Annotated in this window: 418 protein-coding genes, 3 tRNA genes, 77 pseudogenes and 2 riboswitches (2 of these 500 only partly in view); of the genes and pseudogenes, 319 read left to right on the top strand and 179 right to left on the bottom strand. The window is 73.5% G+C overall.

Annotated features, from left to right (window positions below):
* The 5 genes from MF408_RS02660 to MF408_RS02640 form a co-directional block, all read left to right on the top strand.
* Positions 1-699, top strand: the 3' portion of a protein-coding gene (locus tag MF408_RS02660) for a M20/M25/M40 family metallo-hydrolase (RefSeq protein WP_240250160.1). It extends 423 nt beyond the left edge of the window; 699 of the gene's 1,122 nt are visible here — the last part of the coding sequence; its start codon lies beyond the left edge, outside the window; it ends in the stop codon at positions 697-699.
* The gene (locus MF408_RS02655; protein WP_240250159.1) at positions 696-1,517 is read left to right on the top strand and encodes a GNAT family N-acetyltransferase; all 822 of its coding nucleotides are present in this window, start codon (positions 696-698) and stop codon (positions 1,515-1,517) included. Before MF408_RS02660 ends, MF408_RS02655 begins: the two co-directional genes overlap by 4 nt.
* Entirely contained in the window at positions 1,514-4,294 is a 2,781-nt protein-coding gene (menC, locus tag MF408_RS02650; RefSeq protein WP_240250158.1) for an o-succinylbenzoate synthase, read from the top strand. Before MF408_RS02655 ends, menC begins: the two co-directional genes overlap by 4 nt.
* 221 nt (positions 4,295-4,515) lie before the next feature.
* Positions 4,516-5,148 carry a class E sortase gene (locus tag MF408_RS02645; RefSeq protein WP_240250157.1) on the top strand — a complete coding sequence of 211 codons (633 nt, stop codon included), beginning with the start codon at positions 4,516-4,518 and terminating at the stop codon, positions 5,146-5,148.
* A gap of 118 nt (positions 5,149-5,266) precedes the next feature.
* Entirely contained in the window at positions 5,267-5,893 is a 627-nt protein-coding gene (locus MF408_RS02640; RefSeq protein WP_240250156.1) for an LPXTG cell wall anchor domain-containing protein, read from the top strand.
* 206 nt (positions 5,894-6,099) lie between these two features.
* Here the strand turns inward: MF408_RS02640 and MF408_RS02635 are convergent, their stop codons facing one another.
* The 3 genes from MF408_RS02635 to MF408_RS02625 form a co-directional block, all read right to left on the bottom strand.
* On the bottom strand, positions 6,100-6,966 hold the full coding sequence (locus tag MF408_RS02635) for a crotonase/enoyl-CoA hydratase family protein (protein ID WP_240250155.1): 867 nt from the start codon (positions 6,964-6,966) through the stop codon (positions 6,100-6,102).
* On the bottom strand, positions 6,963-8,162 hold the full coding sequence (locus MF408_RS02630) for an LCP family protein (RefSeq protein ID WP_240250154.1): 1,200 nt from the start codon (positions 8,160-8,162) through the stop codon (positions 6,963-6,965). The genes MF408_RS02635 and MF408_RS02630 overlap by 4 nt, the downstream gene beginning before the upstream one ends.
* 95 nt (positions 8,163-8,257) lie before the next feature.
* The gene (locus tag MF408_RS02625; protein ID WP_240250153.1) at positions 8,258-8,863 is read right to left on the bottom strand and encodes a LysR substrate-binding domain-containing protein; all 606 of its coding nucleotides are present in this window, start codon (positions 8,861-8,863) and stop codon (positions 8,258-8,260) included.
* A gap of 374 nt (positions 8,864-9,237) precedes the next feature.
* On the opposite strand from MF408_RS02625, the gene MF408_RS02620 reads away from it, so the two are divergent.
* Both MF408_RS02620 and MF408_RS02615 read left to right on the top strand, forming a co-directional pair.
* Positions 9,238-10,278 (top strand): pyridoxal-phosphate dependent enzyme, encoded by a 1,041-nt coding sequence (locus MF408_RS02620; RefSeq protein ID WP_240250152.1) that lies wholly within the window; start codon positions 9,238-9,240, stop codon positions 10,276-10,278.
* A gap of 114 nt (positions 10,279-10,392) precedes the next feature.
* Positions 10,393-11,856 (top strand): LCP family protein, encoded by a 1,464-nt coding sequence (locus tag MF408_RS02615; RefSeq protein ID WP_240250151.1) that lies wholly within the window; start codon positions 10,393-10,395, stop codon positions 11,854-11,856.
* A gap of 25 nt (positions 11,857-11,881) precedes the next feature.
* On the opposite strand, the gene MF408_RS02610 is transcribed toward MF408_RS02615, so the two are convergent.
* From MF408_RS02610 to MF408_RS24775, 3 genes are all read right to left on the bottom strand, one after another.
* Positions 11,882-13,057 carry a ScyD/ScyE family protein gene (locus tag MF408_RS02610; RefSeq protein WP_240250150.1) on the bottom strand — a complete coding sequence of 392 codons (1,176 nt, stop codon included), beginning with the start codon at positions 13,055-13,057 and terminating at the stop codon, positions 11,882-11,884.
* A gap of 129 nt (positions 13,058-13,186) precedes the next feature.
* On the bottom strand, positions 13,187-13,624 hold the full coding sequence (locus tag MF408_RS02605; protein WP_275693325.1) for an inositol monophosphatase family protein: 438 nt from the start codon (positions 13,622-13,624) through the stop codon (positions 13,187-13,189).
* The gene (locus MF408_RS24775; protein ID WP_275693324.1) at positions 13,611-13,973 is read right to left on the bottom strand and encodes an inositol monophosphatase family protein; all 363 of its coding nucleotides are present in this window, start codon (positions 13,971-13,973) and stop codon (positions 13,611-13,613) included. The genes MF408_RS02605 and MF408_RS24775 overlap by 14 nt, the downstream gene beginning before the upstream one ends.
* A gap of 65 nt (positions 13,974-14,038) precedes the next feature.
* On the opposite strand from MF408_RS24775, the gene MF408_RS02600 reads away from it, so the two are divergent.
* Together MF408_RS02600 and MF408_RS02595 are read left to right on the top strand one after the other, a co-directional pair.
* On the top strand, positions 14,039-14,938 hold the full coding sequence (locus MF408_RS02600; protein WP_240250149.1) for a glycosyltransferase: 900 nt from the start codon (positions 14,039-14,041) through the stop codon (positions 14,936-14,938).
* Positions 14,935-15,819, top strand: a complete 885-nt coding sequence (locus tag MF408_RS02595) for a glycosyltransferase family 2 protein (protein WP_240250148.1) — start codon at positions 14,935-14,937, stop codon at positions 15,817-15,819. The genes MF408_RS02600 and MF408_RS02595 overlap by 4 nt, the downstream gene beginning before the upstream one ends.
* Here the strand turns inward: MF408_RS02595 and MF408_RS02590 are convergent.
* A complete protein-coding gene (locus MF408_RS02590) occupies positions 15,728-16,855 on the bottom strand; it encodes a phosphatase PAP2 family protein (protein ID WP_240250147.1) in 1,128 nt (375 codons plus the stop codon). The two genes, MF408_RS02595 and MF408_RS02590, sit on opposite strands and share 92 nt — an antisense overlap.
* Positions 16,856-16,905: 50 nt before the next feature.
* On the opposite strand from MF408_RS02590, the gene glf reads away from it, so the two are divergent.
* Positions 16,906-18,093, top strand: a complete 1,188-nt coding sequence (glf, locus tag MF408_RS02585; protein WP_240250146.1) for a UDP-galactopyranose mutase — start codon at positions 16,906-16,908, stop codon at positions 18,091-18,093.
* A gap of 55 nt (positions 18,094-18,148) precedes the next feature.
* On the opposite strand, the gene MF408_RS02580 is transcribed toward glf, so the two are convergent.
* From MF408_RS02580 to MF408_RS24770, 3 genes are all read right to left on the bottom strand, one after another.
* Positions 18,149-18,922: an endonuclease/exonuclease/phosphatase family protein gene (locus MF408_RS02580; RefSeq protein ID WP_240250145.1), complete on the bottom strand. Its 774-nt coding sequence runs from the start codon at positions 18,920-18,922 to the stop codon at positions 18,149-18,151.
* Positions 18,923-19,393: 471 nt separating this feature from the next.
* Positions 19,394-19,660, bottom strand: coding sequence for a hypothetical protein (locus MF408_RS02575; protein ID WP_240250144.1), 267 nt, complete (start codon positions 19,658-19,660; stop codon positions 19,394-19,396).
* 12 nt (positions 19,661-19,672) lie between these two features.
* Entirely contained in the window at positions 19,673-19,801 is a 129-nt protein-coding gene (locus tag MF408_RS24770) for a hypothetical protein (RefSeq protein ID WP_275693323.1), read from the bottom strand.
* A 206-nt stretch (positions 19,802-20,007) separates the two neighbouring features.
* Between MF408_RS24770 and MF408_RS02570 the strand changes: the two genes are divergently transcribed.
* From MF408_RS02570 to MF408_RS02545, 6 genes are all read left to right on the top strand, one after another.
* Positions 20,008-20,823 (top strand): phospholipase D-like domain-containing protein, encoded by an 816-nt coding sequence (locus MF408_RS02570; RefSeq protein ID WP_240250143.1) that lies wholly within the window; start codon positions 20,008-20,010, stop codon positions 20,821-20,823.
* An 859-nt stretch (positions 20,824-21,682) separates the two neighbouring features.
* On the top strand, positions 21,683-21,937 hold the full coding sequence (locus MF408_RS02565; protein WP_240250142.1) for a hypothetical protein: 255 nt from the start codon (positions 21,683-21,685) through the stop codon (positions 21,935-21,937).
* 562 nt (positions 21,938-22,499) lie between these two features.
* On the top strand, positions 22,500-23,120 hold the full coding sequence (locus MF408_RS02560; RefSeq protein WP_240250141.1) for a hypothetical protein: 621 nt from the start codon (positions 22,500-22,502) through the stop codon (positions 23,118-23,120).
* 176 nt (positions 23,121-23,296) lie between these two features.
* The gene (locus MF408_RS02555; protein WP_240250140.1) at positions 23,297-24,112 is read left to right on the top strand and encodes an endonuclease/exonuclease/phosphatase family protein; all 816 of its coding nucleotides are present in this window, start codon (positions 23,297-23,299) and stop codon (positions 24,110-24,112) included.
* Between the two features lie 58 nt (positions 24,113-24,170).
* Positions 24,171-24,314: a hypothetical protein gene (locus MF408_RS02550; RefSeq protein ID WP_240250139.1), complete on the top strand. Its 144-nt coding sequence runs from the start codon at positions 24,171-24,173 to the stop codon at positions 24,312-24,314.
* Positions 24,315-24,349: 35 nt separating this feature from the next.
* A complete protein-coding gene (locus tag MF408_RS02545; protein WP_240250138.1) occupies positions 24,350-24,787 on the top strand; it encodes a polysaccharide pyruvyl transferase family protein in 438 nt (145 codons plus the stop codon).
* 958 nt (positions 24,788-25,745) lie between these two features.
* Here MF408_RS02545 and MF408_RS02540 read toward each other — a convergent pair.
* From MF408_RS02540 to MF408_RS02530, 3 genes are all read right to left on the bottom strand, one after another.
* Complete coding sequence (locus MF408_RS02540) at positions 25,746-27,101, bottom strand: LicD family protein (RefSeq protein ID WP_240250137.1); 1,356 nt, start codon at positions 27,099-27,101, stop codon at positions 25,746-25,748.
* Positions 27,102-27,326: 225 nt separating this feature from the next.
* On the bottom strand, positions 27,327-28,445 hold the full coding sequence (locus MF408_RS02535) for a hypothetical protein (RefSeq protein ID WP_240250136.1): 1,119 nt from the start codon (positions 28,443-28,445) through the stop codon (positions 27,327-27,329).
* Positions 28,446-28,476: 31 nt separating this feature from the next.
* Complete coding sequence (locus MF408_RS02530) at positions 28,477-28,725, bottom strand: DUF6752 domain-containing protein (RefSeq protein ID WP_240250135.1); 249 nt, start codon at positions 28,723-28,725, stop codon at positions 28,477-28,479.
* A gap of 100 nt (positions 28,726-28,825) precedes the next feature.
* On the opposite strand from MF408_RS02530, the gene MF408_RS02525 reads away from it, so the two are divergent.
* From MF408_RS02525 to MF408_RS02515, 3 genes are read left to right on the top strand one after another with little or no spacing between them, the layout of a single operon-like run.
* Positions 28,826-29,551: a sugar phosphate nucleotidyltransferase gene (locus tag MF408_RS02525; protein WP_240251596.1), complete on the top strand. Its 726-nt coding sequence runs from the start codon at positions 28,826-28,828 to the stop codon at positions 29,549-29,551.
* A gap of 5 nt (positions 29,552-29,556) precedes the next feature.
* Positions 29,557-30,402, top strand: coding sequence for an iron-containing alcohol dehydrogenase (locus MF408_RS02520; protein ID WP_240250134.1), 846 nt, complete (start codon positions 29,557-29,559; stop codon positions 30,400-30,402).
* Complete coding sequence (locus MF408_RS02515; RefSeq protein WP_240250133.1) at positions 30,402-30,602, top strand: hypothetical protein; 201 nt, start codon at positions 30,402-30,404, stop codon at positions 30,600-30,602. Before MF408_RS02520 ends, MF408_RS02515 begins: the two co-directional genes overlap by 1 nt.
* On the opposite strand, the gene MF408_RS02510 is transcribed toward MF408_RS02515, so the two are convergent.
* Positions 30,575-31,930: a hypothetical protein gene (locus tag MF408_RS02510; RefSeq protein WP_240250132.1), complete on the bottom strand. Its 1,356-nt coding sequence runs from the start codon at positions 31,928-31,930 to the stop codon at positions 30,575-30,577. The two genes, MF408_RS02515 and MF408_RS02510, sit on opposite strands and share 28 nt — an antisense overlap.
* A gap of 312 nt (positions 31,931-32,242) precedes the next feature.
* On the bottom strand, positions 32,243-32,428 hold the full coding sequence (locus tag MF408_RS02505) for a hypothetical protein (protein ID WP_240250131.1): 186 nt from the start codon (positions 32,426-32,428) through the stop codon (positions 32,243-32,245).
* Between MF408_RS02505 and MF408_RS02500 the strand changes: the two genes are divergently transcribed.
* The 4 genes from MF408_RS02500 (at position 32,386) to MF408_RS02485 (ending at position 38,304) form a co-directional block, all read left to right on the top strand.
* Positions 32,386-34,158, top strand: coding sequence for a glycosyltransferase (locus MF408_RS02500; protein WP_275693322.1), 1,773 nt, complete (start codon positions 32,386-32,388; stop codon positions 34,156-34,158). The genes MF408_RS02505 and MF408_RS02500 overlap by 43 nt on opposite strands.
* Entirely contained in the window at positions 34,155-35,066 is a 912-nt protein-coding gene (locus MF408_RS02495) for an ABC transporter permease (RefSeq protein WP_240250129.1), read from the top strand. The genes MF408_RS02500 and MF408_RS02495 overlap by 4 nt, the downstream gene beginning before the upstream one ends.
* The gene (locus tag MF408_RS02490) at positions 35,066-35,836 is read left to right on the top strand and encodes an ABC transporter ATP-binding protein (RefSeq protein ID WP_240250128.1); all 771 of its coding nucleotides are present in this window, start codon (positions 35,066-35,068) and stop codon (positions 35,834-35,836) included. The genes MF408_RS02495 and MF408_RS02490 overlap by 1 nt, the downstream gene beginning before the upstream one ends.
* A gap of 329 nt (positions 35,837-36,165) precedes the next feature.
* Positions 36,166-38,304: an N-acetylmuramoyl-L-alanine amidase gene (locus tag MF408_RS02485; RefSeq protein ID WP_240250127.1), complete on the top strand. Its 2,139-nt coding sequence runs from the start codon at positions 36,166-36,168 to the stop codon at positions 38,302-38,304.
* Positions 38,305-38,339: 35 nt separating this feature from the next.
* On the opposite strand, the gene MF408_RS02480 is transcribed toward MF408_RS02485, so the two are convergent.
* Entirely contained in the window at positions 38,340-39,062 is a 723-nt protein-coding gene (locus MF408_RS02480) for a TIGR03089 family protein (RefSeq protein ID WP_240250126.1), read from the bottom strand.
* Between the two features lie 42 nt (positions 39,063-39,104).
* Between MF408_RS02480 and MF408_RS02475 the strand changes: the two genes are divergently transcribed.
* The gene (locus MF408_RS02475; protein WP_240250125.1) at positions 39,105-40,178 is read left to right on the top strand and encodes a sugar phosphate nucleotidyltransferase; all 1,074 of its coding nucleotides are present in this window, start codon (positions 39,105-39,107) and stop codon (positions 40,176-40,178) included.
* A gap of 33 nt (positions 40,179-40,211) precedes the next feature.
* Here MF408_RS02475 and MF408_RS02470 read toward each other — a convergent pair whose 3' ends face one another.
* Positions 40,212-41,015, bottom strand: a complete 804-nt coding sequence (locus MF408_RS02470) for a DUF3105 domain-containing protein (RefSeq protein ID WP_240250124.1) — start codon at positions 41,013-41,015, stop codon at positions 40,212-40,214.
* A 42-nt stretch (positions 41,016-41,057) separates the two neighbouring features.
* A complete protein-coding gene (cofD, locus tag MF408_RS02465) occupies positions 41,058-43,025 on the bottom strand; it encodes a 2-phospho-L-lactate transferase (protein WP_240250123.1) in 1,968 nt (655 codons plus the stop codon).
* A 245-nt stretch (positions 43,026-43,270) separates the two neighbouring features.
* Here cofD and MF408_RS02460 point away from each other — a divergent pair, with 245 nt between their 5' ends.
* From MF408_RS02460 to MF408_RS02440, 5 genes are all read left to right on the top strand, one after another.
* The gene (locus MF408_RS02460) at positions 43,271-43,528 is read left to right on the top strand and encodes a WhiB family transcriptional regulator (protein WP_240250122.1); all 258 of its coding nucleotides are present in this window, start codon (positions 43,271-43,273) and stop codon (positions 43,526-43,528) included.
* A gap of 87 nt (positions 43,529-43,615) precedes the next feature.
* Positions 43,616-45,991 carry a glycosyltransferase gene (locus MF408_RS02455; protein ID WP_240250121.1) on the top strand — a complete coding sequence of 792 codons (2,376 nt, stop codon included), beginning with the start codon at positions 43,616-43,618 and terminating at the stop codon, positions 45,989-45,991.
* Between the two features lie 276 nt (positions 45,992-46,267).
* Positions 46,268-46,507 (top strand): hypothetical protein, encoded by a 240-nt coding sequence (locus MF408_RS02450; RefSeq protein ID WP_240250120.1) that lies wholly within the window; start codon positions 46,268-46,270, stop codon positions 46,505-46,507.
* Positions 46,504-47,439: a hypothetical protein gene (locus tag MF408_RS02445; protein WP_240250119.1), complete on the top strand. Its 936-nt coding sequence runs from the start codon at positions 46,504-46,506 to the stop codon at positions 47,437-47,439. Before MF408_RS02450 ends, MF408_RS02445 begins: the two co-directional genes overlap by 4 nt.
* 293 nt (positions 47,440-47,732) lie before the next feature.
* A complete protein-coding gene (locus MF408_RS02440; RefSeq protein ID WP_240250118.1) occupies positions 47,733-48,017 on the top strand; it encodes a hypothetical protein in 285 nt (94 codons plus the stop codon).
* Here the strand turns inward: MF408_RS02440 and MF408_RS02435 are convergent.
* A complete protein-coding gene (locus MF408_RS02435) occupies positions 48,002-48,142 on the bottom strand; it encodes a metallopeptidase family protein (protein ID WP_345893833.1) in 141 nt (46 codons plus the stop codon). The genes MF408_RS02440 and MF408_RS02435 overlap by 16 nt on opposite strands.
* 409 nt (positions 48,143-48,551) lie before the next feature.
* Between MF408_RS02435 and MF408_RS02430 the strand changes: the two genes are divergently transcribed.
* From MF408_RS02430 to mtrA, 10 genes and pseudogenes are all read left to right on the top strand, one after another.
* Positions 48,552-48,905 carry a DUF3499 domain-containing protein gene (locus MF408_RS02430; protein ID WP_240250117.1) on the top strand — a complete coding sequence of 118 codons (354 nt, stop codon included), beginning with the start codon at positions 48,552-48,554 and terminating at the stop codon, positions 48,903-48,905.
* A gap of 607 nt (positions 48,906-49,512) precedes the next feature.
* Positions 49,513-50,226, top strand: a pseudogene (gene manB / locus MF408_RS26535) (phosphomannomutase/phosphoglucomutase); the annotation flags it as partial.
* Between the two features lie 163 nt (positions 50,227-50,389).
* Positions 50,390-50,569 (top strand): annotated as a pseudogene (gene manB / locus MF408_RS26530) (phosphomannomutase/phosphoglucomutase); the annotation flags it as partial.
* 63 nt (positions 50,570-50,632) lie between these two features.
* Positions 50,633-50,887 (top strand): hypothetical protein, encoded by a 255-nt coding sequence (locus MF408_RS26525; RefSeq protein ID WP_345893905.1) that lies wholly within the window; start codon positions 50,633-50,635, stop codon positions 50,885-50,887.
* The gene (locus tag MF408_RS02420) at positions 50,884-51,063 is read left to right on the top strand and encodes a Trm112 family protein (RefSeq protein WP_240250116.1); all 180 of its coding nucleotides are present in this window, start codon (positions 50,884-50,886) and stop codon (positions 51,061-51,063) included. The genes MF408_RS26525 and MF408_RS02420 overlap by 4 nt, the downstream gene beginning before the upstream one ends.
* 4 nt (positions 51,064-51,067) lie before the next feature.
* The gene (locus MF408_RS02415) at positions 51,068-52,096 is read left to right on the top strand and encodes an SIS domain-containing protein (protein ID WP_240250115.1); all 1,029 of its coding nucleotides are present in this window, start codon (positions 51,068-51,070) and stop codon (positions 52,094-52,096) included.
* Positions 52,097-52,144: 48 nt separating this feature from the next.
* A complete protein-coding gene (locus tag MF408_RS02410) occupies positions 52,145-53,245 on the top strand; it encodes an acyltransferase family protein (RefSeq protein ID WP_240250114.1) in 1,101 nt (366 codons plus the stop codon).
* Complete coding sequence (locus tag MF408_RS02405; protein ID WP_240250113.1) at positions 53,242-54,201, top strand: DUF808 domain-containing protein; 960 nt, start codon at positions 53,242-53,244, stop codon at positions 54,199-54,201. The genes MF408_RS02410 and MF408_RS02405 overlap by 4 nt, the downstream gene beginning before the upstream one ends.
* 112 nt (positions 54,202-54,313) lie before the next feature.
* A pseudogene (ahcY, locus tag MF408_RS02400) lies at positions 54,314-55,757 on the top strand (adenosylhomocysteinase).
* Between the two features lie 79 nt (positions 55,758-55,836).
* Complete coding sequence (gene mtrA / locus MF408_RS02395) at positions 55,837-56,538, top strand: MtrAB system response regulator MtrA (RefSeq protein ID WP_240250112.1); 702 nt, start codon at positions 55,837-55,839, stop codon at positions 56,536-56,538.
* Here mtrA and MF408_RS02390 read toward each other — a convergent pair.
* Positions 56,535-56,930 carry a hypothetical protein gene (locus MF408_RS02390; protein WP_240250111.1) on the bottom strand — a complete coding sequence of 132 codons (396 nt, stop codon included), beginning with the start codon at positions 56,928-56,930 and terminating at the stop codon, positions 56,535-56,537. The two genes, mtrA and MF408_RS02390, sit on opposite strands and share 4 nt — an antisense overlap.
* A gap of 142 nt (positions 56,931-57,072) precedes the next feature.
* Between MF408_RS02390 and mtrB the strand changes: the two genes are divergently transcribed.
* The 9 genes and pseudogenes from mtrB (at position 57,073) to mreD (ending at position 67,329) form a co-directional block, all read left to right on the top strand.
* Positions 57,073-59,034 (top strand): MtrAB system histidine kinase MtrB, encoded by a 1,962-nt coding sequence (gene mtrB / locus MF408_RS02385; protein WP_240250110.1) that lies wholly within the window; start codon positions 57,073-57,075, stop codon positions 59,032-59,034.
* A 245-nt stretch (positions 59,035-59,279) separates the two neighbouring features.
* Positions 59,280-59,999, top strand: a pseudogene (locus MF408_RS02380) (LpqB family beta-propeller domain-containing protein); the annotation flags it as partial.
* Positions 60,000-60,198: 199 nt separating this feature from the next.
* On the top strand, positions 60,199-60,780 hold the full coding sequence (locus MF408_RS02375; protein WP_240250109.1) for a phosphoribosyltransferase family protein: 582 nt from the start codon (positions 60,199-60,201) through the stop codon (positions 60,778-60,780).
* A gap of 761 nt (positions 60,781-61,541) precedes the next feature.
* Positions 61,542-62,912: a ribosome-associated translation inhibitor RaiA gene (raiA, locus tag MF408_RS26520; RefSeq protein ID WP_345893832.1), complete on the top strand. Its 1,371-nt coding sequence runs from the start codon at positions 61,542-61,544 to the stop codon at positions 62,910-62,912.
* A gap of 50 nt (positions 62,913-62,962) precedes the next feature.
* Positions 62,963-64,183 carry a crosslink repair DNA glycosylase YcaQ family protein gene (locus MF408_RS02360; protein WP_240250108.1) on the top strand — a complete coding sequence of 407 codons (1,221 nt, stop codon included), beginning with the start codon at positions 62,963-62,965 and terminating at the stop codon, positions 64,181-64,183.
* A 21-nt stretch (positions 64,184-64,204) separates the two neighbouring features.
* On the top strand, positions 64,205-64,612 hold the full coding sequence (gene ndk, locus MF408_RS02355; RefSeq protein ID WP_240250107.1) for a nucleoside-diphosphate kinase: 408 nt from the start codon (positions 64,205-64,207) through the stop codon (positions 64,610-64,612).
* A 207-nt stretch (positions 64,613-64,819) separates the two neighbouring features.
* Positions 64,820-65,851: a rod shape-determining protein gene (locus MF408_RS02350; protein ID WP_275693319.1), complete on the top strand. Its 1,032-nt coding sequence runs from the start codon at positions 64,820-64,822 to the stop codon at positions 65,849-65,851.
* A gap of 417 nt (positions 65,852-66,268) precedes the next feature.
* Complete coding sequence (gene mreC / locus MF408_RS02345) at positions 66,269-66,793, top strand: rod shape-determining protein MreC (protein ID WP_240250106.1); 525 nt, start codon at positions 66,269-66,271, stop codon at positions 66,791-66,793.
* Positions 66,790-67,329 carry a rod shape-determining protein MreD gene (gene mreD / locus MF408_RS02340; RefSeq protein ID WP_240250105.1) on the top strand — a complete coding sequence of 180 codons (540 nt, stop codon included), beginning with the start codon at positions 66,790-66,792 and terminating at the stop codon, positions 67,327-67,329. The genes mreC and mreD overlap by 4 nt, the downstream gene beginning before the upstream one ends.
* Positions 67,330-67,414: 85 nt before the next feature.
* On the opposite strand, the gene MF408_RS02335 is transcribed toward mreD, so the two are convergent.
* Positions 67,415-67,576: a hypothetical protein gene (locus MF408_RS02335; protein WP_240250104.1), complete on the bottom strand. Its 162-nt coding sequence runs from the start codon at positions 67,574-67,576 to the stop codon at positions 67,415-67,417.
* Between MF408_RS02335 and MF408_RS02330 the strand changes: the two are divergent.
* The 6 genes and pseudogenes from MF408_RS02330 to MF408_RS02300 all read left to right on the top strand — a co-directional run.
* Positions 67,518-67,781 (top strand): annotated as a pseudogene (locus MF408_RS02330) (penicillin-binding protein 2); the annotation flags it as partial. The gene MF408_RS02335 and the pseudogene MF408_RS02330 sit on opposite strands and share 59 nt — an antisense overlap.
* A gap of 88 nt (positions 67,782-67,869) precedes the next feature.
* Positions 67,870-68,919, top strand: a complete 1,050-nt coding sequence (locus MF408_RS02325) for a penicillin-binding transpeptidase domain-containing protein (RefSeq protein WP_345893831.1) — start codon at positions 67,870-67,872, stop codon at positions 68,917-68,919.
* Positions 68,920-69,000: 81 nt separating this feature from the next.
* On the top strand, positions 69,001-69,453 hold the full coding sequence (locus MF408_RS02315; protein WP_240250103.1) for a penicillin-binding transpeptidase domain-containing protein: 453 nt from the start codon (positions 69,001-69,003) through the stop codon (positions 69,451-69,453).
* Complete coding sequence (gene rodA, locus MF408_RS02310; protein WP_240251591.1) at positions 69,450-70,667, top strand: rod shape-determining protein RodA; 1,218 nt, start codon at positions 69,450-69,452, stop codon at positions 70,665-70,667. Before MF408_RS02315 ends, rodA begins: the two co-directional genes overlap by 4 nt.
* Positions 70,664-71,149 (top strand): diadenosine tetraphosphate hydrolase, encoded by a 486-nt coding sequence (locus MF408_RS02305; RefSeq protein ID WP_240250102.1) that lies wholly within the window; start codon positions 70,664-70,666, stop codon positions 71,147-71,149. Before rodA ends, MF408_RS02305 begins: the two co-directional genes overlap by 4 nt.
* A complete protein-coding gene (locus MF408_RS02300) occupies positions 71,146-71,436 on the top strand; it encodes a hypothetical protein (RefSeq protein ID WP_240250101.1) in 291 nt (96 codons plus the stop codon). The genes MF408_RS02305 and MF408_RS02300 overlap by 4 nt, the downstream gene beginning before the upstream one ends.
* A gap of 247 nt (positions 71,437-71,683) precedes the next feature.
* Here MF408_RS02300 and MF408_RS02295 read toward each other — a convergent pair whose 3' ends face one another.
* The 3 genes from MF408_RS02295 to MF408_RS02285 all read right to left on the bottom strand — a co-directional run bounded on the left by MF408_RS02295 (position 71,684) and on the right by MF408_RS02285 (position 73,098).
* Positions 71,684-71,857: a hypothetical protein gene (locus MF408_RS02295; RefSeq protein ID WP_240250100.1), complete on the bottom strand. Its 174-nt coding sequence runs from the start codon at positions 71,855-71,857 to the stop codon at positions 71,684-71,686.
* A gap of 166 nt (positions 71,858-72,023) precedes the next feature.
* The gene (locus tag MF408_RS02290; RefSeq protein ID WP_240250099.1) at positions 72,024-72,395 is read right to left on the bottom strand and encodes a hypothetical protein; all 372 of its coding nucleotides are present in this window, start codon (positions 72,393-72,395) and stop codon (positions 72,024-72,026) included.
* Positions 72,340-73,098 (bottom strand): hypothetical protein, encoded by a 759-nt coding sequence (locus MF408_RS02285; RefSeq protein ID WP_240250098.1) that lies wholly within the window; start codon positions 73,096-73,098, stop codon positions 72,340-72,342. Before MF408_RS02285 ends, MF408_RS02290 begins: the two co-directional genes overlap by 56 nt.
* A gap of 300 nt (positions 73,099-73,398) precedes the next feature.
* Between MF408_RS02285 and MF408_RS02280 the strand changes: the two genes are divergently transcribed.
* From MF408_RS02280 to MF408_RS02265, 4 genes are all read left to right on the top strand, one after another.
* The gene (locus tag MF408_RS02280; RefSeq protein ID WP_240250097.1) at positions 73,399-73,794 is read left to right on the top strand and encodes a methyltransferase domain-containing protein; all 396 of its coding nucleotides are present in this window, start codon (positions 73,399-73,401) and stop codon (positions 73,792-73,794) included.
* Positions 73,794-74,195: a hypothetical protein gene (locus MF408_RS02275; RefSeq protein ID WP_240250096.1), complete on the top strand. Its 402-nt coding sequence runs from the start codon at positions 73,794-73,796 to the stop codon at positions 74,193-74,195. The genes MF408_RS02280 and MF408_RS02275 overlap by 1 nt, the downstream gene beginning before the upstream one ends.
* A 150-nt stretch (positions 74,196-74,345) precedes the next feature.
* Positions 74,346-75,374, top strand: coding sequence for a YcnI family protein (locus MF408_RS02270; protein WP_240250095.1), 1,029 nt, complete (start codon positions 74,346-74,348; stop codon positions 75,372-75,374).
* A gap of 175 nt (positions 75,375-75,549) precedes the next feature.
* On the top strand, positions 75,550-77,196 hold the full coding sequence (locus MF408_RS02265) for a copper resistance protein CopC (RefSeq protein ID WP_345893904.1): 1,647 nt from the start codon (positions 75,550-75,552) through the stop codon (positions 77,194-77,196).
* Between the two features lie 21 nt (positions 77,197-77,217).
* Here the strand turns inward: MF408_RS02265 and MF408_RS02260 are convergent, their stop codons facing one another.
* Positions 77,218-77,901 carry a hypothetical protein gene (locus tag MF408_RS02260; protein WP_240250094.1) on the bottom strand — a complete coding sequence of 228 codons (684 nt, stop codon included), beginning with the start codon at positions 77,899-77,901 and terminating at the stop codon, positions 77,218-77,220.
* Positions 77,902-78,193: 292 nt separating this feature from the next.
* Between MF408_RS02260 and MF408_RS02255 the strand changes: the two are divergent.
* Positions 78,194-80,163: pseudogene (locus tag MF408_RS02255) on the top strand (TIGR03960 family B12-binding radical SAM protein).
* Between the two features lie 76 nt (positions 80,164-80,239).
* On the opposite strand, the gene MF408_RS02250 reads toward MF408_RS02255, so the two are convergent.
* On the bottom strand, positions 80,240-80,647 hold the full coding sequence (locus MF408_RS02250) for a hypothetical protein (protein WP_240250093.1): 408 nt from the start codon (positions 80,645-80,647) through the stop codon (positions 80,240-80,242).
* Positions 80,648-80,718: 71 nt separating this feature from the next.
* Here MF408_RS02250 and MF408_RS24765 point away from each other — a divergent pair, with 71 nt between their 5' ends.
* From MF408_RS24765 to proB, 10 genes and pseudogenes are all read left to right on the top strand, one after another.
* Positions 80,719-80,841, top strand: a complete 123-nt coding sequence (locus MF408_RS24765; RefSeq protein ID WP_275693318.1) for a hypothetical protein — start codon at positions 80,719-80,721, stop codon at positions 80,839-80,841.
* A gap of 152 nt (positions 80,842-80,993) precedes the next feature.
* Positions 80,994-81,533 (top strand): annotated as a pseudogene (locus MF408_RS02245) (crosslink repair DNA glycosylase YcaQ family protein); the annotation flags it as partial.
* A gap of 88 nt (positions 81,534-81,621) precedes the next feature.
* The gene (locus tag MF408_RS02240; protein ID WP_345893903.1) at positions 81,622-82,185 is read left to right on the top strand and encodes a crosslink repair DNA glycosylase YcaQ family protein; all 564 of its coding nucleotides are present in this window, start codon (positions 81,622-81,624) and stop codon (positions 82,183-82,185) included.
* Between the two features lie 16 nt (positions 82,186-82,201).
* The gene (locus MF408_RS02235; RefSeq protein WP_240250092.1) at positions 82,202-82,927 is read left to right on the top strand and encodes a TIGR03936 family radical SAM-associated protein; all 726 of its coding nucleotides are present in this window, start codon (positions 82,202-82,204) and stop codon (positions 82,925-82,927) included.
* A gap of 417 nt (positions 82,928-83,344) precedes the next feature.
* Positions 83,345-83,875, top strand: a complete 531-nt coding sequence (locus tag MF408_RS02230; protein ID WP_240250091.1) for a hypothetical protein — start codon at positions 83,345-83,347, stop codon at positions 83,873-83,875.
* Positions 83,868-86,420 carry an Rne/Rng family ribonuclease gene (locus MF408_RS02225; protein ID WP_345893830.1) on the top strand — a complete coding sequence of 851 codons (2,553 nt, stop codon included), beginning with the start codon at positions 83,868-83,870 and terminating at the stop codon, positions 86,418-86,420. Before MF408_RS02230 ends, MF408_RS02225 begins: the two co-directional genes overlap by 8 nt.
* Positions 86,421-86,613: 193 nt before the next feature.
* Positions 86,614-86,916: a 50S ribosomal protein L21 gene (rplU, locus tag MF408_RS02220; RefSeq protein WP_240250090.1), complete on the top strand. Its 303-nt coding sequence runs from the start codon at positions 86,614-86,616 to the stop codon at positions 86,914-86,916.
* Between the two features lie 40 nt (positions 86,917-86,956).
* Complete coding sequence (gene rpmA, locus MF408_RS02215; RefSeq protein ID WP_240250089.1) at positions 86,957-87,211, top strand: 50S ribosomal protein L27; 255 nt, start codon at positions 86,957-86,959, stop codon at positions 87,209-87,211.
* Positions 87,212-87,320: 109 nt separating this feature from the next.
* Positions 87,321-88,862, top strand: coding sequence for a GTPase ObgE (gene obgE / locus MF408_RS02210; protein ID WP_240250088.1), 1,542 nt, complete (start codon positions 87,321-87,323; stop codon positions 88,860-88,862).
* A complete protein-coding gene (proB, locus tag MF408_RS02205) occupies positions 88,855-89,970 on the top strand; it encodes a glutamate 5-kinase (protein ID WP_240250087.1) in 1,116 nt (371 codons plus the stop codon). Before obgE ends, proB begins: the two co-directional genes overlap by 8 nt.
* Before the next feature lie 3 nt (positions 89,971-89,973).
* Here the strand turns inward: proB and MF408_RS24760 are convergent.
* The 3 pseudogenes from MF408_RS24760 to MF408_RS02195 form a co-directional block, all read right to left on the bottom strand.
* Positions 89,974-90,136: pseudogene (locus MF408_RS24760) on the bottom strand (hypothetical protein); the annotation flags it as partial.
* 100 nt (positions 90,137-90,236) lie between these two features.
* Positions 90,237-92,245 (bottom strand): annotated as a pseudogene (locus tag MF408_RS02200) (glycoside hydrolase family 3 N-terminal domain-containing protein); the annotation flags it as partial.
* 69 nt (positions 92,246-92,314) lie between these two features.
* Positions 92,315-92,575: pseudogene (locus MF408_RS02195) on the bottom strand (substrate-binding domain-containing protein); the annotation flags it as partial.
* A gap of 389 nt (positions 92,576-92,964) precedes the next feature.
* Between MF408_RS02195 and MF408_RS02190 the strand changes: the two are divergent.
* From MF408_RS02190 to MF408_RS02180, 3 genes are all read left to right on the top strand, one after another.
* A complete protein-coding gene (locus MF408_RS02190; protein ID WP_240252208.1) occupies positions 92,965-93,165 on the top strand; it encodes a hypothetical protein in 201 nt (66 codons plus the stop codon).
* A 374-nt stretch (positions 93,166-93,539) separates the two neighbouring features.
* Positions 93,540-94,862, top strand: coding sequence for an extracellular solute-binding protein (locus MF408_RS02185; RefSeq protein ID WP_240251588.1), 1,323 nt, complete (start codon positions 93,540-93,542; stop codon positions 94,860-94,862).
* 11 nt (positions 94,863-94,873) lie between these two features.
* Positions 94,874-95,752, top strand: coding sequence for a sugar ABC transporter permease (locus tag MF408_RS02180; RefSeq protein WP_240250085.1), 879 nt, complete (start codon positions 94,874-94,876; stop codon positions 95,750-95,752).
* Positions 95,753-96,011: 259 nt separating this feature from the next.
* Here MF408_RS02180 and MF408_RS02175 read toward each other — a convergent pair whose 3' ends face one another.
* Complete coding sequence (locus tag MF408_RS02175; protein WP_240250084.1) at positions 96,012-96,170, bottom strand: hypothetical protein; 159 nt, start codon at positions 96,168-96,170, stop codon at positions 96,012-96,014.
* A gap of 59 nt (positions 96,171-96,229) precedes the next feature.
* On the opposite strand from MF408_RS02175, the gene MF408_RS02170 reads away from it, so the two are divergent.
* From MF408_RS02170 to MF408_RS02150, 7 genes and pseudogenes are all read left to right on the top strand, one after another.
* Positions 96,230-96,637 (top strand): ABC transporter permease subunit, encoded by a 408-nt coding sequence (locus MF408_RS02170; RefSeq protein ID WP_240250083.1) that lies wholly within the window; start codon positions 96,230-96,232, stop codon positions 96,635-96,637.
* Positions 96,638-96,699: 62 nt separating this feature from the next.
* Positions 96,700-97,281 (top strand): annotated as a pseudogene (locus MF408_RS26515) (aminotransferase class V-fold PLP-dependent enzyme); the annotation flags it as partial.
* 82 nt (positions 97,282-97,363) lie between these two features.
* A pseudogene (locus MF408_RS26510) lies at positions 97,364-97,582 on the top strand (cysteine desulfurase NifS); the annotation flags it as partial.
* Positions 97,583-97,655: 73 nt separating this feature from the next.
* Positions 97,656-97,877, top strand: coding sequence for an aminotransferase class V-fold PLP-dependent enzyme (locus tag MF408_RS26505; protein ID WP_345893829.1), 222 nt, complete (start codon positions 97,656-97,658; stop codon positions 97,875-97,877).
* A 28-nt stretch (positions 97,878-97,905) separates the two neighbouring features.
* Positions 97,906-99,001 (top strand): annotated as a pseudogene (mnmA, locus tag MF408_RS02160) (tRNA 2-thiouridine(34) synthase MnmA).
* Complete coding sequence (locus tag MF408_RS02155) at positions 99,001-100,026, top strand: methionine synthase (RefSeq protein WP_345893828.1); 1,026 nt, start codon at positions 99,001-99,003, stop codon at positions 100,024-100,026. The pseudogene mnmA and the gene MF408_RS02155 overlap by 1 nt, the downstream one beginning before the upstream one ends.
* Positions 100,027-100,201: 175 nt before the next feature.
* Positions 100,202-100,645 carry a DJ-1/PfpI family protein gene (locus tag MF408_RS02150; RefSeq protein ID WP_240250082.1) on the top strand — a complete coding sequence of 148 codons (444 nt, stop codon included), beginning with the start codon at positions 100,202-100,204 and terminating at the stop codon, positions 100,643-100,645.
* A gap of 13 nt (positions 100,646-100,658) precedes the next feature.
* On the opposite strand, the gene MF408_RS02145 is transcribed toward MF408_RS02150, so the two are convergent.
* The 9 genes and pseudogenes from MF408_RS02145 to MF408_RS02115 all read right to left on the bottom strand — a co-directional run bounded on the left by MF408_RS02145 (position 100,659) and on the right by MF408_RS02115 (position 106,701).
* Complete coding sequence (locus MF408_RS02145) at positions 100,659-101,306, bottom strand: hypothetical protein (protein ID WP_240250081.1); 648 nt, start codon at positions 101,304-101,306, stop codon at positions 100,659-100,661.
* Positions 101,307-101,456: 150 nt separating this feature from the next.
* A complete protein-coding gene (locus MF408_RS02140) occupies positions 101,457-101,741 on the bottom strand; it encodes a hypothetical protein (RefSeq protein WP_240250080.1) in 285 nt (94 codons plus the stop codon).
* Positions 101,742-101,826: 85 nt separating this feature from the next.
* Positions 101,827-102,555 (bottom strand): annotated as a pseudogene (locus MF408_RS24755) (MFS transporter); the annotation flags it as partial.
* A 44-nt stretch (positions 102,556-102,599) separates the two neighbouring features.
* Positions 102,600-102,653: pseudogene (locus tag MF408_RS26500) on the bottom strand (hypothetical protein); the annotation flags it as partial.
* 116 nt (positions 102,654-102,769) lie between these two features.
* Positions 102,770-103,003 (bottom strand): annotated as a pseudogene (locus MF408_RS24750) (MFS transporter); the annotation flags it as partial.
* 148 nt (positions 103,004-103,151) lie between these two features.
* Positions 103,152-103,760 (bottom strand): TetR/AcrR family transcriptional regulator, encoded by a 609-nt coding sequence (locus MF408_RS02130; protein WP_240250079.1) that lies wholly within the window; start codon positions 103,758-103,760, stop codon positions 103,152-103,154.
* A 156-nt stretch (positions 103,761-103,916) separates the two neighbouring features.
* Complete coding sequence (locus MF408_RS02125; RefSeq protein WP_240250078.1) at positions 103,917-104,741, bottom strand: hypothetical protein; 825 nt, start codon at positions 104,739-104,741, stop codon at positions 103,917-103,919.
* A gap of 668 nt (positions 104,742-105,409) precedes the next feature.
* The gene (locus MF408_RS02120) at positions 105,410-105,586 is read right to left on the bottom strand and encodes an HNH endonuclease signature motif containing protein (protein ID WP_240250077.1); all 177 of its coding nucleotides are present in this window, start codon (positions 105,584-105,586) and stop codon (positions 105,410-105,412) included.
* Between the two features lie 41 nt (positions 105,587-105,627).
* Positions 105,628-106,701 carry a DUF222 domain-containing protein gene (locus tag MF408_RS02115; RefSeq protein WP_240250076.1) on the bottom strand — a complete coding sequence of 358 codons (1,074 nt, stop codon included), beginning with the start codon at positions 106,699-106,701 and terminating at the stop codon, positions 105,628-105,630.
* Between the two features lie 541 nt (positions 106,702-107,242).
* On the opposite strand from MF408_RS02115, the pseudogene ligA reads away from it, so the two are divergent.
* Positions 107,243-109,353: pseudogene (gene ligA, locus MF408_RS02110) on the top strand (NAD-dependent DNA ligase LigA).
* A 34-nt stretch (positions 109,354-109,387) separates the two neighbouring features.
* Positions 109,388-110,458, top strand: a complete 1,071-nt coding sequence (locus MF408_RS02105) for a prolyl oligopeptidase family serine peptidase (RefSeq protein ID WP_240250075.1) — start codon at positions 109,388-109,390, stop codon at positions 110,456-110,458.
* 103 nt (positions 110,459-110,561) lie between these two features.
* On the opposite strand, the gene MF408_RS02100 is transcribed toward MF408_RS02105, so the two are convergent.
* On the bottom strand, positions 110,562-110,999 hold the full coding sequence (locus MF408_RS02100; RefSeq protein WP_240250074.1) for a hypothetical protein: 438 nt from the start codon (positions 110,997-110,999) through the stop codon (positions 110,562-110,564).
* A gap of 542 nt (positions 111,000-111,541) precedes the next feature.
* On the opposite strand from MF408_RS02100, the gene gatC reads away from it, so the two are divergent.
* The 9 genes and pseudogenes from gatC (at position 111,542) to MF408_RS02055 (ending at position 123,613) form a co-directional block, all read left to right on the top strand.
* The gene (gene gatC / locus MF408_RS02095; protein ID WP_240250073.1) at positions 111,542-111,841 is read left to right on the top strand and encodes an Asp-tRNA(Asn)/Glu-tRNA(Gln) amidotransferase subunit GatC; all 300 of its coding nucleotides are present in this window, start codon (positions 111,542-111,544) and stop codon (positions 111,839-111,841) included.
* A pseudogene (gene gatA / locus MF408_RS02090) lies at positions 111,838-113,359 on the top strand (Asp-tRNA(Asn)/Glu-tRNA(Gln) amidotransferase subunit GatA); the annotation flags it as partial. The gene gatC and the pseudogene gatA, both read left to right, overlap by 4 nt.
* A 39-nt stretch (positions 113,360-113,398) precedes the next feature.
* Positions 113,399-114,903 (top strand): annotated as a pseudogene (gene gatB, locus MF408_RS02085) (Asp-tRNA(Asn)/Glu-tRNA(Gln) amidotransferase subunit GatB).
* A 182-nt stretch (positions 114,904-115,085) separates the two neighbouring features.
* Positions 115,086-115,205, top strand: a riboswitch (cobalamin riboswitch).
* Positions 115,206-115,282: 77 nt separating this feature from the next.
* A complete protein-coding gene (locus tag MF408_RS02080; protein WP_240250072.1) occupies positions 115,283-116,938 on the top strand; it encodes a prenyltransferase/squalene oxidase repeat-containing protein in 1,656 nt (551 codons plus the stop codon).
* Positions 116,935-117,888 carry a hypothetical protein gene (locus MF408_RS02075; protein WP_240250071.1) on the top strand — a complete coding sequence of 318 codons (954 nt, stop codon included), beginning with the start codon at positions 116,935-116,937 and terminating at the stop codon, positions 117,886-117,888. Before MF408_RS02080 ends, MF408_RS02075 begins: the two co-directional genes overlap by 4 nt.
* A gap of 38 nt (positions 117,889-117,926) precedes the next feature.
* Positions 117,927-118,070: riboswitch (cobalamin riboswitch) on the top strand.
* Positions 118,071-118,855: 785 nt separating this feature from the next.
* The gene (locus tag MF408_RS02070) at positions 118,856-119,308 is read left to right on the top strand and encodes a hypothetical protein (protein WP_240250070.1); all 453 of its coding nucleotides are present in this window, start codon (positions 118,856-118,858) and stop codon (positions 119,306-119,308) included.
* A gap of 1,135 nt (positions 119,309-120,443) precedes the next feature.
* The gene (locus MF408_RS02065) at positions 120,444-121,118 is read left to right on the top strand and encodes an energy-coupling factor transporter transmembrane component T (protein WP_240250069.1); all 675 of its coding nucleotides are present in this window, start codon (positions 120,444-120,446) and stop codon (positions 121,116-121,118) included.
* The gene (locus MF408_RS02060) at positions 121,118-122,779 is read left to right on the top strand and encodes an ABC transporter ATP-binding protein (protein WP_240250068.1); all 1,662 of its coding nucleotides are present in this window, start codon (positions 121,118-121,120) and stop codon (positions 122,777-122,779) included. The genes MF408_RS02065 and MF408_RS02060 overlap by 1 nt, the downstream gene beginning before the upstream one ends.
* Before the next feature lie 84 nt (positions 122,780-122,863).
* On the top strand, positions 122,864-123,613 hold the full coding sequence (locus MF408_RS02055; RefSeq protein ID WP_240251586.1) for an ECF transporter S component: 750 nt from the start codon (positions 122,864-122,866) through the stop codon (positions 123,611-123,613).
* Here the strand turns inward: MF408_RS02055 and MF408_RS02050 are convergent.
* Complete coding sequence (locus tag MF408_RS02050; RefSeq protein ID WP_240250067.1) at positions 123,600-124,769, bottom strand: PQQ-dependent sugar dehydrogenase; 1,170 nt, start codon at positions 124,767-124,769, stop codon at positions 123,600-123,602. The two genes, MF408_RS02055 and MF408_RS02050, sit on opposite strands and share 14 nt — an antisense overlap.
* Before the next feature lie 11 nt (positions 124,770-124,780).
* Positions 124,781-125,707 (bottom strand): alpha/beta hydrolase, encoded by a 927-nt coding sequence (locus tag MF408_RS02045; protein ID WP_240250066.1) that lies wholly within the window; start codon positions 125,705-125,707, stop codon positions 124,781-124,783.
* A 102-nt stretch (positions 125,708-125,809) separates the two neighbouring features.
* Between MF408_RS02045 and MF408_RS02040 the strand changes: the two genes are divergently transcribed.
* The gene (locus MF408_RS02040) at positions 125,810-126,244 is read left to right on the top strand and encodes a VOC family protein (protein ID WP_240250065.1); all 435 of its coding nucleotides are present in this window, start codon (positions 125,810-125,812) and stop codon (positions 126,242-126,244) included.
* A gap of 21 nt (positions 126,245-126,265) precedes the next feature.
* Here the strand turns inward: MF408_RS02040 and MF408_RS02035 are convergent, their stop codons facing one another.
* Together MF408_RS02035 and MF408_RS02030 are read right to left on the bottom strand one after the other, a co-directional pair.
* Positions 126,266-126,601 carry an EamA family transporter gene (locus tag MF408_RS02035; protein ID WP_240250064.1) on the bottom strand — a complete coding sequence of 112 codons (336 nt, stop codon included), beginning with the start codon at positions 126,599-126,601 and terminating at the stop codon, positions 126,266-126,268.
* Between the two features lie 62 nt (positions 126,602-126,663).
* On the bottom strand, positions 126,664-127,173 hold the full coding sequence (locus MF408_RS02030; RefSeq protein ID WP_240250063.1) for a hypothetical protein: 510 nt from the start codon (positions 127,171-127,173) through the stop codon (positions 126,664-126,666).
* A 582-nt stretch (positions 127,174-127,755) separates the two neighbouring features.
* Between MF408_RS02030 and MF408_RS26495 the strand changes: the two genes are divergently transcribed.
* Entirely contained in the window at positions 127,756-128,349 is a 594-nt protein-coding gene (locus MF408_RS26495; protein ID WP_345893827.1) for a hypothetical protein, read from the top strand.
* Positions 128,350-128,408: 59 nt separating this feature from the next.
* On the opposite strand, the gene MF408_RS02020 is transcribed toward MF408_RS26495, so the two are convergent.
* A complete protein-coding gene (locus tag MF408_RS02020) occupies positions 128,409-130,106 on the bottom strand; it encodes a hypothetical protein (protein ID WP_240250062.1) in 1,698 nt (565 codons plus the stop codon).
* Positions 130,107-130,536: 430 nt separating this feature from the next.
* On the opposite strand from MF408_RS02020, the gene MF408_RS02015 reads away from it, so the two are divergent.
* Positions 130,537-131,391: an AAA family ATPase gene (locus tag MF408_RS02015; protein WP_240250061.1), complete on the top strand. Its 855-nt coding sequence runs from the start codon at positions 130,537-130,539 to the stop codon at positions 131,389-131,391.
* A 597-nt stretch (positions 131,392-131,988) separates the two neighbouring features.
* Positions 131,989-133,374: a helix-turn-helix transcriptional regulator gene (locus tag MF408_RS02010; RefSeq protein ID WP_240250060.1), complete on the top strand. Its 1,386-nt coding sequence runs from the start codon at positions 131,989-131,991 to the stop codon at positions 133,372-133,374.
* Here MF408_RS02010 and MF408_RS02005 read toward each other — a convergent pair.
* Positions 133,364-133,651: an antibiotic biosynthesis monooxygenase gene (locus tag MF408_RS02005; protein ID WP_240250059.1), complete on the bottom strand. Its 288-nt coding sequence runs from the start codon at positions 133,649-133,651 to the stop codon at positions 133,364-133,366. The genes MF408_RS02010 and MF408_RS02005 overlap by 11 nt on opposite strands.
* 181 nt (positions 133,652-133,832) lie before the next feature.
* On the opposite strand from MF408_RS02005, the pseudogene ilvD reads away from it, so the two are divergent.
* The 10 genes and pseudogenes from ilvD (at position 133,833) to MF408_RS01960 (ending at position 141,710) form a co-directional block, all read left to right on the top strand.
* Positions 133,833-135,498: pseudogene (ilvD, locus tag MF408_RS02000) on the top strand (dihydroxy-acid dehydratase).
* Between the two features lie 10 nt (positions 135,499-135,508).
* Complete coding sequence (locus MF408_RS01995) at positions 135,509-135,982, top strand: hypothetical protein (protein ID WP_240250058.1); 474 nt, start codon at positions 135,509-135,511, stop codon at positions 135,980-135,982.
* On the top strand, positions 135,982-136,278 hold the full coding sequence (locus MF408_RS01990) for a pyridoxamine 5'-phosphate oxidase family protein (RefSeq protein WP_240250057.1): 297 nt from the start codon (positions 135,982-135,984) through the stop codon (positions 136,276-136,278). Before MF408_RS01995 ends, MF408_RS01990 begins: the two co-directional genes overlap by 1 nt.
* Positions 136,272-136,949 (top strand): hypothetical protein, encoded by a 678-nt coding sequence (locus MF408_RS01985; protein WP_240250056.1) that lies wholly within the window; start codon positions 136,272-136,274, stop codon positions 136,947-136,949. Before MF408_RS01990 ends, MF408_RS01985 begins: the two co-directional genes overlap by 7 nt.
* 32 nt (positions 136,950-136,981) lie before the next feature.
* A complete protein-coding gene (locus MF408_RS26490; RefSeq protein WP_345893826.1) occupies positions 136,982-137,098 on the top strand; it encodes a VOC family protein in 117 nt (38 codons plus the stop codon).
* Entirely contained in the window at positions 137,098-137,418 is a 321-nt protein-coding gene (locus MF408_RS01980; RefSeq protein ID WP_240250055.1) for a VOC family protein, read from the top strand. The genes MF408_RS26490 and MF408_RS01980 overlap by 1 nt, the downstream gene beginning before the upstream one ends.
* 252 nt (positions 137,419-137,670) lie before the next feature.
* Positions 137,671-139,435, top strand: a pseudogene (locus MF408_RS01975) (acetolactate synthase large subunit).
* A gap of 3 nt (positions 139,436-139,438) precedes the next feature.
* The gene (ilvN, locus tag MF408_RS01970; RefSeq protein WP_240250054.1) at positions 139,439-139,981 is read left to right on the top strand and encodes an acetolactate synthase small subunit; all 543 of its coding nucleotides are present in this window, start codon (positions 139,439-139,441) and stop codon (positions 139,979-139,981) included.
* A 56-nt stretch (positions 139,982-140,037) separates the two neighbouring features.
* A complete protein-coding gene (gene ilvC, locus MF408_RS01965; RefSeq protein ID WP_275693316.1) occupies positions 140,038-141,066 on the top strand; it encodes a ketol-acid reductoisomerase in 1,029 nt (342 codons plus the stop codon).
* 137 nt (positions 141,067-141,203) lie between these two features.
* A complete protein-coding gene (locus MF408_RS01960; protein ID WP_240250053.1) occupies positions 141,204-141,710 on the top strand; it encodes a GNAT family N-acetyltransferase in 507 nt (168 codons plus the stop codon).
* Here the strand turns inward: MF408_RS01960 and MF408_RS26485 are convergent.
* Both MF408_RS26485 and MF408_RS26480 read right to left on the bottom strand, forming a co-directional pair.
* Positions 141,703-143,115 carry an AAA family ATPase gene (locus MF408_RS26485; protein WP_345893825.1) on the bottom strand — a complete coding sequence of 471 codons (1,413 nt, stop codon included), beginning with the start codon at positions 143,113-143,115 and terminating at the stop codon, positions 141,703-141,705. The genes MF408_RS01960 and MF408_RS26485 overlap by 8 nt on opposite strands.
* Positions 143,009-143,446, bottom strand: coding sequence for an ATP-binding cassette domain-containing protein (locus MF408_RS26480; protein ID WP_345893824.1), 438 nt, complete (start codon positions 143,444-143,446; stop codon positions 143,009-143,011). Before MF408_RS26480 ends, MF408_RS26485 begins: the two co-directional genes overlap by 107 nt.
* Positions 143,447-143,576: 130 nt before the next feature.
* On the opposite strand from MF408_RS26480, the gene MF408_RS01950 reads away from it, so the two are divergent.
* Positions 143,577-144,281: a DsbA family oxidoreductase gene (locus MF408_RS01950; protein WP_240250052.1), complete on the top strand. Its 705-nt coding sequence runs from the start codon at positions 143,577-143,579 to the stop codon at positions 144,279-144,281.
* Here MF408_RS01950 and MF408_RS01945 read toward each other — a convergent pair.
* Positions 144,274-144,825: a GNAT family N-acetyltransferase gene (locus tag MF408_RS01945; RefSeq protein WP_240250051.1), complete on the bottom strand. Its 552-nt coding sequence runs from the start codon at positions 144,823-144,825 to the stop codon at positions 144,274-144,276. The two genes, MF408_RS01950 and MF408_RS01945, sit on opposite strands and share 8 nt — an antisense overlap.
* Before the next feature lie 121 nt (positions 144,826-144,946).
* On the opposite strand from MF408_RS01945, the gene serA reads away from it, so the two are divergent.
* Complete coding sequence (gene serA / locus MF408_RS01940) at positions 144,947-146,536, top strand: phosphoglycerate dehydrogenase (protein ID WP_240250050.1); 1,590 nt, start codon at positions 144,947-144,949, stop codon at positions 146,534-146,536.
* 595 nt (positions 146,537-147,131) lie between these two features.
* On the opposite strand, the pseudogene MF408_RS01935 reads toward serA, so the two are convergent.
* Positions 147,132-148,286: pseudogene (locus MF408_RS01935) on the bottom strand (PLP-dependent aminotransferase family protein); the annotation flags it as partial.
* 266 nt (positions 148,287-148,552) lie between these two features.
* Here MF408_RS01935 and MF408_RS01930 point away from each other — a divergent pair.
* The 8 genes from MF408_RS01930 to MF408_RS01895 all read left to right on the top strand — a co-directional run bounded on the left by MF408_RS01930 (position 148,553) and on the right by MF408_RS01895 (position 156,071).
* Positions 148,553-149,029 (top strand): hypothetical protein, encoded by a 477-nt coding sequence (locus MF408_RS01930; RefSeq protein ID WP_240250049.1) that lies wholly within the window; start codon positions 148,553-148,555, stop codon positions 149,027-149,029.
* A complete protein-coding gene (locus MF408_RS01925) occupies positions 149,026-149,190 on the top strand; it encodes a hypothetical protein (protein ID WP_240250048.1) in 165 nt (54 codons plus the stop codon). Before MF408_RS01930 ends, MF408_RS01925 begins: the two co-directional genes overlap by 4 nt.
* Before the next feature lie 92 nt (positions 149,191-149,282).
* Positions 149,283-150,503, top strand: a complete 1,221-nt coding sequence (locus tag MF408_RS01920; protein ID WP_240250047.1) for a toxic anion resistance protein — start codon at positions 149,283-149,285, stop codon at positions 150,501-150,503.
* 7 nt (positions 150,504-150,510) lie between these two features.
* A complete protein-coding gene (locus tag MF408_RS01915) occupies positions 150,511-151,029 on the top strand; it encodes a hypothetical protein (protein WP_240250046.1) in 519 nt (172 codons plus the stop codon).
* Positions 151,026-152,690, top strand: a complete 1,665-nt coding sequence (locus MF408_RS01910) for an AAA family ATPase (protein WP_240250045.1) — start codon at positions 151,026-151,028, stop codon at positions 152,688-152,690. The genes MF408_RS01915 and MF408_RS01910 overlap by 4 nt, the downstream gene beginning before the upstream one ends.
* Before the next feature lie 150 nt (positions 152,691-152,840).
* Complete coding sequence (locus MF408_RS01905; protein ID WP_240250044.1) at positions 152,841-153,977, top strand: hypothetical protein; 1,137 nt, start codon at positions 152,841-152,843, stop codon at positions 153,975-153,977.
* Positions 153,974-154,948, top strand: a complete 975-nt coding sequence (locus MF408_RS01900) for a glutamate ABC transporter substrate-binding protein (RefSeq protein WP_240250043.1) — start codon at positions 153,974-153,976, stop codon at positions 154,946-154,948. The genes MF408_RS01905 and MF408_RS01900 overlap by 4 nt, the downstream gene beginning before the upstream one ends.
* Positions 154,949-155,129: 181 nt before the next feature.
* The gene (locus MF408_RS01895) at positions 155,130-156,071 is read left to right on the top strand and encodes a hypothetical protein (RefSeq protein WP_240250042.1); all 942 of its coding nucleotides are present in this window, start codon (positions 155,130-155,132) and stop codon (positions 156,069-156,071) included.
* A gap of 43 nt (positions 156,072-156,114) precedes the next feature.
* Here MF408_RS01895 and MF408_RS01890 read toward each other — a convergent pair whose 3' ends face one another.
* Together MF408_RS01890 and MF408_RS01885 are read right to left on the bottom strand one after the other, a co-directional pair.
* Positions 156,115-156,309: a hypothetical protein gene (locus MF408_RS01890; protein WP_240252207.1), complete on the bottom strand. Its 195-nt coding sequence runs from the start codon at positions 156,307-156,309 to the stop codon at positions 156,115-156,117.
* A gap of 12 nt (positions 156,310-156,321) precedes the next feature.
* Entirely contained in the window at positions 156,322-156,471 is a 150-nt protein-coding gene (locus MF408_RS01885) for a hypothetical protein (protein WP_240252205.1), read from the bottom strand.
* Here MF408_RS01885 and MF408_RS01880 point away from each other — a divergent pair.
* From MF408_RS01880 to MF408_RS01860, 5 genes and pseudogenes are all read left to right on the top strand, one after another.
* Positions 156,429-157,394 (top strand): annotated as a pseudogene (locus MF408_RS01880) (serine/threonine protein kinase); the annotation flags it as partial. The gene MF408_RS01885 and the pseudogene MF408_RS01880 overlap by 43 nt on opposite strands.
* Before the next feature lie 437 nt (positions 157,395-157,831).
* Positions 157,832-158,464: a tetratricopeptide repeat protein gene (locus tag MF408_RS01875; protein WP_240251584.1), complete on the top strand. Its 633-nt coding sequence runs from the start codon at positions 157,832-157,834 to the stop codon at positions 158,462-158,464.
* Complete coding sequence (locus tag MF408_RS01870) at positions 158,461-159,624, top strand: protein phosphatase 2C domain-containing protein (RefSeq protein ID WP_240250041.1); 1,164 nt, start codon at positions 158,461-158,463, stop codon at positions 159,622-159,624. Before MF408_RS01875 ends, MF408_RS01870 begins: the two co-directional genes overlap by 4 nt.
* Positions 159,625-159,627: 3 nt before the next feature.
* Positions 159,628-160,923, top strand: a complete 1,296-nt coding sequence (locus MF408_RS01865) for a VWA domain-containing protein (protein WP_240250040.1) — start codon at positions 159,628-159,630, stop codon at positions 160,921-160,923.
* A gap of 150 nt (positions 160,924-161,073) precedes the next feature.
* Positions 161,074-161,724: an FHA domain-containing protein gene (locus tag MF408_RS01860; protein ID WP_240250039.1), complete on the top strand. Its 651-nt coding sequence runs from the start codon at positions 161,074-161,076 to the stop codon at positions 161,722-161,724.
* 137 nt (positions 161,725-161,861) lie between these two features.
* Here the strand turns inward: MF408_RS01860 and MF408_RS01855 are convergent, their stop codons facing one another.
* Positions 161,862-162,431 (bottom strand): class I SAM-dependent methyltransferase, encoded by a 570-nt coding sequence (locus MF408_RS01855; RefSeq protein WP_240250038.1) that lies wholly within the window; start codon positions 162,429-162,431, stop codon positions 161,862-161,864.
* Between the two features lie 255 nt (positions 162,432-162,686).
* On the opposite strand from MF408_RS01855, the gene MF408_RS01850 reads away from it, so the two are divergent.
* From MF408_RS01850 to cimA, 6 genes and pseudogenes are all read left to right on the top strand, one after another.
* Positions 162,687-162,833: a hypothetical protein gene (locus MF408_RS01850; protein WP_240250037.1), complete on the top strand. Its 147-nt coding sequence runs from the start codon at positions 162,687-162,689 to the stop codon at positions 162,831-162,833.
* A gap of 83 nt (positions 162,834-162,916) precedes the next feature.
* Positions 162,917-163,973: pseudogene (locus MF408_RS01845) on the top strand (3-isopropylmalate dehydrogenase).
* Between the two features lie 74 nt (positions 163,974-164,047).
* Positions 164,048-165,127: a branched-chain amino acid aminotransferase gene (locus MF408_RS01840; protein WP_240250036.1), complete on the top strand. Its 1,080-nt coding sequence runs from the start codon at positions 164,048-164,050 to the stop codon at positions 165,125-165,127.
* A 260-nt stretch (positions 165,128-165,387) separates the two neighbouring features.
* The gene (locus MF408_RS01835) at positions 165,388-165,540 is read left to right on the top strand and encodes a hypothetical protein (RefSeq protein WP_240250035.1); all 153 of its coding nucleotides are present in this window, start codon (positions 165,388-165,390) and stop codon (positions 165,538-165,540) included.
* 9 nt (positions 165,541-165,549) lie between these two features.
* A complete protein-coding gene (locus MF408_RS01830; protein WP_240250034.1) occupies positions 165,550-167,334 on the top strand; it encodes a serine/threonine-protein kinase in 1,785 nt (594 codons plus the stop codon).
* A 149-nt stretch (positions 167,335-167,483) separates the two neighbouring features.
* Positions 167,484-169,075, top strand: a pseudogene (gene cimA / locus MF408_RS01825) (citramalate synthase).
* A gap of 27 nt (positions 169,076-169,102) precedes the next feature.
* On the opposite strand, the gene MF408_RS01820 reads toward cimA, so the two are convergent.
* Positions 169,103-169,696, bottom strand: coding sequence for a TetR/AcrR family transcriptional regulator (locus MF408_RS01820; protein ID WP_240250033.1), 594 nt, complete (start codon positions 169,694-169,696; stop codon positions 169,103-169,105).
* A 77-nt stretch (positions 169,697-169,773) separates the two neighbouring features.
* On the opposite strand from MF408_RS01820, the gene MF408_RS01815 reads away from it, so the two are divergent.
* A complete protein-coding gene (locus MF408_RS01815) occupies positions 169,774-170,331 on the top strand; it encodes an NAD(P)H-dependent oxidoreductase (RefSeq protein WP_240250032.1) in 558 nt (185 codons plus the stop codon).
* A 26-nt stretch (positions 170,332-170,357) separates the two neighbouring features.
* On the top strand, positions 170,358-171,782 hold the full coding sequence (locus MF408_RS01810) for an amidase (RefSeq protein ID WP_240250031.1): 1,425 nt from the start codon (positions 170,358-170,360) through the stop codon (positions 171,780-171,782).
* Here MF408_RS01810 and MF408_RS01805 read toward each other — a convergent pair whose 3' ends face one another.
* The 3 genes from MF408_RS01805 to MF408_RS01795 are packed head-to-tail and all read right to left on the bottom strand — an operon-like array spanning position 171,783 to position 173,705.
* Positions 171,783-172,394 (bottom strand): CbiQ family ECF transporter T component, encoded by a 612-nt coding sequence (locus MF408_RS01805; RefSeq protein ID WP_240250030.1) that lies wholly within the window; start codon positions 172,392-172,394, stop codon positions 171,783-171,785. It abuts the gene before it with no gap.
* A gap of 10 nt (positions 172,395-172,404) precedes the next feature.
* Entirely contained in the window at positions 172,405-173,106 is a 702-nt protein-coding gene (locus MF408_RS01800) for an ABC transporter ATP-binding protein (protein WP_240250029.1), read from the bottom strand.
* Positions 173,103-173,705, bottom strand: a complete 603-nt coding sequence (locus MF408_RS01795) for a biotin transporter BioY (protein ID WP_240250028.1) — start codon at positions 173,703-173,705, stop codon at positions 173,103-173,105. The genes MF408_RS01800 and MF408_RS01795 overlap by 4 nt, the downstream gene beginning before the upstream one ends.
* Positions 173,706-173,789: 84 nt before the next feature.
* On the opposite strand from MF408_RS01795, the gene MF408_RS01790 reads away from it, so the two are divergent.
* Together MF408_RS01790 and zwf are read left to right on the top strand one after the other, a co-directional pair.
* On the top strand, positions 173,790-174,299 hold the full coding sequence (locus MF408_RS01790) for a TetR family transcriptional regulator (protein ID WP_240250027.1): 510 nt from the start codon (positions 173,790-173,792) through the stop codon (positions 174,297-174,299).
* Between the two features lie 91 nt (positions 174,300-174,390).
* Positions 174,391-175,833 carry a glucose-6-phosphate dehydrogenase gene (gene zwf / locus MF408_RS01785; protein WP_240250026.1) on the top strand — a complete coding sequence of 481 codons (1,443 nt, stop codon included), beginning with the start codon at positions 174,391-174,393 and terminating at the stop codon, positions 175,831-175,833.
* 234 nt (positions 175,834-176,067) lie between these two features.
* Here zwf and MF408_RS01780 read toward each other — a convergent pair whose 3' ends face one another.
* From MF408_RS01780 to MF408_RS01770, 3 genes are all read right to left on the bottom strand, one after another.
* Positions 176,068-177,594: a sialate O-acetylesterase gene (locus tag MF408_RS01780; protein WP_240251583.1), complete on the bottom strand. Its 1,527-nt coding sequence runs from the start codon at positions 177,592-177,594 to the stop codon at positions 176,068-176,070.
* Positions 177,595-178,072: 478 nt separating this feature from the next.
* Complete coding sequence (locus tag MF408_RS01775; RefSeq protein WP_240250025.1) at positions 178,073-179,443, bottom strand: PA14 domain-containing protein; 1,371 nt, start codon at positions 179,441-179,443, stop codon at positions 178,073-178,075.
* 65 nt (positions 179,444-179,508) lie between these two features.
* On the bottom strand, positions 179,509-179,802 hold the full coding sequence (locus tag MF408_RS01770) for a hypothetical protein (RefSeq protein WP_240250024.1): 294 nt from the start codon (positions 179,800-179,802) through the stop codon (positions 179,509-179,511).
* A gap of 661 nt (positions 179,803-180,463) precedes the next feature.
* Here MF408_RS01770 and MF408_RS01765 point away from each other — a divergent pair.
* The 11 genes and pseudogenes from MF408_RS01765 to MF408_RS01720 all read left to right on the top strand — a co-directional run bounded on the left by MF408_RS01765 (position 180,464) and on the right by MF408_RS01720 (position 190,151).
* Positions 180,464-181,273: a fumarylacetoacetate hydrolase family protein gene (locus MF408_RS01765; RefSeq protein ID WP_240250023.1), complete on the top strand. Its 810-nt coding sequence runs from the start codon at positions 180,464-180,466 to the stop codon at positions 181,271-181,273.
* Positions 181,274-181,325: 52 nt separating this feature from the next.
* Positions 181,326-182,813: pseudogene (gene gltX / locus MF408_RS01760) on the top strand (glutamate--tRNA ligase).
* Positions 182,800-183,810 (top strand): CPBP family intramembrane glutamic endopeptidase, encoded by a 1,011-nt coding sequence (locus tag MF408_RS01755; protein ID WP_240250022.1) that lies wholly within the window; start codon positions 182,800-182,802, stop codon positions 183,808-183,810. Before gltX ends, MF408_RS01755 begins: the two are co-directional and overlap by 14 nt.
* Positions 183,796-183,867: transfer RNA gene (locus tag MF408_RS01750), tRNA-Gln, on the top strand. Before MF408_RS01755 ends, MF408_RS01750 begins: the two co-directional genes overlap by 15 nt.
* A gap of 116 nt (positions 183,868-183,983) precedes the next feature.
* Positions 183,984-184,056, top strand: a tRNA-Glu gene (locus MF408_RS01745).
* A gap of 184 nt (positions 184,057-184,240) precedes the next feature.
* Positions 184,241-185,716 carry a Na+/H+ antiporter NhaC gene (nhaC, locus tag MF408_RS01740; protein ID WP_240250021.1) on the top strand — a complete coding sequence of 492 codons (1,476 nt, stop codon included), beginning with the start codon at positions 184,241-184,243 and terminating at the stop codon, positions 185,714-185,716.
* The gene (locus MF408_RS01735; protein ID WP_240250020.1) at positions 185,713-187,215 is read left to right on the top strand and encodes a basic amino acid/polyamine antiporter; all 1,503 of its coding nucleotides are present in this window, start codon (positions 185,713-185,715) and stop codon (positions 187,213-187,215) included. The genes nhaC and MF408_RS01735 overlap by 4 nt, the downstream gene beginning before the upstream one ends.
* Positions 187,216-187,376: 161 nt before the next feature.
* Entirely contained in the window at positions 187,377-188,108 is a 732-nt protein-coding gene (locus MF408_RS01730; protein ID WP_240250019.1) for an AIM24 family protein, read from the top strand.
* Between the two features lie 85 nt (positions 188,109-188,193).
* Positions 188,194-188,874 (top strand): annotated as a pseudogene (locus MF408_RS24745) (Ada metal-binding domain-containing protein); the annotation flags it as partial.
* A 76-nt stretch (positions 188,875-188,950) separates the two neighbouring features.
* Positions 188,951-189,664: an AlkA N-terminal domain-containing protein gene (locus tag MF408_RS24740; protein WP_345893902.1), complete on the top strand. Its 714-nt coding sequence runs from the start codon at positions 188,951-188,953 to the stop codon at positions 189,662-189,664.
* A 1-nt stretch (position 189,665) separates the two neighbouring features.
* Positions 189,666-190,151 (top strand): methylated-DNA--[protein]-cysteine S-methyltransferase, encoded by a 486-nt coding sequence (locus MF408_RS01720; RefSeq protein ID WP_240250018.1) that lies wholly within the window; start codon positions 189,666-189,668, stop codon positions 190,149-190,151.
* A gap of 12 nt (positions 190,152-190,163) precedes the next feature.
* Here MF408_RS01720 and MF408_RS01715 read toward each other — a convergent pair whose 3' ends face one another.
* Positions 190,164-190,886, bottom strand: coding sequence for an IclR family transcriptional regulator (locus MF408_RS01715; RefSeq protein ID WP_240250017.1), 723 nt, complete (start codon positions 190,884-190,886; stop codon positions 190,164-190,166).
* A gap of 119 nt (positions 190,887-191,005) precedes the next feature.
* On the opposite strand from MF408_RS01715, the pseudogene leuC reads away from it, so the two are divergent.
* Positions 191,006-192,431 (top strand): annotated as a pseudogene (leuC, locus tag MF408_RS01710) (3-isopropylmalate dehydratase large subunit).
* A 13-nt stretch (positions 192,432-192,444) separates the two neighbouring features.
* Positions 192,445-193,044: a 3-isopropylmalate dehydratase small subunit gene (gene leuD / locus MF408_RS01705; RefSeq protein ID WP_240250016.1), complete on the top strand. Its 600-nt coding sequence runs from the start codon at positions 192,445-192,447 to the stop codon at positions 193,042-193,044.
* Between the two features lie 51 nt (positions 193,045-193,095).
* Here leuD and MF408_RS01700 read toward each other — a convergent pair whose 3' ends face one another.
* Positions 193,096-193,914, bottom strand: a complete 819-nt coding sequence (locus MF408_RS01700; protein ID WP_240250015.1) for a DUF72 domain-containing protein — start codon at positions 193,912-193,914, stop codon at positions 193,096-193,098.
* Positions 193,915-194,125: 211 nt separating this feature from the next.
* Between MF408_RS01700 and MF408_RS01695 the strand changes: the two are divergent.
* Positions 194,126-194,359 (top strand): annotated as a pseudogene (locus tag MF408_RS01695) (HU family DNA-binding protein); the annotation flags it as partial.
* Between the two features lie 455 nt (positions 194,360-194,814).
* Here the strand turns inward: MF408_RS01695 and MF408_RS01690 are convergent.
* Positions 194,815-195,510, bottom strand: coding sequence for a hypothetical protein (locus MF408_RS01690; protein WP_240250014.1), 696 nt, complete (start codon positions 195,508-195,510; stop codon positions 194,815-194,817).
* A gap of 82 nt (positions 195,511-195,592) precedes the next feature.
* Between MF408_RS01690 and MF408_RS01685 the strand changes: the two genes are divergently transcribed.
* Together MF408_RS01685 and MF408_RS01680 are read left to right on the top strand one after the other, a co-directional pair.
* On the top strand, positions 195,593-196,339 hold the full coding sequence (locus MF408_RS01685; protein ID WP_240250013.1) for a lysophospholipid acyltransferase family protein: 747 nt from the start codon (positions 195,593-195,595) through the stop codon (positions 196,337-196,339).
* Entirely contained in the window at positions 196,336-197,337 is a 1,002-nt protein-coding gene (locus tag MF408_RS01680) for an NAD(P)H-dependent glycerol-3-phosphate dehydrogenase (protein ID WP_240250012.1), read from the top strand. Before MF408_RS01685 ends, MF408_RS01680 begins: the two co-directional genes overlap by 4 nt.
* 17 nt (positions 197,338-197,354) lie before the next feature.
* Here the strand turns inward: MF408_RS01680 and MF408_RS01675 are convergent, their stop codons facing one another.
* On the bottom strand, positions 197,355-198,464 hold the full coding sequence (locus MF408_RS01675) for a PLP-dependent aspartate aminotransferase family protein (protein ID WP_240250011.1): 1,110 nt from the start codon (positions 198,462-198,464) through the stop codon (positions 197,355-197,357).
* Positions 198,465-198,487: 23 nt separating this feature from the next.
* On the opposite strand from MF408_RS01675, the gene MF408_RS01670 reads away from it, so the two are divergent.
* Both MF408_RS01670 and MF408_RS01665 read left to right on the top strand, forming a co-directional pair.
* The gene (locus MF408_RS01670) at positions 198,488-199,621 is read left to right on the top strand and encodes a D-alanine--D-alanine ligase family protein (RefSeq protein WP_240250010.1); all 1,134 of its coding nucleotides are present in this window, start codon (positions 198,488-198,490) and stop codon (positions 199,619-199,621) included.
* Between the two features lie 13 nt (positions 199,622-199,634).
* Complete coding sequence (locus MF408_RS01665) at positions 199,635-200,372, top strand: SDR family oxidoreductase (RefSeq protein WP_345893901.1); 738 nt, start codon at positions 199,635-199,637, stop codon at positions 200,370-200,372.
* 45 nt (positions 200,373-200,417) lie between these two features.
* Here MF408_RS01665 and MF408_RS01660 read toward each other — a convergent pair whose 3' ends face one another.
* Positions 200,418-200,873 (bottom strand): DUF3515 family protein, encoded by a 456-nt coding sequence (locus MF408_RS01660; protein ID WP_275693424.1) that lies wholly within the window; start codon positions 200,871-200,873, stop codon positions 200,418-200,420.
* Positions 200,874-200,899: 26 nt separating this feature from the next.
* Positions 200,900-201,134, bottom strand: a pseudogene (locus MF408_RS26475) (Lrp/AsnC ligand binding domain-containing protein).
* 162 nt (positions 201,135-201,296) lie between these two features.
* Here MF408_RS26475 and MF408_RS24730 point away from each other — a divergent pair.
* A complete protein-coding gene (locus MF408_RS24730) occupies positions 201,297-201,431 on the top strand; it encodes a hypothetical protein (RefSeq protein ID WP_275693314.1) in 135 nt (44 codons plus the stop codon).
* Entirely contained in the window at positions 201,412-202,287 is an 876-nt protein-coding gene (locus tag MF408_RS01650) for a thiamine-phosphate kinase (RefSeq protein WP_240250008.1), read from the top strand. The genes MF408_RS24730 and MF408_RS01650 overlap by 20 nt, the downstream gene beginning before the upstream one ends.
* 84 nt (positions 202,288-202,371) lie before the next feature.
* On the opposite strand, the gene rpmB is transcribed toward MF408_RS01650, so the two are convergent.
* Positions 202,372-202,557, bottom strand: a complete 186-nt coding sequence (gene rpmB / locus MF408_RS01645; RefSeq protein WP_240250007.1) for a 50S ribosomal protein L28 — start codon at positions 202,555-202,557, stop codon at positions 202,372-202,374.
* A 234-nt stretch (positions 202,558-202,791) separates the two neighbouring features.
* Here rpmB and MF408_RS01640 point away from each other — a divergent pair, with 234 nt between their 5' ends.
* The gene (locus MF408_RS01640) at positions 202,792-204,378 is read left to right on the top strand and encodes a DAK2 domain-containing protein (RefSeq protein WP_240250006.1); all 1,587 of its coding nucleotides are present in this window, start codon (positions 202,792-202,794) and stop codon (positions 204,376-204,378) included.
* Between the two features lie 84 nt (positions 204,379-204,462).
* On the opposite strand, the gene MF408_RS01635 is transcribed toward MF408_RS01640, so the two are convergent.
* Entirely contained in the window at positions 204,463-205,041 is a 579-nt protein-coding gene (locus MF408_RS01635; protein ID WP_240250005.1) for a hypothetical protein, read from the bottom strand.
* A gap of 265 nt (positions 205,042-205,306) precedes the next feature.
* Here MF408_RS01635 and MF408_RS01630 point away from each other — a divergent pair, with 265 nt between their 5' ends.
* The 15 genes and pseudogenes from MF408_RS01630 (at position 205,307) to MF408_RS01565 (ending at position 220,687) form a co-directional block, all read left to right on the top strand.
* Positions 205,307-206,644 carry an ATP-dependent DNA helicase RecG gene (locus MF408_RS01630; RefSeq protein WP_240250004.1) on the top strand — a complete coding sequence of 446 codons (1,338 nt, stop codon included), beginning with the start codon at positions 205,307-205,309 and terminating at the stop codon, positions 206,642-206,644.
* The gene (gene rsmD, locus MF408_RS01625; protein ID WP_240250003.1) at positions 206,641-207,225 is read left to right on the top strand and encodes a 16S rRNA (guanine(966)-N(2))-methyltransferase RsmD; all 585 of its coding nucleotides are present in this window, start codon (positions 206,641-206,643) and stop codon (positions 207,223-207,225) included. Before MF408_RS01630 ends, rsmD begins: the two co-directional genes overlap by 4 nt.
* 25 nt (positions 207,226-207,250) lie before the next feature.
* Positions 207,251-207,487: pseudogene (locus tag MF408_RS26470) on the top strand (adenylyltransferase/cytidyltransferase family protein); the annotation flags it as partial.
* A gap of 76 nt (positions 207,488-207,563) precedes the next feature.
* Positions 207,564-207,752, top strand: coding sequence for a hypothetical protein (locus MF408_RS26465; protein ID WP_345893987.1), 189 nt, complete (start codon positions 207,564-207,566; stop codon positions 207,750-207,752).
* Between the two features lie 261 nt (positions 207,753-208,013).
* Positions 208,014-208,292: pseudogene (locus tag MF408_RS26460) on the top strand (DUF177 domain-containing protein); the annotation flags it as partial.
* A 172-nt stretch (positions 208,293-208,464) separates the two neighbouring features.
* Positions 208,465-208,651, top strand: a pseudogene (gene rpmF, locus MF408_RS01610) (50S ribosomal protein L32).
* Between the two features lie 47 nt (positions 208,652-208,698).
* Positions 208,699-209,415, top strand: a complete 717-nt coding sequence (gene rnc, locus MF408_RS01605; protein WP_240251581.1) for a ribonuclease III — start codon at positions 208,699-208,701, stop codon at positions 209,413-209,415.
* A 171-nt stretch (positions 209,416-209,586) separates the two neighbouring features.
* A complete protein-coding gene (mutM, locus tag MF408_RS01600) occupies positions 209,587-210,447 on the top strand; it encodes a bifunctional DNA-formamidopyrimidine glycosylase/DNA-(apurinic or apyrimidinic site) lyase (protein ID WP_240250002.1) in 861 nt (286 codons plus the stop codon).
* Positions 210,448-210,529: 82 nt separating this feature from the next.
* Positions 210,530-210,730 carry a hypothetical protein gene (locus MF408_RS01595; protein ID WP_240250001.1) on the top strand — a complete coding sequence of 67 codons (201 nt, stop codon included), beginning with the start codon at positions 210,530-210,532 and terminating at the stop codon, positions 210,728-210,730.
* 323 nt (positions 210,731-211,053) lie between these two features.
* Positions 211,054-211,716, top strand: a complete 663-nt coding sequence (locus MF408_RS01590; protein WP_240250000.1) for a TylF/MycF family methyltransferase — start codon at positions 211,054-211,056, stop codon at positions 211,714-211,716.
* Positions 211,713-214,529: a glycosyltransferase gene (locus MF408_RS01585; protein WP_240249999.1), complete on the top strand. Its 2,817-nt coding sequence runs from the start codon at positions 211,713-211,715 to the stop codon at positions 214,527-214,529. The genes MF408_RS01590 and MF408_RS01585 overlap by 4 nt, the downstream gene beginning before the upstream one ends.
* A 94-nt stretch (positions 214,530-214,623) precedes the next feature.
* Positions 214,624-215,442 (top strand): annotated as a pseudogene (locus MF408_RS01580) (AAA family ATPase); the annotation flags it as partial.
* Complete coding sequence (locus MF408_RS01575) at positions 215,327-218,224, top strand: AAA family ATPase (protein ID WP_345893900.1); 2,898 nt, start codon at positions 215,327-215,329, stop codon at positions 218,222-218,224. The pseudogene MF408_RS01580 and the gene MF408_RS01575, both read left to right, overlap by 116 nt.
* Before the next feature lie 1,309 nt (positions 218,225-219,533).
* Positions 219,534-219,821, top strand: a complete 288-nt coding sequence (locus tag MF408_RS01570) for a transposase (protein ID WP_240249997.1) — start codon at positions 219,534-219,536, stop codon at positions 219,819-219,821.
* Positions 219,818-220,687 (top strand): IS3 family transposase, encoded by an 870-nt coding sequence (locus MF408_RS01565; protein WP_240249397.1) that lies wholly within the window; start codon positions 219,818-219,820, stop codon positions 220,685-220,687. The genes MF408_RS01570 and MF408_RS01565 overlap by 4 nt, the downstream gene beginning before the upstream one ends.
* A 31-nt stretch (positions 220,688-220,718) precedes the next feature.
* Here MF408_RS01565 and MF408_RS01560 read toward each other — a convergent pair whose 3' ends face one another.
* The 3 genes from MF408_RS01560 to MF408_RS01550 all read right to left on the bottom strand — a co-directional run bounded on the left by MF408_RS01560 (position 220,719) and on the right by MF408_RS01550 (position 223,679).
* On the bottom strand, positions 220,719-221,867 hold the full coding sequence (locus MF408_RS01560) for a DUF222 domain-containing protein (protein ID WP_240249996.1): 1,149 nt from the start codon (positions 221,865-221,867) through the stop codon (positions 220,719-220,721).
* Between the two features lie 242 nt (positions 221,868-222,109).
* On the bottom strand, positions 222,110-222,883 hold the full coding sequence (ubiG, locus tag MF408_RS01555) for a bifunctional 2-polyprenyl-6-hydroxyphenol methylase/3-demethylubiquinol 3-O-methyltransferase UbiG (protein WP_240249995.1): 774 nt from the start codon (positions 222,881-222,883) through the stop codon (positions 222,110-222,112).
* Positions 222,884-222,953: 70 nt separating this feature from the next.
* Positions 222,954-223,679, bottom strand: coding sequence for a sulfotransferase family protein (locus MF408_RS01550; protein WP_240249994.1), 726 nt, complete (start codon positions 223,677-223,679; stop codon positions 222,954-222,956).
* 71 nt (positions 223,680-223,750) lie between these two features.
* Here MF408_RS01550 and MF408_RS01545 point away from each other — a divergent pair, with 71 nt between their 5' ends.
* The 3 genes from MF408_RS01545 to MF408_RS01535 are packed head-to-tail and all read left to right on the top strand — an operon-like array spanning position 223,751 to position 226,360.
* On the top strand, positions 223,751-225,790 hold the full coding sequence (locus tag MF408_RS01545) for an acyltransferase family protein (protein WP_240249993.1): 2,040 nt from the start codon (positions 223,751-223,753) through the stop codon (positions 225,788-225,790).
* The gene (locus MF408_RS01540; protein WP_240249992.1) at positions 225,733-225,894 is read left to right on the top strand and encodes a hypothetical protein; all 162 of its coding nucleotides are present in this window, start codon (positions 225,733-225,735) and stop codon (positions 225,892-225,894) included. Before MF408_RS01545 ends, MF408_RS01540 begins: the two co-directional genes overlap by 58 nt.
* Before the next feature lie 10 nt (positions 225,895-225,904).
* The gene (locus MF408_RS01535; protein WP_240249991.1) at positions 225,905-226,360 is read left to right on the top strand and encodes a thioesterase family protein; all 456 of its coding nucleotides are present in this window, start codon (positions 225,905-225,907) and stop codon (positions 226,358-226,360) included.
* Positions 226,361-226,393: 33 nt separating this feature from the next.
* On the opposite strand, the gene MF408_RS01530 is transcribed toward MF408_RS01535, so the two are convergent.
* The gene (locus MF408_RS01530) at positions 226,394-227,461 is read right to left on the bottom strand and encodes a hypothetical protein (RefSeq protein ID WP_240249990.1); all 1,068 of its coding nucleotides are present in this window, start codon (positions 227,459-227,461) and stop codon (positions 226,394-226,396) included.
* Positions 227,462-227,543: 82 nt separating this feature from the next.
* On the opposite strand from MF408_RS01530, the gene MF408_RS01525 reads away from it, so the two are divergent.
* From MF408_RS01525 to MF408_RS01510, 4 genes are read left to right on the top strand one after another with little or no spacing between them, the layout of a single operon-like run.
* Positions 227,544-228,467, top strand: a complete 924-nt coding sequence (locus MF408_RS01525; RefSeq protein ID WP_240249989.1) for an NAD-dependent epimerase/dehydratase family protein — start codon at positions 227,544-227,546, stop codon at positions 228,465-228,467.
* A gap of 24 nt (positions 228,468-228,491) precedes the next feature.
* Positions 228,492-231,113, top strand: a complete 2,622-nt coding sequence (locus tag MF408_RS01520) for a glycosyltransferase family A protein (RefSeq protein ID WP_240249988.1) — start codon at positions 228,492-228,494, stop codon at positions 231,111-231,113.
* Positions 231,106-232,152 (top strand): hypothetical protein, encoded by a 1,047-nt coding sequence (locus MF408_RS01515; protein ID WP_240249987.1) that lies wholly within the window; start codon positions 231,106-231,108, stop codon positions 232,150-232,152. Before MF408_RS01520 ends, MF408_RS01515 begins: the two co-directional genes overlap by 8 nt.
* Entirely contained in the window at positions 232,149-234,950 is a 2,802-nt protein-coding gene (locus tag MF408_RS01510; RefSeq protein ID WP_240249986.1) for a glycosyltransferase, read from the top strand. The genes MF408_RS01515 and MF408_RS01510 overlap by 4 nt, the downstream gene beginning before the upstream one ends.
* Here MF408_RS01510 and MF408_RS01505 read toward each other — a convergent pair.
* Both MF408_RS01505 and MF408_RS01500 read right to left on the bottom strand, forming a co-directional pair.
* The gene (locus tag MF408_RS01505; protein ID WP_240249985.1) at positions 234,889-235,551 is read right to left on the bottom strand and encodes an FkbM family methyltransferase; all 663 of its coding nucleotides are present in this window, start codon (positions 235,549-235,551) and stop codon (positions 234,889-234,891) included. The genes MF408_RS01510 and MF408_RS01505 overlap by 62 nt on opposite strands.
* A 65-nt stretch (positions 235,552-235,616) precedes the next feature.
* Positions 235,617-236,117 carry a hypothetical protein gene (locus MF408_RS01500; RefSeq protein ID WP_240249984.1) on the bottom strand — a complete coding sequence of 167 codons (501 nt, stop codon included), beginning with the start codon at positions 236,115-236,117 and terminating at the stop codon, positions 235,617-235,619.
* A 772-nt stretch (positions 236,118-236,889) separates the two neighbouring features.
* Here MF408_RS01500 and MF408_RS01495 point away from each other — a divergent pair.
* The 3 genes from MF408_RS01495 to MF408_RS01485 all read left to right on the top strand — a co-directional run bounded on the left by MF408_RS01495 (position 236,890) and on the right by MF408_RS01485 (position 239,425).
* The gene (locus tag MF408_RS01495; protein ID WP_240249983.1) at positions 236,890-237,636 is read left to right on the top strand and encodes a hypothetical protein; all 747 of its coding nucleotides are present in this window, start codon (positions 236,890-236,892) and stop codon (positions 237,634-237,636) included.
* Positions 237,637-237,794: 158 nt separating this feature from the next.
* A complete protein-coding gene (locus MF408_RS01490; protein WP_240249982.1) occupies positions 237,795-238,661 on the top strand; it encodes a glycosyltransferase family 4 protein in 867 nt (288 codons plus the stop codon).
* Complete coding sequence (locus tag MF408_RS01485; RefSeq protein WP_240249981.1) at positions 238,658-239,425, top strand: glycosyltransferase family A protein; 768 nt, start codon at positions 238,658-238,660, stop codon at positions 239,423-239,425. Before MF408_RS01490 ends, MF408_RS01485 begins: the two co-directional genes overlap by 4 nt.
* A 70-nt stretch (positions 239,426-239,495) precedes the next feature.
* Here the strand turns inward: MF408_RS01485 and MF408_RS01480 are convergent, their stop codons facing one another.
* Both MF408_RS01480 and MF408_RS01475 read right to left on the bottom strand, forming a co-directional pair.
* Positions 239,496-240,695 (bottom strand): NAD-dependent epimerase/dehydratase family protein, encoded by a 1,200-nt coding sequence (locus tag MF408_RS01480; RefSeq protein ID WP_240249980.1) that lies wholly within the window; start codon positions 240,693-240,695, stop codon positions 239,496-239,498.
* A 155-nt stretch (positions 240,696-240,850) separates the two neighbouring features.
* The gene (locus MF408_RS01475; protein ID WP_240249979.1) at positions 240,851-241,534 is read right to left on the bottom strand and encodes a phosphoadenosine phosphosulfate reductase family protein; all 684 of its coding nucleotides are present in this window, start codon (positions 241,532-241,534) and stop codon (positions 240,851-240,853) included.
* Between the two features lie 353 nt (positions 241,535-241,887).
* Here MF408_RS01475 and MF408_RS01470 point away from each other — a divergent pair, with 353 nt between their 5' ends.
* From MF408_RS01470 to MF408_RS01450, 5 genes and pseudogenes are all read left to right on the top strand, one after another.
* The gene (locus MF408_RS01470) at positions 241,888-242,052 is read left to right on the top strand and encodes a hypothetical protein (RefSeq protein ID WP_240249978.1); all 165 of its coding nucleotides are present in this window, start codon (positions 241,888-241,890) and stop codon (positions 242,050-242,052) included.
* Positions 242,049-243,234 (top strand): annotated as a pseudogene (gene ftsY, locus MF408_RS01465) (signal recognition particle-docking protein FtsY). The gene MF408_RS01470 and the pseudogene ftsY overlap by 4 nt, the downstream one beginning before the upstream one ends.
* Positions 243,235-243,339: 105 nt before the next feature.
* Complete coding sequence (locus tag MF408_RS01460) at positions 243,340-243,678, top strand: P-II family nitrogen regulator (RefSeq protein ID WP_240249977.1); 339 nt, start codon at positions 243,340-243,342, stop codon at positions 243,676-243,678.
* 172 nt (positions 243,679-243,850) lie between these two features.
* The gene (locus tag MF408_RS01455; RefSeq protein WP_240252204.1) at positions 243,851-244,912 is read left to right on the top strand and encodes a hypothetical protein; all 1,062 of its coding nucleotides are present in this window, start codon (positions 243,851-243,853) and stop codon (positions 244,910-244,912) included.
* Positions 244,825-245,922, top strand: coding sequence for an ACT domain-containing protein (locus MF408_RS01450; RefSeq protein ID WP_240251580.1), 1,098 nt, complete (start codon positions 244,825-244,827; stop codon positions 245,920-245,922). Before MF408_RS01455 ends, MF408_RS01450 begins: the two co-directional genes overlap by 88 nt.
* Here MF408_RS01450 and MF408_RS01445 read toward each other — a convergent pair.
* From MF408_RS01445 to MF408_RS24720, 3 genes and pseudogenes are all read right to left on the bottom strand, one after another.
* Positions 245,823-246,215, bottom strand: a complete 393-nt coding sequence (locus tag MF408_RS01445; RefSeq protein WP_240249976.1) for a hypothetical protein — start codon at positions 246,213-246,215, stop codon at positions 245,823-245,825. The genes MF408_RS01450 and MF408_RS01445 overlap by 100 nt on opposite strands.
* Before the next feature lie 59 nt (positions 246,216-246,274).
* Positions 246,275-247,711, bottom strand: coding sequence for a CstA-like transporter-associated (seleno)protein (locus MF408_RS24725; RefSeq protein WP_275693423.1), 1,437 nt, complete (start codon positions 247,709-247,711; stop codon positions 246,275-246,277).
* Positions 247,712-247,781: 70 nt separating this feature from the next.
* A pseudogene (locus MF408_RS24720) lies at positions 247,782-248,617 on the bottom strand (carbon starvation CstA family protein); the annotation flags it as partial.
* A 124-nt stretch (positions 248,618-248,741) separates the two neighbouring features.
* On the opposite strand from MF408_RS24720, the pseudogene ffh reads away from it, so the two are divergent.
* From ffh to MF408_RS01420, 3 genes and pseudogenes are all read left to right on the top strand, one after another.
* Positions 248,742-250,325: pseudogene (ffh, locus tag MF408_RS01430) on the top strand (signal recognition particle protein).
* Positions 250,326-250,339: 14 nt separating this feature from the next.
* On the top strand, positions 250,340-250,708 hold the full coding sequence (locus MF408_RS01425) for a hypothetical protein (RefSeq protein ID WP_240249975.1): 369 nt from the start codon (positions 250,340-250,342) through the stop codon (positions 250,706-250,708).
* Positions 250,709-250,750: 42 nt separating this feature from the next.
* The gene (locus MF408_RS01420) at positions 250,751-251,824 is read left to right on the top strand and encodes an amidohydrolase family protein (protein WP_240249974.1); all 1,074 of its coding nucleotides are present in this window, start codon (positions 250,751-250,753) and stop codon (positions 251,822-251,824) included.
* Here MF408_RS01420 and MF408_RS01415 read toward each other — a convergent pair.
* Positions 251,815-252,366, bottom strand: coding sequence for a hypothetical protein (locus MF408_RS01415; RefSeq protein ID WP_240249973.1), 552 nt, complete (start codon positions 252,364-252,366; stop codon positions 251,815-251,817). The two genes, MF408_RS01420 and MF408_RS01415, sit on opposite strands and share 10 nt — an antisense overlap.
* A 202-nt stretch (positions 252,367-252,568) precedes the next feature.
* Here MF408_RS01415 and rpsP point away from each other — a divergent pair, with 202 nt between their 5' ends.
* The 6 genes from rpsP (at position 252,569) to MF408_RS01385 (ending at position 256,584) form a co-directional block, all read left to right on the top strand.
* Positions 252,569-253,114 (top strand): 30S ribosomal protein S16, encoded by a 546-nt coding sequence (rpsP, locus tag MF408_RS01410; RefSeq protein ID WP_240249972.1) that lies wholly within the window; start codon positions 252,569-252,571, stop codon positions 253,112-253,114.
* Between the two features lie 4 nt (positions 253,115-253,118).
* Entirely contained in the window at positions 253,119-253,358 is a 240-nt protein-coding gene (locus tag MF408_RS01405; RefSeq protein ID WP_240249971.1) for an RNA-binding protein, read from the top strand.
* Positions 253,359-253,457: 99 nt separating this feature from the next.
* Entirely contained in the window at positions 253,458-254,003 is a 546-nt protein-coding gene (gene rimM, locus MF408_RS01400; RefSeq protein ID WP_240249970.1) for a ribosome maturation factor RimM, read from the top strand.
* The gene (gene trmD, locus MF408_RS01395) at positions 254,000-254,950 is read left to right on the top strand and encodes a tRNA (guanosine(37)-N1)-methyltransferase TrmD (RefSeq protein WP_240249969.1); all 951 of its coding nucleotides are present in this window, start codon (positions 254,000-254,002) and stop codon (positions 254,948-254,950) included. The genes rimM and trmD overlap by 4 nt, the downstream gene beginning before the upstream one ends.
* Complete coding sequence (locus MF408_RS01390; RefSeq protein ID WP_240251578.1) at positions 254,838-255,164, top strand: GNAT family N-acetyltransferase; 327 nt, start codon at positions 254,838-254,840, stop codon at positions 255,162-255,164. The genes trmD and MF408_RS01390 overlap by 113 nt, the downstream gene beginning before the upstream one ends.
* Positions 255,165-255,360: 196 nt before the next feature.
* On the top strand, positions 255,361-256,584 hold the full coding sequence (locus MF408_RS01385; RefSeq protein ID WP_240249968.1) for an ammonium transporter: 1,224 nt from the start codon (positions 255,361-255,363) through the stop codon (positions 256,582-256,584).
* A 76-nt stretch (positions 256,585-256,660) separates the two neighbouring features.
* On the opposite strand, the gene MF408_RS01380 is transcribed toward MF408_RS01385, so the two are convergent.
* Positions 256,661-257,884: a Fic family protein gene (locus MF408_RS01380; protein ID WP_240249967.1), complete on the bottom strand. Its 1,224-nt coding sequence runs from the start codon at positions 257,882-257,884 to the stop codon at positions 256,661-256,663.
* A gap of 197 nt (positions 257,885-258,081) precedes the next feature.
* Here MF408_RS01380 and rplS point away from each other — a divergent pair, with 197 nt between their 5' ends.
* The 13 genes and pseudogenes from rplS to MF408_RS01315 all read left to right on the top strand — a co-directional run bounded on the left by rplS (position 258,082) and on the right by MF408_RS01315 (position 271,018).
* The gene (rplS, locus tag MF408_RS01375; RefSeq protein ID WP_240249966.1) at positions 258,082-258,447 is read left to right on the top strand and encodes a 50S ribosomal protein L19; all 366 of its coding nucleotides are present in this window, start codon (positions 258,082-258,084) and stop codon (positions 258,445-258,447) included.
* A gap of 201 nt (positions 258,448-258,648) precedes the next feature.
* A pseudogene (gene lepB / locus MF408_RS01370) lies at positions 258,649-259,221 on the top strand (signal peptidase I); the annotation flags it as partial.
* A gap of 147 nt (positions 259,222-259,368) precedes the next feature.
* Positions 259,369-260,100 carry a ribonuclease HII gene (locus tag MF408_RS01365; RefSeq protein ID WP_240251577.1) on the top strand — a complete coding sequence of 244 codons (732 nt, stop codon included), beginning with the start codon at positions 259,369-259,371 and terminating at the stop codon, positions 260,098-260,100.
* Between the two features lie 70 nt (positions 260,101-260,170).
* The gene (locus MF408_RS01360) at positions 260,171-260,899 is read left to right on the top strand and encodes a hypothetical protein (protein ID WP_240249965.1); all 729 of its coding nucleotides are present in this window, start codon (positions 260,171-260,173) and stop codon (positions 260,897-260,899) included.
* A 129-nt stretch (positions 260,900-261,028) separates the two neighbouring features.
* Positions 261,029-262,315 carry a glycoside hydrolase family 15 protein gene (locus tag MF408_RS01355; RefSeq protein WP_240249964.1) on the top strand — a complete coding sequence of 429 codons (1,287 nt, stop codon included), beginning with the start codon at positions 261,029-261,031 and terminating at the stop codon, positions 262,313-262,315.
* A gap of 30 nt (positions 262,316-262,345) precedes the next feature.
* Positions 262,346-262,654: a DUF2469 domain-containing protein gene (locus tag MF408_RS01350; protein ID WP_240249963.1), complete on the top strand. Its 309-nt coding sequence runs from the start codon at positions 262,346-262,348 to the stop codon at positions 262,652-262,654.
* 138 nt (positions 262,655-262,792) lie between these two features.
* Positions 262,793-265,063: a TadE/TadG family type IV pilus assembly protein gene (locus tag MF408_RS01345; protein WP_240249962.1), complete on the top strand. Its 2,271-nt coding sequence runs from the start codon at positions 262,793-262,795 to the stop codon at positions 265,061-265,063.
* Positions 265,060-266,757: a hypothetical protein gene (locus MF408_RS01340; RefSeq protein ID WP_240249961.1), complete on the top strand. Its 1,698-nt coding sequence runs from the start codon at positions 265,060-265,062 to the stop codon at positions 266,755-266,757. Before MF408_RS01345 ends, MF408_RS01340 begins: the two co-directional genes overlap by 4 nt.
* Positions 266,758-266,871: 114 nt before the next feature.
* Positions 266,872-267,243, top strand: coding sequence for a YraN family protein (locus MF408_RS01335; RefSeq protein WP_240249960.1), 372 nt, complete (start codon positions 266,872-266,874; stop codon positions 267,241-267,243).
* Positions 267,243-268,223: pseudogene (locus tag MF408_RS01330) on the top strand (ATP-binding protein); the annotation flags it as partial. The gene MF408_RS01335 and the pseudogene MF408_RS01330, both read left to right, overlap by 1 nt.
* Positions 268,224-268,305: 82 nt before the next feature.
* Positions 268,306-268,854 carry an ATP-binding protein gene (locus MF408_RS24715; protein ID WP_275693422.1) on the top strand — a complete coding sequence of 183 codons (549 nt, stop codon included), beginning with the start codon at positions 268,306-268,308 and terminating at the stop codon, positions 268,852-268,854.
* Complete coding sequence (gene dprA, locus MF408_RS01320) at positions 268,851-270,014, top strand: DNA-processing protein DprA (RefSeq protein ID WP_240249959.1); 1,164 nt, start codon at positions 268,851-268,853, stop codon at positions 270,012-270,014. Before MF408_RS24715 ends, dprA begins: the two co-directional genes overlap by 4 nt.
* A 58-nt stretch (positions 270,015-270,072) precedes the next feature.
* Positions 270,073-271,018, top strand: a pseudogene (locus MF408_RS01315) (tyrosine recombinase XerC).
* A gap of 150 nt (positions 271,019-271,168) precedes the next feature.
* Here the strand turns inward: MF408_RS01315 and MF408_RS01310 are convergent.
* Positions 271,169-271,324, bottom strand: a pseudogene (locus MF408_RS01310) (M23 family peptidase); the annotation flags it as partial.
* A gap of 633 nt (positions 271,325-271,957) precedes the next feature.
* Here MF408_RS01310 and rpsB point away from each other — a divergent pair.
* The 3 genes and pseudogenes from rpsB to MF408_RS01295 all read left to right on the top strand — a co-directional run bounded on the left by rpsB (position 271,958) and on the right by MF408_RS01295 (position 275,216).
* Positions 271,958-272,908 (top strand): 30S ribosomal protein S2, encoded by a 951-nt coding sequence (gene rpsB, locus MF408_RS01305; protein ID WP_240249958.1) that lies wholly within the window; start codon positions 271,958-271,960, stop codon positions 272,906-272,908.
* A 59-nt stretch (positions 272,909-272,967) separates the two neighbouring features.
* Positions 272,968-273,778, top strand: a pseudogene (tsf, locus tag MF408_RS01300) (translation elongation factor Ts).
* 226 nt (positions 273,779-274,004) lie between these two features.
* Entirely contained in the window at positions 274,005-275,216 is a 1,212-nt protein-coding gene (locus MF408_RS01295; RefSeq protein ID WP_240249957.1) for an SPFH domain-containing protein, read from the top strand.
* On the opposite strand, the gene MF408_RS01290 is transcribed toward MF408_RS01295, so the two are convergent.
* Positions 275,175-276,068, bottom strand: a complete 894-nt coding sequence (locus MF408_RS01290; RefSeq protein WP_240249956.1) for a hypothetical protein — start codon at positions 276,066-276,068, stop codon at positions 275,175-275,177. The genes MF408_RS01295 and MF408_RS01290 overlap by 42 nt on opposite strands.
* Before the next feature lie 76 nt (positions 276,069-276,144).
* On the opposite strand from MF408_RS01290, the gene MF408_RS01285 reads away from it, so the two are divergent.
* From MF408_RS01285 to MF408_RS26450, 6 genes are read left to right on the top strand one after another with little or no spacing between them, the layout of a single operon-like run.
* Positions 276,145-276,471 (top strand): hypothetical protein, encoded by a 327-nt coding sequence (locus tag MF408_RS01285; protein WP_240249955.1) that lies wholly within the window; start codon positions 276,145-276,147, stop codon positions 276,469-276,471.
* Between the two features lie 21 nt (positions 276,472-276,492).
* A complete protein-coding gene (locus tag MF408_RS01280; RefSeq protein WP_240249954.1) occupies positions 276,493-276,783 on the top strand; it encodes a hypothetical protein in 291 nt (96 codons plus the stop codon).
* A 34-nt stretch (positions 276,784-276,817) separates the two neighbouring features.
* The gene (pyrH, locus tag MF408_RS01275) at positions 276,818-277,531 is read left to right on the top strand and encodes a UMP kinase (RefSeq protein WP_240249953.1); all 714 of its coding nucleotides are present in this window, start codon (positions 276,818-276,820) and stop codon (positions 277,529-277,531) included.
* Between the two features lie 59 nt (positions 277,532-277,590).
* Positions 277,591-278,145 (top strand): ribosome recycling factor, encoded by a 555-nt coding sequence (gene frr / locus MF408_RS01270; RefSeq protein WP_240251575.1) that lies wholly within the window; start codon positions 277,591-277,593, stop codon positions 278,143-278,145.
* Between the two features lie 26 nt (positions 278,146-278,171).
* Positions 278,172-278,687 (top strand): phosphatidate cytidylyltransferase, encoded by a 516-nt coding sequence (locus tag MF408_RS26455; protein WP_345893823.1) that lies wholly within the window; start codon positions 278,172-278,174, stop codon positions 278,685-278,687.
* A complete protein-coding gene (locus MF408_RS26450) occupies positions 278,684-279,058 on the top strand; it encodes a phosphatidate cytidylyltransferase (protein ID WP_345893822.1) in 375 nt (124 codons plus the stop codon). The genes MF408_RS26455 and MF408_RS26450 overlap by 4 nt, the downstream gene beginning before the upstream one ends.
* Here the strand turns inward: MF408_RS26450 and MF408_RS01260 are convergent.
* The 10 genes from MF408_RS01260 to MF408_RS01215 are packed head-to-tail and all read right to left on the bottom strand — an operon-like array spanning position 279,051 to position 289,313.
* Positions 279,051-280,157, bottom strand: a complete 1,107-nt coding sequence (locus MF408_RS01260; RefSeq protein ID WP_240249952.1) for an MSMEG_0565 family glycosyltransferase — start codon at positions 280,155-280,157, stop codon at positions 279,051-279,053. The two genes, MF408_RS26450 and MF408_RS01260, sit on opposite strands and share 8 nt — an antisense overlap.
* Positions 280,154-281,035, bottom strand: a complete 882-nt coding sequence (locus MF408_RS01255; RefSeq protein ID WP_240249951.1) for a carbon-nitrogen hydrolase family protein — start codon at positions 281,033-281,035, stop codon at positions 280,154-280,156. The genes MF408_RS01260 and MF408_RS01255 overlap by 4 nt, the downstream gene beginning before the upstream one ends.
* 5 nt (positions 281,036-281,040) lie before the next feature.
* On the bottom strand, positions 281,041-282,369 hold the full coding sequence (locus tag MF408_RS01250; protein WP_240249950.1) for an MSMEG_0569 family flavin-dependent oxidoreductase: 1,329 nt from the start codon (positions 282,367-282,369) through the stop codon (positions 281,041-281,043).
* A complete protein-coding gene (locus MF408_RS01245; protein ID WP_240249949.1) occupies positions 282,366-282,665 on the bottom strand; it encodes an MSMEG_0570 family nitrogen starvation response protein in 300 nt (99 codons plus the stop codon). The genes MF408_RS01250 and MF408_RS01245 overlap by 4 nt, the downstream gene beginning before the upstream one ends.
* On the bottom strand, positions 282,658-283,317 hold the full coding sequence (locus tag MF408_RS01240) for a carbon-nitrogen hydrolase family protein (protein WP_240249948.1): 660 nt from the start codon (positions 283,315-283,317) through the stop codon (positions 282,658-282,660). Before MF408_RS01240 ends, MF408_RS01245 begins: the two co-directional genes overlap by 8 nt.
* A 29-nt stretch (positions 283,318-283,346) precedes the next feature.
* Positions 283,347-285,842, bottom strand: a complete 2,496-nt coding sequence (locus MF408_RS01235; protein ID WP_345893821.1) for an MSMEG_0568 family radical SAM protein — start codon at positions 285,840-285,842, stop codon at positions 283,347-283,349.
* Positions 285,843-285,855: 13 nt separating this feature from the next.
* Positions 285,856-286,635, bottom strand: coding sequence for a hypothetical protein (locus MF408_RS01230; protein ID WP_240249946.1), 780 nt, complete (start codon positions 286,633-286,635; stop codon positions 285,856-285,858).
* Positions 286,550-287,509, bottom strand: coding sequence for an amidohydrolase family protein (locus MF408_RS01225; RefSeq protein ID WP_240249945.1), 960 nt, complete (start codon positions 287,507-287,509; stop codon positions 286,550-286,552). Before MF408_RS01225 ends, MF408_RS01230 begins: the two co-directional genes overlap by 86 nt.
* Positions 287,510-287,544: 35 nt before the next feature.
* Positions 287,545-288,876: a DUF6596 domain-containing protein gene (locus MF408_RS01220; protein WP_240249944.1), complete on the bottom strand. Its 1,332-nt coding sequence runs from the start codon at positions 288,874-288,876 to the stop codon at positions 287,545-287,547.
* 14 nt (positions 288,877-288,890) lie between these two features.
* The gene (locus MF408_RS01215; RefSeq protein ID WP_240249943.1) at positions 288,891-289,313 is read right to left on the bottom strand and encodes a YciI family protein; all 423 of its coding nucleotides are present in this window, start codon (positions 289,311-289,313) and stop codon (positions 288,891-288,893) included.
* On the opposite strand from MF408_RS01215, the gene MF408_RS01210 reads away from it, so the two are divergent.
* Together MF408_RS01210 and rlmN are read left to right on the top strand one after the other, a co-directional pair.
* Entirely contained in the window at positions 289,294-289,899 is a 606-nt protein-coding gene (locus tag MF408_RS01210) for a hypothetical protein (protein WP_240249942.1), read from the top strand. The genes MF408_RS01215 and MF408_RS01210 overlap by 20 nt on opposite strands.
* 34 nt (positions 289,900-289,933) lie before the next feature.
* Positions 289,934-291,074: pseudogene (gene rlmN / locus MF408_RS01205) on the top strand (23S rRNA (adenine(2503)-C(2))-methyltransferase RlmN).
* A 1,765-nt stretch (positions 291,075-292,839) separates the two neighbouring features.
* On the opposite strand, the gene MF408_RS01200 reads toward rlmN, so the two are convergent.
* From MF408_RS01200 to MF408_RS01190, 3 genes are all read right to left on the bottom strand, one after another.
* Positions 292,840-293,661, bottom strand: a complete 822-nt coding sequence (locus tag MF408_RS01200) for a Rossmann fold nucleotide-binding protein (protein WP_240249941.1) — start codon at positions 293,659-293,661, stop codon at positions 292,840-292,842.
* 57 nt (positions 293,662-293,718) lie between these two features.
* Entirely contained in the window at positions 293,719-294,459 is a 741-nt protein-coding gene (locus tag MF408_RS01195; protein ID WP_240249940.1) for a helix-turn-helix domain-containing protein, read from the bottom strand.
* Positions 294,460-294,714: 255 nt separating this feature from the next.
* Complete coding sequence (locus tag MF408_RS01190) at positions 294,715-295,401, bottom strand: hypothetical protein (RefSeq protein WP_240249939.1); 687 nt, start codon at positions 295,399-295,401, stop codon at positions 294,715-294,717.
* Positions 295,402-295,414: 13 nt separating this feature from the next.
* On the opposite strand from MF408_RS01190, the pseudogene MF408_RS01185 reads away from it, so the two are divergent.
* Positions 295,415-295,747, top strand: a pseudogene (locus MF408_RS01185) (acyl-CoA dehydrogenase family protein); the annotation flags it as partial.
* 42 nt (positions 295,748-295,789) lie between these two features.
* On the opposite strand, the gene MF408_RS01180 reads toward MF408_RS01185, so the two are convergent.
* A complete protein-coding gene (locus MF408_RS01180) occupies positions 295,790-296,650 on the bottom strand; it encodes an RIO1 family regulatory kinase/ATPase (RefSeq protein ID WP_240249937.1) in 861 nt (286 codons plus the stop codon).
* A gap of 186 nt (positions 296,651-296,836) precedes the next feature.
* Between MF408_RS01180 and MF408_RS01175 the strand changes: the two genes are divergently transcribed.
* The 7 genes from MF408_RS01175 to MF408_RS01145 all read left to right on the top strand — a co-directional run bounded on the left by MF408_RS01175 (position 296,837) and on the right by MF408_RS01145 (position 301,811).
* On the top strand, positions 296,837-298,261 hold the full coding sequence (locus MF408_RS01175) for a M1 family metallopeptidase (protein ID WP_240249936.1): 1,425 nt from the start codon (positions 296,837-296,839) through the stop codon (positions 298,259-298,261).
* A gap of 448 nt (positions 298,262-298,709) precedes the next feature.
* Positions 298,710-298,919 carry a hypothetical protein gene (locus MF408_RS01170; RefSeq protein WP_240249935.1) on the top strand — a complete coding sequence of 70 codons (210 nt, stop codon included), beginning with the start codon at positions 298,710-298,712 and terminating at the stop codon, positions 298,917-298,919.
* Positions 298,920-298,922: 3 nt separating this feature from the next.
* Positions 298,923-299,447 (top strand): PH domain-containing protein, encoded by a 525-nt coding sequence (locus MF408_RS01165; protein ID WP_240249934.1) that lies wholly within the window; start codon positions 298,923-298,925, stop codon positions 299,445-299,447.
* A gap of 126 nt (positions 299,448-299,573) precedes the next feature.
* Complete coding sequence (locus MF408_RS01160; RefSeq protein WP_240249933.1) at positions 299,574-299,759, top strand: hypothetical protein; 186 nt, start codon at positions 299,574-299,576, stop codon at positions 299,757-299,759.
* Positions 299,723-300,052: a MarR family transcriptional regulator gene (locus MF408_RS01155; protein WP_240249932.1), complete on the top strand. Its 330-nt coding sequence runs from the start codon at positions 299,723-299,725 to the stop codon at positions 300,050-300,052. The genes MF408_RS01160 and MF408_RS01155 overlap by 37 nt, the downstream gene beginning before the upstream one ends.
* Complete coding sequence (locus MF408_RS01150; RefSeq protein ID WP_240249931.1) at positions 300,049-301,125, top strand: tetratricopeptide repeat protein; 1,077 nt, start codon at positions 300,049-300,051, stop codon at positions 301,123-301,125. Before MF408_RS01155 ends, MF408_RS01150 begins: the two co-directional genes overlap by 4 nt.
* Positions 301,056-301,811, top strand: a complete 756-nt coding sequence (locus MF408_RS01145; protein ID WP_240249930.1) for an EI24 domain-containing protein — start codon at positions 301,056-301,058, stop codon at positions 301,809-301,811. The genes MF408_RS01150 and MF408_RS01145 overlap by 70 nt, the downstream gene beginning before the upstream one ends.
* An 86-nt stretch (positions 301,812-301,897) precedes the next feature.
* On the opposite strand, the pseudogene MF408_RS01140 reads toward MF408_RS01145, so the two are convergent.
* Positions 301,898-302,758: pseudogene (locus tag MF408_RS01140) on the bottom strand (LysR family transcriptional regulator); the annotation flags it as partial.
* On the opposite strand from MF408_RS01140, the gene MF408_RS01135 reads away from it, so the two are divergent.
* Positions 302,757-303,803: an EamA family transporter gene (locus tag MF408_RS01135; RefSeq protein ID WP_240249929.1), complete on the top strand. Its 1,047-nt coding sequence runs from the start codon at positions 302,757-302,759 to the stop codon at positions 303,801-303,803. The pseudogene MF408_RS01140 and the gene MF408_RS01135 overlap by 2 nt on opposite strands.
* A 190-nt stretch (positions 303,804-303,993) precedes the next feature.
* Here the strand turns inward: MF408_RS01135 and MF408_RS01130 are convergent.
* The 9 genes and pseudogenes from MF408_RS01130 to MF408_RS01095 form a co-directional block, all read right to left on the bottom strand.
* A pseudogene (locus MF408_RS01130) lies at positions 303,994-304,098 on the bottom strand (NUDIX hydrolase); the annotation flags it as partial.
* Positions 304,099-304,469: 371 nt separating this feature from the next.
* On the bottom strand, positions 304,470-305,561 hold the full coding sequence (locus tag MF408_RS01125) for a hypothetical protein (protein ID WP_240249928.1): 1,092 nt from the start codon (positions 305,559-305,561) through the stop codon (positions 304,470-304,472).
* Positions 305,562-306,231: 670 nt separating this feature from the next.
* Positions 306,232-308,220: a 1,4-alpha-glucan branching protein GlgB gene (gene glgB / locus MF408_RS01120; RefSeq protein WP_240249927.1), complete on the bottom strand. Its 1,989-nt coding sequence runs from the start codon at positions 308,218-308,220 to the stop codon at positions 306,232-306,234.
* Positions 308,217-309,587: a hypothetical protein gene (locus MF408_RS01115; RefSeq protein ID WP_240249926.1), complete on the bottom strand. Its 1,371-nt coding sequence runs from the start codon at positions 309,585-309,587 to the stop codon at positions 308,217-308,219. Before MF408_RS01115 ends, glgB begins: the two co-directional genes overlap by 4 nt.
* Positions 309,587-311,286 (bottom strand): annotated as a pseudogene (gene treS, locus MF408_RS01110) (maltose alpha-D-glucosyltransferase). Before treS ends, MF408_RS01115 begins: the two are co-directional and overlap by 1 nt.
* Positions 311,283-312,992, bottom strand: a complete 1,710-nt coding sequence (locus MF408_RS01105) for a maltotransferase domain-containing protein (protein WP_275693313.1) — start codon at positions 312,990-312,992, stop codon at positions 311,283-311,285. The pseudogene treS and the gene MF408_RS01105 overlap by 4 nt, the downstream one beginning before the upstream one ends.
* Positions 312,911-313,267, bottom strand: coding sequence for a maltotransferase domain-containing protein (locus MF408_RS24710; protein ID WP_275693312.1), 357 nt, complete (start codon positions 313,265-313,267; stop codon positions 312,911-312,913). The genes MF408_RS01105 and MF408_RS24710 overlap by 82 nt, the downstream gene beginning before the upstream one ends.
* On the bottom strand, positions 313,246-313,881 hold the full coding sequence (locus MF408_RS01100; protein ID WP_275693421.1) for a molybdopterin-binding protein: 636 nt from the start codon (positions 313,879-313,881) through the stop codon (positions 313,246-313,248). Before MF408_RS01100 ends, MF408_RS24710 begins: the two co-directional genes overlap by 22 nt.
* Before the next feature lie 193 nt (positions 313,882-314,074).
* Positions 314,075-314,566 (bottom strand): annotated as a pseudogene (locus MF408_RS01095) (molybdopterin molybdenumtransferase MoeA); the annotation flags it as partial.
* Positions 314,567-314,681: 115 nt separating this feature from the next.
* Here MF408_RS01095 and glgP (MF408_RS26445) point away from each other — a divergent pair.
* The 4 genes and pseudogenes from glgP (MF408_RS26445) to MF408_RS01085 all read left to right on the top strand — a co-directional run.
* Positions 314,682-315,623 (top strand): annotated as a pseudogene (glgP, locus tag MF408_RS26445) (alpha-glucan family phosphorylase); the annotation flags it as partial.
* Positions 315,624-315,702: 79 nt separating this feature from the next.
* Positions 315,703-316,485, top strand: a pseudogene (gene glgP, locus MF408_RS26440) (alpha-glucan family phosphorylase); the annotation flags it as partial.
* A 109-nt stretch (positions 316,486-316,594) separates the two neighbouring features.
* The gene (locus tag MF408_RS26435; RefSeq protein ID WP_345893820.1) at positions 316,595-317,416 is read left to right on the top strand and encodes a hypothetical protein; all 822 of its coding nucleotides are present in this window, start codon (positions 316,595-316,597) and stop codon (positions 317,414-317,416) included.
* A gap of 313 nt (positions 317,417-317,729) precedes the next feature.
* Entirely contained in the window at positions 317,730-319,064 is a 1,335-nt protein-coding gene (locus MF408_RS01085; RefSeq protein WP_240249925.1) for an HNH endonuclease signature motif containing protein, read from the top strand.
* A gap of 103 nt (positions 319,065-319,167) precedes the next feature.
* Here MF408_RS01085 and MF408_RS01080 read toward each other — a convergent pair whose 3' ends face one another.
* Entirely contained in the window at positions 319,168-320,709 is a 1,542-nt protein-coding gene (locus MF408_RS01080; RefSeq protein WP_240249924.1) for an alpha-amylase family glycosyl hydrolase, read from the bottom strand.
* On the bottom strand, positions 320,703-321,500 hold the full coding sequence (locus MF408_RS01075) for a hypothetical protein (RefSeq protein WP_240249923.1): 798 nt from the start codon (positions 321,498-321,500) through the stop codon (positions 320,703-320,705). The genes MF408_RS01080 and MF408_RS01075 overlap by 7 nt, the downstream gene beginning before the upstream one ends.
* A 194-nt stretch (positions 321,501-321,694) precedes the next feature.
* On the opposite strand from MF408_RS01075, the gene MF408_RS01070 reads away from it, so the two are divergent.
* From MF408_RS01070 to MF408_RS01060, 3 genes are all read left to right on the top strand, one after another.
* Positions 321,695-322,900, top strand: a complete 1,206-nt coding sequence (locus tag MF408_RS01070; RefSeq protein WP_240249922.1) for an enoyl-CoA hydratase/isomerase family protein — start codon at positions 321,695-321,697, stop codon at positions 322,898-322,900.
* Positions 322,901-323,047: 147 nt separating this feature from the next.
* Entirely contained in the window at positions 323,048-323,821 is a 774-nt protein-coding gene (locus tag MF408_RS01065; RefSeq protein WP_240249921.1) for an electron transfer flavoprotein subunit beta/FixA family protein, read from the top strand.
* A gap of 14 nt (positions 323,822-323,835) precedes the next feature.
* Positions 323,836-324,801 (top strand): electron transfer flavoprotein subunit alpha/FixB family protein, encoded by a 966-nt coding sequence (locus MF408_RS01060; RefSeq protein WP_240249920.1) that lies wholly within the window; start codon positions 323,836-323,838, stop codon positions 324,799-324,801.
* Positions 324,802-324,858: 57 nt separating this feature from the next.
* Here MF408_RS01060 and MF408_RS01055 read toward each other — a convergent pair whose 3' ends face one another.
* Entirely contained in the window at positions 324,859-326,451 is a 1,593-nt protein-coding gene (locus tag MF408_RS01055) for a hypothetical protein (RefSeq protein ID WP_240249919.1), read from the bottom strand.
* A 103-nt stretch (positions 326,452-326,554) separates the two neighbouring features.
* On the opposite strand from MF408_RS01055, the gene MF408_RS01050 reads away from it, so the two are divergent.
* The 8 genes from MF408_RS01050 to MF408_RS01015 all read left to right on the top strand — a co-directional run bounded on the left by MF408_RS01050 (position 326,555) and on the right by MF408_RS01015 (position 331,199).
* Positions 326,555-327,805: a glutamate-5-semialdehyde dehydrogenase gene (locus MF408_RS01050; RefSeq protein WP_240249918.1), complete on the top strand. Its 1,251-nt coding sequence runs from the start codon at positions 326,555-326,557 to the stop codon at positions 327,803-327,805.
* A gap of 43 nt (positions 327,806-327,848) precedes the next feature.
* Complete coding sequence (locus tag MF408_RS01045) at positions 327,849-328,493, top strand: CDP-alcohol phosphatidyltransferase family protein (RefSeq protein ID WP_240249917.1); 645 nt, start codon at positions 327,849-327,851, stop codon at positions 328,491-328,493.
* A complete protein-coding gene (locus tag MF408_RS01040) occupies positions 328,490-328,951 on the top strand; it encodes a VTT domain-containing protein (RefSeq protein WP_240249916.1) in 462 nt (153 codons plus the stop codon). The genes MF408_RS01045 and MF408_RS01040 overlap by 4 nt, the downstream gene beginning before the upstream one ends.
* 225 nt (positions 328,952-329,176) lie before the next feature.
* Complete coding sequence (locus tag MF408_RS01035; RefSeq protein ID WP_240249915.1) at positions 329,177-329,335, top strand: hypothetical protein; 159 nt, start codon at positions 329,177-329,179, stop codon at positions 329,333-329,335.
* A gap of 7 nt (positions 329,336-329,342) precedes the next feature.
* Entirely contained in the window at positions 329,343-330,017 is a 675-nt protein-coding gene (gene nadD / locus MF408_RS01030; RefSeq protein ID WP_275693311.1) for a nicotinate-nucleotide adenylyltransferase, read from the top strand.
* On the top strand, positions 330,014-330,415 hold the full coding sequence (gene rsfS, locus MF408_RS01025; RefSeq protein ID WP_240249914.1) for a ribosome silencing factor: 402 nt from the start codon (positions 330,014-330,016) through the stop codon (positions 330,413-330,415). The genes nadD and rsfS overlap by 4 nt, the downstream gene beginning before the upstream one ends.
* Positions 330,412-331,032, top strand: coding sequence for a histidine phosphatase family protein (locus MF408_RS01020; RefSeq protein ID WP_240249913.1), 621 nt, complete (start codon positions 330,412-330,414; stop codon positions 331,030-331,032). The genes rsfS and MF408_RS01020 overlap by 4 nt, the downstream gene beginning before the upstream one ends.
* A 94-nt stretch (positions 331,033-331,126) precedes the next feature.
* Positions 331,127-331,199, top strand: a tRNA-Ala gene (locus MF408_RS01015).
* A gap of 584 nt (positions 331,200-331,783) precedes the next feature.
* Here MF408_RS01015 and MF408_RS01010 read toward each other — a convergent pair.
* Positions 331,784-332,251 carry a hypothetical protein gene (locus tag MF408_RS01010; RefSeq protein ID WP_240249912.1) on the bottom strand — a complete coding sequence of 156 codons (468 nt, stop codon included), beginning with the start codon at positions 332,249-332,251 and terminating at the stop codon, positions 331,784-331,786.
* Positions 332,252-332,260: 9 nt separating this feature from the next.
* Here MF408_RS01010 and MF408_RS01005 point away from each other — a divergent pair, with 9 nt between their 5' ends.
* Positions 332,261-332,857, top strand: a complete 597-nt coding sequence (locus MF408_RS01005) for a sensor histidine kinase (protein WP_240249911.1) — start codon at positions 332,261-332,263, stop codon at positions 332,855-332,857.
* 3 nt (positions 332,858-332,860) lie between these two features.
* On the opposite strand, the gene MF408_RS01000 is transcribed toward MF408_RS01005, so the two are convergent.
* From MF408_RS01000 to MF408_RS00905, 22 genes and pseudogenes are all read right to left on the bottom strand, one after another.
* Positions 332,861-333,187 carry a hypothetical protein gene (locus MF408_RS01000; RefSeq protein ID WP_240249910.1) on the bottom strand — a complete coding sequence of 109 codons (327 nt, stop codon included), beginning with the start codon at positions 333,185-333,187 and terminating at the stop codon, positions 332,861-332,863.
* On the bottom strand, positions 333,184-334,104 hold the full coding sequence (locus MF408_RS24705; protein ID WP_275693420.1) for an FHIPEP family type III secretion protein: 921 nt from the start codon (positions 334,102-334,104) through the stop codon (positions 333,184-333,186). The genes MF408_RS01000 and MF408_RS24705 overlap by 4 nt, the downstream gene beginning before the upstream one ends.
* Positions 334,010-335,326 (bottom strand): flagellar biosynthesis protein FlhA, encoded by a 1,317-nt coding sequence (locus tag MF408_RS24700; protein ID WP_275693310.1) that lies wholly within the window; start codon positions 335,324-335,326, stop codon positions 334,010-334,012. The genes MF408_RS24705 and MF408_RS24700 overlap by 95 nt, the downstream gene beginning before the upstream one ends.
* Positions 335,323-336,491 (bottom strand): annotated as a pseudogene (locus tag MF408_RS00990) (EscU/YscU/HrcU family type III secretion system export apparatus switch protein). Before MF408_RS00990 ends, MF408_RS24700 begins: the two are co-directional and overlap by 4 nt.
* Positions 336,491-337,255, bottom strand: a complete 765-nt coding sequence (locus MF408_RS00985; protein WP_240249909.1) for a flagellar biosynthetic protein FliR — start codon at positions 337,253-337,255, stop codon at positions 336,491-336,493. Before MF408_RS00985 ends, MF408_RS00990 begins: the two are co-directional and overlap by 1 nt.
* Positions 337,256-337,263: 8 nt before the next feature.
* On the bottom strand, positions 337,264-337,533 hold the full coding sequence (gene fliQ / locus MF408_RS00980) for a flagellar biosynthesis protein FliQ (protein WP_240249908.1): 270 nt from the start codon (positions 337,531-337,533) through the stop codon (positions 337,264-337,266).
* A gap of 10 nt (positions 337,534-337,543) precedes the next feature.
* Positions 337,544-338,410, bottom strand: coding sequence for a flagellar type III secretion system pore protein FliP (fliP, locus tag MF408_RS00975; RefSeq protein WP_240249907.1), 867 nt, complete (start codon positions 338,408-338,410; stop codon positions 337,544-337,546).
* 4 nt (positions 338,411-338,414) lie between these two features.
* Positions 338,415-338,774: a flagellar biosynthetic protein FliO gene (locus MF408_RS00970; protein ID WP_240249906.1), complete on the bottom strand. Its 360-nt coding sequence runs from the start codon at positions 338,772-338,774 to the stop codon at positions 338,415-338,417.
* 58 nt (positions 338,775-338,832) lie between these two features.
* Positions 338,833-339,015: a FliM/FliN family flagellar motor switch protein gene (locus MF408_RS00965; RefSeq protein ID WP_240251572.1), complete on the bottom strand. Its 183-nt coding sequence runs from the start codon at positions 339,013-339,015 to the stop codon at positions 338,833-338,835.
* A 625-nt stretch (positions 339,016-339,640) separates the two neighbouring features.
* A pseudogene (locus MF408_RS00960) lies at positions 339,641-340,531 on the bottom strand (flagellar motor switch protein FliM); the annotation flags it as partial.
* A gap of 194 nt (positions 340,532-340,725) precedes the next feature.
* On the bottom strand, positions 340,726-340,995 hold the full coding sequence (locus MF408_RS00955; protein ID WP_240249905.1) for a flagellar basal body-associated FliL family protein: 270 nt from the start codon (positions 340,993-340,995) through the stop codon (positions 340,726-340,728).
* Positions 340,996-341,151: 156 nt separating this feature from the next.
* The gene (locus MF408_RS00950) at positions 341,152-342,027 is read right to left on the bottom strand and encodes a flagellar motor protein MotB (protein WP_240249904.1); all 876 of its coding nucleotides are present in this window, start codon (positions 342,025-342,027) and stop codon (positions 341,152-341,154) included.
* Entirely contained in the window at positions 342,027-343,079 is a 1,053-nt protein-coding gene (locus MF408_RS00945; RefSeq protein WP_240249903.1) for a flagellar FlbD family protein, read from the bottom strand. Before MF408_RS00945 ends, MF408_RS00950 begins: the two co-directional genes overlap by 1 nt.
* Positions 343,080-343,233: 154 nt before the next feature.
* The gene (locus MF408_RS00940; RefSeq protein WP_240249902.1) at positions 343,234-344,082 is read right to left on the bottom strand and encodes a flagellar hook-basal body complex protein; all 849 of its coding nucleotides are present in this window, start codon (positions 344,080-344,082) and stop codon (positions 343,234-343,236) included.
* A 39-nt stretch (positions 344,083-344,121) separates the two neighbouring features.
* Positions 344,122-344,505, bottom strand: a complete 384-nt coding sequence (locus MF408_RS00935; RefSeq protein ID WP_275693419.1) for a flagellar hook capping FlgD N-terminal domain-containing protein — start codon at positions 344,503-344,505, stop codon at positions 344,122-344,124.
* A 79-nt stretch (positions 344,506-344,584) separates the two neighbouring features.
* Positions 344,585-345,184 carry a flagellar hook-length control protein FliK gene (locus tag MF408_RS00930; RefSeq protein ID WP_275693309.1) on the bottom strand — a complete coding sequence of 200 codons (600 nt, stop codon included), beginning with the start codon at positions 345,182-345,184 and terminating at the stop codon, positions 344,585-344,587.
* A gap of 650 nt (positions 345,185-345,834) precedes the next feature.
* Positions 345,835-346,176, bottom strand: a complete 342-nt coding sequence (locus tag MF408_RS00925) for a lytic transglycosylase domain-containing protein (RefSeq protein ID WP_240249900.1) — start codon at positions 346,174-346,176, stop codon at positions 345,835-345,837.
* Entirely contained in the window at positions 346,149-346,784 is a 636-nt protein-coding gene (locus MF408_RS00920) for a C40 family peptidase (RefSeq protein WP_240249899.1), read from the bottom strand. Before MF408_RS00920 ends, MF408_RS00925 begins: the two co-directional genes overlap by 28 nt.
* The gene (locus tag MF408_RS00915) at positions 346,781-347,245 is read right to left on the bottom strand and encodes a flagellar FliJ family protein (protein WP_240249898.1); all 465 of its coding nucleotides are present in this window, start codon (positions 347,243-347,245) and stop codon (positions 346,781-346,783) included. Before MF408_RS00915 ends, MF408_RS00920 begins: the two co-directional genes overlap by 4 nt.
* The gene (locus MF408_RS24695; protein WP_275693308.1) at positions 347,242-347,931 is read right to left on the bottom strand and encodes a hypothetical protein; all 690 of its coding nucleotides are present in this window, start codon (positions 347,929-347,931) and stop codon (positions 347,242-347,244) included. Before MF408_RS24695 ends, MF408_RS00915 begins: the two co-directional genes overlap by 4 nt.
* A 10-nt stretch (positions 347,932-347,941) precedes the next feature.
* Positions 347,942-348,064: pseudogene (locus tag MF408_RS24690) on the bottom strand (hypothetical protein); the annotation flags it as partial.
* Positions 348,065-348,550: 486 nt separating this feature from the next.
* Entirely contained in the window at positions 348,551-348,820 is a 270-nt protein-coding gene (locus MF408_RS00905; RefSeq protein WP_240252203.1) for a flagellar assembly protein FliH, read from the bottom strand.
* 7 nt (positions 348,821-348,827) lie between these two features.
* Here MF408_RS00905 and MF408_RS00900 point away from each other — a divergent pair, with 7 nt between their 5' ends.
* A complete protein-coding gene (locus MF408_RS00900) occupies positions 348,828-349,244 on the top strand; it encodes a hypothetical protein (RefSeq protein WP_240252202.1) in 417 nt (138 codons plus the stop codon).
* On the opposite strand, the gene fliG is transcribed toward MF408_RS00900, so the two are convergent.
* From fliG to MF408_RS00855, 9 genes are all read right to left on the bottom strand, one after another.
* Positions 349,210-350,286, bottom strand: a complete 1,077-nt coding sequence (gene fliG, locus MF408_RS00895) for a flagellar motor switch protein FliG (RefSeq protein ID WP_275693307.1) — start codon at positions 350,284-350,286, stop codon at positions 349,210-349,212. The genes MF408_RS00900 and fliG overlap by 35 nt on opposite strands.
* Positions 350,283-351,872: a flagellar basal-body MS-ring/collar protein FliF gene (gene fliF / locus MF408_RS00890; RefSeq protein WP_240249897.1), complete on the bottom strand. Its 1,590-nt coding sequence runs from the start codon at positions 351,870-351,872 to the stop codon at positions 350,283-350,285. The genes fliG and fliF overlap by 4 nt, the downstream gene beginning before the upstream one ends.
* Positions 351,873-351,879: 7 nt before the next feature.
* Positions 351,880-352,209, bottom strand: coding sequence for a flagellar hook-basal body complex protein FliE (fliE, locus tag MF408_RS00885; protein WP_240249896.1), 330 nt, complete (start codon positions 352,207-352,209; stop codon positions 351,880-351,882).
* Positions 352,209-352,604, bottom strand: a complete 396-nt coding sequence (locus tag MF408_RS00880) for a flagellar basal body rod C-terminal domain-containing protein (protein ID WP_240249895.1) — start codon at positions 352,602-352,604, stop codon at positions 352,209-352,211. Before MF408_RS00880 ends, fliE begins: the two co-directional genes overlap by 1 nt.
* The gene (flgB, locus tag MF408_RS00875; protein ID WP_240249894.1) at positions 352,601-352,990 is read right to left on the bottom strand and encodes a flagellar basal body rod protein FlgB; all 390 of its coding nucleotides are present in this window, start codon (positions 352,988-352,990) and stop codon (positions 352,601-352,603) included. Before flgB ends, MF408_RS00880 begins: the two co-directional genes overlap by 4 nt.
* A 217-nt stretch (positions 352,991-353,207) precedes the next feature.
* On the bottom strand, positions 353,208-353,564 hold the full coding sequence (locus tag MF408_RS00870; protein WP_240249893.1) for a hypothetical protein: 357 nt from the start codon (positions 353,562-353,564) through the stop codon (positions 353,208-353,210).
* A 240-nt stretch (positions 353,565-353,804) separates the two neighbouring features.
* Positions 353,805-354,542, bottom strand: coding sequence for a response regulator (locus tag MF408_RS00865; RefSeq protein WP_240249892.1), 738 nt, complete (start codon positions 354,540-354,542; stop codon positions 353,805-353,807).
* Positions 354,539-354,922, bottom strand: coding sequence for a response regulator (locus tag MF408_RS00860; RefSeq protein WP_240249891.1), 384 nt, complete (start codon positions 354,920-354,922; stop codon positions 354,539-354,541). The genes MF408_RS00865 and MF408_RS00860 overlap by 4 nt, the downstream gene beginning before the upstream one ends.
* A gap of 1 nt (position 354,923) precedes the next feature.
* On the bottom strand, positions 354,924-356,141 hold the full coding sequence (locus MF408_RS00855; RefSeq protein WP_240249890.1) for a CheR family methyltransferase: 1,218 nt from the start codon (positions 356,139-356,141) through the stop codon (positions 354,924-354,926).
* Between the two features lie 257 nt (positions 356,142-356,398).
* On the opposite strand from MF408_RS00855, the gene MF408_RS00850 reads away from it, so the two are divergent.
* Positions 356,399-356,965, top strand: a complete 567-nt coding sequence (locus tag MF408_RS00850; protein WP_345893819.1) for a CheB methylesterase domain-containing protein — start codon at positions 356,399-356,401, stop codon at positions 356,963-356,965.
* A gap of 5 nt (positions 356,966-356,970) precedes the next feature.
* On the opposite strand, the gene MF408_RS00845 is transcribed toward MF408_RS00850, so the two are convergent.
* The 9 genes and pseudogenes from MF408_RS00845 to MF408_RS00810 form a co-directional block, all read right to left on the bottom strand.
* The gene (locus MF408_RS00845; RefSeq protein ID WP_240249888.1) at positions 356,971-357,189 is read right to left on the bottom strand and encodes a hypothetical protein; all 219 of its coding nucleotides are present in this window, start codon (positions 357,187-357,189) and stop codon (positions 356,971-356,973) included.
* Positions 357,190-357,319: 130 nt separating this feature from the next.
* Complete coding sequence (locus MF408_RS00840; protein WP_240249887.1) at positions 357,320-357,712, bottom strand: flagellar export chaperone FliS; 393 nt, start codon at positions 357,710-357,712, stop codon at positions 357,320-357,322.
* Between the two features lie 12 nt (positions 357,713-357,724).
* Entirely contained in the window at positions 357,725-358,198 is a 474-nt protein-coding gene (gene fliD, locus MF408_RS00835; protein ID WP_275693306.1) for a flagellar filament capping protein FliD, read from the bottom strand.
* A 153-nt stretch (positions 358,199-358,351) separates the two neighbouring features.
* The gene (locus MF408_RS24685) at positions 358,352-358,681 is read right to left on the bottom strand and encodes a flagellin hook IN motif-containing protein (protein ID WP_275693418.1); all 330 of its coding nucleotides are present in this window, start codon (positions 358,679-358,681) and stop codon (positions 358,352-358,354) included.
* 72 nt (positions 358,682-358,753) lie between these two features.
* Positions 358,754-358,978 (bottom strand): annotated as a pseudogene (locus MF408_RS24680) (flagellar cap protein FliD N-terminal domain-containing protein); the annotation flags it as partial.
* Between the two features lie 159 nt (positions 358,979-359,137).
* The gene (locus tag MF408_RS00825; protein ID WP_240249886.1) at positions 359,138-359,926 is read right to left on the bottom strand and encodes a flagellin; all 789 of its coding nucleotides are present in this window, start codon (positions 359,924-359,926) and stop codon (positions 359,138-359,140) included.
* 129 nt (positions 359,927-360,055) lie between these two features.
* Entirely contained in the window at positions 360,056-360,310 is a 255-nt protein-coding gene (locus MF408_RS00820) for a hypothetical protein (protein ID WP_240249885.1), read from the bottom strand.
* 169 nt (positions 360,311-360,479) lie between these two features.
* A pseudogene (locus MF408_RS00815) lies at positions 360,480-360,641 on the bottom strand (sigma-70 domain-containing protein); the annotation flags it as partial.
* 106 nt (positions 360,642-360,747) lie between these two features.
* Positions 360,748-360,825 (bottom strand): annotated as a pseudogene (locus tag MF408_RS00810) (hypothetical protein); the annotation flags it as partial.
* Positions 360,826-361,167: 342 nt separating this feature from the next.
* On the opposite strand from MF408_RS00810, the gene MF408_RS00805 reads away from it, so the two are divergent.
* From MF408_RS00805 to MF408_RS00750, 12 genes and pseudogenes are all read left to right on the top strand, one after another.
* Entirely contained in the window at positions 361,168-361,647 is a 480-nt protein-coding gene (locus MF408_RS00805) for a flagellar protein FlgN (protein WP_240249884.1), read from the top strand.
* A complete protein-coding gene (locus MF408_RS00800) occupies positions 361,647-362,531 on the top strand; it encodes a flagellar basal body protein (RefSeq protein ID WP_240249883.1) in 885 nt (294 codons plus the stop codon). Before MF408_RS00805 ends, MF408_RS00800 begins: the two co-directional genes overlap by 1 nt.
* 197 nt (positions 362,532-362,728) lie before the next feature.
* On the top strand, positions 362,729-363,043 hold the full coding sequence (locus MF408_RS00795) for a flagellar basal body rod C-terminal domain-containing protein (protein WP_240249882.1): 315 nt from the start codon (positions 362,729-362,731) through the stop codon (positions 363,041-363,043).
* A gap of 6 nt (positions 363,044-363,049) precedes the next feature.
* Positions 363,050-363,943, top strand: coding sequence for a flagellar hook-associated protein FlgL (flgL, locus tag MF408_RS00790; RefSeq protein ID WP_240249881.1), 894 nt, complete (start codon positions 363,050-363,052; stop codon positions 363,941-363,943).
* Positions 363,944-363,951: 8 nt separating this feature from the next.
* Positions 363,952-364,134 (top strand): flagellar assembly protein FliW, encoded by a 183-nt coding sequence (gene fliW / locus MF408_RS00785; RefSeq protein WP_240249880.1) that lies wholly within the window; start codon positions 363,952-363,954, stop codon positions 364,132-364,134.
* Between the two features lie 25 nt (positions 364,135-364,159).
* Positions 364,160-364,339 (top strand): annotated as a pseudogene (gene fliW / locus MF408_RS00780) (flagellar assembly protein FliW); the annotation flags it as partial.
* Positions 364,340-364,357: 18 nt separating this feature from the next.
* Positions 364,358-364,591 carry a carbon storage regulator CsrA gene (gene csrA / locus MF408_RS00775; protein ID WP_240249879.1) on the top strand — a complete coding sequence of 78 codons (234 nt, stop codon included), beginning with the start codon at positions 364,358-364,360 and terminating at the stop codon, positions 364,589-364,591.
* Positions 364,592-364,675: 84 nt separating this feature from the next.
* Complete coding sequence (locus MF408_RS00770) at positions 364,676-365,194, top strand: Hpt domain-containing protein (RefSeq protein WP_240249878.1); 519 nt, start codon at positions 364,676-364,678, stop codon at positions 365,192-365,194.
* 16 nt (positions 365,195-365,210) lie between these two features.
* A pseudogene (locus MF408_RS00765) lies at positions 365,211-366,296 on the top strand (chemotaxis protein CheA); the annotation flags it as partial.
* 133 nt (positions 366,297-366,429) lie between these two features.
* On the top strand, positions 366,430-366,837 hold the full coding sequence (locus MF408_RS00760; RefSeq protein WP_240251569.1) for a chemotaxis protein CheW: 408 nt from the start codon (positions 366,430-366,432) through the stop codon (positions 366,835-366,837).
* Positions 366,834-367,340: a chemotaxis protein CheW gene (locus MF408_RS00755; protein ID WP_345893899.1), complete on the top strand. Its 507-nt coding sequence runs from the start codon at positions 366,834-366,836 to the stop codon at positions 367,338-367,340. Before MF408_RS00760 ends, MF408_RS00755 begins: the two co-directional genes overlap by 4 nt.
* Entirely contained in the window at positions 367,337-369,109 is a 1,773-nt protein-coding gene (locus MF408_RS00750) for a methyl-accepting chemotaxis protein (RefSeq protein ID WP_240249877.1), read from the top strand. The genes MF408_RS00755 and MF408_RS00750 overlap by 4 nt, the downstream gene beginning before the upstream one ends.
* A 24-nt stretch (positions 369,110-369,133) precedes the next feature.
* On the opposite strand, the gene MF408_RS00745 is transcribed toward MF408_RS00750, so the two are convergent.
* Positions 369,134-369,835, bottom strand: coding sequence for a response regulator transcription factor (locus tag MF408_RS00745; RefSeq protein ID WP_240249876.1), 702 nt, complete (start codon positions 369,833-369,835; stop codon positions 369,134-369,136).
* Between the two features lie 174 nt (positions 369,836-370,009).
* Complete coding sequence (locus tag MF408_RS00740) at positions 370,010-370,366, bottom strand: hypothetical protein (protein WP_240249875.1); 357 nt, start codon at positions 370,364-370,366, stop codon at positions 370,010-370,012.
* Positions 370,367-370,522: 156 nt separating this feature from the next.
* Here MF408_RS00740 and MF408_RS00735 point away from each other — a divergent pair.
* Both MF408_RS00735 and MF408_RS24675 read left to right on the top strand, forming a co-directional pair.
* A pseudogene (locus MF408_RS00735) lies at positions 370,523-372,049 on the top strand (alkaline phosphatase PhoX); the annotation flags it as partial.
* Between the two features lie 139 nt (positions 372,050-372,188).
* On the top strand, positions 372,189-372,638 hold the full coding sequence (locus MF408_RS24675; protein WP_275693417.1) for an alkaline phosphatase PhoX: 450 nt from the start codon (positions 372,189-372,191) through the stop codon (positions 372,636-372,638).
* 25 nt (positions 372,639-372,663) lie between these two features.
* Here MF408_RS24675 and MF408_RS00730 read toward each other — a convergent pair whose 3' ends face one another.
* On the bottom strand, positions 372,664-373,353 hold the full coding sequence (locus tag MF408_RS00730) for an SDR family oxidoreductase (RefSeq protein ID WP_240249874.1): 690 nt from the start codon (positions 373,351-373,353) through the stop codon (positions 372,664-372,666).
* Positions 373,354-373,622: 269 nt separating this feature from the next.
* Here MF408_RS00730 and leuS point away from each other — a divergent pair.
* From leuS to MF408_RS00710, 4 genes and pseudogenes are all read left to right on the top strand, one after another.
* Positions 373,623-376,100, top strand: a pseudogene (gene leuS / locus MF408_RS00725) (leucine--tRNA ligase).
* Positions 376,101-376,249: 149 nt separating this feature from the next.
* A pseudogene (locus MF408_RS00720) lies at positions 376,250-376,942 on the top strand (DegV family protein); the annotation flags it as partial.
* 79 nt (positions 376,943-377,021) lie between these two features.
* Positions 377,022-377,117, top strand: coding sequence for a DegV family protein (locus MF408_RS00715; RefSeq protein WP_240249873.1), 96 nt, complete (start codon positions 377,022-377,024; stop codon positions 377,115-377,117).
* Positions 377,118-377,216: 99 nt separating this feature from the next.
* Positions 377,217-378,146 (top strand): helix-hairpin-helix domain-containing protein, encoded by a 930-nt coding sequence (locus MF408_RS00710; protein ID WP_240249872.1) that lies wholly within the window; start codon positions 377,217-377,219, stop codon positions 378,144-378,146.
* Positions 378,147-378,168: 22 nt separating this feature from the next.
* On the opposite strand, the gene MF408_RS00705 is transcribed toward MF408_RS00710, so the two are convergent.
* Positions 378,169-379,218 (bottom strand): HPP family protein, encoded by a 1,050-nt coding sequence (locus tag MF408_RS00705; protein WP_240249871.1) that lies wholly within the window; start codon positions 379,216-379,218, stop codon positions 378,169-378,171.
* 142 nt (positions 379,219-379,360) lie between these two features.
* Between MF408_RS00705 and MF408_RS00700 the strand changes: the two genes are divergently transcribed.
* The 4 genes and pseudogenes from MF408_RS00700 to holA all read left to right on the top strand — a co-directional run.
* Positions 379,361-381,187 (top strand): ComEC/Rec2 family competence protein, encoded by a 1,827-nt coding sequence (locus MF408_RS00700; RefSeq protein ID WP_240249870.1) that lies wholly within the window; start codon positions 379,361-379,363, stop codon positions 381,185-381,187.
* Positions 381,145-381,669: a hypothetical protein gene (locus tag MF408_RS00695; protein ID WP_240249869.1), complete on the top strand. Its 525-nt coding sequence runs from the start codon at positions 381,145-381,147 to the stop codon at positions 381,667-381,669. The genes MF408_RS00700 and MF408_RS00695 overlap by 43 nt, the downstream gene beginning before the upstream one ends.
* 63 nt (positions 381,670-381,732) lie before the next feature.
* Positions 381,733-382,188: a hypothetical protein gene (locus MF408_RS00690; protein ID WP_240249868.1), complete on the top strand. Its 456-nt coding sequence runs from the start codon at positions 381,733-381,735 to the stop codon at positions 382,186-382,188.
* Positions 382,157-382,624: pseudogene (holA, locus tag MF408_RS26430) on the top strand (DNA polymerase III subunit delta); the annotation flags it as partial. The gene MF408_RS00690 and the pseudogene holA, both read left to right, overlap by 32 nt.
* 171 nt (positions 382,625-382,795) lie before the next feature.
* On the opposite strand, the gene rpsT reads toward holA, so the two are convergent.
* Both rpsT and MF408_RS00675 read right to left on the bottom strand, forming a co-directional pair.
* Positions 382,796-383,056 carry a 30S ribosomal protein S20 gene (gene rpsT / locus MF408_RS00685; protein WP_240249867.1) on the bottom strand — a complete coding sequence of 87 codons (261 nt, stop codon included), beginning with the start codon at positions 383,054-383,056 and terminating at the stop codon, positions 382,796-382,798.
* Between the two features lie 687 nt (positions 383,057-383,743).
* A complete protein-coding gene (locus MF408_RS00675; protein ID WP_240249865.1) occupies positions 383,744-384,691 on the bottom strand; it encodes a phosphotransferase in 948 nt (315 codons plus the stop codon).
* Positions 384,692-384,832: 141 nt separating this feature from the next.
* Between MF408_RS00675 and MF408_RS00670 the strand changes: the two genes are divergently transcribed.
* From MF408_RS00670 to MF408_RS00655, 4 genes and pseudogenes are all read left to right on the top strand, one after another.
* Positions 384,833-385,402: an NADPH-dependent FMN reductase gene (locus tag MF408_RS00670; RefSeq protein WP_240249864.1), complete on the top strand. Its 570-nt coding sequence runs from the start codon at positions 384,833-384,835 to the stop codon at positions 385,400-385,402.
* A 109-nt stretch (positions 385,403-385,511) separates the two neighbouring features.
* A pseudogene (lepA, locus tag MF408_RS00665) lies at positions 385,512-387,408 on the top strand (translation elongation factor 4).
* A 55-nt stretch (positions 387,409-387,463) separates the two neighbouring features.
* Entirely contained in the window at positions 387,464-388,153 is a 690-nt protein-coding gene (locus tag MF408_RS00660; RefSeq protein ID WP_240249863.1) for a hypothetical protein, read from the top strand.
* A gap of 45 nt (positions 388,154-388,198) precedes the next feature.
* Entirely contained in the window at positions 388,199-389,128 is a 930-nt protein-coding gene (locus tag MF408_RS00655; RefSeq protein WP_240249862.1) for an aminoglycoside phosphotransferase family protein, read from the top strand.
* A 16-nt stretch (positions 389,129-389,144) separates the two neighbouring features.
* Here the strand turns inward: MF408_RS00655 and MF408_RS00650 are convergent, their stop codons facing one another.
* Positions 389,145-389,555 (bottom strand): SgcJ/EcaC family oxidoreductase, encoded by a 411-nt coding sequence (locus MF408_RS00650; protein WP_240249861.1) that lies wholly within the window; start codon positions 389,553-389,555, stop codon positions 389,145-389,147.
* A gap of 581 nt (positions 389,556-390,136) precedes the next feature.
* Between MF408_RS00650 and MF408_RS24670 the strand changes: the two genes are divergently transcribed.
* The 6 genes and pseudogenes from MF408_RS24670 (at position 390,137) to MF408_RS00620 (ending at position 396,798) form a co-directional block, all read left to right on the top strand.
* A complete protein-coding gene (locus MF408_RS24670; protein ID WP_275693305.1) occupies positions 390,137-391,075 on the top strand; it encodes a protein adenylyltransferase SelO family protein in 939 nt (312 codons plus the stop codon).
* Positions 391,076-391,194: 119 nt separating this feature from the next.
* The gene (locus MF408_RS00640) at positions 391,195-391,836 is read left to right on the top strand and encodes an MOSC domain-containing protein (RefSeq protein WP_240249860.1); all 642 of its coding nucleotides are present in this window, start codon (positions 391,195-391,197) and stop codon (positions 391,834-391,836) included.
* A gap of 165 nt (positions 391,837-392,001) precedes the next feature.
* Positions 392,002-392,880, top strand: a complete 879-nt coding sequence (locus MF408_RS00635) for an AMP-binding protein (RefSeq protein WP_240249859.1) — start codon at positions 392,002-392,004, stop codon at positions 392,878-392,880.
* The gene (locus MF408_RS00630; RefSeq protein WP_240249858.1) at positions 392,802-394,118 is read left to right on the top strand and encodes an AMP-binding protein; all 1,317 of its coding nucleotides are present in this window, start codon (positions 392,802-392,804) and stop codon (positions 394,116-394,118) included. The genes MF408_RS00635 and MF408_RS00630 overlap by 79 nt, the downstream gene beginning before the upstream one ends.
* Before the next feature lie 418 nt (positions 394,119-394,536).
* Positions 394,537-395,760, top strand: a pseudogene (gene hemW, locus MF408_RS00625) (radical SAM family heme chaperone HemW).
* Between the two features lie 492 nt (positions 395,761-396,252).
* Positions 396,253-396,798: a TM2 domain-containing protein gene (locus MF408_RS00620; protein ID WP_240249857.1), complete on the top strand. Its 546-nt coding sequence runs from the start codon at positions 396,253-396,255 to the stop codon at positions 396,796-396,798.
* A 30-nt stretch (positions 396,799-396,828) separates the two neighbouring features.
* Here the strand turns inward: MF408_RS00620 and MF408_RS00615 are convergent, their stop codons facing one another.
* Both MF408_RS00615 and MF408_RS00610 read right to left on the bottom strand, forming a co-directional pair.
* On the bottom strand, positions 396,829-397,674 hold the full coding sequence (locus MF408_RS00615) for a DUF3097 domain-containing protein (RefSeq protein ID WP_240249856.1): 846 nt from the start codon (positions 397,672-397,674) through the stop codon (positions 396,829-396,831).
* A gap of 61 nt (positions 397,675-397,735) precedes the next feature.
* Positions 397,736-397,984, bottom strand: coding sequence for a hypothetical protein (locus MF408_RS00610; protein ID WP_240249855.1), 249 nt, complete (start codon positions 397,982-397,984; stop codon positions 397,736-397,738).
* Between the two features lie 114 nt (positions 397,985-398,098).
* On the opposite strand from MF408_RS00610, the gene MF408_RS00605 reads away from it, so the two are divergent.
* Entirely contained in the window at positions 398,099-398,533 is a 435-nt protein-coding gene (locus MF408_RS00605) for a pyridoxal-phosphate dependent enzyme (protein ID WP_240249854.1), read from the top strand.
* The gene (locus MF408_RS00600) at positions 398,445-398,993 is read left to right on the top strand and encodes a pyridoxal-phosphate dependent enzyme (RefSeq protein WP_240249853.1); all 549 of its coding nucleotides are present in this window, start codon (positions 398,445-398,447) and stop codon (positions 398,991-398,993) included. Before MF408_RS00605 ends, MF408_RS00600 begins: the two co-directional genes overlap by 89 nt.
* A gap of 37 nt (positions 398,994-399,030) precedes the next feature.
* Here MF408_RS00600 and MF408_RS00595 read toward each other — a convergent pair whose 3' ends face one another.
* A complete protein-coding gene (locus MF408_RS00595; RefSeq protein WP_240249852.1) occupies positions 399,031-399,897 on the bottom strand; it encodes an MBL fold metallo-hydrolase in 867 nt (288 codons plus the stop codon).
* A 23-nt stretch (positions 399,898-399,920) separates the two neighbouring features.
* Positions 399,921-400,082, bottom strand: coding sequence for a hypothetical protein (locus MF408_RS00590; protein ID WP_240249851.1), 162 nt, complete (start codon positions 400,080-400,082; stop codon positions 399,921-399,923).
* 73 nt (positions 400,083-400,155) lie between these two features.
* Here MF408_RS00590 and MF408_RS00585 point away from each other — a divergent pair, with 73 nt between their 5' ends.
* The 4 genes and pseudogenes from MF408_RS00585 (at position 400,156) to MF408_RS00570 (ending at position 403,751) form a co-directional block, all read left to right on the top strand.
* Positions 400,156-400,395 carry a hypothetical protein gene (locus tag MF408_RS00585; protein WP_240249850.1) on the top strand — a complete coding sequence of 80 codons (240 nt, stop codon included), beginning with the start codon at positions 400,156-400,158 and terminating at the stop codon, positions 400,393-400,395.
* Between the two features lie 390 nt (positions 400,396-400,785).
* On the top strand, positions 400,786-401,802 hold the full coding sequence (hrcA, locus tag MF408_RS00580) for a heat-inducible transcriptional repressor HrcA (protein WP_240249849.1): 1,017 nt from the start codon (positions 400,786-400,788) through the stop codon (positions 401,800-401,802).
* 5 nt (positions 401,803-401,807) lie between these two features.
* A pseudogene (dnaJ, locus tag MF408_RS00575) lies at positions 401,808-402,981 on the top strand (molecular chaperone DnaJ).
* A 26-nt stretch (positions 402,982-403,007) separates the two neighbouring features.
* Entirely contained in the window at positions 403,008-403,751 is a 744-nt protein-coding gene (locus tag MF408_RS00570) for a 16S rRNA (uracil(1498)-N(3))-methyltransferase (RefSeq protein WP_240251567.1), read from the top strand.
* Between the two features lie 32 nt (positions 403,752-403,783).
* Here MF408_RS00570 and MF408_RS00565 read toward each other — a convergent pair.
* The 4 genes and pseudogenes from MF408_RS00565 to MF408_RS00550 all read right to left on the bottom strand — a co-directional run.
* Positions 403,784-404,587 (bottom strand): annotated as a pseudogene (locus MF408_RS00565) (crosslink repair DNA glycosylase YcaQ family protein); the annotation flags it as partial.
* A 249-nt stretch (positions 404,588-404,836) separates the two neighbouring features.
* Positions 404,837-405,709 (bottom strand): Gmad2 immunoglobulin-like domain-containing protein, encoded by an 873-nt coding sequence (locus tag MF408_RS00560; protein WP_240249848.1) that lies wholly within the window; start codon positions 405,707-405,709, stop codon positions 404,837-404,839.
* A gap of 113 nt (positions 405,710-405,822) precedes the next feature.
* Entirely contained in the window at positions 405,823-406,872 is a 1,050-nt protein-coding gene (locus MF408_RS00555; protein WP_240249847.1) for a GerMN domain-containing protein, read from the bottom strand.
* A 1-nt stretch (position 406,873) separates the two neighbouring features.
* Positions 406,874-407,437, bottom strand: a complete 564-nt coding sequence (locus MF408_RS00550) for a SigE family RNA polymerase sigma factor (protein WP_240249846.1) — start codon at positions 407,435-407,437, stop codon at positions 406,874-406,876.
* Positions 407,438-407,555: 118 nt separating this feature from the next.
* Between MF408_RS00550 and MF408_RS00545 the strand changes: the two genes are divergently transcribed.
* The 10 genes and pseudogenes from MF408_RS00545 to era all read left to right on the top strand — a co-directional run bounded on the left by MF408_RS00545 (position 407,556) and on the right by era (position 416,126).
* Positions 407,556-407,915, top strand: a complete 360-nt coding sequence (locus tag MF408_RS00545) for an HIT domain-containing protein (RefSeq protein ID WP_240249845.1) — start codon at positions 407,556-407,558, stop codon at positions 407,913-407,915.
* A 435-nt stretch (positions 407,916-408,350) separates the two neighbouring features.
* Entirely contained in the window at positions 408,351-409,373 is a 1,023-nt protein-coding gene (locus tag MF408_RS00540; RefSeq protein WP_240249844.1) for a PhoH family protein, read from the top strand.
* Positions 409,374-409,392: 19 nt separating this feature from the next.
* Positions 409,393-409,857, top strand: a complete 465-nt coding sequence (ybeY, locus tag MF408_RS00535; RefSeq protein WP_240251566.1) for an rRNA maturation RNase YbeY — start codon at positions 409,393-409,395, stop codon at positions 409,855-409,857.
* A 170-nt stretch (positions 409,858-410,027) separates the two neighbouring features.
* Positions 410,028-411,173, top strand: coding sequence for a hemolysin family protein (locus MF408_RS00530; RefSeq protein WP_345893818.1), 1,146 nt, complete (start codon positions 410,028-410,030; stop codon positions 411,171-411,173).
* Positions 411,174-411,216: 43 nt separating this feature from the next.
* Positions 411,217-411,570: a cytidine deaminase gene (locus tag MF408_RS00525; RefSeq protein ID WP_240249843.1), complete on the top strand. Its 354-nt coding sequence runs from the start codon at positions 411,217-411,219 to the stop codon at positions 411,568-411,570.
* A gap of 9 nt (positions 411,571-411,579) precedes the next feature.
* Entirely contained in the window at positions 411,580-412,950 is a 1,371-nt protein-coding gene (locus MF408_RS00520; RefSeq protein ID WP_240249842.1) for an FAD-binding oxidoreductase, read from the top strand.
* A pseudogene (locus MF408_RS00515) lies at positions 412,947-413,873 on the top strand (cyclopropane-fatty-acyl-phospholipid synthase family protein); the annotation flags it as partial. The gene MF408_RS00520 and the pseudogene MF408_RS00515, both read left to right, overlap by 4 nt.
* A 97-nt stretch (positions 413,874-413,970) precedes the next feature.
* A complete protein-coding gene (locus tag MF408_RS00510) occupies positions 413,971-414,234 on the top strand; it encodes a class I SAM-dependent methyltransferase (protein WP_240251565.1) in 264 nt (87 codons plus the stop codon).
* Positions 414,235-414,297: 63 nt separating this feature from the next.
* Positions 414,298-415,080, top strand: a complete 783-nt coding sequence (locus tag MF408_RS00505) for a siderophore-interacting protein (protein ID WP_240249841.1) — start codon at positions 414,298-414,300, stop codon at positions 415,078-415,080.
* Positions 415,080-416,126: a GTPase Era gene (gene era / locus MF408_RS00500; protein WP_240249840.1), complete on the top strand. Its 1,047-nt coding sequence runs from the start codon at positions 415,080-415,082 to the stop codon at positions 416,124-416,126. The genes MF408_RS00505 and era overlap by 1 nt, the downstream gene beginning before the upstream one ends.
* Positions 416,127-416,480: 354 nt before the next feature.
* Here the strand turns inward: era and MF408_RS00495 are convergent, their stop codons facing one another.
* The 5 genes from MF408_RS00495 to MF408_RS00475 form a co-directional block, all read right to left on the bottom strand.
* A complete protein-coding gene (locus MF408_RS00495) occupies positions 416,481-417,275 on the bottom strand; it encodes a septum formation family protein (protein WP_240249839.1) in 795 nt (264 codons plus the stop codon).
* Positions 417,268-418,089, bottom strand: a complete 822-nt coding sequence (locus tag MF408_RS00490) for a septum formation family protein (RefSeq protein ID WP_240249838.1) — start codon at positions 418,087-418,089, stop codon at positions 417,268-417,270. Before MF408_RS00490 ends, MF408_RS00495 begins: the two co-directional genes overlap by 8 nt.
* A gap of 28 nt (positions 418,090-418,117) precedes the next feature.
* The gene (locus MF408_RS00485; RefSeq protein ID WP_240249837.1) at positions 418,118-418,486 is read right to left on the bottom strand and encodes an NAD(P)H-dependent oxidoreductase; all 369 of its coding nucleotides are present in this window, start codon (positions 418,484-418,486) and stop codon (positions 418,118-418,120) included.
* A 156-nt stretch (positions 418,487-418,642) separates the two neighbouring features.
* The gene (locus MF408_RS00480; protein ID WP_240249836.1) at positions 418,643-419,575 is read right to left on the bottom strand and encodes a calcium-binding protein; all 933 of its coding nucleotides are present in this window, start codon (positions 419,573-419,575) and stop codon (positions 418,643-418,645) included.
* The gene (locus MF408_RS00475) at positions 419,554-420,708 is read right to left on the bottom strand and encodes a hypothetical protein (protein ID WP_240249835.1); all 1,155 of its coding nucleotides are present in this window, start codon (positions 420,706-420,708) and stop codon (positions 419,554-419,556) included. Before MF408_RS00475 ends, MF408_RS00480 begins: the two co-directional genes overlap by 22 nt.
* Before the next feature lie 481 nt (positions 420,709-421,189).
* Between MF408_RS00475 and leuA the strand changes: the two are divergent.
* From leuA to MF408_RS00460, 3 genes and pseudogenes are all read left to right on the top strand, one after another.
* Positions 421,190-422,886: pseudogene (gene leuA / locus MF408_RS00470) on the top strand (2-isopropylmalate synthase).
* Between the two features lie 24 nt (positions 422,887-422,910).
* On the top strand, positions 422,911-423,600 hold the full coding sequence (locus MF408_RS00465) for an alpha/beta fold hydrolase (protein WP_240249834.1): 690 nt from the start codon (positions 422,911-422,913) through the stop codon (positions 423,598-423,600).
* Positions 423,563-423,784 (top strand): hypothetical protein, encoded by a 222-nt coding sequence (locus MF408_RS00460; RefSeq protein WP_240249833.1) that lies wholly within the window; start codon positions 423,563-423,565, stop codon positions 423,782-423,784. The genes MF408_RS00465 and MF408_RS00460 overlap by 38 nt, the downstream gene beginning before the upstream one ends.
* 19 nt (positions 423,785-423,803) lie before the next feature.
* On the opposite strand, the gene MF408_RS00455 is transcribed toward MF408_RS00460, so the two are convergent.
* Both MF408_RS00455 and MF408_RS24665 read right to left on the bottom strand, forming a co-directional pair.
* A complete protein-coding gene (locus MF408_RS00455) occupies positions 423,804-424,334 on the bottom strand; it encodes a gluconokinase (protein WP_240249832.1) in 531 nt (176 codons plus the stop codon).
* A gap of 11 nt (positions 424,335-424,345) precedes the next feature.
* Positions 424,346-425,047, bottom strand: a pseudogene (locus MF408_RS24665) (GntP family permease); the annotation flags it as partial.
* A 103-nt stretch (positions 425,048-425,150) separates the two neighbouring features.
* Here MF408_RS24665 and MF408_RS24660 point away from each other — a divergent pair.
* Positions 425,151-425,444: a hypothetical protein gene (locus MF408_RS24660; RefSeq protein ID WP_275693303.1), complete on the top strand. Its 294-nt coding sequence runs from the start codon at positions 425,151-425,153 to the stop codon at positions 425,442-425,444.
* A gap of 409 nt (positions 425,445-425,853) precedes the next feature.
* Here MF408_RS24660 and MF408_RS00445 read toward each other — a convergent pair whose 3' ends face one another.
* A complete protein-coding gene (locus MF408_RS00445) occupies positions 425,854-426,591 on the bottom strand; it encodes an ion transporter (RefSeq protein ID WP_240249831.1) in 738 nt (245 codons plus the stop codon).
* Between the two features lie 104 nt (positions 426,592-426,695).
* Between MF408_RS00445 and recO the strand changes: the two are divergent.
* The 5 genes and pseudogenes from recO to MF408_RS00420 all read left to right on the top strand — a co-directional run bounded on the left by recO (position 426,696) and on the right by MF408_RS00420 (position 431,143).
* Positions 426,696-427,438, top strand: a pseudogene (gene recO / locus MF408_RS00440) (DNA repair protein RecO).
* A gap of 199 nt (positions 427,439-427,637) precedes the next feature.
* Positions 427,638-428,316: pseudogene (locus MF408_RS00435) on the top strand (isoprenyl transferase).
* A 316-nt stretch (positions 428,317-428,632) separates the two neighbouring features.
* Positions 428,633-429,247, top strand: a complete 615-nt coding sequence (locus MF408_RS00430) for a neutral zinc metallopeptidase (RefSeq protein WP_240249830.1) — start codon at positions 428,633-428,635, stop codon at positions 429,245-429,247.
* A 73-nt stretch (positions 429,248-429,320) separates the two neighbouring features.
* Positions 429,321-430,295: an ABC transporter ATP-binding protein gene (locus MF408_RS00425; protein WP_240249829.1), complete on the top strand. Its 975-nt coding sequence runs from the start codon at positions 429,321-429,323 to the stop codon at positions 430,293-430,295.
* Positions 430,292-431,143, top strand: coding sequence for an ABC transporter permease (locus MF408_RS00420; RefSeq protein WP_240249828.1), 852 nt, complete (start codon positions 430,292-430,294; stop codon positions 431,141-431,143). The genes MF408_RS00425 and MF408_RS00420 overlap by 4 nt, the downstream gene beginning before the upstream one ends.
* Before the next feature lie 22 nt (positions 431,144-431,165).
* Here MF408_RS00420 and MF408_RS00415 read toward each other — a convergent pair whose 3' ends face one another.
* Complete coding sequence (locus tag MF408_RS00415) at positions 431,166-431,561, bottom strand: RidA family protein (protein WP_240251564.1); 396 nt, start codon at positions 431,559-431,561, stop codon at positions 431,166-431,168.
* A gap of 97 nt (positions 431,562-431,658) precedes the next feature.
* On the opposite strand from MF408_RS00415, the pseudogene MF408_RS24655 reads away from it, so the two are divergent.
* The 3 genes and pseudogenes from MF408_RS24655 to MF408_RS00405 form a co-directional block, all read left to right on the top strand.
* Positions 431,659-431,769, top strand: a pseudogene (locus MF408_RS24655) (HTH domain-containing protein); the annotation flags it as partial.
* Positions 431,768-432,193 (top strand): annotated as a pseudogene (locus tag MF408_RS26425) (DNA-binding transcriptional regulator); the annotation flags it as partial. The pseudogenes MF408_RS24655 and MF408_RS26425, both read left to right, overlap by 2 nt.
* Complete coding sequence (locus MF408_RS00405) at positions 432,175-432,627, top strand: WYL domain-containing protein (RefSeq protein ID WP_240251563.1); 453 nt, start codon at positions 432,175-432,177, stop codon at positions 432,625-432,627. The pseudogene MF408_RS26425 and the gene MF408_RS00405, both read left to right, overlap by 19 nt.
* Before the next feature lie 163 nt (positions 432,628-432,790).
* Here the strand turns inward: MF408_RS00405 and MF408_RS00400 are convergent, their stop codons facing one another.
* Together MF408_RS00400 and MF408_RS00395 are read right to left on the bottom strand one after the other, a co-directional pair.
* Positions 432,791-433,795, bottom strand: coding sequence for a metal ABC transporter permease (locus MF408_RS00400; RefSeq protein WP_240249827.1), 1,005 nt, complete (start codon positions 433,793-433,795; stop codon positions 432,791-432,793).
* A 316-nt stretch (positions 433,796-434,111) separates the two neighbouring features.
* Positions 434,112-434,606, bottom strand: a pseudogene (locus MF408_RS00395) (metal ABC transporter ATP-binding protein); the annotation flags it as partial.
* Between the two features lie 1,011 nt (positions 434,607-435,617).
* On the opposite strand from MF408_RS00395, the gene MF408_RS00390 reads away from it, so the two are divergent.
* The 8 genes from MF408_RS00390 to MF408_RS00355 all read left to right on the top strand — a co-directional run bounded on the left by MF408_RS00390 (position 435,618) and on the right by MF408_RS00355 (position 444,149).
* Positions 435,618-435,935, top strand: a complete 318-nt coding sequence (locus MF408_RS00390; RefSeq protein WP_240249826.1) for an antibiotic biosynthesis monooxygenase — start codon at positions 435,618-435,620, stop codon at positions 435,933-435,935.
* 58 nt (positions 435,936-435,993) lie between these two features.
* A complete protein-coding gene (locus MF408_RS00385) occupies positions 435,994-437,391 on the top strand; it encodes a glycine--tRNA ligase (RefSeq protein ID WP_240249825.1) in 1,398 nt (465 codons plus the stop codon).
* Positions 437,392-437,586: 195 nt separating this feature from the next.
* Positions 437,587-438,126, top strand: a complete 540-nt coding sequence (locus MF408_RS00380) for a hypothetical protein (protein WP_240249824.1) — start codon at positions 437,587-437,589, stop codon at positions 438,124-438,126.
* A 42-nt stretch (positions 438,127-438,168) separates the two neighbouring features.
* Positions 438,169-439,320: a tRNA dihydrouridine synthase DusB gene (dusB, locus tag MF408_RS00375; RefSeq protein ID WP_240249823.1), complete on the top strand. Its 1,152-nt coding sequence runs from the start codon at positions 438,169-438,171 to the stop codon at positions 439,318-439,320.
* A gap of 150 nt (positions 439,321-439,470) precedes the next feature.
* Entirely contained in the window at positions 439,471-440,346 is an 876-nt protein-coding gene (locus MF408_RS00370) for a hypothetical protein (RefSeq protein ID WP_240249822.1), read from the top strand.
* A 194-nt stretch (positions 440,347-440,540) separates the two neighbouring features.
* Positions 440,541-441,668, top strand: coding sequence for a tyrosine-type recombinase/integrase (locus MF408_RS00365; protein WP_240249821.1), 1,128 nt, complete (start codon positions 440,541-440,543; stop codon positions 441,666-441,668).
* Positions 441,665-441,973 (top strand): helix-turn-helix transcriptional regulator, encoded by a 309-nt coding sequence (locus MF408_RS00360; RefSeq protein WP_240249820.1) that lies wholly within the window; start codon positions 441,665-441,667, stop codon positions 441,971-441,973. The genes MF408_RS00365 and MF408_RS00360 overlap by 4 nt, the downstream gene beginning before the upstream one ends.
* Before the next feature lie 112 nt (positions 441,974-442,085).
* Positions 442,086-444,149 (top strand): hypothetical protein, encoded by a 2,064-nt coding sequence (locus MF408_RS00355; RefSeq protein WP_240249819.1) that lies wholly within the window; start codon positions 442,086-442,088, stop codon positions 444,147-444,149.
* Positions 444,150-444,296: 147 nt separating this feature from the next.
* Here MF408_RS00355 and MF408_RS00350 read toward each other — a convergent pair whose 3' ends face one another.
* The gene (locus tag MF408_RS00350; RefSeq protein WP_240249818.1) at positions 444,297-445,022 is read right to left on the bottom strand and encodes a DUF4097 family beta strand repeat-containing protein; all 726 of its coding nucleotides are present in this window, start codon (positions 445,020-445,022) and stop codon (positions 444,297-444,299) included.
* A complete protein-coding gene (locus tag MF408_RS00345) occupies positions 445,019-447,091 on the bottom strand; it encodes an MMPL family transporter (protein WP_240249817.1) in 2,073 nt (690 codons plus the stop codon). The genes MF408_RS00350 and MF408_RS00345 overlap by 4 nt, the downstream gene beginning before the upstream one ends.
* Before the next feature lie 184 nt (positions 447,092-447,275).
* Between MF408_RS00345 and MF408_RS00340 the strand changes: the two genes are divergently transcribed.
* From MF408_RS00340 to MF408_RS00295, 11 genes and pseudogenes are all read left to right on the top strand, one after another.
* Positions 447,276-448,505, top strand: a complete 1,230-nt coding sequence (locus MF408_RS00340) for a histidine kinase (protein ID WP_240249816.1) — start codon at positions 447,276-447,278, stop codon at positions 448,503-448,505.
* Positions 448,502-449,305: a response regulator transcription factor gene (locus MF408_RS00335; protein WP_240249815.1), complete on the top strand. Its 804-nt coding sequence runs from the start codon at positions 448,502-448,504 to the stop codon at positions 449,303-449,305. Before MF408_RS00340 ends, MF408_RS00335 begins: the two co-directional genes overlap by 4 nt.
* A 298-nt stretch (positions 449,306-449,603) precedes the next feature.
* On the top strand, positions 449,604-451,937 hold the full coding sequence (locus MF408_RS00330) for an AAA family ATPase (protein WP_240249814.1): 2,334 nt from the start codon (positions 449,604-449,606) through the stop codon (positions 451,935-451,937).
* Positions 451,938-452,132: 195 nt separating this feature from the next.
* The gene (locus MF408_RS00325; RefSeq protein WP_240249813.1) at positions 452,133-452,525 is read left to right on the top strand and encodes a helix-turn-helix transcriptional regulator; all 393 of its coding nucleotides are present in this window, start codon (positions 452,133-452,135) and stop codon (positions 452,523-452,525) included.
* A gap of 83 nt (positions 452,526-452,608) precedes the next feature.
* Positions 452,609-452,779, top strand: a complete 171-nt coding sequence (locus MF408_RS00320; RefSeq protein ID WP_240249812.1) for a hypothetical protein — start codon at positions 452,609-452,611, stop codon at positions 452,777-452,779.
* Between the two features lie 86 nt (positions 452,780-452,865).
* Positions 452,866-453,327 (top strand): hypothetical protein, encoded by a 462-nt coding sequence (locus MF408_RS00315; RefSeq protein ID WP_240249811.1) that lies wholly within the window; start codon positions 452,866-452,868, stop codon positions 453,325-453,327.
* Positions 453,278-453,892 (top strand): annotated as a pseudogene (locus MF408_RS26420) (S8 family serine peptidase); the annotation flags it as partial. The gene MF408_RS00315 and the pseudogene MF408_RS26420, both read left to right, overlap by 50 nt.
* 179 nt (positions 453,893-454,071) lie before the next feature.
* A pseudogene (locus MF408_RS26415) lies at positions 454,072-454,125 on the top strand (hypothetical protein); the annotation flags it as partial.
* Between the two features lie 224 nt (positions 454,126-454,349).
* Positions 454,350-455,342: pseudogene (locus MF408_RS00305) on the top strand (carboxypeptidase regulatory-like domain-containing protein); the annotation flags it as partial.
* Complete coding sequence (locus MF408_RS00300; protein ID WP_240249808.1) at positions 455,317-455,571, top strand: hypothetical protein; 255 nt, start codon at positions 455,317-455,319, stop codon at positions 455,569-455,571. The pseudogene MF408_RS00305 and the gene MF408_RS00300, both read left to right, overlap by 26 nt.
* Positions 455,572-455,802: 231 nt before the next feature.
* On the top strand, positions 455,803-456,056 hold the start of the coding sequence (locus MF408_RS00295; protein ID WP_240249807.1) for a hypothetical protein. Its footprint extends 2,455 nt past the window's final position; only the first 254 of its 2,709 coding nucleotides appear in the window; the start codon lies at positions 455,803-455,805; its stop codon lies beyond the right edge, outside the window.

Here is a 456,056-nt window from a genome sequence, read left to right as displayed (position 1 = left end):
CTCGTCGAGACCGAGGCTGCGGGTGCCCGGGCCGCGCTGGTGCTGGAGGCCTCGGCCGACGGCGGCCTGCTCAAGACCGAGCGCAAGGGCGTGTCGCTCTACGAGGTGGGCGTGACCGGCCGGGCGGCCCACGCCGGCCTCGAGCCGGAGCGGGGGGTCAACGCGGCGGTCGAGGTCGCCCACCAGGTGCTCGCCGTGGCGGCCCTGGCCGACGCCGCCGCGGGCACGACCGTCACTCCCACCGTGGTGTCGGCCGGCACGACGACCAACACGGTCGCCGCCGCGGCGCGGCTGATGGTCGACGTCCGCGTGCGGACGGTGGCCGAGCAGGACCGGGTCGACGCCGCCCTGCGGTCGCTGCGGCCGGTGCTCCCCGGTGCGGGGGTGACCGTGACGGGCGGCCCGAACCGGCCGCCGCTCGAGGCCGCGGCCTCGGCCGGCCTGCTGGCGCGGGCGGTGGGGATCGCCGAGCGGCTCGGCCTCCCCCCGGTCGCGGGCACCGCGGTCGGCGGAGCCTCCGACGGCAACTTCACGGCCGGTGTCGGCACGCCGACGCTCGACGGCCTCGGCGCCGTCGGCGGAGGCGCACACGCCGAGGACGAGCACGTGCTGGCCGACCGGCTCTGCGACCGCACCCGGCTGGTGCGCGAGCTGCTGGCGGAGCTCCTCGCGGACCAGCCCCTCGAGGCGGCGTCGTGACCAGCATCGGCACCCCGACCCCCGAGTCCGGGTCGGTCGCGGCGGAGGCGACGCGGCAGGCGGAGCGCGCCGCGGCCTCCGCGAGCGTCGTCGTCCGTGCGCCGCGCGACACCGCGGAGGTGCGGGCGGTGTGCGACCTGCTCGTCGAGATCTGGGGGCGGCCGGGGAACCCGCCGGTCACGCCGGAGCTGCTGCGGGCCTTCGGCAAGACCGACAACTACGTCAGCGGCGCCTTCGCGGGCGACCGGCTGGTGGGCGCCTGCGTCGGGTTCCACGCGGGTCCGCCGCGTCGGACGCTGCACAGCCACATCGCCGGCGTCGCCCCTGGCTTGGTCGGCCGCAGCGTGGGCTTCGCGTTGAAGGTGCACCAGCGCGCCTGGGCGCTCGCCCGCGGCGTCGAGGCGGTCGAGTGGACCTTCGACCCCCTCGTCTCCCGCAACGCCTACTTCAACGTGGTCAAGCTGGCCGCCCGCCCGATGGAGTACCTCACCGACTTCTACGGTGCGATGGGCGACGCGATCAACGCCGGTGACCAGACCGACCGGCTGCTGGTGCGCTGGCTGCTCGACGCCCCGGTCGTCGCCGCCGCCTGCTCGGGGGTGCCGCCGGAGCCCCCGCCCCGCGCCGGAGCACCGGGGGTGGTCCGGGTCGCCGTGCCCGACGACATCGAGTCGATGCGTGCGACCGACCCCGTGCAGGCGCGGCGGTGGCGGGCGCGGGTCCGCGACGAGCTCGCGCCGCTGCTGGCGGCCGGTGGCCGGATCGTCGGGTTCGAGAGGACGGCGGGCTACGTCGTCCGGACGGGAGGTGGGTCGTGAAGGTCCGGGGCGTGGAGCTGCGACGGGTGGCGATGCCGCTGGTCGCGCCGTTCCGCACGTCGTTCGGCACCCAGACCGAGCGCGACATCCTGCTGCTGCGGGTCGAGACCGACGAGGCGGAGGGCTGGGGGGAGTGCGTCGCCATGGCCGACCCGCTCTACTCCTCCGAGCACGTCGAGGGTGCGGCCGACGTGCTGCGCCGGTTCCTGCTGCCCGCCCTCGCCGCCGACGCCGGTGCGGCGGCGCTGGACCGGCACGGCGCCCCGGCGGTCGCGCAGGTCCTGCACCCGGTCAAGGGACACCGGATGGCGAAGGCCGCCGTCGAGATGGCGTTCCTCGACGCCGAGCTGCGAGCGGCCGGCCGCTCGTTCGCGCGGGAGCTCGGGGCGGTGGCCGACCGGGTGCCCAGCGGCGTCTCGGTCGGCATCCTCGGGAGCGTGCCCGAGCTGCTCGACGTCGTCGGCGGCTACCTCGACGCCGGCTACGTCAGGATCAAGCTCAAGATCGAGCCCGGGTGGGACGTGGAGCCGGTGCGCGCGGTGCGCGAGCGGTTCGGCGACGACGTGCTGCTGCAGGTCGACGCCAACACCGCCTACACGCTCCGCGACGCCCGCCACCTGGCGCGGCTCGACCCGTTCGACCTGCTCCTCATCGAGCAGCCGCTGGAGGAGGACGACGTCGTCGGCCATGCGGACCTCGCCCGGTTGATCCGCACCCCGGTCTGCCTCGACGAGTCCGTGGTGTCCGCGCAGAGCGCCGCGGCGGCGATCCGGCTCGGCGCCTGCCAGGTGATCAACATCAAGCCCGGCCGGGTCGGCGGCTACCTCGAGGCCCGGCGGATCCACGACCTCGCGCAGGCGCACGGCGTACCCGTCTGGTGCGGCGGCATGGTCGAGACCGGCCTCGGCCGGGCGGCCAACGTCGCGCTCGCGGCGCTGCCGGGGTTCACGCTGCCCGGCGACGTCTCCGGCTCCGACCGGTTCTACCGGGACGACGTCACCGAGCCGTTCGTGGTCCGCGACGGCCACCTGCCGGTCCCGGACGGCCCCGGCCTCGGGGTCGCCCCCGCTGCCGGACCGGCTCGCGGAGGTCACGACGTCGACCGAGTGGATCTCGTTCTGACCGGGCTGCTGCCGCCCTATCCTCGCGGGGTGACCGAGCGACCCCGCGCCAGCCTCGGCCGCGTCCTGGACGACCTCGGCCACACCCTGCTCGAGCTGGTGCGCGGCGACGTCGACCACCCCGCGGAGATCGGCGGCGTCGTGATCCACGACCCCGACGACGAGCCGGTCCTCCCGCCGGGGGCACTGGTCCTGGGCGTCGGGGTCGGGGGCGCGGACCTGGTGCCGCTGGTCACCGAGCTGGGGCGGCGCGGTGCCGTCGGCCTCGTGGTGCGCGCCCCCGTGCCTGCGGGCGAGGACCTCGCGGCCGCCGTCGACGAGGCGGGGATCGCGCTCCTCGGACTGCGGCGCGGGGCGACGTGGACCCAGCTCACCGCGCTGCTCCGGTCGCTGCTCGCCGAGGACGACCTGCCCGCCACCGACGAGGAGACGCTGGGCGGCCTGCCCTCCGGAGACCTGTTCGCGGTGGCCAACGCCGTCGCCGCGCTGCTCGACGCCCCGGTGACCATCGAGGACCGCAGCTCGCGGGTGCTCGCCTTCTCGGGGCGGCAGGACGAGGCCGACGAGTCCCGCGTCGAGACGGTCATCGGCCGCCAGGTGCCCGAGCGCTACGCGCGGATGCTGACCGAGCGCGGCGTGTTCAGCGACCTCTACCGGTTCGATCGGCCGGTGGTCGTGGACCCGGAGGAGATCGGCTACGACGGCCTGCGCACGCAACGGATCGCGATCGCCGTCCGTGCCGGCGACGAGGTCCTCGGCTCCGTCTGGGCGGCGATGGACGGCCCGGTCACCGAGGAGTGGACCGCCGCGCTGCGGGACGCCGCCAAGCTGGTCGCGGTGCACATGCTCCGCGCCCGGGCCGGGGCGGACGTGCGCCGCCGGCTGCGCACCGACCTGGTGGCGACGGTGCTCGAGGGTGGGGCGGGCGCCCAGGCGGCGCTCGGCCGGCTCGGCCTCGCCGGCCGGTGCCTGGTGCTGGTGGCGGCCGCCCTCCCGCACGCACCGCACGAGGCCGCCGACGAGCAGCGGGCGGCCGAGTGGCAGCGGCTGGCCGACGCCTTCGGCGTGCACCTGGCGGCGGCGGACCCGGCCGCCGCGGTGGGGCTGGTCGGCGACGCCGCCTACGCCCTGTTCCCGTTCCCGCCGACGGTCGCCGACGCGGAGGAGCGGGCCGCCCGGCTCGCCGAGGACTTCTGCGACCGGCTCGGCACCGGGCTCCGTGCGGTCGTGGCCGTCGGCCCGGCCGCCCGCGACGTCTCCGGCGTGGTGGCGGCCCGGGCCACCGTCGACCGGGTGCTCCGGGTGCTGCGGAACGGGCTCAGCAGCAGGCGGGTGGCAAGCCTGGCCGACGTGCAGACCTCGTCGCTGCTGCTCGAGCTGCGCGACCTGGCCTCGGCGCGGGGCGACCGGCCGGTCGGGCCGATCAGCAGGCTGATCGCCTACGACGAGCAGACCGGCGGCAACCTGGTCGAGACCTTGGAGGTGTGGCTCGACAGCTTCGGCGACGTCGCCGCGGCCGCGGCCGCCCTCTACGTCCACCCCAACACGCTCCGCTACCGGCTGCGCCGGGTCGGCGAGGTCGCGGGGCTCGACCTCGCCGACCCGGAGGCGCGGTTCGCGGCGATGCTCCAGCTGAGGGTCATCGCGCCGCGCTGACCCGCGCGCGACGGGGCGTGACCGGTCCCGGGGTCCCGCGTTGAGAGACTGAGCGCACGACCAGGGGAGGCGACATCAGCACCACCGAGGAGTCCGGCTCCGCGGCGACCGGTCCAGCAGGCACCGGTCCCGCCGGGACCGGCACGGGGGAGGACCGCGGCGACGGGCCGCGGCAGCGCGTCCGGCGCAGCCGGCCGGCCGCCCGGAAGCGGGCGAACCCGATGCTGGTCGTGGGCTGCGGCCTCGTCGTCGGCGGGCTGGTCGTCCTCGGGTGGCTCGCCTGGCAGTTCTGGGGCACCAACTGGCTGGCCGAGCGGCACCAGCAGGAGGTCAGCACCGAGCTCGAGGCCGGGTGGGCCGAGGGCCAGGACGCCGTGCGCACCGACTTCGGCCGCGCGACCGCCATCCTCCGCGTGCCCCGGTGGGGCGACGACTACGCCGTGCCGGTCCTCGAGGGGTCGTCCGACGACGTCCTGTCCTCCGGCATCGGCCACATGGAGGACACGGCCGACGCCGGGCAGGCGGGCAACTACGTGCTCGCCGGCCACCGGGTGACCAACGGCGAGCCGTTCGCCGACTTCCCCGAGCTCCGCGAGGGCGACCTGGTCCACGTCGAGACCCGGACGGCGACCTACACCTACGTCCTCGACCTCGACGGCACCGAGCTCGAGGTGCCGTTCACCGACGACTGGGTCCTCGCCGACCGTCCCCGCCACCCCGACGGCGGCCCCGAGCCGCCGCGGGGCACCGGGAAGCGGCTGATCACCCTCGTCACCTGCTCGGAGATCTTCCACACCGACGACCGGTCGGTGGTCTTCGGGCACCTGGTGCGGACCACCCCGATCGAGCGCTGACCCTCCGCCCACGGGCGGCCGCTCCGCCCGCGCCGCGGTGGTCTGGACCAGTGGCGGGCCGGCTGAGTGACTTCTCGCGGACTCGCACGTTGTACGTCCGACTGAACAGGGGGTCCGCATGGGGACTATGAGGTCGGCCGTCGTCTCGGGCGCCGTCGTGGTGGCGCTCGTCCTGCTCGGAGCTTGGGGTGCGCCCGCGGCGAGCGCGGCTGCGCCCGACCCCTACAACCCGAGCGTCTCCACCGAGTGCGGCGTGACCGTGCCGACCCGGGTGTCGTCCGGTGCGCGGCTCGCCATCAGCCTCCGCGTGACGGCCAACAGCGGCGCCGACTGCGTCGGTGACGTCCGCGTCCAGGTCCGCGGCGCCGACGACGGCGCGCTGCGGTCCAGCGCCGCGGTGCTGTGGTCGCGCACCGTCCGCTACGAGGGCGAGCCCCTTCGGCTCCGCGGCCCGGCGCTGCCCGACGGGCGCTACGTCGTGACCTCCCAGTTCAACCCCGACGACGCGTCGTTCGCCGACTGCGACGGCCGTGCCGTCGTCACCGTCGGCGGGCAGCTGCCCGACGACGACCCCGAGGGTCCCGGCGGCAGCGACGACAACGACGAGAACGCCCCGGCCGGCGGCTTCCTGCCCGACACCGGCGGCCCGGACCTGCTCTGGCTGCTCCTCGGCATCGGCATGGTCGGCACCGGTGCCGTGGTCGTCGCCCGCTCCCGGCGCCGCGAGCCCGCCGCGGTCGCCTGAGCCCGACACCGAGCCCGAGCATGCCTTCGCTGCGCTGCCCCTGCGACGTGACGCTCCGGGGGGCCGACGACGACGAGCTGGTCGCGAAGGTGCAGGAGCACCTCGCCGCCGAGCACCCCGGACGGGAGTACTCGCGCGAAGAGATCCTCCTCCTGAGCACCTGAGGCCGGGCCAACTGAGGGGCCATCTGTGGCCGGGGCGGCCACTCAGAACACCCGCGGCAGCTCCGACGCCCGGCCGCTGAACTCCGGCGGGCGCTTCTCGAGGAAGGCGCGCACGCCCTCCTTGCCGTCGGCGATCGAGGTGTAGAACATCGCGAGGGAGTCCGACAGGTGCGCCTCCAGCGGGTCGGCCGCGGCGCTGTTGCGGTAGAGGAGCTGCTTGGCCAGGCCGAGGGCGACGGGGGAGCGGCCGACCACCCAGGAGCGGGCGAGGTCGAGCGCCGCGGGCAGCAGCTCGTCGGGCTCGTGCACGCTGCGCAGCAGCCGCCCGGCCAGCGCCTGCTCGGCGTCGAGCACGTCGGCAGAGTAGACCCACTCGAGGGCCTGCTGGATGCCGACGATCCGCGGCAGGAACCACGACGAGCACGCCTCCGGGACGATCCCGAGCCGGCCGAACACGAACCCGATCCGGGCGGCGGTCGACGCCATCCGCACGTCCATGGCGAGCGTCATGGTCGCTCCGATGCCGACGGCCGGGCCGTTGACGGCGGCGACGACCGGCTTCGGCAGCGCGTGGATCGCGAGCGTCACCCGGCCGCCGGTGTCGCGGACGCCGTCGGCGTACGGCGCCTCGTCGTACCGCTGCCGGAAGTCCTCCGGCGTCGGGGCGAGGGACTCGTCGAGCCCGAAGACGTTGCCGTCGGCCGAGAGGTCCATCCCCGCGCAGAACGCGCGGCCGGCTCCGGTGACCACCACGGCGCGGACGTCGTCGGAGCGGGCGTCGGTGAGGAACACCTGCTCCAGCTCGCGCGCCATCGTGAGGTCGAACGCGTTGAGCGCGTCGGGCCGGTCGAGCGTCAGCACGGCGACGCCGTCGTCGCCGACCGCCCAGTCGAGGGTCTCGTAGGTCACCGCGCCACCCCCGCGGGTGTGCACTGCCGGCGGGTGATGTCGTCGGTGCGGTCCTCGATGATCGCGTCGAACAGCGGCCGGCCGCGCTCCTCGTCGAGGGTCGTGGCCGACCCGTCGGTGACCGGCATCGTGCAGGTGAGGCCGTCGTCGCCGCCGACCTTGGTCATCGCGTAGGCCCAGCGGGCGACCGCCGTCGGTCCGGTGCCCTCGCCGAAGGCGAAGAAGTCGGGGACGGCGTTGTTGAGCCGCCACCAGCGCAGCGGGTTGACCACCGACCACGGCGAGAGCACCGCGTCGCCGATCGCCGCGACGACCTCGCGCTGGCGACCGACCCGGTCGAGGTCGCCGAGACCGCCCTTGCGGGTGCGCGCGTAGGCCAGGGCGACCTCGCCGTCGGCCTCCTGGCAGCCCTCCTCGACGTCGAGCCCGGCCTTGGGGTCCTCGATCGCGTCCTCGGGGCAGATCTCGATGCCGCCCACGGCGTCGACCACGCCGGCGACGCCGCCGAGACCGATCTCGACGTACTCGTCGATCCGGATGCCGGTCTCGCGCTCCAGCGCCGCGACCAGCCCGGTCGGGTCGCCGGGGTCGTAGTAGCCGTTGATCTTGCTCCCGTCGATCGTCCAGTCGCGGGGAAGGAGAGCAGCACGTCCGGGCCGGCGCCGGTATGCAGCATCATGATCGTGTCGGCCAGGGTGCTGCTCGGGTTGCCGGTGTTGAACCGCCGGCGCTCCTCCTCGGTCAGCCCGGCGCGCGAGTCGCTGCCGACCATGAGGTACGTCGTGCCGGGCTGGTCGCCCGGCCGGTCGCCGTCGGGCTCGAAGGCGATCTTGTCGACGCGGCTCCAGGTGACCAGCGGAACGGCGACGACGTAGACGAGCCACAGCACCAGGAGCGCGACCACGACCTTGACCCACAGGCCGGGGCGCCGCCAGCGCCGGCCGCGCGACCGGCCGCGCGGCGGAGCGGTGGGGCCGGCGGGTGGTGCCGCCGGCGGGGGAGCCGGACGTGCCGGCCCGGCGCCGGGTCGCGGCTGCTGGGGCAGCAGCATCGTCGGCTCCGGCCGGTCGTCCGGCCCGGGGTGGTGCGGCGGGCGTGCGGGCGGCGGACCACCGGGTGGCACGGACTTCCCCGCCCTGCTTGCCGTAGAGCCAGTCGAAGTCGGGACCCTGGTCCCCTCCTGGGCGGTCTGCCATGGTCCCCGACGCTACCGGCAGGGCCAGGTCGTCGCTGCTGCGGCTCGCGTGGCGCGGTGTTCGCGGACCAGGCTCGAGGACCGGGCTCGCCGGCCTCAGCCGACGGCCGACACCTCCGCCAGCACCTCCGCGACCGCGCCGACGGCGGCGGGCAGCGGCGGCGCGCCGTACGTCGTGACCTGGACCCGCCGGCTCGCGCCCGGCACCGGGTGCCGGGCCACGTCGGGGTGCTGGTGGGCCCGCAGCGCGAGGCCCGGCAGCACGGTGACCCCGAGGCCTCCGGCGACGAGCGCCTGCACGGCGACGTAGTCGTCGCTGGCGAACGCGATCCGCGGCGTGAATCCGGCGCGGGCGCAGAGCGCCAGCAGCTCGCGGCGGCAGCGCTCGCAGCCGGTCACCCAGCGGGCGTCGGCGAACCGGGCCAGGTCGGCACTCGCGCCGCCGAGGTCGAGGTCGCGGGGACCGACGAGGAACAGCGGGTCCTCGCGGACCGGCGTCGACGTCAGGCCCTCCGGCTCGGCCTGGTCGGGGTAGCCGAACGTCAGCGCCACGTCGACCGCGCCCGAGCGGAGCAGCGCGGCCGCCTCGGGCGGCTCGGCCTCGGCGAGGTCGAGCGTGAGCCCGGGGTGGCGCTCGGCCAGCAGCGCGATGGCGGCGGGGACGAGCGTCGCCGCCGCGGACGGGAACGCCGCGAGCCGCACCCGGCCCGAGCGGAGCCCGGTCGACGCGGCGAGCTCGCTCTCCGCCCGCGCGAGCAGCGCGAGGACCTCCTCGCCCCGGCGGGCGAGCCGCTCCCCCGTCCGGCGTCAGCCGCACGCCGCGGCCCACCCGCTGCAGCAGCACGCTGCCGGTCTCGGCCTCCAGCCGGCGCAGGTGGTGGGAGAGCGTCGGCTGGCCGTAGTGCAGCTGGGCCGCGGCGGCGGACACGGTGCCCGCGCGGCGGAGCGCGACGAGGGCCTCGAGGCGGCGGAGGTCGATCACGCACCGAGGGTAGACCGTTGCATCGATGGTGTGAATGGGATCGAGCGAGAAGAACTATTGGACCGATGGATCGTGCCCGGGAGAGGCTGGACGCATGAGCACCACCACCGCGACGCACGACCGCTCCACGACCCAGGCGCCGGCCGTGGAGCCACCGCTGACCTTCGAGGCCGTCGTCGCCGCCGGTGAGGTCGTCGGTCGCCACCTCGCCCCCACTCCGCTCGGCGCCCACCCGCTGCTGGACCGGGCGGTGGGCACGGCGGTCCTCGTCAAGCACGAGCACGTGCTCCCCACCGGGTCGTTCAAGGTCCGCGGCGGCGTCCACCTGGCCGCGTCGCTCACCGACCGCGAGCGGTCCGCGGGGCTGGTCACCTGCTCGACCGGCAACCACGCCCAGTCGGTCGCGTACGCCGCCCGGCTGGCCGGCTGCGCGGTGACGGTCGTCATGCCGGCGTCGGCGCCGCAGGTCAAGCGGGACGCGGTCGACGCGCTCGGCGCGCGGGTCGTCGTCCACGGCGAGAGCCTCGACCAGGCGGCCGCCCACGCCCGGCGGCTCGCGGGCGCCGCCGACGCCGCCGGCGCCGCGCCGGCGTACGTCGACACCACCGACCCGCGGATCATCCTCGGCCACGCCACCGCCTACCTCGAGCTGTTCCGTCAGGCCCCGGACCTCGCCACCGTGCTGGTGCCGGTCGGCAGCGGCACCGGCGCCGTCGGGGCGTGCCTCGTGCGCGACGCGCTCGCACCCGGGTGCCGCGTGGTGGGCGTGCAGTCGTCGGCCGCGCCCGCGGTCCACCGGTCGTGGCGGGCGGGCCGCGTCGAGAGCGCGCCGGCGACCACCCGCGCCTCGGGCCTGGCCACGGCCAGCGGCTACCCGCGCACCCTGCCCGTGCTGCTCCGGGGGTTGCAGGACTTCGTGCTCGTCTCCGACGACGAGATCGACGCCGCCGCCCGGCTGCTCGCGACCACGGCCCACACCCTCGCCGAGGGCGCCGGAGCCGCGGCGCTGGCCGGACTGGTCGCCTCGCCGGTGTCGCGGTCGGCGGACGGGTCGGTGGCGGACGGGCCGGTGGCGGTGGTCTGCACCGGCGGCAACGCCTCCGTCGACGAGATCGCGCGCCTGGCCGCCGGCTGAGCACCGCGTCCCCGCGGGCGGGGACCGTTCGGCGCGTCGCGCCCGCTGTTGCTGGTGTGACTGGTGATACTGAGCCGGTCACTGCTTCCTTCCCCAGCAGGAGAGACACCGCGCATGGCCGACCACACCGCGCCGTCCCCGCGCGCCGCCCGAGAGGCGGCGCCGGCGACCCGGTCGTCGCTCGCGGACCGCGCCGCCCGGGTGCGGTTCCGGCGGGCGCTCGCGCTGATGACGATGACGCTGCTGGTCCCGGGCTCGGCGCAGCTGGTGGCGGGCAACCGGCGGGTCGGCCGGGTCGCCGTACGCACCTGGCTGGTGCTGCTGGTCGCCACCGTCGCCGTCCTCGCCCTCCTCGTGCTGCTGCCGCGCGCGGTCGCGTTCCGGCTCGCCGCCAACACCGACCTGCTCCTGCTGCTCCGCACCGTGCTGCTCCTGGCGGCGGTCGGCTGGGCCGCGCTCTTCGTCGACGCCTGGCGGATCGGCTCCCCCCTCAGCCTCCGGCTCCCGCAGCGCAGGGCGGTCGTCGGGATCAACGGCGTGCTCTGCTTCTCCGTCGCCGGGACGCTGCTCTTCGGTGCCCACCTGGTGGGGGTGCACCGCGACCTGATGATCACGCTCGGCGGCGACGGTGACGTGACCGGCGCCCACCACGGGCGCTACAACGTGCTGCTCATGGGCGGCGACTCCGGTGCCGGCCGCTGGGGCCTGCGGCCCGACTCGATGACCCTGGCCTCCGTCGACGCCGAGTCCGGCCGCACCGTCCTGGTCGGGCTGCCGCGCAACCTCGCCGACTTCCCGTTCGCCGAGGGCTCGGTGATGGCCGAGCGGTTCCCCGACGGGTTCGACTGCGACGGGTGCTACCTCAACGGCGTCAGCACCTGGGCGGAGGACCACGCGGACCTCTTCGACGGCTCCGAGCACCCCGGCGCCGACGCCACCGTGATGGCGGTGGAGGGGATCACCGGGCTGCGCGTGAACTACTGGGCGATCGTCGACATGGCGGGCTTCAAGAAGCTCGTCGACGCCGTCGGCGGCGTCACGCTCAACGTGCGCCAGCCGATCCCGGTCGGCGGCCTCGGCGACGACGTCACCGGCTACATCGAGCCGGGCGAGCAGCGGCTCAACGGGTTCGAGGCGCTCTGGTTCGCCCGGGCCCGCGAGGGCTCCGACGACTACTCGCGGATGGCGCGCCAGAAGTGCGTGATGAACGCGATGCTGCAGCAGATCAGCCCGCAGCGGGTGCTGACCAACTTCCGCGACCTCGCCGACGCCTCGACCGCGATGTTCTCCACGAACATGCCGTCCTCGGAGTTCGGCCGGTTCGCCGACCTCGCGCTCAAGGCACGCGGCCAGCGGATGTCGACGGTCTCGCTGGTGCCGCCGCTCGTCGACACCGCCGACCCCGACATCGACCTGATCCAGCAGAAGGTCGCCGAGGCGATCGACCGCGCCGAGGGCGACGCACCGCCGCCGGGGGAGAAGCGCAAGCGCCGGGCGTCCGTCACCGGTGGCTCGATCGGGTCCCTCAGCGAGGGGTACGCCGCCAACGAGGCCGACGACCTCGCCGCAGCCTGCTGACCGGCTGCGACGAGGCCGTGGCGGCTCAGCCGACCGTGCTCAACGCTCCGGGGCCGAAGACCGGGCCGGTGACGTAGAGCCGGTCACCGTGCCGGTGGCCGTGGCCGTGACCGTGGTAGCGCCGGTCCCAGCCGCGGTTGCGGTGCCCGCTGCCGACGTCGACGCCGCCCGGGAGCACGAGCTGGTCCTCGGCGAGCTCCCTGATGTGGGCGTGGTGGCGGTGGCGGGTGACCTTGAACAGGCCGCCGATCTCGGAGTCCTCGGCACCGAGCTCCCAGGCGAGCCAGCCCTGCTTCGACAGGGACACCGCGTAGATCCCGCGGTCGCCGGCCGCGAGGTCGACGACCGAGGTCAGCCCGTCGGCGTACAGCGAGCACTTGCGGTTCCACGGCCGCTCGGGGTCGCAGGTCGCGTCGACCGAGCCGGGCTTGATCCGCCAGATCTCCGAGGTCCCCGGGGTGGCCGGGAAGCCGCGGAGCTCGCCGACGTACCAGTAGCCGTCACGACCGACGGTCACCGAGGTGGGGACGCTCTCGCTCGGGATCTCCGCACCCGCCGGCGGGAGCGGGTTGCCGTCGGGGTCGGTCGCGGGCAGCCCGTCGGGCACCTCGACCACGCGCGGCTTGAACCGGGCGACGGTCACGGCGTACCCGCGGGGCCACACGCGGATCAGGTCGTTGCCGGCCGCGTCCGCGATCAGCACGCTCCCGTCCTTCAGGGCGGCCAGGCCGTAGGGGTTGCTCTCGTCGGGGGCGTCCTCGAGGTCGTCGGGGTCGAGGTCGTCGGCCTGGTAGGCGGCGACGTCGAAGACCGGTCGCGGCTCGTCGTAGCCCCAGCGCCAGACGTAGAGCGTGGCCGCACCGGTGCCCGGAGCGCCGGCGCCGGTGAGGATGTAGACCTTGCCGTGCCGGCCGGCCGCGATCGCCGGCGCGAACTCGCCCGGCACGCTGCCGAGCTCGACGACGTGCGGCTCGGCGTGCTTGCGGCGGCGCTCCACGACGAGGCTGAAGGTGCCGTCGGTCTCGGTGACGAGGGTGAGGCCGTGGCCGAGGTGGTCGACGCCGCGCGGGCCGTCGAGGCCCTCCACGAGCGGGTCGAGCGTGTCGTCGTCACCGTGGTGGTGGCCGGCGGAGGCAGGGGTGAAGGGGGCGGCCAGGAGCAGCGCACCCGCGAGCACCGAGATCTTGCGGAGGTTCGACATGGCGACTCCTCGAGTTGGGGGTGTCTCGCCACGCAAGCACAACCGGAGCCGTCGCGCATGACACAGATTGGGTATCTCGCGGCGACCTTCGAGCGGCCCCTCAGACGGCTCCCGAGCGACCCCTGGCGGCTAGGCCGCGAGCGCGCCCACCACGGCGTCGTACGTCGCCCGGTCGGGTGCGCTCACCAGCCCGCCGCCCAGCTGCTGCGGGTCGAACGCGCCGCCCCGGATCGTGCCGATCCAGCCACCCGCCTCGGCCACCAGCAGCGACCCGGGGACGTGGTCCCACGGCTTGCTGTGGTTGTAGACCAGCGCCCGCGCGTCGCCGGCGACGAGGTGCGGGTAGTCGACCCCGCAGCAGGCCCAGCTCAGCTCGAGTGTGCCGAGCCCGGCCAGGTGCCGCCCGACCCACTGCCGGCGAGCCGTGCGGTAGGGCGCCGTGTCCACGCCGTCGGCCATCGCCAGCCGCTCGCCGTTGCGGTAGGCGCCGGCCCCGCGCTCCGCGACGTACGCCGCCTCGTGCTGCGGCTGCCAGATCCAGCCGCGGACCACCTCACCGGCCCGCACCTCCCCCGATCATCACCGCGTGGTCCGGGGAGCCGTTGACGAAGTTCTTGGTGCCGTCGACCGGGTCGACGGTGAACCCGTGGTCGGCCGTGTTGAAGCGGTCGAGCAGCCCGGGGTCCTCGGCGTGCGCCTCCTCGCCGAGCACGACGGCGTCGGGGTAGGCCGCGGTCAGCGCCTCGGTCAGCAGCTGCTCCGACTCGTGGTCGGCCACGGTCACCAGGTCGCCCGGGTTCTTCTCGGAGACCTGGTCGGTCTGCAGCGACCGGAAGCGGGGGTGATGACCTCCTCCGCCACGTCCTGCATCAGCCTCAGCACCGCCTCGGTGTCCACGACACCAGACCCTAGCCACCCTCGCCACGGCGGGCGCGGTGCGGTGGGCGGGGAGCGGTCCGACGGTCCTCTAGGGTGGCCGCCGTGCGCGTCGTGGCGGTGGTGGTGACCTACAACCGGCTCACCCTGCTCCGGCGGCTCGTGGCACGCCTCCGTGAGGTCCCGGAGCTGGCCGACGTCCTCGTCGTCGACAACGCCTCCACCGACGGCACGGGGGAGTGGCTGGCCAGCGAGGGCGTCCCCCACCGCACGCTCGACCGCAACCGCGGCGGCGCCGGCGGCTTCCACCACGGCCTCGAGCAGGCGGTGCGCGAGGGTGCCGACCTGGTCTGGCTGATGGACGACGACGGCCTGCCCGAGCCCGGCTGCCTGGCGGCGCTCCTCGAGCGGGTGGAGCGCGACCGGCTGGAGTTCGCCGGTCCCGCGGTCCTGGCCGAGCAGGACCCGGCCCGGCTGTGCTTCCCGATCCGGCTGCCCGGCAGCACCCGGGTCGTGCACGCGATGGACGACGTCACCGCCGCGGCGGTGGCGGGCCTGATCGACGACGTGGTCATCCCGTTCAACGGCGTGCTGGTCACGCGGTCGCTCGTCGACCGGATCGGCCTGCCGCGCGAGGAGTTCTTCATCTGGGGCGACGACGTCGAGTACCTCTGGCGCGCGCAGCGCGCGGGGGCGCGGATCGCGACCGTGGTCGACGCCCGGTTCCTCCACCCGGCCACCGACGACCTCGGGACGCCGATGATGTTCGGGCGCACGACGTACAACCACACGCCGAGCGACCTCAAGCACTACTGCATGGCCCGCAACAACGTGCTCAACCTGCGCGACTACCGCGGCTGGCCGTTCGTGCTGCTGTTCTGGCTCAAGACCGTGTGGTTCTACCTGTTCACCCGGCCCCGGCCGGCCCGGATCCCGATGAGCGCCCGCGCCGCCTGGGCCGGCCTCCGCGGCGACTTCACCGGCCACGAGAGGTACCTGCGGTGACGCGCGAGACGGTGGCCGTCGTCGTCGTCACCTACAACCGCGCCGAGCTGCTCGAGACGATGCTGGCGGGCCTGGCCCGGCTGGACCCCGCTCCGGACACCGTCATCGTCGTCGACAACGCCAGCAGCGACCGGACCCCGGAGGTGCTCGCCGCCGCGGACGTCCAGGTCGTCCGCAGCGAGGAGAACCTCGGCGGCGCCGGCGGGTTCCGGCTCGGCGTCCGGACGGCGTACGAGCAGGGACACGACCGGATCTGGCTGATGGACGACGACGTCGTGCCGGCGCCCGACTGCCTCGGCGTGCTGCTGTCGCACGACGAGGACTGCCTGATGGCGGTGCGGGAGGACGCGCGCGGCAACCTCGCCGAGTACGCCGCGACCCGCTTCGACCTCGACCACCCGTGGGTGCTGCGGCCCAAGACCGCCAGCGTCGTCACGACCTACGCACGGCGCTCGGACATGCCGCCGACGGTGCCGCTCGAGAACGTGGCGTTCGAGGGGTTCATGGTCCGCCGCCGGGTGGTCGACCGGATCGGGCTGCCCGACGACACCTTCTTCATCTTCTACGACGACTGCGACTACGCCATCCGGGCCCGGCGGGCGGGGTTCACCATCAAGGCGGTGCGCGACGCCGTCCTGGTGCGCCAGCTCGACTTCGACCAGCAGCACGACCTCGCCGGCTGGAAGGGCTACTACATGTACCGCAACCTGTTCGCGGTGCACTTCCGCTACGGCGGCACGGCGCTGGTGCGGCTCAAGCCGTGGTTGCTGACGGTGGCGGTGGTCGTGCTCAGTCCGCTGCGTGGCGGTCGGGCAGAGGCCCGGAACGTGACGCGAGCGCTGCGGGATGCGCGGCGGATGAAGGCTCCGCCGGCGAGGTGAGGCGCGGGCGCCAGCCGACCCGGTTGCCGGTGGCCAGCGCGGCCACCCAGACCGCGAACGCGCCGAGCGCGAGGCCGCCGAGGACGTCGACGACGTAGTGCCAGCCGAGGTAGACGGTCGCCAGCACGGTCAGCGCCAGGAACACCCAGGCGGCGGTCTGCACCCAGCGGGGGAGGCCGACCAGCCGGGCCACGAGGCAGATCGTCATCATGATCCCGACGTGCAGCGACGCGAACGCCGCGATCGTCTGCAGCGTCCCGGCCGCCCAGGGGTCGGCCATGACCGCGACCCGGTCGGTCCAGAGCCCCTCCTGGAGCGTGGTGTTGAACGTGTGCGGGAGGTCGGCGAACTCGCGGGGGTCGGCGTAGATCGGTCCCAGCGACGGCAGCAGCAGGTAGATCACCGCACCGAGGCACCAGTCCACCGCCACCGCCGTGACGTACCAGGAGCCGGCCCTGGTGTGCCGCGTCCACACCAGGGCGATCGCGATCGACGCCGGAACCATGACGATCCACACGACGTACACCGCCGACATCAGGTGCGCCATCAGCCCGGTGCCGAACCAGGCGTGCAGGACCGCCGCGGGGTCGTGGCCCGCGAAGAGGAACCGGTCGACCTCCGCCATCGCGGAGTCCCACTCGGCGCCGTTGACGAACGGCGCCATGCTCTTGATGTTGCGGAAGGTCGCGTAGGTGAGGTACCAGGCGACCGCGCCGTTGACCGCGAACCACCAGTGCGAGGCCGGCCACCGCTCGGCGACGACCTCGCGCCACAGGGCGGCCAGCGTGGCGGGCGAGAGGGACCCGCGGCGCCGGGCCCGGTGGACGACCCGCGGGACGATGTCGACCAGGATCGTGCCGACCACGATCAGGGGCATCCGGACGTAGCTCGGGAGCAGGTCGTCGTCGGGGTCGCGGACCGGCAGGTCCTCCAGGGCCGCCAGCACGACCATCGTCACGGCCATCGCGGCGCCCAGCACCCAGGCCAGCCAGAACTGACGAGCGGCCTGCAGCACGGCGCCGAACCGGGTGTTCACCGGGTCAGGATAATTCGATGCCGACCCTCCCCCGATAGACTCCCCCGATCGTGTCCAACCCTGATCTCCTGGTCGTCGGCTCCGGCTTCTTCGGCCTGACCATCGCCGAACGTTGCGCCAACGAGCTGGGCCTCAAGGTCCTGGTGCTCGAGCGCCGCTCCCACATCGGCGGCAACGCCTACAGCGAGCGCGAGCCCGAGACGGGCGTCGAGGTGCACAAGTACGGCGCCCACCTGTTCCACACCTCCAACGAGCGGGTGTGGGAGTACGTCAACCGGTTCACGTCGTTCACCGACTACAAGCACCGGGTGTTCGGGAAGTACCAGGGGCAGGTCTACTCACTCCCGATGAACCTCGCGCTCATCAACCAGTTCTTCGGCAAGTCGCACACGCCCGACGAGGCGCGCGCGCTGATCGCCGAGCAGGCGAGCGAGATCCGCACCGAGGACGCCACCAACCTCGAGGAGAAGGCGATCAGCCTGATCGGGCGGCCGCTCTACGAGGCGTTCATCAAGGGCTACACCGCCAAGCAGTGGCAGACCGACCCGACCCGGCTGAGCCCCGACATCATCACGCGGCTGCCGGTGCGCTACACCTTCGACAACCGGTGGTTCAACGACAAGTACGAGGGCCTCCCGGTCGACGGCTACACCGCCTGGCTGCAGCGCATGGCCGACCACCCCGACATCGAGGTGCGCCTCGACGTCGACTTCCTCGCGGTCCGCGACGAGTACCTCGGCAAGGTCCCGATCGTCTACACCGGCCCGGTCGACGAGTACTTCGGCCACCGCGAGGGCCGGCTGTCGTGGCGCACCGTCGACCTGGAGGAGTCGGTGGTGGAGACCGACGACTTCCAGGGCACCGGTGTCGTCAACTACAACGACCAGGAAGTGCCGTTCACGCGGATCATCGAGTTCAAGCACTTCCACCCCGAGCGCACCCACCTGCCGGGCAAGTCGGTCATCGTGCACGAGTACAGCCGGTTCGCGGAGGAGGGCGACGAGCCCTACTACCCGATCAACACCGCCGAGGACCGCGAGAAGCTGCTGAAGTACCGCGACCTCGCCAACAAGGAGGCGGCCCGGCACGGGGTGCTCTTCGGCGGCCGGCTCGGCACCTACAAGTACCTCGACATGCACATGGCGATCGGGTCGGCGCTGTCGATGTTCGACAACAAGCTGGTGCCGCACTTCCGCGACGGCGTGCCGCTGCGGACCGGCGGGGTCGACGAGGCCTGAGCCGGCTGGGTCGACTGAGCCGACGGGGTCGACTGGGTCGGCCCGGGCTCGCGGGTCAGTCGGCGTCGACGGTCGGCGCCTCGCCCTCCAGCGTGGCGTCGGCGAAGATCAGCGGGTGGTCGGAGGCCCGGTTGACGAGGCCGCCGTCCATCCGGACGTAGTTCGCGAACGTCACGCCGGGCGTCGACGCGAAGATCCAGTCGATGCCGGTGTTGCCGGGCGGTGAGCACGGCGACGCCGTGCCGCCGTTGGCGGCCTGGGCGGCGGCGCCGCTGGTGACGGCGCAGAACGCCTCGGCCTTCTCGTTGAAGTCGCCGAGGAGGAAGACGGGTGTGCCGGGCTCGTTCGGCCCGGCCGGAGCCTGGAGCTGGTTCATCAGCGCGACCTCCTTGGCGGTGGCCTGGTTGCGCCAGTGCTGCGCCGGGCCGCGGGTGCTCGCCGGGTTGTGGACGCTGATGAACCACGCCAGCCGTCCGGTCTCCCGGTGGGCCAGCAGCACGTAGGGGATGATCGCGGGGTTCCCGTGGAAGTACGGGATCGTGGTGGTGTGGGCCTCCACGAGGTCCCAGACCGACGTGTTCCACGCCATCGAGTTCCGCACGCCCTTGCGGCCGAGCTGGAGGCCCGGGTAGACGGCCCACGAGCCACCGGTCATCGACGTGAACATGCCGTGCTGGCTCGGCTCGTACTCCTGGAGGCCGACGACGCTGATCTCGTTGCCGCGGAGCAGCTGCACGGTCCACGACATCCGGGGCCGGGCGTCGGCGAAGTGCGGCTTGTTGCCGCCGCGCCCCGTGTGGGAGTCGCCGAGCACGTTGAAGCTCGCCACCCGGAACGTCGCGGGGTCCGGGGCCAGCCCGTCGGCGGCGACCTGGACCTTCTCGCGCAGCCGACGCGACTTCTCCCGCTCCGCGGCCTTGTCCCTTCTCCTTGTCGCGGTTGCGGTCCTTGCCGCGGCGGTCGCCGCGCTCGTCCTGGTCGCCCTCGTCGCCGTCGTCGCTCGCGGTGGTGGTCGGATCGTCGGCGGACGGGGCGACCGTGACCGACGGCGAGGCCGGGGTGGCGTCGGTGCCCTCCGTGCCGCGGTCGGCCATGGCGAACCTGCCCACCGCGAGGAGCGCGGCCACGAGCGCGAAGATGCCGAGGACGGGCAGCAGGTTGCGACGTGGCAGCTCGTGCTTCCCCCACCCTGGTCCCTCTCCGGCGCCGGGTGCCGCCCGTGGCGACAGAACCGGGCCATCGTAACCGAGGGCCCCCGCCACGCCCGTGCCGCGGATCGGTGTTCCGCCGCGGTCAAGGGTTATCCTGCTCCGACGGGGTTCCGCCGAACCCGACCATGTCGTCTAGTCCGGGGAGATCCGTGCGCCGCGTCTGTCTGCTGCTCGCCGTCGTCCTTCCGCTCGCGCTGGTCGTCGTCCCGGCCACTGCCTACGCCCCCGCCCGGCGGCGGGGTGTTCAACGTGCCCCGCCCGTGGGGCGGCGCCGACGCCAACAACCGGATCGTGGCCACCGTGGAGAAGGCCATCCGGCAGACCCGGAAGACGAAGAAGATCCGCAAGCCGGTCATCCACATCTCGACCTACCTCCTCGACCGCGCGCCCAGCGTCGACGCGATGATCGCCGCCTGCCGCCGCGGCGTCGCCGTCCGGGTGATCCTCGACGAGGACATCGACAACCGGAACTCCCGGCGCCTGATCACGGCGCTCAACAGCGACAACGTCCCCGACAAGAACCGCGACGGCAAGCGCGACCGGGGTCCGCACACCGGCCCGTGCAACCGTCCGCTGCGCGGCGAGGTCAGCTCGCCCCGGATGCGGGCGACCGCCAACCCGCTGTTCACGCCGCGCCAGGCGCGGCGCAGCGTCAAGGTCCCCCACGAACGACTCGGTCACCTGGGGCCGCGACGGCAGCTACGTGAAGGTCTGCAAGGGTGCCTGCCGCGGCAAGGGCGGCAACATGCACAGCAAGTTCTTCCTCTTCACCAACAGCGGCACCGGCCGGCACGTCGTGATGGTCAGCTCGTCGAACCTCAACCGCGGCGGTGCCCGGCTCGGCTGGAACGACATGTTCGTCGTGAAGGGCCGCAAGAAGCTCTACAACGGGTTCAAGCGGATGCACCGGGCGATGACCGAGGACATCAAGGCGACCGCCGACAAGGTCGAGGTCCGCGACGGGCCGTACATCGCGCGGTTCTTCCCCATGCGCAACGCCAACAAGCGGACCGACCCGACCATGCAGGACCTGCGCCGGGTGCGGTGCTCGAGCGCGCTCGGCCGCACGCAGATCCACGTGTCGATGTTCTACTGGAAGGGCACCCGCGGGTCCTACATCCTCAACAAGCTGGTCAGCCTCGCCCGCAGCGGCTGCAAGGTGCGGATCATCTACGGTGCGCCGTCGATCGCGCTCGCCGAGCGGATGCGCAACCTCGCCCGGAACCGGGTGATCGACCTGTGGGACAGCCGCTGGGACCACAACGACGACGGGTTCAACGAGGTGCGGACCCACGCCAAGTACGTCCTGGTCAAGGGCACGGTCGGCAAGAACCGGCGGGCGCACCAGGTGTGGACCGGCTCCCAGAACTGGGTGGGCGGCTCGCTCTTCCGCAGCGACGAGCTGACGCTCAACATCGCCAAGCGCGGGGCCTACAAGAGCTACCTGGGCAACTGGAAGCAGATCCGCAAGCACTCGCGCCGGCTGCCCTACAGCATGTATCCCCCCAGGGTGGGCTGAGTGGCCCGACGGGTGGTGCTGCACATCGGCACGCCGAAGAGCGGGACGACGTTCCTCCAACGAGCGCTGTGGCGCCATCGTGACGAGCTGCACGGGCTCGGGGTGGAGGCCGCGGGCGAGCACCACTACGACATGTTCCACGCCGCGATCGAGGTGCGGGAGGCCTACGACTTCTGGGGACGCGACCGGGAGGCGCTCGCCGGCACCTGGGCCCGGTTGTGCGACCAGGCCCGGGCGTTCGACGGCACCACCGTCATGAGCCACGAGCTCCTCGGCGCCGCCAAGGCCGAACGGGTCCGGTGGGCGCTCGACCACCTCGACGGCGTCGAGGTGCACGTGGTGCTGACCGCGCGCGACCTCGCGCGGCAGACCGCCTCGGAGTGGCAGGAGCGCGTCAAGAACGGGAACCCGCGGACCTTCGCCGCGTTCAGCGCCGCCGTCGCCGAGCGCCGGCCGAGCGGGTTCTGGCGCAACCAGCACGTGGTCGCGCTCCTCGACCGGTGGGGAGCGGGGCTTCCGCCCGAACGGGTGCACGTCGTGGTCGGCCCGCCGCCGGGTGCCGCGCCCGACGTGCTGTGGCGGCGGTTCGGCGAGGCGGTGGGCTTCGACGCGGGCGCGCTCGACCCGACGTCGACCGAGCCGACCGCGAACCAGACCCTCGGCGCCGTGCAGGTCGCGCTGCTCCGGCGGGTCAACCAGGCGCTCGACGGCCGGATCCAGCAGCCCGGCTACGGCCGGGTCGTCAAGCGGGAGTTCGCGCAGACCATCCTCGCCGAGCAGTCGTCGCGGCCCGCGCAGTGCGCTCCCGACCTGGTCGACGAGCTCCGCCGCACGGCCGAGCGCCAGAACGAGCGGATCCGTGCCCGCGGGTGGCGCGTCCACGGCGACCTCGCCGAGCTGGTGCCGCCCCCCACCCGACCGCGCCGGCTGGGTCGACCCCGACCAGGTCGAGCCGGCGGACGAGGTCGCCGCTGCTGCCGAGGCGATCGCGCGCCTGCTCGAGGAACGGCTGGCCGCGGAGGCTACCCACGAGGTGACGCTCCGCTCGGCCGTGCGCCGGCTCGGCGGCCGTGCCCGGAGCCGGGTGGCGCGGCTCGCCGGCCGGCGCGCGTAGATAGGGTTCCGCGCATGCGTCCGCGGGTCTTCCTCCACGTCGGCAGCCCCAAGACCGGCACGACGTTCCTCCAGAACGTCCTCTGGGCCCAACGGGCCCTCGCCCGCGAGCAGGGCCTGCTGCTCCCGCTGGGCCGGTTCCACGACCACTACCTCGCCACGCTCGACGTACGCGGCCTGGTGGACGAGGCGGTGCACCCACCCCAGGCCGCCGGCGCGTGGCAGCGGATGGTGGACGAGGCGCTCGCCTGGGACGGCACCGTGCTCGTCTCGCACGAGCTCTTCGCCGGCGCCACGGCCGAGCAGGCCAGGGCGGCGGTCGCGGCGCTGTCCGACCGGGCCGAGGTGCACGTCGTCGTCACCGCCCGCGACCTGGTGCGCCAGGTCAGCGCGGAGTGGCAGGAGCACGTCAAGCACCGGGCGACCGCGTCGTTCCCGGAGTTCGTGGCGGGACTGCGCGACGACAGCGCCCGGACCAGCTGGTTCTGGCAGGTGCAGGACTTCGCCGCCGTCCTCGAGCGCTGGGGGGCGGGCTCCCGCCGGAGCGGCTGCACGTCGTCACGGTGCCGCAGCCGGGTGCGGACCCGGCGGTGCTGTGGGGCCGGTTCGCCACGCTCCTCGGCCTCGACCCGACGTCGTTCGACACCCGGCTCGAACGCTCCAACACCTCCCTGGGCCTCGAGCAGGCCGAGCTGCTCCGCCGGGTCAACGTGGCGCTGGGGGACCGGTTGCCGCTGCCCGGTCCCTACCCGGTCGTCGTCAAGAACGTGCTCGCCCACCGGGTGCTCGAACCGCGGTCCGGGACCAGGCTCGCGCTCAGCGACGACGACGCCGCCTTCGCCGTCGCGGAGTCCCAGGCGGTCGCCGACCGGCTGCGGGCGAGCGGCGTCGACGTCGTCGGCGACCTCGGCGAGCTGGTGCCCGCCGCCTCGGCCGCCCCCGCGGCGCAGGCGTACGCCGTACCGCCTGCGGAGCGGCTGCTCGACGAGAGCGTCGCCGCGATCGCCGACCTCATGGTGGTGCTCGACGAGCGTCGCGCTGCCGCTGCGCGCGCCGAGGACGTGGTCACCACCGCGCGCACGAAGCCGGTGCGCTTCGCCCTCGTGCAGGCCGCGGAGCAGCGTCCGCTGCTGCGCCGGGCGCGCAGCGGCTACCGACAGCTCAAGACCCGCCTCCGCGGCTGATCGTCCCTCGCGCGAGGTCCTGGGACGGTCCCTGATGGGTCCCGGTTCGAGGCACGCCTGGGACCCCTGTGACGGCAGGGGACTTGCGGGGAACGTGAAACTGATGTGAAACTCCCACCCTGACATGCTCCGTCGCGTCGATCGCGGCGACACGCCGAGTGAGAGGCACTTCTCCGATGCGGAACCTCCGCCGTAGCAGCCGGGCAGGAGCCGTCCTCCTCGTCGGCGCGCTCGCCCTCGTCCTGAGCCTGCCCGCCGGCGGCAACGCCGCTCCGACCCAGCCGTCGCAGGCACGGGACACCGAACCCGTCGCCACCTCGCTGCGGATCGTGACGTTCAACACCGCGGCGGGCGTGGGGCCGGCCAAGGCGATGGCGGACCTGCGGACGGTGCTCGCCCAGGAGCCCGACGTCGTGGCGCTGCAGGAGATGTCGAGCTGGAAGAAGCGCAAGCGGGTCATCGACCAGGTCATCTGCGGGGAGAACGGCGTCGACCGTGGCGCGGAGGTGCCGACGACCTGCGCCTACGCCGGCTGGGTGCCGATCCCGGCGGTCCAGGGCGGGCTGCCGATCCTGTGGCGCAAGGACAAGTTCCAGCTGATGGGGCACGACTGGGTCCTCGCCGCCCCCGAGACCTACGTCGGCGCGCGCGGCGCCGGACCGAGCACGATGCACGCCAAGTACGTCGTCCGGGTGCGGCTGAAGGACCTCGCGACCGGCCGCAACATCTGGATCCTCAACACCCACTTCGTCCCGACGGTCCAGAAGTCCAGCGGCGGGCGCAACGCCAACAAGCGCCGGATCGCGCTCTACTCGAAGCACATGACGTCGCTGGCGTCGATGGTCGCCGGCCTCCGCACCAAGGGCCTGGTGTTCGTGACCGGCGACTTCAACGTCAACTACCGCAAGGACAAGGTCGCCCGCGACCCGGTCTTCCCCCTACGTCGCGCTCGGTGCTGCGGGGCTCACGCCGACCTACGGCTCGGTCGGTGAGCCGCGCACCGGGACCCACGTCCTGGGCAACGGCTTCGACAAGCGGCTGATCGACTACGTGCACCACCGCACGGCTCCCGCTCGGCTCCAGGTGGTGGGTCACCGGATCCTCCGCGGCCTCCACTCCGACCACCGTCCGCTGGTCACGGACTTCCGTGTCCTGGGCAAGGGCTGCTACCAGAACCGCACGGTCGTCTGCTGACGGGAGAGGCGGTCTTCCCCTGCTAGGTTGACCGGGTGTCGGAGCAAGCGCAGCAGCCGGAGCGACGGGAGCAGTTCCACCTGGTCTCCTCCGCGGGGCACCCGAACTTCGGGGACGAGTTCATCACCGCGTCGTGGCTGAGGTTCCTCGCCAACCAGCGGCCCGACGCCGAGGTCGTCCTGCACAGCCCGGACCCCGGCCTGGCGACGTACCTCCTCGACGGGCTCCACCCGAAGATCCGCCACACGAACCTCCTCTGGCGGGTGGCCTGGGACACCATGGAGATGGACCCGGACACCGGCGACGCATACGTCGACCGGGTGGTGACCGACCTCGGCACCCCCGCTACGACCTCGGCCTGCTCGCGCTGCGCGACGCCACGACCGTCCACCTGCTCGGGGGCGGCTACGTCACCGCGAAGTGGCAGCACCACGGCCGCTTGGTCCGCGCGGCGCGTCGGCTCGCGGAGGTGAGCGGCGCCCGGTTCGTCACGACCGGCCTGGGGCTGATCCCCCGCCCTCGACCCCGCCCGGCTCCGCGACGACCTCGGCGCCTGCGACCACGCGACGGTCCGGGACCGGCCGAGCGCCGAGGTGGCCGGCGTCGAGCCCGGGGTGAGCGACGCCTTCCTCGGCCTGCCGGACCTGCCCGGCTTCGGCGCCCGGCCGGACCCGACCGGCCGGCCGGGTGACGTCTGGATCAGCATCCAGGGCGACCTGGCCGCCCCGGGTGCGTTCGACGCCGCCGTCGCGGCCGTGCGCGCGCTGATCGAGAGCGGCCGGTTCGAGGGGCGCACCCTGCGCTACGTCGAGGCCCTTCCCGGTGGCGACTACCGGGGCTACGAGGCGCTCGCGGACCTGGTCCCCGCCGAGAACGTGATGCCGTTCCTGAGGCTGTGGCAGGAGGGCTTCCCGGGCGCGCCGCTGCAGACCTGGATCACCACCCGCTACCACTTCCACCAGCTCGCGGCCGCCGTGGGCGCCGAGGGCATCGCCCTCGAGATCGACGACGACTACTACCGCACCAAGCACGAGTCGCTGCTCGAGCTCGGCACCGGCTTCGGCCTGGCCCGCGTGGGTGCGTCGGAGCTGCCGGCGCCCGCGAGCAACCCGGACTTCCGCCTCCAGGCCGGCCGGCTCCACCAGCAGAAGCTGGCCGAGGCCGAGTCGCTCTACCCGCGCGCGGTGGTGCGTGCTCCCCCGCCCGGAGCAGCCGCCGGCGCCCGCACCCGCCCCCGCGCGGTCCAAGGGGGCTGTTCGGCCGCCGCTGACGCGCGACGTGACGGGCAAAACCTCCACTTGTCCGGCATTGCTTTGCCCGACATGTTGAGGTTTCCCCGGTCGGCCGGGGAAACCTCACGCCGCCGGCCCCGCGCCGCCACCGGCCCCGCGCCGCCGGCCGGCCAGCCGCCACCGACCAGCCGCCCCAGCCTCAGTCGGTCCAGGTGGCGACGAGCCGGCACACGTGCGGGTCCTCGGTGCGGAAGGGCGCCAGCCCGGTGCCCTCCTCCCGGTGGAGGACCCGGCCGCCGCGGGCCTCGATCTCCGCGACCACCCGGTCGGGGTCGAGGTAGCGCCGGCCCGTCTGGGCGAAGTGGTGCGGCCGGTCCCTGTCCTCGACGGTGCGGAACTCGAGGAACAGGTGCCCGCCGGCGCGCAGCGACATCGACGCCAGGCGGAAGAGGTTGTCGCGGCCGACGTCCTCCAGTCCGTGCAGCAGGAACCGCGCGTAGAGGTCGGGTGGGGTGTCCCACCGGCTGAGCCCGTAGCCGAACGCGAGCACCTGGCGGGCGTCGTAGAGGTTGATGACCTGGAACGTCACGGGGGCGTCGTCGGGCAGTCGCTTGCGGGCCCAGAGCATCGACCCGATCGTGTAGTCGACGGCGGTGACCGGCCGCCCCTTGCGGACCGCGAAGAACTGGGCGTCGCGGGCGTTGCCGGTGCCGACGTCGACCAGCGGCCGGTCGCTGGGGTAGCGGCGGGCGACCCAGCGCGCGAACGGCGACGGCTTGCGGGGGAGGGCGCGTCGCTGGGCGGCGTAGAAGGTGTCCCACTGCTTGCGGTGCGTGCGCAGCCCGCCGAACCAGCCGCCGATCCGGCGCGCCAGCCAGCGGGGCGTCTCGTAGCGGAAGGACGGGTCGGGTGTGCGCCACCCGGGCCCGTACGTCGCCGCGAGCAGCGTCTCGTAGTCCGCCGGGGCCGGCACCTGCCGGCCGAGGAGGTCGACGGTGGTGAGGGGGAGGATCGTCTCGCGGGGCAGCTCGAAGCCGGTGTCCTGCGGGATGTAGAGGACGCCCTCGACCCAGTGGGCGGTGAACACGTCGACGAACCGGGTGGAGCCGTCGCCGAGCCGGAGCCGGACGTTCATCCGCGAGCCCGACCCGCGGCGTACCGCCCAACCGTCGGCGAGGAGCGCGAGCTCGATGCGGTAGGCCTCGCGGACCACGTCGACCGGGTAGGCGTGGTCGCTGACGTAGGCGATGTCGAGGTCGTTGTCGTGGCCGATCAGCTGCCCGTTGCGGACCGCTCCGAGCAGCGTGCCGTAGGCGATGAACGCGGGCACGCCGCACCGGTCGCGCAGGGTCGCGAGCAGCGCCTCCACCTGGTCCATCAGCTCGTCGAGGGTGCTGCCGCCCTCGAGCGACAGCGGGCGGATCAGCCGGCCGTACTTGTCGAGGATCAGGGGGTCGCCGTGGCGGTCGACGACGTCGACGGTGCGGTCGTCGACACCGCCGAAGACGTGGTGGGTGCGCCCGACCACCGTGCCCGAGACGTGCTCGCGCAGCATCGACGTCGGCGTGACCGGCGAGGTAGCGGTGCAACGCCTTGGGCCACCGCGCGACCGAGCCGCCGCGGCCGGGGCGGCTGTCGGTCGCGGGCTGCAGCGACCACACGTGGCGGTCGTTGAGGAGCACGTCGTACGTCGCCTCGGGGTCGACGTCCTCGGGCAGCACGAGCCGGTCGTCGGCGACGACCAGGCGCTCCGGCCGCGGGCCGGCCGCCGTGGGGCCGCTCACCGGCCCAGCGCCCTGCGGACCCGGCGGAGGACGGCGCGGGCGCCGGCCACCGGCTCGTGCCGCACCCGGTGGTGGTGCAGCTCGGCGCGCAGGCGGTCGCGCTCCATGGTGAGGTCGCGCACGTCGCGGATCATCCGCTCGATCGCGCGGGCCGCGACCTCCACGATCTCCTCGTCCGGCACGTCGTCGGGGTGGGGACCGCCGGGCGTGGTGGTCGACGCGAGGTCCTCGAGGTCGCCCACGACGCGGAACCCGCGCTCGGCGAGCCAGTCCCGCGCCTGCGTGGAGCGGGCCGCGAGCTCGGTCACGTGGTGCGGTCGCGGGCCGAACCGCTCGCCGCGCTGCGGGACGAGCACCTCGTGGCCGAAGTACTTCCGCACCCACCGGTGCCGCACCGGCCCCTGCTCGAGAGGCCCGGACAGGTACGGCTTGACCCGGGTGAGCAGCGCGGCCTGCGCGGCTCCGAGCGACTCGTTGGCATAGCTGACGTCGAGGTCGAACGCGCTGTCGTCGATGCCGATCGCCTCCGTCCAGCGCTGCCAGAGCAACCCGCGGGGTGCGCCGGGCGGCGGCACCGTGACCACGGTGATCCGGTCGGCCGGCACGGCCTGCGCCCAGTGGCCGAGCACGCGGGGGATGTCCTGCGACTGCCAGCTCCACCCGCCGCGGAGCCGCCCGGCGAGAGCGCGGTCCATGAACGCGTCGAAGCCGAGGTCCGACGGCATCTTGAGCGCCTCCTGCCAAACGGCGGGGAACTGGAGCACGTAGGAGCGGACGGTGACGACCAGCCGGACCTCGGCCGGTGCGAGCGCCGCGACCGCGGCGCGGGCCTGGTCGGCGGTCGCCATGCTGAAGAACTCGTGTGACACCAGCCCGTCGCCGTCCCAGGCGGCGAGCTCGCCCACCAGCCGCTTCCACGCCCCGGCGTTGCGGCCCATCCGGGCCGGTGACGCGCCGCGCACCTCCTGGGAGGAGTGGTAGTGGTCCATCCGGCTGGCACCGGGGTAGAGGAAGCCCTGCCTGCGCAGCGCGGGACGGTTCTGCCACATGGTGGTCTGCAGGAACGTGGTCCCGGTCTTGGGCAACCCGATGTGGAGGTGGACGGTGCGGGCCATCAGCGCTCCTCCGCCCGGTCCGGCGCCGCCGTCACGGCGCCAGCGAGTGGGCGTCGAGGTAGGCCTTGACCTTCTCCTCGTCCCGCAGCGACAGCGGCACGAGGAGCTCCTCGACGACGTCGAGCAGCTCGGCCACCCGGCGGTTGAGCCGGCGCGCCTCCTGGACCTCGGCCTCGAGCTCGGTCACCCGCTCGCGCAGCTGCGCCAGCTCGTGGCGGGTCGCGCCGGGCGCGACCCGGGTCAGGGTGCGGCGGCCGGCCTCGCGGAGTCGGTCGTTCATGGGTCGGCAGGCTACTACCCCGGCAGCGGCGACCGGCCCCCGCGATACCGTTGCCCGTTGCGTCGTGCGAGCGGATCGAAGGGATGACCACGTGATCGGGATGGTGTTGGCGGCCGGTGCCGGCCGGAGGCTGCGGCCCTACACGGACACGCTGCCGAAGGCGCTGGTGCCGGTGCGCGAGGAGACCACGATCCTCGACATCGCGCTGGCCAACCTCGCCGCGGTCGACCTGCGCGACGTCGTGGTGGTCGTCGGCTACGCCGCCGGTGCGGTCGAGGAGCGACGGGCGGAGCTCGAGCAGCGGTACGGCGTCCGGCTGACGCTCGTCCACAACGACAAGGCCGAGATCTGGAACAACGCCTACTCGTTCTGGCTCGCACGCGACCACATCGCCGACGGCGTGCTGATGGTCAACGGCGACACCGTGCACCCGGTGTCGGTCGAGGAGACGCTGCTGGCCAACCGCGGCCCCGACGTGCTGCTCGCGGTCGACACCGAGAAGCAGCTCGCCGAGGAGGAGATGAAGGTGCAGGTCTCCGACGACGGCGCGCTCACCCGGATCACCAAGCTGATGGACCCCGCCACCGCCTACGGCGAGTACATCGGCGCCACGCTGATCGAGCCGACGGCGGTCCCGCGCCTCGCCGACGCGCTCCGGACCACCTTCGAGCGCGACCCCGACCTCTACTACGAGGACGGCTACCAGGAGATGGTCGACCGGGGCGACCGGATCGACGTCGCACCGATCCCCGCCGGCACCCCGTGGGTCGAGGTGGACAACCACGAGGACCTGGCCCTCGCCCGGGAGATCGCATGCCGGTACTAGCCCGGATGCTCGCCAGCCCGCTGCACCTCGACATCCGGGCCGGCGCGGTCGGCGCCCTCGCGTCGCTGCTGCACGAGCGGTCGATCACCTCCGGCGGCACCGTGATGGTCGCCGTCGGCACCGGCCAGGGCACCGCGATCTGGGACCGGGTGCGTCCCTCGCTGCCGAACGCCACGGTGTTCCAGGTGGAGGAGGGCAGCCTCGCCTCGGCGGGCGACCTGCAGGCGGAGCTCGGCAAGCAGGGCTACGACGCCGTGGTGGGGATCGGCGGCGGCAAGACGATCGACGTCGCCAAGTACGCCGCCACCCGGGCCGCGGTGCCGATGGTCGCCGTCGCCACCAACCTGGCCCACGACGGGATCTGCTCGCCGGTGGCCTCGCTCGAGCACCCGCACGGCAAGGGCTCCTACGGCGTGGCGCTCCCGCTCGCGGTCGTCGTCGACCTCGACTACGTCCGCACCGCGCCCGCCCCCGATGGTCCGCGGCGGGATCGGGGGACGCGATCAGCAACCTGTCCGCGATCGAGGACTGGCTGCTGGCGCAGCGCGAGCGTGGGGAGGCCGTCGACGGCCTCGCGCTGGCGTTCGCCCGCACCGCCGGCGAGGCGATCCTGCACCGGACCGACGGGATCGGGGACGACGGGTTCCTCATCGCGCTCGCCGAGGCCCTGGTGCTCTCCGGCATGGCGATGTCGGTGGCCGGGACGTCCCGGCCGTGCAGCGGGGCCTGCCACGAGATCGTGCACGCGGTCGACCAGCTCTTCCCCGGGGTCAGCAACCACGGCGAGCTGGCCGGCATCGGGGCGCTCTTCGCCACCTTCCTCCGCGGGGACGAGCCGCGCCTGGAGCTGATGCGGCGCACGCTCGCGCGGCACGGCCTCGCGACCGCGCCGGCCGACATCGGGCTCAGCGAGGAGCAGTTCGTCGCCGCGGTCCTGGCGGCGCCGGCCACCCGGCCCGACCGGTACACCATCCTCGAGCACCTCGGCCTCGACGAGGCCGGTGTGCGGGAGCGCGTCGCCGCCTACGTCAGGCGGGGTCGCCGGGGCTGACGGCCCCGGGTCCGCCTGAGCCGCGCGAGCTCGCTGCCGAGCGCCAGCGCCCGCTCCGCCCGGACGGCGACCTCCTCCACGGCCGTGCCCACCTCCGGCGAGCGGCGGGCGAGCTGACGGGCCAGCGCGGGGTCGTCACCGCCGTCGTCATCCGGCTGCTCCCCGTCGCCGGCGGCTGCCGCCTCCTCGTCGTCCCGGGGCTCGTCGCCGGTGTCGGCGGCGTCCGCGCCGGCCGCCCGCAGCCCGGCCACCTGGCGCTCCAGGGACGCCGTCGCCTCGTCGAGCCCGTCGCGCGCCCACGCCGCCGCTGCCAGCAGCTCGTCGTCGGTCGGCTCGGCCAGGTGGAGCGGCACCTCGTCGCCGACCAGCGTCGTGGGGAGGTCGTCGAGCGAGCCGACCACCGGGACGCCGCTCGCCTCGACCGCCGTACGCACCTTGGCGTTCCAGCGGGCCGAGTGGTTGCGGCCCGGCCGGTTGAGCGTCACCTTCGGCTCGAGGTGGGCGCGCGCACCGAGGACGTCCCGGGCGAGCAGCGACTTCATGGTGCGCACGTAGTCCTGCCGGGGCACCGGCCCGATCCGCAGGTTCAGCAGCCGCATCAGCTCGCTGGACGGGTGCCCGAGGGAGGTGTTGCTCTCGACCGCCCGCTCGGTGCAGAGGGCCGGGTCGACTCCGATCACCCCGGCGAACCGCTTCCACAGCAGGTCCGGGTCGGAGGACCGCAGCGGCACCGTCACGACGTGAACCCGCCCCCGCCCCACCAGGGGCACCCACGTGTCGAGCACGCGCGGCACGCCGAGCGCCCGGTCGACCATCTTCTCGGCACGCTGCCCGGCGGCGCCGTCGTTCTCCACCACGTGGCGCAGCGCGCGGATCATCCGTGGCAGCGGCACGGGCGCGCCGTTGCGGCAGTTGGTCTGCCACTGCGAGCGGAGCACCGCCGCCGTGTCCCGCACGGTCAGCACCACGTGCACCTCCGCGCCGGCCAGCGACGCGACGATCCGTGCGGCCGCCTCCGGCGAGGCCCAGCACAGGAACTCCATCGAGACGACCGTCCCGCGGCCCCGGTGCGCGAGCACCTCGCCGGCGAGCCGCTCCCACCGGCCCCGTGCGGCCTGCTTCATCGCCGGGTCCTGGGCGGTGCCGAGCGCGTCGTGCACGGCGAGGACGACGTCGGACCAGCTGCGCCCGGCCAGCAGGTGGCCGGCGTCGGCGAGCGTGCGCTCGTTGGCCGTCATCAGTCGCTGGAGGTAGGTGGTGCCGGTGCTCGGACCGCCGATGTGGAGGTAGACGGGAGCAGGCGCACGGTCCGGCCAGGGCTGGGCCATGGCGCGAAGGCTAGCAACCACCGCGGGTGCCGGCGGGCCGGGGTGCGCGCGGGTGGGTGACCCCGGGTGTGACGCAGTCGGCACCCGCCGGCGGCTCCGGCGGATGCCGGGCCGGCCCGGGCCCGCTGGTAGTTTGATCCCGTCCGAAACTCGGCCGAGTCGAAGGAATGCGCCCACGTGAGCGAAGCCTCCACTGCCTCCCCGTCCCCGACGCCCGTGGGCGCCGCTGCCGGGTCGTCCGACGGCGGCGGCTTCCGTGTCGTGCAGCGCCTGGTGGTCCCGTCCGACCAGGAGCTCGACGATGCAGTCGCTCTACGTCAGCGGCGTCACCGCGTTCTCGTCCGGCTCCGACGCCATGCAGCGGCAGTCGGGCGGCGAGCACGACAACGCCGACCGCAACGAGCGCGAGGCCGACCGGTCCTCGGAGACCACCGGCATGGCGGGCTTCGGCCGGGTTGACGTCTCCGGCGTCGCCGTCGACCCCGAGAAGCGGGTCACACTCGGCACCTACTTCAACGCGTTCCCCGGCCAGCTACTGGCGTCGCTGGACCGAGTTCACCTCGGTGCGGCTGACGGTGACGGTGCGCGGCAGCGGATCCGTGATCGTCTACCGGTCCACCTCCAAGGGGCACGTCGTCCGCGCCGACTCGCGCCGCTTCGACGCGACGGCCGGCGAGACGGTCTCCTTCGACCTCCCGCTCAAGCCGTTCATCGACGGCGGCTGGTACTGGTTCGACGTCGAGGGCGGCCACTCCGAGCTGGTCCTCGAGGACGCCCAGTGGGGGTTCGAGACCGACCGGGTTCGGTCCGGCCGGGTCACGATCGGCATCACGACGTTCAACCGTCCCGAGTTCTGCGTCGCCCAGCTCGCCAACCTGGCCACGAATCCGGCGGTCCTCGAGATCCTCGACGAGGTCGTGGTCGTCGACCAGGGGACCAACAAGGTCGTCGACGACGCCGGGTACGCCGACGCGGCGGCCGGCCTCGGCAGCAAGCTGCGGATCATCGACCAGCCGAACCTCGGCGGCTCGGGCGGCTTCTCCCGCGCGATGAACGAGGCCGTGTCGATGGGGGCGTCCGACTACGTCCTGCTGCTCGACGACGACGTGGTGTGCGAGCTCGAGGGCATCCTGCGCGCCGTGGCGTTCGCCGACCTCGTCAAGCGGCCCTCCCTCGTCGGCGGGCAGATGTTCAGCCTCTACGACCGGTCGGTGATGCACGCCTACGGCGAGTCGATCGCCAAGTACCGCTGGTTCTGGGGCCCGGTCGCCCCGAGCGTCCACGGCCACGACTTCGCCAAGAAGTCGCTGCGGTCGACCAGCTGGATGCACCGGCGCATCGACGTCGACTACAACGGCTGGTGGATGTGCCTGATCCCCACGCAGGTGATCCGTGAGATCGGCCTGTCGCTGCCGATGTTCATCAAGTGGGACGACGCCGAGTTCGGCCTCCGCGCCGGCGCCCACGGCTACCCCACGGTGACCCTCCCCGGCGCCGCCGTCTGGCACGTGCCGTGGACCGAGAAGGACGACACGCTCGACTGGCAGGCCTACTTCCACGAGCGCAACCGCCTGGTCTCGGCGCTGCTCCACTCGCCGTACCCCCACGGCGGCAAGCTGGTCCGCGAGAGCCTCGAGAACCACGTCAAGCGGCTGATGTCGATGCAGTACGGCACCGGCGAGATCATCCTGATGGCGCTGCAGGACGTCCTCGACGGCCCCGACCGCATGCACCACGACATCCTCAACCGGCTGCAGGAGGTCCGCGCCCTGCGCGACCGGTACGACGACGGCCAGTTCCAGTCCGAGCTCGACGCCTTCCCGTCGCCGCGGCGCAGAAGCCGCCGAAGCGGGGCAAGGGCATCCCCCGTCCCGACGACCACCGTCGGCAAGGCGAAGATGGCCGCCATGGGCCTGGTCCGCCAGGCGCTGCCCACCCGCGAGCTGTCGGCCGAGCACCCCGAGGGCATCGTCCCCCACGTCGACCAGCGGTGGTACCGGCTCGCGCACTTCGACTCCGCGATCGTGTCGACCGCCGACGGCGTCGCCGCCTCGTGGTACCGCCGCGACCCCGGTCAGTTCCGCGACCAGATGACCCGCTCGGTCGCGATGCACGCCCGGCTCTACAAGGAGTGGGACGAGCTCGCCGAGCGCTGGCGCTCCGCGCTCCCCGAGCTCACCTCGCCCGAGCGCTGGAAGCTGACCTTCGAAGGCATCGACGCGGAATGACCACCCTGCGGGACGCGCTCCCGTCGGACGGCAACGGGGAGCGCGACCTCAGCACGGTGCCGTTGACGCCGCCGTCGGCCAACAACGGCCTGCTCGCGGTCTTCCAGCGGCGGTACCTGCTGCGGCTCCTCGTGCGCCGCGAGATCAGCGCCCGCTACCAGGGGTCGTTCCTCGGGCTGCTGTGGTCCTACATCGGGCCGCTGTGCCAGTTCTTCGTCTACTGGTTCGTGATCGGCACCATCCTCGGCCTGCACAAGCAGGTCGAGAACTTCGGCATCCACATCTTCGCCGGGCTGGTGGTCGTCCACTTCTTCACCGAGACCTTCGGCGCCGGCACCCGGTCGATCGTCCGCAACAAGTCGGTCGTGGTGAAGATGCCGCTGCCACGGGAGATGTTCCCCGTCGCCTCGATGCTGGTGTCGCTCTACCACGTCGGGCCGCAGCTGATCATCCTCACGATCGCCTGCCTGTTCTACGGCTGGGTGCCCGACCCGATCGGGATGCTGTCGCTGCTGATCGCGATCCTGATCGCGATGGCGTTCGGCACCGCCGCTGCGCTGATGTTCAGCGTCGCCAACGTGTACTTCCGCGACTTCGGCAACATCGTCAACATCACGCAGATGTTCGTGCGGTTCAGCGTGCCGATGATCTACCCGTTCTCGATGGTCGACGAGCGGTTCGGCAGCGCCGCCCAGTTCTACCTGCTCAACCCGCTCGCCGACGCCGTCCTGCTCGTCCAACGGGCGTTCTGGCGGGGCACCGTCCCCGAGGCCGACCGCGACCCGAGCGACTTCCCGGACCACCTGCTCGTCTGGGGCGTCGGTGTCCTCGCCGTCGGGCTGCTGCTCCTCGTCGTCGCGCAGCTCGTCTTCAGCCGGCTCGAGAACAAGATCCCGGAGCGGCTCTGATGACCACCTCGATCGTGCTCGAGAACGTCACCAAGACGTTCACGCTGCGCTACCACCGCACCATCAAGCAGGTGTCGGTCGCGAAGATGCGCGGCGAGGAGACCAGCTCGACCTTCCGGGCCATCGACGACGTCTCGTTCGAGGTCCAGCAGGGCGAGTCGATCGGGCTGATGGGGCTCAACGGGTCGGGCAAGAGCACGCTGCTGAAGATGATCAGCGGCGTGATGCGCCCCGACTCCGGCACCGTGCTCACCCGCGGCCGGATCGCCGGCCTGATCGCCACCGGTGCCGGCTTCCACCCCCAGCTCACCGGGCGCGAGAACCTGTTCCTCAACGCCGCGATCCTCGGCATGGGGGAGCGGGAGACGCTGCGCAAGTTCGACGAGATCGTCGAGTTCGCCGAGCTGGGGCACCGGCTCGACACCCAGGTCGGGCACTACTCCTCCGGCCAGAGCGCCCGGCTCGGCTTCGCGATCGCCATCCACGTCGACTCCGACATCTTCCTCGCCGACGAGGCACTCGCCGTCGGCGACAAGCCGTTCAAGCGGAAGTGCCTGGCCAAGATGGCCGAGATCCGCGACAGCGGCCGGACGATCTTCTACGTCAGCCACGCCGCCGGGCAGGTGCGCCGGATGTGCAACCGCGTGATCGTCCTCGAGAACGGCCGCCTCGGCTTCGACGGCCCGGTCGACGAGGGCATCCGCTACCTCCACTACGACGGCGACGACGAGGAAGAGCTCGTCGACGCAGACACTGGAGACGACATCTAGATCCCGGCTCACCCCCATGGCCCCTGTGCCACGGGGTGGCTCACGCCATTGGCGCTCGCTTCGCTTCGCGCGTGTCGCGCCGCCCTGGACGCCTCGCCTTCCCTCCCTCCGCTCGGTCGCTCGTTCCTCGCTCCCTCGCTCCAGTCAGTCCAGGCGAGGCGGGCGGCGCGACGGTCTCGCCCCGATGTTCGACGAGTTGGGATGTTGCGGCGTGTCGAGTGGAAATTACACGTTTGTAGTTACTCACGAACTCTTCCGTGTGCCTGTGACTCATGTGAAAGTTGCTTCTCGTGTGACTCCTTCCCCGCACACGACTGGAGCAGCCACTCATGCGTTCGAGCACGTCCCGATCCTCCGACCGACCAGCCGTCGCCGACCCCGCGCGTCGCCGGCAGCACTTCGTGGTCGCCTGCCAGCAGGTGCTGGCGCTGGCGCTCGTGTGCGCCGTCCTCACCCCGGCGGCGCGGACCATCACCATGGACGTCCGTCCGGCGGGTCCGGGCGCGGCGGACGTCGGCGGCCCGGCTTCGCTGCGGTCGGCGCAGGTGCCGTCCACGGTGCCGACCGCGCCGGTCGACCCGGCGGTGGAGGAGTACACCCTCACCGCACCGAAGGGTGCGCGGGTCGCGCCACGGGCGCTGCGCTCGACCGTGCAGCGCACCGCGGGCGGCAGCCGGCTCACCAGCGACGCGGTGCCCGTGGACGGCTACGGCACGGTCGGGGTGACCTGGGGCGCCGGGGCCCGCGTGGAGGACGACGCCCTCGCGGTCCGAGCGCGCACGCTGCGCGACGGCCGCTGGTCGGGATGGGCCGAGGTGCCGTTCCACGACGAGCACGGCCCCGACCCCGACAGCCGCGAGGGCCGGCGGGCGCGTCCGGGCACCGAGCCGCTCGTGGTGGGCGACGCCGACCGGGTGCAGGTGCGGGTGGTCGCCGACGCCGGCGTGCCGGCCGACATGCGGCTCGCGGTCATCGAACCCGGCACCGCGTCGAGCACCGCCCGCGAGCTGCCGAGCATCGACACCAGCACCCTGCCGGGGAGCGCCCCGGGCAGCCGGTCCGACCAGTCCGACCAGGCCGACCGGACCAGCCCGACGCAGGGCGGCGACGGGGCGATCACGCTGCAGGCGAAGGTCGCGGCGCCGCGGCCGACGATCTTCTCGCGGGCCCAGTGGGGCGCCAACGAGCGCCTCCGCGACCCGGGTTCCCTGCACTACTACGAGGTGCACGCGGGCTTCGTGCACCACACCGTCAACACCAACGACTACACCCGCGCGCAGGTGCCCGGGATCATCCGGAGCATCTACGCCTACCACACGCGGTCCCGCGGCTGGAGCGACATCGGCTACAACTTCCTGGTCGACCGGTTCGGCCGGGTCTGGGAGGGCCGCGCCGGTGGCGTCGACCGCCCGGTCGTCGGCGCCCACACGCTCGGCTACAACGAGGAGTCGTTCGCCATGTCGGCGATCGGCAACTTCGAGACCGCGCGGCCGACCGCGGCGATGATCCGTGCGTACGGCGCCCTGTTCGCGTGGAAGCTCGGCCTGCACGGCGTGGACGCTGCCGACCAGAAGCAGCGGGTGGGGTCGCGGAACTTCCCCGCGATCAACGGCCACCGCGACGCCGGGTCGACCGCGTGCCCCGGCCGCTACCTCTACGCCAAGCTCGGGCGGATCCGGAACCTCGCCGCCGCGGCGCAGACGGGTTGGGAGGGGCGCGAGCTGGAGTCGGACCTGGTCGGCGACCCCGGTCCGGACCTCGTGTTCCGCCGGAAGTCCGACGGCCGGGCGATCCTGCGCTCGGTCGAGCGTCGCCCCGACGGCCGGCTCCGGCTGGGCAAGCCTCTCAACACCGGCCTCGACCTCTCCTCGGCGCGGGCGCTGCTGCGCGCCGGCGACTGGGACCGCGACGGTCACGGCGACCTGATCGTCCGTCACCACGGCCGGCTCTGGCTCCACCGCGGCCTGGGCGGCGGCAAGTTCGCACCCGAGAGCCTGCTCGCGAAGGGGTTCGGCAAGGTGCGGCTGCTCGCAGCGGTCGGCGACTACACCGGCGACGGCTTCCCGGACCTGGTGGGGCAGCCGATCGGCGGCAGGATGCAGGTCTACCCCGGCAGGGGGCGTGAAGGGGCTGCGGGCGGCGCTGCCGGCCTACTCGCCGGTCCAGGGCCGTCGTCAGCTCGGCATCGGCCGGTGGGACGGCGACGGCGCGCCGGACACGATCGTCCGCACCGACTCGGCGCTCGTGCTCTACCGCGGCAACGGACCTGGTGGGTTCGTCCGCGGCACGGCCCTCAAGATCCCGATCAGCGGCTACAACTGGATGGTCGGCATCGACGACGTCGACGGTGGCGGCCACAGCGACCTGGTGGTCCGCACGAAGGGCAACGACCGGCTGTGGCTCGTCCCCGGGAGCACCGGCCAGTTCCAGCCCCGCGTCCGGATCACGGGCAAGATCTCCGTCTATAACCTCATGGGGTGAGGAGGGACGACGTGCCTGGTGCTCAGGCGGGGAAGCGGGCGGTGGCGCGCTCGGCGACGTACGTCGCCTCGAGCCGCTCCCGGCCGGCCTGAGCCACCAGGACGAGCGAGCCGCCCTTCGCGAGCGGCTCGGCGAAGGTCGCGAGTCCCGGTGGGGAAGCCGGGTTCGCGACCGAGAGGAGGCGGCCGCCGCCGTCGAGGAGACTCCCCCCGGCGGCCGCCTCCCACAGCGTCCGGTGGCTCACCGCGACACCGTCCAGCTCGTGCGCCGGGTCGTCGGCGCCCGGCGGGTCCCAGGGGACGAAGGCGTCCGGCTGCGACCAGATCTCGACCCCGACGTCGTGGACCCCGGGCGGCACCGGGTGGGCGAAGCGCACCCCGAGCGGCAGCAGCGAGCAGGCGAGCACGACCGTGCGGTCGACCCGCCCGGCCCAGACGTCCAGGGTGTCCGGCCCGCAGACCACCGCCGCGGGCTCCTCGGAGCCGGTCACGACCAGCCCGGCCTGCCACGCGGCGCCGAGGAAGACGGTGGTCAGCCAGTGGGGCGGGAGGTCGATGCGCAGGCGGTCGCCGCGCTCGAGGTCGAGCTCGTCGACGAGGAGCGAGGCGGCCTTCGCGACCCAGTTGGCGTACGTCGTCACCGACAGCTCCACCCGCTCGCCGGCGCCGTCGTCGTAGAACGTCACGAGCGGGCGGCCGGGGTCGCGGCGGAGCCGCTCGGCGAGGACGTCGGCGAAGGTGGTCACGGGCCCCCACGATAGAGCCACCGTGCCCTAGGGTTGCCCGCCATGGATGGCTTCTGGGCCGTGGTGCCGGCCGGCGGCGCGGGAACCCGGCTGTGGCCGCTCTCGCGTGCCGGGTCCCCCAAGTTCCTCCACGACCTCACCGGCAGCGGCCGGACGCTGCTCGAGCAGACCCACGACCGGCTGGCGCCGCTCGCGGGCGACCGGTTCCTCGTCGTGACCGGCCGGCCGCACGAGGAGGCGGTGCGCCGCCAGCTGCCGGCCGGCACCGAGGTGCTGGCGGAGCCCTCGCCGAGGGACTCGATGGCCGCCATCGGGCTCGCTGCGGCGCGGCTGGAGCGCCGGGCCGCGGAGACGGGGGAGGACGTGGTGATGGGCTCCTTCGCCGCCGACCACGTCATCACCGACGCCGACGCGTTCCTCGACACCGTCCGCCACGCGGCGCGGGCCGCCCGCGAGGACTGGCTGGTGACCATCGGGATCGAGCCGACCTTCGCCAGCTCCGCGTTCGGCTACGTCGAGCAGGGCGACCCGCTCCCAGGGCTCGAGCAGGCGCGGGAGGTGCGGGCGTTCGTCGAGAAGCCCTCGGTCCCGGTCGCGGAGGAGTACCTCGCCACCGGTCGCTACCGGTGGAACGCGGGGATGTTCGTGGTGCGCCCGTCCGTCCTGCTCGACCTGCTCGCCGCCGAGGCGTCGGCATTCGCCGCGACCCTCCGCCGGATCGCCGCCGAGCCGCGGTCGCTGGACGCCCTCTGGCCGACGCTGCCGAGGATCGCGATCGACCACGCCGTCGCCGAGCCGGCCGCGGCCGCCGGCCGGGTGGCGACGGTGCCGGGCGGCTTCGGGTGGGACGACGTCGGCGACTTCGACTCGCTCGCCGGCCTGGTCGGCGAGGCCGCTGACTGCACCGTCCTGGGGGACCGCGGCGCCGTCGTGGCGCACCAGGCCACCGGCCTCGTCGTGCCCGGCTCCGGGCGGGTGGTGGCCGTCGTCGGGCTCGACGACGTCGTGGTGGTCGACACCCCCGACGCGCTGTTGGTGACGACCCGCGACCGGGCGCAGGACGTCAAGGCCGTCGTCGCGGCCCTCCGCGACCGCGGTCGCGACGACCTGACCTGACCCGACCTGGGTGGCCGGGCGGCCGCCGTACCGTCAGCCCTGGTAGCCGCCGATCGGCTCGGGCGCGTCGGTGTAGGGGTACTTCTTCATGAACGCGTCGAGCGCCTCGCCGCTCGGCTCGGAGCAGTACTGCCAGACGCCGACGGACTTCGTGTCGTCGACCATGCTCCAGTGGGTGAGCGCGATGTGCTGGCCGTCGGGGAAGTCGTCGCCGTCCTCGCTGGTCCACGGCACCGCCTTGAACGCGAGCCGGTTGTTGGTGTCGCTGTCGTCGAGCCGGTCGGCGATCGCCTTGATCTGGCCCATCATCGCGGCGTCGTCGGCGGCCTTCTCGTCGTACCAGAGCACGGTGAAGCCGTGCTCCAGGTTGTGGACCAGCGCCTCGAGCTCGGGCCGGGTGTCCTCGTTGTAGAACCGCACCTCCATCGGCACGGGCGCGAGGCCGCCGACGTTCCAGTGCGGCCCGAACGCGGGCGGAGCGTCCTCGTAGGTGATCTGCTCGTCCTCGTCGCGGTGGTCGTTGTTGCCCTCCGCGTCCTTGGTGGTGATCTCCCCGCACGCCGACGCCGGTGCGCCGATGTCGGCCAGCGCCTCGCCGGAGTGCTGGCGCTTCTCCCACCACGACCGCACCGGGCTCCATGCCGCAGCGCCGACGATGACCACCGCGACGAGCACGCACACGCCGACGATCATGCGGCCCTGCCGCTTGTCGGCGCTGCGCTGCTTGCGGCGGATGTCGTCGATGACCTTCTGGCGGTCCGACTTGGCGGACTTGGTGGTCTTGACCACGGTGCGGGGTACCTCGATGTCGTGGGAGAAGGACGCGTCGGAGCGCACCCGGAGCGGCTCGGACGCGGTGAGTCTACGGAGTCCCGGAGCCTAACCGGAGATCGAGGCCGTCGCTGGATGTCTCGGCGACCCAGCCGTGCGCGAACGCCACGACGGCGGCCAGGCCGGCGCGGTCGGCCGGGCAGCGGACCCCGCCGCTCTCGGGGCCGTCCTCGGGACCGTCGTGGGGGGGAACGCCTCGATGCCGGCGCGGGCCAGGGCCTCCAGCAGCTCCGCCCGCGGCACGGGGGACCCGAACGGCGCCCGGTCCGCGGGGTCGCCCGCCACGGCCCGTACGACGGCCTCGCGGGCGCCGTAGCCGAACAGGTCGGCGCCGTCGGGTCGCACGAGCGAGCGGGCGCCGGGCCCGTCGTCGCCCGGCGGCAGGACCAGGTCGGCCCGACCGCGGACCACGGCGAACGGGCGGGCCCCGAGCTTGCCCTGGGCGAGCTCGGCCACGCCGGCCAGCTCGTCGGCGACCGCGGGCGCGGTGACGGCCAGCTCGTTCCCGTGCGCGTCGACCCGGCCGGCGAAGGACTCGAGCACGACCAGCCCGGCGGCGCCGATGGCGATGTCGGTCTGCCCCTCCCGCCACGCGCGGCCCGCGGTGTCGGTGACGACGACGCCGACGTTGACGCCGAGCCGCCGCGCGACGGCGCTGCGGATCCGCCGCGCGGACCCGTCCGGGTCGAGCGGGAGCAGAACCACCTCGCCGGCCGCGACGTTCGACGCGTCGACACCGGCTGCCGCCATCGTGAGGCCGAGCCGGTTGCGCACGATCCGGGTGCCGCCCCGGCGCGCCACCGGCCGCACGGTCTCGCGATCCACCCACGTGTCGCGGTCGCCGTCGACGACGCGGCCCTCGGCCTTGCTCACGACCTTGCTCGTCACCACGACGACGTCACCGTCGACCAGCTCGACGAGGGGCTCCAGCAGCGCGACCAGGTCGTCGCCCGCCCGCACCTCCGGCACGCCGTCGGGCGCGGTCACCGTCAGCGTCGGCATCAGCCGGCCACCAGGTCCACCGCGGCCGCGGCCATCGCCGCGGTCGCGTCGGCGTCGGTCATCATCAGCGGCACCGCGGCGCACCGGATGCCGGCCTCCTCCACCGCCGCCACCTGGGCGGCGTCGCGCTTCGTCGACGAGCCACCCGTCGAGCACGCCGCCGGCGGCACGGGCGCCGTAGTGGCGGCCCACCGCCCCGGCGCTCACCTCGACGCCCACGGACGCCAGCAGCTGGGCGGCCATGCCGCGCACGTGGCTGCCGCCGACGATGGGGGAGAGGCCCACGACCGGCGCCGCGGTGGCCCGCACGGCGTCCCGCACGCCCGGGACGCCGAGGATCGTCCCGACCGAGACCACCGGGTTCGACGGCGGCAGCACGACCAGGTCGGCCTCCGTGATCGCCTCGACGACCCCGGGGGCGGGGGAGGAGTCGTCGAGGCCGACGACGACCACCGTCTCCGCCGGCACCTCGGCCCGCAGCCGTACCCAGTACTCCTGGAAGTGCACGACCCGCCTGCCGCTCGGGGAGGCCTCGTCCGCCACCGCGACGTGGGTCTCGACCCGGTCGTCGGTCATCGGCAGCAGCCGCACGGGCGGGCCGGGGAGACCGGCGAGCCACCGCCGGCAGAGGGCCTCGGTGACCTTCGACAGCGGGTAGCCGGCGTCCACGAGCTGGGTGCGGACCAGGTGGGTGGCGATGTCGCGGTCGCCCAGCCCGAACCAGGTGGGCTCGACGCCGTAGGCCTCGAGCTCGGCCCGCACGCTCCACGTCTCGTCGCGGCGGCCCCACCCGCGACCGGGGTCGATCCCGTCGCCGAGGGTGTACATCACCGTGTCGAGGTCGGGACAGACCTTGAGCCCGTGCACCCACCAGTCGTCGGCGGTGTTGGCGATCACGGTGACCTCGGCGTCCGGCGCGACGCCCGGGATGGCCCCGGTGGCGATCCCGTGCCGCAGGCCCTGCAGGAACCGGGCGCCGCCCATGCCCCCGGACAGGACGGTCAGCTTCTTCATGCGGCTAACTCTGCCGCGCGCGGCGGCGCGCCCGGCCCCGGGGGCACCAGGCGATACGCGAGGGCGGTGCAGAAGATCCGCATATAGCAGACTCAGGCTTGACTCAGTGGGTATGACATGCATGTAATTCCACAAGTGTCGTTCCGACTCAGGTAGCGGTTCCCACTTCCGATCAGGGAGTGAGCACCGGACTGCCGGGCAGGGGCCGGGGCGGCGACAAATGGGGGTCGAAAGGGGCGGAGACGGTGAGAGAACTCTTCCTGGTCGAGGATGCAGGCACCGACGACCTGGGGTGGCAGGAGCGCGCGTTGTGCGCGCAGACCGATCCCGAGGCCTTCTTCCCGGAGAAGGGCGGGTCGACGCGCGAGGCCAAGAAGGTCTGCCAGACCTGCGAGGTCCGGGTGGAGTGCCTCGAAGCGGCACTGATGAACGACGAGCGGTTCGGCATCTGGGGCGGCCTCTCCGAGCGGGAGCGCCGCAAGCTGAAGAAGCGCGCCGTCTGACCGGGAGCCGGGCGCGCACCACGGGCGCCCGGCGGTCCGGTCGACGAGCGGCCGGTCGCGCGCGGCGGGTCGGTAGGCTCGCCCCTCGTGTCCGGGGTCTCGGTGGTGCTCGTCAGCCACGACGGTTCGTCGTGGCTCAGCGCCGTCCTCCGGGGGATCAGCGAGCAGACGGTCGCCGGCGACGCCCTCGACGCCGTGGTCGCCGTCGACACCGGCAGCAAGGACGGCAGCGCCGACCTGGTGGAGTCCACCCTCGCCGCCCTGCCCACGACCGCGGTCACCGTCCTCCGCGAGTCGGGCCGGACGACGTACCCCCAGGCGGTGGCGCTGGCCCTCGACACCCTCCGTCGTCAGGGCAGCACCTCGGAGTGGGTCTGGCTGCTCCACGACGACAGCAACCCCGCGCCCGACGCGCTCGCCTGCCTGCTCGCAGCCGCCGCCGATCGGCCCGACGTCGACTTCCTCGGCCCCAAGCTCCGCGAGTGGCCCTCGCTCAAGCGCCTGCTCGAGGTCGGCGTGACGATCAGCGGCACCGGCCGGCGGGAGACCGGGTTGGAGCGTGGTGAGTACGACCAGGGCCAGCACGACGAGGTGCGCGAGGTGCTCGCCGTCAACAGCGCCGGCCTGCTCGCGCGGCGGGCGGTGCTCGAGGAGCTCGGTGGGTACGACGAGCAGCTGGCGATGTTCGGCAACGACCTCGACCTCGGCTGGCGCGCCGCGGCCGCCGGCCGCACCACGCTGGTCGTGCCGCAGGCGGTCGTCTTCCACGCCGAGGCGGCGCACCGGGGCGTGCGCCGAACGCCGCTGACCGGCCGGCACACCCATTACCAGGAGCGGCGGGCGGCGCTCTACACGCTGCTGGCCAACTGCCGCACCGCAGCGCTGCCGTGGCAGGTGGTCCGGCTCGCCGTCGGCTCGCTGCTCCGCGTGCTGGGGTTCCTCCTCGTCCGGTCCGCGGGAGAGGCCCTCGACGAGCTGGCGGCGCTGCTCGCGGTCTACGCCCGACCCGGCCAGGTGCGCGCCGCCCGGCGGTCGCGCCGCCGTGACGGCGTCGACCGCAAACGGGTCCGCCGGCTGCTCGCGCCGTGGTGGCTGCCCTACCGGCACGGGCTCGACTTCCTCGAGGACCTCGTCGCCGCGGCCACCAACCAGGCCGCCGACGTCGCCGAGCGGCGCCGCGCGGCCGCCGCCGAGCGCGACCCGTCGCCCCCGCAGGCCCGGCACCGCACCGACGAGGACGACGACCTGGCCGACAACGGTCTCGCCGTCCGGTTCCTCACCGACCCGGTCGCTGTCGTCCTCGCCGTCGTCGCGATCGTGTTCGTCGTCGGCGCCCGGGAGGCGTTCGGCGCCGTGAGCGGCGGCGCGCTGTCACCGGTGCCCGCCGATGCCGGCGAGTGGTGGCGGCTGCACGTCGAGAGCTGGCACCCGGTCGGGTTCGGGTCCGCGGTGCCGGCGCCGGCGTACGTCCTGCCCCTGGCGCTGCTCGGCTCGCTGCTCACCCCCGAGACGGCGATGTCGGCGCTGCTCGTCGGTGCCGCGCCGCTCGCGCTCTGGGGTGCCTGGCGGTTCCTGCGGGTCGTCGGGCGACTGGTCAGCAGGTACGGCGCCCCCCGGTGGCTGCTGCTGTGGGGGGCGACGACGTACGCGCTCGTGCCGCTGGTCTCCGGTGCCTGGAGCGACGGCCGGTGGGGGCGTCGTCGTGGCGGCCGCCCTGCTGCCGTGGCTGGCCCACGCCGCGCTCGGCTTCGCCGACCCCGAGGCGTCGCGCCGGTGGCGCGCCGGCTGGCGGTCCGGGCTCCTCCTCGCGCTGACCACCGCCGTCGCGCCGGTGACGTGGCTCCTGTTCCTCGCCCTCGGCGCGGTCGTCCTCGCCGCCGCCGGGCTGGTGCTGCGCGGCGCGGTGCGCGGCCGGTCGGTGTGGGGGCCGCCCGTCACCGCGCTCGCCGTACCCGCCGTGCTGCTCGCGCCGTGGTGGGTTCCGGCGCTCGTCGAGGACGCGGGAGCAGCGCTGCTGCTCGACGTCGGACGCTGGCCGACCGTCGCCACCGACGGCGCCGACCTCGTCGTGGGGCGGCTCGGCGACGCCGGCGCGCCGTGGTGGCTCGGCCTGCTGGTCCCGATGCTCGCCCTGCTCGCCCTGGTGCCGCGCTCGACGCGCATCGGCGTCGTGCTCTGCTGGCTGGTGGCCGCCGTCGCCGCGCTCGTCGCGCTCCCGCTCGGCGCCGCGACGCTCGACCTCGCCGGCGCGGTGGAGCAGCAGCCCGGCCTCGGACCGGTGCTGCTGGTGCTGCACGGGGCGTGGGTCACCGCCGCGCTGCTCGGGGTGCTCGCGCTCACCGGCCGGTCGCCGGTGCCGGTCACGCTTCCGCGGCCGGTCCAGCCGGTGCTCGCCGGCCTCGGCGTCGTCGCCGCTCTCGTCCCGCTGGCGGGGCTCGTGTGGTTCGCGGTCTGGGGAGGTGACGACCTGGCCTCCGAGCAGCCGACCGAGGTCCCGGTCTACATGGCGCAGGAGTCGGAGACCTCGCCCGAGCTCGGCATCCTCGTGGTCCGGGGGGAGCGTCGCCGACGGGCTCGCCTACGAGCTGCAGCGCGGGACCGGCCCGACCGTGGGGGGAGGACGAGATCGCCGCGCTCACCGCGGAGGACCCGGCCGTCACCGAGCTGGTCGGCGCCCTGGCCTCCGCCCCGACCCCCGAGACCGTCGACGCCCTGCGCGAGCGGGGCGTCGGGTTCGTGGTGCTGCCCGCGCCCGCCGACGGCGCCGTCGCCGCCCGGCTCGACGCGACCGGCGGGCTCGAGCCGGCGAGCGCCGAGGACCGGGCGACCCGCGCCTGGGCGACGACCGACGCGCCGCCGGCCGAGGCGCTCGACGGCCCTGCCCCGGCGTGGCGCACCGGGCTGCTGGTGCTGCAGGGGGTGGCGGTGCTGGTCGTCCTGGTCCTCACCCTCCCGACCGTGCGGAGGAGCAGGCGATGACCGACGAGCAGCCGCGACCGTCCGCTGGGCGCCGGGCGACCGACCGGAGGGGCGACCGGCGGGGCGACCGGCGGGGCGACCGGCCCGGCTCCGCGCCCGGGCGGCGCGGGACCCGCGGCGGCCGCCGCGTGGACGTGCTGGTCGCGCTCGGCATCGCGCTCCCGGCCGTCGTGGCCGGCGCGCTGGCCCTGACCGCCGGTGACGAGCCGCCCGGCCTCCCGTCGGAGGCGCCGGTGCGCGCCGTCCTCCACGACGCCTCGCTGGTCTGCCCGGCCGCACCCGGTCGCTCCGCCGGCAGCGTCCTCGCCGGCCGCGCCCCCGGCCTCGACGAGGGCACGGTCACGGTCCTGACGGCCGACGACGCCGACGAGACCCTCGCCGAGGCGGCTCCCACCAGCATCGGGCCGGAGCAGCTCACCGAGGTCGACTCCGACGCCGACGTGGTGCTGAGCGGCGAGGGGGCCGCCGCCCCCCGGCCTGCACGCCGGCCGCGCGGGCGAGGCGGAGTCGGCCGCCGAGTGCCGCCCGGCCGCCTACGACGAGTGGTTCACCGGCCTCGGCGCCGCGGCCCGGCAGTCGTCGACCATCGAGCTGGTCAACCCCGAGACCGCACCCGCGGTCGTGGAGATCGCCCTCCACGGCCGCCGCGGCCCGATCGAGGAGGAGGACCTCCACGGCATCCGGGTGCCCGGCCACGGCGTCGTCCGGCTCGACCTCTCCGAGGTCGCACCCCGACGGGGCCCGTTGGCGGCCCACGTCCTCGTCGCCCGCGGCCGGGTCGTGACCACCGTGCGGCACACCTACGACCCCCTCGGACGGAGCCGGCCGCGCACCGACTTCGTGCCCGCCCAGGCCGAGCCGGTGACCGAGACCGTCCTCCTCGGCGTGCCGGAGCGGGCCGGCGGATCGGTCTACCTCGTCAACCCCGGTGAGGACGAGGCCCGCGCCACCGTGCGCGTGGTGTCCGGGGAGGCGACGTTCACACCCGCCGGGCTCGACGAGGTGGCGGTCCCGCCCGGCACCGTCCGCGCCCTGCCACTGGCACAGGTGCTCACCGCAGAGGCGCGCGACGGCGTCGTCGGGCTCCACGTCGAGTCGACCACGCCGGTGCTCGCCACCGCCCGGATCCTCCGCGACGACGACCCCGGCTTCGTCGGCCCGGCACTCGCGCTCGCCGACGGGGAGCCGGTGCCGGCCGTCGTACCGGCGGGGGGCGAAGCGGCTGGTGCTCGGCGGGGCGCAGCGCGCCGGCGTCGTGCGGGTGTCGGCGGCCGACGCCGAGGGCGAGCCGCTGCTGGAGCAGGAGCGCTTCGAGATCGGCGCCGACCACGGGGTGGCCGTCGACCTGCCCGACGAGGCGGTGCTCGTCACCGTCGACGCGCGCAACACCCCGGTGTCGGCGACCGTCGAGCTGACCGGCGGCCGCACCGGCACCCTCCGCCTGCGGCAGCCGGAGGTGTACGCCGAGGTGCCCGCGGTCCGGCCGGGCGCCGGTCAGTCGTCGGGATAGCGGGGGTCCACCTCCGACGGCGGGAGGCCCAGCAGGTCCGCGACCTGCTCGACGACGACGGTGAGGACCATCGCCTCCAGGTCGGAGCGGTCGGCGGCCCGGTGCTCGATCGGCCGCCGGAACACCACGAGCCGGGTCGGCGTCGGCCCCGAGCCGCGGACCAGCGACGCCAGGGGGCACCGTGCCCGGGTCCCAGTCGTCGGGGATCTGCGGCGTGTCCTCGACGGCGTACTCGACCAGCCCGAGGCGGTCGGACCACCGCCGGTCGATCTCGGTCACGACGTCGAGCACGAGCCGGTCGAAGGACTCGCGCCGGGAACGCGGCCGCGGCGGGCGGCCGTGGCGCGGGTGGCCCAGCACCGCGGGCCCGCGGGGTCCCCGGCCACGCCGGTCGCGTCGGGATCGCCGCGCGGACCCGCCTGCGCCCTCGGAGCCGCCTGGCTCGCCGGGGCCCGGGGTCGGTTCGGGGGTGGCGTCCTCCACGACCAGCGAGCCTATCCGCGTCCGGTGACCGCGGGTTGTACCGTCTGCCGCGTGAGTCTCGCCCGGCGCTGTTCCCGCACCGCGTGCTCGCGTCCCGCCGTCGCGACCCTCACCTACGTCTACGCCGACCAGACCGCCGTCCTCGGTCCACTCGCCACCTACGCCGAGCCGCACGCCTACGACCTGTGCGCGCTGCACAGCGAGCGGCTGTCCGCACCCCGCGGCTGGGAGGTGCTGCGGCTCTCGCTCGAGCAGTCCGCCCCCGGCCCGAGCGAGGACGACCTGCTCGCGCTCGCGGACGCCGTACGCGAGGCCGCCCGTCCCGCCCCGCCCCCGCCCGAGCCGCCCCGCGGCCCGGCCCGCGAGGTCGCCCGCCGCGGCCACCTGCGCGTGTTGACGGACTGATCGACCCGGCACATTCCGGCGCCTGCAGAGCCCCGACCCGGCGCGTTTCCGCACGCGGAGAGCCTCGACCCGGCGCGTTCCTGCACGCGGAGAGCCTCGACCCGGCGCGTTCCTGCACGCGGAGAGCCTCGACCCGGCGCGTTCCTGCACGCGGAGAGCCTCGACCCGGCGCGTTCCTGCACGCGGAGAGCCTCGACCCGGCGCATTTCTGCACGCGGAGAGCCTCGACCCGGCGCGTTCCTGCACGCGGAGAGCCTCGACCCGGCGCGTTCCTGCACGCGGAGAGCGTCGACCCGGCGCGTTTCTGCAGCCCGGGCGTGCGGAGATGGGCCGGGTCGGGCTGTTCTGGGTGCGGAGATGGGCCGGGTCGGGCTGTTCTGGGTGCGGAGATGGGCCGGGTCGGGCTGTTCTGCGTGCGGAGATGGGCCGGGTCGGGCTGTTCTGGGTGCGGAGATGGGCCGGGTCGGGCTGTTCTGGGTGCGGAGATGGGCCGGGTCGGGTTGTTCTGCGTGCGGAGATGAGCCGGGTCGGGCTGTTCTGCGTGCGGAGATGAGCCGGGTCGGTGCGAGGAGCCCCGGTGCCACCCGGTGCACTAGGGTCCGGTTCCATGTCGTCGACCTGCTCGCCGGACAACCTCAACGCGGTCTTCAAGGCCTACGACGTCCGCGGCACCGTGCCGGACCAGCTCGACGAGGACCTCGCCCGCGCGACCGGGCACGCCTACGTCCGGGTGCTGGACGTGTCGGCGTTGGTGATCGGCTACGACATGCGGCCGAGCTCCCCGGCGCTCGCGGGCGCGTTCGCCGAGGGCGCGACGGCTGCCGGTGCCGACGTGACGATGATCGGACTCGCCTCCACCGACCAGCTCTACTTCGCCTCCGGCCACCTCGGGCTGCCCGGGGCGATGTTCACCGCCAGCCACAACCCCGCGCAGTACAACGGCATCAAGATGTGCCGCGCCCACGCGCAGCCGGTCGGCATGGAGAGCGGGCTGGCCGAGATCCGCGACCTGGTCGCGCGGGGCGAGGCGCCCGCGACGGGCGGCACCGGCTCGGTCAGCGAGCACGACGTGCTCCAGGCGTACGCCACGCACCTGCTGTCCCTGGCTCCGGTCAGCGGGCGGCGGCTCAAGGTCGTGGTCGACGCCGGCAACGGCATGGCCGGTCACACCGCCCCGGCGGTGTTCGACCGGCTCGCCGACCAGGTCGAGCTGGTCCCGATGTACTTCGAGCTCGACGGCACCTTCCCCAACCACGAGGCGAACCCGATCGAGGCCGCCAACCTTGTCGACCTGCAGCGCCGGGTGGTCGAGGAGGGGGCCGACATCGGCCTGGCGTTCGACGGGGACGCCGACCGCTGCTTCCTCGTCGACGAGCGCGGGGAGGCGGTGTCGCCGTCCACGCTGACCGCGCTGATCGCCGCGCGCGAGCTCCCGCAAGGAGCCGGGTGCCACCGTCATCCACAACCTGATCACCAGCCGCGCGGTGCCCGAGATCGTCGCCGAGCTCGGCGGCAAGCCGGTCCGGACCCGCGTCGGCCACTCCTACATCAAGGCGACCATGGCCGAGACCGACGCGGTCTTCGGCGGGGAGCACAGCGGTCACTTCTACTTCCGCGACTTCTGGCGCGCCGACTCCGGCATGCTGGCCGCCCTGCACGCGCTGGCGGCGCTGGCGGAGAGCGACAAGCCGCTCTCGGGCCTGCTCGCCGACTACGAGCGCTACCCGATGAGCGGTGAGATCAACAGCGAGGTCGCCGACCAGGCGGCGGTGCTGGCCGAGCTCGAGGCGACGTACGGCGGTCGCGACGGCGTCGAGGTCGACCACCTCGACGGCCTCAGCGCGAGCCACGCCGACTGGGCGTTCAACGTGCGCGCCTCCAACACCGAGCCGCTGCTGCGGCTGAACGCCGAGGGGAAGGACTCCACGACCATGGCCGCGATCCGCGACGAGGTGCTGGCGATCATCAGGAGCGGACGATGAGCGCCGGCGTCTCCGAGGAGCTGCTGGCGATCATCGTCTGCCCGGCCTGCCACGGCGACCTGGCGCTCACCGAGGGCGCCGAGCCGGAGCTGGTGTGCCAGGGCTGCGGGCTCGCGTACCCGGTGCGCGACGGCATCCCGGTGCTGCTGGTCGACGAGGCCCGTCAGACCCGTTGAGCCGATGACCTGGTTCGACGAGTCCCGCCTCGACGACGAGATCGCCCTCGGCGCCGCCGACCTGCGCCTGCGCACGTTGGCCGAGTCGGGCTCCCGCATCCGCCGGGAGGCCGGTGCCGCGGCCGAGGCGATCGCGGAGGCCGTCGAGCGCGCCTCGGACGCGCGTCCCCGTGCGGTGATCGCGGCGGGGCCGGACTCGCGGCTGCTGCGAGCGGTGCTCGAGCCGTGGTGCCCGGTGCCGTTCGTCGCCTGGCCCTCGGCGGGCCTGCCGGGGTGGGCGGGCAGCCTCGACCTGGTCGTGGTGCTCGCCCCCGAGGGCTCCGACACGGGCAGCGCGTCGGCGGTGGCCGAGGCGGCGCGCAGGGGCTGCCAGGTCGTCGTGGCGTGCCCCCGGGACTCGATGGTTGCCGAGCACGCCGCCGGCCGGTGGAGCTCGGTGCTGCCCACCAGCACCGGCGACCAGCTCGCCACCGCGGTCGTGATGCTGTCGTTCCTCCACCGGGTCGACCTCGGCCCGTCGTCCGACCCGACGGAGGTGGCCGAGGCGCTCGACGCCGTCGCGATCGCCTGCTCGCCGCACCGGGACATCTCGATCAACCCGGCGAAGATGCTTGCGATCTGCCTCGCGGACGCCAACCCGCTGGTCTGGGGAGGCTCGGTGCTCGCCGCTCGCGCGGCCCGGCGCGTGGCGGAGTCGATCCGGCGCACCTCCGGGCGCACCGCGCTCGCGGGGGACGCCGAGCACCTGCTCCCGGTGATCGAGGCCGCCCGGCCCCGCAACGTCTTCGCCGACCCGTACGCCGACGGCGCGGGCAGCGACCGGCGGCCGTTGCTGGTCGTCCTCGACGACGGCGTCGCCGACCCGGTCGGCGCCGAGCAGCGCGCCCGGCTCGAGGAGGCGGCCTTGGCCCGCGACGTACGGGTCGAGGCCGTGACCGCCGACACCGGCGGCGAGGTGGCGCGCTACGCGTCCCTGCTGCTGCACGGCACCTACGCCGCCGAGTACCTGCGGTTGGGCCTCGTCGCCGACTAGAGCCGCTCCGCTTGTGCGATCCCGCGATGTGGGTACCGCACCAGGACCATGGCTTCATCGAAGGTCGCCCGGGACCCGTGGCTCGACAACGCGAAGATGGCGCTGGTGACGCTGGTCGTCATCGGGCACGCGTGGACGATGCTCCCGGTCGACGAGCTCAGCGCCCGGCTCTACGACTTCCTCTACGCCTGGCACATGCCGGCGTTCGTGCTCGTCACCGGCTACCTCTCCCGCGCGTTCACCTACGCGCCCGAGCGGATGTGGCAGCTGGTGCGCACGGTCGCGGTGCCCTACGTGCTGTTCGAGTGCCTGATGGCGCTGTTCCGCATCCACGTCGGCGGCGAGGAGCTCGAGGACCTGTTCAAGGACCCGCACTGGCCGCTGTGGTACCTCACCGCCCTGCTCTGCTGGCGGCTGATGACGCCGCTGTTCCGGCCGCTCCCGGCGGTGCTGGCGGTGACCGCGGCCGTGGTCCTGAGCGTGACCGCGGGGACGCTGTCGGGTGACGGGTTCGAGCTGCTGGACCTGTCCCGGGTGCTCGGGCTGCTGCCCTTCTTCGTGCTGGGGACGGTGCTCACCAAGGAGCGGCTCGAGCTGCTCCGCGCCCCCGGCGCCCGGTGGATCGCGCTGGCGGTCCTGGTGCTGGTGTGGCAGCTGGCCGGCCACTTCCACGAGGAGCTGTCGGCGGAGTGGCTCTACTACAGCGCCCAGTACGACGAGCTCGGCGCGAGCGACCTGCGGGGCGCTGCCACGCGGCTGTTCCTCCTCGGGATCGGCGCGGTCGCCAGCCTGGCGTTCCTCGCCCTGGTGCCGCGTCGCGGCGGCTGGTTCGCGCGGATGGGTGCGGCGACCCTCGTCGTCTACCTGTTCCACGGCTTCTTCGTCCGGGGTGCCGAGTACGCCGGGTACGCCGAGTGGGCGGCCGCGCGCCCGGACGTCGCCGTCGCGGTGACCGTCGTCGGGTCGGTCGCGATCGCGCTCGCGCTGGCCGCTCCGCCGGTGGCGCGGCGGCTCCAGGTGGTCGTCGACCCGTTCGGCGCGGCCCAGCGGCGGGTCGACGAGGCGGTCGGTCTCACGGCGGCGGCCCAGGAGACCGGTAGCCTTCCGCCCATGCAGAGCACGCAGCCGACCGAGGCGGCCTCCCGGTGAGTGCGGGCCTCTTCGGGCTCCTCGACGACGTCGCCACCCTCGCCAAGCTGGCGGCCGCCTCGATCGACGACGTCGGCGCGGCTGCCGGCCGGGCGACCACCAAGGCGGCCGGCGTCGTCATCGACGACACCGCCGTCACCCCGCAGTACGTCCAGGGGATCGCCGCGGAGCGCGAGCTGCCGATCATCAAGAAGATCGCCGTCGGGTCGATCCGCAACAAGCTGCTCGTCATCCTCCCGGCCGCGCTGCTGCTCAACGCGCTCCTGCCGGACCTGCTGCCGGTGATCCTGATGGCCGGCGGCACGTTCCTCGCCTACGAGGGTGCCCACAAGATCTGGGGCAAGGTCTCCGGCCACGACCACCACGACGTGCCGGTCGCCGAGGTCGGTCCCGAGGCCGAGAGGTCGATGATCTCCGGCGCCGTGCGGACCGACCTGATCCTCTCCGCGGAGATCATGGTGATCGCGCTCGACCAGGTCGTCGACGAGGGCTTCGGGTTCTGGGGCCAGCTGGCGATCCTCGTCGTCGTCGCGTTCGTGATCACCATCGCCGTCTACGGGCTGGTGGCGCTGATCGTGAAGATGGACGACGCCGGGCTGAGCCTGTCGCAGCGGTCGGCGGCCGTCGCGCAGCGGGTCGGCCGCGCCATGGTCGCGGCGATGCCGCGGCTGCTCGCGGTGATCTCGGTGGTCGGCACCGTCGCCATGCTCTGGGTGGGCGGCCACATCCTGCTCGTCAACCTGCACGAGGTGGGCTGGTGGGACGCCCCCTACGACCTGGTCCACGACCTCGAGCACGAGATCGAGCACGCCGTCCACGGCTTCGTCGGCGCCGTCCTTGGCTGGCTCGCCAACACCGCGATCTCGGCGGTCATCGGCCTCGTCGTCGGTGCCGTCGTGGTCGCCGTGGTCGCGCTGCTGCCGTTCGGCGGGCGGGAGGAGCAGGCCGCTCATTGATTGAGCGGACGGCCGGACCCGCTTGTAGGCTGGATCCCGTCCTGCGCGGGAGATCCCGAAGAGTGCAGATGCGCCGCAGACAGCCTTCCAAGTTCCGCAGAGGATTCGACCCATGGACTACAAGGTCGCTGACCTGAGCCTGGCCGACTACGGCCGCAAGGGAGCTCACCCTCGCCGAGCACGAGATGCCCGGCCTCATGGCGCTGCGCGAGCGCTACGGTGACAGCAAGCCGCTGCGCGGCGCGCGCATCGCCGGCTCGCTCCACATGACGATCCAGACCGGCGTCCTCATCGAGACGCTCGTCGCCCTCGGCGCCGACGTGCGCTGGGCGTCGTGCAACATCTTCTCCACCCAGGACCACGCCGCCGCCGCGATCGTCGTCGGCCCCGAGGGCACCGTCGACAACCCGTCCGGCACCCCTGTCTTCGCCTGGAAGGGCGAGACGCTCGCGGAGTACTGGGACCTCGCCGAGCAGGTCTTCGGCTTCACCGACGAGTCCGGCAACCCGGTCGGCCCCAACATGCTGCTCGACGACGGTGGCGACATCACCCTCCTCGTCCACAAGGGCGTGGAGTTCGAGAAGGCCGGCGCCGTCCCGGGCCCCGAGACCACCGACAACGAGGAGTACAAGGAGGTCCTCCGGGTCCTCGGCCGCTCCCTCGAGCAGGACCCGCAGCGGTGGACCAACATCGCCAACGGCATCAGGGGCGTCTCCGAGGAGACCACCACCGGTGTCCACCGCCTCTACGAGCGGTTCAAGGAGGGCTCGCTGCTCTTCCCGGCGATCAACGTCAACGACTCCGTCACCAAGAGCAAGTTCGACAACAAGTACGGCTGCCGCCACAGCCTCGTCGACGGCATCAACCGCGCCACCGACGTGATGATCGGCGGCAAGGTCGCGGTCATCTGCGGGTACGGCGACGTCGGCAAGGGCTCCGCGGAGTCGCTCCGTGGCCAGGGCGCCCGGGTGATCGTCACCGAGATCGACCCGATCTGCGCGCTGCAGGCCGCCATGGACGGCTACGAGGTCAAGCGGCTCGACTCCGTCGTCGACCACGCCGACATCTTCATCACGACGACCGGCAACTTCAACATCATCCGCACCGAGCACTTCGAGCGGATGAAGAACCAGGCGATCGTCGGCAACATCGGCCACTTCGACAACGAGATCGACATGGCCGGCCTGGCCCGGATCCCCGGCATCGTCAAGGACGAGATCAAGCCGCAGGTCCACCAGTGGATCTTCCCCGACGGCAAGAAGGTCATCGTCCTGTCGGAGGGCCGCCTGCTCAACCTCGGCAACGCGACCGGCCACCCGTCGTTCGTGATGTCGAACTCCTTCACCAACCAGGTGCTCGCCCAGATCGAGCTCTTCACCAAGACCAACGAGTACGAGGTGGGCGTCTACGTGCTGCCCAAGCACCTCGACGAGGAGGTCGCCCGGCTGCACCTCGACGCCCTCGGCGTCGAGCTCACCGAGCTCACCGAGGAGCAGGCCGCCTACATCGGCGTCCCGGTCGAGGGTCCCTACAAGCCGGACCACTACCGGTACTGAGCAACGCTGCCCGGGCCCCGCATCTCCCCCGGAGGTGCGGGGCCCGGTGCTTCCCGCACCTAGGATTGCCGCGTGAGCCATGCAGCCCAGGGGAGCGTCGTACCCCACGAAGGGGCGGGTGCTCGTCGTCGACGACGACGCGCCCCTCGCGGAGATGCTCGAGATCGTGCTGCGCCAGGAGGGCTTCGACAGCCGGGTCTGCGCGCGGGGCGACCAGGCGCTGGCCGCGTTCCGGGACTACCGGCCCGACCTGGTGCTGCTCGACCTGATGCTGCCGGGCAAGGACGGCATCGACGTCTGCAAGGAGATCCGGGCGGAGTCCGGCGTCCCGATCGTCATGCTGACCGCGAAGGGCGACACCGTCGACGTCGTCGTCGGCCTCGAGTCCGGCGCCGACGACTACGTCGTCAAGCCGTTCAAGCCCAAGGAGCTGGTCGCCCGGATCCGGGCCCGGGTCCGCCGCACCGACGGCGTCGCGTCGGAGACCCTGACGGTCAAGGACCTCACCATCGACGTCGCCGGCCACAGCGTCACCCGCGACGGCGAGGAGATCGCGCTGACCCCGCTGGAGTTCGACCTGCTGCTCTGCCTCGCGCGCCGGCCGTGGCAGGTCTTCTCGCGGCAGGTGCTGCTCGAGGAGGTGTGGGGCTACCGCCACGCCGCCGACACCCGCCTCGTCAACGTCCACGTCCAACGGCTCCGCTCCAAGGTCGAGCACGACCCCGAGCACCCGGAGGTCGTGCTCACCGTGCGCGGCGTGGGCTACAAGGCCGGGAGCTAGTGGTCCGGGTGGCCGCGCGGCCCCGGATCGCACTGCCCGCCGAGGTGCGCCGGGCGCTCACCTTCTGGCGTCGCTCGGTCCAGGCCCGCGTCGTGCTGCTCACCCTGCTGCTCTCCGCGGTCGTGATCAGCGGCGTCGGCTGGCTGCTGCTCCAGCAGACCCGCGACGGGCTCCTCGAGCACCGGGTCGACGTGGTCGTCGGGGAGGTGGAGGCGGAGGCGACGGCCATCCAGGAGCGGCTCCAGGCGGCGTCCGGCACCAGCGTCGACGCCGGCCAGCAGCGGGCCGACCTGATCGACCCGGTCATCGAGACGGGGGAGAGCCGCGGCTACTACGTCGTGCTGGGCGGCCCCGAGGGCAACGGACCGTCCCTCGCCGAGGGCGGCGCCCACCGCACCAGCGGCCTCGAGCGGACCAGCGTCCCGACCCGGCTCGAGGAGTACTTCGACGGCGTCAACCGCAGCACGGCCTGGACCTACACCGAGATCGTCCGCACCACCGACGACGGTGCCACCGTCACCGAGCCCGGGGGTCGTGGTCGGCTCCCAGATCCAGCTCCCGGCCGACGGCCAGACCTACACGCTCTACTTCCTCTTCCCGCTGACCGAGGAGGAGGACACGCTCGGCCTGGTGACCCGGGCGCTGCTCACGGCGGCCGGGCTGCTGCTCGTGCTCGTCGCCGGCCTCACCTGGCTGGTCACCCGCCACGTGGTGACGCCGGTGCGGATGGCGCGGCAGGTCGCCGAACGGCTCGCGAGCGGCCGGTTGCAGGACCGGATGCTCGTCACCGGCGAGGACGACCTCGCCCGCCTGGCCATGTCGTTCAACCAGATGGCCTCCAACCTCCAGCAGCAGATCCGCCAGCTCGAGGAGCTCAGCTGGGTCCAGCGTCGCTTCGTGTCCGACGTGTCCCACGAGCTGCGGACGCCGCTCACCACGGTGCGGATGGCCGGCGACGTCCTCCACGACGCGCGCGGCGACTTCGACCCCGCGACAGCGCGGGCCGCCGAGCTGCTCCAGGTCGAGCTCGACCGGTTCGAGACGCTGCTCGTCGACCTGCTCGAGATCAGCCGGTTCGACGCCGGCGCGGCGGTCCTCGACCTCGAGGACACCAACCTGCTCGACGTCGCCCACCGGGTCGTCGACGCCGCCCGCCCGCTGGCCGAGCAGCGCGGCGTGGTCGTGGTCGTCGAGCAGCCCGAGCGGCCGGTGCGCGCCGAGGTCGACGTCCGCCGGGTCGAGCGGATCCTCCGCAACCTCGTCACCAACGCGATCGACCACGCCTTTCCCGACGACCCCGAGCGACCGATCGTCGTACGGATGGCCTCCGACGGGCACGCCGCGGCGATCACCGTCCGCGACCGCGGGGTCGGGCTCTCGCCCGGTGAGTCGGCGATGGTCTTCAACCGGTTCTGGCGGTCCGACCCGGCCCGCGCCCGCAGCAGCGGCGGCACCGGCCTCGGCCTGGCGATCTCGCTGGAGGACGCCCACCTGCACGGTGGCTGGCTGCAGGCGTGGGGCCGACCCGGCGACGGCGCCCAGTTCCGGCTCACCCCTGCCCCGCTGGGCCGGGCAGCCGTTGCGCTACAGCCCGCTGCCGCTGGTGCCGGCCGGCCAGCTGCCCGAGACCGGGGAGCACGTCGCCGCCGACCTCCCGGCCGAACCGGGCGACGAGGAGCCCGCCTCCACGGCCGACGCCGGCCACCCGGCCCGGGGAGCGGCGCCGTGAGCCGGCGTACGACGGCCGCGCTCGTCGCCGTGCTGGTCGCCGCCCTGCTCGGCGGGTGCGTGGGCCTGCCCGAGGAAGGACCGGTCGTCGAGGCCCGCCTCGGCACCGACCGCGACCTCGAGAGCGCCTCGGAGATCGACGCCCGCCCGCCCGCGCCCGGCGCGAGCCGGGTGGAGGTCGTCAACGGGTTTCTCGAGGCGATGATGGCGTGGCCGGTCAACACCAGCGTCGCCCGCGAGTACCTGTCGACGGCCGCCGCCGAGGAGTGGCGGCCTCGCGGCACGCTCGTCTACTCCGACCTGCTCCCTTACCGCGAGGACGGCAGCACGGTGACGGTCCGGCTCCGCGACGCGACCCGGCTCGACGAGTCCGGCGGCTGGCAGGGGCCGGCGCCGGAGCCGCAGCGGTCCCTCGACTTCCGGCTCACCGTCGAGGACGGCGAGTTCCGGATCCTCGACCCGATCGACACCCTCGTCGTGCGGGCCACCTGGTTCCAGCGCCGCTACCGCCAGGTCGCGCTCTACTACTTCGACGCCACCGGCCGGGTGCTCGTGCCCGAGCCGGTCTTCGTCCCCGCGGGCGACCAGCTCGCCACCAGCCTGGTGTCGGCGCTCGTCGCCGGTCCGCCCGCCCGGCTGCGCGACGTCGTCCGCACCTTCGTCCCGCCCCCGCCTCGCCGTCGGCCTCTCCGTGCCCGTCAGCGAGGACGGCGTCGCCACCGTCGACCTCCAGGGCGCGCCCGGCCGGGTCTCCGAGGACGCCGCTGAGCTGATGCTCGCCCAGATCGCCGCGACCCTCCGGCAGGAGCCCACCATCCGCTCGGTGCGGGTGACCATCGGCGGGGAGGAGGTCGCCGCCGCCGGCGGCGCCGCGGAGTACGACGTCGTCAACGCCGCGACGTACGACGTCGCCGACACGCCCTCCAACGGAACGCTCTACGGGCTGCTCCGCGGCCGGCTCGTGACCGGCGGGCTCACCGAGCCCCGACCGGTCGACGGCCCCCCTCGGCCGCGGCGACCGAGACCTCGTCTCCGCTGCCGTCAGCCCCTCCACGAGCCGGGTCGCCGGGGTCACCGCCGACGGGCGGGTGCTGCTGGCGGCGCTGCGCACCGCCGACGGCACCGACGTCGACACCCTCATGACCGGCGGCGCCGACCTGTCCCGCCCCGCCTGGGACGGCCTCGGCCGGCTGTGGCTCCTCGAGCGCGGCGCCCTCGACGGCGCCCGAGTCCTGGTGATGACCGCCCGCGGACCACGCGAGGTCCCCGTCCCGGGCGTGACCGGCACCGCCGCCCGGCAGCTGCTGGTCTCCCGCGACGGCAGCCGGCTGATCGCCCTCGTCGGCGGACCCGACCGCGACCGCCTCGTCGCCTCCCGCGTCGTCCTCGACGCCCGCGGCCGCGCCGCCCGCGGAGCGCAGTCGACCGTCATCTGGACCGAGCCCGACACCCGGGTCGTCGACGTGGCCTGGACCGGACAGCTCGAGGTCGCCGTGCTCACCCCCGTCCGGCCCGGCGAGCTGTTCGAGATCGAGTCCGTGCCCGTCGACGGCGCCACCGTCGGCGTCGACACGTTCTCCACCGTCGTCTCCGGACGGATCGTCGGCCTGGCCGGCGAGCCGTTCGTCGAGTCGCCCGCCTACGCCATCGCCGGCGACGGGCTCATCGAGGTCCGCACCGGCGAACGGCTGCCCTACGCCGGCCGCGTCCGCGCCCTCGACTACCCCGGCTGAGCCCCTCTCCACAGGCCGCCCCGCACCACGTTGCCGCAGCCAGCTGACGGTGCTGCCATGGACGGATGCCCGACCCGCCCGGCCTCGTCGACGCCTTCCTCGACCTGGTCCTCGGCTCCGCCTGCGTCGGCTGCGCCCGCCCCGGCCGGCCGCTGTGCCCCACCTGCTGCGCGGCGCTCCCACGGCACGCCGCGCCCGCGTGGCCGACACCCACCCCCACCGGCCTCGCGCCGCCCTACGCCACCGGCCCCTACGCCGACACCCTCCGCGCCATGGTCCTCGGCCACAAGGAACGACGGCTGCTCGCGCTCGCCCGCCCCCTCGGCCGGCTGCTCGCCACGTCCGTCGCCGCCGCCCTCACCGACCTCACCGCGCGCCCGAACGCCCCCCACGCTGCTCGTACCCGTCCCCTCCCGGCCCGCCGCCGTCCGCCAACGCGGGCACGACCCCACCCTCACCACCACCCGCCGCGCAGCCGACCACCTCCCGCGCCGCCGGCCGACCCACCACCGTCGCCCGGCTCCTCCGCAGCCGGCCCGGCGTCATCGACCAGGCCGGGCTCACCGCCACCGAGCGGCACGCCAACCTCACCGGCTCCATGGCCTGCCCCGCAGCCGTCGTACGCCGGCTCCGGTCGCCCCGCGCCCACGTCGTCGTCTGCGACGACGTGCTCACCACCGGCGCCACCGCCCGCGAAGCACAACGCGCCCTCGAGGCCGCCGGCGTCACCGTCCTCGCCGTCGCCACCGTCGCCGCCACCGCCCGCCGCGCCGGTCCCTGAGCCCCCCGACGGCCGCGCCACACCCCCTGCCACACCCGTGCCACAGCCGTTCCGCCGGGGCAGCGCTTTGAACGCTTGACTCCACGCACTACCGTCTCATCATGGAGTCCGCCCGGGTCCGTGGTTGCGTCGTCCCGACGCCGCGGGCGAAGCCCGGGCCAGGACGACAAGCCGATGCCAGTCGCAGGCGAAACGGCCCACGTAAGTCGCCCACCGCGGCGACGATCACGGTGCGGCTTAGTCGTAAGTCCTGCCTCGCGCCGGCCACCAGATGTGGCCGACCGTGGGAGAGGGTCAGTAGTGGCACCCAAGCTGCGAGCGCCCCAGCAGGCGGGTGTGGGGCAGAAGACCAGGTCGGCCGGGCGGACTCCTGTTTTACTTGCGCGAGCGTGTCGCAGGCGGTGCTTGCCGCCCGGAGCCTCGCAAGCTCGGCCCCGGGGGCTGCGCACCGCGGCGGCTTCGCCGCCTTGCGACACGCTGCCGCGCCGCAGTCGAGGTCTCCCCGGTGCGAGGTTTTTGGCGGGCGCACGGCCGCAGCTCGGTGCGAGGTCCGCTGGCGGCGCACGGCCGCGGCACGGTGCGGGGTTCGCTGGCGGGTCGCGGTCGCACCCTCTGTTCTTCTCGTCGGCGTGGGGTGCCGGCGCTTGTCGTCCGCCGGGTCGCGTGGAGCGAGGGCGGGCCGGGTCAGCGTGGGGAGGGTGCGCTGACCTGACGTAGTGATCCCATCCAGCAGGTCCCATCAACACCATGTGGAGGTACAGATGGACGTCGTCGTCACCGGTAGGCACTGCGAGATCTCGGACCGGTTCCGGGCTCATGCGGCGGAGAAGCTGACGAAGCTGGAGAAGCACGATCATCGGATCATGCGGGTGCACGTGGAGGTCGACTACGAGCCCAACCGCCGCCAGCACCCCCACGCCGTGCACGTCGAGCTCACCGCCTACTCCAAGGGCCCCGTGATCCGCGCCGAGGCCGCCGCCGACGACAAGATGTCGGCCCTCGACCTCGCCCTCGACAAGATGGCCGCGCAGATGCGCCGCGCGGCCGACCGCCGCCGCGTCCACCGCGGCCGCCGCACGCCCGTCTCCGTCGGGAAGGCCCTCGCCGCCGTGCCCGTCGACGGCACCCCTGCCGACGACGAGGCGACCGACACCGGCGACCACGTCGAGGAGCGGCAGGTCGGGCCGATCACCGTCACCGGCGACGGCCCGCTCGTCGTGCGCGAGAAGACCCACCACGCCACCCCGATGACGCTCGACCAGGCGCTCTACGAGATGGAGCTCGTCGGGCACGACTTCTACCTGTTCGTCGACAAGGAGAGCGAGCGGCCCTCGGTGGTCTACCGGCGGAAGGGGATACGACTACGGCGTGATCTCCCTCGACCTCGGCGCCGACGACTAGACCTCCGGTCCCGCACGTGGGCAAGGTCACGTTCTGCCGGATCCCTGTGTGATGATGCGGCAATGGTGAGTCCGAACGAGCCGGTGCGGGTGCTCGTGGTCGATGACCAGGAGCTGTTCCGTCGCGGCCTGACCATGCTGCTCGGCACCGAGCCGGGCATCGAGGTCGTGGGGGAGGCCAGCGACGGGACCGAGGGCACCGACCTGGCGATCAGGTCCGCACCCGACGTGGTCCTGCTCGACGTGCGGATGCCGAAGCAGTCCGGCATCGAGGCGTGCGTCGCGATCAAGGAGGCGCTCCCGACGACGAAGATCGTCATGCTCACCTCCTCCGACGAGGAGGCCGACCTCTACGAGGCCGTCAAGAGCGGCGCCTCCGGCTACCTGCTCAAGGACTCCTCGATCGAGGAGGTCGCCCAGGGCATCCGCGTCGTCGCCGAGGGCCAGTCGCTGATCAGCCCGTCGATGGCGGCCAAGCTCATCGACGAGTTCAAGACCATGTCGAAGCCCGAGCGCGCCTCCGGGCCGGCGCTCAAGCTCACCGACCGTGAGCTCGAGGTGCTGCGCCTCGTCGCGAAGGGCCTCAGCAACCGCGACGTCGCTCAGCGCCTCGCCATCAGCGAGAACACGGTCAAGAACCACGTGCGCAACATGCTGGAGAAGCTGCAGCTCCACTCCCGGATGGAGGCCGTCATGTACGCCGTCCGCGAGAAGCTGGTCGACCTGGGTTAGGCGGCCGCGGCACGTGGGCCTTGTCGGTGCGGATCCCTAGGCTCGGGTTCGTGCAGTCGCTCTCGCTCGCCCAGGCCCGACGGGTGGCCCTCGCCGCCCAGGGGTTCACCGACCCGTCGCACGCCGCGCCCACGCTGCGCACGCTCGCGCGCACCGTGGGGCGCACCGGCGTGCTCCAGGTCGACTCCGTCAACGTCCTCCAGCGCGCCCACTTCATGCCGTTGTACTCCCGGATGGGCCCCTACGACGTCGACCTGCTGCGCCGCGCCGCGACCGGGCGGCGGCGCCGGCTGGTGGAGTACTGGGCGCACGTGCAGGCGTTCATGCCGGTCGACCTGTGGCCGGTCATGGAGTTCCGCCGGCGCCACTACCGCGACCAGCGCGGCAAGTGGTGGAAGGCGCTCGACGACGACCAGGTGGCCGCCGTGCTCGCCGAGGTGCGGCGGCGCGGCCGCCCGGTGACCGCCCGCGACCTCGACGACGGTGCGCCGCGGGCCAAGGAGCACTGGGGGTGGAACTGGTCGCAGGCCCGGGTCGCCCTCGACTACCTCTACATGTGCGGCGAGGTGGCGGTCGCGGGCCGCAACGGCCAGTTCGAGGTGCAGTACGACGTGCCCGAGCGGGTGCTGCCCGCCGAGGTGCTCGACACCCCGCCCGTGCCGCGGGCGGAGGCGGTCGTCGAGCTGGTGCGTCGGGCTGCCCGGTCGCACGGCGTCGCGAGCGCCCACTGCCTCGCCGACTACTACCGGATCGGGGTCAAGGACGCGCAGGCCGCGGCGGCCGAGCTGGTGGCGGCGGGCGAGCTGGAGCCGGTGCGGGTGGAGGGCTGGCGGCGCCCGGCCTACCTCCACCGCGACGCGCGGCTGCCACGCCGGGTCGCCGCCCGCACCCTGCTCAGCCCGTTCGACCCGGTCGTCTGGGAGCGAGCACGCACCGAGGCGCTTTTCGACTTCCACTACCGCATCGAGATCTACACGCCGGCGGCGAAGCGGGTGCACGGCTACTACGTGCTGCCGTTCCTCCTCGGCGACCGCGTGGTGGGCCGGGTCGACCTCAAGGCCGACCGTGCCACCGGCACCCTGCTCGTGCCCGCCGCGTTCGCCGAGCCGACCGCACCGCCCGAGACCGCGTCCGAGCTCGCCGCCGAGCTGAGGCGGCTCGCGGGCTGGCTGGGTCTCGACCGGGTCGAGGTCGGCGCCCGCGGCGACCTGGCTCCCGCGTTGCGGGCCGAGGCCGCAGCCGGGGCCGGTGCCGTGCCCGCGCCCGGATGAGGCCCCGCTAGTGTTCCGGGCGTGACCCAACGCACTCTCGTCCTGATCAAGCCCGACGCGGTCCGCCGCGGCCTCGTCGGCGAGGTGCTCTCGCGGTTCGAGGCCAAGGGCCTGACGATCGTCGCGATGGAGCACCGCACGATCGACGCGGCCCAGGCCGACGCCCACTACGCCGAGCACGTCGAGCGCGACTTCTACCCGCCGCTGCGCGCCTTCGTCACCGGCGGGCCGCTGGTCGCCCTGGTGCTCGAGGGCGACCAGGCGGTCGAGGTGGTGCGGGCGATCAACGGCGCCACCGACGGCCGGAAGGCCGCGCCGGGCACGATTCGCGGCGACCTCTCGCTCTCCAACCGCGAGAACCTCGTGCACGGCTCCGACTCGCCGGAGTCGGCCGAGCGCGAGATCGCGCTCTGGTTCCCCGACCTCTGATCCGGCTGTCCCACTGATCACATCCGTACCACCCGTCACGGCGTGTCCGCGCAGCCGGGACGGGTGATTTACCTACGCTCGCAGGCGGGGAGCCCCGGATGTGCGCCCGAGGTTCCTCCCGGCGTCCGTCCGTGAGGGCGTCCGCCGGCTTCCCCGTCGCGCACGGTCGGGTCCACGGGCGGACCCGGAGACGTCTGCGAGGCATGCGTGAGGGCCAACAGCATCATCGGCCGCGACATGGCGGTCGACCTCGGCACCGCCAACACGCTGGTCTACGTCCGCCGCAAGGGCGTGGTGCTCGACGAGCCCAGCGTGGTCGCGCTCAACGACACCACCGGTGACGTCATCGCCGTCGGCCAGGAGGCCAAGGCGATGGTGGGCCGCACGCCCGACAACATCACGGCGCTGCGCCCCCTCCGGGACGGCGTGATCGCCGACTTCGAGGCCACCGAGCAGATGCTGCGGCACTTCATCGCCCGCGTGCACCGCCGCCGCTACTTCGCCAAGCCGCGGATGGTCATCTGCGTGCCCAGCGCCATCACGCCGGTCGAGCAGCGCGCGGTCAAGGAAGCCGGCTACCAGGCCGGCGCGCGCCGGGTCTACATCGTCGAGGAGCCGATGGCCGCGGCGATCGGCGCCGGGCTGCCCGTCCACGAGCCGACCGGCAACATGGTCGTCGACGTCGGCGGCGGCACCACGGAGGTCGCCGTGATCTCCCTCGGCGGCATCGTCACCAGCCTCAGCATCCGCACGGCCGGCGACGACCTCGACCAGGCGATCGTGGCCTGGATGAAGAAGGAGCATGGGCTGATGCTCGGCGACCGCACCGCCGAGGAGGTCAAGGTCACCCTCGGGTCGGCGTTCCCGGCGCCGGGGGAGCCGGAGGGCGAGGTCCGCGGACGTGACATGGTCTCCGGCCTGCCCCGGACGGTCACCGTGACCAGCGCCGACGTACGGCTGGCCCTCGAGGAGCCGCTGCACGCCATCGTCGACGCCGTCCGCGGCACGCTCGACCAGACCCCGCCCGAGCTGGCCGGCGACATCATGGACCGCGGCATCGTCCTCACCGGCGGCGGTGCGCTGCTCCGCGGCCTCGACGAGCGGATCCGGCACGAGACGGGGATGCCGGTCCACGTGGCCGAGGACCCGCTGGTGTCGGTCGCGCTCGGCGCCGGCCGGTGCGTGGAGGAGTTCGAGGCGCTCCAGCAGGTCCTCGTCACCAACCCGAGGCGCTTCTGATGGCGCTCGACACCCTCCACCCGCGGCCGGTCCGGAAGGTCGCCGCGCCGCGCGACCGCCGCGAGGAGCAGCGCGGGTTGCCGTCCCGCTCGCTGCTGGCCGCGCTCGTCCTGGCCTGCGTGACGCTGATGGTCGTCGACCGCGCCGGCGGCGAGGACTCGCCGGTCGAGCCGGCGCGCCGGGTGGCCGGCGAGGTCCTCGGACCCGCCCAGGCCGGCGCGTCCGCGGTGCTCGGCCCGGTGGTCGGCGTCCCCCGACGCCCTGCGCAGCAACGCGACGCTGCGCGAGGAGGTCGCCGACCTCGAGGCGCGCAACGCCGCGCTCGCGGAGCAGCTGCGCACCAGCGGCTACGACGACAACCGGCTGGCCGAGCTCGACGGGCTCCGCGCCGTCGCGGGCGACCTCGGCTACGCCCTGGTGCCCGCGCGCGTCGTCGCGGTGGGCCCGGCGCAGTCGTTCTCCCACACGGTGACCATCGACGCCGGCTCCGACGCGGGGCTGCGCCCCGACATGACGGTGCTCAACGACGACGGCCTGGTCGGCCGGGTCACGGCCGTCACCAGCCACACCGCGACCGTCCGCCTCCTCGTCGACCCCGGGTCGGAGGTCGGCGGCCGGATCGGCGACAACATGGAGCTCGGGTTCGTCAAGGGCCGCGGCGAGCTCGGTGACGACGGGCGCCTCGACCTCCAGCTCATCGACCGCGGCGTGGTGCCGCGGCAGGGCCAGGAGGTCGTGACCTGGGGAGCGAGGGCGGCGCGCCCTACGTCTCCGGCGTGCCGATCGGCGAGGTCGCCGACGTCTACGAGTCCCCTGCGTGACGGCACCTACCGCGCTGGCGTCGAGCCGTACGTCGACTTCACCGCCCTCGACCTGGTCGGGGTGGTCGTCCCGTCCGGCGAGGGCGTGATCGAGGTCGACGGGAGCGTGAGGATCCGATGAGGGGCACCCCGCGGCTGGTCGCCGCCCTGCTCACCCTGCTCACGGCGCTGCTCCTGCAGGTCACCGTCTTCCCGCACCTCGCCTGGAACGGCGTCGTGCCCGACCTCGTGCTGCTCGTCGTGGTCGGCGCGGCCCTGGTCACCGACCCGCGGTTCGCGACCCTGCTCGGCTTCGGCGCCGGCCTGCTGCTCGACCTCGCACCCCCCGCCGACCACGTCGCCGGCCGGTGGACGCTCGCGCTGCTCGTCGTCGGCTACGTCGTCGGGCGGCTCGCCCACGACCACCAGGCGCTGACCGGGCGGCCGTCGTACGGGCTGATGGTCGTGGCCGGTGCCGGCGGCTCCTTCGTCGGCACCTCGGTGTTCGCCCTCACCGGCGTGCTGCTGCGCGACCCGGTGGTCGAGGTCGGCCAGCTGCTCGAGGTCGTGCTGACGGCCCTGGCCTGGGACGCGCTGGCCGCCCTCGTCGTCGTGCCCGCGACGGTCTGGCTGTTCACCCGCGAACCCGGTCGTCGGACCGCGCCGGCGCTGCGATGACGGCCTCGCACCGCAGCCGGCTCCGGCTGATCGTCATCCAGGCGCTGGTGTTCTCGCTGCTCGCCACGCTCGCGGCCCGCCTCTACTACCTGCAGGTGGTGACGGGGGAGGAGTACCAGGGCCGTGCGGCGTCGCAGTCGGTGCGCGACATCGTCGTGCAGCCGCAGCGCGGACTGATCGTCGACGCCATGGGCCGGCCGCTCGTGACCAACCGGCTGACCTGGGTGGTCTCGATCGACACCACCATGCTCGGGCGGATGGACGAGGCCGACCGGCGCACGCTGCTTCGCCGGGTCGGCCGGGTCGTGAGCAAGAAGCCCCGTCAGATCGAGCGCCGCCTGGTGCTCTGCGGACGCGAGGGCTCGGTCGAGGGCGTGTGCTGGAACGGCTCGCCCTACCAGCCGGTGCCGGTCGCGCACGACGTCGGCGACGCCGCCGCGCTGCGCATCAACGAGCAGCCCGAGGACTTCCCGGGGGTCGTCGTCGAGCAGCAGACGCTGCGGGAGTACCCCCCGGCCGTTCGGCGTCAACGCCGCCCACGTGCTCGGCTACCTCAGCCCGATCACCAAGGGCGAGCTGGAGGCGGCCGAGGACGCCGGCGACACCTCCGTCAACGGAGCGTCGGTGGTGGGCCGCGCGGGCGTGGAGAAGGAGTACGACGAGTGGCTGCGCGGCCAGCCCGGCTACCAGCAGGTCAAGGTCAACGCCAACGGCGAGGTGATCGGCGACCGCGGCGACCCAGGCGACCTCGCGGCCCAGCCCGGCGACACCCTCGTCACCTCCATCGACGCCAAGGTGCAGGCGGTCGTCGAGGAGCAGCTGCACGAGATGATCGAGACCGCGCGGGCCACGGTCGACCCCGTGACCGGTCGGCCCTACGTGGCCGACTCGGGCGCCGCGCTCGTGATGGAGGCCGACACCGGGCGGATCGTCGCGATGGCCAGCCAGCCGACGTACGACCCCTCGGTGTGGGTCGGCGGGATCACCCAGAAGCAGCTCAAGCGCCTCTACTCCGAGGCCGCCGGCACGCCGCTGCTGGGTCGCGCCACCCAGGGCCAGTTCGCGCCCGGCTCCACCTGGAAGCCGTTCATGACCGCCGGTGCCCTCACCAACGGCTACGACGCCGACACCCGCCTCAGCTGCTCCTCCGCGTTCCGGGTCGGCAACCGCGACTTCAAGAACTACGAGTCCGGCGCCTACGGCTACATCTCCTTCGCCCAGGCGCTGGAGGTCTCCTGCAACACCTTCTTCTACCGGATCGGCTACGACTACTGGCAGCGCTTCGGCTCCGACGTCTCCGACGTCGACGCGAAGGACCCGCTGGTCGCCGAGGCCAAGGAGTTCGGCTTCGGCAGCGCCACGGGCGTCGATATCCCGGGGAGGCCTCGGGCCGGATCGCGGACCGCACGTGGAAGCGCGCCTACTACAAGTCGCAGAAGGACTACTACTGCGGCATCGCCGACAAGCCGCAGGACGCCGACACCAGCGACTTCGTCTACACGTTCGCGCGCGAGTTCTGCATCGAGGGCTACGCCTACCGCGCCGGCGACGCGGTCAACTTCGCCATCGGCCAGGGCGACACCATCGTGACGCCGCTGCAGCTCGCCCGCGCGTACGCCGCGCTCGTCAACGGCGGCGTCCTGTGGGGAGCCGCGGGTCGGCAAGGCCATCGTGTCGCCCGACGGCGAGGTGATCCGGCGGATCAAGCCGGAGAAGCAGGGCGAGGTCGACGTGCCGGCGCCGGTGCTCGGCTACATCGACGAGGCGCTCAAGAACGTCAGCCGGCAGGGCACGATGGCGTGGCGGCTCGGCGGCTTCCCGCTCGACGAGGTGCAGGTGCGGGCCAAGACCGGCTCCGCGGAGGTCTACGGCAAGCAGTCGACGTCGTGGGTGGCGTCCTACACCGAGGACTACGTGGTGGTGATGATGGTCAGCCAGGGCGGCACCGGCTCCGGGACGTCCGGGCCGGGCATCCGCAAGATCTGGGAGGCGCTCTACGGCGTCCGCGGCGACCGGGTCGTCCCGGCCGCGGCCGCCATCCCCGGCACCGTCCCGCCGGACGGCCTCCCGCGGTTCGGGCGCGACGGCTCGATCATGCCGCCCGTGCGGGAGGAGGAGCGATGAGCAGCCCGACCACCCGCGTCTCCGCCCGCTCGCGCCGCACCGGGCCCAGCGCCTGGTCGCGGTGGGCCGACCTCGACCTGGTGCTGCTCGGTGCGGTGGTGGCGCTCGGGCTGCTCGGCTGCCTGCTCGTCTGGTCGGCCACCGTCAACCGCGACGACCTCACCGGCGGCGACCCGCGCGCGTTCCTGGCCAAGCAGGTGCTCAACCTCGGCATCGGGCTGGCGCTGATGGCGGCCGTCGCGGCGACGGACCACCGGTGGGTGCGCATCCTGGCGCCGGTCGGCTACGGCCTCGCCGTCCTCGGGCTGGTGCTCGTGCTGGTCATGGGCACCACCGTCAACGGCTCGCGGTCGTGGCTGATGATCGGCGGCCTGTCGCTGCAGCCGTCGGAGCTCGCCAAGCTCGCCGTCGTCGTCGGGATGGCACTGGTCGTCGCGGAGCGGAGCGAGGGCCGGTGGCGCGACCGCGTCGGCACCGTCGACGTGCTGCTGATGCTCGCCGTGGCCGCCGTACCCGCGACGCTGATCCTCGCCCAGCCCGACCTCGGCACGATGCTCGTCCTCACCGCCACCGTCTTCGGCGTGGTCGCGGCCTCCGGGGCCCACCGGCGGTGGCTCGCCGTCCTCGCCGGCGGCGGCGTGGCCGTGGCGGTGCTCGCGGTGACCACCGGCTTCCTCGAGGACTACCAGGTCGACCGGTTCCTCGCGTTCACCGACCCGACGCTCGATCCCCGGGGCGCGGGCTACAACGTCGAGCAGGCGCGGATCGCGGTCGGCAACGGCGGGATCTTCGGCCAGGGCCTCTTCGACGGCTCGCAGACCGGCTCCGGCTTCGTGCCCGAGCAGCACACCGACTTCGTCTTCACCGTCGCCGGTGAGGAGCTCGGCCTGGTCGGCGCGGGCCTGGTGATCGCGCTGCTCGGCATCGTGCTGTGGCGCGCCCTGCTGATCGCGAGCCGAGCCGACGACGTGTTCGGCCGGATCGCCGCCGCGGGCATCGCCTGCTGGTTCGGCTTCCAGGCGTTCCAGAACATCGGGATGTGCGTCGGCATCATGCCCGTCACCGGCGTGCCGTTGCCGTTCGTCTCCTACGGCGGGTCGTCGATGTTCGCGGGCATGCTCGCGGTCGGCCTGCTGCAGAACATCCACCGGCGCACCGTCACCGGGCCGGCGGCGCGCCTGCAGCCCGCCACCCGCGTGCTGGTCCGCTCGTGACGGCCGGCGACTTCCGGGCCGACCGGGTCGGCAGCGCCCTGGCGGGCACGAACCCGACGGTGCTGCGCCGGCTGCGCGCCGGGTTCGCCGTCATCGGCGACGTCCAGCACCTTCCCGGCTACTGCGTGCTCATCACCGACACCCCGGGTGCCGACCAGCTCACCGACCTGCCGCCCGACCGGCAGCTGCTCTTCCTCGACGACATGGCCGTGCTCGGCCGGGCGGTCGCCGCCGTCTGCCGACGCCGCGAACCCCGCTTCCGGCGGGTGAACCTCGAGATCCAGGGCAACACCGACGCCTTCCTGCACGCCCACGTGACGCCGCGCTACGACTGGGAGCCCGCCGACGTCGTCGGCTGGCCGGCGGCCCTCCACCACTGGACCGGCCTGGTCGACCCGGCCCGGCACGCACTCGGCCCCGAGCACGACGACCTCCGGGCCGACCTGGTGGCGGAGCTGGGACGCCAGGAGACGATCCGGTGAAGGAGACCTACCGCGGCGGCGACCCGGACCCCGGCGCGGAGCCGGGCCTCACTCCGGCTGCGGAGGAGACGCCCGTCGAGGCGATCGTCGAGGTGGACGGGGAGCGGTTCTCCTTCCAGCCCGACGGCTCGAGCGGCACCCACTACACCTGGCTGACCGGCCCCGACCCCGACTACGGCTTCAGCTCGAGCCCCACCACCGGCTGGACGGCCCACCAGCACGTCGCCAACATCCGCGACTTCCTCTCCCAGATCGACCCGGCCACCGGCTACCTCGGCGAGGAGTGAGGAATCGGGCGGCGCGGGCCCGCGTCGCGGGGGGCCGCGTGCCGCCCGGGGACGTCATACGGATCGTGGGCGATCGCCCTCGGCACGTATGACGTCCGCGGCTGGCGCTGGGCGGAAGCGCAGGGGCCCGGGTTGTGCGGTTGATCGCGGTCATCTGGTGACGGGGATCCACCGCGCAGGCCCGCGAGGCGGTGTCTTGGCATGCCGCTGGCCCCGCCCGAGACGGCGGGGTGCGGGGGCGCGGCAGCTACTCCTCGGGTGGGTCGGTGCCGGCCTCGTCAGCGGGGTGGAGGGCTCGGGTGCCGGCGGGGGTGACGAGGTAGTGGTGCGCGGAGGGGCTGGTCCACAGGTAGACCGTCGGGGCGGGGCGTTCGTAGCTCCAGCCGGCGTGGGTCTTCGCGCGGTGGTGCCCCCGGCACAAGGCGGCTTCGTTGCACGGACAGGTCACGCCGCCCTGGGCGTGGGGGACGGTGTGGTCGACGTCGCAGCGTTCGGCGCGTTTGGTGCAGCCGGGGAACGCGCAGTGGTGGTTGCGCTGGACGACGATGCGGCGGTGGCGGTCGGGGACCTCGTAGGCGTCGATGGGCTCACACCCGGCGAGGTCGAGGACCGGGCGGACGATGATCCGCCCCGCGGTCCCCGCACCAGGCGCGGATCTGCTCGGCCGTGACCGGGACCTGCAGGTTCTGCAACCGACCCACGCACGCCCCTTCGGACGCGGCGGCGTCGTCGCCGAGGGCGGTGTCGGTGAGGTGGACGAACAGCTCGACCCCACGCCCGCCACTCGCGCTCGGTCGGCCCGTCTCTTCCTCGTCGGAGTCCAGGGTGGTGAGGTCGAGGGTGAGCTGGTCGCGGGCGATCTCCCCGACCGCCTTCGCCCGCCGCACGTCCACCGGGTCCTCATCACCCAGGCCGGCGAGCTCCTGGGCCTTGCCGCTGACCGCACGTTCGAGATCCATCGCGTCGGCGACATCGAGGACCCCGTCCACCGCGACGACGCCGTCGGTGCCGGCGTGGTCGAGGTCGATGTCGAAGCGCCGCGTCTCCTCCGCGCGTTGGCGCCTTGCTTCGGCGAGGTCGGGCTGGAACCGGGTGATCGCTTCTTCGATGAGCCGGTCGATCTGCGCCCACGAGCAACCCGCGACGAAGGGGGGCGAGGTGGTGGTCGACGAACCCGACCGCTTCGTGGTTGAGGAGGCGGGTCTGGTCGGCGATCCGTAGCGCCTTCCACACCGGCAACAGCCCCTCTTCGACCTTGGCCCAGATCTCGGGGAGTCGGTGGCTCAGCTCGACGACGCAACCCACGTAGGAGCGGGCCGAGTCGAGGGAGCGGCCGAGGATGGGGGCGAGCTCGATGATCGCGAAGTCACTGATCAACGGAGCCCCCTCACCCGCGACCGGGAGGCCGGTGTCGAGGCCCCGTTCGGTCAGGGTCGCCGCGCCGTCGGTGGTGGGGATGGTGTTGAGGTTGGCCCAGTGCGCGATCCGCTGGACCAGGGCGAGCTCGCGGGCCGCGATCACCGCCCGGTCCTCCGCGACCAGCTCGAGCAGCTCGTGGGTGAACGTCTTCACCGGCACCTCGGATCCGGCAGGCTCGGTCTCGACCACCCGCGCCGCAGTCGCGGCGGGGAGGTCGAAGAGCGGCGCGGTCCCGAGTTCCATGAGGCCTAGTCAACACGCCGCCACCGACATCGCCCGATGCTCAGAACCCTGCTGTGGAAAGGGAATCGGCCCATCGATGCCTGTGGACGACAAGTGGGCCGAACACCCCTCTGCCACCTGCGACGCCGCCAGCCGACAGCGACGCGCAACCCCTCGTCGTACCCGTCTCGACCCCGACCACAGAACGACGACCCGAAGCAACCCGGCACGCGGTCGGAGCCACCAGCCAACCGCCGCGACCACCGCGGCGGGAAGCCGCGCCTCCTCGTCCTTCGGCAGCCGCCAGCGATACTCGACCCCGTGGACCTGTTCGCCGGCGCGGCCGCCTACTACGACCGGTTCCGGTCGGAGGTGCCGGACGAGGTCGTCCGGCTCCTCACAGCAGACCTCGGCAACCGGCGCGGTCGCCTCCTCGACCTGGGCACCGGCACAGGGATGGTGGTCGCTGCGTTGGCGGCGGCGTTCGACGACGTGATCGCGGTCGATCCCGATCCGGCGATGCTGGAGCAGGCGAAGGTGCACCCGGACGCTCGCGACGTGACGTGGGTGCGTGCCCGGGCGGAGGACTTCTCCCCACCGGACGGCTGGGGAGCCCGACCTGGTCACCATCTGCCGGGCCTTCCACTGGATGGACCAGGGAGGCCGTCGCCGCCCGGATCGACTCCTACGGCGGCGCCGGCACGGCGGTGGCGGTGATGGGCGACGGCAGCGTCTGGACGTCGGCGCAGCCTTGGAAGGTGGCCGTCCGCGAGGTGATCCAGGACTTCCTCGGCGTCGAACGGAGGGCCGGCCGCGGGAGCTTCCCGGCCGGCCGGCACCGGCCGTTCGCGGAGGTCCTGGCCGGTTCCGGGTTCCCCGAGGTCGAGGAGCACGTGGTCGAGACCTGCCGGCCGCGTGACGTCGAGTCGGTGATCGGCTACCTCCACTCGACCTCGTTCGCCGCCGAGCACCTCTTCGGCGATCGGGTGGACGAGTTCCGCGACCGGGTGCGCCACGTGCTGGCATCGCACCTCGTGGACGGCGTGGTCGAGGACCGCAACGAGTTCCGCCTCGTCCTGGCCCGCCGCGCCACGCCGACCACCCCTCCGCCATCATGAGACCGTGCTGATGGTCCGTCGTGCGCCGCGAGGGGGAGTCCCCTGTCCTCGCTGCTCGTCGCGACGGAGACCACGGCGGCGCTCGGCATCGCGCACACGGCGGCGGGCGGCGAGCGGCCGTCGGCGGGCTGGTTGCTGGTGGTGGCGGCGATGGTCTACGGCGCCTCGCGGCTGGTGCTGCGGCGCAACGTGCGGATCCGCGTGGTGCTGCCGGCGCTCGTGGGCGCCCAGGTCCTGCTGCACGCGTGGCTGGTGACGCTGAGTGGTCACGGCACCACGCACGGTGCCCAGGACGGTCCGCTCGGGCTCGGTTGGCCGATGCTGCTCGCCCACCTCGCGGCGGGGGCCGTGGCGGCCCTGGCGTGGGCGCTGCGCCGGCGTGCGGTCGACGTACTGCTGGCCTGGCTCGACCCGGCGCGGGCCGTGCCGCCGCTCCTGCGGGAGCGGGCCCCTGCGGCAGGGCGGCGCGGCGCCGCGGCGGCGCGACCTCGTCGTCGCGCCGACGCGCGGTCCGCCGCGGGTGGTCGTCGCGGCTGCCTGAACCGGTCCCTCGGGTCCGGTCCTGCGGTCGCGCGCGCCTGCCGACCCGGACCAACCAGAGACACGAGACGAGGAACCACCATGACCGTACGACGCACGTCCACCCGCGCTGCCGCTGTCGCCGTGGCGACCGGAGCGGTGGTCGCCATGGCGGCCGCACCCGCGAGCGCCCACGTGACCGTCAGCCCCGACACCACTGCCGCCGGCTCCTACGCGGTGCTCACCTTCGCGCTGGGACACGGCTGCGACGGGTCGCCGACGACCCGGCTGCGCATCGCGTTCCCGGAGGAGATCCCGCAGCCGACGCCGACCCGCCACCCGCTGTGGCAGGTGGAGACGGTGGAGGAGACCCTCGACGAGCCGATCACCGACTCGCACGGCAACCAGATCACCGAGCGGGTGAGCGAGGTCGTCTACACCTCGCGGCAGCCGCTCGAGGACGGGGTGCGGGACTCCGTGGCCATCTCCGTGCAACTCCCCGACCTGGCCGGTGAGACCCTCACCTTCCCGGTCGTCCAGGAGTGCGTGGAGGGCGAGAGCCCGTGGACGGAGACGGCGGCCGAGGGCCAGGACCCCGACGAGCTGGACAACCCGGCGCCCCCTGATCACCCTGACCGAGGGCGAGGGCGGCCACGGTGACGCGGCGTCGGCGACCGAGGAGCCCGAGGAGACCGGCGAGTCGGAGCAGTCGGCCGCCGAGGCCGAGGAGGCCGACGACGAGGGCTCCGGCCTGGCCCTGGCCGGCCTGGTCGCCGGGATCCTCGGGATCGTCGTCGGCGGCGTCGCGCTCCCTGCGGGGGCGGAAGGCCTGACCGTGCTGGCGCGTGCGTCGGCGGCGGCGCTGCTCGCCGTGCTCCTCGTGGGCGCGGTGGCGGCGCCGGCGTCGGCGCACGCCAGCCTGGTCGGCACCGACCCCGCCGAGGGGGCAGTGGTCCCCGAGGCGCCGGCGGAGGTGACGTTCACCTTCGACGAGCCGGTGTCGGTCGTCGACAACGGCGTGGCCGCCTACGACGCCTCCGGCGCGCCGCTCGAGGTCGAGGCAGCGGCCCAGGACGAGGTGGTCACCGCCGGCCTGCCGGCCGACCTCGACGACGGCACGTACGTCGTCGTCTGGCGGGTCGTCTCCTCCGACGGCCACCCCATCGCCGGGTCGCTGACCTTCCACGTCGGCGCACCCAGTGAGGAGGTCGTCCCGCCCGAGACGGCCGCGGAGGGCTCCGGCTCGATGCGGTCGGTGGCGAGCCTCGTCCAGGCGGTCTCCTACGTCGGCTTGCTCCTCTGCGTCGGCCTGGTCGTCTTCCTGGGGTGGACGCTGCGCGGGATCCGGGTGCGCGACACCGTCCGGCGACGCCTGGTGCGAGTCCTCCGGTGGGCCGGCGCCGTGGCGGTCGTCGCAGCCGCGGTCGCCGTCCCGGTCGCAGGCGCCTACCAGCGCGGCGTCGGGCTCGGTGGCCTGCTCGAGGGGGCGTCGTACGACCCCGACCTGGTCAGCGGCCGCCTCATCGTCCTGGCCCACCAGGCGATCGGGCTGGGGCTCGCGTGCGTGCTCATCGGGCGGCCGCGCGACGAGCGCACGCCACCGCCGTCGCTGGCCGACATCGGTGCCGCGTTCGCGGTGTGGTCGCCGGCGCTGGTCGGGCACACCCGGGCCTACGAGCCGGCCAGCCTGCTCGTGCTGACCGACGCGCTGCACCTGACCGCCGGTGCGGTCTGGCTCGGCGGCCTGACCGGCCTCGCCCCTCACCCTGCCGTCGCTGGCGGGCCGGGAGCGGGACGGCGCCCGGCTGCTCAGCCGCTTCTCGACCGCGGCCGGAGGCCTGCTCCTCGTCATGGCCGCCGCCGGCGTCGTGCTGGGGTGGCGGATCCTCGGCTCGTGGAGCGGCCTGGTCGACACGACGTACGGACGGCTGCTGCTGGTGAAGGTCGGCCTGGCGCTGGTCGTGGTGGCGATCGCCGCCTGGAACCGGTTCCGCCTGCTCCCGCGGGTCGTCGCCGGTCCGCACGACGCGCGCCGGGCGACGGCGTACGCCGTCCGCCGCACCGCCGGCGCGGAGGCGCTGGTGATCGTCGCGCTGCTCGGCGTCACCGGCTTCCTCGCCGAGCAGCCGCCGCGCGCGGAGCAGACCACCCCGCCGGTCGCGGCGGGCGGCGGCGTGGCGGTCGGGACCGCCGGCGACCACCGGGTGCTGGTGCTGCTGACCGGCGAGGGTGCCCGCCGCACCCTGCAGGTGCAGGTCCAGGACGAGACGGGGGAGCCCGTCGACCTGGCCGGCGCCCCGCAGGTGTCGGCGCGCTCGGACGGCGGCGGGGGAGCCGACGCCGTCGACCTCGGCCGGGTGCCGGTCCGTCCCGTCGCGGCGGGCACCTACGCCGGCGACGTGACCCTGCCGACGTCCGGCGAGTGGGAGGTGCAGGTCAGCCTCCCCGTCGGGGGAGTTCGACAACCCGGTCACCACCCTGACCGTCGACGCCGGCTGAGCGGCTACCGGACCGCCGCCGTGACCGGCACGGTGTGCACGAACCCGTCGAGCCGCACCTGGACGAAGAACCGGAACTCGCCCGGCTCGTCGAAGGTCGTGTGGAACGTGAGCCGGGTGCCGTCCTCGGTCTGCTCCGGCTCGCCGTACGGGTGGACGTGGACGTAGCCGGCGCTGCCGTCGGTGGGGAAGCCGGTGAGGTGGGCGTAGGTGCCGAGGTAGCTGCCGAGGGACACCGCGCCCTCGGCGCCGACCCGGCGCACGGTCAGGGCCAGCCGGCCGTCGGGACCGACCTCGCCGGTGCCGTCGACCGCCACCTCGACCGTGCCGTCGTCGCCCGACGCGCCCTGCGTGCCGGCGGGAACGGTCGCGGGCCGCCAGCGGCCCGGCAACGTCCGGTCGACACCGAGCGCGACCGGGCGGCCGTCGCCCTCCTCCGGCACGAACTCGGCGAGCACGCGGTAGTCACCCGGCTGGGTGAGGTCGACCGGCGCCGACCAGGTGCCGTCGCGGGAGAGCACCGGGTGGAGGTGGCGGAACTCCGCGAGGTCGGTGCGCACGACGTAGAGGTGGAGCGGCTTGGTCTGCTCGAGGACGTACGCCGTGACCGGATCGCCGGCCCGGTCGAGGATGCGGAAGCTCACCTCACCGGTGCCCCCGGCCGAGCCGGTGAGCCGCACGCCGGCCATCCGGTAGCCGCCGGCCGCCGCGGTCGAGCCGTCGCCGTGCGGCTCGGCGTCGCTCTCGCCGGGGGGCGTGGGTGTGGCCCGCGCCCTCGGAGGCGGGGGGTGAGGACGATCCGGTCGGAGTCGGGCTCCGCCGCGTCGTCGTCGCCGCCGCAGGCCGCCAGCAGCAGGGGGAGCGAGGCCGCGGCGACGAGCAGCGCCCGGGAGCGGCCCGGCGTGGTCGCGCTCATGGCGGCGAGTCTAGGAGGGCTCGCCGACTCGGCCGGGGCGGGGCGGCCGCCGTACGCTGGAGCCCATGTCTGCTCAGTCCGTGTTCGACCGTCTCGAACCCCACCTGCTGTCGGTCTCGAAGCCGATCCAGTACGTCGGCGGCGAGCTCAACTCGGTCGCGAAGGAGTGGGACGACCCCGACGGGCGCGCCGCGGGTGCGGTGGGCGCTGATGTACCCCGACGCCTACGAGGTCGGTCTGCCCAACCAGGGCGTGCAGATCCTCTACGAGGTGCTCAACGAGCGGCCGTGGATCCTCGCCGAGCGCACCTACGCGGTGTGGCCGGACATGGAACGGGTGATGCGCGAGCAGGGCATCCCGCAGTTCACCGTCGACAGCCACCGACCCGTGGGGGCGTTCGACCTGCTCGGCGTGAGCTTCTCCACCGAGCTGGGCTACACCAACCTCCTCAACGCCCTCGACCTGGCCGGCGTCCCGCTGCACGCCGTCGACCGCACCGACGAACACCCGGTGGTGATCGCCGGCGGACACGCGGCGTTCAACCCCGAGCCGATCGCCGACTTCGTCGACGCGGCCGTGCTCGGCGACGGCGAGGAGGTCGTGCTGGCGATCTCCGAGGTCGTGCGCGAGTGGAAGGCCGAGGGTTGCCCGGCCGGGGACATGCCGTCGGGCCGGCTCGAGCTGCTCCGCCGCCTCGCGGTGAGCGGCGGCGTCTACGTGCCGCAGTTCTACGACGTGCGCTACGACGCCGCGGGCCGGATCTCGGCCGTGGTGCCCAACCAGCCGTGGGCGCCGGACCGGGTGCGCAAGCACACGCTGATGGACCTCGACGCCTGGCCCTACCCCCGCCAACCCGCTGGTCCCGCTCGCCGAGACCGTGCACGAGCGGTTCTCGGTGGAGATCTTCCGCGGCTGCACGCGCGGCTGCCGGTTCTGCCAGGCCGGCATGATCACCCGGCCGGTCCGCGAGCGGTCGATCACGACGATCGGCGACATGGTCGACAACGGCGTGCGCAAGACCGGCTTCGAGGAGGTCGGCCTGCTCTCGCTGTCCAGCGCCGACCACACCGAGATCGGCGACGTCGCCAAGGGGCTCGCCGACCGTTACGACGGGTCCAACGTCTCCCTGTCGCTGCCCTCCACCCGGGTCGACGCCTTCAACATCACGCTCGCCAACGAGTTCTCCCGCAACGGCCGCCGCTCCGGCCTCACCTTCGCCCCCGAGGGCGGCAGCGAGCGCATGCGCAAGGTGATCAACAAGATGGTCACCGAGGAGGACCTGATCCGCACCGTCGCCACGGCGTACTCCCACGGCTGGCGGCAGGTGAAGCTCTACTTCATGTGCGGGCTCCCCACCGAGACCGACGACGACGTGCTGCAGATCGCCGAGCTTGCGAAGAAGGTGATCGCCAAGGGTCGCGAGGTCTCCGGCCGCAACGACATCCGCTGCACCGTGTCGATCGGCGGGTTCGTGCCCAAGCCGCACACGCCGTTCCAGTGGGCGGCGCAGCTCGACGTCGAGACCACCGACGAGCGGCTCCGCAAGCTGCGCGAGACGGTGCGCGCCGACAAGCGGTACGGACGGGCCATCGGCTTCCGCTACCACGACGGCCAGCCCGGCATCGTCGAGGGACTGCTGTCCCGCGGCGACCGCCGGGTCGGCCGGATCATCGAGGAGGTGTGGCGCGACGGCGGCCGGTTCGACGGCTGGAGCGAGCACTTCTCCTACGACCGCTGGGTCGCCGCGTCCGGGCGTGCGCTCGCCGGCACCGGTGTCGACCTCGACTGGTACACGACCCGCGAGCGCGACTACGACGAGGTGCTGCCCTGGGACCACCTCGACTCCGGCCTCGACAAGGACTGGCTGTGGGCCGACTGGGAGGACGCCCTCGCCGTGGCCGACGGGTCCGCCGACGTGGAGGTCGAGGACTGCCGCTGGACGCCCTGCTACGACTGCGGCGTCTGCCCGGAGATGGGCACCGAGATCCAGGTCGGGCCGACGGGGAAGAAGCTGCTGCCGCTCAGCGTGGTGTAGGCGCGGGCCGAGCGACACGGCGCCCCAGTCCCCCCCGGCGGCGGCCCCACGACCGCCCGACGGCGACCGCAACCCGTCAGAGGATCGGCTCGGTGAGCTTCTCGTCGGACTCGACGAAGCAGACGAACTCGTCGCCGGCGTCCGGGCTGCTCGGGTCCTCGGTGACGACCTCGAGCGCGGTGAGAGCGTCGCCGCCGACCGCCTCGCCGATCGCCGTGAGGTCCTCCACGGGGAGGGCCTCCACGCAGACCGCGGTGGTCAGCTCGGTCCCGGCGCCGTCCTCGCCGATGGTGCCGACGTGGACGATCTCGCCGTCGTGCTCCTCGGTGCACTCCTTCTCGCGCAGCAGCACGTCGCCGCCGTCGTCGGTGACGTCGATGCACTGACCGACCTCGGCCTCCTCGAGGGAGATGTAGCTGTTGAGGAAGCTCACGCCGGCGGCGAGGCCGATGCCGGCGGCCACCCACGCCGCCAGGCCCAGCACTCCGAGGACGAGACCGGCGATGGCGAGCCCACGTCCCTTGCGCTGCCCCTCCCTTGGTCCGCTTCAGGCCGATGAAGCCGAGGATCACCCCGACGGGTGCGCAGCAGACCAGGCTGCTGATCAGTGCCCCGATCGAGACGCCGTCGGTGCTGGTGGTCTGCGGCCCGCCCGGAGCGCCGCCCGGGGCGCCGTAGCCGGGGTAGGACGGCGTGCCGTAGGGGTTCGAAGGCTGCTGGCCGTAGGGGTTCTGGCCCTGGGGCTGCTGGCCGTACGGGTCGTTCGGGGGAGTCGTCACGGCCTGCAGCCTAGGGGAGCGGTGCCGCCTTGTCGGTGGTTCGGGTGCACGATGGGCCGCGTGCGCCACATCACCGACACTGAGAGACGAGCTCGTCTCGCGCGACGGCACGGCCTTGCCAGCGGCCATGCCGACGTCCTCAGCGCCACCCGCGCGATGACGGTGCTGCACGCCACGGAGGCGGCCACCGTCCACCTCGCGCTGTGGGCGCGGGTGCCGGGCGTGAGCGTCGCCGACGTCGACGCTGCGCTCTACGACGAGCGCAGCGTGGTCAAGCAGCTCGCCATGCGGCGCACCCTCTTCGCGTTCCCGCGCGACCTGCTCCCCGCCGCCTGGGGGAGCGCCGCGGCCCGCACCGCCCTCCAGCAGCGCAACCAGCTCGCGAAGAACGTCGTCGCGGCCGGCCTCGCCGACGACGCCGACGCATGGATCGCCGACGCGTGCCGGGCAGTGCTCGACCGGCTCGCCGACGGCGAGGCACGCACCACCCAGCAGCTGCGCGCGGAGGTGCCGGCGCTCGACGGCCGCGTCGCCATCGGCACGCCCGGGAAGAAGTGGAGCGGCGAGTTCCCGATCGGCGCGCGGGTGCTGACGCTGCTCGGGGCGGAGGGACGGGTGCTGCAGGGCGGCGAACGCCGGCCACTGGCGGCTCAACCGGCCGAGCTGGACCCGCACCGACCTGTGGCTGGGGGAGGAGCCGGTGCCGTTGCCGGAGCCGGAGGGGTACGCCGAGCTCGTGCGTCGCTGGCTCGCGACGTTCGGCCCGGGCACCGAGGCCGACATCGTGTGGTGGCTGGGCGCCACCAAGGGCGCGGTGAGGCGGGCGCTGGCCGACGTGGGCGCCGTGTCGGTCACGCTCGACGGCGGCGGCACCGGGTGGGTCCTCGCCGACGACCTCGACGAGGAGGACCCGGTCGAGCCGTGGGCGGCCCTGCTGCCGACCCTCGACCCCACGGTCATGGGCTGGAAGGAGCGTGGGTTCTACCTCGACCCGGCGGACGTCCCCTACCTCTTCGACACCAACGGCAACGCCGGCAACACCGCGTGGTGGGACGGCCGGGTCGTCGGCTGCTGGGTGCAGGACGACGACGCCGCGGTGCGCGTGCTGCTCCGGCACGACCTCGGCGAGGAGGCCCGGGCCGCCCTCGACGCACAGGCCGAGCGGCTGACCGCCTGGCTCGACGGGGTGCGGATCGTCAACGTCTACGCCTCCCCGCAGATGAAGGGCCTCGAGCTCACCTGACCTAGCATTCTCGGCCGTGCCCCGTCAGCAGCCAGAGCAGCAGGCCCCGCCCGTCCAGCGGCTGCGGGTCCGGTACGCCAAGCGCGGTCGCCTGCGGTTCACCAGCCACCGTGACGTGAGCCGGGCGGTCGAGCGGGCGGTGGTCCGCGCCGGGATCCCCATGGCCTACTCCTCCGGCTTCCACCCGCACCCGAGGATCTCCTACGCCGGCGCCTCACCGACCGGTGCCGCGAGCGAGGCCGAGTACCTCGAGCTGGGCCTCGCCGACCGCCGCGAGCCGGCGGAGGTCGGGCGGGCGCTCGACGAGGCCTTGCCCGCGGGGCTCGACGTGCTCGCCGTGGTCGAGTCGCCCGGCGGGGCGCTCGCCGACCGGCTCACCGCGAGCCGCTGGGTGGTGGAGCTCCGCGACGCCGACCGCGCCGGGCTCGAGCAGGCCGTGGCCCGATTCGTCGCAGCGGAGAGCGTCACGGTGGAGCGGATGACGAAGAAGGGCCTGCGGAGCTTCGACTGCCGGGCAGCGGTGGCGGTCCTGACCGTGGCGACCGCCGGGGAGGAGGCGACCGGTGCGCCGGCGCTCGAGCTCGTGCTCCGCCACACGGAGCCGGCCGTCCGGCCCGACGACGTGCTTCGCGGGTTGGCCGAGGTCGCCGGGTTCACGCCCCCGGCGCCGCCGCTGCTCACGAGGCTCGCGCAGGGGCCGCTCGACGAGGCGACGGACGCGGTCGGCGACCCGCTCGGATAGCGGGCGGCGACGCGCGCGGCGCCACGCCTGGGGGCCGGGGATACCGGGCCCGTGGGGGCCCTGTGCGATACTCGGCACAGATCGGCTCGTACGGCGGACCCTCCGACGAGGAACCGTACGGACCGGTTCGACGACGTTCTCGCCGGGTCCGCAGTGGAATGCGGGGCCGGCACGGTGGAGGTCGAGACCTCACCAGACCGCGACGCGGGCGGACGGATCGGTGACAGCGGTCCGTGACCGGGGAAACCCTCCGGCGCAGCGCGACCGCGGTAGGTGGGGGGTCGGTCCCCAGTGACGCTCCGCGGAGGGTGTCGTCCAACCGAAGGCTTGCGCCTGTCGGACCCGGCCTGCCCGGTTCCGGACGGCGATGGACACGCCCCGGGGCGCCGCGAGGCGGCCGGGGCGGAGGAGCAGCACATGGCTGACACGCCCGTCGACCCGAGCGACACCGTCGACAACCCGACCCCCGGCCCCGACGAGGCAGTCGCAGCCGCGGCGCCCGGCGGTGAGGCCGCCCCCGAGACGACGGCCTCCGAGACGACGGCCCCCGAGAAGCCGGCGCGCAAGAAGCCGGCGAAGAAGGCCGCGGCGAAGCGGAAGCCGGCCAAGAAGACGACGGCCAAGCCGAAGGCGAAGGCGGCCGCCGAGGAGCCCGTGGTCGAGGAGCCCGTGGCCGACGAGCCGCCCTCCGAGGAGCCCGTGGCCGAGGAGCCGCCCGCCGAGGAGCCCGCGGTCGAGGAGGCGCCGGCCGAGGAGGACCAGGCGGTCACGATGCCGCTGTTCAAGGCGCCGGAGCCGGTCACCACCACCCGCCGCCGGAGGAAGCCGGCCGCCAAGCGGGTCGCCGCCGAGCCCGTCGAGCCGGCCGAGACGCCGGCTGCCGACGCCGACCCGACCGCGGCGGCCGACGCAGCCCCCCGACGACACCGGGGCCGCAGAGGTGGCTGAGGACGTTGCCGCTGCCGAGGGTGGGACCACGGAGCCCGACCTCCGGCCCGAGACCGACGCCGAAACCGACGCCGAGACCACGGAGCCCGACGCCGACACCGACACCGACGACAAGTCGGAGAGCGACGACGACGAGGCCGACGAGAGCGACGAGGGCGGGAATGGGTCCGGCCGGCGGCGTCGCCGCCGCGGCGGGCGTCGTCGCCGCAAGTCCGGCGGCGGCAGCTCCGACCAGGCCGGTCAGGACGGCCAGACCGGCCAGGACGACCCAGCCGAGCAGGCCACCGACGGTGCCGCGGCGCAGGGCAAGCAGGAAAAGCAGAAGCAGGACAAGCAGGACAAGCAGGAGGGCGACCGTCCCAAGGACGAGTCGGCCGCCGACGGCGACGCCGGCGAGGGTGGCCAGTCGAGCTCCTCGCGCCGCCGTCGTCGGCGCCGTCGGGAGGGCGACTCCGACAACGGCTCCGACGAGCCCGGCACCGTCACCAAGGTCCGCAAGGCCCGCTCCGCGGAGGACGAGATCACGGCGGTCTCCGGCTCGACCCGCCTGGAGGCGAAGAAGCAGCGCCGTCGTGAGGGCCGGGAGGCCGGGCGGCGCCGGGCGCCGATCATCAGCGAGGCCGAGTTCCTCGCCCGCCGGGAGTCGGTCGAGCGGGTGATGGTGGTCCGCCAGCGCAACGACCTGACCCAGATCGGTGTGCTCGAGGACAAGGTCCTCGTCGAGCACTACGTCGCCCGCGAGTCGCAGACCTCGCTGATCGGCAACGTCTACCTGGGGCGCGTGCAGAACGTGCTGCCCTCGATGGAGGCGGCGTTCATCGACATCGGCAAGGGCCGCAACGCGGTCCTGTACGCCGGCGAGGTCAACTGGTCGGCCCTCGGTCACAAGGACGGCGAGCCGCGGAAGATCGAGTCGGTGCTGACGTCCGGCCAGACCGTGCTGGTCCAGGTCACCAAGGACCCGGTCGGGCACAAGGGCGCCCGGCTCACGAGCCAGATCAGCCTCGCCGGACGGTTCCTGGTCTACGTGCCCGACGGCACCACCAGCGGCATCTCCCGCAAGCTCCCCGACACCGAGCGCGCCCGGCTCAAGACCCTCCTCAAGGAGATCGTCCCCGAGTCCGCAGGCGTGATCGTCCGCACCGCCGCCGAGGGCGCCTCGGAGGAGGAGCTGACTCGTGACGTCGAGCGGCTCAAGGCCCGGTGGGAGGACATCGAGGCCAAGTCCAAGAAGGGCAGCAGCGCGCCGCAGCTGCTGTACGGCGAGCCCGACCTGACGCTCAAGGTCGTCCGCGACCTGTTCACCGAGGACTTCGCCAAGCTCGTCGTGCAGGGCGACGACGCCTGGGAGACCGTGCACGGCTACGTCGAGCACGTCGCGCCCGACCTCGCCGACCGGCTCGAGCACTACCGCACCGACGTCGACGGGGAGACCCGACCGGACGTCTTCGCGGCGTACCGGATCGACGAGCAGATCGCGAAGGGCCTCGACCGCAAGGTCTGGCTGCCGTCGGGTGGCTCGCTCATCATCGACCGCACCGAGGCGATGACGGTCATCGACGTCAACACGGGCAAGTTCACCGGCTCGGGCGGCAACCTCGAGGAGACCGTCACCAAGAACAACCTCGAGGCGGCCGAGGAGATCGTCCGGCAGCTCCGGCTCCGCGACATCGGGGGCATCATCGTCGTCGACTTCATCGACATGGTGCTCGAGTCCAACCGCGACCTGGTGCTGCGTCGTCTGGTCGAGTGCCTCGGCCGCGACCGCACCCGCCACCAGGTGGCGGAGGTGACCTCCCTGGGCCTGGTCCAGATGACCCGCAAGCGGATCGGGACCGGGCTGCTCGAGGCGTTCAGCGAGACCTGCGACCACTGCCAGGGCCGCGGCCTCATCGTCCACGAGCTGCCCGTCGAGCCGCGCCGCGGTGGCGACGAGGAGTCCTCCCGGCGCGGCGGCGGACGCCGCCGGCGCGGGAAGGGCGGCGGCCAGCCCGACCAGGCCGACGAGAGCGCGAGCCCCAAGGCGGTGCCGTCGCCGAAGGACATCGCCGCCATGGCGAAGCCCCCTGCGGAGGACGGGGAGCCCGCCGACCGGCCGGAGCAGCCCGCCGAACGACCTGAGCAGGCACAGACCGAGCAGACCGAGCCCGAGCAGCCCGAGCAGCCCGGACCCGCGCAGCCCGAGCCGGTGGCCGAGGCGCCCGCGACGGAGCCGTCCACCGCGGAGGACTCCGCCGAGGACACCGCCGAGGAGCAGCCGGAGGAGGCCCCGCCCGCTCCGGTGACCAAGGTCGTGACCCGCACCCGGCGCCGCGCCGCCAGCCGCCCCGCCGGCCCGCCGGTGGTGACCGAGGAGCCGGCCGAGGAGCCGGCCGGGGAGCCGGCACCGGCCGACGGACAGGCGGCCTCCGACGGCGACGCGGCCGACGGCGGCGAGGTTTCCGAGGTTTCCGAGGGCTCCGAGGGGGCCGGAGGGGCCGAGGTGTCCGACGAGCCGCAGGTCGAGCACGTGCCGGTGAAGAAGCGGGGCACCCGCAAGCGCTGACCCGGGCGCGGTGGGCCACGGCGTTTTGCCGTGGTCGACGGGGATCCGTACTATGGAACGTCGGTGCGCGCTGGTCGCGCCCGTTTCTGCCCGGCATCGCGATCCGGGGCCCTCGCGGGCCGTGGACCGTCGTGTGCCGCAGACCAAGACGTGAAGTGACACCCGTGAAGTGAGACTAGGAACGGAGACCGCGGTGTACGCGATCGTGCGCGCAGGCGCGAAGCAGCAGAAGGTCGCTGTCGGCGACGTCATCGAGATCGACAAGGTCTCCACGCCCGTCGGCGACACCCTGACGCTGCCCGTGGTCATGGCGGTCGACGGCGAGTCCGTCACCACCAGCGGTCTCGGCGACGCCGCGGTGACCGTCGAGGTGCTCGGCGCCACCAAGGGCCCGAAGATCGTCATCCAGAAGTACAAGAACAAGACCGGTTACAAGCGGCGGCAGGGCCACCGCCAGAAGTACACCCAGGTCAAGGTCACCGACATCAAGCTCTGAGTCCCCGACCGGGTCTCACCACTTCCGAAGGACTGAAGAGATGGCACACAAGAAGGGCGCGGCGTCCACCAAGAACGGCCGCGACTCCAACGCCCAGCGGCTCGGCGTCAAGCGGTTCGGCGGCCAGGTCGTCAATGCCGGCGAGATCATCGTCCGCCAGCGCGGGACCCACTTCCACCCCGGCGACAACGTCGGCCGCGGCGGCGACGACACGCTGTTCGCGCTGGCCCCCGGCTCGGTCGAGTTCGGCACCAGGCGCGGCCGGAAGGTCGTCAACATCCTTCCCGTCGAGTAGGCAGTCCTTCGGGCTCGAGACGCGTGGAGCGGCGCCGGTTCGGCGCCGCTCCTGCCATTTTCGAGCCCGAGGAACCCCCTCCTCGACCTTCACTGAGAGACTGATCCCCATGGCCGTGCCCACCTTCGTCGACCGGGTGACCCTGCACGTGGCCGCCGGCCGCGGGGGCAACGGCGTCGCGTCGGTGCACCGGGAGAAGTTCAAGCCCCTCGGCGGCCCCGACGGCGGCAACGGCGGTCCGGGCGGGTCGGTGATCCTGCGGGTCGACCCCGACGTCACCACCCTCCTCGACTACCACCACAGCCCGAAGCGCCGGGCCGAGCCCGGCGGGCACGGCGCCGGCGGCCGACGCAACGGCACCCACGGCGCCGACCTGGTGCTGGCCGTCCCCGACGGCACCGTGGTGAGCCACCCCGGCGGCGAGGTCATCGCCGACCTCGTCGGCGCCGGCACCGAGCTGGTCATCGCCCAGGGTGGGCGCGGCGGCCTCGGCAACGCGGCCCTCGCCTCCGCGTCGCGGAAGGCGCCCGGCTTCGCCCTCCTCGGGGAGCCGGGAGACGAGCTCGACGTGGTGCTCGAGCTCAAGGTCGTCGCCGACGTCGGTCTCGTGGGGTTCCCGAGCGCCGGCAAGTCGAGCCTGATCGCGGCGATCTCCCGCGCCCGGCCCAAGATCGCCGACTACCCGTTCACCACCCTGGTGCCCAACCTCGGCGTCGTGACCGCGGGGGACACGACGTTCACGGTGGCCGACGTGCCCGGGCTGATCGAGGGCGCGGCCGAGGGCCGCGGCCTCGGCCACGACTTCCTGCGCCACATCGAGCGCTGCGCGGCACTGGTGCACGTGCTCGACACCGCCACCCTCGAGCCGGGACGCAACCCCGTCGACGACCTCGACATCATCGAGGACGAGCTGCGCCGCTACGGCGGCCTCGAGGACCGGCCGCGCCTCGTGGCGCTCAACAAGGTGGACGTCCCGGACGGCCGCGAGATCGCGGCGATGGTGGTCGAGGAGCTCCGCGGCCGCGGCCTGCGGGTCTTCGACGTCTCCGCCGCCTCGGGGGAGGGCACACGCGAGCTGGTGTTCGCGATGGCCGAGATCGTCCAGGCCGCCCGTGCGGAGCGGGAGACGTCGGTCGCCGAGCGGATCGTGCTGCGCCCCAAGGGCGTCGACAACGACCAGTTCACGGTCACCCGCACCGGGGCCGGTTGGCGGGTGCGCGGCGTGAAGCCCGAGCGCTGGGTCCGGCAGACCGACTTCAGCAACGACGAGGCCGTCGGGTTCCTCTCCGACCGTCTCAACCGGCTCGGCGTCGAGGACCGGCTGCTCGAGCTGGGCGCGGAGGAGGGCGACACCGTCCTGATCGGGCACCCCGACGACTCCGTCGTCTTCGACTTCAAGCCGGGCATCGACGCCGGCGCGGGCAACCTGGCGCGGCGCGGCGAGGACGAGCGGTTCCACGAGGAGCGTCCGGCCGCCCGTCGGCGGCGCGAGATCCAGGAGGCGATGGCCGAGCGGGAGGAGGGCGAGACCCGGGCCGACGTGGCGCGGCGCATCGACGCCGCTCCGCTCACCTACGAGATCGGCTCCGAGGACGACCCGGACACCGTCGCCGACGACGAGGCGTGGCTGGAGGAGGACCCCGGTGAGTGACCGGGCGGCCGTCGCCGGCGCCCGCCGGGTCGTCGTCAAGGTCGGCTCGTCCTCGCTCACGACCGCCGCCGGCGGCATCGACCCGTCGCGGATGAGCGCGCTGGTCGACGTCCTCGCCGGCGCGCGGGCGCGTGGGGCCGAGGTGGTGCTGGTGTCGTCGGGAGCGATCGCCGCGGGCCTGGCACCGCTCGGCCTCGCCCGACGGCCGCGGAGCCTGCCCGCGCAGCAGGCCGCCGCGTCGGTGGGGCAGGGTCTGCTGGTCCACCGCTACACCGAGGAGCTCGCGCGGCACGGACTGATCGCCGGCCAGGTGCTGCTGACGCTCGACGACGTGACCCGCCGCTCCCACTACCGCAACGCCCACCAGACCTTCACCAAGCTGCTCGAGCTGGGCGTCCTGCCGATCGTCAACGAGAACGACACCGTCGCCACCTCCGAGATCCGCTTCGGCGACAACGACCGGCTCGCGGCGCTCGTCGCCCACCTCGTCCACGCCGACCTGCTCCTGCTGCTCTCCGACGTCGACGGTCTCTACGACGGCCCGCCCCACCGCCCCGGCACCCGGCTGGTGCAGGAGGTGCGGTCGGAGGCCGACCTCGCCGACGTGACGATCGGCTCGGCAGGGGCCGCCGGCGTCGGCACGGGCGGGATGGTCACCAAGATCGAGGCGGCCCGGATCGCCACCGGCGCCGGCATCCCGGTTGTGCTCACCTCGGCCGACCGGGCCGGCGCCGCGCTCGCCGGTGAGCAGGTCGGCACCCTGTTCTCGGCGACCGGCCGGCGGCGGCCGACCCGCCAGCTCTGGCTGCGCCACGCCACCGAGGGCAAGGGCGCGGTCGAGCTCGACGCGGGCGCCGTCCGCGCCGTCGTCGAGCGCCGGGCGAGCCTGCTCCCGGCCGGCATCACCGGTGTGACGGGCACCTTCGTCGCCGGCGACCCGGTCGACCTGGTCGGCCCCGACGGCGCGGTCGTCGCGCGCGGGCTGGTCAACTTCGACGCCACCGAGCTGCCCGCGCTCCTCGGCCGCTCGACCAAGGAGCTCAAGCTCGAGCTCGGCGCCGCCTACGAGCGCGAGGTCGTCCACCGCGACGACCTCGTGTTGCTGTGAGCCTCAGAGGTCCTCGACCGTGACCGGTGTCGACAGCACCCGGTCGCGGCCGACGTAGCGCGGCTCGCCGACCACGTCGAGGTTCGCGGTCATCCGGATCGCCTCGCTCGACGAGCCGACGAGCAGGTGGAGCCGACCGGGCTCGACGACGCGCCGCAGGTCGCGACCGGTGAACGAGGTGCGGTCGAGGTCGACGTCGAAGGTGACCCTGGCCGACGCCCCCCGCGTCCAGCTCCACCCGGGCGAAGCCGATCAGCTGGCGCGTCGGCCGGGTGACCGACGCGACCGGGTCGTGCAGGTAGAGCTGCACGACCTCCGCACCGGAGCGGTCGCCGGTGTTGCGCACGACGCAGGAGAGCCGGACGGACCCGTCGACCGGCACCTCGACGAGCCGGTCGGCGGCCGGCCGGTCGTCCACGCACAGGTCGTCGTAGACGAACGACGTGTAGGACAGGCCGTGCCCGAACGGGAACCGTGGCCGCGGGTCAGCGGCGCTGACGTCGGTGTGACCGGCGAGGGCCGGCGCGAGGTACGACGACGGCTGGCCGCCCGGCTGGCGCGGGACCTGGACGGGGAGCCGGCCCGAGGGGTTGACCCGGCCACTGAGCACGCCGGCGACGGCGGCAGCGCCCTCCGCGCCGGGGAAGAAGGCCTGGACGACGGCCGCTGCCTCGTCGGCGGCGCGGCCGAGGGCGTAGGGCCGGCCCGAGAGCACCACGACGACCACGGGGGTGCCGGTCCCGAGGAGGGCGTCGAGCAGCGCCTGCTGACTGCCGGGCAGCGCCAGCGACTCCGCGTCGCAGCCCTCGCCGGACGTCCCGCGCCCGAAGAGCCCGGAGCGGTCGCCGACGACCGCGACGCAGACGTCGGCCGTCGCTGCGGCCGCCACGGCCGCCGGGATGCCGCTCTCGTCGATGTCGCGCACCGGGCAGCCGGGGGTGACCCCGACATCGGCCCCGGCGAGCTCCGTGCGGAGCGCCGCCAGCAGCGTCGGCATCTCGATGCCGAGCGGGACCTCCGGGTGCAGCACCCCGACGTGGTTGGGGAACGCGTAGCAGCCCATCAGCGACAGCACGTCGTCGGCGCAGGGGCCGGTGACGGCGACCCGCCGCGTGCCGTGCAGAGGGAGGACGCCGTGGTTGGCCAGCAGGACGACCGAGCGCTCGGCGAGCTCCCGGGCCAGCCGCCGCTGGCCGGGCGGGTCGAGGTCGACCGGGTCGTCGGAGGCCAGCGCCGGAGGCTGCTCGCTCCAGTCGGGGTCGAGCAGGCCGAGCTCGCCCTTCTGTCGCAGCACACGGGTGACCGCCCGGTCGACCAGGGCGACGAGCGAGGGGTCGGCATCGACCGCCTCGGCGAGCGGGGCGCCGTAGCAGCGCACCGTCGGCAGCTCGACGTCGATGCCGGCCCGGAGCGCGGCGACGGCCGCCTCGCCGGGGCTGCCGGCCACACCGTGCGTGCTCTCGAGGAACGAGACGGCGAAGTAGTCGGACACGACCGTGCCGGTGAATCCCCACTCGTCCCGCAGGAGCGTGGTGAACAGCCAGGGGTCCGCGGCCGGAGGGACGCCGTCGATCTCCGCGTAGGAGTTCATCACCGAGCGAGCGCCGCCCTCCCGCAGTGCCTGCTCGAACGGCGGCAGCACGACGTCGTGCAGCTCCCGCGGCCCGATCGACACCGGCGCGTGGTTGCGCCCCGCCCGCGACCCGGCGTACCCGGCGAAGTGCTTGAGCGTCGCGACGACGCCCGACCGCTCGAGCCCCCGGGTGTACGCGGCGCCGATGGTGCCGACGAGGTAGGGGTCCTCCCCGACGGTCTCCTCGGTGCGGCCCCACCGCGGGTCGCGGGCGACGTCGAGCACCGGGGCCAGGCCCTGGTGGACGCCGACGGACCGCATCAGCAGCCCCGTGCCGTGGGCGAGCTCCTCGACCAGCCCGGGGTCGAACGCCGCCCCCCAGGCCAACGGCGTCGGGAAGACGGTCGCCTGCCAGGCCGTGAACCCGGTGAGGCACTCCTCGTGCGCCATCGCGGGGATGCCGAGCCGGCTGCCGTCGACGAGCGAGCGCTGGGTCCGCGCCAGCACCTCGGCGCCCTTCCTCGGCTCGACGGGCGCCGTCCCGAACACGCGGGTCAGCTGGCCGAGCCCGGGCCGGGTGAGCTCCTCCCACGGCGGCAGCGGCTCGGCGAAGTCGTGCTGGTGCGGGGCCACGTCGCCGGCGGTCTCGGAGACGCCCACCCAGACGCCGACGAGCTGGGCGAGCTTCTCCTCGATCGTCATCTGCGCCAGGAGCGCGGCGACCCGCTCGTCGAGGGGGAGCGGCTGGGTCCCGCCAGCTGTTCGGGCCGGTCATGACGCGGGCGCGGTGGTCGAGGCGCGGACGACGAGCTGGGTGGCGAGCTCGACGCGGTTGTTGTCGAGCGGCTCGTCGTGGATCAGCCGCAGCAGCATCCGGCCCGCCTGCCGTCCCATGTCGGCCAGGGGCTGCCGCACGGTCGTCAACGGGGGAGAGGACCACCGCGCCGCGGGGAGGTCGTCGAAGCCGACGACGCTGACGTCGTGCGGGACGCTCAGCCCGAGCATCCGCGCGGCCTCGATCGTGCCCATCGCCTGCTCGTCGCTCCCCCGCGAAGATCGCGGTCGGCCGGTCCTCGCGCTGGAGCAGGGCGCGCGCCTGCCGGTAGCCGCCCTCGTGGTGGAAGTCGCCGTTGCGGACCAGGCTGTCGTCGACCTGGAGCCCCGCGTTCTCCAGGGCCGCGCGGTAGCCGTCGACCCGGGCGCGGCTGCAGAGGTAGTCGGCCGGCCCGGCGACCATGCCGATCCGGCGGTGACCGAGGTCGATGAGGTGCCGGGTGGCGGAGAGGCCGCCGGCCCAGTTGGTCGCGCCGACGCTCGGCAGGTCCGGCTCGGGGAGGTCGACCGGGTCGATCACGACGAGGGGCACCCGGGCCTGGGTCAGCACCCGCCGGTTGGCCGGGGTGAGGTGCGAGGTGACCAGGATGGCGCCGCCGCGGCCGGCGCGGGCGACCCGCTCGGCCCAGTGGGTCCCGCCCGGGCCGCTCATCGACGAGACGACGAGGTCGAGCCCGGACTCGGTCGCACCTCGGATGATCTCGATCGCCCACGGGCTGTCGAGCGCGGTGAAGACCAGGTCGGCGCTCGCCCGGTCGACCGGTGCGCGCCGTCGTACGGGGAGGTAGTCGTACTCGTCGAGCAGCCGCTGGACCTTGGCCCTCGTCGCCGGGGCGACGTCGTGCCGGTCGTTGACGACCTTCGACACCGTGGGGAGCGAGACCCCTGCCTCCGCCGCGATCCGGGCGAGGGTCATCCGCTCCCTGCCGCCCCGCGACTCCTGCTGGCCTGCCGACCTCGCCAATCCGAACCCCTCCTCGGCGCCGCTCGCGACGCTTGCCGACCGACTGTATCGAAAGTGTTGCGATGTCGATCCACGCTGCAGCGGGGCGCCGACATCGCCATTGACACCACCTGGCGGTGTGAATACTGTCACAACACGAGTTGAAGTTGCGATAGTTTTCGAAAGCGTCGCAACCCGAGGAGGAAGTGGGTGAGGGGGATGGTCCGCAACCGCCGGCTGTCTCGTGTGGTCGCCGGGTTGACCGGCATCGGGCTGGCAGCGGCCCTCGCCGCCTGTGGTGGCGACAGCGGCGCCAGCGACGGAACCGTCCGCCTGTGGGCCCTCGAGGACGGCATCGTCAACGAGGTCCAGCAGGCCTCGATCGACCGCTTCAACGAGGGCGACCGGGACGCCGAGGTCGAGCTCCAGACCTACGGCAACGACCCCTACAAGGAGCGGCTGCGCACCGCGCTCGGCTCCGGCAACCCGCCCGACATCTTCTTCAACTGGGGCGGCGGCAACCTGAAGGAGTACGTCGACGCCGGCGAGGTCCGCGACCTCAGCGGCTTGTTCGAGGACAACCCCGACTTCCGCGACTCGTTCATCCCGAGCGTGCTCGAGGTGGCCACCCTCGACGGCACCGCCTACGGCGTCCCCATGCGCGGCACGCAGCCGGTCGTCCTCTACTACAACAAGGCCGTGTTCGAGGACGCCGGCGTCGAGCCGCCGCAGACCTGGGACGACCTCCTCTCGCTCGTCGAGACGTTCTCCGGCGAGGGCATCACACCGATCGCGCTCGCGGGCACCCAGGCGTGGACCGAGCTGATGTGGATCGAGTACATCCTCGACCGGCTCGCCGGCCCCGAGGTGTTCCAGGCGATCCGCGACGGCGACGCGAGCGCGTGGGGCGACCCGGCGATGGTGGAGGCGCTGACCATGCTCCGCGAGCTGATCGACGCCGGCGGCTTCGGCGACGCCTTCCAGTCGGTCGACTACGACGCCGGTGGTGCGTCGGCCATCCTCGCCCGCGGTGACGCGGCGATGCACCTGATGGGCACGTGGGAGTACACCAACCAGCTGAGCGAGTCGCCGGAGTTCGTCGAGGGCGGCGACCTCGGGTGGGTCCCGTTCCCCACCATCGAGGGCGGCTCCGGCGACCCGAGCAACGTGGTCGGCAACCCCGCGAACATGTACTCGATCTCCGCCGACTCCGGGAACGCCGAGGTCGGCGAGGACTACCTGCTCGAGCAGATGGCGAGCGAGGAGTACGTCGACGAGCTGATCGAGATCGGCGACGTCCCGGTCGTCGTCGGGATCGAGGACAAGCTGGCCGAGACCGCCAACGCCGAGCACGCGACCTGGGTCTACGACCTGGTCCTCAACGCCCAGAGCTTCCAGCTCTCGTGGGACCAGGACCTGCCCTCGGACCAGGCGACCCGGATGCTCGAGCAGCTGACGGCGGTGTTCCTGGGCGACCAGACCCCGGAGGGGGTTCGTCGAGGCGATGTCCGGTCAGTAGCCGGACGCCACCCGATCGGGTAGAAGGGACTCGTGTGAAGCGGGGACACGACATCAGGCCCTCGGCCTGGTACGCCTTGCCGCTCATCCTGTTCTTCGGTTGCTTCGCGGTGCTGCCGCTGGGGCTGGTCGGGTACCTGAGCTTCACCGACTACGACCCGCTCCTCAGCCCGGTCTTCAACGGCACCGACAACTGGCAGCGCCTCCTCGACGACGAGGAGGCGTGGGACGCGCTTCGGCGCACGATCTTCGTCGCGGTCGGCAGCTGGCTCCTACAGACGCCGCTCGCGCTGCTGATCGGGGTGTGGGCGGCAGGGCAGCAGCGGAACCGCGCCCTGCTGTCCGCGCTGTTCTTCCTGCCGCTGCTGCTGTCGACGGCCGCGGTCGCGCTGCTGTGGAACCGGTTCGTGGACTTCAACTTCGGGGTGACGCCGTCGCTGCCCCTGGTCGGCGACGTCAACTTCCTCGGCGACCAGGAGCTGGTGCTCTACACGGTGGTGTGGGTGATCGCCTGGCAGTACGTCCCGTTCCACACGCTCCTCTACCAGGGTGCGGCGCGGGCGATCCCGAAGGTGCTCTACGAGGCGGCGACGATGGACGGCGCGAGCCGGGTCCAGCAGTTCTTCCGGGTGACCCTGCCGCAGCTGCGCTACACGATGGTCACGTCGACGATCATGATCCTCGTCGGCTCGCTGACGACCTTCGACACGGTGCTGATCCTCACCAACGGAGGGCCCGGCACGGCCAGCCGGATCGCGCCGCTGCACATGTACATCACCGGCTTCCGCGGCTTCGAGGCCGGCTACGCCAGCACGATCGCCGTGCTGCTGGTCGTCCTCGGTGCGCTGCTGTCGTTCGCGGTCGTCCGGCTCACCGGCTACCGGTCGATGTCGAGCCAGCAGGAGGGGTTGTGATGGCGACGACGCTGACGAGGCCGGAGACGGTGGGCGCACCTCCCGAGCGGGTCCGGGGCACGCGCCGTCGTACGCCGCCCAACCTGATCGCGTTCGTGGCCGCGCTCGCGTGGTTGGCCGTGGTCACGGTGCCGCTCTACTACCTGCTGGCGACCACCTTCCGGACCCGGGAGAGCTACCTCGACGGGCACCCGCTGGCCTTCCCCGGCGACCCGACGCTCGACAACTACCGGGAGGTGCTCGACGGCAACTTCCCGACCTACTTCGTCAACAACGTGCTCGTGACGGTGGGCACGGTCGCGGTGGTGCTGGTGCTCTGCGTGCCGGCGGCGTACGCCGTGGTGCGGGGGACCAGCCGGGTGACGCAGCAGGCGTTCTCGTTGATGCTGATCGGGCTGGCGATCCCCGCGCAGGCCACGATCGTCCCGGTCTACTTCCTGATCAGCCAGCTCGGCCTCCACGACACCCCTGACCGCGGTGGTGCTGCCGACGGCGGCGTTCGCGATGCCGACCTCGATGCTCGTGCTGACCAACGGCATGCGCGACATCCCGGGCGAGCTCTACGAGGCGCAGGCGCTCGACGGCGCCACGCCGCTGCGCACCCTGCTGACGCTGGTGCTGCCGCTGTCGAAGCCGCCGATCATGACGGCCACCGTGTTCACCGCGCTCACGGCGTGGAACGGGTTCATCTTCCCGCTCGTCCTGCTCGACAGCCCCGACCAGCGGGTGCTGACCCAGGGGTTGTGGGAGTTCAAGGGGCAGTACGGCACCAACATCCCCGGGTTGATGGCGGCCGTCGCGCTCTCGCTGCTGCCGATCTTCGTCGTCTACCTCATCGGCCGGCGGTTCCTGCTGTCCGGCCTCACGGCCGGCTTCGGCAAGTGACGGAGTCCTAGCGGACCACTGGTTCGTGGGTGCCTGGCCGGGCGCCGTACCCTGGGAAGGCCATGAACGACGTCCCCACGGTCTACCTCGACCACGCTGCGACCACGCCGATGGTCGAGGCAGCCGTCGAGGCGATGAGCACCCACCTCCACGACGTCGGCAACCCGAGCTCACTGCACGCCTCCGGCCGCCGCGCCCGGCGCGTGGTCGAGGAGGCGCGTGAGCGGATCGCCCAGGCGCTCGACTGCCGCCCCGGCGAGGTCGTCTTCACCTCCGGCGGCACCGAGGCCGACAACCTCGCGGTCAAGGGGCTCTACTGGTCGCGGCGGGCCGGCGACCCGCGGCGGCGGCGCGTCCTCGCGTCGGCGGTCGAGCACCACGCGGTGCTCGACCCGCTGCACTGGCTCGTCGAGCACGAGGAGGCCGAGCTCGACCTGCTGCCGGTCGACGGGGCGGGCCGGGTCGACCTGGCCGCGCTGGAGGCCGCCGTCGACCGGGACCCGGCGACGGTGTCGCTCCTCAGCGTGATGTGGGCCAACAACGAGGTCGGCACCGTGCAGCCGGTCGCGGAGGTCGTCGCGATCGCCGCGGAGCACGGGATCCCCGTGCACACCGACGCCGTGCAGGCCCTCGGCGCCGTGCCGCTCGGCTTCGCCGCGTCGGGCGTCGACGCGATGACCGTCACCGGCCACAAGGTCGGGGGGACCGCTCGGCGTCGGCGCCCTGGTGGTGCGGCGCGAGCTCGAGGTGACCGCGCTCGTCCACGGCGGCGGCCAGGAGCGCGACGTGCGCAGCGGCACCCTCGCCGTGCCCGCGATCGCAGGCTTCGCCGCCGCGGTCGAGCTGGCCGTCAAGGGGCAGGCCGACCTGGCGGCCCGGCTGATGCAGCTGCGCGAGCGCCTGGTCGACGGCGTACGCCGCGCCGTGCCCGACGCCGTCCTCAACGGCGACCCGGTCGACCGGTTGCCCGGCAACGTGCACTTCGCCTTCCCCCGGCTGCGAGGGCGACTCGCTGCTGATGCTGCTCGACGCCCGTGGCATCGAGTGCTCGACCGGCTCCGCCTGCTCCGCCGGCGTCCCGCAGCCCTCCCACGTGCTGCTCGCAATGGGTCGCGACGACGAGGCGGCCCGCAGCTCGCTGCGGTTCTCCCTCGGCCGCACGAGCACCGAGGCCGACGTCGACGCGCTCGTCGACGCGATCGGCCCCTGCGTCGAGCGCGCCCGCGCCGCGCGCCTGTGAGGTGGCCGCGATGAAGGTGGTCGCCGCGATGTCGGGCGGGGTCGACTCCGCCGTCGCCGCCGCACGCGCCGTCGAGGCCGGGCACGAGGTGACCGGGATCCACCTGGCGCTCTCGCGCAACCCTGCCTCCTACCGGTCCGGGGCACGCGGCTGCTGCACCATCGAGGACAGCAACGACGCGCGCCGCGCGGCCGACGTGATCGGCATCCCGTTCTACGTCTGGGACCTCTCCGACCGCTTCCACGACGAGGTGGTCGAGGACTTCATGGACACCTACGCGGCCGGGCGGACGCCCAACCCGTGCCTGCGCTGCAACGAGAAGATCAAGTTCGCCGCGGTCCTCGACCGGGCGCTGGCGCTCGGGTTCGAGGCGGTCGCGACCGGCCACTACGCCCGCCTGGCCGAGACGCCCGGCGGCGGCGTGGAGCTGCACCGGGCGGTCGACGCCGGCAAGGACCAGTCCTACGTGCTGGGCGTCCTCGACGAGCGGCAGCTGCGGCACTCGCTGTTCCCCCTCGGGGACACCGCGAAGGCGGACGTGCGCCGCGAGGCCGCGGACCGGGGGCTGCTGGTGGCCGACAAGCCCGACAGCCACGACATCTGCTTCGTCGCCGACGGCGACAACACCGGCTGGCTGCGGGAGAAGCTCGGCGACCGGGCCCCCAACCACGGCGGCGCCGTCGTCGACGAGGCGACCGGCGACGTGCTCGGCCGGCACGACGGCACCTACGGGTTCACCATCGGCCAGCGCAAGGGGCTTCGGATCGGGCGGCCGGCGCCCGGACGGCAGGCCCCGCTACGTGCTCGACATCGAGCCGGTGTCCGGCACCGTCACCGTGGGGCCCCGGGAGCGGCTCGCGGTCGACCGGCTCCGTGCCGACGGGCCGCGCTGGTGCGGCGCGCCGCTGGCGACCGGTCCCGAGGGCGTCGAGGTCACCGTGCAGCTGCGCGCCCACGGCGAGGAGCACCGGGCCGTCGTCCACGTCGGCGACGACGGCGAGGTGGACGTCCGGCTGCTCGACCCGGCGTACGGGATCGCGCCGGGGCAGGCGGTGGTGCTCTACCAGGGCACGCGCGTCGTCGGCTCGGCGACGATCGCCGCCACCGAGCGGGTGCCCGCCTGATGGCGCTCGCCACCGGTGTCGGCTCGTTCCCCGGGTCCGACCAGCGGGACCTCGACGAGGCGGTGCGGCTGGTGCTCGACCGGCTCGGCACCGAGCAGGGGCTGCCGTTCGTCCCGGAGGTGCCGGGGCGCGGTGCTCCGGCGGGGATGATCGGCCGCGCCATCGGCCTGGTCGCCGAGCTCGACGCCGACCTCCAACCGGCCGGGTGGCGCCTCACCGGCACCAGTGGTGCCCCGGCGCTCGACCAGCGGCGGGCGCGGAGCCTGCTCGCGCAGGACCTCGACACGTTCGAGGAGCTCGCCGACGGCTACACGGGGCCGGTCAAGGTGCAGGTCGCCGGACCGTGGACGCTGGCCGCCACCGTCGAGCGGCCCCGCGGCGACAAGGTGGTCGCCGACCACGGGGCGCGGCGCGACCTCGCCCAGGCGCTGGCGCTCGGCGTCGCCGACCACGTCGCCGACGTACGCCGCCGGGTGCCGGGCGCCGACCGGGTCGTGCTCCAGCTGGACGAGCCCGCCCTCCCTGCGGTGCTGGCCGGCGCCGTGCCGACCGCGTCGGGCTTCGGCAAGCACCGCGCCGTCCACCCGCCGGAGGCCAGCGAGGTGCTCGAGTGGGTGCTCGGTGCTGCCCGCGACGCCGGAGCCGAGCCCTGGGTCCACTGCTGCGCGGCCGACGCCCCGCTGGCGCTGCTGCGCGGGGCCGGCGCGGTGGGCCTCGCGGTCGACCTGTCGCTCGTCGGCGCGGCCGGCCACGACGCGCTCGCGGAGGCGCTCGAGGCCGGGGGAGTGGTCGCGCTGGGCGTCGTCCCGGCGCAGGACCCCGACCGCCCGCCCTCGGTCTCCGCGGTCGCGGAGCGGGTGCTGCGGTGGCTCGAGATGGTCGGACTCGAACCGGAGCAGGGCGGCGAGCGGCTGCTCGTGTCGCCCGCGTGCGGCCTGGCCGGCGCCGGCGGGACCTGGACGCGGCGCTCCGTCGACCTGTCCCTCGAGGTCGCCCGCGCGCTCACCGGCACGGTGCCGGCCTGACCGGTCTGCGGGAGTCGGGCGCGGGTACCGGGGGCACTGCCCCTTTTTCTCGTTCCCCTGGAGGATCCCGTGCCCTACCTGTCCGGCAAGACCGTCGCGATCATCGCCACCGACTACTTCGAGGAGCCGGAGCTGGTGAAGCCCCCGCGACGCGCTGCGCGAGGCGGGTGCGACGGTGCTGGTGCACTCCCCGTCGGGGGAGCCGATCCAGGCGGTCAACGGCGACGTGGAGGCCTCGGAGAAGGTGCCGGTCGACGGCAGCCTCGACGACCTGGACGTCGAGGGCATCGATGCCCTGGTCGTCCCCGGCGGCACCGTCAACGCCGACCACCTCCGGATGGACGGACGCGCGCAGACCATCGCTCGCAAGGTCGCGGCGGCCCGCAAGCCGCTCGCCGTGATCTGCCACGGCCCCTGGCTGCTGGTGTCGGCCGGGCTGGTCGAGGGCCGACGCCTCACCAGCTGGCCGAGCCTCGCCGACGACATCCGCAACGCCGGCGGCAACTGGGTGGACGAGGAGGTCGTCGTCGACGACTACCTGATCACCAGCCGCAAGCCCGACGACATCCCGGCGTTCGTCGCCGCCGTCGGCCAGGCGCTCAACGGCGCCCGCGTCTGACCCCCTCCAGGTCTCACCGATAGGCGGCGCGGTCGACACGATCGTGGTAGAGGTGACCGACCTTCCCGCCGGCCATGGCGGCGAGGAGGGTGCCGAGGAGGATCACCACGCCGGTGACGATCCCGCCGATGGTCGCCGCGTCGGTGGGGATCGGGATCCGCGGCAGGTCGACGCGGTCGAGCACGTTGTACTGGTCGCCGAAGACGACGCCCAGCACCACGGCCACGATCGTCACGCAGAGCCCGATGAGCCACACAGCGAGGCCCTGCTTGCCGCCGTCGTAGCGCGACATCCGGCCGGCGACGTACCCGCCGGCGTAGTAGGCCAGCAGCATGATCGCCACGACGGCGATGGCCGCGGCGAGCCCGATGGTCCCCGCCTCCCGCTGCGCCTGGTCCTGGCTCAGGTCGGTGCTCGCGCCCACGGCGGTGGCCACCGCGCCGACGATGCTGCTCAGGAGCACGGTGAGTGCGATGGCGACCAGCCAGCCGAAGAAGGCGGCGCCGGCGTTGACGCCGCCGAACTTCTCGCGGGCGTGGGCCCGGTGCGCGTCGGCCCGGGCCTGCTCCTCGGCGCGTGCCTGCTCGTCGACGTGGTCTCCGTGGTGCCGGCCGTGCGGGTCGTGCCGGTCGCGGCGGCGTAGGTTCACCATCGTCAGCACCTCCTGTCCTCTGCGGCGGCCGCTGCGGTCGCGGCGTGAGCTGGGTCAGGAGGAGCGGTACCCGTGGCCGCGTCCCACATCCGGACGTACGCCGGCCCGCACCCCCTGTCGGGAGTGCGGGCCGGGCGTGGGTGGCGGGTGCCGTGGCGGTCAGCCGACGTGCACGCCGCCCTCCGGACCGTCCGTCGCCAGCTCGGTGTGCTTGACGTTGAGGAAGATCCAGACGACCGCCGAGGCGGCGAGCATCAGCAGTGAGCCGACGAAGAAGGCGTTGGTCGCCCCGTCGGTGAACGTGCCCTGGAAGAGCCCCGCCTCGAACAGCGACAGGTCGCTGCCCGGAACCGGGGCCGCGGGGTCGACGCCGGCCGCGGTCATCTGCTCCGAGAGGGGCTGACCGATCTGGTCGGCGCGGCTGTTGCTGAAGTGGAGCGCCACCGTGCTCAGCGTCGCGAGCCCGAGGGGCGCCGCCGACCTGCTGCATCGTGTTGAGCACGCCGGACCCGATGCCGGAGTCCGACGCCTGGACGTGGTGCACCGCGGTGAGGGTCAGCGGCACGAACACCATGCCCATGCCGACGGCCATCAGCACGACGTAGGGGAAGATGCTGCCCCAGTAGCTCACGTCCTGACCGATCGGCTGGCCGGAGCCCAGCGCCGCGAGCACCGCGCCCGGGGAGTCGTCGACCGACACCCGCGAGAACATGAACAGCGCGACGGCCGCGAGCAGGGTGCCGGTGCCGGCGAGGTACCGGGCGTCGATCCGGCCCACCAGGTTGGACGCGACGCTCGCCCCGATCACGATGCCGACCGAGAACGGCAGGAACGCGAAGCCGGCCTCCAGCGGGCTGTAGCCCATGATCTGCTGCACGAACAGGCTCAGGAAGTAGAACATCGCGAACATCGCCGCGGGGGCGATCATCATGGCGAGGAAGCTGGTGGCCCGGGTGCGGTTGGCGAAGATCCGCATCGGCAGCAGCGGGTGGTCGACCCGCGACTCGATGACGGTGAACGTGACCAGCAGCACGGCGCCGGCGACCAGGGACCCGATCGTCTGCGCGTGGTCCCAGCCGTAGGCCTCCTCGCCGGCCCGCGAGAGGCCGAAGACGATGCCCAGCAGGCCGAGGGTGCCGGTGATCGCACCGGGGACGTCGAGCCACCCGGTGTGGCGCTCGGACTCCTTGAGGAACCGCGGAGCGGGGCAGCCGCGCCCAGCCCGATCGGAACGTTGATGAGGAAGGTCAGCCGCCACCCCTCGACGCCGAGCGGGTCGTCGAGACCGGTCAGCCAACCGCCGAGGATCAGCCCGATAGCGGCGCCGATGCCGGACATGGTGGCGTACGCCGCCATCGCCCGGTTGCGCTGCGGGCCGGCCGGGAAGGTGGTCGTGATGAGGGCGAGAGCGCCGCAGGTGCGGCGAGTGCGGCGCCGAGGCCCTGGAGGCCACGGGAGGCGAGCAGCAGCGCCTCGTTCTGGGCGATGCCGCCCAGCAGCGAGGCCACCGCGAAGACGGTGAGGCCGGCCATGAACATCAGGCGCCGGCCGTAGAGGTCGCCGAGCCGACCTCCGAGCAGGAGCAGGCCGCCGAACGCGAGGGCGTAACCGGTGACGATCCAGGTCAGGTTGGCCTGGGAGATGTCGAGGTCGGCGCCGATGTAGGGCAGGGCGATGTTGGCGATGGTGGCGTCGAGCACCACCATCAGCTGGGCGACCAGGATGAGCACCAGGGCCAGGCCCGCGTGCGGCACCCTGGCCGGTTGCTGCGCGGGCGCATCAGGGGAGGTCGTCCCCGGCGCGTCCGCGGATCGGACGTCGGTCATGTCTATCCTTCGTGTGTTGATGGAGTGTTCAGCCGCGGGTGACGGCGGGGACGATCACGTTGTCGATGACGCGATCGATCAGCTCTGTGGTCGGCAGCTCGCCGAGGAAGAGAGCGCGGTGCAGGATGATCCCGGGCAGGGCCGGGACGATGATGTCGAGGTCGACGTCGGCGGAGATCTCGCCCCGCTCGACGGCCCGCTCGAAGATGCGGCGTGACGCCGCCTCCTTGGGGGCGATGAAGTCGCGGCGGAACGCCTCGGCGAACTCGCCGTCGCGGCCGATCGCCGTCAGCACCGCGCCGAGCACGGCGAGGGTGTTGACGTCGGTCAGGCCGCCCATGCCGCAGAACGCGCCGCGCAGGTCGTCGGCCAGGCTCCCGGTGTCGGGGACCCGGTCCTCCTCCCACTCCTTGTGCGAGCAGAGGGCGTCGATGACGAGCGCCGCCTTCCCGTTCCACCGGCGGTAGAGCGTCGCCTTCGACGCCTTGGCGCGGGCGGCGACCGCGTCCATGGTGAGCCGGTCGTAGCCGGACTCGCCCAGCACCTCGAGGGTCGCCTCGAGGATCTCCTGCTCACGCTCGCCCTCGACGCGGGGGCGGTGCGTGGCCTCAGGGGCGGTGGAGGAGGTGGGGCTCATCAGGGGTCATCTCCGAGACATGGTTGGAACGGAACGGTTTCGTTTCATGAGATGGTACGGAACGGTACCGTTCCGCTGCAAGCCATTTATCGGGCTGCCTGTTCCTGACCGAGCGAACTTTCTTCGTAAAAGTTCGAACCGGCGGGCGCCGATCGGTCACTCGCAGCCGAGGCGCTCGACCAACCGGGGCCACATCTCGACATCGTCCGGAGCGGTGCCGACGTAGGCGCGGGACCGGTCTGGGGCGAGCCAGAGCCGAGCCTGGCCGCGCCGGAAGCCGGTGTCGACAGCGTCCGGCGGCAGGGTCGTGTGCGGCAGGTACGGCTCGGCGAGGTACCTGCGCAGGTAGGGGTCGGGATCGGGGTCGCGCACGAACGTCGGCGCCTGGTCGTCCCACCGCCCCAGGCTGAGGAACGTCATGTCCTGCCAGTCGCAGTGCTCCGCGCCGCGGAACACCTCCAGGCGGCGCGTCGGGACGATCCGCCCGGCGGCGTCGGTCCACACCTCGTAGCCGAGCTCCTCGACGAAGTCGGTCGGCAGCTCGACGACGTCGCAGACCGCCCACGACTCGACGTACCAGCCGTCCCCTCCGGCGCCGTCGCTTCCCTCGCCGTCGTGCACGACGAGCGCCGCCTTCGCCCGGCCGGCCACCTCCGCCACGTAGAGCACCCGGTCGTCGGACTCTGCGGCGACAGCCAGGTCGCGCGGCATCGACCACAGCCCTTCGCTGTGCGCCGTCTCGACCGCTCCTCCCGGCGTGTCCGAGGTGGCGCCCTCGGCGTACACGTCCCCGTGGAACGCGCCACCGGTGCCCCACGCGTCGCACTGGACGACGTCCCTTGCCGCACCGGCCCGCGGGTGCCGGCCCTCTCCCTCCGCGAGGGTGAGCGGTCCGTCGTAGGAGGTCGCGGCTGCCTCGCCCAGCGACCGCTCCGAGCCGCACGCGGCAAGGGCCACCAGCGGAAGCAGGGCAGCGGACACCGCCAGGAGGATCGAGGAACCGGCCGGGCGCACACCGGTACGACGGCCCGCCGTGCTCGCCGGTTCCCGGGCTTGTGCCGAGGGGCTGACGGCTCGGTCGCTGCCGGGTGGTCGTCGTGGAGGGGCTCCTCGGAGGGAAGGGGGTGTTGGGGTGCGCTGGGCTGGCACCTGGTGCCGGTGGAGCGCACGCTAGGCGTCTGGTGGCCTGGGGTCCGGGGTCGTCGGGGGCTCGCCGGGTCGTCGGTGGGTCGCGGTGGGGACGAACGGCCAGGCGTGGGCGCTCGCCGCGGGGGTCGAGGCACCTGGTTGCGGCCCGCGGGTCGCTGCCGGGTGGCTTCGGGTCGACCCTTGTGGTCGCGGTCGAGAAGAGGTCGTCGTGGAGGGGGGTCGGAGGAGGGAACGGGGTGTTGGGGGTGCGCTGGGCTGGCACCGGGTGCCGGTGGAGCGCACGCTAGACCTTCGATCGAGTCGGGTCGCCGTTGTCGGGGGCGTGCCGGGTGGTCGTGGGACCGCGGCAGGGACGAACGGCCGGGCGTGGGCGCTCGCCGCGGTGCTCGAGGCACCTGGTTGCGGCCCGCTGGTCGCTGCCGGGTGGTTTCGGGTCGACCCTTGTGGTCGCGGTCGAGAAGGGGCGGTCGTGGAGGATCCGGCGCCCTGCGGGGCGGGGTTCAGGTTCGTCGTTTGGTGATGTGGAGGTCGCCGTCGGGCAGGCGTCGGTGCTCGTAGTTCGGGTTCTCGATGAGCCGGTGGTGGTAGGCGCACAGGCAGACGCCATTGTCGGGGTCGGTGGATCCGGCGTCGCGCCACGCTTGGAGGTGGTGGATCTCGCACCACTGCGGTTTCACCCGGCAGCCTTTGGCGCGGCAGCGTTTGTCGCGGACTCGGATCAGTTTCCGTTGGGTTGGGGTGAAGAGGCGTCGGGTGCGGCCGAGGTCGAGGACCTCGCTGTCGGTGCCGAGGACGGCGGGGATGATGGCGGCGTTGCAGGCCAGGCGTCGGGCTTCGGCGGCGGTGAGGTTGGGTCCGTGCTCGAGGTCGGGCTCGATGAGCCCGGCGACACCGAGGTCGGAACGCAGATCCTCGAGCGTGACGGTGACCAGGACGGTGGTGGCGTCCCCACCGTGCTCAGGCAGCCGGTGAGGGTCGAGCCGCTCCAGCAGGGCGCAGAACGCCAGGGCGCGCTTCTTGGGGTAGGGGGATCCGGTCGCCTTCGTCGTGGCAGCCGAGGATCTCGGTCCCGTCGGGCAGCTCGGTGGTGGTCGGCTCCAACGGCTCCGCCTCGCCGGCTGCACCGGACTCGGTCTCGGTCGCGTGGTTCTCGTCCTCGACGGTCCCGGGGCCGCGGTGCCGCGGTGAGGTGAGGGGCGTCGAGGTAGGCGTCCAGCCGCTTCGCTGCGGGGGTTGGAATGATGCCGGAGATCCGCGAGGTCCCGTCGCCGAGGTCGCGGACCGAGAGCCGCGACCGTTCCTCAGCAGATGCTTCTTCCTCGGCCAGCTTCTTCGCATCCTCGTCGTCGGCGATCTCCGGTGCCACGACGTGCAGGATGTGTCGGCCGAGGAGGCGGAGCTGGGTGGGGGTGAACTGGGCCGCGCAGTCGACGAGGGTCTCCTCGGCGTCGGCCTTGACCTGGGTTCCGACCCGCTTGGGCAGGGCGTCGACGGCGCGGACGATCACCCACGCCTGCTCCTCCGAGACCCGGCCGTCGGCGAACGCCGCGGCCACGACGGGGAACCGGTCATCCAGGGCCTTGGCGAGCCGCTGGTCGGCGCGGGCGTCACGCAGGTCGGCGTTGACCTCGTGGGCCAACCACGACCCCACGTCCGCGGCGGCGTTCTCGCTGGCCACATCACTGGAGGCGGCCATGACCTTCAGCCGCAGTGCCTTGAGCCGCTGCTCGGCGCGGTGCAGCTCGGTGATCGCCGCCGCCTTCGCGCCGGTGGGCATGAACGTCGCCTCCACCCCCGGCCACCCGGTCCAGCGCCGCGCTCACCTGCCGGGCGCACGCCTGGATCGGGTGCAGCCCCGAGGGAGCACCGGTGCCGGGCGGGTCTTCGAACATGCTCCTATCGAAGCACCCGCCACCGACATAGCCCGGTCGAGAATCCCGCTCAACCACGCGGGTTGTGGACAACTCCCACCGGAAATCAGACTCTGGACGGAAAGTGGCCCGACGGCCGGTCAGCGCGCCGATCGCCAGCCGATGAGCTGCCGGACGGCCAGGGCCACGACCTGCCAGCCGAGGAAGCACGACGTCCCGAGGGAGCAGGCCGCCGGAGACGGCGGCGAGGTGGGAACCCGGCGTGGTCACGACCGCCGCGGCGCCGAGGAGCACCGTCCACAGCGCGACCGCACCGAGCCAGGCCGTTGCCCAGGCCAGCGCTTCCTGCCGCGTGGTGAGGCCTTCGCGCGCGTACGCCGTAGCGAGGAGGACGCTCGCGGCGGCGACGTACGCCGCACCGGCCGCACGCGCCCTGTCGGTGGCAGGCGGCAAGATGTCCCCATGACCGAACCGGTGACGACGGTGACGAGCGAGGCCCGTGACGAGCACCTGCGCCTCGCCGAGGAGATCGAGGAGGCCCGCTGGCGCTACTACGTCCTCGACTCCCCGACGCTGTCCGACGCCGACTTCGACCAGCGGATGCGGCGGTTGGAGGAGCTCGAGGCCGAGTTCCCGGAGCTGCAGACGCCCGACAGCCCCACCCAGAAGGTGGGTGGGGCGGTCTCGACCGACTTCACCGCGGTCGACCACCTGCAGCGCATGGAGAGCCTCGACAACGCCTTCTCGTTCGAGGAGCTCGAGAGCTGGCACGCCCGGCTCGCCCGCGACGGAGTCAGCGACCCCGCACTGCTGTGCGAGCTGAAGGTCGACGGCCTGGCGATCAACCTGCTCTACGAGAAGGGGGCGGCTGGTCCGCGCGCTGACCCGCGGCGACGGGCGCACCGGCGAGGACGTCACGCCCAACGTCCGGACGATCGACTCCGTCCCGCACCGGCTGACCGGCACCGACGAGTTCCCGGTGCCCGACCTGCTCGAGGTCCGCGGCGAGGTGTTCCTCCCGGTGGAGGCGTTCGAGCGGCTCAACGAGGCGATGACCGAGGCCGGCAAGCCGGTGTTCGCCAACCCGCGCAACGCGGCGGCCGGCTCGCTGCGGCAGAAGGACCCGCGGGTCACCGCCACCCGCGCCCTCGGCATGGTCTGCCACGGCATCGGCGCCCGCGAGGGCTTCGAGCCCGCCGCCCAGTCCCACGCCTACAAGGCCCTGCGGGCCTGGGGGCTGCCGACCTCCGACCGGGTCGCGGTGGTGGCGACGCTCGCCGAGGCCGGGGCCTACATCGAGAAGTACGGCGAGGAGCGCCACTCCGTCGAGCACGAGATCGACGGCGTCGTGCTCAAGGTCGACGACGTGTCGCTCCAACGCCGGCTCGGCTCCACCAGCCGGGCGCCGCGGTGGGCGATCGCGTTCAAGTATCCGCCCGAGGAGGTCAACACCAAGCTGCTCGACATCCGGGTCAACACCGGCCGCACCGGGCGGGTCACGCCGTACGGCGTCATGGAGCCGACCCGCGTGGCCGGGTCCACCGTCGAGATGGCGACCCTGCACAACGCCCACGAGGTGCGGCGCAAGGACGTCCGGCCCGGTGACACGGTGATCCTGCGCAAGGCCGGCGACGTCATCCCCGAGATCGTCGGCCCGGTGCTCGCCCTCCGGCCCGAGGGGCTGCCGGAGTGGGAGATGCCGACCGAGTGCCCCGCCTGCGGCACCGCCCTCGCCCAGCAGAAGGAGGGTGACAAGGACCTCCGCTGCCCCAACCACCAGCACTGCCCGGCGCAGGCGCGCGAGCGGGTCTTCCACGTCGCGGGCCGCGGCGCTCTCGACATCGAGGGCCTCGGCTACGAGGCCGCGGTCGCCCCTCCTCGACGCCGGCGCGATCGGCAACGAGGGCGACGTCTTCGACCTCACCGCCGCCAAGCTGCTGACCGTCCCGTTGTTCACCCGGGCGCCCAAGAAGGGCGAGGAGGGTCCGCACGTCGCGGCCGACGGGTCGCGCGCGCTGACGGCCAACGGCGAGCGGCTGCTGGCCAACCTCGCCGAGCGCAAGAACGTCCCGCTGTGGCGGGTGCTCGTCGCCCTGTCGATCCGCCACGTCGGCCCGACCGCGGCGAGGGCGCTGGCGACCGAGTTCGGGTCGATGGAGGCGATCCGCGCCGCCACCGAGGAGCAGCTCGCCGCGGCCGAGGGCGTCGGACCCACGATCGCCGAGGCCGTGATCGAGTGGTTCGGCGTCGAGTGGCACCGCGAGATCGTGGACAAGTGGGAGGCCGCGGGCGTCGCGATGGCCGACGAGCGCGACGAGTCGGTGCCGCGGACGCTGGAGGGGCTCACCGTCGTCGTCACCGGTTCGCTCGACGGCTTCAGCCGCGACTCGGCGAAGGAGGCGATCCTGGCCCGCGGCGGCAAGGCCGCGGGCTCGGTGTCGAAGAAGACCGACTACGTCGTCGTCGGCGACAACGCCGGCTCCAAGGCCGACAAGGCCGAGCAGCTCGGCGTCCCGATCCTCGACGAGGCCGGGTTCACCAGGTTGCTGGAGGGCGGGCCCGACGCGGTCTGACGACGGGCCGTGCGCGCGGGTGCACACTGATGGGGTGAAGCCCGCGTTGACCGTCCTGACGACGCTGGCCGTGCTGCTCGCCGGCTGCACGGACGCCGACGACGAGCCGTCGGACGCCGCGGCCGGCCCGCCGGTGTCCCCGTCCGCGTCGAGCGCGTCCCCGTCACCGGCGGACGAGTCGCCCAACGACCCGAGCACCGACACCAGCACCGAGCCGGCGCTGCCCGAGCCGCCGCACCGGGTGTCGCTGCCGACGCTCATGCGGCAAGGCCCCGACGGCGGCCGGCTGCGGGTCGGCGCCGAGGTCTACCGCACCGCCACCCAGCGCCAGCACGAGGCGACGTACCGCTCGGGCGACCTCACCATCTCGGGACGGATCGCGATCCCCGACGGTCCCGGCCCGTTCCCGACGCTCGTCCTCGCCCACGGCTACATCGACCCCGACGTCTACGTCAACGGCCAGGGGATGACCCGGGAGCGGGAGTGGCTCGCCGACCACGGCTACGTCGTCCTGCACGTCGACTACCGCAACCACGCGGCGTCCGACGACACCCGCATCGGCGAGCTCGACATGCGGATGGGCTACACCGAGGACGTCGTCAACGCCGTCCACGCGCTCCGGCGCTGGGACGGGCCCGTCGACGACGAGCGGATGGCGATCGTCGGCCGCTCGATGGGCGGCGGAGTCGTCTACAACGCACTGGTCGCCCATCCCGGCCTGGTCGACGCCGGCGTCTCCTTCGCACCCGTGAGCTCCGACGCGGTCGACAACTTCGACCGCTGGATCCGCCCCGACCCCACCCGGGCGGGCATGGCCGACGAGATCCTCTCCCGCTACGGCACGCCGCGCGGCAACCCCGCGTTCTGGGACGGCATCAGCGCCCGCACCTACTTCGACCGGATCACCGAGCCGGTGCTCATCCACCACGGCACCCTCGACGACTCCTGCCCGATCCGGTGGAGCCACGAGACCACCCGCCTGATGCGGCGCGCCGGCGTCAACGTGACCCTCGAGGTCTACGAGGGGGAGGGGCACGCCTTCGGCCCGCAGTTCTTCGCGTCGATGGAACGCACCCACCGGTTCCTGCGCCGCCACCTCCGCTGACCGCCCGTCGGTGGGGCGCCGGCGGCGACCCGCCGCGGGAAAACGAACGAGCGGCAGGGCGCCGGAGCGCCCTGCCGCAAGCTCGGAATGGATCGGAGACGGGTCAGTACACCCGGACGCCCGACCAGGAGGCGGTGAAGCCGTTGCCGCGGGGCAGCACGATCCGGTAGACGGTCGTCTTGCGGCCGCCCTGAGGCGGACGGTGACGGCGCCCTTCTTGTTGACCTTGGCCTTCTTGTAGGCCTTCCAGCCGCCGCGCTTGACCTGGATCTTCAGCTTCTTGCCGACCAGGCCCTTCTTCGGGGAGATCTTGAACTTCGCGTCGATGGCGCCGCGGCGGCTCTTGTAGGTGAAGTCCACGTCGCGGATCACGTTGACCAGGACCGGTGCGGAGACCGAGGGCTGGAAGGTGTCCGGCTGGTACGTCGTCGACTCGGTGCCGCCGGAGTAGACGGCGCGGTAGAGGGCGGTGGCGCGGAAGATGTTCTCGCCGTAGTGCGACGCCCAGTCGGTGTAGCCACCGTCCTTCAGCGTGCTCCACGTGCGGCCGCCGTTGGTCGAGCGCTCGATGCGGACCGTGCCGGCGCCGCTGCCGATGTAATCGGTCGCGGTGCCGCCGGTGCAGCTGACGACGTCGACCTCCGCGCGGAGGCTGCCGAAGTCACCCCATTCCGAGACCTGCTTGCGCTTGGTCGCGCCGTTGGCGGTGATCGTGGCCTTGGTCGTGCAGTTCGCGTTCTCCGCGTTCGCGGGCGCCGCGCCGACGACGCCGAGCGTCGTGATGGTGAGCGCGGCGGCGGCGACCCAGCCGCCGATCCTGGTGAACGACGAGCGGTTCAAGGTTGTCCCCTTCGGTGTACGAGTTGTGTATCGGGCACCGCCGGACGTCCGGCGGCGCGCCACCCCTACCCAGCGCCGGCCGGTTCGAACCCCGGACCAAGACCCCCCAGTAGGTCGGGCACAGTCAACCCGACCGGTCCGACGGACCGACCCACCGGGTCCGCACCTCGCGCCGATCTTCTCGGATCCGATGTGCCGTGCCCGGCCGCGGCCGGACCCGCCCGCCTCCCTAGGATGGGCGCCATGCCCGAGATCTCTCGCGACGAGGTGGCCCACCTGGCCGACCTCGCCCGGATCGACCTCGACGACGCCGAGCTGGACCACCTCGCCCCACAGCTCGCGGTCATCCTCGAGTCGGTCGCGTCCATCCGGGGAGTGGCCGGCGACGACGTGCCGCCCACCTCCCACCCGATCCCGATGACCAACGTGTTCCGCGAGGACGTCGTGGTGCCCGGCCTGACCGCCGAGCAGGCGCTGGCGGGAGCCCCGGAGAGCGAGGAACAGCGGTTCAAGGTGCCGCGGATCCTGGGGGACGAGCAGTGAGCGACCTGACCAGGAAGACGGCCGCGGAGCTGGCCGACCTGCTCGCGGCGGGGGAGACCTCGTCGGTCGAGCTCACCCGGGCGCACCTCGACCGGATCGCCGCCATCGACGGCAGCGACGGCAGCGGCGAGGGCGCGGACGACGGCGTGCACGCGTTCCTCCACGTCGACGCCGACGGCGCGCTCGCCCAGGCGAGGGCGTCGGACGAGCGCCGCGCCGCCGGCAGCGCCGCGCACGCCCTCGACGGCGTGCCGGTCGCCGTCAAGGACGTGCTCGCCACCGACGGCCTGCCCACGACCTGCGGCTCGCGGATCCTCGAGGGCTGGGTGCCGCCGTACGACGCGACCGTCGTCCGCCGCCTCAAGGACGCCGGCCTGCCGATCCTCGGCAAGACCAACATGGACGAGTTCGCCATGGGCAGCTCGACCGAGCACTCCGCCTACGGCCCGACCCGCAACCCGTGGGACCGCACCCGGATCCCGGGCGGCTCCGGCGGCGGCTCGGCGGCGGCGGTGGCGGCGTTCGAGGCCCCGCTCGCGATCGGCACCGACACCGGCGGCTCCATCCGGCAGCCGGGTGCGGTCACCGGCACCGTCGGGATGAAGCCGACGTACGGCGGGGTCTCGCGCTACGGCCTGGTGGCGCTCGCCAACAGCCTCGACCAGGCAGGGCCGGTCACCCGCACCGTGCTCGACGCGGCGCTGCTGCACGAGCTGATCGGCGGCCACGACCCGCTCGACTCGACGTCGGTCGACCGCCCGGTCCCCGCCCTCGTCGACGCGGCGCGGCAGGGCGCCGGCGGCGACCTCGCCGGCGTGCGGATCGGCGTGATCACCGAGCTCGCCGGCGACGGCTGGCAGCCCGGCGTGATGACCCGCTTCCAGGAGTCGGTCGACGCACTGGTCGGGGCCGGCGCCGAGGTGGTCGAGGTGTCGTGCCCGAGCTTCGTGCACGCGTTGGCGACGTACTACCTGATCCTCCCGGCCGAGGCGTCGTCCAACCTCGCGAAGTTCGACGCGATGCGCTATGGCCTCCGGGTCGTGCCGGAGGCTGCCGGGAACGGAGCGCCGCCGAGCGCGGAGGAGGTCATGAAGGCGACCCGCGACGCCGGCTTCGGCGACGAGGTCAAGCGCCGGATCATCCTCGGCACCTACGCCCTGTCGAGCGGCTACTACGACGCCTACTACGGCCAGGCGCAGAAGGTGCGGACCCTGATCTCGCGCGACTTCGCCGCGGCGTTCGAGAAGGTCGACGTGCTGCTCTCGCCGACCGCGCCGACGACGGCGTTCCCGATCGGGGAGAAGGTCGACGACCCGCTGGCGATGTACCTCAACGACCTCGCCACCATCCCGGCCAACCTGGCCGGCGTGCCGGGCATCTCGGTGCCGTCGGGCCTGGCGGACGAGGACGGGCTCCCCGGCCGGCGTCCAGGTGCTCGCCCCGGCGCTCGCCGACGACCGGTGCTACCGGGTGGGAGCGGCGCTCGAGGCGCTGCTCACCGAGAAGTGGGGCGGCCCAGCTGCTGGCGCAGGCCCCGGAGCTGACGGGAGGCACGGCATGACGCAGACCCAGGAGACCCTGGTCCCGTTCGACGAGGTCGTGGCGACGTACGACCCCGCCCTCGGGCTCGAGGTGCACGTCGAGCTCAACACCGCGTCGAAGATGTTCTGCGGCTGCTCCACCGAGTTCGGTGCCGAGCCCAACACCCAGGTGTGCCCGACCTGTCTCGGCCTGCCCGGTGCGATGCCGGTCGTCAACGGCAAGGCCGTGGAGTCGGCGATCCGGATCGGGCTGGCCCTCAACTGCGAGATCGCGGAGTGGTGCCGGTTCGCCCGGAAGAACTACTTCTACCCGGACATGCCGAAGAACTTCCAGACCAGCCAGTACGACGAGCCGATCTGCTTCGACGGCTGGATGGACGTCGAGGTCGACGGCGAGACCTACCGGGTCGGCATCGAGCGCGCCCACATGGAGGAGGACACCGGGAAGTCGACCCACGTGGGCGGCGCGACCGGCCGGATCCACGGCGCCGACTACTCGCTGGTCGACTACAACCGGGCCGGCATCCCGCTCATCGAGATCGTCACCAAGCCGATCGTCGGCGCGGGGGGCGAAGGCCCCGGAGGTGGCGCGGGCCTACGTCGCCCAGCTGCGCGACCTGATCGTCGCGCTCGGGGTGTCCGACGCCCGGATGGAGCAGGGCTCGATCCGCGCGGACGTCAACCTCTCGCTCGCGCCGCGGGGCTCGGAGGTGCTCGGCACCCGCACCGAGACCAAGAACGTCAACTCGCTCCGCTCGGTGGAGCGGGCTGTGCGCTACGAGATGTCGCGCCACGCGGCGGTGCTCGGCTCCGGGCAGAAGGTGCTCCAGGAGACCCGCCACTGGCACGAGGACACCGGCATCACCACGTCGGGACGCGAGAAGTCCGACGCCGAGGACTACCGCTACTTCCCCGAGCCCGACCTGGTGCCGGTCGCGCCGTCGCGGGAGTGGGTCGAGGAGCTGCGCGCCACGCTGCCGGAGAACCCGACGCAGAAGCGGGCGCGGCTGCAGGCGGAGTGGGGCTTCTCCGACCTCGAGATGCGCGACACCGTCGGCGCCGGTGCCCTCGACCTGGTGGCGGAGACGGTGGCGGCCGGCGCCGCCCCCGCAGGCGGCCCGCAAGTGGTGGCTCGGCGAGCTCGCCCGCCGGGCCAACGACACCGACACCGCGATCGACGCGCTCGGTGTCACCCCGGCCGACGTGGCCGCGGTCCAGCAGCTGGTCGACGCCGGCACGATCAACGACAAGCTCGCCCGCAAGGTCTTCGAGGGCCTCTACTCCGGCGAGGGCACCCCGGCCGAGATCGTGGAGAAGCGCGGCCTCGCCGTGGTGTCCGACGAGGGCGCCCTCTCCGCCGCGGTCGACAACGCCATCGCGGCCAACCCCGACGTCGCCGACAAGATCCGCGACGGCAAGGTCGCGGCCGCCGGCGCCCTCATCGGCGCGGTCATGAAGGAGATGCGCGGCCAGGCCGACGCCGGCCGGGTGCGGGAGCTGATCCTGGAGAAGCTGACCTGATCCGGCCCCGGCCCGGGGTCGGGCGTGGGCTCCTCGGGGTGGTGTAACTCAGTGTTCGGTGCACTCCCTCGGTGCTGTGACACGTCGCAGCGCCGAGGGAGCAGCCCCAACACCAGGGGAGTGCCCCGTCCATGGACACGGCGCCGCCACCCCCGCCGCGGTGCGCTACGTTTCCGCCACAACATCAAACTCACGCCCGTGGTGGGGAAGCCGGTCGAAGTCCGGCGCTGACCCGCAACCGTAGGCCGTCCGATCCCGATCGGCGGCGAGCCGGAGCACCTGCCGCGGTGCGTCCTGACGAATCGCTGTCGTGGAGTGCAGCGGGTCGGGTCGGCCGCCGTGCCTTCCTGTCCCGCTGCCTGCAGCGGGAAGGAACACCATGCGACCTGCAGTCGCGCCGCGCTCGCTCCGCCGGGCCGGCAACCTCCTCATCACCGGCGTCATCACGGGCGCCGTCGTCTCCTCGGCGCTCACCGTCGCCGGACCGGCGCCCGCCGCGCGCGCGGCCGCGGACCCCGCCGCCGCGGCGGCCACGGCGGCGTGGCTGGAGAGCCGGCTCGTCGACGGGCTCGTCGAGGGCCCGTTCGGCAAGGAGTACGGCACCTCGGCGGACGCCGCCATCGCCCTCGACGCGGTCGGCGGTCACGACGCCACCGTCGAGCAGATCAGCGACGCCGTCGCCGCGGAGGTCGGCAGCTACGTCGACTACGACTACGAGTACGACGAGGTCGTCTACACGGGCACCAGCGCCGGCTCGACGGCGAAGGCGGCCGTGCTGGCGCAGGTCGCCGGCGACGACTCGGGCGACTTCGGCGGCCAGGACCTGGTCGGCAAGCTCGCGGGGATGGTGGCCGACGAGGCACCGATCACCGGTCGGATCGTCGACGCCGCGTTCGCCGACGGCGAGCCGGACCCGACGGGCGACTACGCCAACGCCTTCGGTCAGACGTACGCCGCCCGGGCGCTGCTGACGGCGGGCCACCCGGCAGGCGGCCCGGTCGTCGACTACCTGCTCGACCAGCAGTGCTCCGCGGGCTTCTTCCGCCTCTACTTCCCCGGCAAGGTCGGCGACCAGACCTGTGACGGCGCCGAGCCGGCCGAGCCGTCGCCGCCGGTCGACACCACGGCGTTCGTCGTCATCCACCTGCACGAGCACGCCGACGGCGACCCCGAGCTGGCTGCGGCGCTGGACGAGGCCGTCGCGTGGATCCGGGGCGCGCAGGCGGCCGACGGCTCGTTCGACGGCGGCTCGGCGACCGAGGGCCCCAACGCCAACAGCACCGGCCTCGCCGGCTGGGCGCTGCACGTCGCCGGCGAGACCGAGGCGGCCGAGGACGCGGCGACCTGGCTGCGGGCCCGGCAGGTGCCGGGCACCCGCTGCGACGGCCGGCTGGCGGCGGAGGCGGGCGCCATCGCCTACGACCAGGCGGCCTACGACGCCGGTGTGGCCGACGGCATCGGTGTGACCGCCACCCAGTGGCAGCTGGTCGCGATCCAGGCCCTGCCCGCGCTGCTCGCGGCACCGGCCGCCCGCGGCGGCCTCCGGCTCGGCAAGGTGCCCGCCTTCCTCGACGCCGGGAGGCAGCGCCGGGTCGCGGTGACCGGTCTCGCCCCCGGTGAGCGGGGCTGCGTCCGCATCGGCGCGAGCACGGTCGCCGTCGTCGGCGATGCCGACGGCGCCGTCACGGCGAAGATCGCCGTCCCCGCGCGGAGCCGCCGGTCGCTGGTCGAGGCGTCGGTCGTCGACGACACCGTCGCACGCAGCGCCGTCGTGCTCGCCGGCAAGCGGCTCCCGGTGCGCCTGCGCGCGAAGGTCGCCCCGACGCGCAAGCAGCGGGTCGTCGTCCGTGGCCTGTGGAAGGGCGAACGGGTCGTGGTCCGCGACCGCGGCAAGGTGGTCGCCAAGGGGCGGGCCCGCGCGAACGGGCGGTTCGTCGCGACCTACCGCGTCGTGCGCAAGCCGGGCCGCCACCGGGTCGTCGTGCAGGGCCAGTTCGGCGACCGCCGCAACCAGGCGTCCTACCGCGTCCGATGACCACGCTCACGGCACTCGCGAGGGCGCTCGCCGCCCTCGCCCTCGCCGCGGCCGCCGGCGTCGCCGTCCCCGTGACGGTGGCGCCGGCCCCGGCGGCGGCAGCGGCCTGCTCCGGCGCCGTCGGGGTCACCGTCGTCGTCGACTTCAACGAGCTGGGCGGCGGCGTCTCCGCCGGCTGCGACGAGGGCGGTGCCGGTCGGGCGGCGTTCCAGGTCTTCGCGGCGGCCGGCTACACCGTGCAGCGGCACCCTCGGATGCCCGACTTCCTCTGCAAGGTCCAGGGCAAGCCCACCGACGGCCGGTGCGCCGAGGAGGACGCGTTCTGGAGCCTGTGGTGGGCCGACGGCAGGACCGGCACCTGGCGGTGGGCCAACGTGGGCGCGGCCCAGCTCGAGGTCCCCGACGGTGGGTACGTCGGCCTCGCCTGGCACACGGGCGCCGGCGACGCGGCTCCGCCCGACGCCACCCCGACCCCGCGCGCGCAGCCGAGCCAGGGCGGCGGCGGTCAGGGCAGCGGGGGGCAACGGCGGCAACGGCGGCGACCAGGGCAACGGTGGCCGCGGTGGCACCGGTGGCCAGGACGAGCCGCGCCCGTCGAGCTCCTCACCGGCCCCGTCGGCCCCGTCGGCCCCGTCGACACCGACCGGCCCGTCCGGGCCGCCCACTACCCCGACCTCCGCCGCTCCCGGCGCGGGCGCCGACAGCAGCGCGCCCACGTCGGGACCGGCGCGACCCCGGCGCACCGCACGAGCGCCGGAGCCCAGCCCGACCGGCACCCTCACCGCGAGCGAGCTGCCCGACGCCGCCGACATCACCGCCGGCCCACCGCCGGACGCTTCCGCCGAGCAGGCCGGCGGCGACGGCGGCGCGTTCCCGACGTGGGTGGTGCTCGGGCTCGCCGCCGTGGTGCTCGCGGCCGCCGGGGCGGTCCCGCTGCTCCGGCGACGTGACGGCGGCGGGTGAGCCGCGGCGCGGTATCGTGCCAGCGACACATCGATCCCGGTGTGCCGACAACACAACGCCCGTGGTGGGGGAAGCCGGTCGAAGTCCGGCGCTGACCCGCAACCGTAGGCCGACCGGTCCCCAGGACCGGCGGCGAGCCGGAGCACCCGTCACGATGCGTCCTGACGCAACGCTGTCGTGGAGAGCAGCGGGTCGGGCAGCCCAGGCCGCCTCCCGCTGTCGCAGCGGGAAGGAACCATGGAGACCGTCACCTCTCGGACCCGTCGCGCGGCGGCGGTCGTCCCTGACCGTCCTGCTCGCCGCCGGTGCCGCCTCCTGCGCGCGGGAGGACGACGACCGCGCCGCAGGTCGCGACCAGGCCATTTCGAAGGGGCCGACGGGGCCGGCGGGGCCGCCGGCCGCGGCGGTGGCCGGAGCGGACTGGTTGGAGGGGCAGCTGGAGGGTGGGGGTGCTGCACAACGCGCAGTACGGCACCGACGACTTCAGCACCACCGTCGAGGTCGCCTACGCCCTCGCGGCGGTCGATCCCGACGGCTTCGACGCGGCTGCGCTCGACCCGGTCGCGGCGGCGCTCGAGGCCGGCGTGGAGGAGTACGCCCTGCCCGGGGAGGAGGTCTATGCCGGCTCGCTGGGCAAGCTGGTGTCGTTCGCGACCGACACCGGAGCCGACCCGCGGTCCTTCGGCGGCACCGACCTGGTGGCGCGACTCGAGGAGCGCACGGCCGACGCCGGACCGGTCCGCGGCCGGATCAGCGACGTCAGCGAGTACGGCGACTTCGCCAACGCGTTCGGCCAGGCGTGGGCGGTCCGGGGGGCTCACGCAGGCCGGCTCCGCCGAGGCCGAGGCCGCGCGCGACTTCCTGCTCCTCCAGCAGTGCGAGGAGGGGTTCTTCCGGCTCGACTTCGCCGCGCCCGACGCGGCGGAGCAGTCGTGCGACGCGGCCGACGAGCGGGTGCCGCCGGTCGACACCGCCGCTCTGGTGGTGGTGCTGCTCCACGGCCTCGCGGCGGAGGACCCGGTGGTCGCGGACGCGCTCGACCGGGCCGTCGGCTGGATGACCACCCAGCAGGCCGACGACGGCTCGTTCGAGGGTGGGGGCGGCGTGGCCGGAGCCAACGCCAACAGCACCGGGCTGGCCGGCTGGGCCTTCCACCTCTCCGGCGAGCCCGACGCCGCGGAGGCGGCCGCCACGTGGGTGCGCGCCCACCAGGTCGAGGGCTGCGAGGGGCCGCTCGCAGCCGCCGAGGGAGCGGTCGCCTTCGACGACGCCACCCTCGCCGCGGCCGGACGGAACGGCATCACGGAGAAGACGGCGTACCAGTGGCGGCTCGCGACGTCCCAGTCCGTGCCCGCCCTCCTCGCCACCCCCGAGGGCGCGGGACCTGCGCCCTGCCCGACGCCGTGACCGGGCCGCGCAGCGCCGCCGCCGCGATCCTCGCGCTCGTGGCGGGCGCCGCGCTGTGCGCACCCGCCGCAGCCTCGGCAGTGCCCGCGTCCGCCGCCGGGTGCGACGACGGCTCCGGCGTGACCGTGGTGCTCGACCCCAACGAGGTGGGCGGCCCGGACCGCACGACGTGCGTGCCGAGCGGCGGCGCGGCCGCCGAGCTGCTCGACCGGGCGGGGCTGACCCTGGAGTACCAGCCGGGGCTGCAGGACTTCGTCTGCCGGATCGACGGCCGGCCGACCGACCGGCCGTGCACGTCCGGCGACTCCTACTGGAGCCTGTGGTGGGCCGAGCCGGCGGGGGAGTGGACCTACGCGACGCTCGGCGTCCGGTCCCTCGAGGTGCCCGAGGGCGGGATGCTCGGCTTCGCCTGGCACGAGGGGGGACGCCGAGGCGGCGCCGCCCGACGTGCCGGCCGGCGGGCCGGGTGCGCCCGGCAGGGACACCCCGTCCTCGACGGCCGCCGACGCCGGGGACGACCCGGCCGGCGACACGGCGGGCGACCCGGCCGGCGACACGGCGGGCGACACCGCGGACGACGGGGCCGGCTTCCCCTGGTGGGCGGCCGCCGTGGCGGTCGTCGTCCTCGGTGCCGCGGCGGCCGTGCCGGTGCTGCGCAGGCGGCGGTCGGCATGAGGATCCCCCGCGACCTGCACCCGGTGGCCTGGTGGTGCTGGGCGATCGGCCTCGCCGTGGGTGCCTCCTGCACGACCAACCCGTTCCTGCTCGGACTGCTCCTCGCGGTCACCACGCTCACCGTGCTGACCTGCCGGGGCGACCAGCCCTGGTCGCGGGCGTTCCGGCTCTACCTCTGGCTCGCGGCGATCGTGCTCGTGGTCCGGGTGGTGTTCCGGATCCTCGTCGGCGGCAACGACGCCGGGCACGTGCTGCTGCCGCTGCCCGAGATCCCGCTGCCTGACTGGGCGGCCGGGATCAGCCTGCTCGGACCGTTCAGCCGCGAGGAGCTGCTCGCCGCGCTCTACGAGGGACTGCGCCTGGCCGGCCTCCTGGTGACCGTCGGAGCGGCCAACGCGCTCGCCAACCCCAAGCGGCTGATGCGCTCGCTTCCCCCGCGCTCTACGAGATCGGGACGGCGATGGTGGTCGCGATCACCGTGCTCCCGCAGCTGGCCGACAGCGCACGCCGGGTGCGGGCCGCCCAGCAGCTCCGCGGCGGCGACAGCGGCAGGTTCGCACGGGTGCGCGGGCTGCGGAGGCTGCTCGTGCCGGTCCTGGAGGACGCGTTCGAGCGGTCGCTGTCGCTGGCCGCCGGCATGGACGCCCGCGGCTACGGCCGGTCCGGCCACGCCACCGCCGCCCAGCGCCGGGCCACCGGGACCCTGATGATCGCCGGCCTGCTCGGGATCTGCGTCGGCGTCTACGCGTTCCTCGACAGCACCGCTCCGCGGGTGCTCGCCTGGCCGATGCTCGCGCTGGGGGCGGCGACCGCCCTCGGCGGGTTCGTCGTCGCCGGTCGCCGGGTGCAGCGCAGCCGCTACCGGCCGCAGTCGTGGCGCGCCGCGGAGGTGCTGGTCGCGCTGTCCGGCGCCGCGGTCGGCGCGGGACTCTGGGCGGTGCAGCACTGGGAGCCGCTCGTGGCCCACCCGGGCGTGCTCGCGGTGCCGACGCTCAGCGCGGCCGCGGTCGCCGCCGTGCTGGTCGGCGTGGTGCCGGTGTGGGCCGCGCCGCCGCCGGTGACGGCGTACGGCCGGGCCACGGCAGCGACCGCTCCGGCGGCCGCTGCGGGGACGCGGGAGCGGGTGGACGCGTGATGTTCGAGCTGCGTGGCGTCACGTTCGGGTACGACGACCGGCCGGACCGGCCGGTGCGGCCGATCCTCGACCGGGTCGACCTCGCGATCGACCACGGCGAGCTCGTGCTGCTCGCGGGCCCCACCGGCGTCGGCAAGTCCACCCTCCTCGGGGTCGTCGCCGGGTTGGTGCCGGCGTTCACCGGCGGCACGCTGACCGGCGACGTGCTGGTCGACGGCGAGAGCGTCCTCGAGCAGCCGGCGCGCGAGCGGGCGCACGTCATCGGCTACGTCGGGCAGAACCCGCCGGCCTGGTTCGTCACCGACACCGTCGAGGAGGAGCTCGCCTACGGGATGGAGCAGCTCGGCCTCGCCGCCCCGACGATGCGGCGCCGGGTGGAGGAGACGCTCGACCTGCTCGGCATCGCCGACCTGCGCCACCGGGACCTGCGGACCCTCTCCGGCGGCCAGCAGCAACGGGTCGCGATCGGGTCGGTGCTCACCACCCACCCGCGGCTGCTCGTCCTCGACGAGCCGACGTCCGCGCTCGACCCGACGGCCGCCGAGGACGTCCTGGCGACGCTCACCCGGCTGGTGCACGACCTCGGGGTCTCCGTGCTCGTCGCCGAGCACCGGCTCGAGCGGGTGGTGCCGTTCGCCGACCGGCTCTGCCTGCTGACCGGCGACGGCGGGGCCCGCACCGGCGACCCCGCCGTGCTGCTCGCCGACGCCCCGATCGCGCCGCCGCTGGTGGAGCTGGGCCGGTTGGCCGGCTGGTCGCCGCTGCCGCTGACCGTGCGCGACGCACGACGGCGCACGGCCGACCTGCGGGCCCGGCTGGGCGCCCCGCCCAGTGCCGTCGCGTCCGACCCGGCCGGCCGCTCGACGGACCCGGTCGTCGAGGTGCGCCGCCTGGTCGTGGCGCACGGACCGGTCCCCGCGCTGCGCGAGGTCGACCTGACCCTCCATGCCGGCACCGTCACCGCGCTGATGGGGCGCAACGGCGCGGGGAAGTCGACCCTGCTGTGGGCGCTCCAGGGCCGGCACGCCGCGGCCGGCGGCACGGTGCGGGTGGGCGGCGACGACCCCCACGCGCTGAAGCCCGAGCAGCGGCGGCAGCGCACCGGGCTGGTGCCGCAGAGCCCGGCCGACCTGCTCTACCTGGAGACCGTCGGCGAGGAGTGCGCGGCGGCCGACCGCTCGGCCGGCGCTGCGCCCGGCACCTGCGCCGGGCTGCTCGAGCGGCTGGCCCCCGGCATCGAGCCCGCCGGCCATCCACGGGACCTCTCGGAGGGGCAGCGGCTCGCCCTCGCCGTCGCGATCGTCCTCACCGCGGGTCCACCGGTCCTGCTGCTCGACGAGCCGACCCGCGGCCTCGACTACCCGGGCAAGCACGCGCTCGCCGCGATCCTGCGCGACCTCGCCGCCGAGGGAAGGGCGGTGCTCGTCGCCACCCACGACGTCGAGTTCGCCGCGCAGGTCGCCGACGAGGTCGTGGTGCTCGCCGAGGGCGAGGTCGTCTCGGACGGGCCGGTGCGCACGGTGGTCGCCGAGTCGCCGGCGTTCGCGCCGCAGGTCACGAAGGTCCTGGGCACGGGCTGGCTGCGGGTCGACGAGGTCGCCGCCGCGCTCGGCGCCGACGACGCGGCGGGCGCCGCCGGCCGGGCGGAGGCCCACCGGTGACCGCGGCCGCGGATCGACGGGCCGCCGTACCCCCTCCGGGCGCGGTCCACGGTCGTGCTGGCGCTGACCTCCGTGATCGGCCTGATGATGATCGGCTGGCCGCTGCTGCTGGAGGCCGACCCGACCGACCGGGTCGACCCGCCGTTCCTGTTCCTCGCGCTGCTGCCGTTGGTGCTCGCGGTCGTGCTGGCCGAGGTCAGCGAGGGCGGGATGGACGCCCGGGTGCTCGCCGTCCTCGGCGTGCTCAGCGCGGTCAATGCGGTGCTGCGCGGCGTCAGCGCCGGCACCGCGGGGCTGGAGCTGGTGTTCTTCCTGCTGATCCTCGGCGGCCGGGTCTTCGGCCCCGGGTTCGGCTTCGTGCTGGGCTGCACGTCGCTGTTCGCCTCGGCGCTGATGACGGCCGGGGTCGGCCCGTGGCTGCCGTTCCAGATGCTCGTCGCCGGCTGGGTCGGGATGGGGGCCGGCCTGCTGCCGCGACGCGTGACCGGTCGCGGGGAGGTCGCGATGCTCGTCGCGTACGGCGTCCTCGCCGCCTACGCCTACGGCATGCTGATGAACCTCTGGGGCTGGCCGTTCGTGCTCGGCATCCAGGTGCCGGGCCACGACTCGACCGAGCTGTCCTACGACCCGGGCGCGCCGCTGGGGGAGAACCTGCACCGGTTCCTGATCTACACGCTGCTCACCTCGACCGGCGGCTGGGACACCGGCCGGGCGCTCACCAACGCGCTCGCGATCGCGCTGCTGGGGCCGGCCGTGCTCACCACGCTGCGCCGCGCCGCGCGGCGGGCGCGGGTGGAGCGGGTCGAGCGCCGGGAGCCGGTCAGCCCGGACTGACGACGAGGATCCGGTCGTCCTCGGGCGCCGGGTCGCCGCGGCCGTCGCGGTTGCTGGTGGTCACCCACAGCATCCCGTCAGGGGCGACCGCCACGGTGCGGAGCCGGCCGTGCTCCCCGGTGAGGAACGCCCGTGGCGCCCGCGCCCGGCGGCCGTCGAGCGTGATCCGCCACAGCCGCTCGCCCTGGAGCGCCGCCATCCAGAGCTGCCCGTCGAGGTGGGCGAGGCCCGAGGGCGACGCCTCGTCGGTCGACCAGGTGAGGGCGGGGTCGACCTGGCCGGGACCGCCGCCCTCGCCCTCGGCGTCGGGCCACCCGTAGTCGGCGCCGGCCTCGATCAGGTTGAGCTCGTCAGAGGAGTCCTGCCCGAACTCGCTGGCCCACAGCCGGCCCGCGTCGTCGAACGCCAGGCCCTGGACGTTGCGGTGGCCCCACGACCACACCTCGTCACCGAACGGGTTGCCGGGGGCGGGGTCGCCCTCGGTGGTGATCCGCAGGATCTTCCCGGCGTAGCCGCCCCGCTCGCGGGCCAGGGCCGGCTCGCCCACCTCGCCGGTGGAGACGTAGAGGAAGCCGTCGGGGCCGAACTCCAGCCGTCCGCCGTCGTGGATGAACCCGTTGGGGATGCCGGAGAGCACCGGCTCCGGCTCGCCGAGCCGGCGGCCGTCGAGCTCGGCGCGGACGACCTGGTTGTCGTCGGCGGTGCAGACGTAGAAGTAGAGCAGCCGGTCGGTCTCGAAGTCGGGGGAGACGGCGACGCCGAGCAGGCCGGCCTCGCCCTGCGGAGCGGTCTCCGGGACCCGGCCGACCTCGAGCACCTGGCCCTCGCCGCGGCCGTCCTCCGGCGGCGTGACCACCAGCACCCGGGCGGTGTCGCGCTCGGTGACCACGGCCCGGCCGTCGGGGAGGAAGTCGAGCCCCCACGGCGTGGCCAGGCCGCTCGCCACGGTGCCGACGACGCGCGGCGGCCCTGCCGGCGCCTCGCTCGTGGGCTCGGAGGAGGCGTCGGACGACGGCGGCTCCGACGGTGCGGACGCCTCGGACGTCGGTGCCTGCGGCGACGCCGTGTCCTCGGCGCCCGGGTCGGCGTCGTCGTCGGCGCAGCCGGCGAGGAGGAGCGCGGCGACCAGCAGGGCGGCGACCGTCTGACGTGCCATGCCCGGTGACCCTACTCGGCGGCGGCGCCGACCTGCTCCAGGAAGTCCAGCAGCAGCGCGTGGACCTCGTCGGGGCGCTCGAGCTGGACGAAGTGCGACCCCGGGAGCTCGACGTACTCCGCGTCGCGGAGCCGGTCGACGGCCGTCGCCATGTCGCGAGCCCCCGCGAGCACGTCCCACCGGGCCGCGACGAACCGGGCCGGCGCCTCGATGCCGCTCAGCGAGACCCGCGCGTGCTTGGACGTGCCGAGCGCGAGGTGGGCGTACCACTCGACCGGGGTCGAGAGGAACTCCTCGATGCCCAGGGCGGCCAGCTCCGGGTCCTCGACCGGGAACATGAACCCGCTGTGCGTCAGCACGGCCATCGTGCGCGGCCCGATCCGCAGCCGGGTGGTGACCGGGCTGATCGCCCAGCCGGTCAGCTTCGCCGCGTGGCAGAGCGTCACCGTCGCCAGCCGGGCGAGCGGGTGCGGCAGCCGGAACGGCGCGAGCATGGTGCGGAAGGTGTCGCCGGGCACGCCGGCCACCGCGAACAGGCCGCGGACGCGCTCGGGGTGCCGGGAGGCGAGCTCGAACATCGTGTTGACGCCCATCGACCAGCCCATGAGCACGGCGCGGTCGATCCCGTGGTGGTCCATCACCGAGAGCCCGTCCTCGACGAAGTGCTCGACCTCCACGTGCCTGCGGTCGCGCGGCCGGTCGGACCCGCCGGTGCCGCGGTGGTTCCACGACACGACCCGGACGCCGCAGTCGGGGTCGAGCAGGGCGGGCCAGAGGTAGGCGTTGGTGCCGAGCCCGTTGCAGAGCACGACCGTGGGGCCGTCGATCCGGCCGTCGGGGTCGTTGGTCCACGTGCGGATCCGGGTGCCGTCGTCGGAGAGGATGTCGTGGAACGCCACGAGCGGGGTCTCGGTCGCGTCGGGCGCGGAGGTCGACATGGGGTGATTGTGCCGGAGCGGCCGGCGGCGGCCCCGGCGACGGTCCGCGGGCGGCCCGGAAACCCGCTGGTCCGCTGTCGCGCCGGTTCCTAGGGTGGGGCCATGGCCCAGGTGAAGCAGGTGCAGGTGACCTTCGACTGCGCGGAGCCGCGTGCGGTCGCGGAGTTCTGGAAGGCGGTGCTCGGGTACGTCGACCCGCCGGTGCCGCCGGGCTTCGACTCGTGGGACGCGTTCGACGCCACCCTGCCCGCCGAGAAGCAGGGATCGGTCTGGGCGTGCCAGGACCCCGACGGCGTCGGTCCGCGGCTGTTCTTCCAGCGGGTGCCGGAGCCCAAGACGGTCAAGAACCGGCTGCACCTCGACGTCCGGGTCGGCACCGGTCTCACCGGCGACGAGCGGGTGGCGGCGCTCGAGGCGGAGGCGGACCGGCTGGAGGCGCTCGGCGCCCGCCGGGTGCGGCTGATGCTCGCCGACGAGGAGAACGAGTCGTGCCTGGTGATGCAGGACGTCGAGGGCAACGAGTTCTGCCTCGACTGAGGTGATCCGCGGGCCGGGCGCTCAGTCCGGAGCCGGGTCGGCGAGGGGTGGTCGGTGCTCCGGCGCCGTCGACCGGGTGGCGCCGATGCTCGCCACGACGACGCAGCCGATCGCCAGCCACTGCACGGCGCCGAGCTCCTCGCCGACGACGAGCAGCCCGGCGAGCGCGGCCGCGCCGGGCTCGAGGCTCATCAGCACGCCGAACAGCGCCGGCGCGAGGCGCCGCAGCGCCACGATCTCGCAGCTGTAGGGCACCACCGAGCTCAGCAGCGCGATCCCGAGGCCGAGGAGCAGGACCCGCGGGTCGCCCATCGGGCCGGTGTCGGTGAGGAGCAGGGCGGGGGAGAGCACGGTCACCGCGACCAGGCTCGCGACCGCGAGGCCGTCGAGGCCCGCCCAGCGACGGCCGGTGCGGGCGCTCAGGGAGGGATGTAGCCGGCCCAGGCGGCGCCGGCGAGGACGGCGTACGCAACGCCGACGAGGTCGAGGTCGGCGCGCTCGGCGCCGAGCAGCACCACGCCGAGCCCGGCGAGGCCGGCCCAGGCGAGGTCGCGGGCCCGACGCGAGCCGAGGACGGCGATCGTGAGCGGGCCGATGAACTCGATGGTGACCGCGATGCCGATCGGGATCCGCGCGAACGACTGGTAGATCGACCAGTTCATCACCGCCAGCGAGAGACCGAAGCCGAGCACGGTCAGCCAGTCGACCCGGCTCCGCCCGGAGAGCCGCGGTCGCGCCACCAGCACCAGCACCAGCGAGCTGCCGGCCAGCCGCAGCCACACGATGCCGGTCGGCGAGATCTCGTCGAACAGGCTCTTGGCGATGCCCGCGCCCAGCTGCACCGACGCGATGCCGACCAGGACCAGGGCGATCGCTGCCCCGGTGCCTACCTCAGATTTCCGGGCGACCGATGACATCGGGGGCGTCACTCGGTCAATGTAGGTGCAGCCGGTCGGTCGCCGAGGTCCGGCCCGGGTCTCGGCCGGCACGGCGGCGGAAGGGACGAGCGATGAGCCGAGAGATGACCACGGTCCTGATGGTCGGCACGCGGAAGGGGCTCTGGGTCGGCCGGTCCGACGACCGGGTCGACTGGTCGTGGACCGGGCCGCACCACGACATGGAGGAGGTCTACTCCTGCCTGGTCGACACCCGCGGCGGCCGCACCCGGCTGTTCGCGGGTGCCTCGTCGAGCTGGCTCGGACCGCAGGTGCGCTGGTCCGACGACCTCGGCGAGACCTGGCACGAGACGCCGGGTGGCGCGATCCGCTTCCCCGAGGGCGCCGGCGCGACGGTCGAGCGGGTCTGGCAGCTCGTCCCGGGCGTCGAGGACGGCGTGGTGCACGCCGGCACCGAGCCGGGCGCGGTGTGGACCTCGACGGACGGCGGCGAGACGTTCGCCCTCGAGCAGGCGCTTTGGGACCACCCGCACCGGCCGGAGTGGGGCGCGGGCTTCGGCGGCCAGGCCTTCCACACCGTCCTCCCCGCACCCGACCGACCCCGGGTCGCTGACCGTGGCGATCTCGACCGGCGGCGTCTACCAGACGATCGACGGCGGCCGGTCGTGGTCACCGCGCAACAAGGGCATCCGCGCCGACTTCCTCCCCGAGGACCAGCGCTACCCCGACTTCGGGCAGTGCGTGCACAAGGTGACCCGCCACCCCGCCGCCCCGGAGCGTCTCTACGCCCAGAACCACGGCGGCGTCTACCGGTCCGACGACCACGGCGCGACCTGGACGTCGATCGGCGAGGGGCTCCCCAGCGACTTCGGCTTCCCCGTCGTCGTGCACCCGCACCGTCCGGACACGATCTACGTGTTCCCGCTCGGCGGCGGCGAGGGCCGCTACCCACCCGACGCCCGTGCCCGCGTGTGGCGGTCCGACGACGCCGGGGCGTCGTGGACCCCGCACGACGACGGGCTCCCGCACCCGTTCTACGTCGGCGTGATGCGGGACGCGATGTGCGCCGACACCCACGACCCGGCCGGGATCTACCTCGGCGCCCGCAACGGGTCGGTGTGGGCCTCGAGCGACGAGGGGGTGAGCTGGCGGCAGGTGGTGACCGGCCTCCCCGACGTGATGGCGGTGAAGGTGGGCGTCACGGGCTGACGGCGCACGCGCGGGGCCGGCCGGCGTGTGCCGGCCGGGCCCCGCTCCTCGGGGGAGGGTCACTTGGCGACGACGAGCCCGTCGATCGTGACCCGCTTGCCGTTCGCGCTGGTGACCTTGATCTTCAGCGTCCCGGCCTTGACGGACGCGAACGTGGCGAGGCCGACGACCTTGCGCTTGCCCGTCCCCTTGAGGTTCACGGTGCGGAGCGTCTTGCCGGCGAAGGTGACCTTCACCTTGCCGCCCTGCGGAGACCTGGCGACGACGAGCGCGAGGCGCTTGGCCTTGACCCCGGTGCGGGTGAGGGTCTTCCCCTTCGTGGTCGTGGTGGTCACGGTGCCGAGGAAGTGGCCCTTGCCCTTGCTGCGCTTCCAGCCGGTGCCGGTGAGCTTGCGGTCGTCGAGGGGGACGGTCGTGCACCGGGCGGTCGAGCTGCGGGGGTTGCCGGCGAGGTCGTCGGCGTAGACCTGGAAGCAGTACGACGTGCCGGGCTTGCCCGGGAACGTGACCTTGCTGCCGGGCAGGCCGCTGACGAACAGGCTCGTCTTCCCGTGCGCGGCCTGGTTCCACGCGGCCGACGTGCGGTAGAGCGCGGTGGACGGAGCCGGACCGGACAGGGAGTCGGTGGCGGTCCAGGTGACCGGGAAGGAGGGCGCGAGGACCTGGGCGCCGGGCCCGGTGACCTTCAGCGTCGGGCCGGTGGCGTCGAAGAAGTCGCCGTGGACGAACCCGTTGGCACCGCCCTGGATCGCGGCGGCGACGAAGTTGCCCTCGCTGTCGGAGTCGAGCCCGAGCTCGCCGTTGCTGGCGCCGACGACGTACGACGTCCACTGCGCGTTGAAGGCGTTGGACCGGGTGCGCAGCACGAGGTTGCCCGCGGCGCGGTAGCCGACGGCGCGGACCCGGTTGCGGGTGATCGCGGTGACCGGGGCGACGTCGGCGCCGACCACGCCGGGGGCGGCGATCTCCGTCGACGTCCCGAACTCGCCGTACTGGTTGCTCACCGCGAGGTCGACGCCGTACTGGCCGCCCACGCGGGTCCGCCACGCGGCGACGGCGTCGCCGGCGTCGTTGAGGGCGATCGCGGGTGCCGCCGCGTCCTCGCCGTCGTCGGAGACGATCCCCGGCACGTCCGGGTCGCCGTCGGCGGCGACCTTCGCGACACGGACCACGTCGCGGCCCTCCGCCTCGGTGACGTAGGCGACGAGCCCGCGGCCGTCGGCGTTGACCGCCGCCACCGAGTCGCCGTCCTGGGTCTCGAAGAGCAGGCTCTCCGGCTGGGTCCACGAGCCGGCCGTCGCGCGCCGGGAGACGAGCACCTCGTCGGTGTTCTCGCGGTAGAGCGACACCACTGCGTCGCCGGCGGCGTTGACGTCGAGCGACGGCTTGCCGGTGCCGACCGCGAAGTAGCCGTGGTCGGGGCCGTCCTGCCCCGGTGCCAGCCGGGAGACGACGACGCGGGCCTGCGGCGCGGAGAGCTCCTGCGCGGCGTGGATCCGGCCGGAGGCGTCGACGTCGAGGTCGTACTGCGCCACCGTCCCCTGGGGGAGCGGGCTGATGATGCTGCTGCCGTCCCAACTGGTGGCGGACAGGCGCCGCGCGACGCGGAGCACGGTGGTGCCCTGCTGGTTGGCGGTCCAGCCGACCACGGCGTGACCGCCCTCGGCGGCCAGCTGGAGGCTCTGCGGCTCGGTGCCCGACTGCGGGACGAGCACGGGGGCACCCCAGTCGCCGTCCACGGCCGTCGAGGCCCACACCCGGTCCACGCCGTTGTGCTCCTGGATCCAGGCCGCGACGGCGTCGCCGGGGCCGGTGCCGACGACCTGCAGGTGCGCCGGCTCCGGGCCGGCGAAGCTGACCTGGCCCCCCGTCGATCCACGCGGCGGCGTGGGCCGGGGCCGGGAGGGTGAGTGCGCCGGCGCCGACCAGGGCGACGGCGGCGAGGGAGATGCTCGTGACGGTGGTCTTGGTTCGCATCGGAGGGTTCGCCTTTCGTGAGGGCAATCGGTGCCCGGGTGAGGGAGTGGCTCCAGCGTCGTCCGTGGCGGGGGCGGTGACATCCGCGAGCACCACCCAGACAAGGAGTGGCCCGCGGCCGGTGCTACGTAGTGAGCGGGCGGGGCCACGGACCGAACCGACGACCGAACTGGCCCCCGCACCGCCGCCCGACGGCCCTAGGATGCGTCCGTGCGATGCCCGGTCATCGTCTCTCGGACCGACGAGACGTCACGACTGCGCGAGGCGCTGCGCCGGCCGGCCACCGGGCACGGCGGCGTGCGGGTGCTCCGCGGCGAGGCCGGGGTCGGCAAGTCCCGGCTCGCGGCGGCCGTCGTCGCCGAGGCAGAGCAGGCGGGGACCGTCGTTCTCTGCGGCCGTGCCGTGCGCTCGGCCGCGTCGGTGCCCCTGCGTCCGCTGAGCGAGGCGCTGCTCGGGTGGCTGCGGACCGGGACGGTGCCCGACGACCGCAGTCTGGCGCCGTACCTCCCCGCGCTGGGCCGCCTCGCGCCGCAGCTCGGTGCCGCCGCCGCCGACGGCGCGTCCTCGGTCATGCTGATCGGCGAGGGGCTGCTCCGCCTGGCCACCGCGCTGGGCGGCGCCGGCACGCTGCTGCTGGTCGAGGACCTGCACTGGGCGGACCCCGAGACGCTGGGGGTGCTGGAGTACGTCGCCGACAACGCGCGCGACGTACCGCTGGTGGTGGTCGCGACCATGCGTCCGCACGACGCTCCCGACGTGGCCCGGCTCGTGGGCGACCTCCGTGCGCGCGGCTCGCTGGAGGTGCTCGACCTCGACCCGCTCGAGAGCGAGGACGTCGGTGCGATGCTGCAGGCGTGCCTCGGCGCGGACGTGCCGCCCGGTCTCGACGACCTGGTCGGCCGGTTCTCGGCCGGCTACCCGCTGCTCGTCGAGGAGGTGCTGGCCGACCTGCAGGCGTCCGGGGCCCTGGCGCGCGACGGTGAGGGCTGGCTGGTCCGCGGGAGCTGGTCGTGGGGGTCCCCGCCTCCTTCGCCCGGTCGGTCGAGGCGCGGCTCGACGCCCTGACGCCCACCGCGCGGGAGGTCGTCGAGGCGGCCGTGCTGCTCGGCGATGAGTTCGACTGGCAGGTGGTCGGCGCCGCGCTCGGGCTCGACGACCGCACGACGTCGGCCGCGATCCGCGAGCTCCGGGCGCAGCGGCTGGTGGTCGCCGACGGCATGGGCTTCGCGATCCGGCACGCGCTCACCCGGGAGGCGGTGCTCGACACGCTCCTCCCTCCTGACCGTCGCCGGCTCGCCGGGGCCCTGGCCGCGGTGGTCGAGGAGCGGGCCGCGGCCGACGCCTCGGACGAGGCGCACCAGGTGCTGGCCGAGCTGTTCGAGGCGGCCGGCGACCGGGACCGGGCGGCCCGGCACTGGCTGGACGTCGGCCGGTCGGCGATCGCCACCGGAGCCCTCACCAGCGCGCTCACCGCGCTCGGCCGCGCCGGCCAGCTGGTCTTCCCGAGCACCGCGCTGGGGCTCGACGTGCGGGAGGCCGTCGTCGAGGCGCACGCACTCGCCGGCGACATGCCCGCGGCGCTGGAGGTGGGGGGAGCGGCTGATCGCGGAGCTCGCCGACCGGGCCGACGAGCCGGAGCGGCTGGCCGCGCTGCGGCTGCGGTTGGCGCGAGCGCTGCTCGCCGGGGGGCGGTGGGACGAGGCGGAGCAGCTGCTCGCGGCGGCGGCCGGCGCCGACGTCGCCCTCGACCACGTCCTGGCCGCGCGGCTGGCGCTCGGGCGCCACCAGGAGGACGAGGCGATGCAGCGGGCGCGGGCGGCGCTGGCGGAGGTCGGCCGCGACCGGCCCGAGGTGGCGTGCGAGGCGTGGGAGGTGCTCGGTCGCGCCGCCCGGCGCGACGTGGTCGAGGCGCAGGCCGCCTTCGAGGAGGGTCATCGACTCGCCGAGGAGCGCGGCCTCGTGCTGTGGAGCTGCCGGCTGCTGGCGGCGATGGGGAGCCTCGACCTCGTCCAGCGGCGGCCGCCGAAGGAGCGGCTGGTCGCCGCCCGCAGGGCCGCGCTCGACGCCGGCGCGATCGCGACCGCCGCCCGGGCCGAGCTCGAGCTCGACATGGCGCGGCTGCAGTACCACGAGCTCGACGACGCCGCGGCCTCCCTCGACAACGCCATCACGATGATGGAGCGGCTCCACCTCCCCGAGGTCGGCCAGGCTTACGGGATCCGCGCGACGGTCCACGGTCTCTGCGACCGGATGCCGGAGATGGAGGCCGACATCGCGGTGATGGGGCGCTCCGCGGGCAACGAGGCGCTGCTGGCGGTCGCCGTGCCCGCCCACGTGCGGTCACTCGTCGCCATCGGTCACGGCCGCTACGAGGAGGCACGCGAGCACCTGGCGCGGGCCATGGCCGGCGCGCGGCGGTTCCCCGCCTACCCGCTGTCGCTGCGGGGCTACTGGTCGCTGTTGGAGACGGTGCTCGGCGGGGACGGGGCCGCTGCGCGGGAGGAGGTCCGCGCCGGCCCTCAGGCCAGCAGCCCCCAGAACGCGTTCGGGCTGCGCTGCGCCGACGCGGTCGCGCTCGGCCGCCGCGGCGAGAGGGAGGCGGCCGAGGAGACGTTCGCCGACGCCGGGTGGGACCTCCCCGGCGCCGAGCCGTGGCTCGAGATCCACGCCCGGCTCCTCGTCGCCCGCGCCGCGGCGGCCGACGGCTGGGGCGAGCCGGAGCAGTGGTTCCGGCACGCGCTCGACGGGCTGCTCGGGCTCGGGCAGACGGAGGCCGCCTCGGCCTGCCGGGCCGCGATGCGGGAGGCGGGCGTCGCCGTACCCCGCCGCGCCGCCGGGAGCGACCGGGTGCCGCCGCACCTGCAGCGCCTCGGCGTCACCGCCCGGGAGTACGACGTGCTCGAGCTCGTGGTCGCCGGGCTGTCCAACCGCGACATCGCCGAGCGGCTCTTCCTGTCCGTCCGGACCGTGGAGACCCACGTCGCGCGACTGCTGCAGCGCACCGGCAGCGCGGAGCGCGGCGGTCTCGCCGCCCACCTCACCGGCTGAGGTCGGGGTCGGCCGCCACCTCGACCCGCTCGACGTTCCACGACCGGGCCGGGTGCGTCGGCAGCGCCAGGGTGGCCTCGGCCACGGCGCGGGCGTGCTCCTCGGCGTCGAACTCGACGACGATCGTGCACCGGGTGCGGTCGTCGTCGAGGGACCAGTGGCTGGCGACGAAGCCCGGCTGCCGGCGCATCCAGGGCGCCATCTCGCCGCGGAGCAGGCCGAGGACCCGGTCGGCCCGGGCGGGATCGACGGTCACGCTCACCAGCATCGTCGCCACGGTCACTCCTCCGGTGCTCGGCGTGGGGACGGGAGACGTCCCCGACGCTCACCCTGCAGCGCCGGCGCGCGGCGTACATCCGTGGTGACCACGGATACAAGAACGGATGCGAGGTTCGGACACTCCCGGCAGCCGGTCGGGCGCGGCCACTACGCTCGGGGCATGACCGACGCCCCCCGACATCAAGCCCCGCTCCCGCGACGTCACCGACGGCCTGGAGCGGGCCGCCGCGCGAGGGATGCTGCGCGCGGTGGGCATGGGCGACGACGACTTCGCCAAGCCGCAGGTCGGCGTCGCCTCGAGCTGGAACGAGATCACCCCCCTGCAACCTGTCGCTCGACCGGCTCGCCAAGGCGGTCAAGAACGGCGTGCACGCCGCCGGCGGCTACCCGCTGGAGTTCGGCACCATCTCGGTCTCCGACGGCATCTCGATGGGCCACGAGGGCATGCACTTCTCGCTGGTCTCGCGCGAGGTGATCGCCGACTCCGTCGAGACCGTGATGAACGCCGAGCGGCTCGACGGCTCGGTGCTGCTCGCCGGCTGCGACAAGTCGCTGCCCGGCATGCTGATGGCGGCGGCCCGGCTCGACCTCGCCTCGGTCTTCCTCTACGCCGGGTCGACCATGCCCGGCCAGGTCGACGGCCACGACGTCACGATCATCGACGCCTTCGAGGCGGTCGGCGCCTGCCTCGCCGGCAAGATCTCGCGCGACGAGGTCGACCGGATCGAGCGGGCGATCTGCCCCGGCGAAGGCGCCTGCGGCGGCATGTACACCGCCAACACCATGGCGTCGGTTGCCGAGGCGATCGGCATGTCCCTGCCCGGCTCCGCGGCGCCGCCGGCGGTCGACCGGCGTCGCGACGGCTTCGCGCACCGCTCGGGCGAGGCGGTCGTCGAGCTGCTGCGCCGCGGGATCACCGCCCGGCAGATCATGACCAAGGAGGCCTTCGAGAACGCGATCACGGTCGTGATGGCGCTCGGCGGCTCCACCAACGCCGTGCTCCACCTGCTGGCGATCGCCCGCGAGGCCGACGTCGACCTGTCCCTCGACGACTTCACCCGGATCGGCGAGAAGGTGCCGCACCTCGGCGACCTCAAGCCGTTCGGCCGCTTCGTGATGAACGACGTCGACAAGATCGGCGGCATCCCGGTCGTCATGAAGCTGCTGCTCGACGCCGGGCTGCTGCACGGCGACTGCCTGACCGTGACCGGCCGGACGATGGCCGAGAACCTCGCGGAGCTCGACCCGCCGTCCGTCGACGGCGAGATCCTCCGCCCGCTCGACCGGCCGATCCACCGCACCGGCGGCATCACGATCCTCAAGGGGTCGCTGGCCCCGGAGGGCGCGGTCGTCAAGAGCGCCGGCTTCGACGAGACCGTCTTCCGCGGCACGGCGCGGGTGTTCGACGGTGAGCGGGCCGCGATGGACGCGCTCGAGGAGGGCCGGATCACGGCCGGCGACGTCGTCGTCATCCGCTACGAGGGCCCCAAGGGCGGCCCGGGCATGCGGGAGATGCTGGCGATCACCGGCGCGATCAAGGGCGCCGGCCTCGGCAAGGACGTGCTGCTCGTGACCGACGGCCGGTTCTCCGGCGGCACGACCGGTCTCTGCGTGGGTCACATCGCCCCGGAGGCGGTCGACGGCGGCCCGATCGCGTTCGTCGAGGACGGCGACCCGATCGTGCTCGACGTGCTCAACCGCACCCTCGAGGTCGAGATCGACGCCGACGTGCTCGAGAAGCGCAAGGTCGGGTGGCAGCCGCTGCCGCCGAAGTACACCCGCGGTGTCCTCGGCAAGTACGCCCGCCTGGTCCAGTCCGCCGCGCACGGCGCGGTCACGGGGTAGCCGCGGCGCGGTGGACGACCTCGAGCGGCTCCGGCGCTTCGTGACGCGCGACGAGGACACCCGGCTCACCCTCGACACGATGTCGCTGTGCTGGGTGGGTCCCGAGGGACGCGACCCCTGGGTCGACTGCCCGCCGCCCCCCGGACGGCGGCGTGCTGTTCGCCGACACCGGATCGGAGAGCGAGCTCTACCTGATGCCCGACGGTGCGGTGGTCCTCTACGTCCCGCTCGCGGACACGCCGTACGTCGTCGTCGGCGGCAGGATCCGGAGTGGCTGGCGCTGGCCACCCAGCACGGTTTCGTGCTCGACGGGCTCGCCTACGACTGGGACAGTGAGCTGGCGGAGCTCCAGGGACCGCCGTGGCGCGCCGAACTGGACGAGCCCGAGCGGCGACTGCTGGACGAGCTCACCGCGGAGCTCGACCTACGACCGTGGCCGGACGTTCCGGCTCGGCTCGCCGAGCTGCAGAGGAGGCTGACCTGATGGGCAAGGTCCACGACGGCATCTCGGGGCGGCTGAGGGAGTTCGTCGAGAAGCAGCCGGTCTTCTTCGTCGCCACGGCACCCCTCGCCGCCGACGGCCGCATCAACGTCTCGCCGCGGGGCATCCGTGGCACGTTCGGGGTGCTCGACGAGCACACGTTCGCCTGGGTCGACACCAGCGGCAGCGGCACCGAGACGATCGCGCACCTGCGGGAGAACGGCCGGATCACGGTCATGTTCTGCGCGTTCGAGGGGCGCCCAACATCGTCCGGTTCCACGGCACCGGCCGGGTGGTGACGATCTACGACGAGGAGTACGCCGGCCTCGCGGCCCGGTTCGTCGACCTGCCCGGTGCGCGGGCCGTCATCGTCGTCGACGTCGAGCGGGTCTCGGACTCGTGCGGGTTCGGCGTGCCGCTGATGAGCTACGAGGGGGAGCGCGACCTCCTCCAGCGTGCGTTCGCGCGCCGGGGCGTGGCCGGCTCGGCCGACTACCGGCGCCGCAAGAACCGCACCAGCATCGATGGGCTCCCCGCCTTCGACGACGACCCGCTCGACGAGTGGTCCACGCTCGAGGGCCTCGCGGCGGTCCGCACCCGCCTGGGCGCGCAGATCGACGGCTGGGTCGCCCCGGTATCCCACGGCATCGCCCTCGACGGCGACATCGGGCTGGTCAACCGGCCTGGCGGCGCCCACGGGCTGCCGGCCGTCGTGCTCGCCACCGTGCTCAAGCACGACGGGTCGTCCGCCACCCTGCCGATGAGCCGGCAACAGCTCGACGAGGCGATCACCGCCCTCGCCCCGGCTGAGGCGTGCACCGACGTCGAGCACCCCAACCTCGCGGCGTGGCGCGCGCTGGCTGAGCGGATGGACGCGGCCGGCGGCGGCGAGCTGACTGCCGTGTTCGTGCGCTCCGCCGACGACCCGGTGACGTCTCCCGTCGACGGGGCGCTGCGCGCGGCGTGGTGAGGCTGTCGGCGCCCCCTGGCACGCTTCCGCCCATGGACCCACGGATCAGTCTCGTGACGTTGGTGGTGGCCGACGTGGAGCGCAGCAGGCGGTTCTACGTCGACGGGCTCGGGTGGCCGGCCGAGGTGCACGTGCCGGGGAGGTGCTGATGTTCCGGGTGGGGGAGCGGCTGCTGCTCTCGCTGTGGGACCGCGCCCACGCCGAGGAGGAGGTGGGGGCGGTGGCGTCCGGAGCCGGGGTGCCGCCGGTCACGCTCGCCCACAACCTCGGCACCCGCGCGCGGGTCGACGAGGTGCTGGCCGCGGCGGCGGCGGCCGGCGCCGAGCCGGTTGTGGACGCCGAGCAGCGCGAGTGGGGTGGCTACTCGGGCTACTTCGCCGACCCCGACGGCTTCCGGTGGGAGGTCGCGTGGGCGCCGGGGGCGATCAGCGACCTCGTCCTGCCGGCGGACGAGCCGCGCGAAATGTGAGACGGCCGTCCCGCCATTTGGGATCCGTGGGAGTCTCGGGGACGGCACGGCGTGCGACGGCGTACGGTGGTCCCATGCGCCAGGACCTTCTCGTACGCATCGGACGCGCCGGCTGACCCGCAGCCCCGCGCGTCCGCCCCTCGTTGCCTCGCAACCGAGGGGTTTTTGTTGTCGAGCAAGACCAGCACGCCGGGCCGGACGGATCCGGCAAGCATCACGAGACGTCATGAGATGTGAGGACACAGAAGTCGGATGAGTGAGCAGCAGCAGCGCGGTGGCAGCACGGTGACGGGAGCGCAGAGCCTGGTGAAGTCGCTCGAGGCGGCGGGCGTCACCGACATCTTCGGCATTCCCGGCGGCGCGATCCTCCCGGCGTACGACCCGCTCATGGACAGCCCGATCCGGCACGTCCTCACCCGGCACGAGCAGGGCGCCGGCCACGCCGCGCAGGGGTACGCCGCCGCGACCGGCCGGGTCGGCGTGTGCATGGCGACGTCGGGCCCGGGCGCCACCAACCTGGTGACGCCGATCGCCGACGCCCACATGGACTCGGTCCCGATGGTCGCGATCACCGGCCAGGTGGGCGTCGACCTGATCGGCACCGACGCCTTCCAGGAGGCCGACATCCGCGGCATCACGATGCCGATCACCAAGCACAACTTCCTCGTCACCGACGCCGCCGAGATCCCGCGCACCGTCGCCGAGGCGTTCCACATCGCCTCCACCGGCCGACCCGGTCCGGTGCTCGTCGACGTGGCGAAGTCGGCGCTGCAGGCCACCACCGACTTCCAGTGGCCCAGCGAGCTGCACCTGCCCGGCTACCGGCCCGTCACCCGGCCGCACGCCAAGCAGATCCGCGAGGCGGCCCGGCTCGTGCTCGAGTCCCGCAAGCCGGTGCTCTACGTCGGCGGCGGCACCATCCGGGCCGGGGCCCACCGCGAGCTGCGCACGCTCGCCGAGCTGACCGGCATCCCCGTGGTGACGACGCTGATGGCGCGCGGTGCCTTCCCCGACAGCCACCCGCAGCACCTCGGCATGCCCGGCATGCACGGCACCGTCGCGGCGGTGGCCGCCTTGCAGAAGAGCGACCTGATCATCAGCCTCGGCGCCCGCTTCGACGACCGCGTCACCGGCAACCTCGACTCGTTCGCGCCCCACGCGAAGGTCGTCCACGCCGACATCGACCCGGCCGAGATCGGCAAGAACCGCCACGCCGACGTGCCGATCGTGGGCGACGTCCGCGAGGTCCTCGTCGACCTGGTCACCGCGCTGCGCACCGAGGCCGACGCCGGCCACACCGGCGACTACGAGGGCTGGGTGCAGTTCCTCAGCGGCGTGAAGAGCAAGTACCCCGTCGGCTACGACGAGCCGGTCGACGGCGGGCTGGCGCCGCAGTACGTGCTCGAGCGGCTCGCCGCCATCGCCGGCCCCGACACGATCTTCACCGCCGGCGTCGGGCAGCACCAGATGTGGGCGGCGCACTACCTCCCGCACGAGAAGCCCAACACCTGGCTCAACTCCGGCGGCGCCGGGACCATGGGGTACGCCGTCCCGGCGGCGATGGGCGCCCAGGTCGGGATGCCCGGCTCCACGGTGTGGGCGGTCGACGGCGACGGCTGCTTCCAGATGACCAACCAGGAGCTCGCGACCTGCGCGATCAACGACATCCCGATCAAGGTCGCGGTCATCAACAACGAGTCGCTCGGCATGGTGCGGCAGTGGCAGACGCTGTTCTACAACGAGCGCTACTCCAACACCGACCTGCACTCCAAGCGGATCCCCGACTTCGTCAAGCTCGCCGACGCCTACGGCTGCGTAGGCCTCGCCTGCGAGTCGCCCTCCGACGTCGACGCCACCATCCGGAAGGCGATGGAGGTCGACGACGTCCCCGTCGTGGTCGACTTCCCGCGTCCACCGCGACGCGATGGTGTGGCCGATGGTGGCCGCCGGCACCAGCAACGACGACATCAAGTACGCCCGGGACCTGGCTCCCCAGTTCGACGAGGATGATCTGTAACCGATGGCCAAGCACACCCTCTCCGTCCTCGTCGAGGACAAGCCGGGCGTCCTGACCCGGATCGCCGGCCTGTTCAGCCGCAGGGGCTTCAACATCGAGTCCCTCGCCGTCGGGCCGACCGAGCACGCGGAGATCTCGCGGATGACGATCGTCGTCCACGTCGAGGACTCGCCGCTCGAGCAGGTCACCAAGCAGCTCAACAAGCTGGTCGAGGTGATCAAGATCGTCGAGCTCGACCCGACCGCGTCCGTGCAGCGCGAGCTGGTCCTCGTCAAGGTCGGCGCCACGCCCGAGACCCGCGGTCAGGTGCTCGACGCCGTCCAGCTGTTCAAGGCGAAGGTGATCGACGTCGCCGCCGACGCGGTCACCGTCCAGGTCGTCGGCAACTCCGGCAAGATCAACGACTTCCTACGGGTGCTCGAGCCGTTCGGCATCCGCGAGCTCGTCCAGTCCGGGATGGTCGCCATCGGCCGCGGCTCGCGGTCGATCTCCGAGCGCAGCCGCCCGGTCGCCGTACCCGTCCCGCCGCCGTCCGCGGCATCCTGACCCAGCACCGACCCCCAACCGGCCCCAGAGCCCCAACACGCAAGGAGAAGCCACCAGTGGCTGAGATGTTCTACGACGACGACGCCGACCTGTCCCTGATCCAGGGCAAGCACGTGGCGGTCATCGGCTACGGCAGCCAGGGCCACGCCCACGCGCTGTCGCTGCGCGACTCGGGCGTCGACGTCCGGATCGGCCTGCAGCCGGGCTCGCGGAGCCGGGCCAAGGCGGAGGCCGAGGGCCTCAAGGTGCTGACCCCGCGCGAGGCGGCGGAGGAGGCCGACGTCATCGTCATCCTCGCCCCCGACCAGCACCAGCGGAAGCTCTACGCCGACGAGATCGCCCCCGCGCTGGCCGCCGGCGACACCCTCGTGTTCGGCCACGGCTTCAACATCCGGTTCGGCTACATCACCCCGCCCGACGGCGTCGACGTGTTCATGGTCGCCCCGAAGGGCCCGGGCCACCTCGTCCGCCGTGAGTACGTCGACGGCCGCGGCGTCCCGGTGCTGGTCGCGGTGGAGAAGGACGAGTCCGGCAAGGCCTGGGACCTCGCCCTCTCCTACGCGAAGGGGATCGGCGGCCTCCGCGCCGGCGGCATCAAGACCACCTTCGCCGAGGAGACCGAGACCGACCTGTTCGGCGAGCAGGCCGTCCTCTGCGGCGGCGCCTCCCAGCTGGTGATGTACGGCTTCGAGACCCTCATCGAGGCGGGCTACCAGCCCGAGGTCGCCTACTTCGAGTGCCTGCACGAGCTCAAGCTGATCGTCGACCTGATGTACGAGGGCGGCATCGCCAAGCAGCGCTGGTCGGTGTCCGACACCGCCGAGTACGGCGACTACGTCTCCGGTCCCCGGGTGATCACGCCCGAGGTGAAGGAGAACATGAAGGCCGTCCTCGCCGACATCGTCGACGGGAAGTTCGCCCAGCGGTTCATCGACGACCAGGACGCCGGCGCGCCCGAGTTCGCCGAGCTCCGCAAGAAGGGCGAGCAGCACCCGATCGAGCAGACCGGCCGCGAGCTGCGCAAGCTGATGGCCTGGGTGAAGTCCCACGACTCCGACTACGTCGAGGGCACCGCGGCCCGCTGACCGAGGCGCCTGCTGACCCAGCGTCGTACGACGCCCCCGGCCGACCGGCCGGGGGCGTCGTTGCGCTTCTCCTCCCGGAGGACGAAGCTCGTGCGATCGGCTGCGCCGGGGGCCGGTGGGCGCTTAGCGTCCTGCTCGTGACCGAGAACCCCTGGCTGCCCGCCGACTGGCAGCACCCGACCCGCGTCGAGCTCCCCACCGGCCACCACCTGCGGCCGATCCATCCCGACGACACCGGGCTCGACATGCCCGCGGTGATGGGTTCCCGCGAGCGGCTGTGGGCGATCTACGGCGAGGCGTGGAGCTGGCCGCCAGCCGACATGACCGCCGAGCAGGACCGCGAGGACCTGCAGCACCACTGGGACGAGATCCTGGCCCACGAGTCGTTCAACTACGCGCTGTTCGACGCCGAGGAGACCGAGCTGATCGGCTGCGTCTACATCGACCCGACCGACAAGGCGGGGGCCGACGCCGACATCTCCTGGTGGGTGCGCGACGAGTACGTCGGCACCGACGTCGAGGCGGCCCTGGACGCACTCGTGCCCACGTGGATCGCGGACGACTGGCCGTTGCGGGCCCCGAGGTACGTCGGTCGCGATCTCACGTGGGCGGAGTGGTTGGCGATCCCCCGATCGGCTACTTGATCTCGGCGCGCATCAGCACGCGCAGGCCGACTGCGAGCGGGACGACCAGCCAGATCAGGGACGTGACGCCCAGCTGGGCCCACATCTCGCCGGTCATCTCGCTGTCGAAGAGCCGGGTCGACGCCCAGTTGAGGTCGAACCACGCGCCGTTCTCGCTCCACCAGTCGGTGGTGCTGGCCAGCGCGCTGGAGATGCCGGGCAGGACCAGCGCGTAGACGAAGTAGCCCACGATCGCGGCAGGCGAGCTGCGGAACAGCACGCCGAGCATGAAGCCCATCAGCATGCCCACCTCGTTGGCGAGGATGATCTGGGCGAACTCCGTGACGCCGACGTCCCACGTCGTGGCGACGTCCGCGATCGCCGTACCCACGAGGTTGCCGACCGCGCCGACCAGGCCGGCGACCAGCATCGCCACCGCGCCCACGGCGACGACGACCAGCGCCTTGGCGCCGATGACGCGGCTGCGGCTCGGGACGAGGGTGAACGTCGTGAGCGCGCTGCGCTGGCTCCACTCGCTCGAGACCGCGAGGACGGCGATCATCGGCAGGATCACCGACATCGGGGCGCCGATCGCCGCGGCGAACGTCTCGAAGGTCAGCTCGTCGTCCGGGGCGAAGATGATCGCGGCGCCGGTGGCGACGACGCTGAGGATGACGATGCTCGCCATCAGCCAGAAGCCGGACCGGGTGTCGAACATCTTGCGCAGCTCGACGCCGAGGACCCGGGTGAACGGGATCGGCGCCGGGACGGCGCGCTTGTCGGGGCGGGCCACCGTGGTGGTGGCGGTGGCCTCCAGGGTCGTGGCGGTCATGCCGCTGCTCCTTCGTCGGTCTGCGTGGTCAGGGGTGGTCTGCTCGCGCTGGCTCTCGGCGGTCAGCTCGAGGAACATCTCCTCCAGGCCGGCGCCGTCGGCCGTCCGGAGCTCGGTGATGGCGACCCCGGCCGCGAACGCGACCCGGCCGACGGTGGCGAGGTCGGCGTCGGTGAACACCGCGCCGTCGGCGACGGAGGAGGTGAGGCCCGCCGCCTCGAGTGCCGCCACCAGCGCCGCGTTGTCGGTCGCCCTGGCGAGCACGCCGGCGCTCGCCAGCAGCTCCTCCTTGGTGCCGCCGGCGACGATCCGGCCGTTGCCGATGACGACGATGTCGTCGGCGATGACCTCGATCTCGTGGAGCAGGTGCGACGAGAGCAGCACCGTGCCGCCCTCGTCGGCGAAGCCGCGCAGCAGGTCGCGCATCCAGCGGATGCCGGCCGGGTCGAGGCCGTTGGCCGGCTCGTCGAGGATCAGCACCTCGGGGTCACCGAGGAGCGCGGTGGCGATGCCGAGCCGCTGGCGCATGCCGAGGGAGTAGTTCCGCACCCGGCGGCCGGCCTCCTCGTCGGTCAGGCCGACCCGCGTGATCATCGCGCCGACCCGACCCTTGGGCAGGCCCATGGTGCGCGCGGCGATGGTGAGGATCTCGCGGCCGGTGCGGCCGGCGTGCTGGGCGGACGCGTCGAGGAGGACCCCCGACCTCGCGACCGGGGTTGGGCAGGTCGGCGAACCGCCGACCGAGCACCCGGACGCTGCCGGAGCTCGGCTCGGTGAGACCGACCATCACGCGCATCGTGGTGGACTTGCCGGCGCCGTTGGGACCGAGGAAGCCGGTGACCCGGCCCGGCTCGGCCGTGAACGTGACGTTGTCGACGGCGGCGTAGGCGCCGTACCTCTTGGTCAGTGACTCGATGGTGATCATGGCGAGGAGCCTGCTCCCCGGAGGACCCTCGGCGCTTCCGGCACGTCCCCGGAACCGTCCCTGAGCGGAACCCCGAGACGGCTCAGGGACAGGAGGGGAAGCAACCAGGGTCGCCGGGTGTTGGTCCGGCATGCGCATCGACATCTGGTCCGACGTGGTCTGCCCGTGGTGCTACATCGGCAAGCGCCGCCTCGAGCGGGCGCTGGCCGACTTCCCGCACCGCGACCAGGTGGAGGTCGTCTACCACTCGTTCCTGCTCGACCCCGGCGCCCCGACGGAGGCGACCGAGACGGCCCGGGAGATGCTCGCGCGCAAGTACCGCCTCTCCCCGGCGCAGGCCGCCGAGGCGCAGAGCCGCGTCATCATGCTCGCCGCCGAGGAGGGCATGCACTGGCGGCACGAGGAGTCGCCGTACGTCGGCACCGTCGACGCCCACCGCCTGCTCCACCTCGCGCTGGACCAGGGCCGCCAGGCGGAGCTGAAGGAGGCGCTGCTGCACGCCTACTTCGCCGAGGCGCGCAACGTCGCCGACCACGCGGTGCTGCGCGAGGTCGCCCTCGCGGCCGGGCTCGACGCCGCCCGGGTCGACGCCGTGCTCGCCGGCGACCACTACGCCGACGCCGTCGAGGCCGACATCGCCCAGGCCGGCGCCTACGGCGCGACCGGCGTCCCGTTCTTCGTCGTCGACCGCAAGTACGGCGTCTCCGGCGCCCAGCCGGCCGAGGTCTTCGCCCAGCTGCTCGACCGCGCGTGGACGGAGAGCCACCCCGTCCTCGAGACCGTCCCCGGCGCCACCGACGCCGACGCCTGCGGCCCCGACGGCTGCCCTATCTGACGGCGTGCTCGTCGCGGGTGATGACGTAGTGCTCCGACGGGCCGTCGTACCAGCGGTGGACCACGCCCTGGTGGCGCATGCCGAGCTTGCGGCAGACGTTCTGGGAGGGGGCGTTGCCGAGGTGGGTGACGGCGTGGATCTCGGGCAGGCCGTGCGCGAAGCCGTGCCGCAGCACGGCCTCGGCGGCCTCCGTCGCATAGCCGTGGCCCCAGCTGTCGGGGTGGAGGTGCCAGCCGATCTCGACCTCGCCGGCGTCGGCGTGGGGGAGGGTGAGCAGCAGCACCGTCCCCGCGACCTGCCCGGTCGCGGCGACCTCGACGGCCCAGACCCCGAGCGGGGCGACCGCGCTCCGCTCGGCGTACCGCTGGATCCGGTCGCGCGCCTCCGCGACGTCCTGCATCAGCCGGACCTCACCGTCACCGAGCCACTTCATGACCTCCATCCGGCCGAGGATGTCGAGCAGCCGCTCCGCCTCCTCCAGCCGCCAGGGGCGGATGACGAGCCGGTCGGTCGCGAGGTGGAGCGCGGTCATGGTGACCAGCATGCCGCCCGACCGCCGAGCCGTGACACAAGTTCGTAACACGCGGCCGGGTCTAGTACGGTGAGGGCCACGCACAGCGTCGTGCACCTCTCACCCGCACGAACCCTCGTGAAGGATCATCGCTGTGACTGACCGTCCCGTCGTCCTCATCGCCGAAGAGCTCAGCCCCGCCACCGTCGAGGCGCTCGGGCCCGACTTCGAGATCCGGCACTGCAACGGCGCCGACCGCGGCGAGCTGCTGCCGGCGATCGCCGACGTGGATGCGATCCTCGTCCGGTCCGCGACCAAGGTCGACGCCGAGGCGCTGGGCGACGCGCAGCGGCTCAAGGTGGTCGCGCGCGCCGGGGTCGGCCTCGACAACGTCGACGTGAAGGCCGCGACCCAGGCCGGCGTGATGGTCGTCAACGCTCCGACCTCCAACATCGTGTCGGCCGCCGAGCTGGCCGTCGCGCTGATGCTCGCCGCCGCCCGCAACGTCTCGCCGGCGCACGCCGCGCTCAAGAACGGCGAGTGGAAGCGGTCGAAGTACACCGGCATCGAGCTCTACGAGAAGACCGTCGGCATCGTCGGCCTCGGCCGGATCGGCGTCCTCGTCGCGCAGCGGCTCAGCGCCTTCGGCATGAACGTCATCGCCTACGACCCCTACGTGCAGGCGGGTCGTGCCGCCCAGATGGGCGTCCGGCTGGTCGACCTCGACACGCTGCTCGCCGAGGCCGACTTCATGTCGGTGCACCTGCCCAAGACGCCGGAGACGATCGGCCTGATCGGGGCCGAGGAGCTGGCGAAGGCCAAGCCGTCGCTGGTGCTGGTCAACGCCGCGCGCGGCGGCATCGTCGACGAGGCGGCGCTCTACGACGCGCTCAAGACCGGGCGGATCGCGGCGGCCGGCCTCGACGTGTTCGCCAAGGAGCCGTGCACCGACAGCCCGCTGTTCGAGCTGGAGAACGTCGTCGCCACGCCGCACCTCGGCGCCTCGACCGACGAGGCGCAGGAGAAGGCCGGCATCGCGGTGGCCCGGTCGGTGCGGCTCGCGCTGTCGGGCGAGCTGGTGCCCGACGCCGTCAACGTCCAGGGCGGCGTGATCGCCGAGGACGTGCGGCCCGGCATCCCGCTCACCGAGAAGCTCGGCCAGGTGTTCACCGGTGTCGCCGGCGAGGTGGCCCAGCAGCTCGACGTCGAGGTGCGCGGCGAGATCACCGAGCACGACGTCAAGGTGCTCGAGCTCGCGGCCCTCAAGGGTGTCTTCAGCAGCGTGGTCGAGGACCAGGTGTCCTACGTCAACGCGCCGCTCCTGGCTGCCGAGCGCGGCACCGCCGTACGCCTGGTGACCGACGCCGACAGCCCCGACCACCGCAACGTCATCACGCTGCGCGGCACCCTCGCCGACGGCTCGCAGGTGTCGGTCAGCGGCACGCTCGTCGGGATCCACCAGCGCGAGCGGCTGGTCGAGGTCAACGGCTACGACATCGACATCGAGCCCACCGACCACCTGGCGTTCTTCACCTACGTCGACCGCCCGGGCATGGTCGGCACCGTCGGCCGGGTGCTCGGCGACGCCGGCGTCAACATCGCCGGCATGCAGGTCTCGCGCGACACCAAGGGCGGCCAGGCCCTCGTCGCGCTCTCGGTCGACTCCGCCATCGCCGCGGAGACCCTCGCCGAGATCGAGACCGCCATCGACGCCACCACGATCCGCGCCGTCGACCTGGTCTGAACCCCCGCGCCGCGGCGTCGAATCGGGCCTCGTGGTGTGTTGAATCGGGCCTCGTGGTTGGTCGAATCGGGCCTCGTGGTGTGTTGAATCCGGCCTCGTGGTTGGCGAATCGGGCCTCGTGGTGTGTTGAATCCGGCCTCGTGGTTCCTTGAATCGGGCCTCGTGGTGACGGAACCTGACCAACACGCCACGACACCGGACTCGGCGCGCCACAACACCCGATTCGACCAACCACAACACCCGATTCGACGCGCCACAACACCCGATTCAACCCACCACAACACCCGATTCGACGGGTCAGGCGACGAGCACGCTGCCCCGGCGGGGGCGGTCGGTGGTGAGGCCGGGGGCGCCGCGGTCCTCGAGGGCCTGCCATGCGGCGGCGACCCGGCGGACTGCCTCCTCGAGGTCGGCCGCGGGATGGGTGTAGGGGATCCGGACGTAGTGGTCGAGGCCGCCCTCGGGGGCGAACGCCGGGCCGGGCGGCAGCAGGACCCCGTGCCGCTCGGCCTCCACCGAGAGCGCGACCGCGCCGGCGTGGGGGGAGCCGGCACCACAGGGCCATCCCCCCGGCGGGCACCCGGAACGTCCAGTCGGGCAGGTCGCGGCGCAGAGCGGCGACGAGCACGTCGCGCTGCTCGACCAGCCGCTGCCGGTGGGCCGCGAGCAGCGGCTCGATCCCGTCGCGCAGCAGCCGGGTCAGCACCAGCTGCTCGAGCACCGGAGCGCCGAGGTCGAGCCCCACCCGCGCCCGGGTCAGGCGGTCGACGAGGGGGAGCGGCGACCGGATCCAGCCGAGCCGCAGCCCGCCCCACACGCTCTTGCTGGCGCTGCCGACGGTGACGGCGTCCTTGGCATGGACGCCGAAAGGTCGCTCGTCGGCGCCGCCGTCGAGCCGGAGCAGGTGGTGGGCCTCGTCGACGACCGGCACCGCGCCGTGGTCGGCCAGCAGCCGCGCGTACGACGCCCGCTGCTCGGCCGGCATCACCAGGCCGGTCGGGTTGTGGAAGTCGGGCATCACGTGCACCAGCCGCGGCCTGCGGCGCGCCACCACGCCGGCGACCGCCTCGAGGTCCCAGCCCTCCCCGTCGAGCGCGATCGTCACGAGCCGGCCGCCGCCGGTGCGGAGGGCCTGGACGGCGTTGGGGTAGGTCGGCGACTCAACGAGCACCCGCTCCCGCGGCCCGGCGAGCGCCGCGCCGACCACCGCGGTCGCCGCCAGGGCGCCCGCGGTGACGATCACCTGCTCGGGGCGCGTCGGCAGTCCCCGGGCGTCGTACGTCGCGGCGATCGCGGCCTGCAGCTCGGGGTGGCCCGCGGGGTAGTAGCCGTGGCTGCCGAGGTAGGCGGGCAGCTCGGCCGCGGCCTCGGCGTAGGCCGCCGCCACGCCCGGCGGCGCCGTGGCCGCCGCGCACACCAGGTCGATCACGCCGCCCCGCACGTCGCTCGGCCACAGCGCCCGGTCGTGGGCGCGGGTGGGCCCGCCGGGCAGCCGGGTGAACGTCCCGGACCCCTGCCGCGCCTCGGCGTACGCCGTCTCCCGCAGCTGGGCGTACGCCCGGGTGACCGTCGTCCGTGAGACCCCGAGGGCGGTGGTGAGGTCGCGCTCGCTCGGCAGCCGGGTGCCGTAGCCGATGCGGCCGTCGCCGATCAGCTCGCGCAGCGCGGCGGCGAGGCCGGCGTACGCCGGCGACCGGTCGAAGTCGCCGACGAGCGTCGCGACCCGGGCAGCGGAAATGGACTGCTCCATGCAGGCCAGTAGATCACGATTGGCTCTTCATCGACAGTCCAATCCGGAGCAGGCTTGCACCGTGACCACCGCTCCCGCCGCCGCCCGCCCCGCCGTCCTCGCCGACCTGGGCCCGGTGGCCCAGCTCCGCGCCGGACGGCTCGGACGGCGACTGCCGCAGCTGACCCTCGGCCTCGTCCTCTACGGCGTCAGCCTCGGCATGATGGTGCGCGGCGACATCGGCCTCGCCCCCCTGGGACGTCCTGCACTCCGGCCTGATCCGGCACGTGCCGATCACGCTCGGCCAGGCGGTCGTCCTGATGAGCTTCGTGGTGCTCCTCCTCTGGATCCCGCTCCGCGAGGTGCCCGGTCTCGGCACCATCGGCAACGCGGTCCTGGTCGGGCTCTCCGCCGACGCCACTCTCTGGCTGCTCGACGAGCCGACGGCGATGGCGGCGCGGGTCGCGCTGATGGTCGGGGGCGTGCTGCTGTGCGGCCTCGCGACCGGGATGTACATCGGCGCCCAGCTCGGCCGGGGGCCGCGGGACGGGTTGATGACCGGTCTGCACCGGCGCACCGGGCTGTCGCTGCGCCTGGTCCGTACGGCGATCGAGGTGGGCGTCGTCCTCGTCGGCCTGGTGCTCGGCGGGGTCCTCGGCATCGGCACCGTGCTCTACGCCCTCGCGATCGGTCCGCTCACCCAGCTCGCGCTCCCGTGGTTCCTCGTCGACCTGGAGCCGCCCACACCCGTGGACGCGCCATGACCGCGGCGTTCGTGCTGGTCGGCCTCGTCGTGCTGGTCGTCGTCGCTGCGGCCGTCGGCGTGGCGCGCGAGGTCCGCGACGACCGGCCCTCCCGGCCACCGCGCTCGCGGTACGTCGACCCGGCGTTCCTGCCGCCACCGGACCGCGGGATGCGGCAGTGAGCGGCCCGACGTCGTGGATCTCCCTGAGCCTTCCCCTGATTTGCACCGCCGACCGTGCATGCGGCCGCTGCTGAGTGGATAGTCTCGGGGCCATGACCACCGATGGCTCCGCCGGTCAGCCGGCCCCCCTCGCCCCGCCCGAGCCCGTGCTCACGCTGACCGCGCCCGAGCCGCCGAAGCCGGTCGCCGAGACGCAGGCGCCCAAGATGGCGCCCCAGGTCCAGCCGGAGCAGGTGCCCGAGCTCGACGCGAAGGTCGACAGCTTCCTCGCCTCCCTCGACAGCACCGCGGTGGGCTCGCCGGAGTTCGCCAAGACGGCGGAGAACGTCCGCACGATGGGCGACGCCGACATCCGGAAGGCCGCCGAGACGTCCAACCGGATGCTCGACAAGCCGGTCACCGCCCTCAAGGAGGGCGGCATCTCCGAGGGGTCCACGGTCGGCAAGACCCTGCTCCAGCTGCGCCGCACGGTCGAGGACCTCGACCCGAGCCAGGCCAAGGGCACCAAGCGGTTCTGGAACATGCTCCCGTTCAACGACAAGATCGAGGACTACTTCCGCAAGTACCAGAGCGCCCAGAGCCAGCTCAACGGCATCCTGCACTCCCTGCGCAACGGCCAGGACGAGCTGCAGAAGGACAACGTCGCGCTCAACCTCGAGAAGTCGAACCTGTGGGCGGTGATGGGACGGCTCAACCAGTACGTCTACGTCGCCGAGCGGCTCGACGCCAAGCTCTCCGCCAGGATCGCCGAGCTCGAGCTCAGCGACCCCGAGCAGGCCAAGACGCTGAGCCAGGACGTGCTGTTCTACGTCCGGCAGAAGCACCAGGACCTGCTCACCCAGCTGGCGGTGTCGATCCAGGCCTACCTGGCGATCGACATCATCATCAAGAACAACATCGAGCTCATCAAGGGCGTCGACCGAGCGACGACCACCACGATCTCCGCCCTGCGCACCGCCGTCATCGTGGCGCAGGCGCTGAGCAACCAGAAGCTCGTGCTCGACCAGATCACCGCGCTCAACACGACGACGTCGAACATGATCCAGAAGACGTCGGAGATGCTCCGCGACAACTCCGCGCGGATCCAGGAGCAGGCGGCGTCGTCGACGATCGGGATGGAGCAGCTGCAGGCGGCGTTCAGCAACATCTACCAGACCATGGACTCCATCGACGAGTTCAAGCTCAAGGCCCTCGACTCGATGGCCACGACGATCGGTGTCCTCGAGACCGAGGTCGAGAAGTCCAAGACCTACCTCGACCGCGTCCAGCGGCACGACCAGCGCAACGCCGCCGGCACGCTCGACATCGGCTGAGGCACGAGTGGGCCTCAAGTCGTGGTGGAAGCGGACGGTGGGGGGCGGCGACGACGGGCCTGATGTCGCGCCCGCGCCGGGGCCGCCGACCGAGCAGGACATCCTCGCCGCCCTCAACCGCGTCAACGCGATGCTGCGCGAGGGCAACGCGCCCCCGGTGGTGGTCTCGCGGGTGGTCCGCATCGCTCGCACCATCCACCAGACGTTGCCGCGGATCCGCAACCTCGGCCTCGGCAGCCAGGGAGAGCTACAGCGTCGTCGCCACCGCCACCGACTACCTCCCCGAGGCCGTCGGTGGCTACCTCCGGCTGCCCCGCGAGTGGGCGGACACGCGCCCGGTGGAGGGCGGCAAGACCTCGCTGATGCTGCTCATCGAGCAGCTCGAGCTGCTCGCGGTGACGATGGACAAGATCTTCGACGCCGCCAACCGCGCCGACGCCCAGGAGCTGATCGCGCACGGGCAGTTCCTCGACACCAAGTTCGGCCACCCGCCGGGTGGCCACGACCTGTCCCTGGGGGCTCGTGAGCACGAGCAGTACGACGGACCTCGCCGCCGCGCTCGACCAGCTGGTCGCCGCGGCGCGGGCCGCCGGCGCCGACGAGGCCGCCGCCCGGGCCGAGGGCGAGGCGCTCGCCGCGACCGTCGCGCGGCCCAACAAGGGCGCGTTCGTCGCGTGGGGCGAGCAGACCGGCAACGGCGGCGGGGCCGAGGCGTTCTTCGACGCCGCGTCCCGCGGCGGCCGGTTCCGCGCCGGGCCCACCCCGGTGATGGCCCAGCTCTCGCTGGAGCGCTCCGGCCACGCCCCGGCGTACGCCCAGGCCCTCGGCGAGGTCGCGCTCGCCGCGACCCTCCTCGGCCAGCCCGACCCGCAGGCCATCGGCAACGCCACCATGGCCACCGCGGCACAGCTGGGTGAGGCGCCCGTCCCGACCTCCGCCACGCCGGGGGCGTTCGACCTGCCCGCGCGCGAGCCGGTCGCCGGCGTGGGAGACGAGATGCTCGAGCAGGTGCGGCGGATGGGCGACCAGGTGCGGCGGCAGCTGGCGGCGCTGCAGGGCGGGGTTCGGGATGTCTCGGGCGCCACTGACCCTGTGTCCGACCCGCCGCCGTCGTTCCCGCCTGCCCTGCACGACGCGCCCCCCGGCGTCGACCCGTCGCAAACCTCCGGCGGGGCGGATCGGGTGCCGGAGCCGAGTGAGCCGCGGGGGGTGCCGGAGGTCTCCGACGGGTCGGCGGGTGCCCAGGCGGACCAGGAGCCCGAGGAGCCGACGAAGACGGTCGAGGAGCTGCTCGCCGAGCTGGACGCGCTGATCGGGCTGAAGGACGTCAAGGCGGAGATCCACCGGCAGGCCGCGGTGCTGCGGATCGAGGGGCTCCGCAAGGCGCAGGGGCTCGAGACGCCGACGATCACCCGGCACCTGGTGTTCAACGGCAACCCGGGCACCGGGAAGACGACCGTCGCCCGCCTGGTCGCGGGGATCTACCGGGCGCTCGGGCTGCTCTCCAAGGGCCAGCTGGTGGAGGTCGACCGGTCCGAGCTGGTCGCCGGCTACCTGGGGCAGACCGCGCAGAAGACCGCCGAGGTCGTGAAGTCGGCCGAGGGCGGCGTGCTCTTCATCGACGAGGCCTACTCGCTCTCCGGCGACCAGTACGGCAAGGAGGCGATCGACACCCTCGTCAAGGAGATGGAGGACAAGCGCGACGACCTCGTCGTCATCGTCGCCGGCTACCCGCTGCCGATGGCGATCTTCATCTCCGAGAACCCCGGCCTCGAGAGCCGGTTCCGCACCACCATCGACTTCGACGACTACACCGACGACGAGCTGGTCGCGATCTTCGGGCTGATGGCGAAGGGCGCCGACTACGACGCCGGCGACGACGTCGTCGAGCGGCTCCGGGAGATCCTGGCCGACGTCGAGCGGGGGCCGTCGTTCGGAAACGCCCGCTACGTGCGCAACCTGCTCGAGGCGGCGATCGGCCACCACGCCTGGCGGCTGCGCGAGGTCGCCGAGCCGACGCTGGAGCAGCTGCGCACCCTGTCGCCCGACGACCTCGTCGTCCCCGAGGACGACGTGGAGGACGACCTGGAGGACGACCCGGTCGCCGAGGACGGGACCCTGGTGCCGCCGGCCGACGCGCCCGACCCCGGCCTGGTCGACCTTCCCGGGGAGGAGGCCCAACCGTGAGCCAGTCCGCGACCGCGCCGAGCCCCCGCACCGGCGGCGCCGAGCCCGACGCCGGCCACCGCGCCCGCCGCCCGACCCGCAGCGGGCGGCCAGCCTGCGCCGCAGCGCGTCGACACGCCCAAGCTGCTCAACCGGCTCCAGCTCGTGGGCATGACCACGGTCCTGCTGTTCGGCGTGCTCAGCGCCCTCGTCCAGTTCTGGTCGTGGCAGTCCGACGGCCGAGCCGCCGACGACACCGAGCAACTGGTTCTGGTGCAGGAGATCCAGTCGTCGCTGCTCCGCGCCGACGCACTCGCGACCAACGCATTCCTCGCCGGGGCCAACGCCGAGGGCGACCAGCAGGAGGAGTACGACGCCGCGGTCGCGAGCGTCTTCGCGCACATCGCCGAGGCGGCCGAGGCGCAGTCGGCAGACCGCGAGGCGCTGGCCGCGCTCAACGTCGCGGTCAACGACTACGCCACTGCCGTGGCGGAGGCGCGGGTCAACAACCGGCAGGGTTTCCCGGTCGGCGCCGAGTACCTCAACCTCGCCAGTGAGGGTCTCCGTGCTGACGCGATCCCGATCCTCGCGAACCTGGCCGAGGCCAACGGGGAGCGTGCCGAGGATGCCATGGGCGGTCAGCAGCCGGTCTGGCTCGTCCTGATCGGCATCGCTGCGCTGGTGGTCCTCGTCCGCGTCAACCAAGTGCTCGCCCGGCAGTTCCGGCGGCGGATCAACGTCGGCGTCGCCGTCGCGGCCCTCGTGGTCCTCCTCACGACCGTGGTCAGCGCGGCGGCCGCGGCGCGTGGAAGCGACCAGAACGACGACCTCCTCGGCGACGAGCTGCGGTCGGCGGTCGACCAGGCGGCCGCCCGCACCGCGGCCAACGACGCCAAGGCCAACGAGAGCCTCAGACTCATCAAGCGCGGGTCGGGGGAGGTGTTCGAGGCGCCGTGGCGGGAGTCCGCCGCTGTGGTCGAGGACCGCGCCGCCGAGGAGACGCTCGACGAGTGGGCGGCGTACGCCGAGAGCCATGCCGAGATCGTGGCCCTCGACGACGAGGACCGGTGGTTGCTCGCGCGCGAGATCGCCATCGGGGACGGCGAGGACGACTCGACCCGGCGCTTCGCGGCGTTCGACGACGCCTCGGACGCGCTGGTCGGCGAGATGGCCGAAACGACGACCGAGGCCCTGCGATCGGGCCGCGGCTTCGCGCTCGCGGGCAGCCTGCTGACGCTGGCCCTCGGGTTCGTCGCGGCAGTGGCGGTGGCGCGGGGCATCGGCGCCCGACGGAGGGAGTACGCATGAGGCCTTCCATGGGGCTCGCGGCACTGACGGCGGTGGTCGCCCTGGTCGCGGGCGGCTGCGGCTACGACGCCACGCCAGTGCCCGAGGCGGCCCCCGAGCCTGCGTACGAGCCCGCCGACCCGCCGACGTGCGAGACGACCGACTCCGACCTCGCGTCCTACGACCCTGCCGACGCCGATCCTTCCTCGGGAAAGGTGGACGAGATCCGCGAACGCGGGCGGCTCATCGTCGGAGTCTCGGCGGACACGTACCTGATGGGTTACCGCAACCCGGAGAACAACCGGATCGAGGGCTTCGACATCGACTTCGCCCGCGCGATCGGCGCGGCGATCTTCCCCAACTTCAACGCCGGCCGCGACCTCCACATCCGGGTGATCAACTCGGGTCAGCGCATCGAGCTGCTGGAGAACGGGGAGCTCGACCTGGTGATCCGGAACTTCACGGTCAACTGCGCCCGGTGGGAGACCATCGCGTTCTCGCAGGTCTACTACGAGGCGACCCAGAAGGTGCTGGTGCGCAAGGAGCTCGACGACGGAGACGAGGACAACGGGGAGTACCACGGCCTCGAGGACCTCGCCGGCAAGAAGGTCTGCGCCCCGAATCCGTCGACCAGCCTCGACAACATCCAGGAACGGCAGCCGGAGGCGGAGCTCGTGCCCGCTGGCAACCACACCGGCTGCCTGGTCAAGTTCCAGCGCGGCGAGGTCGACGCGATCACCGGCGACGACACGGTGCTGGCCGGCCTTGCGGCACAGGACCCGTCGGCCGTCGTTCCTGAGCAGCAGCCGATCAGCGAGGAGCCCTACGGGATCGGCGCCAACGCGGACGACGAGGACCTGGTCGCGTTCGTCAACTCCGTGCTCGAGGACATGCGCAACGGCACCTGGCAGCGGTCCTACCGCAAGTGGCTGCGGCCCCACCTCGGCGTCGACGCCACCCAGCCGCGGCCCGTCACGCCGTACCGGAGCTGACGCCGCCCGATGACCACCGCACCCACCGCCCCCGGCCGGCTCGGCGAGGCGCTCGACCCGGCAGAGGCGCAGCGCTACCTCACCGAGCTCGACGCCTGGCTGCGCACCCGGCAGGACGAGCTGGCCGAGCTCGACCGCGCCGCGCTGGCGGCGGGCCGTGGGGGAGACGTGGCGGGGGGACATGTCGCTCACCCTCGCGCTCTGGAAGGCGATCCACGACCGCTACCAGCTGGTGTTCGCCACCTGGGACGGCGGGCGGGTGCTCCAGCAGGAGCGGGAGCGGCTCTCGGCGCTGATCTGGGGCCGGCTCGACGGGGCCGCCGAGATGCCCGGCGGGCTCGCCGTCTCGCTGCCCGAGGCGTGCCGCCTCAACGACGCGCTGACCGCCCAGCTGCGCACCAAGCTGGCGCTCGTCCACGACGCCACCGAGCAGGCGGCGCGGGTCAGGGAGCTGCGGGCACAGCTGGAGCGGATCCGTGACCAGGTGGCCCTCGAGCCGGCGACGAGCCGCGACCAAGCGGTCGCCCGGCTGGCGGAGCTGATGGCCCGGTTGGAGGCGATCGGCGCCAAGGCCGAGCGCGGCGGAGACGTGGGCGGCATGCTCGACCCGCTCGAGGTCGACGCGACGACGTACGAGCGCGACCTGATCGTCGGCAACGCACGTCGCCGCGACGCCCGCTCGAAGGTGCTGTCCGCCCGCGAGCTGCGGGCCGACCTCGAGGCCCGCGCCGCCGCGCTGGAGAAGCTCGCGGCGACCTGCGTGGCCACGGTCGACGACGCGCCCCGCTACGCCGTCCCCGACGTCGAGGCGCTCGGCCCGGTGCCGGTCACGCCGGGCGAGATCGACGGCTACCTGCACCAGCTCGACCGGGTGTCGCAGGCGCTGGAGCTGGCCCAGCACAAGTACGCCGACGCGCTCGCCGCGCACCAGCAGCTCGTCGACCTCCTCGACGCCTACGTCGCGAAGGCGCGGGCGCAGGGAGTGGCCGACCGGCCGGACCTCGTCGAGAGCGAGCGGCACGCGCGCGAGGTGCTCGCCCGCACGCCGGCGCCGATGACCGTCGCGCGGCAGCTGGTCGCGACGTACCAGCTCTGGCTGCAGAAGGAGACCGCGAGCCGATGACGACCTGCACCCAGCCCGGCTGCACCGGGACCATCCTCGACGGCTACTGCGACGTGTGCGGGATGGCCGCGGACGCCGCCCCGGCCGCCGCCGTGAGCGCCACGACGGCCGGCGCCTCGGCCACGCCGGCCACCGCGGGCGTCCCGGTCGCGTCCGTCGGCAGCCCGTCACCCGCCGCCGGGGAGGCGCGTCCGGTGGCCGACGGGACGGCGTGCGTCCAGCCCGGGTGCGGCGGCAAGATCCTCGACGGCTACTGCGACGTCTGCGGCACGCCCGCCGACGCAGCGCCGCTGCAGGCGCGGGAGGGCTCGGTGCCGACCTCGGCGAGCCGGGTCGCGTCCGCCCCGATCGGCTCGCGCCGCGCCGGCAGCTCGACCAGCGCCACCCTGCGCACCCGCACCGGCTCCCCAGCGGATGCGCAGCGCCCGCCTCGGCGCCGGCCTCACGTCGGTCCCGCCCGCACCGCCGGTCGACCCGGCGAAGGCGATCATGGCCAACCCCCAGGTGCCGGAGGACAAGCGCAACTGCGCGCGGTGCGGCGCGAAGGTGGGCCGCAGCATCGACGGGAAGCCCGGGCGCAGCGAGGGCTTCTGCCCGCAGTGCGGCCACGGGTTCTCGTTCACGCCCAAGCTGCAGTCCGGCGACCTGGTCGCCGGGCAGTACGAGGTCGCCGGCGCGCTGGCGCACGGCGGCCTCGGCTGGATCTACCTCGCCCGCGACCGCAACGTCTCCAACCGGTGGGTCGTGCTCAAGGGCCTGCTCAACTCCGGCGACCCCGACGCCCTCGCCGCGGCGATCGCCGAGCAGCAGTTCCTCGCGCAGGTCGAGCACCCGGCGATCGTGGAGATCTACAACTTCGTGACCCACGAGGGCGCCGGCTACATCGTCATGGAGTACGTCGGCGGGAAGTCGCTCAAGCAGATCCTCAAGGAGCGGATGGCCGCCGGCAACGGCCAGTACGACCCGCTGCCGGTCGACCAGGCGCTCGCCTACGTGCTCGAGCTGCTGTCGGCGTTCCAGTACCTCCACGACCTCGGGCTGGTCTACTGCGACTTCAAGCCCGACAACATGATCCAGGTCGGCGACGCGATGAAGCTGATCGACCTCGGCGGCGTCCGGCGGATCGACGACCAGGAGTCGGCGATCTACGGCACGGTCGGCTACCAGGCGCCCGAGGTCGCGGAGGTCGGGCCGAGCGTCGCCTCCGACATCTACACGATCGGTCGCACGCTGCTCGTGCTCACGATGGAGTTCCGCGGCTACCAGGGCACCTACCTGCACAGCCTGCCGCCGGTCGACTCGACGCCGCTGTTCCAGGACTACGACTCCTTCTACCACCTGGTCGCGAAGTGCTGCGCGCCCGACCCGGCCGACCGGTTCGCCTCGGTCGACGAGCTGCGCAACCAGGTGCTCGGCGTGCTCCGCGAGGTCGTGGCCCGCGGGCGCGGCGGGGTCGCGCAGACGGCGGCCGCGTCGGTGCTGTTCGAGCCGCCGGCGACGGCCCGGCCGATCACCGAGTGGTCGCAGCTGCCCCGGCTCCGCGAGGACGCGACCGACCCCCAGCACGGCTGGCTGTCGACGATCGGCGACGACGACCCCGGCCTGCGGCTGCGGGGCGCTCGACGCGGCACCGGCGGACTCCGCCGAGGTGTGGCTGGCCCGCTCCCGGGCGGCGCTGGAGCTCGGCGACCCGGCGGGCGCCCCGCGGCTTCGCCGCCAAGCTGCTCGCCGAGGACCCGTGGGAGTGGCGGGCGCTCTGGATGGAGGGCCTCGCCGCGGTGCAGGGCGAGGACTGGCGCACCGCCCAGGCGGCGTTCAACGCCGTCTACCAGCAGGTCCCGGGCGAGCTCGCGCCCAAGCTGGCACTGGCGTTCGCGTGCGAGCGGGGCGGCCAGCCGGACGTCGCGGAGGGCCTCTACCAGACGTGTGCGGTCACGGACGCGACGTACGTCGCCCCGGCGGCGTTCGGCATGGCGCGGGTCCGCTCCGCCCGGGGCGACGCCCTCGCCGCGGTGCAGGCCCTCGACCTGGTGCCGACCACCAGCCGGGGCTACACGCAGAGCCGCCAGCAGCGCGTCGACGTGCTGCTCGAGGGCGGCACCCGTGACCTGCAGGTGCTCGACCAGGCGATGCGCACCATCCAGGGGGCGTCGGTCGACATGGCCACCCGCCACCGCTACGTCGTCCGCATCCTGGAGGAGGCGCTGCCGCTCGTGACGGCGAGCCCGCCCCGCGGCGGTCAGCGGATCGGCTCCTACGAGGCGACCGAGACCGCCGTGCGCGACGGCCTCGAGCAGGCACTGCGCGCCCTCGCCCGCGAGACCAGCGACCTGGAGGCGCGGGTCGACCTCGTCAACCTCGCCAACTCCTACCGGAACTGGAGCCTCACGTGACCGCCCCCGCCGAGCCGACCTGTCCCTCGTGCGGCGCGGCGGTCGCCGCGGGCGCCCGCTTCTGCGAGTCCTGCGGGACGCCGCTGAGCGCGGGGGCGGCCGCGCCGGCGGCCGGCGCGACGGCCCCGGCGGCGCCGGCGTCACCGGCAGCCCCGCCGGTCGAGGACGCGGCGCCGATCAGCGCCCCGACGAGGCGCCCGGCCGGTGCCCTGCCCGACCCGCCCCCGGACCCCGGCCGCCGCCCGTGCGACGCGTGCGGCGGCGAGGTGGGGCCCGACCTCTACTGCACGCAGTGCGGGGCGAAGGCCCCCAGCGAGCGCGACCACTTCCGGGAGCGTCCCGCCTCGTGGGTCGCCGGCGTCTGCGACAAGGGGGTCGGCAAGAGCCGCAACGAGGACGCGATGGCGCTCCTCGCCGGCGCCGAGCCGGGTTCCCGCGCGGTGCTGGTGGTGCTCGACGGGGTGTCGAGCTCTGTCGACTCCGACGTCGCCTCGCTCAACGGGGCGCGGGCCGCGCGGGAGGTGCTCCGGATGCCGCTGCCGGCCGGGATGGGCACGCCGGGCAGCCGCGAGGCCGCCGTGCGGAAGGTGCTCACCGACGCCACCGCCGCTGCCCAGGCGGCGATCGTCGCCACCACCGACCCCGACTCGCCCAACCCGGCGTCGGCGACGTTCACCGTCGCCGTGCTCGAGGGCACGCTGGTCCACCACGCCAACCTCGGCGACTCGCGGTGCTACTGGCTGCCCGACGACGGCCCCGGGGTGCAGCTGACCGTCGACGACTCGATGGCGCAGGCGCAGATCGCCGCCGGCGTGGCCAAGGAGGTCGCGGAGCAGGGCCGGGCGGCCCACGCGATCACCCGCTGGCTCGGCCGCGACTCCGAGGACCCCACGCCCGCTGTCGGCATCGTCGAGGTGACCGGCCCGGGCTGGCTGCTCGCGTGCTCCGACGGCCTCTGGAACTACGCGTCGACGCCCGAGGCCCTGCAGGAGCAGGTGCGCGCCGCGGGCACCACCGACCCGGCCGAGCTGGCGCTCCGGCTCGTCGGGTTCGCCAACGCCGCCGGCGGCCACGACAACATCACCGCCGCCCTCGCCCGGGTCGAGGGGCCCGGGCACAATGCCGCTACCCCGGCAGCGACCGCAGGAGAGGAAGGGTGACCGATGGCTGAGTTCACCACCGCCGTCTACCAGAACGAGTTCCTGCCCGACGGCGGCACCGACGTCAACGCGATCGTCACGATCACCTGCGCGGGCGCCGGTACGGCGGGCCAGGGCGGGTCCGGCGACGCCGGCGAGATCATCATCGTCGACACCTCCGGGTCGATGGGGCCCGCGACGATGGCGGCCGCCAAGGACGCCGCCCAGGCGGCCCTCGCCGAGATCGTCGACGGCACCTGGTTCGCCGTCGTCGCCGGTGCCGACCGGGCGATGCTCGCCTACCCGATGGTGTCCAGCGGGCCGGCGATGGTCCGGATGGACACCACCACCCGCACCGAGGCCTCGGCCGCCATCAACCGGTTCGTCGGCAGCGGCGGCACGGCGATCTCGACCTGGCTCGACCTCGCCGGCCAGGTCTTCGCGTCGGTGCCGCAGGTCACCCAGCGCCACGCGCTGCTGCTCACCGACGGCGAGAACCGGGAGCGCCCCGGGCAGCTGGACGCGGCGATCAACCGCGCGACCGGCTACTACCAGTGCGACTGCCGTGGCGCCGGCACCGACTGGCAGGTCGCCGAGATCCGGCGGATCGCGCAGGCGCTGCTCGGCACCGTCGACATCATCCCGCGGCCGGACCAGATGCGGCAGCAGTTCCAGGAGATCATGCGCACGGCGATGGCGCGCGGTGTCGCCGACGCCAAGCTGCGGGTGTGGACCCCGCAGGGGGCGCAGGTGCTGTTCGTCCGGCAGGTCGCGCCGACGCTGGAGGACCTGACCGACCGCCGTACGGCGGTCAACCCGCTGACCGGCGACTACCCGACCGGCGCCTGGGCCGACGAGTCGCGCGACTACCACGTCGCGGTGCGCGTCGCCGCCAAGGCGATCGGGCAGGAGCAGCTCGCCGCCCGCGTGCAGCTCGCGATCGGCGACGACGTCGTCACCCAGGGGCTGGTCAAGGCCACCTGGTCCGGCAACTCCGAGCTCACCGCCCGGATCGACCAGCAGGTGGCCCACTACACCGGCCAGACCGAGCTGGCGGCGATGATCCAGGAGGGCCTGGCCGCCAAGGCCGCCGGCGACGAGGCGACCGCGACCACCAAGCTCGGCCGCGCCGTCCAGCTGGCCGCCCAGACCGGCAACGGCGAGGCGACGACCAAGCTGCGCAAGGTGGTCGACGTCGAGAGCGAGGCCGACGGCACCGTGCGGCTCAAGCGGACGGTCGACAAGGCCGACGAGATGGCGCTCGACACCGCGTCCACCAAGACCACCCGGGTCCGCAAGGACCCCGCTCCCGGGAGCTGACCGTGCCCACCTGCCCCGCCGGCCACGACTCGACCGCCGACGACTACTGCGACCTCTGCGGGCTGCCGATCCCGCAGGCCGGGGCGGCCGACGCACCGCCGGCCGACCCACCGCCGGCGGAGCCGGCTCCGGCCGACGTACCGGCAGCTGGTGGGTCGCAGGCCACCTGCCCCCAACTGCTCGGCGAGCAACCCGCCGGACGCGCTGTTCTGCGAGGCGTGCGGCTACGACTTCACCACCGGGCAGGCGCCGCGGCCGGTCGAGCCGTCCGCGCTCGACCTCGACGCGCCGGTGCCGCCGCCCGGAGCCGGGGGCGCACCCGCGCCCCAGTCGGCCGCGTCCCCCGCTGCCGCCGGCTCCGGCGCTCCGGCCGACCCGGTCGCGCCGACGCTGGCCACCCGCTGGGTCGCCGAGGTCTGGATCGACCCGGACTGGTACGCCGAGCAGGACAGCGCCGACCCGCTGCCGTCGGCGGGCGTCCCGGTCGTCGTGCCGCTGGAGCGGAGCTCGGTCCTCGTCGGCCGCACCTCGCGCAGCCGCAACATCCACCCCGACATCGACCTGACGACCGACACCGGCATCAGCCGCCGGCACTGCCAGCTCACCAGCGACGGAACCCGCTGGTGGGTGGAGGACCTCGGCTCCTCCAACGGCACCTACGTCGGCTCCGCGATCGGCCCGCTGCCGGTGACGCCGGTACCGGCGGGGGAGAAGCAGGAGATCGCGCCCGACGACCGCCTCTACCTCGGCGCCTGGACCCGCATCGTCATCCGCAAGGCCCAGCCCGACGAGACCCGTTGAGCAGGGACTTCCTCAACGTCGAGTAGGGAGTTTCTCCAGGTCGAGTGGGGGAGTTCCTCCAGGTCGAGTGGGGGGTCGGGTGCCCACTCGACGGTGAGGAAGTGCCCACTCGACGGTGAGAAAGTGCCTACTCGACCTCAGCGGCGGGTGGCGAGGACGACGGAGGAGTCGGGGGCGACCATCACCTCGACGGCGGTGAACCGCTCGTCGGTCAGCCACTCCTCGCGCAGGGAGTCGACCCGGCCGGCGGTGATGGGCGGCCACTGCTCGCACGGGTAGAAGTCGTCGAGGACGACGAGGCCGCCCGGCTCGACCAGGTCGGCGAGCTTGTCGACAGTGACCGCGCCCGGCTCGCCGGAGTCGAGGAACAGCAGCGAGTAGGGGCCCTTGTCCATCAGGGTCGACCAGTCCGCCTCGAGCACCTCCACGAGCGGGTCGTCGGTGAAGATCTCGGCCGCGGCCGACGCCAGCCGGGGGTCGAGCTCGGCGGTGAGGATCCGGGCCTCGGTGCCGCGGACGCCGGAGCGCAGCCAGGCCGTGCCCACCCCGCACCCGGTGCCGAACTCGGCCATCGTGCCGGCCCGGGTCGCCGCCAGCGCCGCCAGCAGGCGGCCGGTCTCGTTGCGGCAGAACGAGACGTAGCCGGCGCGCCGCGACACGTCGAAGGCGCGGCTCACGACGTCGGGGAGCTCGGGGGGTGCGCTCATGCGGCGAGTCTTTCATCCTGGTACGCGGGTCTCGAATCCCGAACACGCGGTGGAATCCGCCTGACACGGCCGGCCCGGCGTCGTACGATGGCAGCACCATGCGGACCGTCCTCGTAGTAATCGAGCGCCGCGGCGAGGCCTGAGAGAGGCCACCTCGCCGCGGTGGAGCGGCGCATCCCCTCGCCTGCATGGGCTTCTCACCATTTCCCATCGGATTCCCATCCTGAGAAGCCCTGCACCGAAGGCGAGACCACCATGTACGACCTGTATCCCGACTGGGGCCCGGCCAAGCACGACCCGGAGCACCCCCTGCACCGCCGGACGACCGACGCCCTCCAGGCCGCGTTCAACGGGGGGACTGCCCTGCGAGACGACGACGCCTCGCGCCCGGACGACAACTAACGTCTGCGCCCATGACCTCCGCCCCCACCCCCGCGTCCACCCCGGCCTCCCGCGCCGCGTCCAGCACCCCTGCCGAGGGGAGCGTGGCGCTCGCGGTCATCCCCGGTGACGGCATCGGGCCCGAGGTGACGACCGAGGCGCTCAAGGTGCTCGAGGCGGCCGCGCCGGCCGGCGTGAAGTTCGAGCAGACGCGCTACGACCTCGGCGCCGAGCGCTACCTGGCGACCGGCGAGGTGCTGCCCGACGCGGTGCTCGCCGAGGTGCGGCAGCACGACGCGATCCTGCTCGGCGCCGTGGGCGGCAAGCCCAACGACCCGAACCTGCCGCCGGGCATCCTCGAGCGGGGGACTGCTGCTGCGGCTGCGCTTCGAGCTCGACCACTACGTCAACCTCCGGCCGTCGCGGATCTTCCCGGGCGCCACCTCGCCGCTGAGCGACGCCGTGCTCGGCCGCGGCGATGTCGACTTCGTCGTGGTGCGCGAGGGCACCGAGGGTCCCTACACGGGCAACGGCGGGGCGCTGCGGACGGGCACCCCGGCCGAGGTCGCCACCGAGGTGTCGGTCAACACGGCGTACGGCGTCGAGCGCGTGGTCCGCGACGCGTTCGCCCGCGCCCAGCGGCGCCCGCGCAAGCGGCTCACGCTGGTGCACAAGACCAACGTGCTGGTCAACGCCGGGTCGCTCTGGTGGCGGCTGTTCGAGGAGGTCGCGCGCGAGTTCCCGGACGTGACCACCGACTACTGCCACATCGACGCGGTCATGATCTACCTGGCCACCGACCCGCGGCGGTTCGACGTGATCGTCACCGACAACCTCTTCGGCGACATCATCACCGACCTCGCCGCCGCGATCACCGGCGGCATCGGCCTGGCGGCCTCCGGCAACGTCAACCCCGACCGGACGGCTCCCTCGATGTTCGAGCCCGTGCACGGGTCGGCCCCCGACATCGCCGGGCAGCTGGTCGCCGACCCCACCGCGGCCATCCTCAGCGGTGCACTCCTGCTCGACCACCTCGGTCACCCCGAGGCGGCCGCCCGGGTCGAGGACGCGGTGGTCGCCGACCTGGCCGCACGGCAGCCGGGGGAGCGGCGGTCGACGCCCGAGGTGGGCGACGCGATCGCGGCGCGCGTAGCCGGGTAGTCGGCCCGCGGAGGCGCGGGACCGCACGACCCCTCCCTCCCGAACTACTAGGAAGTTCGACTACTTTGTCCGACATGCAGATCAGCACCGAGCTCTCGACGTCGCTCGTCGACGACGCGCGGCTGGCCGAGATCCTCGCCAACCCCGGCTTCGGCGTCCACTTCACCGACCACATGCTCACCGCCGAGTGGACGCCCGACGCCGGGTGGCACGACGCCCGGATCACGCCCTACGGCCCGCTCACCCTCGACCCCGCCACCGCGGTCCTGCACTACGCGCAGGAGACGTTCGAGGGGATGAAGGCCTACCGGCACGCCGACGGCTCCATCTGGTCGTTCCGGCCCGAGGCCAACGCCGCCCGGATGGTGCGCTCGAGCCACCGGCTCGCGCTGCCCGTGCTCGACACCGACGACTTCGTCCAGGCCGTGCACACCCTCGTCGAGGTCGACCGGCGCTGGGTGCCCGACAACACCGGCGAGGGCGAGAAGAGCCTCTACATCCGGCCGTTCATGTTCGCCTCCGAGGCGTTCCTCGGGGTCCGGCCCGCGCAGCACGTGACGTTCATGGTGATCTGCAGCCCGGCCGGCGCCTACTTCAAGGGCGGCGTGAAGCCGGTGACGCTGTGGCTCACCGAGGAGTACACCCGCGCCGCCCGCGGCGGCATGGGCGCGGCCAAGACCGGCGGCAACTACGCCAGCTCGCTGGTCGCGCAGCAGGAGGCGATGGCGGAGGGCTGCGACCAGGTCGTCTTCCTCGACGCCCAGGAGGGCCGGTACGTCGAGGAGCTGGGCGGCATGAACATGTACTTCGTGTTCGACGACGGCTCGATCGTCACCCCCGAGACGGGCACCATCCTCGAGGGCATCACCCGCTCGAGCATCATCGAGCTCGCCGGCAAGATGGGCCACCAGGTCACCGAGCGGAAGTTCGGGATCGACGAGTGGCGCGACGGCGTCACCAGCGGCCGGATCACCGAGATCTTCGCCTGCGGCACCGCGGCGGTCGTCACCCCGGTCGGCTCGCTCAAGTGGCAGGGCGGCGAGGTGCCCGCGCCGGCGAGCACCGAGCTGACGACGAAGATCCGGCAGGCGCTGGTCGACGTGCAGTTCGGCCGGGCGGAGGACACGTTCGGCTGGATGCGCCGGATCTGCTGAGGTCGCTGTGGCGCACCCGGTGATGTTCCGCGACGACGACCCCGGGCTGGCGGAGCTCCGGCGGATCTGCCTGGCCTACCCGGGCGCCGAGGAGCGGGTCTCGCACGGTCGCCCGACGTTCCGCGCCGGCAAGATCTTCGCGGCGTTCGGCGGCTCGGAGAAGCTGCGGCCCGGGGAGCACCGGCAGGTGCCGAGCGCCCCTGATCTTCACCCCCGACCCGGTCGACCTCCCCGCCCTCGACGAGGACCCGCGGTTCTTCGTGCCGGCCTACTACGGCCCGTACGGCGCCCGGGCGGTCGACCTGGCCGCGCCCGGCGTGGACTGGGACGAGGTCGCCGAGCTGGTGGACGCGTCGTACCGGCTCGTCGCGCCGAGGCGGTTGGTGGCCCAGCTGGAGGCGCGGCCCCGGTAGCCTCTGCCTGTGACGAGCCAGCCGCACGCCGAGCCCGCCCGGGTGGGCGACTACGAGGTGCTGACCCGCCTCGGCGAGGGCGGCATGGGCATCGTCCACCTCGCCCGCGGCGCCGACGGGCGCCGGGTCGCCCTCAAGGTGCTGCGGCCGCACGTCGTCGGCGACGACGAGGCGCGGGCGCGGCTGGCGCGCGAGGTCAGCTCGCTCGGCCGGGTCCGCAGCCCGTGGGTGGCCGAGATCCTCGACGCGGACCCGTGGGCCCCGGTGCCCTACGTCGTGACCCGCTACGTGCCCGGGTTCTCGCTGCACGACCACGTCGTCGAGGAGGGTCCGGTCGAGGGGGTCGACCTGCTGTGGCTGGCCGGCTGCCTCGCCGAGGGCATCGCCGCCGTCCACACAGCCGGCGTCCTCCACCGCGACGTGAAGCCGTCGAACGTGCTGATGGAGGGCCGCACGCCGATCCTCATCGACTTCGGCCTGGCGCGGCTGGCCGACGACCCGCGGCTCACCCAGACCGGGTGGCTGATGGGCACGCCCGGCTACCTCGCGCCCGAGATCCTCTACGGCGACGACGCCACCGCCGCCGCCGACGTCCACGCGTGGGCGGCGACGGTCGCCTACGGCGGCACCGGGCGGCCTCCCTACGGCCGCGGCCCGGCGATGGCGATCATGGACCGTGCCCGCCGCGGCGAGCACGACCTCACCGGCATCGAGGGGCCGCTGGCCGACGTGCTCGACGCGGCGCTCGACCCCGACCCCCTGGCGCGGCCCTCGCTGACCGAGGTCCTGGCCTGGCTGCGGCCGCTCAGCACGCAGCCGTCGGCGCCGGCCGTGCCGCCCCCGGTCGAGCGGCCCGCGGAGGAGGACGACTTCACGCTGCCGCTGGCGCTCGCCGCCTCGGCCACCGCCGCGCCGCTGGCCGACGACCTGCCGGTCGAGGTGCGGGGCACGCCACCGACCCTCGTGCTGCCGACCCGGGTGGAGCCGCCGGCGGCTCCGGCCGACCTGCCGCCCCCGGTTCCGCCACCGCCGGCGCCCGCCGCGCCGACCGTGGGCCCCGGCCACCACGGCTTCCCGGCACCACCGGACCCGCATCACCCTGCGGCCCGGTGGGAGCAGGAGTGGGACGAGCAGCACCTCGCACCGCCGCCGCCCCGGCCGACGGCCGGGGGAGCGGATCCGCCGGGGTGCGGCCGTCGCCTGCGGTGCGGCCGTCGTCGGCGCGGCGACGGCGGTGGCGCCGTACGTCGCTGCGGTCCTGGTCGTGCTGGGCGTGTGGGTGCTCCGCACCGGCTCGCTCGCGGCCACCGCGGGCGCCCAGCGGCGCGGGCTCCGCGGATCGCGGTGGTACGACGCCCCGCAGGTCGCGCTGTCGACGCCGTGGCACGCGCTGCGAGCGGTCACCGGCACGGTGGTGCTCGTGCTCTGGAGCGGCGGGCTGGCGGTCGCCGCGGCCCTGCTGTGCTACGCCGCGGCGATGGACGCCGCGACCACCCTCTTCGCCGGCGGCACGACGCTCGGGGCCGCGCTGTGGTCCGGCCCCCGGTGGCAGCAGGTTCCGCTCGCCGCTGGCCCGGGTCGTGCACCCCGCTGGCGCGACGCTGGGGCACGACGCTCGCGCTCTGCGGCGTGCTGCTCGTGGCCGCCGCCCTAGGCGGGCTGGTCGTCGCCGCGCAGGGCGTCGGCTGGGCGCCCGCGTCGGGCCCGCCGTTCGGCCTCCTGAAACGGTCACCGGCGCGGGGAGCGCTGTGGCACACTGACCGCGTGCCCCTGCACGTGATCTCCATTACCTAGCGCGTCTGCCCGCCCCGCAGACGCGCCAGCCTCTCGTGCACGAGGGGCTTTTGTTTTGCCCGGAACCAGGCCGACCCGAAAGCGCAGACCGATGAACCAGCCAGCAAGCGACCGGACACTCGACCTGCCCCTCGACCTGCCCCCTCGACCTGCATGGCAGCTTCCATGTCTACGACACGACGCTGCGCGACGGCGCGCAGCAGGAGGGCCTCAACCTCTCCGTCGCCGACAAGCTGGCGATCGCCCGGCAGCTCGACGGTCTCGGTGTGGGCTACATCGAGGGCGGCTGGCCGGGCGCCAACCCCAAGGACACCGAGTTCTTCCGCCGCGCGGCGCAGGAGCTCGACCTCGAGCACGCGCGGCTCGCCGCGTTCGGCGCCACCCGGCGCGCCGGGCTGACCGCCGCCGACGACCCGTTGGTCGCGGCGCTGCGCGACAGCGGGGCGCCGGTCGTCACGCTGGTCGCGAAGTCCCACGTCGGTCACGTGGAGAAGGCGCTGCGGACCACCCCCGAGGAGAACCTCGCGATGATCCGCGACACGGTCTCCCCACCTGCGCGCGGAGGGGCAGCAGGTGTTCCTCGACGCCGAGCACTTCTTCGACGGTTACCGCCTCGACCGCGCCTACGCGCTCGAGGTGCTGCGGACGGCGTACGAGGCCGGTGCGGAGGTGGTCGCGCTCTGCGACACCAACGGCGGCATGCTCCCGCCCTGGGTCGGCGACGTGGTCGACGACGTGCTGGCGACGACGCAGGTCAGGGTCGGGATCCACTGCCACAACGACACCGGGTGCGCGGTCGCCAACACGATGGCGGCGGTCGAGGCAGGGGCGACCCACGTCCAGGGCTGCATCAACGGCTACGGCGAGCGCACGGGCAACGCCGACCTGGTCAACGTCGTCGCCAACCTCGAGCTCAAGCTCGACCGGCAGGTGCTCCCGCCGGGCCTGCTGACGGAGGCGACCCGGATCGCGCACGCGGTCGCGGAGGTCACCAACGTGCCGCCCGCGTCGCGACAGCCGTACGTCGGCGTGTCGGCGTTCGCGCACAAGGCCGGCCTGCACGCGAGCGCGATCAAGGTCGACCCCGACCTCTACCAGCACATGGACCCCGCCGGGGTGGGCAACGACCATGCGGCTGCTCGTGTCGGAGATGGCCGGCCGGGCGTCGATCGAGCTGAAGGGCAGGGAGCTCGGCTTCGACCTGTCGCAGGACCCCGAGGTGGTCACCCGCGTCACCAACCGGGTGAAGGAGCTGGAGTCGCGCGGCTACACGTTCGAGGCGGCGGACGCGTCCTTCGAGCTGCTGCTCCTCGAGGAGGCCGAGGGGCGGCGCCCGTCGTACTTCGAGGTGGAGTCGTGGCGGGTCATCACCGAGACGCTCACCCACTCCCGGCCGGGGGAGGAGGCGGTCTCCGAGGCGACGGTGAAGCTGCGCGCGGCGGACGTGCGCTACGTGGTGACCGGCGAGGGCAACGGACCGGTCAACGCGCTCGACCAGGCGCTGCGCTCGGCGATCGTCCAGGCCTACCCCGAGATCGCGAAGTTCGAGCTGATCGACTTCAAGGTGCGGATCCTCGACCAGGGGCACGGCACCGACGCCATCACGCGGGTGCTCATCGAGACGACCGACGGGGAGTCCGCGTGGGTCACTGTCGGCGTCGGCGCCAACGTGATCGAGGCGTCGTGGGAGGCACTCGTCGACGGCTTCACCTACGGCCTGGTGCGCCACCACGTGGAGTGACGGGTGGAGTGACCGGGGCCGACCGGCTCAGGTCGTGCCGGTGACCCGGTGGACGAGGTCGGCCCACCCGGCGTCCAGTCGGTCGACCGGCACGTCCGCGCGGGCGCCCCGGCGGCCCAGCACCACCATGTCGAGCGGTGCGACCAGGGCGGAGGCGAGGTAGGGCAGGTCGCCGGTGACGCCCAGCTCGGACAGCAGGTACCGCACGTGCATGGTGTTGAACGACAGCGCCTCGAGGCTCGGCGGCACCGGGTTGCCGGCGGCGTCGATCAGCTCGGCGTGGGTGATGTTGAGGAGCAGGCGGGACTTCCCGAAGGCGAGCAGCCGCTCGAGCGGGGGCGCGCCGGGGCCGAGAGGTGGCCGCCCGCCGATGATCGCGGCCTGCCACTCGGTCTCGGAGCGGTCGAGCACGGCGGCCATCAGTCCCTCACGGCTCCCGAACCGGCGGAAGACGGTGCCCTTCCCGACCCCGGCCCGGGCGGCCACCGCCTCCATCGTCACCGCCCGCACGCCCTGGCTGCGTACCAGCTCCACCGCGGCCTCGAGCAGCGCCTCACGGTTGCGCGCGGCGTCGCGGCGCTCCGGGGGCGGAGCGTCGACGAACGGCAGGGAGGTCGGCATGGCGGTGATCACCCTACGAGGAGGAGGCGGGCCGGCGGCGCGGGAATAGAAGCGGACCGCGGTCCGTTTCGCCCGCCATGACCAACAGCACCAGCACCCGAGTGGCCGTCCTCGTGGGCAGCCTCCGCGCCGACTCCGTCAACCGCCGCCTCGCCGAGCTCCTGCGCGACGAGGCGCCTCCGGGGGTGGTCGTCGACATCGTCGACGGCCTCGACCGGCTGCCGTTCTACAACGAGGACATCGACGGGCCGGAGGTGCCGGCGGTCGCGGCGTCCTTCCGCGAGCACGTGGCCGCCGCCGACCGGGTGCTGGCCGTGACCCCGGAGTACAACGGCACGATGCCCGCCGTCCTCAACAACGCCATCGACTGGCTGTCGCGGCCCTACGGCGCCGGTGCCCTGGTGGGCAAGCCGTTCGGCGTCGTCGGCGCCACCCCGACGCCGTACGGCGGCCAGTGGGCGCACGCCGACGCCGCCCGCTCCGCCCGGATCGCCGGGGCGGTCGTCGTGGAGGACGTGACCGTCTCCCAGTCGGCGGTCGACGTCGACGTGCTCACCGACCCTGCGGTGCACGCCAAGCTCCGCGACGCGGTCGCCAAGCTGGTCGAGTACCAGGCCGACGTGACGGCCGCCTGAGCCGAGCCGCCCGATACCGTCGGGTCGTGACCGACCTGCACGACCTGGCGGCCCTCGAGCAGGGCGACCTCGTCCGGAAGGGCGAGGTCGACCCGGCCGAGCTGACCGACCACTACCTCGAACGCGCCGCCCGCCTCGACCCCGAGCTCGTGGGCGGCGCGTTCGTGCACCTGGACGGCGACGGCGCCCGGCGCCGGGCGCGCGAGGTGGCGGCCATCGGACCGGTCGGGGAGGGCGCGTCGCCCCTGGCGGGCGTCCCGACGGCGATCAAGGACCTCAACCTCACCGCCGGCGTGCCGACCCGCTTCGGGTCTCCGGTGTTCGCCGACCACGTCCCGACCGTGTCCGACGCGGTCACGCTCGCGATCGAGGCCGCCGGGATGGTCAGCCTCGGCAAGACCAGCACGCCGGAGTTCGGCTCGCCCTGCTACACCGAGCCGGAGGGGCGGCCGCCGGCCGTCACGCCGTGGGACACGACCCGGATGGCGGGCGGCTCCTCCGGCGGCGCCGCCGCCGCGGTCGCGGCCGGCCTGCTGCCCGTCGCGCCCGGTTCCGACGGCGGGGGGTCGATCCGGATCCCGGCGTCGTGCTGCGGCCTGGTCGGCCTCAAGCCCACCCGGGGCCGGATCAGCGGCTTCCCGATGTACGGCGACCCGGTCGGGCTGGCCACGTCCGGCAGCATCGCGCGCACCGTCGCCGACGCCGCCGCCCTCCTCGACGTGCTCGCCGGCCGGCGGGCCGGTGACCCGTCCTGGGCGCCCGAGCCGAGCGGCACCTTCCTCGAGGCGACCCGCCGCGATCCGGGACGGCTCCGCGTGGGCCGGTTCGTGCAGCCGGTGATCGCCGACGCCGAGGTGCACCCCGAGGTCCGCGTGGCCTACGACGAGGCGTCGCGGCTGCTCGCCGGGCTCGGGCACGCGGTCGAGGACGTCCCCGTGCCGCTGCCGCCGGACGCGGTGCCGGTCTTCGAGACCTGCTGGTCGGTGCTGACCGCGCTGTCCGTCACGCCGCTGGCCCCGGAGCAGCGGGAGCTGCTGCGGCCGCTCACGCGGTGGCTCGCCGAGCGCGGGGAGGCGGTCAGCGGACCCGCCTTCGGCCTCGCGATCGGCGCCCTGCGGCGGTACGCCGCCGACGCCCTGGTCGCGCTGGCGCCGTACGACCTGGTGCTCACCCCGACACTGGCCCAGCCGCCGCTGCCGGTCGGTGCGATCCGCGACGACGCCGACCCGGCCGCGGACTTCGCGGCGCAGATGATGTTCACCCCCTACACCTCGGCGTGGAACGTCACCGGCATGCCCGCGGTCTCGCTGCCCCTGCACCAGACGCCGGACGGCCTCCCGGTCGGGGTGATGCTCGCCGCCCGACCGGCGGAGGAGGAGCTGCTGCTCTCCGTCGCCGCGCAGGTCGAGGCGGCGGCTCCGTGGCGCGACCGGCACCCGCCGGTGTGGTGATCAGTCGTCACCGATCCCGCGGGCGTGGAGGGCGTCGCCGGTGGCGCGGGCGTGGGCGACGACCCTGATCACCAGCGGCGTGAGGTAGGCCCGCGGGTTGCGCTCGAGGCCCCGGGCCCGCGCCGCGTCGCGGGTCTCCGCGGCGACCTGCAGGGTGAGCGGGATGCCGCGGATCATCAGCGAGAAGGCGAGGGCGACCAGGTCGGGTCGCACCCCGAACCGCCGGAACGGCTGCAACCAGCGGGTGATCGCGTCGATCATCCGCTCCACCGACGTGGTGGTCGTGAAGACGGTCGCGAGGAGCACCAGCGCCGCGAGGGCGCCGACCACGACGAACGCGTGCTCGGCCCCGCGCTGCCACACCTGGTAGGCCGCCAGCAGCGCCATCGCGACGAGCAGCCGCCGCAGCGCGCGCACCGCGTGGGCGAGCCGCACCCGCGCCACCCCGCAGAGCAGCACCGCGAGCAGGATCGCGCCGGTCGTGCTCGGGACGCCGCGGTAGGCCACGGCGACGACGCTGACCGCGACCAGGCCGAGCAGCTTCGCGCCCACGGGGAGCCGGTGCAGCACCGTCGACCCGGGCTGGTAGTCGCCGAGCGGGCTGGAGGTCACGACCGGCCCCTCAGTGCGCGGTGGCCCGGTAGTGGTCGACCACCGACACCGGGTCGCCGTCGGCCACGACCGCACCGTCGTCGACGAGCAGCACCCGGTCGCAGCGCAGTGCGAGGTCGAGGTCGTGCGTCGCGAGCACGAGCTGCTGGTCGAGGCCGAGCAGGAGGTCGGCGATCCGCCGGCTGTTGGCGAGGTCGAGCAGGGTGGTCGGCTCGTCGGCCACCACGACGTCCGGGTCGGTCGCGAGCACGCCGGCGATCGCGAGCAGCTGGCGCTGCCCGCCCGACAGCGTGTGGACGCTGCGGTCGGCCAGGTCGGAGAGGCCGTACGACGCCAGCACCGCCTCCGCCGCCCGGCGCCGCTCCTCGCGCCCCTTGACGTGGTGGCGCAGCGACAGGGCGACGTCCTCGGCGACCGTCGGCATCACCACCTGTGCGGTGGGGTCGGTGAAGATGAACCCGACCCGGCGGCGGACCTCCCGGCCGTGCCGCGCGACGTCGGTGCCGTCGAGCAGCACCCGCCCGCCCGTGGGCTCGACCAGCCCGTTGACCAGCCGGGCGAGCGTCGACTTCCCCGAGCCGTTCGGTCCGACGAGCGCGACCCGCTGCTCGGTGAGCACCAGGCTGGTCTCGCGCAGGACGGTGACCTCGGGCTGCGGGCCGCCCGGCGTGGCGGCCCGCACCACGACCCGGTCGAGCTCGATCCGGCTCACGTGGCGTCGGCCGGCTGCGCCTCCCGCGCCGAGGGCGCAGTGGTGCGCCGGTTCACCAGGTCGGGGAACGCGCGGTGGACCGCGGTGGCGACCAGCGCCATCACGACGTTCTTGAGGATGTCGCCGGGGAAGTACGCCGTGTCGGTGATGAACGCGTCGCGGATGCTCATGTCGGCGCGCCAGGCGAGGTTGAGCGGCCCCAGCGTGTGCACGAACACGACGCTGCTCAGCAGCCCGGCGGTGAACACGAGCGTGAAGTCGGTCGCCCGGCGCGGGTTGCGGTGGACGAGGTACCCGCAGAGCGCCGCGGCGAGCGGGAACGCGACCAGGTAGCCGGCCGTGAGACCCGTGTAGTGGGCGACGCCCGAGGCGCCGCCGGAGTAGATCGGCAGCACCAGTCCGGCCACCAGGTAGAGGACCACGGCGAGGAAGCCGCGCACCGGGCCCAGCACGGCGCCGGTCAGCAGGACGCCGAAGGTCTGCAGCGAGTAGGGCACGCCGACGCCGGTCTTGATGTCCGGGAGGATCGCGCAGACGGCGATCAGCGCGGCGAACCCGGCGACGAGGGCGACGTCGGTGGTGGGGGAGCGGCGGTCCATGGCGGCCTCGAAACTGAACAGTGGTCAGGTGAACGGCGTTCAGGTTAGGGTTCGGGGGCGGAGCCGTCAATGCGAGGGGGTCAGGTGCGCTACCGGAGGGCCGACGTCGTCGACCGGGCGATCGGGTTGCTGGACCGGACCGGGCTCGAGGCGCTGTCGATGCGGAGGCTGGCGGCCGAGCTGGGCGTCCAGCCGGCCGCGCTCTACCACCACTTCGCCGACAAGTCCGCCCTCCTCGCCGCCGTCGCCGACGAGATCCTGGCCCGCGGTCGGCGCGCCACCGAGGTGGTCACGTGGGAGGCCGAGCTCCGGCTCGTGTGCGTCGAGCTCCGCGACGCGATGGTGGCCCGGCGCGACGCCGGGCGGCTGATTGCGACCGTGCACGCCCTCGGCACCGGCGCGCAGGAGCCGGAGCGGCGGATGGAGGCGGCGCTGCGGCGGGCGGGTGCGGACGACCGGCTGGCCCGGCTCGGCGCCCGGCTCCTGCTCCACTTCGTCCTCGCGCACGCCGGCGACCCGGACGAGGACTTCGCGACCGGGCTCGCCGTGCTCCTCGACGGACTCTCCGCACGGCTGGCCGTCACGGTCGGCTGACCGCCTCGGCGCCGCACCGCCCTCGGCCCCGGGTTGCGCCTGTTCCTGCTGGTTATTGTCGTCGTAACAGGTGGGAGGCACTGTGGACGACATGGCACTTTCGACGCAGCACCCGGTGACGGTGGTCCTGTTCGGCGCCACCGGCGACCTCGCGCGGCGCAAGCTGCTCCCGGGGCTCCTCCACCTGTTCGAGACCGGCCTGCTGCCCGACCTCCAGGTCGTCGGGACCTCGCTCGACGAGCACACCACCGAGTCCTTCGTGCAGCTGGCGCTCGAGGCGGTCAAGGAGTTCTCCGGCGACGACGGTGACATGGCGGCGTGGCCGGAGTTCTCCAAGCGCCTCCACTGGGCGCCGGGCAGCGAGGGCGCGGCCGGGCTCCGCGCCGCGGTCGACAAGGCGGAGGCCAGCTGGGACGGCGACAAGGTGCGGCTGCACTACCTCAGCGTCCCGCCGAAGGCCGCGCTGGCGGTGGTGAAGACGCTGGAGGAGGCCGACCTCGCCGAGGGCAGCCGGATCGTGATGGAGAAGCCGTTCGGCGTCGACCTCCGCAGTGCCCAGGAGCTCAACGGCAAGCTGCACCGGGTCTTCGAGGAGTCGCAGATCTACCGGATCGACCACTTCCTCGGGAAGGAGGCCGCGCAGAACATCCTCGCGTTCCGGTTCGCCAACGGGCTGTTCGAGCCGATCTGGCACCGCAACAACATCGACCACATCCAGATCGACGTTCCCGAGGCGCTCGGTCTCGAGCAGCGGGCCCAGTTCTACGAGTCCACCGGCGCCTACCGCGACATGGTGGTCACCCACCTGTTCCAGGTGCTCGCGTTCACCGCGATGGAGCCGCCCACGTCGCTCTCGCCGGAGGCCATCAACGACGAGAAGAACAAGGTGTTCCGGTCGATGCTCCCGATCGACCCGTCCAACGTGGTGCGCGGCCAGTACGACGGCTACCGCCGGATCGAAGGCGTCGCGCCGGAGTCGGAGACCGAGACGTTCATCGCCCTCAAGTGCTACGTCGACAACTGGCGGTGGGCGGGTGTGCCGTTCTACCTCCGCACCGGCAAGCGGATGGCCGAGGGCGCGCGGATCATCTCGATCGCGTTCAAGGAGCCGCCGCGGTCGATGTTCCCCAAGCACTCCGGCGTCGGCGACCACGGTCCCGACCACCTCACGTTCGACCTCGCCGACGAGGCCCGGATGTCGTTGTCGTTCTACGGCAAGCGGCCCGGCCCCGGCATGAAGCTCGACAAGCTCTCGATGCAGTTCGCCATGCAGGACACCGGCTGGGCCGGCTCGGTGCTCGAGGCCTACGAGCGGCTGATCTACGACGCCGCCCGCGGCGACCGCACGCTGTTCACCGATGCCGAGGGCATCGAGCGGCTGTGGGAGGTCTCGGCGCCGCTGCTGGAGAACCCGCCGATCGTGCGCCGCTACCCCCAGGGCAGCTGGGGGCCCAACCAGATCCACCAGCTGATCGCGCCGTTCGCCTGGCGGCTCCCCTTCGAGCGCGGCTGGCGCGACACGAACTCGATCTGACGATCCCGGTTCACGACAGGCCTGGCCGGATCGGGATGGACGTGACGGGCAAAACCTCCACTTGTCGGGCAATATTTCGCCCGACAAGTTGAGGTTTCCCCGGTCGACCGGGGAAACCTCACCCGTCCGGCCGCCCCGGCGCCGACGGCGCCCCCGGCCCCGGCACCCGCCGGGACCGGGACCCGGGTCACCGCCGGCGCACCCGGACGGTGACCTTGGTCGCCGCCGGCGTCGTCAGCGCGCTCCCCGGCGTACCGGACCCGGGCGGTCACGGTCCGTCGGACGCGCGGCAGCCGCAGCGTCACCTTGCCGCCGCGCACCACCCGGGAGAGCACCTTCCCGCCCACCCGGACGACGACCCGGCCCGCGACCGGGACGCCCGCGGGCGCCGCGACCCTGACGACCAGCCGGGGGCGGGCCCCCGGAGCCACCTTCCGCGGGGCCTTCGCCGCGATCCGCGAGCGCGCCTTCGCGACCACCGCGGTGACCTCGGCGTCGGCGGCGGCGTGCCCGGCGTCGCCGGCGTAGCGGACCGTCAGCCGGTGCCGGCCGGGCTTCAGCGACCTCGCGGGCAGGGCGATCGACGCCGTGCCGGCCGCCAGGTCGCCGGAGCCGAGCACGGTCCCACCCGCGAGCACCTCGACCCGGCCGGAGGCCGATGCCGGGGGTGGCCTCGACGGAGACGGTGGCGGCCTTCCCGTAGGCGACCCGGACCGACGTGGCGGTGATCGACGTCGGCGCCGCGATCGGGAGCGAGCCGAACGCCAGCAGGCCGACGTCCCGCGACGTCGTGATGAAGGGCCCGTCGCCGATCCGGCCGTGGTAGGAGAGGCCGGTCGCCTCGGGTGCGGGACGCGAGAGGGTGACCTCGAGCCGGCCGCCGTCGGCGTACGCGACGTCGGTGACCGTGGCCGTCGAGCCGACCAGGCGGAAGTCGGCGGCGACGCCGGGGTCGACGGTGAGCTCGTCGGTCGAGGCGAGCTGCACCACGACGGTGTCGTGGCCCGGGGTGAAGCGCGCCGACACCGGGTCGGGGGCGGCGACACCCTCGCTCGGGCCGCCGAACAGGTCGCGCCGCAGCGTGTCGGCCACCTGGTTGCCGAGGACGCGGTAGCCGGGCCACGAGAAGTGGCAGCCGTCGTGGCCGGGGGTCGCCGTCGTCGACAGGACCGTCACGTCGTCAGTGTGCCCGAGCCGGCGCTGCGCCTCGCGCAGGGCCACGCCGGCGACGCTGCCGCAGCCGGTCGTGCGGACCTGGAACACGTAGTACGGCGGGTCCTCGCCGCGCGCGCCGCCCAGGTCGTCGCGCCAGTCGGCGAGCAGCGCGCGGAAGCCATCGACGTGCACCGCCGCGTTCTCCTCGTCGGCCTCGCCCTGATACCACAGCACGCCGGACAGGTCGTCGGTGAGCCCGGCGGCGTCCAGCCGCTGCAGGGTCCGCCCGTAGTTGGTGGCGATGTCGCCGGGGTCGGCGTCGTCGCGCTGGAAGAACGCGATCGGCTGCCCGCCGTGGGCGCCGTTGACGACGGCGATCGGCACCTGCTCGGTGCGGATCAGGTCGTTGGCCATCTGGAGCGGCCACTGGCCGACCGCGCCGGAGTCGTAGTGGAGGTCACCGCCTCCGAAGCTCCAGGCGCGGTCGGCGCCGGAGATGCCGGCGTCGAAGTGGTTGGTGCCGTAGGACCGGATGAACGGCGACTCGGCGACGGTCGAGCCGTGGCTGGTCAGCGGCGCCGCCTGGGCGTTCGACTGCCCCTGCACCAGGTAGGCGTCGCCGGAGACCACGTCGGTCCAGTGCCCGACCGTGCGGGCCTCGTCACCGTCGAGCACCTCGAGCCTGAGGTCGTAGGAGTGGAGGCCTGCCTCGATCCGCGGCGCGAACGAGAACGCAGGTCCCGCCTGCTCCTCGACGACCGACCCGGACGTCGACGTCACGGTCAGCCGCACCGCGTCGACCGCGGGGTCGGTCACGGTGCCGGCGACGGGCACGGTCGCGCCGTCGGCGGCGTCGCGGGGGTAGAGGCGGCGGTCGTCGGGCGCTGCCGTCAGCTCCACCGACGGGGGCGGGCGTAGACGGTGAGCACCCGCTCGTCGTAGCTGCCGGCGTTCTGCGCGAACGTCCAGTCGGGCTCCCCCGCCCGGCTGGGGACCGATGCCCAGGTCGAGCGGCGTCTGCGGCTCGTCGGCGAACCGGTTGATCGCGAACACCGTGGACGGCGGCGTCGACGACTGGGGCCGGTCACCGACCGAGTGGACCTGGAAACTGCCGTACCGCGCGGTCGCGGGCCGGTCGTCGGCGTCGAACGCCGTGTCGGACGCGCCGGCGACCTGGCGCGCGCCCGGCGGCTCGTAGGTGTTGGGCCACATCTCGAGGTAGCCGGTGAGGTCGGTGCCGGTGCGGACCCGCGGGACGTTGGAGGCGACCGTCAGGTCGTCGACCCGCTGCCTGACCAGCGTGCCGGGCCGGGTGGGGGATGCCCAGGTCGGCCGCGTGGTCGGCGAACGGCTCCATCGCCGCCCACACCCACTGCGACTGGCCGCCGGTCGTGGTCTCCACGCAGTAGCCGACGCGGTCGAAGTCGGAGCCGATCGCGGCCGTGTCGTCGAAGGTGTACGGCGCGCTCGCGCCGCGCCACGCCGCCAGCACCGGGACGTCGAGCTGGAGCACGGGGACGAACCCGTCGTCCTCCGCCTGTCCGGTGCAGGCGCTGACCGGCGCGACCGTCGAGCCGTTGACGGCGGCTCGCATGACCTCCGGAACGGCGGCGCCGCCGACGCTCAGGCCCCCGGAGCCGTCGTAGACGAAGGTCACCCGCTGTCCCTCGAGCACCGGGCGGGCGAGGGTCAGCAGCAGGCGCGAGCTGTCGGCGGGGTCGGTGGCGACCTCCTCGACCGCCACGGGCGTGGCCGCGGCGGTCTCGACGCGCACGTGGCCGGCGACGCTGCCGAGGGCGGTGACGGACTGCTCGAAGTCGGCGGCGAGGGTCGTCCCGTCCGCGCTGACCGTGAGGTCGACGGGGAACTCCTGCACCGAGCCCGGCGGGGTGAACGCGGAGCCGGGGACGGGTTGCTTGGGCATGCCGGCGCTCGACCAGCGGACGTGGACGTTGGCGCCGCCGAAGTCCTGGAACAGCTCGAGGCGGAAGGCGACCGGCTCGCCGGCGACGAGGTGGACCGCGGCGCTGTGCTGCTCGTTGTCCCAGTCGGGCTGCCAGTGGTCGATCCGCCTCTGGCCGGCGACGAAGAGCCGGAACCCGTTGTCGGCGCTGACGTGGAACGTGTAGTCACCCGTGGCCGGGGCCTCGAGTTGGCCGGTCCACCGCGCCGTGGTGTGCTCGGTGCGCCCGGTCAGCTCGGCGAAGCGCTCGGTCAGGTCGGGGAGGTCCAGGTCGGGGTCCAGCCGCACCCCGCCGAGCTGGGCGAAGTCGCGCGCCCCCGGCTCCGACATCGCGAAGTACTCGCCGCGCAGCCCGTGGAGCGGTGCCGCCTCCGCCGCGGCCGCGACCGGTGGCGCCACCCCGGGCACGAGGGCGAGGGCCGGGGCGAGGACGGCGAGCGCGGTGCCGACCACCAACAGCGTGACGGGGCGGACGAAGGACGGAAGCGGCACGGCAGGCTCCTCGGGTCACCGGCTGTGACCCGCGCCACAGCCGGCCGGAGGCTATCGGTCCCAGTTCACGCTGTCGAACCACGTTCCGTTTCGTGGACGGCGAGCAGCCGCTCGCACTCCTCGACCAGGCGTAGCCGGATCGGGGCCGCCCGTTCCGCGAACCGGCGTTGGGCGGCGACGTACTGCGCCTTGCCCTCCGGGGTCTCGATCGCGACCGGGTCGAAGCCGAGGTCGGCCAGGTCGTACGGCGCCGCGCGCATGTCGAGGACGCGGATGTCCCAGGCGAGCTCGAACGCGTCGGCGACCAGCTCGGACGGGACCATCGGCGAGAGCCGGAAGGCGTGCTTGTAGAGGTCCATGCCGGCGTGGAGGCAGGCGGGCTGCTCGAACGCCGGCCGGTCGTCCCGGCCGGGGAGAGCGTGTTGAGCGGCCGCGCGGGACCGGTGAAGAACCGGTAGGCGTCGAAGTGCGAGCAGGCGATCCGGTGGCCCTCGACGACGGCGTCGGTGCCCGCGGTGCCGAGGCGCAGCGGCCAGTCGGCGTGCCGCGTGCCGTCCTCGGACAGCCGGTAGACCATCGCCCACTCGTGCAGCCCGAAGCACCCGAAGTGCGGCGCTCGGCCCGCGGTCGCGACCAGCAGCCGGTGCAGCGCGGTGAGGAGCGGCCGCTGGGAGGCGACGTGGGCCGCGGACACCGACGCGACCGGACCCGCGGAGCCACCGACGTCCTCGTATCCCTTCAGCCCGAGGTGCTCCGTCGCGCCGGCGAGCGCGACGCCGTACCCCGGGTGCCACCGGCGCAGCTGCGCCGGTCGGTGGGAGTAGTAGGTGAACAGGAAGTCGAAGACCGGGTGCTTCACCTTCGCCTCCCGCCGGGCGAGGTGCGGGGCGGTGTAGCGGTCGACGCGCGCGGCGTGCGCGGCAGCGCGCTCGCGCCAGGTCGCGGCGTCGAGCACCGAGAGCCGAGCTGGTCCGGACCGCACCGTCACGAGCCGACAGCGTAGGCGGATAGGCTCGGCGGGTGCGCATCGCGAGATTCACGACCGGCGACGAGCCGTCGTACGGCGTCGTCACCGGCGACCTCGACGAGTTCGGCCAGCCGGCCGACGACGCGGTGGTCGTGACCCTCGCCGGAGACCCCATGTACGTCGGGCTCAAGCTGCTCGAGCAGGAGCACCGGCTGGCCGACGTGCGGCTGCTGGCGCCGGTGCTGCCGCGCAGCAAGGTCGTCGGCATCGGCCGCAACTACCGGGCCCACGCCGCCGAGATGGGCAGCGAGGTCCCGTCGGAGCCGCTGATGTTCATCAAGCCCAACACCAGCGTGGTCGGCCCCGGCGACCCGGTCCACTACCCGCCGCAGACCAGCGACCTCCACTTCGAGGGGGAGCTGGCGGTGGTGATCGGCCGGATCTGCCGCGACGTCCCGCCGGAGCAGGCGACCGACGTGATCTTCGGCTACACCATCGCCAACGACGTGACCGCCCGCGACCTGCAGCGCTCCGACGGCCAGTTCACCAGGGCCAAGGGCTTCGACTCCTTCTGCCCCCTCGGGCCGTGGATCGAGACCGACCTCGACCCCCACGACTTCGTCGAGGGACGCCGCGTCCAGACGTTCCTCAACGGCGACGTCAAGCAGGACGGCAGCACGACCGACATGGTCTTCGACGTGCCGTCGCTGGTCGCCCACGTCTCCAGCGTGATGACGCTGCTGCCCGGCGACGTCATCCTCACGGGGACGCCTGACGGCGTGGGCCCGATGGAGGTCGGCGACGAGGTCGAGGTCGCCATCGAGGGCCTCGGTGCGCTCACCAACACGGTCGTGGCGCGCTAGGGCCGCTGCCGGACGATCCACCACCAGCCGAACCGAGACCGAGAGTGATCACGTGACCGACGCAGCCGACGCAACCCGCCCGACCGTCCGGGTGCGGATGGCGCCCTCGCCGACCGGCAGCCCGCACGTGGGGCTGGTCCGCACCGCGCTCTACAACTGGGCGTTCGCCCGCCACCACGGCGGCACGTTCGTCTTCCGCATCGAGGACACCGACGCCGCCCGCAACACCGAGGAGTCCTACCGCTCGATCATCGACCTGATGCGGTGGCTCGGCCTCGACTGGGACGAGGGTCCCGAGGTCGGTGGCCCCCACGGCCCCTACCGCCAGAGCGAGCGCGCGGACATCTACCGCGACGTGCTCGACCGGCTGCGCGCGACGTCGTACACCTACGACTGCTACTGCACCAACGACGAGGTCGAGGCGCGGCGCAAGGCCAGCGGCTCGAAGGTGATGGGGTACGACGGCTTCTGCCGGTCGCTCACCGCCGAGCAGGTCGCCGCGTTCGAGGCGGAGGGCCGGCGGCCGGTCGTCCGGTTCCGGATGCCCGACGGCGCGATCGGGTGGGACGACCTGGTCCGCGGCGAGATCACGTTCGAGACCGCCCACGTGCCCGACTACGCGCTGTGCCGGGCCAACGGCGAGCCGCTCTACACGCTCGTCAACCCCGTCGACGACGCGCTGATGGAGATCACCCACGTGCTGCGGGGCGAGGACCTGCTCTCCTCGACGCCCCGCCAGCTCGCGCTCTACGAGGCGTTGAAGGAGCTGGGCGTCGCGAAGGCGACGCCGCGGTTCGGCCACCTGCCCTACGTCATGGGCGAGGGCAACAAGAAGCTCTCCAAGCGCGACCCGCAGGCGCACGCCCTGGCCTACCGCGACGGCGGCTTCCTCCCCGAGGGACTGCTCAATACCTGGCGCTGCTCGGCTGGGCGATCGCGCCCGACCGCGACGTGTTCTCGATGAGCGAGATGGTCGACGCGTTCGACATCCGCGACGTCAACCCCAACCCCGCCCGCTTCGACCTCAAGAAGGCGGAGGCGATCAACGCGGCGCAGATGCGGCTGCTCTCCGTGGAGGACATGACCCACCGCGTGCTCCCGTTCCTCAAGGCGGCCGGCGTGGTGTCGGACCCGGTGTCCGACGCCGACGCGCAGCTGCTGGAGCTCGCGATGCCGCTGGTCGCCGAGCGCATCAACAAGCTCACCGAGGCGCCCGGCATGCTCGGCTTCCTGTTCGCCGACGAGGCCGACTTCACCGTCGACCCGGCCGACGCGGGAGAAGCTGCTGGGCGACGACGGCCGGCAGGTCGTGCAGGCGGCGTACGACGCCCTCCGGGACCTGCACCCCTGGTCGACCGACGCCATCCAGTCGGCGCTGCAGGAGGCGCTGGTCGACGGTCTCGGGCTCAAGCCCCGGCACGCGTTCGGCCCCGTGCGGGTCGCCGTCACGGGGAAGCGGGTCTCGCCGCCGCTGTTCGAGTCGATGGAGCTGCTCGGGCGCGAACGCAGCCTGGGGCGCCTGCAGCGTGCCCTCGGCTGACCGCGGCGCGGCCGGCCTGCGCTACGACGAGCTGCACCGGCTGGGCCGCACCGGCGTCCTCCGCTCCGGGCTCGGGACGCTCGCCCTCGGCCTGGCGATGGTGCTGGTCGTCCCGGTCGTGCTCAGCGGCGGCTACCTGGCGCTCGGCGAGCCCTGGGGCGAGGCGCGGGTCGACCCGCTGACGCCGCCCGGGCTGGCCCTGGTCTGCCTCAGCCTGGCGGCTGCGGTGCCGGTGACGATCGTGGTGACCCGTCTCGCCCACGAGGTCCCGGGCCGGTGGCTGGTGTCCGTGGCCGGGCGCGTGCGCTGGGCCTGGCTGCTGACCTGCGCCGGGCTCGCGCTCGTCGCGCTGGTCGCTGCCGTCGCGCTGTCGCTGGCGCTCCCCGAGACCGGCGGCACGCCGATCGAGGGGGCGGGCGACGTGGCCACGGGGCAGGTCGTCGCGTTCGCGGTGCTCGTCGTCACGCTGATCCCGCTACAGGCGGCGGGGGGAGGAGTACGCGTTCCGCGGCTACCTGATGCAGTCGCTCGGCGGCGTGCTGCGCGGGGGCGCGCCGCGCCGGCGGTCGCGGTCGCCGTACCGGCCCTGCTCTTCGCGGTCGCCCACGGGTCGCAGGACCTGCCGGTGTTCTTCGACCGGTTCGCGTTCGGCGTCGTCGCCGGCGTGCTCGCGCTCGTGACCGGTGGCCTGGAGGCCGCGGTCGCGATGCACGTCCTCAACAACTGGGGCTTCTTCGGGCTGGTGCTAGCCTTCGGCGACATCCGGGATGCGCTGGTGACGCCCGAGGGCACCTGGTGGAGCATCCCGGTGACGCTCACGCAGTCGCTGGCCTACCTCGGCCTGGTGCTGCTGGTGGCCCGCCGCCGGGGGGCTCTCGACGGTGACGGCGCCGACCGTTTTGGAACCGCCGCGGCGGCCCGTGTAAGGTTCCTGGTCGGTTCCCGGAGCCGTTGGGACGGGGATCGAACAGCAGTGATGCAGTGGTCTATGGTGTAATTGGCAGCACGACTGGTTCTGGTCCAGTTAGTCTAGGTTCGAGTCCTAGTAGACCAGCGAGTTCTCGCGAGAACCGCTCCGGAGGGCCCCGATTTGGCCGCTCAGGACGGGGATCGCTAGAGTTCCGCAGGTCGTTCGGCCCGAGGCCCCGCCTCGGCGGCCCGGACGGTCACGCCCCCGTTGTGTAGCGGCCTAGCACGCCGCCCTCTCAAGGCGGTAGCGCCGGTTCGAATCCGGTCGGGGGTACAGGTCCGCGAAGGGGCCCTGCTCGGCAGAGATGCCAGGCAGGGCCCCTTCGCCATTTCCCCGCTCACCCGGTACGGGGGAGGCCGCAGCCCGGACCCGGTTCTAGGTTCCCGGGCGTGGACGTCGTCTTCTCGCCGGGGCGCGCGACGGTCGCTCGCGCGAAGAGGCTGCTCGACGGAACGCCGTGACGGAGCGACCGGGGGGCGACGACGTCGCGCAACCGTCGCTGGCGGACGCGCTGGTCCCCCTGGGCCTGCTGACCACTCTGATCGCCGGGTCGCTCTGGCTGTTCGGCCTCGACGCGCTGGACGGTCCGGTGCAGGTCGCGCTCCTGATGTGCTGCGCCGTCGCCGCGTTGATCGCGATGAGGAACGGCCACGACTTCGAGGCGGTGCGGGAGACCGGTCGCGGCGCGCTGTCGTCGGTCACGAGCGCGGTCTTCATCCTGCTGGCTGTCGGAGCCCTGATCGGGGTCTGGAACCTCAGCGGCACCATCCCGACCCTCGTCTACTACGGGATCCAGATCCTCTCCCCGGGCTGGTACTACGCGGCCGCCGCGGTCATCTGCGGCGTCGTCGCGCTCAGCATCGGCAGCTCGTGGACCACCGCGGCCACGATCGGCGTGGGACTGGTCGGCATCGCTAGCCTGATCGGGGTCTCGCCGGAGATCACGGCGGGCGCGGTGATCTCGGGCGCCTACCTCGGCGACAAGACCTCGCCGCTGTCGGAGACCACCGTCCTGACCGCCCAGGTCGTCGGCGTCGACGTGCACGAGCACATCAAGCGCCAGGTCTGGACGTCGCTCCCGGCGTTCGTCGTCGCGGTCGCCGTCTTCGCGCTGCTCGGCGCCACCGGCCCGGACGCGGTCGGCACGGACGAGACCGACAACGACCTGGCCCGTCTCGACGAGGTCTACTGGATCACCCCCGTCGCGCTGCTGCCGCTGGTGCTGCTCGCCTACCTCTCGGTCCGCAAGGTGCCTCCCTCGCTGGCACTGCTGGCGTCGACGATCTTCGCAGGCGTCGTCGGGGCGTTCCTCCAGCCCGAGGTGTACGCCGAGTTCGTCGCCGGGAGCGGCAACGTCGTCGTCGAGTCGGTCAAGGCGGTCTGGCTGGCGATGGGCAACGGGTTCTCGATCGACACCGGGATCGCCGACGTCGACCGGCTGCTCTCGCGCGGCGGCATGGACAGCATGCTGCTGACCATCTGGCTGATCCTCGGGGCGGTCACGTTCGGTGCCCTGCTGGAGGAGTTCGGCCTGATCGATCGTCTGGTGCAGCCGATGATCCGGGCGGCCCGCACGACGGGGCGGCTGTTCGTGACGGTGTTCGCGTGCGGGTTCGGGCTGAACCTCGTGGCGGGCGACCAGTACATCGCGCTGGTGCTGCCCGGACGGATCTTCCGTGCCGAGTTCGCCCGCCGCGGGCTGGCCCCGACGAACCTGTCCCGGCTCGCCGCCGACAGCGCCACCGTCACCTCGCCCCTCGTGCCGTGGAACTCCTGCGGCGCGTTCATGGGAGCCACGCTCGGCGTGTCCACGCTGCTCTACGCGCCGTACGCCGTCTTCTGTTACGCCAGCCCGGCACTGAGCGTGCTCTACGGCGTGACCGGCTTCCGCATCGAGAAGACCCCTGTGACCGGACTCGAGGAGAAGGCATGACTGCAGAGACCGACGCGCCGCCGAGCGGTGCCGTGGCGAAGATGAGCCTGCCGACGCTGACCGCGATGGTGGTCGGCAGCATGGTGGGAGCCGGCGTGTTCTCGCTGCCGGCCCGGTTCGGCGTGGCGACGGGGATCCTCGGCTCGCTGATCGCCTGGGCGGTCGCGGGCGCGGGGATGCTGATGCTGGCGTTCGTCTTCCAGAACCTCGCGATCCGCAAGCCGGACCTCGACTCCGGTGTGTTCATCTACGCCAAGGCCGGGTTCGGGGACTACGCCGGCTTCAACTCGGCGGTCGGGTTCTGGGCGAGCGCGGTCGCGGGCAACACGTTCTACTGGGTGTTCATCACCGCGACGCTCGGTGCGTTCTTCGACGGTTTCGGCGACGGCGACACGGTGCTCGCCGCCGCCCTCGGCTCCGCCGGCGTGTGGATGTTCCACTACCTGATCGCGCGGGGCGTCCGCGACGCGGCGGTGATCAACCGGATCGTCACGGTCTTCAAGATCCTCCCGATCCTGGTGTTCATCGTGGTGCTGTTCGCCTCCTTCGACGCCGGGGTGTTCGCGGACAACTGGACGGCGTACGGGTACGGCGACCTCGGCGGCCTGGACGAGCAGGTGCGCAACACGATGCTGATCACGACGTTCGTGTTCCTCGGCATCGAGGGCGCGAGCGTCTACTCCCGCTACGCCAAGCGGCGCGAGGACGTCGGGAGGGCGACGGTGCTCGGCTTCCTCAGCGTGCTCTCGATCTTCGCGCTGGTGACCCTCTCCAGCTATGCGGTGGTGCCGCAGCCCGAGCTCGCCGACACCCGCCAGCCCTCGATGATCGGCGTGTTCGAGTCGGTGGTGGGTGACTGGGGCGAGGTCTTCATCAGCGCCGGTGTGATCGTCTCCGTCCTCGGCGCCTACCTCGCGTGGACGCTGATGGCCGCGGAGGTCATGTACATCCCGGCCCGCAACGAGGACTTCCCGCGGTTCCTCGGCCAGGAGAACACCCACGGCACGCCCATCACCGCCCTCGTCGTGAGCTCGCTGGCGGTGCAGAGCCTGCTGGCCCTCACCCTGGTGCTGACCGACGCGCTGAACTTCATGCTCGACCTCTGCACCAGTCTGGCCCTCCTCCCGTACTTCCTCGCCGCGGCCTACGCCCTCAAGCTCGGGCTCACCGGCGAGGCGTACGACGGCGTGTCCGACGGGGTCCGCCGCCGGGAGACGATCGTCGCCGGCGTGGCGACGGCGTACACGCTGTTCCTGTTCGACGCGGCGGGGCTGAAGTTCGTGCTGCTGATGACCGTCGTCCTCGCGCCGGCGACCCTGCTCTACGTGAAGGCCCGCAGCGAGCGCTGGCCGGCGCATCTTCACCCCCACCGAGATGGTGCTGTGCGCGGTCGTCGTCGGTGGCGGGATCGTCGGCGCGGTGGGTCTCTGGACCGGGCAGATCACGATCTGAGGTCGCCGCGCCCGGCCGGGACGTCATGCGGACAGGGTCACCGGTGACCCCGTCCGCATGACCTCCCGGGTCGCGGCGCGCCGGATCGTCCCGACGGACGATGCGTCCGCGGCAGCGGTGTGCAATCGTCGGCCACGCCGCCGGCCCAGACCCCCGGCGCTCTCGGGCGGCCACACCTCAGCACCTCAGCACACGGAAGCGAGACACGATGCGCAGCGACCTGTTCGCCCAGGAGACCCACGAGGTCGACGGGCCGGGCAACTTCGTCAAGCAGAACTCGAAGATGATGAAGGTCGAGCTCTCCCAGGGCACCGTCAAGGCCCTCCAGGGCTCGATGGTCGCCTACCAGGGCGACGTCCGGTTCGAGCACCAGAGCGCCGGCGGCGTCGGGAAGTGGATCCGGCAGAAGGTCACCGGCGAGGGGCTCCCGATCATGCGGATCAGCGGCTCGGGCGAGATCTTCCTCGCCAAGATGGGCATGGAGGTGCACGTGATCGAGCTCGAGAACGACTCGATCTCCGTCAACGGCGCCAACATCCTGGCCTACTCCGACACCCTCCAGGACGACATCCAGCTCGTCCGCGGCGCGGGCATGCTCTCGGGCGGCCTGTTCAACACCACGCTCACCGGCACCGGCCAGGTCGCCCTCGTCACCGACGGGCCGCCGCTGCTGCTCCAGACCGGCCAGGCCGAGACGTACGTCGACCCCGACGCCGCGGTCTGCTGGTCAGCGGGCCTGCAGATCCAGCTCAAGACCGACATCGGCATGAAGGCGCTGGTCGGCCGCACGTCGGGGGAGGAGTTCCAGCTCGGCTTCCACGGCCAGGGCTTCGTGATCGTCCAGCCGAGCGAGAACATGCGGTTCGGCGGCGCCCAGGACGGCGGGCAGCAGGTGCAGCAGCAGGGCGCGCTCGGCGGCCTCGGCAACCTCCTGCGCTGACGCGTCGCACCGCCGCCCGGACCCCCGGGCGGCGGTGTCCGTTTTTCCGCGAGCATGGGTCGGTGGCGACCGCCAGAATGGGTGCATGACCACGACCGTCTCCGGCATCCCCGGCCTGGACGTCGAGTCCTGCTACGCCGCGGTGAAGTCGCGCGACCGCCGCTTCGACGGCGTCTTCTACACGGCGGTGCGCACCACCGGCATCTACTGCCGGCCCTCGTGCCCGGCCCGCACGCCCGCGCTCCGCAACGTCGGCTTCCACCGCACGGCGGCCGCCGCGCAGGCGGCCGGCTATCGCGCCTGCAAGCGCTGCCTGCCCGACGCGACGCCGGGCAGCCCCGACTGGGACGTCGTCGCGACCGTGGCCGGGCGGGCGATGCGGCTGATCGCCGACGGCGTGGTCGACCGGGAGGGCGTGCCCGGGCTGGCCCGCCGGCTCGGCTACACGCCGCGTCACCTCTCGCGGCTGCTGACCGCCGAGCTCGGCGCGGGGCCGCTCGCGCTGGCGCGCGCCCAGCGGGCGCAGACCGCCCGGGTCCTCGTGGAGACCACCGACCTCGGGTTCGCCGACGTCGCGTTCGCCGCGGGGTTCTGCAGCGTGCGGCAGTTCAACGACACGATGCGCGAGGTCTACGACGCGACGCCCACCCAGCTGCGGGGCCGCCGCGGCGGGGCGCGCACACCCGGCGCGATCGAGATGCGGCTCGCGGTGCGGACGCCGTTCGCCGGGGGAGCGCTCCACCGGTTCCTCTCGGCCCGGGCCGTCGCCGGCGTCGAGGTGGTCGGCGACGGCTGGTACGCCCGCACGCTCGACCTCCCCGCACGGGCCCGGCACCGTCCGGCTGGAGCTGGCCGACCACGCGGAGCCGGGCGGCACCGCGTTCGTCCGCGCCCGGTTCCAGCTCCACGACCTCCGCGACACGACGGCCGCGCTGGCCCGGGTCCGCCGGCTGATCGACGCCGACTGCGACCCCGTCGCGGTGGCCGACCACTTCGCCGGCGACGCCGTGGTCGGGCCGCTGGTGCGGCGCCGGCCCGGGCTCCGGGTCCCGGGGCACGTCGACGGCGACGAGGTCGCCGTCCGCGCCGTGCTCGGCCAGCAGGTCAGCGTGGCCGGCGCCCGCACGGTCGCCGGGCGGCTGGTCGCCGACCACGGCCGTCCGGTCGAGACCGACGTGCCGGGGCTCACCCACCTGTTCCCCGACGCGGCGACGGTCGCGGCCCTCGACCCCGAGCGGCTCCCGATGCCGCGGGCCCGCGGCCGGGCGCTCACGACGCTCGCCGGGGCGCTGGCGTCCGGCGACCTGGTGCTCGACCACGGGCCCGACCGGGACGACGTACGACGGCGGCTGCTGGCGCTGCCCGGCATCGGCCCGTGGACGGCCGACTACGTCGCGCTGCGCGCGCTGGGGCACCCGGACGTGTTCCTGCCGACCGACCTCGGCGTGCGGCACGCGCTCGCCCGGGTCGACGGCGCGGACGCCGATCCGGAGGCCTGGGCGCCGTGGCGCTCCTACGCCCTGCTACACCTGTGGACCTCGCTGGAGGAGAGCTGACATGTGGACCGAGACCGACTCACCCGTCGGCAAGCTGCGGATCGTCGCCAACGGCGGCGCGATCACCGCGATCGAGTTCTCGCCCTACCGTCCCGCCCCGGACGGCCGGCCGATCGGGGCACGCACCGACGACGACCCGCTGCTGCGCCGCGCGGTCGAGCAGCTGCGCGCCTACTTCGCGGGCGAGCTGACCGACTTCGACCTGCCGCTCGCGCCGTCCGGGACGACCTGGCAGCTCGCGGTGTGGGAGCAGCTGGGCAAGATCGGCTACGGCGAGACGGCGTCCTACGGCGAGATCGCCGCGCGCCTCGGCAAGTCCAACGCCGCCTCCCGCGCCGTCGGCCTCGCCAACGGCCGCAACCCGATCCCCATCGTGATCCCGTGCCACCGGGTGATCGGCGCCAACGGGACCCTCACCGGCTACGCCGGCGGCGTCGACCGCAAGCAGGTCCTCCTCGACCTCGAGCGCTCCGACGCCCTGTTCTGATCCCCGCGCGACCTACTCGGCCGCGGCGCGGCGCAGCGACTCGGAGAGCCGCTCGGCGGCGGCGAGGACGGCGGGGGCGTGCATCCGGCCGGGCTGGCGGGAGAGCCGCTCGAGGGGTCCGGAGACGGAGACGGCGGCGATCACCTTGCCGCCGGGGGAGCGGACGGGCGCGGACACCGACGCGACGCCCTGCTCGCGCTCGCCGACCGACTGGGCCCAGCCGCGCCGGCGGATGGCGGAGAGCTCGGCCGCAGAGAACGCCGCGTTCTGCAGCCCGCGGTGGATGCGGTCGGGGTCGTCCCAGGCGAGCAGGACCTGCGCCGCGGACCCCGCGCGCATCGTGAGCGTCGAACCGACCGGGATCGTGTCGCGCAGGCCGGAGGGGCGCTCGGCGGCGGCGACGCACACGCGGTGGTCGCCCTGCCGGCGCCACAGCTGGGCGGACTCGCCGGTGATGTCGCGCAGGCGCGCCAGCACGGGACCGGCGGTCGCGAGCAGCCGGTCCTCGCCGGCGGCGGCCGAGAGCTCGGCGAGCCGGGGGCCGAGCACGAAGCGGCCCTGCATGTCGCGGGCGACGAGGCGGTGGTGCTCGAGGGCGACCGCCAGGCGGTGCGCGGTCGGTCGGGCCAGGCCGGTGCCGGCGACGAGGCCGGCCAGGGTGGCAGGCCCCGACTCCAGGGCCGTCAGAACCAGGGCCGCCTTGTCGAGGACGCCGACACCGCTCGAGTTGTCCATAATGCAATACTGCCGTCTCAGGAAGTGGGATGCAAGCGTAAGGTCTTGTGGTGCAGGCCGCAGCCGGCCACCGATCGCGGCCGCGGCCGTCGGAATCTCGAGATGCCTGGAGGGCGAAAATGGGCAAGACCCTGGCGGAGAAGGTGTGGGACGAGCACGTCGTCCGGTCCAACCCGGGCGAGCCGGACCTCCTCTACATCGACCTCCACCTGATCCACGAGGTGACCAGCCCGCAGGCGTTCGACGGGCTCCGGCTCGCGGGCCGCAAGGTGCGCCGCCCCGACCTCACGCTGGCCACCGAGGACCACAACGTGCCGACGGTCGACTGGGACAAGCCGATCGCCGACCCGGTGAGCCGCACGCAGGTCGAGACGTTGCGCCGCAACGCCGAGGAGTTCGGCGTGCGGCTGCACCCGCTCGGCGACGTCGAGCAGGGCATCGTGCACGTCGTCGGGCCGCAGCTCGGCCTGACCCAGCCCGGCATGACGATCGTCTGCGGCGACAGCCACACCAGCACGCACGGCGCGTTCGGGTCGATCGCCTTCGGGATCGGCACGTCGGAGGTCGAGCACGTGCTCGCCACGCAGACCCTGCCGCAGGCCAAGCCGCGGACGATGGCGGTCACCGTCAACGGCAGCCTGCCCGAGGGCGTCACGGCCAAGGACCTGATCCTCACGCTGATCAGCAGGACCGGCACCGGCGGCGGCCAGGGCTACATCGTGGAGTACCGCGGCCAGGCCATCGAGGAGCTCTCGATGGAGGCGCGGATGACGATCTGCAACATGTCGATCGAGTGGGGCGCGAAGGCCGGGCTGATCGCGCCCGACCAGACGACGTTCGACTACATCGAGGGCCGTCCCGAGGCGCCGAAGGGCGCCGAGTGGGACGCCGCGGTCGCGCACTGGCGGACCCTCGTCACCGACGACGACGCCGAGTTCGACGAGGAGATCGTCCTCGACGCCGCCGACGTGACACCGTTCGTCACCTGGGGCACCAACCCCGGCCAGGGGTGTGCCGCTGGCCGCCTCGGTGCCGGCGCCGGCGGACTTCGACGAGCCGAGCGACCAGGTCGCCGCCGAGAAGGCGCTGACCTACATGGGTCTCGAGGCCGGCACCCCGATGCGCGAGATCAAGGTCGACACCGTCTTCATCGGCTCCTGCACCAACGGCCGGATCGAGGACCTGCGCGCCGCCGCCGCCGTGCTCGAGGGCCGCAAGGTCGACGCCGACACCCGGCTGATGGTCGTGCCCGGCTCGGTGCGAGTGCGGCTGCAGGCCGAGGAGGAGGGCCTCGACGTCGTGTTCAAGGAGGCCGGCGCGGAGTGGCGCGGCGCGGGCTGCTCGATGTGCCTCGGCATGAACCCCGACACCCTGGAGCCGGGGGAGCGCAGCGCGTCGACCTCCAACCGCAACTTCGAGGGCCGTCAGGGCAAGGGCGGCCGCACGCACCTGGTGTCGCCGCTGGTGGCCGCCGCGACCGCCGTACGGGGCACGCTGTCGTCGCCCGCCGACCTGGAGCCGGTCACCGCGACCGCCGCGAGCTGAGAGGACCGCTGACATGGAGAAGTTCACCACCCACCAGGGAGTCGGCGTCCCGCTGAAGCGCAGCAACGTCGACACCGACCAGATCATCCCGGCCGTCTACCTCAAGCGGGTCACCCGCACCGGCTTCGAGGACGGGCTCTTCGCCGCATGGCGCAACGACCCCGACTTCGTGCTCAACCAGGAGCGCTACCGCAACGGCTCCGTGCTGGTGGCCGGTCCCGACTTCGGCACCGGCTCCTCCCGCGAGCACGCCGTCTGGGCGCTGCAGAACTACGGCTTCAAGGTCGTGATCTCGGCGCGCTTCGCCGACATCTTCCGCGGCAACTCCGGCAAGGCCGGCCTGCTCGCCGCGCAGGTCGACGAGAAGGTCGTCCAGGCGCTCTGGGACTACCTCGACGACAACCCCGGCGGCGAGATCGTCGTCGACCTCGAGGCGAGGACCGTCAGCACCCCCGACGGCTCCGTGCAGGACTCGTTCGACATCGACGACTACACCCGCTGGCGCCTGCTCGAGGGACTCGACGACATCGGCATCACCCTCGGCCACGACGCCGACATCGCCGCCTACGAGGCGAAGCGGCCGAGCTGGAAGCCGGTCACGCAGCACGCCTGAGGTCTCCTCCGGCGAGGACCGGAGCGCCAGAACCCCCGCACCTGCGAGGTTCTAGCGCAGCCGCTCCATGAGCGCGAGTGCGTCGTGCGGAGCCCGCCGGTCGGCGTCGTTGTCGAAGTAGACGTAGACGTCGGCGCCGACGGCGTCGCCGGACCAGTGGCGGACCCGGTCGGCCCAGGCGTCGAGGAGGGCGTCGTCGTAGCCGCCGTGGTAGAGGACCTCAGGTCCGTGCAGCCGGACGTAGACGACGTCGGACGTCACGTCGTCGAGCACCACCCACTCGCCGGCGCCGTCGGAGACGACCAGTCCGATGCCGTGATCCCGCAGCAGAGCGGGGAATGCGGGGTCGCGGAACGAGTCGTGACGCACCTCGACGACGTGGCGGACGGGCCGGTCGTCGTACGGGTCGAGCGCCGGGTCCTTGACGCGCTCGTCGTGGTCGGCGGCCAGCTCGGCGACGGCCTTCGTCGTCCGCGGCAGCAGGTCGAAGAACGCCGCCAGCCGGTCGGGGTCGAAGCGGGTGCGGGCGGGTAGCTGCCACAGCACCGGGCCGAGCTTGTGCCGCAGCTCGAGCACACCGGACGCGAAGAAGTTCGCCAGTGCCTGTGCGGGTTCTCGCAGCTGCAGCAGGTGCGTGACGTACCTGCTGCCCTTCACCGCGAACACGAAGTCCTCGGGTGTCTGCTCCACCCACGACCGGTACGACGACGCGCGCTGCAGCGAGTAGAACGAGCCGTTGATCTCGACCGACGACATCAGCCCGGCGAGGTGGGCGAGCTCGTCGCGCTGCCGCAGACCTTTCGGGTAGAAGTCACCGCGCCACGACTTGTAGGCCCATCCGGATGTCCCGATCCGCACTGCTCCGGCCATTTCGTCGCGGTACCCGCAGGTGCGCCGTCGCATCCCGGACAATCCCCCGGATGGCGCGCAATGCGGCCCATTTCGCCGAACTGCGCCATTTTCTAGCGAAAAAACCTGCGTCAATGTCGGCGTGGTGATTGTGACCGCGTCCACGAGTGCCTAGCGTGCGCGGAAAGGGAAGCCGGGGAGGGCCCGGCACAACGGCCCTGGAGCGGCAGGGATGCCGGTCCAAGTGGAAGGACAGGTAGTGAACAAGTCTCAGTTCATCGACGCGCTCTCGGAGCGCTTCGACGGCAACCGCAAGGCTGCCGCCCACGCTCTCGACTCGGTTCTCGACACGATCACCCGGCAGGTCGCCAAGGGTGAGAAGGTCGCCATCACGGGGTTCGGCTCCTTCGAGAAGGCGGTGCGCAACGCGCGGTGGGTGCGCAACCCGCAGACCGGTGACCGAGTGAAGACGAAGAAGAAGTCGGTGCCGAAGTTCACCGCGGGCGCCGACCTCAAGAACGTCGTCTCCGGCGCCAAGAAGCTCCCGGCGCTGAAGAAGGCGACGGCGTCGAAGTCGACGGCTTCCCGCGCAGCGGCTCCGGCGAAGAAGGCAGCGACCACCGCGAAGAAGGCGGCGCCTGCGAAGAAGGCGGCTCCCGCCAAGAAGGGCCTCCACCGCGGCCAAGAAGACGACCGCGAAGAAGGCGCCGGCGAAGTCGACGACGGCGGCCAAGAAGGCCCCCGCCAAGAAGGCGCCTGCCAAGAAGGCGTCGACCGCGAAGAAGACGACCGCGACCGCCAAGAAGGCGCCCGCGGCGAAGAAGTCGGCCTCGACGGCGAAGAAGACGACGGCGGCGAAGAAGGCCCCGGCCAAGAAGACGACGGCCAAGAAGACCGCCAAGAAGTAGGCGCTTCGGCTAGTCATCGACGGGCCGCTCTCCTCAGGAGGGCGGCCCGTCGGGCATTTCCGGCGCCCGTGCGAGCAGGTCGGCGGGGAGCCGGGAGAGCAGGGCCCGCGTCGCCGGGCCGACGCCCACCTCGACCGCAGCGGCCAGCGTGGCGAGGTCGTCCACGTCGCGGCGCAGCCCGGGCAGGGCGCCGGGCAGGGCGGTGGCGCCGCCGGCGGCATGGGCGGCGGCCGAGCCGGCGCCGAACCGCGGCTCGAAAGTCGTCGTGAGGCGCGGTGTAGAGCGTGGTTCCGGTGCCCTCGACGTCGGCGACGTACGCCGACCGGCCGCCGGCGGCGTCGAGCGCGGCCGCGAGGTCGGCCGGCCGCAGCGCGGGCAGGTCCGCGCAGAGCGCGACGGGCAGCAGTGCCGGCCACTGCCGACGCGCCTCCGCCACCGCCTGCACCAGGGCCTCGTTGAGGCCGGTCGCGCCGTCGGGACACGTGTCGGCGCCGAGGCCGCCGAGAGCGGCGGCGAAGCGGGCGTCGTCGGTGGTGACGAGGACCCGCGCCACGCCGGGTGTCTCGAGGCAGGCGCCGACCGTGTCGGTGGCGAAGGCGGCGGCCAGCGCGGTGCGCTGGTCGTCGGGGACGCCGAGCAGGCGCGACTTCCCCACGACCGGCGGCTTCACGGGGACCACGACGACGTGCCGGGGCGCATTGGTGACCACGCCCCGATCCTCCCAGGAGGCCGGTCGGGCCAGCGGGCGCGGTGGGGACGTGGCGGCCGTCACCTGCCGGTAGCCTGCCTCCGTGACGGTGCGGAAGATGCGGGAGAAGCGGGGCTGGGCCTTCTGGCTGGCGGTGTCGATCATCAAGCCGACCCTGCTCGCGACGACCAGGCGCACCTGGGTCGACCCCGAGCGGATCCCCGCCGAGGGCGGCTGCGTGCTGGTGATGAACCACCTGTCCCACGTCGATCCGCTGACCGCGGCCCACCTGGTCTACGACTACGGCCGGCTGCCGCACTACCTCGCCAAGGCGGGGCTCTGGAAGAACAAGGCGCTCGGCCGGTTCCTCGACGCGGCCGGGCAGATCCCGGTCGAGCGCGAGCGCGGCGGCGCCGGGGCCTACGGGAAGGCGGTGAAGGCGGTCCGTGAGGGCAGGCTGATCGTCGTCTACCCCGAGGCGACGATCACCCGCGACCCGGACCTGTGGCCGATGCGCGGGAAGTCCGGTGCGGCCCGGATCGCGCTCGAGACCGCGTGTCCGGTGATCCCGGTCGGGCAGTGGGGTGCCCAGGAGATCCTGCCGCCCTACGCGAAGAGGCCGCGGCTGTTCCCGCGCCGGCGAATCACGATGCGGGTGGGGGAGCCGGTCCCTCTCGACGACCTCCGGGACGGCCCGGTGACGACCGAGGTCGTCACCGAGGCGACCGACCGGATCATGGCGGCGATCACGCGGCAGCTGGAGCTGATCAGGGAGGCCGACGCACCGGCCGAGCGCTACGACATGCGGGTGCACGGCGACCGCTTCAAGAAGCGGAAGGACCGCTCGTGAGCAAGGTCGCCGTCCTCGGCGCCGGCTCGTGGGGCACGGCGTTCTCGATCGTGCTCGCCGACGGCGGCAACGAGGTGTCGATGTGGGCGCGCCGGGAGGAGATCGCGGCGTCGATCGCCGAGCGACGCGAGAACACCGACTACCTCCCCGGCATCGAGCTGCCGCCGGCGATCACCGCGACGCACGATCCCGAGCAGGCCCTGAGCGGCGCCGACGTCGTCGTGCTGGCGGTGCCGTCGCAGTCGCTGCGCGACAACCTGCCGGCGTTCGTGCCCTACCTCGAGCGCGACGCCGTCCTGGTGTCGCTGATGAAGGGCGTGGAGCTCGGGTCGCTGAAGCGGATGAGTGAGGTGGTCGCCGAGGTCGCCGACGTGCCTCCGAGCCGGATCGCCGTGATCAGCGGGCCCAACCTCGCCAAGGAGATCGCGCGCCGCGAGCCGGCCGCGTCGGTCGTCGCCTGCGCCGACGAGGAGGTGGCGACGATGCTGCAGCGACGCTGCCACTCGCCGGCCTTCCGTCCCTACACGAGCGTCGACGTGCTCGGCTGCGAGCTCGGCGGCGCCTACAAGAACGTCGTCGCGCTCTGCGTCGGGATGGCGGTCGGCCTCGGCTTCGGCGACAACACCACCGCGTCGCTGATCACCCGCGGCCTCGCGGAGACTGCCCGGCTGGCGATGCGGCTCGGCGCCAACCCGCTCACGCTGATGGGCCTCGCCGGTCTCGGCGACCTGGTCGCCACCTGCTCCTCGCCGCTGTCGCGCAACCGCACGTTCGGCGAGAAGCTCGGCCAGGGCATGACGGTCGAGGAGATCCTCGCCTCCACCCGTCAGGTCGCCGAGGGTGCGAAGTCCTGCTCCTCGATCCGCGCGCTCGCGGAGAAGGCCGGGGTGGACGCCCCGATCGCCGAGCACGTCGACGAGGTCGTCGCCGGCCGGATGACGACCTCGGGGATGATGGCGGCGTTCATCAACCGCGACACCAAGGCCGAGATCGAGTAGTCCGGGCGTACGCCGCGTCAGCCGCCGTGCGTGACGCCGTCGGCGGCCTCGAGGGCCTGGGCGAGGTCGGCCCACAGGTCCTCGACGTCCTCGATCCCGACGGAGAGCCGCACCAGGCCCTCGGGGATCGTCGCCGGCTCGGCCTTCCAGCGCCGGCGCCGCTCGAGGGTCGACTCCACACCGCCGAGCGAGGTCGCGTGCACCCAGAGCCGGGTGTGCCGGGTGAGCAGGTCGCCGGCGGGGGCTCCGCCGGCGAGCACCGGCGCCACGATGGCGCCGAAGCCCGGGTAGCGCACCTCCGCGACCGCGGGGTGGTCGGCGAGCCGCCGCGCGATCTCGGCGGCGTTGGCCTGCGCGCGCTCGAGCCGCACGTGGAGAGTCCGCAGCCCGCGCAGCGCCAGCCACGTCTCGAATGGACCGGGGATCGCGCCGGCGAGGTCGCGACGGCCCTTCAGCGCCGTGTGCACCTCGTCGCCCTCGGGGTCGGCGGTCACGAGGGCGCCCAGCACCACGTCGCTGTGGCCGGAGAGGAACTTGGTCGCGGAGTGCACCACGATGTCGGCCCCGAGCGAGAGCGGCTGCTGCGCGAGCGGGGTGGCGAAGGTGTTGTCGACGACGACCCGCACGCCGAGGGCGTGCGCGGCGTCCGCGAGAGCCGGGATGTCGGCGAGCTCGAGCGCGGGGTTGGTCGGCGACTCGATCCACAGCAGCGCGCAGTCGGGGTCGGCCTCCATCGCCGCGGTGACGGCGGCGGTGTCGGCGATGTCGACGAGCCGGCTGTGCAGCCGGCCGCGGGACTCGAGGTCGCCGAGGGCCATCACGGTGCCGTTGTAGGCGTGCCGCGGCGCCACGACGCCGGCCCCCTGGCCGACCAGGTCGAGCACGGTCGTCGCGGCAGCCATGCCGGAGGAGAACGCGAGGGCGCGGCCGCCCTCGAGCCGGCCGAGCACGTCCTCGAACGCCGTCCACGTCGGGTTGCCGAAGCGGCCGTACTCGACGTCGCCCGTGGCGACGTACGTCGACGCCATCGTGATCGGCGGGTTGAGCGCCGCGTCGGGCTCGCGCGGCGGCCGACCGGCGGTGACGGCGATGGTGGCGGGGCTGAGGTCGTTGCCGAGTTCGGGCATGGGACAACGGTAGGGTCAGGCCGATGTCAGAGACACCTGGGCCCGCCGGGCGCCGTACCCGCGTCGCCGTCGTCTTCGGCGGCCGCTCCAGCGAGCACGCGATCTCCTGCGTCACCGCGGGCAGCGTGCTGCAGGCCATCGACCGGGAGCGCTACGACGTCGTCCCGATCGGCATCGCCCCCGACGGGCGCTGGGTGCTCGAGGCCGACGACCCGGAGCGGCACGCGATCCGCGGCCCCGGGCAGCTGCCGTCGGTCGACGCGAGCCGGGCACCGGTCACCCTGACCCGCACCGGCAGCGGCGCCGGACTCGTGGTGAGCGAGGCCGCCGCGCCGCCCCGCGAGCTCGGCGACGTCGACGTCGTGTTCCCGCTGCTGCACGGACCGTGGGGCGAGGACGGCACCATCCAGGGGATGCTCGAGATGGCGGGCGTGCGCTATGTCGGCGCGGGCGTCCTCGCGTCGGCGGTCAGCATGGACAAGGCCTACATGAAGGTGGTCCTCGGCGCCGCCGGGCTCCCGCTGATGCCGTCGACCACCGTCACGGCGCGCGAGTGGGCCGCCGACCCCGACGCGGTGCGGAAGCGGGTCGCGGCGCTCGGCTACCCCGCGTTCGTGAAGCCGTCCCGCGGCGGGTCGAGCATCGGGATCGCCAAGGCCCACGCCGCCGACGAGCTCGACGCGGCGCTCGAGGGCGCGCTCGTCCACGACCCGAAGGTGCTGGTCGAGGCGTCGGCCGAGGGCGCCCGCGAGGTCGAGTGCGGCGTGCTCGAGACCCTCGACGGCGACGTCGAGACCAGCGTGCCTGCGGAGATCCGGATCACCGGCGACCACGAGTTCTACGACTTCGACGCCAAGTACCTCCCGGAGGAGGCCACCGAGCTCGACGTGCCTGCCCTGCTCCCCGAGGACACGGCCGCCCGGATGCGGGAGCTCGCGGCGCAGGCGTTCCGTGCGGTCGGGTGCGAGGGCCTGGCCCGCGTCGACTTCTTCCTGATGCCCGACGGGTCGCTGGTCGTCAACGAGCTCAACACGATGCCCGGGTTCACCCCGCTGTCGATGTTCCCGCGGATGTGGGCGGCCACCGGCCTCGACTACGGCGCCCTGGTCGACCGGCTCATCTCGCTGGCGCTCCGGCGCGGCACCGGCCTGCGCTGAGGGCGTGGTCGCTGTGCCGCCGTCGACAGGGGAGCGCGGGCTGCTCGTGGTCACGGGCGGCAGCCGCGGCATCGGCGCCGCCACCGCACGGCTGGCCGCCGCCCAGGGGTGGAACGTCCGGGTCGGCTACCGCACCGGTGAGGAGGAGGCGGCAGCCGTCGTCGCCGCGTGCCGGGCGCTCGGCCGGTGGGCCGACGCCGTGCGCGCCGACGTCGCCGACGAGGCCGACGTCGTCCACCTGTTCGGCTCGCTGCCCGAGGAGGCCGGGCCGCTGCGCGGGCTGGTCAACAACGCCGGCATCGTCGGCGCGGCGGCCACGGTGGCCGAGCTCGACGCCGACCGGATCCGCCGGATGCTCGAGGTCAACGTGCTCGGCGCCTTCCTCTGCGCCCGCGAGGCCGTGCGCCGGATGGACGACGGCGGATCGGTCGTCAACGTCTCGTCGCGCGCGGCGGTGCTGGGCGCGGCGGGGGAGTACGTCGACTACGCCGCGTCCAAGGCCGCGCTCGACACGCTGACGACCGGCCTCGCGCAGGAGCTCGCCGGCCGCGGCATCCGCGTCAACAGCGTGCGGCCCGGGCTGATCGACACCGAGATCCACGCGCCCGGCCGGCTGGAGCGGCTGGGGCCGGGCGTGCCGATGGGACGGGTCGGCACCGCGGAGGAGGTGGCGGCGGCGGTCTGCTGGCTGCTCTCGCCGGAGGCGTCGTTCACGACCGGCACCTTCCTCGACGTCAGCGGCGGCCGCTGACACACCTCGGCCGACGGGCAGGTCCCGCGGGACGGTCGGCCGGTGTCACAGGTCGCAGGTGGCGACCTCGGTGAGGTGCTCCTCCACGAGCCCGGACAGCACGGCCATCACGCCCGCCTCGGCGCCGAGCCCGCGGTAGTCGGCGGGCATCTCCACCTCGAGCCGCGGCCGGTGCCAGGCGGCCGTGATGACCAGGTCGAGCCCGAGGTCGTCGTACTGCTCGGCCGGGATGTACCACGGCACGTCGTTGACCAGCTCGCACTGGGCACCGCGACCGAACCCCTCCGGCTCGTCGGCACCGCAGGTCACGACCACCGGCGGGTCGCCGTACGCAGCGCCGGGCGCGTCGTCGGGCTCGGTCTCCACCCGCTCCTCGTCCGCGAGCTCCGCCGGCAGCGCGTCGACGAGGTCGGCACAGGCCGCGGCGTCGGCGCCCGACAGGTCCGGGACGTCGAGCTCGACCGGTCCGCCGCACGCGGACAGCACGAGCGCCGCCGCCACGACGGCAGCGGGGCCCCGCACCCTGCTCAGATGTGGACGACGGGGCAGGTCAGCGTGCGGGTGATGCCCTCGAGGTTCTGCACCTTCGACACGACCAGCTTGCCCAGCTCGTCGACGTTGCGGGCCTCGGCGCGGACGATCACGTCGTAGGGGCCCGGTGACGTCCTCGGCGAGGGTGACGCCCTTGACCTGGGCGATCGCCTTGGCGACCTCCGCCGCCTTGCCGACGTCGGTCTGGATCAGGATGTAGGCCTGCACCACCATTGGCACTCCCGGGGACGTTTGCTGGTCATGGGCGGCGGCTCCCGAGAAGGGCAGCCGCGACGACACAACCTACCGCGCCACCCCCGAGGTCGCCTCCTCGGCGAGGGGCCGTCGCGGCCTCCTCCACGACGACGGCGGCCGATCTGGTGGGATGGGCTCGTGCCCGACGCGCTCCCCGACCCCGACCCGAACGCCGAGCTCGCCGACCTGGGGGAGTTCGGGCTGATCCGGCACGTGGGCGCGATCGTCGCCGCGACCGCCCCCCGGGGAGGACGTGCTCGTCGGCCCGGGTGACGACGCGGCGGTGCTGCGGGTGCGCAAGGGCCACACCGTGGTGTCGACCGACCTGATGGTCGAGGGCCGGCACTTCCGGCGGGAGTGGGCCGACGCCGCCGACGTCGGGCACCGCGCCGCCGCGCAGAACATCTCCGACGTCAACGCGATGGGCGGCCGCGCCGCCTGGCTGACCGTGGGGTTCGCGGCGCCGCCGACGCTCCCCGCACGGTGGGCGCTCGACTTCGTGCGCGGCTTCGCCGAGGAGTGCGCCGCCGTGGGCGCGGGCGTGGTCGGTGGCGACGTCACCAGCGCCGACCAGGTGACGATCGCCGTCACGGTGCTCGGCACCTGCACGGTGTCGCCCGTGCTGCGCTCCGGCGCCCGGCCGGGCGACGTGGTGGCGCTCTGCGGACGCCAGGGCTGGGCCGCGGGCGGACTGGCGGTGCTCGGCCGGGGCTTCCGGTCGCCGCGGGTGCTCGTCGACGCCTACCGGCGTCCGGAGCCGCCGTACGACGCCGGCCCGGTCGCCGCGGAGGCGGGCGCCACCGCGATGGTCGACGTCTCCGACGGGCTGCTGGCCGACGCGGCCCACCTGGCGCGCGCCAGCGGCGTCGGTGTCGACGTCCGCAGCGGTGCGTTCGAGGTGCCGGAGCCGCTGGTGGCGGTGGGTGCCGCCACCGGAGCGGACCCGCTGCAGTTCGTGCTCGGCGGTGGCGACGACCACTCGCTGCTTGCCACGTTCCCTCCCGGCACACCGCTGCCCGAGGGCTGGCGGGAGGTCGGCGTCGTGACCGAGGCGCCCCAGGAGGACGCGCCCCTCGTCACGGTCGACGGCGCGCCCTACGGCGGACCGACGGGGTGGACCCACTTCTGAGCCGGCCCCCCGGAAGGACAGCCGAAAACCAGCACGGCCCGCCACCGAGGTGGCGGGCCGGTCCGTGGAGCCGGTGTCAGGGGGTCAGCGGGTGACCTTGCCCGCCTTCAGGCAGCCGGTGCAGACGTTGAGGCGCTTGGGGGTGCCGTTGACGACCGCGCGGACGCGCTGGATGTTGGGGTTGAAGCGGCGCTTGGTGATCTTGCGCGACCACGGCCGGTTGTTGCCGAAGGCCGGCTTCTTCGCGCAGATGTCGCAGACGGCAGCCACGGTTGACTCCTACGGATCGGGATCTGAACTCGAGTACGGGGTGCCCAGCGGGCCAGCGAGGTCCACGGGGGCGGAGCCCCGAGCGTCGGGCAACCGGATCAGGTTAGCCGACACGGCGGCGGACCCGGAAATCGAGGCGGCCGCACTACATTGAGCCCATGACCGCCGGCGGCATCGAGCTCGACACCGTGCTCCGGTTCGTCGAGATCGCCGCCGACGCCCTCGCGGAGGCCCGTGAGGAGATCGACGCGCTCAACGTCTACCCGGTGCCCGACGGCGACACCGGCACCAACATGTATCTCACCATCGCCGCCGCCCAAGCCGCGATCCGGGGAGTCCTCCGACGCGCCGCTCGCGGCGGCGCTCGCCGCGTTCGCCCGGGGTGCGCTCCTCGGGGCGCGGGGCAACTCCGGCGTGATCCTCAGCGAGATGCTGGGGGCGATCGCCCGCCGCCTGGCGTCGGCGAGCGGGGAGCACCGCAACGCCGAGGTGATGGCCGAGGCGCTCCAGCGGGCCACCGAGGCCAGCTACGCCGCCGTCGGCGAGCCGGTCGAGGGGACGATGCTCACCGTGGTGCGCGCCGCCTCCGACGCGGCCGGCGAGCTGGCGAAGGACCCGAAGGCCCGCACCCGCGACGTGCTCGCCGGCGCCGCGGCGGCCGCCCGCGAGGCACTGGGCCGCACGCCGGAGCAGCTGGCCGTGCTGGCCGAGGCCGGGGTCGTCGACGCGGGCGGTCGCGGGATCTGCGTGATCCTGGACGCCGCCGAGACGGTGCTGACCGGCCGGCGACCGGTCCCGGTCACCCAGCCGCTGGGGCGGCACGTCATCCCGGTGCCGCACCTCCCGCACGACGGCGCAGGCGACCTGAGCGTCGACGGGCCGTCGTACGAGGTGATGTACCTGCTCGACACCCGTGACGGCGACATCCCGGCGCTGCGCGCCCGCCTCGGTGAGCTGGGCGACTCCGTCGTCGTGGTCGGCGGCGACGGGCTCTGGAACGTCCACGTGCACGTCGACGACGTCGGCGCCGCGATCGAGGCCGGTCTGGAGGTCGGGCGGCCGCACCGGATCCGGGTCACCCACTTCGCCGAGCAGGTCGCGCGCGCGGGCAGCGAGACGCCGGGCGCCCAGCGCGGCCCCGTGGCGCCCAGCGGCCGGAGGGTGATCGCGGTCGCCGCCGGGCCGGGCCTGGCCGCGCTCTTCGCCGAGGCCGGGGCGACGGTCGTGGAGGGAGGTCCCGGGCGTCGCCCGTCGGCCGGCGAGCTGCTCGGCGCGATCACCGCCTGCGGGGCGCAGGAGGTCGTCGTCCTGCCCAACGACCCCGACTCCGTCCGCGCCTCCCGGGTGGCCGCCAGCACGGCGGAGACCGACCACGCGGCCCGCGGCCTGCGGATCGCGGTGATCCCGACCGAGGCGCAGGTCCAGGGCCTCGCCGCCATCGCCGTCCACGAGCCCGGGCGCACCTTCGACCAGGACGTCACGGAGATGACCGCGACCGCCCGCCACGTCCGGCACGGGGCGGTCACCGTCGCCGCGCGGGACGCGATGACGATGGCCGGGCCGTGCCGCGTGGGCGACGTGCTCGGCGTGATCGCGGGCGACTTCGCCGTCGTCGGCGACGACCTCGCCGCCGTGGCCGTCGAGGTTCTCGAGCGGCTGCTCGCCGCGGGCGGCGAGCTGGTGACGCTCGTGCAGGGCCGCGACGCGGGCGACCTCGGCGCCCGGGCGGCCGCCTGGGTGGAGGAGCGGCACCCGCATGTCGACACCGTGGTGTACGACGGTGGTCAGGAGCGCTACCCGCTCCTGATGTCCGTCGAGTGAGCGGAGGCCGACCCTGATCACCCTCGATTCGCCCGTCGCCGCCGTCCTCGGGGAGCGCGTCGCCGGCCAAGCGCAACAAGTTCGTCAGCGGTCTCCGGGCTGCGCACCGTCGGCGACCTCCTGCGCCACTTCCCGCGGCGCTACCTCGAGACCGGCTCGCTGACCGACGTCGCCGACCTCCGGGTCGGGCAGATGCTGTGCGTCGTCGGCGAGATCAGCGAGTGCCGCACGCACACCTACCGCGACCGCCGCTCGGGCCGGCCGGCCTACCGGGTGGAGGCCGTGCTCCGCACCGGCGGCCCCAGCCTGCGGATGACGTTCTTCGCCAAGAGTCAGGGCACGGCCGGCTGGCACGCCCGCCGGGTCGCGGTCGGCAACCGCGGGGTCTTCCTCGGGCGCGCCGACCGGTTCCGCGACCAGTGGCAGCTGGTCAACCCGCAGCTCACGATCTTCGGGATGGGCGACGCCGCCGAGGGCGACGACGGCCAGCTCGGCGAGGACGTCCTCGAGATCGGCGCGCTCTACCCGATCTACCCGCTCACCAAGGGCGTCGAGTCGTGGGACGTCGCCCGGGCGGTTCGCTTCGCCCGGGTCGTGCTCGACGAGCTGCCCGAGCTGCTGCCCGACGAGGTCCGGGAGGAGCACGGCGTTCTCGACGTCCACCGCGCGTTCGAGTGGGTGCACTCACCCGAGGACCGCGCGCAGGTGGCCCGCGCCCACCACCGGTTCCGGTTCGAGGAGGCCCTCGTCACCCAGCTGGTGCTCGCCCGCCGCCGGCGAGCGGTCCGCGAGCTCGGCGCGACGATCCGCACCGGCGGCGACGGGGCGCTGCAGGCCGCCTTCGACGCGCGGCTGCCGTTCGAGCTGACTCCCGGCCAGCGGGAGGTGGGGGGAGCAGGTCGCGCGCGACCTGGCGCAGCCCCACCCGATGAACCGGCTCCTGCAGGGCGAGGTCGGCTCCGGCAAGACGCTCGTCGCGCTCCGGGCGATGCTGCGGGTGGTCGACTCGGGCGGCCAGGCGGCGCTGCTCGCGCCGACCGAGGTGCTCGCCCAGCAGCACCACCGCTCGATCGTCACCCTGCTCGGCGACCTCGCCGCGGGCGGCACGATCTTCGCCGCGGGGGAGGGCACCCGGGTCGAGCTCCTCACCGGGTCCATGACCAAGTCGCAGCGCACCGAGCCGCTGCTGCGGATCGCGAGCGGCGAGGCCGGCATCGTCGTCGGCACCCACGCGCTGCTGCAGGAGCAGGTGCAGTTCGCCGACCTCGGCCTGGTCGTCGTCGACGAGCAGCACCGGTTCGGCGTGGAGCAGCGGGCCGCGCTGGTCGACAAGGCCGCGGTCCCGCCCCACCTGCTGGTGATGACGGCGACCCCGATCCCGCGCACCGTCGCGATGACCGTGTTCGGCGACCTCGAGGTGTCGACCCTGCGCGAGCTCCCCGCGGGCCGGGCGCCGGTCCAGACCAACGTGGTGCCGCTGGCCGAGCAGCCCGCGTGGATCGACCGGGTGTGGGCCCGGGTGCGCGAGGAGGTCGAGAAGGGCCACCAGGTCTACGTCGTCTGCCCGCGGATCTCCGGCGACGAGGCGGAGGCCGACCTGGTCGAGGCGGTCGACGTCGACGACGAGGGCAACCCGGTCACGGCTCCGGGCGCCGCCGCGGCCGTCGACGAGGTGGTCGAGCGGCTCGCCGACGGCCCGCTCGCCGGGCTGCGGCTCGGCCGTCTCCACGGCCGGCTGCCCGCCGACGAGAAGGACGCGACGATGCGCGCCTTCGCCGCGGGCGGCATCGACGTGCTGGTCTCGACGACGGTGGTCGAGGTGGGTGTCGACGTCGCCAACGCCACGACGATGGTGATCCTCGACGCCGACCGGTTCGGCGTCTCCCAGCTCCACCAGCTGCGCGGCCGGGTCGGGCGTGGCGGGCTGCCCGGCCTGTGCCTCCTCGTCACCCACGTCGGCGACCCCGCGTCGCCCGCCCGCGTCCGCCTCGACGCGGTCGCCGCCACCACCGACGGGTTCGTGCTGAGCCGGCTCGACCTCGAGCAGCGGCGCGAGGGCGACGTGCTCGGCGCCTCGCAGGCCGGCCGCCGCTCCAGCCTGGAGAACCTCCGCGTGCTCCGCGACGAGGACACCATCGTCGCCGCTCGCGCCGCCGCCGAGACGCTGCTCGAGCGCGACCCCGACCTCGCCGGCGCGCCCCTGCTCGCCGACGCGGTCCGCGAGCTCGAGCTCTCCCAGCAGGGTGACTTCCTGGAGAAGTCGTGACCCGGATCGTCGCCGGCCGCGCCGGCGGCCGGCGGATCGAGACGCCGAAGGGCGCCCGCACCCGGCCCACCACCGACCGGGTCCGCGAGGCGCTGTTCTCGGCGGTCGAGGCGTGGTGCGGGTCGCTCGAGGGCCTGCGGTTCCTCGACCTCTACGCCGGCTCCGGGGCGATCGGTCTCGAGGCCTGGTCGCGCGGCGCCGCCGCCGTGACGTTCGTCGAGTCCGACCGGCGCACGGCCGACCTCGTCCGTCGCAACGCGCGCCTGGTCGGCTGCGACGTGGCCGACGTCCGGGTGGCGTCGGCCGCGACCGTGCTCGCGGCGCCCGCGGCGGCGCCGTACGACGTCGTGTTCAGCGACCCGCCCTACCCGCTGACCGACGACGCGCTCGCCGGCGACCTCGCCCTCCTCGCCGACCAGGGCTGGCTCGCGCCCGACGCGCTCGTGGTGGTCGAGCGCGCCAGCCGCGGCGCGCAGCCGCGCTGGCCGGCGGGGCTGACGCCGCTGCCCGGCAAGCGCGGCCACAAGCGCTACGGCGAGACGACGCTCTGGTACGCCGCCACGGGCCCCGACGGCCGGTGACCCGTCCAGCCACTACGGTGACCTCATGCGCCGCGCCGTCTGCCCTGGCTCGTTCGACCCGGTGACCAACGGCCACCTCGACATCTTCGAGCGGGCCGCCGCGCTCTTCGACGAGGTCGTGGTCGCGGTCGGGGTCAACAAGTCCAAGGCCAGGTCGTCGAGCCGGCTGTTCAGCGCCGAGGAGCGGATGGAGATGCTGGCCACGACCGTCGAGCGCTGGCCCAACGTCACGGTGCGCGGGTTCACCGGCTTGGTGACCGACTTCTGCCTCGAGATCGGGGCGCAGGCGATCGTGAAGGGGGCTGCGCGGCTCCGGCGACTACGACTACGAGCTCCAGATGGCGCAGATGAACTCCCACCTCACCGAGGTCGAGACGGTGTTCCTGATGACCGACCCGCGGATGTCGTTCGTCTCCTCGAGCCTCGTCAAGGAGGTCGCGTCCTTCGGGGGCGACGTCTCCGGGCTGGTGCCGGCCGCCGTGCACGGCCTGCTCACCGCGCGCCTGGCCGAGCGCGCCGCGGAGTGACCGCACCGGGTCCGGTTTTGGTCCCGCCGACCCCCGCCGACTACCATCGATCCGTTCTGTTGTGTCCGGACCGGGAGTGATCACGTGACCAGCCTGGACCCGAGAGCGCCGCTCGTGCTCGACACCCGCGAGCTCGGCCGCCGCCCGGGGTCCCAGCGGGAGCTGACGCTCACGGCCCCGGCCCCAGCAGATCTGGGCATCGAAGTCCTCTCGGTCCCCGAGGGCTCACAGGTCGACCTCGACCTGCGGCTCGAGGCGGTCATGGAGGGCGTCCTGGTCACCGGCACGGCGCGAGCCGTGGTCGAGGGCGAGTGCGCGCGGTGCCTGGAGCCGATCCACGACGACCTCGAGGTGACGTTCCAGGAGCTGTTCGTCTACGACGACCTGCGGCACGGTGACGAGGGCGGCTCCGGGGAGGACGACGAGACCAGCCGGCTCGAGGACGACCTGGTCGACCTCGAGCCGCTCCTGCGGGACGCGGTGGTGCTCGCACTGCCGTTCCAGCCGCTGTGCGGTCCGGACTGTCCCGGGTTGTGCCCCGAGTGCGGGGTGCGCCTGGCCGACGACCCGGACCACACGCACGAGGCGGCCGTGGACCCCCCGCTGGGCGGCACTGTCGGCGCTGGCCCAGGACCCCGACGGGTCCGACGATTCGAACTGACGGCGAACCACAGCCCTCCGGGCCTCCGGAGGACACACAGAGGAGACAACAGTGGCTGTTCCGAAGCGGAAGATGTCGCGCAGCAACACGCGGCACCGTCGCTCGCAGTGGAAGGCCGTCGCCCCCCACGCTGGTGACCTGCGCCAACCCCGCCTGCGGTGCGAAGCACCTGCCGCACCATGCCTGCGGCACCTGCGGCCAGTACGGCGCGCGCGCCGAGCGTCGCCAGGTCCTCTGAGACCGGTCGCTGACCCGAGGGCTCCCGGCATCAGCGCCTACGACGACCTGCGCCACGCGCTCGGGGATCCCGAGCTGGACCCCGGGCTGCTCGACCGCGCCCTGACGCACCGGTCGTTCGCCTACGAGAACGGCGGCCTCCCGACCAACGAGCGGCTGGAGTTCCTCGGCGACTCGGTGCTCGGCGTGGTCGTCACCGAGACGCTCTACCGCGTCCACCCCGACCTGAGCGAGGGGCGGCTGGCCAAGCTCCGAGCCGCGGTCGTCAACGCGCGGGCGCTGGCGGAGGTCGCGCGGGGGATCGGTCTCGGTCAGTACATCAAGCTCGGCCGCGGCGAGGAGTCGACCGGCGGCCGGGACAAGGCGTCGATCCTGTCCGACACCGTCGAGGCGGTGATCGGCGCGATCCACCTCAGCGGCGGCATCGAGACGTCGTCGCGGGTGGTCCACCTGCTCTTCGACCCGCTGATCGAGGCGGCGTCGGCCATGGGCGCGGGCCTCGACTGGAAGACGTCGCTGCAGGAGCTCGCCGCCGAGCACGGGCTCGGCGTCCCGGAGTACGTCCTCGAGGACGACGGACCCGACCACATGAAGACGTTCACCGCCCAGGTGCGCGTGGGCGAGAAGCTCTACGGCAACGGCACCGGCCGCTCCAAGAAGGAGGCCGAGCAGGGCGCCGCGGAGACGGCGTACGGGGAGATCGTGGGGGTCCTCGGCGTGCGACGCGCGGAGCCGCTGCGGTCCGAGGCCGGGGAGCGGTCGTGACGGTGCGGCTCCGCTGCGAGCGCGCCCATCTGCCCCCGCGTGCGACGCGCGGAGCCGCTGCGGTCCGAGGCCGGGGAGCCGTCGTGAGCGCACGGCTCCGCTGCGAGCGCGCCCATCTGCCCCGCGTGCGACGCGCGGGGGACAGCGCCACCGTCCCCGGCGCCGACTGACGTGCCGGAGCTGCCCGAGGTCGAGGTGGTCCGCGCCGGTCTCGACCGCCACGTCGTCGGCGCCACCCTCGCCTCCGTCGAGGTCCTCCACCCGCGCCCGGTGCGGCGCGACCCCCGCGGCCCCGCCGGCTTCGCCGCCGCGCTGACCGGCCGGCGAGTCGAGGCGGCCCGCCGCCGCGGCAAGTACCTGTGGCTCCCGCTCGACAACGGCGACGCCCTGCTCGGCCACCTCGGGATGAGCGGCCAGATGCTCGTGCAGCCGGCCGGTGCGCCCGACGAGCGTCACCTGCGCGTCCGGTTCTCGCTCGGGTCGGGCGAGCTCCGGTTCGTCGACCAGCGCATGTTCGGCGGCCTCCTCGTCTCCGCCGGGGGAGCGGAGCTGCCGCCGGAGATCGCCCACATCGCCCGCGACCCGCTCGACCCGGAGTTCGACGACGACGCCTTCGTGGCGCGCGTCCGGCGGCGCACCGCCGGCATCAAGCGGCTGCTCCTCGATCAGGGCCTGGTGTCCGGGGTCGGCAACATCTACGCCGACGAGGCGCTGTGGCGCGCCCGGCTGCATGGGGACCGGGCAGGCGACCGGCTCCGCCGCGGCCAGGTGGTCGAGCTGCTCGGCCACGTCCGTGACGTCATGGCCGAGGCGCTGGCGCAGGGCGGCACGTCCTTCGACGCGCTCTACGTCGACGTCAACGGCGCGTCCGGGTACTTCGACCGGTCGCTGTCGGCGTACGGCCAGGAGGGCCGGCCGTGTGCCCGCTGCGGGACCATGATCCGGAGGGTGGCGTTCATGAACCGGTCGTCGTTCTTCTGCCCCCGCTGCCAGCCGGTGCCGAGGGCGGTCCGGCAGCCCGCTCGTATTTGACCCGGACGCGCGGAAGTGCGACTCTTGGAGACGGCCCGGCAAACGGGCTCGACGCGTTCCCCGAACCCCCGGAAGGTTCTTCATGGCCAAGGCGCTGATCGGGCACCTGAACAGCGACCTCCGCGACCCCCGGCTCGCCGTCGAGAACGCTCGGCTGCGCAACCGGGTGGCCGAGCTGGAGTCGCTCGTCCTCCGTCTGAGCGAGGAGAACGACAAGCTGATGGCAGCGCGCGCCGCCGAGATCCTGACCAGCGACTCGGCGCAGGAGATGCAGCCCGCCTGAGGCGGGCCCCGCTTCCAGCGCACCGGTCCTCGGCGGCGGTCGAGCGTGCCCCGAGGGTGGTCGTCGCCCCCCGGCGCTCCTCCGATAGCGTGACCGCGTGATGCTGCGCCGACGTTCGACCCGACCTCCCGAGGCCGTGGCCGAGCTGGAGGACCGGCTCCGCCGCACCCGCCGTCGGCTGCGGGCGACGCGCGCCGACCTGGCTGCCGCACGTGCCGACGGAGCCCGGCTGCGCGAGCGGCTGCAGCGCTCGGACCAGGAGCTCCGGCTGCTGCGGCAGTTCACCCTCGAGGTGTTCCCCCGACGTCGAGGTCCCCGAGCGGGTGCGCGAGGTCTGCGACGCGGTCCGCGCGGAGCGACTCACCTACCTCGGCGCTCCCCACCTGCGGTCGCTCGTCAGCTGCGTGCTGGAGGCCGAACGGGCCGGCCGACCCGGGCTGGTGGTCGAGGCGGGCACCGCTCTCGGCGGGTCGGCGATCGCGATGGCCGCGGCCAAGGACCCGGCGCGGCGGATGGTCGTCTACGACGCCTTCGGCATGATCCCCCCGCCGTCCGACAAGGACTCCGAGCAGGAGGTCGCCCGGTACGCCGAGATCGCCGCCGGCCGGTCGCGCGGCGTCGGCGGTGACACCTACTACGGCTACCGCGAGGACCTGCTCGGTGAGGTGACCGCCTCGTTCGAGCGGTTCGGGCTGCCGCCGGCCCGGTCCGGGGTCTCGCTCGTCCCTGGCCTGTTCGCCGACACGATCGACCTCGACGAGCCGGTCGCGCTGGCCCACCTCGACGGGGACTGGTACGAGTCGACGATGGTCTGCCTGGAGCGCATCGCGCCGCTGGTCGTGCCCGGCGGTCGGATCGTCCTCGACGACTACCACTACTGGAGCGGCTGCCGGCGCGCCACCGAGGAGTACTTCGCCGGCCGCGACGACTTCCGGATCGAGTACCGTGCGCGCGTGCACGCGGTGCGGGTCGGAGGTACGGCATGACCGCGCCGGACCCGTCACAGTCGCCACGGCTGCGCTCGGCCGTGGCCCGCCGGGTGCCCGGCCTGCGCGAGCTCGTCCGCCTGCGCGAGGAGAACGCCCGCCTGGTCCGCGAGCGGAACCGGCTGCGGAAGGAGCTGCGCAAGGCTCGGAGGCGCCACAAGGCGGCGCGGGGCCGGGTGCGCACGCTCAAGAAGGACGCCGCCGCCGCGAGGCGCGCGGAACGGCGACGCACCGAGGCGCTCGGCGCGGTGCGGGTCGAGCTCGCCAGCACCCGACGCGAGCTGCGACGGCTGCGCGAGGCGACCGGGTGGCTCGACGCCGAACAGCAGACCGAGGGCCACCGGGCCGGCCACGGCGTCCGCGCCCGGGCCGCCGCGGCCGCCCTCGTGGAGTCGATCAGCCGCGGCGCCGACCCGGCGGTCGCCCTCGTCGCCTACGCACGGGCACTCGCCGAGCTCCCGCAGTACCCGTTCCGCTACCGGCTGCCGGCGCTGGCCGCCGCCCTCGAGCCCACGGGTGCCTTCGGGCCCGGCGCCGCGGCGGCGCTCGCCGTGCACGGACTCCACGCCGACCACCCGGAGCTCGCCCGCCACCACCTGCAGCGGTGCGGCGACGACGCGCTCCGCCTGATCCCCGTCGAGTACGCCCGGATCCGGCTCGCCGCGGACCCGACGGCCGCCGCGGACGTGCTCGACCACCTCCGCCGGCTCGCCGCGCCGGCGGCGGACGAGTGGCTCGACATCCTCGCCGCCATCAGCGCCGCCGGCGACCTGGCCACCCTCGCCGAGGCCACCGAGCTGGCGGCCTCCCGCGTCGACGGCTGGGACGCCGACCAGGAGCGCGTGCTCCGGCGGTTCCAGGAGTGGGCCGGCCGGGCCGCGGGCGCGCCCGCTGTTCCCGCGGCGGACGTGACCCTCGGCGTGATGGGCTACCGACGGCCGGACGCCCGCACGGGGTCGAAGAACGTCGGCGACTTCGTGCAGACCATCGCCGCGCTCAGCCACGTCGTCCGCCGCACGGGCGTCCGGCTCACGGGCGAGCCGGAGCTCGTCGCCGCCGCGGAGCGGCTCCGCTCCCGCGTGCGCCCCGAGCTCCGCGTCGACGGTGACGACGCCACCGTCGCTCTCGTCGAGGTCGGCCGCGACGACTCCCCGCTCGACCCGGTCCCCGACCGCACCTGGTACATCGCCTTCGGGTGGCACATCCACCCGAACGTGCTGGGCGGCCACGGGCTCCCGTACCACCCGAACCTGCGGCCGGTCTTCGTGGCGTTCCACTGCAACCGCCGCGACATGCTCGACGAGGCGGCTGTCGAGTACCTGAAGCGCTACGCACCGATCGGGTGCCGTGACTGGTACACCGTCGACCTCCTCACCCACCTCGGCGTGCCGGCGTTCTTCACCGGCTGCCTGACGACGACGGTCGACGCCTACTTCGAGCCGGACGTCGACCGGACGGCGCTGCCGGCCGGGTACGTCGACTCCCCGGCCCCGACGGGCCAGCCGATGCGGCAGGCCGATCCGGAGGTGCGCCACGCGTCGCTCGGCGCCAACCTGGAGCGCGCGCTCGACCTTCTCGACCACTACCACCAGGGCTTCGGGTCGCTGACCACCAGCCGGCTGCACTGCTACCTGCCGGCCACCAGCATCGGCGTACCGACCGAGTTCCGTCCCCGCCGGCCGTTCGACGTCCGGTTCGAGGGGCTCACCGACGAGAGGGCCGACCTGGCCGCGATGCGGGCACGGCTGCGCGACCGGCTGCTGGAGCCGGTCGTCACCGCGATGCTCCGGGGCGCGCCGGAGGCGGACGTCTACGGGCTCTGGCGGTCGATCACCGAGCCGATGGTGGCCGCCGACGCCGCCGCCCGCGAGGCGGCGTACCCGTGGCCGGAGTCGGGGATCGACGTGCCGAAGGCCGTGGCGGCGATCACCGAGGCGGCCTGGCGCCGGCCGGTCGCCCACGCCGCAGGGGAGCGGGTGGTCGACCTGTGCTTCGGGCTCGACCGCAACTACCTGCCGCAGCTGCGCACCGTCGTCCACCGGCTCCTCGAACGCACCGACCGGCCGCTGCGGGTGTGGGCGCTGGTGCGCGGCCTCGACGACGCGGACTACGAGCGCTTCGCCGAGGCGTTCCCGGAGGTCGACGTCACGTTCCTGCCCTGCGACGCCGTCGACTTCGGCGAGATCAGCGTCGGGTCCGGGCGGATCACGGTCTCGACGATGGACCGGCTGCTGCTGCCCGAGCTGCTGGACGACGTCGACAGGGTGCTCTACCTCGACCTCGACCTGCTGCCGCGGGCCGACGTGGGCGAGCTGTTCGACACCCCGCTGGACGGCGCGCCGTTGGCCGCACGCGAGAGCCCCTCGACCGACGCCATGGGTGGCGTCGTGAGCTTCGCCGAGGTGGCGCACCACCACCTCGGCGACTCCCGGGAGGCCTGGCGGCTGCTCAACCTCGTCCACCGGCACAGCGACGTGGGTGACGCGGGCTTCAACGCCGGCGTGCTGCTGATGGACCTGCGGCGGATGCGGAGCGACGAGTTCCTCGTCCGCTACGCGGGCTTCGCCGAGCAGTTCGGGCTCAACGACCAGTACGTGCTCAACCTGTACGCCGGCGCGCGGTTCGCGCCGCTGGACCGGCGGTGGAACTTCTGGCCGACCCGCGACGTCCCCCGACGAGGACCCAGCGATCGTCCACTGGGTCGGCCCGCTGAAGCCGTGGGACGACGTCGTCGTCGACCACCAGGACGAGTGGCGGGCCGCAGAGCGCGCGGCGCGGGTGCGCACCGAGCCCGCCGCCACCTTGTAGCCTGAGGGCGCCGAGCTTCCCCCGCGACGGCCAGCACCTGTCGATCTGACAGGATGCGGGCCTTCGCGACCGCCGACCGACCGAGCAAAGGGAGCCTGGGTGTACCTGAAGAGCCTGACCCTCAAGGGGTTCAAGTCCTTCGCCTCCGCGACCACCCTGCAGCTGGAACCCGGCATCACCTGCATCGTCGGTCCCAACGGCTCGGGGAAGTCCAACGTCGTCGACGCGCTCGCCTGGGTGATGGGCGAGGCCAGCGCCAAGAGCCTCCGCGGCGGCAAGATGGACGACGTCATCTTCGCCGGCACCTCGGGCCGCCCGCCGCTGGGCCGCGCCGAGGTGGTGCTGACCATCGACAACTCCGACGGCGCGCTGCCGATCGAGTACTCCGAGGTGACGATCAGCCGGACCATGTTCCGCACCGGCGGCTCGGAGTACGCCATCAACGGCACCCCGTGCCGGCTGCTCGACGTCCAGGAGCTCCTCAGCGACTCCGGCATCGGCCGGGAGATGCACGTCATCGTCGGCCAGGGGCCAGCTCGACACGATCCTGCACGCGACGCCGGAGGACCGGCGCGGGTTCATCGAGGAGGCCGCCGGCGTCCTCAAGCACCGCAAGCGCAAGGAGAAGGCGCTCCGCAAGCTCGACTCCACCGAGGGCAACCTGACCCGGCTCAACGACCTGCTGAGCGAGATCCGGCGGCAGCTGAAGCCGCTCGGCCGCCAGGCCGAGGTGGCGCGCCGCGCCGCCACCGTGCAGGCCGACGTCCGCGACGCCCGCGCCCGGCTGCTCGCCGACGACCTGGTGACGGCCCGCACCGCGCTCGAGCAGGAGCTCGCCGACGAGACCTCCTCGTCGCGCGGCGCGAGCAGGTCGAGCAGGAGGTCGCGAAGGCGCGCGAGCAGGAGGCCGCGCTCGAGGCCGCGCTGCGCGAGGACCTGCCGGCGCTCTCGGCCGCCCAGGAGACCCTGTCGTCGCTCGGTGCGCTGCGCGAGCGGCTCCGCGGCACCCAGAGCCTCGCCGCCGAGCGGGTGCGCAACGCCGCCGGCGCCCGCGAGACCGAGGGCGACCGGGGGCGCGACCCCGACGAGCTCGACGCCGAGGCCGACCGGTTGGCCGAGCAGGAGGCCGAGATCCGGGCGCTCGTCGCCGAGCAGCAGACGGCGCTGGAGGAGGCGGTCGCCGCCCGCAAGGGCGCCGAGGAGGCCGCCGCCCAGGAGGAGCGCCGCGTCGCCGGGCTGCTCCCGCGCCGCCGCCGACCGAAGGGAGGGCCTGGCGCGGCTGCACGGCCAGGTCAACGCCCTGCGCTCACGCGCCACCGCGGCGGAGGAGGAGATCGGCAGGCTCGAGGCCGCCCGGGCCGACGCCCTCGCCCGGGCCGAGCGCGCCCAGCACGACTTCACCGCCCTCGAGACGAAGGTCGCCGGCCTGTCCGCCGGCGAGGAGGGTCTCGACGCCGAGCACGAGGCGGCGGCCGCGGCGCTGGACGACCTCGAGGACCGCCTCGCGAAGACCCGCGAGGAGGCCCAGCAGGCCGACCGCGACAAGTCCGCGCTCGCCGCCCGCAAGGAGGCCCTCGAGATCGGCCTGGCCCGCAAGGACGGAGCCGGGGCGCTGCTCGCGGCGTCCGACACCGTCGCCGGTCTGCTCGGGTCGGTCGCCGCGCTGCTGTCCGTCCGCAACGGCTACGAGGCGGCCGTCGCCGGCGCCCTCGGCGCCGCGGCCGACGCGGTCGCGGTCACCGACGCCGACGCCGCGGTGGCCGCGATCGGCCACCTCAAGGACGACGACCTGGGCCGGGCGGGTCTGGTGCTCGGCGGCGGTTCCGTGGACCGCAGCGGCTGGCCGCAGCTGCCGGCCGGGGCGGCGTACGCCGTCGACGTCGTCGACTGCCCGGCCGACCTGCGTCCCGCGCTGACGCGCCTGCTGGAGCGGACCGCGGTCGTCGCCGACCTGCCGGCCGCGCGGAGCCTGGTCGCCGACCTGCCCGACGTGGTGGCGGTGACCCGTGACGGCGACGTGCTGGGCGCCCACTTCGCGGCCGGCGGCTCCAACGCCAAGCAGAGCATGATCGAGATCCAGGCCGCCGTCGACGAGGCCACCGCGGCGCTCGCCGAGGCGGTCGCCGCCAGCGAGCGGCTCTCCTTCGACCTCGCCCGGCTGGAGAACGAGCGGGCGGAGGCCAAGCGTCGCGTCGACGTCGCGCTCGCCAAGCTGCACGAGTCCGACGCGACGCTGGCCGCAGTGGCCGAGGAGCTCGGCCAGCACGGCTCGCTCGCCCGTGCGGCGCGCGCCGAGGCGGAGCGGATGGCCGACGCGATCGGGCAGGCGACGGCCACCCGCGAGCAGGCGGCTGCCGGCATCGCCGAGCTCGAGGAACGCCTGGCCTCCGCGGAGCAGACCGCCGACGAGGAGCCGGACACCAGCGAGCAGCAGCGCCTGACCGACGAGGCCCGCGCCGCGCGGCAGGCGGAGATGGAGGCCCGGCTGGCGTTGCGGACCTCCGAGGAGCGCGCTCGCGCCCTCCACGGCCGGGTCGACCAGATCCGGCGCGCCGCTGCGGGGGAGCGGCAGGCCCGGGCGAGGGCCGCCGAGCGTCGCGAGCGGTTGCTGCGGGAGGGCCGCGCCGGCCAGGCCGTGGCGTCCTCCGTCTCCTACGTCCTCGGTCGGCTGGAGGTCTCGATCGACCGGGCGCGGCGCGCCCGTCAGGAGGTCGAGGAGTCCCGCCGTGGCCGCGAGCAGGAGCTGATGGGCGTCCGTGGCCGGCTGCGGCACCTGGCGCGGGAGCACGAGGAGCTGGTCAGCTCGGTGCACCGCGACGAGATGGCGCGCACCCAGCAGCGGATGCGGATCGAGCAGATCGAGACCAAGGCGCTCGAGGAGCTCGGCCTGGCCGCCGACGCACTCGTCGCGGAGTACGGCCCCGACCAGCCGGTGCCGGCCTGGGAGGCGGCGAAGGACGGGGCCGGCGCGGACGCCTCGGGCGGGGACGCCTCCGGCGGTGACGCCGAGGAGGCGGAGCCGCGCACCGTGCCCTACGTCCGTGACGAGCAGGTCAAGCGGCTGCGGGCAGCGGAGCGCGCGCTGAGCATGCTCGGCAAGGTGAACCCGCTCGCGCTGGAGGAGTACTCCGCGATGGAGGAGCGGCACAAGTTCCTCACCGAGCAGCTCGAGGACCTCCGCGCCACCCGCAAGGACCTGCTCGACATCGTCCGCGACGTCGACGCCCGCGTCGAGCAGGTCTTCACCGAGGCCTACGCCGACGTCAGCAAGGCGTTCGACCAGACGTTCGCGCGGCTGTTCCCGGGCGGCGAGGGCCGGCTCGTGCTCACCGACCCGTCCGACATGCTCACGACCGGCGTCGAGGTCGAGGCCCGGCCGCCGGGCAAGAAGGTGAAGCGGCTCTCGCTGCTCTCCGGTGGCGAGCGGTCGCTGGTGGCGGTGGCCTTCCTCGTCGCCCTCTTCAAGGCCCGCCCGTCGCCGTTCTACATCCTCGACGAGGTCGAGGCCGCGCTCGACGACGTCAACCTCGGCCGGCTGCTGGAGATCTACGAGGAGCTCCGGGAGAACTCGCAGCTGCTCGTGATCACCCACCAGAAGCGCACGATGGAGGTCGGTGACGCGCTCTACGGCGTCACCATGCGCGGCGACGGCGTGTCCACGGTCATCAGCCAGCGGCTCCGCGAGGCGGAGAGCGCGTAGGCGTCGCCCCGTGGAGGTCCGGGCGACCCGCCGCGGCGACCTGGAGCCGCCGGCCGGGTACGGCGAGCCCGTGGCGGTCGGCCTCGGGCTCTCGGGCCCGGTGGCGACCTGGTCTGCCTGGACGGGCGGGGACGGCGAGGCGGGACCGCTCGTCGCGCTGACGGCGTACGCCGGTGCCGGCGCGCCGGTGGGGACGAACGGACGGGCGTTGGGCGCGCGCCGCGGGTCGGGTCGTCGTGGGAGGTGGCTTCGAGGAGTGATCGGCGTTGGGGTGCGCTGGGCTGGCACCTGGTGCCGGGGAGCGCACGCTAAGGGTCTGGTGGCTGGGGTCGTGCTTGTCGGGGGCGCGTCGGGTGGTCTTGGGTCGTGGTGGGGACGAACGGCCAGGCGTGGGCGCTCGCCGCGGGGGTCGAGGCACCTGGTTGCGGTCGGCGGGTCGCTGCCGGGTTGCTTCGGGTCGACCCTTGTGGTCGGGGTCGAGAGAGGGGCCGTCGAGAAGAGGACAGCTCGTTGGGGTGCGCTGGGCCGGCACGTGGTGCCGGTGGAGCGCACGCTAGGCCTTCGATCGAGTCGAGTCGCCGTTGTCGGGGCCGCGTCGGGTCGTCGTGGGGTCGGGGCAGGGACGAACGGCCAGGCGTGGGCGCTCGCCGCGGGGGTCTAGGCACCTGGTTGCGACCCGCGGGTCGCTGCCGGGTTGCTTCGGGTCGACCCCTGTGGTCGGGGGTCGAGAGAGGGGCCGTCGACAAGAGGACAGCTCGTTGGGGTGCGCTGGGCTGGCACCTGGTGCCGGTCGAGCGCACGCTAGGCCACCGTCGGTGGCCGGGGGTCGCTGTCGTCGGGGGGCGTCGGGTGGTCGTGGGTCGCGGTGGGGACGAACGGCCAGGCGTGGGCGCTCGCCGCGGGGGTCGAGGCACCTGGTTGCGGTCCGCGGGTCGCTGCCGGGTTGTGTCGGGTCGACCCTTGTGGTTGCGGTCCGGGAGGAGAAGGTGATTTCTAGGTTCCGGCGCCCTGGCGCCCCGGGGGCGGGGGTCAGGTTCGTCGTTTGGTGATGAGGAGGTCGCCGTCGGGCAGGCGTCGGTGCTCATAGCTCGGGTTCTCGATGAGGCGGTGGTGGAAGGCGCACAGGCAGACCCCGTTGGCGGGGGTTGGTTTGGCCGCCGTTGCGCCAGGGGTGGAGGTGGTGGATCTCGCACCACTGGGGTTTCACTCGACAGCCTCGGGCGCGGCAGCGTTTGTCGCGGAGGAGCCTGACCCGGTAGCCCGGACACCTGATCTGTAGCGATGATCGCTGCAGGAGAGGAGTCTGTAGATGCCTGCACCATACCCACCGGAGTTCCGCCGCAGAGCGGTCGACCAGGCCCGCAAGCCGGGCGCGTCGGTTGCCCAGGTCGCCAAGGATCTCGGGATCAGCGAGTCCGGCTTGCGTCGTTGGATGGCCCAAGCCGATGTCGACGCCGGCCGCAAGGAAGGGTTGTCGACCCACGAGCGTGAGGAACTGGTTCGTCTGCGTCGGGAGAACCGGCGCTTGGAGATGGAGCTGGAGATCACCAAGCGCGCCGCAGCGTTGTTCGCCAAGGAGAACGTGCTCCCAAAATGAAGTACCGGCTGGTCTGTGAGCTCGCCGGCGACGGGTTCGACGTCGCGGTGACCTGCCGGGTTCTCGGGGTGTCCAGGTCGGGCTATTACGAATGGGTCAAGCGGCCGCCGTCAGAGCGTGACCTCGCCGACGCCTACCTGGCGAACACGATCGTGGCGATCCACGCCGACTCACGCCGCTCTTATGGCTCGCCACGGGTCCACGCCGAGCTACGGCTCGGGATGGGTCTCAAGGTCGGCCGCAAGCGGGTCGCGCGGCTGATGCGGATGCTAGGAGTGGCCGGGATCAGCCACCGGCCGAAGAAGCGGCACCGGCCGGCTGCGGCGGTCCATGAGGACCTCGTGCAACGAAAGTTCGTTGCCGAGGGGCCGGATCGTTTGTGGTGCACCGACATCACCGAGCACCCGACCCGGGGCGGGAAGGTCTACTGCTGCGCGGTCCTGGACGTGTTCAGCCGCGTCGTGGTGGGCTGGTCGATCGCTGACCACATGCGATCTGACCTGGTCGTCGATGCCCTGCAGATGGCGACCTGGCGCCGCCGTCCGGAGGGCACCATCGTCCACTCCGACCGGGGCAGTCAGTACACATCGTGGGTCTTTGGGCACCGGCTCCGCGACGCCGGACTGCTCGGATCCATGGGCCGGGTCGCCTCCTCGGTGGACAACGCGATGATCGAGTCGTTTTGGTCGACCATGCAGCGCGAGCTGCTCGACCAGCAGTCCTGGCAGACCATCGACGAGCTCGGCGGAGCGATCTTTGAGTGGATCGAGGCCTGGTACAACCCGCGCCGCCGGCACACCTCCCTCGGCATGCTCAGCCCCGTCGAGTTCGAAGCCCTTCACACCACCGCCACCCCGGCGGCATGATCACCCAACCAACCGTGTCCGGAGAACCGGGTCAGGCTCCCGGACTCGGATGAGCTTCCGCTGGGCTGGGGTGAAGAGGCGGCGGGTGCGGCCGAGGTCGAGGACCTCGCTGTCGGTGCCGAGGACGGCGGGGATGATGGCGGCGTTGCAGGCCAGGCGGCGGGCTTCGGCGGCGGTCAGGTTGGGTCCGTGTTCGAGGTCGGGCTCGATGAGCCCGGCGACACCGAGGTCGGAGCGCAGGTCCTCGAGGGTGACGGTGACCAGGACGGTGGTGGCATCCCCGCCGTGCTCGGGGAGCCGGTCGGGGTCGAGGCGCTCCAGCAGCGTGCAGAACGCGAGGGCGCGCTTCTTGGGGTAGGGGGATCCGGTCGCCTTCGTTGTGGCAGCCGAGGATCTCGGTCCCGTCGGGTAGCTGGGTGGTGGTCGGCTCCATCGGCTCGTCGGGGTCCGGCGCGTCCTGCTCGTCTGCGGGGTCGCGGTGGCGGGGGCTGGTGAGGGCGTCGAGGTAGGTGTCGAGTCGTTTCGCTGCGGGGGTGGGGATGATCCCGGAGATCCGAGACGTCCCGTCGCCGAGGTCGCGGATCGAGAGCCGCGACCGTTCCTCGGCAGATGCTTCTTCCTCGGCCAGCTTCTTCGCATCCTCTTCGTCGGCGATCTCCGGTGCCACGACGTGCAGGATGTGGCGGCCGAGGATGCGGAGCTGGGTGGGGGTGAACTGTGCGGCGCAGTCGACGAGGGTCTCCTCGGCGTCGGCCTTCACCTGCAGCCCGACCCGCTTGGGCAGGGCGTCGACGGCGCGGACGATCACCCACGCCTGCTCCTCACTCACCCGGCCGTCGGCGAACGCCGCCGCCACGACGGGGAACCGGTCGTCCAACGCCTTCGCCAGCCGCTGGTCCGCCCGGGCATCGCGGAGATCGGCGTTCACCTCGTGGGCCAACCACGACCCCACGTCCGCGGCGGCGTTCTCGCTGGCCACATCACTGGAGGCGGCCATGACCTTCAGCCGCAGCGCCTTGAGCCGCTGCTCGGCCCGGTGCAGCTCGGTGATCGCCGCCGCCTTCGCCTCCGTGGGCATGAACGTCGCCTCCACCCCGGCCACCTCGTCCAGCGCCGCAGCCACCTGCCGGGCGCAGGCCAGCACCGGGTGGGTGCCGGTGCTGGTGGGGGAGTGCGACATCGAGATCTTCTCCAAGGCAGGGCAGACGAGTGTGTTTCCACAGTCATCCTGCCGGAGGCACTCACAGGCGCAATGACACATCCACCCGCCGTGGGAAGCAGGTGGCGACAGTTGGTCCGATTCGCAGAACTCGGTCGCCTTCCTCCTCCCCCAGAAGGGGCTCCGGTCCGCGACCTGCACCCATTCTAGATCGAACAAACGTTCGAATGCAAGGCCTTTCTCGGGTCTTCTTTCGTCCGGCCTCAGGCGCCCTTGACGGCGAACCCCATGTAGGACACCTGCGTGCTCCTGACCTGTCCGAAGTCCAGCCGGCGGCTGAGCTCGCCGTAGGAGATCTTCCCCGCCTTCGCCCTGCGGAGGTTCGTCACGAGCGCGAGCGGGTTCGCGCGAGGTCCGAGGCCGACCACCTCGCGCACCTGCAGCCCGACGTCACGCAGGCCGGTCTCCAGCTCGTCGGGCGTGATGAACATGTCCCAGTCGTGGATGGGGACGTCCATGATCCGGGTGAGCCGCCACTCCTGCATCGTCTTGATCGCGACCATCTTGCTCGCCCGGGTCCGGTTGACGGTGTCGAAGAGGAAGACGCCGCGGGGCGTCAGCGAGCGGGAGATCTCGGCGAGCACGCGGGGGAGGTCCGACACGTGCTCGAGCACGTCGCAGCAGTAGACGAGGTCGAACTCCCCGTCGGTGACCGGCAGGCTCTCGCCGGACCCGACCCGGTAGTCGATCTCGAGGCCCACCTCGGCGGCGTGGCGGCGCGCGGTGTCGATCGACACCGAGGAGGGGTCGACGCCGACGACCTGCGCGCCCAGGCGGGCGAACTCCTCGGCCAGGAACCCGCCGCCGCACCCGACGTCGAGCGCGCGCAGCGCACCGGGGTCGAGCCGCAACCGGTCGAGCACCCCGCGGAAGTACCGGAGCCGGCCCGGCGTCATGCTGCCGTGCAGCATGTTGAGGGAACTGTCCTCGTCCCACCAGCCGGCGCCGTCGCGGTCGTAGACCTCGTTGTCGATCATCGCGCGCCCTCCGGTCAGCCGGCCGTGACCAGCGTACGCCGGCCGGGCCGGCGCGTCGCCGCCCGCGCGCTCAGTAGCCGTAGAGCTCGAAGTCCTGTGCGTAGAGCGCCTCGACGCGTCGCACGAGGTCGGGGCGGCCGGCGTAGGGGTCGGGCTGGCCGTCCTTGCGGGAGTTGGGGATCGTCACCGGGACGTCCGGGAGGCCGGCGTGCTCCCTGATCACGGCGAGGTCGGCGTCGAAGCTCTCGAGCCGGCCGATGTGGTCGTAGTCGACGAGCGGGTGGAGCAGGTTGACGTGCTGGGGGCGCCAGTGGGGGTCCATCTCGGTGAGCGGGTCCTGCTGCTCGATCGCGGTGACGAACTGCTCGAACGTCAGCGGGCTCTCCGGGTCGACGGGGAGCCCGAGCACCTCTTGCAGCCCCGCGCGGTAGTGCTGCTGCCGGACGACCTTGGCGTACCAGGTGGACCGTGCCCGGGCGAGCGGCTCCCGCACGAAGCTGAACCGGAACGCGCCGCCGGCGAGCATCCGGACCACCTCGGGCCAGCCGACGTCCTTGGGCTTGGGCAGCCGGTTGTCGCGGTGCACCCGCTGGGTCATGAAGTCGTGCTCGCCGGTGTGCACGCGGTCGAGCCACAGCGTCATGGTCGAGCAGCCGGCCTTCTGGTTCTTCACGTAGACGCAGCCGTGCTCGGGCAGCACGACGATCGCGCGCGACATCGCCAGCCGGCTGCGGTAGTAGCGACGGAGGTCGGCGAAGGTGGGACCGCCCGCCTGCGCAGCAGCTGCGTCGGTCACCGGCGTCCCCCTCGGTCCTCGGTCGGAGCGGGCCGTCAGGCCCGCCCACCATCTTGGCACAATGGCGCCACATGACCGCCCCCGCCGCCTCGGACCGCGTCGCCGGTCCCGAGGGCGAGGGCGCCGGGGCGGCCGGGGCGGCGGCCGGACGGTCGTCGGGCCTGCGGCCCGAGATCCAGCTGCTCCGCGCAGCGGCGGTCCTGGCGGTCGTCGTCAACCACCTGTGGCCGAGCCGGCTGACGGGCGGCTACCTGGGGGTCGACGTCTTCTTCGTCATCTCCGGCTACCTGATCACCGCCCACCTGCTCCGCGAGCTCGACCGCACCGGCCGGATCGGGCTCCGTGGCTTCTGGGCGCGCCGGGCGCGGCGGCTGCTGCCGGCGAGCCTCCTGGTGCTGGTCGTCACCGCCGGTGCGACGATGCTGTTCCTCCCCGCCACCCGCTGGGACGACGTGCTCCGCGAGATCGCCGCGTCGGCGCTGTACTTCCAGAACTGGCTGCTCGCGGCGGAGGCGCAGGACTACTTCGCTTCGACGGAGTCGCCGTCGCCGGTCACCCACTACTGGTCCCTGTCGCTGGAGGAGCAGTTCTACGTCGTGTGGCCGCTGGTCGCCCTCGGCGCGTACGCCGTCGGCCGGCTGCTCGGACGGCCGCGAGCGGCGGTCGCCGCCGCGTTCGGCGCGGTCGCGGCGGCGTCGCTCGCCTACTCGGTGTGGATCACCGCCGAGCAGCCGACCGCGGCGTACTTCGTGACCCCGGCGCGGATGTGGCAGCTCGGCATCGGCGGTCTCCTCGCGTTCGTCCCGACCCTCGTCCGCGGCCGCCACGTGGTCGCGCTGGTCGGGTGGACGGCGCTGCTGGGCTCGACCGTGGTGTTCGACGAGGCCAGCCCGGTGCCGGGCTGGGTGGCGCTGGCGCCGGTGCTCGGCGCCGCCGCGGTGATCTGGGCCGGTGACGCGTTCCTGTCCCGGGTGCCCGTCCTGCTCCGCCCGGCGTTGGCGGCCGGGCTCTGGGTCGGAGCGATCTCCTACTCGCTCTACCTGTGGCACTGGCCGCCCGTCGTCATCCTCCCCGACGCCCTCGGCGCGCCCCTCGACTCCGCCGATCGGCTCCTGCTGCTCGCCGTCCTCCTGCTCGTCTCGTGGGCCAGCACCCGGTTCGTCGAGGACCCGGTGCGCCGCGCGGGCTGGCTGGTGACCGGCCCCGCCCGCCGTACGTTCGTGCCGGCGGCCATCGGCATGGCGGTGGTCGTCGTCGTGACGCAGCTCGGCAGCGGGTCGGTGGAGGAGCGGCGCGACCGGGTGCTCGACGACATCGAGGCGGCGCTCGCCTCCAACGACCCGTGCTTCGGCGCGCGGGCGATGGCCAACCGGTGCGAGGACCGGTTCCGGCTGCGGTGGCCCGACTCGGCGCTGCTCCAGGCCCGCACCTACGAGGACGAGCCGACGTGGGGCAGCTCCTGCCTGCAGCGGGCCGACCGGCCCGAGCTGCAGACCTGCGAGTTCGGCGTCCCGCGCGAGGAGGCGCGGTTGCGGGTGGCGCTCGTCGGCGACTCCCACGGCCGGCACTGGGTGCCCGCGATCGACGAGCTCGCCGTCGAGCACCGGTGGAACGTCGTGACGATGCTCAAGGGCTCGTGCCCCGTGACGGCCGCGGCAGTGCGGACCCGCAACTACCCGGAGTACGTCGACAGCTGCCGCGCCTGGAACGAGGCCGTCGCCGACGAGGTCGCCGCCGACCCGACGATCGACGTCGTGATCACCTCGGCCAACAGCCGCAACTACACCGTCGACGGCGCCGACACCTCCCGTCAGTTCGCCACGCCGGCGGTGCTGCGCGCCATGGAGGAGGGGTACGTCGAGGTGTGGCGGCAGTGGGTCGAGGCCGGCAAGGAGGTGGTCGTCCTCGGCGACGTCCCGCGGATGCGCAGGGGGACCTGCCGACCTGCGTCATGGAGGCCGGCACCGACGAGGCGCCCTGCACCGCGCCGGTGCGCCGGGCCGCGTCGCCCGACCCGCTCCTCGGAGCGGCCCGCGCCGCCGACGACCCGCGCGTGCACGGGGTGGACCTGCTGCGGTTCTTCTGCGGCCCGCTGCGCTGCCACTCGGTGATCGGCGGGGTCGTCGCCTACGAGGACGAGAACCACCTCGTCGGCTACTTCGCGCGCAGCCTGGCGCCGTACCTCCACGACGAGATGGCCGCGGCGTTCCGGTAGGTTCCCGACGGTGACTGAGGAGCGCCGACGGCCGGGCCGGGACGACTACGTCGCGTGGGACACCGCGACCCTGCGCTGGGCCGACATCGACGTCTACGGCCACATGAACAACGCCCGCTACTTCGAGCTGATCGACACGGTCGTCAACGACCACCTCGCCGCCGCCGTGGGCACCGACATCCGCGCCCTCCCGGCGATCGGCGTGGTCGCCGAGGTGTCCTGCCGCTACTTCCGCGAGGTCACCTACCCCGGCCGGCTCGACCTCGGCATCGCGCTCGAGCGGCTCGGCACCTCGTCGGTCGTCTACCGGGTGGGGATCTTCCAGGGCGACCCGGCGGGCGACGGCGCGACGGCCGCGGCCGAGGGACGGTTCGTCCACGTCTACGTCGACAACACCGACGCGGCGCGTCCGGTCACGCCGATCCCCGACGTCGTCCGGGCCGCGCTCGAGCCGCTCGTCCGCTGACGAGACGCCGAAGGGCGGGACCGCTCGGGTCGATCAGGCGCCGCGCCGCGCCAGCTCCCGCAGCGGCTCCCGCAGCTCCTCGGGCAGCTCGAGCAGCTCGACGTAGTGGTCGACGCGGGCAGGGTCGAGGCGCTGGTCCGTGGTCACGTCGCGCGACCGTCGCGGAGCGCTGAACAGCTCGCCCGACGGGTCGCCGAGCAGGTCGCGGGCGACCGCGCGGTTGGTCTCCTCCCACTGCGCCATGAAGGCGTCGAGCACGTCGTCCGGGAGGGTGAGCGCCGGCCCCGGGGCGGCGTCGAGGAGCCTCTCCACGTAGGGGCGGTTGTCGATCTCGACCCTGCGCAGGTGGTCGGCCTCGCGCCGGTGGATGTTGAGGAGGCGCAGCAGCTCGACCGCCTCCGCGCTCATGCTCTCGTTGCGCGACGGCGTCCGCTCGAGCTCGGCCAGCGGGGTGGTGACGGCGGCGGCGTCCATGAAGTCCTCGACCAGGTCGCCGCCCAGGAACCGGTCCCGCTCGAACCTGCGGACGACGAACGACGTCGGCTCCAGGATCCGGCGGAACCGCTCGAGCCGCCGGCGGTAGTCGTAGAAGTCGCTCCAGTCGACGACGACCCAGTCGGTGAGCCGTCGGGTCTCGCCGACCTTCACCTCCTGCTGGTAGCGGCTGACCAGGTGGTCGTCCTGGCGGCGCAGGTAGACCACGACCGACCGGGAGCCGCCGAAGCGCTCCGTGAACCGCCGCAGCCGCTCCACGGCGGGCTTCGGTGCGCCGTAGAGGCCCTCGTCGGAGAAGACCACCCGGGACGGGGACCACTCGTCGATCTCGCGGAACAGCCGCCGCCGGAACCGGCGGCGGAAGTCGGGCACCGACGTGCGGCCCGAGCGGTGCCACGCCAGGGTCAGCTCCACCTCCTCGTCGGAGCGGATGAACATCCCGAGGTCCGCGTGCCGGGTACGACCGGGCGAACGCGGGTACAGGAGACCGTCGGCGGCCAGTCTCGTGCGGTTGCGGGACAGGAAGCGCTGGAGGGTCGACGTCCCGGTCTTGGCCGTGCCGATGTGGAGGACGACGTCGGGGCGGACGGCGGGCTGGACGGGCACGGTCGGTCCTCCGGGTGTCATGCGAGCAGTGGGCTGGGGCGCCGTTAAGGTGTGCTCGACGTCAGGCGAGTGGAGAGCGTAGATGAAGAACTTGCTGATCACGGGTGGCGCGGGGTTCATCGGGCGCCACCTGGCCGATCACCTGGTCCGGCACGGCGGGTACGCCGTGACCGTGCTGGACAACGAGTCGCTCGGCGACCGCCGGCACCTCGACCTCGACGCCGTGCGCTTCATCGCCGGCGACCTGCGCGACGTCGGCGACGTCCGCGCCGCCGTCGCGGGCCAGCACGCGATCGTCCACCTCGCTGCCGACACCCGGGTGATGGACAGCATCGAGGACCCCGCCAACAACTTCGAGAACAACGTCGTCGGCACGTTCAACCTGCTGCAGGAGGCGCGCGCCGCGGGCGTGAGCCGGGTCGTCGCCGCGTCGACCGGCGGCGCGATCCTCGGTGACGTGGAGCCGCCGGTGCACGAGGAGATGGCGCCGCAGCCGACGTCGCCGTACGGCGCGTCCAAGCTGATGCTGGAGGGCTACCTCAGCGCCTACTCCAGCTCGTTCGGGCTCAGCGGCTGCGCGCTGCGGTTCTCCAACATCTACGGCCCGCGGTCCTTCCACAAGGGCTCGGTGGTCGCCCACTTCTACAAGCGGATCCTGGCCGGCGAGCCGCTCGTGGTCTACGGCGACGGCACCCAGACCCGCGACTTCCTCTACGCCGGTGACCTGGTCGAGGCGATCCGGCGGGCGGTCGAGAGCGACGCCGAGGGCGCGTTCCAGCTCGGCAGCGGCGTCCCGACGACGGTCAACGAGCTCATCGACCACATGCGGAAGGCCACCGGGCGCGACCTGGAGGTGGTCTACGAGGACTTCCGGGCGGGCGAGGTCAAGGACACCTGGTGCCGCATCGAGAAGGCGCGGAGCGGCTTCGGCTTCGACCCCGCCACCCCCTTGCCCGACGGGCTGCGGACCACCTGGGAGTGGTTCGCCCAGCAGCAGCGCGACTGACGACGCGCGACAGGAGCGACGCCCGTGCGACCCACCCCGGCCCGGACCCTCACGGCGAGGGTCCGGCGACGCCTGCGCCGAGCGGGCGGCGACGGCACCCCGGCGGAGCCCCGAGCCGGTCGCGGGCCGCGACCCGACGTCCCGGAGGAGCACAGCCACGTCGGCCCCGAGTTCGACGCCGTCGTCAACCGGGCCCGGCGCAACCAGGAGCCGCTCGGCGCCGACCCCGACTACGACCTCGTGCGCGAGCACTTCGACCACCACCACTTCATGCTGCAGGCCGAGCCGGCCCAGGAGCTGCCCCGCTTCGACCCGATCCGGGTGTTCCTCAACCACGGCGCCGAGGCGGTCAACAGCCCCCATCCCGACTTCTCGATGCGCAACTACCTCCTGCGCCACCCGGAGCGGGCGCAGGGGCCCGAGCAGAGCCCCTACGTCGAGTGGCTCCGCCGCGGCCGCGCCGCCGGCGAGATCGCCGACCCCGGGCTCGGCATCGAGCAGGTGGCGCGGGTCCTCGGGCTCACCCCGCACGAGGTGGTCGACGAGCTGGTGGAGGCCCGCACCGACCTGCTGCAGCGGCTGCGCACCGGCACGCTGGGGGAGATGTTCGCGAAGGCGGCGGAGGTCGAGCCGCTGATCGGCGCGGCCTGGCCGGAGACCGCCCGGGTGCGGATGCCACCGCTGGGCGCGGAGTACGTCGCTGGCCAGATCGCCGCCGTGCACGCGTGCCACGAGCAGCTCGGCCTGCGCCGGGCGCGGGTCGTGATCGTGACCGACCGCCCGCGCCGCGAGACGGTACGCCGCGCCGAGGGGCACCTCGCCCACGCGCTCGCCGCGTCGCTCGACCCCGAGGACGTCGTCGTGGTCTACACCGACGACAGCGGCACGCGGCCCGGCCTCCGGTTCCCGGCCGGCGTCCGCGAGGCCGACTTCGCCGCGGCCTCCCGCGGGCTGCCCGACGAGCACCAGGAGCTGGCGCTGGTCTCGCTGCTGCGCTCGCTGAGGGCGGCGGCGATCGTCAACGTCGACTCGAGCGTCCTCTACCGCGCGCTGGGCCCCTACGGGCGGGCGCTGGCGTCCTCGGAGCGGATCTTCCTGTACTTCCCGGCCGCCGAGCAGACCCCCGCAGGGCGCCTGGACGAGCTGGGGGCTGCGGTGGCTCCACACCGGCGTGGACTTCGCCGCCGGGTTCGTCACCGAGAGCGAGACCGCCCGGCGCGAGCTCGCCGAGCACTTCCAGATGGCCGACGCCGACAGGGACCGGCTGCTGGTCCTGTCACCGCCGGTCGACCCCGCCGTCCCGGAGGCCGGGCCGGCCGGCGCCGGCGACCGCCGCCCGGTCGTGGCGTGGGAGGGGGGCGAGTCGCCGCGGCTGAGCCGGCTCCTGCTGGCGGTCGAGGTCGCGCGGCTGATGCCCGAGGCGGACTTCCGGCTCCACGGCACGAGGCTCCGGCCGGCGCTCCGCGGCACGGCCGTCCCGCCCAACGTGCAGCTCACCGGCGAGCACGTCGACGTCCGCGGGCGCGACCTGTCCGACACCGACGTGTGGCTGCACACCGGGGTGGCCCGTGGCACGCCCCACCTGCTCCTCGACGTGGCGATGACCGGCGTCCCCGTGGTGGCGGGTGCGCACGGCGGTGCCGCCGAGGTCGTCAGCGGCGAGGACGGGTGGTCGGTCACCGAGGCCGACGACCCGGCCGCCTACGTGCGGGCGCTCCGCGACGCCCTCACCGACCCGGAGGCCGCCCGCGCCCGGGCCCGGACCCTGCGGGAGCGTCTCCTCGCGGAGCGCGACCCCGCGGCGTACGCCGAGCGGGTCGCCGGCCTGCTCCTGCCGGCGGGGGAGGAGGCCCGATGACCGACCTCACCCTGATCGTCACCGCGCACGACGAGACGCTGGTCTCCGGTCCGACGATGCGCTCCGCCGACCTGGCCGTCGCCGCTGCCCGTGCCCGCGGCTACACCGTCCAGCAGGTCATCGCGCTCGACGCCGCCACCGAGGAGACCACGGCGTACTTCCACCAGCCGCGCTTCGACCACTGGGAGCGGCGGACGATGACCGAGGGCGACCTCGGCCGCGTCCGCAACGCGCTGGTGCCCGACACCGACGGTGACTTCATCGCGTTCCTCGACGCCGACGACCTCTTCAGCGAGAACTGGCTCGCCGAGGGCCTGGCGACCGTCATCGCCGGCCGCGACCGGGGCGAGCGGCTGATCGCCCACCCCGAGCTCAACGTGCTGTTCGACCGCAACCACGCGGTCACCCGCAACATCGACCAGGACTCCCGGCTGTTCACGCCCTACTACTTCTACGCGCGCAACTACTACGACTCGCTGTGCCTGACCCCGCGCGAGGCCCACCTCGAGGTGCCCTACGTGCACCGCGACCTGCACAACGGGCTGTCGTTCCAGGACTTCCAGTTCAGCATCGAGACGATGGGGCGCGGCTGGAAGCACGTGGTCGTGAAGGACACGATCATCTTCAAGCGGCGCCGCGACTTCTCGCTGGTCGTGCAGAGCAGCGCCCGGCGCTCGGTCGTCCGGTCGCTGCCGGAGATGGCGATCGACCGGGTCCGCGACCTCCCGGCCGCCCACCGGCGGACCGGCACCACCCCCGACGAGGAGCGGAGCACGACTGATGGGTGACGCCGGGGCGAGGTCCGCCAGGGACCGGACGCTGATCCTGCACATCGGTCTGCACAAGACGGCGACGACGTACCTCCAGAACGCGTGGGGCGTCCACCGCTACGACCTGCTCCGCGAGGGCGTGCTGTACCCGCTGACCGGCCTCGTCGAGGGTGGCGCGAGCACCCGCGAGGGTGCCCAGTCCGGGCACGCGTTGTTCAGCCGTCCCGGCGACAAGCGCAGCCTGGTCACCGACCTGCTCACCGAGCTGCCCGACACCGCCTCGACGGTGCTCCTGTCGTCCGAGGACTTCTCGCTGCCGCGTGCCGAGCCGACGCCCGAGCAGCTGCTCGCACGGTTCGCGGCGTTCGGCACGGTGAAGGTCGTCCTCGTCCTCCGCCGCCAGGACCGCTGGATCGAGAGCTGGTACAAGCAGCTGGTCGACCAGTTCGGCAACCGCGAGACCCGCTCGCTAGACGAGTTCCTCAGGGACGAGGGGCCGCGACTCCTCGACTACCACGCGCGGTTCCTGCCGTGGCGCGAGCTGGTCGGCCCCGACGCCTTCCACGTGATCTCCTACGACGACGTGCCCGACGGTGCCGCGATCGGGCGCCGGGTCCTCGAGCTCGCCGGCGTGAGTGCGGGCCTGGTCGACGAGGTGGTCGCCACGCCCGTGCCCCGCTACGACAGCGTCCGCGCCGTCGACACGCTCGGGCTGCGGATCCTCAACGCGCACCGGTTCAAGAGCCGCGCCGAGCGCAACCAGGTGGCGCGCCGCGTCTACGAGGCCGCCCCCGCCGGCGACCTGCAGCTGATGACCCCGGAGATGCGGGCGGGCATCGAGGAGGTGTGCGCGCCGGTCAACGAGCGCATCGAGGCGGAGTGGTTCACCGAGCCGGTCCCCGGGCTGCGCTTCGGTGACCGGTCGGAGCCGCCGGCGGTGGCGCCGCCGAGCGGGCAGGAGGTCGTCGACTACGTCGACCACGTGCTGTCGCTGTGCCGGGCGGCGCGGGAGCGGGCCGAGGCCGCCGCGGCCGCCGAGGCCGGGCAGGACTCGTGACCAGCGCCAGCGCGCCGAGCGGCAGCCTGGCCGGGCTGGCCGTCTACACGATGTTCGGAGGCGACCCGCGGCAGCTGCTCGCTTGGTGCAACGTGCACCTCGGCCTCGGCGCCGAGCAGCTCTACGTCTTCCTCGACCGGCCCTCGCCGGCGCTCGTGGCTGCGCTCCCGGCGCACGAGCGGGTCCGGTGGGAGGCGGTCGACGCGACGACGTGGGAGACCCACTACCCGCCCGGCGCGCGCAACGTCGAGCGCAAGCAGGTCGACGGCTTCCGGCTCGCCGCACGGATGGCCGCGGCCGACGGCCACCGCCACCTCGCGTTCGTCGACGCCGACGAGCTGCTCGACCTGTCCCGGCCGTTCGCCGCCGTGGCGGCGGAGGCGCCGGACGCCGTCGCGTTCCGGTTCCCCGTCCGGGAGATGTGGTACGACGCCGGGGACCCGGTGACCGACCCGTTCGGCGCCACCCTGGCGGTCGGGCGGCCCGCGACCGGCCGCATGGACTGGAGCAGGGTCCTCGGCTGGCGGGCCCAGTTCCTGCGCAACGGCGTGCTGGGCCACCACGCCGGCAAGACCGTCCACCGGCTGCCGCTCGCCGTCGGCGACCTCACCGTCCACGGTCCCCGCTCCCTCCCGGGCGCCCCCGTGGTCGACGTCCCGGAGGAGAGCGGACGGGTCCTCCACTTCGACAGCGGCAGCGTCGACACGTGGACGGCGAAGTGGGGCGGGCGACTCGGCGGCGGCACGGTCGCCACCGGTCTGGGGCCCCACCGTCGCGCCCAGCAGCGGCTCTTCGAGCACGCGCTCCGGATGCCCGCGCCGCAGCGGCGGGCCTTCTTCGAGGACTTCTACGTCCTCGACGAGCAGGCACGCGACGCGCTGGCCGAGCGGGGGCTGGTCCGCCGCGTCGACGTCTCCGCGCTGACCGCGGGGCCGCTCCCGACCGACGTACCCGACGACGCCGTGCCGGCACCCCCGGTGGTGCCGGGCCGGCGTAGGGACCGGGTGGACTTCCAGTTCGCCCTCGTCTGCGACAAGCGGTTCGTCAAGCCGACCTTCGCCACGATGACGTCGGTCCTCTCGCAGGTCGGCGACCGGGGGAGCGTCCGGTTCGTCGTGCTCGGCGACGGCATCGACGGCGCCGACGTCTCCCGCCTGCGCGCCCTCGAGCACACCCGCTACGACGTCGAGGTGGTCGTCCACGACGTCACCGCCGACCTCGACCGCGATGTCGGCACCGAGGACGCCAAGCGGGCGACGTTCGGCCGGATCTACCTGATCGACCACCTCCCGCCGCAGCGCACCGTCTACCTCGACGGCGACGTGCTGGCGACCCGCGACTTCACCGAGCTGTTCGACCGCGACCTCGGTGGCGCCTGTCTCGCCGGGGTGTCCGACAGCGCCGCCCTGCGCCTGGTGGCCAACCCGGCCAACGTGCCCGTCGAGCAGCGCAACCGGCTGGTCGGCATCACCGGCGGCGACCCGCTGGAGTACCTCAACGGCGGGGTGCTGGTCTTCGACCTCGACAACCCCGACTTCCGCGAGCTCGCACTGCGCGCCCGGGCGCTGGTGGTCCTGCAGGGGCGGGCGCTCAAGCAGCGCGACCAGGACGCGATGAACATCGCCTTCACCGGCCGCAAGCACCGGCTGGAGAGCACCTACAACTACATGACCCAGTTCTACGCGTCCGACCGGGTGCTCGACGGCGACCTGACCAGGCTGAAGTACGACGCCGCCGACGCGAGCCTGATCCACTTCTCGGGCCGGATCAAGCCGTGGGAGTCGCCCGACGACGAGTTCTACAACGGCCTCTACCGCAAGCTGGTGCTCGAGGCGGAGCGGACGGTCGGGGTGAGCTGCGAGTTCTACTTCTCCGAGCCGCCGGTGGCGCCCCGCGCGTCGTGGACGGCCGCCCGATGGGCGGAGGTCCTCGGCGCGAGCACGCCGGGGCGCAGCGTGCCCGCCGGACCGGCGACGACCGACCTCGCGGTGGTCGACGTCGGCGACGCAGGGGTCCACCTCACGATGTCGGCGGAGATGCTCGAGCACGCCCGGGCCCACGACCTGCGGCTCGTCGGCAGGACGGCCGACGCCACCGTCGTCGACGCGCCGCTCACGGCCGTCGGCCCGGTGCTCAACCACCTGGTCAGCCGGGTCGCCCCGGGGACCCGGCTGCTCGCCCTCGACCTCGCCGGGGGCGCTCTCCGGAACAGGTGGCGTCGTACGCGACCTCGAGTGGGGGCGTGGCCGGGCCGGCCGGTGACGGGTTCGTCCGGCCGCTCGGCGTCATCGGGTTGCTCGCCGCGGGGGCGGCGGCCGGCCCGGAGCTGCTGCCCGAGCTCGGCGCCGACGGCGTGCTGCAGGCCGTCGAGGACGGCTGGCTCTCCGGCTGGTACCGGGCGCCGGCGACCGCCTCCGCGGCAGCCGTCACCGTCCACGTCGACGGCCGGCTGGCGGCCAGGCGCGCCGAGGGCGCCCGGCGCGACGACCTGCCCGACGACGGGCGGACCTGGGGCTTCCGGTTCCACCTCGAGCGGCTGGCGGCGCTCGGCGACGGACCGCAGCCGGAGGTCTCCGTGCGGATCGCCGGGACCAACGTGCCGCTGCGCGGCGGGGTGCTCCGGGTCGCGGACCCGCGCCGCGACCTGCGCTACGACGCCGAGCGCGACGCGTGGGTCGAGACGGCCGCGCCCCGGCGTACGCCGAGCAGTCGGGTGCCGGCGCTGGAGCGGCTGCGTCAGGCCCGGTTCAGGCGGTGAATCCCGAGCCGTCCGGCGGCGTCCTCGCGCACGAACGTGAACGACATGATGTTGATGGCGAACGGGTGGTAGCCCGCGTCCTTGAAGTGGCGGACGACGGGGTTCGACCCGAGGGCCAGCGGGTCGAAGTCGTGGAGCTCGATGCAGACGACGTCGGGGCGGTGCCGGTCCAGGTCGAAGGCCAGGATCGCCTCGCGGTCGTAGCCCTCGATGTCGACGCTGAGGTAGTTGACCCGGGTGCCGGCGGGGACGTGCTCCTCGAAGAGCCGGTCGAGGCTCATCGCCGGGACGTCCTCGGCGCCGACGGCGTCCTTGCTGTTGGCCAGCATCCGGGCGCGGTCGGCGATCACCGTGTCGATCCGCCCGCCGCGGAACTTGTGGAGGGTGACCACGTCGAGCTCGTTGTGGATCGCCAGCCGGAGGTTGGTCGCGCGCGGCCGGTGGCGCTCGAACAGCTCGATCGCGTCGGCCCGCGGCTCCACGTTGATGCCGTCCCAGCCCTCGAGGTGCATCCGGGCGGTGTTCGACAGCTTGATCGGGTGGTGCGCACCGACGTCGACGTAGAACCCGGGTGTCGCGTTGCGCAGCGCGTTCCACGCGACGATGTCCTCGCCGAACTGCGAGTAGGAGATGCGGTGCATTCTGGGGCGTTCCTCCGGGGGCCTCGGGATCGGCACGACCCTACCTGCTGCGGGCGGCGCTCCCGTCAACCAGCCGCCTCCTGCTCGGCGAGGCGTCGCAGCGGCGCGTGGTGCTCCTCCGGGATCTCCAGCAGCGCGAGGTAGTGGTCGAGACGGTCGGGCTCCAGCCGCTGCACCGTGGTGGTGCCGTCGACCTTGCGGTCCGCGTGGAAGAGCCGGCCGGTCGGGTCGCCCAGGACGTCGCGGGCGACGGCCCGGTTGGACTCCGCCCATTGCTCCATGAACCGGTCGAGCTCGGCCGGCGGCAGCGTCAGCACCGGCCCGCAGCCGTGGTCGAGCAGCCGCCGGACGTGGGGACCGTGGGCGATCGACCACGCCGGCTGCCCGAGGTTGCGGCGGTGGTGCAGGTTGAGCAGGCGCAGCACCTCCACCCCCTCGGCGCCGAGGCTCTCGTTCTGCGACCCGGGCTGCTCGAAGGCGTCGGCGCGGAGACCGAGCCCGGCCGCGTCCAGGAAGTCCTGGAGGAGCGAGCCGTCGGCGAACCGGGCCCGCTCGAAGGGACGCACGGCGAAGCTGTCGGGCGCGAGGCCCCGCAGCCAGGTGTCGAGCCGGGCGCGGTAGTCGTAGGTGTGGCCGAAGTCGAACCGCGACCACTCGGTCAGCCGCTCGGTGCGCCCCCTGCTTCACGACCTGCTGGTAACGGCTCGCGAGGTGGTCGTCCTGGCGGCGCAGGTAGGCGACGAGCCGCACCTTCCCGCCGAGGCGGCGCACCAGGTCGGCGGTGCCGCTCACCTTCGCGGGCGAGGCGGAGAACAGCGCCTCGTCGGACAGCACCACGGTCCGCGCCCCCGACTCGTCGACCTCGCGACGCAGCCGCCGTCGGAGCCGGCGACGGAACACCTCCGGCGCGGGGTGGTCGCCCCGCAGCCAGTCGTGCGACCGCTCGAGCTCCTCGTCGGGCGTCGCGTAGAGGCCCAGCCGGACGTGCCGGTGCGCGCCCGGCACTCGCGGGAAGAGCACGCCCTCCGCGAGCAGCCGCTCCTGGTTGATGCGCAGGAACCGCTGCACGGACGTCGTGCCGGTCTTCCCCGAGCCGATGTGGAGCACGATGCCGCGGGTCTCGGTCGGCTCCGGGCCGCGCTGGTCGATAGGGTCCTCCCGATGGCGTGACGCCCGCCGGCGCAGGGCCGACGGCGGCCCGCAATCTACCCGGTCCCCACCGGCTATCGTGTGCGGGCCACGACGCGAATCGGGAAGGGCGTGGGGTGACGGATCGGCTGCGACGGGGAGTGCGCCGCGTCCTCGGCATCGGCCGCCGCACCACCGGCGAGCCGGTCGGTGCCCCGGCCCCTGCTCCGGCTCCGGCTCCCCGCGGCGCCGCCCCGGGCCGACGTACCGGTCGAGCCCACGCACCTGGGCCCGGCGGTCGACCAGCGGGTCGCCGAGGCGCGGCGCGCGCTGCGCACCGACGCCGGCCCCGACTACCGGCTGGTCGCCGAGAACTTCGACTTCGCCCACTACCTGCTCCAGGGACCGCCCCTGATCGAGCGGCACCGCATCGACCTGGTGCAGCACTTCCTGCGCGACGGGGTGGAGCTCGACCGCAGCCCCGACGTGAACTTCTCGATGAGCCGCTACCTCGAGCGGCACCCCGAGCGGGCGCACGGCCCCGGCCGCAGCCCGTACGCCGCCTGGTTGCGCACCGGCCGCGACGCCGGCGAGATCGCCGACCCCGCGCCGGGCGTCGAGAAGGCGGCCCCGGCGCTCGGGATGACTCCGCACCAGCTGGCCGACACCCTCGGCGAGCTGCGCACCGACCTGCGGGAGCGGTTCCTCCACGGCCGGCTCGGCGAGGTCTTCGCAAAGGCCGCCGAGATCGAGCCGCTGATCGGCTCCGTGGCCGGCCGGGTGCTGCGGCCCACCATCCCGCCCCTCCTCAGCGAGGAGGCGGTCGACCAGGTCGCGGCGATCAGGGCCGCCCAGGAGGCCGCGGGCCACCGGCGCGCGCGGCTGGTGCTCCCTGCTGCCCCGGCCGCGGTGGGGCGGCGGCCCCCGGATGGAGGGGGCACATCGCGCGTGCGCTGAGCCGGCGGGTCGCCGCGGAGGAGGTCGTCGTCGTCTACACCGACGGCGACGGCGACACGCCGCCCGGACGGTTCCCTGACGGCGTCCGCGAGATCGCGTTCGCCGACAGCGTCGCCGGGCTCGAGGAGCCGTTCGCGGAGCGGGCGCTCGTCGAGCTGGTGCGCTCGTTCCACGCGGACGCCGTCGTCAACATCAACTCGGTGCTGGGCTACCGGGCGCTCGGCCACTACGGCAGCGCGCTCGCGGACTCCGAACGGCTGTTCCTGCTGTTCTTCTGCAACGAGCAGCTGCCACGCGGCAATTGGGTGGGCCTGCCGCTGCGGCAGTTCTACCGCAACGTCGACGTGGTCGAGGGCGTCATCACCGACAGCGCCTACCTGGCCGGCTGGCTGAGGGAGCAGTTCGCCCTGGGCGAGGACGTGTTCCCCGGCCTGCACGTCTTCCGGGCCCCCGTCGACCCGTCCCTCGAGCCGGCGGGCCGTCCCTCGGCCCGCCCGGACCGCCGGCCGCGCGTCTACTGGGCCGGCCGGCTCGACCGGCAGAAGCGCGTCGGGCTCGTGGCCGAGATCGCGCGCCGGCTGCCCGACGTCGACTTCCTCATGTGGGGCCAGGCCGACCTCGACGGGGCGGGCACCCGGGCCGACCTGCCGCCGAACATCGCGCTGCAGGGCAGCTACGACCACATCACCGAGCTCGACCTCGGCGACGCCGACCTCTGGCTCTACACCTCGGGCTGGGACGGCGTCCCGAGCGTCCTGCTCGAGGTGGGCATGACCGGGGTGCCGATCGTCGGGACGCTCGTCGGCGGCACCGGCGAGGTGCTCACCGACGAGCACTCCTGGCCGGTGCCCGAGGACGCCGGCGCCACGGCGTACGTCGACGCGATCCGCGCGGTGCTCGCCGACCCGGCCGGCTCCGCGCAGCGGGCCGCCGCGCTGCGCGAGCGGCTGCTGGCCGAGCGCACCGAGGAGGCGTTCGCCGACCACGTGGCGTCCGTGCTGCTCCGGCCGGAGGAGGAGCGATGACCGAGGTCGACCTCTCGCTGGTCGTGACCGCCCACGACGAGACCGCCGTCTGCGGCCCGACGATGCGCTCCGCGGACGCGGCCGTGGCCGCCGCGCGCGACGCCGGCCACCGCGTGCAGACGGTGGTGGTGCTCGACGCGGCCACGGCGGCCACCACTGCCTACTTCGACCAGCCGCGGTTCGCGCACTGGGAGCGGTGGGCGATGGCCGAGGGCGACCTGGGCCGGGTGCGCAACGCGGTGGTGCCACGGCTGGCGGGCCGCAACGTGGCCTTCCTCGACGCCGACGACCTGTTCAGCGAGAACTGGCTGGTCGACGGGCTGGCGGTGCTCGCCGACGCCGAGGCGGCGGGGGAGCGGGTGATCGCCCACCCCGAGCTCAACGTGGTCTTCGACGGCCAGCACGACGTGCTCGTCAACCTCGACCAGGGCTCGCCGCTGTTCGACCCGCACCTGTTCTACGTGCGCAACACCTACGACTCGCTGTGCCTCGCGCCGCGGGCGGCCCACCTCGAGGTGCCCTACGTCCACCGCGACATCCCGCGCGGGCTGTCCTACCAGGACTGGCAGTTCAGCGTGGAGACCATGAACCGCGGGTGGCGCCACGTCGTCGTGCCCGACACGATCATCTTCAAGCGCCGCCGCGACACCTCGCTGGTCGTGGAGAGCAACACCCGCAAGGCGATCGTGCGGGCGCTGCCGGCGCTGGCGATCGACCGGGTGCGGGACCTGGGGCGGGTCACCCGCCCCGACCCCCGGGCCTGACCGCCCCGGAGAACGGACGAGGGGCGCCCCCGGCCGAGCCGGGGACACCCCTCGCGGAGGTCGACCGTCGTCAGCCGGTCGGCTCCGTGGTCTTCGCCGCCTGGGCCTCCGAGCTCCAGATCGAGACGCAGGGGATCTTGGTCTCGTCGCAGCGGTCGGCGTACTTCCGCGTGATCTCGGTGACCTCCTCCATCAGGCCCTCGCTGAGGGTGATGGGGGTCAGGCCGAGGTGCAGGAAGCGGTCGTTGGCGACGTGCAGCTCGTTCTCGTCCGCCTCGTTGCGCGGGTTCGGCACGTTGTGGATCGCCACGCCGGTGCGGTCGGAGATCATCTTGGCCAGGTCGCGGACCCGGTGGGTCTCGGTCATCTGGTTGAAGATGTGCACCCGGTCCTCCCGCGCCGGCGGGTTCTCGATGGCCAGCTGGATGCACTTGACCGTGTCCTGGATGTGGATGAACGCCCGGGTCTGGCCGCCGGTGCCGTGGACGGTCAGCGGGTAGCCGATGCCGGCCTGCATGAGGAACCGGTTGAGCACGGTGCCGTAGTCGCCGTCGTAGTCGAACCGGTTGATCAGCCGCTCGTCGCGCCGGGTCTCGGAGGTCTGGGTGCCCCACACGATGCCCTGGTGCAGGTCGGTCACCCGGATGTGGTCGTTCTTGTTGTAGTAGGCGAAGAGCAGCTGGTCCTGCGTCTTCGTCATGTGGTAGATCGAGCCCGGGTTGGCGGGGTAGAGGATCTCCTGCTCGATCAGGCCCGCCTCGCCGGCGTCGACCTTCACCTGGAGGTAGCCCTCGGGGATCTTCATGCCGGCCGTGCCGTAGCCGTAGACGCCCATCGTGCCGAGGTGCACGACGTGGATGTCGAGGCCCGACTCCACCACCGCGGCCAGCAGGTTGTTGGTCGCGTTGAGGTTGTTGCTGACGGTGTAGCGCTTGTGCCGGCTGCTCTTCATGGAGTACGGCGCCGCCCGCTGCTCGGCGAAGTGCACGACCGCCTCGGGCTGCCAGCTCTCGAGCAGGTCGAGCAGCCGCTGGTAGTTGACCGCCACGTCGATGTCGTGGAAGGCGATGTCGTTGCCGCTGACCTCCTTCCACGCACGGAGGCGCTCGCCCATCGGGCGGATCGGCGTCAGCGACTCGCACTCGAGCTCGATGTCGATCTTGCGGCGGGAGAGGTTGTCGACGATCGCGACCTCGTAGCCCTGTGCCGAGAGGTGCAACGCGGTCGGCCAGCCGCAGAAGCCGTCCCCTCCCAGGATGAGTACCCGCATTGCCTTCCCTCCGTCGTTCGTCTGGTTCATTGCCTGCTCTTGCTCCGTCGTCTCCGGGGCCCGGGCCTGGTCGGCCGGAGCCCGACCATTGTGCGTCATGGTCGCCGGTTCCCCCTGATCGGCGGGGGAGGCGGCGTTTCGCTCGAACTTGCCGGTCAGCGGGTTGAGGTGGATGCCGCACTCCTTGACGGTGTCGACCTCCCACCACCACCGGCCGGCGCGCTGGTCCTCGCCGGGCGAGATCGCCCGCGTGCACGGGGAGCAGCCGATGCTCGTGTAGCCCTTTGTCGAACAGCTCGTTGTAGGGCACCGCGTGGTCGCGGATGTAGGCCCACACCTGGTCGTGGGTCCAGTCGAGCATCGGGTTGAACTTCTGCAGCCCGTTGACCTCGTCGTACGCCGAGACCTCGAGGTCGCGGCGGGTGATGCTGTGCTTCGCGGCGCAGGCCGGCGATCCAGGCCCGCTTGCCGCGGAGGAACCTCTGGAGCGGCGCCACCTTGCGGACCGCGCAGCAGCCCTCGCGCAGGTCGACGCTCTCGTAGAAGCCGTTCTGCCCGTGGTCGCGCACCCAGGCGCGCACCTCGTCGGGGTCGGGGGAGACCATCGTGATCACCGGGCCGTAGCGCCGGTGCACGCTGTGCGCCAGCGCGTGGGTCTCCTCGGGCAGCCGCCCGGTGTCGATGCTGAAGACCTCGATGTCGAGGCCGTGCCGGGCGATGAGGTCGGTCATCACCATCGCCTCGGGGCCGAACGCGTTGGCCAGGGCGGCGGGCGCCCAGTTGCGCTCGACGTCTCGAAGGACCGTGAGCGTCGCCTCGAGCGCGTCGCTGTAGTCCACTGCTGCGGTCTCCTGGAGGGAAAGGGGTCACAGGTCCGACCGTCGCGCCGGACCTTCGATGCTAGCACCGAGACCGCGGCCGGACGGAAACCGCGCGCGCGAGCGCGCCGGTGCCGAGGAACCGCCGCCCCGCCGCCGGCCCCACCGGGGCGCGGACCTAGACTCGGGCCGGTGGCGCTCGCTCCGGCGCCACGCCCGCCGTCCGCCGCTCACCGGCGGTCCGGCGCTCCCGGAACGACTACTCGGAGGGTCGAGCCGCCTCGTGCTTGTCATCGTGATCGCCATGCTCGTCAGCCTGGTCGCCGCCGGCCTGGTCGCCGCCTACGTCGCGTACCCCGCACCGCGGGCAGCGGATGCCCGCCGTGCCGTGGCTGGGCGACGCGCTCGGCCGGGCGGTCGGCTCGGCCCCGGTCATCGGGGGACACCGAGCTCGACCTGCTCCGCAGCGGCCGGGGCGAGGGCAGCCCGGTCGAGGTCGGCCTGGCCGACCGGCCCTGACCCGGCTGCTGGTTGGATGAGCCCCATGGAGTGGAGCTACGTCGTCATCGGGATCGCGGTCCTGGCCGTCGTCGTCCTCGGCGCCGGGTTCGCCGGCCTGCTGCGGGGGAGGACCCGCGACGAGGCGCGGGTCGAGCCGCCGCGTGGCGCGTCGACCGACGTCATCGCGCCGCCCGAGGAGCGGGCCGCGCCACCGGTCACGGAGCCGGTCACCGAGCCCGTCACCGAGCCGGTCACGGAGCCCGTCCCCGAGCCCGAGGTCCCGACGGTCGAGCAGCCGGAGCGGCCGGCGTCCCGCCTGGCGCGGCTGCGGCAGCGGCTCGCGGGCTCCGGTGCGCTGGGCCGCGGCCTGCTGGGCCTGCTGAGCCGCGACCGGCTCGACGAGGACACCTGGGGAGGCCATCGAGGACCTGCTCCTCGGCGCCGACATCGGGGTCCAGCCGACGCAGGAGCTCGTGGAGCGGCTGCGGCTCCGGCTCCGCGTCGACGGCGGCGGTGCCGCCCCGGCGGACGTGCGTTCCGTGCTCCGCGAGGAGCTGATCGCCCTCGTCGACCCGACGATGGACCGCTCGCTGCAGGTCACCGGAGCCGACGGCCACCCCGGCGTGGTGCTGGTGGTGGGGGTCAACGGCACCGGCAAGACGACCACCGTCGGCAAGCTCGCCCGGATCCTCGTCGCCGAGGACCGCTCGACGCTGCTCGCGGCCGCCGACACGTTCCGCGCCGCGGCCGCCGACCAGCTGACCACCTGGGGCGAGCGGGTCGGCGTCGAGGTCGTGCGCGGCCCCGAGGGCGGCGACCCGGCCAGCGTCGCGTTCGACGCCGTCGAGCGCGGCGCGGGCACCGGTGTCGAGACCGTCGTCGTCGACACCGCCGGCCGGCTGCAGAACAAGCAGGGGCTCATGGACGAGCTCGGCAAGGTCAAGCGGGTCATCGAGAAGCAGGCGCCGGTCACCGAGGTGCTGCTCGTCCTCGACGCCACCACCGGGCAGAACGGCCTGATCCAGGCGAAGGTGTTCTCCGAGGCGGTCGACGTGACCGGCATCGTGCTGACCAAGCTCGACGGCTCCGCGAAGGGTGGCATCGTCGTGGCCGTGCAGCGCCAGCTCGGCGTACCGGTCAAGCTGGTCGGCCTCGGCGAGGGACCCGACGACCTCGCGCCGTTCGACGCGGCCGCGTTCGTCGACGCGATGCTCGGCTGAGCACCCCTCCGCCCGAAACCCGGCCGTAACACGCGCGCCGAACTCGTTGCATCCCTGAAACAACCTCCGGACCGCCGCGAAACCTCGCCCGTCGAAGGTGGGCGCATGAAGCTGGTCACGGCGGTCATCAAGCCGCACAAGTGGGAGGACGTCCGCGAGGCGCTCGAGGCCTTCGGCGTCACCGGCATGACGGTCAGCGAGGTCAGCGGCTACGGCCGGCAGAAGGGCCACACCGAGGTCTACCGCGGTGCCGAGTACGACATCGCGCTCGTCCCCAAGATCCGGATCGAGATCGTCGTCGACGACGAGGACGCCGAGGACATCGTCGGCATCATCACCAAGACCGCGCAGACCGGCCGGATCGGCGACGGCAAGGTCTGGGTGAGCCCGATCGAGACGGTGGTCCGGGTCCGCACGGGCGACAAGGACTCCGCTGCGCTCTGACGGCCACCGCGCGTCATGACGGCTGCCGAGCGGGCGGAGCGGACGGCGGCGGCCGACGCCCTCTGCGTGTCCGCGTACGACGCCGCGGGAGGTCCGGACGCGGGGGTGGCGCTGGTGGCGGTCGGGGGGCTACGGCCGGGGCGAGCTCGCGCCGTGCTCGGACCTCGACCTGGTGCTGGTGTCCGACGACGGCGTCGACGTCGGCGCGGTGGGCCGGGACGTCTGGTACCCGCTGTGGGACTCCGGCGCGCGGCTCGACCACGCGGTGCGCACGCTTCCGGAGGTGCTGGACGCGGCGGCCGCCGACGTGCGGGTGGCGGCCGGGATGCTCGACGTGCGCCACGTCGCCGGCGACCCCGGGGTCAGCCTCCGGCTGCGGAGCACGGTGCTCGCGCAGTGGCGCCGCGACGCCCGGGAGCGGCTGCCGGAGCTGCGCGCCAAGGTGCGGGACCGCCACCGGCTCGCCGGCGAGCTCGCGCACCTGTCGGTGCCGGACCTCAAGGAGGCCGAGGGGGGCCTGCGCGACGCCACCGTCCTCAAGGGGCTGGCGGCGACCTGGCTGGTCGACGTACCGGCCGCCGACCTCGAGCGCACCCGCCGGCAGCTGCTCGACGTGCGCGACCTGCTCCACGCCACGGCCGGGCGCGCGGCCGACCGGATCGGTCCGGAGCACTGGGCACACGCTCGCCGCGGGGCTCGGCCTGCCCGACGAGCGGGCCGCGCAGCGGCACGTCCGCGAGCTGGGGCGGCGGCTCACCCACCTCTCCCGGCTCGCGTGGCGCCGCGCCGACGACGCGCTGCGCCGCGCACCGGCCGGACGGCCCCGCCGCCCCGACCTCGAGCCGCTGGCACCCGGCGTGGCGCTGGCGAACGGCGAGGTGGTGCTCGACCGCGGGGCCCGGCCCGCCCACGACCCCGTCCTGCTGCTCCGAGCGGCGGCGGAGGCCGCCGAGCGCGACGTGGTGCTGGCGCCGTCGACGGCGGCCCGGCTCGCCCGGGAGTGCCCGCCGCTGCCCGAGCCGTGGCCCGCCGAGGCCCGCCGCCAGCTGGTGCGGCTGCTCGCGTCGGGGCGGGGGCTCCTCGCCGTCTGGGGAGACCCTCGACGAGACTGGTGCCCTCGACCGGGTCCTTCCCGAGTGGGAGCGGATCCGCCTGCTGCCGCACGCGTCGGCGATCCACCGGTTCACCGTCGACCGGCACGTCGTCGAGACCTGCGTCGAGGCCTCAGCGCTGATCCGCGACGTCGCGCGGCCGGACGTGCTCGTCGTCGCCGCGCTGCTCCACGACATCGGCAAGGGCAGCCTGACCGAGCACAGCGTGGCCGGCGAGCCGATCGCCCGGGCCGTGGCCACGCGGATCGGGTTCGACGCCGAGGCGGTCGACCTCGTCGCCCTGCTGGTGCGCCGGCACCTTCTGCTCGCCCGCACCGCCACCACCCGCGATCCCGACGACCCCGCCACCCTCGAGGCCGTCACGAGCCTGGTGCCCTCGGCCGAGGCGCTGTCGCTGCTCGCCGCGCTCACCGAGGCGGACGCCAAGGCCACCTCGCCGCAGGCCTGGACCTCGTGGCGGGCCGGGCTCGTCCACGACCTCGCGAGCCGCGCCCGGAGCGCCCTGGAGCGGGGGAGCGCGCCGCCGGCGATCCCGGTCGACGAGGTGGAGGTGCCGGACGCCGTCCGCGCCGGCGGCACCTCGATCACCGTGGAGCGGGTCGGCGACGGCAGCCGGGTCACCGTCGTCGCGCCCGACCGGGTCGGCCTGCTCGCCGACGTCGCGGCGACGTTCGCGCTCCAACGGGTGGCGGTCCGCGCCGCCCGGGTCTGGTCGCAGGGCGACCACGGGGTGTCGGTGTGGGACGTGGCGGACGACCGGCTCGACGCGGGCAGGCTGCGCGACCAGTACGACGGCGTCGCCCAGCGCCGCGTCGACGCCGCGGCGCGACTGCGGCCGCGGGCGACGCCCGGCGAGCTGGCGCCGGCCGTCGTGGTCCGCCCCGAGGCCAGCGACCAGGCCACCGTGCTCGAGGTGCGGGCCGCCGACCGGCTCGGGGTGGTCCACCAGGTGTGCTCCGCGCTCGCCGACCTCGACATCTCGGTGCGGTCCGCGCACGTCTCGACGCTCGGCCCGCAGGCCGTCGACGTGTTCTACGTGCAGGAGGCGCACGCCGCGGCGCTGTCGGAGACCCGCGCCGCCGACGCCGCGCACGCGGTGCGCGACCGGCTCAGTCCTCGGGCACCGGGCTGACGGGGCCGACCGGGCTGACGGGGGGCCGCTTCACCCGCACGCGCCCCGCGGTCAGGTCGACCGACACCGGCCGGTCGTCGTCCTCGGGGAGCGGGGGTGGCCTCGCGCTGGTGCTCCTTGGACTTCAGGTCCTCGTCGGACCGCGCCCGCGCCGGGTCGAAGACGTCGACGAACGTGCCGAGGCCGTTGCCGACCCCGCCGCCGCCCTCGCTGGTCCGCACCATCCGCGTGCCCGTCCAGACCACGAGCCCGAGCACCAGGACGCCTGCCGCGACCCACACCACCACCGTCACCGCGCCAGCCTACGCGCCGGCCCGCGGCGCCGTCGGGTTCCGCAGCTTTCGGTGACGGCTCAGCAGCAGCGCCCGGCCGCCCCGGCGTGCTCGCGCTGGTCGGCGCGGTGCCGCTCGAACTCGCGGCGGGTCATCGGCTCCCGCCCCTCCCGCACGCAACGGGCGACGTGGTCGTCCCAGCGGTCCTCACCGGTCGCGGCCCTCACGTACCAGCGCAGGCCCTCCCACGCCCGCCGTACGACGCCGCCCGCCGCCTGCGCGGTCACCGCGCGCTCCCGGTCAGGCGCTGCGACTCCTCCCACTCCCGCACCGCCGCCTTCTCCTCCGCCGTGGCGAAAGAAGTCGGACGGCGCCACGATCTCCGACGGCGTGTGCGGCACCTCGGTCGTCGGCAGGCTGCCGGCGCGGACCGCCCGCACCCAGACCACCGCCGCGTTGGCGACGACCACGATCACCAGCAGCGCGAACGTCAGCTGGAGGACGCCGTTGACGGTGGAGTTGGTGACGATCTGGTCCATCTGGCCGGCGTCGGCCGCCGGCGCCAGCACCTCGCCGGCGTCGCGAGCCTCCCGGTAGCGGTCGGCCTGGGCGAAGTACCCGATCGACGGGTTGTCGGAGAAGACCTTCTGGTAGCTCGCCGTCATCGTGGTGACCAGGTCCCAGACCAGCGGGATGCCGGGCACCCAGACCCACTTCGCCTTGCCGTGCTTGAGCATCAGCGTCACGCACAGGCACAGCGCGATCGCGGCCAGCAGCTGGTTGCTGATGCCGAACAGCGGGAACAGCTGGTTGATGCCGCCGAGGGGGTCGGTGACGCCGACGTACAGCATGTAGCCCCAGGCGCCCACGACCACCGCGCTGGCGAGCCACGCGGCCGGGCGCCACGAGGTGTCGCCGAACCGCGGCCAGACGTTGCCGATCGTGTCCTGGAGCATGAACCGCCCCACCCGGGTGCCGGCGTCGACGGCGGTCAGGATGAACAGCGCCTCGAACATGATCGCGAAGTGGTACCAGAACGCGGCCAACCCGCCGCCGAACGCGTCGGTGAAGATCGAGGAGATGCCGAGCGCTAGGGTCGGCGCGCCGCCGGTGCGCGACACGAGGGACGGCTCCTGCACCGATGCGGCCGCCTGAGTGAGCGCGTCGGGCGAGATCGTGAAGCCGAGCGTGCCGACGAACTCCGCCGCCGACTCCGCCGTGCCGCCGGTGGCGCCGGCCGGGCTGTTCATCGCGTAGTAGAGACCCTGGTCGATGACGCAGGCGGCGATCAGGGCGCTGATGGCGACGAACGACTCCATCAGCATGCCGCCGTAGCCGACCATCCGCACGTGGCTCTCCTTGGCGATCATCTTCGGCGTCGTGCCCGAGGAGATCAGCGCGTGGAAGCCGGACAGCGCGCCGCACGCGATGGTGATGAACACGAACGGGAACAGCTCGCCGGCGAAGACCGGCCCGTCGCCGTCGAGGGCGAAGCTCGTGACGTCCTCGTTCTGCAGCGCGGGGCGGGGCCAGCACCAGCCCGAGGGCGAGCAGCACGATCACGCCGATCTTCATGAACGTCGAGAGGTAGTCGCGCGGCGTCAGAAGCATCCACACCGGCAGCACCGAGGCGACGAAGCCGTAGACCACCAGGCAGATGGTGAGCGTCTCGGGGAGAGGGTGAGCGCCTCGCCGAGCGCGGTGTCGTCGACCCAGCCGCCGAGGACGATCGCGACCAGCAGCAGCGCGACGCCGATCGCGGTGACCTCGCTGACCCGGCCGGGCCGCAGGTAGCGCAGGTAGAAGCCCATGAACAGCGCGATCGGGATGGTCAGGCCGATCGAGAAGACGCCCCACGGGGACTCGGCGAGCGCGTTGACCACGACGAGCGCGAGCACCGCGAGGATGATGATCATGATCGCGAACACCGCGACCAGCGCCGCGACGCCGCCGACGACGCCGATCTCCTCGCGGACCATCTGGCCGAGGCTCTTCCCGTCGCGGCGCATCGAGAAGAACATGACCATCATGTCCTGCACGGCGCCGGCGAGGATGACGCCGACGATGATCCAGATCGTCCCCGGCAGGTAGCCCATCTGGGCGGCCAGCACCGGGCCCACGAGCGGGCCCGCCCCGGCGATCGCCGCGAAGTGGTGGCCGAAGAGGACGCGGCGGTCGGTGACGTCGAAGTCCTGCCCGTTCTGCATCCGCTCGGCGGGGGTGGCGCGGGTGTCGTCGACCTCGAGCACGCGGTGGGAGATGAACCGGGCGTAGAACCGGTAGGCGATGGCGTACGACGCCAGCGCGGCGAACAGGACCCACAGGGCCGACACGTTCTCGCCGCGCGAGAGCGCCAGCACGGTCCAGCAGACGGCGCCCACGAGGGCGACCGGGACCCAGATCAGGGCCGACTTGACCTTCATGCCCGCGCGATACCCCGTGCGGCGGCCGGCAGACGTCGCCGACGACGGTGGTCGGGGAGGGGCCGGTTAGGATCGGTCGACCGCTGTTCTTCTCCCCTCCGACCCCGACGAGGACGCACCGCCTGTGTTCGCCACCCTCTCCGACCGCCTGGCCGAGACGTTCAAGAACCTCCGCGGCAAGGGCCGGCTCTCCGAGGCCGACATCGACGCGACCGCCCGTGAGATCCGGATCGCGCTGCTCGAGGCCGACGTCGCGCTGCCCGTCGTCAAGGAGTTCGTCGCGGCGGTCAAGGAGCGGGCGCGCGGCGAGGAGGTCAGCCAGGCGCTGAACCCCGCCCAGCAGGTCGTCAAGATCGTCAACGACGAGCTCGTCACCATCCTCGGCGGCGAGACCCGCCGGCTCCGGTTCGCCAAGAGCGGGCCGACCGTCATCATGCTCGCCGGCCTCCAGGGCGCCGGCAAGACCACGCTCGCGGCCAAGCTCGCCCTCTGGCTCAAGGAGCAGGGCCGCACGCCGATGCTGGTGGCGGCCGACCTCCAGCGCCCCAACGCGGTGCAGCAGCTGCAGGTCAACGGCGACAAGGTCGGCGTACCCGTCTTCGCCCCCGAGCCCGGCAACGGCGTCGGCGACCCCGTCGGCGTGGCGAGGGCCTCGGTCGACGAGGCGAAGCGCCGGCTCCACGACGTCGTCATCATCGACACGGCCGGCCGCCTCGGCGTCGACGCCGAGATGATGTCGCAGGCCGCGGCGATCCGCGACGCCGTGCAGCCCGACGAGGTGCTGTTCGTCGTCGACGCGATGATCGGCCAGGACGCGCTGACCACCGCGCAGGCGTTCCTCGACGGCGTCGGCTACGACGGCGTCGTCCTCACCAAGCTCGACGGCGACGCCCGCGGCGGCGCCGCGCTCTCCATCCGCCAGGTCACCGGCCGGCCGGTCATGTTCGCCTCCTCGGGCGAGAAGATGACCGACTTCGACCTGTTCCACCCCGACCGGATGGCGTCGCGGATCCTCGACATGGGCGACATGCTCACCCTGATCGAGCAGGCCGAAAAAGACGTTCGACCAGGAGCAGGCGCTCAAGGCCGCGCAGAAGCTCACCGGGCAGGGCGGCGAGTTCACGCTCGACGACTTCCTCGAGCAGATGCAGCAGGTCAAGAAGCTCGGCTCGATGACCAAGATCCTCAAGATGCTGCCCGGCGCGGGGCAGATCCGCGAGCAGCTCGAGAACTTCGACGAGCGTGAGATCGACCGGGTCGAGGCGATCATCCGCTCGATGACCCCGGCCGAGCGGGCGAACCCGAAGATGATCGACGGCTCCCCGCCGCGCCCGCATCGCCAAGGGCTCCGGCCGCACCGTCTCCGACGTCAACAACCTCGTCGACCGGTTCTTCGAGGCGCGCAAGATGATGACCCAGATGGCCCGCGGCGGCGGGATGCCCGGCATGCCGGGGGATGCCGGGCATGCCCGGCATGCCGATGGGCGGCGCGGGCGGCAAGAAGGCCAAGGCCAAGCAGAAGAAGGGCAAGGGCGGCCAGCGCCGGTCCGGCAACCCGGCCAAGGCCGCGCAACAGGCCGCGGAGGCGAAGAAGAAGAGCGAGGAGCGGGCAGCGAACCCGTTCGGGCTCCCCGGCGAGGAGATCGACTACGAGGCCGCGGCCGCCAACCTCGACCTGCCCAAGGACTTCTCGAAGTTCCTCAAGTAGGGCGGGGCGCCCCGATGACGACCGTCCTCATCGTCGACGGCGCCAACGTGGTCGGCGCGCGGCCCGACGGCTGGTGGAAGGACCGTGCCGGGGCGGCGCGGCGGCTGCACGAGCAGCTGCTCGTCGCCGACGTGCCCCACGACGTGGTCGTGCTGGTCCTCGAGGGCGGTGCGAAGGGCGGCGTCCGCGCCGGGCGCGACGCCCACGTCCGCACCGTCCACGCGCCCCGGGACGGCGACACCACGATCCTCGCCGAGGCCCGGGCGGCCGGCGAGCGCGGCGAGCAGGTCACCGTCGTCACCGCCGACCGGGCCCTCGACGCCCGGGTGGCCGGGGTCGGCGCCACCACCGTCCGGCCCACCTGGCTGCTCGACCGCCTCTGAGGGCCGGGCCGGTCCGGAGGCGTCTCCGCTACGGTCGGGGGCGTGAGTGCGCTGCGGTTCACCGGTCCGGTCCTGCCCGACGGCGAGGTGCAGGAGCTGTTCGTCGTCGACGGACGCATCACCTACGAGAAGCAGCGCGGCGCCGACACCGCCGCGGAGGGCTGGATCCTCCCGGGGCTGGTCGACGCCCACAACCACCTCGGGCTCGAGGACGGGGGAGCGGTCGACGACGCCGAGACCGAGCGGCAGGCGGTCGCCGACCGCGACAAGGGGGTGCTGCTCCTGCGCGACTGCGGGTCGCCGGCCGACACCCGGTGGGTGCACGAGCGCGAGGACCTGCCCCGGCTGATCCGCGCCGGCCGCCACGTCGCCCGGACCCGCCGCTACCTCCGCAACTACGGCGTGGAGGTGGAGCCGGCCGACCTGGTCGCCACCGTCGCCGAGCAGGCGGCCGCCGGCGACGGCTGGGTCAAGCTGGTCGGCGACTGGATCTCGCGGGAGGAGGGCGACCTCGCCCCGTCGTTCCCGCCCGACGCGGTCGCCGCCGCGATCGAGGCCGCGCACGAGGCCGGGGCCAAGGTCACCGCCCACTGCTTCGGCAGCGACTCGCTCTCCCCGCTCCTCGACGCCGGCATCGACTGCATCGAGCACGGCACCGGGCTGCGGGAGCACCACATCGAGCAGATGGCCGCCGGCGGGGTGGCGCTGGTGCCGACCGTGCAGCAGACCGACAAGTTCCCGCAGTACGTCGAGGCCGGGCGCGACAAGTTCCCCGCCTACGCCGCCACCATGGATCAGCTGCACCGGCGGCGCCGCGACGTGCTGATGGCCGCGTTCGACGCCGGCATCGAGCTCTACGTCGGCAGCGACGGCGGCGGCACCGCGCGCCACGGCTACCTCCACGAGGAGATCCGGGCGATGGTCGACATCGGCCTCCCCGCCGACTACGTCGTCGGCGCCGCGTCGTGGCGCGGGCGCGCGTGGCTGGGGTGGAACGGCGGCCTGGCCGAGGGCGACCCGGCCGACTTCGTCGTCTACCCGCGCAACCCCGTCGAGGACCTCGGCGTGCTCGCGGAGCCGTCGTACGTCGTCCTGCGCGGGCGCCGCTATCCCTGAGCGCCGCCGGGCGCGGCCGGGCGCCGGCTGCCGCTGCGGCGCACCAGGCCGACGACGAGGAGCACCAGGCCGGCCAGCCCGAGGAGCACCGCGACGAAGACCGACCCGACGGTGAGGCCGACCGTGACCGGCACGGACGGCACCGGGCCCACCCGGGCCTCGGCCCCGGGAAGGGTGCTCTCGCAGACGAGCACCAGGCTGCCGTCGCCCGAGTCGAACCGGTTCCGCGCCGTCCAGCCGTTGACCGTGAGCTCGCCGCCCACCGCGTCGGTGTCCACGAGGTGCCGCGTCTCGTCGGGCTCCTCGCCGGGGGGCGGGTCGAGCACGACACAGCCCACCTGCTCGTCCTCCCGTGTCCAGACGCCCTGGTCCTCCCCGGGCGCGACCTCCACCACGTGCGGCCGTCCGTCCGCGGGCACGTCGACACGCTCGCCCACGACCGCCCGCCACGCGACGACCAGCCCGCCGACGAGCACCACCGGTGCCAGCACCACGAGGACGATGCCGAGCACGAGGACGCGGGTCCCAGGTCTGCTGCTCATGCGCCGAGCATGCCCGGCCGAAGGGGTGGGATGCCGGATTTCGGACTCGCCGACGGCGTCTGGCACACTTGGCCGCTGAGTTCTGCGTCGGACGGACCCTCTCAACCGGCCGTGCGCAGCGCCCACCGAGTCCGATCGCCGGTTCCCCACCTGGTCGGTCGCGTCTCACCCCACCTCAAGTTCTCAAGGAGACACCACAAACGTGGCCGTCAAGATCCGTTTGAAGCGCCTCGGCAAGGTCCGGGTGCCGCAGTACCGCATCGTCGTCGTCGACTCCCGCAAGAAGCGCGACGGCAAGGTGATCGAGGAGATCGGCAAGTACCACCCCAAGGAGGACCCGTCGTACATCGACGTCGTCTCCGACCGGGCGCAGTACTGGCTGGGCGTCGGCGCGCAGCCGAGCGAGGCCGTCGAGGCCATCCTCAAGGTCACCGGCGACTGGCAGAAGTTCCGCGGCGAGTCGGGCACCGAGGGCACGCTGAAGGTCAAGGAGCCCAAGCGCGACAAGCTCGAGATCTTCAACGAGGCGCTGCGCGAGGCCCAGGGCGAGCCCAAGGGCGACGCCGTGACCGGCCGCAAGAAGTCGGACAAGTCCGACAAGGCCGAGAAGGCTGACAAGTCCGAGAAGGCCGAGAAGGCCGACGAGCCGGAGAAGACCGACGCCGAGCCGAAGGCGGAGGAGGCCCCGGCTGCCGAGGCGCCGGCCGAGGAGCCCGCCGCCGCGACCGAGTCGACCGACGAGGCCTGAGGCCGTGCTCGCCGACGCGCTGGAGCACCTGGTGCGCGGGGTCGTCGACAACCCCGACGACGTCGTGGTCCGCGACAAGCAGCTGCGCCGCGGCTCCGTGCTCGAGGTGCGGGTCCACCCCGACGACCTCGGCAAGGTGATCGGGCGGGGCGGCCGCACCGCGACGGCGTTCCGCACCGTGATCTCGGCCCTGGCCGGCAACGGCGGCACCCGGATCGACTTCGTCGACGTCGACCGGCGCTGACCTGTTGAGTAGGGACTTCCTCAGCGTCGAGTGGGGGCTCCGGCCCCCACTCGATGCTGATTTTTCCCCTGCTCGAGAGCGAGAAAGTCCCTACTCGACATGATCGAGGTGGTCGTCGGCAGGATCGGCAAGCCGCACGGGCTCCGCGGCGAGGTCACCGTCGACGTGCGCACCGACGAGCCGGAGCGGCGGTACGCCGCCGGCGTGCGGCTGCTCGCAGAGGCGCCGCGCGGGTCGGCGTTCGGCCACCCCACCCTCACCGTCGCGCGGGCCCGCTGGCACCAGTCGGTGCTGCTGGTGACGTTCGAGGAGCTGGCCGACCGGACCGCCGCCGAGAGCGCCCGCGGCGTCGTGCTGCGGGTCGAGGTGGCCGACGACGAGCGGCCCGAGGACCCCGACGAGTTCTACGACCACCAGCTCGAGGGCCTCGCGGCCCACGACGTCGACGGCACCCACCTCGGTGAGGTGGTGGGCCTGGTCCACGGCGCCCAGGACCTCCTCCGCATCCGCACGACCGACCGCCGCGAGGCGCTGGTGCCCTTCGTCGCGGCGCTGGTGCCGGAGGTCGACCTCGACGCCCGCCGGGTCGTGATCGCCGACCGGCCGGGGCTGGTCCGGCCGCTGCCGGACGAGGAGCCCGGGTGAGGATCGACTACCTCACCATCTTCCCCGACTACCTCGCACCGCTCGGGCTGTCGCTCCCGGGCCGGGCGGCCGCCGACGGGCTGGTCGAGTTCCACGTCCACGACCTGCGCACGTGGACCCACGACCGGCACCGCACCGTCGACGACACGCCCTACGGCGGCGGCGCCGGCATGGTCCTGAAGCCCGAGCCGTTCGGCGAGGCGCTCGACGAGCTGGCCGTCGACGGCGCGACGGTCGTCGTGCCGACCCCCGCCGGCCGGCCGTTCACCCAGGCCGCCGCCCGCGACCTCGCGACCCGCGAGCGGCTGGTCTTCCTCTGCGGGCGCTACGAGGGCATCGACCAGCGGGTGCTCGACCACGTCGCGGCGCGCGCGGAGCTGGTCGAGGTGTCGCTGGGCGACTACGTGCTCAACGGGGGCGAGGTGGCCGCGCTCGCGGTGACCGAGGCCGTGGTCCGGCTGCTCCCCGGGTTCATGGGCAACGCCGCGTCGCTGCTCGAGGAGTCCCACGAGGACGGGCTCCTGGAGTACCCCGTCTACACCAAGCCGCAGAGCTGGCGCGGTCACGAGGTGCCCGCCGTGCTCCGCTCGGGTGACCACGCGGCCGTCGCCGCCTGGCGTCGCGAACAGGCGCTGCACCGGACCGTCGAGCGCCGGCCCGACCTGCTGCCCCCGTCGCTGCTCGACGACGGCACCCCCGATCGTGCGGGCGGCGCCGGCCGACGCCGGCGAGCTGCACACCCTGCAGCTGGCCTGCTGGGTGTCGGAGGCGGTGGCCAACGACCGACTCGACATCGACGCCATCCACGAGACCGTCGCCGACGTGCGCGGCTGGCTGGGGGAGTGGGAAACCTACGTCGTCCGTCGGGCCGGCCGGCTGGTCGGTGCTGCCCGGGGCCGCCTCGAGGGCGACACCTGGGAGATCGGCCGGATCATGGTGGCCCCTGACCTCAGGGGCCAGGGGACGGGCCGCCGGCTGCTCGAGCACGTCGAGGCGGTCGCGCCGCCCGCGGCGACGTCGTACGTGCTCTTCACGGGTGCCGCGAGCACCCGCAACCTGCGCTTCTACAAGAGGGCCGGCTACCGGCTGCGGCCCGACCTGGACGGGCCGCCGGGCGCGGTGGTGCTGTCGAAGCGCCGCCGCGCACCCGCGGCGGGCTGACGCCCGGGGCGACGTCCGGGCGTCCGCCGGCGCCCGCCAGACGTTCACACGACGGACACACGTCCGGAGGACCTGTAACGCGCCCGAAACCTCGATCGGCGTCCGGTGAAACGCGGCGCCGCAAGCATGCGGCGAAACGTGGAGGAGCAACGGTGCTGCCCCGCGCACCACTCCCGAGACACAAAGAGGTTGGGCAATGGATCTCGATCTTGCATGGCAGCTGCTGTGCGCGGCCCTGGTCATCTTCATGACCCCGGGCCTGGCGTTCTTCTACGGCGGACTCGTGAAGTCCAAGTCCGTCGTGTCCATGATGATGCTGAGCTTCGGCTCGATGATGATCGTCACGATCCTGTGGGTGCTCTACGGCGCCAGCGGCATCGGCGCGATCAGCGAGCCCAACCAGCTGGTGGGCAACCCGTTCCAGGACTTCGGGCTCACCGAGCTGATGTCGGGCATCGGTGAGGGCGAGGCCGGGAACGCGTTCGGCGGGATCGCCTTCGGCGCCTCGTTCGCCATCATCACCGTCGCCCTGATCTCGGGCGCGGTCGCCGACCGGGCCCGGTTCTGGCCCTGGATCCTCTTCGCGGGGATCTGGGTGACCCTCGTCTACTTCCCGGGCCAGGCCTGGGTGTGGGCGTTCGACGACGAGGGCCCGCTGGGCTGGATCCTCGGCAAGGGCGTCCTCGACTGGGCGGGCGGCACGATCGTCCACCAGGCGGCCGGTGCCGCGGCCCTCGCGCTCGCGCTGGTCCTCGGCCGCCGCAAGGCCGGCTTCTCCAAGGAGGAGGCGCAGCCCCACAACGTGCCGCTGGTCCTCATCGGCGCCTCGATCCTGTGGTTCGGGTGGTTCGGGTTCAACACCGGCGTCTACGGCGCCGACCTGGGCCAGACCAGCCTGATCTTCCTCAACACGCTGATCACCCCGGCCGCGGCGATGCTCGGCTTCCTCGTGGTCGAGCAGCTCAAGGACGGCAAGGCCACGGCGGTCGGCGCCGCGTCCGGCATCGTCGCCGGCCTGGTGGCCATCACCCCCGCCTGCGCCCACCTCGACCCGGTCTGGGCGCTGCTGCTGGGCGTCATCGCCGGTGCGGTCTGCTGCTTCGCGATCGACCTCAAGTACGTCCTCGGCTACGACGACACGCTCGACGTGGTCGGCATCCACCTGGTGGCCGGCTTCATCGGCTGCGTCTACCTCGGCTTCTTCGCCACCGTCGGCGGCGAGGGCGTCCTCATGGGCGGCGACTTCGAGTTCCTGTTCTGGCAGGTCGCCTCGTCGCTGATCGTCATCGCCTGGGCGTTCGTCGTGGCGTTCGCCGTCGGCTGGGCGATCGAGAAGACCGTCGGCTTCCGCGCCAAGGAGGAGGACGAGCTCGCCGGCATCGACCAGGTGCTGCACGGCGACGGGTACGCGATCAACTGATCCACGGCTCCGACACTCCACGGACCGACACAGGCAGGCCCGCTCCGGACACCGGGGCGGGCCTGCTGTCGTCGCTCTAGGTCGCGCGCAGCCGCCGGCTCGCCGCCTGGATCCTGAGGCTGAGGTCGTGCACCTCGCCGAGCACGTCGCGGGCCAGCCAGACGGGTGCCCGGCGGGAACGAGGGGAGCGGGTGAGGACGCGGGCCCGCTCGAGCCGGTCGACCGCGTCCTGCGCCGTCGCCTCGTCCGCGTCGATCCGCCCGGCGACCAGGTCGACGTTGACGATCGGCTCCTCGGTGAGGAGGTCGAGCAGCCGGTGCAGCGGGGTGCCCGGCCGGGAGCCGCCGACGGCGTCGTGCCAGCGCGCGCGGATGTCGCGGAGGTTGGCCGCGGTGCGCCACGACTCGCCGGTCGCGACGCTCGTGGCCGAGGCCAGCATCGCCACGAGCGTGCGGGCATGGCCGCGGCGGTAGTCGCCCAGCGCGGCGAAGTAGCGGTCGCGGTCGGCGACCAGGGCCGACGCGACCGGCACGGTGAGGTGGCGGGTGGCGCGCCGGCGGCGCAGCACCGCGTGGATGAGAGCGCGTCCGATCCGTCCGTTGCCGTCGATGAACGGGTGGATCGACTCGAACTGCGCGTGCACGATCGCCGCCTGCGCGAGCACCGGCATGTCGTCGCGGTTGGCGAAGGCGACCAGGTCCTCGAGGTAGTCGGTGACCGTCTCCGGGGGCGGAGGCACGTGCAGCGCGTCGCGCGGGGAGAAGTCGCTGCCGCCGATCCAGTTCTGCACCGTGCGCAGCCGCCCCGCCCGCGGGGCCTCGTCGGGGTGCCGGCGGAACAGGTCGCCGTGGGCCGCGAGGACGGCCTCGAGGCGGATCGAACGTGTGGTGTCGGCGTCGCGGATCATCCGGGCGAGCGCCGCCGTCGCGGAGGCCATCGACACCGCGGACGCGTTGGCGCCCACGCCGAGGAGCGCCCGTCCGTAGTCGGCCAGGCTGGCGTCGACGTTCTCGATCTTGGAGGAGTCGACCGACTCCGTGCGCAGCTGGAGGTGGTTGAGCTCCTCGAGCGTCCGGCCGTGGACGAGGTCGAGGTGGCCGAGCCCGCCGATGCTCGCCGTCGTCATCGCCGCCAGCGGCCGGTCCATCGGGTAGTCCAGGTCGCGGATCATCGGCGGGATCGAGACGGCGACCTCGTCGAAGCGGCGGTCGGCCCGCGGGCCGCGGGACACCCGCTGGCGGTACGGTCGGTGCTCGGTCGTGTGCGGCGCCCAGTCGAGCGGTGGGCCGGCGTCCGTCACGGGCGCCATCCTCCCAGGCCCACCGCCGTCGCGGGGGAGCACCGCCGATTACCGCGGCGGCCCGCCGCTGTGCGATCATCTCCAGTCGGCGCCGCGGACGCTTCTGCCACAGGGGAACCGTCGTACCGCGCGCCGCAGCACCGAAGATCACGCCCCCGACATCCGCGGCTGACCTGTGGCACTCGCGAGGAGCCATCATGAGCAACGTCCCCACCCCGTCCATCGTCGCCGAGCTCGGCAACGCCGCGAAGCGCGAGGACATCCCCGAGTTCCGCGCCGGCGACACCGTCAAGGTGCACGTCAAGGTCGTCGAGGGCAACCGGTCGCGGGTCCAGGTCTTCCAGGGCGTCGTGATCCGCATCCAGGGCAGCGGCGTCGGCCGCACCTTCACCGTCCGCAAGGTCTCCTTCGGCGTCGGTGTCGAGCGGACCTTCCCGCTCCACTCGCCGATCTTCGAGACGATCGAGGTCGTCACCCGCGGCGACGTCCGCCGGGCGAAGCTCTACTACCTGCGCAACCTCCGCGGCAAGGCCGCCAAGATCAAGGAGCGTCGCGAGGCCTGAGCGGCGTCGCCGCCGGACACCGTCCGGCGTCTGCCTAGACTCCCCTCGTGACCAAGGACCCCGCCGGCGCCGAGCCCTCCGCGATGCGGTCGGACGACCCGTCGGCGGCTCGCCCTGCGGCCGAGCCGGCGCCCCCCGGAGCCGCCGGCCGACGCGAACCGCGGGAAGCGCAAGGACCGCAACGACCGCAAACACCTCCCGGTGTGGCAGGAGAGCATCCTGCTGCTCGGGGTGGCGCTGGTCCTCGCGGTGGTCATCAAGTCGTTCTTCGTCCAGGCGTTCTACATCCCGTCGCCGTCGATGCAGCCCGGGCTGGTGGAGAACGACCGGATCCTCGTGCAGAAGGTCTCGTACTGGTTCGGCGGCAGCCCGAGCCGGGGCGACGTCGTGGTGTTCGAGGACCCCGGGGAGTGGCTCACCGGCGAGGAGCCCGAGCCCACCGGCCTCACCAAGGTGCTGTCGAAGGTCGGGCTCTATCCCACCGGCGGCCACCTGGTGAAGCGCGTGATCGGCGTCGAGGGCGACGTCGTCGAGTGCTGCGACGACCAGGGGCGGATCCTCGTCAACGGTGAGCCGGTCGACGAGAGCGACTACGTCGCCCGGCCGCCCAAGGCCGACCGCGGCGGCTGTGTCGCCCGCTACCCCGGCCTCGGCTGCGACTGGTCCGTCGGCCCGATCCCGGAGGGCAAGCTCTTCGTCCTCGGCGACAACCGCGGCGCGTCCGCCGACTCCCGTGCCCACATGTGCCCCGAGGACGCGGAGACGTGCACGAAGAGCCCGTGGGTCGACACCGACCTGGTGGTCGGCAAGGTGTTCGCGCTGGTGTGGCCGCAGGACCGCTGGACCTGGGTGAGCAACCCGGGCGCGTTCGACGCCGTCCCCGACAGCCCCCGGCGACCGACTGACGGGGCCGTCACTGCGATGTCGACGCTGCCCAGGGGAGCGACGGTACGACGGGACGCCGGGCTCTACGGCTACGAGCGCGCCCTGCGCCGGCACGGCATCGAGCCCGTCGCCGGCGTCGACGAGGCCGGCCGCGGCGCGTGTGCCGGGCCGCTGGTCGCCGGCGCCGCGATCCTGCCGGCGGGCAAGGCGGGCATCGTGCCCGGCCTCGCCGACTCCAAGCTGCTGACCGCCCGGGCACGGGAGCGCTGCTACGACGAGGTCGTCCGCCGGGCGGTCGCCTGGTCGGTCGTCGTCGTCCCGCCGGAGGAGTGCGACCGGCTCGGGATGCACGTCGCCAACGTCGAGGCGCTGCGCCGGGCGGTCGCCAAGCTCGAGGTCGCGCCGGCGTACGTCCTCACCGACGGCTTCCCGGTCGACGGGCTCGGCGCGCCCGGCCTCGCGGTGTGGAAGGGGGACCGGGTGGCGGCCTGCGTGGCGGCCGCGTCGGTGCTGGCCAAGGTCACCCGCGACCGGCTGATGGACGAGCTGCACGACCAGTGGCCCGCCTACGACTTCCGGACCCACAAGGGCTACATCACCTCCGCCCACTCCGAGGCGCTGGTGGCGCACGGCCCGTCGCCGATCCACCGGATGCGGTTCGTCAACGTGCGCCGAGCGGCGGGCCTGGAGGAGGTCGTCGTCGAGGTCCACGAGGAGGCGGAGGAGGCGGCGGCGAGCGTGGTCGGGGAGGTCGACGCGCTGCGCTGACCGCGCGCCCGGGCGCGCCGTTTGCCCGCCGCCGCCACGGGTACCCCCACGCCTACTGGTGGGAGGCCCCATGTCGCCGAGAACGCTTGCCGGAACCCTCGCCCTCGGAGTCGCGCTCAGCGGCGTCCTGTCCGTGCCGGTCGGCACCGCGTCCCCACCACCGCCCCCGGACACCGGCCGCAAGCACACGTGGACCGAGGCCGACAAGACCGGCTTCGGCACGGCGCGCACCCGGCGGAGCAACGTCTGGTTCACGCTGCAGCGGGGCCGGACCAGCGAGGTCTTCTACCCCGACCTCTCGACGCCGAGCGTGCGCACCCTGGAGCTGATGGTCAGCGACCGGCGACGCAGCTTCCTCGACCGCGCCTCCCGCGACATGCGCACCACCGTGCGCCGCCCCGACGCCCGCAGCCTGCGGTTCACCCAGGTCCACGTCGACCGGGACGGCCGCTACCGGCTCACCGAGACCCACCTGACCGACCCCGCCCGCGACACCTACGTCGTCCGGGTGCGGCTGGAGTCGCTCGACGGCGGCCGGTACCGGCTGCACGTCGCCTACGACCCGGCCCTCGCCAACGGCGGGATGGACGACCGGGCCCGCGCCCGGGGCAGGGCGCTGGTCGCCCACGACGAGCGGGTGAGCTCCGCGCTGGTCGCCCGGCCGCCGCTGGCCCGGCTGCGCAACGGCCTCGCCGGCAGGGCGGGGAGAGCCGCCGGCCCGCCGGCCCCGGCAACGTCGTCCAGACCGCCGAGCTGCCGCGGGTCAACGGGCTCCCCGGCCGCCGGACCGCCACGCTAGCCCTCGGGTTCGGCCGGCGGCCCGCCGCCGCGCTGCGCACCGCCCGCGAGACCCGGCGGACGGCCTACAGCGCCGTCGAGACGGCGTACGACCGCGGCTGGCACCGCTACCTCGCCTCGCTGCGCGACGTTGCCGGAGAGCGCGGCGACGGTCGAGGACGAGTACCTCGCGTCCGCGCTGGTGCTCGCTGCCGCGGAGGACAAGCTCAACCCCGGGGCGCTGGTCGCCTCCCCGTCGGCGCCGTGGGTCTGGGGCAACGAGGTGCCCGACCTGAGCTCGCCGTCCGGCGCCTACCACCTGGTCTGGGCCCGCGACTCCTACGAGTTCGCCACCGCGCTGTGGGCGGTCGGCGACCGGGCGGCCGCCCGACGGAGCGTCCGGTGGCTGTTCGGCGTCCAGCAGCGCCCGGACGGCTCCTTCCCGCAGAACTCCGACGTCCGGGGGCGCCCGGTCTGGGGAGAGCTCCAGCTGGACGAGGTGGCGCTGCCGATCACGCTCGCCTGCCTCGTCGGCAGCAGGGACCGGGCGACCTGGCGGGGCGTGCGGAAGGCAGCGGGGTTCATCACCCGGTTCCGCGACGAGGAGACCGGCCGGCGGGCGCCGTACACCCCGCAGGAGCGGTGGGAGAACCAGGCGGGCTACTCGCCGAACTCGATCGCCGCGCAGGTCTCCGGGCTGGTGTGTGCCGCCCACCTCGCCCGCGACCGCGGACGGCGCGACCTGGCCCGCACCTGGCTGCGGAAGGCGGACCGCTGGCAGCGGCGCCTCGACGACTGGACGGTCACGACCAACGGCCCGCTGAGCGACGCGCCGTACTTCCTGCGGCTCACCAAGGACGGCCGGCCCGACCGCGGGACCCGGTACCCGATGGGTGACGGCGGCCCGCGCAGCATCGACCAGCGCCGGGTCGTCGACCCCAGCTTCCTCACCGCGGTGCGGTTCGGGCTGGTCCCCGCCGACGACCCCGCGGTCGTGAACACGCTCGCGGTCGTCGACGACCGGCTGCGCGTCGACACCCCCCACGGCCCCTACTGGCACCGGTTCGACCACGACGGCTACGGCGAGACCCGCAGCGGCGGCGAGTGGCGGATCACCGAGCCCGGGACCTTCCGGACCCTGGGCCGCGCGTGGCCGATCCTGACCGGCGAGCGCGGCGAGTACGCCGTCGCGGCGGGGGAGGACGCGACGACGCTCCTCGAGGCCGTGGCCGCCGCGGCCGGCCCCTCCGGGATGATCTCCGAGCAGGTGTGGGACGGCCGGCCGCCGACCGGGCGCCCGTGCTGCCCGGCCGGCGAGGGGACGCGTGCCGCCACGCCGCTCGTCTGGTCCCACGCCGTGCTCGTGCGCCTGGCCTGGTCGATGGAGCGCGGCGAGCCGGTGGACCGCCAGGACCTGGTGGCGAGGCGGTACGACTGACGCAGACGACCCGGGGCTAGAGTCGACGGTGTGAGTGCCGAGGAGCTCGAGAAGTACGAGACCGAGCAGGAGCTGACGCTCTACCGCGAGTACCGCGACGTGGTCGGCATCTTCAAGTACGTCGTCGAGACCGACCGGCGCTTCTACCTCTGCAACTCCGTCGACGTGAAGGCCCGCACCGAGGCCGGCGAGGTGTTCTTCGAGGTCACCATCAGCGACGCCTGGGTCTGGGACATGTACCGCCCGGCCCGGTTCGCCAAGAACGTGAAGGTGCTGACGTTCAAGGACGTCAACGTCGAGGAGCTGGCGACCTCCGACATCGAGCCGCCGAAGGCCTGACGAGGGGTAGTCCCTACTGACTAGACGCCGTGGCGAGCGGCCATATTCGTCGCGAGCGCGTGTCCGGGGCCCTGCATCGTGGCTACGCTCGCAGCGGCATCACGTGGGGGATGTCGAAGGAGCTAGGTGGGAGGGCCGATGGCACGTCGAACGCTGCTGTCCGCAGTGACCGGACGGACGGGCCGACGTCGGGGTTCTGACGACGGGGCCGCGGCGGTCGAGTTCGCGCTGATCCTGCCGATCCTGATGTTCCTGGTCTTCGGCATCATCAGCTTCGGCTACATGCTGAGCTTCCGCCAGGCCATGAGCCAGGCGGCCGCGGAGGGCGCTCGTGCCGCTGCTGTCGCCCCGTCGGGCACGCCGGCCGGCACCCGCCAGGCCGACGCCGCCGCCGCGGTCGACGACGCGCTCGGCAGCTACGGCGTCTCGTGCAGCGGCGGCAGCCTCACCCACGCCGGCGGCCCGTCCGGCACCTGCTCGATCGAGATCAAGAGCTCCTGCACGTCCGGCCCGGCGGGGAGCAGCGTGCGCCGAGGTGACGCTGGTCTACCCCTACCGCGACAACAGCCTGCTGCCGGGCCTGGGTCTCAACATGTTCATGCCCGAGCAGCTGGAGTACGTCACCGAGGTACGGATCTCGTGACCGGTCGGATCCGGTCGTCGGTACGACGGCGTCTCGCCGTCCACCGCGACGAGCGCGGCGCCGTCGGCGTGTTCGTCGGCGTGTTCCTGTCGCTGGTGATGGTCGGCGTCGGCGCCATCTCGATCGACCTCGGGATGCAGCGCGTCGCCCGGCGCGACATGCAGGCGCTCGCCGATGTCCTGGCGCTCGACCTGGCCCGTGAGATCAACGGCCGGACGCAGGCGCAGCTCGCTGCCGAGGGCGACCCCGGCAACCCGGGCAGTGCGGTGAGCCAGAGCGTGGCGCGCAACGACCACGCCGTCGGCGAGGGTCTCGACGTGGAGGTCGACTGGGGCTCCTACACCGGAGGCGTGTGGAACACCGCCACCGAGCCGCCCAGCGCCGTCAAGGTCACCGCCTCGACCGACGTGGAGTACTCGTTCGCGGACGGCGACGGGTCGGCCACCCGGACGGCGTACGCGACCGCCGCGAGCACCGCCTGCTTCCGGCTGGGCTCCTTCGTCGCGGCGATCGACTCCGGCGACGGCACGGTGCTCGGCCCCCTCAACGACCTGCTGGGCGTCAACCTGAGCCTCGTCAGCTACAAGGCACTGGCCGCCGCGGACGTCACGCTCGGCGAGCTGGCGGCCAACCCGCGGATCGGCAGCCCCGACGCGCTCCTGACCGGCGCGGTCACGTTCCGCGACCTGCTCCTCGCGACGATCGACGTGCTGCGCAACGAGGCGACCGGCAACCAGGCCGCCATCACCGCCCTCAACTCGCTGGTCAACGTCGCCGCCTCGGTCGGCTCGATCCGTCTCGGCGACGTGCTCCACATCGCCCCGGGCGACAGTGCGGCGCTCGACGTCGCGCTCCGCGTGCTCGACCTGGTCGCCTCCGCGCGGGTCGCGACCGGCGAGCACTTCATCGACATCCCCAACCTGCATGCCGGCGTCGCCGGACTCGGCAACCACATCAGCGGGTCGCTGTCGGTCGTCTCGGCTGCGCAGATGGCGTGCGGCACGCCCAACTCCACGGGTGCGACGGCGAAGAACGCGCAGGTCAGCGGGACGCTGGGCCTGGACTTCTTCAACCTGCCGAGCCTCAACCTCGGCATCGGCACCCTGCAGACCGCGAAGGGAGACGGCTCCCTGGTCATCGAGATCGGCACCGGTACGGGCCAGCTGGTCTCGCCGCCGCCGGTCTACTGCGGGTCCGGGACCGCGGCCGACCCGCACCGGTTCGCCGTCCGCGTGCTGACCGAGCTGGCGTCGTACCGGCTCGACATGAACCTCACGGTCGAGGGCGACCTCAAGGTCTCCAGCCTGCTCGGCCTCGGTCTCGGCGACCTGCTGGACAGCATCCTCGGCGGCATCCTCGGCAACAAGAAGGAGATCGAGATCAAGCTCGCGCTGCGGGTCGGCACCACCGCCGACCCGGGCGGGTCGATCGCGAACCTCTCGCTGCCGCCCAACGACAAGACCCCGGTCGAGACCGGCTCGTCGATCTACCTTGATCCGAGCCGGATCCTGCCCGACATCCTCTCGGTCAAGATCGGGGGCAAGACGATCACGGACCTGCCGCTGGTGCGGCCGCTGACCGACCTCGTCGTCGATGCGCTGACCGGCGTGGGCAACCACTTCGTCCGGAAGACCGTCGCCCCGCTCCTCGACAACCTCGACGAGATGTTGATCGGGCCCGTCGCCCGGATGCTCGGCCTGCGGTTCGCCGGCGCCGACGTCTACGCGGTCGGTGCGGTCTGCGGCCGACCCAACCTGGCCGGATGAGCCGACGCGACCAGGGCGACCGGGGTGCGGTCGCCGTCATCACCGCGGTCGTGGTGAGCATGGTGCTCCTCGCCGTCGCCGCCGTGGCGGTCGACCTCGGCGTGCAGCGGGTGGCCCGGCGGGACATGCAGGCACTGGCCGACGTGGTGGCCCTCGACCTCGCGCGGTTGCTCGACGGCCGGTCCGCCGGCGAGGTGCGCGCGGGCGCCGGCGGCGCGCCGACCCTCGCGGCTGCGCTCGACGCGAGCGTCGCCCGCAACGACGACCACACCCTGGGCGGGGTCGCCGACTGCGGCGGCTCGTGCGTGTCCGCCTACCTGGTCGACCTCGACGACGGCGGCGACTACGCGACCTCCGCCGACGGCACGCCGGTCGAGGTCGCCACCGGTGCCGCGCCCGAGGCGGTCGTCGTCCGCGCCCGCACCGAGGTCGACTTCGCCTTCGGCCTCGGTGTCAGCGGGAGCGCCCAGCGCTCGGCGGTCGCCACCGGCGGCGAACCCGCGGTCTGCTTCTCCGTCGGCACCAAGACGCTCACCCTCGACACCAGCGGGAGCGCGCTCGGGCCGCTCCTCGACCACATCCTGAAGGTGAACCTCTCCGCCGTCGGCTACTCCGGCATCGTGGACCTCCGCAACGTCCACGTCCCGCTCGCCGACCTCCTGGTCGAGCTCCAGGTGGGGTCGCCCGGCGAGCTGGCGTCCACGAACGTCGGGCTGGCCGACTTCATCGTCGCCGCCGCCGACGTGCTCCGGGCGCACGGTGACCCGGCGAGTGCCGCGATCCTCGAGGCGATCCGGCTCGGCGTCACCGGGCTCGCGGTCAACCTCGGCGAGATCCTCGCGCTCGACACGGGCACGGACCTGGCAGGCCTGACCGCCGACATCAACCTGCTGGACATCCTCGGGGTGGCGGTCGTCGCTGCCAACGGCGACCACGCGCTCGAGGTCGCGATACCCGGCCTGGCCGAGGTGTCGATCATCGAGCCTCCGCGGATCGCGTGCGGCAAGGAGGGCGCCCGGGCTCACTCCGCCCAGGTCCGGCTGCACGTGGACGCGGCCCTACCCACCGGTCCCGGACTGCTGGGCGGCCACGTCGACCTCGCGATCGAGGTCGGCTCGGGCACCGCGACGCTGACCCGGCTCGCGTGCACGCCGGAGGCGGTCGGGCTCGACGTCACCACGGCCGGCGTGGCGGTGCTGCCGCCCAGCAGGGGGCGTTTCGGCCAGGTGGGCCTGGAGATCACGCTCGCGAAGTTCCTCGAGCCCCTCGGGTTCCTCGGAGCGCCGCTGGTGCTGGCGATCAAGCTGCTGGGGCTCGACAAGGTCGGGCTCGACGCACGCGTGACCGGCTCGGTCGCGAGCGCCAGCGGACATCGAGAGGTCAGCTTCCCACCTGCTCCGGCGCTGCCCGACCCGGTGGTGGTCGGCAGCGAGTCGGTGCTCGACCTGACCGGCGCCCAGGTGCGGCTGGCGACAGGGCAGGCGGGTCTTGCTTCGCTCCTCGCGGGGATCCTGAACCCCGTGCTGTCTGCGCTGCTCGACGGTGTGGTGAGGCCGCTGGTGAACTCGGTGGTCGACCCCGTGGTCTCGGCAGTGCTGAACCCGCTGCTGGAGCTGCTCGGGATCCGGCTGGGTGTCGCAGAGGTGTCGCTCCTCGGCCGGCCGGGCTGCACCGCGGTGCGGCTCGTCGGCTGACGGCCCACCAACCGTCCACAGCCCGGCCCGGGGCCCGGGTTCTCCACAGCCGTGCGCTCGGACGGTCGCCGTTCGTCCTCGCCCGCCGCCACGCTGGCGGCGAGGAGGTCGGACATGACGGAGACGACGGCAGCGGCCCGGCAGGCGCTCGGGGCCTACGGTGAGAACGTGGCGGCCCACCACCTGCAGGAGCGCGGACTGGTGCTGCTCGAGCGCAACTGGCGGTGCGACGAGGGCGAGATCGACCTGGTGCTCCGCGACGGCGCCACGCTGGTGGTCTGCGAGGTCAAGACGCGCACCAGCACGGTGGCCGGCACACCGCACGAGGCGATCACCGACGACAAGCTCGCCCGGCTGAAGCGGCTGGGGGAGCGGTGGGCCCACGAGCGGGGCGCGCAACCAGACGGCATCCGGATCGACCTGGTCGCCGTGCTGCGACCCCGGCGCGGACCCGCGGTCGTCGACCACGTGGCGGGGCTGACCTGATGGGCGTCGCCGGCGCCCGGGCGGTCGTGCTCAACGGTGCCCTCGGGCACCTGGTCGACGTCCAGGCCGACGTGTCGCGGGGGCAGGCCGGGTTCACGCTGGTCGGCCGGGCCGCGCCCTCGGTGCGCGAGGCCCACGACCGGGTGCGGATGGCGGTCCTCAACAGCGGGATGGAGTGGCCCTCCGCCTACCGCGTGACGGTGCTCCTGTCGCCGGCGGACCTGCCGAAGTCCGGCACCCACCTCGACCTCGCGATCGCGCTCAGCGTGCTCGCCGCCGACGGCAGTCTGGAGCCCGGGAAGCTCGACCGCACCCTGTTCGTCGGCGAGCTCACCCTCTCCGGCGGCCTCCGGCCGGCGTTCGGGGTGCTGCCGATGGTGCTGGCCGGCGTCGAGCACGGTCTCACCCGTGTCCTCGTGCCCGAGCCGCAGCAGGACGAGGCGATGATGGTGCCGGGCGTCGAGGTGCACGGCGTCCGGTCCCTCGCCCAGGCGGTGGCCCTGCTCAACGACGAGGAACGACCCGACGCGCCGCCCGTCGCCGCCTCGTCGGGCACCCAGCTGCTGACCTGGCGCGGCGACGAGCGGCTCGACGAGCTCGACCTCGCCGACCTGCACGGCATCGACGACGTGAAGGTCGCGGTCGAGGTCGCCGCCGCCGGCGGGCACTCCATCCTGCTGTCCGGCCCCAAGGGCGCCGGCAAGACCAGCATCGCCGAGCGGATCCCGACGATCCTCCCCGACCTGACCCGCGAGGAGTCGGTCGAGCTGACCGCGGTGCACTCCCTGGCCGGCACCCTCGACCCGGCCCGCGGCATGCTCACCCGGCCGCCGTACGCCGCGCCCCACCACGACGCGAGCAAGGCGAGCATCGTCGGCGGCGGCCACGGCCAGGTGCGGCCCGGCGAGATCTCGCGGGCCCACCTCGGGGTCCTGTTCCTCGACGAGTTCCCGCTGTTCCGCGCCGACGTCGTCGACGCCCTGCGGCAGCCGCTCGAGAGCGGCGACATCACGGTCGCCCGGCAGGAGGAGTCGGTGACCCCTGCCCGCGCGGGCGCTGCTGGTGCTGGCCGCCAACCCGTGCCCGTGCGGCGACTACTCCAGTGTCCCCGGGCTCGACCGGTGCAAGTGCCTCGAGCGGCTCCGCCGCGCCTACCGGCGCAAGCTGGAGGGGCCGATCGCCGACCGGCTCGACATCACCCGGCACGTGGTCCCCGTGCGGGGGTCGGGCGACGCCGAGTTCGTGCGGCCCGAGCCGTCGGCGGTGGTCCGGAGCAGAGTCCAGGCCGCGCGCGACCGCCAGCACCTGCGCTACGCCGGCCGCGGCTGGCGGCTCAACGCGCACGTGCCGAGCCAGGTGCTCAAGCGCGAGTGGCCGGTGACGCCCGAGGCCGCGCGCCTGGTCGACCACCACGCCTACCAGGGCCGGCTCAGCGCCCGCGGCGCCGTGCGCGTGATGCGGGTGGCGTGGACGATCGCGGACCTGCGGTCGGTGCGCTCGGGCCGCGACGTGCGTCCGGGGGTGGACGAGGTCGACGCCGCGCTGCGGTTGCGCACGGGCCAGCCGCTGGACCTGCGGCAGTTCCGGGGCGAGGCGACGGGCGCCCGATGAGCGACGAGGAGCGGTTGGCACGGGTGACGCTGAGCGTGGCCGGCGAGCCGGGGGACTACCGGCTGCTGGGACTGGTCGAGCAGCTCGGCGCGGTCGAGGCGCTGCGGGCGATCGCGACGCCCGGGCAGACCGAGCTCTTCCGCGCGGTGTCGTCGCGGCTGCCGCAGGTCGACCCGCACCGCGCCCTGGAGACCGCAGAGCGGGTGGGCGTCCGGTTCGTCACCCCGGCCGACGCCGAGTGGCCGGAGCAGCTGGCCGACCTTGCCCACGCCGGCCTGCTCCACGAGCGGGGCGGCGTCCCGATCGGCCTGTGGGTCAAGGGGCCGATGCGGCTCGACGAGCTGGCGGGCTCGGTGGCCGTGGTCGGCTCCCGGTCGGCCACGTCCTACGGCGAGGACGTCGCCCGCGACGTCGCGGCCGAGCTCGGGCTCGCCGGCGTCCCGACCGTCTCCGGCGGCGCCTACGGCATCGACCACGCCGCCCACCGCGGTGCCGCCAGCGTCCGGGCGCCGACCGTGGCCGTGCTGGCGTGCGGCCCCGACCGGGCCTACCCGCTCGAGCACCGCGAGATGCTGGCCTACCTCGCCCGGGAGCACGCGGTGGTGTCCGAGGCACCGGTCGGCGCGTCGCCGCACCGGATCCGGTTCCTGGCGCGCAACCGGCTGATCGCGGCGCTCACCCGGGGCACGCTCGTGGTGGAGGCCGCCTACCGCAGCGGCGCGCTGAGCACCAGCCACTGGGCGCAGCGCCTCAACCGGGTCGTCATGGCCGTGCCCGGGCCGGTGACGAGCGCGACGTCGGAGGGTGCGCACGGCCTGATCCGGAGGGGAGCGGCCACCCTGGTGACCCGGGGCGCCGAGGTGCTCGAGCTCGTCGGCGCCGCCGGCGAGCACCTGCTCACCGAACCGCGCGGGCCCGAGAACGAACGCGACCGGCTGCCCGTGAAGGCACGCCAGGTCCTCGACGCCGTGCCGGTGGGGCGGGGAGCGACCGCGGAGTCGATCGCGGTCGTCGCCGGGCTCGACGTGGTCGACGTGCAACGAGCGCTGACGAGGCTCGAGGCCGGCGGGTTCGTGGAGCACGCGCCGGGCGGCTGGGTGCTGACCGCGGCCGGCCGGGCGAGCCCGTCGAGGCCGGCGCCGGTGCGCGGTAGCCGCTGACCCGGCGCACCGGCCGGCCTCCCGGCCGTCCGGTGCCACCGGTCCTACGCTCGGTCCCGTGAGCGAGGACGTCGAGGGGCCGGAACAGGGGCTCCCGGAGGCGTTCGCGGAGCTCCTCGCCTCCTACGAGCGGCACCTGGTCTCCGAGCGCGACCTCGCGCCGCACACCGTCACCGCCTACCTCGGCGACGTGGCCGGGCTGCTCGACCACGCCCACCGGCTGGGGATCACCGCCGTCGACCGGCTCGACCTGCGGGCGCTGCGGAGCTGGCTCGCCAAGCAGCAGACGACCGGCCGCTCCCGGACGACGATCGCGCGCCGCGCCACCTCCGCACGCGTCTTCACCGCGTGGCTCGCGCGCACCGGGCGGACGCCCGCCGACCCGGGGGCGGCGCTGGGCTCGCCCAAGCCGCACCGCACGCTGCCGAACGTGCTGCGGGTCGACGAGGCCCGAGCGCTCGTCGAGGCCGCGACCAGGCTCGCCGACGACGGCAGCCCGACCGGCCTCCGCGACGTCGCGATGCTGGAGCTGCTCTACGCCACCGGCGTCCGGGTCGGTGAGCTGTGCGGCCTCGACGTCGACGACGTCGACCGTGACCGCAACGTCGTCCGGGTGCTCGGCAAGGGCCGCAAGGAGCGGAGCGTCCCGTTCGGCCACCCCGCCGCCGCGGCCCTCGACGCCTGGCTCCGCGACGGCCGCCCGCAGCTGGCCCGTCCCGGATCCGGTCCGGCGCTCTTCCTGGGCGTCCGCGGCGGCCGCATCGACCAGCGCGCCGTGCGCACCCTCGTCCACCGCCGGATCGCCGACGTGCCAGGTGCCCCGGACCTCGGTCCGCACGGCCTCCGGCACACCGCCGCGACCCACCTCCTCGAGGGCGGGGCCGACCTGCGGTCCGTGCAGGAGCTGCTCGGCCACGCGTCCCCTCGCGACCACGCAGCGCTACACCCACGTCACGACCGACCGGCTGCGCCGCGCCTACCAGCAGGCGCACCCGCGGGCGTAGGGGAGCAGCCCCCACGGGGTCGTCGCGCCACAGCGGCAGCAGCCGCACCGGCCCGGCGCCGACGATCAGCAGCGGGTCGAGGTAGACGTCGTCGGCGTTGCGGATCCAGCCCCAGTGCAGGCAGGCGCGCGGGAGGCAGTGCGAGCCGGGCACGAGCAGCCGCCCGATCGGCGTGCCCGCCGCCACCCGCCGCCCGACCGGGACACCGGCCGCCACCGGCTGGTACGTCGTGCGCGTCGTGCCGTGGTCGACGACGACCACACCCCTCCCCGCGATGGTGCCGGCGAAGCTCACGGTGCCGGCCATCGCCGCCCGGACCTGCTGGCCGGGGGAGCCGAGCAGGTCGACACCCCGGTGGCCCGGCCCGTAGGGCGAGTCCGGTGGGTCGAGGTGCGCCACGACCGCGGGCGTCGGCCGGAGCGGCCAGACGCCCGAGGCAGCCGGCTCGGGGACACCCGGCGCCACGGGCACCGGGGCGCCACCGGCCGGCGACGGTGGCAGCAGCAGCGCCAGGACGAGCGCGGCCGGGAGCAGCACGATGGATCGCATGCCGCCACGGTGCAGGCCGGTGCCGACCACGGCGAGTCGTGCCCCGCTCCGTTGTGGACGACGCGACCCCCGTGGCGGGGCTGTGGACGGTAGCCGGGCCGTCCGGCTCAGCTCGACCGGCGCCGGCGACGGGCCCGGCGACCGGCCCCGCGGGTCTGTTCGACGACCTGCTACGGCGATTGGCCGCGGGGAGCCGTGGCCGGTAGCCTGGGAGCACCGGCTCCTCGGAGCCGGAATTCGCATGTCCGCAGACCACGACGGGGTCGCTCCGGCCCCGACCGCCCGTGGGCGACGGCTCTCAGTCCGTCCGGGCCCTGCAGCTGCAGGGTCCGACCGGTCGGGTCGCGCGTGGACATCAGGACCAACTGAGAACCTGACAAGGAGACCATCATGGCTGTCGTGACCATGCGCCAGCTCCTCGAGAGCGGCGTCCACTTCGGGCACCAGACCCGTCGCTGGAACCCCAAGATGAAGCGCTTCATCATGACGGAGCGCAACGGCATCTACATCATCGACCTGCAGCAGTCGCTGGCCTACATCGACCGCGCCTACGCGTTCGTCAAGGACACCGTGGCCCGGGGCGGGACGATCATGTTCGTCGGCACCAAGAAGCAGGCGCAGGAGGCGATCGCCGAGCAGGCGACCCGCGTCGGCATGCCCTACGTCAACCAGCGGTGGCTGGGCGGCATGCTCACCAACTTCTCGACCGTGCACCAGCGGATCAACCGCCTCAAGGAGCTCGACGACATCGACTTCGACGACGTCGCCGGCAGCGGCCGCACCAAGAAGGAGCTCCTGCAGATGAAGCGGGAGCGCGACAAGCTCAACAAGTCGCTGGGCGGCATCCGCGAGATGGGCCGTACGCCGGCCGCGGTCTGGATCGTCGACACCAACAAGGAGCACCTCGCCGTCGAGGAGGCCCGCAAGCTGCGGATCCCGATCATCGGCATCCTCGACTCCAACTGCGACCCCGACGTCGTCGACTTCCCGATCCCGGGCAACGACGACGCGATCCGTGCGGTCGGCCTGCTGACCCGCGTCGTCGCCGACGCCGTCGCCGAGGGCCTGATCGCCCGCTCCGGCGCCAAGGGCGGGGAGGCCGCCTCGCCGGCCGCCGAGGAGCCGCTGGCCGAGTGGGAGCGCGAGCTGCTGAGCGGCGAGGCCGAGACCGTCGCCGTGGAGGCGACCGGTGGTGACGCCGCGACCGACGAGCCGGCCTCCGAGGCCACCGGTGCGGGCACCGAGGCCGCCGCGGCCGACGAGGCCGCCGAGGCGACCACGGAGTCGTCCGAGGCGACCACGGCCGAGGCCGCCGACACCGAGGCCCCGGCCGAGGCCTGAGCGCCCGGCGTACGCCGCAATCCCACCCCACTTCCACACGTAGATCCGAGGGAGGATCCATGGCATTTACCGCTGCCGACGTCAAGCGGCTCCGCGAGCTGACCCAGGCCGGGATGATGGACTGCAAGAAGGCGCTCGACGAGACCGACGGCGACTTCGACAAGGCCGTCGAGCTGCTGCGCGTCAAGGGTGCCGCCAAGGCGGCCGCGCGCGCCGCCGAGCGGGAGGCGTCGGCCGGCCTGGTCGCCGCGTCCGGCAACGCCCTGGTGAGCCTGCGGGCCGAGACCGACTTCGTCGCCAAGAACGAGGCGTTCATCAGCACCGCCCAGGCCATCGCCGACGCTGCGGACGCCAACAAGACCGACGACCTCGACGCGCTGAAGGCCGTGTCGCTCGGCGACAAGACCGTCGGCGAGACGGTCGAGGAGCTGGCCCGCACCATCGGCGAGAAGATCGAGCTCGGTGAGGTCGCGTACTTCGAGGGCCGGACCGCGGTCTACCTCCACAAGAAGGCCACCGACTTGCCCCCCGAGCCTCGGCGTGCTCGTCGAGTACGAGGGTGACGAGGCGGCCGCCAAGCAGGCCGCCCAGCAGGCCGCCGCGCTCAAGGCGCAGTACCTGACGAGCGACCAGGTCCCCGCCGAGGTCGTCGAGGCCGAGAAGGACGTGCTGACCAAGAAGACGCTGGAGGAGGGCAAGCCGGAGGCTGCCGTCGCCAGGATCGTCGAGGGCCGCATCAACGCCTTCTTCAAGGAGATCGTGCTCCTCGACCAGGAGTCGGTGTTCGAGTCGAAGAAGTCGGTCCGGCAGGTCCTCGAGGCCGCCGGCACGACCGTCACGCGGTTCGCCCGCTTCGAGGTCGGCGCCTGAGCGCATCCGCGCGGCGCGGACGACCCCGCAGCACCGGTCCGGAGCCGGGTCCACGAGCAGACGCTCGGGGCCCGGCTCCGGCCGTGTGGCGACGGGGTTCCTCCCGGAGGAGGGTTTTCCGGTCCGGTCGCAGGGAATGCACCCACCTGCGCCCGGCGTCGACTAGCGTCGGGACGTCCGCCCGTGGTCACGCGGGCGCCCTGCACCAGGTGAAGGAGATCGGCAGATGGGACTCATCCAGGCCGCCGTCGGAGCGGTCGGCGGCACGCTCGGCGACCAGTGGCTCGACTTCTACGGGCTCCCCGACGGGTTGCCCCCGACGGCCGCGCTCTTCCCTGCGGTGCCGAAGGGCCGGAACGCCGGCCGGGGGAGCAACGACAGCGGCTCCGCCGGCATCATCACCAACGGCTCGAAGATCATCGTCCCCGAGGGCTACGGCCTGGTGCTCCTCGAGGACGGCGCGTTCACCGGCTTCGCGGCCGAGCCGGGTGCCTACATCTGGCAGTCCGACGAGCCGGCGTCGCAGTCGGTGTTCTCCGGCGGTGGCCTCGTCGACTCGATCGTCAAGCAGAGCTGGGAGCGGTTCAAGTTCGGCGGTCGTCCGTCCGCCCAGCAGACGGCGGTCTTCGTCGCGCTCAAGGAGCTGCCCAACAACCGGTTCGGCACCCAGTCGGAGATCTACTGGGACGACGCGTTCCTCAACACGCAGGTCGGGGCGATCACCCGCGGCACCTACACGCTGCGGATCGTCGACCCGCTCACCTTCATCCGCAACTTCGTGCCCGCCAACGTGATCAGCGGCCGGGCGGTCTTCGACTTCACCGACATCGACAACCCGGCCGGCGAGCAGCTGTTCAACGAGGTCGTGGGCTCCCTCGCCCCGGCGTTCTCGATGTACACGAACGACCCGGCGAAGGGGCAACCGGATCACGCGGCTCCAGCAGGACTCGATCGGCTTCGCCCAGTCGCTGTCCGCAGCCGTCGAGGCCAACTACCAGTGGCGGACCGACCGCGGCCTGGAGATCGTCAAGACCGCGATCATCTCGATCGAGTACGACGCCAACACCCGCGAGCTGCTCAAGAACGTCCAGCGCGCCGACGCGCTCTCCGGCTCGCGGGGCAACAGCAATCTCCAGGCGTCGGTGGCCGCCGGGCTCGAGGCGGCGGGCGAGAACGCCGGCCCCGGCGGCATCATCGGGATGGGCATGGCGACCGGCGGCCTCGGCGGACTGCAGCAGCCGGTGCAGCAGACCCCTCCGGCACCGCCGGCAGCCCCGGCCGCGCCGGCGGCCCCGGCGGCTCCGGCTGCGCCCGCGGAGCCGGCCGCGGAGGACCCGATGACCGTGCTCAAGCGCGCCAAGGAGATGCTCGACGCCGGCCTCATCACGCAGGCCGACTACGACGCGGCCAAGGCGAAGGCGCTCGGGCTCTGACATGACGCAGGATCCCGCGGGTCCGAAGGACCCGGTGTTCGACAGCCCTCCGCTGTCGCTGGAGGAAGGAGCTGGCCGCGGCCCGGGCGGAGCCCGAGCCCGGCCCGGACATCGACACCGTCAACGAGTCGCTGAGCGACGGGCTCAACCGCTGCCCCAAGTGCGGGTCGACCGACGTCCGGCTGCGCGGCTCGACCGGGCAGCTGGTCTGCCTGTTCTGCCGGCACGAGTGGCAGGAGGACCGCGTCGAGGAGGAGTTCGGCCTCGGCGAGGGCATCGACCAGCTCGAGGGCACGGTCATCGCCAGCGGGGCGCAGGACATCCAGGCCGACGTCGCCGACCAGCTGACCTTCAAGTGCGAGGCGTGCGGCGCGGAGGTGGTCGTCGACACCGCCCACTCGCTCAACGCGCGCTGCCACTGGTGCCGCCACACGCTGAACGTCAACCAGCAGGTCCCCAACGGCGCCGTCCCGGACGCCGTACTGCCGTTCCGGCTGACCAAGGACGAGGCGGTCGAGAAGATCCGCGAGTTCGCCTCCAAGCGCCGGCTGTTCGCGCTCGGCCGGTTCAAGAAGGAGTTCGTGCCGGAGAACGTCCTCGGCGTCTACCTGCCCTACCTGGTGGTCGACGCCCGTGCCGAGTCGCAGTACTGGGGCAAGGGCGAGGTGCAGACCCGGCGGTGGACCGAGAAGAGCGGCGACAACACCGTCACCTACTACGCCGCCGACGTCTACCAGCTCACGCGGCAGGTGGCGTTCACCGTCGACGACCTGACGCTCGAGGGATCCTCGGAGCGGGCGCAGTTCGGCCCCCGCCAACACCAACAACATCATCAACTCGATCCTCCCGTTCGACACCAAGAACGCCGTCCGCTGGAACGCCAGCTACCTGGTCGGGTTCACCAGCGAGAAGCGCGACCGCGACGTCTCGGGCGTGCAGCCGGTGCTCGAGGACCAGCTGCTCTCGATCGGCAGGTCGCAGGTGAGCGGCACGCTCGGGAAGTTCGGGCGCGGGGTGAGCTGGGAGCAGGAGAAGATCGACGTCGGCGGGTCCCGCTGGGTGTCGATGTACCTCCCGGTCTGGCTCTACTCCTACCGCCAGGAGAGCAGCGGCCTCCTGCACTACATCGCGGTCAACGGCCGCACCGGCGAGACCATGGGCAGCGTCCCGGTGGCGCAGTGGAAGCTGCTTTTGGCCGCGTTCACGGTCGGCACCTTCCTCGAGGGCATCGCCGGCGCGATCCTGGTGGGGGTGGCGTGATGCTCGACCTCGCACTGGCCCTTGCCGACGCGGCGACCCCGGTCGTCCAGGCCGCCGCCGGCGACGACGACGGGGGGCCTCCTGTGGCTGCTCGCCGCGGGTCCCGCGGGAGCGGTCGGCACCTACTGGGCGCTCTACCGCTACTACCGCAACACCGACAAGACCCACCACTACGAGCGGGACACCATCATCGAGGCGCAGCCGGTGCAGGGCAGCGAGGAGAAGATCGACCACATCTCCCGCACCCGCGACTCCGACATCGACGGCGACAACAGCCGCAAGCACCGCGAGCGGGTGCAGCGGATCCGTTGAGCGGCGGGGCGGAGCGCCCGGTAGGGTCGCCTGCGTGACGGGTTACGAACGGGTCCTGCTGAAGCTCTCGGGCGAGGTGTTCGGCGGTGGCCAGGTCGGCCTCGACCTGGACGTGATCAGCGCGCTGGCCCGCGAGATCGCCGACGTCGCCAAGAGCGGCGTCCAGGTCGCGATCGTCGTGGGTGGCGGCAACTTCTTCCGCGGCGCCGAGCTCCAGCAGCGCGGCATGGAGCGGGCCCGGGCCGACTACATGGGCATGCTCGGCACCGTCATGAACTGCTTGGCCCTGCAGGACATGATCGAGAAACAGGGCGTCGAGACCCGCGTCCAGACCGCGATCACCATGGGCCAGGTCGCCGAGCCCTACATCCCGCGCCGGGCGATCCGGCACATGGAGAAGGGGCGGGTCGTGATCTTCGGCGCGGGCGCCGGCATGCCGTTCTTCTCGACCGACACCGTCGCCGCCCAGCGGGCGCTGGAGACGCGGTGCGAGGTGATCCTGATGGGCAAGCAGGGGGTCGACGGCGTCTTCGACTCCGACCCCAAGCACAACCCCGACGCGGAGATGTTCCACGAGCTGACCTACGACGAGTACCTCGCGCGCGACCTCAAGGTCGCCGACGCGACGGCGATCAGCCTGGCCCGCGACAACAGCCTGGACATGGTGTTCTTCAACCTGTCCACCCCCGGGACCATCGCGCGAGCGGTCGCGGGTGAGAAGATCGGGACCAGGGTCGCCAACGCCTGACCCGCCGACCGGCGTCCGACCCCCAGCACATCCGAACCAGACGAGGTGAGCCCGCAGTGATCAACGACATCCTCAACGAGGCCGACTCCAAGATGGACAAGTCGGTCGCGGCGACCCGCGAGGAGTTCGCGACCATCCGGGCTGGCCGGGCGCACCCGAGCATGTTCGCCAAGATCATGGTCGACTACTACGGCAGCCCGACGCCGATCCAGCAGCTGGCGTCGTTCACGGCGCCCGAGGCCCGGATCATCATGATCCAGCCCTTCGACATGGGCGCGATGGCCGCGATCGAGAAGGCGATCCGCGACTCCGACCTGGGCGTCAACCCCGCCAACGACGGCAAGGTGCTGCGCTGCGTGTTCCCGGAGCTCACCGAGGAGCGCCGCAAGGAGTTCATCAAGCTGGCGCGCACCAAGGCCGAGGAGGGCAGGGTCGCCGTCCGCAACCTCCGCCGCACCGCCAAGCAGGCGCTGGAGAAGCTCGAGAAGGACGGCGAGGTCGGCCAGGACGACGTCACCGGCGCCGAGAAGCGGCTCGACGGCGTCACCAAGAAGCACACCGACGCGATCGACGAGCTGCTCAAGGGCAAGGAAGCCGAGCTCCTCGAGGTCTGACCGACCTCCTGGACGACGACACCTCGATGACCGACGACCGTACGCCGGCCGCGGTGCCCGAGCCCCCGAAGAAGGACCACGGACGGGCCGGCCGCGACCTGAAGGCGGCAGTGGGCTCCGCCGTCGTGCTGCTGGCGGCGGTGGGCGCCTCGCTGTACTTCTGGAAGCCGGCGTTCATGCTCATCGTCTGCGTCGCCGTCGTCGCGGCGGTGTGGGAGATGCGCCAGGGCCTGCTCGCCAAGGGCGTCGACCTGCCCGAGCAGCCCCTGATGGTCGGCGGTGTGGTGATGGTCGTCGTCGCCTACCTCGCCGGCGCCGAGGCGCTGGTGACCGCCACCGCCGTGACCGCGCTCGTGGTCATGCTGTGGCTGCTCCGCCGCGGCGTCGACGGCTACGTCAAGAACGCCACTGCGTCGGTGTTCACCCTCGTGTACCTGCCGTTCCTGGGGTCCTTCGTCGCGCTGATACTCGCCGAGGGCGGCATCGAGGGGGAGGGCTGGACGACGACGGTGTCGCCGGGATCCTCACCTTCGTCCTGGTGACGATCGCCTCCGACATCGGCGGCTACGTCGCCGGTGTGCTCTTCGGCAAGCACCCGATGGCGCCCGTCATCTCGCCGAAGAAGTCGTGGGAGGGCTTCGCCGGCTCGCTGGTCGCCACCGTGGCCGCGGGCTGGGCGCTGGTCGTGTTCCTGCTCGACGGGGCCTGGTGGATCGGCATCTGCCTCGGCCTGATCGCCGTCGTGATGGCGACGCTGGGCGACCTGTGCGAGTCGGTCATCAAGCGCGACCTCGGCATCAAGGACATGAGCCGGATCATCCCGGGCCACGGCGGGCTGATGGACCGGCTCGACTCGCTGCTCGCCACGATCGCCCCCATCTGGCTGCTGCTGCACTACGGCGTCTTCAGCTGACCCACGGCGCGCGGTCGTACAGGTCGAGGTGCGCACGTGCCGCGGCGTCCCAGGTGAAGGAGGCGGCCAGCCGGCGTCCGGCCTCCGGGTCCGGAGGCTGGTCGAGCACCTGGCCGAGCCGCCGGGTGATGTCGGCGACGGTGGCGGCGTAGCTGACCGCGTCGCCGAAGACCTCACGCAGCACGGGGAGGTCGCGTGCCACGACGGGCACGCCGGCCGCCAGCGCCTCCATGGCGGCGAGCCCGAACCCTTCCTTGGTGGAGACGAACCCCAGCGCCGCGGCGCCCGCCACGAGCGACGGTAGGTCCGGGTCGGGCACCGGGCCGAGGACGACCGGCTCGGCGCGGAGCCGTCGGGCCCGGTCGTCGAACGCGGCGCGGTAGGGCCGGTAGTCGAAGAGCGTCTCGCCGCCCCCGAAGACGAGGCGTACGTCGGCGAGGGCGGGCCGGTCGCGGGCCATGGCCGCGTGCGCCTCGAGGAGGTCGATGCTGCCCTTGCGCGGCTCGATCCCGCCGAGCGCCAGGACGTAGCGTCCCCCGACCCGTGACCGCCACCGCTCCTGGCCGCGACGGTCCTCGGCCGCGGTCGCGAACCGGGCGCCGTCGACCCCGTTGGGGATCACCGTCGGCCGTCGCCCCCAGCCCCGCTCGACCTCGTCGGCGACGGCGCCCGACACGCACACCAGGGCGGCCGGCCCCACCACGGCGCGCTCGTGGCACGCGACGAGCTCGGGCGTGCTGAACTGGTCGAGGTGGTGCACCGTGCGCAGACAGGGCAGCGCAGCATTGGCGCTGATGCAGTCCTGCGCGTGCACCACGTCGTAGGCCGCTCGCGCTGCGGCGAACGCCGCGCGCAGCACCGCGATCGACCGCACGATCCGCGCGCCCACCGGCTCGTCGGCGCGTGCCTCGAACGGGACCGCGTGCACGCCGACCCGCCGGTGGACCGGCCGGAAGAACGCGGTGTCGCCGCCGCGGCCGAGCGTCCACACGTCGACGTCGGCGCCGGCCCGGGCCATGGCCTCCGCGAGCGACAGCGTGTGCACGACACCGCCGCGGGGCTTCGTGGAGTAGGTCAGCAACGCGATCCGCACGGTCATGCCTCCGGGGCGGGCTGGTCGGCCCACCGGAGCGCCCGGTAGGCGGTCGGGGTGCGCTCCTCCAGGTGGTGGAGGACGCGACGGGCACGCGCGACCTCGCGGTCGACGTCGACCTCGGCCACGGCGAGACCGCCCTTGGCTGCGGTCCGGGCCAGGACGTCCCCGCCGGGACCGACCACCTTCGCCTGCCCGAGGAACCGGAGACCGCCCATCACACCGGTCTGGTTGGCCGAGACCCACACCACCTGGTTCTCGGCGGCGCGGGCGCAGTCGTAGAGGTCGAACAGCCGGGACTGCCGGTCCCGCGGCAGCCGCGAGGAGCGGTGGGTGACCGAGGCGGGCCAGGCGGAGAGGCACGCGATGACCTCCGCCCCGTCCAGGGCGAGGGACCGCGCGGACTCGGGGAAGGTCTTGTCGTAGTCGATGAGCATCCCCAGCCGACCGACCGGGGTGTCGAACGCGGCGAACGTGTCGCCGGCGGCGTAGACGACCGCCTCCCCGGCCGGCTGGTGGACCTTGCGGTGGCGGCCCAGCACGCCGGCCCCGCTGACGCACAGCGCGGTGTTGTGGAGACGGGGGAACCCGTCCACGAGCGTCTCCTCCGCGTAGCCGAAGCAGACGACCATCTCGCCGGCACGGCCGGCGAGCTCGACGATCCGCTGCACCTCGGCGGAGTCCTCGCTCAGGCCGGGCGGCAGCGACAGGGGGTCGGGATGGCGCAGGTCGGAGAGATAGCCACCGAGCGTGGCGTCGGGGAGCACCAGCAGCCGCACCCCCACCGCGGCGGCGTCCGCCACGATGCCCTCGATCTTGGCGAGGGCGCGGTGCACGTCGCGACCGAAGTGGGCCGCCACGGCGCCGATCCGCAGCGCGGTCACCGCCGCTACCCGACCCCGACCACGGCACGGTCGAGCAGGCCGGGAGAGCGGCGCCGGGCGAGGTCCGCGGCCGACTCGACCTCCCGGTCGCGGCGCCCGGTGATCATCCCGGCCACGTGCTCGGCGTCCGCCGCCACGCCCAAGAACCGGCCGGAGCCCCAGGTGTGCAGCCACGGCAGTCCGAGGAAGTACAGGCCGGGGACCGTCGTCGCCCCGCGGGCGTGGGTCGGCCGACCGCTCCCGTCGAACACGCCGGACCGGACCCAGCGGTGGTCGGCCCGGTAGCCGATCGCCCAGATCACGGCGGAGACGCCGGCGCGGGCGAGGTCGAGCGAGGTCGGCTCCTCACCCGGCTCCCAGACCGGCTGGTACGGCGGCGCCGGCGGCAGGGCGTCGGCACCGGTCCGCTCGATGTAGGAGTCGATGTCGCGGCAGATCGAGCGGTAGACGTCGTCGGCCGCGTCGAGCCGCTCCCGCGCCGTCGGCTGGAACGTCACGCGGCGGTCCCGGCCGGAGTCCAGCAGGCCGTGGAGCACCATGCCCTCGGCCGCGAACCGGCGCAGGTCGATGTCGCGACCCCCGTCGCGCCCGGTCACGTAGTGGTTGGTCTTCTCCCGGGCGGTCGCGCCGCCGGGGTACCGGGCGACGGCCGTGTCGTAGAGGCCCATCTCGGCGAGCCAGGTCATGCAGTCGCGCCCGCGGTGGAAACGGGCGACGCGCGGTGCGTCGCCGAGCGCCAGGTGCACCCGGCGACCGGCGAGGTGGAGGTCCTCAGCGATCTGCGCCCCGGACTGTCCGGAGCCGACGACGAGCACCGCTCCGGGCGGGAGCTGGTCCGCGTGCTTGTAGGCGGCGGAGTGGAGCTGGGTCACCGAGGGGTGGAGGGCCGCGGCCCAAGGAGGCACGATCGGGCGGTGGTAGCCGCCGGTGGCGACCACGACGTGGTCGGCCTGCCACCGCTCGGGGCCGTCCGTCCCCAGGGCATCGACCAGGAACCCGCCGCCGTCCCGCTCCGCCAGCGTGGTGACCCGGGTGTGCTCCCGGAGCGGCGGGCCGAAGCCGGGGGCGTAGCCCGCCAGCCAGGCCACCACCTCGTCGCGCGTCATGAAGCCGTCCGGGTCGGGACCGTCGTACTCGTAGCCGGGCAGTCGGCAGTGCCAGTTGGGCGTGACGAGCGTGAAGCCGTCCCAGCGGGTGTCGGCCCACTCGTGACCGGCGGTCGCCGCCTCGAGGACGGCGTGGTCGACGCCGTCCCGGACGAGGAACCAGCTGGTGGCGAGCCCGGCCTGCCCGCCGCCGACCACCACCACGGACGTGCGGCGCGCCGGGGTCACGAGCCCGCCTCCGGGAGCGGCGGGTGCAGCCGTAGGACGGTGACGACCGCGTTCGGCGGGAAGGACGCGGCCCGCCGCTCGACGTGCTCCCGCGTGGCCGCCGCCGACGTGCATGCGAAGCCGTACCGGGCGCGGACCCGCTCGCCGGCCTCGTCCAGGGCGGCTGTCGCCCGGCGCCGGAACTCCGCGACGGCGTACCGGCCGACGGTGAGGTGGTCGTGGACGACCAGCGAGGGGGAGTAGCAGTCGTCGACCTCGCCGTCGGGCCACCGCACCGTGAACGTCATCTCAGGCATGCGCGACCGCCTCGTCGAGGCCGGCACCCGAACCGGTGGGGTGTGGCCAGGTGGGGTAGAGGTCGGGACGCCGGTCGCCCAGGTAGAACATCGAACGACGCGCCGCCGCGAGGTCGGCCTCGACGTCGACGCGCGCCACCGCCAACCCGGCGCCGACGCCCGTCGTCGCGCGCACCTCGCCGCCGGGTCCGACGACCTTGGCGTTGCCGACGAAACGGAGACGGCCGAAGCTGCCGGTCTGGTTGGCGGCGACCCAGACGACCTGGTTCTCCAGTGCCCGGGCCTGGTCGAGGATGTTGAACCGGTGCGTCCAACGGTCGTCGGCGAGGTCGGCGGCGGTCGCCGTCCGGGAGGCCGGCCAGGCGGAGATGCACGCGATCGTGGTCGCGCCGTCGAGCGCCAACGTGCGCGCGGCCTCGGGGAACGTCTTGTCGTAGCAGATCAGGAGGCCCACCCGGCCGGCCGGCGTGTCGAAGGCACGAAGGGCGTCGCCGGCGGCGTAGTAGAGGCTCTCGCCGAGCGGCTGGTGCACCTTGCGATAGACACCGTGGACCCCGTCCCCGGAGACGAGCGCGGCGCTGTTGTAGCGCCGGCGGCCGTCGGACTCGCAGAAGCCCACGGCGACGGTCATGTCCCGTGCCAGCTCGGCCACCCGCTGCAGCTCGGGACCGTCGACGTCGATTACCGGGGGAGCGAGTCGGGCTCGTCGCCGTGGCGGCCGTCCCGGCCGCTGCCGAGCGTGGAGAGGTAGCCGCCGAGGGCGGCCTCGGGAAGGGCGAGCAGGCCGACGCCCCGGGCTCGGGCGTGGTGCACGTGCTCGGCGACGGAGGCCAGGGCGGTGTCGAGATCGCGGTCGAAACGGGCGGCGACGGCGGCGACGGCGCTGCCGGTCATGCCGAGGTCCTTCCCGCCGGACCGAGACCGGTGACGCCCGCGGACACCGCCTCGGTGAGCCTGCCGTCGGGCCAGCGGAGGTGGACCCCGGCTCCGGGGACCAGCTCGCCGCACACGGCGGTGGTGAGGAAGCCCGGTACGGGCGGTGCCGGAGCCCGGCCGGCCGGTTCGGTCGTGACGAGGGCGAACCCCGGGAAGCACGTCAGCCAGTCGCCGGCGCCGGCGGCGATGGGTCGCGGCACGGACGCCACGTCGAGCACCGCACCGCACCCCGAGGCCTCCGCGAGTATCCCGGTGGTGCCCAGGAGGCCGCTCATCGAGACGTCCTTGGCGGCCGTCGGCCGCAGCGCCGGCACGACGCCGGGGAGTTGCCGCAGCTCGTCGCGCGAGCGCCGGGTGGAGGAGTCCCACTTGCGCGGCGCTGTAGCCCGGGCGCCAGGAGCCGCCGAGGTCGGCTGTCACGCGCACGACCTCGCCGGGTGTGCCGCCCCCGCCGGGGACCGGGCTCTCCGCCCGGCCGACGGCGGTGACGGTGAGCGAGGCCGGTACGCCGAGCTGGGTGTGGCCACCGAGCACCGGCACGTCGAACGCCTCGGAGGCCGAGCGCAACCCCTGGAGGACGCGCCGCGCGAAGCTGGCGTCGCGGGCGCCCAGCGCGTCGAGCAGACCGACCGGCGTGGCACCCATCGCCACCAGGTCGTTGACGTTGACGAGCACGGCGCACCATCCCGCCCACTCCGGGTCGCGCTCGACCATGCTCGGCAGCACGGCGTCGCAGGCGGCCACCACGTCGGTCCCCGGCACCGGGGCCCCGTCGTCGCCGAGGAAGCCGTCGTGGTGGGGCAGCAGGCTGCCGACCAGCGGTCCGAGCACGGCCTTCGTCCGGTCGACCAGGCGCTGGACGCGGCCGACCGGCCACTCGACCAGGACGTGCTCGGCGTCGTGGAGCACGATCCGCTCGCGGGGCACCCACCCGAGCCGGGTGAACATCCGCTCGTTGCGGGCCTGGACCGTGGCGTCGAACCGGAGCGCTCCCGCCTGCTCGGCGGCCGCGCACGCGGCGCGGACCAGGGTGGCGCCGACGCCCATCAGCATCCTGGCGCCACGGCCCACGACGAGCCGGCTCCCGCGCCACCAGCCGAGGTCGGGCCCGGTCATCGGGTGGATCCTGACCCCGCCGAGGACCTCGCCGCCGGGCGCACGGGCCAGCAGGACGCGGGTGCGCGGGTCGTCGTCGACGGCGTCGTGGTCGGAGCCCTCGAACAGGTGCTGCTCGTCGACGAACACCTCGCGGCGCAGCCGGTGGTAGGCCGCCAGGTCGGCGGGTGACTCCGCGACGGTGACGGTCAGACCGGTCCCGGCCGCGGCCCGTCGCGGCCCCCCGAGCAGGACCACCTCCTCGAGCAGCCCGGTCACGACGCCGCCCTCCCGGTCGCCGCAGGCGCTGCCGAGGGCGGAGCACGCCCCGCACGCCGCGCAGCCGGCTGCCTGGTCCGTGCCCCACATGCCGGCCCGGCGGAGCGCCGCGGCGACCCGGCTGGTGACGTCGTGGACGACGTCGCGCGACGGTGCGGGCACACCGTCCACCTCCTTCGCCAGGGTGCCGGCGAGTGGCCGGTAGGGGACCACGAACGGGTAGACGCCCATCGAGATCAGCTCCTCACAGCCCCGGACCAGCTCGTCGGGGTCCTCGCCGAGACCGACGAGCACGTACGTCGACACCTGGTTCCACCCGAAGACGCGGACCGCCTCCGCCCACGCGGCGCGGTAGTCGCTCATCGGCACCGAGCCCTTGCCGGGCATCCACCGCCGCCGCACCTGGTCGTCGAGGGACTCCACATGGATCCCGATGGACCCGGCTCCGGCGTCGTGCAGCTCGCGGATCGATGCCAGGTCGCCCGGGGGCTCGAGCTGCACCTGGATCGGCAACCCGGGCACGGCGTCGCGGACGGCGCGCACGCAGCGGGCGAGGTGGGTGGCGCCGCGGTCGCGGCCGGTCGACGTACCCGTCGTCATCACCATCTGCCGGACACCGTCGAGGTCGACCGCGGCCCGGGCCACCTCGGCCAGCATCGCGGGTGTCTTCACCGCGACCGTGGTGCCTTGGCGCAGCGACTCCTCGATCGCGCAGAACCGGCAGCGCTCGGCCTCGTCGTACCGTGAGCAGGTCTGGACGACGGTCGTCGCGAGCACGTCGGCGGCGTGGAGCCGGGCGATCTTCTCGTAGGACACGCCATCGGCGGTGGAGAGGTCGTAGAACCGTGGCCGTGCCACCGCCTCCACCCCGACGCCGGTGTCAGCGCCGTCCAGGAGCAGTCGGCCGCCCCCGCACGGTGTAGGGACTGCGCGGGTTGAGAGGAACCGCGGCACCGACGCCGTCGAGCAGCAGGTGCCCGTCGTCGCTCGGCCCCGCGCCTGACCGGCGGGCGACGGGCGCGTCCAACAGGCGGATGCCCTGGATGGCGACGTCGACCCGGCGGCCGGCCGCCTCGGGAGCACTCATGACGACCCGGCCGCTCAGAGGTTGTAGGTCGAGTTGATGATCGCGCCCTTGCGGGCGTAGTAGATGACGGCGTCCTGGACGTCGAGCGGGTGCGTCGGCACCACCCCCGCGATCAGGTCCTCCTCGCGGAGGCCGTGCAACGCCATGCCGAACCGGCAGCAGTAGACCGTCCCTCCCTCGGCGACGAAGGTCTCGATCGCACCGTTGGCGTTGAGCTCGCCGGGGAAGCCGGCATCGCCGGTCGTCGGGAAGCCGCGGGTGGCCATGCAGGCGAGGGTGCCGGGGCCGTAGAAGTAGATCGCGGACTCGAAGCCCCTTCCGAAGCGCGCGGGTCGCCTGGAGGATCGCGACGAAGCTCACCGAGGACTCGTGCGGGACGCCGTGGACGAGCGTGAAGTAGGCCTCGCCCGCCTCGGCCTGGAAGTCGGGGAAGACCTTGGTGGAGCCGTAGAGGTTGGTGCCCTTCGCGAGCGAGGGATGGGGGATCTCACCCATCGACTTCGCCATGTTCTCCTTGATCAGCGCGTCGATCTCGGCGTCGGTGGGCGTGGTGGTGGTCTCGGTGGTGGTCATGGCGTGCTCCTCGGTGTGCTGCGGTCGGTTGGTGAGGCGGGAGGCTGGTCAGGTTCCGTAGAGGTCCTCGAAGTTCCCTCGGAAGAGCGCGGACGTCAGCGCGGGGTCGTCGGTGGCGGCAGCGAGCCGGGCGTGCTCGCCGGCGTGGTCGCCCCCACGGGCTGTCGGTGGCGAAGAGCACCCGGTCGTGGCCGATCCCTCGACGCTGGACCTCCCGGCAGAGCCAGGTCGGCGCGAAGCCGATCGCCCAGCTGGTGTCGGTGTAGACCTTCAGGCCGCGTTCGATCCAGTCGAAGAACCGGCCCCCGACGAGTTTGAGGTGGCCACTCATCCCGCCCCCGAGGTGGACGAGGTGGATCCGGGTCGTCGCGCCGTACCGCTCGACGAGCCGGCCCACCTGGTCGACGTCGGATGCCGCTCCCGGGGAGGTGTGCACATGGACCACCAGGTCGAGCGCGGCCGCGGTGCTGAAGATCCGCTCCAGCTCCGCCGCGCAGTCGGGGTCGTCGACGCCGCCGCCGAGGAGGAAGCTGGTCTTGAGGGCGGCCACGCCCTCCTCGCCGGCGAGCGCCAGGGCGGCGTCGTTCCGAGCGGCGTCCGATGCCTTCGGCGACACCCAGAGCCCGCACCGGACCCGGTCGTCCTTCTGCGCCGCCTCGAGCGCCAGGTGGTTGAGCGCGAAGGCGACGTCGGGGTCGGGCACGCCGTAGTTGGGCAGCACCAGGGCGCGCTCCGTGCCTTCGCGGTCGAGGTCGGCGAACAGCTGCCCCACCGACTCGCGAGCGGTGGTGTCGGGGTTGACGGGCGGTCCGCCGTAGAACCCGTACGCCGGCAGCCGGCCGATGTGGCGGTGCGCGTCGTGGGAGCGGGTCATGCCGAGGAGTCCACCGTCCTGGCGTTTCCGGTTGGTTACCGCCGGAACACGGTGCGCGACGCGGACCGTAAGTTCGCCGTTAACCGAGAGCGGCGCGCTTGGCGGACAGCAGCCGGCGCTCGCTCTCGTTGCCGCACAGCTCGACGGCACGCGCCAACTCGGCCCGGGCCTCGTCGGTGCGCCCCAGCCGGCTGAGCAGCTCGCCGCGAACGCTGGGGAGCAGGTGGCTCTCCCGCGAGGGAGCCCGCGGCTGCCAGCCCGTCCACGATCGCCAGGGCCGGTCGCGGACCGTCGGCCATCGAGACCGCCACGGCCCGGTTGAGGTCGACGACCGGTGACGGGGCGATGCGGCCGAGGGCGTCGTAGAGCAGGACGACCCGGTCCCAGTCGGTGGCCGCCACCGACGGCGCCACGGCGTGGCACTCCGCGATCGCCGCCTGCAGGCCGTAGGGCCCCAGGCCCCGGCCGGTGCCCGCGGCTCGGGCGAGGGCCGCCCGCCCGCGCCGGATCGCGGACCGGTCCCACCGCCGCCGGTCCTGGTCCTCGAGCAGCACCGGAGCGCCGTCCGGGGCGGTGCGCGCGGGGAAGCGGCTGGCCGTCAGCTCCATCAGCGCGAGCAGGCCGTGCACCTCGGCCTCGCCGGGCACCAGGTTGGCCAGCACCCGGCCCAGGCGCAGTGCCTCGTGGGCCAGGTCGGGACGCAGCCAGTCCTCGCCGGTGGCAGCCGTGGAGCCCTCGGTGAAGACGAGGTAGACCACGTTGAGCACCGACGCCAGCCGGTCGTGCCGCTCGGCGGCCGGGGGGACCTCGAACGACACCCGGGCCGCGGCCAGGGTCTTCTTCGCACGCGTGATCCGCGCCTGCACCGTCGCGGTCGGCACCAGGAACGCCCGCGCGATCGCGTCGCTCGAGAGGCCGGCCACCACCCGCAGCGTCAGCGCCACTCGCGCCTCCCTCGACAGCACCGGGTGGCAGGCGGTGAACACCAGCGCCAGCACGTCGTCGTCGATCTGGTCGGGATCCCACAGGAGGTCCGGGGCGGCGGCGGTGTCCGGCGGGGGAGCGCCGGTCACCACGCCGCCCTCCTCCAGGCCGTGCGCGAGCGCGGCGTACCGCTCGTCGAGGGCCGACCGCCGACGGAAGCCGTCGATCGCTCGCCGCCGCGCCACCGTGAGGAGCCATCCGACGGGGCGGTCGGGCACGCCGTCGCGCGGCCAGGTGACCAGCGCCTCGGCGAGGGCCTCCTGGGCGAGGTCCTCGGCGAGCGCGAGGTCGCCCGCATACCGCGCGAGCGCGCCCACGATGCGGGCCGACTCCATCCGCCAGACCGCCTCGACCTCGCGCCGCGCCTCCCGACCGCCGGTCACCGGACCGCCTCAGATCAGAGCTGACCGGTGGACTCGCGCCAGGCCCGCTCCTTCTGGACCCACTCGTTGTCCTGCGGGAACTCGTCGATCGTGGCCACGCGGCGGATCTCCGTCTTGAGGCCGGGGCCGGTGATCGGCGACCGCTTCGCCCACTCGACGGCCTCCTCCTTGGAGGCGACGTCGAGGATGTAGAACCCGCCGAAGAGCTCCTTCGTCTCGCCGTAGGGGCCGTCGGTGACGAGCGGCGGCTCGGCGGAGTGGTCGACGACCACGCCCGCACCCGGGTCGGCGTCCAAGCCCTCCGCGGCGAGGAGCACCCCCGCCTGGATCATCTCCTCGTTGTAGCGGCCCATCGTCTCGAGCATCTGCTCGAAGTCCACGTCCTGGAAGCTCTCGAACGCCTCGTCCGTGGCCCGCATGATCAGCATGTACTTCATCGTCTTCTCCCTGCGTCGGTGGGTCGCCCTGGGACCCTCTCACCCGCAGGTCGAACGGGGAACCGACCGGATCGACACCGTCACCGGGATTTTCCCGGAGGTCCCGGTTTCCAGCGGTCGGACGACCCGCCGCTACGATCGATCGAGGATGGAGCACTCAGTGGAGACCCCGGGGGCCGCCGCGACCGGCCCCGAGGCGGCCGTCGCGGCCGAGCGGCCTGCCTCCGGCGCCGACCGTCGTGACGAGCAGCCGGAGCCCGAGGGCCGCAAGCGCCGGCTCCCCGAGTGGTGGCACCGCGACCACCCGGTGTTCGTGCCGCTGGCGGGGTTCTTCGTCGGGATGGCCTACGTGATCGTCGTGCCCGGCACCTACGTCGCGATCGTCAACCGGCTGGTCGGCTTCGAGCGCGGCGACGAGCTGTTCCCGTTCGTCCTGCTCACGCTCGCCGTCCCGATCGGCCTGATCGTACCGCCGCGCACGCGGCGGTTCGGCGGCTACATGCTGTTCGGCGTGCTCAGCACCGCCGTCGTCGTGCTCGGTGTGGCGGCCGCCGTCCTCGGCATCCTCATCGCCCGCGACAGTTAGGAGCCGTCCCGGCGCGGGTGCGACACTGGACGGGATGCCCGACAGCACCGACAGCACCGAGCCGACCCGGCTGCCCCTCGTCCTCGCGGAGCCGCGCGGCCGCAAGAAGCCGCCCCGGCACCTCGCCGACCTCGCTCCCGACGAGCGGAAGGCGCACCTCGCCGACCTCGGCCTGCCGGGCTTCCGCGCCCGCCAGCTGTCCCACCACTACTTCGCGCGGCTAGTGGACGACCCGGCCGAGATGACCGACCTCCCCGCCGCCCAGCGCGAGGACCTCGTGGCGGCGCTGCTCCCCGACCTGATGACGCCGCTGCGGACGCTCGAGGCCGACCGCGGCGCCACGCGGAAGACGCTCTGGCGGCTCTTCGACGGCGCCCTCGTCGAGTCGGTGCTGATGCGCTACCCCGGGCGGGCGACGATGTGCGTCTCCAGCCAGGCCGGCTGCGGCATGGCGTGCCCGTTCTGCGCCACCGGCCAGGGCGGTCTGCAGCGCAACATGTCGACGGCGGAGATCGTCGAGCAGGTGGTCGCGGGCGCCCGCGCGCTGGCGCGCGGCGAGGTGCCGGGCGGTCCCGGGCGGGTGTCGAACGTCGTGTTCATGGGCATGGGCGAGCCGCTGGCCAACTACAAGGCCGTGCTGGGCGCCGTACGCCGTCTCACGGACCCGGCGCCCGACGGCCTCGGCATGTCGGCGCGCGGGGGTCACCGTCTCCACCGTCGGTCTCGTGCCGCGCATCGAGCAGCTCGCCGAGGAGGGCATCCCGGTCACGCTGGCGCTGAGCCTGCACGCGCCCGACGACGAGCTGCGCAACGAGCTGGTGCCGATCAACACCCGGTTCTCCGTCGCCGAGACGGTCGCCGCGGCGTGGCACTACGCCGAGAAGACCAAGCGCCGGGTGTCGATCGAGTACGCCATGATGCGCGGCATCAACGACCAGGGCTGGCGGGCCGACCTGCTCGCCGACGTGCTGACCTCCTACGGCGACTGGGGATGGGTGCACGTCAACCTGATCCCGCTCAACCCGACGCCGGGCTCGAAGTGGACGGCCTCCGACCCCGAGGACGAGCGCGAGTTCGTGCGCCGGCTCGAGGCCCGCGGCGTCCCGACGACGGTCCGCGACACCCGCGGGCGGGAGATCGACGGCGCCTGCGGCCAGCTGGCGGCCGCCGAGTAGGGCTTCACGCCAGCGGGTTGCGCACCAGCAGCTCGACGTTGCGGTCGGTCGCGGAGCCCGTGCCGCCGCTGTGGTCGTGCCAGTCGTTGGCCGACAGCTCGCGGGAGAGGCCGGCGAGCGCGGTGGCGTCCGCGGTGCCGGCGGTGGCCGACTCCGGGCCGGTGTGGTCGACCATCGTGGTGAAGATCGACAGGGTGCCGTCGTCGTTGTCGGTGATCTCGATCAGCCGTGCCTGCTGCGGCCAGTCGATGTGGGAGGCGGTGGTGATCTCCCACAGGCCGCCGCCGTCGGGGGCGACCCGCGGGGTCACGGTGTTGCGGTGGGTGTGGCCGTTGACCCACGCGACGACCTGCGGGTGCGCGAGCAGGAGGTCGAGGACCTCGCCGCCGAGCACCCGCGGCGACGCGTCCAGGCCGGTCACCACCAGCGGGTTGGTCATCGTGGTGGAGGTGTGGTGGCTGAACACCATCACGACCCGGTCGCGGGACCGCTCCAGCAGGTCGGTCAGCCAGGCGAGCTGGGGGCCGGTCGATCGACCCGTCGGCGTACCCGTTGGGGTTGACCGTGTCGAGCACGACGAAGCGGCACAGCCCCTTGTCGAAGGAGTAGTACGCCGTCCCCTTGCTGCGGTTGGTGTCGGTGAAGCCGTGGCCGACCGGCGCGCCGCTCGTGCGGAAGTGCTCCTCGACGACCTGGCGACGGCTCAGCAGCCGTCGGTCCCGGTCGGGGGTGACGAGGCGGACGCCGGGGTTGAGCGCGAGCGACCGGACGAGGGCGAGCGGGTCGGCGAGCAGGTTCTCGGCCAGCTCGCCGGGGTGGACACCCAGCGGCGGCGACACGATCTTCAGCGCACCGGTGGCCAGCAGCCCGAGCTGCAGCGTCATCGGGAAGTTGCCCTGGGCGAGGCCGTCGTGGTTGCCGAAGACGCTGTACCACGGCATGGCGAGGCCCTCGGAGTCGAACGGCCGACGGGCGGCGTCGAGGAGGCCGGGCACGGTCGGGAACCCGAAGAGCCGCCGCGCCCGGTCGTCGGTCTTGCCGGGAGGCGTCCCGTCGGGGTGCCAGTAGGCCGTGTCGTACGACGACCGCACGCCGTCGGCGACGCCCTCCCACCGCGTCCGGCTCCCCGAGTCGACCCGCAGCGTCCCTCCGTCGAGGACGTCGATGTTCCAGCGCACCTCGTTGTACTGGGAGTTGTCGGAGTTGTCGCCGGTCTGGATGGCCAGCGCGAGCGGCCGCCCGGTGACCGGGCCGGTGCCGATCCGGTTGATCGCGGTGACCATCGAGGCGGCGACCTGGCCGGTGAGCATCTCCTGGGGCCGGTAGGAGGAGCTGAACAGCCCGATCGACGGCAGCTGCGACGGGTCCTCGACCCGGTCGGCCCACTCGACGCGCAGCGGCGACTGGGCGTCGACCACGTGCACGTCGCTGAGCTGGGCGAACGCCGTGACCGCCCGCCGACGGGCGGCCCGCCCACCCTGCGCCTCGGCGCCGACGCCGGTGCGCACCACGTGCGGCTCGCCGGAGACCCGGACCACCGGGCGGTAGCCGCCGGCTCCGGCAGCGCCGGTGGCCAGCCGGGACGCGAGCGTGGCCACCGGAGCGACCTCGCCGGTCGCGGCCGACGCCGCGCTGCCGAGGGCGCCGGAGCCGGCCACGCCCGCGGCGGCGAGGCCGCCGAGCCCGGCGGCGCGGAGCAGGTCACGTCGGGAGAAGGGGAGCGGAGAACGGGTCACGCCCTTCGAACGACGGTCCGTGACGGGGGTCACGCCGGGAGCAGGGCGGCGGCCTCCTCGACCGTGTCGACGAGGTGGACGTGCTGCTCCATCGGGCGGCCGCGGGCGAGCGCGCGCAGCAGCGGCCAGGCGGGGAGGGTCTCGGTCCAGTACCGGCGGCCGACGAGCACCATCGGGGCGATCCGGTCGGGCTCGGCGTAGTAGTTCTCGCAGGCGTCCTGGAAGACCTCCTGCACGGTGCCGGCCGCGCCGGGGAGGAACACGATCCCGGCGTCGCAGACGTGGAGCAGGATCGCCTCACGCTGGGCGTTGCGGAAGTACTTGGCGATCGCGGTGGCGAACACGTTGGACGGCTCGTGGCCGTAGTGCCAGGTCGGGACGCCGAGCGTGGGCGTGGCGTCCGGGAGGGCGCCGCAGACGCGGAACGCCGCCGCGGCCCAGTCGTCGACCGACGGCCGGAAGTCCGGTACGGCGGCCAGGGCGGCGAGCGCCTCGTCGAGCGTGGCTGGGTCCGCGCCGGCGAGGCGGGCGCCGAGGTTGGCCGCCTCCATCGCGCCCGGCCCACCGCCGGTGGCGACGGTGTGGTCGCGGCCCAGCAGGCGACCGAGGCGCGCGGCGGCGGCGTACGCCGGTGTGCCGCGGCGGGCGGCGTGCCCGCCCATCACTCCCACCAGGCTCCGGCCGGCGCACCACCGGCCTAGCGCCTGGTCGACGCCCTCGTCGTGGAGCGCGCGGCTCAGCAGCGCCTCGGGGTCGTGGCGCTCCAGGAACCAGGCGTAGGCGCGGGCGTCGCGCGAGCGCGGCGTACGGCGCGGCGTCGTAGAGCTCCTCGGCGGAGTAGAGCCCGTCACGGCCGGGGTCGGTCGGGGTGCTGTCGCGGACGACGACGACCCGCTCGGGGATGGTCCTCACGCGGACCGACGGTAGTCAGTCGGACGCGGAAGCGAGCGCCGCCTCGCGCTGGGCGCGGTCCGCGCGCTCGCGGGTGACCGCGCTCCAGGGGGCTCCAGACGAACCAGCGGGGGCGCGGCGGCCAGCCGCGGCGGGCCCGCGACCTCGATCCGGCCCCCGGCGACCGCCTCCTGCCAGGTGCGGTAACCCTGGAAGACGTCGGCGAACTCCGCGGTCGTCGCGGTGGCGACCAGGTCGACCTCGAAGCCGGGGTGCTGCTGGCAGACCGACACGTCGCCCCGGTCGAGCACCAGCCAGATCGTCTGCGGCACCGGGGCGGTGTGACGGAACTCCAGGGTCGTCCGCGTCGGCGGGAACGCCTCCGGGTCGACCCGGCGGCGCATCCACCACATCAGCGTCGTCGGCGGCACGTCGTGGGGGCGCAGGTCCTCGAAGAGCCACTCGACCGCCCACCGGCCGAGCACGTCGAGGACCCGCTCGAGGTCTTTGCCGGCCGGGGTGAGGTGGTACTCGGAGCCGCGGCCGGTCGGCGACGGCCACGTCTCGAGGACGCCCTTCCGCTCGAGGTGACGGAGCCGCTGCACCGGCAGCGAGCGGGAGATGCCGGGCATGGCCCGGGCGATGTCGTTGAACCGGGTGTTGCCGAGCACGAGCTCCCGGACGATCAACGGCGTCCACCGGTCGGCGACCACCTCGGCCGCCATCTGCACCGGGCAGTAGTCACCGTAGTCGGGCATGCTCATCATGGTCGCACCGCGCGAGGGCCCGGGGTAGTCGTCGTTCTGGACCAGCAGGGTTCTGATCGTGGACTAGCAGCGCCGCGCGGCGCGGACGGATCGTGAACGACATGACGACAACAGCACCGCTCACGACCGAGCAGCACGAGACCCCGTCCACCACGACCCCCACCCCGTCCCTCGTCGACCGGGCGGCAGCCCTCGGGCCGGTCCTGGCCGAGAACGCCGCCCGGCACGACGCCGAGGGCAGCTTCGTCACCGAGGCCTACGCCGCGCTCCCGCGAGGCCGGCCTGCTCAAGGCGGCCGTCCCGGTCGAGCTCGGTGGCGACGGCGCGACGATCGCCGAGCTGACCGCCCTGCAGCGCGAGCTCGCCCGCCACTGCGGCTCCACCGCGCTGGCCAGCTCGATGCACCAGCACGTGGTCGCGTTCACGGCCTGGCGCCACCGCCGCGGCCTGCCGGGCGCGGAGGCCACGCTCCGCCGGGTCGCGGACGAGGGGATCCTCCTCGTCTCGACCGGCGGCGGCGACTACACCCATCCCCGCGGCGAGGCGGTCGCGGTCGACGGCGGCTACCGCGTCTCCGGGCGCAAGCGGTTCGCCAGCCAGTCCGGCCACGGCACCGTGATGTCGACGATGTTCGTGCTCGACGACCCCGAGCAGGGCCGCCGCGTCCTCAACATGGCGGTCCCGATCAGTGCCGAGGGCGTCAGCATCGCGGACAACTGGGACACCCTCGGCATGCGCGGCACGGCGAGCAACGACGTCATCGTGGAGGACGTGTTCGTGCCCGCGGAGCGGGTGCTCGCCAACCGGCCCTACGGCGTGGTCGACGGGCCCCTGCAGGTGATCTCCGAGATCGCGTTCCCGATCATCTCCGGCGCCTACCTCGGCGTCGCGGAGGCGGCGTACGACGCCGCGCTCGCCACGGCCCCGCGCCAAGAGCGACAACGTCCTCGTGCAGCGGCAGCTCGGGGCGATGCGACACCGGCTCCAGGTCGCCTCCTGGGCGCTCGACGGTGCGCTCGCCGCCGTGGGCGACGACCCGACGCCGTCCCACGACACCTACCTGGCGGTCATGATGGCCAAGGCCGAGGTGGCCGCCGCCGGCGTCGCGGTCTGCGACCTGGCGATGGACGTGGCCGGCGGGCCGGCGTTCTTCCGCGGCTCGGTGATCGAGCGCTGCTACCGCGACATCCGGGCCGCGAAGTTCCACCCGCTCACCCCGGAGGCGACGCTGGTCGAGACCGGGCGCCACGAGCTCGGTCTCGACGGCCTGCTGGCCTGATCCGAGCCTGTTCCGACCCTGATCCGACCCTGATCGACCCGGTCAGAAGGCGTGCGCGACGAGCTCGCCGAACAGCTCCTGCGGGTCGGCCTCCAACCCGCGCCGGGCGAACCAGCCGCAGATGTTGGTGCAGTCGCGCAGGAGGAAGTCGAACCCCTGGGCGTTGCCGACCAGGTCGACGACCTGCGGCAGGTCGATCAGCACGAGCCGGTCGCCGGCGGCGAGCACGTTGTACGGCGACAGGTCGCCGTGGACGAGCCCCGCCTGGACCAGCGTGGTGAGGGCGTCGCGGAGCTGCTCGTAGTAGGACGCGAGCAGCTCGCGCGACGGCCGGGTCTGCGCCAGCCGCGGGGCGGTCTGCTGCCCGTCCTCGCCGTCGACCGTGATCCACTCCATGAGGATCTCGGTGCCGTCGACCTGCACCGGGTAGGGGACCGGCAGGCCGAGGCCCCAGCAGCGCACGAGCGCGGTCCACTCCGACGCCGCCCACTCGCCGGCCGCCACCAGGCGGCCGAACGTGCTCTTGCGCTTGATCGCCCGCTCGTCGCGGGACCGCTTCATGCTGCGGCCCTCGGTGTAGGTGGCCGAGCGGTGGAAGGTGCGGTGCTCGGGCGTGCGGTAGCGCTTCGCCGCCATCACGACGCCCTCGTCGGGCCGCAGCGGGTCGGCCCGCTCGAGCAGGAAGACGTCGGCCTCCTTGCCGGTCTTGAGGATGCCGAGGTCGGTGTCGACGGCGCCCTGGGAGGTCACGAGCCAGTCCGGGCGGGGCTCGGGCCCGCGGCACAGCGGCTCGACGCTCAGCCAGGTCGACCAGCGCTGGTCGTCGGCGAGGTCCTCGTCGTAGGCGACGTAGTCGAAGACGAAGGTGGGGTCAGGCGTGGTGGAGGAGTGCTCCAGAAACATGGTGGGTTCTCCGGGTCGAGAGGGTGTGGTCTGCGGACAGGCCAAGGACAGCGATGGTCATGTCACGCTCCTCTCGACTCGGGCCGGCGCCGGACAGGGCGACGCGGGCGGGCGGCGTCCATGATCAGCGACGTTCTCCGGCGGTCGCAACCGGTTTTCGTCGGCGAGGTGCCGTAGGTTGACCCGGTGCCTCACCCCCGCCTCCTGGCTCGACTGCTCGCCCCGCTGCTGACGACCGTGCTGGTCGCGACCCTCGTCGCCGGGTCGTCCGCCGCCCCGCCCGACGAGCCGGAGGTGCCTGACCGGTACTTCCCGCAGGACGGCAACCCCGGCTACGACGTGCTCCACTACGACATCCGCACGCGCTACAAGTTCGGGTCCGGGCTGCTGACCGGCACGACGGTGGTCCGGCTGCGCCCCCGGCAGGACCTCGCGGCGCTCAACCTCGACCTGCTGCTCGCCGTCGACGACGTACGCGTCGACGGCCGCCCGGCGCGGTTCCGCAAGCAGGGCCGCCACGAGCTCCGGGTGGTGCCGGCCCGGCCGCTGGTCGCGGGCGAGACCACGCGGGTGCGGGTGCGCTACCACGGCCGGCCGGGGAACATCACCTGGCGCGACGAGTCGAGCTGGCTGGCCGACCGGCGCGAGGTCGTCACGATGAACGAGCCGCACATGGCCCCGTGGTGGTTCCCGAGCAACGACCACCCCAGCGACAAGGCCACCTACGACATCCGGGTCACCGTGCCCCGCGAGAAGAAGGTCATCAGCAACGGGCGGCAGGTGAGCCGCCGGGTGCACGGGCCGAACGCGACCACGCACTGGCGGATGAGCGACCGGATGGCGACGTACCTCGCGTTCTTCGCTGCCGGCGACTTCCTCGTCGAGCGCGGGAAGGCGGCCGGCATCCCCTACGTCAACGCCGCCTCGACCCTCAACGGCCGGCGCTGGGCGCGGCGGGCGCTGGCGGCGCTGCGGCCGTCGGCCCGGATCACGGCGTCGCTCCAGCGTGAGCTGGGCGACTACCCGTTCCAGAGCACCGGCGGCCTGGTCACCGGCCTCCCGGTGGGCTTCGCCCTCGAGAACCAGGGCCGGCCGACGTACGGCTCGATCCCGGGCCGCTCGCTCCTCGTCCACGAGCTCGCCCACCAGTGGTTCGGCAACTCGGTCTCGGTCGGGCGGTGGCGCGACATCTGGCTCAACGAGGGCTTCGCGACCTACCTGGAGCAGCACGACGCCGAGGCCCGGGGCGGCCGCAGCACGTCCCGGTGGCTGCGCGGCCAGTACGACGCCTGGCGCTCGGAGTCGTGGTTCTGGGACGTCGTCGTCGCCAATCCGTGCACGTCCCCGTGCCGCGACACCGGCCGGATCTTCGCCTGGCCGATCTACCAGCGCGGCGGGATGGCGCTCGCCGCGCTGCGCAACGTGATCGGGAAGAGCGCCTTCCGGACGCTGCTGCGGACCTGGGTGCGCGACCACCGCGACGGCAACGCGCACGTCGAGGACTTCGAGGCGCTGGCCGAGGAGGTCGCCGGCACCGACCTCGACGCGTTCTTCGACGCCTGGCTCCGCGACCGGGTGCCGCCGCCGCGACAGGAGGCGTTCGGCTTCTGACGCCCGGACGCCCGGCCTCGGGGCATCGCCGCGGTGCACCAGCGGTCGCGGGCAAGAGCGCGTGCTCGCCGCGCTCCCACCCCGCGGGCGTGAGCGTGTCGCAACCCAACGGTCATGACGTCGACGAGCACGCACCTCGGTAGTACCCCCGCAACGGCCGGAGGACGCACCTCACTGTGGCATGAGCGGGTGACGACCGGGCGACGTACCGAAGTCCGGATCGCGCCAGCCGCCGCCTTGCGCGAGCGCGATGAGTGGGCCTTGGTACGTCGGCGGGTTCCGATCCGCGCGACACCCGGCTTGGGGTGCGCTGCGCCGGCACCAGGTGCCAGTGGAGCGCACCCGAAGAGGGCGTCGACGACCCATGGCACCTCCTCGCCCCACCCGGCCCCCGCCCAGCGCGCCTCCCGCGGCAGCAGGCCCGCCGCTGGTACGAATGTGGCGACGTATGCCCCGCCTGCCTCGGATGGAGAACCCCCGGATGGACGCCAAGAAGCTCATCGCTGTCGTGGTCGTCGTCTTCCTCGGCTTCTGGATGCTCACCGACCCCTCCGGCCTGGCGGAGAACGCCAAGAGCGCCGGTGGCGAGGGGTGGGGGGCTCACCGAGGAGCTCTTCACCGGCGTCATCGACTTCGTCGGCGCTCTCTGAGCTGGTGACGCATGGGCTTCCTCGCGTGGCTCGGCGATCCGGGGATCCGCAAGCACCTGCTCCGTGAGGAGGGCGAGGTGGTGGTCGACGAGGTGCGTCACCACTGGTTCGCCTACCTCCGCCCCGCCGCGGAGGGGGTCGCCGGCCTCGCGCTCCTGGCCGTCAGCCCGTTCGTCCACGTCGACGTCGCATGGGTCGTGCTGCTGCTCGCGGCGGGCCTGCTCGCCCACGCCACGTGGGGGGTGCTGCGCGAGCACCGCGACCGGTTCGTGATCACCAACATGCGGGTGTTCCGCGTCCACGGCGTGCTGTCGCAGCACCTCGCGACGATGCCGCTCAGCCGGATCCTCGACATCTCGGTGCGCAAGCCGCTGCACGGCCGGCTGCTCGGGTTCGGCCACTTCTGCTTCGAGTCCGCGGCCCAGGAGCAGGGCCTGCGCGACATCCGGTACGTCGGCCGGCCGGACGAGCGCGACCTCGCCATCCAGCGCGTGGTCCAGCGGGCCGGGCTCCGCGGCCCCCGCGTGCCCAACTGACGTGCCCCCCGCCCCGGCGAACCCGATCTGCTGCCACCATGCCACCCATGCCTCCCTCCCTCCCCCTTCGACCCGATCGACGAGGCGGCCCGCCAGTGGGCGCGCCGGTGGGACGCGGTGCCGGCCATGCACGCGGTGACGTCCCTGATGCGGGTGCAGCAGCTGGTGCTCGCGCGGCTCGACGGCCTGCTCAAGCCGCACGGCCTCACCTTCGCCCGCTACGAGGCGCTGGTCCTCCTCACCTTCTCCTCCGCGGCTCGCTGCCGCTCGGCAAGATGGGCCAGCGGCTCCAGGTGCACCCCACGTCGGTGACGTCGATCGTCCGGCGGCTCGAGGCGAGCGGGCTGATCCGCCGGCTGCCCCACCCCCGAGGACGGCCGCACCGTCCTCGCCGAGATCACCGACGAGGGCCGCGCACTGGTCGAGCGCGCCACCGCCGACCTGGTCGACGCCGGCTTCGCGATGGACGGCCTCGACGACGACCGGCTCCGCGAGCTGTCCGAGCTGCTGCGCCCGGTGCGCGCCGCCGCCGGCGACTTCGTCGCCGAGGAGTGAGCGCCCCGCACGGCGCCGGCTCCCGCCGGCTCCTAGAATCGGCCGCATGACGCAGCAGCCGTTCGCACGCGGGGCGATCGACCTCTCGGCGCTCAAGAACCGTCCCTCCCAGCCGGCCGCGGGAGCAGGCGGCGCGGGCGCCGCCGGTCCGGGTGGCCCGGGCGGGCCCGGGGCCTCGGCGGGCGGCGCGGTGTCGCCGTACGCCGTCACCGTCGACGAGCAGAATTTCCAGCAGGTGCTCCAGGCGTCGACCACGGCGCCGGTCGTCCTCGTCTTCCACTCACCGTCGCAGGCGCCCGAGAGCACCACGATGGCCAACGACGTCGCCGACCTGGTCGGGCAGTACGACGGCCGGTTCCTCGCCGCGCTCGTCGACGTCGACGCTGCGCCGCAGATCGCGCAGGCGATCGCGCAGGCCAGCCAGCTGCCGCAGCTGCCCGTGCCGCTGCTGATGATCTTCCTCGACGGCCGTCCGGCCACCCAGCCGATCCCGGGCATGGTGGGCCGCGAGGAGCTGAGCGCGCTCTTCAACCAGCTCGGCCAGCAGCTGACCGCGCAGGGCATCACCGGCCGCCACCAGCCGATGACCGCCGGCCCCGCCACCGGCGACGACGACGAGTCCGCGGCGCTCGACCCGCGCTACGCGCCCGCCCAGGACGCGTTGGAGGCCGGGGACATCGACCGGGCGGTCGCCGAGTACCAGAAGCTCGCGGACGCCAACCCCGCCGACGCCGAGGCGGCTGCCGGGCTCGCGATGGCCAAGGTGCTCCAGCGCACCCGCGGCGTCGACCTCAACGCCGCCCGGGAGGCGGCCGCGGCGGCGCCGGACGACGTCGACGCCCAGATCATGGTCGCCGACCTCGACCTGCTCGGCGGGCACGTGGACGACGCGTTCGCCCGGCTCGTCGAGCTCGTGCGCCGCACCTCAGGCAAGGAGCGCGACCGCGCGCGCGGAGCACCTCGTCGGGCTGTTCGCCGCGGTCGGCAACGACGACCCCCGGGTGCTCAAGGGCCGGCAGGCGCTGGCCTCGGCGCTGTTCTGAGCGGACGGCGATGGCCTTCGCCGACGGAGCGGGGTTCCTGCTCCGCGGACTGCGGATGTGGCGGGAGCGGCCCGGCCTGATGCTGCTCGGGCTGGTGCCGGCGCTCGTCGTGCTGGTGCTGCTGCTCGCGGCGTTCGTGGCGCTGGTGTTCCTCGCCGACGACCTGATCGGCTGGGCGACACCGTTCGCCGACGACTGGTCGCAGCCGTGGCGTGACCTGCTCCGCATCGGGCTCTACGTCGCGGTGCTGCTCGGCTCGGTCGTGCTGTCGGTCGTCGTCTTCGCCGGCCTGACCCTCGCCGTCGGCGACCCGTTCTACGAGCGGATCTGGGCCGAGACCGAGCGGATGCTCGGCGGCGACGTGCCCGACAGCGGCGTCGGCTGGGTGCGCGCGGCGGTCGACGGCCTGGGCCTGGTGGTGCTGGGCGTCGCGACCACCGTCGTCGTCTTCGTGGTCGGCCTGGTCCCGCTCGTCGGCGCGGTCGCCGGCCCCGTGCTCGGCGCGCTGCTCGGCGGCCGGCTGATCGCCGGCGAGCTGGTCTCGCGGTCGCTCGAGGCGCGGGGCATGGACTGCAAGGCGCAGAAGGCGCTGCTCGCCGGCCACCGGAGCACGATGCTCGGCTTCGGCGTGGCCGTGCACGTGTGCTTCATGGTGCCGTTCGTCGCGGTGCTGATGATGCCCGCCGCCGTCGTCGGCTCGACCATGCTCGCCCGCCAGGTGCTGGAGACCGAGCCGGCGCCGGCGTTCGAGGTCGCGACCGACTGACCGGCCGACGAGCCCCGCCGACCCACCCGACGACCCACCCGCCGACAGGGGGCGCGCTCACCCGGCGCCGAGCTGCGCCAGCACCTCCGCACCGCCGGGCTGTCGGCCATCGTCCGGCGGTGGATCGCGTCGACGTCGCGGGTCGGGACCGGGTCGACGACCCGGACCGCACGGACGTCGTCGCCGAGCGGCGCCCGGCCCAGCCGCGGCACGAGGGCGACGCCGAGGCCGGCTCCGACCAGGGCGAGATGCGACTCGAACTCCCAGCTGACGTGGGCGATGCGGGGCGGGCGCCCGGTGCCGTCGAACATCCGGTGCAGCCACTGCCGGCAGATCGTGCTCTCCGGGGTCGCGATCCAGCCCTCGTCGACCAGGTCGTGGGGCGTCACCTGGTCGCGGCCGGCGAGCGGGTGGTCGCGCGGCACGATCAGGTCGGCGACGTCCTGGGCCAGCGGTGCCGCGACGACGTGGTCGGGCACGTCGAGCGGCACGCCGCCCCACCGGTGGACGATGCCGACCTCGCACCGCCCGGCCGCGACCAGGTCGACCGCGTCCCAGGGCTCCCGCTCCTCCAGCGACAACCGGAGCGCGGGGTGCTCGTCGCGGAGGCGGCGTACGACGGGTGCCACCAGGCCGCGCATCGCCGTGGAGAACGCCACCAGCCGCACGCTGCCCGTGACCACCTCGGCCCGGCGCTGGAGGCCGGCCTCGAGCTGCTCGAGGTCGGCGAGCAGCCGCTCGGCCTCGCCGACCAGGTAGTGCCCGTGGCTGGTCAGCATCACGCCGCGGCCGACCCGCTCCAGCAGCGGTACGCCGGTCTGCCGCTCCAGCCGCTTGACCTGCTGGGAGACGGCGCTCGGCGTGAACCCGGTCGCGGCGGCTGCCGCCACCACCGACCCGTGGGTCGCCACCGCCCGCAGCGCCGCGAGGGCGTCGAGATCGATCATGAAGCGACGCTACACGAAGTGCGGCACGATCGTTCGCTGGAACTTCATGGTCGTCGAGTGCAGGCTGGTCCTCGTGACCCGCCGCGACTCCCTCCTCGCCGCCCTGGTCGCCACCGTGTGGGGCGTCAACTTCGTCGTCATCGACTGGGGGATGGGCGACGTGCCGCCCCTGCTGTTCGTGGCGATCCGGTTCACGGTGGTGCTGCTGCCCGCCGTCTTCCTGCTGCCGCGGCCCGACGTGCCGTGGCGGGTGCTCCTCGCGGTGGGAGCGTTCATGTCGCTGGGGCAGTTCTCGTTCCTCTACCTCTCGATGGCGGCGGGCATGCCCCCGGGGCTGGCGGGGCTAGTCCTCCAGGCCCAGGTCGTCCTGACGATCGTGCTCGCGGCCGCGGCGCTGCGCGAGCGGCCGACGGCCGCTCAGACCGTGGGCGTCGCGCTAGGCGCCGCCGGTCTCGTCGTCGTCGGGCTGGGGCGGGGTGGGCACGTGCCGGCGACCGCCCTGCTGCTCTGCCTCCTCGCCGCGCTGACGTGGGCGATCGGCAACGTCGTGTCTCGGGCCTCCGGCGCGACGGGAGGCCTCGCGCTCACCGTCTGGTCGGCGCTGGTGGTGCCGGTGCCGCTCGCGCTCCTCTCCCTCGCGGTCGACGGCCCCGCCGCGTTCGGCGACGCCGCCGCCGCGTTCGGGTGGGAGGCGCTGCTCTCGACCCTCTACACCGCGGTGCTGGCGTCGCTCGTCGGCTACGGGATCTTCAACGGTCTGCTCTCGCGCAACCCGTCGGCGGCCGTCGTCCCGTGGATCCTGCTGGTGCCGCCGGTGGCGATGGGGTCGGCCTGGCTGCTGCTCGGCGAACGGCCCGCGGCGGGCGAGGTCGCCGGGGGAGCGGTGCTGGTGCTCGGCGTCCTGGTCGCGCTGCGCCCGTCAGCGCCCCGACTCGGTGTAGGCCGGACTGCCGCTCCCGAGGTTGGCGATCGCGGCACGGACCCGGCGGGCGGTGAAGTCGGCGGCCCGCGCCTCGACCTCGTCGAGCGTGCAGAACGCCGCTGACCGGATCTCGCGCGCCTGCGGCACGATCCGGTCGACCAGCGCCGGGTCGTGCGCCCCGCCGTCGAACACCAGGCACAGCGCGTCGTCCCATCCACCCCCACGGCGGCAGCCAGTCGGTGAGCAGCACCGGCCCGGGGTCGATCGTTAGCCCCAGCTCCTCCTGGACCTCGCGGCCGACGGCGAGGCGGGGCGACTCGCCGACCTCGACGACGCCGCCGGGCAGGTCCCAGTCGGACTTGTAGGTCAGCTCGCACAGCAGCACCCGCGGCTCGGGCGAGTCGTCGCGCACCAGCATCTGGCTGATCGCCCGCTTGCGCGGCAGGAACGAGTTGAGGAGCGCGCGGAAGCCGCCCGGCTCGTGCACCGGGACGTCGTCGACCAGCCGGGCGTAGACCACCAGGTCGCCCCCCGACACCGCGCTGGATCCCCTCCCGCCGCAGCCCGGACCAGGTCGCGATCCGCTGCCCGGCGTCGTCGTCGACCGGAACCAGGGCCTCGACGCGGTCGTGCTCGGTCAGGGCGGCGGCCACGTCGCGGCGTACGACGTCGACGGCGGCCTGCCACCCGGCCGCCAGCACCTCGTCGGTCCAGCTGATCCGGGCGGTCCGGTCGGCGACGGTGGCGACCTGGGTGTCGGGTTGCGTGGCGGGCTGGTCGGGCACGGCATCACACTAGCCAGCCGGTCCGAGCGGTCGCCGTGCCCTCGACGGCGCCGCGGGTCAGGGGGAACAGCACGGGCTGCAGGGCGTTCGGGTCGCCCCGGCCGACGCCCTCACGGCCCCAGACCTCGACGTAGCAGCCGCACCGCACGTGGTCGAGGTAGAGGACGCCGCTCTCGTCCTCCTGGCCGTCCTCGCTGACGTAGCCGAGGATCCGGCCCAGCACCCGCTCGCCCTCCACCGAGGGGCACACCGGGTCGGCGTCGAGGCTGTAGCAGTAGACGCTGGAGCCGGTGTAGACCCGGTCCTCGCGCTGCCGGCTGCGGACGTCGACCCGGTAGCGCAGCAGCTCGGCCTCCGTGCCGAAGGCCGCGGCGTAGACGTCGTAGCCGTCCCGCGAGCAGAGGTTCTCCTCGGTCTCGCCGTCCCCGAAGGTCGGGATCCGCGAGCAGTCGCCGATCCCCAGCCCGGCCAGCAGCCGGATCAGCCGCGGGTGCGCGGGCTCGGACGGTTCGCCGACCACCGGACCGGTCTCGGCGACGTCGGCGCTGAGGTCCTCGTAGGGATGGTCGGGGGTCGCGGCCACGACGTGGCCCGACTGCCGCGCGGCGGCGAGGTCCCAGTAGACGACGGCCGGGTCGGCGGTGCCGCCGTTGTCCGGGTCGAAGCCGAAGTAGGCGCGGTCCGCGGTGACGTCGCTGATCGTGCCCACCTCGGTGTCGAGGACCGCGGTACGGGCGGCGAGGAGGTCGTCGGCGGACTCGAAGGTCGTGAGCTCCAGGCTCGCCTCCGGCAGGCTGCAGCGCAGCCGCTCCGTGACGCCGGCGGGCGTGTCCTCCACCAGCTCGCACGCGGTCACGCCGGCCGTGACGTCCTCCGCCAGGTTGGCGTAGCGGTCGGCCACGCCCTCCAGGTCGGTCGGGTCCTCCGGCTCCTCGGCCTCCGCGGAGGTCGTGCGCTGGGGCGCCGGGTCGTCGCCGAGCGCCCACCAGGCGATGCCGCCGCCGGTCGCGACGAGCACCGTCGCCACCAGGCCCGCGACGACCAGCCCGGTCCTCCTCCGGCGACGAGGCGGCGCCGGGGGCGGCGGGAGCGGCACCGGCGCCGGTCGGGTCGGCTCGTCGGGGACCCGCGGCGGTGGCGGTGGCGGCGGGACGGTGCTGGGCGGGACGGGGCTGGGCGGGACGGGGTGGGGGCGGGACGGGGTGGGGCGGGACGGGGTGGGGCGGCACCTGGGGCGGGCCGCCGCCCGACCACTGCTCGGCGCCGTAGGTGCGCAGCACGAGGTCCTCGGGCACCCGGCCGACGGCATGGCCGAGCACCGCCGCGGCCCACGTGCACCGGGCGGAGTCGCCGCCGCCGCGGACCTCGGCGAACCGGCTCGCCGCCGTGCGCACCGCCGTCGCCGGGTCGGCCCGGTTGTCGACCAGGTGGGCGACGTGGGCCGCCACCTGGTGGCGCACCGCGTCGACCAGCAGGTTCACCAGGCCGGGGGGCAGGTCACGCTGGTCACCGAGGACGTCCTCGAGCGCCGCGCGGAACTCGGTCGGGTCGCTGACCAGGTAGCCACCGTGCCGGGCCACCAGCTCGCGGACCTCCTGATGGATCCACGGTGTGCTTCCGTTCATCGGTGCCTCGCTCCGCGCCCCGGCGGCGGACGAGGCCTGCCCGTCGTCCGTCCTGGGTCGAGGGTAGGAACGAAACCGCGTGCGCGGACGAGAACGCCGGCACCGGCCGGAGCACCCGCACGACCGGGCGCCGGAGGGTTGTCAGATCCGGCTCTTGCGAGCCGGGGGAGCCGGGGGAGCCGGGGGGTCCTCGGGGGCGAGCAGCCAGACCGTGGCGAGCGGCGGCACCGTGATCTCGGCGTACGCCGGGCTGCCGCCCGGGGCCCGCGCCTCGAGGTCGCCGGCGGCGACCGCCTCGACCGTGCCGAGGTTGCCGACGCCGGACCCGCCGTAGGCCTGGGCGTCGGTGTTGAGCACCTCCGTCCAGGCGCCGGCGCGGGGGAGACCCAGCCGGTAGGGCCCGTGGACGGCGTTGGCGAAGTTGGTGACGCACACCAGGTCGCGCTGTCCCTCGGCCCGGCGGACGAACGAGTAGGTGCTGTGCCCGGCGTCGTTGGCGTCGATCCAGGCGAAGCCCTCGGGCTTGTTGTCCTGCTGCCACAGCGCGGGCAGCTCGGCGTAACGGTGGTTGGCGTCGCGCACCATGCTCTGCAGCCCGCGGTGCTCGGGGTGCTGGAGGAGCCACCAGTCGAGCTCGCGCGACTCCGCCCACTCCGACTCCTGGCCGAACTCGGTGCCCATGAACACCAGCTGCTTGCCGGGGTGCGCCCACATGTAGGCGAGGTAGGCGCGCAGGTTGGCCAGCTGCTGCCACCGGTCGCCGGGCATCTTGCGCAGCAGCGAGCCCTTGCCGTGCACGACCTCGTCGTGGCTGAGCGGCAGGACGTAGTTCTCGGAGTAGGCGTAGACCAGGGCGAAGGTCAGCTCCTGGTGGTGGTAGGCGCGGTGGACCGGGTCGCGCTTGAGGTAGCCGAGCGAGTCGTGCATCCAGCCCATGTTCCACTTGAAGCCGAAGCCCAGCCCGCCGCCGGAGGTGACCCCGGTGACGCCCGGCCAGGAGGTCGACTCCTCGGCGACCGTCACCACGCCCGGCACCCGCTTGTAGACGGTGGCGTTGAGCTCCTGCAGGAACTGCACCGCCTCGAGGTTTTCGTGCCCGCCGTACTGGTTGGGCGACCACTCGCCGGGGTTGCGGGCGTAGTCGAGGTAGAGCATCGAGGCGACGCCGTCGACCCGCAGGCCGTCGGCGTGGAACTCCTCGAGCCAGTACAGCGCGTTGGCGACCAGGAAGTTGCGGACCTCGCGGCGGCCGAAGTCGAAGATGTGGGAACCCCACTCGGGGTGCCAGCCGCGCGTGGGGTCGGGGTGCTCGTAGAGCGGGGTCCCGTCGAAGCGGACCAGCGCCCAGTCGTCGGTCGCGAAGTGCCCGGGCACCCAGTCGAGGATCACGCCGATGCCGGCGCGGTGGAGGGCGTCGACGAGGCGGCGGAAGCCGTCGGGGTCGCCGAACCGGGAGTCGGGGGCGAAGTACGACGTCACGTGGTAGCCCCACGACCCGCCGAACGGGTGCTGCATGATCGGCATCAGCTCGACGTGCGTGAAGCCGAGGTCGGCGAGGTACGCCGGCAGCCCGTGCTCCGGGTCGGCGAGCTCGTCGTAGCTCCAGAACCGGCCGTCGGGGTGCCGCTTCCAGGACGCGGGGTGCATCTCGTAGACCGACATCGGCTCGTCGACGGGCTGCTTGGTGGACCGCTGCGCCATCCACTCCTGGTCCTGCCACTCGTGCTGGGAGGCGAAGACCCGGGAGCCGGTGGCCGGCGGCTGCTCGGCGAAGGACGCGAGCGGGTCGGCCTTCTGCCGCCAGATGCCGTCGGAGCCCTCGACGAGGTACTTGTACGTCGTGCCGCTCCCGGTGCCCGGCACGAACGTCTCCCAGACGCCCGACTGCTGCACGGGCTGCATCGGGTGGGCGTTGCCGTCCCAGGAGTTGAAGTCGCCGATGACCCGCACCGAGCGGGCGTTGGGCGCCCAGACCGCGAACGTCGTGCCGGGCACCGGCTCGCCGGTCTCGGGGTCGGGGAGCTCCTTGACGTGGGCGCCGAGCACCTGCCACAGCTGCTCGTGCCGGCCCTCGTTGACGAGGTGGATGTCGAACTCGCCCAGGGTGGTGGGGAAGACGCGTGGGGTCACGGTGTGCCGATCCTCGCGATAGCGGTCAGGGGGATCACCAGCCAGGTGGGCCGGTTGCGCGCCTCGTAGACGCACTCGTAGATCGCCTTGTCGGCGACGTACGCCGCGACGAGGACGCCCTCGTCGCGGGTGAGGTCACGGTCGCCGGCGTAGGCGCGGAGGAACGCCTCCTTGTTGCGGGCGGCCCACTCCTGGGCGCGCCGCTCGCGCTGGCCGGCGACGTCGGGGTCGTCCTCGGGCAGCGAGCTCGCGATCGCGTGCGGGGCGTAGTCGAACGAGCGGAGCATGCCGGCCACGTCGCGCCACGGCGAGTCGGGCAGCAGCCGCTCGGCGAGCGGCTTGGCGGGCTCGCCCTCGAAGTCGACGACCTTCCACCCTGCGACGGTGCGCAGGGTCTGCCCGAGGTGGAGGTCGCCGTGGATCCGGTGCACCGGCAGGTCGCCGAGCCCGGCCAGCGCGGCGAACGCGCCCCGCAGCCGATCGGCGTGCTCGGCGAGCTGGGGGACCACTTCGATGGCGGCGTCGAGGCGCTCGTTCATGCCGTCGGCCACCGACGCCGCGCCGGCCGCCGACGTCCCGAACGACGCCCGCATCTGCTCGTGCACCTCGGCCAGGGCGACCCCGAGCCGGGCGGACTCGGCGGCGAAGTCGCCGCCGACCTCGTCGGCGTGCAGGTCGGCCTCGGAGAACAGGTCCCGCACGCTCGCCAGGGCGAGCTCCCAGCCGTCGCTCGCCGTCCGCAGGAACTGCTGCAGCATCGCGAGGTGGAGGTCCTTGTGCTCGATCCAGCCGTAGAGGTGCGCCACGTGCGTCGACCCGGCCTCGGTCAACACCTTGTGGGTGGTGATGTCGGGGTTCTCGCCCGGCGTCAGCCGGCGGAACACCTTGAGCACCGAGTCCTCGCCGTAGAGGACGGTCGAGTTGGACTGCTCGCCACTGAAGACCGTGCTGTGGGCGTCGGGCTCGAGCTCGTGGTCGCCGATCCGCACGAACTCGACGCCCTCCGCCAGTGCCGGGTCGGCGAAGGCCTCCACGAAGCGCGCCATCGCCGTCCGGTCGTGCAGCGCGTCGTAGGCGTGCCGCCAGCCGAGGTCCGGCTCCTCCCACCAGCCCACGAACGCGTGGTCGAGCCGGCCCTCCGGGTCGGTGTAGAGCGCCAGCGGCACCTGGTAGAGCTCCTCGGAGGCGTCGTCGTAGACCACGGTCACGAGGTCGACGACCACCACCGGGTCGCCGGCCGGGTCGCCGACCAGGCCCAGGCGGCGTACGTCGCCGACGTCGAACTCCCTGCCCTTGCCGCCGAACCAGCGGGCGTCGGCGATGAACTCGCGGAGGTGGCCGTCGCGGCCGCGGGCATCCTCGGACATCACAGCACCGGCCTGTCGTTGTGCTCGGGGTCGGAGAGCCGGAACCAGTAGAACCCGTGCCCGCTCAGCGTCAGCAGGTAGGGCAGCTCGCCGATCCGCGGGAACGGGACGCCGCCGAGCAGCTCGACGGGCACCCGGCCCTCGTAGCGCCGCAGGTCGAGCTCCACCGGCTGCGGGAAGCGGGACAGGTTGTTGACGCACATGATCACGTCGCCCTCGGTCGAGGGGGTCCTGCGGGTCGTCGTACTCCCGGACGTAGGAGAGCACCGTCGGGTTCGAGCCACCGAGGTCGGTGAACGTGCCGAGCCCGAAGGCGGGGTGCTTGCTGCGGGCGTGGATCATGCGGCGGGTCCAGTGGAGCAGGGACGAGGCGTTCTCCAGCTCGGCCTCGACGTTGACGCTCTGGTACCCGTAGACGGGGTCCTGGATGACCGGCAGGTAGAGCTTCCCCGGCGTGGCCGAGGAGAACCCGGCGTTGCGGTCGGGCGTCCACTGCATCGGCGTGCGCACCCCGTCGCGGTCACCGAGCCAGATGTTGTCGCCCATCCCGATCTCGTCGCCGTAGTAGAGGACGGGGGAGCCCGGCAGCGACAGGAGCAGCGCGGTGAACAGCTCGATCTGGTTGGTGTCGTTGTCGAGCAGCGGCGCCAGCCGGCGGCGGATGCCGATGTTGGCCTTCATCCGCGGGTCCTTGGCGTACTCGCCCCACATGTAGTCGCGGTCCTCGTCGGTGACCATCTCCAGCGTCAGCTCGTCGTGGTTGCGCAGGAAGATGCCCCCACTGGCAGCCGTCGGGGATCGGCGGTGTCTGGTCGAGGATCTCCGAGATGGGGAACCGTGACTCCCGGCGCACCGCCATGAAGATGCGGGGCATCACCGGGAAGTGGAAGCACATGTGGCACTCGTCGCCCTTGCCGAAGTAGTCGACGACGTCGGCCGGCCACTGGTTGGCCTCGGCCAGCAGCACCCGCCCCGGGTAGTGGTCGTCGACGAACTTGCGCACCTTCTTGAGGAAGGTGTGCGTCTCCGGCAGGTTCTCGCCGTTGGTGCCCGGGCGCTCGTAGAGGTAGGGCACCGCGTCGAGCCGGAAGCCGTCGAGGCCCATCTCCAGCCAGAACCGCAGCGCGTCGAGGATCGCGTCGTGGACCCGGGGGTTGTCGAAGTTGAGGTCGGGCTGGTGGTGGAAGAACCGGTGCCAGAAGTACTGCCCCCGCACCGGGTCCCACGTCCAGTTCGACGGCTCGGTGTCGACGAAGATGATCCGCGCCTCCTGGTAGAGCTCGTCGGTGTCGGACCACACGTAGAAGTCGCCGTACGGCCCGTCCGGATCGCTGCGCGAGGCCTGGAACCACGGGTGCTGGTCGCTGGTGTGGTTCATGACGAAGTCGATGATCACGCGGATGCCGCGCTTGTGCGCCTCGTCGAGGAAGACCTGGAAGTCCTCGACCGTGCCGCACTCGGGCTGGATGCTGGTGTAGTCGGCGACGTCGTAGCCGCCGTCACGCAGCGGCGAGGTGAAGAACGGCGGCACCCACAGGCAGTCGACCCCCAGCCACTGCAGGTAGTCGAGCTTCTCGGTCAGGCCGCGGAAGTCGCCGACCCCGTCACCGTCGGAGTCGCGGAACGACCGGACGAGGACCTCGTAGAAGACGGCCGTGCGGTACCACTCCGGCTCGTCGTTGAGCACCACGTCGCTCACGGCACCACCCTGACCGTGAGGACGTGCGCGGGCTCGACGTGCGGGTCGAGGCGCACGTAGTTGTCGGCGCCCCAGTGCCAGTCCTGGCCGCTGAGCTCGTCGTGGACGGGGAACGTGCTGCCCGGGTCGAGGCCGAGCGCGGCCAGGTCGAGGTGGACGACGGTCTCCCGCGTGGCGTGCGGGTCGAGGTTGATCACGACGATCACCTTGTCGGACCCGGCGGTCTTGGAGAAGCAGAGGACGCCCTCGTCGTCGGTCGGGTGCACCACCAGGTTGCGCAGCAGCTGCAGCGCGGGGTGGGCGCGCCGGATCTCGTTGAGCCGGGTGAGGTACGGCGCCAGCGAGCGGCCCTCGCGTTCGGCGGCCTCCCAGTCGCGGACCCGCACCTGGTACTTCTCGGAGTCGAGGTACTCCTCGCTGCCCGGGCGCACCGCCACGTGCTCGAACAGCTCGTAGCCGCTGTAGACGCCCCAGCTCGGCGACCCGGTCGCCGCCAACGCCGCGCGGATCTTGAACGCCGGCGGGCCGCCGTACTGCAGGAACTCGTGGAGGATGTCGGGGGTGTTGACGAAGAAGTTGGGCCGCACCCGGTGGGCCGACTCCTGCGACACCTCCTGCAGGTAGTCGGCGACCTCCTCCTTCTCGGTGCGCCAGGTGAAGTACGTGTAGCTCTGGTGGAACCCGATGGCGCCGAGGGTCTGCAGCATCGGCGGCTTCGTGAACGCCTCGGAGAGGAACAGCACGTCCGGGTCGGTACCCCGGATCTCGGCCAACAGCCACTGCCAGAAGGCGACCGGCTTGGTGTGCGGGTTGTCGACGCGGAAGATGCGGACCCCGTGGTCCATCCAGTGCCGGACCACCCGCAGCACCTCCTGCGCGATGCCCTGCGGGTCGTTGTCGAAGTTGATCGGGTAGATGTCCTGGTACTTCTTCGGCGGGTTCTCCGCGTAGGCGATGGTGCCGTCGGCGCGGGTGGTGAACCACTCCGGGTGCTCGGTGACCCACGGGTGGTCGGGCGCGCACTGCAGCGCCAGGTCGAGCGCCACCTCGAGCCCCAGCTCGGCGGCGCGGGCGACGAACGCGTCGAAGTCGGCCAGCGTCCCGAGGTCGGGGTGGACGGCGTCGTGGCCGCCGTGCCGGCTGCCGATGGCCCACGGCGAGCCCGGGTCCTCCGGCCCCGGCGTCAGCGTGTTGTTGGGGCCCTTGCGGTTGACCTCGCCGATCGGGTGGATCGGCGGCAGGTAGACGACGTCGAAGCCCATCGCCGCGACCGCCTCCAGCCGCTCGGCCGCCGTGGTGAACGTGCCGCTCACGACCGAGCCCGTCGCGGGGTCGACCCGGGCGCCCTCGGAGCGCGGGAAGAACTCGTACCAGCTGCTGTAGAGCGCGCGCTGCCGGTCGGCGTACGCCGGGTAGGGGCCCTCGACGGTCACCAGCTCGCGGAGCGGGTGCGCGAGGAGGACCGCGGAGAGCTCCGGCGACTCCAGCTGCGCCAGCCGCGCGGCGACGGGCCGGCTGGTGTCGGCGGCCGCCGCGATCGCCGCGTGCACGACGCCCTTCTCGTCGTCGTCCAGGCCGGGGAGGCCGAGCACCCGCTCGAGGAGGAGCCGGCCCTCGGTGAACATCAGCTCCACGTCGACGTCGGCGCGGATCTTGATGCCGGCGTCGTGCTGCCAGGTGCCGACCGGGTCGGACCAGGCGTGCACCTCGAACGACCAGGCCCCCCCTGCTGGTCGGGCACGACCCAGGCCTCGTAGCGGTCGACCGAGAACCGGTCGGTGGTGGGCAGCCGGTGCATCCGCACCGGCGCCCGCCGGGTGCCGTCGGGGCCGATCAGCACCGCCTCGGCCCCGAGCCGGTCGTGTCCCTCGCGGAACACGGTCGCCGACACCGGGAACGGCTCGCCCACGGTCGCCTTGGCGGGCAGCCGGCCGAGGTCGAGCACGGGCATGACGTCGATCACCGGAATGCGTCCGACCATGGCCCCAAGCCAAGCGGGAGCGGGCAGCGCGTGCAAGCCGGGTGAGTCGGCGGCCGTTGGGTAGGAGTGGTCAGGTTGTGAGGTCCCACACGTCGACGAGGTCGCCGGCGCTCAGGGCGGTGACCTCGGCCGGGACGTCGACCAGGCAGTCGGCCCTCGCCAGCCAGCCCAGGAAGCCGGAGCCCGCGGGACCGCAGAGCGCCACGGTGCCCGCGTCGCGGTCGAGGACGCCCCGTCGGAGCTGGCGCTTCCCGGCGGGGGGAGGTGAGGTCCTCGACGATCGGCACCCGACGGACCGGGCGGTGCGGCCGCGGGTGCCCCAGCGCCGCGCGCAGCGCGGGACGGACGAACACCTCGAACGACACCAGCGAGCTGACCGGGTTGCCGGGGAGGCAGACGACGGTGGCGCCCCCGTAGCTGCCCGCGCCCTGCGGCATGCCGGGCTGCATCGCGACCTTCAGGAACTCCACCCCGCGCGGGGCGAGGGCTTCCTTGACGACCTCGTAGGCGCCGGCGCTGACCCCGCCCGAGGTCAGCAGCAGGTCGACCCCGCCCTCGCCGCCCTCGGTGCCACCGCCGAGCTCGTCGGCGAGGGTGCCGAGGAACGTCGGCACGTCGTCGGCCACCCACAGCCGGCGGCTCGCGATCCCCGCCCGCCTCCTCGACCGCGGCCGCCAGCATGGCGCCGTTCGCGTCGCGGATCTGGCCGGAGCCGGGCTCCGGGTCCTCGGCCAGCTCGGACCCGGTGGAGCACACCAGCACCCGCGGACGCCTGCGCACCGCGACCTCGGTGATCCCCAGCGCGGCGAGCAGCCCGAGCTGCGCCGGCCCGACGACGGTCCCCGCCGCGAGCACGGCGGCGCCCGGGGCGACGTCGCTGCCGGCCGGGCGGACGAACGTGCCGGCCGCGCGCTCGGCGGCGATCGCGACGACGTCGGTGCCGGCATCGGTCGCCTCCACCTCCACGACCGCGTCGGCGCCGCGGGGGACCGGGGCGCCGGTCATGATCCGGTGGGCGGTCCCCGGCGCGAGCTCGCCCACGGGGGCGCCGGCGGGGACGTCGGCGGCGACCGGCAGCCGGACCGGCCGGTCGGGCCCGGCGCCGGCGACGTCGGCGGCCCGGACGGCGTACCCGTCCATGGCGGAGTTGTCGAACGCCGGCAGCGGCTCGGCGGCGGCGACCGGCTCGGCCAGCACCAGCCCGGCGGCCTCGTCGACGCCCCGCCGTTCGACGGGCATGACGCCGAGCAGCTCGGCGACGCGGCGCTGGTGGTCGGGGACGGGCACGAGGGCGGACATCAGCGGCCACCCTAGTGCCGCCGGGCCGCCCCCGGGTGCCGTTGGCGGCGGACGACGGGCGGGGCAGCCCCCATGACTCCGCCCCGCCCGTCGTTGCCCCGTTCAACGGCGGAGCGTGACCGGCGTTACGTCGGGGGCGACCGCGCGGAGCCGGCCCGGTCGCACGGTGCGGCGGCCGACGGTGTTGTCACGATCACGGTCGTTGTTCGCCGCTTTCTTGGAACGTTCAAGTTCCGAGGGCTACCGTCGGTCCGTGCGAGCGATCAGGCGATTCACTGTCCGACCCGTGCTGCCCCCTGCCCTGGCCGCCCTGGGTGAGCTGGCGACCAACCTCCGGTGGTCGTGGCACCCGGAGACGCAGGACGTCTTCGCGGCGGTCGACCCGGAGCTGTGGGCCTCCTGCGCCCACGACCCGGCGCGGCTGCTGGGGGCCGTGCCCGCCGAGCGGTGGGAGGAGCTGGCCGGCGACGAGGGGTTCGTCCGCCGCCTCGGCGAGGTCCGCGCCGACCTCGAGGCCTACCTCACCGAGCCGCGGTGGTACCAGCGGGTCTCCCAGGAGCGGGAGCCCGACGCCGCCTGGCCCCGGCAGGTCGCGTACTTCTCCCCGGAGTTCGGCATCACCGCGGTGCTGCCGCAGTACTCCGGCGGCCTCGGCATCCTCGCCGGCGACCACCTCAAGGCGGCCAGCGACCTCGGCGTGCCGATCATCGGCGTCGGCCTGCTCTACCGGCACGGCTACTTCAAGCAGTCGCTCTCCCGCGAGGGCTGGCAGCAGGAGACCTACCCCGTGCTCGACCCCGACGGGCTGCCGATCTCGCTGCTCCACGAGCCCGACGGCAGCCGCGCCACCGTCTCGCTGCCGCTGCCCGACGGGCCGGACCTGCTCGCCCGGATCTGGGTCGCCAGCGTCGGCCGGGTGCCGCTGCTGATGCTCGACACCGACGTGGAGGGCAACCCCCAGCAGTACGTCGACATCACCGACCGGCTCTACGGCGGCAACTCCGAGCACCGGCTCCGGCAGGAGCTGCTCCTCGGCATCGGCGGCGTGCGCGCGCTGCGAACCTACTGCCGGATCACCGGCGCCCCGGAGCCGGAGGTGTTCCACACCAACGAGGGGCCACGCGGGGTTCCTCGGCATCGAGCGGATCCGCGAGCTCACGGTCGCCGAGGACGGTCCGCGCCTCGACTTCGACACCGCGCTCGAGGTCGGCCGCGCCTCGACCGTCTTCACCACCCACACCCCGGTGCCCGCCGGCATCGACCGGTTCCCCCGCACGCTCGTCGAGCAGTACTTCGGCGACGCCGGCCCCACGCCGGGCGTGCCCGTCGACCGGGTGCTCGCGCTCGGCGCCGAGGACTACGACGGCGGCGACTCGTCGGTGTTCAACATGGCGGTGATGGGCTTCCGGCTCGCGCAGCGGGCCAACGGCGTCTCCCAGCTCCACGGCCAGGTCAGCCGCGGGATGTTCAACGGGCTGTGGCCGGCGTTCGACGAGGCCGAGGTCCCGATCACCTCCATCACCAACGGCGTCCACGCGCCGACCTGGGTGGCGCGGGAGCTCTTCGACCTGGTGGCCGCGCACGGCGCCGACCTCGACAGCGACGACACCGACGCCGTCTGGTCGGCGGTCGACAAGGTGCCCTCCGCCGCCCTCTGGCAGGTCAAGCGCCGGCTGCGGGAGAAGCTGGTCCTCGACGCCCGGCGCCGGCTGAGCCGCTCGTGGGAGAAGCGGGGCGCCGCCCGGGCCGAGCTGGGCTGGATCGGCGACGCCCTCGACCCCGACGTCCTGACGATCGGCTTCGCGCGGCGGGTGCCGTCGTACAAGCGGCTCACGCTGATGCTCCGCGACCCCGAGCGGCTGCGCTCGCTGCTGCTCCACCCCGAGCGGCCGGTGCAGCTGGTGATCGCCGGCAAGTCGCACCCCGCCGACGACGGCGGCAAGCGGCTGATCCAGCAGCTGGTGAGCTTCGCCGACCAGGGAGGACGTCCGCCACCGGATCGTCTTCCTGCCCAACTACGACATCGCCATGGCCCAGCCGCTCTACCCCGGCTGCGACGTCTGGCTCAACAACCCGCTGCGGCCCTACGAGGCCTGCGGGACGTCGGGGATGAAGGCCGCCCTCAACGGCGGGCTCAACCTGTCGATCCTCGACGGCTGGTGGGACGAGTGGTTCGACGGCGACAACGGCTGGGCGATCCCGTCGGCCGACGGCCTCGACGACCCCGACCGCCGCGACGACCTCGAGGCCGCCGCGCTCTACGACCTGATCGAGCACGAGGTGGCCCCCCGGTTCTACGACGTCGACGGCGACGGCGTGCCGCGCCGCTGGGTCGAGATGATGCGCCACACCTGCCAGTCGCTCGGCCCCAAGGTGCTCGCCACCCGCATGGTCCGCGACTACGTCCGCCGGCTCTACACCCCGGCCACCGTCAACGCCCGCGCGCTCAACAGCGACTACGCGGGCGCTCGCGAGCTGGCGCACTGGAAGGCGAAGGTGCGCGGCGCCTGGCCGGGCGTCCGCGTCGAGCACGTCGAGTCCTTCGGGGTCGGCGACGCCCCCGAGGTCGGCACGCCGCTCACCGTCCGGTCCTACGTCGCCCTCGGCGACCTCACCCCCGGCGACGTCCAGGTGCAGCTGCTCCACGGCCTCGTGAACTCCGAGGACCAGCTCATCGACCCCGAGGTCACCGAGCTGCAGGCCGTGGAGACCTACGAGGGCGGTCGCCACCGCTACGACGGCGAGCTCGGCCTCGGCCGGTCCGGCCCGTTCGGCTACACCGTCCGGGTCGTCCCCGCGAACCCGCTGCTCGTCGCCCCCGCGGAGCTCGGGGTCGTCACCTTCGCCTGAGGCGGTTGGGCGAGCCTCGACTCGATGAGGTGAATCGAGGAGCGCGGTCGCTCGCCGCGGTGGTCGCGGCGCTTGGTTGCTCGCTCCGACCGGGCGCGAGGTCGGTTGGGGTCGTCGTTCTGTGGTCGGGGCCGAGACGGGGTACGACGAGGGGTGCGCGCCGCGGTCGGCCGGCGGCGTCGAGGGTGGCAGGAGGGTGTTCGGCCCACTCGTCGTCCACAGCGCCGATGAGCCGGTTCCCTCTCCACAGACGGCTTCTGAGCATCGGGCGGTGTCGGTGGCGGCGTGTTGACTAGGCCTCATGGAACTCGGGATGGACGCACCGGAGAGGACGCTCACGCACGAGCTCCTCGACGGCATCGCCGAGACCCACCACACCCTCGCGGAGCTGGAGCTCGCCAAGGTCCAGCAGGTCGCGCACTGGGCCAACCTCAACACCATCAGCTCCGCTGAGGGCGCGGCGACGCTCACGGAGCGGGGGCTCGACACCGGCCTCCCTGTGGCGGGTGAGGGTGCGCCGTTGATCAGCGACTTCGCGATCATCGAGCTCGCGCCCATCCTCGGCCGCCCCCTCGATTCGGCCCGCTCCTACGTGGGTTGCGTCGTGGAGCTGAGCCACCGGCTGCCGCAGATCTGGGCCAGGGTCGAAGAGGGGCTGGTGCCGGTGTGGAAAGCGCTGCGGATCGCCGACCAGACCCGGCTCCTCAACCACGAAGCGGTCGGGTTCGTCGACCACCACCTCGCCCCGTTCGTAGCGGGGTGTTCGTGGGCGCAGATCGACCGGCTCGTCGAGGAGGCGATCACCCGGTTCCAGCCCGATCTCGCCGAAGCCCGCCGCCGGCGTGCGGAGGAGTCTCGACGGTTCGACATCGACCTCGACCACGCCGGCACCGAGGGTGTGGTGCCGGTCGACGGCGTCCTCGACACCGCCGACGCGATGGATCTCGAGCGGGCGGTTGCCGCGAAGGCGAAGGAGCTCGCGTCACTCGGCGATGAGGACTCCCTCGACGTCCGCCGTGCGAAGGCGGTCGGTGAGATCGCCCGCGACCAGCTCACCCTCGACCTCGCCGGCGACGACGCTGACGGCGACCAGCCGGAGCACCCGCGCCCGGTCGCCGGACGCGGCATCGAGCTGTTCGTCCACCTCACCGACACCGCCCTCAGCGACGACGCCGCCGCATCCGAAGGGGCGTGTGTCGGTCGGTTGCAAGACCTGCAGGTTCCCGTCACCGCCGAGCAGATCCGTCAGTGGTGTGGTGCGGCGGGGCGGATCATCGTCCGCCCGGTCCTCGACCTCGCCGACTGCGAGCCCATCGACGCCTACGAAGTGCCCGACCGCCACCGCCGGATCGTGGTCCAGCGTGACCACCACTGTGTGTTCCCCGGGTGCACCAAGCGCGCCGAACGCAGCGACGTCGACCACATCCAGCCGCACGCCCACGGTGGCGAGACGTGTCCGTGCAACTTGGCAGCCCTGTGTCGCGGTCATCATCGGGCCAAGACCCATGCCGGCTGGAGCTACGAACGCCTCGCCCCGACGGTCTACCTGTGGACCAGCCCGTCTCGGCACCGCTACCTCGTCACCGCCGCCGTCACCCGGGCCCTCGACCCCGGTGACGACGCCGGCACCGACCCGCCCGAGCAATAGGCACCGCGCCCAGCACCCCCGCCCGACTCGGCGGGGCCAGCGGCATGCCCGGTCACCGCCTCGCGGGCCTGCGCGGTGGATCCCCGTCACCAGGTGACCGCGATCAACCGCACAACCCGGGCCCCTGCGCTTCCGCCCAGCGCCAGCCGCGGACGTCATACGCACCGAGGGCGATCGCCCACGATCCGCATGACGTCCCCGGGCGCCGCGACCCCCGCGGCGAGCGCCCACGCTGCTCGTTCTTCTCCACGGTCGAGGTATGACCGCCGGCTACTCCTCCTGCAGCACCACGACGCAGCGCGGGCCGATGAGCAGCTCGCCGCCGACCTCGATGGGGGTGCCGACGGGGAGGTCGGGGTCGGTCGAGACGACGACCCGGCCCTCGTGGACCCAGTCGTTCTCGGGGGAGGAAGACGGCGCACGGCTCGGGGCCGGCGTGGAACCACATGAGGAACGAGGAGTCGAGCAGCTGCTCGCCGCGCGGACCGGGCTCGCGCAGGGGCTTGCCGGAGACGAACATGCCGACGGTGCGCAGGCCCGCGTCGTGCCAGTCGTCGTCGGTCATCTCGCGGCCGGTGGGGTGCAGCCAGGCGACGTCCTTGGGGCCGCCGACGATGGTGGGCCGCCCCTCGAACCAGTGCCGTTGCCGCAGCGTCTGGTGGTCCCGGCGGAGCCGGAGCGCCGCCTTCGTGACCTCGTAGACGTCGAGCCAGGCGCCGAAGCCGCCGTCGGCGCTCCAGTCGACCCACGAGGTCTCGTTGTCCTGGCAGTAGGCGTTGTTGTTGCCGCCCTGGCTGCGGCCGCGCTCGTCGCCGGCGGTGAGCATCGGGACGCCGTTGGACAGGCAGAGGGTGGCCATCAGGTTGGCCGCCTGCCGGCGGCGCAGCGCGACGACCGCGTGGTCGTCGGTCTCGCCCTCGACGCCGTGGTTCCACGAGCGGTTGTCGTCGGTGCCGTCGCGGTTGTCCTCGCCGTTGGCCTCGTTGTGCTTGTGGTCGTAGGAGACCAGGTCGCGGACCGTGAAGCCGTCGTGGGCGGTGACGAAGTTCACCGAGTTGTACGCCGACCGGCCGTCGTCGGCGTAGAGGTCGGAGGAGCCCGCGAGCCGGGTGGCGAGGGAGTGGACGCCGGTGGTGTGGCCGCGCCAGAAGTCGCGGACCGTGTCGCGGTACTGGTCGTTCCACTCCACCCACGGCGGGGGCATGCGGCCCACGAGGTAGCCGCCCATCGAGGTGTCCCACGGCTCGGCGATCAGCTTCACGTGCCGCAGCACGGGGTCCTGGCCCATGGCGACGAGCAGCTTGCAGGACATGTCGATCTCGGTGCCGCTGCGGGTGAGGGCCGACATCAGGTCGAACCGGAACCCGTCGACGTGCATCTCGGTGACCCAGTAGCGCAGGGAGTCGAGGATCAGGCGGAGCGCCTGCGGGTCCTCGGTGTTGACGGTGTTGCCGCAGCCGGTGACGTCCCAGTAGGTGTCGTCGAAGTCGCCGTTGCCGGCGGCGGGCGGCACCCGGCGGTAGAAGCCGCGGTCGTCGAAGCCGCGGAAGCACAGGGTCGGGCCCTGGGGTCCCGCCTCGGCGGTGTGGTTGTAGACGACGTCGAGGATGACCTCGATGCCGGCGCGGTGGAGCGACTTCACCATCTGCTTGAACTCGGTGACCTGCTGGCCGCGGTCGCCCGCGGAGGAGTACGCGCCGTGCGGTGCGAAGTAGCCGAGGGAGTTGTAGCCCCAGTAGTTGGTGGTGCCGCGCTCGAGCAGCGCGGGCTCGGAGAAGAACTGGTGGACGGGGGAGCAGCTCGACGGCGGTCACGCCGAGGTCGGTGAGGTAGTCGGTCACGACGGGGTGCCCGAGGCCGGCGTACGTGCCGCGGAGCTCCTCGGGGATCCGGTCGTGGAGCGCGGTGAAGCCCTTGACGTGCAGCTCGTAGATGACGGTGTCGCGCCACCGACGCCGCATCGGGGGTGTCGCCCTCCCAGTCGAACGCCGGGTCGACCACGACGCTGCGGGCCGTCGAGCCGGCGGAGTCGAGCGGGCTCGGCTGCGTCGGGTCGGCGACGTCGTAGCCGAGCACCTCGGGGCCGGCGGCGACGTCGCCGGAGACGGCGAGGCCGTAGGGGTCGAGCAGCAGCTTCTGCGGGTTGAACCGCAGCCCCCGGGCCGGGTCCCACGGCCCGGCGACGCGGCAGCCGTAGCGGGTGCCCGGCGCGATGCCGGGCAGCGCGCCGTGCCAGATGCCGAGCGACTGCTCGGTGAGCAGGTGGCGCTGCTCACCGCCCTCCTCGTCGAAGACGCACAGCCACACGTCGGTCGCCTGCGGGGCGTGGACGGCGAAGTTCGTCGACTCCGGGGTCCACGTGGCGCCGAGCGGCCAGTTGCGTCCTGGCCACACGGCTGCTCGCTCTCCGAGGCTGCGCCACAGACCAGCACTCATGGGCCCGATTCTGCCGGGTACCGGGTCAGGGTGCCTCCTCGGCTCTTGTCCATCTGCCGCGATTCCGTGACCTGCGAGGGTGCGGGACGGCACAATGCCCTCCCAACGGGCCAGACCAGACCAGATCAGCCCCGACAGCAGGGTGGCCCGGGCATCACCCACGGCCGACACCCCTCCCGACGAGTAGGAGCCCCATGACCGGCGAGTTCGTGCGACTCGAGGTGGCCGACGGTGTCGGCACCATCCGGCTCGACCGTCCGAAGATGAACGCGATCAGCTTCCAGGTGCAGAACGAGCTGCTGGTGGCCGCCGCGGAGGCGAGCGCCCGCGACGACGTGCGGGCGGTCGTGCTGTGGGGCGGCGAGCGGGTCTTCGCGGCCGGCAACGACGTCAAGGAGATGGCGGAGCTGTCGTACGTCGACATGGTCGACCGGGTCGACCAGGTCCAGGGGGCCGTGACCGCGATCGCCCGGATCCCGAAGCCGGTCGTCGCGGCGGTCAACGGCTACGCCCTCGGCGGCGGGTGCGAGCTGGCGCTCGCGGCCGACCTGCGGTTCGCCGCGGAGGACGCCGTGCTCGGGCAGCCGGAGGTGCTGCTCGGGATCATCCCCGGTGCGGGCGGCACCCAGCGGCTCGCCCGCCTGGTGGGCCCCGCCCGGGCCAAGAACCTGGTCTTCACCGGCCGGTTCGTGAAGGCGGAGGAGGCGAAGGCGATCGGGCTGGTCGACGAGGTGCACCCGGCCGACCAGGTCTACGACGCCGCGGTCGCCTGGGCCGCGAAGTTCCGCCACGCCGCGCCGTACGCCCTCCGCGCCGCCAAGGAGAGCATCGACCGCGGTCTCGACGGCGACCTCGAGACCGGTCTGGCGATCGAGCGCCAGCAGTTCGCCGCGGTGTTCGCCACCGAGGACCGGACCACGGGCATGCGGTCGTTCGTCGAGAACGGCCCCCGGCAAGGCGAAGTTCGAAGGACGGTGACCGGCATGGCGGAGAAGACCGAGCGAACGACCAAGACACCCGGAGCCTCCGGACCCGACAAGCCGTCGAGGTCGGCGAGCCTCGGGGTGGCGCGCGTCCCGCAGCATCGTGTCGCGCGTCGTGTGGACGGTCTGCCTGCTGCTCGCGCTGGTCCTCGCGACGGCCGCCTTCACGATCGCGCTCGACGCCAACCAGGACAACCAGCTGGTGCAGATCATCGGCGACCTGGCCGACGCGTTCGACCTCGGCTTCTTCGACCTCGACGAGCCGGTCAAGGAGTTCGACGACCCCAACGGCCACGTCAAGACCGCCCTCTTCAACTACGGCATCGCCGCTGTGGTCTACCTCATCATCGGCCGGTTCCTCGAGCGCCTGATCCGTCCCTGACCGTCGGCCGGGGGCCGCCCGGCCGTGTGAGGTAGTCCACGCCTGCTCGGTCACCGCCGTGGAGAACCGGGCGGTAACCTGCCCAGTGCTGTCCGCAACGGACCACACCTGGTCCCCGCACGGGGGACTCACGAGTGCAGGAAGGGGCCGGCCCGGCCACAACCATGAACATTGTCGTCTGTGTGAAGTACGTGCCCGACGCCACCGCCGACCGGCGGTTCGAGTCGGACAACACCGTTGACCGCGTGGGCGTCGACGGGCTCCTGTCGGAGCTCGACGAGTACGCCGTCGAGCAGGCGCTGCAGCTGAAGGAGAAGCGCGCCGACGAGGAGGTCACCGTCACCGCGCTGACCGTGGGCCCGGAGAAGGCCGTCGACGCGGTGCGCAAGGCGCTGCAGATGGGCGCCGACCAGGGCGTGCACGTCCAGGACGAGGCCATCGCGGGCTCGGACTACGTGGCGACGTCGCTGGTGCTCGCCAAGGCCATCGAGAAGGTCGGCCGCCCGGACGTCGTGATGTGCGGGATGGCGTCGACCGACGCCTCGGGCGGGGTGCTGCCGGCGATGCTGGCCGAGCGCCTGGGCCTGCCGCAGGTCACCCTGGCGTCGGTCGTCGAGACCCAGGGCGACCAGGTGCGCATCAAGCGCGACGGCGACACGGCCACCGAGGTGGTCGGCGCCACGATGCCGCTGGTGCTGTCGGTCACCGACCAGTCGGGCGAGGCCCGCTACCCGTCGTTCAAGGGCATCATGGCGGCGAAGAAGAAGCCGCTGGAGACCTACGCGCTCAGCGACCTCGGCGTGGACGCGGGCCAGGTCGGCCTCGAGGCCGCCTGGACCGCCGTCGAGGAGACCGCGGCACGGCCGCCGCGGACCGCCGGCGAGATCGTCAAGGACGAGGACGGCTCGGGCGCGACGGCGCTGGTCGAGTTCCTCGCCTCCAAGAAGTTCATCTGAGGAGCTGAGTAGAGATGTCCGAAGTTCTGGTTCTGGTCGACCACGTCGACGGCGCGGTCCGCAAGCCGACGTACGAGCTCCTCGCGATCGCCAAGCGCATCGGCGCCCCCTCGGCGGTGTTCATCGGCGGCGCCGACAAGGCCGCCGAGGTCGCCGACAAGGTGAAGGCCTACGGCGCCGAGAAGGTCTACGTCGTCGACGACAGCGAGATCCGTGGCTACCTGGTGGCCCCGAAGGCGGAGGCGCTGGCGCAGGTCGCCGACAAGGCCGAGGGTCCGGCCGCGATCCTCGTGCCGTCCACCTCGGAGGGCAAGGAGGTCGCCGCCCGGCTCGCGATCAAGCTGGAGTCCGGCCTGATCACCGACGCCGTCGACGTCCAGGTGGAGGACGGCACCCCGGTCACCACCCAGTCGGTGTTCGCCGGCAACTACACGGTGAAGGCCAAGGTCACCAAGGGCACGCCGATCATCACCGTCAAGCCCAACGCCGCCTCTCCGGAGGAGGGCGCTGGCGCCGGTGCCGTGGAGGAGGTCGCCGTGGCCGTCTCCGACGCCGCGAAGGGCGCTCAGGTCGTCGCCTCGCAGCCGCGTCAGTCCACCGGCCGCCCGGAGCTGACCGAGGCCGCGATCGTGGTCTCCGGCGGTCGTGGCACCGGCGGTGACTTCACCGCTGTCGAGGCGCTCGCGGACTCCCTCGGCGCGGCCGTGGGCGCCTCCCGCGCGGCGGTCGACTCCGGCTGGAAGCCGCACACCTTCCAGGTGGGCCAGACCGGCAAGACGGTCTCGCCGCAGCTCTACGTCGCCAACGGCATCTCCGGTGCGATCCAGCACCGGGCCGGCATGCAGACCTCGAAGACGATCGTGGCCGTCAACAAGGACGAGGAGGCCCCGATCTTCGAGCTCGTCGACTTCGGCGTGGTCGGCGACCTCCACGCCGTGCTGCCGAAGGCCACGGAGGAGATCGAGAAGCGCAAGGGCTGAGCCCCCGCAGGACGACGAACGCCCCGGCCGGTCTCCCGGCCGGGGCGTTCTGTCGTGTCAGTGGCGGTGCCGCGCCGCCGGGAAGTGCTCCGAGCCCTCGGTGACGATCCCGATCGGCTCGATGCTGCGGATCTTGCGGGCGCCCTCCTTGCCTCCGATGCACACCTTCCGCTTGTAGACGTTGTTGGTGTAGTCGGACTCGACGAGGATCCGCGAGCCCGCGATCGCCGGATTGCCCTCGACGATGACGTCGTAGCAGCCGTTGGGCAGGCTCTTGAGGTTGAACGACTGCCCGGCGCGGAACTGGGCGTAGGTGTCGCCCCAGCCCGACTGCAGCACCTCGCGGATGGCGCGTGAGTCGCGGTCACCGCAGGCGGAGCCCAGGTCGACCTCCTCGGTGTGGACGTCGGCACCGTCGACGGTCAGGTCCACGGCGTCGGTCGGCGCGAGGCAGAACGCCTCCTTGCGCGACTTCGAGTGGTGGCCGGGGTCGCCGTGGTCCGGGTCGTGGCCGTGCGGCACCAGGGTGTAGCGGGCGAAGGACTGGAAGTGCCAGTGCAGGTGCGTCGGCTTCGGGTCCCACTCGAACCCGCCGACGGCGACGTACTCCGGCCGCTGCGTCCCGTCGGGCTCGAAGAAGTACTGGTACCCGTCCATGTAGGCCTGCTTGGGCCGCCGGAAACCGTCGACCACCAGCGGGCTGTCACCGGCGTTCCACACCGTCGCCGAGAACTGCAGGAAGTTGCCGTTGGGGGAGATCTGCATCCCCCACGCCGGCAGGGCCCGCAGGTCGGGCAGCGGAGTGTCGTCGGGGAGCTCGTCCGGCGTCACCGCCGCAGCCGGGGAAGGAGCCCGTCGGGCCGGGTCCTCGGCGATCCCGCCGGTGCGTCCGGACGACTGCTGCGCTCGCTGCCGGCCCTTGCCCTCGCCCTCGTCGTACCCACGGACGACCAGGCGCTGCGTGGCGGTGCGCTCGGCCTCCGAGAGCCCGAAGGCGTCGGCCCACTTGTCCGCGATCCGCACCGTGACGTCGTAGCGGCCGCGCCCGATCGGGAGCGCGCCCCAGGGGTTCATCGCGGTCCCCGCGTGCCCCGCCTCGAGCCCCTGCACGGCTCCGGTCGCGAACGGGTTGAAGTTGTACTCGCACTGGCCGGGGAACGGCGAGGTCGCCGGCGCGTCCGGCCGCACCCGCTGCGAGTCGCCGCCGAGGCAGCCGCCGCGCACCACGCGGAACGGCTTCCGCGGGCCGACGGGGTCGACGCGGAGGACGATGAACTTCTGCAGACGGTTGAACTTGCTGTGGTTCCGGCCGATCACCACGTCGCCGGCCGGGTCTCCCTCCGGGTCCTTCCAGGTGACCGTGATCTTCTTGTCGTAGGAGCTGCGCTGGAGCCACAGCTCCGTGGGCCGGTCGCCGCCGACCAGCCGGATGCCGAGGTCGTCCCAGACCCGGTCGTCGCCGCCGTAGGCGACGCGGCGCTTCGGGACGCTGAGCGTGAACGGCGGGTCGTCGTCGGCGGCGACGGCGATCGGCGTCGCGCCGACGGTGCCGGTGGTGAGTCCGGCGGTCAGGGCGGTGGGCGCTGCGAGCGCCAGCACCGCGACGAGGACGCGACGCAGAGGTCGGCGTCGGGTGGGTCGATCGGTCACGGGGTGTTCCTCTCCGAGAGCAGGGGCGGCGGAGTGCCGCTGAACTGACTGACGCCCGAGACCGGCGCAGGGTTGCGTTCGTTCTCGCACTAGTCTCGGGCACGTGAGCATCACCGTGCAGGTCATCGAGGCAGCTCGTCGCGCCAGGGTCGCGAGCCGCGACCTCGGGCTGGCCACCCGCGCGACCAAGGACGCCGCCCTCCACGCGATGGCGGCGGCGCTGCTGGACCGGACCGACGAGGTGCTCGCCGCCAACGCCGACGACGTCGCCCGCGCGGAGCAGGGGGGCACGCCGGCCAACATCATCGACCGGCTCCGCCTCACCGACGACCGGCTCGCGGGGATGGCGCAGGGCCTGCGCGAGGTCGCCGGGCTCGCCGACCCCGTCGGCGAGGTCGTGCGGGGGAGCGTGCTGGCCAACGGGCTGGAGCTCCGCCAGGTGCGGGTCCCGTTCGGCGTGGTGGGCATGATCTACGAGGCCCGGCCCAACGTCACCGCCGACGCCGCCGGCATCTGCCTGAAGTCCGGCAACGCGGTGCTGCTCCGCGGCAGCTCCAGCGCCCGCTCCAGCAACGCGGCCGTCGTCGCGGTGCTCCGCGACGCCGTGACCTCGGCCGGGCTCCCGGCCGACGTCGTCCAGCTCGTGCCCGGCGACACCCACGAGAGCGTCAAGGCACTGATGCGTGCCCGCGGCCACGTCGACGTCCTGATCCCGCGCGGCGGCGCCGGGCTGATCCGCTCGGTGGTCGAGGAGTCGACGGTGCCGGTCATCGAGACCGGCGTCGGCAACTGCCACGTCTACGTCGACGCGGCCGCCGACCTCGAGAAGGCGCTCGCGATCGTGCTCAACTCCAAGACGCACCGCACCAGCGTCTGCAACGCCGCCGAGTCCCTCCTCGTCCACGAGGCGGTCGCCGAGGCGTTCCTGCCCATGGTCGTCGCGGCGCTCCGGGAGCGTGAGGTGACCATCCACGGCGACGAGGCGTTCGCGGCGTACGACGGCGTGGTGCCCGCCACCGACGACGACTGGGCGGAGGAGTACCTCTCCCTCGACATCGCCGCCCGCGTCGTGCCCGACCTCGACGCCGCCCTCGAGCACCTGCGGCGCTGGTCGAGCCAGCACTCCGACGCGATCGTGACCGAGGACCAGTCCGCCGCGCGGCGGTTCGTCGCCGAGGTCGACTCCGCCGCGGTGCTCGTCAACGCGTCGACCCGGTTCACCGACGGCGGCGAGTTCGGGTTCGGCGCCGAGATCGGCATCAGCACCCAGAAGCTGCACGCCCGGGGGCCGATGGGCCTGCCGGAGATGACGTCGACGAAGTACGTCGTCGTCGGCGACGGCCACGTGCGCTGAGGGGCTGACGGACACCGACGCGCCCGCCGGTAGGTTTCGGCCCATGGCAGGCAGCCCGGAGCGGATCTACGCCGACCCCGCGACCGAGCGGCTCCTCACCGGCGCGACCGTCATCACGCTCGTGCGGACGGTCGCGACCCTGGCGCTCAGCCTCTGGGGCGCCTACGAGGAGAGCCTCGCCCTGCTCGTCGCCGGCCTCGTCACCTACTGGGTGGGCGACACGCTCGACGGCGAGTGGGCGCGGTGGTTCGACTGCGAGACCCGCATCGGCGGCGTCGTGGACATGATCTGCGACCGGCTCAGCTGCGGTGCGTTCTACATCGGGCTCGCCTGGCTCCAGCCCGCACCGCTGTTCGGCGACCAGCCGATGGAGCTCGTCGCGCTGCCGGTCGCCGTCTACCTCTTCGAGTTCATGGTCATCGACATGTTCCTGTCGCTGGCGTTCCTCGCCTGGCCGATCCGCAGCCCCAACTACTTCCACGTCGTCGACCGCCGGATCTACCTCTGGAACTGGTCCCGGCTCGGCAAGGCCGCCAACTCCGGCCTGTTCGCGGTGCTGCTCCTCGTGACCGGCTGGTGGTGGCTGGCGCTCCTCATCGCCGTCGCCCTGCTGGTCCTCAAGTGCGTCTCGCTGCGCTGGCTCCTCCAGCTCGGGCTCCCCGTCCCCGAACGGGCCCACACCGCATGATCCTGTGGCTGACGACGTTCGGCATCAGCATCGTGTCGGCGCTCGTGCCCTTCCTGCCCATCGAGTTCTACATCCTCGGCGCCGGCGCGTCCGAGCCCGGCGTCCCCGCCGCCGTGGCGCTCGGCATCGCCGCCGGCGCGGGCGCCACCGTCGGCAAGATCATCTGGTACGAGGTCGCCCGGCGCGGCGCCGGCTCCCGCTGGGCCCAGCGCCGGCTGTCCCAGCCCAAGATCAAGGCCGGCTACGACCGGTGGGTCGACCGCCTGCAGGGCCGGCCCTGGTTCGGCATCGGCGTCGTGTTCGTCGCCGCCTCCGCCGGCATCCCGCCCCTGCTCGTCGTGGCGGCCGTCGCCGGCGTCCTCCGGATGCCGCTGTGGGCCTTCGTCCCCACCGTCCTCGTCGGGAGGACGATCCGGTTCACGGCACTCTTCCTGGGCGTGGACGTAGCACTGCATTAGGCGCTCGCTCCGCTCGCGCGTGTCGCGCCGCCCTGGACGCCTTGCCTTCCCTCCCTCCGCTCGGTCGCTCGTTCCTCGCTCCCTCGCTCCAGTCAGTCCAGGCAAGGCGGGCGGCGCGACGGCTCGGGAGGGTGTGGGCCGAGCTGCGCGGCGTCGTTACTTGTGGCGCTCGGGGATGGGCTGGGCGCAGGCAGGGGTTGCAGCCGGCTTCGGTAGCATGCGGGCATGCAGATCAGCCAGACCGCCCTCGCCGTGATCCAGGCCGCCGAGGAGCACGGCGAGCCCGCCGTGAACCCGTGGTTCATCGGCGGCGGTGTGCTGCTGCTCCTCCTCCTGCTGCTGGTCGGCCTCGTCCTCTTCGGTGGCGGGCGCGACCACAGCTGACCCGTCGATGACCGCCGCGCGCCGGCCCCGGGTCGGGGTGATGGGCGGCACCTTCGACCCCATCCACCACGGCCACCTGGTCGCGGCGTCCGAGGCGCAGGGGTGGTTCGACCTCGACGAGGTCGTGTTCGTCCCGACCGGTGAGCCCTGGCAGAAGGTCGACCGCGTGGTCTCGCCGGCCGAGCACCGCTACCTGATGACCGTGATCGCCACGGCCGCCAACCCGCGGTTCCGGGTGAGCCGGGTCGACGTCGACCGGGACGGGCCGACGTACACCATCGACACGCTGCGCGACCTGCGGGCCGAGCTGCCCGACGCCGACCTGTTCTTCATCACGGGAGCCGACGCCCTCACCGACATCTTCAGCTGGCGCGACGCCGACGAGCTCTTCGAGCTCGCCCACTTCGTCGGTTGCACCCGGCCCGGCGCGGAGATGGACCCGGCCACGCTTTCGGCGATCCCGGCCGAGCGTGTCACGATGTTGGAGGTGCCGGCCCTCGCCATCTCCTCCACCGACTGCCGCCAGCGGCAGCGGGAGGGACAGCCGATCTGGTACCTCGTCCCCGACGGGGTCGTGCAGTACATCACCAAGCACCGGCTCTACCGCAACGGCGACCCCGACCCGAGGACCCACCTCACCGACCACCCCACCGACCACCCGATCGATCACGGAGCCCCATGAGCGCAACCGACCGCGCCGTCGAGCTGGTCCACACCGCGGCCCGCGCCGCCGCCGACAAGCTCGCCACCGACCTGCTCGCGTTCGACGTCAGCGAGCAGCTGGCGATCACCGACGCCTTCCTCCTCGCCTCCGGCGCCAACGACCGCCAGGTGAAGGCGATCGTCGACGAGGTCGAGGACAAGCTCCGCGAGATCGGCGCCAAGCCGGTGCGTCGCGAGGGCGAGCGCGACGGTCGCTGGGTGCTCATCGACTACGGCGAGATCGTGGTGCACGTCCAGCACGAGGAGGAGCGGCAGTTCTACGCCCTCGAGCGGCTGTGGCGCGACTGCCCGGTCATCGACCTCCCCGCCGACGTCGCCCGGTCCAACGGCACGACGGGCACCGGCGACCCGGCGTGAGCGAGCCCGCGGACGCGAGGCGCCTGGTGCTGCTGCGGCACGGCCGCACGGCGTGGAACGCGACCCGGCGGATCCAGGGCCAGGCCGACGCCGAGCTCGACGCCACCGGGATCGAGCAGGCCCGCCGGGTCGCACCCGCGATGGCGGCCCTCTCGCCGGTCGCACTGTGGTCGTCCGACCTGGTCCGCGCCCGGCGCACGGCCGAGGAGGTCGCGCGCGTCACCGGCCTGGAGCCGGCGTACGACGAGCGGTTGCGGGAGTTCTGCCTGGGGGAGCGGCAGGGCCTCACCCACGAGGAGTACGCCGGGCTCGACCCGGCCGAGTACGCGCGGTTCCGCGTCGGCGACTGGGACGACATCCCCGGCGCCGAGACCGCCGCCGAGGTGGCCGAGCGGTTCACCGCCGTCCTCAAGGAGGCCGCGGCCGGGCTGGACCAGGGACGGACCGCCGTGCTCGTGGCGCACGGCGCCGCGATCCGCACCGCGACCGTCCACTGGCTCGGCTGGCCCGCGGCGACCGCCCTCGACCTGCGGGCGCTGGGCAACTGCGCCTGGGTCGAGCTCGAGGAGCGTCCGGCCGGCACCTGGCGGCTGGCGGCGTACAACCGCACCGCGTGAGCCGCCGGCGGGGCCGATTTCGTGTTCGGTCCACCGGTTCGGTAAGGTTCTCCGCGTTGCCCAGGGCTCACGCAGTGGCCCGGGTCGACACCGCGGGGCTGTGGCGCAGCTGGTAGCGCATCTGCATGGCATGCAGAGGGTCAGGGGTTCGAGTCCCCTCAGCTCCACCGCACAGGACAGACCGGTCGCGGACCCGGGCCGACGGCTCGCGAAGGGAACCAGGGCTCGGATGGAGCTGGAGCTGCCCCCCGAGACCCGAGCGCTGCTCGAGGCCGTGGTGGCGATCGGGTCGGACCTCGACCTCCGCGGGGTGCTCCGACGGATCGTCGAGACGTCCTGCCGCGTGACCGGGGCCGCGTACGGCGTGCTCGGCACCGTGGATCCCCTCCGAGCCGTTCCCCAGGGACGGGTCCGGCGCGTTCATCGACCTCGTCGCCCACGGGTTCAGCGACGAGGAGATCGCGCGGATCGGGATGATGCCGGCCGGGCACGGCCTCATCGGCATGGTGCCGGAGCAGCGCACCGCGATGCGGGTCGACCGGGTCGCGGAGCACCCCGGCTCGGTGGGCTACCCGTCGGGGCACCCGCCCATCGAGCGGTTCCTCGGAGCGCCCGTGCTGGTGGGGGAGCAGGCGTTCGGCCACCTCTACCTGGGCAAGCCGGCGGGTGGGGAGCCGTTCACCGCGACCGACCAGGCGCTGGTCGAGGCGCTGGCCCGCGCCGCCGGCGTGATCATCGACAACGCGCGAGCCTACGAGGAGAGCGAGCGTCGCCGCGCCTGGATGGAGGGTGCGGTGCGGATCTCCGCCGCGCTCGCGCCGTCGCTCCAGGCCGACGTGGCGCTCGACGCGGTGGTCGACGAGGTGCGCACCCTGTCCGGCGCCCGCGCGGTGGCGCTGGTGCAGGGCGACGGCGAGCTGCTCGAGGTGGCCGCGTCCGCCGGCCCTGCCGAGCACGTGACGGGCGCGCTCAAGCGGCTCAACAGCGAGGTGCGGAGCGCGGCTGCGACCGGTGACGTGGTCGCGGTGCCGAGTGCGGACGGCCGCTCGACGATCATCGTGCCGATCCACACCGAGCTGGCGCCCGCGGGGTCCTCCTCATCGACCACACCACGCAGACCTGGGCGTCGCTGCGCGACCTCGAGCGCGACCTGCTCGGCGCGCTGGCCGACCACCTGGGCCTCACCCTCGACCGGGCGCAGGCGATCCGCGACCGGCACGAGCTGCTCGTGGCCAAGGACCGCGACCGGATCGCCCGCGACCTGCACGACCTGGTCATCCAACGGCTCTTCGCCACCGGCATGCAGCTGCAGGCCGCCCGGAGCAGCGCCGACCTGGACGGTCTGCGGGAGCGGGTCGACGAGGCGGTGGCCGAGCTCGACACCGCCATCGACGACCTGCGCGCGACGATCTTCGAGCTGGGACGGGGCGGCGGCCGGTCGCTGCACGAGGCGGTCCGCGCGCTCATCGGCGAGTACGCGCCGGTCCTGGGCTTCCTGCCGGTGCTGCGCACCACGGGGCCGGTCGACACGGCCCTGGCCCCCGAGGTGGCCGACGGGGTGCTGATGACGCTCCGCGAGGCGCTCTCCAACGTCGCGCGGCACGCGAGCGCCTCGTCGGCGAGCATCGACCTCGAGGCCTCGCCGGGACGGTTCACGCTGCGGCTGACCGACGACGGCTGCGGCTTCGACCCCGACACGGTGACGCGTGGGCAGGGCCTCGACAACGCGGCCCACCGCGCGGAGGCGCTCGGGGGCCGCGTCGACCTGACGAGCGCGCCCGGCGAGGGCACCCGGCTGACGTGGACGGTGCCGGCTCTCGGTTGACCGCTACGCGGGACCGGCCGGAGGCGACGAGCCGTGGTCGGCGACGTCGAGCACCTGCGTCGGTGCCGTGGGGTCCACCACCACGCCGGTGACCGGCTCGGTGACGTCGGCCCCGGGTGCGGCGCGGCCGAGCAGGACCGGGATCGACAGCCGCACGGCGCCCCACGCGGCGATGCAGACCGCGGTGACGACCAGCACCCGGGTCAGCGCCTCCTGCACCGTCAGCAAGCCCTGGGCCAGCCGCAGGTACGCCGGCGACGCCAGCACCCCGGCCACCACCAGCACCGGCCCGCTGAGCAGGCCCGGCAGGTCGGGTTCCCGGCCGCTCACGGAGCACCCACCGGCAGCGCCGCCCCCGTGCCGGCCGGCTGCACGACACCGACGGAGCTGACCGTGCGTGCCGCGGCCAGCTCGGTGTAGGCGAGCACCGGCGTCCGCTCGGCCGCGGGCCGCACGAAGCGGCGTACGGCTGCCCGCAGCTGTGGCGCGCACACGAGGACCGGGTGCAGGCCGAGGTCCTCGGCACCGGTCACCGTCCGGGTGAGCGTGAGCAGCACGTGCTGGGCGGTCTCGGGGTCGAGCACCAGGGTCGCGCCCTGCTCGGTCTGGCGCAGGCCCTCCAGCATCCGCTGCTCCAGCAGCGGGTCGAAGCTGATCGCGTGCAGGGTGCCGCCGTCGAGGTACGGCGCGGCGAGGGCCGGCTCGAGCGCGGCGCGGGCCGCCTCGACCAGGCCGTCCAGGTCCTTCGACACCGCCGCCCGCACCGAGAGCGACTCGAGGATGCGCACCAGGTCGCGGATCGGCACCCGTTCCTCCAGCAGGGCCCGCAGCACCCGCTGGACCTCGCCGAGCGACAGGTGGGCCGGGGTGAGCTCCTCCACCACGACGGGGTGGGTCTGCTTGACGATGTCGACGAGGAGCCGCACGTCCTCGCGGCCGAGCAGGTGCGCGGCGTGTTGCTGCACGACCTCGGCGAGGTGGGTGGTGACGACCGACGCGCGGTCGACCACCGTCGCGCCGCCGGCCTCGGCCTGGTGCCGGCTCTCGACGGGGATCCACTTCGCATCGAGGCCGAAGACCGGCTCCTTGGTCGGCCGGCCCGGCAGCGCGGAGATCACGTCGCCGATGGCGAGCGCGGTGCCGCGCGGGGCCTCACCGCGGGCCACCTCGACGCCGTACAACCGGATCGCGTAGGTCCCCATCGGCAGCTCCAGGCTGTCGCGGGTGCGGACCGGCGGGATGACGATGCCCAGCTCGCCGGCGACCTTGCGGCGCAGCGCCTTCACCCGGTCGAGGAGGTCGCCCCCCGGAACGGGTGTCGACGAGGTCGACCAGGTCGGCCGACAGCTCGAGGCCGAGCGGGTCGACCCGGATCTCCGAGACGAGCTGCTCGGCGGAGTCGGGCGCCGGGGCGTCGTCCGCGACCGACGGCGCGGCCGGGGCGGGCTCCTCGTCGACGATCCGGCTGGACGCGAGGAGCATGAGGCCGCCCGCGACCACGAACGGGATCTTCGGCAGGCCCGGGACCAGGCAGATGCCGAGCGCGCCGAAGCCGGCGACCCGCAGCGGGGTGCGGCGGGCGGTCACCTGGCGGAGCAGGTCGGAGCCCATGTCCTCCTCGGCGACCGACCTGGTCACCACCAGACCGGTGGCCACGGAGAGCAGGAGCGCCGGGATCTGGGAGACCAGGCCGTCGCCGACGGACAGCAGGGAGTAGGTGTTGACGGCCTCCCCGAACGGCATGCCGTGCTGGGCGACGCCGACGGCGAAGCCGCCGACCAGGTTGACGAGCGTGATGACGATCGCGGCGATGGCGTCGCCCTTGACGAACTTGGACGCGCCGTCCATCGCCCCGTGGAAGTCGGCCTCGGCGTGCACCTCCGCGCGCCGCCGACGAGCCTCGTCCTCGGTGATCAGGCCGGAGTTGAGGTCGGCGTCGATCGCCATCTGCTTGCCGGGCATCGCGTCGAGGGCGAACCGGGCGCCGACCTCGGCGACCCGGCCGGCGCCGTTGGTGATGACGACGAACTGGATGACGAGCAGGATCGCGAAGACGATCAGTCCCACGATGAGCGACCCGCCGACCACGAAGTGGCCGAAGGTGTCGATGACCTTGCCGGCGTAGCCGTCGAGCAGCACCAGCCGGGTCGCGCTGACGTTGAGCGCCAGCCGGAACAGCGTCATCACCAGGATGACCGAGGGGAAAGCGGCGAAGTCGAGGGGGCGGTGGATGAACATCGCCACCAGGAGCACCAGCAGCGCTCCGGTGATGTTGAGCGCGATGAGCAGGTCGAGGACGACCGGCGGCAGCGGCACGACCAGCATTACGACGATGAGCACGATGCCGACGGGGACGCCGAGCTTGGTCAGCTGGTTCACGGCGGGCAGGGCCTCTCCGGGGACGACGACGTGGCTGCCGTCCGTGGCACCGCGGGCGGCGCCGTCCTGGCGCCGGTCACTTCGGGTCATCGGCGGCCTGCGTCGCGACCTGAGGGGTTCGGCGGCACCTCGCCACGACCGTGCTCACGACGGTGCCGGCCGCGGCCCACGGCCGGGAGGTCCGCGTCGTCCCGCGGGGTCGCGTGGGCACCGGCGGCGCGGCCGCGGGTGCGCAGGCGGATCACGAAGGCGAGCACCTGCGCGACCGCCGCCCACAGCTCGGGTGGGATCTCCTGGCCGACGTCGCAGCTGCGGTAGAGCGCGCGGGCCAGCGGCACGTCGCGCACCATCGGCACCCGCTCCTCGGCCGCGCGGGTGCGGATCCGGTCGGCGACCACGCCGGCGCCCCGGGCGACGACGCGGGGCGCGCCGAGCTCCGGTTGGTAGCGCAGCGCGACCGCCACGTGTGTCGGGTTGACGAGCAGCACGTCGGCGTCGGCGACGTCCTGGATCATCCGGTTCCGCGACGCCGCCAGCTGCCGGGAACGGATCGCGCTCTTGACCAGGGGATCGCCCTCGGTCTGCTTGTGCTCCTGCTTGACCTCCGCGTGGCTCATCCGGACCTGCTTGCCGATCCGGCGGCGGATCACCGCGTAGTCGGCGCCCGCCATCACCACGCCGGCGACGGCGACGCTGGTCATCATCGAGGAGACCCGGCTGCCGACCTCGGTGAGCACCACCTCGATCGGCATCAGCCCACCCACGAGCGGCATCATCGCCCGCAGCGACAACCAGGCCAGGACCCCCACGACGGCCGACTTCAGCAACACCTTCACCCCTCCCACCACGCCTGCGGCCCGAAGATCCGCTTGGCGCCCTGGAACGGGTCGAGCTTCTTGGGGTTCGGCTTGGCCAGCTTGGGGGAGAGGACGAAGCCGCCCTGGGCGACGGTCGCGACCACGCTGACCACGAGCACCATCGAGCCGAGCACCGCCGACACCACGACCACGTGGATCCCGGCCTCCCGGAGCAGGGTGGTGGCGACCGCGACCGACGGGTCCTCCACCGCGCGGAGGTGGGCCGCCATCAGCGTGCGCACGGCGTCGACCTCGCGGTCGAGGAGCGGACCGAGGGCGAGCGCGACCACGAGCAGCCCGAGCCAGCCGCCGAGCTCCGGGGTGCGCGGGACCTGGCCGTCCTTGCGGGCCTGCTTGAGCCGCTTCGGTGTCGGCTTCTCGGTCTTCTCGCCGCTCATCAGAGGCCCGCCATGACGGCCATCGCCTCGTTGGCGAGCCCGACGACCCGCTCCAGGGCATCCGGGATCACCGGGAAGGAGAGGCCCAGCAGCATCAGCGTCAGGCCGACCTTGGCCGGGAACATCACCGTCAGCGCGTTGAGCTGGGGGGCGACCTTGGTGAGGAGTGCGAGACCGAGGTCGGCGATGAAGAGCACGGCGACCATCGGCAGCGCGATCTGGACCGACACGGTGAAGAACATCGAGAACGCCGTGGTCATGACGTCCGCCCAGCCGCCCAGGGCGGGCATCCCGGTCAGCGGGAGGTGCTCGAAGGTGCTGAGCAGGCCACCGATCACCAGCAGGTGGCCGCCGGAGACGAGCAGCAGGGCGACCGCGATCATCTGGTGGAACCGTCCGAACACCGAGTTCAGGTTCATGGCCAGCGGGTCCCAGGCGGAGGCCAGGGCGAACCCGCCGAACAGGTCGACCAGCGTGCCGGCGGCGGCCACCACCGAGAGCAGGAGCATGGTCACGAAGCCCATGCCGGCCCCGATCAGTGCCTGCGCGACGATCGCGAGCACCAGGTCGGGCGTCGTGACCGGGAGCGGCTGCTCCGCCAGGCCGGGCGCGACGGCCAGGGAGAGCCCCAGCGCGAGCACCACCTTGGCCATGGCCGGTACCCCGCGGCTGGCGAACGGCGGCACCAGCGCGAGCCAGGCGACGACCCGGATCGACGCCAGCAGCAGGGCGACGAGCGGCGCACCGGCGACGGAGAGGGTCACGACGGTGGTCAGCCGAGCAGCGCGGGCAGCGCGGCGAAGAGCTCGACGGTGAACTGCACCAGCGTGTGCAGCATCCAGTGCCCGCACAGGAGCAGCGCCGCACCGACGCCCAGCACCTTCGGGACGAACGAGAGCGTGAACTCCTGGATCTGCGTCATCGACTGGAACAGCGAGATCGCGAACCCGATGACGAGGGCCGAGAGCAGGATCGGCGCGGAGAGCTTGAGCGCCACCCACATGGTCTGCGAGGCGATCTCGATGATCGAGGTGTCGGTCATGCGGCAGCGCCTAGCCCACGCCGTACGACGCGACGACGGACTCGACGATCAGCGCCCAGCCGTCGACCATCACGAACAGCAGCAGCTTGAACGGGAGCGACACCATCACCGGCGGCATCATCATCATGCCGAGGCTCATCAGCGCCCCGCTCACGACGATGTCGATGACGAGGAACGGGATGAAGACGATGAAGCCGATGATGAACGCGTCCTTGAGCTCCGACAGGACGAACGCGGGGATCAGCGTCGTCGTGCCGACCTCCTCGCGGCTGGGCGGCAGCTCGCGGTCGGCGACGTTGGTGAGCAGCGCGAGCTCCTCGTCCCCCGTGTTGTGGAGCATGAACGTCCGCAGCGGCTCGAGGCCGGCGTCCCAGGCTTGTGCCGTGGAGAGGGTCCCGTCCAGGTAGGGCTGGAGGGCGACGTCGTTCATCTCCCCGAGGACCGGCGCCATGATGAAGAGGCTGAGGAAGAGCGCCAGGCCGGCGAGCACCTGGTTGTTGGGGATCTGCTGCAGACCGAGCGCGTTGCGGGTCAGGCCGAGCACCACGAGCACCTTGGTGAAGCTGGTGCAGGTGAGGAGGATGGCCGGGAGCAGGCTCAGCAGCGTCAGCGCCAGGATGAGCAGCAGGCTGGTGCTCGGCTTGTCGGTCAGGCCGCCGAGGTCGATCTCGACCGAGCCGCCTCCAGTCCCGCCCGGTCCACCGGGTCCGTCGGGTCCGTCCGGACCGCCCGGTCCCAGCGGGTCGGCGTGAGCCGGGCCGGCGCCGGCCACGAGCACGGTCACCACTATGGCCGACGCGGCCAGCAGCAGACCGGCCCGCGCGGCGTGCCGGCGCCACCGCCGGACGGAGCAGCCCCGGGTGCAGGGCGCGGTCATGACGTCAGCCGCTCCCCGCCCGCGCTGCCGGTCCGCCCGGCGACCGCCGCCACGGCCTGCTGCCAGGTGCGGGGGAGAGCACCGAGCCGTTGAGGGCCTGGGCGGGGGCGCGGTGTGAGCCGGCCGGCCGGGCGGCCGGCTCCTCCGCGGGCTCCTCGACGTCGAGCTCGGCCGGGTCGATCTCGGTGAGCAGCGAGACCTGCTGCTCGGTGGCGCCGAGAACGAGCACCCGCTCGCCGACGCGGACGACGACCACGCCGCTGCCGCGGGAGATCGACTGCCGGGCGAGGACGCGCACCGGCGACCCGGCACCGCCGCCGAGCCGCCGTGCGGTCAGTTTGGCGGCGACGAGTAGCAGCCCCACGACGAACGCGAGGGAGGCGACCAGCTGGAACCCGAGACCTGCCATGGCGGTGCCCCGGTCAGACCGCGGCAGCGGCGTCGAGGATCTCGGTGACCCGCAGGCCGAAGTCCTCGTCCACCACGACGACCTCGCCGCGGGCGATGAGGCGGCCGTTGACGAGCAGGTCCGCCGGGCTGCCGGCGGCGCGGTCGAGCTCGAGCACGGCTCCGGGGGCGAGCGCGAGGAGGTCGCGGACGGTCATCCGGGTGCGCCCGAGCTCGACGGTCACCTCCATGTCGACGCCGTGGAGCAGCTCCAGCCCGCGCGGAGCGGGCGCGAACGTGGGGACGAACGGCTCGGCGGGGCTCGGCGGCGTCGGCCTGCCCCGTCCCTCCGCCGTCTCCGTCGACGAGCGGCTCACGGGCGCCCGCCAGCGTGCTGTCGGCGACCAGCACCGCCGCCGCGATGCCGACGCCGATCAACGGCACCGTCGAGAACGGGCCACCGATGGCATCGGTGATGTCGAAGCCCTCGGCGGCGAGGTCGAGCGACTCGGCCGCGCGGGCGTGCCCGCCCACCCGGCGGGCGGCGGCGTCGAGGGCCGGCTGGCAGGCGGCCGCCACGTCGAGCCCGCCCAGCGGGCCGGCGGCGAGGGCGTCGGTGAGCTCGTGTCCGACGAGCACGACGACGCACCCGGGTACGCCGTCCAGCCGCGCGAGCGCGCCGCCCGAGAAGGCAGCGGTGACGTGGGGCGAGCCCGGCTGGGCCGGGCCGACGACCAGCTCGGCGCTGCTGGGCAGCACGTCGGCCACGGCCTGGGCGGCGTCGGCGGCGACGGTCGACGGGTCGGTCATGCGGTGGTCTCCTTGGGGGGTGTCGACGATGAGCGCCGCCAGCCGCTGCCCGCGGGAGCCGGGCGTGGCGTGCGCGAACGTGGTGCCGGCGACGGTGACGTCGAGCGGCGCGTCCGACGGGTGGCGCAGGGGCAGCACGTCACCGGGCTGCAGGGCGGCGAGGGCGGCCGGGTCGAGGGTGGTGGGCCGGAACCGGACGGCGACCTCGAGCGGCACCTCGACCAGCTGCTCGTGCAGCAGCTCGGCCGCGAGGGCACGCTGCGCCCGTTCGCGCTCGGAGACGGCGCCGGCGCCGCTGGCGTTGGCGAGGTGGGGGAGCAGGCCCGTGAACGGGAGGCAGATCGTCATCCGGTGGCCGCGGTCCCGGATGCGGAGGTCGAAGGCGACGACGACCATCACGTCCGACGCGCCGGCGACCTGCGCGAACTGCGGGCTGTACTCGGTGCCGGTGACCGTCGGGTCGAGCGCCACGAGCGCGGCGAGCGAGTAGCGCATCTCGCCGAGCAGCCGCTCGACGAGGCCGCCGATGACGCCGCTCTCGATCTCGGTCAGCGGCCGCAGCGGCTGGTCGTCCGCGCCGGGCCCGCCGAGCATGTGGTCGACGCACGACATCGTCGCGAGGAGCGGCACCTCGAGGACGCCGGTGCCCGGGATCGGCTCGGCCGCGAAGAGCGTCATGTACGTCGAGGCGTCGAGGCTGTCGACGTACTCCGCGTAGGTCCGTTGCTCGATGCCGACCAGGCTGACCGCGCACACCGTGCGCAGCGAGCTGGTGAAGACGGTCGTCGCCTGCCGGGCGAACCCGTCGAAGCCGAGCTGCAGCGTGCGCTGGTGCTCGCGGGAGAGCTGGATCGGACGCCGGAAGTCGTAGGGGGTCGGCTCGGTGCGGCCGGTGCGCCGGCGGGTGCGAGCGCGGTAGGGCACGGGGCCCGGCGTCCCCGCGGCGCCCGGCCGGGGGCGCGAGGAGGCGGCAGCGACGGTCACGGATGCCCCATCGTCGGAGGGCACGCCGACCTGAGCGGTTCGGGGCCGACCGGACGGTCGGTCCCGGATGGCCCGTCCGGGCCAGGCCGCCCTATCCGATCGGTCCTGTCCGATCGGTCAGGACGGCCCCTTGCTCACTCCGTGACGAACTCGGTGAAGTACACCCCCATCACGTCGCCGTCGTAGCCCCCGTCCAGGCGCTCCACGAGCCTGCTGCGCAACGCCTCGCGCCGGTTGCTGTTCGCGAGCTCGGCGGCCGTGCGGCCGCTGAAGACCTGGATCGCCGCGTCCAGCGCCAGGCTGCCGTCGACCTCGTGCGCCTCCGCGGTCAGCTGCAGGGAGATGCCGAGCCGCAGGTAGTGGCCCTCCGCGAGGTTGATCTGCACGGGGTCGAGCGGCACCACCGCGCCGGGCTCGGGGACCGGGGTCCGCGCGCAACGGCGCGAGGACGAGGAACCAGCCGGCGGCGGCGACCCCGAGCAGCGCGACCAGCAGGACCACCAGCGTCCGCCGGCGCGACCGGGGCGGCGCCTCCTCCTCGGGCGGGGCGGCGGTGGTGGTCACGACGTCTCCTCCTCGTGGGCGGCCGCGATCCGGGCACGGGTGGCAGCGGGTCCCTGGCTGAGCACCACCAGGTCCACGCGCTTGTTGATGCGCTGGGAACCGGGCCGGTCGGGGTCGACCAGCGGCCGGGTGTGGCCGTAGCCGGTGGCGCGGAGCCGGTCGGCAGGCAGCCCGTTGACCTCGTTGAGCCGTCGCAGCACGTGGACCGCGCGCGCCGCCGACAGCTCCCAGTCGGTGGGGAAGTAGCGCGGCCGCACCGGCTCCTGGTTGGTGTGGCCGTCGACCTGGATCGGCTCCGTGAGCTCAGCGAGCACCGGCGCGACCGCGTCGACGACCCGGCGGCCGCGGTCGGTCAGCCGCGCGACGTCTGGCTGGAACACCACGTGCCGCGACACCAGGCTGACGACCAGGCCCCGCTCGTCGATCGTCGTCCTCACGTCGCCGCGCAGGCCCGCGGCCCGCAGCGCGCGGTCGATCTTCCGCCGGACCGCCAGCAACCGCTCCACGTCGTCGGCGGCCCCGGCGTGGGCCCGCTGCTGGCGCAGCCGGTCCCTGTCGGCGACGTACTCGGCCACCAGCCGCTGCTCGGAGGTCGTCAGCTGCTCGAGCAGGCGGTCGTAGGTGGGAGCGGACGGCTCGGTCGGGCCCCGCTCGTCGAGCGTCGGGCTGGCGCCGTTGAGGATCGAGGTCGAGCGGCCGAAGCCGTCGGCGAGGGAGGACTTGAGGTCCTGGTACTTGCGCTCGTCCACGTTGGACATTGCGAACATGACGATGAAGAGCACCATCAGCAGCGTGACCATGTCGGCGTAGGTCACCAGCCACCGCTCGTCGGTGTGCTCCTCGTCCTGGTCGTCGCGTCGTCGGCGCGCCATCAGGCGGCCTCCTGGGTGGGCGTCGCCGGGAGCAGCGAGCGCAGCTTCTCCGCGACCAGCCGGGGGTTGGCACCCGCCTGGATCGCGGCGACGCCTTCGAGGGTGACCTCCATCCGGGCGCACTCCAGCTCCGACAGCCGCCGGAGGCGGTTGGCGATCGGCAGCCAGAGCACGTTGGCCGACAACACGCCCCACAGGGTGGCGACGAAGGCGCCGGCGATGAGGTGTCCGAGCTCGTCGGGCTGGGCGAGCTTCTCGAGCACGTGCACCAGCCCCATGACGGTGCCGACGATGCCGATGGTGGGCGCGTACCCGCCGGCGTCGCGGAAGAACTTCGCGGCCTGGCGGTCGGCTCGCTTCTTGGCGTCGATCTCCGCCTCGAGGATCTCCCGGACCTCCTCGGGGTCGGTGCCGTCGATCGCCATCGTCACGCCCTTGACGAGGAACGGGTCGTGGTCGGTGAGGGCGTCCTCGAGTGCGAGGAGCCCCTCCCGGCGCGCCTTGTCGGCGAGCTCGACCACTTGGGGGACGAGGTCGTCGACCGGTTCGGCGCCGCCCGTGAACGCCCGGCGGAGGCTGCGGAACGCGTCCTTGGCGTCGGCCATCGTGCCACCGGCGATCGTGATCAGCAGCGTCGTGCCGAACACCAGCAGCATCGGGGGGAGGAGGAGCAGGCTGGTCGGGGAGCCGCCCTCGAGGACGTTGGCGACGCAGATGACGACGAGCGCGAGTCCGATGCCGATCGCGGTTGCCGGGTCCTTCACGACTCCCCCTCCGCGGGTGCGAGGGCCGAGCGGCGTCACCGGTGTGACCGCCGCGAGGCGGGGGTCGCGACCGAGCGGGGTGCCCTGGCCGTCGAAGGCGGAGGCGGCGGCGATGATCGAGGCGCGATAGGCCACCACCTCGTCGCAGACCTCGGCGAGGGACTCCTCCACGACGTACTTCTTGCCGTCGACGAGCGTGATCACCGTGTCGGGCGTGCGGTCCACCCGCTCGATGAGGTCCACGTTGAGCAGGAACACCGACCCGGAGAGCCGGGTGAGCTCGATCATGTCCGCACCTCCGTGTGCGTCGACCCGCCGGCAGTCGCGCCGGCGGTCCTGGCTGTCGACGGGCCGTCCGTGGCCCGTCAGCACTGGTATCGGCAGCGGCGGCGTGCTCCTTAGCCCGGATCTCCCGTGGATCCTGCGCCGCCGCTGCCCAGGGTCAGCGCTTGATGTTGACGAGCTCGTCGAGCACCTGGTCGGAGGTGGTGATCACCCGCGCGCTCGCCTGGAACCCGCGCTGGGCGAGGATCAGGTTGGTGAACTCGGCCGACAGGTCGACGTTCGACATCTCCAGCGCGCCGGCCATCACCTGGCCGCGCTCGCCCTGCCCGGCCACCCCGAGGTCGGCGGCGCCGGAGTTGGCGGACTCGCGGTACATGGTGTCGCCGGTCTTCTCCAGCCCCATCGGGTTCGCGAAGTCGGCGATGGCGAGCTGGACGATGTCACGCTGCACGTCGTCGGAGAACACGCCGCGCAGCTTGCCGTCGGCGCCGATGGAGTACGACGTCAGCTCGACGCCCGGCGGCAGCCTGAGGCCCGCGGTGTCGAGGCTGACGTCGACGGGCCCGCCGACCGGGTCGCCGGCGGCGTCGAGCCGGAAGCCCTGGACCCGCATGCCGTTGGGGGCGCACAGCCGCCCGGACTCGTCGAAGGAGAAGGCGCCGGCGCGGGTGAAGAAGCTCTGCCCGCCGTCGCGGACGACGAAGAAGCCGTCGCCGGTGATCATCAGGTCGGTCATCCGTCCGGTGGTCTGCGGCGCGCCCTGGTTGAAGTTCGTGCTGGTCGCCGCGAGCTGCACGCCGAGGCCGACCTGGATCGGGTTGGTGCCGCCACGCCCCGCGTTCTGGCCGGACGACGCGGTCAGCATCTGGCTGAGGGTGTCGGAGAACACCGTGGTGCTGGCCTTGAACCCGGTGGTGTTGGCGTTGGCGATGTTGTTGCCGGTGACGTCGAGCATCGTCTGGTTGGTCCGCAGGCCACTGATGCCGGCGAAGAGCGAGCGCAACATGGGTTGTTCCTCTCGGTGGGGGGTGGGTGGGGCGGTCGTTCAGCCGGCCGCGGGAGCGGTCGGGTCGGTCGGGGCGGGGGAGTCGGAACCGCCCACGCCGAGCAGGCTGGTGATGGGGACGTCCTCGCCGTCCACGTCGAGCACCGGGCCGGTGGCCAGGAACGTCGTCCCGCGCACGGTCCCCGTGTGCTCCGCACCGGTCTCGTCGACCCACTGGACGGTCTTGCCCACCAGTGAGCCCGCGCCGAAGGCCAGCTGGGTCGACACCAGCATCGCCGTCTGGTCGGCGACCGCCTGCATCTTCTCCAAGGCGGTGAACTGGGCGGTCTGGGCGAGGAAGTCGGCGGAGTCGGTCGGGTTGAGCGGGTCCTGGTAGCGCAGCTGCGTGACCATCAGCTCCAGGAACAGCTGCTGGTCGCCCAGGCCTGCGCTCGCCTGGGGTGGCGGCGACCACGGGGTGGCGGTGACGCCCTCGGGGACGGGACGGACATGTGCTGCCTCCTCACACCAGCCGGTCGAGCCGGCCGGTCGTCGGGTGGGGGATCGGGGGGACCGGCGCCGCGCGTCGCGGTGTCCCGGCGGGATCGGTGGCGCCAGGGGCCCTGGCGGCGCCGTCGTCGGCGCCGCCAGCGGTGCCGGGACGGCGGTCGTGGTCGTGGCCGCCGGGCCCGCCGCCGTCGTGGCGGGCGGCGGTGCCGTCGTCGCGCGGGCCGGGGTGGCCGTCCGGAGCGGGTGCGGGTGCGTCGCGCACGACGACGCGGGCCTCGACCGCTCCCGCCTGCTCGAGCAGCCGGCGCAGCTCCGGCGCGCCCTGGAGGAGGGCGGTCGTGGCCTGCTCGCCCGCCAGGCTGACGTGGACGCTCCCGTCCCGGACGACGAGCGTCACGCGCACCTCACCGAGGTGCGCGGGTTGCAGCGTCACCGTGAGCCGGTGCGTCCCCCTCGCGTCCGGTCGAGATCCGGGTGACCTCGGGGAACAGCTGCCGTGCCACGGCCTCCGGGGTGCCCGGCTCGGGCGGTGGCACGCCCGGCGTGACCGGGCCGGCCGGCGTGACCGGGCCGGCCGGCGCGACCGGGGCGGCTGTCGTGGCTGCCGGACCACCGGGGGCCGGTGGACCCTGGTCGGGCGGGACGGCGACCGGTGCTGCCGGCGACGCCGGGTCCGCTGCGGCGGCCGGGACGGCCGGGGTGGTGTCCACCGGGAGGGTGGCCGCGGCTGCCGTGACCGCGGCTGGTGCGGCCAGCGGCCGACCGGCCGGCGGCGCGGCGGCACGGGCGTCGTCCGGCCCGGCGACGGCAGCCCCGGTCGCGGTCCCGACGTCGAGCGGCGCGCCGAGGGGGGATGTCGGCTGGTGCGGCGAGCGCGGCTCCGGCGGCCGCGACCGGGTCGGCCGGCGGGAGGACCGACGCGGCGGCCGGCGGGAGCAACGGTGGCAGCGGCGGGACGCCGGCCGCGCCGGGGACCACGGCCGGCAGCGCGACGACCACGGTGACGTCGGGCTGCCGGTCCGTGGGCGACCCCCCGGTGGTCCCCGCGTCCGGCTGGGGAGTCCGGCTGGACGTCCGGATGGGCGTCCGGCTGGCCGATCGAGGGTGCCGGGAGCGGTCCGGCGGCCTCGCCCAGCGCGGTGGCGAGCGCGGCGAGGAAGCCGCCGTCGGACGCCGGGCCGCCGTCGGCGGTCGACGTGCCCCCCGTCGGGCGCGGGCGCCGTCGCGGGCGCGGGAAGGATCGGTGCCAGGTTCACGGGTCGCTCACCTCTCCTCGAGCAGCGCCATCACGCTGCGCACGTAGGCGCGGGTCTCGGCGTACGGCGGGATGCCGTCGTAGCGCAGCACCGCGCCGGGGCCGGCGTTGTACGCCGCCAGCGCGAGGTCGGTCCGCCCGAACCGGTCGAGCAGGTCGCGCAGCAGCCGGGCGCCGCCGTCGATCGCCTGCGCCGGGTCGAACGGGTCCTGCACCCCGAGCCCCCGGGCGGTGCCGGGCATCAGCTGCATGATCCCCTGGGCGCCGGCGTGGCTGACGGCCCGCGGGTCGAAGCCCGACTCCTGCTTCGCGACGGCCGCGATCAGGTCGGCGGGGACGCCGGTGCGCATCGCCGCGGCGTTGATGAGGTCGGCGTACGGCGTCGACGGCGGCACCTGCGCCATGGTGAGCGCGTTGGGGGGGCGAGGACCGAGACCGGCGCGGTCGCCACCGGGGTCTCGATGATCCGCCGGATGTAGTCGGGCTCCGACGGGACGTCGACGATCCGCACGTCGAGCCCGGTGCGCGGGGCCTCGATCATCTTGCCGTCGCCGATGTAGATCGCGATGTGGTCGGCGCCGTTGTTGCGGCTGGAGCTGTCCCATGCGATCAGGTCGCCGGGCTGCGCCTCGGCCAGGCTCGCCACCGGGGTCCCGGCGCGGGCCTGGTCCGCCGAGACCCGCGGGAGGTCGTAGCCCAGCGCCCGGTAGACCGACTGCACCAGCCCGGAGCAGTCGACGCCGGTCTCGATGCTCGTGCCGCCCCAGACGTAGGGGAGGCCGAGGTACTTCTTCGCCTCGGCGACCACGTCGGCGCCGGTGACGCCGGTGCCGGTGGCGGCGGCCAGCTCGGTCGTGAAGCCGGCGGCCGCCGTGCCCGCGGCCGGGCGCACGGACACGAACCGCGCGAGCTGCGTCTGGATCTCCCCGATCCGTGCGGTCACCTGGTCGATGCTCATCGGGTGCGCTCCTCGGGCCGGGCCGTGCGCGCGGTCGCGCGCAGCCAGCGCTGGGCAGCGAGGTCGTCGGCCTCCTTCGCGGTCCGCCGCTCGGCGTCGGCCCGGCGGCGGGCGGCCCGCGCCTCGAGCAGCCGTTCGACGGCGGCCAGCCTGGTGCGCGCCGCCTCCCAGCGGGTCCGGGCCTCGGCGGTCACCGCGTCGGCGGTGCGGGCGGAGGCCTCGGCGTCGCTGACGGCGGCACCGAGCCGGCCCAGCGCGGCCCGCTGCCCGAGCAGCTCCCGGGGGGGCAGGGTCCCGGTGACGGGGCTGCGGGCGAGCATGCCGAGCAGCTCCTCCGTGCGCTCGTGCCGGGTCGCGGCCTCGGCCAGCGCCAGCCGGAGCCCGATCCGGTCGTCCTGCTCGCGCACGGCGCGCACCCGCGCCACCGCGCCGAGGCCGGCGTCGTCCCTGTGCCCGGTCACGGAGCCACCAGCTCCGCGAGGCGGCGCCAGGTGTCGGCGGCCGGCGTGACGTCGTCCATCCGCTGCCGCAGGAAGTCGTGGATCCGCGGGAGGCGGGCGAGCGCGGCGTCGGCGTCCGGGTCGGCGCCGGCGACGTAGGCCCCGATCTCGACCAGCTCGCGCACGGAGCGGTGGGCGGCGAGCATCCGTCGGAGCCGCGTCGCGGCCTCGCCCTCCTCCGCGCTGGTGACCGAAGAGGTCAGCCGCGAGATCGACTCCAGCACGTCGACCGCGGGGAAGTGCCCGGCGGTGGCGAGGTCGCGGGAGAGGACCACGTGGCCGTCGAGGATCGAGCGGGCGGTGTCACCGATCGGGTCCTGGAGGTCGTCGCCCTCGACCAGCACGGTGTAGAGGCCGGTGATCGAGCCGGCGGCGGAGGTGCCGGCGCGCTCGAGCAGGCGGGGGAGGAGCCCGAAGACGCTGGGTGGGTAGCCGCGGGTGGCCGGCGGCTCCCCGGCGGACAGGCCGATCTCCCGCTGTGCCATCGCGACCCGGGTCAGGGAGTCCATCATCAGCACCACGCGGTTGCCGGCGTCGCGGAACCACTCGGCGATCCTGGTCGCCACGAAGGCGGCGCGCAGCCGCTCGACGGCGGGGGGCGTCCGAGGTCGCGACGACCACGACCGACCGCGCCAGCCCGGCGTCACCGAGGTCGGCCTCGATGAACTCGCGGACCTCGCGGCCGCGCTCGCCGACGAGCGCGATCACGTTGACGTCGGCGTCGGCGCCGCGGGCGATCATCGAGAGCAGGGACGACTTGCCGACGCCGGAGCCCGCCATGATCCCCATCCGCTGCCCGACCCCGCAGGGCACCAGCGCGTCGAGTGCGCGTACGCCGAGGGCGAGCGGTTCGGTGATCCGCGGGCGGGAGAGCGGGTCGGGCGCGTCGAGGTCGACCGGCACCCGGGGCAGCCCGGGGGAGCGGCGCACCGCCGTCGACCGGGCGTCCGAGACCGTCGAGGACCCGGCCGCGCAGCGCGTCGCCGACGCCCACGAGGAGCGGTCCGCCGGTGTGGCGCACGAGGTCGCCGACCCGGGTGCCGGCGGTCGGCCCCAGCGGCAGGCACACCATCCCGTCTCCCCGGAGGGCGGCGACCTCGGCGAGCAGCGGCCGTCCGCCCGCCGTCGCGACCTCGACCAGGTCCCCGAGGCCGGCGCGGATCCCGCGGACCACGAGGTGGAGGCCGACGAGCTCGGCCACCGTCCCCAGACGCCGCGGCCGGGCGGCGGCGAGGGCCCGGTCGCGGATGTCGTCGGTGAGCGCCGTCATCGGGTCAGCACGTCCCGCACGCGGGCCATCGCCTCGCCGACCCGCAGGTCGACGATCGAGCCGTCGCAGTCGACGAGGGCGTCCGCCCGGTCGAGGGCGGGGTCGGCCACGACGTCGAGTCCGCGGTCGGCCAGCGACCCGACCGCGGGGTCGTCGGCGACCGAGGGGTGCAGGTGGACCCGCGCGACCGCGGTCGCGGGGAGCACGTCGAGCACCCGCCGGACCACGTCGGGTGCGGTCACCGCACGCACGGCGTGCCCCAGCACCTCCTCGGTGAGGGGCCGCCGCGAGCGTCGTCGCCTGGTCCTCCAACGCTGCGGCCAACCGGCCCAGGTGCGACCGGACGTCGTCGGCGGCCCGGCCGAGCGCCTCGACCGCCGCCCGGTGCTCGGCCTCGCGCCGCGCGTCGTCGACGGCGTGCTGCTCGGCCCGGTCCCGCGCCTCGGCCGCGGCGGCCGCCGCCGCGTCCCGACGGCCCTGCGCCCAGCCGACGGCGTACCCCTCGGCGGTCGCGGCGGCGCGGACCCGCTCGGCGACCTCGCCGAGCACGGCCTCGGTCACCTGGTCGCCGAGCAGCGGGTCGCTGCCCAGCCGCGTCCAGCGGCCGTTGCGCAGCTCGGGCAGGGCGACCGCCTCGACGACCGGCGCCGGGCGGTCAGACGACGAGCTGGTCATCGTTGCCCCGGTTGATCATGATCAGGCCCTGCTCCTCCAGCTGCCGGATGGTGCGGATGACGCCCTGCTGGGCCTCCTCCACCTGGACGAGGCGGACCGCCCCGAGGAGCTCGACCTCCTCCATCAGGTTCTGGGCCGCGCGCTCGGAGAGGTTCTGCGTGATCTTGGCGCGCACCTGCTCGCTCACGCCCTTGATCGCCAGCGCGAGCTCGGCGGTGTCGACCTGGCGGAGCACCTGCTGCACCGAGCGGTCGTCGAGGTTGACGATGTCCTCGAACATGAACATCCGGCTCTTGACCTCGTCGGCGAGCGACGGGTCCAGGCCCTCGAGGCCCTCGACGATCTGCCGCTCGGTCGGGCGGTCGGAGCGGTTGATGATGTTGACCAGCGGGTCGACACCTCCCACCCGCGAGACCTCGGCCGGCTGCAGCATCGAGGACAGCTTCCGCTCGAGGATGGCCTCGACGGTGCGCACGATCTCGGGGCTGGTCCGATCCATCACCGCGATCCGGTGGGCGACGACCGCCTGCTGGTGCGCGGGCAGCCCGCCGAGCAGCAGGGACGCCTTGTCCGCGCTCATGTGCGCGAGCACGAGCGCGATCACCTGCGGGTGCTCGTCGGCGATGAAGCTGCGCAGCTGCGCGGGGTCGGCACGGTGCAGGAACTGGAAGGGCATCTGCACCTGGGCGGCGTGCAGCCGCTGCATGATCTCGCCCGCCCGCTCCGGGCCGAGCGACTGCTCGAGCAGCTGCTGGGCGAAGCGGAACCCGCCCTGGGTCACGTGCGCGTGGGCCGTGGCCATGTCGCGGAACTCGACGAGGACCTGCTCGGTCTCCTCCGCCGTGACCCGGTCGAGCCGGGCGATCTCGGCGGAGATCGCCTCCACCTCCGACTCGCCGAGGTGGCCGAGCACCGGGGCCGCGCGGTCCTTGCCGAGCTGGATCAGCAGGATCGCGGCCTTGCGGACACCGGCGCTGCCGAGCGGGGCTCCCGATGCCGCTGCGCCCGGTGCGGTGCCCAGTGAGGTGCCCACCGAGGTGCTGGGTGCGGTGCTCATCGCGGCTCCACCAGCCAGCCGCGGAGCAGCGCGGCCACGTCCTCGGGCTGCCGCTCCACCAACGCACGCAGCTCGTCCTGGAGCTGGGCGTTCTCGTCCGGCTCGACGGCCTCGAGCGCGGCGACCGCGGGCACGGGTGCCTCGACGGCGGCCCGCGCGGCGGCCTCGGCGCGCAGCTGCTCGACGACGTACGTCGTCGCCTCCTCGCGCCGCTTCGTGCGCCGGCGCGCCTGCAGCCAGGCGAGCAGCACCAGCAGCGCGATGCCGAGGAACACGGCGACCGCCATCAAGATGTCGTTGCGGCGATCCCGGGCGTCGGCGGCCTCGGCGGCGGCGATCTCGGCGGCCGCGGCCTCCTCCGCGGACCGGTCGAACGGCATCGCGGCCACCTCGATGGTGTCGCCGCGCCGCGGCTTGATGCCGATGGCGGCGGTGATCAGCTCCTCGACGTGGTCGGGGTCGATCGTGGCGGTCCGCGCGGCGTCCAGCACGACGCCCACGTGGATGCTGTCGACCTCGCCGGGAGCGGCCTCCCGGCGCTCGCGGGTCTCGTTGACCGCGTTGTCCCGGGTCACCTCGGAGTTCTCGTACGCCGAGTCGTCGCCGGTTCCGCCGGCGCCCGGGTCCATCTGGCCGTCGGGGCCGACGATCCCGCCGCCGTCGGCGGCGTCGGCCGGCCCGCTGTAGGTCTCGGTGCTGCGGGACTCCGCCAGCGGCGGCACGTCGTCGTCGGGCACCTCGTAGGTCCGGGTGTCGGTCACGGAGGTGTCGAAGTTGAGGTCGGCGGTGACGTCGGTGATCGCGTTGCCGGCTCCGACGACCCGGTCGAGCACGGCCTGGATCTCCGCCTCCATGCGGTCCTGGAACTCCGTGACGGCCGAGGCGCGCACGTTGGTGGACCCGGCGCCGTTGCCCGCCTCGGGGTCGGTCAGCATCGTGCCGGTGGCGTCCGCGACGGTGACCCGCTCGGGGTCGAGGCGCTCGACGCTCGAGGCGACGAGGTGGACGACCGCCTGCACCTGGTCGGCGGCGAGGGTGCTGCCCTGCGGGGTGTCGACGAGGACCGACGCGGTCGGCTCGGTCTGGTCGTCGCTGAAGACCTCCTTCTCCGGCAGGGTGAGGCGGACCACGGCCGTCTCGACGCCGTCGATCGCCTCGATCGTCGAGGAGAGCTCGCCCTCCATCGCCCGCTTGAAGTCGGTCTGCTCCTTGAACTCGGAGGTGGAGAGGTCGGCGTCGTCGAGCAGGCTGTAGCCGGAGTCCGAGGCCGCAGGGAGGCCCTGCCCGGACAGCGCGATCCTGGTGGAGTAGACGTCGGAGCGGGGCACCATGATCGTCGAGCCGCCGTTGCTGAGCTCGTAGGGGATGCCCTGCGCGTCGAGCTCCTCGATGACGGCGCTCGCGTCGGCACCGGACAGGTCGGAGAACAGCGGCGCGTAGCTCGGGGTCGACGCCCACCGCACGACGAGGAACGCCCCGACGAGCAGCGCGGCGGCACCGACGAGCGCGATCGCGCGCTGACCGGCGGTGAGGGTGGCGATGGTCCGGCGGGCGCGGGTGAGCAGCCCGGTGAGGGTGGTGCGCATCGTGACCTCAGACCTGCATGCGGAGGATCTCGTTGAACGCCTCGACGGCCTTGTTGCGCACCGCGACCGTCAGCTGGGTCGCGACCGAGGCCTCGCTCGCGGCGATCGTGTAGTCGTGGACGTTCTCGAGCCGGCCGGTCGCGGCGTCGACGGCGAGACCGTCGGCACGGTCGGTCAGGCCCTCGAGCCGGTCGAGCCCGTCGAGCAGCAGCTCGCCGAACCCGGCGCCGTCCGTGGGCGCGGCAGGCGCCAGGGTGGAGCGGTCGATCCCGGCGGGTCCGGTCGGGCCGAGCGGTCCGACGATCCCGGCGGTGGGGTCGATCGGCATCGTGCTCATCACTGGCCCCCGATCCGGAGCGCGGTGTCGTAGGTGTCCTGGGCCGTCTTGGTCACCTGCACGGCGGCCTGGAAGCCGCGCTGGGCCATGATCAGCTGGCTCATCTGCGACGACATGTCGACCTCGGGTGCGCGGACGTAGCCGTCCTCGTCGGCGAGCGGGTGGCCCGGGTCGTGCACCACACGGCCCTCGGGGTCGGAGCCGGCGAACCCGGCCACGTCGACGCCTCCGTCCGCACGCGGCTGGAACCGGACGAACGTCGCCTGGAACGCCTCCTCGTCGGTGGAGGTGACGGTGTTGGCGTTGGCGATGTTGCCGGCCAGGGCGTCGAGCCACACCTGGTGGGCGCCGAGCGCGGTGTTGGCGATGCGCAGGGTCTCGAAGGCGCCGCTCATCCCTGGGCCGCCTTGCTGACCAGGCCGTGCCGCTCGCTGATCGCGCGGCCGACCACCTGGTACTGGTACTGGGTCTGGATGGCCGCGATCGACTCCTTGCGGAGGTCGACGTTGTTGCCGTTGGCGCCCACCGGCGTCAGCGTGGGCGCGACCTCGACCGCCAGCGGGCTCGCGGCCGTCACCCGGCCCCGGTCGATCGCCCGCTGGAGCGAGCTCTCGAAGTCGACGCTGGTCGCGCGGAAGCCGGGAGTGTCGACGTTCGCGATGTTGTCGGCCACCACGCGCTGCCGCACGGAGAGACCGTTCATCGCGGCGTGCAGGGCGAAGCCGACGGGATCAGGGCCGACGGGATCAGGGCCGACGGGACCAGGACCGGCGATGGACACCAGGGAGGACCTCCGAGGGGAGTCACGCCCGGAGGGGCGCGCTGTGCTGGGCGGTGGCCGGTCCGTCGGCCTGGGGGTGAGCGATCCCCTGCTCGCCGCTCCGATCGGCGCCCGTGCCGGCGACCTGAGCGGCGCGGACCAACTCGGACCGGGTCGGGCCGAAGTCAGGACCTAGGTCCCGGGAGGCCTGGATCACCCGGTGCCGGTCACGCGAGGGTCACGCCAGGAGGACGATGCTCAGGGCACCGCTGCCGTAGCCGGCCACGTCGACCGCCAGGTCCTCGCGGCGGCCGAGCGTCAGCGTCTGCAGCCGCACAGCCGGGTCGAGCGGGGGACCGGCCGGGTGCAGCGCGTGGAGGCGGAGGTGCTCGGCGCCGGGCACGTTGAAGGCGGACGCGGCGACGTTGAGCACCTCGTAGAGGTTCTCGGCCAGCGGGTCGGGGAGCTTGCCGTCCGCGACCGCCTCGGCGGCGGCGCCCGGCGGCACCAGCGCGAGCGCGGCGCCGGCGTACGCCGACAGCGCCAGGTCGCAGGCGACGACCGCGCAGGTGCGCGCACCGTCGTCGACGTACACCGCGACCGAGGCCGGTGTCGTGGGGCCGGGCGCGAACGGCGCGGCGGGCGTCAGCGTGACGTCGCGCCCGAGGAGCCCCTCGAGGACGTCCTTGACCTGCTTGGGTCCGGGGAAGGTGGACGGGCACCGAGGTCCTCCCTACAGGACGCCGCGGAGGGCCTCGTCGAACGCCTCCGGGGTGAACGGCTTGGCGATGAGGAAAGCGGCGCCGGCGTCGGTCGCGCGGCGGCGCATCTCCTCCTACCCCTCGGACGTCACGAACCCGAAGGCCACCGGGGACCCCGCCGCGCGCAGCGCCGTCAGGCACTCGATGCCCGTCATCTCCGGCATGTTCCAGTCCGAGAGCACCAGGTCGGGCGACTCGCTCCGCACCAGCTCGAGCGCGACCCGGCCGTTCTCGGCCTCCAGGATGTCGTGCCCGCCGTGCCCGGCCTGACGCAGCGTGCGGATGACGATCTGCCGCATCACGCGGCTGTCGTCGGCGATCAGGATCTTCATCGAGCTCCTCGTGGTTCGTGCGGGCAGTGGACGGACACGCGCAGCGGCGCCTCCGCGCGGGGCAGGTCGACGCGCGCGACCACACGCGCACCGGAGGGGACGGCCACGGGACCGGCCGCGACCGAGGGGAGCGAGAGCGTGCTCGGCCCGGGCATCAGGCCCTTGACGTTGCCGCCCACCATGTTGGCCAGCTCCCCCGACGGCGTCGGTCACGTCGTCGTCGGTGATGTCGGCATCGTCGGCCACGCCGAGCATCGCCGCGGCGACCGCGCGGGCGGCGGCGTCGTCGATCTCGACGACCACGGTGCCCCGCCAGCCGCCGGCGACCGACACGACGCCGCACCACGTGCGGTCGGCCGCGGAGCCGGTGCGGCCGGCCGCCAACGGGGCGCCGTCGCCCGCGAACGAGGCCCAGACCTCCGTGACCACCGATGCGACGTCCGCCGGGTCCGGAGCGGCGGTGGAGGCGCCCGTGGTCATGCGCCCGCCTCCGCGGGGAGCAGGCCGAGCAGCGCGAGCTTGTCGGCGATGGCGTCCGGGGTGAACGGCTTGATGACGTACTCGTGAGCACCGGCCGCGAGTGCGCGGACGATCTGGCGCTGCTCGCTCTCCGTGGTGACCATCATCAGGGTGATCGACCGCCATGCAGGCTCGTCGCGGACGCGGGTGAGGAACGTGTAGCCGTCCATGACCGGCATGTTCCAGTCGATGAGGCACAGGTCGGGAGCGAGGCCCTCGTGGAGGAGGTCCAGCGCCTCCTGCCCGTGGGCGGCCTCGGTGGTCTCGAACCCGAGGCCGGTGACGATGCGCCGCAGGATGCTGCGCATCGCCCGTGAGTCGTCGATGATCAACGCGCGCATGTCAGGCTCCTGTCGGGGTCGGCGCGGGGTGGCGGCGGACACCACGGGCGGTGGCGGCCGGACGGTGCACCTGCACCCGCCCGACCTGCTCCCGCCTCCACGCGGCCTCCAGGTCGGGTGGCAGGTCGACGGTCGTCTCCGTCGAGCCCAGGAGCAGGTAGCCGCCCGGCGCGACCGCCGGCCGCATCCGCCGGAGGACGTCGTGCCGGGTGGCCTGGTCGAAGTAGATGAGGACGTTGCGGAGCAGCACCACGTCGAACGCGCCGAGCCCGAGGAACGGAGCAGCCAGGTTCTGGTGGCGCACGGTGACCATCGCCCGCAGCCGTGGGACGACCTGCCACTGGTTGCCCGCCCGGGTGAAGTACCGGACCAGGTGCGACGCCGGGAGCCCGCGGTTCATCTCGACCTGGGAGTAGCGACCCTCGCGGACGCGCTCCAGCATCCGGGTCGAGACGTCGCTCGCGACGATCTCGCTCGTCCAGCCCGGCGGCAGGTGCTGGTCGAGCAGCATCGCGATCGAGTAGGCCTCCTGCCCGCTGGAGCAGGCGGCGCTCCAGATGCGGAGGTGGCGACGCTCCGCGCGCTCCTCGAGGAGCGCCGGCAGCAGCACGTCCGTGAACGCGCGGTACGGCGCCTGGTCGCGGAACCAGCTGGTCTCGTTGATGGTCAGCGCGTCGACGGCCTTGCGTCGCTCGGCCGGGTCGCGGGGGGAGCCGGCGGACGTAGTCGGCGACCGTGCAGCCCGCGGTGTCGGCGAGCGGTCGCAGCCGGGCCTCGACCAGGTACTCCTTGCCGGCCTCGTAGACCATCCCCGTCTCGCGGCGCACCAGGTCCGCGACCGCGGCGAACGTGTCGACGGGGGGCACCATGCCCTTCCCATCGGGCCGGGCGCAGCGTTCCTGAGCGGTCGGCGCACGTTGCCGGGTCCGCTCAGGACCGTGCCGGCCGCGCCGATGAGGAGCGCGTGATCCGTGTGCTCGTCGTCGACGACTCCGCCGTCGTCCGCCGGCTGGTCGCCTCCGCCCTCGCCGAGGCGGGCGACATCGAGGTGGCCGGGCAGGCGCGGGACGGGCTCGAGGCGCTCGAGCGGGTGGCCGAGCTCGAGCCCGACGTCGTCGTGCTCGACGTCGAGATGCCCCGCCTCGACGGGCTCGGTGCGGTCGCCGAGATCCGCAAGGACCGGCCGCGGCTGCCGATCATCATGTTCTCCACCCCTCACCGAGCGCGGTGCGGCGGTGACGCTGGAGGCGCTGTCGCGGGGCGCGAGCGACTACGTCGCGAAGCCCGCGAGCACGGCGGGCGGCGTCGCAGCGGGCGTCGCCGCGGTGCGCGACGAGCTGGTCCCGAGGATCCGGGCGCTCGCCGGCCGCCGCCGCGTCGCCGCCGGCCGCCCTGCCGGGGACGCCGTACGCCGTCCCGACCGGCCGGCCGCACCGCGACCGGCCGCCGACGGCCCGCCGCAGGTGGTCGTGGTCGGTGCCTCGACCGGTGGCCCCGACGCGTTGGCACGGGTGCTGGCGCGGCTCCCTGCGACCCTGCCGGTCCCGGTCGTCGTCGTGCAGCACATGCCGCCGGTGTTCACCGCCATGCTCGCGCAGCGGCTGGACCGGGAGTGCGGGTTGCCGGTCCGCGAGGCGGTCGACGGGGGAGCCGCTCGTCGCCGGCGAGGTCCTGGTCGCGCCGGGAGACCACCACCTGCGTCTCGCCGGCCTGCCGGGCTCCGGTCGGGTGCGGCTCGACCAGGGGCCGCAGGAGAACTTCTGCCGCCCGGCCGTCGACGCCCTCTTCCGGTCGGCCGGCGACGTGTTCGGCGGGCGGGTGCTCGCGGTGGTGCTGAGCGGCATGGGCCACGACGGGCTCGCCGGCTGTCGCCGGCTGGCGGCGGCCGGTGCCCGGGTGCTGGTCCAGGACGAGCAGACGTCCGTCGTCTGGGGCATGCCGGGCGCCGTCGCCGGAGCGGGTCTCGCGGACGAGGTGCTGCCGCTGGACCTGGTGCCCGGCCGGATCGCCGCCGCCGTCGCGCGCACGACCCCGAGCCGCTGACGTGGCTAGGCGCGGACGTCGAGGTAGGCCGGTGCCCCCGCCGGGCCGGTCGCCGCGGTGACCGAGCCGACGACCCGCACCTCCCGGCGGGCGGCTGCCAGCGCGGGCGAGAGCGCGGCGATCGCCCGTTGCTGGCGGGCGAGGAGCTCACGGGCGCGCTCGACCGCCGCCGACGGGAGCGGGCCCGGGTCGGAAGGTGCGGTCCAGGCGCCGGCGACCTCCATCGCGGCGTCGGCGGGGGTGCCCCGGCCGGCGGCGGCAGCAACGCCTCGACGCGGGCGACGTCCCGCTCCAGACGGGTGAGCGCCTCGTGCCAGACGTCGGTCGGGTCCTCGGTGGCGGACATCGGCGACCTCAGGAGGGGGGGAGGAGGTGGCGCTCGACAGCGCCGCGGTCCGCCAGGTCTCGGCGAGCTCCCGCGCCAGCGCGAGCGCCTCGCGGGTGACCGCGAGGTCGCGCCGGACGTTGGCCACGACGAGGCGACCCCGCAGGTACTCGTAGAGCATCGCCAGCTCCGCCCCGCCGGGGCATCTCGTCGGGCGCGAGGCTGGTGGCGAGCTCCACCACGACGTCCTGGGCGTGGATGAGGTGCCGGTGCGCCGCGGTCCAGTCCGACGCCTGCTGCGCCTCGAGACCGCGCTCGACGTCGAGGGCGAGCCGCTCGACGAGCATCACCAGCAGTCGCGCCGGGCTCGCGGTGGTGACCGCGTTGCCGAGGTAGGCGCTGCGGGCGTCCTTGAGGTGCATGGGGTCCTCCGGTCAGGAGCCGTTGTCGTTGTCGAGGGAGGCCAGCTGGCTGGCGAGCCAGCTCGACTGGCTCTGGAGCTGGTTGAGGGCGACCTCGAGCGCGGTGTACTGGCGTTCGAGGGTCGTGCGCCGCAACGCAAGCCGCTCGTCCCACGCGGCGATGCTGTCGTTGAGGCGCTGGATGCCGTCGGTGCTGCTGGTGATGAGCGAGGTGAGCGACCCGGTGTGCGGGTCGCTGGCCTTCTCGGCGACCTGCTGGAGCCGGGCGAGGAACCCCTCGGGTCCGGCGAACGCGGCACCGACGGCGTCGGGGTCCTCCGCGAACGCCGCGGCGAGCCTCTCCTCGTCGAACACCAGTCGGCCGTACCGGTCCAGCTCCACGCCGAACGAGGAGAGCGTCCCGCCGTCCGGTGGGGTACACGGTCTCGACCAGCGCGGTGGCGAGCGACCGCAGGGCGGAGGTCCCGCTGAGGACGCCGGACGCACCGGAGGTCGGGTTGTAGGCGGTCTGGGTCGCGATCGTCGACAGCAGCCCGTTGAGGTCGTCGACCACCTTCTTCACCGCCGCGGAGCGGGTGCCGGCGTCGCGCGTGACGGCGATGTCCGCCGTGCCCGACGCGGAGGGGCCCAGCGTGATCGTCACGCCGGGGACCACGTCGGTGAACGTGTTGGTGGTCGACCGGACCGTGATCCCCCGATGCCGATCTCCGCGTCGCGCGCGGGCTGCACCGACGCCGGCCCGCCCAGGAGCGGCGTACCGCCGGGGAGCCCGAGGGCGAAGTCCTCGCCCGCGCCGGTGCTCGTCGACTCGACGAGCAGACGGTAGGAACCGGGCGCCACCTGGACCGTCGCGGCCCTGAGGCCGGTCTCGTTGGCGGTGTCGTTGATCGCGGCGACGACCTCGGCGAGCGTGCCGCTCCCGACGTCGAGGGTCAGGGGCTCGCTGCCGTCGAGCCGGTCGAGCTCGATGGTGGTGGCACCGCCGGTGACGACGGCGTCCTGCGCGGAGGCGTCGGTGAAGGCGACCCGGTGCGCGCTCGCGGTGGCGACGACGTCGACGGCGTACGTCGCCGGGCTCGCTGCGCGGGAGGCGGTCACGGTGACGGCCTCGCTCGACGACGTCGCGCGCAGCGACTGCCACACCGAGGTGGAGCCGCTGCCCGGTGCGGTCATCTGCTCGGCCGCGGCGGCGAGGGCGGCGAGGCGGGTGTTGATGCCCTGCAGCGCGGCGACCCGCGACTGCTCGGTGCCGACCCGGACCTTGAGCCGGGTCTGGGGGAGCGGCCTCCAGCTGCATGAGCTGGCTGATGATCGTCGCGGTGTCGAGGCCGCTCGACAGGCCGCTGATGCTCGCGCTCGCCATCGCGTCCTCCTCGGTGGTGCGTCCGGGCGCCGACCGTGCCGGTCAGCGCCCGGACGCGTCGGTCAGCCCTGCAGCAGCTGCAGGACGCTCTGCGGGGCCGACTTCGCCTGGGCGAGCATGGCGGTGCCCGCCTGGGACAGGATCTGCGAACGCGTGAAGTTCATCATCTCCTGGGCCATGTCGGTGTCGCGGATGCGCGACTCCGACGCCGACAGGTTCTCGATCGCGACGTTCACGTTGTTGATCGTGTGCTCGAACCGGTTCTGCACGGCACCGAGCTCGGCGCGCTGCGTCGAGATCGTCGTGATGGCGGTCTGGACCGTGTTGCTGTCGGTGATCAGCGCGCCGCTGACGTCGAAGTCGGCGAGCGCCGTGGCCGAGATCGAGATCTCGTCGCCGCTGTCGTAGCCCACCTGGAAGGTGAGGGCCGCGCCGGCGAAGAGCTCGACGCCGTTGAACTTGGTGTTCTCCTTGATCCGGGTGATCTCGGTGTGCAGCTCGGTGAACTCCGCCGACAGCGCGGCCTGGGAGTTCGCGTTCTGCGTGCCGTTGTTGTACTGCACCGCGAGGTCGTTCATGCGCTGCAGCATGGAGTGGACCTCGGTGAGCGCGCCTTCGGCGGTCTGCGCGACGGAGACGCCGTCCTGGGCGTTGCGGACCGCGACCTTGAGGCCGCCGACCTGCGACCGCAGGCCCTCGGAGATGGCGAGACCGGCGGCGTCGTCGGCGGCGCGGTTGATCCGGAAGCCGCTCGAGAGCTTCTCGAGCGACTTCGACATCTGGCCCTGCGTGACCGACAGGTTGCGGTACGCGTTGACGGCGTCGATGTTCTGGTTGATGCGGAGACCCATGGTGTTTCCCTCCTGGAACGACAGGTCTGGTGGTGGGACCGGAGCCCGTCCGTGGGCTCCGACGCCCACCCCATCGGTGGGGGACGTCGGCGGTTGAGGGAAAACCCGGGGGATTTTCTCCCCGCGCCGTCAGCCGGCCGCGTCGACCCGGGGCGGTGCGACGGAGCGCTGCGTGCGGCGGAGCCCGTCGGCGTGGCGGGCGGCGACGGCGGCGAAGTAGGCCTCCCGCCGCCGGTTCGCACAGCCACCCGGCTTGCCCACCTCGGTCACGAGGGCCGGCTCGAGCGCGTGGTTGAGGGCGTCGCGGAGCAGGGAGAGCGCCTCGGCACGCATCTGGGAGATCCGCGAGTCGGTGACGCCGAGGTCGGCGGCGATGTCGGCCATCGGCCGCTCGGCGAAGAAGTAGTCCTCGACGACGGTCCGCAGCCGCTCGGGGGAGCTCCGCGACCGCCTCGACGAGGTAGGTCAGCCGTTCCCGGTGCTCGGCGATCGCCTCGGGCGACGGCGCGCGCGTGGGGACCAGCTCGTCGAGGGCGGAGGACGTGGCCGCCTGCAGCGACAGCACGTTGGCCCGCGCGATGTCGTCCTCGTTGGCCTGCACCTCCTGCTCGGTGAGGCCGGTCGCGGTCGCGACCTCGGCCGCCGTGGGCGTCCGGCCGAGCGCCGCCGCCAGCCGGCCGCGCGTCTCGTCGAGGTCCCGGGCGCGGCGGCGCACCGACCGCGAAGCCCAGTCGACCGCCCGCAGCTCGTCGAGCACCGCCCCCCCGCACCCGGGTGGCGGCGTACCGGTCGAACGGGACGCCGCGGCTGTCGTCGAACGCCTGCGCGGCCTGCACCAGCGCAGTGAGCCCGGCCGAGGTGAGGTCGTCGCGGCTGACGTGCGACGGGACCCGGCCCATCGTCTCCCGGACGATGTGACCCACGAGTGGGATGTGGCTGACGATCCGGTCCTCGGTGTGGCTCTTCGCTCCGGTCACGAGGCACGAGGGTCGTCGGTCCGAACGGGGCACGTGATCACATCCGGTCACAACGGGTCCCTGCTCCCGGACCAATCGGGCCCTTGCTCCCACGCGACCCGGGACCAGCCGGCCGAGGGTCCCGACCGGGAATGACCACCGGCGACGGCCGATCGGCGCCACCGGACCGACCCGGGGTGACGCAAACCGCTCAGGTCGGCCCCGCGCCGGGCGATGGGACGGTCGAGAGCCCCGACCGGGGGGTGGATCGGGAGAGGTCGGACCATGGAGAAGCTGTCGCTGATCCTGTGGCGCGAGCGCGAGCTGATGGAGCAGCTCTCCTTCAAGCTCGAGGTCGAGCGGCTCGTGCTGGCGAGCGGCCGCACCCGGTGGCTGGCCGCGGCCACCCGCGAGATCGAGGACGTGCTCGCCACCATCCGGGAGACCGAGGTGCTCCGCGCGGTCGCCGCCGACGAGGCCGCCGCCGAGCTCGGGCTGCCACCGGACCCGTCGCTCGCGGCGCTCGCGGCCGCGGCGCCGGAGCCCTGGCAGGGCCTGCTGCTCGACCACCGCGACGCCTTCGTCGCGATGGCCCGCGAGATCGCCGAGCTCTCCGAGCAGAACAAGGGACTGCTGACCGCCGGCTACCGCTCGGCCCGGGCGACGCTCTCCTCCATCACCGGCACCGGGACCGACGGCTACGCCGAGGACGGCTCCGCCGTCGTCGACGCACCCCGGAGCGGGTTCCTGGACAAGGCCCTGTGATGAGCGGGTCGTTCGGCAGCATCAGCGCCGCCGTCTCGGCGCTGCGCTACCAGCGGGTCGCGCTCGACGTGGCCGGCAACAACCTCGCGAACGCCGGGACCGAGGGCTACGTGCGGCGCAGCGTCGTCGCGTCCGCCGTCCACGTCGGCCAGCCCGCCGTGTGGTCCCGCTACGAGGGGTACGGCGACGGGGTCGCGGTCGCCGGCACCCGCCGGCACGTCGACGCCCTGCTCGACGGGCGCGTGCGCCGCGAGCACGCCGTCCTCAGCCACCTGCAGACCACCCGCGCCGCGCTGCAGCGCGTGGACGACGGGATCGGTGAGCCCGGGCCCAACGGGGTCTCCGCCGCCCTGCTGGAGCTCAGCAACGCCTGGGAGGACCTCGCCCTGGACCCGACCGGCGACGCCGCGCGGCAGGAGGTGCTCAAGAGCGCCGCCACCCTCGTCCAGGCCCCTGCGCGCCCAGGTGCGCAACGTCACCGGCGAGGAGTCCGACCAGCGGCTCCGGCTCCTCGACGTCGTCGGGCAGGTCGACACCGCGGCGTCCGGCGTCGCGGACCTCAACCGGCAGATCCTCGCCGCCGAGGTCAACGGCACCGACGCGAGCACGCTGCGCGACCAGCGCGACGGGCTCGCGCTCCGGCTGGCCGAGCTGACCGGCGCGGTGACCACGGTCGGCGACGACGGCATGTTCCACGTCTCGGTCGCCGGCGTCCCGCTGGTGGAGGGCCGGACGGCGGCGACCCTGCAGGTCGTCTCCGGCGTGCTGCCGGACGGCACCGCGGACGGCGCCGAGGTGACCCTCGGCATCGCCTCCGGGGGCGTCGTCACCGCCCTCCCGGCCGGGCTGACCGGCGAGGCAGGGCGCGGTCGCGGACCTGCTGACGACGACGCTGCCCGCCTACCGGCAGGGCCTCGACACCATCGCCCGGGACTTCGCCGACCTCGTCAACGGCCGGCACGCGGCGGGCTACGACGGCGCCGGGGTCGCCGGCGGTGCGTTCTTCACCTACGACCCGGCCGACGCCGCCGGGTCGCTGGCCGTCGCCGTCACCGACCCCGCCCGGGTCGCCGCCTCGTCGGTGCCCGGAGGCGCTGCCGACGGCCGGAACGCCTCCGCCCTGAGCGACGTCGACGGGTTCGACGCCGCCTACCAGCGCCTGGTCAACGGGTTCGCCTCCGACGTCGCCGCCGTGGGCCGCCAGACCGCCAACCAGCTCGCCCTGACCTCGTCGCTCGACACCGCGTGGGAGCAGGGCGCGGGCGTGAACCTCGACGAGGAGACCGTGAACCTGGTCGTCGCCCAGCGCGCCTACGAGGCGGCCGCCCGACTGATGACCGCGGTCGACGAGATGCTCGACACGCTCATCAACCGCACCGGCGTCGTGGGGAGGTAGCACCAGATGACCACCGGACGCGTGACGCAGCGGATGCTCACCGAGAGCTCCCTCCACTACCTGCAGAACGGCCTGGGCCGGCTCGCCAGGGTCCAGGAGCAGCTCTCGACCGGGCGGGTCCTCAACCGCCCGTCGGACGACCCGGCCGACACCACCGCCGCGATGCGGCTGCGCTCGTCGATCGCCCACCAGCAGCAGTACGCCCGCAACGCCGAGGACGGCCTGGGGTGGCTCGCGCAGGTCGACGCCACGCTGGGCACCGTCACCGACTCCGTGCGCCGGGCGCGGGAGCTGGCCCTCCAGGGCGCGAGCTCCGGGACGGCCGGCGCGACCGCTCGCGAGGCGCTGGCCACCGAGGTGGAGGAGATCCGCGACGGCGTGCTGAGCCTCGCCAACGCGACGTACCTCGGGCGACCGGTCTTCGGCGGCGTCGTCGGCGCCGGCGGGACGGCGTACGACGCGACCGGGACTTACGTCGGTCTGCCCGGCGACGTGGAACGGCGGGTCGCCGACGGCGTCACGGTCCAGGTCGACGTCGACGGCCGGACGGTCTTCGGCGACGGCGCCGCCTCGGTCTTCGCCGAGCTCGACGGGCTCGCGACGGCGCTGCGGGCCGGTGACGCCGCCGGCATCACGACCTCCCTCGACGCCCTCGCGGCCCGGCTCGACACGGTGCTCGCCGCCCGCACCGCCGCCGGCACGCGCTACGACCGGCTCGAGCGGGCGGCGCTGGCGGCCACCGACGCGGCGCAGTCGCTGACCGGCTCGCTCGCCGAGATCGAGAACACCGACCTGCCGCGGGCCGTCGTCGACCTGCAGCTGCAGGAGGTGGCCTACCAGGCGGCGCTCTCCGCGACCCAACGGGTCCTGCAGCCCAGCCTGCTCGACTTCCTGCGATGATCGAACCCGTGGACGACCTTCCCGTGATCGAGCTGGTCGAGGCCATGCCCGGCTTCCCCGGCGACCGCCGGTTCGCCCTGGTGCGGCTCGACGACGACGGCATCCTCCACGGCCTGCGCTCGCTCGACCGCGACGACCTCGAGTTCGTGGTCGTCCCGCCCGCGCCGTTCTACCCCCGACTACGCCCCTGAGGTCGACGACGACCTCGTCGCGTCGCTCGGCATCGAGTCGGTCGACGACGTCCTCGTGCTGCTGGTCGTGCGCACCGGACCGTCACTGGCCGACACGACCGTCAACCTGCGGGCCCCCCTCGTCGTCAACGTCGCCACCCGTCGCGCGAGCCAGGTCGTCCTCGACGACCCGGCGCTGCCACTGGCCGCGCCGCTCGTGGCGTGACTCGGTAGCCTCCACCACGTGCTTGTTCTGTCGCGCCGCATCGGCGAGAGCGTCGTCGTGGGCGACGAGATCACCGTCACCGTCCTCGAGGTGAGGGGTGACGTGGTGCGTCTCGGCATCGATGCTCCGCGCTCGGTGCGGGTGCACCGCGCCGAGCTGCTCGCCGAGCTCGCCGACGCGAACGCCGAGGCGGCGTCGCCGCCGCAGGACGCCGTCGCGTCGCTCTCCGAGGCGCTGCGCCGGCGCGGCTGAGCCGCACCGCCCCCACTGCACCACTGGGCCGACCTCCTCAGGAGTGCTCCTCCGCTGCCGATGGTGGTGTCGGAAGGAGGGCGCATGGACGACGAGGCCGAGATCATCGCCGAGTTCCTCGTGGAGTCGCACGAGAACCTCGACCAGCTCGACCGCGACCTGGTGGAGCTCGAGCGGCAGCCCGGCTCGCGGGAGCTGCTGTCGGCGATCTTCCGCACGATCCACACGATCAAGGGCACGTCGGGCTTCCTCGCGCTGGGCCGGCTCGAGCGGCTGACCCACGTCGGCGAGACCCTGCTGTCGCGGCTCCGCGACGGCGAGCAGGGAGATGACCCCCGAGGTCGCCGAGGCGCTCCTGCGCATGGTCGACACCGTCCGCGCGCTGCTCGAAGTGGTCGAGCGCACCGGCGCCGACGTCGACCCGGCGGTGGAGGTGGAGCCCGTGGCCGCCGGGATCGAGGCGCTCCCTCGCCGCTCCCTCGGCGGCGGCGACGCCGGATGCGGGAGCAGACCGTCCCCCGCTCCGCCGACGGACACCCCGCCGACGGTCGCCCCTGCGACGGACGACCCGGCGGCACCCGCCCCCGACGACGACCGGGGTGAGGAGCGCCGGTCGCTCGTGGACGCCACGGTCCGGGTCGACGTCGACCTGCTCGACAACCTGGTCCAGCTGGTCGGCGAGCTCGTGCTCACCCGCAACCAGATCCTCCAGCGCTCCGACGACCACGCCGACGCGGAGCTGCTGCGTGCCAGCCAGCGCCTCGACCTGGTCGCCAGCGAGCTCCAGGAGTCGGTCATGCGCACCCGGATGCAGCCGATCGGGCAGGTCTGGTCGAAGATGCCGCGGATCGTCCGCGACCTCTCCCACCAGCTCGGTCGCGACGTCGCGTTGACCCTCGAGGGACACGAGACCGAGCTCGACCGCAGCCTGCTCGAGGCCCTGAAGGGCCCGCTGACCCACCTGGTGCGCAACGCGCTCGACCACGGCATCGAGCCGCCGGCCGACCGGGCCGCCCTGGGCAAGCCGCACCGGGGGAGCCTCCTGCTGCGCGCCCGCCACGAGTCCGGACAGGTGGTCGTCGAGGTCACCGACGACGGCGCCGGGATGGAGCCCGCCCGGATCGCCGAGGTCGCCGTCCGACGAGGCGCGGTGAGCCGCGAGGAGGTCGCCCGGATGGAGCCGCGCGAGGTCCTGGGCCTGATCTTCCGGCCGGGGTTCTCGACCGCGCCGACGGTCAGCAACATCTCCGGTCGTGGCGTCGGCATGGACGTGGTGCGCACCAACATCGAGCGCATCGGCGGCACCGTCGACGTGCAGTCGGAGCCCGGCCGCGGCACCACCTGCCGGATCCGCATCCCGCTCACCCTGGCCATCATCCCGGCCCTCGTCGTGGCCGAGGGGGGCCAGCGCTACGCCATCCCGCAGGCCAACCTGGTCGAGCTGGTCCGCGTCGAGGGCGAGGAGCTGCGGCGCGACGTCGAGCACCTGGCCGGCGCCCGGTGCTGCAGGCTGCGCGGCGACCTGCTTCCCCTCGTCGACCTGGCCGAGGCGCTCGGAGGCCCGGCGCCCTCGCGGGACTCGCTCGTCGTGGTCGTGCTGCAGAGCGACGACGTGCGGTTCGGCCTCTGCGTCTCCGAGGTGCACGACACCCAGGAGATCGTCGTGAAGCCGATCGGTCGCCAGATCAAGAACCTCGAGGTCTACGCCGGCGCCACCATCATGGGCGACGGCCGGGTCGCGCTGATCCTCGACGTCGGCGGGATCGGCCGCTCGCACGGCGTCGACACACCGACCACGGCCGGCGGGGGAGACGGCCACGGACACCGCCCCCGACGCCGTGTCGCTCCTCGTCCTCGAGGTCGGCGGCGGTCGGCGGGCGGCGCTGCCGCTCGCCGAGGTCGCCCGGCTCGAGGAGTTCCCGGCCGGCCGGGTGGAGCGAGCCGGCCCGGTGGAGGTCGTCCAGTACCGCGACGGGCTGCTGCCGCTGGTGCGGCTGGCGCCGCGGATCGGCCTCCCCGACCGACGCGACGGCGCCGACGCAGACGTCGCCGTCGTCGTCCACGAGGTCGCGGACCGGGCGGTCGGCATCGTCATCGATCGGGTGCTCGACGTCGTCGAGACCGAGGTCGTCCCGTCCTCGGTGGGCCGTCGCCCCGGCGTCCTCGGCTCGGCCGTGGTGCAGGGTCACGTCACCGACCTGGTCGACCTCGGCGCGGTCGTCGCGGCGGCGGAGGTGCCCGCATGACTACACCCACCCCGCCCGCCATGCCGACCGTGCCCACCGTGCCCACCGTGCCCGCCGCGACCGGCCAGTGCTGCACGTTCTGGGTCGACGGCCTCTTCTTCGGCGTCGCCGTCGACGAGGTCCAGGAGGTGCTGCGGCACCAGCCGATGACGCCGGTGCCGAGCGCCCGGCCGGAGGTCGCGGGCCTCATCAACCTGCGCGGCCAGATCGTGACCGCGATCGACCTGCGGGTCCGGCTCGGACGGCCGCCCCGTCCCGCCGACCGATTGCCGATGAACGTGATCGTCCGCAGCCGCGGCGAGATCGTGAGCGTGCTCGTCGACGACATCGGCGACGTGATCGACGTGTCCGGCCTGCGGCTCCAGCCGGTGCCGCCGACCGTGCCCGCCGTCGTCCGCGACGTCGTCCACGGCGTCCGCTCGCTCCCTGACGCCATCCTCCTCGTCCTCGACGCCGACCGCGCGCTGGACGTCACCACCAACCCCACCGGAGGGAACCGATGACCGACCTCGAGACCAGACCCGACGCAGCACCCGCTCCGCGCGAGGTGCCGAGCGGCGCCGGCGAGCCGTCGTACGCGCTCCTCGACGCCGTGCCCAGCCCGGCGTTCGTGCTCGGCCCCGACTACCGGGTCCGCTTCGTCAACCGCAGCGCCCGCGCCGAGCTCGCCGGCCGGCACGTCGCCGCGGCGCAGGTCGACGCCGACGCCCTGGTCGGCCGCTCCTTCGAGGCGCTCTACCTGCACCCGGAGCTCGGGCGCGACCTGACGGCCACCGACGCCTACCTTCCCTTCTCCACCCGCGACGAGGTCGACGGCCGGGTGCACGAGGGGACGTTCACCGCGGTGCACGACGAGGCCGGGCGGTACGTCGGCGCGCTCGCGATCTTCGCCGACGTCACCGAGCGGGTCGCCGAGGAGCGCGAGCTGTCGCGGATCAGGTCGATGATGGAGAACAGCCCGACGAACATGATGTTCGCCGACCGGGACTTCGTCATCACCTACATGAACCCCACGTCCCTGGAGACGCTGCGCCGCCTCGAGCAGCACCTGCCGGTGCGCGCGGACGAGGTCGTCGGCTCCAGCCTCGACATCTTCCACAAGAAGCCGGGCTACCAGCGGGCGATCCTCGCCGACGGCGCCACGCTGCCCCGCCGGGCGGACATCCAGGTCGGTCCCGAGACGCTGGACCTCCTCGTCTCGGCGATCCGGGACGCCGACGGCAGCTACATCGGAGCGATGGCCACGTGGGACGTCATCACCGACAAGGTGCGTCTCGAGCGGGAGAAGGCCGAGCGCGACGCTGCCGAGAGCGAGGCCGCCGAGGTGCTCGCGGCGAAGGTCGAGCAGATCCTCGACGTCGTCCAGGCCGCGGCCGCCGGCGACCTCACCCGCGAGCTCGACGTCGACGGCGACGATGCCGTGGGCCAGGTCGCCGCCGCGCTCCGCACGCTGCTGTCCACGATGCGTGCGAGCATGGGCGACATCAGCCGCACCGCCGAGGTGCTGGCCACGTCGGCCGGTCAGCTGACCGGGCTGTCGCGGTCGATGGGCGACGGTGCGTCGCTGACCAGCGACCGGGCCGGCTCCGCCTCGTCCGCCTCGGTGCAGGTCTCGGCCTCGATCCAGACCGTCGCGACCGCCGCGGAGGAGATGACGGCGAGCATCCGCGAGATCGCCAAGAACGCGACGGAGGCCGCGTCGGTGGCGACCGACGCCGTCCAGGTCGCCGGGGGCGCCGAGACGACGGTCGCCTCGCTCGGCGAGTCGTCGGCCGAGATCGGGCAGGTCATCAAGGTGATCACCTCGATCGCCCAGCAGACCAACCTGCTCGCCCTCAACGCGACGATCGAGGCCGCCCGGGCAGGGGACGCGGGCAAGGGCTTCGCGGTCGTCGCGAACGAGGTCAAGGAGCTGGCCAAGGAGACCGCGCGGGCGACCGAGGACATCGGTCAGAAGATCGAGGCGATCCAGAGCGACACCCAGGGCGCGGTGTCGGCGATCGGGCGGATCGCCGAGGTGATCGCCCGGATCAACGACATCCAGACCACGATCGCCTCCGCGGTCGAGGAGCAGACGGCGACGACCAACGAGATCGCCCGGTCGGTGACCGAGGCGGCTGCCGGCGCCAACGGGATCGCCGAGGACGTCACCCAGGTGGCGACGGCGGCGGCCGAGACCCGGCAGGGCGCCCAGGAGACCCTCGACTCCGCCACCCAGCTCACCGGGATGGCCTCCGAGCTGCGGTCGCTCGTCGCCCGGTTCGAGGTCTGACCGGCCGGACCGGCCCGGGAGGGGTCAGCCCGCGGCGCGCGGCGGGGCGGCAGGGCCGCCCGGCCGCGTGTCCGCGGGCGCGGGCTCGCTGCCGGCGAACCGCGCGTCCCCGCGCAGGCGCTGCGCCAGGAGCGCGGCCTGCGTGCGGTGGGACACCCCTAGCCGGGCCAGCAGGCCGGTGACGTGGTTCTTGACCGTCTTCTCCGCGAGGAACAGCCGCTCGGCGATCTCCCGGTTGGTCAGCCCGTCGGCGATGAGGAAGAGGATCTTGCTCTGCTGGGGGGTGAGGTCGCTGATGACCCGCACCGACTTCTTGTGGAACTCGACCTGCTCCATCACCCGCGCGGCGACGGCGTGGTCGATGAGCGAGTGGCCGCCGGCCACCAGGCGGATGCCGCTGACCAGGGAACTGCCCTCGATCTGCTTGAGCACGAAGCCGGCGGCACCGGCGAGGATCGCCGCCGAGATGGCGTCGTCGTCGTCGTAGCTGGTGAGGATCAGGCCCTTGATGTCGGGGTCGACCGCCCGCATCTCGCGACAGACGTCGAGGCCGTTGCCGTCGGGCAGGTTGGCGTCCAGCACGGCGACGTCGGGCCGCAGCCGGAGGATGTCCGGGAGGGCCATGCGCGCCAGGCCCGACTGGCCGACGATCTCGATGTCGGGCTCGGCGACGAGCAGGCTGGCAATCCCGCGCCGCACCACGTCGTGGTCGTCGAGCAGGTACACCCGGATCGGTCGAGGTTCTGGCACGGGTCCACTCTGCAGAATCGCGCCCGGCCGCGGGCGATTATCAGACCTGATCAGGGGTCCCGGGGCCGGATCTGACCGCTCGTCCCGCCGGGCACCACCCGTTCGGACTAGGGATCGTGCCGCTTCGGACGATGCGCGGGCGGTCGGCCGTCAGCGCGCCACGTCGTCGGCGATCGCGCGGACGGCCTCACGGCCGCGCCGCAGCTGCGCCAGGAGCGCCATGATGTCGCCGTTCGTGAGGTGCCCGGTGTCGCCGGCGGGCCGCAGCCAGCGGGCGGCCTCGGTCTCCGAGATCGGAGCGCCCACCTCGAGCCGGTAGACGGTGTCCGCGACCTCGAAGGAGATGTCGGCGACCGCGGCGGTGTGGTGCCGTCCGGTGCGGACGTCGCGCAGGAGGACCAGCTCGCCGGGCTCCAGCCCGCGGGTCAGGCGCTGGCCGACGTGGCTGACGGCGACCGAGCCGGCCCGCAGGGTGAACGCGGTCAGCTCGAGCTCGATCTTCTCCACGGCGCCCCTCCGGATGGTCCCTCGTCCCGTTCGTGTGGCCAACGACGGGAGGCACCGGGCGTTACGCCGGGGCGGCGCCGACGCTTCCCCGTCCGTTCACCGGCACGTCACCGCCGCACCGGTGAGGGTTCAGGGGGTCCCGCGACGCTCCCGGCCATGACTGCCACGCGCCCCGAGAACCGTCCGCTGCTGCCGCTCACCCCCGTCGACCGGGAGGGCCACCGCCACGGCTCGCGCTCCTACCTCACCTGCCTGTTCCGCTGCGGCAACGCCTGCGACCACCCCGAGCCCAACCGGTCGGGCGCCGGTCACGTCCAGGACGAGATCGCCAAGGTCGTCGCCCGCCGGTCGCTGCTGGCCGGCGCGGCCGCCGGCTCCGGGGCGCTGGTGCTGGGCGGCCTGGCCGCGGGTCCGGCGGCGGCGGCACCGTCGCTGCCGGCCGCTCGGGCGCGGCGCGCGGGACCGCTGGCGCGGGCCGGCTTCGCCGCCGTACCTCCCAACCGGCGCGACGCGGTCGTCCTCCCGCACGGCTGGGACCACCACGTGATCATCCGCTGGGGCGACCCCGTGCTGCCCGACGCACCCGCGTTCGACGTCGACAACCTGACGGTCGAGGCGGTGAAGAAGCAGTTCGGCTACAACAACGACTACGTCGGCGTCGTGCCCCTCGACGACGACACGGCGCTGATGGTCGTCAACCACGAGTACGACGACCCGCAGCTGATGTACCCGACCGGGCGCTACACGCAGGAGGAGATCGCCCGGCTCGGCCTCTACACCCACGGGATGTCGGTGGTCACGATCAAGAAGGGCCGGGTGCCGGGATCGTGGTTCCGGGTCGCGACCAAGAACGCCCCGAAGAACCGGCGGATCCACGCGGACACGACGTTCAAGATGACCGGGCCCGCGGCCGGGCACCCGCTGCTGCGCACCAGCGCGGACCCCACCGGCCGCAACGTCAAGGGCACCCTCAACAACTGCGCCGGCGGCACCACTCCCTGGGGCACGGTCCTGTCGGGCGAGGAGAACTTCAACCAGTACTTCAACACCGACGGCGAGCTGCCGGCCCCGCCGACCCTCGCCGACGGCAGCGCCGTCGCCAACGCCTACAGCCGCTACGGCATCGCCCCCAACGCCGGCGACCCGCGCAAGTGGCACACGGTCGAGGAGCGGTTCGACCTCGGCGCCGAGCCCAACGAGCCGCACCGGTTCGGCTGGATCGTCGAGGTCGACCCGATGCACCCGAACGTGCCGCCCCGGAAGCACACGATGCTGGGCCGGTTCAAGCACGAGGGGGCCAACGTCGTCGTGGCCGGCAACGGCCGGGCGGTGGTCTACATGGGTGACGACGAGCGCGGCGACTACCTCTACAAGTTCGTCTCCGCCGACAAGGTGGACCGGCGCAGGAACGCCGCCGCCCGGCGCCACAACCGGACCCTCCTCACCAAGGGCACGCTCTACGTCGCCCGGCTGACCGGCGACGACGACGGCGCGCCGGAGGCGCCGTACCAGGGCACCGGGAAGTGGCTGCCGCTCTGCACCGACACCCGCTCGTTCGTCCCGGGCATGACCGTGGAGGAGGTGCTGGTCTTCACCCGCCAGGCGGCCGACCGGCTGGAGCCGACCAAGATGGACCGCCCCGAGGACGTCGAGGTCAACCCGGTGAACGGCAAGGTCTACGTCGCGCTCACCAACAACTCCAACCGCGGCGCCGGCCACCCCCAGGACGAGGCCAACCCGGTCACCTCCTCGATGGTGCGGTCCGGCCCGGCGTCCCCCGCTCACCCAGGCGTCCGGCAACCGCAACGGCTACGTCCTGGAGATGACGCCCAAGAACGGGTCGAGCCACGCCGCCGCGTCGTTCACGTGGGACCTGTTCCTCGTCTGCGGCGACCCGGAGGCCCCGGAGACCTACTTCGCGGGGTTCCCGAAGGACCAGGTGAGCCGGATCAGCTGCCCCGACAACCTGGCGTTCGACTCGGTCGGCAACCTCTGGATCTCCACCGACGGCAACGCGCTCGGCGCCAACGACGGCCTGTTCCGCGTGCCGGTCGCGGGACCGGAGCGCGGGAACGTGCGGCAGTTCCTCACCGTGCCGAAGGGGGCGGAGTGCTGCGGCCCGCTCGTCTACGACGACGACCGGTCGCTGTTCTTCGCGCCACAGCACCCGGGGGAGCTCTCCGGCGCCACCTTCGAGGAGCCGGCGAGCACCTGGCCGCACACCGACGACTTCCCGCGCCCGTCGGTGTGCGTGGCCTACAGGCAGGCCTGACCCCGGGGGCCGGACCAGCGGCGGATCAGGTGATCGTGAGCCCGCCGTCGACCGGGAGCGTCTGGCCGGTGACGTAGCCGGACGCGTCCGACGCCAGGAACACGACGGCGGCGGCGAGCTCGCGCGGGTCGCCCTTGCGGCCCATCGGGATCCGCTCCTGCTGCTGCTCGAGGTAGCCCGGAGGGTACTGCTCGGTCATCTCCGAGGCGAAGAACCCGGGGGCGATCGCGTTGACCCGGATGCCCTTGCGGCCGGTCCACTGCTGGGCCAGGTCGCGGGTCAGGCCGATCAGCCCGGCCTTCGACGCGGAGTAGGCGGCCTGGGGGAGGCCCGCGGTGGTGAGGCCCAGCACCGAGGAGATGTTGATGATGCTGGAGCCCGGCTGCATCACCCGGCCGCACGCCTGCGCCATCCAGTAGCAGCCGTTGAGGTTGACGTCGACCACCTCCCGGAACTGCTCCGGCGTCTCCCGGGTCGCCGGCACGGCGGTGCCGACGCCGGCGTTGTTGACGAGGACGTCGACCCGGCCCAGCTCGGCCACCGCGGTCTCGACCAGCCGGGTGCAGGACGCCGGGTCGGCGACGTCGGTGGCGACCGCGACCGCCCGTCGGCCGGCCTCCTCGACGAGACGGGCGGTGTCGGCCAGCCGGTCGACCCGACGCGCGCCGAGCACCACGTCGGCGCCCGCCTCGGCCAGGGCCTGCGCGAACGCCACCCCCCAGCCCGGAGGAGGCGCCGGTGACGACGGCGACCCGGCCGTCGAGCCTGAACAGATCGGTGAGCGTCATGGCCGGCACCCTAGCCAGCGCGCAGGGTCGCGGCCATGTGCGACCGGCGCAGCGGTCGCGGTAGCATGGTGCCGTGCGGAAGAACCTGCTTCTTGCCTAGCCGCGTCGACCACAGCGACGACAATCGACGCGGCCGCCCCTCGATGCCCGAGGGGCTTTCTTGTGTCCGGAGCAGGCGCGACGAAGGGTTGACGGGATGAGCGAGCAGGAGCAGGCGTCGTACGACGTCCACGCGGTCGAGGCGAAGTGGCAGCCGGTGTGGGAGCGGCTCGACGCCTTCCGCGCCGACGACGCGGCGGTGCTGTCGGGCCGCCGCGAGAAGCGCTACGCGCTGACGATGTTCCCCTACCCGAGCGGCGACCTGCACATGGGTCACGCCGAGGTGCTCGCCCTGCACGACGTGATCGCCCGCTACTGGCGGCTGCGCGGCCACGAGGTGCTCAACCCGATGGGCTGGGACTCCTTCGGCCTGCCCGCCGAGAACGCCGCGATCCGCAACGACTCCCACCCCGCGACGTACACCTACGCCAACATCGAGACCCAGCTGGAGTCGATGAAGCGGTACGGCCTGGCCTTCGACTGGTCACGGCGGCTGCACACCTCCGACCCCGAGTACTACAAGTGGACCCAGTGGCTGTTCCTGAAGTTCCGGGAGCAGGGTCTGGCCTACCGCAAGAACAGCCCGGTCAACTGGTGCCCGCAGGACCAGACGGTGCTGGCCAACGAGCAGGTGCTGGCCGACGGCACCTGCGAGCGGTGCGGGGCGGAGGTCACCAAGAAGGAGCTGACGCAGTGGTACTTCCGCACCACTGCCTACGCCCAGGAGCTGTACGACTGCCTCGACCAGCTGCAGGAGACCTGGATCGGCAAGGTCGTCAACGCCCAGCGGAACTGGATCGGCCGCTCGGAGGGTGCTCACGTCGAGTTCCCGGTCGACGGGCACGAGCCGATCCGGGTGTTCACGACCCGGCCCGACACGCTGTTCGGCGCCACGTTCATGGTGGTGGCCGCCGACGCGAAGCTGGCGGCGGAGCTGGTGAGCGACGAGCAACGGCCCGCCTACGAGTCCTACCTGGCCGAGACGCGGAAGGCGTCCGACATCGACCGGCTGGCGACCGACCGGCCCAAGACCGGCGTCTTCCTGGGTGTGCACGCGACCAACCCCGTGACCGGCGAGCAGATCCCGGTGTGGGCGGCCGACTACGTGCTGGCCGACTACGGCACCGGCGCGATCATGGCGGTGCCCGGCCAGGACCAGCGTGACTGGGACTTCGCGAAGGCCCACGACCTGCCGGTGGTCCGCACCGTGCAGCCGCCCGCGGACTGGGAGGGCGAGGCGTACGTCGGGAGCGGGCCCGCGATCAACTCCGCCAACGACGAGGTGTCGCTCGACGGGCTCGACGTCGACGAGGCCAAGCGCACGATCATCGGCTGGCTGGAGGAGAAGGGCCTCGGCACCGGGACGGTCAACTACCGACTGCGGGACTGGCTGCTGTCGCGGCAGCGCTACTGGGGCGCCCCGATCCCGATCATCCACTGCCCGGTCGACGGGGAGGTCCCGGTCCCCGAGGACCAGCTGCCGGTCGAGCTGCCCGAGCTGCGCGGCTCGGACCTGAAGCCCAGGGCACCTCGCCGCTGGGCGCGGCGTCGGAGTGGGTCGACGTCAGCTGCCCGACCTGCGGTGGGCCGGCGAAGCGCGACACCGACACGATGGACACGTTCGTCGACTCCTCGTGGTACTTCTTCCGGTACCTGTCGCCGCAGGACGACACCCAGGCGTTCGACCCCGCCCTGGCCAAGGCGTGGGGGCCGGTGGACCTCTACATCGGGGGCGACGAGCACGCGGTGCTGCACCTGCTCTACGCCCGGTTCTTCACCAAGGTGCTGCGCGACCTGGGCCTGGTCGACTGGGACGAGCCGTTCTCCGCGTACCTGTCCCAGGGCAAGGTCGTCAACCAGGGCCGCAAGATGAGCAAGTCGCTGGGCAACGGCGTCAACCTGGGGGGAGCAGCTGCAGGAGTTCGGCGTCGACGCCGTCCGGCTGACGCTGGTGTTCGCGAGCCCGCCGGAGGACAACATCGACTGGGCCGACGTCAGCCCCTCCGGCTCGCTGCGGTTCCTGCAGCGCGCCTGGCGGCTGTCCGGCGACGTCACCTCGGAGCCCGGCGTGCCCGCAGCCGAGGGCGACCTGGAGCTGCGCAGGGCCACGGCCCGCACGCTGGCCGACGCCGCGCAGCTGGTGGAGTCCTACCGGTTCAACGTGATGGTGGCCAGGGTGATGGAGCTGGTGAACGCCACCCGCAAGGCCATCGACTCCGGTGTGGGCGGCGCCGACCCCGCGGTGCGGGAGGCGGCCGAGACGGTCGCGATCCTGCTGTCGCTGGTCGCGCCCTACACGGCGGAGGAGATGTGGGAGCGGCTGGGCCACGAGCCGTCGGTCGCCCAGGCGGCGTGGCCGGAGCCGGACCCGGAGCTGCTGGTCGTCGACACCGTCACCGCGGTGGTCCAGGTCCAGGGCAAGGTGCGGGCGCGGCTGGAGGTCTCGCCGGACGTGAGCGACGCCGACCTCGAGGCGGCGGCCCTGGCCGACCCCGACGTGGTGCGGTTCCTCGACGGGCGCGAGGTGCGGCGGGTGATCGTGCGGGCTCCGAAGCTCGTCAATATCGTCGTCTGAGCCCGGGGAGCGAGGGACGAGCGGGTCCGGGCGAAGCGACAGTCGGCTCGTCGTCTGAGCCCGGGGAGCGAGGGACGAGCGGGTCCGGGCGAAGCGACCGTCAGTATCGTCGTCTGACGGATGGCGGGGCTCGGCTACGGTTGCCAGCCATGACCGTCGCGCTCGTCACCGACTCGACCGCGAGCCTCCCGCCGGGGGTCGTGGAGCGTCGCGGCGTCACCGTCGTGCCGCTGCAGGTGGTGATCGACGACGAGTCGTTCGAGGAGGGCGCGCCGGAGGCAACGCCGGCGTCGGTGGCGTCGGCGCTGCGGGAGAAGCGTGCGGTCAGCACGTCGCGCCCGGCGCCGACGGTGTTCGCCGAGGCCTACCGGAGGTTGGCCGAGGCGGGTGCGAGCGAGGTGCTGTCGGTGCACCTGTCGAGCGAGATCAGCGGGACGTTCGAGTCGGCCCAGGTGGCGGCGCGGCACGCGCCGGTCCCGGTCTCGTGCGTCGACACCCGGCAGGTCGGGGCGGCGACGGGCTACGCCGTCGAGACGGCGGCCGACGTGCTCGCGGCGGGCGGCGGGCGGGTGGAGGCGGCGGCCGCCGCGCGGCGTCGTGCCGCTGCCGCGACGTCGGTGTTCTACGTCGACACGCTCGAGTACCTGCGGCGCGGGGGACGGATCGGGCCGGCGGCGGCCGTGCTGGGCGGTGCGCTGGCGGTGAAGCCGTTGCTCGGGATCGAGGACGGCGTGGTCACCACCTCGGAGAAGGTCCGCACCCGCGGGCGGGCGATCGCCCGGCTGGAGGAGCTGGCCGTGACGGCGGCGGCCGACGGGCCGGTCGACGTCACCGTCGCCCACCTCGCGAGCGAGGAGCGGGCGGCGGCGCTCACGCAGAGCCTGTCGGAGCGGCTGGCCGACCAGCTGGAGGGCCGGGAGGGTGCGGTGCGCCGAGCTCGGTGCGGTGCTCGGCGCCCACGTCGGGCCCGGCATGCTCGCCATCTGCGTGGCGCCGCTGGTCGACCACCAGGCCTGAGCCCACCAACCGTCCACAGCCTCCCGGCGGGACCCTGGTCGTCCACAGGCCGCCGCACCGGCGGTGCCGCTCGTCGCCCCGGCCGCCTACCGTCGTCGCATGCGCAGCTCCCGTGGTGCACCCGGCGGGGTGGAGGCGCGGTCCGCACGGGCCGATGCCGCCGCCAGGCGGCTGGCCCTGCTGGCCGCCGACATCGGTGCGAACGTCGGTGCCGACGCCGGCACCGACGTCCGTCCTGGCACCACGCCCGTCCGACCGGTCGCGGAGCCGCCGCCGCTGCCGACGCCGGGCCGGCACGCCGCGCGCCGCCGTCGCCGGCCGGTGCTCGTCGGTGCGCTGCCGCGGCTTGGCGCGGCGCAGCTCGCGGTGGTCGCGGTGGTGGTGGCGCTGGGGCTCGCGCTCACCACCTGGTGGGTGGTCCGCGACCGGGCCGAGCAGCTGCCGGTCACGACGGCCGGGCCGGGCGGCACCGCCGCGCCCCTGGTGGGGCTGCCGCCGGCGTCCGGTGCCCCCACGTCCGGTGTCCCGACCGACCCGGCCGGTTCCGGCACGCCTGCCGGCCCCGATGCGCCGACCACCGCGACCGTCACCGTCGACGTGGCCGGCAAGGTGCGCCGGCCCGGCATCGTCGTCCTCGACGCCGGCGCTCGGGTGGTCGACGCGCTGGAGGCGGCGGGAGGAGCCCGGCGGGGCGTGGACCTGACCGGTCTCAACCTGGCCCGGCTCCTCGTGGACGGGGAGCAGGTCGTGGTGGGCGTTCCCGCCGCCAGCGCGCCGGTCGTGCCGAGCGGCCCGTCGGCGCCGTCCGGACCGTCCGCACTGCCAGGGGCGCCCGCCGCCCTGGTCGACCTCAACACCGCCTCGCTGACCGAGCTCGAGACGCTGCCCGAGGTCGGGCCGGTCACCGCCCAGGCGATCGTCACCTGGCGCGAGCACAACGGCGGCTTCACCAGCGTCGAGGAGCTGCTGGCCGTCGACGGGATCGGCGAGGTGACCCTGGCGAAGCTGCTGCCCTACGTGACCGTCTGACCCGGGCGGTCCGAGCGCGCCATCACCAGCCGGTGACGCTGTCGTCGCGGGACACGAGGGCGCGGTGAAGCACGGCGATCAGGTCGCCCCGGGTGATGATGCCCGCCAGCCGTCCCTCGGCGTCGACCACGGGGACGTCCTTGTAGCCGTCCCGGGTCATCAGCGGCACCAGCTCGGCGACCGGGGTGGCGGCGGGGATCGTGGTGACGTCGCCGACCATGACCGTCTCGACGGTCTCGAGCTCGACCAGGTCGCGGGTGAAGAGGTCGATGATCGAGACGACGCCGACGACCCGGTCGTCCTCGTCGACGACCGGCAGCGTCTTCACCCGGCGCTGCACGATCACGGTCCGGGCGCGGTAGATCGACTCGAACGGGCGGACCACGGCGACGTCGGTGTGCATCACCCGCTCGACCGGGACCGATCCCAGTCGTCGGTCGAGGGCATGCTCCTCGGCCTCGCGGACCAGCGCGGCGACGTCCGCGGGGAGCACGTCGAGCCGCTGCGCGTAGCGGGCCATGGCGGCCTCGATGTCGCCGGTGCCGATGCCGAGCTCGGCGCCTCCCGCCGGCTCGGCGGGCGCCGGCGCGCGGTGGGGGTACCGGTGGCCGGTCAGGTTGTTGACGGCGGCGGCGACCAGCAGCAGGGCGAGCGTGTTGACCGCCACCGGGAGCGCCGCGAACGCCACGCCGTGCTCGGCGATGACCGGTGTGGCGGTGGCGGCGAGCAGCGCGCACGCACCGCCCGGCGGGTGGAGGCAACGCAGCAGCATCATCGCGCCGATCGCCGTGCCGACCCCGGCCGCGGCCGCGGCCAGCGGGTCGTCGACCACCACGTGCGCGGCGAGGCCGATCAGCGTCGAGACCACGTTGCCGCCGAGCACCGGCCACGGCTGGGCGAGCGGGCTGGCGGGCACCGCAAAGAGCAGGACGGCGGTCGCGCCCATGGGCGCGACGATGAACGGCAGCAGGTCCGGGCCGCCCGGCACGACCCGGGCGGTCGCGCCGGCGACGACGATGCCGACGAGGGCACCGAGCGCGCCGCGGGCGACCTCGGCAGGGGTGTAGCGCACCGGCGCACCCTACGGGGCCGGCGAGCGGACGGGACGGGATCCGCCCGAAACCGTCCACAGGGGCGGGCGACGGCCCGCTCACTCCACAGGTGCGGCCCACGGTCCCCGGTCGGACGGGCGCCGGTCCCCTAGCGTCGCCTGCATGACCGAGCCCTCGGCCCGATGGCGCCACGACCTGCGGATGCCGCTGGTCGGTGCGGCCGCGTGGGCCGGCGGGATCGTGGCCCACGTGCTCGGCCTCGCCGCCGTCTGGCCGGTGGGCGCTGCCGTGGGGGTGGGCGTCGTCGTGTGGTGGCGGCGCGGTCCCGGGCTCCTCGTCGCCGGGTGCCTGGTCGCGGCTGCGGTCGCCGGGGGCACCCTGCTGCGCCACCAGGCGGTCGCGACCGGTCCGGTGGCCGTCCTGGCCGAGCAGCGGGCGGTCGTCACCATGGAGGCGACGGTCACCTCCGACCCGTGGCCGGTGACCGGCCCGTGGGGTGAGCAGGTGGTGGTGCGGGCGAAGGCGCACGTGGTCACCGGGCGCGGGACGACGTACCGGCTCGGCGCCCCGGTGCTCGTGCTGGCCGACGAGCGCTGGGCGGCGGTCGCACTGGGGGAGCGGCTGCGGTTCACCGGCAGGCTCGCGCCTCCGGACGACCCGGCGCTGGCGGCCGTCGTCACCGGCCCGCGCCAGCCCGTGCGGATCCGTGGCCCCGACGTGTGGTGGCGCGGCGCCGACGCGGTCCGCGCGGCCCTGCGGGAGTCGGTGGCGCACCGTCCGGAGGAGCAGCGGGCGTTGGTGCCGGCCCTCGTCGTGGGCGACGACGCCGGGCTGCCGCCGGAGCTCGAGCAGGACTTCCGGACCACGGGGCTCACCCACCTGACGGCGGTCTCGGGGACCAACCTGACGTTGCTGCTGGGCTTCCTCCTGCTGGTCGCGCGACCGCTGGGGGTGCGGGGCCGGTGGCTGCACGTCGTGGTGGTGGTGGGGATCGTCGGTTTCGTGCTGCTCGCCCGCACCGAGCCGAGCGTGCTGCGGGCGGCGGTGATGGGAGCCGTCGGGACGTTCGCGCTGGCGACCGACGGCCGCCGCCGCGGGCTCCGGGCGCTCGGCGTCGCGGTGACCGCCCTGCTGCTCGTGAGCCCCGCGCTCGCGGTGTCCGCAGGGTTCGCGCTCTCGGTGCTCGCCACCGCGGGGATCGTCGTGGCCGGCCCGCCCCTGCAGGCGGCGCTGTCCCGCTGGCTGCCGGCGCCCCTGGCGGTCGCGCTCGCGGTGCCCCTGTCGGCGCAGCTCGCGTGCACGCCGGTGGTGGCGGCGCTGGCCGGCGAGGTGAGCCTCGTGGCCGTCGCGGCGAACGTGCTGGTGGCGCCGGTCGTCGGGCCGGCGACGGTCCTCGGCCTGGCGGGCGGCCTGCTGGGCCTGGTCGTCGAGCCGGTGGGGCGGCTCGCCGGCACGGCCGCGGCGTGGTGCGTGGCGTGGATCGTGCTGGTCGCCGAGCGAGGGGCAGCGCTGCCGGCGGCGTCGGTCGCCTGGGGCACCGGAACGGTCGCGATCGGCGGGCTGGCGCTGCTGTGCCTGCTCACGGCGGCGCTCCTCCCGCGCGTGCTGCGGCACCGGTCGGTGGCGGTGGTGCTCGGCGTCGCGGTGCTGGCCCTGGTCACCGGCGTGCCCGGCCGGATCGGCGCTCTCGGGGGATGGCCGCCCGACGGCTGGGTGCTGGTGGCGTGCGACGTCGGCCAGGGCGACGCGCTCGCGCTCCCGGCCGGTCCCGGCGCGGCGGTGGTCGTCGACGCCGGGCCCGATGCCGACGCGGTGGACGGCTGCCTCGACCGGCTCGGCGTCCGTGCGGTGCCGCTCGTGGTGCTGACGCACTTCCACGCCGACCACGTCGACGGACTGGAGGGGTGCTGCGCGAGCGCCGGGTGGCCGCGGTGGAGGTCAGCCCGATGCTCGACCCGCACCCGGCGGTCGACGAGGTCCGGCGCCTGACGGGGCGGGCGGGGGTGCCGGCGGCGTCAGCACTGCACGGCACCACCCGGCGCATCGGCCCGACGACGGTCCAGGTGCTGTGGCCCGACCTCGCCGCCCCGGTGGTCGGCCCGGGTGACGGCAGCGCCGCCAACGACGCCAGCGTCGTGCTGCTCGTCGAGACCCACGGGCTGCGGCTGCTGCTCACCGGCGACCTGGAGCCGCCGGGGCAGGAGCGGCTCGCGGCGCTCCTGCCCGGGTTGGCCGTCGACGTGCTCAAGGTGCCGCACCACGGGAGCGCCCACCAGGCCACGGAGTGGCTGACGTCGCTCGGCGCCGGGGTCGCGGTCGTGTCCGTGGGGGAGGACAACGACTACGGCCACCCGCACCCGCGGCTGCTCGAGGCCCTGGACCGCGCGGGTGCCGAGGTGGCCCGCACCGACGAGCAGGGCGACGTGGCCGTGGTGGCCGGTCCCGACGGGCCGGAAGCGGTGAGCCGGTGACCTGTGGTCGTGGCGGGTCGGCGCGACCGCGCGCTGTCGGCACCGTGTGGGAAGGTGTGACGCATGCGGGTGGAGGACGTGCTGGGGCGGGTGCTGCTGGTCACCGGCAAGGAGGAGTTCCTCGGCGCCCGGGTGGTCGACGAGGTGCGCGCGGCGGTCCGCGCGCACGACCCGGAGGCCGAGGTCTCCGACGCGACCGCGGCCGACCTCACCCTCGCCACGCTGGGCGAGCTGAGCGCGCCCTCGCTGTTCTCCACCGTGCGGTGCGTCGTGGTGAGAGGACTGGAGAACCTGCCCGACGAGTCGGTCGACGGGCTGCTCGGCTACGCCGCCGCCCCGGCCGACGACGTCGCCCTGGTGCTGGTCCACGGTGGAGGAAACAAGGGCTCCGGCGTGCTCGCCAAGCTGCGCAAGCTCCCCACCGTGACCGAGGAGAAGTCGGCGGAGCTGAAGCCGTCGGAGTTCCCCCCAGTTCGTCGCCTCCGAGGTGCGCCGCCACGGCGCGACCATCGACCGTGAGGCGGCCGAGGCGCTGGTGGAGGCGGTCGGCCACGACCTCCGCTCCCTCGCGGCGGCCGCCCACCAGCTCACCAACGACTTCCCCGGCGAGCGGCTCAGCGGCGACAAGGTGCGGCGCTACTTCGCCGGCCGGGCGGAGGCCAAGTCGTTCGCCGTCGCCGACGCCGCGTTCTCCGGGCGGCCGCGGCAGGCGCTCGAGGAGCTGCGCTGGGCGCTCGACGCCGGCACGCCGCCGGTCCTCGTCACCTCGGCCTTCGCCGGCAGCGTCCGCGGCCTCGCGCGCTACAAGGGCGCGGCCCGCGGACTGCGCGACGCCGACCTCGCCCGCGAGCTCGGCGTGCCGCCCTGGAAGGTCCGCACGATCCGCGACCAGGCCCGCGCCTGGAGCGAGGACGGCCTCGCCGGCGCGATCCGCGCCGTGGCCCGCGCGGACGCCGAGGTCAAGGGCGCCGCGGGCGACGCGTCGTACACCCTCGAGCGCCTGGTGCTCACCATCGGCGAGCTGCGACGGGACTGGAAAACGAGGAAGCCCCGCCGTGGCGGGGCTTCCTTCGGTGCACGGCCCGAGGGCCGTCGCTGGTGCTCCGGACCGGAGCGCCGGCAGGCCTCAGAGGGAGGCGGCCTTCTTCATGATCGCGGACTTGCGGTTCGCGGCCTGGTTCTTGTGGATCACGCCCTTGGACGCGGCCTTGTCGAGCTTGCGGGCGGCGTCGCGGCCGAGCGTCACGGCCTGCTCCTTGTCGCCGGCCTCGGCGGCCTCGCGGAACTTGCGCACGGCGGTCTTCAGGCTGGTCTTGACCGCCTTGTTGCGCTCGCGACGCTTCTCGTTCTGCTTGTTCCGCTTGATCTGGCTCTTGATGTTCGCCACTACTACGCCTCTGGTCGTCTGGATCCGTGGATCGGGGTGGGTCGGGTCTGGTCCGGAGAGCGTCGGCGCCTGCTCCCGCTTCCCGACCGGTGGCCGGGCACGCCGGAACCTGCTGCTGACGCGACGGACAAGGCTAACAGCGGTGCCGGACGGCCCCAAAATCGAGCCGGTGCCGGGTGGGTCCACCGTTTGCCGTGCCGGCCGGGATCTGCCAGATTCTCGCGGGTGCGCCCGAGCTCCTCGCTGTTCGCCCTGGTCGTGCCGGGTGCCGTGCTGTTCTGGGTGTTCCTCGTCATCGGGCTGGCCCAGGGCCGGCAGGAGCTGGTGACCGCCGCGCTGGTGATCGGCGGCGTGACCGGTCTGGTGGCGGTGACCGTCGCCGGCAGGAGGACGGCGACCGCGCGCCGCGAGCGCGCGCGGATCCTGGCGGAGGGCACCCGCGCGCGGGCCACCATCGTCAGCGCCCGGGCCGACGGGGCGGTCAACAACCACCCCTACGTCGCGATGGTGCTCGACGTCCGCCTGCCCGGGGAGGACGACTCCTACCGGGTGGAGCACCGCACCCTCGTCCAGCAGCTGCAGGTCCACCGGATCCGGCGGGAGGCCGTCATCGACGTGTGGGTGGACTCCGAGGACCGGGAGGTCGTCGTGGTCGACCCGGAGATCACCGGCGGGCGGTGACGCGGCTCAGCCGGTCGCCCACCCGCGGCGCTCGGCCAGCCAGTCCCAGCACACCAGGCCGTGCCACTGCTGCACCTGGCGGACGTAGGGCGAGGTCGGCGGCGCGGGATCGGCGCCCGACTTGAGGTAGTAGCCCGCCAGCAGGGCGAGCACGACGTCGACGTGGTCGGCCGGGACGTCACGGGTCAGCGGGTGCGTCGCGAGCACCGCGTCGGCGTCGAGGCCGTCGCCGCGGGGACCGAGGAGGAGCCAGAGGGTGTCCAGCCAGGCGGCGCCGAGCATCGGCCAGTTCCAGTCGCAGACCAGGGCGGAGCCGTCGGCGAGCAGCAGGACGTTGTCGTCCCGGATGTCGCTGTGGACCACGGTGTCGCCGGCGGCGACCTCCGCGAACCGACCGGCGAGTGCTGCCGCGTCGTCGAGGTGGGGCAGGCCGGGCCGCACCTCGGCGACCCGTTCCCAGAGCGCGGGCCAGCCGGCGAGCTCGACCTCGACCGGCTCCAGGGCCAGGCCCGCGGGCGCGGGCGTCAGCACCTCGGCGATCCGGCCCGTCATCGCCAGCGCGGCGTCGAGGTCGTCGGCCCGCCAGGGCCGTGCCGGGTGGCGGGCCTCGACGTGCTCGATGCCGAGGACGACCCAGTCATCGTCGTCGTGCACCCACAGCAGCCTCGGAGCCGGCACCTCCGGCGGCAGCGCAGCGAGCTTGCGGGCCTCCACGCGGTAGGACTCGGCGAACACCCGCTGGGCCTTGACCGACGCCGCCTTCACGAAGTGGCGGCTGCCGTCGGCGCAGGTCAGCACCGAGGCGAACCCGGGCGTGAAGCCGGCCGTCCGCGACGCCGCGTCGGTCACCGGCGCTCCGCAGCGCCGCTCCACCAGCGACCGGACCGCCGGCGGGAGGTGGACCCACTCCAGCCGGCGCGCGGTCCGGCCGTGCGGGAGGGAGGTGGGGATCACCCGCCCATCGTGGCAGCCCGGGTCGGGGTCGCCGCGGTTCCCGGATGGCCGGCGCGGCGACGGGGTACCGCTCACCGGTCAACCGTCCGGGCGTACGGCGACCGGTCCCGGCCGCCGTACGCCGACCGGAGGAGGAACAACATGCGCACTTACCGGGTCGGCTACTTCGTCGGCAGTCTCTCCTCGACCTCGATCAACCGGCGCCTCAGCAAGGCCCTGATCCGCCTCGCACCGCCGGACCTGGAGTTCGTCGAGCTGCCGATCGGCAACCTGCCGCTCTACAGCCCCGACCACGACGCCGACTACCCGCCGGAGCCGGCGGCGCTGAAGGAGGCGATCGCCGCGTGCGACGCGGTGCTGTTCGTGACGCCGGAGTACAACCGCTCCATCCCCGGAGCCCTCAAGAACGCGATCGACTGGGCGTCGCGCCCGTGGGGCCAGAACTCGTTCCACCACGTGCCGGCGGCGGTGATCGGGGCGTCCATCGGGCCGATCGGCACGGCGGTGGGCCAGCAGAGCCTGCGGGCGGTGCTGAGCTTCTGCAACGCGCGGCAGATGACCGCACCGGAGGCCTACATCCACATGCGTCCGGGCCTGGTCGCCGACGACGGCGAGGTGAGCGACGAGACGACGGAGGCGTTCCTGCGCGAGTTCATGGAGGAGTTCCGCACCCACGTCGAGCGGGTGCTGACCGTGATCCCCCGGCCGTGACCGACCGGCGCTGACCGACCGGCGCCGACCACCGGCCGTCGCCGACCGGGTCCGGCGGGGCCGCGGCCGATGTGGCAACCGGTGCCGACCCTGGAACAATGGCCGCACCATGCCTCCCGTGCCCGCCTCCGCCGCTCCGCAGCCCGGTCGCACCGACCCTGCGGTCATCCGCAACTTCTGCATCATCGCCCACATCGACCACGGGAAGTCGACGCTGGCCGACCGGATGCTGCAGCTGACCGGCGTCGTCGGCGAGCGGGAGGCCAAGGCGCAGTACCTCGACCGGATGGACATCGAGCGCGAGCGCGGGATCACGATCAAGTCCCAGGCGGTCCGGATGCCGTGGACGATCACCGAGGAGGCCGCCGAGCAGCACGGGCCCGACCTCGAGCCGGGCACCTACGTCCTCAACATGATCGACACCCCGGGCCACGTCGACTTCACCTACGAGGTGTCCCGGTCGCTGGAGGCGTGCGAGGCGGCGATCCTGCTGGTCGACGCGGCGCAGGGCATCGAGGCGCAGACCCTGGCCAACCTCTACCTGGCGATGGGCGCCGACCTGCACATCATCCCGGTGCTCAACAAGATCGACCTGCCGTCGGCCAACGTCGAGAAGTACGCCCTCGAGCTGGCGAACCTCGTCGGCTGCGAGCCCGAGGACGTCCTGCTGACGTCGGCGAAGACCGGCGTCGGCGTGGAGGCGCTGCTCAACGAGATCGTCAAGCAGGTGCCGGCGCCGGTGGGTGACGCAGACGCCCCGCCGCGGGCGCTGATCTTCGACTCGGTCTACGACACCTACCGCGGCGTCGTCACCTACGTGCGGGTCGTCGACGGCTCGCTGCGGCACCGCGACCGGATCAAGATGATGTCGAGCGGGGCCGTGCACGAGATGCTCGAGGTCGGCGTGATCAGCCCCGAGCCGCTGAAGGCCGACGAGCTCGGCGTCGGCGAGACCGGCTACCTGATCACCGGCGTGAAGGACGTGCGCCAGTCGCGGGTCGGCGACACCGTCACCAGCCAGCACCACGGGGCGGACGACCCACTGGGCGGCTACGCGCACCCGACGCCGATGGTCTACGCCGGGCTCTACCCGATCGACGGCGACCAGTATCCCCGAGCTGCGCGACGCGCTGGAGAAGCTGCAGCTCAACGACGCCTCGCTGACCTACGAGCCGGAGACCTCCGGTGCGCTCGGGTTCGGCTTCCGCTGCGGCTTCCTCGGCCTGCTGCACATGGAGATCACCCGTGAGCGGCTGGAGCGCGAGTTCAACCTCGACCTGATCTCGACCGCGCCCAACGTGGTCTACGAGGTGGTCATGGAGGACGGCTCGCAGATCACCGTCACCAACCCCAGCGAGTACCCCGACGGCAAGATCGCCGAGGTCCGCGAGCCGGTGGTGTCCGCGACGATCCTCGCGCCGGCCGACTACATCGGCACGATCATGGAGCTGTGCCAGGCCAAGCGCGGCACCCTGCTCGGCATGGACTACCTGTCCGAGGACCGCGTGGAGATGCGCTACACCCTGCCGATGGGCGAGATCGCCTTCGACTTCTTCGACCAGCTGAAGTCGAAGACCAAGGGCTACGCCTCCCTCAACTACGAGCGCTCGGGCGAGCAGGCGGCCGACCTGGTCAAGGTCGACATCCTGCTCCAGGGCGAGCCGGTCGACGCGTTCTCGGCGATCGTGCACCGCGACGCGGCGTACGGCTACGGCGTGATGATGGCGGGCAAGCTCAAGGAGCTGATCCCGCGGCAGCAGTTCGAGGTGCCGATCCAGGCGGCCATCGGCGCCCGCGTGATCGCCCGCGAGAACATCCGCGCGATCCGCAAGGACGTGCTCGCCAAGTGCTACGGCGGTGACATCACCCGCAAGCGCAAGCTGCTCGAGAAGCAGAAGGAGGGCAAGAAGCGGATGAAGATGGTCGGCCGCGTCGAGGTCCCCCAGGAGGCGTTCGTGGCCGCGCTCTCCACGTCGGGCCCGGCGGGGGACAAGCCGAAGAAGTAGCGTCCGGGGCAGCCGATCGGCTGCAGCGCCCGCACCCGGCGGTCCAGAATCGACCATGCGCTCGCTCCGCGCGGTCCTGGCCGCCGCCCTCGCCCTGCTGCTCCTCCTGCCCGCGACCGCCCAGGCAGAGCGGTGGACGAGCCCCGACCCGCGCGGCGACGTCGAGGGGTGGCACTTCGACCCCGACCCCGAGCCGTGCGGCACCGTGACCGACCTCGACGGCAGCGCGGAGGTCAACTCCGACATCACCCGGGTGACGGTGCGGCACGGACGACGGCCGGTCGAGGTCACCGTGCGCTTCCGCGACCTCGTCCATGCGCTCGAGCAGTCGGTGTGGATCCACTTCCGGACGCCTCGCGCAGGGTGGAGGCTCTCGGTCTATCGGTGGGAGGAGACGCCCGGGAAGTTCGACACCTTCGTCTTCCTGGGGAGGGATCCGAAGGGCCGCGGCCCCGGCGAGGCCGACGACTGCGGGTCCTCCGTCATCAGCTGGATCGGCGACGGGTGCCGCGTCCAGCGGCGGGTCCACCTGGCGGAGGACTACCTGCGGGTGTCGGTGCCGCGGCGCTGCCTCCGCGACCCGCGCTGGGTCCGGGTCGCCGTGCGGGCGCACCAGTGGGTCGATCCCGACGACCCGGCCGACGAGTCGTCGAGCAGCTTCTCCGACGAGTGGGACGGTGGCACCCGCCTCTCGCGGTGGCTCCCGCCGTTCGGCCCCCGGGTCCGGGTCGCTGCACGCCGCTGAGCCCGGCGGCAAGGCGGCGTTGGCACGCTCTGGTGGGATGGGCGGGTGCCACCGCTGACGATCCCGCCCGGCCTCGACCGGCAGCGGGCGCTGGGCCCCGCGTGGGAGGCGTGGCTCGACCGGCTGCCCGGCCTCTTCGCCGGGGTGGTCGAGGAGTGGGAGCTGGTCCTCGAGGGCCCGTTGTGGCACGGGTTCTGTTCGCTGGTCGCGCCGGTGGCCACGCCGTCGGGTGCGGACGCGGTGCTCAAGGTCGGCCTGCCCGACGACGAGAGCGAGCACGAGCACCTCGCGCTGCAGCGCTGGCGGGGGAGGGGAGCGGTGCGGCTGCTGCGGGCCGACCCGGCGCGCCGGGCGCTGCTGCTGGAGCGGCTCGACCGCACCGACCTCACCGACCACTGGGACCAGGAGGCGTGCGAGATCGTCGGGAGCCTCTACGGCGACCTCCACGTGCCACCGATGCCGCAGCTGCGTGAGCAGGCGGCGTACGTCGTCCGCTGGACCGCCGCGCTGGAGCGCGACGCGCACGCGGTGCCGGTGCCGCGCCGGCTCGTCGAGCAGGTGGTCGGGCTGGCTCGCGACCTGTGCGCGGAGCCGGCCACCGCGGTCGTCCACGGCGACCTGCACTACGAGAACGTGCTGCTCGGCGAGCGGAGCGGCGAGCCGCGGTGGCTCGCGATCGACCCGAAGCCGGCCAACGGCGACCCGCACTACGAGCTCCAGCCGATGCTGAAGGACCGGTTCGAGGAGCTGGGCGCGGTCGGGACGGTGCGCGACGGGATCCGCCGCCGGTTCCACGCACTGGTCGACACGGCCGGGCTCGACGAGCCGCGCGCCCGCGACTGGGTCGTGGTCCGCAGCGTCCTCGACGCGCACTGGGCCCATGACGACGCCGTGCGCGCCGGACGCCCGCTCACCCCCGACGAGCGCGACCACGTGACCCGGTGCATCACGGTCGCGAAGGCGGTGCAGGACTGAGCCCGCGACCGTCGGGTCAGGTCACCACCGAGGTGTTCTGGTTGGCCGTGAGCAACCAGCGACCGTCCTCCTTGGCGAGCACGTACATCGGCGTGCCCTGCGACTCGAGGCGACCGTCGGCGTCGTAGTAGCGCTGCTCGACCTTCACGGCGGCCACGTCGGGCCGGATGAACAGGACGTGCTCGACGTCGTACGTCGCGCGGCCGTGGGCGCTCGACCCGGGCAGGACCTGCGCGGTGAACGCGGCGATCGCGTCGCGGCCGAAGAGCCGCTTGCCGTGCGCGGTGGTCCAGATCGCGTCGTGGCGGAACAGGGCGACGAACTCGGCGACGAGCTCGTTGGCCTGGACCCGCTCGACCTCCTTCACGAGCTGGTGGAGGGCGGCGACGTCGTTCTCGACGTCCGGGCTGGTGGTGGTCTCGGTCATGGAAGAACCTTGGTACTTCAAGTGTGGTTGAGGTCAATGGTGCGGTCCGTACGCTCGAAGCATGACCTCTGCCCCGACCGGCGTCGCTCCCTTCCAGGCGCGCTTCGCGACCGAGCTGCCCGAGCTGGCCGTGCCGGTGCAGGCGGCGGAGACGCCGGCGCCACGGCTGCTGCTCCTCAACGAGCCGCTGGCCGGCGAGCTGGGGCTGGACCCGGAGTGGCTGCGCACCGACGAGGGGATCGGCCTGCTCACCGGCACCCGTCCGCCGTCCGGCACGTCGCCGGTGGCGCAGGCGTACGCCGGTCACCAGTTCGGCGGGTTCGCCCGGCTGGGCGACGGCCGGGCGCTCCTGCTCGGCGAGCTGGCCGACCGCGAGGGCCGCCTGCGCGACGTGCACCTCAAGGGCTCGGGCCGGACGCCGCTGGCGCGGGGCGGTGACGGCCTGGCCGCGGTCGGCCCGATGCTGCGCGAGTACGTCGTCAGCGAGGCCATGCACGCGCTCGGCATCCCCACGACGCGGTCGCTCGCCGTCGTCGCGACCGGGCGCCGGGTCCGCCGGGACACCGCGCTCCCCCGGCGCGGTGCTGGCGCGGGTGGCGAGCAGCCACCTGCGGGTCGGCACCTTCCAGCTGGTCCGGGCGATGGACGACCCCGCGCTGCTCCGGCGCGTGGCCGACCACGCGATCGAGCGGCACCACCCCGATGCCGCCGGCCAGGAGCAGCCCTACCTCGCGCTCTACCGGGCGGTGATCTCCGCCCAGGCCCGGCTGGTCGCCCGGTGGATGCTCGTCGGCTTCGTCCACGGCGTGATGAACACCGACAACATGACGATCTCGGGGGAGACCATCGACTACGGCCCGTGCGCCTTCCTCGGCGCGTTCGATCCCGCGACGGTGTTCAGCTCGATCGACCACGGCGGCCGCTACGCCTACGCCAACCAGCCGGTCGTGGCGGAGTGGAACCTCGCCCGCCTCGGCGAGGCGCTGCTGCCGCTGCTCGACGACGACACCGACCGTGCCGTGGCGACGGCGAGCGAGGCCCTCGGCTCGTTCCGCCCGGAGTACTCCGCGGCGTGGTCGGCCGGGATGCGGGCCAAGCTCGGCCTCGCCTCCGCCCCACCGTCCGACGCCGACCGGGTCTGCGACCAGCTGCTCCCGCTGCTGCAGGCGAGCCGGGTCGACCACACGTCGTTCTGGCGGCGGCTCGGCACCGCCGCCCGCGGCGACGCCGAACCCGTCCGCGAGCTGTTCCTCGACCTCCCCGCCGTCGACGCCTGGCTCGACGCGTGGCGGGCGCTGCGCCCGGAGCCCGACGCGATGGACCGGGTCAACCCTGTGCACGTCCCGCGCAACCACCTCGTCGAGGAGGCGCTCGAGGCGGCGACGGCAGGCGACCTCGCGCCGGTGCGCCGGTTGCTCGAGGCGGTGCGGCAGCCGTTCGAGCCGCGACCGGGGCTCGAGCGCTACGCCGAGCCGCCTCCCGACGACCTCGGTCGCTACGTGACCTACTGCGGCACCTGACCAGGGGCGACGACGTCATGCGGGACGTGGGCGATCGCCCACGGAGCGTCTGACGTCCTCGTGGTGCCGGCGTCCGGAAATCGCGCGCGGTGGGCGCCGCGCGCTGGGAGGATGCCGCCATGCCCCGCATCGTCTCCGTCAACGTCGGCACGCCCCTGGAGGCCGCCTGGGCCGGGATCGGCCGCACGTCGATCGACAAGCAGCCGGTGCGCGGCCCGGTCGAGGTCGGGCTGCTCGGCCTGGCCGGCGACCAGGTCTCCGACACCCGGCACCACGGCGGGGTCGACCAGGCCGTCTACGCCTACGCCCGCGAGGACCTCGACTGGTGGGCCGAGCAGCTCGGGCAGGAGCTCCGCGACGGGCAGTTCGGCGAGAACCTCACGACCGAGGGCCTCGACCTCAACGCGGCCGAGATCGGGAGCCGGTGGCGCATCGGCGAGGTCCTCCTCGAGGTCACGCTCACCCGCACGCCGTGCAACGACTTCAAGACCTGGATGGGTCGCAGCGGCTACGACGCGCGGGCCTGGGTGCGGCGGTTCACGGCGGCCGGCCGGCCGGGGCCCTACCTGCGGGTGCTGGTGCCGGGCGAGCTGCGCGCCGGGGACGACCTTCAGGTCGTGCACGAGCCCGGCCACGGGGTGACCGTGCGGGACATGTTCGTGGCGCTCAACACCGACCGCAGCCGGCTCCCGGACCTGCTGGCGATCGACGGGCTGGCGGAGAAGGCGCGGCGCAAGGCGCAGGACTACGTCGCCACCTGAGGGTCCGGCTACCGGCGGGTTGCCGCGTGATCTAGGTTACGTTCAACCACCGTCGGTCTCGGAAGCGCATGAGGAGCGTCATGCCCATCACTCACGACACCAGTTTCCTCGATCACCTTCCCCAGAACGTCGCGATCCAGTTCCTCGACCGGGTCGCCGCCTCCGGTGACCACGAGGCCTTCCGGTTCCCGGTCGGCGACGCCTGGGGAGTCGGTCACCTGGAACCAGGCCGGCACCCGCGTACGCCGCCTCGCCGCGGGCCTGCTCGCCCTCGGGCTCGAGCGGGAGCAGCGCGTCGGCATCGCCTCGTCGACCCGGTACGAGTGGGTCCTCGCCGACCTCGCCATCATGTGCGCGGCCGGGGCGACGACCACCGTCTACCCGACCACGGGCGGCGAGGACACGGCGTACATCCTCGGTGACTCCGACTGCCGCTTCGTCTTCGTGGAGGACGCCACCCAGCTGGAGAAGCTGCGCAGCCACCGTGACGAGCTGCCGGCCGTGGAGCGGGTGATCACGTTCGACGACGCCACCGCCGACGGCGAGTGGGTGATCACGATGGACGCGCTCGCCGAGCTCGGCGACGGCCACCTGGCCGACCACCCCGACGCCATCGAGACCACCACCAAGGAGATCCAGCCCGACCACCTCGCCACCCTGATCTACACCTCCGGCACGACCGGCCGCCCCAAGGGCGTGCGCACCCTCCACCGCGCGTGGGTGTTCGAGGGCGAGGCGATCAAGGCGCAGGACATCCTCCACGAGGACGACCTCCAGTTCCTGTGGCTGCCGATGGCCCACTCGTTCGGCAAGGTGCTGCTGTCGACGCAGCTCGCGTGCGGCTTCGCCACCGCCATCGACGGCCGGGTCGACCGGATCGTCGACAACCTCGGCGTGGTGAAGCCGACGTTCATGGGGGGCAGCGCCGCGGGATCTTCGAGAAGGCGCACGCCCGGATCGTCACCATGCAGGCCGCCGAGGGCGGCGCCAAGGAGAAGATCTTCAAGCGGGCGTTCGCCGTCGGCCTCCAGGTCGACGCGCTGAAGCGGGAGGGCAAGCCGGTCCCGGCACTGCTGCGGCTGCAGCACGGGCTCTTCGACAAGCTGGTGTTCAGCAAGGTGCGGGAGCGGTTCGGCGGCCGCGTCCGGTTCTTCATCTCCGGCTCCGCTGCCCTCAACCCCGACATCGCCGCGTGGTTCAACGCCGCGGGCATCGTGATCCTCGAGGGCTACGGGATGACGGAGAACTCGGCCGGCGCCACGGTCAACCACCCCGACGACAACCGGATCGGCACGGTCGGCCGTCCGTTCCCGGGCACCGAGGTGCGGATCAGCGAGGACGGCGAGGTCCAGCTCAAGGGCCCGCACGTGATGGCGGGCTACCACAACCTCCCCGATGCCACGGCCGACGTGCTCACCGACGACGGCTGGCTGCGCACCGGCGACAAGGGCGAGCTGGTCGACGGCTACCTGCGGATCACGGGCCGGATCAAGGAGCTGTTCAAGACGTCCGGCGGCAAGTACATCGCGCCGCCGGCGATCGAGGCGAAGTTCAAGGCGATCTGCCCCTACGTCAGCCAGTTCATGGTGTTCGGCGCCGAGCGCAACTTCGTCGTCGCGCTGATCACCCTCGACCCGGACGCCATGGCCGCCTGGGCGGAGGAGAACGACATGGCCGGCGCGTCGTACACCGACATCGTGCGCTCGGAGAAGGTGCGGGCGATGATCGGCGACTACGTCGAGGAGCTCAACTCCCACCTCAACCGGTGGGGAGACGGTCAAGAAGTGGGAGCTGCTCGACCACGACCTCACGATCGAGTCCGGCGAGCTGACCCCGTCGCTGAAGGTCAAGCGGGCGATCGTCGAGGCGAAGAACAAGGACCTGATCGAGTCGTTCTACTCCTGAGCCGGTCGGAGCTCAGGCGCCGGCGAGCCAGTCCGCGAAGGTCTGCTCGCCGCGCCGGTGGTCGCCCTGGGGCAGGTTGCCGCCGCGGGCCATCGCCCGCCCGAGGGCGCCCGGCAGCGGGACCTCGACCACGCGCCGCCGCTCGCCGCGGGCGGTCGCCGTCCGGCGCAGCAGGTCGGCCATCCGCTCGACCTGCGGCCCGGCCAGCTCGACCCGTCCGACCGGGGCGCCGACGGCGACGGCGGCCAGGAGGTCGGCTGCCTCGCGGGCGGCCACCGGCTGCACCTGCCAGCGGGGCAGCACGACGACGGGGCCGCGGCTGCGGTCGAGGTACTGGCCGGCGAACTCGTGGAACTGGGTGGCGCGGACGACGCTGACCGGCAGCGCCGCTCCGGCCAGGACCTCCTCCTGTCGCAGCTTGCCCTGGTAGTAGCCGGTGGGCACGCGCTCGATGCCGACGATCGACAGCGCCACCAGGTGGCCGACGCCGGCGTCGGCCGCGGCTGCCGACAGGTTGCGGGCCGCCGCCTCGAAGAACGGCACGGCCCGGCCGGCGCGGAGCGTGCCGATGCTGGTGGTGTCGACGACCGCGTCCGCGCCGTCGAGGGCCTCGCGGAGGCCGCTGCCCGTCGCCACGTCGACCCCGGTCGCCCGGGAGAGCGGGACGGCGTCGTGACCGGCGCGCCGGAGCGCGTCGACGGTCAGCCGGCCCGCGACGCCGGTGCCGCCGACGACGGCGACCCGCTTTCGCTCGTCCATTCGGTCAGCGTAGGGGTTCCTCCCTACCATCGTCAGGTGCCGTCGACCCTGCCCGAGGGAGAGCCCGTCCCGGCCGACGGCTCCCTCCCCCGCCGCCGCCCTGGAGCGGCTGGGGGAGCGGCCGTTCGGGTTCTACGTCCACGTGCCGTTCTGCACCGTGCGCTGTGGCTACTGCGACTTCAACACCTACACCGCCGAGGAGCTCGGGGGCGGGGTCTCCCGGGGCAGCTATGCGGCGACCGCGGTCGAGGAGGTACGCCGCGCCCGGGCGGTGCTCGGCGACGCCGAGCTGCCGGTGGGCACCGTGTTCCTCGGCGGCGGCACGCCCACGCTGCTCGACCCGGCCGACCTGGGGGCGGTGCTGCGGGCGATCGACGCCGAGTTCGGGCTGGCTGCCGACGCGGAGGTCACGACGGAGGCCAACCCCGACTCGGTCGACGAGCGCACGCTCGCCGGCCTGCGGGAGGCCGGCTTCAACCGGATCTCGCTCGGCATGCAGTCGGCCGTCCCCGAGGTGCTGGCCACGCTCGACCGCACGCACGACCCGGTGCGGGTGCCGCTCGTGGTCGACGCCGCCCGGGGCGCCGGCTTCGAGCAGGTGAGCCTCGACCTCATCTACGGCACGCCGGGGAGACCCTCGCCGACTGGCGGACCTCCGTCGAGGCCGCGCTCTCCTGCGGTCCCGACCACGTGTCGGCGTACTCGCTCATCGTCGAGGACGGTACGGCGCTGGCCCGCCGGGTGCGGCGCGGCGAGCTGCCGATGCCCGACGACGACGACCTCGCCGACAAGTACCTGCTCGTCGACGACCTGCTCGCCGGTGCCGGGCTCGGCTGGTACGAGGTGTCGAACTGGGCGCGCGACGACGCCGCCCGCTGCCGGCACAACATCGGCTACTGGACCGGCGCCGACTGGTGGGGCGTCGGCCCGGGCGCCCACTCCCACGTCGGCGGCGTGCGGTGGTGGAACGTCAAGCACCCCGCCGCGTACGCCGACCGGCTCGCGGCCGGCGTCAGCCCCGCCCACGCGCGGGAGGTCCTCGACCCGGAGACCCGGCGCGTCGAGCGGGTGCTGCTGGAGGTGCGGCTCCGCGAGGGGCTCCCGGCCCGCGCCCTCGACGCCGACGGCCGTGGCGCCGTGCCCGGGCTCGTCGACCGCGGGCTCGTGGCGGCCGCCCCGTGGGAGGACACCGAGCGACTGGTCCTCACCCGTGCCGGCCGGCTGCTCGCGGACGCGGTCGTCCGCGACCTCCTCAGCTGACCAGGCGGATCGTCAGCGGGTAGCGGTAGATCTCCCCCGCGGCTCGACGCGATGGTGCCGAGGATGGTGAGGACGAGCCACATCAGGCCGACGACGAGCAGCAGCAGGAACCCGATCAGCACCAGCGCCAGCACGACCGAGACGAGGCCGTAGATGAGGATCGAGATCTGGAAGTTGAGCGACTCCACCGCCTGCTGCCGCACGTAGCCCGACTGCTGGCCCTTCACGAGCATCACCAGCAGCGGACCGAGGAACGCCATCGCCACGACGGCGCCCACCAGTGCGCTCCAGTGGGCGGCGCAGCCCCAGTTGCGCTCGTCGGCGCTGACCGGCTGGTGGTGCGGGGACGGCACGGGGTGGCTCATGCCGCGACGATAGCGCGAACGAGGGGCCGTGAGGGGGGTGGCGCACCTGGGGCGACCCTGCGGCCGCGCGGCGGGGCGCCGTCGACCCGCCGCTGTCACGCACCCGCGATCCCCTAGGGTCTCGGCCATGGTCGATCTCCACAAGGGCGGCTCCGCCGAGGACGACAACGGCGCACCCCGGCCGCCCCAGCCGCCGGCGCCCGAGACGCAGGTCCCGCCCTACGGCCAGGCACCGCCGCCCTACGGCCAGCCGGCACCGCCCTACGGGCAGGCGCCGCCGCCGTACGGCCAGCCGGAGCCGTCGCCGTACCCGCCCTACGGCGCACCCGGTGCGCCCGGCGCGCCCTACGGCCCGGTCCCGGCGTCGCTGAAGATCCCCGGGCAGGTCGACCCGGAGACCGGCCTGGTCTACTCCGACAAGGAGCGGCTGACCGCCGGCCTGCTGCAGCTGATCATCTCGTTCCTCGGCTTCCCGGGCATCGGCCGGCTCTACACCGGCCACACCGCGGTCGGCCTCGCGCAGCTCATCGGCGCCATCGTCGGCTGGCTGCTGACCTGCATCCTGGTGGGCCTGCCGCTCGCGATCGGCATGTGGCTCTGGGGCATCATCGACGGCATCGTCATGCTGACCAGCCGGACGTTCACCGACGCCCAGGGGCGGGTGCTGCGGTAGCAGGCGTGCCCCTGCCGGGGCACCGGCCGGCTACTCGACGGTGACGAAGTCGATCAGCTCCTCGACCCGGCCGAGCAGCGCCGGCTCGAGGTCGGCGTAGGACGACACCCGCGACAGGATGTGCTTCCAGGCACGGGCGATGTCGGCCTGGTCGCGGTGCGGCCAGCCGAGGTGCTGGCAGACGCCCTTCTTCCACTCGACGTTCCGCGGGATCGTGGGCCAGGCGCGGAGGCCGAGCCGCTCCGGCTTCACGGCCTGCCAGATGTCGACGAACGGGTGCCCGACGATCCGCACGTGCTTCCCGTGCGGGCCGCGCACGATGGCGTCGGCGATCCGCGACTCCTTCGACCCGCGCACCAGGTGGTCGACGAGGACGCCGACCCGTCGCTCCGGGCCGGGCCGGAAGGACACCAGGTGGTCGGCGAGGTCGTCGACGCCACCGAGGTACTCCACGACGACGCCCTCGATCCGCAGGTCGTCGCCCCAGACCTTCTCGACCAGCTCGGCGTCGTGGCGGCCCTCGACGAAGATCCGGCTGGCCCGGGCCACCCGGGCCTTGGCGCCCTGGACGGCGATCGACCCGCTGGCCGTGCGGGTGGGGGCGGCAGGCGCCGCGCGGCGCACCGGGGCGGTGAGGATCACCGGCCGGCCCTCGAGCAGGAAGCCCGGGCCGAGCGGGAAGGTACGCCGCTTCCCGCGCCGGTCCTCCAGCGTCAGGGTGTGCAGGTCGCGGTCGACGGCGACGATCTCGCCGCACCAGTCGGTGGTGACCTCCTCGACGACGGCCCCCAGCTCGGCGGGGGCCTCCACGGCGCGGCCGTTCTTGGGGCGGCGCCAGTCGGTGGCCAGGACGTCGGATCCGTAGCGGTCGTTCACGACGGGCCACCGTACGGCCGACCGGCCCTCCGGCCGGGCTGCCGCGCCGGAGGCCGAGCCGTCAGGTCTCCTGCGGCTCGGAGGACTCCTCGGGCGGCGGCGGGTCGCCGGTCGCGCCGTCGGTGCCGGTGCCCTCGGCGGGGGCGTAGGCCGTCTGCTCGGGGTCCTTGCCCTCCTCGAGCAGGTCACCGGCGCGCTCGCCCGGCGGCAGTCCCTCCGCGAGCGGGTTGTCCTGGTCGGGCACCAGGTCGGCCGGCAGCGCCTCGTCGGGCACGCCGACCTCCTTCGACTCCTCGTCCATGTTGCTCATGCCGCCGCGGTACCCGCGACCTGCCGCCGGCACCCGCTCGCCGGTTAGCGTCCTCCCATGCCACGCGACGTCCGGAGACCGACCACGGACGACCTCGACGCTGCCTGGCGCGTGGTGTCGGCCCAGCTCCGGCCCACCCCGCTGCTCCCGCCGGAGGACGGCAGCCCGGCCCTCAAGCTGGAGACCGGGCAGCCGACCGGCTCGTTCAAGGTGCGCGGCGCCCTGGCGGCGCTGGCCGCGGTCGGCAGGGGCACGCCGGTGGTCACCGCCTCGGCCGGCAACCACGCGCTCGGCGTGGCCTACGCCGCGTCTCGGCTCGGCCTCCGCGCGACGGTGGTCACCGCGAGCACGGCGTCGCCGGCGAAGGTGGCGGCGATCCGCCGCCGGGGCGTCGAGCTGGTGCAGGTGGGCACGACGTACGACGACGCGGAGGCGCACGCGCTCGACCTCGCGGCCCGCGGTGCGCACTACGTCTCGGCTTACAACGACCCTGCGGTCATCGCCGGCCAGGGGGACGATCGGGCGCGAGCTGGAGGTCCAGCTCGGTGACGACGCGGGCGCGCCGCTGACGGTCGTCTGCCCGGTCGGCGGCGGCGGGCTGGCGGCCGGCCTCGGCCTGTGGGCGTCCGGCCGCGCCGACGTCCGCGTGGTCGGCGTCGAGGCCGCGCACAACCCGGCGGTCGCCGCCGCGGTCGACGCGGGGCAGGTGGTCGACGTCGAGCTCTCGCCGACGCTCGCCGACGGGCTCGCCGGCGGGCTCGAGCCCGGCTCGGTCACCGTGCCGGTCGTCGCCGAGACCGTCGCCGGTCTGGTCACGGTCACCGAGGAGGAGATCCGGGCCGCGATGCGACACCTCGCCCTCGAGCGCGGCGTGGTGGCCGAGGGTGCCGGGGCGGTCGGCGTGGCCGCGGTGCTGGCGGGGAAGGTGCCCGCTCCCGGGCCGGTCGTCGCGGTCGTGACCGGGCGCAACGTCACGGCCTCGCTGCTGACGGAGGTCCTCGCCGGCTGACGCCCGCGGCGGATCCCGGGGCGCTGGTCAGTCGCGGTCAGAGCAGCGGCAGCCGCTTCTGGCTGCGGGGCAGCTGCTCGTAGCCCCGGCGGACCGCGTCCTCGAGCCGCTCGGGCGGAAACGGCCAGTCGGCCTCGGCCAGCGCGTCCTCGACCCGCACGCCCCGGCTCGCCAGGTCGCGGATCGTCTCGGCGACCACGCCGATGTCGGCGCGCTGCTCCTGCACGAACGCCCGGTCGACGACGCCGCCGTGCCCCGGCACCACCACCGACGCCGGCGTCACCAGCCCGAGCACCAGGTCGAGCGTGAGCGGCCAGTCGAGCGGGAAGCTGTCGGCGCCGTAGGCAGGGGGGCCGGACTCCTCCACGAGGTCGCCGGCGAGCACGACGTCGGCGTCGGGCACCCGCACGACCAGGTCGCCGCCGGTGTGGCCGCGGCCGGGGTGGACCAGCTCGACCACGCGGTCGCCCAGGTCGATCGCGGCGGCGGAGGAGAAGGTGTGGTCGGCCGGCACGATCTCGGTCGCGCGGATGCCGGGGACCCGGGGGTCGTCGTACTGCTCCGACTGCTCCGACTGCTCCGACTTCGCCTTCCACGCCTCGCCGCTGGCCACGGTCCGGGCCGCGGCCTCCTCGGTGGCGTGGATGGGGAGGTCGGCGCCGTAGCTGCGCCGGAGCTCGCCGTTGCCGAAGGTGTGGTCGAAGTGCTCGTGGGTGTTGACGACGGCGACCACGTCGCCCGCGCCGAGCGAGCGGACGTCGGCCACCACTGCGCGGGCGAGGTCGTCGGAGGCGTAGGTGTCGACGACGACCAGGCCGCGCTCGCCGCCGACCAGCCCGATGTTGATGTCGATGAACTCGTGGTGGGCGATCCAGACCCGGTCGGCGACCTCGGAGAACGGCATCCGTGCAGGCTATGCCACGGGCTTCAGCACAGGCCGGCGTGGAGCTCCTGCCGCAGCAGCTCGCCGAGCTCGGCGGCCGTGGTCGCGGGACGCGGGAACCGCAGCAGCCGGGCGTGCGCGCCGGTGCGGTCGACCCAGCGCACCTCGACCCGGTCGGGACGCAGGTCGGTGAGCTGGACGCCCACCAGGTCGCCGAGGCGGGTGTCGCTGGTGGTGGCGACCGCGCGCCGCAGCTCCCTCCTGGTGGCAGGAGTTGGCGTGCTCGGCCGACCGCTGGAGGAACCCGCGGTTGAGCTGGTGGGCAGGGGAGGAGTAGGCGCGCAGCGGCACCCGGTGGCCGGGTCCGGCCGCGCCGGGGCCCGGCCGCAGCTGGACGTAGTCGAGCCGGACCGACACCTCGACCCGCCGGCGGTCGCAGCAGCGGCACTGCGCCGGGCCGAGGCTCTCGAGCCGGCCGGCGAGCGTGAGCAGCCCCTCGTCGGCGGGGCCCGCCGGTGAGCCCGCTGCTCACGGTGACCAGGGCGCTGCGGCCCTCGGCGGCGGCCGCGGCGAGGGCGCTCCCGGCGGCGCAGGAGAACACCGGCCGCCCGTCGACCTCGCGCATGGCGAGCGTGTCGCCGTCGGTGAGGTCGGCGGTCACGTCCTCGACGCCGTCGACCACCAGGTCGAGGTCGGCAGGACAGGCGAGGATGCTGCGTGCGGCACCTGCGAGCTGCAGGGGGTCGACGCGGTCGGTGCTCTGCTCGACGGTCACGGTGCTCCTTCCGACTTAGGCCAGGCTAACCTACGGCGACGTGACGCGCCACGGCACCGCCTCGTCCGGTGGGCGGACGGCGGTAGGATTGGCACTCAGTCGATCGGAGTGCCAGACCAGCCGGAGGAGGCGGGATGCAGGAGGACCGCAGGCTCGCCGTGCTGCGCGCGATCGTCGAGGACTACGTGGCGACCGAGGAGCCGGTCAGGTCGAAGGCGCTCGTCGAGCGCCACGGGCTCAACGTCTCCCCGGCGACGATCCGCAACGACATGGCGGCGCTCGAGGAGGAGGGCTACCTCACCCAGCCGCACACCAGCGCCGGCCGGGTGCCGACCGACAAGGGCTACCGGCTGTTCGTCGACCGGCTCTCGACCGTCAAGCCGATGAGTCCGGCCGAGCGCCGCGCGATCGCGACCTTCCTGCAGGGAGCGGTCGACCTCGACGACGTGGTGCACCGCTCGGTGCGGGTGCTCTCGCAGCTGACCCGCCAGGTCGCGGTCGTGCAGTACCCCACCCTGTCGAAGTCGACGGTGCGCCACGTCGAGATCGTGGCGCTCACGCCGACCCGGCTGCTGGTGGTGCTGATCCTCAGCACCGGCCGGGTCGAGCAGCGGCTGGTCGAGCTCGACGCCGAGCTCGCCGACGACGACCTCGCCACCCTGCGGTCGCGGGTCAACCTCGCGGCGACCGGCGAGCAGATCTCCCGCGCGGTCGTCGCCCTCGACGCTCTGGTGTCCGGCGACGAGCCGGCGCCGCCGGCCACGAAGGCCGTGGTGGAGGTCCTGGTCGAGGCGATGAGCGACCACCGCTCCGACGAGCGGGTCGCCGTGGGCGGCACCGCCAACCTGGCCCGCTTCGGCGACTCCTTCGACTCCGCCGTCCGGCCGCTGCTCGAGGCGCTCGAGGAGCAGGTCGTGCTGCTCAAGCTGCTCGGCGAGGCCACGAGCGGCGGCGCGGTCACGGTGCGGATCGGCGCCGAGGGCCCCTACGAGGAGCTCGCCTCCACCAGCGTCGTGGCGACCGGCTACGGCCCCGACGACGCTCTCGCGTCGCTGGGGATCGTCGGCCCGACCCGCATGGACTACCCCAGCACCATGGCAGCCGTGCGCGCCGTCGCGCGCTACGTCTCCCGCATCCTCGACGAGGGCTGAAAGGAATTCAGTGCCCCAGGACCTTTACGAGCTCCCTCGGTGTGCCGCGCGACGCCGACGCGGACACCATCAAGAAGGCCTACCGCAAGCTCGCCCGCCAGCTGCACCCCGACGTCAACCCCGACCCGGAGGCGCAGGAGCGGTTCAAGCAGGTCTCGGCGGCCTACGAGGTGCTGTCGGACCCGCAGAAGCGGTCGGCGTACGACCGCGGCGGCGACCCGTTCGGCGGCGGCTTCGGCGGGCAGGGGGCCGGGTTCTCCTTCACCGACATCATGGACGCCTTCTTCGGCGGCACGGCCGGCGGCGCCACCCGGGGGCCGCGGCCGCGGGTCCGGCGGGGCCAGGACGCGCTGATCCGGCTCGAGGTCGAGCTGGCCGAGGCCGCGTTCGGGGTCTCCCGCGAGCTCAAGGTGGACACGGCGGTGCGCTGCTCCACCTGCGGCGGCGACGGCGCCGCCCCCGGCACCAGCGCCGTGCCCTGCGAGACCTGCCGCGGCCAGGGGCGAGGTCGCCCACGTCCAGCGGTCGTTCCTCGGCGAGATCCGCACGCTGCGGCCGTGCCCGACCTGCCGCGGGTTCGGCACCGTGATCCCCGAGCCGTGCCGCGAGTGCGCCGGCGACGGGCGGGTCCGCTCGCGGCGGACGCTGACGGTCAAGATCCCGGCCGGCGTCGACAACGGCACCCGCGTGCAGCTCAGCGAGCAGGGCGAGGTCGGCCCCGGTGGCGGCCCTCCGGGTGACCTCTACGTCGAGATCCACGTCGCGCCGCACGAGACGTTCACCCGCCAGGGCGACGACCTGCACTGCACGGTCGTCGTCCCGATGACGGCGGCCGCGCTCGGCACGACGCTCGTCCTGCCGACGCTCGAGGCCGACCTGGCCGCCGCCGGCGGCGACGAGCAGGGCCCCGAGACGTCGTTCGAGCTCGAGGTCCCGCCGGGCACCCAGTCCGGCGCCGAGGCGGTGCTGCGCGGCCTCGGCGTGCCCGGCCTGCGGGGCGGTCGTGGCGACCTCGTCGTCACGATCAACGTGGAGACGCCGACCCGTCTCGACCCCCGGCAGGAGGAGCTGCTCCGCGAGCTCGCCGCCCTACGGGGGGAGGAGCAGCCGACCGGCCAGGTGAAGCCGGCCCACCGCTCGGTGTTCGGCCGGCTCCGCGACGCGTTCAACACCCACTGACCGGTGACCTGACCGGTGACCTGCAGATGACACTGCCGCAGCACGTGGTGCCGTCGCTCTCCGGTGTGGCGCCGGGCGCGACGGTGTCCGTCGACGGCGACGAGGCTCACCACGCGGTCGTCGTACGACGGCTCCGCGTCGGTGAGCGGGTCGCGCTCGCCGACGGCGGGGGCCGCGTGGCGACCGGGGAGGTCGTCGAGACCTCGAAGCGTTCGTTCGCGGTCGCGGTCGCCGGCGTCGACGAGGTCGCCGAGCCGGCGCCGTCGCTGACCGTCGTGCAGGCGCTGCCGAAGGGCGACCGCGGCGAGCTCGCGGTCGAGGTGCTGACCGAGGTCGGCGCCGCCCGGATCGTGCCGTGGGCCGCCGCCCGCAGCGTCGCGGTGTGGAAGGGCGAGCGCGCCGCGAAGGCGCACGCACGCTGGCGGAGCACCGCCCGTGAGGCGGCGAAGCAGTCGCGGCGGGCGTGGCACCCGGTGGTCGAGCCGCTGGCCACGACCGCCGCCGTCACAGAGGTGGTCCGGCGCGCGGACCTGGCGGTCGTGCTGCACGAGGAGGCGTCGATCCCGATCGGCGGCGTCGAGGTGCCGGCGGCCGGGGAGGTCGTCGTCGTGGTCGGCCCGGAGGGCGGGCTCACCGACGACGAGGTGGCGGACTTCCGCGACGCCGGGGGCGTCGTGGTCCGGCTCGGCACGGAGGTGCTGCGCACCTCGACCGCCGGCGTGGCGGCGGCGGCCGCGCTGCTCTCGCGGACGCCGCGGTGGGGCGGCTGACTCCAGGCCGCGAGCAGCGCCTCCACCCGGCCGGTCTCCTCCTCGAGCTCCGCCCGCTCGGACCTGGTGAGGTCGCGCAGCAGGGTGCGCACCTGGACCCGGCCGTCGGCGACGTCCCAGAGGCCCACCAGCTCGCCGTCGGCGAAGACCGTGTGCCCGAGGCCGCCGTTGGCCCCCATCCACAGCTTGCGCGCCGCCGGGGTGGTGACCCGGTCCTTGGCCTTGTGCGACAGCCAGAGGTTGTCGTAGGTGCCGAGCAGGCGCACCGGGGCCGGAGCGTCCTCGTCGGCCACCGGCGCGTCGGCCACGTCGAGCAGCGGCTTGCCGTCCTCGTCCTCGTGCCGCACCAGGTCGGTCATGCCCTTCAGCACCGGCGTCAGGCCGGTCACGCCCGACCAGGCGGTCACGTCGGCAGCGGTGGCGGGGCCGAAGGCGCGGAGGTAGCGGCGGACCAGCGCAGGCAGGTCCGGCTCGGAGAGCGCCAACCCGGTCCAGCGGTCGACCGGCTCGTAGACGACCCCTGCCGAGCTGCCCCAGCAGCCGCGGGGCGGCAGCTGGGCGAGGAACGCGACGACGCGCGCCAGCTGCCCGAGCTGCGCCGGCCGGTGCTCGGGGAACCGCTCGGCGAGCGCCTCGCCCAGCCGCCGCACCGGCAGCGGCCCGTCGGCCAGCACCTCGGCGACGGCGGCGCGGAACGCCTCCCGGTCGATCTCGCGGGCGTCGCCGATCGACTGGCTCACCCTGACCTCCCGCTCCCGCACCGGGGTCGCCCACACCGGCAGCGTCACCGCGTCCTCGGCGACGTGCAGGTGGATCGTGTCGCGCAGGCTGAGCACCCCGCACCGCCCGGCCGTCCTCCAGCGCCGCGCTCAGCTCGTGCGGGTCGAGCTCGCGGACCCGTGCGGCGACGGCGAGGTACGGCGGCAGCGGGTCCTGCGCCTGCAGGCCGACCAGGTGCCGCACCACGTCGAGGGGCCGCGCGTCGGTCCGCTCGAGCAGGTGCTGGCGCAGGAGCAGCGTGCGGTTGAGCCGCCGGCGGGTGAAGCGCATGGACGAAGGCTAGGGCGGGCCGCCGACCGCCGGGATCAGCCGACGACGACGGTCTTGGTGTCCTCCGTCGGGCCGAACCCCTCGCCGCCGGAGGGGTCGTCGGTCATCGCGACGAAGGTGTACTCGCCCGGGGCGAGCCGGCTGACGTCGACCTCGGCGGTCCACGGGTAGAGCCCGTCGACCCAGCCCTCGGCCGTCGAGAACCCCTCGGCCACGACACGCCCCCGCTCGTCACGCACCTGCCACGGCACGGTGGCCTCGAACGAGCTCGCCTCCCCCTCGGCGGTGAAGGTGCCGCTCACCTCCGTGCCCTCGACCGGGGACAGCACGTTGACCAGACCACGGACGTTCAGCTCCTTAGCCGCGGTCACCCCGCCGTCGGTGGCGACGCCGAACAGCGGGACCGCGGAGCCGCCGGACTGCACGACCAGCGGGTAGGGCCGGCCCTCGGCCGCCTGGAGCGTGTGGACCAGCTGCTGCACGGCGAGCCGGGCCTCGCGGCGGTTCATCCCCGACGGGGGCGTGCTCCACCCGTCGTCGTCGACCTCGACGACGAACGTCTCGTCCACGACCTCGACGGAGGCGATCATGCCGTCCGGGTCGCCGGGGAACAGCGTCGTGTAGTCCGGGTCCTCGGCGTCGCCGGCCGTCAGCAGCGCGGTCGCCTCCTCGAGCGGGTCGTCCGCCTCGACGGCGCGGACCTCCGCAAACAGCCGGGGCCCCTGCGGGGGTCTCCCCCGACGAAGTACACCGGCACGTCCACCGTCGCCGCCGGCGCGTCGGAGCTCGGTTCGGCCGGGGCCGACGAGGTCGTCGCCGGCTCGTCCGGCGTCGGCGGCTCGCTGGAGTCCTCGGGGGCGGCGGTGGTGGCGGGGTCGTCGGCGCCGGCGGGCTCGTCGTCGCCGCACCCGGCCAGGAGCGCGGCCGACAGCGCGGCAGTGACGACGAGGGCGATGGCGGGGCGCTTCATGGTTCGGTCCTCCCGGGTCGGGGATCGGGGCTCGGGTTCGGGTTCGGGTGGTCAGCGGACGGTGAAGGTCCGCGTGTCGCTGTAGTCGGCCGGTGTGTCGGACGTCTGGCCGGTCGTGGTCGTCGCCACGGTGAGGACGTAGTCGCCCGGCTCCAGCCCGGCGACGTCGACCTCGGTCTCCCAGGCCGATACTCCGAGGGTGCCGGCGCCGCCGGCGGCCTCGCCGTCCGCACCGGGCACGAGCACGCCGTCGGCGACCGGAGCGCGCTCGCCGGTCGCGGCGGTGACCGTCCAGCGGACCTCCGACACGTACTCGGCCATCGTGCCGCGGGTGACGAGCACGTCGTCGACCTCGGCGCCCTCGCCCGGGTCGCTGATGTTGACCGGCGCCGTCACGTTGTAGCCGCGGTCGCGCTCGACCAGCGTCCCGACCGGCGTACCGAGCACCCGGGCGGCGGGCTGGTCCTGCCACTCGAACGCCACCGGCAGCGCCTCGCCCAGCACCGCCTCCGCGGTGTAGACGGCCTGCTGCACGCCGAGCGCACCCGGCCCGTCGCCGCCCTCCAGGGCGGCCGTGGTGCCGAGGGCGACCACGACCCGGTCGTCCTCGACCGCCACGTCGGCGAACGAGCCCGCGGGCCACAGGGTCCGGTAGTCGGGGTCGTCAGGGCCGTGGCCGGCGGTGAGCCGCTCGAGGGCGATCAGCACCTGCTCCGCCGGGTCGCCACCCTCGGGGAGCGCCTGGAACTCCCGGTGCAGCCGGTCGCCGGTGGCGGAGCCGGCGAGGAAGTAGAGGCCGGCGACGAACCGGTCCTCGCCGCCGGGGCTCGCCGCGACGGACGGCTCGTCCTCCGGTGCGGCGTCGCCGAAGCCGCGGACGACGAACGTCGCGGCGACCACGGTCGCGGCCACGGCGCCGGCGCCGAGGACGGCGGGTGCCCACCGCCGGGAGGACGTACGCCGACGGGTGCGGCGTCGTACCTCGGCCAGGCCGTCGCGCGGCGCGACGCCGGACACCGCGTCGTGCAGCAGCGCCTGGAGCCGGTCGTCCCGGAGCGGGTCGTCCCCGGGCCGGTCGGGCTGGTGCGAGTGGTGGTTCATGTCAGTCGGACCTCAGGTCGGGGCCGAGCTCCTCGAGCATCGGCCGCAGGGTCGCCGCACCGCGCGACGCATGGCTCTTCACGGCGCCGCGGCTGATCCCGAGCGTCTCCGCGATCTCCGCCTCGGAGAGCTCGAGGTAGTAGCGCAGCGCCAGCACCTCGCGCTGGCGCCGGGGCAGCCGTTGCAGCGCGTCGAGCACCATCCGCCGGCGGCTCTCGCCGAGGACCGGCTCGTCCGCGCCCGGCAGGTGGCCCGGTGCGGCCTGGCGGGCGAGGTAGCGGTTGACGACGCCCCGGTGCCGCAGCGCGGAGCGGGACCGGTTGACGACGGCCTGGCGCAGGTAGGCCAGCGCCTTGCCGTGGTCGGTGAGCCGGTCCCACCGCTGGTGCACCGCCACCAGGGCGTCCTGGACGATCTCCTCGGCCGTTCCCTGGTCGCGCACCAGCAGCACCGAAAGCCGCACCAGCTGGTCCCAGTGGGCGAGGTAGAGCTGCTCCACGGCGGCGTCGGCCGACGCGGTCTCCTGCCGGGCCTCGTCCCGCGTCCCGCGCTGCGCATCGCTCACGCCGGGTCCCCAGGCCGGCGGGAGCGGAGGAGCGGCTGCATGGATCGTCACGCTAGTGGCACGTCCGAGCCGGCCGGCGGGTTGACGTCGGCGCGCCCCGGTTTGGGAGGGTGGGGGCGTGACGTCAGCCACCCCGACCGACCCCGACTGCCTGTTCTGCAAGATCGTCGCCGGTGAGATCCCCGCCGACGTCGTGCACGAGGGCGCCGCGACCGTCGCGTTCCGCGACATCAACCCGCAGGCGCCGCTCCACGTCCTCGTGGTCCCGCGTGCCCACCACGAGAACGCCGCCGCCTCGGCCGCCGCCGACGCCGAGGGGTTCGCCGCGCTGTTCGCCGCCGCGGCGGAGGTCGCCCGCGCCGAGGGCCACGACGACTACCGGCTGGTCTTCAACACCGGTGCCGGCGTGGGCCAGACCGTGTTCCACACCCACCTGCACGTGATCGCGGGGCGTCCGATGACCTGGCCGCCCGGCTGAGTCCCCGGCCGGCGGCCGGCTGGAAGGCTGGAAAGGGCGGAGGGTCCGGGTCAGAAGGCCGTGAGCACCCGGAGCACCGCGAACAGCACCGGCAGCCCGAACACCACGAGGAGCGCCCACGCGGTGATCCGGTGCACCCGGTTGCCGGAGTCGAGCGTGCCCGCGAAGTCGAGCAGGGCGCCGTCGGGGGACGTGGTGGGTCAGGCCCATCCGCCGCGCGTGGTCGGGGAGGTGCTGGCCCGGGAACCAGATCGGCTCGGCGCCCGGGTCGTCCTCGACGAGGTGCTCGTCGTGCTCGTCCCCGGCCGCCATGGGCGCCACCCTACGCGCCCGGGAAGCACCTCCAGGGATTAACCGGCTCGGCGACGACGTTGATCCGGCGTACGATGAGAAGCGCACCGTCGCCACAACGAAAGGTCGCCCACCCGGGCTCGGATGACCGACACCACCCAGCACCAGACCCGTCACACCGTCGTGGTGCCCAACAGCATCGACATGGTCAGCCTGCTCGGCCCCGGGGACGAGCACCTCGGCATCATCGAGCGCGGGTTCGCCGCGCAGATCCACGTCCGCGGCAACCGGATCACGCTCCAGGGCGACCCCGGTGAGGTCGCGCTCGCCGAGCGGCTGCTCGACGAGCTGGTGGCGATCCTGCGCACCGGCCAGGGCGTCTCGCCCGAGGTGGTCGAGCGGGTGGCCGCCATGCTCCGCGCCGAGACGACCGAGCGGCCCGCCGACGTGCTGTCGCTCAACATCCTCAGCAACCGCGGCCGCTCGATCCGCCCGAAGACGCTGAACCAGAAGCGCTACGTCGACGCGATCGACAAGCACACGATCACGTTCGGCATCGGGCCCGCCGGAACCGGCAAGACCTACCTCGCCATGGCGAAGGCCGTGCAGGCGCTCCAGTCCAAGCAGGTCAACCGGATCATCCTGTCGCGGCCGGCGGTCGAGGCCGGCGAGAAGCTCGGCTTCCTGCCGGGCACGCTCAGCGAGAAGATCGACCCCTACCTGCGGCCGCTCTACGACGCCCTGCACGACATGATCGACCCCGAGTCGATCCCCAAGCTGCTGGCCGCGGGCACGATCGAGGTCGCTCCGCTCGCCTACCTCCGCGGCCGCTCGCTCAACGACTCGTTCATCGTGCTCGACGAGGCCCAGAACACCACGCCCGAGCAGATGAAGATGTTCCTCACCCGGCTCGGGTTCGGCTCCAAGATCGTCGTCACCGGCGACGTCACCCAGGTCGACCTGCCCTCCGGCACCAGCTCGGGCCTGCGCGTCGTCGAGGACATCCTCGACGGCGTCGAGGACCTGACGTTCGTCCGCCTGTCCAGCAGCGACGTCGTCCGCCACAAGCTGGTCGGCCGGATCGTCGCCGCCTACGACGACTACGACGCGCGCTCCGAGCCGGTCGGTCGTGCCCAGGTCGCGCGTCCCCAGCGCCGCGATGGCTGACGCGGAGGCCGAACCGCCGATGACGATCGAGGTGCTGGACGAGTCCGGCGCCGGCCTGGACGTGAAGCACCTGGCCCGGCTGAGCCGGTTCGTGATGGACCGGATGCGGGTGCACCCGGAGGCCGAGCTCTGCATCAAGGCGGTCGACGAGGACACCATCGCCCAGCTCAACCAGCAGTGGATGGAGAAGGACGGCCCCACCGACGTGCTGGCCTTCCCCATGGACGAGCTGCGCCCGGGGATGGTGGGGGAGGAGCCCGAGGAGGGCGTCCTCGGCGACCTCGTCCTGTGCCCGGCGGTGGCCGAGCGGCAGGGCGCCACGGCGGGACACGGCACGGTGGCCGAGATCGAGCTGCTCACCGTCCACGGAATCCTGCACCTGCTCGGCTACGACCACGCGGAGCCGGAGGAGCACAAGGTGATGTTCGGGCTGCAGGACGACCTGCTGGCCGAGTGGCGCGCCGGCGCCCCGGTCGCCGGCTGATCGGCGGCCGATGATCACCGGCGACCTCTGGTTGCTCGCCCTCGCGGCGCTGCTCGTCGTGCTCGCCGGCCTGTTCGCGGCCGCCGACGCCGCCCTCGGCACGTTCTCCCGGGCCCGGGCCGCGGAGCTCGCGTCGCAGGCGCGACCCGGGGGCGAAGCGGCTGGTCGTCGTGCTCGACGACCCGCCGCCGTACCTCAACACCGTCGTGTTCCTCCGGCTGCTCTGCGAGGTGGCCGCGATCGTGCTCGTCACCGTGCTGGTCTCCGAGCACGTCGACCGGGCGACCCTCGCCCGGGTCGCCCTCGCGGTCGGCTCCATGCTGGTCGTCTCGTTCGTGGTGATCGGCGTCGCGCCGCGCACGCTGGGCCGACAGCACGCCGAGACCGTGGCGCTGTGGTCGGCGTGGCCGGTGTGGGCGCTGACCCGGATCCTCGGCCCGTTCCCGCGGCTGCTGATCCTGGTCGGCAACGCGATCACCCCCGGCCGCGGATTCCGCGAGGGCCCGTTCAACACCGAGACCGAGCTGCGCGAGCTGGTCGACATGGCGGAGGCGTCCGCGGTGATCGAGTCCGGCGAGCGGAAGATGATCCACTCGGTCTTCGAGCTCGGCGACACCACCGTGCGCGAGGTGATGGTGCCGCGCAACGACGTCGTCTACATCGAGACCTACAAGAACCTCCGGCAGACGATGTCGCTGTTCCTTCGCTCGGGGTTCTCGCGGCTGCCGGTCATCGGCGAGAACCTTGACGACGTCCGCGGCTTCGCCTACCTCAAGGACGTCGTCCGCCGCGACTTCGAGGCGCCCGACGTCGAGTTCACGCAGCGGGTCGAGGAGATCATGCGGCCGCTGGTGTGGGTGCCCGACTCCAAGCCGGTCGACGAGCTGCTCCGCGAGATGCAGGCACGCCGCCAGCACATCGCGATGGTCGTCGACGAGTACGGCGGCACGACCGGGCTGATCACGATCGAGGACCTGCTCGAGGAGATCGTCGGCGAGATCACCGACGAGTACGACGAGGAGGAGGTCGTCGTAGAGCACCTCGACGAGGGAGCGGTGCGGGTCTCCTCCCGCTACCCGATCGACGACCTCGACGAGCTGTTCGGCGTCGACATCGAGGACGAGGACGTCGACTCGGTCGGCGGCCTGATGGCCAAGCACCTCGGCAAGGTCCCCATCCCGGGCTCGTCGGTCGAGGCCCACGGCTTGCGCTTCGAGGCCGAGCAGGCCGCCGGCCGCCGCAACAAGGTCGGCACCGTCCGGATCCGCCGCGCCGAGGCCCCTGCCCGGGCCGAGGAGACCGCGACCGCCGGCTGACCCTCCGACCCGCGGCCGGGCGCCGCCCTGGGATGATCGCGTCATGGCCGACCTCTCCGCCGAGGACAAGAAGCTCGTCACGCTGGCCCGCGCCACCCGGGCCCGCGTCGGCGCCGCCGAGGGCGCCGCGGTGCGCGACACCGACGGCCGCACCTACGCCGGCGCGACCGTCGACCTGCCCTCGCTGCGGCTCTCCGCCGTGCAGACCTGCGTGGCGATGGCCGTGGCCGCCGGCTCCGCCGGCGTGGACGCCGTGGTGGTGCTGGGGGAGGGCGGCGCCCTCGCCGACGCCGACCGCGCGGTGCTCCGCGACTTCGCCGGCGCCGACGGCGTCGTGGCCCACGTCGGCGACCCGCGGGGGACCATCGCATCGACGGACGAGGTCGGACAGCGGTAGGTTCTCGGTATGGCTGACCGTGCCTGGGAGGAGCACGAGCGGGCCGTCGACAGGCTCGCCTCGTCGTACGCCGCTATCCCGCGAGGGGAGCCGGTCCGCCTCGCGAAGCAGACGACCAACCTGTTCCGCGCCCGCACCGCGAGTGCGGCGCCGGGGCTCGACGTCAGCGGGCTGACCGGGGTGATCGAGGTCGACCCGCACCCCGCGGACGGGCCGCCGACCGCCGACGTCCAGGGGATGTGCACCTACGAGGACCTCGTCGACGCGACCCTCCCGCACGGTCTGGTCCCGCACGTCGTGCCGCAGCTGCGCACGATCACGCTCGGCGGCGCGGTGACCGGCCTCGGCATCGAGTCGACCAGCTTCCGCAACGGCCTCCCGCACGAGTCCGTGCTCGAGATGGACGTGTTCACCGGCGCCGGCGAGGTGGTCACCACCCGACCGGGCGACGACCTGTTCGACGCGTTCCCCAACTCCTACGGCAGCCTCGGCTACGCCACCCGGCTCCGGATCGCGCTCGAGCCCGTGCCGGCGTACGTCGCGCTGCGCCACCTGCGCTTCGACGACGCCGGCCTGCTCACCAAGACGATCGAGGAGATCACCGCCACCCGCGAGCACGACGGGCAGCCGGTGCACGGCCTCGACGGCGTCGCGTTCGCGCCCGGCGAGTACTACCTCACCCTCGCCCGGTGGACCGACGGGATGTCGCTCGAGCCGTCCGACTACGCCGGGCAGCAGGTCTACTACCGCTCGATCCGCGAGCGCGACACCGACCTGCTGACCATGTACGACTACCTGTGGCGGTGGGACACCGACTGGTTCTGGTGCTCGGGCGCGTTCGGCGCGCAGCACCCGCTGCTGCGCCGCCTGTGGCCGCGCCGGCTGCGGCGCTCCGACGTCTACATGCGGCTGCTCCACCTCGACCGCCGGTTCGCGATCGCCGACCGGCTCGACCGCCGGGCCGGCCGTCCCCTGCGCGAGCGGGTGGTGCAGGACATCGAGGTGCCGGTCGACCGGCTGCCGGAGTTCCTCGACTGGTTCGACGCCGAGGTCGGCATGCGGCCGGTGTGGCTGTGCCCGCTGGTCGCCAAGCGCTCGTGGGCGACGTACCCGCTCGAGCCCGGCACGACCTACGTCAACGTCGGCTTCTGGGGCACCGTCCACGTCGGCCCCGACGCCGTCGACGCCCCCCGCAACCGGGCGATCGAGGCCAAGGTCCACGAGCTGGGCGGCCACAAGTCGCTCTACTCCGAGGCGTTCTACGACCGGGACACGTTCGACGATCTCTACAACGTCGCCCACCTCACGGAGGTGAAGCGGCGCTACGACCCCGACGACCGGTTGACCACCCTCTACGACAAGGCAGTGAGGAGCAGATGAGCACGCCGACCAGTCACAGGCTCTCCATCGCGGAGGCCTTCGAGAGCCTGCTGCGCGAGCCGCTGCCGTTGCGGATCACGGCCTACGACGGCAGCAGCGCGGGCCCGGAGGACGCGCCCTACCGGTTCCACCTGGCGACCGAGCGCGGCCTCAGCTACCTGATGAGCACGCCCGACCCCGACCTCGCCCTCGGCCGCGCCTACGTCGCCGGCGACCTGCACCTCGACGGCGTGCACCCGGGCGACCCGTTCGAGGCGCTGGTGGCGCTCAAGGACGGCATCAAGCTGCGGCGGCCGAGCCCGGGCGAGCTGGTGACGCTGCTGCGGTCGCTGGGGATCTCCCACCTCAAGCCGCCGCCGCCCCCGCCGCAGGAGGCGCCGTCACGGGTGCGCCGGGTGTTCGAGGGCTTCCGGCACAGCCTGACCCGCGACGCCGAGGCGATCCACCACCACTACGACGTCTCCAACCGGTTCTACGAGCTCGTCCTCGGGCCGTCGATGACCTACACCTGCGCGGTCTTCCCGCGCGAGGACGCCACGCTCGAGGAGGCGCAGGCCGAGAAGTACGACCTGGTCGCCCGCAAGCTCGAGCTCCGGTCCGGCCAGCGGCTGCTCGACCTCGGCTGCGGCTGGGGCGGGATGGTGCGCCACGCCGCCAAGGAGTACGGCGTCAAGGCGCTCGGCGTGACCCTCTCGCGGCAGCAGGCGGAGTGGGCCCAGCAGGAGATCAAGCGGCAGGGCCTCGACGACCTCGCCGAGGTGCGTCACCTCGACTACCGGCTGGTCGAGGAGACCGACTTCGACGCGGTCAGCTCGATCGGCCTCACCGAGCACATCGGCGTGCGCAACTACCCGGCGTACTTCTCCTTCATCCGGGACAAGCTCAAGCCGCAGGGCCGGTTGCTCAACCACTGCATCACCCGCGCCGACAACCGCGGGCGGGCCCGGGCGGGGGCGTTCATCGACCGCTACGTGTTCCCCCGACGGGGAGCTCACCGGCTCCGGCACGATCATCGCGCACGTGCAGGACGTCGGGCTCGAGGTGCAGCACGAGGAGAACTTCCGCACCCACTACGCCCGCACGCTCGCCGGCTGGTGCCGCAACCTCGTCGACAACTGGGACGAGTGCGTCGCCGAGGTCGGCGAGAGCACGGCGCGGGTGTGGGGTCTCTACATGGCCGGGTCGCGGCTGGGCTTCGAGCGCAACGAGATCCAGCTCCACCACGTGCTCGCCACCAAGACGGTCGACGGCGACAGCGGCTACCCGCTGCGGCACCCGTTCTGACCGCCCGTCGACCGGACGTCGACCGGACGCCGACCGCACCGTCGGGGCCGATAGCCTGACCGGGTGAGCACCCGGGCCGAGCAGCACGTCGCCGACGTGCTGCGCCGCGAGCAGCTGTCGCCGCACCTCGTGCGGCTGACGCTCGGCGGCGACGGCCTCGCCGGGTTCGAGACGACCGGAGTGCCCGACGAGTGGGTCGGGCTGGTGGTCCCCGGCCAGTTCCAGAGCCGCTACTACACCGTGCGGTCGTGGTCCGGCGGCGAGCTCGTGCTCGACGTCGTCGTCCACGACGTCGGGCTCGTCACCGAGTGGGCGAGCGGCGACTGCGTCGGCGACCGGGTGACGATCACGGAGCCGAAGGGCTCGTTCGCGATGCCCGACACCGCGGCGTGGCTGCTGCTGGTCGGCGACCTGACCGCGCTCCCGGCGATGGCCCGGATCGCCGAGACCCACGCCGGCACGGTGCCGACCCGGGTGTGGGCGGAGGTGCCCGACCTCCCCGAGCAGCTCGCCGGCTACCTGCCCGACGGGCCCGACGTCACCTGGCTCGGCCTCGCCGACGACGGCGGCAGCCGGCTCGCCGCGGTGGTCGAGAACCTGGACTGGCCCGAGGGGGAGGGCTACTTCTGGATGGCGGGGGAGTCGGCGCAGATGCGCGCGATCCGCAAGCACCTGATGCGTGTGCGCAGGCTGCCGTCGACGGCGTACGACGTGATGGGCTACTGGCGTTCCGTCGCCGCGCGGCAGCCGCGCTCGGTCGACCCGGGCCCGATCTGGCGGGCGGGCAAGGCGGCCGGCAAGAGCGACGAGGAGATCTGGGCCGACTACGACGAGGCGCAACGGTGATGAGCGGGCACGACGACGACTTCGACTCCGACGACTTCGACCCCGACGACGTCGACGAGGACTTCGACGAGGACTTCGGGCCGCCCCCGGAGCCGGCAGCACCGGCGCCGTTCGCCGCGGCCGAGGGGCACCGCAGTGGCTTCGCGTGCTTCGTCGGCCGGCCCAACGCCGGCAAGTCGACGCTCACCAACGCGCTGGTCGGCCAGAAGATCGTCATCACCTCTGACAAGCCGCAGACCACCCGCACCGTCGTCCGCGGGATCGTGCACCGGCCTGACGGCCAGCTGGTGCTCGTCGACACCCCCGGGCTGCACAAGCCGCGGACGCTGCTGGGGGAGCGGCTCAACGACCTGGTGCGGACGACGTGGGCGGAGGTCGACGTCGTCGCGGTCTGCTTCCCGAGCGACGAGAAGATCGGGCCGGGCGACCGGTTCCTCGTCAACGAGCTCGCCAAGGTGCGGCGTACGACGAAGATCGCGGTCGCCACCAAGACCGACCTCGCCGCTCCGGACCGGGTCGCCGAGCACCTGCTCGACATCGCCGAGCTGGGCCGCGAGACCGGCACCGAGTGGCGCGAGATCGTGCCGGTCTCGGCCGCCGCCGGCGGCAGTGCCGGCCAGGTCGACCTGCTCGCCGAGCTGCTGGTCGGGCTGATGCCCGAGGGGCCGCCGCTCTACCCCGACGGTGACCTCACCGACGCGCCGGAGGAGGTGCTCGTCGCCGACCTGGTCCGCGAGGCGGCCCTCGACGGCGTCCGCGACGAGCTGCCGCACTCGATCGCCGTCGTCGTGGAGGAGATGCGCCTGCGCGAGGGCCGCCCCGCCGACAAGCCGCTGCTCGACGTGCACGCCAACCTCTTCGTCGAGCGCGACTCCCAGAAGGGCATCGTGATCGGTCACCGCGGCTCCCGCCTCCGCGAGGTCGGCACCAACGCCCGCCGCCAGATCGAGTCCCTCCTCGGCACCCCCGTCTACCTCGACCTCCACGTCAAGGTCGCCAAGGACTGGCAGCGCGACCCCCGCCAGCTCCGGCGACTCGGCTTCTAGGTCGAATCGGCCCTCGTGGTCGGTCGAGTCGGCCCTCGTGGTCGGTCGAATCCGGCCTCGTGGTGGGTTGAATCGGGCCTCGTGGTTGGTCGAATCGGGCCTCGTGGTCAGGCGACGACGACCGAGTCGCCACAACACCCGACTCGGCCCGCCACGACACCCGATTCGACCAACCACGACACCCGACTCGGCCCGCCACGACACCCGACTCGGCCCGCCACGACACCCGACTCGGCCCGCCACGACACCCGATTCGGCCCGCCACGACACCCGATTCGACCGACCACGACACCCGATTCGACAGGTCAGGCGGGGGCCCAGCAGCGGCCGAAGGTCTGGCCCATCCGCCACTGGTCACGGGTGGGCCACTCGTAGCCCCACTCGTAGTCGAGGGGGGTCGTCGGCGACGTCGAGGCCGGCCTCCTCGCACTGGGTGCGGCCGAGCTCACGGGCGGCCGCGGCACCCGGGTAGTCGCCGTCGGGGAACGGGACGACCTCGATCGCGCGCCAGGAGTGGCGGGCGGAGCAGACGACCCGCTCGAAGCCGCGGTCGTCGGGGGCGGCGGTGCCGCACATGGCGAGCCGGTCGCGGTCGGCGGACCGTGAGAGTGCCCCCTCGAGGCTCTCGGTGAGCCGGGCGAGCTCGCCGTCACCGGCGACGACCACCACGTCGCAGCGGAACCAGTCCGCGCCCCGGTCGGACTCCTCCACGCTCGCTGTGAACCACACCGGCCGCACCATGCTCAGCCGCAGGTCGGCGAGCGACCCGCCGACGAAGTCGGCGAGCGCCGCGGGGCACGTCTCGGCCACCTGCGCCTGCGCCCTCGCGGAGTCGACGGCGACCAGGTGGCCGTCAACGAGGAGGTCGAGCCGGCCGACCTCGTAGGTCTCGGAGGTGTGCGGCCGGTTGCAGCGGACGGGCTCCCCGGCGACGGCGGGGGCCAGTGCCTCGTCGAAGGTGAGCCGGTAGCAGGCGCCGTCCGGGGGCGGCGCGGGCGGCTCGGCGGCGGTCGGCGGCGGTGTCGGCACGGGGTCGGGCGGCTGCTCCTCCTCCGACCCCGAGCAGCCGGCGAGCGCCACGGCCAGCAGTACGCCGACCACGGCCCGCGCCGCGCGACGCCCGCGGCGGGCGGGAGCGAGGTCAGTCACTGGTCCTCGCCCAGCAGACCGAGCGGCGGTTGCCGGCCTCCCACTCCGCGCGGTGGAAGTGGGTGTAGGCGAACTCGAACCGCGCGGGGTAGTTGAGCCACGCCTCGATCGAGGTGGAGCAGAACGACTTGGTGCGGCTCGCGACGACCTGGTCGCCGGGGTAGGCGTCGTCCGGCTCCCCGAGCTTGATGGTGGTGGCCGCTCTCCAGTCGTGCGGCTGGGAGCACGGCACCTTGTCGCCCTCCGTGACGGTCCGCCCGGCGGCGCAGACCATCCACTTGTCGGCGGGGCGTCCGGCGAGCAGGCCCTTCGCGGTCTGCGGCAGCGGCCGGTAGGTCTCGCTGGCGCCGTTGCCGCCGACGATGTCGCACCGGTACCACCGCGCGCCCTCGTCCCACGCCTTCTCCGAGGGCCGGAACCACGCCCAGCTCACCATCGTGCGCAGCACCAGGCTCTCGTCGGCTCCGACGAACTCCGCGAACCTGGTGGAGCAGGTCTCGTAGGCGTAGCGGCCGACCGCCTGGTCGTCGTACGCCGCGTCGTCGAGCTCGTCGGGCAGCTCGCCGACCGCGAACGTCTCCGCCGTGTGCCGCTCGGTGCACGGCACGGTGCGGGTGGCGTTGGCGGGTTGGGCCACGTCGTCGGGGGTCAGCACCCGGCAGGTGCCGAGCTCGGGCACCTCGGTCGAGTCGACGAGGGACGGGTCGGCGTTGGCGCCCTGCGGCTCCGACGAGCACGCACCCAGCGCGACCAACGCGACCAGGACGGCGAGAGCGCCGGCCGTGCGCGCGACGACGGCACGGGCGTGCGTCATCGCCGTCCTCCCCGGGTGGTGTCGCTGGTCAGCTGCTGAGCAGTGCGGCGATCGTAGCGCCCAGCTCGTACGCCGACCCAAGCTCCGGGTCGTCCACGTCGCCCAGCACCTCCAGCACGTCGTAGGACAGCTTCCACCCGAGCGCGCCGACGATGGACTGGACGGCGCGCACGCCGCCGGTGAGGTCGTAGCGACCGTGCAGCCACAGCCCGTAGGGCCGGCCCGAGGTCGCGCCCTCCGACTCCCCGGCCCCGCCGCCCGCGTCGAGCGCACCGCCGACCTGGAGGAACGTGCTGTCGAAGAAGTGCTTGAGCGCCCCGCTCATGTAGCCGAAGTTGACTGGCGACCCGAGCAGGTAGCCGTCGGCGGCCAGCACGTCGTCGGCGGTCGCCTCCAACGCGGGGCGTACGACGACCTCGACCCCCTCGATCGCGTCGTCGCGCGCCCCCGCGACCGCCGCCTCGAGCAGCGCCTGGGTCGAGCGGGTGGGGGGAGTGGTGGACGATCAGCAGCCGGGCCACGGGTTCAGGCTAGACGCTCGCCGTCGGCCCGCTCACGGCACGGCGACGAGCCGGTCGCCCGGGTCCCAGGTCGCGGTGTCGGTGGCGTCGCCACCGTCACCGAGGTCGTTGCCACCGACGCCGTCGCGCAGGTCCAGCACGTCGCGGTGGGCCTCACCGAAGAGGTGGTCGGGGCCACCCCCGCCGACGAGGGTGTCGGCCCCGTCCCCGCCGTAGAACCAGTTCGCCGAGCCGTCGCCGACGAGGGTGTCGTCCTCGATGCTGCCGACGACGACCTCCACGGACACGTTGTCGCCCTCGCCCTGCGCGCCGTCGTTGGCGAGCCCGTCCAGCACGACCGTCACGGCAGGGCCGTAGAGGGAGTAGGTCACGGTGTCGCGACCTCCTCGGCCGAGGAGGAGGTCGGCTCCCCCACCGGCGAACACGCCCTGCTCGAAGGTGTCGGCGCCCGGACCGCCGATCTCGACGTCGTCACCGTCCTCGCCGGTGATGGTGTCGCTGCCGGGGCCGCCCTCGAGGCGGTTGGCCGCACCGTCGCCCTCCAGGATGTCGGCGGCGGAGCCGCCGACCCCGTTCTCGACCGCGACCAACGCGTCGATCTCGTCCGGGCTGTTCGGTGTGGAGGAGGTGGCGCCGCTCCGCGGCTGCCCGGTCGCCCGCAGGTCGATCCGCACCGGAGTCGTGCGCCGTGCATAGCTGACCGTGTCGACGCCTCCCTGGCCGTCGATGCTGTCCCAGCCGTCGGGCCGGTCGCCTTGCAGAACCGTGTCGTCGCCCTCGCCCGCGCAGATCACGTCGTCGCCGCCGCGGCCGTCGATCGTGTCCGCGCCGCTGCTGCCCACGATCACGTCGGCGCGGGAAGTGCCGGTGATCCTCCCCGAGCCGGTGATCGTCGCCGGCAGGCCGTGGCAGGTGGGCCGCCGCGGCGGGCCGTCGACCAGCTTCAGCAGCCACTGGCCGCGCACCGACCCCCTGCGCGGTCAGGAAGATCGTGCCGCGCGCGACCAGGGGGGTCGTCGATGACCGGGTCCCACCGCGGCACGGGGCTGAACTCGTCCAGCAGGCGCGTGCCCTCGGGAGTCCCGTCGGAGTACCACAGCTCGGGGCCCTCGACCTCGCCCCAACGGGCCTGGACGACGAAGCGCAGGGTGCCGTCAGGAGCTCCGAGCAGGGGGCGCGGTTCGCCGCAGAGACCGCGCTCGTCGCATCCCTCGACCGGGCGGTCGGTGACCTGCCGGGTGCCGGCCTCGGTGCCGTCGGTGACCCAGAGCTCGTGCGGGCCTCCGTCCGCGGTGGCGGTGAAGAACAGCCGGTCGCCGGCGGGCACGAGGTCGAACGGGGCGCTCGACCGGGCGTCGTACTGGGCATCCGGAGCGAGGTTGGAGACCATCCTCGTGCCTGCCTCGGTGCCGTCGGACGTCCACAGCTCCACGCCGTGGAGGTCGTCCGCGGCCACGAAGTAGAGCCTCCGCCCGGCGGCGGTGAGGGACCCCGGGGCGCGGCCGGGGTCGGCGGAGATGTCCTTGACGAGCACCGTCCCCGCGCGGGTGCCGTCCGACCGCCAGAGCTCGCGGCCGCGGTCGGTGGCGGCGGTGAAGTACAGCGTCCGCCCGACCACGGCTAGGTCGTCGGGGATGCTGTGGCCAGGGCCGGGACGGATGTCCTTGAGCGTCTTCGTGCCCCGCCGGGTGCCGTCCGAGGTCCACAGCTCCTTGCCCCGCTCGCGGTCGCCCGCGTGGAAGAACAGCCTTCCTCCCATGCGGACCATCTGGGGTGACTCGGCGACCTGTTCCCAGGCCGGCTTGAGATGCGTCCGGAGGGGCACCGTGCCGCCGCGGGTTCCGTCGGAGCGCCACAGGCTCCATCCCTTCCGAGTCGGCGAGATGAAGAAGAGCCGGTTGCCGACGGTGGCCGCGGTGAGCGCACCGGTGTTGAGCCAGCCGAGGCGGGCCACCCTGACGGTGCCCCTGCGCGTGCCGTCGGTCTTCCAGAGCTCCTGCCGGCGCAAGCGGTTGGTGAAGAAGTAGAGGTGCTTCCTGGCCGGGAACAGCAACGTGGGCGAGGAGCTCGCCCGCCCGGGGAAGACGTCCTTGAGCAACCTGGTGCCCCCGGCGGGTGCCGTCGGACCGCCACAGCTCCCATCCCTTGCCCTCGGCCCTGGCGGCGAAGTAGAGGCGGCCGCGGAACACCGTGGGTGCGGAGAACGGACGCTCGAGGACGACGTCGGTGTGTTCCGGTGGAGGTGGGGCGGCCGACGGCGCTTGCGCGGCGGTCGGAGGTACGGCGGGCGCCGCCCCGATCGCCGTCGCCACCAGCACCACGGCGGCGACCCGCCGACCGATGGATCGTCCGCGCACGTGGTTCCCCCGATCTTCCAGGCCGGAGGATGCTAGCCTGTCCCCGTCATGATGCGCGCGCTCCTCCTTGGTTGCCGCAGCGAGGTCTGATCGCCTCCGGGCCGGACCCCCTCGCTGCGGAGTTCTCCCTGCGCGACCGGCCCCGCTCGACCAGAGCGCACAGAGACGACTTCCGAGGACCGGACCCACATGACCACGATTCCCAGCCAGCAGCCCAGCGGCATGCCGTTCCACCGCTACACGGCGTTCCAGCCGGTCACGGTGCCCGACCGCACCTGGCCCGACCGCACGATCACGAAGGCGCCGCGGTGGCTGTCGACCGACCTGCGTGACGGCAACCAGGCGCTCATCGACCCGATGACGCCGAGCCGCAAGACGAAGATGTTCGAGCTCCTGGTCCGGATGGGCTACAAGGAGATCGAGATCGGGTTCCCGGCGGCCAGCCAGACCGACTTCGACTTCGTCCGGCAGCTCATCGAGCAGGACCGGATCCCGGACGACGTACGGGTCTCGGTGCTGACCCAGGCCCGCGAGGACCTGATCGCCCGCACCGTGGAGTCGCTCGTCGGCGCCGACAAGGCGACCGTCCACCTCTACAACGCCACCGCCCCGCTGTTCCAGCGGGTGGTGTTCGGTGTGACCGAGGCCGAGTGCATCGCGATCGCGACGCGCGGCACCGAGTGGGTGGTGAAGTACGCCGAGCAGCTGCTGCCGGGCACCGACTTCGGCTACCAGTACAGCCCGGAGATCTTCACCCAGACCCCCACCGACTTCGCGCTCGAGGTGTGCGAGCGGGTGTCGGACGTGTGGCAGCCGGAGGAGGGGCGGGAGATCATCCTCAACCTGCCGGCGACCGTCGAGATGTCGACGCCCAACACCTACGCCGACCAGATCGAGTACTTCTCCCGCGGCCTGACCCGCCGCGACGTCAGCGCGATCAGCCTCCATCCCCACAACGACCGGGGCACGGCGGTCGCGGCGACCGAGCTGGCGCTGATGGCCGGTGCCGACCGGGTCGAGGGCTGCCTGTTCGGCCACGGCGAGCGCACCGGCAACGTCGACCTGGTCACCCTGGGCATGAACCTGTTCAGCCAGGGCATCGACCCGATGATCAGCTTCGCCGACATCGACGAGATCCGTCGCACGGTGGAGTACTGCACCCAGCTGCCGGTCCACCCGCGCCACCCCCTACGCGGGCGACCTGGTCTACACCGCCTTCTCCGGCTCCCACCAGGACGCCATCAAGAAGGGCCTGGAGGACCTCGAGCGGCAGGCGGCCGAGGCCGGCAAGCCGGTCGACGAGCTGCCCTGGGAGGCGCCCTACCTGCCGATCGACCCTCGCGACGTCGGACGCACCTACGAGGCCGTGATCCGGGTCAACAGCCAGTCCGGCAAGGGGCGGCGTCGCCTACGTGCTGAAGGCCGAGCACAACCTCGACCTGCCGCGGCGCGCGCAGATCGAGTTCAGCCGGGTGATCCAGCAGCACACCGACGCCCAGGGTGGCGAGGTCACGCCCGACGACATCTGGGCGATCTTCCGCCGCGAGTACCTCGACCGCGAGGAGCCCTACTCGCTCGTCAGCTTCACCTCCACCACCGACGAGGACGGCGACGACCAGCAGGAGGTCCGGCTCGTCGTGCGGGGCGAGGAGCAGACGTTCAGCGGCCAGGGCAACGGACCGGTGGCGGCCTTCGTCGACGGCATGCGGCGCGCCGGTGCCGACATCCGGGTGCTCGACTACGCCGAGCACGCGCTCTCCGCGGGCGGCGACGCGGTCGCGGCGGCGTACGTCGAGTGCGAGGTCGCCGGCGAGATCGTGTGGGGCATCGGGATCCACCACAACATCGTCACCGCGTCGCTCCGGGCGGTCGTCTGCGCGGCCAACCGCGCGCAGGCCACGACGATCCCCGGGGTGTAGGCGGCCGCCTGCCACACTGGCGGGGTGAGCGAACGCGTCCTGGTGTCCGAGCGGGTCGGGCAGCTCTTCCTCGAGTCCGACCGCGGTCGCGACCGGCTGGAGTTCACCGAGTACGGCGCCGGCGACGCGTGGGTCGTGCTGCTGCCGGGTCCGCTGGTGCCGCGGCGGATGCACGACGGGCTGGCGCGGTCGCTCGCGTCCGTCGGCGCCCACGTCGTCACCCTCGACCTGCTCGGGCACGGCCGGTCGGACAAGCCGGAGGACCCGCTGGTCTACTCGGTGACCTCGTTCGCCGAGCAGGTCGTGGCGCTGCTCGACCACCTCGGTGCGCCGCAGGCGGTGGTCGGCGGCACGTCGCTCGGCGGCAACGTGGCGCTGGAGGTCGCGGCGATCGCCCCCGAGCGGGTGCGCGGGCTGCTCGTGGAGATGCCGGTGCTCGACAACGCGCTGGAGGCCGCGGTGGTCGCGTTCGCGCCGCTGCTGCTGACCGCCCGCTTCGTGCCGTTCGCGGTCTCCGGCGTGCGGCAGGTCACCCGGCGGGTGCCCCGTCGTGCCGTGCCGGGGTGGGTCGGCGTCGGGCTCGACACCCTGGACCAGCGCCCGGGGGCCGATGGCGGCCTACGTCCACGGGGTGTTCTTCGGCCGCACGGCGCCGTCGGTGCCCGAGCGGCGGCGGATGACCGTGCCGGCGCTGGTGGTCGGCCACGGCCGTGACCCGCTGCACCCGGCGGCCGACGCCGCGCTGCTCGCCGACCAGCTCCCCGACGCGCGGTTCGTGCGGTCTCGGGGGATCCTCGAGTGGCGGCGGCGCCCGGAGCGGCTCGACCTCGAGGCCACGCGGTTCGTGCTCGACTGCTGGCGACCGGCCCGCCGGGCGCGCAGGACGGGAGCGTCCTGAGCGGTTCAGCCCAGCCCGTTCAGCCCAGGCGCGAGGCGCGGTCGCGGACCGCGGCCAGGGCGTCGCGGACGACGGCGTCGAGCGGCCGGTCGACATCGACCACCACGCCGTCCTCGTCGGGCTCGAGCTGCTCGAGGGTGGCGAACTGCGAGTCGAGCAGTGACGGCGGCATGAAGTGCTCGCGCGCCGCCATCCGCTCGGCCAGCACGTCCTTCGAGCCGAGCAGGTGGACGAAGTACGTCGGCTCCGGCACGCCGCCGCGCAGCACGTCGCGGTAGCGCCGGCGCAGCGCGGAGCAGGTCAGCGCGGTGTCGTGCCCGGCGGCGTGCTGCTCCGCCGTCCACCGGGCGAGCGCCGCGAGCCACGGGGCGCGGTCCTCGTCGTCGAGCGGCGCACCCGAGCGCATCTTCTCGACGTTGGCCCGGGGGTGGTGGTCGTCGCCCTCGGTGAACACCAGGTCGAGCTCGGCGACGAGGGTCTCGGCGACCGTCGTCTTGCCGGTCCCGGAGACGCCCATGACGACGACGTGCAGGTGGGTCGCATCGGTCACGGGGCGTGACCCTACGCCCCGACCGCCGACGCGACGCCCCACAGCACCGCGGCGACCGCGAACGCGCTCAGGCCGATCGTCGTCTCCATCACCGTCCAGGTGCGCAGCGTCTGCTTCAGGTCCATCTCGAAGAACCGGCTGACCAGCCAGAAGCCGGAGTCGTTGACGTGGGAGAGCACGGTGGCGCCGGCGGCGATCGCGACGACGAGCAGCGCGATCCGGAAGTCGCCGTAGCCCTCGCTCTGCACCGGGGCGGCGATCACGCCCGCGGCCGTGGTGAGCGCCACGGTCGCCGAGCCCTGCGCCACCCGGAGCGCGGTCGCGATGAGGAACGCCTGCAGCAGCACCGGCATGCCGAGGTCCGCCAGCGAGGTGGTGAGCGCCTCGCCGATGCCGCTGATGTAGAGCACGCCGCCGAACATGCCGCCGGCACCGGTGATCAGGATGATCGAGCAGATCGGGCCGAGCGCGGAGTCGAGCACGTCCATGGTGTCGGCGAACGAGCCCTCCCGGCGGCCGAGGACGGCGATCGCGGCCAGGAGCGTGATCAGCAGCGCCACCGGGGTGTTGCCGAGGAGGACCAGCACGTCGGTGAAGGTGCTCTGGTCGAGCGAGCCGGCCTCGATGAGCGTGGTCACCAGGGTGTTGCCGGAGATCAGCACCATCGGCAGCAGCAGGAGCAGGAGGACGGTGCCGAACCGCGGCGGGCGGCTCGGTCCGCGACGCTCCCCCGCCCTCGGCCCGCTCGTCGGCGCTGCCCTCGGCCCCGTCGCGGCCGCCGTTCTCCTCGCCGAAGAGCACGGTCGGGACGTCGACGTGCACGCGTCGTCCGATCAGCTGGGAGAACAGGTAGCAGCCGGCGTACCAGGCGACGATCGCGGTCGGCACGCCGACGAGGAGCACGACGCCGACGTCGCCGTCGAGGCTGACGGCCGCGGCGACCGGACCGGGGTGGGGCGGGACGAGGGCGTGCATGGCGGCGAACGCGCCTGCGGCCGGGAAGGCGTAGAGCAGCAGGGAGCCGCCGAACCTGCGGGCGACGGTGAAGATGATCGGGAGGAAGACCACGAGCCCCGCGTCGAAGAAGATCGGGAAGCCGAACAGCAGTGATGCGACGCCGAGCGCGAACGGCGCGCGCTTCTCGCCGAACCGGGAGATCAGGGTGTCGGCCAGCACCTGGGCGCCACCGGTGTGCTCCAGCAGCCGCCCCAGCATCACGCCGAACCCGACCAGCAGGGCGACCTCGCCGAGGGTCTCGCTGAACCCCGCGAACAGCGCGTCCGGGACGTCGCCGATCGGGGATGCCTGCCGCGACCGCGGTCACCACGCTCACGAGGACGAGCGCGATCATGGCGTGCAGCCGCAGCACCATGATCAGCGCGAGCAGCAGGGCGACGGCACCGGCCGCGACGAGCAGCAGCCCGGCCGAGCCGTAGGCGGGTGAGATCGGTTCCATGGAGAAGCGGTACCCCCGAACCGCTCCGGTGAAGCCCTCCGCGTGGCGGGGAGGACGGCGGGGCTATCGCACGCCGACCTTGCCCGGCTCGTTCCTGACCTCCTCGTGCAGCCGTTCGCGGACGTTCGCGCGCAGCTGGACCGCGGACTCGCGGATCGCGTCGGAGATCAGCTCGTGCACCCGCGGGTCGGCCAGCCCCTCGTGCAGGATCCGGAACACGGTGTCGCTCACCAGCCGCACGACGTCGTCGTGGAACGGGACGAACCGCAGCCGCCCTGTCGTCCGGTCCTCGCGGATCAGCTCGACGATCATCGCGTCGAGCTCGGCGCGGTTCTGCTCGATCGCGGCGGCGACGTGCTCGGCGTAGTTTCCGGTCTGGACGACCGCGATCACCTCGTCGAGCACCGCCACGGTCACCGGCCGCCGGATGATGTCGACGATCGTGTCGGCGAACCGTCCCACGACGTACGCCGTGGCGCGGTCGCCGTAGGCCCGGTCGGCCGCCCGTCCCAGCCGGACGGCGATCACCACGATCCGGATCAGGCGGAAGCTGCGGAAGGCCGGGTCCGACAGCGGGACCATCCCGACCACCTCGTACCAGTACCTGCGCGGGAACCGCCAGCCCAGGCCGGACCGGCGCCAGCGCGCCGCGAACTCCACCGCGAAGACGCCGCAGACGACGTAGTCGGCGACCACGACCCGGCGCTCCCACTCCGGGTCGACGTCCCAGAAGGTGATCCACACCAGCAGCGCCACGGAGACGACGGCCAGCAGCAGCATCAGCCAGTCCACGGCGGTCACCGGCGGCGTCGTGGGCCGGCCGGGCCGGGGGGCCGGGCCGGTCCCGCGCCGCCCGGCCGGGGTGGCGGCGGCCGTTGTGTCGCTCATGAGCGCACAATAGGTGGGTGCCGCTCTTCCGTGACGAGGCGATCGTCCTCCGCACCCACAAGCTGGGGGAGGCCGACCGCATCATCACCTTGCTCACCCGCCAGCACGGGCGGATCCGTGCGGTGGCCAAGGGCGTGCGCCGCACCACCTCGCGCTGGGGGTCGCGGCTCGAGCCGTTCACCCACGTCGACCTCCAGCTGGCCGAGGGCCGCTCGCTCGACGTGATCACCCAGGCCGAGACCCGGGGGCCTACGCCGCCGCGATCGGCGCCGACTACGACCGCTACACCGCCGGCACCGCGATGCTCGAGACCGCGGAGCGGCTGGTCGTCGAGGAGCGGGAGCCGGCGGTCCAGCAGTTCCTGCTGCTGCAGGGCGCGCTGCGGGCGATGGCGTCGGGCGAGCGCCGGCCCGGCCACGTGCTCGACTCCTACCTGCTCAGGTCGCTGGCCGTCGCCGGCTACGCGCCGTCGTTCGCCGACTGCGCCCACTGCGGCCGGCCGCCGACGGAGAACGCCGGGCGGCACCGCTGGTTCAACCCCGGCATGGGTGGCGTGCTCTGCGCCACCTGCCGGATCCCGGGCTCGGCCAGCCCGGCGCCGGAGACCCTGGTGCTGCTGGGCGGCCTGCTGGCCGGGGACTGGCCGGTCGTCGAGGCGGCCGAGCCGCGCCACGAGCGCGAGGCCAGCGGCCTGGTCGCCGCGTTCGTGCAGTGGCAGCTCGAGCGCGGCCTCCGCTCCCTGGCCTACGTCGAGCGGTGATGCCCGTGGCCCCGGTGACCGCCGCCAGCCCTGCCCTACGCTGCAGCCCGTGACCCGCGCCTCCCGCCGCGCCGCCCGCCGCTCCGACGGCCGCTCCGACGGCCGCCGGACCGAGCCCCGGCCGCCGACGCCGCACCCGTCGGGGGCCCGGCCGCCTGCGGTCCCGCCGGAGCTGGTGCCGCGTCACGTCGCGGTGGTGATGGACGGCAACGGCCGGTGGGCCCAGCAGCGCGGGCTGCCGCGGACCCGGGGGGCACGAGCAGGGCGAGCACTCGCTGTTCGACGTCGTCGAGGGTGCGATCGAGATCGGGGTGAAGGCGATCTCGGCCTACGCGTTCTCCACGGAGAACTGGAGCCGGTCGCCGGAGGAGGTCCGGTTCCTCATGGGCTTCAACCGCGACGTGATCCGGCGGCGCCGCGACGAGATGCACGAGCTGGGCGTGCGGGTCCGCTGGGCCGGCCGGGCCCCGCGCCTGTGGAAGTCGGTCATCAAGGAGCTCCAGGTCGCCGAGGAGCTGACCCGCGACAACGACGTGCTCACGCTGACGATGTGCGTCAACTACGGCGGGCGGGCGGAGCTCGCCGACACCGCGCGGTCGATCGCCCGCGAGGTCGCGGCGGGCCGCCTCGACCCGGAGCGCGTCGACGAGCGCACCTTCGCCAAGCACCTCTACGTGCCCGAGGTCGCGGACGCCGACCTGGTCTGGCGGACGTCGGGGGAGCAGCGGCTGTCGAACTTCATGCTGTGGCAGGCGGCGTACGCCGAGCTCGTCTTCACCGATGTGCTGTGGCCCGACGTCGACCGGCGCCACCTGTGGCAGGCCGTGGAGCTCTACGCCCATCGCGACCGCCGCTACGGCGGCGCCGAGCCGACCTGACCCGTCCCGTCCGTCCGTCTGCCCATCCGGTCCGTCCGAAGGATGAACGCGTTGCGTCCCCGGGTGGCATTGTGCGGCGTTCCGGGCATGGCCGCCCGCCGGGCGCCCTACGCTCCGGCCATGACGTCTCCCCCACGCCCGGGCCGCCGGCATCGGCACGGCCGTCCTGCTCGTCCTCTCGCTCAGCGCCTGCGGCGGGGACGGCGAGGCCGCGGCCGAGGACGTCGAGACGGTCTTCACCACGATCACGCCGTCGCCCACCGACCCGACCACGCCGGCCGAGCCGTCGACGACGCCGGCCGACCCGGACGCGTCGATGACCATCGAGCCGACCGGCGCCGTCGACCCCGAGGAGCTCGCCGAGGACCTCGACAGCGCGGTCGCCGTGACCGACCGGTACTGGACCGACCACTGGACCGAGTTCTTCACCGGCTCCTACGCCCCGCCGAACGTCGTGGGCCTCTACGACGGCTACGACGAGGCCAGCGCACCCACCTGCTTCGACGAGGTGCTGCCGCCGGGCAACGCGTTCTACTGCCCCGACGGCGACTACGTCGCCTGGGACCAGACGCTGATCGAGCTCGGCTACGAGATCGGCGACGCCTGGCCCTACCTGATCGTCGCCCACGAGTGGGGCCACGCGGTGCAGGCGCGGCTGTCGATGGACTTGCACTCCGAGCAGTACGAGCTGCAGGCCGACTGCCTCGCCGGCGCCACCCTCTACGGCGCGGCCGCCGACGGCAACCTCGAGTTCGAGGCGGGCGACGAGAAGGAGATCGTCGACGGCCTCAACCTGATCGCCGACGAGGTGCCGTGGGGCATGAGCGGCGACCACGGCGACTCGTTCGAGCGCATCGACGCGTTCAACGACGGCCGGACCGGCGGCGTCGCCGAGTGCCTGCCCGAGGCCGTGAGGGACAGGAACGGCTGAGCCGTCGGTCCCGGGGTGAACCGATGACCGACCAAAGTAGGTTGTCGGCGGTCGAGCCACGGACCTAGCGTCGGTGCTCGTGACCGAGTCCGTGGTGCGCGTCCGCGACCTGCGGATGCGCTACGGCGACAAGGACGTGCTCACCGGCGTCGACCTCGACATCCACGCCGGTGAGGTCGTGTGCCTCCTCGGCCCCAACGGCGCCGGCAAGACGACCACGATCGAGATCCTCGAGGGCTTCCGGATCCGGTCGGCGGGCGAGGTGGAGGTGCTCGGGCAGGACCCGGCCGCGGCCACCGAGGACTGGCGCGCCCGCACCGGCGTCGTGCTGCAGTCGTGGCGCGACCACCCGCGGTGGACGGCGCGCCGGCTGCTCACCCAGCTGGGCGAGTACTACCGGCCCTACTCGACACCGGACCGCCCGCGTCCGCACGACGTGGAGGACCTGCTCGAGACGGTCGGCCTCGGTGGACTGGCCGACCAGAAGCTCACGACGCTGTCCGGCGGCCAGCGCCGGCGCCTCGACGTGGCGATCGGGATCGTCGGCCGGCCCGACCTGCTCTTCCTCGACGAGCCGACGGCGGGTTTCGACCCGCAGGCCCGGCGGGAGTTCCACGACCTGATCCGCCGGCTCTCGCGGGTCGACCGCACCACGATCCTGCTCACCACCCACGACCTCGACGAGGCCGAGCGGCTCGCGACCCGCGTGCTCGTGCTGGCCGGCGGCCGGATCGTCGCCGACGACACCGTCGACGGGCTGGCCCGGCAGGTCGCGGGGGAGACGGTCGTGCGGTGGCGCCGCGGTGGGCAGGCGTTCACCGAGCGGGTGCCCGACGGGACGGCGTTCGTCCGCACGCTGCTCGCCGAGCACGGCGACGAGGTCACCGACCTCGAGGTCCGCCGGTCGAGCCTGGAGGACGCCTACCTCGGTCTCGTCCTCCAGCACGAGGCCGGTCACGGCGACGCGGCGGCCCGGCTGTTCTCCGAGGCGTCTGCCCCGTCTGCTCCGTCCGCCCCATCCGCTCCGTCGCCGGGGGTGTCGGCATGAACCCGGCCAGGTACGCCGTCGGCATCGGGGTCCGGCGCGGGCTGCGGGAGTTCTGGCAGAGCGTCCGGAGCACCCAGGACCAGGGGTTCTACCTGTTCACGGCGCTCATCACGCTCGGCTACCTGTTCCTCCGCCGCAACACCGAGGTCGAGGGCACCGACCTGCTGCTGCCGTCGGTGGCACTGCCCAGCATCCTCGGCCTGCTGGTGGCGTTCGGCTTCGTCATCGGGCCGGCGTACAGCCTCGCCATGGAGAAGGAGGACGGGACGCTGCTCCGCCACAAGGCGGTGCCGCACGGCCTGAAGGGCTACTTCGCGGGGCAGCTGGTGTTCCAGACGCTGTCGCTGGTGCCGCAGATGGTCGTGATCCTCGTGCCGAGCTTCCTGCTGTTCGACGACCTGATGGCCGACGCGTCCGGGTGGTTCACGGTGATGTGGGTGCTCGTTCTCGGCACCCTCGCCACGATGCCGATCGGGATGGCGATCGGTGCGCTGGTGCCCAACAGCCAGAAGGTCGGCACCTGGGGCATGCTGCCGGTCGCCGTGCTCGCCGGCACCTCGGGGATCTTCTACCCCCTGCAGCGGCTCTGGGACTGGGTCGAGGTCGTGGTGCAGGTCTTCCCGCTGTACTGGCTGGGCCTCGGCATGCGCTCGGCGTTCCTCCCCGACTCCGCGGCGTCGGTCGAGGTCGGCGGCGACTGGCGCACCTGGGAGACGGCGGCGGTGCTCGGCGTCTGGGCCGTCGTCGGCGCCCTCCTCACCCCGCGCCTGCTCCGTCGGATGGCTCGCCGCCAGACCGGCTCGGCCGTCGAGGCCGCCCGCGACGCCGCCGCGCAGTGGGTGCGGTAGCGGGCGGGCGACCCCGGAGCGGTCAGCCGACGGCCGTCCCCTCCAGCTCGACCATCAGCGGCGGCAGCGCCAGCCGGGTGACCCCGAGCATCGTCGTCGGCGGCGCCACGCCCGCGGCGCCGAGCCGGCCCGCCAGCACGCCGTAGTGCTGCAGCAGCAGGTCGACGTCGGTGGTGTAGACGCCGAGCCGGACCAGGTTCGCGAGGCCCATGCCGGCGGCGGCGAGGACCGCCTCCAGGTTGTCGAGGCTCAGCGCCAGCTGCGCCTCTATGTCCCCGGCGTGCTGCGGGGCCCCGGTTCCGTCGGTCGCGGTCTGCCCGGCGCAGTACAGCGTCCGCGCGTGCCCGGACACGACCTCTCCCTGGTGGTAGCCCAGCTGCATCGACCACGGCCACGGGTCGACCGCCGTTCGCTCCATCGTCACGTTCGTTCCTCTCGTCGGTCCAACAGTGCGAGCGGCAGCCTGCCGATCAATCACGACATCCCCTGTCGGGTATCTGGCCTAGGTTTCTCGCATGCGTGCCGACCGGCTGGTCTCGTTGGTGCTGCTGCTGCGCCAGCGCGGCCGGTTGTCGGCGGCGACGCTGGCCCGCGAGCTGGAGGTGTCGACCCGCACCGTCCTGCGTGACGTCGACGCTGTCGTCGGCCGGCGTCCCGGTCTACGCCGAGCGCGGGCGGCACGGCGGGTTCGCGCTGCTGCCCGGGTTCCGCACCGAGCTCACCGGCCTCACCCACGAGGAGGCGCTCGCCCTGCTGGTCGCGGGAGCGCGGCGCGGGGCCGCGGCGTTCGGCCTCGGCGCCCCGCTCGCGTCGGCCCTGCTGAAGGTGGCCGACGCGCTGCCGGCGGGTCACCGCGAGGCGGCGGCCGGCGCGGCGCAGCGGTTGCTGGTCGACCCGGAGACCGACCTCCTCGCGCGGCGGGTGGCAACCGCCGAGGAGGTGCCGGACGCCGTGGTGGCGGAGGTCCGGCGGGCGGTCGTTGCCGGCCACCGGCTGCGGATCCGCTACGAGGCGGCGGGACAGCGGGCGGAGTGGCGCACGGTGGACCCGGTGGGCCTGGTCACCGTGCGCGGGCAGGGCTACCTGCTGGCGACGAGGTCGGGGAGGAGCGCACCTACCGGTTGTCGCGGATCCTCGCCGCCGAGGAGCTCGCCGAGGCCGCGCAGCGCGCGGAGGAGGTCGACCTGGGCCGGGCCTGGCAGGAGCGCAGCCACCGGTTCCGCACCGGCGGGAAGCAGGTCGTCGTGTCGCTGCGCCTCGACCCTGCGCGCCGCGACGACCTGCTGGCCACGGCCCTGGCGGTCGTCACCGAGGCCCCCGAGCCCGACGGCCGCCTACGCCTCGACCTCACCTTCCAGGACCGCCGCCACGCCGAGTGGGCGGTGTGGCAGGCAGCCTCGGGCGCCGAGGTCCTGTCACCGGAGTGGCTGCGCCACGCCGTGCGCGACCGCGCGGCAGCCATCGCCGAACGCCACGTGGAATGACCCTGCCGGTTCGAGCTGCTGCCGCACCGCGTCATCCCGAAGGTCGGGGCGCCCGCGTTGTCTGGACGGAGCGGAGGGAGCGAGGAACGAGCGACCGGAGCGGAGGAAGACAACGCGCTAAAGGCGCCCCGACACCGCGCGAGCGAAGCGAGCGCAATCCAATCTAGTGCTCGTCGTAGTGCTCGCCGTGGGGGGCGTGGCGGTGGCCGTCGTGGACGTAGTCGAGTGGTCCTCGTGGGGGACGGCGAGGTGGCCGCAGCGGGGGCCGTGCTCGTGGGGGTGGTCGGATGCGGGTTCGTGGTCGGCGGGGGAGGCCGCCGGGGAAGGGTTCGCGGAGGCGGGCGCGGCGGCGGGTCCAGACGCCGAGGGGCCAGGCGAGGGCGAAGCCGGCGAGGGCGACGAGGACGATGGTGGCGCCGGGGGCGACGGGCGCGTCGGCGGGTGCGAAGGCGGTGAGGAGGAGGCCGCCGACGGAGGCGAGGGCGCCGAGTGCCATGGCGCCGGTGAGGGTGGAGCGGAAGGTGCGGGTGACCTGCTGGGCGGTGGCGACGGGCACGACCATGAGTGCGGAGACGAGCAGGAGCCCGACGGTGCGCATGGCGACGGTGACGCTGACGGCGGCGAGGACGGCGACCATGAGGTTGTAGGCGCGCACCTTGAGGCCGGTGACGCGGGCGAACTCGGGGTCTTGGGCGACGGCGAAGAGCTGGGGTGACAGGCCGACGCAGAGCAGCACGACGACGGCGGCGAGCAGGAGGGTGATGAGGACGTCTTCCTCGGAGATGCTGGTGATGGACCCGAAGAGGAAGCGGGAGAGGGTGGCGGTGCTCTGGCCGCCGAGGCCGCTGATGAGGATGCCGCCGGCGAGTCCGCCGTAGAAGAGCAGGGCGAGCGCGACGTCGCCGCTGGACTGGCCGCGTTCGCGGATGACTTCGATCAGCACGGCGCCGACGACGGCGACGACCACGGCGGTCCAGGTGGGGGAGGTGCCGGTGAGGAGTCCGATGGCGACGCCGGTGACGGCGACGTGGCCGATGCCGTCGCCCATCAGGGAGAGCCGGCGTTGCACGAGGAAGGTGCCGACGGCGGGGGCGGCGAGCCCGGTGAGCAGCGCGGCGATGAGGGCGCGCTGCATGAAGTCGGTGCCGAGCAGCTCGATCGGGCTCACCGTGCGTCTCCTGCGGGTGGGTCGAGGGGGCGCTCACCTGAGGGGCGTGCTCGGGGCGGTGTCGTTGCTCGGTGCCGGGGTGGTGGTGGTGCGTGTGGGGCTCGGCGAACCACGGGAGGTGCACGTCGTGGTCGCCGAGCGGCGGCCCGTCGTACGCCGTCCGGCCGTCGCGCATGAGCACCGCCCGGTCGACGAGCCGGGCGAGCGGCCCGAGCTCGTGGGCGACGAGCACGACCGTGGAGCCGCGCTGCTTGAGCGCGGCGAGGGCGTCGGCGAGGGCTTGCTGGTTGGGGAAGTCGACGCCGGCGGTGGGCTCGTCGAGGAAGAACAGCTCCGGCTCGCCGGCGAGGGCCCGGGCGATGAGGGCGCGCTGCTGCTGGCCCCCGGAGAGGTGGCCGACGGGGTCGCGACGCCGGGAGGTGAGGCCGACGACCTCGATGGCGTCGTCGATGGCCGCCCGGTCGGCGCGGGTGAGGGGGCGGAGCAGGCGGCGCCGGGTGAGCCGGCCGGAGGCGACGAGCTCCCACACGGAGGCGGGGACGCCGGCGGCGGCGCTGGCCCGCTGCGGGACGAAGCCGATGCGGTGCCAGGCTCGGTAGTCGGCGAGTGGGGTGCCGAAGAGCCGGACCTCGCCGGTCGCGAGCGGCCGGAGGCCGAGGAGGGCGCGCACGAGCGTGGACTTGCCCGACCCGTTGGCGCCCATCAGTGCGACGAACTGGCCGTCGCTGACGGCGAGGTCGATGTTGCGCAGGACCGGCCGTCCCCCGAGGACCACCGACCCCTCGCGGATCGACACGGCCGGCTCGGTCATCGGCAGCCGTTGGCGGTGCGGGAGCGCGTCCAGGTTGGCCTGCATGAGGGAAAGGTAGTCCTCTCCGTCGGTCTCGTCGGTCAGGCCCTCGATCGGGTCGAGCACCCCGGCCTCGATCCCGAGGTCGCTGGCGAGGGTCTCGCTGAGCTCGGGCGAGGCCAGGCGCTCGCTGAACACGGTGGTGATCCCTTCGTCGCGGATCAGCTCCTGCAGCTCGGCGAGGTGCGCCGGCGAGGGCTCGGCGTCGGGGGAGAGGCCGGCGATCGGGGGCCAGGTGCACGCCGTACTTCTCGAGGTAGCCGAACGCGTCGTGCGACACCACGACGGTGTCGCGCTCGCAGTCGGCGAGGCCGTCGGTCAGCTCGGCGTCGATCGCCTCCAGGTCGGCGCGGAGGTCGGCGGCGCCGCGCTCGTAGTCGGCGGCGTGGTCGGGGTCGACGTCGGCCAGGGCGGCGGCCACGGCGTCGCCGAGCTCGGCCATCCGCAGCGGGTCGTGCCAGAAGTGCGGGTCCTCGTCGCCGTGGTCGTGGTCGTGTTCCTCCTCCGCGTGCTCCTCGTGCTCCTCGTGCTCGGCCTCGGACTCCTCCGTCGCGAGCAGGTCGACGACCTCCGCCGCGTCGACGTGGTCGCCCTCGGCGACCTGCTCGACCGCCTCGTCGACCGCCGGCTGGAACCCGGTCTCGAAGACGACCAGCTCGGCGTCGGCGAGCACCCCGGTCTGCTGCACGCTGAGCTCGAGGTCGTGCGCCTCGCCGCCGGGTGCAGTGAGCAGCTCGACGTCGGCGTGCTCGCCGGCGACCCGCTCCGACACGTAGGCGAGCGGGTAGAAGGCCGCGGCGACGGTGACCCCGTCGTCGTCGGAGCCGCCGCCGAAGCCGCGGCGCAGCCGGTCGCGAGCAGGGTGACGGTGGCCAGGGCGGGGACGACGTTCCAGCGCATGAGAATCATTCTCAAACATGACGAGCCGGTCTGTCCACTCGGGGCCGCCGGGAGGCGTGCGAGACTCCGGTCGTGCTCGTGGTCAACCGCTTCCGGGTCACCCCCGCCGAGGAACACCGGTTCCGAGGCGAGCTCGCCGCCGCGCACGCCCTGCTGGCGGCCAAGCCGGGGTACGTCGACGGCTGGGTCGGCCGCAACCTCGACGAGCCCGACCTGTGGGTGCTCACCACCCGCTGGGACAGCGTCGGCGCCTACCGCCGCGCGTTGTCGGCGTACGACGTCAAGCTCGAGGCGGTGCCCGTCCTCAACCGCGCCCTCGACGAGCCCAGCGCCTACGAGGTGGTCGAGCCGAACACCGTGCTGAACGTCCACGAGGCCCGCGTAACCTAGGCGCTTCGCACCCAAGACCGCCCGGCAGCCGGCCGGGCGGCCCAGGAAAGGAACCGCCGTGGCCAAGCCGCCCCCGTCCGTCCTCGACCAGGTCGTCTCCCTCGCCAAGCGGCGCGGGTTCGTCTACCCGTGCGGGGAGATCTACGGCGGCACCCGCTCCGCCTGGGACTACGGCCCGCTCGGCGTCGAGCTCAAGGACAACATCAAGCGCCAGTGGTGGAAGTCCATGGTGCAGATGCGCGACGACGTCGTCGGCCTCGACTCCAGCGTGATCCTGCCCAAGCAGACCTGGGAGGCCAGCGGCCACGTCGCGACGTTCTCCGACCCGCTGACCGAGTGCCAGTCGTGCCACAAGCGGTTCCGCGCCGACCACCTCCAGGAGGAGTACGCCGAGAAGAAGGGGATCGACAACCCCGACGACGTCGACCTCACGACCCTCGCCTGCCCCAACTGCGGCACCCGCGGCGCCTGGACCGAGCCGCGCCAGTTCTCCGGCCTCCTCAAGACCTACCTCGGCGTGATCGAGGACGAGTCGGGCCTGCACTACCTGCGCCCGGAGACCGCGCAGGGCATCTTCCTCAACTTCAGCAACGTGGTCACCAGCCAGCGGATGAAGCCCCCGTTCGGCATCGCCCAGATCGGCAAGAGCTTCCGCAACGAGATCACCCCGGGCAACTTCATCTTCCGCACCCGCGAGTTCGAGCAGATGGAGATGGAGTTCTTCGTCCGCCCGGGTGAGGACGAGGAGTGGCACCAGTACTGGATCGACGAGCGGACGCGCTGGTACGTCGACCTCGGCATCGACCGCGACAACCTGCGGCACTACGAGCACCCGAAGGAGAAGCTGTCCCACTACTCGAAGCGCACCGTCGACATCGAGTACCGGTTCCGCTTCGCCGGCTCCGAGTGGGGTGAGCTCGAGGGCATTGCCAACCGCACCGACTTCGACCTGTCGACCCACGCCGAGCACTCCGGCCAGGACCTCAGCTACTTCGACCAGGCCGCCAACGAGCGCTACGTGCCCTACGTCGTCGAGCCGGCGGCCGGCCTCTCGCGCAGCCTGATGACCTTCCTCGTCGACGCCTACTCCGAGGACGAGGCGCCCAACACCAAGGGCGGCGTCGACAAGCGCACCGTCCTGCGGCTCGACCCGCGGCTGGCGCCGGTCAAGGTCGCCGTCCTGCCGCTCTCGCGCAACGCCGACCTGTCGCCCAAGGCCAAGGACGTCGCCGCCGAGCTCCGCCGCGGCTGGACGGTCGACTTCGACGACGCCGGTGCGATCGGCCGCCGCTACCGCCGCCAGGACGAGATCGGCACGCCGTACTGCGTCACGGTCGACTTCGACACCCTCGAGGACCAGGCCGTCACCGTGCGCGAGCGCGACACGATGCAGCAGGAGCGGGTGTCGCTCGACCGGCTGACCGCCTACTTCGCCGAGCGCTTCGTCGGCTGCTGACCCGGCTGGTGCCACCATGACCGTCGTGATCCAGCGACCGCGGACCGGGCTCGCCGGCACCCCTCCGCACGGCCCTCGCGGGCGTCGTGGTGCTCGGGGCGCTCGCCGGCTGCGGCGACGGGAGCGGCGGGGGAGCCGGAGAGCGAGGACACCGGGGCGTCGTCGGAGGCCACCGACGGCGGCACGACCGCCGCGGTGGAGGACTACCTGCCGGTGCCGGACGCGGTCGAGCTGACCGCGCCCGGAGCCCAGCTCGGGCTGACCGAGACCGCGACCGTCGCCTGGCGGCCGCGGCAGGACGAGGTCGTCGCCCTCGACATCACGGTCGACCGGGTCGACCGCACCTCGTTCGAGGAGTCGTTCGGCGGCTGGGTGATTACCAAGCAGATGCGCGACCAGACGCCGTACTTCGCCCGTGTCACCGTCCGCAACGTCGGCGACACCGACGCCGGTGGCCTGGCCGTGCCGCTCTACTCCCTCGAGAGCTCCGGCGTGCTCGTCGAGCCGCTCGGCTTCCAGCAGAAGAAGTTCCGGCCGTGCCCCGGCGGCCCGCTGCCCGAGCGGTTCCCGGCCGGCAGGTCGACCGACCTGTGCCTGGTCTACCTCTCGCCGGAGGGCAGCGAGCTGGAGGCGGTCGCGTTCGACCTCGTCGGCGACCTCGAGCCGGTCACCTGGAGCGGCACGATCACCGAGATCGAGCAGCCGGAGAAGCGGAAGAAGAAGCGCCGCCGCTGAGCGGATTTCACCACCTTCCCCGCGGCCCGGACAATGGACCGCATGACCGCGACCACCGCCGCCGCACACCCGGGCCTGCAGCTCGGGTCGCTGCGCGTCGCCACGCCCGTCGTGCTCGCCCCGATGGCGGGCGTCACCAACGCGGCGTTCCGGCGGCTCTGCGCCGAGCAGGGAGCAGGGCTCTACGTCTGCGAGATGATCACCAGCCGCGGCCTGGTCGAGGGGGACGAGACCACCCGGCGGATGCTGGTGTTCGACGACGCCGAGCAGGTGCGGTCCGTGCAGCTCTACGGCACCGACCCGGCCTACGTCGGCAAGGCCGCCGAGATCCTGTGCGCCGACCACGGCGTCGCCCACATCGACCTCAACTTCGGCTGCCCGGTCCCCAAGGTGACCCGCAAGGGCGGCGGCGGGGCGCTGCCCTGGAAGCGCGGCCTGCTCGCCCGCATCCTCGAGGAAGCGGTCGCCGCCGCGACGCCGTACGGCGTGCCGGTCACGATGAAGACCCGCAAGGGGCTCGACGACGACCACCTGACCTACCTCGACGCCGGGCGGATCGCCCAGGAGAGCGGCTGCGCCGCCATCGCCCTCCACGGCCGCACCGTCGCCCAGGCCTACTCCGGCGAGGCCGACTGGGACGCGATCGCCGCCCTGGTCGACCACGTCGACATCCCCGTCCTCGGCAACGGCGACATCTGGGAGGCCGCCGACGCGCTGCGGATGGTCGAGCAGACCGGTGCCGCCGGCGTCGTCGTCGGCCGCGGGTGCCTCGGGCGTCCGTGGCTGTTCCGCGACCTGGCCGCCGCCTTCGCCGGCGCGGAGGAGGTCGCGCTGCCCACCCTCGGTGAGGTGGCCGCCATGATGCGGCGGCACGCCGAGCTGCTGTGCGAGCACATGGGGGAGGAGCGCGGCTGCAAGGAGTTCCGCAAGCACGTCTCGTGGTACCTCAAGGGGTTCCGGGCCGGCGGCGACCTGCGGCGCTCCCTCGCCCTGGTGAGCACCCTCGCCGAGCTGGACGCCCGGCTCGCCGAGCTCGACCCGGCCGAGCCGTTCCCGGTGTCCGAGCTCGGCAGCCCGCGCGGCCGGCAGGGCTCGCCGCGGTCGAAGGTCGTGCTGCCGGAGGGCTGGCTCGACGACGCCGACGGCAGCGACTGCGTGCTCCACGAGGCGGTCGACGAGACCACCGGAGGGTGACCCGGCACACGGTGACGGGAAACACGGTCTAGACCACCGGGGTCGATTCGGACTGTGGAAAAGCGGTGTGGTTAGGTCGACGTTCGTGCCCACCGCCGCTACGGTGCTCTGGGCACCGACCGAGCAAGCGACAGCAAAGGAAACCAGCGCGTGGCCGGCAAGCACAGCCACAAGCGGGAAACCGCGCGACGCAAGCCGCGGGCCGCCCTCCTCGCGGGACCCCTCGCGATCGCCGCGACCGGTGCGGCGGTGACCGCCGGCGTCCTCGGCGCCGAACCCGCCCAGGACCTCCTGGCCTCCGACTCCACCGCCGCGGCCGGCTCCATCGCCGGCGCCGACACCAGCACCGAGCGACGGCTGCCCGTCTCCCGCGGCGGCGCCCGGCCGATCCGCGAGCAGCAGCAGATCCGCCCGCTGACCGCCGTCGAGAAGGCGCTCCAGTCGCCCGCCGTGGCGCGCGCCGTCGACCGGGCCGACACCCGGCTGTGGACGACCGCCGCCCTCAACGTGTGGACCCGCCCCGACGACAAGGCCGAGCAGGTCGGCGAGATCGCCGAGGGCGAGAAGGTCCTTGTCACCGGTCGCGAGGTCGCCGGCCGCGAGGAGGTCGTCGTCGACGGCCAGTCACGCTGGGTGACCGCCGGCTACCTCACCGCCGAGAAGCCGTTCACCCTCGGCGGCGACTGCACCAACGGCACCTCCGTCCCCGCCGGCGTCAGCCCCAACATCAAGGCGGTCCACGAGGCCGTCTGCGCGGAGTTCCCCGAGATCAGCACCTACGGCACCTTCCGCAGCGACGGCGAGCACGGCCAGGGCATCGCCGTCGACATCATGGTCTCCGGCGACCGCGGCTGGCAGGTCGCCGAGTTCATCCGCAAGTACTACTCCGAGCTCGGCGTCAGCTACCTCATCTACGCCCAGCAGATCTGGTCGGTCGAGCGCTCCTCCGAGGGCTGGCGGGCGATGGAGGACCGCGGGTCCGCCACCGCCAACCACTACGACCACGTCCACGTCACGACGTACTGAAAAGGCGAAAAATTGCATCGGATGATGCATTCATGGGCTTGGATTCGCCTTGCACGGCTGTGATCCGAGGTAGTTGCCATTCTGTCGCGTTCGCCGTTTGGCGGCTTCTGCAACACGCTGACCTGCAGGGTTGCGCGATCGCTTGCATCTGATGAATGATCCGTTCATCGGTTTCGACGGTGTAGGAGGCGGGCGTGGCGGATCGTTCGGGGCGTAGGCCGGAGGGCTCGGCGGCCTTGGTGTTGTCGTCGTCGGTGGTGCATCTCCATCCGGAGGAGGCAGTCTTCGAAGCGATGCTCGCGGGCTGGACGGCGCAGCAGACCGCGCGACTCCTCAGCGTGACCACGATCGAGTCTCGGGTGGCCACGGTTCGCCGGTTCGCGGCGTTCACCGGGGAGTATCCGTGGCGCTGGCAGCCGGTCGACGTGGAGGAGTGGACGGTGTCGCTGCGCCGCGGTGGCGCGCGGGCGCATTCGACGCTGCGGAACTACCAGAATACGATCGCCATGTTCTGCGACTACCTGGTGGATCCGCGGTATGAGTGGGCGAAGGAATGCCTGGCGCGGTTCGGCACTCATCCGGTGCAGATCTGTCACGAATGGAACACCGCGGCCCATGTGGCCGACCACGAGGGACGCCCGACGGTGCGGCCGTTCACCCGCGAGGAGCTGCAGGCGTTCTTCGACCACGCAGACGCCCAGGTGGACCGGGCGCAGCGTCTGGGGCGGAAGGGGTGGACCGCGGCGTTTCGGGATGCGGCGGTGTTCAAGACGATCTACGCGTTCGGGCTGCGCCGTCGCGAGGCGGTGATGCTGGACGTCACTGACTTCCACACCAACCCCGCGGCTGCGCAGTTCGGGGGGTACGGGATCTGCTCGGTGCGCTACGGCAAGGCGATGAAGGGCTCCCCGCCGCGGCGCCGGTCGGTGCTGACGGTGATGGGATGGTCGGTGGACGTGCTGGCCGAGTACGTCGAGGAGGTGCGGCCGCTCTATGGGGTGGGCCAGCGGCCGATGCTGTGGCCCACGGAGCGCGGTGGCCGGGTCTCGACCGACTACGTCAATGTGCGGTTCCGGGAGTACCGCGACGCGCTCGGCCTGCCCGCGGAGCTGCATCCACACTGCCTGCGCCACTCGTACGTGACGCACCTGATCGAGGACGGCTTCGACCCCTTCTTCGTCCAGCAGCAGGTCGGCCACGCGTGGGGCGCGACCACCGCCCTGTACACCGGGGTGAGCAGCGACTGCAAGAACCGAGCCCTTGCCGCGGCGCTGGGACCCGCATTCGCTCAGATCACCGAGCCGGAAGCGGAGTCGGGATGAGTCGAGTTCGTGAGGTCGACTACCGCTGGCATCTGCGCCAACTGATGGCCACCCGTGGGTTGTTCTCCACCACCGACCTGGCGCCACTGTTGGCAGAACGCGGCATCGAGCTGTCCGCAGCCCAGGTCTACCGGTTGGTCACCGGCACCCCGGAGCGGTTGAACCTGCACGTGCTCGTCGCGCTGTGCGACGCGCTGGGCTGTACCCCCGGACGACCTGGTGGAGCCGGTCGTCGTCGCGGACGCGAAGCGAGCCAGCCGCCGCGCCGCCGGCGTCAAGGGCGCCGGCCCCGCGTCTGCAGGTGAGAAGACGGCACGCCCGACTCGGGCGAAGATCGTCCCCGACAAGTGAGCCGCTTTGTCCAGACCTGCCTCGGCGCGGCGGCAACAAGATCGACTCGACGCGGTGGTTGTCGTCGTGACCGGCATCGACCCGGTGTTGTCGGCCACCACGGTGGCCGATGTCGTGGAGCGGGTGGCCGCGACACCCGGGGCGCGTGCCCGCCTGGCCGGTTACCTGCTGGAGCATCCTGACGCGTTGACCTCTGGTCACTCGCGCCCGCCTAAGGTGGTCGGTGCCTTTATTGCCGGGCTCGTGGCCGCCGGCTCGACGGTGTTAGTCGTCCCGCGCTGCGCCGGATGCGGCAGCGCCGTCGAGCTGCCCCACACCCGCGGACCGGATGAGCGGATCTGCGGCCGCTGCTGGCGACGGAACCACACCGCAGAGTGTGTTGACTGTCGCCGTGTCAAGCCGGTCTACAGTCGGACCGACGAGGGTCGGGCGCGGTGCGCCGGCTGCGACAAGCGCGCTCGGGCCGAACCGTGCGGAACGTGTGGCCGCGTCAAGTCGGTGGCTCGACGGGCCGTTGACGGCAGCGCGCGGTGCTCGGGATGCGCTCGCCGCGACACCAGCGCCTGGGAGGACTGCGCCGGATGCGGCCGGCGTAGGCCGGTCAACGCCCGTGCAGAGGACGGCGGTGCACTGTGCGTCTCGTGCTACCTCGCGCCGCCCGCGGTCTGCGCGGCATGCGGCGAAACCAAGCCCGTCGCGTCGCGTCGTGGCGGGGGCCCGTTGTGCGCTGGTTGTTACCGCCAACCCGAACGTGAATGCGGCGGATGCGGTCGCATCCGTCGGATCGCGGTCCGCGGCCGAAACGGCCAACCGGACCTGTGTGGCAGCTGCCACCAGGCGCCGGTCCTGGTATGCGGCGTCTGCGGGGTCGAGGGCCCGTGCCGGACCACCACCATCGACCGTTCCCCGATCTGCTTCCGCTGCCAGCTCGTGCGCAGACTCGACCAGCTGCTGACCGGCCCGTCGGGTCAGATCGCCGGGTCGCTCGTCCCATTGCGTGATGCGATCCTGTCCGTCGACAACCCCCGCACCGCGTTGGACTGGCTCCGCCGCAGCCCCGCTGTCGAGGTGCTCACCGCGATGGCGAAAGGTCACCGGCCGCTTGCCCACGCGACGTTAGACGACGCCGCCGGCACCCGGCGAGGACGAGCCTTCGCGATCGAGCACCTGCGTCAGCTGTTGGTGACCTGCGGAGCGCTGCCCGAGCGCGACCGCCATCTCGCGCGACTCGAGGTAGCCCTCCAGGAGCTGGTCGAGGCTGCCCACCCCGAGGACCAGGAACCACTGCGGACCTATGCCACCTGGTGGTTGCTGCATCGACTGCGGCGCAAGGCCGAACAAGGTCGCCCCCCACTGAGTTCGCTGCCCACCGGGTCCGCGAGCAGACTGCCGAGGCCGCCCGTTTCCCTTGCCTGGCTCCGCGAACAGCGCAGGACGCTCTCCGGGACCGTCCAAGGTGACCTGGACGCATGGTTGACGATCCGGCCCCAGGCACGACGGCGGCTGCCTGGATTCCTGCGCTGGGCGCAGACCCGAGGATTCCTCGCCGGCCTCGATGCCGCCTATCCACCGGCCAGTGACCCGCTCAGCTTCGTTTGCGACGACCAACGATGGGGCATCGCACGCCGGCTCCTCACCGACGACAGCGTGGAGACACGCGACCGGGTGGCAGCCCTCCTGCTGGTCCTCTACGCCCAACCCGCCGCCCGGATCGTCCGTCTGACTCGAGCAAGCATTCAGATCGAGGGCCACGACATCCGGCTCCAGCTCGGTGAGGACCGCGTTCTCCTTCCGTCGCCCCTGAGCGAGTTGATCCAACGACTGCCCGAGCAGGCGCCGGCTGGAATGGCCCGCAACCTCGCCGACGATGACCTCTGGCTATTCCCCGGACGCAGACCCGGCCACCCGATGAGCCCGACGACCATGTCCACGCGCCTGCGCAACCTCGGGATCGAACCGCGAGCGGCACGCAACACCGCACTGCTCCAGCTCGGTGCCGAACTGCCCAGCGTCGTTCTCGCCGACCTTCTCGGAGTCCACGTCAACACTGCCGAGCGCTGGAATGCCGCCGCTGGCGGACGCTGGACCACCTACGCCTCAACACGCCATCGTCACGCTGAATCACGCTGAGCACCTCGAGGCGCTGCCCTCGGCCGCTATGGACGACGGTACGACACACGGACACGACGGGGTGAGGCAGCAGGTGCCCGGTGGTCGGCGTTCATCGGCGGTTAGCCGGGAGTGATGTCACATGTGGCTGGCCCGGCTGAGAGCACATCAGGATCCGAGTGCGACATCGCCATTGTCGGTTTCGATGCGGATGCGGTGTGGGCTGTCGGGATCGATGTCGAGCTCGTTGTCGATGTGGCCGTTGCCGGTGTTGATCTCCACGTCGTATGCGACGTCGCCGGGAAGGGCCACGGTGATCCGTCCATTGTCGGCGGTGGCCGTGAGTTCGGCTGGCGGCTCGTCGAGGGCGATCTCGACGTCGCCGTTTGCCGTGCGCGAGGTCAGCGTGGCAGGCGACGACGAGGTGACCTGCTGAGCGGCATTGTCGGTGCGCAGGTCGAGGTCGCCGGTGATACCCGTAACGGTCACCTCGCCGTTCTGCGTGCGAATCGTCAACGCCTGCGAGACATTGCGCGCCGTGACCGGGCTGTTCTCGCCCTCGATGTCGACGGTGACGTCGTCGGGCACGACGACGAGGTAGCGGGCGTCGCAGGTGCGCAACAGGCCACAGCTGGAGTCGAGGGTCAGGGTGTTGCCTTCGAGGTCCCAGGTGCCCTGGTCGGCGTCGCCGTCGAACCAGCGGGTCACGTCCACCTCGTCGACGTCGCCGGTCTCGAGTTCGACGGCGCCGTTGTCGGTGGTGATGCTGAGGGTCGTGCCGTCGAGCTGGAAGGTCCTCGTCTCGGGGGCGGCCTCGTCGAGGGAGGAGCCGCAGCCCACCAGCAGTCCCAGGGCGAACATCCCCAGCGCGCCGTACGTCAGGGTCTTGTTCATCGTGCCTCCACGGTGGTTGATGTGGCGTCGGCAGCGGCCGGCGGGGGCTTGCTGGGCCACCAAGTGCGGTCTCCGAGCAGCGTCACCAGGGCCGGGAAGAGGAAGGTGCGGACGACGAGCGCGTCCATCAAGACACCGACGGCAACCGCGATGCCGACCTCGGCGACGGTGACGTCGGGCAGTTGGGCGAGAGTGAAGAACGTCCCGGCGAGCACCAGCCCGGCGGCGGTGATGACCCCGCCGGTGTGGGTGAGGCCGCGCCGGACCGCGCCAGCCGTGGTGTCGCGGCGGCGTTCCTCACGGATCCGTTCGGCGAGGAAGATGTTGTAATCCACGCCGAGGGCGACCAGGAAGACCAGGATGTAGATGAACAGGTCCGCTGCGACCGGCCCGTATCCTCGGATGTGTTCGAAGATCACCCAGGAGACCCCGAAGGACGCGGCCAGGCTGAGCAGCACGGTGCTGAGCACGAGCACCGCAGCGACCACCGAGCGCAGCAGCAGCCCGATTACAAGGGACACGACGAGCAGTAGCAGTGGAGCGACCAGTAGGACGTCGTCGAGTGCCGCGTCCTTGTAGTCGAGCTGAACGGCGGGCGTGCCGCCGACGATGGTGCCCGGAACGGCGTCCGCGGAGTCGGATCGCAGGTCGTGAAGAACGTCGCGCCCGTCATCGCCGTAGGCCGGGACCGAGAGATCGATGCGCAGCGTCGGCCGGTCACCGGGAAGGCTCTCACCAGGAGTGACGGCTGCGACGCCGGGCAACTGCTGCGCCACGGCAGTCACCTCGTCCACCTCTACCGCGCCCGCTCCTTCAGGCAGGACGACCACCAGCGGCGGCTGCAGGCCATCGCCGAAGTGCTCCTCGGCCACGGCGTACCCGTCGACCGATTCGCTGCCCGGGGGCACCTTGTCGATCGGGTCGGCGCTGACCGACACGCCGGTGGTGAGGAACGCGAGGGCGACCAGAACTCCTGTCACCAGGGCGGCGATCGGCCTCGGGCGGCGGACGACCAGGTCGGCCCCTCGAGCCCAGATCCGGTGGCTGCCGACGCGCTCGGGGTGTTGCGGCGAGGGGATGCGGGGCCAGAACACCCGCCGCCCGACGACCGCCAGCAGTGCCGGGAACGCCGTCACCATGGCGCCGAGCGCGACCACCACACCTGCGGCCGCGATCGGACCAAGGCCGCGGAGCCCGGCAAGGCTGGCCACGAGCAGGCAGAGCAGGCCGAGCACGACGGTGCCGGCGCTGGCGACCAGCGCGGGCGCTGTACGCCGCAGAGCGACCACGACGGCATCGTGATGGTCCTCGTGGTGGGCGAGCTCCTCGCGGTAGCGGTTGAGCAGCAGCATCGCGTAGTCGGTGGCTGCACCGAAGACGAGCACGATCAGGATCGCCGAGGACAGCTCGGTCACCGTCACCCCGGCATCACCGAGCAGATAGACGGCTCCCCGGGCGACCTGGACCGCCAGCACCGCGGCGAAGAGCGGCAACAGCCACAGCACTGGGCTCCGGTACGTCGCCAGCAGCAGCACCGCGACGATCAACATGCTGGTCAGCAGCAACGCCGCGTCGACGTCACCGGCGTTGTTGTCCACACCCAGCGCGGCCTCGCCGGTCACGTGGACGGTGACGCCGGCGCTGGGCTCGGTCACGATGTCGCGGAGCTGCGGGACCACGTCCTCGGCCGCGTCCTCGGACAACCCGTCGACCACGATCAGCGCCGCGGCGCCGTCGTCCGAGACCTCTGGTCCCGACACCGACACCCCGTCGGTGTCCTGCAGCTCGGCGGCGACCTGCGCATGCTGGTCGGCGATCGCGGCCAGGTCGGTATCGGTGAGCCGGCCCGACTCGGCGGCGTACACCACCAGCGCGGTGCTCGTCTCCTCACCGCCAGCCGACTCGATCAGCGCGGCGACCTCGGTGGACTCGACGCCGGAGGGAAGAAACGCCGCAACGTCCTCGCGCTCGACGTCACCGATCCTCTCGGCCAGCGGGGTCGCGAGGACAGCCATCAGCACCCACCCCAGCAGCACGATCCACTTCCAACGGCGCAGCGCGATCCCCACCGCGGGTCCGGGGGGTCGACGTGGTGGCGCCCGAGTGTGTGTTGCTCATGCGACCAAGTCCACCCCAGCCGACGGGCCCCGCACATCGCCGCCGACGGCGATCTGTCGCCCCGCGCCATCACCCCCGACGGTTACATCGCACCCGGACATCTCACTCTCCGGAGTGAGTGGCCACGTCATGCCGATGCCTAGCATGGTGACTGTGACATGGTCGACCATTCCGTTCGCCGTACGAGTCGGCGTACCTGCGGCGGTCGGGGTGCCCGCGCTGCTCGATCAGGCCAACGAGGAGAACACTCCCGGGGCATGGGCGCTGTGCGTCCTCGCGGTCGTGCTCAGCACAGCAAGCTCCCTCGGCCGCGACCGGGCGCCGGTCCGCTCGTTCGCAGCGGTGCTGGCCGTCGGCATCACCACCCAGCTCACCGCCGCCGCCAGTGGAGTCGAAGTCACCACCCTGGTCGTTCTCCCGCTCGGGTTCGCGTTCTACTTCCTCGGACGGAACGCTTCGACCACACCATCTGCGATCGCCGCCGTGGCGTCGATCGTCCTCATGCTGGGAGCTCTCGCACTCAACCAGGTGACCGCCGCACCCGAGCGTGGTGGAGGCCTCGACGTCATCGCCGTGGTCCTCGCGCTACCCCTCGGATGGGCCGTAGGCGTGGTGGTGCGCGCCCGCGAACAGCAGCTCGACCAAGCACGTCGCGACCAGGAACGCCAGGTCGAACTCGAGGATCGTCGGGTCACCGACGCTCGCACCCAGGAGCGACTCGCGATCGCCCGCGACATGCACGACGTGGTCGCGCACTCGCTCACGACACTCACCGTCCATGCCGAGGTCCTCCGGTCCCGAGCAGTCGACCTACCTCAGTGGGCCAACGACCGCGTCGACGCGTTGGCCACCGCTGCCCGGCAGGCGAACCAGGAACTGCACGGACTGCTCGGCACCCTCCGCCAGGAGCAACCAGCCAGCGAGCCCTCTTCCCATGAGGCCGAGGAACCGGCGCCACGCCTCTCCGACCTGCGCGGCCTGGCCACCGCCGCCGAACAAGCCGGTCAGCACGTCACCTGGGACGTCGGCGACACAAGTGGCCTATCCCGACTGCAGGAGTCGGCCCTCTACCGAATCACGCAGGAGTGCCTCAATAACGCCAGACGACACGCCCCCGGCGCGACCGCCCACGTGCGAATCACGCGAGATGCCGGCCTCCTCACGCTTGGCGTGACCAACGAGCCGCCAGCGCGTGGCCCGTCTACTCCCCGCAACCTGCCCGGCCTGGGTCTGCTCGGCATCAGCGAGCGGGTGACCGCCCTCGGTGGTGAGGTGCGCCACGGCCCCACAGCCGAAGGAGGGTTCGCGGTCGTCGTGCACGTGCCCGTCCTGCCCGCTCCAGCCAGTGTCGAGACGACCTCGTGACCGCCGCAGACAGGCCGGTCACCGTCGTCGTTGTCGACGACGACGCACTCGTCCGTGACGGCATCGCCGCGATTCTCGACGGCCAGCCCGGCATCAGCGTGATCGGGCGCGGAAGCGACGGGCGCGAAGCAATCTCGCTCTGCCGAGAGGCCTCACCTGACGTCGCTCTGCTCGACATACAGATGCCACGACTCGACGGGCTGCAGGCACTCGAGGAGATCAAGCGCGCCGCCCCGCACGTCGCCGTGGTCATGCTGACCACCTTCGACACCGGCCCCTACATCGACCAAGCGCTCCGCGGTGGCGCAGCCGGGTTCCTACTCAAGAACTCCACCTACGAGCAACTGGTCGCCGCAGTTCGATCGGCTCGCGACGGACACACCACGCTCGGCCCGTCGATCACCCACCACGTCGTCTCCGGCTACCTTGCCGCCCATCATCCTCCCGACCCCGACGACCTCTCCCGGGTCCAGGAACTGACCGATCGCGAACAAGAGGTCCTCAAACTCATCGCAACCGGCGCATCCAACAGCGAGATCGCGGCCATGCTCCACCTAAGCGAACACACTGTGAAAAACGCACGTCTCGCACATCTTGACCAAGACCGGATGCGCCGACCGAACCCAAGCAGCCGTCCTGGCGCACCGGATCACGCGTCGTTCGTAAGCAGACGCGTCACACCTGTGTGGCCCGACGCAACGGGTCACACGTCCGGAGATTGGGCCGGGGTACGCCCCAGCCGCGCTGGTCGCTCCAGGCGACCCGGCTCCTCAACGTCGTCGTCGATGTCACCGACCTGAGCCAGTCAGCGGCTACATCCGAGCGATCCGTGTGCCAGGCATTCATGGAGTTCGGATATTTCGCTCCGCCGGTATTGCGCTCGCTGCGCTCGCGCGTGTCGAGCCGCCCTCGCTGCGCGCGGTGCGGGGCCAACGACGTCATACATCCCGTGGGCGATCGCCCTCGCAACGCATGACGTCCCGCGCCGTGCGGCCACACGTGACTCTCCCGTCTGCCGCACCTGATGGTGTTCACTGACCCCACGGGTGCCCGGGGCGCAGGACCGAGAGAGGACGTCGGACGAGCGGTGGACGAGCGGTGGACGAACTAGTGTCGGCCGGCAGCGCGTCCGCGGCCGTGGCGCACGCCTCGCCGCCGCGGTTCGTCGCCCGTGCGGCGGCGCTGGCCGAGCTCACCGGTGCCGTTCGCGAGCATGCCCCCGTCGTGCTGGTCGCCGGCGAGGCCGGGGTGGGGAAGACCCGGCTCCTCCGGGAGGCGCTCGGCGAGGCGGGCACCGCCGACGGCACGCTGTGGATGGCCTGCCCTCCGCTCGCCGAGCCCTACACGCTGGGGCCCGTCGTCGACGCGCTCCTCGCCACCGACCCCGGCCGGGTCGGCGGCCTCCCGCTGAGTGACCTCGTCGGGTCGTTGCGCCCGCTGTTCCCGGAGTGGAGCAGCGTCCTCCCGCCCGCCCCCGAGCCGGCCGCCGACGCCGCGTCGGCACGGCACCGTGTGTTCCGTGCGCTGGTCGAGCTGCTGACGGCCCTCGGCGCCGACCGGCTCGTGGTCGACGACCTGCAGTGGTCCGACGACGTCACCCGCGAGTTCCTGCTGTTCGTCGCGACCAGGACGCCACGAGCGTTCAGCCTCGTCCTCGCCTACCGCTCCACCGAGGTCGGTCCCGACGACTGGGTGCCGGGCTTCACCGCGCGGCTCCGGCCGGGGACGGAGGTCGTGCGGCTCGAGCTCTCGCCGCTCGACCCGGCCGGAACCGCCGAGCTCGCCTCGTCGATGCTCGACGACCAGCCGTTGTCCCAGGCGTTCGCCCAGCACCTGCACGAGCACACCGGCGGCCTTCCGCTCGCCATCGAGGAGTCGGTGCGGCTGATGGTCCGCCGCAAGGACCTGGTCCGGCGGGACGGTGCCTGGATGCGGCTGCCGCTCGCAGAGATCGTGGTGCCACCGACGCTCCGCGACACCCTTCTCGAGCAGGTCACGCGGCTGGACGAGCGGGCCACCGTCGTGCTCAGGGCGGCCGCGGTGGCCGCGGAGCCGTTGCCGGAGCCGTCGCTGCGCCACCTCAGCGGCCTCGCGCAGGAGGACTTCGAGGCAGGTCTGGCCGAGTGCGTCGACCACGCGCTGCTGAGCCGGGGACCGGGCCGGCGGGTGTCCTTCCGCCACGTCCTCGCCGGTCGAGCGGTCTACGAGGCGACGCCCGAGCTGGAGCGCCGCAGGCTGCATCGCCGCACCGGGCAGCTGCTCGAGACCGAGTCCCCGCCGCCCCTCGCGCGCCTCGCGGCGCACTTCCGGCTCGCGGGCGACGACGACCGGTGGCAGCGGTACGCCGACCGGGCGGTCGACGTCGCGCTGGAGACCGGCGACGAGGCCACCGCCGGAGCGCTGCTGCACCAGCTGGTGCAGGGCTCGACGATGTCCGCCGAGCGGCTGTGCTCCGTGGTCGACAAGGTGCCGTTCGGGTCGATCCCCGCCTCCGTGCACCTCCACGACCTCGCCGCGGCGCTGCGACGCTCGCTCGCCGCCGGCGAGCACCCGCCCGCGGTCGAGGCCGACCTGCGGTTCCAGCTCTCCCGGGTCCTCAACGAGCTGGACGAGTTCGACGCGGCCCTGGGCGAGGTGGAGCGGGCTCTGCCGCACCTCGAGCGCGACCCCGCCACCGTGGCCGTGAGCATGCTGGCGCTGGCCTGGCCCCGCGGGAGGCTCCCGAAGTCCACGCACCTGCGGTGGATCGAGCGGGCGACCGAGCTCGCTCGCCGCCTCCCCCGCCACCGAGCAGCTCCGGGTGTCCACGGTCTGCGCCGCCGGACTGCTCCTCCTCGGCGAGGAGCGCGGGTGGGCGGCTGCCGAGGCGATCCCCGAGGCGGGAGGCGACAGCCGCGAGCGTCGCATCGTGACGATGGCCCACATCAACACCGGCGACGCCGCCCTCCGCTGGGGACGTCACGCGGAGGCCGCCGACCGGCTGGCGGTCGCGCGGCGGCTGGCGGTCGAGCACGACCAGGTGCGGCTCGCCGAGCTGGTCGAGTGCACCCAGGCCCACCTCGACTGGCTCACCGGTGCCTGGGCAGGTCTCGAGGCGAGGGCGGCCGACCTGGCCGACAACGACGACGTCCGACCGGTCAGCCGGCTCGAGCCGATGATGGTCCGGGCGCTCGTGCGGCTCGCGGCGGGCGGGACGGCGGCGGACACGCAGACGCTGGAGGGGGTGCTCGCCAGCGCGGTCGGTGCCGGGGCGTGGGAGACCGTCGGCGAACCGGCGGCCGCCCTCGCCTCGCTCCACCTCCGGGACGGGCGGACGGACCAGGCCCTGGCGGTGACCGAGGAGCCGGTGCGGCGCACGCTCGACACCGGCGTCTGGCTGTGGGGGACCGCCGTCGTGCCAGTCCGGGTGGAGGCGCTGGTGGCGGCCGGTGACGTCGAGGGCGCGCGGGAGCTGGCCCGCTCCTTCGCCGGTGCCGTCGGGGACGTCTCGTCGCCGGCGGCAGCGGCCGCCCTCGTGGAGTGCGAGGCGGCGGTGGCGGCGGGCCAGGACAGCGCGCGGGCCGCGGACCTGTGGGGCGAGGCGGCGGACCGCTGGACGTCCCTGCCCCGGCCCTACCGGGCGGCGTCGTGCCAGGAGCGTCGTGGTCGGCTGATGGTCGCGGACGGGCTCGAGGGGGCCTCGACGTCCTCGCGGAGGCGCTGGCCGCCTACGCGGCCCTCCTGGCGCCCGGCGACGTCGACCGCGTCGCCCACCTGCTCCGCGCGCACGGCCGCGCCGTGCCGCGGACCTGGCGCGGAGGGCGCAAGGGCTACGGCAGTGCACTCTCACCGCGCGAGAGGGACGTCGTCGGTCTCGCGGCCGAGGGGCTCACCAACCGGGAGATCGCCGACGCGCTGCACCGGTCCCACCACACCGTCGCCAGCCAGCTGCGCTCGGCGATGAAGAAGGTCGGCGCCCCGTCCCGCGCCGCGCTCGTCGCACGGGTGACGGCTGCCGGACTGCTCGACGACCGTCGCTGAGCCGTCTCCACGTCCTGCGCGGCGAGTTCTTTCACGCGGATGAGGGATCGCAGCCCACCGTGGTGAGCGAGCACGATGCCAGCGTGTTCCCAGACGACCGCCGCCCGGCTGCCGACGAGCTCCCGGAGACCGCTGCCCGACCGAGCGCCGACGACGAGGTGACCGCCGAGGACCCGCGGCCGACGACGCCCGCTCCGCCGAGCCGGTCCGCCGACGAGCCGGAACCCGACTACGACCGCTACCAGCAGCTCTAGGCGAGCCGGAGGTACAGGAGCAACCATGCCGCGATCCCCGTTCTCCCGACGTCGTTCCCCTCGTCCTGTGCGCAGTGGTGTGCAGCGTGCTGGCCCTCTGCGGACCGGTGTGGTCGGCGTCCTCGGCGCCCCCACCCCAGGCTCGGACGGTCGTCGACCCCCACGACCCGCCCCGCGCCGAGATCAAGCCGCGGCTCGCTCGCCAGCTCGCGAGCCGGGACTCGGTGGACTTCTGGGTGCGGTTCGCCGACCGCGCTCCCTTGGCCGCCGCCCAGCGCGCCCCGGGGTGGAACCAACGGGGAGCAGCCGTGGCGTCGGAGCTCCGGCGTACGGCGAGGGAGAGCCAGGCCGGCGTGCGGGCCCTGCTCCGCGGCGCCGACGTCGAGCACCAGGCGTTCTGGATCACCAACGCGATCAAGGTGACGGGCGGGGGACGCGGAGCTCGCCGCCCGGCTGGCGTCGCGCCCCGAGGTCGCGTCGCTGTGGCCCTCGTTCCAGGTGACCGCGCCGGCGCTGCGGCCGGCCGAGGCGGTGCCGACCGCGGGTGACGTCGAGTGGGGTGTGGCCAACATCAACGCCGACGACGTGTGGGACCAGTACGGCGTGCGTGGGGAGGGCATCGTCGTCGCCAACATCGACACCGGCGTGCAGTTCGACCACCCCGCTCTCGTCGAGCAGTACCGCGGCACCCGCCGCGACGGCAGCTTCGACCACGACTACAACTGGTTCGACGCATCGGGAGCCTGTGGCCCCGCGCCGTGCGACGGCAACGGCCACGGCACCCACACGATGGGCACGATGGCCGGCTCGGACGGCGCCGACAACCAGATCGGCGTCGCCCCGGGCGTGACGTGGATCGCCGCCAACGGGTGCTGCCCCTCCGACGCGGCGCTGGTCGCGTCCGGCCAGTGGATGCTGGCTCCGACGGATCTCGACGGCCAGAACCCGGACCCGGCCCGACGTCCGCACATCGTCAACAACTCGTGGGGAACCGAGGGGCCCTCCAACGAGCCGATGCTGGACGACGTCGCCCGTGCCTGGGCCGCGTCGGGCATCTTCGGCGTGTGGGCCAACGGCAACAGCGGCCCCCGCCTGCCGCACCAGCGGATCGCCGGGCAGCCTGGTGCACAACTACTCGGTCGGCGCCTACGGCTCCGACGGCAGCATCGCGTCGTTCTCCAGCCGCGGCGACGGCCAGGACGGGGAGACCAAGCCCAACATCTCCGCGCCCGGTGCCGCCGTGCGCCTCCTCGGTCCCCGGTGACGGCTACGACGTCTTCGACGGCACCTCGATGGCCGCGCCTCACGTCGCCGGAGCCATCGCCCTGCTCTGGTCGGCGACCCCGGCCCTCGTCCGCGACGTCGACACCACGTGGTCCCTGCTCGACTCCACGGCAGTCGACCGTGGCGACGACCAGTGCGGTGGCACCACCGACGACAACAACGTCTACGGCGAGGGTCAGCTCGACGTGCTCCGGCTGATGGACCAGGCCCCGATCGGGCCGACCGGCCGCGTCGCGGGTGCGGTCACCGATGTCGCGACCGGTGAGCCGATCGAGGGGCCTACGTCACCGTCGCCGGCGACGTCGACCGCACGGTCGCCACCGACGCGTCCGGCGGGTACCGGACGGGTGCCCTCCCCGTCGGCACCTACACGGTCACCGTCGAGGCCTACGGCTGGGTCACCGCCACCCGCACCGTCGAGGTCGCGGAGGAGGAGACGACGGAGGTCGACGTGGCGCTCGAGCCGGCCGAGATGGCCACCGTCTCCGGTGTCGTGCGCGACGGCGCAGGGCAGGGGTGGCCGCTGTACGCCAAGCTGACGATCTCCGGCTACCCCGGAGGCCCGGTCTTCACCGATCCGGGAACGGGGCGCTACTCGGTGATCCTCGCGCAGGACACGACCTACGACGTCGTGGTGACGCCGCAGTACGACGGCTACCGCAGTCGCTCCGTCGTCCTGGAGGTCGAGGACGGTGACGTCACCCAGGACCTGGGCCTGGCGGTCGAGCCCGGCTGCACGGCGCCGGGCTACCGCTGGGACGGCGTGGAGCAGCGGTTCGACAGCTGGACCGCCCGCTCGCACCGCGGCTGGACGCGCTCCGGCGGCTGGCGCCTCGACAACCCGGGCCAGCGCTCCACACCGGTCGGGGCCGCAGGTCGGTTCGCGATCGCGGACTCGGGCCGCTCGGGGGCGCCGCTCGGTCCGGGCGGTGCTCACCTCGCCCCGCCTCGACCTCAGGCGCACCGCCAAGCCACGCCTCACCTTCGACACCGCCTACTTCGCCGCAGGGAGGCGGCAACGCGCCCAGGTGCAGCTCAGCACCGACAACGGCCGCACCTGGCGCACGCGGTGGCAGCGGGTCCGACGCACCACCGTCGGGGCGGTCTCGATCCCGCTGCGCGGAGCGGCCGGCCACCGGGGCGTGCGGGTCCGCTTCCGCTACCACGCCCGCGACGCGCGCTGGTGGGCGATCGACAACGTCTTCGTCGGCAGCCGCACCTGCGTCCGGGTGCCGGGCGGCCTGGTCGCCGGCGTGACCCGGGACGTCGCCACCGGTGACCCGGTGTTCGCGACGCTGAGGCCACGGACCGGCGAGGTGGCGCGGAGCCTGCTCACCCCCAAGGACCCGGGGGTGCCGGACGGCTTCTACGCGATGTTCGTCCCGGGAGACGGATCCGTGCCCGTCACCGTCACGGCCTCCGGCTACGTGCCACGCGAGGGCCGGGTCCGGGTGGTCCCGCGCGCGGTCGTCCTGCGGAACTGGGCGCTCACCCGGGAGGCGGGATGAGACCGGACCGGAAGGCAACCACCGACGATCGATCGACCATGCAGAGGAGACCAACCATGTCGAGCGCCGCACGCACCCGCGGCCGGCTGCTGTCGTCGTGGGTCGCAGCCGTCGTCGGCCTCACCGCCGCGGTGGTCGGGCTGCCGGCGAACGCCGGCACCGAGACCGCTACGACCGCCCGGACCGCCGTTGCCACGCCGTCGGTCCGGGCCCCGAGGAGAAGCGCCGGTCGTGTCCCTGCCGGGCGCGACCCGGCCGTCGTACTCCCTCACCCTGGTGACCGGCGACCGGGTCACCCTGGCCGCGACCGGGGACCGGTACTCCGTCACGACGACGAGTGCGGTGCGGCCCGACGGGAGCCGACCGGCGATCCAGGTCGAGACGCGGACCGATCCCCAGGGCGAGGTCACGAGCCTGCACGCGACGCCGCTCGACGTCGACGGAGCCGTCACCGCCGGGCTGGTCGACCCTGCGGTGTTCGACCT

The organism is Nocardioides sp. TF02-7 (assembly GCF_022437945.1).
Lineage (GTDB): Bacteria > Actinomycetota > Actinomycetes > Propionibacteriales > Nocardioidaceae > Nocardioides.
The sequence above is the reverse complement of the archived record's forward strand: the minus strand, read 5'-3'. Positions and strand labels throughout refer to the sequence as shown.

What these genes read in the sequence shown, in the direction of transcription:
- MF408_RS02645 (WP_240250157.1), top strand. Translation starts at nt 4,516, where the DNA reads ATGCTGGTCGTGGGCTGCGGCCTCGTCGTCGGCGGGCTGGTCGTCCTC.
- MF408_RS02640 (WP_240250156.1), top strand. Translation starts at nt 5,267, where the DNA reads ATGGGGACTATGAGGTCGGCCGTCGTCTCGGGCGCCGTCGTGGTGGCG.
- MF408_RS02630 (WP_240250154.1), bottom strand. Translation starts at nt 8,162, where the DNA reads ATGGCAGACCGCCCAGGAGGGGACCAGGGTCCCGACTTCGACTGGCTC.
- MF408_RS02620 (WP_240250152.1), top strand. Translation starts at nt 9,238, where the DNA reads ATGAGCACCACCACCGCGACGCACGACCGCTCCACGACCCAGGCGCCG.
- MF408_RS02615 (WP_240250151.1), top strand. Translation starts at nt 10,393, where the DNA reads ATGGCCGACCACACCGCGCCGTCCCCGCGCGCCGCCCGAGAGGCGGCG.
- MF408_RS02610 (WP_240250150.1), bottom strand. Translation starts at nt 13,057, where the DNA reads ATGTCGAACCTCCGCAAGATCTCGGTGCTCGCGGGTGCGCTGCTCCTG.
- MF408_RS02575 (WP_240250144.1), bottom strand. Translation starts at nt 19,660, where the DNA reads ATGACCGGCTTGCGGATCTTCTTCGTCTTCCGGGTCTGCCGGATGGCC.
- MF408_RS02555 (WP_240250140.1), top strand. Translation starts at nt 23,297, where the DNA reads ATGCGGAACCTCCGCCGTAGCAGCCGGGCAGGAGCCGTCCTCCTCGTC.
- MF408_RS02540 (WP_240250137.1), bottom strand. Translation starts at nt 27,101, where the DNA reads ATGCTGCGCGAGCACGTCTCGGGCACGGTGGTCGGGCGCACCCACCAC.
- MF408_RS02535 (WP_240250136.1), bottom strand. Translation starts at nt 28,445, where the DNA reads ATGGCCCGCACCGTCCACCTCCACATCGGGTTGCCCAAGACCGGGACC.
- MF408_RS02530 (WP_240250135.1), bottom strand. Translation starts at nt 28,725, where the DNA reads ATGAACGACCGACTCCGCGAGGCCGGCCGCCGCACCCTGACCCGGGTC.
- MF408_RS02525 (WP_240251596.1), top strand. Translation starts at nt 28,826, where the DNA reads ATGGTGTTGGCGGCCGGTGCCGGCCGGAGGCTGCGGCCCTACACGGAC.
- MF408_RS02520 (WP_240250134.1), top strand. Translation starts at nt 29,557, where the DNA reads ATGCTCGCCAGCCCGCTGCACCTCGACATCCGGGCCGGCGCGGTCGGC.
- MF408_RS02515 (WP_240250133.1), top strand. Translation starts at nt 30,402, where the DNA reads ATGCGGCGCACGCTCGCGCGGCACGGCCTCGCGACCGCGCCGGCCGAC.
- MF408_RS02510 (WP_240250132.1), bottom strand. Translation starts at nt 31,930, where the DNA reads ATGGCCCAGCCCTGGCCGGACCGTGCGCCTGCTCCCGTCTACCTCCAC.
- MF408_RS02495 (WP_240250129.1), top strand. Translation starts at nt 34,155, where the DNA reads ATGACCACCCTGCGGGACGCGCTCCCGTCGGACGGCAACGGGGAGCGC.
- MF408_RS02490 (WP_240250128.1), top strand. Translation starts at nt 35,066, where the DNA reads ATGACCACCTCGATCGTGCTCGAGAACGTCACCAAGACGTTCACGCTG.
- MF408_RS02485 (WP_240250127.1), top strand. Translation starts at nt 36,166, where the DNA reads ATGCGTTCGAGCACGTCCCGATCCTCCGACCGACCAGCCGTCGCCGAC.
- MF408_RS02475 (WP_240250125.1), top strand. Translation starts at nt 39,105, where the DNA reads ATGGATGGCTTCTGGGCCGTGGTGCCGGCCGGCGGCGCGGGAACCCGG.
- cofD (WP_240250123.1), bottom strand. Translation starts at nt 43,025, where the DNA reads ATGAAGAAGCTGACCGTCCTGTCCGGGGGCATGGGCGGCGCCCGGTTC.
- MF408_RS02445 (WP_240250119.1), top strand. Translation starts at nt 46,504, where the DNA reads ATGACCGACGAGCAGCCGCGACCGTCCGCTGGGCGCCGGGCGACCGAC.
- MF408_RS26525 (WP_345893905.1), top strand. Translation starts at nt 50,633, where the DNA reads ATGAGCGGTGAGATCAACAGCGAGGTCGCCGACCAGGCGGCGGTGCTG.
- MF408_RS02420 (WP_240250116.1), top strand. Translation starts at nt 50,884, where the DNA reads ATGAGCGCCGGCGTCTCCGAGGAGCTGCTGGCGATCATCGTCTGCCCG.
- MF408_RS02415 (WP_240250115.1), top strand. Translation starts at nt 51,068, where the DNA reads ATGACCTGGTTCGACGAGTCCCGCCTCGACGACGAGATCGCCCTCGGC.
- MF408_RS02410 (WP_240250114.1), top strand. Translation starts at nt 52,145, where the DNA reads ATGGCTTCATCGAAGGTCGCCCGGGACCCGTGGCTCGACAACGCGAAG.
- mtrA (WP_240250112.1), top strand. Translation starts at nt 55,837, where the DNA reads ATGCAGCCCAGGGGAGCGTCGTACCCCACGAAGGGGCGGGTGCTCGTC.
- raiA (WP_345893832.1), top strand. Translation starts at nt 61,542, where the DNA reads ATGGACGTCGTCGTCACCGGTAGGCACTGCGAGATCTCGGACCGGTTC.
- mreD (WP_240250105.1), top strand. Translation starts at nt 66,790, where the DNA reads ATGAGGGGCACCCCGCGGCTGGTCGCCGCCCTGCTCACCCTGCTCACG.
- MF408_RS02335 (WP_240250104.1), bottom strand. Translation starts at nt 67,576, where the DNA reads ATGGTGGTGTCGATCGAGACCACCCAGGTCAGCCGGTTGGTCACGAGC.
- rodA (WP_240251591.1), top strand. Translation starts at nt 69,450, where the DNA reads ATGAGCAGCCCGACCACCCGCGTCTCCGCCCGCTCGCGCCGCACCGGG.
- MF408_RS02290 (WP_240250099.1), bottom strand. Translation starts at nt 72,395, where the DNA reads ATGGATCTCGAACGTGCGGTCAGCGGCAAGGCCCAGGAGCTCGCCGGC.
- MF408_RS02285 (WP_240250098.1), bottom strand. Translation starts at nt 73,098, where the DNA reads ATGGAACTCGGGACCGCGCCGCTCTTCGACCTCCCCGCCGCGACTGCG.
- MF408_RS02275 (WP_240250096.1), top strand. Translation starts at nt 73,794, where the DNA reads ATGGGCGACGGCAGCGTCTGGACGTCGGCGCAGCCTTGGAAGGTGGCC.
- MF408_RS02270 (WP_240250095.1), top strand. Translation starts at nt 74,346, where the DNA reads ATGGTCTACGGCGCCTCGCGGCTGGTGCTGCGGCGCAACGTGCGGATC.
- MF408_RS02260 (WP_240250094.1), bottom strand. Translation starts at nt 77,901, where the DNA reads ATGGCCGGCGTGCGGCTCACCGGCTCGGCCGGGGGCACCGGTGAGGTG.
- MF408_RS24765 (WP_275693318.1), top strand. Translation starts at nt 80,719, where the DNA reads ATGAAGCCGAGGATCACCCCGACGGGTGCGCAGCAGACCAGGCTGCTG.
- MF408_RS02230 (WP_240250091.1), top strand. Translation starts at nt 83,345, where the DNA reads ATGGCTGACACGCCCGTCGACCCGAGCGACACCGTCGACAACCCGACC.
- rpmA (WP_240250089.1), top strand. Translation starts at nt 86,957, where the DNA reads ATGGCACACAAGAAGGGCGCGGCGTCCACCAAGAACGGCCGCGACTCC.
- obgE (WP_240250088.1), top strand. Translation starts at nt 87,321, where the DNA reads ATGGCCGTGCCCACCTTCGTCGACCGGGTGACCCTGCACGTGGCCGCC.
- MF408_RS02190 (WP_240252208.1), top strand. Translation starts at nt 92,965, where the DNA reads ATGGCGCCGCCGCGGCCGGCGCGGGCGACCCGCTCGGCCCAGTGGGTC.
- MF408_RS02185 (WP_240251588.1), top strand. Translation starts at nt 93,540, where the DNA reads ATGGTCCGCAACCGCCGGCTGTCTCGTGTGGTCGCCGGGTTGACCGGC.
- MF408_RS26505 (WP_345893829.1), top strand. Translation starts at nt 97,656, where the DNA reads ATGCTGCTCGACGCCCGTGGCATCGAGTGCTCGACCGGCTCCGCCTGC.
- MF408_RS02155 (WP_345893828.1), top strand. Translation starts at nt 99,001, where the DNA reads ATGGCGCTCGCCACCGGTGTCGGCTCGTTCCCCGGGTCCGACCAGCGG.
- MF408_RS02130 (WP_240250079.1), bottom strand. Translation starts at nt 103,760, where the DNA reads ATGAGCCCCACCTCCTCCACCGCCCCTGAGGCCACGCACCGCCCCCGC.
- gatC (WP_240250073.1), top strand. Translation starts at nt 111,542, where the DNA reads ATGCCCGAGATCTCTCGCGACGAGGTGGCCCACCTGGCCGACCTCGCC.
- MF408_RS02080 (WP_240250072.1), top strand. Translation starts at nt 115,283, where the DNA reads ATGCGACCTGCAGTCGCGCCGCGCTCGCTCCGCCGGGCCGGCAACCTC.
- MF408_RS02075 (WP_240250071.1), top strand. Translation starts at nt 116,935, where the DNA reads ATGACCACGCTCACGGCACTCGCGAGGGCGCTCGCCGCCCTCGCCCTC.
- MF408_RS02065 (WP_240250069.1), top strand. Translation starts at nt 120,444, where the DNA reads ATGGTGGTCGCGATCACCGTGCTCCCGCAGCTGGCCGACAGCGCACGC.
- MF408_RS02060 (WP_240250068.1), top strand. Translation starts at nt 121,118, where the DNA reads ATGTTCGAGCTGCGTGGCGTCACGTTCGGGTACGACGACCGGCCGGAC.
- MF408_RS02055 (WP_240251586.1), top strand. Translation starts at nt 122,864, where the DNA reads ATGATGATCGGCTGGCCGCTGCTGCTGGAGGCCGACCCGACCGACCGG.
- MF408_RS02050 (WP_240250067.1), bottom strand. Translation starts at nt 124,769, where the DNA reads ATGGCACGTCAGACGGTCGCCGCCCTGCTGGTCGCCGCGCTCCTCCTC.
- MF408_RS02045 (WP_240250066.1), bottom strand. Translation starts at nt 125,707, where the DNA reads ATGTCGACCTCCGCGCCCGACGCGACCGAGACCCCGCTCGTGGCGTTC.
- MF408_RS02040 (WP_240250065.1), top strand. Translation starts at nt 125,810, where the DNA reads ATGGCCCAGGTGAAGCAGGTGCAGGTGACCTTCGACTGCGCGGAGCCG.
- MF408_RS01990 (WP_240250057.1), top strand. Translation starts at nt 135,982, where the DNA reads ATGGGCAAGGTCCACGACGGCATCTCGGGGCGGCTGAGGGAGTTCGTC.
- MF408_RS26490 (WP_345893826.1), top strand. Translation starts at nt 136,982, where the DNA reads ATGGACCCACGGATCAGTCTCGTGACGTTGGTGGTGGCCGACGTGGAG.
- MF408_RS01980 (WP_240250055.1), top strand. Translation starts at nt 137,098, where the DNA reads ATGTTCCGGGTGGGGGAGCGGCTGCTGCTCTCGCTGTGGGACCGCGCC.
- ilvN (WP_240250054.1), top strand. Translation starts at nt 139,439, where the DNA reads ATGGCCAAGCACACCCTCTCCGTCCTCGTCGAGGACAAGCCGGGCGTC.
- MF408_RS26485 (WP_345893825.1), bottom strand. Translation starts at nt 143,115, where the DNA reads ATGATCACGCGGGTCGGCCTGACCGACGAGGAGGCCGGCCGCCGGGTG.
- MF408_RS26480 (WP_345893824.1), bottom strand. Translation starts at nt 143,446, where the DNA reads ATGATCACCATCGAGTCACTGACCAAGAGGTACGGCGCCTACGCCGCC.
- MF408_RS01950 (WP_240250052.1), top strand. Translation starts at nt 143,577, where the DNA reads ATGCGCATCGACATCTGGTCCGACGTGGTCTGCCCGTGGTGCTACATC.
- MF408_RS01945 (WP_240250051.1), bottom strand. Translation starts at nt 144,825, where the DNA reads ATGCTGGTCACCATGACCGCGCTCCACCTCGCGACCGACCGGCTCGTC.
- MF408_RS01925 (WP_240250048.1), top strand. Translation starts at nt 149,026, where the DNA reads ATGACCGCGGCGTTCGTGCTGGTCGGCCTCGTCGTGCTGGTCGTCGTC.
- MF408_RS01920 (WP_240250047.1), top strand. Translation starts at nt 149,283, where the DNA reads ATGACCACCGATGGCTCCGCCGGTCAGCCGGCCCCCCTCGCCCCGCCC.
- MF408_RS01905 (WP_240250044.1), top strand. Translation starts at nt 152,841, where the DNA reads ATGACCACGGTCCTGCTGTTCGGCGTGCTCAGCGCCCTCGTCCAGTTC.
- MF408_RS01900 (WP_240250043.1), top strand. Translation starts at nt 153,974, where the DNA reads ATGAGGCCTTCCATGGGGCTCGCGGCACTGACGGCGGTGGTCGCCCTG.
- MF408_RS01895 (WP_240250042.1), top strand. Translation starts at nt 155,130, where the DNA reads ATGTCGCTCACCCTCGCGCTCTGGAAGGCGATCCACGACCGCTACCAG.
- MF408_RS01875 (WP_240251584.1), top strand. Translation starts at nt 157,832, where the DNA reads ATGGAGGGCCTCGCCGCGGTGCAGGGCGAGGACTGGCGCACCGCCCAG.
- MF408_RS01865 (WP_240250040.1), top strand. Translation starts at nt 159,628, where the DNA reads ATGGCTGAGTTCACCACCGCCGTCTACCAGAACGAGTTCCTGCCCGAC.
- MF408_RS01855 (WP_240250038.1), bottom strand. Translation starts at nt 162,431, where the DNA reads ATGAGCGCACCCCCCGAGCTCCCCGACGTCGTGAGCCGCGCCTTCGAC.
- MF408_RS01850 (WP_240250037.1), top strand. Translation starts at nt 162,687, where the DNA reads ATGTACGACCTGTATCCCGACTGGGGCCCGGCCAAGCACGACCCGGAG.
- MF408_RS01840 (WP_240250036.1), top strand. Translation starts at nt 164,048, where the DNA reads ATGCAGATCAGCACCGAGCTCTCGACGTCGCTCGTCGACGACGCGCGG.
- MF408_RS01820 (WP_240250033.1), bottom strand. Translation starts at nt 169,696, where the DNA reads ATGCCGACCTCCCTGCCGTTCGTCGACGCTCCGCCCCCGGAGCGCCGC.
- MF408_RS01815 (WP_240250032.1), top strand. Translation starts at nt 169,774, where the DNA reads ATGACCAACAGCACCAGCACCCGAGTGGCCGTCCTCGTGGGCAGCCTC.
- MF408_RS01795 (WP_240250028.1), bottom strand. Translation starts at nt 173,705, where the DNA reads ATGGACCGCCGCTCCCCCACCACCGACGTCGCCCTCGTCGCCGGGTTC.
- zwf (WP_240250026.1), top strand. Translation starts at nt 174,391, where the DNA reads ATGGCACTTTCGACGCAGCACCCGGTGACGGTGGTCCTGTTCGGCGCC.
- MF408_RS01770 (WP_240250024.1), bottom strand. Translation starts at nt 179,802, where the DNA reads ATGGACCTCTACAAGCACGCCTTCCGGCTCTCGCCGATGGTCCCGTCC.
- MF408_RS01735 (WP_240250020.1), top strand. Translation starts at nt 185,713, where the DNA reads ATGACTGCAGAGACCGACGCGCCGCCGAGCGGTGCCGTGGCGAAGATG.
- MF408_RS01730 (WP_240250019.1), top strand. Translation starts at nt 187,377, where the DNA reads ATGCGCAGCGACCTGTTCGCCCAGGAGACCCACGAGGTCGACGGGCCG.
- MF408_RS01720 (WP_240250018.1), top strand. Translation starts at nt 189,666, where the DNA reads ATGTGGACCGAGACCGACTCACCCGTCGGCAAGCTGCGGATCGTCGCC.
- MF408_RS01715 (WP_240250017.1), bottom strand. Translation starts at nt 190,886, where the DNA reads ATGGACAACTCGAGCGGTGTCGGCGTCCTCGACAAGGCGGCCCTGGTT.
- leuD (WP_240250016.1), top strand. Translation starts at nt 192,445, where the DNA reads ATGGAGAAGTTCACCACCCACCAGGGAGTCGGCGTCCCGCTGAAGCGC.
- MF408_RS01700 (WP_240250015.1), bottom strand. Translation starts at nt 193,914, where the DNA reads ATGGCCGGAGCAGTGCGGATCGGGACATCCGGATGGGCCTACAAGTCG.
- MF408_RS01675 (WP_240250011.1), bottom strand. Translation starts at nt 198,464, where the DNA reads ATGCCCGAACTCGGCAACGACCTCAGCCCCGCCACCATCGCCGTCACC.
- MF408_RS01670 (WP_240250010.1), top strand. Translation starts at nt 198,488, where the DNA reads ATGTCAGAGACACCTGGGCCCGCCGGGCGCCGTACCCGCGTCGCCGTC.
- MF408_RS01630 (WP_240250004.1), top strand. Translation starts at nt 205,307, where the DNA reads ATGAACCGGCTCCTGCAGGGCGAGGTCGGCTCCGGCAAGACGCTCGTC.
- MF408_RS26465 (WP_345893987.1), top strand. Translation starts at nt 207,564, where the DNA reads ATGGCGCAGATGAACTCCCACCTCACCGAGGTCGAGACGGTGTTCCTG.
- MF408_RS01595 (WP_240250001.1), top strand. Translation starts at nt 210,530, where the DNA reads ATGGCCAAGGCGCTGATCGGGCACCTGAACAGCGACCTCCGCGACCCC.
- MF408_RS01585 (WP_240249999.1), top strand. Translation starts at nt 211,713, where the DNA reads ATGACCGCGCCGGACCCGTCACAGTCGCCACGGCTGCGCTCGGCCGTG.
- MF408_RS01570 (WP_240249997.1), top strand. Translation starts at nt 219,534, where the DNA reads ATGCCTGCACCATACCCACCGGAGTTCCGCCGCAGAGCGGTCGACCAG.
- MF408_RS01565 (WP_240249397.1), top strand. Translation starts at nt 219,818, where the DNA reads ATGAAGTACCGGCTGGTCTGTGAGCTCGCCGGCGACGGGTTCGACGTC.
- MF408_RS01560 (WP_240249996.1), bottom strand. Translation starts at nt 221,867, where the DNA reads ATGTCGCACTCCCCCACCAGCACCGGCACCCACCCGGTGCTGGCCTGC.
- ubiG (WP_240249995.1), bottom strand. Translation starts at nt 222,883, where the DNA reads ATGATCGACAACGAGGTCTACGACCGCGACGGCGCCGGCTGGTGGGAC.
- MF408_RS01545 (WP_240249993.1), top strand. Translation starts at nt 223,751, where the DNA reads ATGACCGCCCCCGCCGCCTCGGACCGCGTCGCCGGTCCCGAGGGCGAG.
- MF408_RS01525 (WP_240249989.1), top strand. Translation starts at nt 227,544, where the DNA reads ATGAAGAACTTGCTGATCACGGGTGGCGCGGGGTTCATCGGGCGCCAC.
- MF408_RS01515 (WP_240249987.1), top strand. Translation starts at nt 231,106, where the DNA reads ATGGGTGACGCCGGGGCGAGGTCCGCCAGGGACCGGACGCTGATCCTG.
- MF408_RS01505 (WP_240249985.1), bottom strand. Translation starts at nt 235,551, where the DNA reads ATGCACCGCATCTCCTACTCGCAGTTCGGCGAGGACATCGTCGCGTGG.
- MF408_RS01485 (WP_240249981.1), top strand. Translation starts at nt 238,658, where the DNA reads ATGACCGAGGTCGACCTCTCGCTGGTCGTGACCGCCCACGACGAGACC.
- MF408_RS01480 (WP_240249980.1), bottom strand. Translation starts at nt 240,695, where the DNA reads ATGCGGGTACTCATCCTGGGAGGGGACGGCTTCTGCGGCTGGCCGACC.
- MF408_RS01470 (WP_240249978.1), top strand. Translation starts at nt 241,888, where the DNA reads ATGCCCGCCGTGCCGTGGCTGGGCGACGCGCTCGGCCGGGCGGTCGGC.
- MF408_RS01460 (WP_240249977.1), top strand. Translation starts at nt 243,340, where the DNA reads ATGAAGCTGGTCACGGCGGTCATCAAGCCGCACAAGTGGGAGGACGTC.
- MF408_RS01425 (WP_240249975.1), top strand. Translation starts at nt 250,340, where the DNA reads ATGACGACCGTCCTCATCGTCGACGGCGCCAACGTGGTCGGCGCGCGG.
- MF408_RS01415 (WP_240249973.1), bottom strand. Translation starts at nt 252,366, where the DNA reads ATGAGCAGCAGACCTGGGACCCGCGTCCTCGTGCTCGGCATCGTCCTC.
- rimM (WP_240249970.1), top strand. Translation starts at nt 253,458, where the DNA reads ATGATCGAGGTGGTCGTCGGCAGGATCGGCAAGCCGCACGGGCTCCGC.
- MF408_RS01385 (WP_240249968.1), top strand. Translation starts at nt 255,361, where the DNA reads ATGGATCTCGATCTTGCATGGCAGCTGCTGTGCGCGGCCCTGGTCATC.
- rplS (WP_240249966.1), top strand. Translation starts at nt 258,082, where the DNA reads ATGAGCAACGTCCCCACCCCGTCCATCGTCGCCGAGCTCGGCAACGCC.
- MF408_RS01365 (WP_240251577.1), top strand. Translation starts at nt 259,369, where the DNA reads ATGTCGACGCTGCCCAGGGGAGCGACGGTACGACGGGACGCCGGGCTC.
- MF408_RS01360 (WP_240249965.1), top strand. Translation starts at nt 260,171, where the DNA reads ATGTCGCCGAGAACGCTTGCCGGAACCCTCGCCCTCGGAGTCGCGCTC.
- MF408_RS01345 (WP_240249962.1), top strand. Translation starts at nt 262,793, where the DNA reads ATGGCACGTCGAACGCTGCTGTCCGCAGTGACCGGACGGACGGGCCGA.
- MF408_RS01340 (WP_240249961.1), top strand. Translation starts at nt 265,060, where the DNA reads ATGAGCCGACGCGACCAGGGCGACCGGGGTGCGGTCGCCGTCATCACC.
- MF408_RS01335 (WP_240249960.1), top strand. Translation starts at nt 266,872, where the DNA reads ATGACGGAGACGACGGCAGCGGCCCGGCAGGCGCTCGGGGCCTACGGT.
- dprA (WP_240249959.1), top strand. Translation starts at nt 268,851, where the DNA reads ATGAGCGACGAGGAGCGGTTGGCACGGGTGACGCTGAGCGTGGCCGGC.
- rpsB (WP_240249958.1), top strand. Translation starts at nt 271,958, where the DNA reads ATGGCTGTCGTGACCATGCGCCAGCTCCTCGAGAGCGGCGTCCACTTC.
- MF408_RS01295 (WP_240249957.1), top strand. Translation starts at nt 274,005, where the DNA reads ATGGGACTCATCCAGGCCGCCGTCGGAGCGGTCGGCGGCACGCTCGGC.
- MF408_RS26455 (WP_345893823.1), top strand. Translation starts at nt 278,172, where the DNA reads ATGACCGACGACCGTACGCCGGCCGCGGTGCCCGAGCCCCCGAAGAAG.
- MF408_RS01260 (WP_240249952.1), bottom strand. Translation starts at nt 280,157, where the DNA reads ATGACCGTGCGGATCGCGTTGCTGACCTACTCCACGAAGCCCCGCGGC.
- MF408_RS01245 (WP_240249949.1), bottom strand. Translation starts at nt 282,665, where the DNA reads ATGCCTGAGATGACGTTCACGGTGCGGTGGCCCGACGGCGAGGTCGAC.
- MF408_RS01230 (WP_240249946.1), bottom strand. Translation starts at nt 286,635, where the DNA reads ATGACCACCACCGAGACCACCACCACGCCCACCGACGCCGAGATCGAC.
- MF408_RS01225 (WP_240249945.1), bottom strand. Translation starts at nt 287,509, where the DNA reads ATGACCCGCTCCCACGACGCGCACCGCCACATCGGCCGGCTGCCGGCG.
- MF408_RS01210 (WP_240249942.1), top strand. Translation starts at nt 289,294, where the DNA reads ATGATCAGCATGTACTTCATCGTCTTCTCCCTGCGTCGGTGGGTCGCC.
- MF408_RS01215 (WP_240249943.1), bottom strand. Translation starts at nt 289,313, where the DNA reads ATGAAGTACATGCTGATCATGCGGGCCACGGACGAGGCGTTCGAGAGC.
- MF408_RS01195 (WP_240249940.1), bottom strand. Translation starts at nt 294,459, where the DNA reads ATGCCCGACTACGGTGACTACTGCCCGGTGCAGATGGCGGCCGAGGTG.
- MF408_RS01180 (WP_240249937.1), bottom strand. Translation starts at nt 296,650, where the DNA reads ATGTTTCTGGAGCACTCCTCCACCACGCCTGACCCCACCTTCGTCTTC.
- MF408_RS01170 (WP_240249935.1), top strand. Translation starts at nt 298,710, where the DNA reads ATGCCCCGCCTGCCTCGGATGGAGAACCCCCGGATGGACGCCAAGAAG.
- MF408_RS01165 (WP_240249934.1), top strand. Translation starts at nt 298,923, where the DNA reads ATGGGCTTCCTCGCGTGGCTCGGCGATCCGGGGATCCGCAAGCACCTG.
- MF408_RS01160 (WP_240249933.1), top strand. Translation starts at nt 299,574, where the DNA reads ATGCACGCGGTGACGTCCCTGATGCGGGTGCAGCAGCTGGTGCTCGCG.
- MF408_RS01155 (WP_240249932.1), top strand. Translation starts at nt 299,723, where the DNA reads ATGGGCCAGCGGCTCCAGGTGCACCCCACGTCGGTGACGTCGATCGTC.
- MF408_RS01150 (WP_240249931.1), top strand. Translation starts at nt 300,049, where the DNA reads ATGACGCAGCAGCCGTTCGCACGCGGGGCGATCGACCTCTCGGCGCTC.
- MF408_RS01145 (WP_240249930.1), top strand. Translation starts at nt 301,056, where the DNA reads ATGGCCTTCGCCGACGGAGCGGGGTTCCTGCTCCGCGGACTGCGGATG.
- MF408_RS01135 (WP_240249929.1), top strand. Translation starts at nt 302,757, where the DNA reads ATGAAGCGACGCTACACGAAGTGCGGCACGATCGTTCGCTGGAACTTC.
- MF408_RS01115 (WP_240249926.1), bottom strand. Translation starts at nt 309,587, where the DNA reads ATGTCCGAGGATGCCCGCGGCCGCGACGGCCACCTCCGCGAGTTCATC.
- MF408_RS24710 (WP_275693312.1), bottom strand. Translation starts at nt 313,267, where the DNA reads ATGGTCGGACGCATTCCGGTGATCGACGTCATGCCCGTGCTCGACCTC.
- MF408_RS26435 (WP_345893820.1), top strand. Translation starts at nt 316,595, where the DNA reads ATGGCCCAGCCGCTCTACCCCGGCTGCGACGTCTGGCTCAACAACCCG.
- MF408_RS01085 (WP_240249925.1), top strand. Translation starts at nt 317,730, where the DNA reads ATGGACGCACCGGAGAGGACGCTCACGCACGAGCTCCTCGACGGCATC.
- MF408_RS01080 (WP_240249924.1), bottom strand. Translation starts at nt 320,709, where the DNA reads ATGGTGAAGTCGCTCCACCGCGCCGGCATCGAGGTCATCCTCGACGTC.
- MF408_RS01075 (WP_240249923.1), bottom strand. Translation starts at nt 321,500, where the DNA reads ATGAGTGCTGGTCTGTGGCGCAGCCTCGGAGAGCGAGCAGCCGTGTGG.
- MF408_RS01070 (WP_240249922.1), top strand. Translation starts at nt 321,695, where the DNA reads ATGACCGGCGAGTTCGTGCGACTCGAGGTGGCCGACGGTGTCGGCACC.
- MF408_RS01060 (WP_240249920.1), top strand. Translation starts at nt 323,836, where the DNA reads ATGTCCGAAGTTCTGGTTCTGGTCGACCACGTCGACGGCGCGGTCCGC.
- MF408_RS01045 (WP_240249917.1), top strand. Translation starts at nt 327,849, where the DNA reads ATGGCAGGCAGCCCGGAGCGGATCTACGCCGACCCCGCGACCGAGCGG.
- MF408_RS01040 (WP_240249916.1), top strand. Translation starts at nt 328,490, where the DNA reads ATGATCCTGTGGCTGACGACGTTCGGCATCAGCATCGTGTCGGCGCTC.
- MF408_RS01035 (WP_240249915.1), top strand. Translation starts at nt 329,177, where the DNA reads ATGCAGATCAGCCAGACCGCCCTCGCCGTGATCCAGGCCGCCGAGGAG.
- nadD (WP_275693311.1), top strand. Translation starts at nt 329,343, where the DNA reads ATGACCGCCGCGCGCCGGCCCCGGGTCGGGGTGATGGGCGGCACCTTC.
- rsfS (WP_240249914.1), top strand. Translation starts at nt 330,014, where the DNA reads ATGAGCGCAACCGACCGCGCCGTCGAGCTGGTCCACACCGCGGCCCGC.
- MF408_RS24700 (WP_275693310.1), bottom strand. Translation starts at nt 335,326, where the DNA reads ATGACCCGAAGTGACCGGCGCCAGGACGGCGCCGCCCGCGGTGCCACG.
- fliQ (WP_240249908.1), bottom strand. Translation starts at nt 337,533, where the DNA reads ATGACCGACACCTCGATCATCGAGATCGCCTCGCAGACCATGTGGGTG.
- fliP (WP_240249907.1), bottom strand. Translation starts at nt 338,410, where the DNA reads ATGACCGCGCCCTGCACCCGGGGCTGCTCCGTCCGGCGGTGGCGCCGG.
- MF408_RS00965 (WP_240251572.1), bottom strand. Translation starts at nt 339,015, where the DNA reads ATGACCGTCCGCGACCTCCTCGCGCTCGCCCCCGGAGCCGTGCTCGAG.
- MF408_RS00950 (WP_240249904.1), bottom strand. Translation starts at nt 342,027, where the DNA reads ATGGCGCGCCGACGACGCGACGACCAGGACGAGGAGCACACCGACGAG.
- MF408_RS00945 (WP_240249903.1), bottom strand. Translation starts at nt 343,079, where the DNA reads ATGATCGAGCTCACCCGGCTCTCCGGGTCGGTGTTCCTGCTCAACGTG.
- MF408_RS00940 (WP_240249902.1), bottom strand. Translation starts at nt 344,082, where the DNA reads ATGTTGCGCTCGCTCTTCGCCGGCATCAGTGGCCTGCGGACCAACCAG.
- MF408_RS00925 (WP_240249900.1), bottom strand. Translation starts at nt 346,176, where the DNA reads ATGCGCACCGGCGTCCCCGCCGACCTGATCGCGGCCGTCGCGAAGCAG.
- MF408_RS00920 (WP_240249899.1), bottom strand. Translation starts at nt 346,784, where the DNA reads ATGAGCATCGACCAGGTGACCGCACGGATCGGGGAGATCCAGACGCAG.
- fliG (WP_275693307.1), bottom strand. Translation starts at nt 350,286, where the DNA reads ATGAGCACCGCACCCAGCACCTCGGTGGGCACCTCACTGGGCACCGCA.
- fliF (WP_240249897.1), bottom strand. Translation starts at nt 351,872, where the DNA reads ATGCGCACCACCCTCACCGGGCTGCTCACCCGCGCCCGCCGGACCATC.
- fliE (WP_240249896.1), bottom strand. Translation starts at nt 352,209, where the DNA reads ATGAGCACGATGCCGATCGACCCCACCGCCGGGATCGTCGGACCGCTC.
- MF408_RS00880 (WP_240249895.1), bottom strand. Translation starts at nt 352,604, where the DNA reads ATGAGCGGCGCCTTCGAGACCCTGCGCATCGCCAACACCGCGCTCGGC.
- MF408_RS00865 (WP_240249892.1), bottom strand. Translation starts at nt 354,542, where the DNA reads ATGACCACGGGCGCCTCCACCGCCGCTCCGGACCCGGCGGACGTCGCA.
- MF408_RS00860 (WP_240249891.1), bottom strand. Translation starts at nt 354,922, where the DNA reads ATGCGCGCGTTGATCATCGACGACTCACGGGCGATGCGCAGCATCCTG.
- MF408_RS00845 (WP_240249888.1), bottom strand. Translation starts at nt 357,189, where the DNA reads ATGGAGGTCGCCGGCGCCTGGACCGCACCTTCCGACCCGGGCCCGCTC.
- MF408_RS00840 (WP_240249887.1), bottom strand. Translation starts at nt 357,712, where the DNA reads ATGCACCTCAAGGACGCCCGCAGCGCCTACCTCGGCAACGCGGTCACC.
- MF408_RS00825 (WP_240249886.1), bottom strand. Translation starts at nt 359,926, where the DNA reads ATGGGTCTCCGCATCAACCAGAACATCGACGCCGTCAACGCGTACCGC.
- MF408_RS00820 (WP_240249885.1), bottom strand. Translation starts at nt 360,310, where the DNA reads ATGGCCGACATCGCCGCCGACCTCGGCGTCACCGACTCGCGGATCTCC.
- MF408_RS00805 (WP_240249884.1), top strand. Translation starts at nt 361,168, where the DNA reads ATGGAGAAGCTGTCGCTGATCCTGTGGCGCGAGCGCGAGCTGATGGAG.
- MF408_RS00800 (WP_240249883.1), top strand. Translation starts at nt 361,647, where the DNA reads ATGAGCGGGTCGTTCGGCAGCATCAGCGCCGCCGTCTCGGCGCTGCGC.
- flgL (WP_240249881.1), top strand. Translation starts at nt 363,050, where the DNA reads ATGACCACCGGACGCGTGACGCAGCGGATGCTCACCGAGAGCTCCCTC.
- MF408_RS00770 (WP_240249878.1), top strand. Translation starts at nt 364,676, where the DNA reads ATGGACGACGAGGCCGAGATCATCGCCGAGTTCCTCGTGGAGTCGCAC.
- MF408_RS00755 (WP_345893899.1), top strand. Translation starts at nt 366,834, where the DNA reads ATGACTACACCCACCCCGCCCGCCATGCCGACCGTGCCCACCGTGCCC.
- MF408_RS00750 (WP_240249877.1), top strand. Translation starts at nt 367,337, where the DNA reads ATGACCGACCTCGAGACCAGACCCGACGCAGCACCCGCTCCGCGCGAG.
- MF408_RS24675 (WP_275693417.1), top strand. Translation starts at nt 372,189, where the DNA reads ATGACGCCCAAGAACGGGTCGAGCCACGCCGCCGCGTCGTTCACGTGG.
- MF408_RS00710 (WP_240249872.1), top strand. Translation starts at nt 377,217, where the DNA reads ATGCGCAGCTCCCGTGGTGCACCCGGCGGGGTGGAGGCGCGGTCCGCA.
- MF408_RS00700 (WP_240249870.1), top strand. Translation starts at nt 379,361, where the DNA reads ATGACCGAGCCCTCGGCCCGATGGCGCCACGACCTGCGGATGCCGCTG.
- MF408_RS00695 (WP_240249869.1), top strand. Translation starts at nt 381,145, where the DNA reads ATGCTCGACCCGCACCCGGCGGTCGACGAGGTCCGGCGCCTGACGGGG.
- MF408_RS00690 (WP_240249868.1), top strand. Translation starts at nt 381,733, where the DNA reads ATGCGGGTGGAGGACGTGCTGGGGCGGGTGCTGCTGGTCACCGGCAAG.
- MF408_RS00670 (WP_240249864.1), top strand. Translation starts at nt 384,833, where the DNA reads ATGCGCACTTACCGGGTCGGCTACTTCGTCGGCAGTCTCTCCTCGACC.
- MF408_RS00660 (WP_240249863.1), top strand. Translation starts at nt 387,464, where the DNA reads ATGCGCTCGCTCCGCGCGGTCCTGGCCGCCGCCCTCGCCCTGCTGCTC.
- MF408_RS00650 (WP_240249861.1), bottom strand. Translation starts at nt 389,555, where the DNA reads ATGACCGAGACCACCACCAGCCCGGACGTCGAGAACGACGTCGCCGCC.
- MF408_RS00640 (WP_240249860.1), top strand. Translation starts at nt 391,195, where the DNA reads ATGCCCCGCATCGTCTCCGTCAACGTCGGCACGCCCCTGGAGGCCGCC.
- MF408_RS00630 (WP_240249858.1), top strand. Translation starts at nt 392,802, where the DNA reads ATGCAGGCCGCCGAGGGCGGCGCCAAGGAGAAGATCTTCAAGCGGGCG.
- MF408_RS00620 (WP_240249857.1), top strand. Translation starts at nt 396,253, where the DNA reads ATGGTCGATCTCCACAAGGGCGGCTCCGCCGAGGACGACAACGGCGCA.
- MF408_RS00610 (WP_240249855.1), bottom strand. Translation starts at nt 397,984, where the DNA reads ATGAGCAACATGGACGAGGAGTCGAAGGAGGTCGGCGTGCCCGACGAG.
- MF408_RS00595 (WP_240249852.1), bottom strand. Translation starts at nt 399,897, where the DNA reads ATGCCGTTCTCCGAGGTCGCCGACCGGGTCTGGATCGCCCACCACGAG.
- hrcA (WP_240249849.1), top strand. Translation starts at nt 400,786, where the DNA reads ATGCAGGAGGACCGCAGGCTCGCCGTGCTGCGCGCGATCGTCGAGGAC.
- MF408_RS00570 (WP_240251567.1), top strand. Translation starts at nt 403,008, where the DNA reads ATGACACTGCCGCAGCACGTGGTGCCGTCGCTCTCCGGTGTGGCGCCG.
- MF408_RS00555 (WP_240249847.1), bottom strand. Translation starts at nt 406,872, where the DNA reads ATGAACCACCACTCGCACCAGCCCGACCGGCCCGGGGACGACCCGCTC.
- MF408_RS00540 (WP_240249844.1), top strand. Translation starts at nt 408,351, where the DNA reads ATGACCGACACCACCCAGCACCAGACCCGTCACACCGTCGTGGTGCCC.
- ybeY (WP_240251566.1), top strand. Translation starts at nt 409,393, where the DNA reads ATGACGATCGAGGTGCTGGACGAGTCCGGCGCCGGCCTGGACGTGAAG.
- MF408_RS00525 (WP_240249843.1), top strand. Translation starts at nt 411,217, where the DNA reads ATGGCCGACCTCTCCGCCGAGGACAAGAAGCTCGTCACGCTGGCCCGC.
- MF408_RS00520 (WP_240249842.1), top strand. Translation starts at nt 411,580, where the DNA reads ATGGCTGACCGTGCCTGGGAGGAGCACGAGCGGGCCGTCGACAGGCTC.
- era (WP_240249840.1), top strand. Translation starts at nt 415,080, where the DNA reads ATGAGCGGGCACGACGACGACTTCGACTCCGACGACTTCGACCCCGAC.
- MF408_RS00490 (WP_240249838.1), bottom strand. Translation starts at nt 418,089, where the DNA reads ATGACGCACGCCCGTGCCGTCGTCGCGCGCACGGCCGGCGCTCTCGCC.
- MF408_RS00460 (WP_240249833.1), top strand. Translation starts at nt 423,563, where the DNA reads ATGACCGTGCCGGCGCTGGTGGTCGGCCACGGCCGTGACCCGCTGCAC.
- MF408_RS00430 (WP_240249830.1), top strand. Translation starts at nt 428,633, where the DNA reads ATGACCATCGAGCCGACCGGCGCCGTCGACCCCGAGGAGCTCGCCGAG.
- MF408_RS00420 (WP_240249828.1), top strand. Translation starts at nt 430,292, where the DNA reads ATGAACCCGGCCAGGTACGCCGTCGGCATCGGGGTCCGGCGCGGGCTG.
- MF408_RS00415 (WP_240251564.1), bottom strand. Translation starts at nt 431,561, where the DNA reads ATGGAGCGAACGGCGGTCGACCCGTGGCCGTGGTCGATGCAGCTGGGC.
- dusB (WP_240249823.1), top strand. Translation starts at nt 438,169, where the DNA reads ATGACCGCGACCACCGCCGCCGCACACCCGGGCCTGCAGCTCGGGTCG.
- MF408_RS00360 (WP_240249820.1), top strand. Translation starts at nt 441,665, where the DNA reads ATGAGTCGAGTTCGTGAGGTCGACTACCGCTGGCATCTGCGCCAACTG.
- MF408_RS00350 (WP_240249818.1), bottom strand. Translation starts at nt 445,022, where the DNA reads ATGAACAAGACCCTGACGTACGGCGCGCTGGGGATGTTCGCCCTGGGA.
- MF408_RS00340 (WP_240249816.1), top strand. Translation starts at nt 447,276, where the DNA reads ATGCCTAGCATGGTGACTGTGACATGGTCGACCATTCCGTTCGCCGTA.